This window comes from Clostridia bacterium, assembly GCA_016887505.1.
In the GTDB taxonomy this organism is placed as follows: Bacteria; Bacillota; TC1; order TC1; family UBA5767; genus UBA5767.
Genome location: CP069393.1, coordinates 1945001 through 2406373, shown reverse-complemented (window position 1 = coordinate 2406373; position 461373 = coordinate 1945001). Strand labels below are relative to the sequence as shown.

General features: G+C 42.8%; 421 protein-coding genes, 6 tRNA genes, 5 rRNA genes, 1 pseudogene, 4 riboswitches and 1 other annotated feature (2 of these 438 only partly in view). Of the genes and pseudogenes, 36 read left to right on the top strand and 397 right to left on the bottom strand.

What is annotated here, in order from left to right; all coding sequences use genetic code 11:
* The 9 genes in view from JR334_11410 to JR334_11370 are tightly spaced (at most 18 nt apart) and all read right to left on the bottom strand, a layout consistent with a single transcriptional unit that may run on beyond the window.
* On the bottom strand, positions 1–53 hold the beginning of the coding sequence (locus tag JR334_11410; protein ID QRN85538.1) for a glycosyltransferase family 2 protein. It extends 757 nt beyond the left edge of the window; the window shows 53 of its 810 coding nt (coding positions 1–53); its start codon is at positions 51–53; its stop codon lies beyond the left edge, outside the window.
* 16 nt (positions 54–69) lie between these two features.
* A complete protein-coding gene (gene rfbB / locus JR334_11405) occupies positions 70–1062 on the bottom strand; it encodes a dTDP-glucose 4,6-dehydratase (GenBank protein QRN85537.1) in 993 nt (330 codons plus the stop codon).
* A gap of 2 nt (positions 1063–1064) precedes the next feature.
* Positions 1065–1628, bottom strand: a complete 564-nt coding sequence (gene rfbC / locus JR334_11400) for a dTDP-4-dehydrorhamnose 3,5-epimerase (protein QRN85536.1) — start codon at positions 1626–1628, stop codon at positions 1065–1067.
* A gap of 10 nt (positions 1629–1638) precedes the next feature.
* Positions 1639–2505: a glucose-1-phosphate thymidylyltransferase RfbA gene (gene rfbA / locus JR334_11395; protein ID QRN85535.1), complete on the bottom strand. Its 867-nt coding sequence runs from the start codon at positions 2503–2505 to the stop codon at positions 1639–1641.
* Positions 2502–3368, bottom strand: coding sequence for a dTDP-4-dehydrorhamnose reductase (gene rfbD / locus JR334_11390; GenBank protein QRN85534.1), 867 nt, complete (start codon positions 3366–3368; stop codon positions 2502–2504). Before rfbD ends, rfbA begins: the two co-directional genes overlap by 4 nt.
* A gap of 12 nt (positions 3369–3380) precedes the next feature.
* Positions 3381–5219 carry a glycosyltransferase family 39 protein gene (locus tag JR334_11385; protein ID QRN85533.1) on the bottom strand — a complete coding sequence of 613 codons (1839 nt, stop codon included), beginning with the start codon at positions 5217–5219 and terminating at the stop codon, positions 3381–3383.
* A complete protein-coding gene (locus JR334_11380; GenBank protein ID QRN85532.1) occupies positions 5219–6172 on the bottom strand; it encodes an SDR family oxidoreductase in 954 nt (317 codons plus the stop codon). Before JR334_11380 ends, JR334_11385 begins: the two co-directional genes overlap by 1 nt.
* Before the next feature lie 18 nt (positions 6173–6190).
* Entirely contained in the window at positions 6191–6613 is a 423-nt protein-coding gene (locus tag JR334_11375) for a GtrA family protein (GenBank protein QRN85531.1), read from the bottom strand.
* A complete protein-coding gene (locus tag JR334_11370) occupies positions 6592–7278 on the bottom strand; it encodes a glycosyltransferase family 2 protein (GenBank protein ID QRN85530.1) in 687 nt (228 codons plus the stop codon). Before JR334_11370 ends, JR334_11375 begins: the two co-directional genes overlap by 22 nt.
* Positions 7279–7463: 185 nt before the next feature.
* On the opposite strand from JR334_11370, the gene JR334_11365 reads away from it, so the two are divergent.
* Complete coding sequence (locus JR334_11365; GenBank protein ID QRN85529.1) at positions 7464–8954, top strand: flippase; 1491 nt, start codon at positions 7464–7466, stop codon at positions 8952–8954.
* A gap of 31 nt (positions 8955–8985) precedes the next feature.
* Here JR334_11365 and JR334_11360 read toward each other — a convergent pair whose 3' ends face one another.
* The 3 genes from JR334_11360 to JR334_11350 are packed head-to-tail and all read right to left on the bottom strand — an operon-like array spanning position 8986 to position 11903.
* Entirely contained in the window at positions 8986–9768 is a 783-nt protein-coding gene (locus JR334_11360) for a glycosyltransferase family 2 protein (protein ID QRN85528.1), read from the bottom strand.
* Positions 9769–9822: 54 nt separating this feature from the next.
* Positions 9823–10800, bottom strand: coding sequence for a sulfotransferase (locus tag JR334_11355; protein QRN85527.1), 978 nt, complete (start codon positions 10798–10800; stop codon positions 9823–9825).
* The gene (locus tag JR334_11350) at positions 10797–11903 is read right to left on the bottom strand and encodes a glycosyltransferase (protein QRN85526.1); all 1107 of its coding nucleotides are present in this window, start codon (positions 11901–11903) and stop codon (positions 10797–10799) included. The genes JR334_11355 and JR334_11350 overlap by 4 nt, the downstream gene beginning before the upstream one ends.
* A gap of 244 nt (positions 11904–12147) precedes the next feature.
* On the opposite strand from JR334_11350, the gene JR334_11345 reads away from it, so the two are divergent.
* Together JR334_11345 and JR334_11340 are read left to right on the top strand one after the other, a co-directional pair.
* Positions 12148–12702: a DJ-1/PfpI family protein gene (locus tag JR334_11345; protein ID QRN85525.1), complete on the top strand. Its 555-nt coding sequence runs from the start codon at positions 12148–12150 to the stop codon at positions 12700–12702.
* 219 nt (positions 12703–12921) lie between these two features.
* Entirely contained in the window at positions 12922–13728 is an 807-nt protein-coding gene (locus JR334_11340) for a class I SAM-dependent methyltransferase (protein ID QRN85524.1), read from the top strand.
* A gap of 53 nt (positions 13729–13781) precedes the next feature.
* Here the strand turns inward: JR334_11340 and JR334_11335 are convergent, their stop codons facing one another.
* Positions 13782–14915 (bottom strand): hypothetical protein, encoded by a 1134-nt coding sequence (locus tag JR334_11335; GenBank protein QRN85523.1) that lies wholly within the window; start codon positions 14913–14915, stop codon positions 13782–13784.
* Between the two features lie 426 nt (positions 14916–15341).
* Here JR334_11335 and JR334_11330 point away from each other — a divergent pair, with 426 nt between their 5' ends.
* On the top strand, positions 15342–16148 hold the full coding sequence (locus tag JR334_11330; GenBank protein QRN85522.1) for a hypothetical protein: 807 nt from the start codon (positions 15342–15344) through the stop codon (positions 16146–16148).
* A gap of 11 nt (positions 16149–16159) precedes the next feature.
* On the opposite strand, the gene JR334_11325 is transcribed toward JR334_11330, so the two are convergent.
* The 60 genes from JR334_11325 to JR334_11030 all read right to left on the bottom strand — a co-directional run bounded on the left by JR334_11325 (position 16160) and on the right by JR334_11030 (position 88073).
* The gene (locus JR334_11325; protein QRN85521.1) at positions 16160–16732 is read right to left on the bottom strand and encodes a pyridoxamine 5'-phosphate oxidase family protein; all 573 of its coding nucleotides are present in this window, start codon (positions 16730–16732) and stop codon (positions 16160–16162) included.
* Between the two features lie 16 nt (positions 16733–16748).
* The gene (locus JR334_11320; GenBank protein QRN85520.1) at positions 16749–18047 is read right to left on the bottom strand and encodes a phenylacetate--CoA ligase family protein; all 1299 of its coding nucleotides are present in this window, start codon (positions 18045–18047) and stop codon (positions 16749–16751) included.
* A gap of 100 nt (positions 18048–18147) precedes the next feature.
* On the bottom strand, positions 18148–19137 hold the full coding sequence (locus JR334_11315; protein ID QRN85519.1) for a glycosyl transferase: 990 nt from the start codon (positions 19135–19137) through the stop codon (positions 18148–18150).
* An 8-nt stretch (positions 19138–19145) separates the two neighbouring features.
* Positions 19146–20204 (bottom strand): GNAT family N-acetyltransferase, encoded by a 1059-nt coding sequence (locus JR334_11310; protein ID QRN85518.1) that lies wholly within the window; start codon positions 20202–20204, stop codon positions 19146–19148.
* 28 nt (positions 20205–20232) lie between these two features.
* Positions 20233–21324, bottom strand: coding sequence for a glycosyltransferase (locus JR334_11305; GenBank protein QRN85517.1), 1092 nt, complete (start codon positions 21322–21324; stop codon positions 20233–20235).
* A 59-nt stretch (positions 21325–21383) separates the two neighbouring features.
* Positions 21384–22247, bottom strand: a complete 864-nt coding sequence (locus JR334_11300) for a 3-keto-5-aminohexanoate cleavage protein (protein ID QRN85516.1) — start codon at positions 22245–22247, stop codon at positions 21384–21386.
* Positions 22240–22917 (bottom strand): hypothetical protein, encoded by a 678-nt coding sequence (locus JR334_11295; protein QRN85515.1) that lies wholly within the window; start codon positions 22915–22917, stop codon positions 22240–22242. The genes JR334_11300 and JR334_11295 overlap by 8 nt, the downstream gene beginning before the upstream one ends.
* Before the next feature lie 238 nt (positions 22918–23155).
* Complete coding sequence (gene ptsP, locus JR334_11290) at positions 23156–24826, bottom strand: phosphoenolpyruvate--protein phosphotransferase (GenBank protein ID QRN85514.1); 1671 nt, start codon at positions 24824–24826, stop codon at positions 23156–23158.
* A gap of 11 nt (positions 24827–24837) precedes the next feature.
* A complete protein-coding gene (locus JR334_11285) occupies positions 24838–25116 on the bottom strand; it encodes an HPr family phosphocarrier protein (protein ID QRN85513.1) in 279 nt (92 codons plus the stop codon).
* A gap of 8 nt (positions 25117–25124) precedes the next feature.
* Complete coding sequence (locus JR334_11280) at positions 25125–26168, bottom strand: alcohol dehydrogenase catalytic domain-containing protein (protein QRN85512.1); 1044 nt, start codon at positions 26166–26168, stop codon at positions 25125–25127.
* 9 nt (positions 26169–26177) lie between these two features.
* Positions 26178–26954, bottom strand: a complete 777-nt coding sequence (locus tag JR334_11275) for a hypothetical protein (GenBank protein QRN85511.1) — start codon at positions 26952–26954, stop codon at positions 26178–26180.
* A 135-nt stretch (positions 26955–27089) separates the two neighbouring features.
* A complete protein-coding gene (locus JR334_11270) occupies positions 27090–27878 on the bottom strand; it encodes a creatininase family protein (protein QRN85510.1) in 789 nt (262 codons plus the stop codon).
* A gap of 532 nt (positions 27879–28410) precedes the next feature.
* Positions 28411–29247, bottom strand: a complete 837-nt coding sequence (locus JR334_11265) for a PTS system mannose/fructose/sorbose family transporter subunit IID (protein ID QRN85509.1) — start codon at positions 29245–29247, stop codon at positions 28411–28413.
* On the bottom strand, positions 29222–29980 hold the full coding sequence (locus tag JR334_11260; protein QRN85508.1) for a PTS sugar transporter subunit IIC: 759 nt from the start codon (positions 29978–29980) through the stop codon (positions 29222–29224). The genes JR334_11265 and JR334_11260 overlap by 26 nt, the downstream gene beginning before the upstream one ends.
* 15 nt (positions 29981–29995) lie before the next feature.
* Positions 29996–30469: a PTS sugar transporter subunit IIB gene (locus JR334_11255; GenBank protein QRN85507.1), complete on the bottom strand. Its 474-nt coding sequence runs from the start codon at positions 30467–30469 to the stop codon at positions 29996–29998.
* Between the two features lie 12 nt (positions 30470–30481).
* Positions 30482–30883 carry a PTS sugar transporter subunit IIA gene (locus JR334_11250; protein ID QRN85506.1) on the bottom strand — a complete coding sequence of 134 codons (402 nt, stop codon included), beginning with the start codon at positions 30881–30883 and terminating at the stop codon, positions 30482–30484.
* A gap of 330 nt (positions 30884–31213) precedes the next feature.
* Positions 31214–32284 carry an ABC transporter ATP-binding protein gene (locus JR334_11245; protein ID QRN85505.1) on the bottom strand — a complete coding sequence of 357 codons (1071 nt, stop codon included), beginning with the start codon at positions 32282–32284 and terminating at the stop codon, positions 31214–31216.
* A 26-nt stretch (positions 32285–32310) separates the two neighbouring features.
* Positions 32311–34119, bottom strand: a complete 1809-nt coding sequence (locus tag JR334_11240) for an ABC transporter permease subunit (protein QRN85504.1) — start codon at positions 34117–34119, stop codon at positions 32311–32313.
* A gap of 74 nt (positions 34120–34193) precedes the next feature.
* Positions 34194–35288, bottom strand: a complete 1095-nt coding sequence (locus tag JR334_11235; protein ID QRN85503.1) for an extracellular solute-binding protein — start codon at positions 35286–35288, stop codon at positions 34194–34196.
* 136 nt (positions 35289–35424) lie between these two features.
* Entirely contained in the window at positions 35425–36828 is a 1404-nt protein-coding gene (locus JR334_11230; protein QRN85502.1) for a hypothetical protein, read from the bottom strand.
* Positions 36829–37270: 442 nt separating this feature from the next.
* Positions 37271–40054 (bottom strand): sigma 54-interacting transcriptional regulator, encoded by a 2784-nt coding sequence (locus tag JR334_11225; protein ID QRN85501.1) that lies wholly within the window; start codon positions 40052–40054, stop codon positions 37271–37273.
* A gap of 330 nt (positions 40055–40384) precedes the next feature.
* Positions 40385–41092 carry an AAA family ATPase gene (locus tag JR334_11220; GenBank protein ID QRN85500.1) on the bottom strand — a complete coding sequence of 236 codons (708 nt, stop codon included), beginning with the start codon at positions 41090–41092 and terminating at the stop codon, positions 40385–40387.
* Positions 41093–41156: 64 nt separating this feature from the next.
* On the bottom strand, positions 41157–41675 hold the full coding sequence (locus tag JR334_11215; protein ID QRN85499.1) for a DUF1456 family protein: 519 nt from the start codon (positions 41673–41675) through the stop codon (positions 41157–41159).
* 48 nt (positions 41676–41723) lie between these two features.
* The gene (locus tag JR334_11210; GenBank protein ID QRN85498.1) at positions 41724–42344 is read right to left on the bottom strand and encodes a class I SAM-dependent methyltransferase; all 621 of its coding nucleotides are present in this window, start codon (positions 42342–42344) and stop codon (positions 41724–41726) included.
* A 114-nt stretch (positions 42345–42458) separates the two neighbouring features.
* Positions 42459–43763: an O-antigen ligase family protein gene (locus JR334_11205; protein ID QRN85497.1), complete on the bottom strand. Its 1305-nt coding sequence runs from the start codon at positions 43761–43763 to the stop codon at positions 42459–42461.
* A 187-nt stretch (positions 43764–43950) separates the two neighbouring features.
* The gene (locus tag JR334_11200; GenBank protein ID QRN85496.1) at positions 43951–44874 is read right to left on the bottom strand and encodes a riboflavin biosynthesis protein RibF; all 924 of its coding nucleotides are present in this window, start codon (positions 44872–44874) and stop codon (positions 43951–43953) included.
* Between the two features lie 91 nt (positions 44875–44965).
* Positions 44966–46327: an APC family permease gene (locus JR334_11195; GenBank protein ID QRN86925.1), complete on the bottom strand. Its 1362-nt coding sequence runs from the start codon at positions 46325–46327 to the stop codon at positions 44966–44968.
* Between the two features lie 233 nt (positions 46328–46560).
* The gene (locus tag JR334_11190) at positions 46561–47592 is read right to left on the bottom strand and encodes an alcohol dehydrogenase catalytic domain-containing protein (GenBank protein QRN85495.1); all 1032 of its coding nucleotides are present in this window, start codon (positions 47590–47592) and stop codon (positions 46561–46563) included.
* A gap of 14 nt (positions 47593–47606) precedes the next feature.
* The gene (locus tag JR334_11185; protein QRN85494.1) at positions 47607–48407 is read right to left on the bottom strand and encodes an aldolase; all 801 of its coding nucleotides are present in this window, start codon (positions 48405–48407) and stop codon (positions 47607–47609) included.
* 232 nt (positions 48408–48639) lie between these two features.
* Positions 48640–49602, bottom strand: coding sequence for a sugar-binding transcriptional regulator (locus JR334_11180; protein ID QRN85493.1), 963 nt, complete (start codon positions 49600–49602; stop codon positions 48640–48642).
* A 330-nt stretch (positions 49603–49932) separates the two neighbouring features.
* Positions 49933–51102: an iron-containing alcohol dehydrogenase gene (locus tag JR334_11175; protein ID QRN85492.1), complete on the bottom strand. Its 1170-nt coding sequence runs from the start codon at positions 51100–51102 to the stop codon at positions 49933–49935.
* 41 nt (positions 51103–51143) lie between these two features.
* Complete coding sequence (locus JR334_11170; protein ID QRN85491.1) at positions 51144–52640, bottom strand: aldehyde dehydrogenase; 1497 nt, start codon at positions 52638–52640, stop codon at positions 51144–51146.
* Positions 52641–52651: 11 nt separating this feature from the next.
* Positions 52652–53962, bottom strand: coding sequence for a glycine reductase (locus tag JR334_11165; GenBank protein QRN85490.1), 1311 nt, complete (start codon positions 53960–53962; stop codon positions 52652–52654).
* A gap of 1 nt (position 53963) precedes the next feature.
* Positions 53964–54224 carry a hypothetical protein gene (locus JR334_11160; GenBank protein QRN85489.1) on the bottom strand — a complete coding sequence of 87 codons (261 nt, stop codon included), beginning with the start codon at positions 54222–54224 and terminating at the stop codon, positions 53964–53966.
* Between the two features lie 18 nt (positions 54225–54242).
* Complete coding sequence (locus tag JR334_11155; GenBank protein ID QRN85488.1) at positions 54243–55298, bottom strand: glycine/betaine/sarcosine/D-proline family reductase selenoprotein B; 1056 nt, start codon at positions 55296–55298, stop codon at positions 54243–54245.
* A gap of 205 nt (positions 55299–55503) precedes the next feature.
* Complete coding sequence (locus JR334_11150; protein QRN85487.1) at positions 55504–56076, bottom strand: cupin domain-containing protein; 573 nt, start codon at positions 56074–56076, stop codon at positions 55504–55506.
* Between the two features lie 226 nt (positions 56077–56302).
* Positions 56303–57571: an O-antigen ligase family protein gene (locus JR334_11145; GenBank protein ID QRN85486.1), complete on the bottom strand. Its 1269-nt coding sequence runs from the start codon at positions 57569–57571 to the stop codon at positions 56303–56305.
* 334 nt (positions 57572–57905) lie between these two features.
* Positions 57906–58841, bottom strand: coding sequence for a glycosyltransferase (locus JR334_11140; protein ID QRN85485.1), 936 nt, complete (start codon positions 58839–58841; stop codon positions 57906–57908).
* A 316-nt stretch (positions 58842–59157) separates the two neighbouring features.
* On the bottom strand, positions 59158–60273 hold the full coding sequence (locus JR334_11135; GenBank protein QRN85484.1) for a glycosyltransferase family 4 protein: 1116 nt from the start codon (positions 60271–60273) through the stop codon (positions 59158–59160).
* Between the two features lie 18 nt (positions 60274–60291).
* Positions 60292–61611 (bottom strand): nucleotide sugar dehydrogenase, encoded by a 1320-nt coding sequence (locus tag JR334_11130; protein QRN85483.1) that lies wholly within the window; start codon positions 61609–61611, stop codon positions 60292–60294.
* Between the two features lie 582 nt (positions 61612–62193).
* Positions 62194–63243: an IS30 family transposase gene (locus JR334_11125; protein QRN85482.1), complete on the bottom strand. Its 1050-nt coding sequence runs from the start codon at positions 63241–63243 to the stop codon at positions 62194–62196.
* Positions 63244–63370: 127 nt separating this feature from the next.
* Positions 63371–64000: a hypothetical protein gene (locus JR334_11120; GenBank protein ID QRN85481.1), complete on the bottom strand. Its 630-nt coding sequence runs from the start codon at positions 63998–64000 to the stop codon at positions 63371–63373.
* A 20-nt stretch (positions 64001–64020) separates the two neighbouring features.
* A complete protein-coding gene (locus tag JR334_11115) occupies positions 64021–67644 on the bottom strand; it encodes a RecQ family ATP-dependent DNA helicase (GenBank protein ID QRN85480.1) in 3624 nt (1207 codons plus the stop codon).
* A 381-nt stretch (positions 67645–68025) separates the two neighbouring features.
* Entirely contained in the window at positions 68026–69399 is a 1374-nt protein-coding gene (locus JR334_11110; protein ID QRN85479.1) for a DUF4301 family protein, read from the bottom strand.
* Between the two features lie 274 nt (positions 69400–69673).
* Positions 69674–70840 carry a nucleotide sugar dehydrogenase gene (locus tag JR334_11105; protein QRN85478.1) on the bottom strand — a complete coding sequence of 389 codons (1167 nt, stop codon included), beginning with the start codon at positions 70838–70840 and terminating at the stop codon, positions 69674–69676.
* Positions 70841–70847: 7 nt separating this feature from the next.
* Positions 70848–71759: a glycosyltransferase gene (locus tag JR334_11100; GenBank protein ID QRN85477.1), complete on the bottom strand. Its 912-nt coding sequence runs from the start codon at positions 71757–71759 to the stop codon at positions 70848–70850.
* Positions 71760–71789: 30 nt separating this feature from the next.
* A complete protein-coding gene (locus JR334_11095) occupies positions 71790–73154 on the bottom strand; it encodes a flippase (GenBank protein ID QRN85476.1) in 1365 nt (454 codons plus the stop codon).
* A complete protein-coding gene (locus JR334_11090) occupies positions 73151–74410 on the bottom strand; it encodes a glycosyltransferase family 4 protein (GenBank protein QRN85475.1) in 1260 nt (419 codons plus the stop codon). The genes JR334_11095 and JR334_11090 overlap by 4 nt, the downstream gene beginning before the upstream one ends.
* Positions 74411–74459: 49 nt before the next feature.
* The gene (locus JR334_11085; GenBank protein ID QRN85474.1) at positions 74460–75545 is read right to left on the bottom strand and encodes an EpsG family protein; all 1086 of its coding nucleotides are present in this window, start codon (positions 75543–75545) and stop codon (positions 74460–74462) included.
* Between the two features lie 98 nt (positions 75546–75643).
* Positions 75644–76843 (bottom strand): glycosyltransferase, encoded by a 1200-nt coding sequence (locus tag JR334_11080; GenBank protein QRN85473.1) that lies wholly within the window; start codon positions 76841–76843, stop codon positions 75644–75646.
* Between the two features lie 58 nt (positions 76844–76901).
* Complete coding sequence (locus JR334_11075; GenBank protein QRN85472.1) at positions 76902–77912, bottom strand: glycosyltransferase; 1011 nt, start codon at positions 77910–77912, stop codon at positions 76902–76904.
* Between the two features lies 1 nt (position 77913).
* Positions 77914–79038: a UDP-N-acetylglucosamine 2-epimerase (non-hydrolyzing) gene (wecB, locus tag JR334_11070; GenBank protein ID QRN85471.1), complete on the bottom strand. Its 1125-nt coding sequence runs from the start codon at positions 79036–79038 to the stop codon at positions 77914–77916.
* Between the two features lie 2 nt (positions 79039–79040).
* Positions 79041–80150: a capsular polysaccharide biosynthesis protein CapF gene (locus JR334_11065; GenBank protein ID QRN85470.1), complete on the bottom strand. Its 1110-nt coding sequence runs from the start codon at positions 80148–80150 to the stop codon at positions 79041–79043.
* Positions 80150–81172, bottom strand: a complete 1023-nt coding sequence (locus JR334_11060; GenBank protein QRN85469.1) for a polysaccharide biosynthesis protein — start codon at positions 81170–81172, stop codon at positions 80150–80152. Before JR334_11060 ends, JR334_11065 begins: the two co-directional genes overlap by 1 nt.
* Positions 81173–81178: 6 nt before the next feature.
* Complete coding sequence (locus JR334_11055; protein ID QRN85468.1) at positions 81179–82408, bottom strand: glycosyltransferase family 4 protein; 1230 nt, start codon at positions 82406–82408, stop codon at positions 81179–81181.
* A gap of 21 nt (positions 82409–82429) precedes the next feature.
* Positions 82430–83287 carry an NAD-dependent epimerase/dehydratase family protein gene (locus JR334_11050; GenBank protein QRN85467.1) on the bottom strand — a complete coding sequence of 286 codons (858 nt, stop codon included), beginning with the start codon at positions 83285–83287 and terminating at the stop codon, positions 82430–82432.
* On the bottom strand, positions 83287–83910 hold the full coding sequence (locus JR334_11045) for a sugar transferase (GenBank protein QRN85466.1): 624 nt from the start codon (positions 83908–83910) through the stop codon (positions 83287–83289). The genes JR334_11050 and JR334_11045 overlap by 1 nt, the downstream gene beginning before the upstream one ends.
* A gap of 420 nt (positions 83911–84330) precedes the next feature.
* Positions 84331–85371 carry a DUF697 domain-containing protein gene (locus JR334_11040; GenBank protein ID QRN85465.1) on the bottom strand — a complete coding sequence of 347 codons (1041 nt, stop codon included), beginning with the start codon at positions 85369–85371 and terminating at the stop codon, positions 84331–84333.
* Positions 85372–85661: 290 nt separating this feature from the next.
* Entirely contained in the window at positions 85662–86936 is a 1275-nt protein-coding gene (locus JR334_11035) for a cupin domain-containing protein (GenBank protein QRN85464.1), read from the bottom strand.
* A gap of 174 nt (positions 86937–87110) precedes the next feature.
* Positions 87111–88073, bottom strand: coding sequence for a GTP-binding protein (locus JR334_11030; GenBank protein QRN85463.1), 963 nt, complete (start codon positions 88071–88073; stop codon positions 87111–87113).
* 729 nt (positions 88074–88802) lie between these two features.
* Here JR334_11030 and JR334_11025 point away from each other — a divergent pair.
* Positions 88803–89963, top strand: coding sequence for an iron-containing alcohol dehydrogenase (locus JR334_11025; GenBank protein QRN85462.1), 1161 nt, complete (start codon positions 88803–88805; stop codon positions 89961–89963).
* A gap of 443 nt (positions 89964–90406) precedes the next feature.
* Here JR334_11025 and JR334_11020 read toward each other — a convergent pair whose 3' ends face one another.
* The 9 genes from JR334_11020 to JR334_10980 form a co-directional block, all read right to left on the bottom strand.
* Positions 90407–91069, bottom strand: coding sequence for a bifunctional phosphoribosyl-AMP cyclohydrolase/phosphoribosyl-ATP diphosphatase HisIE (locus JR334_11020; protein QRN85461.1), 663 nt, complete (start codon positions 91067–91069; stop codon positions 90407–90409).
* The gene (hisF, locus tag JR334_11015; GenBank protein QRN85460.1) at positions 91066–91824 is read right to left on the bottom strand and encodes an imidazole glycerol phosphate synthase subunit HisF; all 759 of its coding nucleotides are present in this window, start codon (positions 91822–91824) and stop codon (positions 91066–91068) included. The genes JR334_11020 and hisF overlap by 4 nt, the downstream gene beginning before the upstream one ends.
* 1 nt (position 91825) lies before the next feature.
* A complete protein-coding gene (gene hisA, locus JR334_11010) occupies positions 91826–92554 on the bottom strand; it encodes a 1-(5-phosphoribosyl)-5-[(5-phosphoribosylamino)methylideneamino]imidazole-4-carboxamide isomerase (protein QRN85459.1) in 729 nt (242 codons plus the stop codon).
* The gene (hisH, locus tag JR334_11005; GenBank protein QRN85458.1) at positions 92551–93162 is read right to left on the bottom strand and encodes an imidazole glycerol phosphate synthase subunit HisH; all 612 of its coding nucleotides are present in this window, start codon (positions 93160–93162) and stop codon (positions 92551–92553) included. Before hisH ends, hisA begins: the two co-directional genes overlap by 4 nt.
* Before the next feature lie 50 nt (positions 93163–93212).
* Positions 93213–93806, bottom strand: a complete 594-nt coding sequence (gene hisB, locus JR334_11000; GenBank protein ID QRN85457.1) for an imidazoleglycerol-phosphate dehydratase HisB — start codon at positions 93804–93806, stop codon at positions 93213–93215.
* Positions 93807–93835: 29 nt separating this feature from the next.
* The gene (gene hisD, locus JR334_10995) at positions 93836–95152 is read right to left on the bottom strand and encodes a histidinol dehydrogenase (protein QRN85456.1); all 1317 of its coding nucleotides are present in this window, start codon (positions 95150–95152) and stop codon (positions 93836–93838) included.
* A gap of 21 nt (positions 95153–95173) precedes the next feature.
* Complete coding sequence (locus JR334_10990) at positions 95174–95854, bottom strand: ATP phosphoribosyltransferase (protein QRN85455.1); 681 nt, start codon at positions 95852–95854, stop codon at positions 95174–95176.
* Positions 95844–97013, bottom strand: a complete 1170-nt coding sequence (hisZ, locus tag JR334_10985) for an ATP phosphoribosyltransferase regulatory subunit (GenBank protein QRN85454.1) — start codon at positions 97011–97013, stop codon at positions 95844–95846. The genes JR334_10990 and hisZ overlap by 11 nt, the downstream gene beginning before the upstream one ends.
* An 84-nt stretch (positions 97014–97097) precedes the next feature.
* Positions 97098–97394 carry a hypothetical protein gene (locus tag JR334_10980; GenBank protein QRN85453.1) on the bottom strand — a complete coding sequence of 99 codons (297 nt, stop codon included), beginning with the start codon at positions 97392–97394 and terminating at the stop codon, positions 97098–97100.
* A gap of 185 nt (positions 97395–97579) precedes the next feature.
* On the opposite strand from JR334_10980, the gene JR334_10975 reads away from it, so the two are divergent.
* The 3 genes from JR334_10975 (at position 97580) to trpB (ending at position 100112) form a co-directional block, all read left to right on the top strand.
* Positions 97580–97672: transfer RNA gene (locus JR334_10975), tRNA-Ser, on the top strand.
* Between the two features lie 188 nt (positions 97673–97860).
* A complete protein-coding gene (locus JR334_10970) occupies positions 97861–98685 on the top strand; it encodes a hypothetical protein (GenBank protein QRN86924.1) in 825 nt (274 codons plus the stop codon).
* A gap of 197 nt (positions 98686–98882) precedes the next feature.
* Positions 98883–100112, top strand: coding sequence for a tryptophan synthase subunit beta (gene trpB, locus JR334_10965; protein QRN85452.1), 1230 nt, complete (start codon positions 98883–98885; stop codon positions 100110–100112).
* A 223-nt stretch (positions 100113–100335) separates the two neighbouring features.
* On the opposite strand, the gene JR334_10960 is transcribed toward trpB, so the two are convergent.
* Positions 100336–100911, bottom strand: coding sequence for a TetR/AcrR family transcriptional regulator (locus JR334_10960; protein QRN85451.1), 576 nt, complete (start codon positions 100909–100911; stop codon positions 100336–100338).
* Positions 100912–101075: 164 nt separating this feature from the next.
* Between JR334_10960 and JR334_10955 the strand changes: the two genes are divergently transcribed.
* Both JR334_10955 and JR334_10950 read left to right on the top strand, forming a co-directional pair.
* On the top strand, positions 101076–101384 hold the full coding sequence (locus JR334_10955; GenBank protein ID QRN85450.1) for a hypothetical protein: 309 nt from the start codon (positions 101076–101078) through the stop codon (positions 101382–101384).
* On the top strand, positions 101381–103888 hold the full coding sequence (locus JR334_10950; protein ID QRN85449.1) for an MMPL family transporter: 2508 nt from the start codon (positions 101381–101383) through the stop codon (positions 103886–103888). Before JR334_10955 ends, JR334_10950 begins: the two co-directional genes overlap by 4 nt.
* A 1579-nt stretch (positions 103889–105467) precedes the next feature.
* Here the strand turns inward: JR334_10950 and JR334_10945 are convergent.
* From JR334_10945 to purE, 17 genes are all read right to left on the bottom strand, one after another.
* The gene (locus JR334_10945; GenBank protein QRN86923.1) at positions 105468–105599 is read right to left on the bottom strand and encodes a hypothetical protein; all 132 of its coding nucleotides are present in this window, start codon (positions 105597–105599) and stop codon (positions 105468–105470) included.
* Positions 105600–107429: 1830 nt separating this feature from the next.
* Positions 107430–110126, bottom strand: a complete 2697-nt coding sequence (locus JR334_10940; protein ID QRN85448.1) for a diguanylate cyclase — start codon at positions 110124–110126, stop codon at positions 107430–107432.
* Between the two features lie 285 nt (positions 110127–110411).
* Entirely contained in the window at positions 110412–111716 is a 1305-nt protein-coding gene (locus tag JR334_10935; protein ID QRN85447.1) for a hypothetical protein, read from the bottom strand.
* Positions 111717–111753: 37 nt separating this feature from the next.
* Positions 111754–115422, bottom strand: a complete 3669-nt coding sequence (locus JR334_10930) for a DUF4430 domain-containing protein (protein QRN85446.1) — start codon at positions 115420–115422, stop codon at positions 111754–111756.
* A gap of 119 nt (positions 115423–115541) precedes the next feature.
* A riboswitch (cobalamin riboswitch) is annotated at positions 115542–115658 on the bottom strand.
* Between the two features lie 203 nt (positions 115659–115861).
* Positions 115862–116704, bottom strand: a complete 843-nt coding sequence (locus tag JR334_10925; protein ID QRN85445.1) for an MBL fold metallo-hydrolase — start codon at positions 116702–116704, stop codon at positions 115862–115864.
* A gap of 127 nt (positions 116705–116831) precedes the next feature.
* Positions 116832–118346, bottom strand: a complete 1515-nt coding sequence (locus tag JR334_10920) for a hypothetical protein (GenBank protein ID QRN85444.1) — start codon at positions 118344–118346, stop codon at positions 116832–116834.
* 24 nt (positions 118347–118370) lie between these two features.
* Positions 118371–119780 carry an amidohydrolase gene (locus JR334_10915; GenBank protein QRN85443.1) on the bottom strand — a complete coding sequence of 470 codons (1410 nt, stop codon included), beginning with the start codon at positions 119778–119780 and terminating at the stop codon, positions 118371–118373.
* Complete coding sequence (locus JR334_10910; GenBank protein ID QRN85442.1) at positions 119777–120862, bottom strand: FAD-dependent oxidoreductase; 1086 nt, start codon at positions 120860–120862, stop codon at positions 119777–119779. The genes JR334_10915 and JR334_10910 overlap by 4 nt, the downstream gene beginning before the upstream one ends.
* Before the next feature lie 14 nt (positions 120863–120876).
* A complete protein-coding gene (locus tag JR334_10905; protein ID QRN85441.1) occupies positions 120877–121611 on the bottom strand; it encodes a GntR family transcriptional regulator in 735 nt (244 codons plus the stop codon).
* A 162-nt stretch (positions 121612–121773) separates the two neighbouring features.
* Positions 121774–123051, bottom strand: coding sequence for a phosphoribosylamine--glycine ligase (purD, locus tag JR334_10900; protein QRN85440.1), 1278 nt, complete (start codon positions 123049–123051; stop codon positions 121774–121776).
* Positions 123052–123060: 9 nt separating this feature from the next.
* Positions 123061–124578 carry a bifunctional phosphoribosylaminoimidazolecarboxamide formyltransferase/IMP cyclohydrolase gene (gene purH, locus JR334_10895; protein ID QRN85439.1) on the bottom strand — a complete coding sequence of 506 codons (1518 nt, stop codon included), beginning with the start codon at positions 124576–124578 and terminating at the stop codon, positions 123061–123063.
* A gap of 27 nt (positions 124579–124605) precedes the next feature.
* A complete protein-coding gene (locus JR334_10890) occupies positions 124606–125223 on the bottom strand; it encodes a phosphoribosylglycinamide formyltransferase (GenBank protein ID QRN85438.1) in 618 nt (205 codons plus the stop codon).
* On the bottom strand, positions 125220–126263 hold the full coding sequence (locus tag JR334_10885) for a phosphoribosylformylglycinamidine cyclo-ligase (protein ID QRN85437.1): 1044 nt from the start codon (positions 126261–126263) through the stop codon (positions 125220–125222). Before JR334_10885 ends, JR334_10890 begins: the two co-directional genes overlap by 4 nt.
* On the bottom strand, positions 126260–127678 hold the full coding sequence (locus tag JR334_10880; protein QRN85436.1) for an amidophosphoribosyltransferase: 1419 nt from the start codon (positions 127676–127678) through the stop codon (positions 126260–126262). The genes JR334_10885 and JR334_10880 overlap by 4 nt, the downstream gene beginning before the upstream one ends.
* A gap of 3 nt (positions 127679–127681) precedes the next feature.
* Positions 127682–128386: a phosphoribosylaminoimidazolesuccinocarboxamide synthase gene (locus tag JR334_10875; protein QRN85435.1), complete on the bottom strand. Its 705-nt coding sequence runs from the start codon at positions 128384–128386 to the stop codon at positions 127682–127684.
* A gap of 41 nt (positions 128387–128427) precedes the next feature.
* On the bottom strand, positions 128428–129723 hold the full coding sequence (locus tag JR334_10870; GenBank protein ID QRN85434.1) for an adenylosuccinate lyase: 1296 nt from the start codon (positions 129721–129723) through the stop codon (positions 128428–128430).
* A gap of 67 nt (positions 129724–129790) precedes the next feature.
* Positions 129791–130303, bottom strand: coding sequence for a 5-(carboxyamino)imidazole ribonucleotide mutase (gene purE / locus JR334_10865; protein QRN85433.1), 513 nt, complete (start codon positions 130301–130303; stop codon positions 129791–129793).
* A 385-nt stretch (positions 130304–130688) separates the two neighbouring features.
* On the opposite strand from purE, the gene JR334_10860 reads away from it, so the two are divergent.
* Positions 130689–132494 (top strand): EAL domain-containing protein, encoded by a 1806-nt coding sequence (locus JR334_10860; GenBank protein ID QRN85432.1) that lies wholly within the window; start codon positions 130689–130691, stop codon positions 132492–132494.
* A gap of 131 nt (positions 132495–132625) precedes the next feature.
* Here JR334_10860 and JR334_10855 read toward each other — a convergent pair whose 3' ends face one another.
* Both JR334_10855 and JR334_10850 read right to left on the bottom strand, forming a co-directional pair.
* Positions 132626–133807: an MFS transporter gene (locus tag JR334_10855; GenBank protein QRN85431.1), complete on the bottom strand. Its 1182-nt coding sequence runs from the start codon at positions 133805–133807 to the stop codon at positions 132626–132628.
* Positions 133808–133920: 113 nt separating this feature from the next.
* Positions 133921–135279 (bottom strand): MATE family efflux transporter, encoded by a 1359-nt coding sequence (locus tag JR334_10850; protein ID QRN85430.1) that lies wholly within the window; start codon positions 135277–135279, stop codon positions 133921–133923.
* Positions 135280–135442: 163 nt separating this feature from the next.
* On the opposite strand from JR334_10850, the gene JR334_10845 reads away from it, so the two are divergent.
* The 3 genes from JR334_10845 to JR334_10835 are packed head-to-tail and all read left to right on the top strand — an operon-like array spanning position 135443 to position 137059.
* Positions 135443–135967: an adenine phosphoribosyltransferase gene (locus JR334_10845; protein ID QRN85429.1), complete on the top strand. Its 525-nt coding sequence runs from the start codon at positions 135443–135445 to the stop codon at positions 135965–135967.
* An 11-nt stretch (positions 135968–135978) separates the two neighbouring features.
* Positions 135979–136338, top strand: a complete 360-nt coding sequence (locus JR334_10840) for a hypothetical protein (GenBank protein QRN85428.1) — start codon at positions 135979–135981, stop codon at positions 136336–136338.
* A 1-nt stretch (position 136339) separates the two neighbouring features.
* Positions 136340–137059 (top strand): hypothetical protein, encoded by a 720-nt coding sequence (locus JR334_10835; GenBank protein ID QRN85427.1) that lies wholly within the window; start codon positions 136340–136342, stop codon positions 137057–137059.
* 115 nt (positions 137060–137174) lie between these two features.
* Here JR334_10835 and JR334_10830 read toward each other — a convergent pair whose 3' ends face one another.
* From JR334_10830 to JR334_10805, 6 genes are all read right to left on the bottom strand, one after another.
* Positions 137175–138023 (bottom strand): DegV family protein, encoded by an 849-nt coding sequence (locus JR334_10830; protein ID QRN85426.1) that lies wholly within the window; start codon positions 138021–138023, stop codon positions 137175–137177.
* 47 nt (positions 138024–138070) lie between these two features.
* A complete protein-coding gene (rmuC, locus tag JR334_10825; GenBank protein ID QRN85425.1) occupies positions 138071–139399 on the bottom strand; it encodes a DNA recombination protein RmuC in 1329 nt (442 codons plus the stop codon).
* A gap of 1 nt (position 139400) precedes the next feature.
* Entirely contained in the window at positions 139401–142883 is a 3483-nt protein-coding gene (gene addA, locus JR334_10820; GenBank protein ID QRN85424.1) for a helicase-exonuclease AddAB subunit AddA, read from the bottom strand.
* Positions 142870–146184 carry a PD-(D/E)XK nuclease family protein gene (locus JR334_10815; protein ID QRN85423.1) on the bottom strand — a complete coding sequence of 1105 codons (3315 nt, stop codon included), beginning with the start codon at positions 146182–146184 and terminating at the stop codon, positions 142870–142872. The genes addA and JR334_10815 overlap by 14 nt, the downstream gene beginning before the upstream one ends.
* Before the next feature lies 1 nt (position 146185).
* A complete protein-coding gene (locus JR334_10810) occupies positions 146186–147337 on the bottom strand; it encodes a YibE/F family protein (protein QRN85422.1) in 1152 nt (383 codons plus the stop codon).
* Positions 147338–147566: 229 nt separating this feature from the next.
* The gene (locus tag JR334_10805) at positions 147567–148553 is read right to left on the bottom strand and encodes a zinc transporter ZntB (protein QRN85421.1); all 987 of its coding nucleotides are present in this window, start codon (positions 148551–148553) and stop codon (positions 147567–147569) included.
* A gap of 195 nt (positions 148554–148748) precedes the next feature.
* Between JR334_10805 and JR334_10800 the strand changes: the two genes are divergently transcribed.
* Entirely contained in the window at positions 148749–150155 is a 1407-nt protein-coding gene (locus JR334_10800; protein QRN85420.1) for a patatin-like phospholipase family protein, read from the top strand.
* Between the two features lie 132 nt (positions 150156–150287).
* Here JR334_10800 and JR334_10795 read toward each other — a convergent pair whose 3' ends face one another.
* The gene (locus JR334_10795) at positions 150288–151589 is read right to left on the bottom strand and encodes a uracil-xanthine permease (protein ID QRN85419.1); all 1302 of its coding nucleotides are present in this window, start codon (positions 151587–151589) and stop codon (positions 150288–150290) included.
* A gap of 159 nt (positions 151590–151748) precedes the next feature.
* Here JR334_10795 and JR334_10790 point away from each other — a divergent pair, with 159 nt between their 5' ends.
* The 3 genes from JR334_10790 to JR334_10780 all read left to right on the top strand — a co-directional run bounded on the left by JR334_10790 (position 151749) and on the right by JR334_10780 (position 154139).
* Positions 151749–152219 carry a hypothetical protein gene (locus JR334_10790; GenBank protein ID QRN85418.1) on the top strand — a complete coding sequence of 157 codons (471 nt, stop codon included), beginning with the start codon at positions 151749–151751 and terminating at the stop codon, positions 152217–152219.
* A 353-nt stretch (positions 152220–152572) separates the two neighbouring features.
* Positions 152573–153745: a cation:proton antiporter gene (locus JR334_10785; GenBank protein QRN85417.1), complete on the top strand. Its 1173-nt coding sequence runs from the start codon at positions 152573–152575 to the stop codon at positions 153743–153745.
* Positions 153746–153758: 13 nt separating this feature from the next.
* The gene (locus JR334_10780) at positions 153759–154139 is read left to right on the top strand and encodes a hypothetical protein (protein QRN85416.1); all 381 of its coding nucleotides are present in this window, start codon (positions 153759–153761) and stop codon (positions 154137–154139) included.
* 164 nt (positions 154140–154303) lie between these two features.
* Here JR334_10780 and JR334_10775 read toward each other — a convergent pair whose 3' ends face one another.
* The 14 genes from JR334_10775 to JR334_10710 form a co-directional block, all read right to left on the bottom strand.
* Complete coding sequence (locus JR334_10775; protein ID QRN85415.1) at positions 154304–155026, bottom strand: dihydroneopterin aldolase; 723 nt, start codon at positions 155024–155026, stop codon at positions 154304–154306.
* Positions 155027–155123: 97 nt separating this feature from the next.
* Positions 155124–155666 carry a helix-turn-helix transcriptional regulator gene (locus JR334_10770; protein QRN85414.1) on the bottom strand — a complete coding sequence of 181 codons (543 nt, stop codon included), beginning with the start codon at positions 155664–155666 and terminating at the stop codon, positions 155124–155126.
* Positions 155667–155778: 112 nt separating this feature from the next.
* Complete coding sequence (locus tag JR334_10765) at positions 155779–157200, bottom strand: DUF2779 domain-containing protein (protein ID QRN85413.1); 1422 nt, start codon at positions 157198–157200, stop codon at positions 155779–155781.
* Between the two features lie 4 nt (positions 157201–157204).
* Positions 157205–157924, bottom strand: a complete 720-nt coding sequence (locus JR334_10760) for an NERD domain-containing protein (GenBank protein QRN85412.1) — start codon at positions 157922–157924, stop codon at positions 157205–157207.
* A complete protein-coding gene (locus tag JR334_10755; protein QRN85411.1) occupies positions 157924–158550 on the bottom strand; it encodes an HAD-IA family hydrolase in 627 nt (208 codons plus the stop codon). Before JR334_10755 ends, JR334_10760 begins: the two co-directional genes overlap by 1 nt.
* A 328-nt stretch (positions 158551–158878) precedes the next feature.
* Positions 158879–159607: a GntR family transcriptional regulator gene (locus JR334_10750; protein ID QRN85410.1), complete on the bottom strand. Its 729-nt coding sequence runs from the start codon at positions 159605–159607 to the stop codon at positions 158879–158881.
* 217 nt (positions 159608–159824) lie between these two features.
* The gene (locus JR334_10745) at positions 159825–160754 is read right to left on the bottom strand and encodes an ABC transporter permease (GenBank protein QRN85409.1); all 930 of its coding nucleotides are present in this window, start codon (positions 160752–160754) and stop codon (positions 159825–159827) included.
* Position 160755: 1 nt separating this feature from the next.
* A complete protein-coding gene (locus JR334_10740; GenBank protein ID QRN85408.1) occupies positions 160756–161823 on the bottom strand; it encodes an ABC transporter permease in 1068 nt (355 codons plus the stop codon).
* Between the two features lie 62 nt (positions 161824–161885).
* The gene (locus tag JR334_10735; protein QRN85407.1) at positions 161886–162899 is read right to left on the bottom strand and encodes a BMP family protein; all 1014 of its coding nucleotides are present in this window, start codon (positions 162897–162899) and stop codon (positions 161886–161888) included.
* Complete coding sequence (locus JR334_10730; GenBank protein ID QRN85406.1) at positions 162900–164429, bottom strand: ABC transporter ATP-binding protein; 1530 nt, start codon at positions 164427–164429, stop codon at positions 162900–162902.
* Positions 164430–164433: 4 nt separating this feature from the next.
* Complete coding sequence (locus tag JR334_10725; protein QRN85405.1) at positions 164434–165135, bottom strand: flavodoxin family protein; 702 nt, start codon at positions 165133–165135, stop codon at positions 164434–164436.
* A gap of 261 nt (positions 165136–165396) precedes the next feature.
* Positions 165397–166110 carry a CPBP family intramembrane metalloprotease gene (locus JR334_10720; protein ID QRN85404.1) on the bottom strand — a complete coding sequence of 238 codons (714 nt, stop codon included), beginning with the start codon at positions 166108–166110 and terminating at the stop codon, positions 165397–165399.
* A gap of 4 nt (positions 166111–166114) precedes the next feature.
* Entirely contained in the window at positions 166115–167482 is a 1368-nt protein-coding gene (locus JR334_10715) for an MATE family efflux transporter (protein QRN85403.1), read from the bottom strand.
* 159 nt (positions 167483–167641) lie between these two features.
* Positions 167642–168142: a flavin reductase family protein gene (locus JR334_10710; GenBank protein QRN85402.1), complete on the bottom strand. Its 501-nt coding sequence runs from the start codon at positions 168140–168142 to the stop codon at positions 167642–167644.
* 432 nt (positions 168143–168574) lie between these two features.
* Between JR334_10710 and JR334_10705 the strand changes: the two genes are divergently transcribed.
* Positions 168575–169318 carry a GntR family transcriptional regulator gene (locus JR334_10705; GenBank protein ID QRN85401.1) on the top strand — a complete coding sequence of 248 codons (744 nt, stop codon included), beginning with the start codon at positions 168575–168577 and terminating at the stop codon, positions 169316–169318.
* A gap of 90 nt (positions 169319–169408) precedes the next feature.
* Here the strand turns inward: JR334_10705 and JR334_10700 are convergent, their stop codons facing one another.
* The gene (locus tag JR334_10700) at positions 169409–169681 is read right to left on the bottom strand and encodes a PspC domain-containing protein (protein ID QRN85400.1); all 273 of its coding nucleotides are present in this window, start codon (positions 169679–169681) and stop codon (positions 169409–169411) included.
* Between the two features lie 59 nt (positions 169682–169740).
* On the bottom strand, positions 169741–170433 hold the full coding sequence (locus JR334_10695) for a M48 family metallopeptidase (protein QRN85399.1): 693 nt from the start codon (positions 170431–170433) through the stop codon (positions 169741–169743).
* Positions 170434–170682: 249 nt separating this feature from the next.
* Here JR334_10695 and JR334_10690 point away from each other — a divergent pair, with 249 nt between their 5' ends.
* Complete coding sequence (locus JR334_10690; protein ID QRN85398.1) at positions 170683–170883, top strand: cold-shock protein; 201 nt, start codon at positions 170683–170685, stop codon at positions 170881–170883.
* Positions 170884–170956: 73 nt separating this feature from the next.
* Here the strand turns inward: JR334_10690 and JR334_10685 are convergent, their stop codons facing one another.
* The 107 genes and pseudogenes from JR334_10685 to JR334_10155 all read right to left on the bottom strand — a co-directional run bounded on the left by JR334_10685 (position 170957) and on the right by JR334_10155 (position 269648).
* On the bottom strand, positions 170957–171244 hold the full coding sequence (locus JR334_10685; protein QRN85397.1) for a TlpA family protein disulfide reductase: 288 nt from the start codon (positions 171242–171244) through the stop codon (positions 170957–170959).
* Between the two features lie 18 nt (positions 171245–171262).
* Positions 171263–171499 (bottom strand): redoxin domain-containing protein, encoded by a 237-nt coding sequence (locus tag JR334_10680; GenBank protein ID QRN85396.1) that lies wholly within the window; start codon positions 171497–171499, stop codon positions 171263–171265.
* An 8-nt stretch (positions 171500–171507) separates the two neighbouring features.
* Complete coding sequence (locus JR334_10675) at positions 171508–172200, bottom strand: cytochrome c biogenesis protein CcdA (GenBank protein ID QRN85395.1); 693 nt, start codon at positions 172198–172200, stop codon at positions 171508–171510.
* 8 nt (positions 172201–172208) lie between these two features.
* Positions 172209–173363, bottom strand: coding sequence for a DUF362 domain-containing protein (locus tag JR334_10670; protein QRN85394.1), 1155 nt, complete (start codon positions 173361–173363; stop codon positions 172209–172211).
* An 11-nt stretch (positions 173364–173374) separates the two neighbouring features.
* On the bottom strand, positions 173375–174331 hold the full coding sequence (locus JR334_10665) for an aminoglycoside phosphotransferase family protein (protein ID QRN85393.1): 957 nt from the start codon (positions 174329–174331) through the stop codon (positions 173375–173377).
* Positions 174332–174461: 130 nt separating this feature from the next.
* Positions 174462–175223, bottom strand: coding sequence for an XdhC family protein (locus JR334_10660; protein ID QRN85392.1), 762 nt, complete (start codon positions 175221–175223; stop codon positions 174462–174464).
* 205 nt (positions 175224–175428) lie between these two features.
* Complete coding sequence (locus tag JR334_10655) at positions 175429–176037, bottom strand: flavodoxin family protein (protein QRN85391.1); 609 nt, start codon at positions 176035–176037, stop codon at positions 175429–175431.
* 27 nt (positions 176038–176064) lie between these two features.
* Positions 176065–176901 carry a MurR/RpiR family transcriptional regulator gene (locus JR334_10650; protein QRN85390.1) on the bottom strand — a complete coding sequence of 279 codons (837 nt, stop codon included), beginning with the start codon at positions 176899–176901 and terminating at the stop codon, positions 176065–176067.
* A 130-nt stretch (positions 176902–177031) separates the two neighbouring features.
* The gene (locus JR334_10645) at positions 177032–177718 is read right to left on the bottom strand and encodes a V-type ATP synthase subunit D (protein ID QRN85389.1); all 687 of its coding nucleotides are present in this window, start codon (positions 177716–177718) and stop codon (positions 177032–177034) included.
* Between the two features lie 3 nt (positions 177719–177721).
* A complete protein-coding gene (locus JR334_10640; protein ID QRN85388.1) occupies positions 177722–179113 on the bottom strand; it encodes a V-type ATP synthase subunit B in 1392 nt (463 codons plus the stop codon).
* Complete coding sequence (locus tag JR334_10635) at positions 179106–180878, bottom strand: V-type ATP synthase subunit A (protein ID QRN85387.1); 1773 nt, start codon at positions 180876–180878, stop codon at positions 179106–179108. The genes JR334_10640 and JR334_10635 overlap by 8 nt, the downstream gene beginning before the upstream one ends.
* A gap of 26 nt (positions 180879–180904) precedes the next feature.
* On the bottom strand, positions 180905–181225 hold the full coding sequence (locus JR334_10630; protein QRN85386.1) for a V-type ATP synthase subunit F: 321 nt from the start codon (positions 181223–181225) through the stop codon (positions 180905–180907).
* The gene (locus JR334_10625) at positions 181218–182225 is read right to left on the bottom strand and encodes a V-type ATP synthase subunit C (protein ID QRN85385.1); all 1008 of its coding nucleotides are present in this window, start codon (positions 182223–182225) and stop codon (positions 181218–181220) included. Before JR334_10625 ends, JR334_10630 begins: the two co-directional genes overlap by 8 nt.
* 24 nt (positions 182226–182249) lie before the next feature.
* Positions 182250–182852 carry a V-type ATP synthase subunit E gene (locus JR334_10620; protein QRN85384.1) on the bottom strand — a complete coding sequence of 201 codons (603 nt, stop codon included), beginning with the start codon at positions 182850–182852 and terminating at the stop codon, positions 182250–182252.
* Positions 182853–182863: 11 nt separating this feature from the next.
* Positions 182864–183331 (bottom strand): V-type ATP synthase subunit K, encoded by a 468-nt coding sequence (locus JR334_10615; GenBank protein QRN85383.1) that lies wholly within the window; start codon positions 183329–183331, stop codon positions 182864–182866.
* 1 nt (position 183332) lies between these two features.
* On the bottom strand, positions 183333–185246 hold the full coding sequence (locus JR334_10610; GenBank protein ID QRN85382.1) for a V-type ATP synthase subunit I: 1914 nt from the start codon (positions 185244–185246) through the stop codon (positions 183333–183335).
* Between the two features lies 1 nt (position 185247).
* Positions 185248–185562: a hypothetical protein gene (locus JR334_10605; protein QRN85381.1), complete on the bottom strand. Its 315-nt coding sequence runs from the start codon at positions 185560–185562 to the stop codon at positions 185248–185250.
* A 409-nt stretch (positions 185563–185971) separates the two neighbouring features.
* Complete coding sequence (rpsI, locus tag JR334_10600; GenBank protein QRN85380.1) at positions 185972–186367, bottom strand: 30S ribosomal protein S9; 396 nt, start codon at positions 186365–186367, stop codon at positions 185972–185974.
* 16 nt (positions 186368–186383) lie between these two features.
* The gene (rplM, locus tag JR334_10595; protein ID QRN86922.1) at positions 186384–186818 is read right to left on the bottom strand and encodes a 50S ribosomal protein L13; all 435 of its coding nucleotides are present in this window, start codon (positions 186816–186818) and stop codon (positions 186384–186386) included.
* A 139-nt stretch (positions 186819–186957) separates the two neighbouring features.
* Positions 186958–187707 carry a tRNA pseudouridine(38-40) synthase TruA gene (truA, locus tag JR334_10590; protein QRN85379.1) on the bottom strand — a complete coding sequence of 250 codons (750 nt, stop codon included), beginning with the start codon at positions 187705–187707 and terminating at the stop codon, positions 186958–186960.
* Between the two features lie 11 nt (positions 187708–187718).
* Positions 187719–188510, bottom strand: coding sequence for an energy-coupling factor transporter transmembrane protein EcfT (locus JR334_10585; protein ID QRN85378.1), 792 nt, complete (start codon positions 188508–188510; stop codon positions 187719–187721).
* Complete coding sequence (locus JR334_10580) at positions 188503–189366, bottom strand: energy-coupling factor transporter ATPase (protein ID QRN85377.1); 864 nt, start codon at positions 189364–189366, stop codon at positions 188503–188505. The genes JR334_10585 and JR334_10580 overlap by 8 nt, the downstream gene beginning before the upstream one ends.
* Positions 189360–190181: an energy-coupling factor transporter ATPase gene (locus JR334_10575; protein QRN85376.1), complete on the bottom strand. Its 822-nt coding sequence runs from the start codon at positions 190179–190181 to the stop codon at positions 189360–189362. Before JR334_10575 ends, JR334_10580 begins: the two co-directional genes overlap by 7 nt.
* Positions 190182–190435: 254 nt before the next feature.
* Positions 190436–190777: a 50S ribosomal protein L17 gene (gene rplQ / locus JR334_10570; protein ID QRN85375.1), complete on the bottom strand. Its 342-nt coding sequence runs from the start codon at positions 190775–190777 to the stop codon at positions 190436–190438.
* 31 nt (positions 190778–190808) lie between these two features.
* Positions 190809–191759 carry a DNA-directed RNA polymerase subunit alpha gene (locus JR334_10565; GenBank protein ID QRN85374.1) on the bottom strand — a complete coding sequence of 317 codons (951 nt, stop codon included), beginning with the start codon at positions 191757–191759 and terminating at the stop codon, positions 190809–190811.
* A 48-nt stretch (positions 191760–191807) separates the two neighbouring features.
* Positions 191808–192434, bottom strand: a complete 627-nt coding sequence (gene rpsD, locus JR334_10560) for a 30S ribosomal protein S4 (protein QRN85373.1) — start codon at positions 192432–192434, stop codon at positions 191808–191810.
* Positions 192435–192448: 14 nt separating this feature from the next.
* The gene (rpsK, locus tag JR334_10555) at positions 192449–192838 is read right to left on the bottom strand and encodes a 30S ribosomal protein S11 (GenBank protein ID QRN85372.1); all 390 of its coding nucleotides are present in this window, start codon (positions 192836–192838) and stop codon (positions 192449–192451) included.
* A 16-nt stretch (positions 192839–192854) separates the two neighbouring features.
* Positions 192855–193223: a 30S ribosomal protein S13 gene (gene rpsM / locus JR334_10550; protein QRN85371.1), complete on the bottom strand. Its 369-nt coding sequence runs from the start codon at positions 193221–193223 to the stop codon at positions 192855–192857.
* Between the two features lie 126 nt (positions 193224–193349).
* A complete protein-coding gene (gene rpmJ / locus JR334_10545) occupies positions 193350–193463 on the bottom strand; it encodes a 50S ribosomal protein L36 (protein QRN85370.1) in 114 nt (37 codons plus the stop codon).
* Between the two features lie 28 nt (positions 193464–193491).
* A complete protein-coding gene (gene infA, locus JR334_10540; protein QRN85369.1) occupies positions 193492–193710 on the bottom strand; it encodes a translation initiation factor IF-1 in 219 nt (72 codons plus the stop codon).
* A gap of 4 nt (positions 193711–193714) precedes the next feature.
* Complete coding sequence (locus JR334_10535; GenBank protein QRN86921.1) at positions 193715–194002, bottom strand: KOW domain-containing RNA-binding protein; 288 nt, start codon at positions 194000–194002, stop codon at positions 193715–193717.
* Positions 194003–194021: 19 nt separating this feature from the next.
* Positions 194022–194768 (bottom strand): type I methionyl aminopeptidase, encoded by a 747-nt coding sequence (gene map / locus JR334_10530; protein ID QRN85368.1) that lies wholly within the window; start codon positions 194766–194768, stop codon positions 194022–194024.
* Between the two features lie 11 nt (positions 194769–194779).
* Positions 194780–195421: an adenylate kinase gene (locus JR334_10525; GenBank protein ID QRN85367.1), complete on the bottom strand. Its 642-nt coding sequence runs from the start codon at positions 195419–195421 to the stop codon at positions 194780–194782.
* 19 nt (positions 195422–195440) lie between these two features.
* Positions 195441–196694, bottom strand: coding sequence for a preprotein translocase subunit SecY (secY, locus tag JR334_10520; protein ID QRN85366.1), 1254 nt, complete (start codon positions 196692–196694; stop codon positions 195441–195443).
* Positions 196694–197134 carry a 50S ribosomal protein L15 gene (gene rplO / locus JR334_10515; protein ID QRN85365.1) on the bottom strand — a complete coding sequence of 147 codons (441 nt, stop codon included), beginning with the start codon at positions 197132–197134 and terminating at the stop codon, positions 196694–196696. The genes secY and rplO overlap by 1 nt, the downstream gene beginning before the upstream one ends.
* Before the next feature lie 12 nt (positions 197135–197146).
* Complete coding sequence (gene rpmD, locus JR334_10510) at positions 197147–197335, bottom strand: 50S ribosomal protein L30 (protein QRN85364.1); 189 nt, start codon at positions 197333–197335, stop codon at positions 197147–197149.
* Positions 197336–197347: 12 nt separating this feature from the next.
* Entirely contained in the window at positions 197348–197851 is a 504-nt protein-coding gene (rpsE, locus tag JR334_10505; GenBank protein ID QRN85363.1) for a 30S ribosomal protein S5, read from the bottom strand.
* Positions 197852–197866: 15 nt separating this feature from the next.
* Positions 197867–198235 (bottom strand): 50S ribosomal protein L18, encoded by a 369-nt coding sequence (rplR, locus tag JR334_10500; protein QRN85362.1) that lies wholly within the window; start codon positions 198233–198235, stop codon positions 197867–197869.
* 39 nt (positions 198236–198274) lie between these two features.
* Positions 198275–198811, bottom strand: coding sequence for a 50S ribosomal protein L6 (gene rplF, locus JR334_10495; GenBank protein QRN85361.1), 537 nt, complete (start codon positions 198809–198811; stop codon positions 198275–198277).
* A 16-nt stretch (positions 198812–198827) separates the two neighbouring features.
* The gene (rpsH, locus tag JR334_10490) at positions 198828–199226 is read right to left on the bottom strand and encodes a 30S ribosomal protein S8 (GenBank protein ID QRN85360.1); all 399 of its coding nucleotides are present in this window, start codon (positions 199224–199226) and stop codon (positions 198828–198830) included.
* Positions 199227–199247: 21 nt separating this feature from the next.
* Positions 199248–199433, bottom strand: coding sequence for a type Z 30S ribosomal protein S14 (locus tag JR334_10485; GenBank protein QRN85359.1), 186 nt, complete (start codon positions 199431–199433; stop codon positions 199248–199250).
* Between the two features lie 15 nt (positions 199434–199448).
* Positions 199449–199991: a 50S ribosomal protein L5 gene (gene rplE / locus JR334_10480; GenBank protein ID QRN85358.1), complete on the bottom strand. Its 543-nt coding sequence runs from the start codon at positions 199989–199991 to the stop codon at positions 199449–199451.
* 25 nt (positions 199992–200016) lie between these two features.
* Positions 200017–200331, bottom strand: coding sequence for a 50S ribosomal protein L24 (locus tag JR334_10475; protein ID QRN86920.1), 315 nt, complete (start codon positions 200329–200331; stop codon positions 200017–200019).
* Positions 200332–200370: 39 nt separating this feature from the next.
* A complete protein-coding gene (rplN, locus tag JR334_10470; protein QRN85357.1) occupies positions 200371–200739 on the bottom strand; it encodes a 50S ribosomal protein L14 in 369 nt (122 codons plus the stop codon).
* Positions 200740–200774: 35 nt separating this feature from the next.
* The gene (rpsQ, locus tag JR334_10465) at positions 200775–201041 is read right to left on the bottom strand and encodes a 30S ribosomal protein S17 (GenBank protein ID QRN85356.1); all 267 of its coding nucleotides are present in this window, start codon (positions 201039–201041) and stop codon (positions 200775–200777) included.
* Between the two features lie 36 nt (positions 201042–201077).
* Positions 201078–201284, bottom strand: a complete 207-nt coding sequence (gene rpmC / locus JR334_10460) for a 50S ribosomal protein L29 (GenBank protein QRN85355.1) — start codon at positions 201282–201284, stop codon at positions 201078–201080.
* The gene (gene rplP / locus JR334_10455) at positions 201284–201709 is read right to left on the bottom strand and encodes a 50S ribosomal protein L16 (GenBank protein QRN85354.1); all 426 of its coding nucleotides are present in this window, start codon (positions 201707–201709) and stop codon (positions 201284–201286) included. The genes rpmC and rplP overlap by 1 nt, the downstream gene beginning before the upstream one ends.
* A 2-nt stretch (positions 201710–201711) precedes the next feature.
* Positions 201712–202371: a 30S ribosomal protein S3 gene (gene rpsC, locus JR334_10450; GenBank protein ID QRN85353.1), complete on the bottom strand. Its 660-nt coding sequence runs from the start codon at positions 202369–202371 to the stop codon at positions 201712–201714.
* A gap of 4 nt (positions 202372–202375) precedes the next feature.
* Positions 202376–202714: a 50S ribosomal protein L22 gene (gene rplV, locus JR334_10445; protein QRN85352.1), complete on the bottom strand. Its 339-nt coding sequence runs from the start codon at positions 202712–202714 to the stop codon at positions 202376–202378.
* 19 nt (positions 202715–202733) lie between these two features.
* Positions 202734–203006: a 30S ribosomal protein S19 gene (rpsS, locus tag JR334_10440; GenBank protein ID QRN85351.1), complete on the bottom strand. Its 273-nt coding sequence runs from the start codon at positions 203004–203006 to the stop codon at positions 202734–202736.
* A gap of 18 nt (positions 203007–203024) precedes the next feature.
* Positions 203025–203858: a 50S ribosomal protein L2 gene (gene rplB, locus JR334_10435; protein ID QRN85350.1), complete on the bottom strand. Its 834-nt coding sequence runs from the start codon at positions 203856–203858 to the stop codon at positions 203025–203027.
* Positions 203859–203884: 26 nt separating this feature from the next.
* Positions 203885–204172 (bottom strand): 50S ribosomal protein L23, encoded by a 288-nt coding sequence (rplW, locus tag JR334_10430; GenBank protein ID QRN85349.1) that lies wholly within the window; start codon positions 204170–204172, stop codon positions 203885–203887.
* Entirely contained in the window at positions 204165–204791 is a 627-nt protein-coding gene (gene rplD / locus JR334_10425) for a 50S ribosomal protein L4 (GenBank protein QRN85348.1), read from the bottom strand. Before rplD ends, rplW begins: the two co-directional genes overlap by 8 nt.
* Positions 204792–204813: 22 nt before the next feature.
* Positions 204814–205440 carry a 50S ribosomal protein L3 gene (gene rplC, locus JR334_10420; protein ID QRN85347.1) on the bottom strand — a complete coding sequence of 209 codons (627 nt, stop codon included), beginning with the start codon at positions 205438–205440 and terminating at the stop codon, positions 204814–204816.
* A 36-nt stretch (positions 205441–205476) separates the two neighbouring features.
* Positions 205477–205785 (bottom strand): 30S ribosomal protein S10, encoded by a 309-nt coding sequence (gene rpsJ, locus JR334_10415; protein ID QRN85346.1) that lies wholly within the window; start codon positions 205783–205785, stop codon positions 205477–205479.
* A gap of 178 nt (positions 205786–205963) precedes the next feature.
* On the bottom strand, positions 205964–207166 hold the full coding sequence (gene tuf, locus JR334_10410; protein QRN85345.1) for an elongation factor Tu: 1203 nt from the start codon (positions 207164–207166) through the stop codon (positions 205964–205966).
* A gap of 32 nt (positions 207167–207198) precedes the next feature.
* A complete protein-coding gene (gene fusA / locus JR334_10405; GenBank protein QRN85344.1) occupies positions 207199–209280 on the bottom strand; it encodes an elongation factor G in 2082 nt (693 codons plus the stop codon).
* A 43-nt stretch (positions 209281–209323) separates the two neighbouring features.
* Positions 209324–209794 (bottom strand): 30S ribosomal protein S7, encoded by a 471-nt coding sequence (gene rpsG, locus JR334_10400; protein ID QRN85343.1) that lies wholly within the window; start codon positions 209792–209794, stop codon positions 209324–209326.
* Positions 209795–209825: 31 nt separating this feature from the next.
* On the bottom strand, positions 209826–210200 hold the full coding sequence (locus JR334_10395; protein QRN85342.1) for a 30S ribosomal protein S12: 375 nt from the start codon (positions 210198–210200) through the stop codon (positions 209826–209828).
* Between the two features lie 70 nt (positions 210201–210270).
* Positions 210271–210528 carry a ribosomal L7Ae/L30e/S12e/Gadd45 family protein gene (locus tag JR334_10390; GenBank protein QRN85341.1) on the bottom strand — a complete coding sequence of 86 codons (258 nt, stop codon included), beginning with the start codon at positions 210526–210528 and terminating at the stop codon, positions 210271–210273.
* Between the two features lie 48 nt (positions 210529–210576).
* Positions 210577–214098 (bottom strand): DNA-directed RNA polymerase subunit beta', encoded by a 3522-nt coding sequence (gene rpoC / locus JR334_10385; GenBank protein QRN85340.1) that lies wholly within the window; start codon positions 214096–214098, stop codon positions 210577–210579.
* 26 nt (positions 214099–214124) lie between these two features.
* Positions 214125–217550, bottom strand: coding sequence for a DNA-directed RNA polymerase subunit beta (gene rpoB, locus JR334_10380; GenBank protein QRN85339.1), 3426 nt, complete (start codon positions 217548–217550; stop codon positions 214125–214127).
* A gap of 180 nt (positions 217551–217730) precedes the next feature.
* The gene (rplL, locus tag JR334_10375; protein ID QRN85338.1) at positions 217731–218105 is read right to left on the bottom strand and encodes a 50S ribosomal protein L7/L12; all 375 of its coding nucleotides are present in this window, start codon (positions 218103–218105) and stop codon (positions 217731–217733) included.
* A 38-nt stretch (positions 218106–218143) separates the two neighbouring features.
* A complete protein-coding gene (locus JR334_10370; GenBank protein ID QRN85337.1) occupies positions 218144–218671 on the bottom strand; it encodes a 50S ribosomal protein L10 in 528 nt (175 codons plus the stop codon).
* A 17-nt stretch (positions 218672–218688) separates the two neighbouring features.
* Positions 218689–218813, bottom strand: a sequence feature (ribosomal protein L10 leader region).
* Between the two features lie 51 nt (positions 218814–218864).
* Positions 218865–219560, bottom strand: a complete 696-nt coding sequence (gene rplA / locus JR334_10365; protein ID QRN85336.1) for a 50S ribosomal protein L1 — start codon at positions 219558–219560, stop codon at positions 218865–218867.
* A 44-nt stretch (positions 219561–219604) separates the two neighbouring features.
* A complete protein-coding gene (gene rplK, locus JR334_10360) occupies positions 219605–220027 on the bottom strand; it encodes a 50S ribosomal protein L11 (protein ID QRN85335.1) in 423 nt (140 codons plus the stop codon).
* A 27-nt stretch (positions 220028–220054) separates the two neighbouring features.
* On the bottom strand, positions 220055–220585 hold the full coding sequence (gene nusG / locus JR334_10355) for a transcription termination/antitermination protein NusG (protein QRN85334.1): 531 nt from the start codon (positions 220583–220585) through the stop codon (positions 220055–220057).
* Positions 220586–220618: 33 nt separating this feature from the next.
* Entirely contained in the window at positions 220619–220843 is a 225-nt protein-coding gene (secE, locus tag JR334_10350) for a preprotein translocase subunit SecE (protein QRN85333.1), read from the bottom strand.
* A gap of 16 nt (positions 220844–220859) precedes the next feature.
* A complete protein-coding gene (rpmG, locus tag JR334_10345; protein ID QRN85332.1) occupies positions 220860–221009 on the bottom strand; it encodes a 50S ribosomal protein L33 in 150 nt (49 codons plus the stop codon).
* A 159-nt stretch (positions 221010–221168) separates the two neighbouring features.
* The gene (gene tuf, locus JR334_10340) at positions 221169–222371 is read right to left on the bottom strand and encodes an elongation factor Tu (protein ID QRN85331.1); all 1203 of its coding nucleotides are present in this window, start codon (positions 222369–222371) and stop codon (positions 221169–221171) included.
* Between the two features lie 159 nt (positions 222372–222530).
* The gene (locus JR334_10335) at positions 222531–225290 is read right to left on the bottom strand and encodes a molybdopterin-dependent oxidoreductase (protein ID QRN85330.1); all 2760 of its coding nucleotides are present in this window, start codon (positions 225288–225290) and stop codon (positions 222531–222533) included.
* 16 nt (positions 225291–225306) lie between these two features.
* Positions 225307–225771, bottom strand: coding sequence for a (2Fe-2S)-binding protein (locus JR334_10330; GenBank protein ID QRN85329.1), 465 nt, complete (start codon positions 225769–225771; stop codon positions 225307–225309).
* Between the two features lies 1 nt (position 225772).
* A complete protein-coding gene (xdhB, locus tag JR334_10325) occupies positions 225773–226642 on the bottom strand; it encodes a xanthine dehydrogenase FAD-binding subunit XdhB (protein ID QRN85328.1) in 870 nt (289 codons plus the stop codon).
* A 3-nt stretch (positions 226643–226645) separates the two neighbouring features.
* Entirely contained in the window at positions 226646–228952 is a 2307-nt protein-coding gene (gene xdhA / locus JR334_10320) for a xanthine dehydrogenase molybdenum-binding subunit XdhA (protein ID QRN85327.1), read from the bottom strand.
* 21 nt (positions 228953–228973) lie between these two features.
* Complete coding sequence (ssnA, locus tag JR334_10315) at positions 228974–230302, bottom strand: putative aminohydrolase SsnA (GenBank protein ID QRN85326.1); 1329 nt, start codon at positions 230300–230302, stop codon at positions 228974–228976.
* Between the two features lie 164 nt (positions 230303–230466).
* A complete protein-coding gene (gene ygfK, locus JR334_10310; protein QRN86919.1) occupies positions 230467–233457 on the bottom strand; it encodes a putative selenate reductase subunit YgfK in 2991 nt (996 codons plus the stop codon).
* A gap of 102 nt (positions 233458–233559) precedes the next feature.
* Complete coding sequence (locus JR334_10305) at positions 233560–234543, bottom strand: ornithine carbamoyltransferase (GenBank protein QRN85325.1); 984 nt, start codon at positions 234541–234543, stop codon at positions 233560–233562.
* A gap of 27 nt (positions 234544–234570) precedes the next feature.
* A complete protein-coding gene (locus tag JR334_10300; protein QRN86918.1) occupies positions 234571–235788 on the bottom strand; it encodes a YgeY family selenium metabolism-linked hydrolase in 1218 nt (405 codons plus the stop codon).
* A 31-nt stretch (positions 235789–235819) separates the two neighbouring features.
* Complete coding sequence (locus tag JR334_10295; protein ID QRN85324.1) at positions 235820–236548, bottom strand: GntR family transcriptional regulator; 729 nt, start codon at positions 236546–236548, stop codon at positions 235820–235822.
* A gap of 313 nt (positions 236549–236861) precedes the next feature.
* Entirely contained in the window at positions 236862–237581 is a 720-nt protein-coding gene (locus JR334_10290) for a GntR family transcriptional regulator (protein QRN85323.1), read from the bottom strand.
* Positions 237582–237686: 105 nt separating this feature from the next.
* Entirely contained in the window at positions 237687–238835 is a 1149-nt protein-coding gene (locus tag JR334_10285; GenBank protein QRN85322.1) for an FAD-binding oxidoreductase, read from the bottom strand.
* Between the two features lie 16 nt (positions 238836–238851).
* Positions 238852–239124 carry a (2Fe-2S)-binding protein gene (locus JR334_10280; GenBank protein QRN85321.1) on the bottom strand — a complete coding sequence of 91 codons (273 nt, stop codon included), beginning with the start codon at positions 239122–239124 and terminating at the stop codon, positions 238852–238854.
* Between the two features lies 1 nt (position 239125).
* On the bottom strand, positions 239126–239629 hold the full coding sequence (locus JR334_10275; GenBank protein QRN85320.1) for a 4Fe-4S dicluster domain-containing protein: 504 nt from the start codon (positions 239627–239629) through the stop codon (positions 239126–239128).
* Positions 239629–240714 carry an FAD-dependent oxidoreductase gene (locus JR334_10270; GenBank protein QRN85319.1) on the bottom strand — a complete coding sequence of 362 codons (1086 nt, stop codon included), beginning with the start codon at positions 240712–240714 and terminating at the stop codon, positions 239629–239631. The genes JR334_10275 and JR334_10270 overlap by 1 nt, the downstream gene beginning before the upstream one ends.
* Positions 240711–241013, bottom strand: a complete 303-nt coding sequence (locus JR334_10265; GenBank protein QRN86917.1) for a (2Fe-2S)-binding protein — start codon at positions 241011–241013, stop codon at positions 240711–240713. The genes JR334_10270 and JR334_10265 overlap by 4 nt, the downstream gene beginning before the upstream one ends.
* A gap of 492 nt (positions 241014–241505) precedes the next feature.
* Positions 241506–243224 (bottom strand): hypothetical protein, encoded by a 1719-nt coding sequence (locus tag JR334_10260; protein ID QRN85318.1) that lies wholly within the window; start codon positions 243222–243224, stop codon positions 241506–241508.
* Between the two features lie 97 nt (positions 243225–243321).
* Positions 243322–243659, bottom strand: a pseudogene (locus tag JR334_10255) (carboxymuconolactone decarboxylase family protein).
* Positions 243660–243811: 152 nt separating this feature from the next.
* Positions 243812–244945 carry a glycerate kinase gene (locus JR334_10250; protein QRN85317.1) on the bottom strand — a complete coding sequence of 378 codons (1134 nt, stop codon included), beginning with the start codon at positions 244943–244945 and terminating at the stop codon, positions 243812–243814.
* Positions 244945–245775: a carbohydrate ABC transporter permease gene (locus JR334_10245; GenBank protein ID QRN85316.1), complete on the bottom strand. Its 831-nt coding sequence runs from the start codon at positions 245773–245775 to the stop codon at positions 244945–244947. Before JR334_10245 ends, JR334_10250 begins: the two co-directional genes overlap by 1 nt.
* On the bottom strand, positions 245772–246683 hold the full coding sequence (locus JR334_10240; GenBank protein QRN85315.1) for a sugar ABC transporter permease: 912 nt from the start codon (positions 246681–246683) through the stop codon (positions 245772–245774). Before JR334_10240 ends, JR334_10245 begins: the two co-directional genes overlap by 4 nt.
* A gap of 63 nt (positions 246684–246746) precedes the next feature.
* Positions 246747–248033, bottom strand: a complete 1287-nt coding sequence (locus JR334_10235) for a sugar ABC transporter substrate-binding protein (GenBank protein QRN85314.1) — start codon at positions 248031–248033, stop codon at positions 246747–246749.
* A gap of 74 nt (positions 248034–248107) precedes the next feature.
* Positions 248108–249187, bottom strand: a complete 1080-nt coding sequence (gene ugpC, locus JR334_10230) for a sn-glycerol-3-phosphate ABC transporter ATP-binding protein UgpC (GenBank protein ID QRN85313.1) — start codon at positions 249185–249187, stop codon at positions 248108–248110.
* A gap of 11 nt (positions 249188–249198) precedes the next feature.
* The gene (locus tag JR334_10225; protein ID QRN85312.1) at positions 249199–250329 is read right to left on the bottom strand and encodes a mandelate racemase/muconate lactonizing enzyme family protein; all 1131 of its coding nucleotides are present in this window, start codon (positions 250327–250329) and stop codon (positions 249199–249201) included.
* 11 nt (positions 250330–250340) lie between these two features.
* Complete coding sequence (locus tag JR334_10220) at positions 250341–251666, bottom strand: L-fucose/L-arabinose isomerase family protein (protein ID QRN85311.1); 1326 nt, start codon at positions 251664–251666, stop codon at positions 250341–250343.
* A gap of 1 nt (position 251667) precedes the next feature.
* A complete protein-coding gene (locus JR334_10215) occupies positions 251668–252777 on the bottom strand; it encodes an aminopeptidase P family N-terminal domain-containing protein (GenBank protein ID QRN85310.1) in 1110 nt (369 codons plus the stop codon).
* 13 nt (positions 252778–252790) lie between these two features.
* Entirely contained in the window at positions 252791–253981 is a 1191-nt protein-coding gene (locus tag JR334_10210; protein QRN85309.1) for an ROK family transcriptional regulator, read from the bottom strand.
* Positions 253974–254954, bottom strand: coding sequence for a hypothetical protein (locus tag JR334_10205; GenBank protein ID QRN85308.1), 981 nt, complete (start codon positions 254952–254954; stop codon positions 253974–253976). The genes JR334_10210 and JR334_10205 overlap by 8 nt, the downstream gene beginning before the upstream one ends.
* Before the next feature lies 1 nt (position 254955).
* Complete coding sequence (locus JR334_10200; protein ID QRN85307.1) at positions 254956–255816, bottom strand: class II fructose-bisphosphate aldolase; 861 nt, start codon at positions 255814–255816, stop codon at positions 254956–254958.
* 4 nt (positions 255817–255820) lie between these two features.
* Positions 255821–258004, bottom strand: a complete 2184-nt coding sequence (locus tag JR334_10195) for a glycoside hydrolase family 31 protein (protein QRN85306.1) — start codon at positions 258002–258004, stop codon at positions 255821–255823.
* Between the two features lie 25 nt (positions 258005–258029).
* On the bottom strand, positions 258030–259883 hold the full coding sequence (locus JR334_10190) for an aldehyde ferredoxin oxidoreductase family protein (GenBank protein ID QRN85305.1): 1854 nt from the start codon (positions 259881–259883) through the stop codon (positions 258030–258032).
* Between the two features lie 320 nt (positions 259884–260203).
* On the bottom strand, positions 260204–260413 hold the full coding sequence (locus JR334_10185; protein QRN85304.1) for a hypothetical protein: 210 nt from the start codon (positions 260411–260413) through the stop codon (positions 260204–260206).
* 60 nt (positions 260414–260473) lie between these two features.
* On the bottom strand, positions 260474–261136 hold the full coding sequence (locus tag JR334_10180) for a hypothetical protein (protein ID QRN85303.1): 663 nt from the start codon (positions 261134–261136) through the stop codon (positions 260474–260476).
* Positions 261137–261415: 279 nt separating this feature from the next.
* Positions 261416–261937 carry a rhodanese-like domain-containing protein gene (locus JR334_10175; protein QRN85302.1) on the bottom strand — a complete coding sequence of 174 codons (522 nt, stop codon included), beginning with the start codon at positions 261935–261937 and terminating at the stop codon, positions 261416–261418.
* Positions 261938–262040: 103 nt separating this feature from the next.
* Positions 262041–263438: an ISLre2 family transposase gene (locus JR334_10170; GenBank protein QRN85301.1), complete on the bottom strand. Its 1398-nt coding sequence runs from the start codon at positions 263436–263438 to the stop codon at positions 262041–262043.
* Positions 263439–263647: 209 nt separating this feature from the next.
* Complete coding sequence (locus JR334_10165) at positions 263648–264055, bottom strand: molybdenum cofactor biosynthesis protein MoaE (protein QRN85300.1); 408 nt, start codon at positions 264053–264055, stop codon at positions 263648–263650.
* 915 nt (positions 264056–264970) lie between these two features.
* A complete protein-coding gene (locus tag JR334_10160) occupies positions 264971–269380 on the bottom strand; it encodes an S-layer homology domain-containing protein (GenBank protein QRN85299.1) in 4410 nt (1469 codons plus the stop codon).
* Between the two features lie 19 nt (positions 269381–269399).
* Positions 269400–269648 (bottom strand): hypothetical protein, encoded by a 249-nt coding sequence (locus JR334_10155; protein ID QRN85298.1) that lies wholly within the window; start codon positions 269646–269648, stop codon positions 269400–269402.
* Between the two features lie 177 nt (positions 269649–269825).
* On the opposite strand from JR334_10155, the gene JR334_10150 reads away from it, so the two are divergent.
* Positions 269826–270512: a response regulator transcription factor gene (locus JR334_10150; protein QRN85297.1), complete on the top strand. Its 687-nt coding sequence runs from the start codon at positions 269826–269828 to the stop codon at positions 270510–270512.
* Here JR334_10150 and JR334_10145 read toward each other — a convergent pair.
* The 5 genes from JR334_10145 to JR334_10125 form a co-directional block, all read right to left on the bottom strand.
* Positions 270493–272433 (bottom strand): sensor histidine kinase, encoded by a 1941-nt coding sequence (locus JR334_10145; GenBank protein ID QRN86916.1) that lies wholly within the window; start codon positions 272431–272433, stop codon positions 270493–270495. The genes JR334_10150 and JR334_10145 overlap by 20 nt on opposite strands.
* Before the next feature lie 181 nt (positions 272434–272614).
* A tRNA-Ala gene (locus JR334_10140) sits at positions 272615–272690 on the bottom strand.
* 138 nt (positions 272691–272828) lie between these two features.
* Positions 272829–273878, bottom strand: coding sequence for a nicotinate-nucleotide--dimethylbenzimidazole phosphoribosyltransferase (gene cobT / locus JR334_10135; protein QRN85296.1), 1050 nt, complete (start codon positions 273876–273878; stop codon positions 272829–272831).
* Between the two features lie 140 nt (positions 273879–274018).
* Positions 274019–274193: riboswitch (cobalamin riboswitch) on the bottom strand.
* 140 nt (positions 274194–274333) lie between these two features.
* The gene (locus JR334_10130) at positions 274334–274972 is read right to left on the bottom strand and encodes a corrinoid protein (GenBank protein ID QRN85295.1); all 639 of its coding nucleotides are present in this window, start codon (positions 274970–274972) and stop codon (positions 274334–274336) included.
* 74 nt (positions 274973–275046) lie between these two features.
* Entirely contained in the window at positions 275047–275688 is a 642-nt protein-coding gene (locus tag JR334_10125; GenBank protein QRN85294.1) for a corrinoid protein, read from the bottom strand.
* A gap of 166 nt (positions 275689–275854) precedes the next feature.
* Here JR334_10125 and JR334_10120 point away from each other — a divergent pair, with 166 nt between their 5' ends.
* Positions 275855–277114, top strand: a complete 1260-nt coding sequence (locus JR334_10120; GenBank protein ID QRN85293.1) for a PocR ligand-binding domain-containing protein — start codon at positions 275855–275857, stop codon at positions 277112–277114.
* A 61-nt stretch (positions 277115–277175) separates the two neighbouring features.
* Here the strand turns inward: JR334_10120 and JR334_10115 are convergent, their stop codons facing one another.
* The 9 genes from JR334_10115 to JR334_10075 form a co-directional block, all read right to left on the bottom strand.
* Positions 277176–278861, bottom strand: a complete 1686-nt coding sequence (locus JR334_10115) for an FMN-binding protein (GenBank protein ID QRN85292.1) — start codon at positions 278859–278861, stop codon at positions 277176–277178.
* 94 nt (positions 278862–278955) lie between these two features.
* Positions 278956–280620, bottom strand: a complete 1665-nt coding sequence (locus JR334_10110) for an FAD-binding protein (GenBank protein QRN85291.1) — start codon at positions 280618–280620, stop codon at positions 278956–278958.
* A 15-nt stretch (positions 280621–280635) separates the two neighbouring features.
* A complete protein-coding gene (locus tag JR334_10105; protein QRN85290.1) occupies positions 280636–282264 on the bottom strand; it encodes an FAD-binding protein in 1629 nt (542 codons plus the stop codon).
* A 24-nt stretch (positions 282265–282288) separates the two neighbouring features.
* Positions 282289–282507, bottom strand: a complete 219-nt coding sequence (locus JR334_10100; protein QRN85289.1) for a 4Fe-4S binding protein — start codon at positions 282505–282507, stop codon at positions 282289–282291.
* A 48-nt stretch (positions 282508–282555) separates the two neighbouring features.
* Positions 282556–282810: a twin-arginine translocase TatA/TatE family subunit gene (locus JR334_10095; protein QRN85288.1), complete on the bottom strand. Its 255-nt coding sequence runs from the start codon at positions 282808–282810 to the stop codon at positions 282556–282558.
* A gap of 2 nt (positions 282811–282812) precedes the next feature.
* Positions 282813–283556 (bottom strand): twin-arginine translocase subunit TatC, encoded by a 744-nt coding sequence (tatC, locus tag JR334_10090; GenBank protein QRN85287.1) that lies wholly within the window; start codon positions 283554–283556, stop codon positions 282813–282815.
* Between the two features lies 1 nt (position 283557).
* A complete protein-coding gene (locus JR334_10085) occupies positions 283558–283722 on the bottom strand; it encodes a twin-arginine translocase TatA/TatE family subunit (GenBank protein QRN85286.1) in 165 nt (54 codons plus the stop codon).
* A gap of 433 nt (positions 283723–284155) precedes the next feature.
* Positions 284156–284767 carry a hypothetical protein gene (locus JR334_10080; GenBank protein ID QRN85285.1) on the bottom strand — a complete coding sequence of 204 codons (612 nt, stop codon included), beginning with the start codon at positions 284765–284767 and terminating at the stop codon, positions 284156–284158.
* Positions 284768–284859: 92 nt separating this feature from the next.
* Positions 284860–285027 carry a twin-arginine translocase TatA/TatE family subunit gene (locus tag JR334_10075; protein QRN85284.1) on the bottom strand — a complete coding sequence of 56 codons (168 nt, stop codon included), beginning with the start codon at positions 285025–285027 and terminating at the stop codon, positions 284860–284862.
* Between the two features lie 447 nt (positions 285028–285474).
* Between JR334_10075 and JR334_10070 the strand changes: the two genes are divergently transcribed.
* Entirely contained in the window at positions 285475–286146 is a 672-nt protein-coding gene (locus JR334_10070; protein ID QRN85283.1) for a response regulator transcription factor, read from the top strand.
* On the top strand, positions 286143–287633 hold the full coding sequence (locus tag JR334_10065) for a HAMP domain-containing protein (GenBank protein ID QRN85282.1): 1491 nt from the start codon (positions 286143–286145) through the stop codon (positions 287631–287633). Before JR334_10070 ends, JR334_10065 begins: the two co-directional genes overlap by 4 nt.
* Positions 287634–287807: 174 nt before the next feature.
* Here JR334_10065 and JR334_10060 read toward each other — a convergent pair whose 3' ends face one another.
* Genes JR334_10060 through JR334_10035 form a run of 6 tightly spaced genes read right to left on the bottom strand, consistent with a single transcriptional unit; the run spans position 287808 to position 294093 of the window.
* A complete protein-coding gene (locus JR334_10060; GenBank protein ID QRN85281.1) occupies positions 287808–288569 on the bottom strand; it encodes a CoA activase in 762 nt (253 codons plus the stop codon).
* A gap of 60 nt (positions 288570–288629) precedes the next feature.
* Complete coding sequence (ugpC, locus tag JR334_10055; protein ID QRN85280.1) at positions 288630–289745, bottom strand: sn-glycerol-3-phosphate ABC transporter ATP-binding protein UgpC; 1116 nt, start codon at positions 289743–289745, stop codon at positions 288630–288632.
* Positions 289726–290967 carry a hypothetical protein gene (locus tag JR334_10050; protein ID QRN85279.1) on the bottom strand — a complete coding sequence of 414 codons (1242 nt, stop codon included), beginning with the start codon at positions 290965–290967 and terminating at the stop codon, positions 289726–289728. Before JR334_10050 ends, ugpC (JR334_10055) begins: the two co-directional genes overlap by 20 nt.
* Before the next feature lie 37 nt (positions 290968–291004).
* A complete protein-coding gene (locus tag JR334_10045; protein ID QRN85278.1) occupies positions 291005–291844 on the bottom strand; it encodes a carbohydrate ABC transporter permease in 840 nt (279 codons plus the stop codon).
* A gap of 1 nt (position 291845) precedes the next feature.
* Positions 291846–292730 (bottom strand): sugar ABC transporter permease, encoded by an 885-nt coding sequence (locus JR334_10040; protein QRN86915.1) that lies wholly within the window; start codon positions 292728–292730, stop codon positions 291846–291848.
* Between the two features lie 40 nt (positions 292731–292770).
* Positions 292771–294093 (bottom strand): sugar ABC transporter substrate-binding protein, encoded by a 1323-nt coding sequence (locus JR334_10035; protein ID QRN85277.1) that lies wholly within the window; start codon positions 294091–294093, stop codon positions 292771–292773.
* A gap of 409 nt (positions 294094–294502) precedes the next feature.
* Here JR334_10035 and JR334_10030 point away from each other — a divergent pair, with 409 nt between their 5' ends.
* Positions 294503–295651 carry a 2-hydroxyacyl-CoA dehydratase gene (locus JR334_10030; GenBank protein ID QRN85276.1) on the top strand — a complete coding sequence of 383 codons (1149 nt, stop codon included), beginning with the start codon at positions 294503–294505 and terminating at the stop codon, positions 295649–295651.
* Positions 295652–295775: 124 nt separating this feature from the next.
* Here the strand turns inward: JR334_10030 and JR334_10025 are convergent, their stop codons facing one another.
* The 60 genes from JR334_10025 to gcvT all read right to left on the bottom strand — a co-directional run bounded on the left by JR334_10025 (position 295776) and on the right by gcvT (position 358588).
* Positions 295776–296918 carry a BMP family ABC transporter substrate-binding protein gene (locus tag JR334_10025; protein QRN85275.1) on the bottom strand — a complete coding sequence of 381 codons (1143 nt, stop codon included), beginning with the start codon at positions 296916–296918 and terminating at the stop codon, positions 295776–295778.
* A gap of 486 nt (positions 296919–297404) precedes the next feature.
* Positions 297405–298784 carry an amidohydrolase gene (locus JR334_10020; GenBank protein QRN86914.1) on the bottom strand — a complete coding sequence of 460 codons (1380 nt, stop codon included), beginning with the start codon at positions 298782–298784 and terminating at the stop codon, positions 297405–297407.
* A gap of 254 nt (positions 298785–299038) precedes the next feature.
* Positions 299039–300235 (bottom strand): MerR family transcriptional regulator, encoded by a 1197-nt coding sequence (locus JR334_10015; protein ID QRN85274.1) that lies wholly within the window; start codon positions 300233–300235, stop codon positions 299039–299041.
* A 195-nt stretch (positions 300236–300430) separates the two neighbouring features.
* Positions 300431–300506, bottom strand: a tRNA-Thr gene (locus tag JR334_10010).
* Between the two features lie 51 nt (positions 300507–300557).
* Entirely contained in the window at positions 300558–301181 is a 624-nt protein-coding gene (sigH, locus tag JR334_10005; GenBank protein ID QRN86913.1) for an RNA polymerase sporulation sigma factor SigH, read from the bottom strand.
* Between the two features lie 80 nt (positions 301182–301261).
* Positions 301262–301762 (bottom strand): NYN domain-containing protein, encoded by a 501-nt coding sequence (locus JR334_10000; protein ID QRN85273.1) that lies wholly within the window; start codon positions 301760–301762, stop codon positions 301262–301264.
* Between the two features lie 10 nt (positions 301763–301772).
* Positions 301773–302498 carry a 23S rRNA (guanosine(2251)-2'-O)-methyltransferase RlmB gene (gene rlmB, locus JR334_09995; protein QRN85272.1) on the bottom strand — a complete coding sequence of 242 codons (726 nt, stop codon included), beginning with the start codon at positions 302496–302498 and terminating at the stop codon, positions 301773–301775.
* Between the two features lie 8 nt (positions 302499–302506).
* On the bottom strand, positions 302507–303199 hold the full coding sequence (gene thyX, locus JR334_09990; GenBank protein ID QRN85271.1) for an FAD-dependent thymidylate synthase: 693 nt from the start codon (positions 303197–303199) through the stop codon (positions 302507–302509).
* A 7-nt stretch (positions 303200–303206) separates the two neighbouring features.
* A complete protein-coding gene (locus JR334_09985) occupies positions 303207–303614 on the bottom strand; it encodes a ribonuclease III (GenBank protein ID QRN85270.1) in 408 nt (135 codons plus the stop codon).
* On the bottom strand, positions 303615–305012 hold the full coding sequence (locus tag JR334_09980; GenBank protein ID QRN85269.1) for a cysteine--tRNA ligase: 1398 nt from the start codon (positions 305010–305012) through the stop codon (positions 303615–303617).
* A 9-nt stretch (positions 305013–305021) separates the two neighbouring features.
* Positions 305022–306479: a glutamate--tRNA ligase gene (locus JR334_09975; protein ID QRN85268.1), complete on the bottom strand. Its 1458-nt coding sequence runs from the start codon at positions 306477–306479 to the stop codon at positions 305022–305024.
* 23 nt (positions 306480–306502) lie between these two features.
* Positions 306503–307690 (bottom strand): 2-C-methyl-D-erythritol 2,4-cyclodiphosphate synthase, encoded by a 1188-nt coding sequence (locus JR334_09970; protein QRN85267.1) that lies wholly within the window; start codon positions 307688–307690, stop codon positions 306503–306505.
* 7 nt (positions 307691–307697) lie between these two features.
* Complete coding sequence (locus JR334_09965; protein QRN85266.1) at positions 307698–308768, bottom strand: TRAM domain-containing protein; 1071 nt, start codon at positions 308766–308768, stop codon at positions 307698–307700.
* Positions 308769–308909: 141 nt separating this feature from the next.
* Positions 308910–309401: a CarD family transcriptional regulator gene (locus JR334_09960; protein ID QRN85265.1), complete on the bottom strand. Its 492-nt coding sequence runs from the start codon at positions 309399–309401 to the stop codon at positions 308910–308912.
* An 87-nt stretch (positions 309402–309488) separates the two neighbouring features.
* On the bottom strand, positions 309489–310835 hold the full coding sequence (radA, locus tag JR334_09955) for a DNA repair protein RadA (GenBank protein QRN85264.1): 1347 nt from the start codon (positions 310833–310835) through the stop codon (positions 309489–309491).
* A complete protein-coding gene (gene dusB, locus JR334_09950; protein QRN85263.1) occupies positions 310828–311811 on the bottom strand; it encodes a tRNA dihydrouridine synthase DusB in 984 nt (327 codons plus the stop codon). Before dusB ends, radA begins: the two co-directional genes overlap by 8 nt.
* Positions 311812–312579, bottom strand: a complete 768-nt coding sequence (locus JR334_09945; GenBank protein ID QRN85262.1) for a type III pantothenate kinase — start codon at positions 312577–312579, stop codon at positions 311812–311814.
* A complete protein-coding gene (locus JR334_09940; protein QRN85261.1) occupies positions 312576–313109 on the bottom strand; it encodes an ECF transporter S component in 534 nt (177 codons plus the stop codon). Before JR334_09940 ends, JR334_09945 begins: the two co-directional genes overlap by 4 nt.
* Positions 313110–313252: 143 nt before the next feature.
* The gene (locus JR334_09935; protein ID QRN85260.1) at positions 313253–314770 is read right to left on the bottom strand and encodes an ABC transporter ATP-binding protein; all 1518 of its coding nucleotides are present in this window, start codon (positions 314768–314770) and stop codon (positions 313253–313255) included.
* A 22-nt stretch (positions 314771–314792) separates the two neighbouring features.
* Complete coding sequence (locus JR334_09930; GenBank protein QRN85259.1) at positions 314793–315461, bottom strand: flavodoxin family protein; 669 nt, start codon at positions 315459–315461, stop codon at positions 314793–314795.
* Positions 315462–315665: 204 nt separating this feature from the next.
* Positions 315666–316592 carry an ABC transporter permease gene (locus JR334_09925; GenBank protein ID QRN85258.1) on the bottom strand — a complete coding sequence of 309 codons (927 nt, stop codon included), beginning with the start codon at positions 316590–316592 and terminating at the stop codon, positions 315666–315668.
* Positions 316567–317643, bottom strand: a complete 1077-nt coding sequence (locus tag JR334_09920) for an ABC transporter permease (GenBank protein ID QRN86912.1) — start codon at positions 317641–317643, stop codon at positions 316567–316569. The genes JR334_09925 and JR334_09920 overlap by 26 nt, the downstream gene beginning before the upstream one ends.
* 66 nt (positions 317644–317709) lie before the next feature.
* On the bottom strand, positions 317710–320004 hold the full coding sequence (locus JR334_09915; protein QRN85257.1) for a molybdopterin-dependent oxidoreductase: 2295 nt from the start codon (positions 320002–320004) through the stop codon (positions 317710–317712).
* Positions 319997–320476: a (2Fe-2S)-binding protein gene (locus JR334_09910; protein QRN86911.1), complete on the bottom strand. Its 480-nt coding sequence runs from the start codon at positions 320474–320476 to the stop codon at positions 319997–319999. Before JR334_09910 ends, JR334_09915 begins: the two co-directional genes overlap by 8 nt.
* Before the next feature lie 75 nt (positions 320477–320551).
* The gene (locus tag JR334_09905; GenBank protein ID QRN85256.1) at positions 320552–321538 is read right to left on the bottom strand and encodes a LacI family DNA-binding transcriptional regulator; all 987 of its coding nucleotides are present in this window, start codon (positions 321536–321538) and stop codon (positions 320552–320554) included.
* A 284-nt stretch (positions 321539–321822) separates the two neighbouring features.
* The gene (locus JR334_09900) at positions 321823–323493 is read right to left on the bottom strand and encodes a formate--tetrahydrofolate ligase (protein QRN85255.1); all 1671 of its coding nucleotides are present in this window, start codon (positions 323491–323493) and stop codon (positions 321823–321825) included.
* A 186-nt stretch (positions 323494–323679) separates the two neighbouring features.
* Complete coding sequence (ndk, locus tag JR334_09895; GenBank protein QRN85254.1) at positions 323680–324093, bottom strand: nucleoside-diphosphate kinase; 414 nt, start codon at positions 324091–324093, stop codon at positions 323680–323682.
* 32 nt (positions 324094–324125) lie between these two features.
* The gene (gene ftsH / locus JR334_09890; protein QRN85253.1) at positions 324126–326030 is read right to left on the bottom strand and encodes an ATP-dependent zinc metalloprotease FtsH; all 1905 of its coding nucleotides are present in this window, start codon (positions 326028–326030) and stop codon (positions 324126–324128) included.
* Between the two features lie 73 nt (positions 326031–326103).
* Positions 326104–327465, bottom strand: a complete 1362-nt coding sequence (tilS, locus tag JR334_09885; protein QRN85252.1) for a tRNA lysidine(34) synthetase TilS — start codon at positions 327463–327465, stop codon at positions 326104–326106.
* A 74-nt stretch (positions 327466–327539) separates the two neighbouring features.
* Positions 327540–327616 (bottom strand) — tRNA-Met (locus JR334_09880).
* Positions 327617–327629: 13 nt separating this feature from the next.
* Positions 327630–327705 (bottom strand) — tRNA-Met (locus tag JR334_09875).
* Positions 327706–327761: 56 nt separating this feature from the next.
* Positions 327762–328124 (bottom strand): septum formation initiator family protein, encoded by a 363-nt coding sequence (locus JR334_09870; protein ID QRN85251.1) that lies wholly within the window; start codon positions 328122–328124, stop codon positions 327762–327764.
* Positions 328125–328310: 186 nt separating this feature from the next.
* Positions 328311–329030 carry an ECF transporter S component gene (locus JR334_09865; protein QRN85250.1) on the bottom strand — a complete coding sequence of 240 codons (720 nt, stop codon included), beginning with the start codon at positions 329028–329030 and terminating at the stop codon, positions 328311–328313.
* 127 nt (positions 329031–329157) lie between these two features.
* Positions 329158–330492: an amidohydrolase gene (locus tag JR334_09860; protein QRN85249.1), complete on the bottom strand. Its 1335-nt coding sequence runs from the start codon at positions 330490–330492 to the stop codon at positions 329158–329160.
* Between the two features lie 11 nt (positions 330493–330503).
* A complete protein-coding gene (locus tag JR334_09855) occupies positions 330504–331343 on the bottom strand; it encodes an ATP-binding cassette domain-containing protein (protein ID QRN85248.1) in 840 nt (279 codons plus the stop codon).
* Positions 331333–332205, bottom strand: a complete 873-nt coding sequence (locus JR334_09850) for an ATP-binding cassette domain-containing protein (protein QRN85247.1) — start codon at positions 332203–332205, stop codon at positions 331333–331335. Before JR334_09850 ends, JR334_09855 begins: the two co-directional genes overlap by 11 nt.
* Positions 332205–333026 carry an energy-coupling factor transporter transmembrane protein EcfT gene (locus JR334_09845; protein ID QRN85246.1) on the bottom strand — a complete coding sequence of 274 codons (822 nt, stop codon included), beginning with the start codon at positions 333024–333026 and terminating at the stop codon, positions 332205–332207. Before JR334_09845 ends, JR334_09850 begins: the two co-directional genes overlap by 1 nt.
* A 15-nt stretch (positions 333027–333041) precedes the next feature.
* The gene (locus tag JR334_09840) at positions 333042–334415 is read right to left on the bottom strand and encodes an amidohydrolase (protein ID QRN85245.1); all 1374 of its coding nucleotides are present in this window, start codon (positions 334413–334415) and stop codon (positions 333042–333044) included.
* The gene (locus tag JR334_09835) at positions 334390–335229 is read right to left on the bottom strand and encodes an amidohydrolase (GenBank protein ID QRN85244.1); all 840 of its coding nucleotides are present in this window, start codon (positions 335227–335229) and stop codon (positions 334390–334392) included. Before JR334_09835 ends, JR334_09840 begins: the two co-directional genes overlap by 26 nt.
* A gap of 2 nt (positions 335230–335231) precedes the next feature.
* On the bottom strand, positions 335232–336008 hold the full coding sequence (locus tag JR334_09830) for an amidohydrolase family protein (GenBank protein QRN85243.1): 777 nt from the start codon (positions 336006–336008) through the stop codon (positions 335232–335234).
* Complete coding sequence (locus JR334_09825) at positions 336008–337150, bottom strand: FAD-binding oxidoreductase (protein ID QRN85242.1); 1143 nt, start codon at positions 337148–337150, stop codon at positions 336008–336010. Before JR334_09825 ends, JR334_09830 begins: the two co-directional genes overlap by 1 nt.
* A gap of 34 nt (positions 337151–337184) precedes the next feature.
* The gene (locus JR334_09820; protein ID QRN85241.1) at positions 337185–338144 is read right to left on the bottom strand and encodes a methenyltetrahydromethanopterin cyclohydrolase; all 960 of its coding nucleotides are present in this window, start codon (positions 338142–338144) and stop codon (positions 337185–337187) included.
* Positions 338145–338168: 24 nt separating this feature from the next.
* Positions 338169–338963, bottom strand: a complete 795-nt coding sequence (locus tag JR334_09815) for a dihydropteroate synthase (GenBank protein ID QRN85240.1) — start codon at positions 338961–338963, stop codon at positions 338169–338171.
* Positions 338950–339693, bottom strand: a complete 744-nt coding sequence (locus JR334_09810; protein QRN85239.1) for a GntR family transcriptional regulator — start codon at positions 339691–339693, stop codon at positions 338950–338952. Before JR334_09810 ends, JR334_09815 begins: the two co-directional genes overlap by 14 nt.
* 311 nt (positions 339694–340004) lie before the next feature.
* On the bottom strand, positions 340005–340277 hold the full coding sequence (locus tag JR334_09805) for an RNA-binding S4 domain-containing protein (GenBank protein ID QRN85238.1): 273 nt from the start codon (positions 340275–340277) through the stop codon (positions 340005–340007).
* 31 nt (positions 340278–340308) lie between these two features.
* A complete protein-coding gene (locus tag JR334_09800) occupies positions 340309–340584 on the bottom strand; it encodes an HU family DNA-binding protein (protein ID QRN85237.1) in 276 nt (91 codons plus the stop codon).
* A 145-nt stretch (positions 340585–340729) separates the two neighbouring features.
* Positions 340730–341521, bottom strand: a complete 792-nt coding sequence (gene mazG, locus JR334_09795; protein QRN85236.1) for a nucleoside triphosphate pyrophosphohydrolase — start codon at positions 341519–341521, stop codon at positions 340730–340732.
* Complete coding sequence (locus JR334_09790; GenBank protein QRN85235.1) at positions 341508–342494, bottom strand: peptidylprolyl isomerase; 987 nt, start codon at positions 342492–342494, stop codon at positions 341508–341510. Before JR334_09790 ends, mazG begins: the two co-directional genes overlap by 14 nt.
* A 70-nt stretch (positions 342495–342564) precedes the next feature.
* Positions 342565–346068 carry a transcription-repair coupling factor gene (gene mfd, locus JR334_09785; GenBank protein ID QRN85234.1) on the bottom strand — a complete coding sequence of 1168 codons (3504 nt, stop codon included), beginning with the start codon at positions 346066–346068 and terminating at the stop codon, positions 342565–342567.
* A gap of 2 nt (positions 346069–346070) precedes the next feature.
* A complete protein-coding gene (locus JR334_09780; protein QRN85233.1) occupies positions 346071–346631 on the bottom strand; it encodes an aminoacyl-tRNA hydrolase in 561 nt (186 codons plus the stop codon).
* A 50-nt stretch (positions 346632–346681) separates the two neighbouring features.
* Positions 346682–347662, bottom strand: a complete 981-nt coding sequence (locus JR334_09775; GenBank protein QRN85232.1) for a ribose-phosphate pyrophosphokinase — start codon at positions 347660–347662, stop codon at positions 346682–346684.
* Between the two features lie 8 nt (positions 347663–347670).
* Positions 347671–349029, bottom strand: a complete 1359-nt coding sequence (gene glmU / locus JR334_09770) for a bifunctional UDP-N-acetylglucosamine diphosphorylase/glucosamine-1-phosphate N-acetyltransferase GlmU (protein QRN85231.1) — start codon at positions 349027–349029, stop codon at positions 347671–347673.
* A gap of 222 nt (positions 349030–349251) precedes the next feature.
* Positions 349252–349599: a septation regulator SpoVG gene (spoVG, locus tag JR334_09765; GenBank protein ID QRN85230.1), complete on the bottom strand. Its 348-nt coding sequence runs from the start codon at positions 349597–349599 to the stop codon at positions 349252–349254.
* Positions 349600–349688: 89 nt separating this feature from the next.
* Positions 349689–350555, bottom strand: a complete 867-nt coding sequence (locus tag JR334_09760) for a 4-(cytidine 5'-diphospho)-2-C-methyl-D-erythritol kinase (protein QRN85229.1) — start codon at positions 350553–350555, stop codon at positions 349689–349691.
* Between the two features lies 1 nt (position 350556).
* On the bottom strand, positions 350557–352104 hold the full coding sequence (locus JR334_09755; protein ID QRN85228.1) for a homocysteine S-methyltransferase family protein: 1548 nt from the start codon (positions 352102–352104) through the stop codon (positions 350557–350559).
* On the bottom strand, positions 352094–353890 hold the full coding sequence (locus tag JR334_09750) for a HAMP domain-containing protein (protein QRN85227.1): 1797 nt from the start codon (positions 353888–353890) through the stop codon (positions 352094–352096). The genes JR334_09755 and JR334_09750 overlap by 11 nt, the downstream gene beginning before the upstream one ends.
* Complete coding sequence (locus JR334_09745; protein ID QRN85226.1) at positions 353891–354577, bottom strand: response regulator transcription factor; 687 nt, start codon at positions 354575–354577, stop codon at positions 353891–353893.
* An 83-nt stretch (positions 354578–354660) separates the two neighbouring features.
* On the bottom strand, positions 354661–356142 hold the full coding sequence (gene gcvPB, locus JR334_09740; GenBank protein ID QRN85225.1) for an aminomethyl-transferring glycine dehydrogenase subunit GcvPB: 1482 nt from the start codon (positions 356140–356142) through the stop codon (positions 354661–354663).
* The gene (gene gcvPA, locus JR334_09735; protein ID QRN85224.1) at positions 356123–357478 is read right to left on the bottom strand and encodes an aminomethyl-transferring glycine dehydrogenase subunit GcvPA; all 1356 of its coding nucleotides are present in this window, start codon (positions 357476–357478) and stop codon (positions 356123–356125) included. The genes gcvPB and gcvPA overlap by 20 nt, the downstream gene beginning before the upstream one ends.
* 15 nt (positions 357479–357493) lie before the next feature.
* Complete coding sequence (gene gcvT, locus JR334_09730) at positions 357494–358588, bottom strand: glycine cleavage system aminomethyltransferase GcvT (GenBank protein ID QRN85223.1); 1095 nt, start codon at positions 358586–358588, stop codon at positions 357494–357496.
* 75 nt (positions 358589–358663) lie between these two features.
* A riboswitch (glycine riboswitch) is annotated at positions 358664–358750 on the bottom strand.
* Positions 358751–358851: riboswitch (glycine riboswitch) on the bottom strand.
* A 181-nt stretch (positions 358852–359032) separates the two neighbouring features.
* Between gcvT and JR334_09725 the strand changes: the two genes are divergently transcribed.
* A complete protein-coding gene (locus JR334_09725; protein QRN85222.1) occupies positions 359033–359314 on the top strand; it encodes a winged helix-turn-helix transcriptional regulator in 282 nt (93 codons plus the stop codon).
* Positions 359307–359981: an SdpI family protein gene (locus JR334_09720; protein ID QRN85221.1), complete on the top strand. Its 675-nt coding sequence runs from the start codon at positions 359307–359309 to the stop codon at positions 359979–359981. The genes JR334_09725 and JR334_09720 overlap by 8 nt, the downstream gene beginning before the upstream one ends.
* Positions 359982–360055: 74 nt before the next feature.
* On the opposite strand, the gene JR334_09715 is transcribed toward JR334_09720, so the two are convergent.
* The 7 genes from JR334_09715 to JR334_09685 form a co-directional block, all read right to left on the bottom strand.
* On the bottom strand, positions 360056–360823 hold the full coding sequence (locus JR334_09715) for a prolipoprotein diacylglyceryl transferase (protein ID QRN85220.1): 768 nt from the start codon (positions 360821–360823) through the stop codon (positions 360056–360058).
* A 42-nt stretch (positions 360824–360865) separates the two neighbouring features.
* The gene (locus JR334_09710) at positions 360866–361114 is read right to left on the bottom strand and encodes a Veg family protein (protein ID QRN85219.1); all 249 of its coding nucleotides are present in this window, start codon (positions 361112–361114) and stop codon (positions 360866–360868) included.
* A gap of 80 nt (positions 361115–361194) precedes the next feature.
* Entirely contained in the window at positions 361195–362064 is an 870-nt protein-coding gene (gene rsmA / locus JR334_09705; GenBank protein QRN86910.1) for a 16S rRNA (adenine(1518)-N(6)/adenine(1519)-N(6))-dimethyltransferase RsmA, read from the bottom strand.
* A 6-nt stretch (positions 362065–362070) separates the two neighbouring features.
* Positions 362071–364194, bottom strand: coding sequence for an RNA-binding transcriptional accessory protein (locus tag JR334_09700; GenBank protein QRN85218.1), 2124 nt, complete (start codon positions 364192–364194; stop codon positions 362071–362073).
* Between the two features lie 66 nt (positions 364195–364260).
* A complete protein-coding gene (locus JR334_09695; protein QRN85217.1) occupies positions 364261–365862 on the bottom strand; it encodes an efflux RND transporter periplasmic adaptor subunit in 1602 nt (533 codons plus the stop codon).
* A gap of 9 nt (positions 365863–365871) precedes the next feature.
* Complete coding sequence (locus JR334_09690) at positions 365872–367209, bottom strand: ABC transporter permease (GenBank protein QRN85216.1); 1338 nt, start codon at positions 367207–367209, stop codon at positions 365872–365874.
* Positions 367199–367912 (bottom strand): ABC transporter ATP-binding protein, encoded by a 714-nt coding sequence (locus JR334_09685; protein ID QRN85215.1) that lies wholly within the window; start codon positions 367910–367912, stop codon positions 367199–367201. Before JR334_09685 ends, JR334_09690 begins: the two co-directional genes overlap by 11 nt.
* 140 nt (positions 367913–368052) lie before the next feature.
* On the opposite strand from JR334_09685, the gene JR334_09680 reads away from it, so the two are divergent.
* The gene (locus JR334_09680) at positions 368053–369234 is read left to right on the top strand and encodes a pyridoxal phosphate-dependent aminotransferase (GenBank protein QRN85214.1); all 1182 of its coding nucleotides are present in this window, start codon (positions 368053–368055) and stop codon (positions 369232–369234) included.
* Positions 369235–369385: 151 nt separating this feature from the next.
* Here JR334_09680 and JR334_09675 read toward each other — a convergent pair whose 3' ends face one another.
* From JR334_09675 to JR334_09605, 15 genes are all read right to left on the bottom strand, one after another.
* On the bottom strand, positions 369386–370306 hold the full coding sequence (locus tag JR334_09675) for an ABC transporter permease (protein ID QRN85213.1): 921 nt from the start codon (positions 370304–370306) through the stop codon (positions 369386–369388).
* Complete coding sequence (locus JR334_09670) at positions 370299–371411, bottom strand: ABC transporter permease (GenBank protein QRN85212.1); 1113 nt, start codon at positions 371409–371411, stop codon at positions 370299–370301. The genes JR334_09675 and JR334_09670 overlap by 8 nt, the downstream gene beginning before the upstream one ends.
* On the bottom strand, positions 371404–372948 hold the full coding sequence (locus JR334_09665) for an ABC transporter ATP-binding protein (GenBank protein ID QRN85211.1): 1545 nt from the start codon (positions 372946–372948) through the stop codon (positions 371404–371406). Before JR334_09665 ends, JR334_09670 begins: the two co-directional genes overlap by 8 nt.
* 284 nt (positions 372949–373232) lie before the next feature.
* Positions 373233–374291: a BMP family ABC transporter substrate-binding protein gene (locus JR334_09660; GenBank protein QRN85210.1), complete on the bottom strand. Its 1059-nt coding sequence runs from the start codon at positions 374289–374291 to the stop codon at positions 373233–373235.
* A gap of 252 nt (positions 374292–374543) precedes the next feature.
* Positions 374544–375314: a hypothetical protein gene (locus JR334_09655; protein ID QRN85209.1), complete on the bottom strand. Its 771-nt coding sequence runs from the start codon at positions 375312–375314 to the stop codon at positions 374544–374546.
* Positions 375315–375408: 94 nt separating this feature from the next.
* Positions 375409–376923 carry a HAMP domain-containing protein gene (locus JR334_09650; GenBank protein ID QRN85208.1) on the bottom strand — a complete coding sequence of 505 codons (1515 nt, stop codon included), beginning with the start codon at positions 376921–376923 and terminating at the stop codon, positions 375409–375411.
* On the bottom strand, positions 376907–377578 hold the full coding sequence (locus JR334_09645) for a response regulator transcription factor (GenBank protein ID QRN85207.1): 672 nt from the start codon (positions 377576–377578) through the stop codon (positions 376907–376909). The genes JR334_09650 and JR334_09645 overlap by 17 nt, the downstream gene beginning before the upstream one ends.
* 4 nt (positions 377579–377582) lie before the next feature.
* Positions 377583–377852 (bottom strand): MoaD family protein, encoded by a 270-nt coding sequence (locus JR334_09640; GenBank protein QRN85206.1) that lies wholly within the window; start codon positions 377850–377852, stop codon positions 377583–377585.
* Positions 377853–377995: 143 nt separating this feature from the next.
* A complete protein-coding gene (locus JR334_09635) occupies positions 377996–379240 on the bottom strand; it encodes a DUF1015 domain-containing protein (protein ID QRN85205.1) in 1245 nt (414 codons plus the stop codon).
* Positions 379241–379257: 17 nt separating this feature from the next.
* Positions 379258–380166, bottom strand: coding sequence for a D-2-hydroxyacid dehydrogenase (locus JR334_09630; GenBank protein QRN85204.1), 909 nt, complete (start codon positions 380164–380166; stop codon positions 379258–379260).
* A gap of 84 nt (positions 380167–380250) precedes the next feature.
* Positions 380251–381321: an alanine--glyoxylate aminotransferase family protein gene (locus JR334_09625; protein ID QRN85203.1), complete on the bottom strand. Its 1071-nt coding sequence runs from the start codon at positions 381319–381321 to the stop codon at positions 380251–380253.
* Positions 381322–381440: 119 nt separating this feature from the next.
* Positions 381441–381899, bottom strand: coding sequence for a RidA family protein (locus JR334_09620; GenBank protein QRN85202.1), 459 nt, complete (start codon positions 381897–381899; stop codon positions 381441–381443).
* Positions 381900–382074: 175 nt separating this feature from the next.
* Positions 382075–382569: a flavin reductase family protein gene (locus tag JR334_09615; protein QRN86909.1), complete on the bottom strand. Its 495-nt coding sequence runs from the start codon at positions 382567–382569 to the stop codon at positions 382075–382077.
* A 14-nt stretch (positions 382570–382583) separates the two neighbouring features.
* Positions 382584–383213, bottom strand: coding sequence for an NAD(P)H:quinone oxidoreductase (gene wrbA / locus JR334_09610; GenBank protein QRN85201.1), 630 nt, complete (start codon positions 383211–383213; stop codon positions 382584–382586).
* Between the two features lie 31 nt (positions 383214–383244).
* Positions 383245–385032 (bottom strand): hypothetical protein, encoded by a 1788-nt coding sequence (locus tag JR334_09605; GenBank protein ID QRN85200.1) that lies wholly within the window; start codon positions 385030–385032, stop codon positions 383245–383247.
* 140 nt (positions 385033–385172) lie between these two features.
* On the opposite strand from JR334_09605, the gene JR334_09600 reads away from it, so the two are divergent.
* The 3 genes from JR334_09600 to JR334_09590 all read left to right on the top strand — a co-directional run bounded on the left by JR334_09600 (position 385173) and on the right by JR334_09590 (position 387849).
* On the top strand, positions 385173–386387 hold the full coding sequence (locus JR334_09600; protein QRN85199.1) for a 6-phosphofructokinase: 1215 nt from the start codon (positions 385173–385175) through the stop codon (positions 386385–386387).
* A gap of 141 nt (positions 386388–386528) precedes the next feature.
* Complete coding sequence (locus JR334_09595) at positions 386529–387293, top strand: hypothetical protein (GenBank protein ID QRN85198.1); 765 nt, start codon at positions 386529–386531, stop codon at positions 387291–387293.
* Between the two features lie 19 nt (positions 387294–387312).
* The gene (locus tag JR334_09590) at positions 387313–387849 is read left to right on the top strand and encodes a hypothetical protein (GenBank protein ID QRN85197.1); all 537 of its coding nucleotides are present in this window, start codon (positions 387313–387315) and stop codon (positions 387847–387849) included.
* Here the strand turns inward: JR334_09590 and JR334_09585 are convergent.
* The 3 genes from JR334_09585 to JR334_09575 form a co-directional block, all read right to left on the bottom strand.
* Positions 387846–389702: a YgiQ family radical SAM protein gene (locus tag JR334_09585; protein ID QRN86908.1), complete on the bottom strand. Its 1857-nt coding sequence runs from the start codon at positions 389700–389702 to the stop codon at positions 387846–387848. The two genes, JR334_09590 and JR334_09585, sit on opposite strands and share 4 nt — an antisense overlap.
* A gap of 262 nt (positions 389703–389964) precedes the next feature.
* Positions 389965–392118 carry a ferrous iron transport protein B gene (gene feoB, locus JR334_09580; protein ID QRN85196.1) on the bottom strand — a complete coding sequence of 718 codons (2154 nt, stop codon included), beginning with the start codon at positions 392116–392118 and terminating at the stop codon, positions 389965–389967.
* Positions 392119–392130: 12 nt separating this feature from the next.
* A complete protein-coding gene (locus tag JR334_09575; GenBank protein ID QRN85195.1) occupies positions 392131–392781 on the bottom strand; it encodes a metal-dependent transcriptional regulator in 651 nt (216 codons plus the stop codon).
* Positions 392782–392920: 139 nt separating this feature from the next.
* On the opposite strand from JR334_09575, the gene JR334_09570 reads away from it, so the two are divergent.
* Positions 392921–393904 carry a DnaJ domain-containing protein gene (locus JR334_09570; protein ID QRN85194.1) on the top strand — a complete coding sequence of 328 codons (984 nt, stop codon included), beginning with the start codon at positions 392921–392923 and terminating at the stop codon, positions 393902–393904.
* A 72-nt stretch (positions 393905–393976) separates the two neighbouring features.
* Here JR334_09570 and JR334_09565 read toward each other — a convergent pair whose 3' ends face one another.
* The 26 genes from JR334_09565 to JR334_09440 all read right to left on the bottom strand — a co-directional run bounded on the left by JR334_09565 (position 393977) and on the right by JR334_09440 (position 419253).
* Entirely contained in the window at positions 393977–395068 is a 1092-nt protein-coding gene (locus JR334_09565; GenBank protein QRN85193.1) for a mechanosensitive ion channel family protein, read from the bottom strand.
* Between the two features lie 11 nt (positions 395069–395079).
* On the bottom strand, positions 395080–396234 hold the full coding sequence (locus JR334_09560; GenBank protein ID QRN85192.1) for an efflux RND transporter periplasmic adaptor subunit: 1155 nt from the start codon (positions 396232–396234) through the stop codon (positions 395080–395082).
* 2 nt (positions 396235–396236) lie between these two features.
* Positions 396237–398597 carry an FtsX-like permease family protein gene (locus JR334_09555; protein QRN85191.1) on the bottom strand — a complete coding sequence of 787 codons (2361 nt, stop codon included), beginning with the start codon at positions 398595–398597 and terminating at the stop codon, positions 396237–396239.
* A 4-nt stretch (positions 398598–398601) separates the two neighbouring features.
* The gene (locus JR334_09550) at positions 398602–399312 is read right to left on the bottom strand and encodes an ABC transporter ATP-binding protein (GenBank protein QRN85190.1); all 711 of its coding nucleotides are present in this window, start codon (positions 399310–399312) and stop codon (positions 398602–398604) included.
* An 11-nt stretch (positions 399313–399323) separates the two neighbouring features.
* Positions 399324–401150 carry a molecular chaperone HtpG gene (htpG, locus tag JR334_09545; protein QRN85189.1) on the bottom strand — a complete coding sequence of 609 codons (1827 nt, stop codon included), beginning with the start codon at positions 401148–401150 and terminating at the stop codon, positions 399324–399326.
* Between the two features lie 113 nt (positions 401151–401263).
* On the bottom strand, positions 401264–401932 hold the full coding sequence (locus tag JR334_09540; GenBank protein ID QRN85188.1) for a GntR family transcriptional regulator: 669 nt from the start codon (positions 401930–401932) through the stop codon (positions 401264–401266).
* A gap of 13 nt (positions 401933–401945) precedes the next feature.
* Entirely contained in the window at positions 401946–402695 is a 750-nt protein-coding gene (locus JR334_09535; protein QRN85187.1) for a (2Fe-2S)-binding protein, read from the bottom strand.
* Positions 402688–403788: an FAD-dependent oxidoreductase gene (locus JR334_09530; GenBank protein QRN85186.1), complete on the bottom strand. Its 1101-nt coding sequence runs from the start codon at positions 403786–403788 to the stop codon at positions 402688–402690. The genes JR334_09535 and JR334_09530 overlap by 8 nt, the downstream gene beginning before the upstream one ends.
* Positions 403781–404101 (bottom strand): (2Fe-2S)-binding protein, encoded by a 321-nt coding sequence (locus JR334_09525; protein ID QRN85185.1) that lies wholly within the window; start codon positions 404099–404101, stop codon positions 403781–403783. Before JR334_09525 ends, JR334_09530 begins: the two co-directional genes overlap by 8 nt.
* Entirely contained in the window at positions 404098–405237 is a 1140-nt protein-coding gene (locus tag JR334_09520) for an FAD-binding oxidoreductase (protein QRN85184.1), read from the bottom strand. The genes JR334_09525 and JR334_09520 overlap by 4 nt, the downstream gene beginning before the upstream one ends.
* An 87-nt stretch (positions 405238–405324) precedes the next feature.
* Positions 405325–406800 (bottom strand): sodium/proline symporter PutP, encoded by a 1476-nt coding sequence (gene putP, locus JR334_09515; GenBank protein QRN85183.1) that lies wholly within the window; start codon positions 406798–406800, stop codon positions 405325–405327.
* Between the two features lie 50 nt (positions 406801–406850).
* On the bottom strand, positions 406851–407465 hold the full coding sequence (locus tag JR334_09510) for a hypothetical protein (protein QRN85182.1): 615 nt from the start codon (positions 407463–407465) through the stop codon (positions 406851–406853).
* Positions 407462–407863, bottom strand: coding sequence for a prepilin peptidase (locus JR334_09505; GenBank protein ID QRN85181.1), 402 nt, complete (start codon positions 407861–407863; stop codon positions 407462–407464). Before JR334_09505 ends, JR334_09510 begins: the two co-directional genes overlap by 4 nt.
* A complete protein-coding gene (locus tag JR334_09500) occupies positions 407860–408189 on the bottom strand; it encodes a hypothetical protein (GenBank protein ID QRN85180.1) in 330 nt (109 codons plus the stop codon). The genes JR334_09505 and JR334_09500 overlap by 4 nt, the downstream gene beginning before the upstream one ends.
* A gap of 101 nt (positions 408190–408290) precedes the next feature.
* A complete protein-coding gene (locus JR334_09495) occupies positions 408291–409778 on the bottom strand; it encodes a hypothetical protein (GenBank protein ID QRN85179.1) in 1488 nt (495 codons plus the stop codon).
* A gap of 92 nt (positions 409779–409870) precedes the next feature.
* On the bottom strand, positions 409871–410911 hold the full coding sequence (selD, locus tag JR334_09490; protein QRN85178.1) for a selenide, water dikinase SelD: 1041 nt from the start codon (positions 410909–410911) through the stop codon (positions 409871–409873).
* A gap of 1 nt (position 410912) precedes the next feature.
* Positions 410913–412310: an aminopeptidase gene (locus JR334_09485; GenBank protein QRN85177.1), complete on the bottom strand. Its 1398-nt coding sequence runs from the start codon at positions 412308–412310 to the stop codon at positions 410913–410915.
* Positions 412307–413008 carry an epoxyqueuosine reductase gene (locus JR334_09480; GenBank protein QRN85176.1) on the bottom strand — a complete coding sequence of 234 codons (702 nt, stop codon included), beginning with the start codon at positions 413006–413008 and terminating at the stop codon, positions 412307–412309. The genes JR334_09485 and JR334_09480 overlap by 4 nt, the downstream gene beginning before the upstream one ends.
* Positions 413001–413879 (bottom strand): LysR family transcriptional regulator, encoded by an 879-nt coding sequence (locus tag JR334_09475; protein ID QRN85175.1) that lies wholly within the window; start codon positions 413877–413879, stop codon positions 413001–413003. Before JR334_09475 ends, JR334_09480 begins: the two co-directional genes overlap by 8 nt.
* 138 nt (positions 413880–414017) lie before the next feature.
* Positions 414018–414350, bottom strand: coding sequence for a rubredoxin (locus tag JR334_09470; protein QRN85174.1), 333 nt, complete (start codon positions 414348–414350; stop codon positions 414018–414020).
* A gap of 102 nt (positions 414351–414452) precedes the next feature.
* On the bottom strand, positions 414453–414944 hold the full coding sequence (gene ilvN, locus JR334_09465) for an acetolactate synthase small subunit (GenBank protein QRN85173.1): 492 nt from the start codon (positions 414942–414944) through the stop codon (positions 414453–414455).
* A gap of 56 nt (positions 414945–415000) precedes the next feature.
* On the bottom strand, positions 415001–416587 hold the full coding sequence (locus JR334_09460) for a D-aminoacylase (GenBank protein QRN85172.1): 1587 nt from the start codon (positions 416585–416587) through the stop codon (positions 415001–415003).
* A gap of 29 nt (positions 416588–416616) precedes the next feature.
* Positions 416617–417354: a tRNA 2-thiocytidine biosynthesis protein TtcA gene (locus JR334_09455; GenBank protein QRN85171.1), complete on the bottom strand. Its 738-nt coding sequence runs from the start codon at positions 417352–417354 to the stop codon at positions 416617–416619.
* Positions 417355–418200, bottom strand: a complete 846-nt coding sequence (locus tag JR334_09450) for a DegV family protein (protein ID QRN85170.1) — start codon at positions 418198–418200, stop codon at positions 417355–417357.
* Between the two features lie 88 nt (positions 418201–418288).
* Positions 418289–418669, bottom strand: a complete 381-nt coding sequence (locus JR334_09445) for a methylglyoxal synthase (protein QRN85169.1) — start codon at positions 418667–418669, stop codon at positions 418289–418291.
* A 68-nt stretch (positions 418670–418737) separates the two neighbouring features.
* Positions 418738–419253, bottom strand: a complete 516-nt coding sequence (locus JR334_09440; protein QRN85168.1) for an ECF transporter S component — start codon at positions 419251–419253, stop codon at positions 418738–418740.
* A 247-nt stretch (positions 419254–419500) separates the two neighbouring features.
* On the opposite strand from JR334_09440, the gene JR334_09435 reads away from it, so the two are divergent.
* Both JR334_09435 and JR334_09430 read left to right on the top strand, forming a co-directional pair.
* Entirely contained in the window at positions 419501–420907 is a 1407-nt protein-coding gene (locus tag JR334_09435) for a PLP-dependent aminotransferase family protein (protein QRN85167.1), read from the top strand.
* Between the two features lie 37 nt (positions 420908–420944).
* Positions 420945–421042: transfer RNA gene (locus tag JR334_09430), tRNA-Sec, on the top strand.
* 133 nt (positions 421043–421175) lie between these two features.
* Here JR334_09430 and citF read toward each other — a convergent pair.
* The 8 genes from citF to JR334_09390 all read right to left on the bottom strand — a co-directional run bounded on the left by citF (position 421176) and on the right by JR334_09390 (position 429778).
* Complete coding sequence (gene citF / locus JR334_09425) at positions 421176–422711, bottom strand: citrate lyase subunit alpha (GenBank protein QRN85166.1); 1536 nt, start codon at positions 422709–422711, stop codon at positions 421176–421178.
* Positions 422708–423595, bottom strand: coding sequence for a CoA ester lyase (locus JR334_09420; GenBank protein ID QRN85165.1), 888 nt, complete (start codon positions 423593–423595; stop codon positions 422708–422710). Before JR334_09420 ends, citF begins: the two co-directional genes overlap by 4 nt.
* Positions 423588–423866 carry a citrate lyase acyl carrier protein gene (citD, locus tag JR334_09415; GenBank protein QRN85164.1) on the bottom strand — a complete coding sequence of 93 codons (279 nt, stop codon included), beginning with the start codon at positions 423864–423866 and terminating at the stop codon, positions 423588–423590. Before citD ends, JR334_09420 begins: the two co-directional genes overlap by 8 nt.
* A gap of 42 nt (positions 423867–423908) precedes the next feature.
* Complete coding sequence (locus JR334_09410; protein QRN85163.1) at positions 423909–425159, bottom strand: methylaspartate ammonia-lyase; 1251 nt, start codon at positions 425157–425159, stop codon at positions 423909–423911.
* 10 nt (positions 425160–425169) lie between these two features.
* Entirely contained in the window at positions 425170–426624 is a 1455-nt protein-coding gene (locus tag JR334_09405; protein QRN85162.1) for a methylaspartate mutase subunit E, read from the bottom strand.
* The gene (locus tag JR334_09400; protein ID QRN85161.1) at positions 426581–428017 is read right to left on the bottom strand and encodes a glutamate mutase L; all 1437 of its coding nucleotides are present in this window, start codon (positions 428015–428017) and stop codon (positions 426581–426583) included. The genes JR334_09405 and JR334_09400 overlap by 44 nt, the downstream gene beginning before the upstream one ends.
* Positions 427995–428450 (bottom strand): methylaspartate mutase subunit S, encoded by a 456-nt coding sequence (locus JR334_09395; protein ID QRN86907.1) that lies wholly within the window; start codon positions 428448–428450, stop codon positions 427995–427997. Before JR334_09395 ends, JR334_09400 begins: the two co-directional genes overlap by 23 nt.
* A 362-nt stretch (positions 428451–428812) precedes the next feature.
* Complete coding sequence (locus tag JR334_09390) at positions 428813–429778, bottom strand: GntR family transcriptional regulator (protein ID QRN85160.1); 966 nt, start codon at positions 429776–429778, stop codon at positions 428813–428815.
* Positions 429779–430241: 463 nt separating this feature from the next.
* On the opposite strand from JR334_09390, the gene JR334_09385 reads away from it, so the two are divergent.
* Positions 430242–430433 (top strand): PspC domain-containing protein, encoded by a 192-nt coding sequence (locus JR334_09385; protein QRN85159.1) that lies wholly within the window; start codon positions 430242–430244, stop codon positions 430431–430433.
* A gap of 14 nt (positions 430434–430447) precedes the next feature.
* On the top strand, positions 430448–430795 hold the full coding sequence (locus JR334_09380; GenBank protein QRN85158.1) for a PspC domain-containing protein: 348 nt from the start codon (positions 430448–430450) through the stop codon (positions 430793–430795).
* Positions 430796–430965: 170 nt separating this feature from the next.
* Here JR334_09380 and JR334_09375 read toward each other — a convergent pair whose 3' ends face one another.
* The 26 genes from JR334_09375 to JR334_09250 all read right to left on the bottom strand — a co-directional run.
* Positions 430966–432129 carry a DUF1887 family protein gene (locus tag JR334_09375; GenBank protein ID QRN85157.1) on the bottom strand — a complete coding sequence of 388 codons (1164 nt, stop codon included), beginning with the start codon at positions 432127–432129 and terminating at the stop codon, positions 430966–430968.
* A gap of 128 nt (positions 432130–432257) precedes the next feature.
* A complete protein-coding gene (locus JR334_09370) occupies positions 432258–434180 on the bottom strand; it encodes a 4Fe-4S dicluster domain-containing protein (protein QRN86906.1) in 1923 nt (640 codons plus the stop codon).
* Positions 434180–436213, bottom strand: coding sequence for a formate dehydrogenase subunit alpha (fdhF, locus tag JR334_09365; GenBank protein ID QRN85156.1), 2034 nt, complete (start codon positions 436211–436213; stop codon positions 434180–434182). The genes JR334_09370 and fdhF overlap by 1 nt, the downstream gene beginning before the upstream one ends.
* 279 nt (positions 436214–436492) lie before the next feature.
* Positions 436493–436846, bottom strand: a complete 354-nt coding sequence (locus tag JR334_09360) for a DUF1667 domain-containing protein (protein QRN85155.1) — start codon at positions 436844–436846, stop codon at positions 436493–436495.
* 57 nt (positions 436847–436903) lie between these two features.
* Entirely contained in the window at positions 436904–437293 is a 390-nt protein-coding gene (gene gcvH / locus JR334_09355) for a glycine cleavage system protein GcvH (GenBank protein QRN85154.1), read from the bottom strand.
* Between the two features lie 133 nt (positions 437294–437426).
* Complete coding sequence (locus JR334_09350) at positions 437427–438188, bottom strand: TatD family hydrolase (protein ID QRN85153.1); 762 nt, start codon at positions 438186–438188, stop codon at positions 437427–437429.
* A 1-nt stretch (position 438189) separates the two neighbouring features.
* Positions 438190–440154 (bottom strand): methionine--tRNA ligase, encoded by a 1965-nt coding sequence (gene metG / locus JR334_09345; protein QRN85152.1) that lies wholly within the window; start codon positions 440152–440154, stop codon positions 438190–438192.
* Positions 440155–440169: 15 nt separating this feature from the next.
* The gene (locus tag JR334_09340) at positions 440170–441117 is read right to left on the bottom strand and encodes a DMT family transporter (GenBank protein QRN85151.1); all 948 of its coding nucleotides are present in this window, start codon (positions 441115–441117) and stop codon (positions 440170–440172) included.
* Positions 441110–441949, bottom strand: a complete 840-nt coding sequence (rsmI, locus tag JR334_09335) for a 16S rRNA (cytidine(1402)-2'-O)-methyltransferase (GenBank protein ID QRN85150.1) — start codon at positions 441947–441949, stop codon at positions 441110–441112. The genes JR334_09340 and rsmI overlap by 8 nt, the downstream gene beginning before the upstream one ends.
* Entirely contained in the window at positions 441939–442676 is a 738-nt protein-coding gene (locus JR334_09330; protein QRN85149.1) for a methyltransferase, read from the bottom strand. Before JR334_09330 ends, rsmI begins: the two co-directional genes overlap by 11 nt.
* Complete coding sequence (locus tag JR334_09325; protein ID QRN85148.1) at positions 442669–442956, bottom strand: DUF972 family protein; 288 nt, start codon at positions 442954–442956, stop codon at positions 442669–442671. Before JR334_09325 ends, JR334_09330 begins: the two co-directional genes overlap by 8 nt.
* The gene (locus JR334_09320; GenBank protein QRN85147.1) at positions 442943–444187 is read right to left on the bottom strand and encodes a stage 0 sporulation family protein; all 1245 of its coding nucleotides are present in this window, start codon (positions 444185–444187) and stop codon (positions 442943–442945) included. Before JR334_09320 ends, JR334_09325 begins: the two co-directional genes overlap by 14 nt.
* Positions 444188–444201: 14 nt before the next feature.
* Positions 444202–445173: a DNA polymerase III subunit delta' gene (holB, locus tag JR334_09315; protein QRN85146.1), complete on the bottom strand. Its 972-nt coding sequence runs from the start codon at positions 445171–445173 to the stop codon at positions 444202–444204.
* The gene (locus tag JR334_09310) at positions 445170–445784 is read right to left on the bottom strand and encodes a dTMP kinase (protein QRN85145.1); all 615 of its coding nucleotides are present in this window, start codon (positions 445782–445784) and stop codon (positions 445170–445172) included. Before JR334_09310 ends, holB begins: the two co-directional genes overlap by 4 nt.
* A 1-nt stretch (position 445785) precedes the next feature.
* Positions 445786–447147, bottom strand: coding sequence for a hypothetical protein (locus tag JR334_09305; GenBank protein QRN85144.1), 1362 nt, complete (start codon positions 447145–447147; stop codon positions 445786–445788).
* A gap of 1 nt (position 447148) precedes the next feature.
* The gene (locus JR334_09300) at positions 447149–448066 is read right to left on the bottom strand and encodes an EamA family transporter (GenBank protein ID QRN85143.1); all 918 of its coding nucleotides are present in this window, start codon (positions 448064–448066) and stop codon (positions 447149–447151) included.
* 153 nt (positions 448067–448219) lie between these two features.
* A complete protein-coding gene (locus JR334_09295) occupies positions 448220–449407 on the bottom strand; it encodes a pyridoxal phosphate-dependent aminotransferase (protein ID QRN85142.1) in 1188 nt (395 codons plus the stop codon).
* 158 nt (positions 449408–449565) lie between these two features.
* Positions 449566–450759, bottom strand: coding sequence for an IS256 family transposase (locus JR334_09290; protein QRN85141.1), 1194 nt, complete (start codon positions 450757–450759; stop codon positions 449566–449568).
* Between the two features lie 290 nt (positions 450760–451049).
* Positions 451050–451164, bottom strand: a 5S ribosomal RNA gene (gene rrf / locus JR334_09285).
* A gap of 106 nt (positions 451165–451270) precedes the next feature.
* Positions 451271–454199: ribosomal RNA gene (locus JR334_09280) — 23S ribosomal RNA — on the bottom strand.
* Positions 454200–454459: 260 nt separating this feature from the next.
* Positions 454460–456029, bottom strand: a 16S ribosomal RNA gene (locus tag JR334_09275).
* Together the 16S, 23S and 5S rRNA genes form the textbook arrangement of a ribosomal RNA operon.
* A 250-nt stretch (positions 456030–456279) precedes the next feature.
* On the bottom strand, positions 456280–456729 hold the full coding sequence (locus tag JR334_09270) for a DUF523 domain-containing protein (protein QRN86905.1): 450 nt from the start codon (positions 456727–456729) through the stop codon (positions 456280–456282).
* A 14-nt stretch (positions 456730–456743) separates the two neighbouring features.
* A complete protein-coding gene (locus JR334_09265; protein QRN85140.1) occupies positions 456744–457634 on the bottom strand; it encodes a YegS/Rv2252/BmrU family lipid kinase in 891 nt (296 codons plus the stop codon).
* A gap of 13 nt (positions 457635–457647) precedes the next feature.
* Positions 457648–459303, bottom strand: coding sequence for a hypothetical protein (locus JR334_09260; protein QRN85139.1), 1656 nt, complete (start codon positions 459301–459303; stop codon positions 457648–457650).
* 98 nt (positions 459304–459401) lie between these two features.
* Positions 459402–459516, bottom strand: a 5S ribosomal RNA gene (rrf, locus tag JR334_09255).
* A gap of 106 nt (positions 459517–459622) precedes the next feature.
* Positions 459623–461373, bottom strand: a 23S ribosomal RNA gene (locus tag JR334_09250) (it continues 1178 nt past the right edge of the window).

Sequence of the window (461373 nt, the reverse complement as noted above, 5' to 3'; positions counted from 1 at the left end):
AGGATTGTTTCATTGTTAAAAACCAAAAAAGATATTGATAGATCTGGTATCATAAAGTCTCCTAACCGGCTAGTGTCTCACATTTTGTCTATACCATTCGATGGTTTCTTCCAGTCCTCGGTCAAAGTCTACGGTATTGGCGTGTCCCAGTGCCTTTATCTTGCCATTGCCTATGGCATAGCGAAAATCATGCCCCAGGCGATCACTTACAAACTGGATACAGTCTTTTTTTACCCCCAAAAGGCAGAGCAAACGTTCTACCAACTTGATGTTTGCGCATTCATTTTCTCCACCTATATTGTATACCTCACCCAAAAGGCCTTGTCTTAAAACCAAATCCAGAGCCCGGCAGTGGTCGCGGACATGGATCCAATCCCGAATCTGTTCTCCCCTACCATATAGGGGTAGGGGGAGGCCAGCTAGGGCTCTCCCAATCATGAGGGGAATCAGTTTTTCCTCATGTTGCCGTGGCCCATAGTTATTCGAACACCGGGTGATGTTCATGGGAAAATGATAGGTTTTAGCATAGGCCGCCACCAAGAGGTCCGCACTGGCTTTGCTGGCAGCATAGGGGCTATTGGGGGCAATCGGGGAGGCTTCTGTGAACACGCCGCAAGGACCCAAGGCTCCATAGACTTCGTCGGTCGAAACCTGCAGATAGCGAACTCCTTCTTGGTAGCGGGGGTAGCCATCTTCATCCTGGCCGGTCTGCCAAACCTGCATACAGCTGTTCAGCATGCTCATGGTTCCTTCCACGTTGGTCTTGATGAATTGAGAGGGGTTGTCAATACTCCTGTCTACATGAGATTCCGCGGCAAAATGAATTACCTGGTTAATTTCATATTCTCGGAGGATCTTTTCAACAGCAGGTGCATTTAGGATATTCTCCTGCACAAACTCGTATCGTTCATCCTTTTCTAGCCCCGCAAGATTGTCCAAATTTCCGGCATAGGTGAGGCAATCTAGATTCACGACGCGGACCTCCCTATATTCCTCAAGGATATGGTGGATAAAGTTGCTCCCGATAAAGCCTGCACCACCAGTCACCAACATGTTTCTCATAATTAGAACCCCTCTGTTTCAAGCATCGATGCAAGGCTGGGTAATTTTGCATCCTTATCCGACAGCAAGACTCTATCAATCCCGGCTAGAGGCCAGTCTATGGCAAGCCCTGGGTCCTGCCAGTGAATACCGCTCTCCTCGCCAGGACAATAAACATCTGTGCAATGGTAGAGAACCATCGTTTCATCTGAAAGCGAAAGAAAACCGTGGGCAAATCCCTCAGGCACATAGAATTGATACGAATTATCCTCCGTCAGCAGGATGCCCTCCCAACTTCCAAAGCTTTCCGATTCCTTTCTTAAATCCACAGCCACATCATAGATGGCTCCCTGTAAGACCCTGACCAGTTTCCCTTGAGCATGTTTTTTCTGGTAGTGCATGCCCCGAACTACACCTTTCTCTGAAAAAGATAGGTTGCTTTGACACAAGTCAGCACAAAAGCCAAGTTCTGCGAAACTGTCTTTTCGGTAAATCTCTGTAAAGTAACCTCTGGCATCCATATGCTTCTTGCCTTCAATGATTTTTAGGCCTTCTATTGAGCCTTCCCTTATTGTAAAATTGTTCATTTTGGCACCCCTACTCCTCACACAACTTTTTCAAATAAAGGGCATATTCCGTACCCTGCATCTTATCCATCTGTTTGATTAGCCCTTCCTTATCGATATATTTTTTCGCATAGGCGATTTCCTCTAGGCAGGCAATCATCTGCCCCTGCCTTTTTTGTACGGTAGCCACATAGTTGCTCGCATCCATTAGACTGTCGCAAGTACCCGTATCCAGCCAAGCCATCCCTCTACCGAGAAGCACCACCTCCAACTCACCTTTTTCCAGATAGGCTTGGTTGATGGCCGTAATCTCTAATTCACCCCTGTCTGACGGTTTCATCTTTTTGGCAATCGTCACCACTTCGCTATCATAGAAGTATAAACCCGGTACGGCATACTGTGATTTCGGTTTTTCTGGTTTTTCAACGATGGATTTGACCTTCTTTTGCTCGTCAAATTCCACCACACCGTAGCGCTCTGGGTTGCTCACATAATATCCAAATATGGTGGCGCCCCTATTTTTTTGGCTGACTTCCAAAAGCAGATCCGAAAAGCCACTGCCATAGAAAATATTATCGCCTAGCACGAGTGCCACGGCATCCTTTCCAATGAATTCTTCACCCAATAGAAATGCTTCTGCTATTCCCCGTGGTTCTTCTTGCACGCAGTATGAAAGCTTGATTCCCCATTGGCTTCCATCTCCCAACATGCGCTGAAAGGCTTCTTGGTCTCTTTCGGTGGTAATCATTAGAATATCTCGAATACCAGCCAACAGTAAAAGGGAAAGAGGATAGTAAACCATCGGCTTATCATAAATGGGCAAGAGCTGCTTGGATAGACCATAGGTCATGGGATATAGTCTGCTTCCCTTCCCTCCTGCCAGTACAATACCTTTCATTCTTGACTCCCTTCTTGCATAAATGCAAGCAAGGCTTTTTCCCAGCCTTGCATATGGTAGTTCCACACTGTTTCCAAACGGTTGTTTTGGAGCACCGAGTAGCTTGGCCGTTTAGCCAGGGTAGGATACTCACTAGTCAAGATGGCTTCTAGATCTACCGTTTTTCCCGCAAGTTCAAAGATTTTTTGGGCAAAACCATACCAGCTTGTTTGCCCCTGGCAGCTCGCATGGTAGAGACCGTATGCAGATCTTCTATCTAGTTCACCTGAATCATACTGCTCTAGTAGGAAGTTGCTCACCAAGGATAGTTCGGTAACCGAAGTAGGACTGCCAATTTGATCACTTACCACCCGAATGGGTTTTGCCTTCCGGGCCAAGTTCAACATAGTCCTAAGAAAGTTGTTACCCTCTCCATACAGCCAACTAGACCGTAATACCAGACTCCGAGGATAGTCAAGCACTGCGCGCTCACCCTCTCTTTTACTTCTACCATATAGATTTAGTGGTGCTGGATTATCTAGTTCCCCATAGGGCACCTTCTGGTCTCCACCAAATACATAGTCTGTCGAGTAATGAAGCAACAGGATATCTCGTGCCGCACAGATGCCGGCCATGGCTTTTGGCGCCTTGGCATTGACATAGTAGGCTAAATCGGCTTGTTTTTCTGCTTCATCTACCCTTGTATATGCGGCCGTGTTGATTAGCACCTGGGGCGCATAGTCCCTCACCAGGCGCTCTAGCTCCTTTGTTTTCCCGATATCTAGGTCTTGTTTCGACAAGGCCAGCACCTGATGTGTATGCTTCAAGCTTTCATACATCTGTCTTCCCAACTGGCCTTTGCTTCCTGTAATGATGATTCTCATAGTGCTCCCACCTTACTTCAAGGGTTCTCTTTGCACGACTACCGGCTCCATTTTCAGTTCATCAAACCAAAAAGATTCACTCCGCAAGGAAACACTCACTTGCTTTGCCTCCCCTGGCCAATCCAGTACGATCGTTTGTTCAATGGTTTCTCCTGGTGCGATTGTCTTTGGCGTAAGTTCAAATACCAGTTCAGGATATTCTTTCACAGCAAGGCTAATCTTCTGACCCATTTCATGTTTCAAATAGGCCTTCGGGCCTGCGGTAACAGCAAAGGTAAGCTGAAGGCCATTGGATAGACTTTTCTGGTCTCGCAGCTCCAGCATGGCCCTGGATTTAACGTCTTGGGTTGCCTGACTACAGTAATATAGCGGCGTTTGGTGATCCATCCGAATTAGTTCTAGATAGCCATTTTCCCCCAGCGGACGCAAGACTTGTTTGGTCGGTTTTGGTCTATTCATGGTAAACAATAGATAAAGGTCTTCTTCTAACAGACTTTGAATCTCAGTCTGGCCAGCTGCGCTCAACATGTCCCATTGCCTGCCTATGATTACATTTGCTGTTGTCGGGTCTGTCTGCTTGCCGATCTGCTTTTCATCGTAGCCATTGCGGTAGAGAAATACGGAACTTGCAGGTGCCGAAACATATAGCTTTTCGCCATCTCTGATTTCTTCTTGGACATAGTCTATTAGGCTGTTGGCTTCATTGTATGCACGATATCTATTGTGTTCGACAAGGTAACCAATTGAGGCGTAGTTGGTAAAAAGAACCATGAGGGTCAAGATTAGTGAAAGGCTTTTTTTGGCCTTATCTAGATTAGAAGTCAAGGCCTCTATGCCTAAAAAGGTCAGCAAGCCCAATACGGGATAGAAGAAGAGTACGAGTCTGCTATTGAAGGGATATTTCCCGATTGAGGAAGCAAATAGAGTTAATACAACACCCAACAAGATGATGATTGTCTGCTTTTCTCGTTTAAGGATGGAGGCGACTGCGCCCACACAAGCAAGAGCGTAAATAAGCAGGGCCCCATAACAAAAGCTAGCGCTGAATTCCTGCATCAAAAAGATCAATCTTTTTAGGTCGGCTAGGCTGGTAATCCAAAGCGGAAAGACGGATTCCTCCCAATAGCTGGTCATGAAGGGACTTAGGGCTACGGGTCTCAGCCAATACCAATAATTCACGAGAAAACTAACCAGCACCAAGCCCCCGCTTAGGATGGCCTTTCGTATTTTTTCAACCTTCCTAGTTTTTAGCGCTTGCACAAAGTTGTAGCCATAGACAGCTGCTAAAAAGAATATGACGGGGCTTGAGGCCCACACTAAGAGCATGGATAGAACCACAAAGACAGCTTGTTTTAGAATCTTTCTATCGTACAAGTCATAGAGAACAAGGACCAAGAAGATACAGAAGCAGTCACTCATGTAGGGCTTGAATTCATTGGCGTAATAGAGTAGTCCGCTCATGGTTGCGATAAAGCCTACGCCGAGCATGGGGCTGACTATTTTATATACCCTGCCCAAAAGATAGTAGGCACACGCAAGGAGGCCCACATAGCTGATGGCCGAAAAAATCCGTAGGGTAAATTCAGAATTACCAAATAAGACCGTGATTATTTTTACGATATAGAGATAGAGTATGGGCGCGGTCTGGTTTCTGTCTAGAACTGTTTTCGCTAGGTCAAGTAGGGAGCGCTTACTCACAGAGTAAGCCAAAAAGGCTTCATCTAGCCAGAGCGATCGTCCTGTATGGTACAGCAAAAAGAGCAGGACAAAGGCAAGAGCAAGGGTGAAAATCCCCATCCAGTTCATGGACTGGTCGAACCAAGTGACCGCCTTGTTCTTGGATTTTCTCATCAAGAAGTTTCTCCTTCAAGTTGATTTCTAAAAAAGGACACCGTTTCACGAAGTCCCTTGTCCAGCGAAGTAGTGGGTTCCCAGTCTAGGATGTCTCGTGCCAGACCAATATCCGGGCAGCGCTTTGCCGGATCGTCGGAGGGTAGTTCTCGGAAAACCAACTTAGAGGGACTATTCGTAATCGCAAGCACCTTGTGCGCCAATTCAAGCATGGTAACTTCCTCCGGTCTTCCAAGGTTGATGGGGCCGGTCACGGTATCATCACTATGCATCATGCGAATCATGGCCTCAATCATATCGTCTACATAGCAAAAGCTCCTGGTTTGGCTTCCGTCCCCGTAGATGGTGATATCCTCCTTACGTAGCGCCTGAAGGATAAAGTTGGAAACCACTCGACCATCGTTTAGAGCCATTCTAGTTCCGTAGGTGTTGAATATGCGAATCACCTTAATCTGAATTTTATGCTTTCGGTAATAATCAAAGAACAAGGTCTCCGCTGCCCGTTTTCCCTCGTCATAGCAGGAGCGAATACCATGCGGATTTACGTTGCCATAGTAACTTTCCTTTTGAGGATGTACGTCTGGGTCACCATATATCTCGCTGGTGCTGCATTGTAGGATCTTTGCCTTTTGCTTTCGCGCCAGTTCCAACAAGTGGCAGGCTCCTAAAAAGCTGGTCTTCATGGTATCTATGGGGTCCTTTTGGTAATGAACCGGACTCGCTGGACAAGCAAGGTTATATATCTCATCGCAATCCCAGTCAAAAGGCTCCATAACATCGTGTTTCACTAGTGTAAAGTGTTCCTTATTCAACAAGCTGGAAAGATTTTCAGGACTACCCGTCCGAAAATTATCCAAGCACAGTACGACGTGTCCCGACTTCAGCAATCTTTCGCATAGGTGAGAGCCTATAAAGCCAGCACCCCCAGCTACTAGAATTCGTTTTGCCACCATAATTCCCTTCTTCCGCGTTCAAATTTTATATAAAAATAGTTTGCGCATTAAGAAATTCCAGACTAACACCAGCCCAGTTGCCATCACTTTGGACATCATTCCTGGCCAGCCTAACAAGGTCACCAGCGTAAACATGAAAAACATATTCCATACCAATCCCACTGCACTGATTAAAAAGACTGCCGTCAGCTCTTGATGGGCTGGCATCTTGCATTGCGTTTTTCGAAAGGTTATTTTCTTACCCAGCACAAAATTAACCAAGGTTGCCAATATAAAGGCGATGACGGTTGCCCCAATATAGTGAAGCGCAAGGCAAAGATACAGCAAGGCAAAGGTGCCCCACTCTACTAGTGCCGCTCCGCCCCCCACAAACAGGTAGGACGTGAATTGTCTGCTTATTTTATCCCCTGCCCACATCGCTAGCGGTACCTCAAGATGCAATAGAGTGCTCTTAGGCCATCCGAGATTCCAATTTTTTTGCCTTCCTCCTTGGTTCTTGGATAATAGGAGATGGGAACCTCATGAATGGGAATGCCCATTTTCGATATTTTTGCTGTAATTTCCGGTTCAAAACCGAATCGTTCTTCCTCGATTACGATGGATTGAATCACGTCCCGTTTAAAGGCCTTATAGCAGGTCTCCATATCGCTCAATTTCTGATGCGTCAAAACGTTGCTCAGTTTGGTTAGCACGGTATTGGCCCAAATGTTCATATGATAGGCCTTATCGTACTTTTCTCCTTGCAAAAACCTAGAACCGTAAACCACCTTGTGCTCCTCTTTCCAGATCGGGCCAGCAACGACCAAGTACTCGTCTGGATTGTATTCTAAATCTGCATCTTGGATAATTACGACCTGCTTAGAGGCAAGGGCAAACCCGCTTCTAAGCGCAGCCCCTTTGCCCCTATTTTTCTCATGCAAGACCAACTTATCAATTTGAGGCCCTAGTCTTCCCTCCAGTAAATCCCTCGTTCCATCCGTCGAACAATCGTCCACGACGATAATCTCCTGGTCCTCTATTTCTACCTCTCTTACTTTCTTGATAATTTCTTCAATCGTTTCTATCTCGTTGTAACACGGTATGATAATGCTCAGCGACTTGTCCATGGTCCCTCCTAGATACTGCTGCTCTTGGGTGAATTGAATTATTTAATCAAAAAAAAATGTCTATTAAATTATATCATTCATCGCCCTAAAGTACCATGTCTTTAGCCCAGCGCCTCTAGGCAGTTAAAAGGCTACGTGGTATTATTAAGCCAGTTATAATTTCAATGTTTCAGCAAGGAGGCGCTATGAATTCATCGATCAAGCATGTAGGCCAAAAATCCATGCTGCTTACCATTGGAAATGGTGGTAGTAGAATAATTAACTTCATATTTGCTCTTGCTGTCGGCCGTCTTCTCGGTGCTGAAATCTATGGAGAATTTAGCTATCTGGTTAGCTTTATATCTTTTTTCCTAAGTCTATCCAAGCTGGGCCTGAATAACAGTGCACTTCATTTCATGCCTCTTTATAAGGATGACCAGATTAAGCGTCACCAAATTAGTAGCCTGGTCCTTATGATCCCTGTTTTTACCAGTATCGTGATTATCGCTTTCCTCCTGTTCTTTTCCGAAAGCATATCCCTTCATATCCTCAACCATCCAGAATACCGCACCAATTTTCTTTTGCTTGTACCGAGTATTCTGATTTTGGGTTTGCAAAACGATATGTTGAGCCTAATCCGAGGAAGCAAGCGCATCAAAGAACAGCTTTATGTTAAAAACCTCATCGTGCCCATCAGTAAGTTGGTACTTTTGCTGGTCTTTGTCATGGTCTTTCAAATCCAGAACATCTATAGTCTGATTATTCCGTACTATATCTACACAATCGGTGTGCTAGTATTTCTCTTTTTGCGCCTAAAAGCCTATGGCATCCTAGGACCTCTTTCCTTTTCAAAAGCCATGGCCAAACGTCTTTTGTATTTTTCTATGCCACTACTTTTCAGCGGCATGGTTGGCCTGATTTCAGGCAATATAGATAAATTCATGATTGGTTACTATATGAATTCGTCCCAGGTTGGCATCTACCGGGTGGCTCGTCAGTTTTCCGATTTGACCACCATTGCGTATGCCTCCTTGATAACTGCAATTCCCCCCGTTATTTCTGAGCTGTACCACAAAAATAAGCTGGATGAACTAAAAGAGTTATACATTCTTTCTACCAAGTGGGTCTCCGTCTTCAATCTCTTGTTTTTTGGTATCATTTTGCTATTGGCCCCCGACTTGATGCAGATGGTCGGACCAGAATTTGTAGCGGGCTCCTCTGTGCTGGTAATCATCGGTCTAGGACAGATTGTCAATGCCATGACCGGAACAGCAGACCATATCAACATCATGACAGGCCATCCTCGCTATAGTCTATACACCAAGCTTGTGGTTATGGGCTCCAACATCGTGCTGAACGGCTTGCTGATTCCTCGCTATGGCATCGTGGGCGCTGCAATTGCCACCATGGTCGCCATATCTCTGGCAAGCATATTGAATCTCTTGTTTCTCTATCACCATATGCGGGTACAGCCCTTTACCAGACAGTATCTTTATATCCTTGCAAGTATGCTCAGCTCGGTCATCATAGTGCATCTATTGATGAACCGGATGGATTTTTACTACCTATATCGCATTCTCCTCGTCAGTATCTTATATCTTTTCCTCTATGCTTTCCAGATATATATCACGATGGTGAATCAAGAAGAAAAAAATATGATGATTGGAATATGGCATAAAATTACCAAAAAAGGATAGGAAGGGACATATCCCCTCCTATCCTTTTGCTTTAAAAATAATGTTTTCGTAAACTGTAGTAGACATAGCAGGAAAAATAGTAGGCCGCCTTACTCCAGGAAAATCCCATAACATGGCGATAGTTGTACCAACGTTTCTTGGCCGTTTTCAACTTATTGGAACTGAGTGTTTGCCGGTTCCCAATGCGGTAGCTGGCTAGATTTTCTTGGAGGCCATATGCCATGTGGCCTCGTTCCAGGATTCTCCACCAGGTCACGTGGTCTTGACCACTTCGAATTTCGGGCATGTAAAATTCCCCAATCTGCTTTCGATCGATCATAACCGTCAAACATCCAATGATTGTGTTTTTCAGTGAACTAGATAGGGTTAGGTAGGGTGGTGCCTTAATCAATCGATCCGCCTTCGCCTTATTTTCATAAATGTTGGTATACCAGGTATAGGTAAAGCCATACCCATTTTGGCGCATAAAGGCCAATTGCTTTTCCAATTTTTGTTCATCCCAATAGTCATCGGCATCCAAAAAAGCCACATAACGCCCTTTCGCCCGTTTCAGCCCCTCGTTTCTAGCCACAGCCGCTCCTTGGTTTTCTGCTAGAAAAATGGTCCTGATTCTAGGTTCTCTGGCTTGAAGGTGGCGCATTAACTCCTTGGTGCCATCTTCAGAAGCATCATCCACCACCAAGGCTTCCCACCGGGGATAGCTTTGATCCTTTATGCTCTGAAGGCTCCGCTCTAAGGTAGAGCTCGCATTAAAGGCCGGTACAATCACTGATATGAGGTCATCTTCGTATTGAGCAATATTGTCCTTTGTCATTCCAATAGACCCTCCCCAATAGCTGTAGGTAAGCTTACTGCCAGTCGAATACTCTTATTCATCTTTCCTTGGGGCCTTCGACATCTCACGACGTATCCTACGCTCCATTTTTCTTTTCTTGTAGTGCTTTTCTATATTTCTTGCGTCTTCTTTCCATCTAAAGATAATTTTTGACCCAAGACTTATTCTTATTGGATTGTCTTCATAAAGAAGGCTATAGCCCAAGCTGGGTAGAAAATCCATGGCCACAGATTCAAACACTTGAAGGTCTCTTTTGGATAGCCCCTTGCGCCAACGGTCCTTGTTTTCTTTTTTCAGGCCCTTTCCCACCAAGGCATGTTGCTGCTTTGAGTAAAAAGGAACCTGGAAACGTTCTTGGCCAGCGGCGAGTATTTCGTAATCCAGACCTAGAAATGAGCATATGCGAGAAATTTCCTTGGCTGGCTCAGCCAAAATATCCTCGTAGCGGGTCAATAGAACCCGTTTCGGACCCAGCTGATGGGCCAAGGCCAAGCCAAATCCCACCTTATATACCCAGTCTTTGGCTGAATAATATGTCTCATAGGGACCCCAATTGACTCCACGGTATGAATAGGCTACACCCCGGCCATCGCGGACAATATGGATAAACTTTGCCTCTGGATACAATTGGCTGAGCCGAATCCCAAGACGCATGTTGTGGGGCGTGTGATCCACCCAATAGCTTGTGGCTTCAAACCCCATATTTTCTTGGAATAAATCCAATAGGAGATCCATCAGCTTTTGAAAGCCAATTTCCTTTTCTTCTTGTAGAGCGGATTCCAGTTTATCTAGTGGTATTTCCCACAGTTGTATGCCTTTGCTCCTGCGTAGATAGGCTACTGTCGCCTGGGTGTCCAGCGCGCCCTGTAGAGACATGCGTCGCATTAGCTCTGTTTTGAACAATGACTCAGGGGTTACCAAGAGGGCAGGATGTTTTCCTAGATAGGAACCTAGCATCGTCGTTCCACTACGTTCACATCCTCCTATAAAGATTGGGGTTCGTGGTATCACTTCACTGCCCCGGTGCGTTCTTGTAATAGTTTTTGGTATTCAGCCAAGGTTAATTCTGCTATCCGGTCCCAGTTATATTCTTCACTTGCTAGCCTTCGTGCATTCAGTCCTCTTCTAGCTAGTTCTTCCTTATCTTCAAAGGCTTTTAAAATAGCCGCACCAAGCTCTTTGAAGTCTAGGTTTACCTGCCAACCGCTTTGGGTTTCTTCTACTTCCTGGGCCATATTGGTGCCTGGTGTCGCCAGGACGCAAACGCCATGGCTCATGGCTTCCAACAAGGCCATAGGAAGACCCTCAAATCTTGAACACGCAAGAAATAGATCCGCTTCTTGTAATGCTTCTTCTTTTTCGCTAGCAAATATGGGGCCATGGATGCTAAGTACGTTTTCTAAGCCCTTTTCCTTTCCTTGACGTTCTAGTAGCCGTTGCACCTTACGTCCTGATCCGTATAAATCTATGCTCAGCCCACGCGCAAGTAGTTCATCCTTAATATGGCTTATGGCCTGCATCAGGACATCCAACCCCTTATGCTGAATATCGTAGCGCCCGATGAAAATCATCCGATTGCCTGCTCGCTTAGACTCTACTGGCAGTTCTGGTATCTGCACGCCGTTTCCAGCAATAAAATATTTATTATTAATTCGAAGAGACGCTTCCATTTCTCCCGGGGTCAAATAGTGTATTGCGGACGCATGACCGATAAAACTATTCATAATCAATCTATTGGCCAGTCGCTTCTTCCAGGCTTTCTGGCTCTGGGCCTGTTTTGTTAAACTAACCCGCGGTGTCACCACATAGGGAATCCCCTGCGCACTAAGGTCCTGCCAAAGAGATAGATAGTGTTTTTTATATACCCCATGAAAGACGATCAAGTCTGGATGATTAAAGGGTGCTGGCAGACTATTAAACCTTTCATAGCGTGCAAAAAACGGAAAATCGTAACGATCTGTCTCCTCTTTGTCTAATTTCCAGTGTGACCCAACATTAAGAACACCTGCTTCCACACCCTCAATCCGGTTCAGGGCACTAGTCAGTCCCGTTACTGAAAATCGTGGTCCATTCGCCACCTTGGTTAGCATCTCTGTTACATGTAAAATAATCATCTAATCCTCCATTTTGTTTCCATATTTGTTATGCTAGTTGGTTTTATTTTGATGTGTTTTTTCCTCTTACCCCCGCCAGTCAAAGCAAGCCATCTTTTCATTTCCCTCTATCCAAGCAAGTTTTCCACCAAACAACGAGTTAGTGCACAGTGGCTAGGTTATCTATGCTACACTATAATAAAGAAAAGGATTGTTTTGGATTGTCTTAGGCATCCCAATGCAATCGGCAAACAGGAGGTTTTTTATGATTTACTGTATGTTGGCTCCTGGCTTTGAAGAAATTGAAGCCATCCTTCCTACCGACGTTCTTAGAAGAACCAATCTTACTGTGCAAACTGTCGCGGTGCACCTTGATCCCCAAGAAAAGCTGGTCACGGGAGCACATAATATTAGTCTAATCTGCGATATAAATATCCATCAGGCAAATCTCACGGCAGCTGATTTAGTCATCCTACCGGGTGGTATGCCAGGCACACTAAACCTTGAAAAAAATGAACAACTAACGCAAGCCTTGTCCTACCGAATGGCCAACAACCTGCCGGTAGCCGCTATTTGCGCTGCCCCCTCTATTCTAGGAAACCTAGGCCTTTTACAAGGCCGGAAAGCTACCTGCTATCCTGGTTTTGAGTCACAACTTGCCGGAGCTATCCATCTCGACCAAGCAGTCGTAGTCGATGACCAGTTGGTAACCTCCAAGGGCCCCGGTACAGCCATGGACTTTGCTCTAGCCCTAGTCAGCCTGCTAAAGGATGCCTCAACGGCTAGGGAGCTTGCAAGGGAAGTGCAGTACCATTTGTAGAAGCCGTCTCTGCCTTCTTGCCATGAACAAGTATCCAACAGCAATAGGGGCTAGGGCAGCTTCCTGTTTTTTTACAAGATAAGTCTTTTTATTATAGCATGCAAAAGCACCTGCTTGCATCCATTCCCCTAAAATAGCACTACTTTTGGCTGAATCCTGCAGATGCAGGTGTTATAATTATATGTTGTATCTATTTCAAATGATGAAAGAGGTGAACCGATGAGCGATTATTACGATATGTCTGATGCGGAGTACATAGCTTCTTGGAAAGCAATGATACCACCAGCACGACCATCCAAAGAAATGTTAGCTCTTTATGAAAACAGTTTGCTGCGCCTGCAGTATGACCAAACCGGTGAGTGGGGTCTACTCGGGTGTACACCAGAACTCAGAACGCTAGCAGGGAAGTATAACCGCCCTCTTGCCTGCCTGGATATCAATTCCAATTCATTTACCGCAATGACACCGCTGTGCAGTCCTCCAAAAGAAGAAACCTTTGTAGAATGCGATTGGCTAGAAGCAGATTTACCAGAAGCCTTCGACCTAATTTTGGGCGATGGTTCCATGATTATGCTGCCCCAAGAACTCTACCCCCCCTTTCTAGACAACGTACACAGGATGCTTAAACCAGGCGGACACATCATTACTAGACTCCTTTCTTGTGATGGCAAGACTTTTGCCTCTGCTCGAGAAGCCATAGACTTTTTCCGGGCCAATGTTAAGGGCAAGGAGCCTTTGGTCAACATGTTGACAGATTTCTGGATTCTCTGTCTAAACAGAGAAACCATGGCCATAGAAAGAGCGGACTATTCCCAATGGCTAAACGATTTATATCACGATGGGGTTCTCACAAAAGAAGAGTATTTAGAATTGGATACGCCCATTATGAACGTAGATTTACATTGTACGAGTCGAGAAAGATTAAAGGCTCTTGTAGCGAATAAGTTTACCATCGTGTCAATTGAAGCCCCTACCGACTTTATTGGTGGTCATTACAATCTGGTATGTACATTACAGAAAATCTAATTTCTATGATTATTTCAAAAGCACTCCAATCTTGGAGTGCTTTTATTCTGCCCTTATTCTATTACAGTTTGGTAAGAGATGTTCTTTGCTTTGGCCCATGACTTAAACTTTTCCATGACCGTAAGCTCTTGAATCCAGAAACATCCTTCTTTAAATTCAAACAGACCGTCTTGGTACTGATAGCATCCTGGTTTTCCATCGATCATTAGACCAACCTGTGATACCGCACCGATAAACAAGGAGGTTTCAATGATGCCTAATTTTTGTGTTTTAGGACAACGAATCATATCTACCACAATACTATCGGCTTTCAGCCTATGCTGGACCTCACGGGCCAATTGCAAGGCATCCTCCGGCATAGCTCCCCAGAGGAGATGTCCTGCGCCAGAGGCTCTAAAATCTCCCTTATCCGGCTCACGTAGTAGGCCAAAATAATACTCTCCAATTGCCACAATTCGTATATCCTTGCCACAGTCTTTTACATACTTTTGAAGGTAGACATAGTTCTTTTGTTTGTGGTAACCCCAAAAAGTATTGAGTCCTTTTCCGAAGACCTTGCGAACCAATCTATTTGCCTGTCTCTTGTTTTTCAAAAGAAAAACACCCAGCGAGCAAAATCCTTGGTTGGTTTTCCAAACCACGGGATACTCTATCTCTTGCAGATGAGCCAAGATTTCTTCTTGGTCATGGCTTATAAAGGTCTCAACAACCGGAAGGCCCAGGGTCTTTAGGGTATAGTATTGATTGATTTTTTCTTCATAGAGCCAAAGATCCCGGTAGGAGGGAATCGTCGTAATCCCATAATACTCTTCTATGGCATACATTTTATCTTTGGCTGCCTTGAGAGAAGCTGGCGATGCCGGTGTCCGCCAGATTAGAATATCTAGACCCTTAATTTGTTCCATCCAATCCGAGCGGTCCATATAAATCATCTTGTAGGGAATCGCAGAGTTTTCCAAAAAGCGTTGGTATTTAGGCCAAAAGCTAAGCAGGCCACGGCCTCGCATTTCCTCGACCAAACCAACCTGGGGCATATCTTTAGCATCAAAATGCAAGCGAATTTTTTCTGCCGGCTCTAAGGGGATATCTTTATCCTTCTTTTTCTTCCACAAGGTTCTAACGATCGGGAAGTGATATGCTAACCAAGATTTCAGTAGTCCAGCCTGTCTTTTCTTTAAATGGAACATGCGTCCTCCTTTTGAAGCAGCAGTAACTTGTATGTAGAGATTATATACTTCACGAAAAATCTAGCTGAATACTGGCTACCCACATACCCCTGAATTCTTCCAAAAATGCAGTTTCCAGACAAGCTATGCCTCTATTGAGCCGATACAGTATGCTATCTTCTTGTATTATCATAAGTTAAAAGTTACAATTAATTATTAGTATACCTAGCAAATATTGAAATATCCATCACACCAAGATAGATTTTTTACAGTATTTCTTGCAGTAAGCGGTTCTGGGTCAAGTCCCAACTAGCATCAATATCTTCTGGCTATCCCCGTCTTTTGCGGTTCTATATATTATTTTCCTACAACTCGTCTTCATTAAGCATACTTTCAACTGCCCTTGGCACCACTTTGGCCTAGTCCTAAGATATAAGGAGAAAACAATTGATTGATTCCAAAAAAATCCTAACACTAGACAGTTGCGCGAAAGCTTGGGAAAACATAAAACCACCCGTGCGCCCTTCCAAACAGATGCTTGCTATTTATGAAGGGTATATTGGTGACTATGTTTCTTCCAACAAAGATTGGGGCATCTTGGGTTCCACGCCTGAATTGCGAAGCCTAGGAGCAAAATATGCTTCCTCAGTATGTTGTCTTGACCTAAAGCATGAACATTACTACAGTTTTTCTACACTTTGCAGGCAGCACCCGAAAGAGTCCTTCCTACAGTGTAATTGGCTATCCACTGGTCAAGCGGAAAAGTTTAATTACGTCCTAGGTGACGGTTCAACATCCATGGTTTCACTCCACCAATACGATGACTTCCTAAACAGTATTCACGATTTGCTGTTACCTGGTGGGTACGCCTTTTTGCGCATCCAGATAGCCAATACCAATCCCTTTGGTAATCCTTCGGAAGTAGTGGCATGGCATAGAGCAAATCATCCTAGTCAACCCATATTCCGGACATCTTCCTTCTATCTGCAGATTTTATGGCAAGATGCTAATCTAGGTTCTGTCAATACTGAAATATACTGCAGAGAATTGCTCGCCCTTTTTGAAGCAGGAATCATCACAAGTGATGAATACCAAGAGCTTATGAGTTCAATAACCCCCTACCCCATATCATATGTAGAACAAGAATCCTTTGAGGCTTTCTGCGCGCCCCTTTTTACTATTCTAGATGTACGTTTTCCCAATGATTTTGCTTGTAGTAATCTTTGTCCTGTCTATGCTCTACAAAAAAAATAAATTGCTTCTTCTTATTTGCCACAAGGGTCCATCCTGCCCCATTTCATTTCTTCACCTGCTTCGTCATATTTTTTTCGTTTCGCAGTCAGATTCTTTACCTCTACCCTAATAACCTGTGTCACCGTTAGTGATTCTTCCATGGCCATGTCAAAGAAAGGCATGCTTGCTTGGGAATACTTTATGGATAGAGCTTCTAAGGCCTTTCTCTTTTCAGCATCGTCTTCTACAAATTCAGCAGTTCCCCAAACCATTGCTGATTCAAATTCAGTAGTGAACATTTTGCTCACCAGGCTCCTTAGCTTTCCTTCTTCTCTCGCTTCTGCCAGTTTCGTATCACTGATTGGTTTTTCGCGCTTCACCTCTCCCACAAAGGTAAGATGGACGGATGACTGGTTTTTCAAACAGTCCATCTTTTTGCCACTTCTCGCCCCATGGAGATAGACCATATTGTCAACCCTCACTACAGACAAGGGCACCCCATAGGGATTTCCCTCGTGATCCACCATAGACATCACCACAAATTCTGCCTTATCAATTACCGCTAGACCAAATTCTCGGCCCATTTCTCTATCTTTTCTTCTCATTGTATCCTCTCCTCCATCAAGCTTCAAAATTGCGAATCAGGTAGCGCACCTTGCCAGAAGCCGTTGTCTCCAAGGTCTCCACAAGTTCCCAGGAAAAATCGATTTTTCCCATAAAGCTCTCGCCCTTTTTATGCATCTTTTTCATTTCTTCTGGACAAAAGTGCTCATCCGGAATCACTCTAACATGCAGTTGACCCGGCTTATCCTGGACAATCTGCATAGCCTTAATGCCCTCAACACCTTTTACGATTCGGTTGACTCTGGTCATGCGAACTCCTTTAGACGTCACCACATAGTCTTCCACACGACCTGCTATGCTGGAAAGATAAGGTCCCTTCCACTTGCAGCCACAACCGTCTTTTTCCAAGATGCCCAAATCGCCAGAACGGTACCGTAAAAACGGAGCATCAAAGGATCTTAAATCGGTGACTACTATTTCTCCTTCTTCCCCATATGGTAGGACTCGTCCTTGCGAGTCCACTACTTCCACATGGATTCTATCCAGCAGATGGTAGTGCCCTTTTTCGCACTGCACCGCCACCATACCTAGTTCACTACTTCCATAGGTCTGGTAGACCGGACAAGAAAAAGCCTCCTCTACCACCTTTTTCTGGGACAAGGTAATGCCTTCGCTGTCTGTCACAATCGCTTTTAGTGGATTAGACCTCTCCTTCAGGTTTAAAACGCCCTCTGCCAATCTAAGCCAAGAATAGGTGTAACCCGTTCCCAGTACTACCCCGTATCTTGCTAGTGCCTCCAAATAGAGGGCTGCTGTTGATGGTTCAATATGGTCGGTGGAGCACTGCAACTGGCGCATCGCTCGAAGATAAAACCAATAGGGTGGCTTGGCACCCGGTTTAGCGATGACCACATTGGAAAGGCGAGCGCGAATGGGGTTTTCCTGCTGGCAGGCAAACTCATATAATCGCTCATACAAGGCATATTCATACCGCATAGAATGCTTATCCCGGTGGTAATGCAAACTACTACCGGTGGACCCGCTGGTCCACCCCTTCCAAAGAGCTGACCTGTGGTTTTCATTGATTAACCGCACACTTTCGCCGCGTAAGATTTCTTTATTCATGATGGGCAGGTCAGATAACTTCGACAAGTATTCTACTTGCTTTGGTATGTCTTTTTCCTGGTAGTATGGAATATTCTTACCTATATACGATAGCAGTTCATTTAAAAGAAGAAGTTGCTTTTCCTCTTGGTTTTCTTGAAGCATCTCAAGCAGGTCCAATGACTGGTAGTCTGCCTGGTAGTCCCCACCTCGCCTCACACGAATCCGCCGGTAGGCCTCAAGGTTTGCCATCTGTCGTTTCACCTGGTAGGGCGATCTATCGTATATCTTTTTTACCCAAGTATTCATCTTTTATCCTTACCGCACTCCTGTGCTTTCAACCATTCATGTCCTAGTCCACTTCATCAAATCGTCCGCCTATTGTCAACTTGGCTATGACTTTTGAATACCACTTTCCAACAAAATTCGGGCAAGGGCTCATTTCCTTTTCCAATTTGCTCTTTTCGGGTAGTTCCAACCAAGAGCCAATTTGGATCGCCATTTCCTCTGTCTTGTATCGTGAGCTTGCCGCATCATGATTTAGGGTCATCTCACCAAAATATATTTTATCTTCAATGCAGTACAAATCGATTCGAACGTAGGGAAGGCCTTGTGAGAGTTGCCTTGCAACCCAGAGCATTTCTTCCAAATTTTGGGGCTTTTCAATCTCTTCTTTACATTCTGCTAGTCCCTCACTAATCGAGGATGGATTCCAGTCGCAATCGTAAATAGAACGTCTCAGTTCCGTATCCATATCCTCAAAGACTTGGATAAACCTAGGTATACCGCTAAAGCAATGAATCTTATAGTCTCGAGGTAGATTTCCTTGCAGGGGATCACAAAGAAACTGTTCCCACAGAATCAGTCGCGGAATATCCTTGTAAGCCCATTCACCAGTATGAGCCCAGTAATCACGTTTCATCCACCGATTTAATTGCCTTCTAGCCTTTTTTTCATCAAACTTGCTTTTATCTAGACAGACTATGTTCCAACCCGACCCATGATTGGTTTTCAATACAAACTGGTCCGGCAAGGTCGCGAAATCTATTTGTTCGACTCCCTCAAAGACCCCATGCAGCTCGGTCAGATATTTTTTCCCTATTCTACTTCGAACATAGTTCCGGACCAAATACTTATCCGCAAATTGATGTAGCTTCTCTTCACGGTAATAGAGCATCAACCACCGTAGTTTGTCATTGATGGTCTTAGGATTCTCCCAGTCTGGCCATGTATTGTTTCTCACAAAACACTTGAAGCTTAGAAAGGAGCGCTCACTCAATAGTCGCGCAGCCATTCTTGCACTATGGTATCTAAGTTCTTTTTTTAGAATTTTCCAGTCCAAATTTCACCTCATCTATCTTCTAGAGTAAACTCATAGCTGAAATTGTAATGTTGTATACCACCGTAGCGTTTCTTATACGCTTCCCCGCCTCGGGACAGATCCAAACTGGTGTACCCTTTCAGCTCATGTAGCCTTTCCATAAGTTCTGTAATCAGGATTCCACCTGGGCTAAATTTCTCCCAGTCACTGTCTATGGCCAACATTGGAATCACAAGGCGGCCATTGTCTCGTGCAAAGCCCGCCAAAAAGGCAGCAGGTTTCTTATTAATGTTTAAAATGGCACAGAAGGAATGCTCTGATGTTTTTAGTGCCCAGGTAATGGGATTCAAAAACCGTTTGGATAAAGCAAGTAAGACCATGCGCAAGCTCCTGCCTTCCCGTTCAAAATATCTCTTAATATATATTGGCATAATCCGCTTCTGAATATGCCTAGATAGTCCTTTTTCTTGATGTAACTCAAGTTCCCAAGTATATCTTTCTCGCATGAGCTTATTTTTACTGGTCCGTATGTTCTGACGTGTATTCTTGCTGAGTCCTTGCCAGTAGCTGGCAAAGGACTCTTCTAGTGGAATTTGGTAGCAAAGGCTTCGGTCAACCTTCTTCAAGTTGAAATCACCCTCTTGCAAAAAGGCATTCAAGCGACTGGTTTCATTAATTTTGTTAAACATAAAAGTGGGACTTTTCAGCTCCCTGTTGATGATTTCAATCGCTGTACCAAACTCTTCTAGGCTAAGGTCAGCTGGATAGATAAAGTCCGAGTAACCTGCCGGCATGCCATCTGTAAAAAGTCGGACCGTATGTTTCTTCCACCCCCTACCTTTATACAGGGGCGCAATCAGGCGACAAACTCCCTTGGAATTGTAGAATAGAAAAAATATTGGCTCCAAGAGGATGCGTCTGGGACTAAACGGAGAAAATTGCTGCGCTATCGTATTAAATCGAAAGGATTGGTACGGACTCAGATCTGGATTGGCATCAAACAAGCTATTCCAATCTTCTTCATATTTTTTTAGATCTCTTACTCGTATATATCTAGTGAGTACTTTTTCATAATTGTCATGCGTCATGGATAGAAAAAACCCCTTTCAGACCAGCCTAGTCGTAAATCTTAACCAATTCTGTGCAAATATCTCCTATATCGTATCCGGCCTCTCGCACACGCCTGCTTTGGTCCTGTCTTTCGTATCCATCCCCTAAAATGCGAGTCATCTTCTCACTCCAAATTTCTGCTTTTCCATCGATGGAAAGCCTCTCGCAGTTTTCTGGTATCAAGCAGATTGACTCCGTCACCCGGTCTGAAAAAAGGCACTTTATGCCGGAAGCTTGGGCTTCAACACCTGCTCCGGGAAACCCTTCATATACTGAAGGCATAACAAATAGATCTGCTGCAAAGAGCAACTGGTTTACATCTCGTCGGATTCCCAAAAAATATACTGCGCCAGATAGCCCCAGCTCTTTCACCCTTCTTTTCAGGTCTTCCATGAAGGGACCATCTCCGACTAGCAGTAGCACGGCCTCCGGTAGTTTTTTCTTGGTCTCTGCAAAGGCTTCCAAGGTAAATCCGTAATTTTTTGCCGCACAAAGGCGACCAACCTGCACCACGGTAGGACAACCCACAATGCCTAAACTGCTACGGGTTTCTTCACGGATGAATGGGTTGTAGGCAAAGCGCGCCGTATCTATGCCATTGTTCAGGATGTGGTAGTTGTCAAACGTAAGAACTCGTTTGGGAAACATATAGCGGGCCGAATTGTTTGAACAGGCTAGCAGGTCTGTTGCAACCAGGGGTACCAAGGGTTTTAGGAGCCAGTTTCCCCACCTGCGCAGTAGGCCTTTGGAGCTACTGTTGTGGGTATGTAGGATCCGCACTCTAACCCCCGCCTTCATAGCGCATAAACCATCTAAAACTCCAATGGCACTAGATAGGTGGATATGCACTGCGTCATAGCCTTTTAGTATTTCTGTCGTCTGTTTCAAATTCAGGTACAAATTTTTCTTCTTTGGACAAACATAGTAAATATGTCCACCCAGCCCTAAGATTTCCTGGTCATAGGCTTGTTCTTCTTTTTTGTGCACGATGAAATCAAACTGAATTGCTTCTTTATCTAGCTTCCGATAAAGATTCAGTAAGACAGTTTCGACCCCACCAATACCCATCTGGCCGATTACATGCGCCACTCTCTTCATGACACTCTCTTTTCCCCTAATCGAACTATTAGGCTTCCCCTTTTTCAAGCGTTACTGGGCTAGTATTTTTTTCCATACTCACCATAGCCCTTTTTAAGACCCAAGGCCAAGCGCAATTCAGATGGAGACATAAGGGTTCTCTCATTGGCCTTGGCAATACTGTGAATGCGCTGAAGTAGCATACGATTGGTCGCTAAGACCCTTCTGTTGGCGTCATACCAATAGTTATCCTCCATACCGATTCGTATGCCACATCCCATGGCAATGCCTAAAGAGTTCATTTTAAGCTGTGCATTGCCTACGCCGCCTAGAGAATAGAAGGATTCATCCGGAAGCTCATTGATCATGACTGCTGTATGTAAAAGATCGGCCTGGGCACAGGCGATATTTCCAAAAATGAGATTAAAATAGTAGGGTGGTTCAATCCAACCCTTTTTGGCCAGATACTTGGCATAGTTAATCATGCCGGTATCAAACGCTTCTAGTTCAGGTTTAATCTGGCGCTTTTTCATGCCTTGGGCCAGCATTTGGATATGTTCAGGACTGTTCACACTTTCTTGCTTGTTAAAATTAAGAGAACTTAGAGTTAAGCTCGCCATATCTGGCTTTTGCCTACCGGTAAGTTCCAAAACCTCCATACGCTTCGCAATATCGGAGAAAAAACGGCCACTGGTGGATACACCGATGACTAGGTCAGGAGCATCTTTTCGAATATTCTCAATGATTTTGGCATAGGTTTCCATCTTGTAGCAGGGTGCTCCACTCTTTTCATCCCTCGCATGCAGATGGACCATGCTAATTCCCATTTCATAGGCCATTAGCACTTCTTCGGTGATTTCTGAAACAGATATTGGGGTATGGGGATTCTCTTTTTTTCCGGGTATAAGTCCTGTTGGTGCAAAATTCACAATAATTTTATCCATGTCTGGGCACCACCTGAACGCCTTTTTCTGAATGGTAGGCAATGACTCTACTGGGATTGCCCACATTGGTTGAATAGGGCTCCGTATTCTTAATGACGACGGCACCCGCACCCACTAGCGTCTCGGTTTCCACAGTCAAGTAATCTACCACGGTTGCATTTAAACCGAAATAACATCCATCTTTCACGACGACGTCACCAGCGATGCAGCATCCGGGGCTGATTACATTGTTGTCACCCACTATGAAGTTGTGACCCAAATAGGTATTCTGGCGAATCAGGTTGTTGTCCCCCAGGATTCCGTTGACGCCAACGTGCGCACCGGCCATCACAATATTGTTTTCTCCCCAATTGCTTGTATCTTTTACGTCAGCTCTTGGGCTGATATAGTTTCGCATGGTATAGCCCATTTGCTTGATCGTTTCAAATAGTCTTTGGCGATAGCGGATTTCAGTGATATGGGATATGGCGAGTAGCATATCGTAGTCTTCGGGCGGATACTCCTTGGTTATGGTATGAAAATCAAGTAGGGGTATGTCGAAAAAGGTATCATTGTTTCTGTCCTCCCTTTTTTGGGTGGCCGCAACAATCTGGAAATCTTCCTGTTCTTTTGCATCCAGAAAGACCATCTGGCTTACTGGAGACGTTCCATATAGTACTACAGGTTTCATCGCATTTCCTCCAAATTCATTTCTACTGCTAGCTCCGTTGATTGCACCCACAATCGGACGGCAGTGCTCCAATTGGATTGATTCTTTAATTATACCATGATGTTAGGTTCCTCTTGCAATGAAGTTCCTGCTAGAAGCGTAATTTGGGTGTTTGCCTAGGCTGTTCACATGGATTTAGCCCATTTGTGATAAAAAATAACGCGCATCCTTTCATTGGATGCGCGTTACACTTTACTTCTTATCGATCGCCTAGATGTTGTCTCACGATGTCTTTACATTCTGCTATTGTATATTTTTGTAATATTTCTTTCACCATATTGATGCGTCCTGCACCAACGGAAAGCTCTTTTACGCCACATCCTACTAAGAAGGGCACCCAATCTTTTTCTGATGCCATCTCACCGCATACACCAACCCAGGTATCTTGCTCTGCACCCGCATCGCAAATCATCTTGATGGCTCTTAATACGGCCTTGTTGCCATAGTTATAATAGGATTGGAGCTGAGGATTGGTTCTATCAACAGCAAGCATATACTGCGTAAGGTCGTTGGTTCCAATGCTGACAAAATCTACGATGTCCAACCAATCTGGCAAACATACTACACTGGCCGGTGTTTCTGCCATGATGCCAATTTCCAATTCTTCATCGAATGGAAAACCTACGCTTCTCAACTGTTCTTTCGCCTGTTCCACCAATTCTCTAGTTTGTTCAATTTCTTCCCTGGCCACAACCATAGGAATCATCAAACGCGCCTTGCCGTAATGGCTAGCTCGTAATATGGCTCTGATTTGGGTCATGAAAAGTGCTTTTTCATTTAAGCAGATACGGATTGCCCTGTAGCCCATGAAGGGATTATCCTCCGTTTGAAGGTTCAGGCAGTCTGCATGTTTATCGCCACCAATATCCAGTGTTCGAATGATTACTGGATGGGGGGCCATTCTTTCCACAACCTGTCTATAGGCTGCAAACTGTTCTTCTTCGCTAGGAAGTTTAGAGGACTGCATATAGAGAAACTCAGTGCGAAATAGGCCAATGCCATCCGCTTTGTTCTCGAGTACAGCTTCTACTTCCTCGACAGATACAATATTCGCTGCCAATTCTACTCTGACTCCATCTTTGCTTCTTGCTTCCATCTGTCTGTATTTTTGGAGTCTGATTTTTTCTTGCTCTACTTCTTCCAGTTTTTCACGGTAGCCCGCTAATTCGTCTGAACTAAGTTCGCCATAAACTTCTTGTTTGGCAATGTCCAATACCAAGGTATCGCCAACTTCAAAAGCCTCCACAGCACCTTCAACATGGATTAATAGCGGAAGATCCAGGGCCTTGGCTAATATGGATGCGTGCGACGTCATAGCACCTTGTTCCACAATAAAGCCAACAATCCGTTTCTTCTTCGCTCCAAGCACCATCGCCGGGTAGAGTTCATTGCAAGCTACGATGACTTCTTTATCACCATAGACTTGTTCAGCCTCACCAGACAATATTCTAAGGAGACGACTTCTCAAGTCCTTCAAATCCAACGAACGCTGTTGAAAATAGGCATCATCCATCTGCTCGAAAACGGCAATGTTCTCTTCGAGCCCTTGGTAGACAGCAAGTTCTACATTATTTAGGTCCTTATTGATTCGCCCAAGTATGGCATCAACAATTGCTGGATCTTGTAAGAATTCTTGCTGTACCTCGATGATTTCAGCTTCTTGGCTTCTGCCTTCTTCCATCATTTCATCGTAAAGCTTGGTAAGTTCCACGTCCGCCTGATCACTAGCCGCATGAAATCTTTTCTCATGCTCCTCGATATCGGACGCTGAAATTTTTTGTTCAGAAACACTTGTTCCCTGCTTTTCAACGCGTAAGCTACCGATTGCCAGTTCACCGGATATGCCGGTTCCCTTTAAAATGGTTGACATGAGAAACCTCCCTATTCTTGTTCGCCGAAACGGTTCTCTACCAACTCACCAAGTCCGTCCAAAGTCTTTTCTTCTTGCTCTTTGGTATCGGCCTCAACTCGGACTACAATGGTATCTGACGCATGCACGCCCATCTGCATTACACTTGTAATGCTGGTGGCATTCACTTCTTTGTCTCCCTTAGCTACCGTAATCTTGCCGCCTGCCTTCTTGCAAAACTGCACGAATTTGGCTGCTGGTCTAGCATGGAGACCTACTTTATTGATAATCGTGAACTCTCGTTGCATCATGTTATCACCTATTCCATTGTAACTACTACACGGTAGCGGCCAGGTTCAACGGATGTTTCGTATGCTTTTTGAATTTCATCTAGAGGGAATGTAGCATCAACATAGTGGTTCAAATCAATGATTCCAGTGTTGATCATTCTAGTTGCTCTGAGGAAATCTTTGCTTCCTGGGTTCACTGCGCCAGTTAGGCGAATTTGTGAGTAGTGAATGTTGTTCGGGCTCAAGGAAATCGGTGTATCAGGATGGAATGATCCATAAAGTACAACGTGTCCAAGTTTAGATACCATAGCTACGCTATCTTCAGCCAATTTTGAAATAGCTGGAGTACAGATTACTACGTCTGCGCCGCGGCCATCCGTATAGTCTTTTACAAACTCGACCATATCCGTTGACAAAGGATCGATGGTAGCACTTGCGCCCATGTCCATAGCTTTTTTACGTCTAGCTTCATCTACTTCAACTACGACTGCTCTAGCACCTTGCAGGTGAGCCAGTTGTAAGTGTAACAGTCCCATGATACCTGCACCGATGATTACAACGGTATCGCCAAGATCAATGTCAGCTTGGTCAATACTGTGGATAACACAAGCCAAAGGCTCCGTTAAAGCAGCAATTTCAAACGGCAGGTCTTCTTTGAGAGGATACAGCATGCCAGGAGTAGCCAAGAAGTACTCAGCCAATCCACCAATACCGTCCATTTCCTTCACTTGACGTCCAGCTTTACCTACTTCAGTACACATGGTGTCTTCACCCATGTGGCAGAAATCACATTGTCCACATGAAGTAATGGTTCTTACAGCCACTTTTGTGCCTACAGTCCATTTTGGCAGTACGCCTTCGCCAACTTCAGCGATTTCTCCTGCTAATTCATGACCGCCCAAATAAGGCATTGGGAATGCTTTTACGCCGTTAAAGGCACGTTGCTCAAAGGTACATAAAGCACATGCTCTAATTTTTACTAATACTTCGCCTTTGCCTGGAACAGGTTTTTCAATATTGACTACTTCTGCTTTATTTACTTCCAGGATGGCTCCAGCTTTCATTGTTTCCATAGTATCCTCCTACTCGAATTCTTTCATTGCTTCGTCAACAGATGCATCTTCGTGTACTACTTTAGCGATTGCTCTGCAGTATGCGCCTGGATTTTCATGTTTCCAGATAGATCTTCCGATTGCTACACCAGAACCACCTGCATCTAAGCTGTCACGAATGGCAGTCAATAGCTCACGCTCAGCTCCGCCTCCTGGGCCGCCTAAAATAACGACTGGTACATAACAACCGTCTACTAATTTTTTAAAGCTTTCTTTGTCGCCAGTGTATTGAGTCTTAACAATGTCAGCGCCGTATTCAGCACCTACGCGAGATACGAAAGTAAGACGTTCTGGTGACCATTCGCTACCATTCCAACCCATAGGCAACATTTCAGCTACTACAGGAACATTCCATTCTTCACCTTGGGCAATAAAGCTTTCCAGTTGTTTCATAGAATTTACTTCATCCGGTGAGCCAGGGAAGCCCATGCATACAACGCCGTCAGCACCCAAGCGAAGAGCTTCTTTTACTTCCAACAAGTCTCTCGTGTAAACGCCTTCAGGTCCCAAGTTGGTTGGGCCGCCATCAACACGTACGATGGTTGCTACTTTGCCGATTTCTTTGGAATAGTTTTTTTGGATACCATAAGTACAAATCAAAGCGTCAACGCCGTTTTCTCTAGCTTCTTTGATGATGGCGCCAGTGTTGTTCAATGCAGGAAGTACTTCCAAGCCAGTACCATGGTCCATAGCTAAGATGAAAGTTCTACCATCTTCTCTGAAAATTCTGTTCATTCTAGTTTTCATAATTTATTCTCCTTGTGTTTGTATCAGGCGAAAACATAGCATTTCACCCAAGCAATTTATTATCCATATAGGCTATGTGGGATAATTAACCCGTTAAACTGGGATTGAATACTCTTCCTTTCCAGTCTAGCGATGTTATCTACTTTGTTTAGCTGCACTATCTTGTTTATCCAAAACTTCTGCAATCTCTTCTAATATACCAGCCAGCTTCTCTTCCATTTTTTCAGCAATCACTTTGCCTTTTTCCGGTGTGGATTTTGTTGCATTGCCAATGATGCCCGATTTTGAAACATCGCTGGACAACCATCCGTGATTGTAGTGGAAGAACTTTGCTGTTTCACTTAACTCTTCCGTAGTAGCATTTTCCATATGAACCAGTTCGGGTGTCCAATGCATAAGCAGAGATGTTTCAACTTCGCCAGCATGGCACTCATCTTTGAAGCTGGCATCAATATATTCGTCCGCAAATTTGAAAAAGTCGGAACCCCAATAATGGGCATCGAACATATTAATATCATATTGGTATCTAAATTCTTGTGTCATCGCCTGTAAAAGAGAGGCATTACCACCATGAGAATTCATCAGCATAATATTCTTGAATCCAGTTTTAACGATTACTTCTACAATATCTTCTACGATCGACATCAAGGTCTTCAGTTTCAAAGAAACAGTTCCGGGAAAGCGCATATGTTCAACGCTGCTGCCATACTCAACATATGGATAAATCAGCACTTCTCGGTCTGGATGAGAGGCAATCGGTCCAAGATTTTCAAGTGACTTTTCTAAAATTATATTATCGGTTCCCACTGGCAAATGTTTCCCGTGTTGCTCTAGTGAGCCGATGGGTAGAATGCAAATTGCTTTCTCTTTATTAACCTTATCAATTTGCTCCCATGTCATCTTATTTACGAATTGAATTTTCATCGTTTTCTCCCTACCTTCAGTTCAAGCACAAATATGCCTAAATAAGTGAGCTTTAAAACTCTTTTCACTCAAAGTAATTCTAAGATCAGATGGCAAAAATTTGGCCTTTGTCATTTATTTCACAAAATGACCAATCAAGTACCCTTTGCTCGGTCCAAGAGACTGCTTGTGCATATTACATGGTGCTAGCTTGAACTTGGCAATCTTGCACTAATCTTTTATACAGTATGAATGTCACAGGCAGAGCCTGCTTTTGCCATTTTGCAACCACATCCAGTGATATACCATTCCTTCGTTTAGAACAGCAACGGCATAATTTTGAACGAGCCAAAAAGTGTATGCTTCCATTATATGAAGCTGCCACACGTCTTGGTGTATCTTTTGCAACAAGTAAAGCCTTGTTTTGTCCTTGTCACATCTGTACCATTTTATCTTGTTACTATCTGGTTTCTACTCCCATAGAATGATTCATTTTATGCTAACGTTAAAAGGGTGATTCGAACCCGGCAGAACCGGGTTCGAATCAGTACAACTACAGGATACCCAAGAAGGTACCGATAAAGGAAACTACGATAATAGCAACCATAAGGAAGGTTGGGCTTTTACCGCGATCCAGTAGTTTGTAAAGGCCTACTGTTAACAATAGAGGTAACAGTTTAGGCATAATGGGGTCAAATACATCAGCTTGCAAGTTAATTGCAGTTTGTCCCACATTCACTACGAATACAGTACTGAAGGTTACGAACTGACCAATCAAGGCACCGATTACGGCACAACCAAGTATACCAGCGGCTGAGATAATCTCGTTCAAACGTCCACTGCTCAGCATGCTTTCTACAGCGTCTTTACCAGAGTAGTAACCGCGCATCCACATGGTGTATGCAATAGATACTAGAACTGCTGGGCAGACGATCAGGAAGAACAACGGTCCGAATACACTACCTTCAACACCAAAACTGATACCGATGGCCAACAGCAAGGGAATAATCGTACCTTGTGTCAGGGTGTCACCAAGTCCAGCCAAGGGACCCATAAGACCAGTCTTAACAGAGTTGATTGCTTCGTCGCTAATTTCAGCGCCATTGGCTCTTTTTTCTTCCATAGCAATTACGATACCATGGATTACTGCGCCCCAGTTTGGTGCAGTGTTAAAGAATACCAAGTGACGTTTCAAAGCTGCAACAGTATCTTCTTTTGTGTCATAAAGCTTTTTAATGATTGGTCCCATAGCGTGGGCAAAAGCACCCGCTTGCAGACGCTCATAGTTGTAGTTGGCATGTGAAAAGAACTGCCAAGTCCAAAATGCTTTGCGTAGATCTTTTTTCGTTAGTTGTTTTTCTGGTTTAGACAAGGCCTTCTCCTCCTTCATTCTTTTTCATGAACTGCATGCTAACTGCTGCCATAACAACACCAAACAAAGCAACGCCAATGATATCTAGACCTAAGTAAGCTACCAAAGCGAAACCAACGATGAAGTAAGGAATAGTTGCTTTTTTCAAGATACTACGTAAGTTAAGCGCAATACCTAGTGCTGGCAACATACCACCGGCAACGATTAATGCGTGAAGAACGTTGTCACCTACAAAAGCGATTGCTGCAGAAACTAGGTCTGGTCCGTATACAGCTGCGATAATAACTGCAGGAACCTTAATAACTAATAATAGCGTTTGACCTGGAACCCAGTTCATTAAGCCTACTTTTGCAATGTCGCCTTCTTCAGCGTATTTGTCTGCCCAGTGAACGAAGATTGAGTCAACACTCATTCTGGTAAACCAAACGATGGTGCCCAAAAGGCCTAGGGGAACAGCCAATGCCAAGGCTGCATTCACGTCAAGTCCTGCTGCAAGAGCAAGTCCAGTGCCAAGGTAGCCAGCCAAAGCCATATCGCCAGGCATGGTTCCACCAGCTGTGATGTGGCCAAGGTAGATCAAGTTCATGGTTGCGCCGATGATTGTTCCTTCAACCGGCATGCCTAGAACTAGACCAGTAAGAAAACCTGCGACCAAAGGTCTTTGTATAACGTAATAACCTACGCCGACAGGCCAGGGGCTGTCTGAGATGTAGTACAACAGTGCGATACATACTGCTTGCCATATTTCCATATTCTGCCTCCTAAATTATTTAATCACTTTAGATAAGGGAATTCCCTTATCATCAGGTACGATTCTAAATTCGATCTTTACACCCTTCTCGGACAAAGACCGTAGAGTCTCTTTCTCCTCTTCAGAAGCGGAGATGTTCTTGTACAATTTCTTCCTACCTGGACCTGCTCCCATGCCGCCCACGTTCAGTTCTTCCATGACTACGCCTCGCTCAAGCAGCTCTTTTGCTGTTTGAGGAACCTTCATCAGAACGATACTTGGTTTCTCGTCCGCGATGTCTAGAATAGCTTTGGCACCGTCCTCAATGTTGTAAATCTCCACATCCATACCTTTGGGAGCAGCCATTTTCATGATTTTACACATAAACTCGTCTTTGACCACTAGGTCGTCCACGATGAAAATGCGTTCCGCCTTGGTCACTTTGGACCAAGCGGTCATGACCTGCCCGTGGATAAGCCGGTCGTCAATACGAAATAACTGAATATTCATTTTTTCCTCCAATCAAGCTTCGTTCAAATGCTTCTTTAGATCCAATATGCCTTCTTTGCCAGCTTCGACACATTTCGCTACTAATTCATCTTTAGTATCTGTGTCTTGCCCCATGAATGCTTCCAAGAGCATCGGCAAGTTCACCCCGGTAATACAGGCACAGTCCTGGTCACGAAGAGCCATGGCTGCTGAAGTACTAGTGGATCCGCCCAATACATCAGTGAATACTACGACGCCTTGACCCTGTTCCAGTTCTTTGGCCGAAAGAACAATTTGTTCTCTCAATTCGTCCACTGAATCTCCGAGGGCGATCCCTATGCTCTTATATGCTTCTTGCTTACCTAGAATGAGTTCTGCTGATTCGATGAGCGCGCTTCCGAATCTGCCATGAGTAACAACTAGAAAACCAATCATATGTCCTATTCATCCTCCTTTCCTAGATTTTTAAAAAAATTAACTTCCACTAGTATATATATGCAAGTTTCGTGCCAATTTTTCGTATCATCTTATGTATCCAACCAACAACTTTTGGCAGATTGAATCGTTAAATAAATGACGCAACAAGGATTTTGTCGCGTCATTTTGGTCATTTGTCCTATACATTTGTAATCTCGCGATAGTATTTACACACATTTTGATACACAAGTTTGCAGTCCAATAACTGACTTTTTCTTTATGTCATCTTACTCTAAAGTTATATCAGTTCCAACTTGTCAAGCAAACCTGCATCTCGTTTGCATTTTTCTACTCTTTAATCAATAAGGCATCTGATGGGTTCCAAGATATGAATACCTTGCTGCCAACCTTCCAAGATCGTTCACATTTGCCATATATCGAGGTTAAGATTTGCACCCCTTTGGAAATGGCAACACGGTAGTAGGTTACTTCGCCCAAATAGGTAATGTAGTCAACCTCGCCTTCAAGACAGTTAACGGAAGCATCCGTTTTCGCTTCGTTTGATATTGAGATGTTTTCTGGTCTAATCAGTACATTTCCATTACCAGAATAGGCATCCTTATTCTCAACAAGAACTTTTTGTCCCGATTCGAGAACAAAAGCATTCAAATCTTTCTCGTCTTGATCTATTTTACCATTCAATAGGTTGGATTTACCAATGAAGTCTGCTGCAAATTTCGAAGTCGGTTTTCCATAAATTTCTTCTGGAGTACCAATTTGAAGTACCTTGCCGTCTTTCATGATGACGATGCGGTCGCAAATACTCAACGCTTCCTCTTGGTCGTGTGTAACAAAAACAGATGTAATGCCCAAGCTTTGTTGAATTCTCTTAATATGGTCCCTGGTCTCAACCCTAAGTTTAGCGTCCAAGTTGCACAAGGGTTCATCCAAGAGGAGCACTTCCGGTTTCATCACCAAGCCACGGGCTAGGGCAATTCTTTGTTGCTGTCCACCGGAAAGTTGGCTAACGGAGCGGTCTTCAATTCCTTCAAGGTCGATCACCTTTAGAATTTCTTTGACATCCTTACGGATTTGCTCCATCGGAACTTTTTTAACCTTTAGTCCAAATGCAATGTTTTCAAAAACGGTTAAATGCGGAAACAAGGCATAGTTTTGGAATACCAAAGAAGTAGGTCTTTTTTCAGGCGGCAGTTCCGTAACATCGTTCCCACCCATGAAGATTGAACCGCCATTGGGTTTCAAGAAACCCGACATGACGCGCAGCAGGGTCGTTTTACCACAGCCACTCGGTCCTAGAAGACCAATTAATTCACCTTTTTCAATTTCTATGGAGACATTGTCTACTGCCAATACATCACCATAGTATTTTGTTATATTCTTGATATCTACCTTTGACATTTATTATCCCCCTAACTTATCTTTTCCTATTTAATACTGAATTTTTCCAATCCAAATACTTTGCCGATGAGAAGTAGTGCAGTGACAGACATCAATATAAGCAAACTGGAAACAGCTGTGACCGTTGGGTCTAGGCCATATTCCAACTGGGAAAAGATGCGTACAGGCAGAGTAATCGTTCTACCTCCAGTAATAAATATGCTTACCGTCGTCTCATCAAAAGAAACAATAAATGCGAAAATCCCTGCTACAATCAGTCCCGGTTTAATGATGGGCAATGTAATCTTTCGTAAGGTGTAAAAAGCGCTGGCCCCTAAATCTCTAGCGGCTTCTTCTATCGATAAATCAAAACCAATCAGACTTGCAGAAACTGTTCTTACAACATAGGCCGTCGTTAGAACCAAATGCGCAAGCATAAGTCCTTGGAAGGTAGCCACCCATTGGATGTAAGCAAGAAAACGCAACAAGGCAATACCAACAATAACAGCCGGCAGTGACAAGGGTGAAAGAAAGACGGAACGAATAAATTCTTTTCCCTTAAAATCGTAACGCGCCAAGGCGAGCGATGCTAAGGTTCCTACGCTTAAGGATATTACCACTGAAAGCAAGGCCAGTCTCAAGCTTAGGAAGAAAGATTTTACGTATTCTGTTCTTTCAACAAGTCCTTTATACCATTGGAGCGAAAAGCCTGTTGGTGGAAAAGTAATGATACTTGTTGCAGAAAAAGAGCTTAGAATAACCAAAGGCAAAGGCAAAACAATAAATAATACTATGATAACCTTCCAACTCTTAAGAAGGACTTTTCCAATAGATTGTACAATTGTTTTAAATGATTCTGCGAATTCGATTTTTTGTGTATGACTCGAAATGCTTCGTGCAATACTAGCTTTCCGATTGTATACTCCATCTCCTATTTTCCTTTTAAATGCTCTTAATTTGTGTGTTCTACTTTTACTATCAATATTTTTAGCAACGCCAACTACGTTCGTGCTCGCTGTTGCTTTTGAGTAGAGCGTAATCATGATAGTGCTAAAGAATAGCAATACAAATGAAGCAGCAGCCGCAAACGGCCAGTTAATCAGTTGCATTGCCTGCTGGTAAATAAGCATGGTGATAACCATTACCTTGCCGCCACCCAGCAAACGTGGTGTAACGAAAGAACTAAAACTTAACAAGAAAACGAATAGACTACCAGCCACAATACCAGGCATACTTAGAGGGAAGATTACCTTCCAAAAAGCGCCCATCCTGGAGCAACCCAAATCTCTTGCAGCTTCTTCTAATGAAAAATCAATATTGCCCAAAATACCACTGATTGAAAGAATCATGTAGGGCATAAATACTTGGGTCAGGCCGACCACAATACCCAGCTCACCAGGGATAAATTTGACAGGTGCTATATTGAATAGTCCCAACAGCTGATTGATGGGACCGTGTTTTCCTAAAATAATCATCAGTCCGAGTGTTCTGGCAACCACATTCGTTAAAAGTGGGGTTAGCACAACAGCCAGCAGTATGGTTTTCATTTTTTCAGTACTTTTGGAGATCATCATTGCGACCGGATAGCCCAGTATTAATGATGCAATACTTGTGAATAGAGCGATTTTAAAAGTTCTGAAAATAATCGTGGCATAATACGGGTCCATAAAGTTGATGTAGTTGTCGAGGGTAGCCTCTTTCAGCATAATTCCACTACCAGACACGCCTTGGTAGAAGCTGACAACAAACAACATAATCAGCGGAATGAAAAATCCAATCGTTAGAATAATCATTCCCGGAGACATTAGAAATGCGGGTATAAGATTCTTTTTATTGTGAAAAAATTTTGACAGCAATAGCACATCCTCCTAGAAAGATATTGGAGGAAAGCTTGCGCTTTCCTCCGATATAGTATTTCACTGAATCAAACTTATTCAATGATTTCTCTATTCCAGCGATCAGCCAAGTCTGTAGCTTGTTCACTAATAGCTTTACTGTCAAGCATTAGTAACTGCCCTACTTCTTCTTCGCCGTACGGCATTTTAGCTGCAAGCGCGTCATCAAGAACTACTGTTTTGTTTGTTGGAGCATAGTACAATTCTTTAGCATACGCTTCTTGAGTAGCTTGTCCCAAGTGGATATTGATAAAGATTTCTGCTAAATCAGCATTTTCTGAATTAACAGGAATAACTGCTGAGTTTACTGCCAAAGGAGCGCCTTCTTCTGGAAGTACAAAGTCAACTTTGCCACCTTCGTCTTGGTACTGGTAAACATAGCCATGAATTTGTGGTGCAAACCAAATGTCGCCTTCTTGGAAAGCAAGGTTGGTTTCATCAACACCAGATAAGATCATTGGGAAAGGTTTTAAGGCTTTCAAAGCTTCGAAACCTGGATCCATGTTTGCTTCGTCTCCGCCATTGATTCTTGCTGCCATAGCTAAGAATGCAGTACCTTGGGTACCTGGGAAAACAAAGGGAGCTACTTTACCTGCATACTCAGGCTTCCATAGGTCAGCCCATGCAGTAGGAGCAGTTTCTACCATCTCAGTGTTGTACATGATACCGATAGACATGAACGCAACACCGTAAGCACCCGGAGATTTTGCTTGTTCATACAAGTTAGCATATTCAGTAACTGTTTCTGGATTCGGCTCGGTAATGACGCCATCCGCTGCAGCCTGAACGGTTTGATCCAAACCAAGATACATAATATCCATAGTTGGATTGTCTTTTTCAGCGTAGAGTCTGGCAAAACGGTCACTACTTCCACCGAGTACCAATTCTACAGTTGCGCCAGTTTCTTCCTCAAATTGACCAATGATATTGTTTCTGATCAAATCCTCTTGAGGACCGCCCCATACGCCAACAACCAAGGTGCGACCTTCACCGATCATTTCCATCGGCTCTTCAGCAGGCTCTTCGGCAGGTTCTTCTGCAGGCTCTTCAGCAGTGTTACAACCTACTACTGAAAATGCAAGCATAACAACTAGCAGCATAGCAAGTACTTTCTTTGCGGTATTCTTCATACTCATCCTCCTTAAACCATTAAGCAAAAGCAAACAACTCTATCAAAGCATGGTGGGTATTTTGCCAACATGCTAAAATATTCCCGTTCATTTTTTCCGTGCGTCGCTCTGGTAATAATTTGTCACATTCCGAACCTTATGCTTTTTGAATGTTCTTTAGCGTATGAAATGATTCTTTTAATACTGGATATAAATTCTTGTATACTCCATATAGCCCGTCGTACTGAGACTGAAGAGAAAGATCCGGTTTCACTACCTTGTCAATACCAATCCATTGTGAAACGAGTTCGTCTCGGTCTCCCTCCCAATCCGCCATAGCACATAATAAGGCTGCACCTAGGGCGCCGGCGTCTAGCTCCTTCATTTTCAAATATGTTTTCCCTGTAATATTCGCTTTAATTTGTAGCCAAGCAAGGTTGTTGGCACCACCACCGACAGCGCGAATCTCATTGCCCACCGGCCGGTCTTTCAAGGTTTCTAGATTCTGCCTTAAGGAAAAAGCGACTCCCTCTAGAACCGATACCCACATATCTCTGCGGTCGGTTTCATCCGTCATGCCGAAGAATACGCCCGAAGCTTTTTCATCCCAAATAGGACTTCTTTCGCCCATCAGATATGGCAAAAAGATAACGCCACTAGGGGTGATCTTCCCTCCAGCAACTAATTCTTCGCATAAATTATTCTCTGCACAGATTGTTCTCCACCATTTAACGGACCCTCCACTATAGGATACGCTTCTCATCATTAAAGACAAGCCCTTCATGACATGTAGACTTTCATGGTCATCTTCTTCCACCATAAAAGAAATGCAGGTGGATGTTCCCGTGCCTTCAACAACGTCTCCAGGGTTAATTCCCCCAGCTCCAACGATTTCACAAAAAGCATCAATGCCACCACCATAGACGGGGATGCCATCTGCTAATTCGCAGTCTTTGCTGAACTTCGTTGCCGTATGGCTTACGACTTCTGTGGATTCCACAACGTCCGGAAATACCTGGTTCGGTAGCCCCATCCGATCGAATTCCCAACTGTTTTCTTTTCTATTAAAGAATGGAATCGTGGAGGCAGCCGAGCGGTCAATCACTCTACGATTACATAAGAGATAGACTAGGTAGTCTTTGGGGTAAAGCACCGTGTTCCCTGCAGCAAACAAGGAGGGATGATTTTTAAAGAACCAAAGAACCTTGGCTTCATACGAGGTAGCATCCTTAATGAATCCAGGAAATTTTTGACGTAAAAAAAGCGCCTCTTCATCTGCTCTTTTATCCTGCCAAGTAACAATATCGGTCAAAGGCTTACCGTCTTTATCTATAAAGACAACGCTAGGTCCATGACCGCAAATGCCGATCCCTTTGATTTCGCTATCCGTATTTTTAATAATTCGTTTTATTAAATTCTTAATCGCAGTTTCTACTGCTGCTACCGGATGTTGGCAATCATTGCCAATGAAAGAATATGCTTCCTTATCTTTAAATCTCTTCGTCCCATCCGTAAGAATTGCTTTTACACTACTCGTTCCTATATCAATTCCTAAATACAAAGATATCACCTCTTTCTTATCATTATCACCATAGTCAATGTATTGCTCAAATATCATTCAAACCAATATAGGTCACAAGGCTTTTGTGTATCAAGGAAGCCTTGCGAAAATCAAAAGTGCAAAATGATAGGAAAGAATCTAGATGTCAAAGTACTCAATCTCATCTTGTATAACAATTGATTTTATACATTCACTCTATAGACTATATTTATCGTCGTAACCATATATAATGCAAGAAGCGTGCCAACACCATCTGTATCACAATAAGTATCTCATATTGCATATCTGAAAACAAGGTTTTAGGAATAAATAAAGGTCACGGATTAAAATAATCCGCGACCCCAAGTCAACTAGTTTCAATTTTAGGTGTTTCAGCATACCCAAAACACACATTACAACACATTTTGTCTTTACTTTTTTTCTTTACGAAAATCAGCATTTATTAGCCTGCAACTATATCAGTTTCCAACAATTCCAAAATATAGGCCAGCTCATTGTCGGGTACTTCCAGGCCGTAGTTGTCTTCCACGGTCACCATGGCTCGTTTCAGCTCTTCATACAACTTCTGGTTTCTTCCGATAATCTCATCGACTTCGTTACAGGGTAGCTCGTTCCCCTTAAAGAGTCGTTCAATCATACACCCGCAGTGGATGATGAAACGCAGGTATGTTCCCTCGCTTAGTTGAATTCCAAACGCCCTGGTTACGGTATCTGCAATATACTTCAGCAATTCAAACACCTTGCTGGGATCAGCAAAACTGAGGAAACGTCGCAGGGTTACCAACGCCACCTCATCGCGGAACAAGAGACTTCCAACCATCTCGGTACCGGCTTCTTCTCCATCTAATAGGCGTTGCAGCTTACTCAGTCCGCTGCCATAGACGATATCTTCAAAGGAAATGATGGGTACCTTTAATTTTAGTTCCCGGCTGCTAACCACCCCTAGAATCAGTTCTGGCGAAAAGCCTAGATCCATGCTGGTATCAATCCGCCGGACCGCTACCGCTTTTACGTCTGAAGCTCTCAAGATATCGAGTGTATTAAACCAACGGCAAAGTTTTCTGCCTTCCCGCAAGCCTCCCGCCGCTTCGATTAAGAGTACTCTTTCTTTTCCGGATACTCCATAGACGATGTCTTCATTCAAGGGCCAGCTCATGGTTTCTAGTTCTTTCACCGTTTGGTCTAGTGTTTGGTGAATCATTAGTAGTCTACGCATGGCTTCTACCACCATGCCCGTTCCCATGCCGGTTACCGCTTTGACCAAGATTCCCGTTCGTGCCGTCATGATTTGAGCAAAGATTACAAATTCCGCCTGGTCTACCAAAAGCAAGACGCCTCGGCCCTGGTTGGCCTTTCTTACGGCATTTTCTAGTTCTAGCAGCAGTTCCTTTTCATTGGCGTATTCACTAGCACAAAAAGCCACGCCCATGTGAACCCCGATATGCTTGGCCGCCTGGTCTAGGGTCTCATCTGCTACATGCTCTCCTTGCGCCAAAAGCACGAGTCCCACCGAAGATTTATCTTCAGTGCCTTTTTCCTTGTGGACATACTTAAGCATCATGGCAAGAAGCTTGATGTTTTCTTCTTCCACATGCTCTGGTAAGTTTTGGTTTAAAACAGAGATAATGAATCTGGCTTTTTCCAATTCTTCCACGCTGAAAATAATGGATTCCAAATAAGGATACAGTTTTTCATCCCGAAGGTTGGCGTGTCGAAGAAAGCTCAAATGTACACCCAGTACAAATAGGATTTCAGAAGCATTGGTAAGGTCAAATTTTTCCTTGGCAAGACCCAAACTAAGTTCTACTGCCTGCAACAGGTCTGTTGCAAAAATATTTTGCAAATCACTTTCGCTGTAGCCTTCATAGTTCAACTGGCTAAAGAAGTCCAAAAATACTTCCCTGATTTTTTCTGCTGCATCCTCATCCGTATCACTTATGCCACTACTAAATTGGCGGTTCTTAAAGTATTGGTCCAAGCGTCCGTATACCTTGGCCAGTGATTGCTCATATTTTGAAAGCAGGTGGCTTATTTCTTGGCTTGGTTCGACCAGCAAGGTCGTATCAAAGATGCCTTTCGCCTTTTCAAGTTCACCTCGGTCTTGGCTTACCAGACTGGCTATCATGTTGTCTGGCAGATCCTCCATGAGGATCTGGATGTTCTTGGTTCGGCGCCGGCGATGGTCTAAATAGCCCTTGGCGCAGCAAAGTTGGATGTCGCCTTTTAGCTGACCGATGTTGCCCGGACAGGGATAGGCTAGAAAAGCCTGTAACACCTCTTTGCTAATCTGAATCGGCAGTCCGGTCTTTCTGGATTCATCTTGAAAGAATCCTCTCACGATGTCCAGCCTCTCGCCCATGGTTCGTTGGGAAATAGGCGGAATACTAATTTCCACCGGCAGTCTGCGTAAAAAGGTCTGAAGCAGATAGTCTTCCGGTTTTTCCGTGGTTGCGGCAATCATGAATACCTTGGCCTTGCGGTTCATATTGCTTTCGCCTAGTCTCCTGTAGACCCCCTTGTCTAGGAGGTAAAAGAGCATTTCTTGGCCTTCATGAGGCAAACGGTGTACTTCATCCAATAGCAGTACTCCGCCATCGGCTCGGTCAATCACACCGGGCTTGTCATGGTCTGCACCCGTAAAGGCACCTTTTACATATCCAAAGAGCTGACTTAACAGCAACTGTTGGTTGCTTGCATAGTCGGCACAGTTGAAGGCAACGAATTCTCCTTCGGGATCAATGATGCCGGTTTCAAGAGCAAAGTCATACATCTTTTCCGCAAAGACGGTTTTACCAACCCCTGTCGGTCCAATCAAGATGGTATTTAATCCTTGTGGTGGATACATGACGGCTGCTTTGGCCATCTCGACCTGTTTCTTAAGGCTGTTTTTAGACCCTAAGACACTGTCTAGAGACTTGGCATGGACATACCACTCTCGTTCTTTGGTATTTTCAATCGTTCTTGCTCTTAGGGCGCTAATCTTATCTGTTCCCAATTTCATGAGCATCGTTTCCCGGTGTAAAAATCGCACCGGTTTGCCTTTTTGTTTTAGAAGTACGCCTTCCTTGCATAAGGCATTCAGATCTCTGCTTGCGTTATTGCGCAAGGCCCCCACAGCCTTGGCTACTTCTTCGGTGGTCAGACCTGCCCTCATGCCATACCCTTCTGGGTCCAAGGCCATAGAGTACTCCTGTACCAACCGCTCTATCTGTTTTTTTCTTCCCATAGTTGTGCCCCCTTGCATACTACCTACTATGCTAGTACCCCCATCAATACCACGCTTACACCCCATTTGCCAACCTGGTACTGCAAGATCCCTCAGGAAAATACCCCATTATTCTTCCAAGGGCTTATTGGTTATGGTTTTCAATAATCTATTCGATTCTCTACTTGCAGAAAATAATAATTACCCTTAAGTATATCCATCTTGCTTCCTTTTGTAAACGCCTAAGGTCCTCGCTCCCATAATGAAAGAAGGGTCAGAGCGCTGCTTTCTAGCGTTCAGTCCCTTCTTTCATACCGTTACCACTATATCAAGCCCTAGACCTGTTGCGGGCTATACTTGAAGTCTTTTCAGTATTGTTTGCAGATTCTTATCTACCACATGATGCATATCTAGTTCCAGCACATTCCCCTCAACTAGATTACTAGCCATATTGCGTATGGTTTCTAGGCAGCACTCTTGTCTTGTCAGGGCAGATACCAGTTTCTCGTCTTCTGTAATATAATCTAGTCTACCGCATTTCAATTTACGCAAGCGGATTCTTTCTTTCGCGGTATCAATCTTCACCTTGCAATTGACCAATATGACTGTGCCTAAACCAGCGAAAGCGTCCTCTAACATCTTTTGTACAGTTTTAGGCTTGTTGATTTTGTCCATGTGTATAATGGACAAAATCACCTGCAGCAATCCCTGGTCACAAATAATGAAGTCATATTCTTTTCTTTCTTTTCTGCAAATGTGTACCGTATAGTAATACACATACGCATTTCTCGCATATTGAATACGGCCAAGCTTAAATGGCCTGGTTGAAAAGCACAGAAGCAGGCTGGCATTGAAAAACTTTCGATTCCTTGCATCTAGTAAACTTTTGAATAAGTCTAGCTTTTTTACTTTTACTCGATGATGCAACAACTCTTTATGCGTTGCAACAGCGTATCCCAAGCTCCGAAGTTCTTCTAGCAGTTCATTTGCAATTGTCGTTTTCCCGCAACCTGGAAGACCGTTGAATTCCACTAGAATTGCTGTTTGATTCAATCCCATACTCTTCGGTTACCTTTCAACGTATTTTCTTGCCTTCCATGCCTTTACTTGCTCAGTCTTTCTCCTATTTTTCCCGGTAGACTAGGGCTAATCCCTTTAGAAAGTTTCTAGCATACTTGTCGAGACATACCCGGTAGTGCTTATGTTCAGGATTTCTAAAAAAAGCACCCAGTTCTGCCTTGCTCACTTTTATGCCCGCTTTCGTAAAGATATCCAACATATCTTCACTCGATAGGCTTAAGGCAATTTTAACTTTCTTTAGCATTACATTGGTCGCACTTTCTCCTTCTTTCAAGGTATGGAGGGGTCTAGGTTTTTGCCCAGGTTTTACTTCCTGTTTGCCTCGTTTCCAGACGATCATCCCATTGAGGAAGGATTCCAGTATAAAGTTGGTGCAATGGAGGTGTTCCTCCGTATCGTAGGCCATTACCTTGTCATCTTCACTAACCGGGGTCTTGGTCAAGAGTTTTGCAACTTCCTCCCGGTTCATCGTGATGTCTCCCAGTTGGAGAATCTGAACCATATCCTTATCTTTAATTTCCAGCGCATATCGTAGGCGAATCAATATATCATTGTTGTCCATCTATTACCTCTTTCTTGTCTTCTTTCCAGTAAGCTTAGCAAATACTCGTCATTCACCAACCCTGCACATATACCAGTTGGCTCGTGGTGCTACTGGGATTATTCTTACTTCTGTAAAGCAGGTCTGCATTTGATGGGCACATTCTTCCATCTCTCGACCAGCGTTTTGAATAAAATGGAAATAGTCTCCACCTTCAAGCCATTCCACTATGTTGGTTAACAAGGAACGTTCTTGGCTATAGTCTAAAAAGAGTACCCAGTGCTTGGTGATGCGAGACATTTCTTGATACAGTTTTTTTCTATCTTCTGCTACTAGCCCATGGGCCACGTAGGAAGCAAAGGATACATCGAAAAATTTATCCCCAAAGGGCAGCCCCTCCAAGACGTTTCCTTCCATGAAGTGTACCCTATCACTAGCAGCCTTCTTTCTTGCGAGTTCAACCATGCGAGCCGCTGAGTCGACTCCCATCACTGAAAGCCCCGTATCTTCTAAGACAGAAGCGAGTACCCCGGTGCCGCTCCCCAAGTCCAGTGCCCTTTCAAAAAGAGACAGGTCCAGTTCTTTTTGGAGTAACTCCATTGCACCCGAATAGTATCTACCTTGTTTTGCGTAGAATAGGCCATATACAGGAGAGATTCTATTGAATAGTTTATCACTGCTTATCCGCATCGGCTCACAACCCTTCTATCTCTACAAAAAGCTTATCACGAGCTCACCGATCTCGCAAACCAGGGTTTTCTTCTCTGTTTAAGAAGCTCCATATATTACGTCAGATACAATCTCCTAAAACCAGTTGCTTCTTGCAATCCTATCCTTGTATACCCGTTTGTAGGAGCTGAGGAAGCCAAGGAAAATCCAAAAAACATAGGCCACTGTTACGACGCTGATATTAAATGAAGCCTGTATGAGATATCCAATTACGGCTGCAAAAAAAGGTAGCAAGTCTAGTCTTCTTCGTATTCTGCTTCCAGCCACCCATAGTATACGGCCAATAAACAACAAGTATACTAGTAGCGAGGGCACGCCACTGCTTACGGCAATATGCAGATATTCATTGTGTGCTCGGTCAATAATGACAGAATAGCCAACATATTCTCTTGTTTCTTCAGCAACGTTTTCAGTAAATACTTGTCCCAAATTTTCAAGGCCATACCCGGTAAGAGGTCTTTCTTTAACTAGTTGGATTACGTTTTTCCAGATGAAGGCTCTGGCTGGAACATCTTTTTGTTCAACCCCTTCTGGCGCCAATACCTTCATGCTTTCCCCACCTATGGATTGGAAGCGTTCCTGGAAGCGTCCTCCAGATACCACGTTGAAACTCACAATCACTAGGATACTCACCAGCGCAATCCATAGGTAGCGTTTTAAGTCTACTTTAAATCTGTGACTCAGGCGTATCCAAAGCAGTGCGTAAAAGATCAATGCCAGGGCAGCACCAATCCAGCTTCCTCTAGTCATGGTAGCAAATAGGGTAAATAAGAGAATGGCATAAACAACAAGGCCCCATCTACTTCTTTTCCGAATATATTTATCTATGGCAAGGGGTAGCATCAAGACGAGGTAGGAACCATAGAAATTGGGATTATCAAAGATGGATTCGCTTCTGGTTCTGGCAATCGTTCCTTCTCGAAAGAAATCTATGCCTAGATATTGGACTATGCCAAAAAAGGCAAACAGGGTGGCTGCCAGCAATAAACCCGTATAGATCTTTTGGTCTGGATCATCTATATTTCTAGCTACTAAGAATAGAAGGAAATACATCATAATGGTGATAAGGCCTTCTTCACGATACATCTTACCGGCTATTGCAGTCATAAGGTTATCTGTAAAGAAGAGGGATACCACCAGCAAGCCCAAATACACTGCTAATAGAATATTGATGCTATCGGCTTGAATCAGTTCTCCAATCCTATTTCGTTGTCGTAAAACGACAAGCATAATCAGGACTGTCGCTAAACCAAGCATTAAGGTTTTGGATACAAAGAAGAAACCCATATACTCTCTGGCCACATAATTGATAGGTGGTAAGATTGTGAGTACCGCAAATAGAATCCATTCTAATCTCCTTTTGATTAGCAAGTTGTACATGTCCGTCCTCCTGGTATTTTCATCCCACTAGGTAGGACGTTTTATGTTAACAAAGATTACCGCGTGACCCACATTTACAATACAATAAATAAACACGCAGGTACAACATAATTATATCATACCTGCGTGTTTATTTAGTTTGGTTGATTTCACATGATGTCTATATTTTTGCCTATCATACAAAGCGTTACATAACCTTACGTTCCCTACTATTACTGTTGGGACATACTTCATCAAGATAGTTCTTGATGGATTCGATATCCTTGTTAACTTGGGCTTTCACTTCTTCTATGCAACTGAATTTGCAAACGCCTCGGATGAAAACATGGATTTCTATGCCAATCATCCGGCCATAGAGGTCTCCCGAGAAATCCAACAAGAAGGTCTCGATGGTAACATAGTTGAAATCGTCCACCGACGGTCTCTTCCCAATATTGGTAAGACCTTGTACACCTCTATCATCAATATCCGAGATGGTTCCATAGACGCCATGCGCTGGAAGCTGTTTGTAGGGTTTATATCCTAGATTGGCCGTAGGCATGCCCACCGTCCTTCCGAGGGCCTTGCCATGCATAACTTCTCCAATCAGCAAGTAGGGGTGTCCTAGAAGCTTGTTTGCCGTAGCAAGCGCACCTTCTTCTATTTCCTTACAGATGCGTTCTGTCGTTACTGGAGTACCGTCAAGGCAAACGGTTTCGCATTCCACCAGGGTGTAGCCATACTCTTTTGCGCAGGCACGCAAGGTGTCAATATGTTTGTCTTCACGTCCTGCAACGATCACCATAGCACCCAGTTGTTTTACTAAAACGTCTTGGATAAAAGCGTCAATCTGTAGGTCCCTATTCTTGCTGTTGATCTTGTATGAAAATAACACATCAGGACCATTTTCTTGTAGTAGTTTCTGTTTTTCCAATTGGGTACATAGGATCTTTTTGTCTTTTAGCAATTCTTCATCATAGTCAAAGGTCACCATGACGGAAGTCATGTCCTGACCCGATATCTCAGCCATTTTATCTAGTACCGCTTTGTGCCCCAGATGGAGTCCATCGAAGTCGCCAAAAGCTACACAAGTGTTCTTTAGGCTGAAATCATTTTGATCAATACACTTCATATCGATATTTCACTCCTTTTCACGTGAGGGTAGGATGTTCTCCGAGTCTACCTTCTGGGGTAGACTCGGGTACATATCTCTGAAAAGGTCTTTAACCGATTTTTCTAACTTCATCCACATCATTTTTGGTGCCGATGAAATAGATGGCCAGACCGATTAGATAGTAGCCTGCGGTCCAGGCCCACAACTGTCCACCACCGGAAATGATTCCAGGAATGTAGGCTGCAATTATTACGATGAAAGTGATAATCGGAAGTGCATCGCCACCTGGTGCTCGGAAGGTTCCTTCCCGTCTTGGATTCTTCTTACGTGCTGCAATAACAGTCAAGCAAACAATGGCAACGACAACTGCATTACACAAGGCACCTAGATTCACAATCAGGTTTGTGAAGTCGGGGAAGGAGGAAACAATACCTACTACCAGGGTTACAATGATCTGGGCATTAACTGGCATATTGGACTTTTCGCTCGTCTTAGCAAACCATTTCGGCAGGATGCCACTTTCTGCAGATGCTTTCAAAGCTTGTGCTGAAAGACCCATCACAACCAAAATGGTGGTGAGCAGTGCCAGAACTGCAGAAACAGAAATCAAGGGTACTAGCCATGCAATGTGCGACAATTTTGTAAAGGCCGCTGCATACAAGGGAATAAAGGCCATACCTGGATTGGCTTGCAAAAATCCAGAATCTACTAGTCCCAAAGTTGCTACAAGAATGAGTACGTATAGGACTACCACTACAAACATAGCGATAGAAACTGCTTTCGGAACTGTTTTGTTGGGGTCTTTGATTTCTCCAACCATGAAGGATATGGCAACGATGGAGCCGAAGGCAACCATAGCGACTGGAATTGCGCCCATGAAACCGAAGGTGCCTTCCACGCCTTGCGTGAAGAAGGGGGTCATCATGCTTGAGTCCCATGAACCACTGCCAAAGGCACTGAAGATGAATATCAGCATGGTAGCTGCTAAACCTACTGTGAGTCCAGTAGTAATCTTGCCCATGGAATCAACTTTAATTACGTTTAACCATCCGCAGAAGAGTACTGCCACGATGGCGATGGGTACTTGGTATCCATTTAAGGCTGGGAAGCTAACGCCAAGATATATACTTACGTAGATAGCCGAGAAAGCAGCACCAGCCACACAACCGAACAGGTATGCCCAGGCTGATACCCAGCCCCATAGCTTACCTTGCTTTTCCGTTTTTCCGAGAGATTTCGCCGGGAAGACGAAAATACCACCGGAATGTGGGTAGATCGTAGAAAGTTCTGTAGTTTGAAGACCATAAGCATATAGAATTATTGCGGCGATGATCCAGGATAAGATTGCTGCTGGTCCTGCATTGAGAATGGTAACACCTGAAAGCGAAAAAATTGCGCTTCCAATCATACCACCAATTAGTATTGATGTACTGCCAACTAAACCAAGTTTTCCTTGCTGGGTATCTTTCATAACCGTTCTTACCTCGTCCCTTAGTTTTTTGTTATTCAAGCGCTTGGATTAAAAATAATTCAGTACAAGTTGTCAAATACAATTCTTATGTGAGACATAAAGTTGGTTCCATGATGTGAGGGTGTTGTTTGCAATATCCGTAACGAGCATCTAACTGTATGGTTATTCTGTGGGGGAATAAGGGGATACAGCTAGAATTGCTCAATGGTAAACTAAGTATGTCATATTGGGTGCTACATTTCAACCAAAATACGATAGGTGCTAGGATCGATGGCACGTTCAAAAGCATACTCTATTCTTTCGAAAGGCACGACCTCCGATATAAAGGGAGATACATCAATCAACTTGTTCGAAAGCAATCTCGTGGCTGCCAGAAATTCGCTCTTATTGGAGTTCACCGCACCAGTGATGATGGTTTCAGCAGAATGTGAGCGGTTTACATCCAGTTCGATTGGGCTTCCATTGGGGAAGGAGGAATACATGACTACGCGTCCATGGTTTCCTGCCATATCGATACTTTGAGAGGCAAGTGCGGTAAATGCTGCCGTACAAAATACGACATTGGCTCCTCTACCTTCCGTCAGTTCTTTTACCTTGTCAACAGGGTCAACTTTCGAAGAGTCAATCACGATATCTGCACCAATTCTCTTGGCCATAGCCATCCGACCTTCATCCACTTCGCAGGCAATCACGCGTGCACCCTTGAGTTTAGCAAGCTGAATGTGGAAGGAACCCATGATTCCGTTACCAACAACCACAACGTCTTCTCCCAGTTGAATATTTGCATTGTTAATGCTGTGAATGCAACAGGCCAAGGGCTCCGTGAGTGCAGCATATTTTAGATCCAAGTCATCTGCTAATTTGTAGAGTGACTTTGCTTCAAGCATCATGTATTCGGAGAATCCGCCCGGTCCGCCAAGTCCTTCGTGGATGTTGGCAATAAAGGCGGAAACGCATTTGTTTTCATGACCGTTTCGGCAATAATAGCATTCTCCACAGCTAGTCAGCATCCTTGGGGCTACCTTGTCGCCTATCTTGAAATTCTTGACCTTGTCACCGACGGCTACAACCGTTCCGGCCGCTTCATGTCCACCGGCAAAGGGATAGCGTTTGATAACACCGCTATACATCCTTTGTTCCAAGGTACAAATTGCACAACTGTGTACTTTAACTAGTACCTGATGATCGATTGGCTCCTTGATTTCTCTTTCTTCTATGCTTATTTCGTGAACACCTGTGTTAACAGCAATCTTGTAATTTTCCATAATCACCTCGCCTCCTAGAACTTTTTGTTCAGCTCTTTTAGAGCTACTTCAACGCTGCAATCCTCGTGAATCAGTTTTGCAATTGCACCTGCATATCTGGCGGGATCTTCATGTCCCCAGATATTTCTACCCATTGCAACGCCAGCGCCGCCGGCGCTCATGGCTTCCTTGATATCGGTGAGAAGTTGTTTCTCAGATACCTTCTTGCCACCACCCAAAATTACCACCGGTGCGTATACGCTTTCACACAGTTCGTGGAATGTATCCGGTGAACCAGTGTATTCCGTCTTGATGAAGTCAGCACCCATTTCGGCACCCATGCGACAAGCGAAGGTGATGTTTTCTGGTGTTCTAGAATCCTCTCCACCTTCAAAACCACGAGGCAACATTTCTGCCAATACGGGCATACCCCATTGGTTGGCATCCAAAATATTTCTCGAAAGATCTGCCAAGATTTGGTCTTCCCATTTGGAGCCCGGGAATCCCATGCTGATGACGGCATCCGCACCCAGTCTTACTGCGTCTTCAACCTTCACGACAGTTTGCAGCGGTTTACTCTTTGACCCTAGATAGGAGCAAGAACCATCGAGTCTTAAGATGATTCCCTTTCCGTGAAACTCGTCGGCGAATTTATCCGCCATCCCAACGGTTGACAAAAAGGCATCCGCGCCGGCACGAGCCACTTCACTCACAATTTTGCCAGGATACTTCATAGCAGGAAGAACGTTGAACATGTTGCCATGGTCCATTGCCATTATGAAGGTCTTCCTGTCTTCCCGAAAGATGTGATTGAGACGATGTGTTTTGTTTGCCATAGTATTTATCTCCATTTCTTTTCTGTACTTCTTCGTGTATGTTACATATGCTCACTACAATTACATATGTAACTATTGGATAAATAATACCACCTTTCCCCAATTTTGTAAACAGATAAAACTGATTTTCAGCCCCTCAACAAAGAAAGTCCGTTAAGGCCTCCTATTCGATTCAGTGCATAAAAAAAGAGCTGCTTATACATAAGCAGCTCATATTGTTCTGTTTTCAGTATTAAGGTTTTAGTCTGTCCAACACAGCTCGTGCTGTATCGTAGTCAATTACCAGCACGTTGATCAGACCGCCTCTGATGGCACCCACAATGGCAGAAATCTTCTTATTTCCCCCACTTACACCGATCCGAATGGGTATTTCCTTAAAGCTATTGCAGTCAATCGCAAAGACCCTGCCGTTGATATCGCTCTTGATAATCTTGCCATCCTGATCAAAGTAATGCGTACAAATCTCCCCTACCGCCTTTTCTTTTTGCAGGGTTTGAATCTCATCTTTTGTCAAAAAGCTCCTGGTTACAAACTCGGACTCCTTGGACATATCACCGATACCCACTACGGCAACGGTGCAGTCCTTCATCCTGTTGTACATCTGTGCAAAGACCGTCTCATTGAGCATCGAATCTCTAAGCTTCCTGCTTTCCACAATGATTGGCGCATAAAGAAACTGGGATTTGGCATTTAAGATTTCCGAAGAATACCGTACGATGTTGTCTGAATTGATGTTGGATTCATCTTCAATCTGTCCGCCAACCAGTTGCAGGACCGTTAGATCCTTCTTTTTGGTCGGTTCTAGACTGCTCACCATGGAAGAGAGGGCACGCCCTCTGGAAAAGCCGATGATATCTCCATCACTTATGATGCGCTCAAGATAGGATGCGGCCACCGGTCCAAGGGAATCATTTACGTCATCTGCTTCCGTATTGATGATCAATACCTCTTTTAAACCAGTCAAAGCCTCAAATTCTGCCTCAAATTCTACGTTTTGTTCCTCAGTCTCCTGAATCATTATCTTTACAATGCCTGTTTCCAGACATTTTTTTAATATTCGGTTCACACGTTGCCTAGACATGGACATCTTTTTGGCAATCTCATTTTGTGTCATGCCTGCCTTGTAATAATAATAGGCAACCTTTACAAATTCATTTTTTCCTGTTGAAACAACCATGCTTTCTTTCCTCCGCATAGAACATACTACGAATCATCTACTTCTTCACAGTAGTCTGTCTAGGGTAATTTTACCATGTTTCTAGACCGCGGGGGAATATTTCTTGAAATTTCGTGAACTCCTCAGCAATGAATTACCGAAGAGTCCCGCTTAAGTCCCTACGTCTACCCTGGTGAGTTCTTTATATAAATACGAACACCTGATGTAATGAATGAGCAAGCCTTATGAAAATACCGGCTCTTTCGATTTAATCTCATTATTCTATAACAAAAACAAAAAACAGCATGTAGACCTTTGCCTACACACTGTCTCTTATGTTTTTCAATCCATTATACAAACATACGCCGATTAGGCATAATATGCCATTTCTAGGATTTTCTTGGTTTCTTGATGATTCGGAATTCTTGGAGCTAGCCTAGTGGCCATTGCAGGAGCTGCCAAATTAGCAAAGTGTTCCAACTGGTCCATATACTCTTGTTCTGATATTTCCATCTCCTTAAAGCTCTTGGGAATTCCCAAATCTGTTGTTAAATTCCTTATATGGCTTACCAAAGATAGGCAAAGCTCCTCATCGCTGCTTCCCGGCAGCCCCAACCGTCTAGCAATAGTGACATACGAAGGATCTACTCCTGTGAAGGCCATCGTATAAGGCAAGAGAACACCACAAGTTTGACCGTGAGGCAAGGAAAAATATGGGCCCGGCTGGTCCAAGCCATGGGCCAATCCCGTACAGGAGTTTGTAATGGCTACACCGGCCATACTAGCAGCAATGTGGCACTTCTCCCTGGCTTTTGCCTTCAGCTCTGGGGCAATACCCTTGCATACTGAATTTGTGAGGTTCTCGAAAAGATCTACCGCTGCACTGATGGCCATGGTTTTGACCATGGGGTTTGCGATGGTACAGACTGCTGCTTCTAAAGCATGGGTCAAGGCATCAATACCAGTATAGGCTGCAATGGAGGCAGGAAGTGAATCCGTAAAATCTGCATCCAAAATTGCATACTGGGGAATGAGACCATTGCCTAGCATCAATCTTTTTTCCTTAGTTTCATCGTCCGTGAATACTGCCGCCGAGGTCGTTTCTGAGCCTGTTCCACTGGTTGTAGGTATTGCAAGAAGTATCGCCTTCTTGCCCAAATCGGGAATTTGGTAGGGCCGCACCAGCTCTTCTTGGCTAATGCCCGGATTTTCATATAACATCTGGACAACCTTGGCCGTATCCATGACGGCTCCACCACCCAAGGCTACGATTAAGTCGGGTTGGTAGTCTTGGATTTCTTTTTCAATACTCAGAATATCCTTAAAAAATGGTTCCCTGAGTACCGGTTTGGTAAACATGCATGTCCCACTGTTTTTTGAGATCAAGGATTCAATCCTTGATCTCAAAAGATCTGTCAAAATGTTGGGACCACCATGAATCACCGACACCCTCTTATTTTTAAAACTTCCTAGATAATCCAAAGAACCTCTGCCTACGACAAACTTGCTCATTACCAACGCTGCATAGTTTCGTTCCATAACAATTGGTCCTTTCTATTCTTTACATTTTAAGAAGTTTTCTATAGCGGGGCCTGGGGATGATCTTCCAGGGATACGAATACCGTTCTTGAATGCATATACTTATGGATGCCAGCTACACCAACACCACTTTGTTTCCAACCGGTACCCGGAGATTCCATCATTCCCTTACTGAAGTAGCTGTTTACGTATACCTGACCTGCCTTGATTTTTCCAGCAACCCTATGGGCTCTGGCGATGCTATTGGTGAATACACCACCTGCTAGTCCGAATTTGGTCATATTGGCCAGTTTCACAGCCTCTTCCTCGGTGGAGAATTTGGTTACGCAACCTACTGGTCCAAAAATTTCTTCTTGGAAGATCTTCATGTCTGGCGTCACATCGGCAAAGATGGTTGCTGGTACAAAATTGTTGTCTTGGCCTTCTAAGCCTTCAAAGTGTGTTCCGCCACATACTAGTCTTGCCTTATCTTCAATTCCAGACTCAATGAATCCTCTGACCGTCTCTGCATGTTCCTTGGAAATCAGGGAAGAAAAGTTTACACCCTTCTCATAGTCGAAACCGTTGCCTGGTACAAAGTTCTCACAAACAGTTTTCATGCGTGCCAGCAAGTCCTCATAGATGTTTTCATGCACGATGACCCTGGTGCCGGATACGCAGACCTGGCCTGAGTTCAAGGTGAATCCGAACACAGCCCATTTGGCTGCATCATCAAGGTCTACGTCGTCGAAGATGATGTGCGGGCTTTTGCCACCCAATTCCAGAGCAATCTTCTTGATGGTATCTGCAGAGCTACGGATAATCTGTTCTCCCGTCTCTGTACCGCCTGTCATGGAAACCATGTCCACTAGTGGGCTCTTAACCAGTGCATCTCCCACGACCTGACCGGAACCGGTAATCACATTGAATACGCCCGGTGGAAATCCTGCTTCATGGAATACTTCCGCAATGACCAACATGGATAGGGATGCCCATGAGCTCGGCTTCACTACGACCGTATTGCCGGCCGCCAAAATGGCTGAAATCTTCTGGGCTCCCATCATCAAGGGACCATTCCAGGGGAGAATCTCGCCGACTACCCCGCAGGGTTCCCAAGTGACGTAGTTGAAGTTATTGCCACCGCCGTCTACCGGTACCACCTTGCCTTCTAGATGTCTGGCGTTTCCGGCACTGTAAGCAAATCCATCCAGGGCCTGTTGGATTTCATAGTAGAGTACGCTGGGATAGAGTTTGCCACAATCTAGTGTTTCTATGCAGGCAAACTCTTCTTGTCTCTTGGCCAGCAAGTCTCTAACCTTGAACAGCAGTTCGCTACGTTCATGATGGGTCATACCAGCCCAAGGTCCTTCATCGTAGGCCTTCCTGGCTGCGAGAATGGCCTTTTGGGCATCTTTTTCGGAGCCCTTATAGGCTGTTGCAAATACCTCGTTCACCGCTGGGTTAATAATATCAAAGGTTTCTTTACTTTCTGAGGCGACCCATTGGCCGTCGATATACATCTTGTACGGTTCTTTTTTAATATATTGATATGGATCCATATAATTACCCCCTAGTAGGATTCCGCGAACAGTTTGCTATGTGCCGCTTGGTTACCTGAGCAATAGAGCTGTGTCGTCGTATCAAATGTAATCTCATCCTCTGCCGGAGGGAAGAATCCGCCCGACTCTTTGTTTAATCTAAGTGTGTCACCGCCAACTACCCGGTCTACCTTAGGCAGTGTGTAGGTCTTCTCAATGCTTCCGCCACTGATAACAGCGTCTGCTTCTGGCACGTCGTCTACTAATAAAATACCTTCTGTGCCGTCTTCACCACCAAATTCGAAGGTGATTGTTGAGGCCTTGATGCCGGATTTTTCTGCAGCCTGAATGGTTAGCATACCATCCACTGCTGCGTTGCCGCCACCTTCCCAAGCCATAACCAAACCTTTGGCACCTAGGTAGTGCGCAATCTTAACATTGAAGTTGGCACAACGTTCCTTGTCCCAGTTGGTCGGCTGGTGGCTTCTGGCAAAAATAACTCCCTTGAAATTGATGGTCTTGCCGTGTTGCCTATATAGCTCCAAAACAATAGGATGATTAACGTGCAGATAGGTCGGTACCTTGAAGGCTGGCCATACATAGTTTCCACTGACTACACATCCGTCTAGCATTTCGTTGGGATGCAGGAGCGTGGGCACTAGATTGTCTATACTCTTGCCATAGAGATAGGTGTTGGAATAAACGCCCTGGTTTTGGCATTGCCATACCAGTACTACACCTGGCAGTTCTTCATTGACTTCATCTATGCTGAACAGCTCTTCTTCTACCGGTTCCAGTCCTAAGGTTAAAGTGGCTAGAATTTCTGCCACTTTAAGTCCGCACAAACGGATATCTGCATCGTATTCCGCGGAAGACTTTCCATCGGTGAGCTCATACTTGATTACTAGATTGACAGTCTCGCTGAAGGGTGAAAATCCGGCAATGGGTCCCTGCATATCCATAATGGCATCCCGGGGATACAAAAGGCCTGAGCTTGCGCTGCTGTCGTCCCAAGGCAGGGGCGCACTTTCGATAACGGCAAAGCCTCGCAACATATTGGTTATGCCATCACCACAGGTATTCGGACGTCCGAAAAATCCGGAATACTGTTTTCCTTGTCCCTCAACCTTGATCATGGGGGCAATGGCGTCGAGTACATGGATAATCCTGGTATTTTCTCCAGGTTTTACGAGTTCGAAGTCGATGGACTCGATGCTCTTCATGGATGCTTCTAGTTCACTCAGTAGAGCAGCCTTGTTTATAACTAGCTTGCCGTCTTTAAAACTGTTCTTCTCGCCGAAGGCTGCATCCGTTACATCGTAATATCTTCTAGTTAATTTCATGCTAGGCCTCCTTACTTTCTTCTACGTTGAAGATGGTCGGTCCGACTACATCTTCACCCAGGGCAAACAGGGCTTTTTCAATTACCCGCTTGCGGTAGGCTTTCTCACGCTCGATGGGTAAACTAGGATCTCCCACCGGGTGTGTAAAGTCGCCACCAAATACAATGCGGTTTGCACCTACGTTCTGCGCGATAGAAGTAAAGGCCGTAATAACTACGTTGGGTATGTTCTTCCTGTCTAGTTCCTTAGAAATCGTTGACACGCAACGAGTACAGGTTCCTCAAGTGGAAGTTAGAATAGCCGCTTGGACACCACTGTCGAGTAGTTCCTTAGCCATCCTGGAGCCAATATCTTTGGCGCTTTCTACATTGGTGCCTACACCGGCCGTAGAAAGGAATCGGTTATGCAATTTGTTGAAGACTCCTTCTTTTTCCAAGCTACGCATGGCATCCAAGGCCACAACTCGGTTGGGGTCATCGTCTACTACCGTCGTATCGAAACCGCCATGAATGGAGATGAATTCACCCTTTACTAAGCTATCCATACCGGTGATATCGTAAGAGCCATAGTCTACGGAGAAGGCTTGTTTGAGATGGTCCGGGTTACCCTTGGGAACCAAGCCACCGGAAGTAATTAGACCAATGTTGGTTTCATTCAATTCCTTAATTGCCGGGCTTGGAGGAATCATCTCGAAAGCGCGTTGTGGTACTTCCGTCACGTATTCTTCACCATTGAGTTTCTTCAGGAGAATGTCTACCACACGCTCTGCACCGGTCTTTTCGTGGTACTCGTTGTAGCGATGGCCGGTTGGAAGATATCCTTCCTTACGTGCAGGTCCTATCTTTTCTTTTTTGGCAAGCTTTAGGGCTAGTGCTGCAAAAGTCGGTAAAACTTTTCTCATACCAGCTGCTGTTTCTGGTGTAGCTACGATGTAGTTGTCTTTTACATACATGGCCACTGCAGGATTTTCGTAGTACATGGCGCTTACACTAGGAATTCCATGCTTCGTTCTAACGTAGTCTGCCACTCTAGCGCAGGCTACCCCATAGCGTCCAGCATTGAATGCCGGACCGGATATGAATACGTCTGGTTTTACTCGTTCAATTACAGTATCAATTTGGGCCGCAACCTCGGGGAATTTTTCCTCGTTGTTGACAAAGTTGTCACCGCAAGCCACTGTGGCAGCAATGGACATTTCGTCTTTCCACATGCCTTGCATGCCAATGCCTGGTCCTTTGGCACCGTCGAATTCCATGAATCCCACATCTGCCTTGTCTTCGCCACCTATACCAGCATAGAACTGGTTTATGTAGGCGAGCGCTATTTTTTCACTCATATGTGCCTCCTAAAAACAATTTTTACTATTACTTTTCCAAGTAGAATACCGTGAAGATTACAGTCCCCCACAGACATGCAATAGCTTCTCGTTTCCAAAACAAACACAGTGCAACAACAAATAAATCCACGCTTGAATATTGACCTATCTTAGGCCCATATAAAAAGGCATGAGACGAAAATCGTCTCATGCCCAATATGCAATGTTATATCCCATTCAAAAGATGTGACCCATATGGCGGCGTCACAACCAGATAGAAAGTGGCCGCTTTGCTTTTGGTGAAGATTACGTGGTCCGTCTTGGATTCAAACAATACCGAATCCCCCGGTCCCAACTCATATTCCTCGTCCCCTAAAATGACATGTAGCTCTCCAGATATTACTGTTATAAATTCTTCTCCTTCATCATGATGATGGATATGTCTTTCGGAAGGAGAATCTTTCGGAAGTTCTACTAAAGTCACTTGCAGGCGGCTTTTCACATTGTCAGTGATGCATTTGAACGATACATTGTCTTCCGTAATAACTTCATTTATGTCTTCTTTAGCAATATAGACGGATTTAGAGTCTTGGCTGCTACCCAAGAAGTAGATTAGATCTACATCAAAATACTCCGACAACCGTTGCAGGTTGGTTACAGAAATGGAGTGCTTATCATTTTCGAGTCCCCATAAATAGGAGTAGCTCATGCCAGTTTCTTCCGCCAGTTTTTTTAGAGATATTTTGTGAAGTGAACGCAACATTTTCAATTTGCGACCTACATTAATGCTATTTTTCACAATCTCTCCTTTCTTACGATATTATCACTTAATGTCATTTTGTCAATAGCGGCTATCCTATATTTGATATATAAACCGACTTATATACCTATTTTAGCCCCTATTTATCTCATATACACTATATTCATCCGGTATTTAGGATAATTTCCCATCCATAAGTCCATTTTCTCACACTTTTTTCTTCCAGGCAAAGACTTTTCCACTGATTGGCAAACGGTTGCCCCCCTTATACTCGTTTGTAAGAGCTGATAAATCCCAGGAAAATCCAAAATACATAGGCTACGGTTACCACGCTGATGTTGAAGGAAGCTTGTATGAGATAGCCAACTACCGCAGCAAAGAAGGGCAGTAAATCGGGCCTTTTCCTGATTCTATGTCCAGCCACCCACAAAATATGGCCTATGAAAAGCAGGTAGACCAGTAGAGAGGGTATTCCGCTGCTTACGGCTATGTGGAGATATTCGTTGTGGGCTCGGTCAATGATGTCAGGGCCACCGAAATACTCCATAATCTCTTCATCAAATTTTTTACTAAATGCAGGTGCTAGATTTTCTATGCCGTAACCAGTTAGTGGTCTTTCTTTAATTAGTTGTATTACGCCTTTCCAGATGAAGGCTCTCGCCGGTACATCCTTAGTTTCGACGCCTTCTGGAGCCAGAACTTTCATGCTTTCCTCATTGATGGATTGGAAGCGTTCTTGGAAGCGTCCTCCAGAAAGGGCATTGAAACCACCCATGACCAGAAGACTCACTAACACGATGCAGAGGTATCGTTTTAGGTCTACTTTAAGTCCGCCCCTCTTTTTTATCCAAAGTAGGCCATAGAATACCAAACCTAAACAACCACCAATCCAGCTTCCCCTGGTCATGGTCGCAAGCAGGGTAAACAGCAGGATTGCGTACACCACTAACCCCCATCTGCTTTTTTTCCGTAGATATAGGTCTATGGCAAGGGGTAGCATTAAGACGAGGTAGGATCCGTAAAAATTTGGATTCTCGAAGATGGATTCGCTTCTGGTTCTGGCCATTGTTCCTTCTCGAAAAAACTCTATCCCAACGTATTGGAATATTCCATAAAAGGCAAAGATGGTGGCTATGATAAGCAGAGCCTTATAGATTTTCCCATCAGGCTTGTCTATATTTCTGGCTACGAGAAATAGCAGAAGGTACATAAGGATAGCGATGAGGCCTTCGTCACGTAATATCTTACCAACAATAGCAATAAGCACATTTTCAGTAAAAAACAGCGATACCAGCAAGAGTCCAAAATAAACTGCTAACAGAATATTTATACGATCCAACTGAATCAAGTCGCCTATATTCCGGCGTTGCTGAAAAACGACAATCATAATAAAAACTGTTGCAATGTTTAGACCAAATGTTCTGGTTGAATGAAACAAATTACTATATTGCGCCGCGTAGTTGATACACGGCAGGATGGTGAGTGCCGCAACCAAAATCCATTCTAAGCGTAGTTTAGCCGATTGCCCGTTCATGTTTCTTCCTCCCGCTAGGTATCCCACTAGGTGGGACGATGATGCAAACTAAGAATACCTGTCTAATATACACGTAAATCGGCCAAAGAGGTAGCGTCCCCATCTACTTTCCTGCGAAAGGGAATGGGGACGGCCTGCCGTCATAAGAGTGTTATCCGAAGCTTCTCAAATGTTCTTCCATCGTCCGTCTCATCTGAACTTTGTTCATAGAACACAATGAAAAACGTTAGCCTGGTTATAAGTACTTCGAGATGGGTATCTACTAGCAAACAGTATCCGAATCCAAGGAATTTACACTCAAAATAGACTTAACTCTAATTCTGACATAAAACACCTATTCATATATTCCTCTATTTTTCCTATTTATATACCATCGAATTGTCCTGGATGGAATACAAAAGCAAAAATAGGTAATCATTAATCTTTTCCTAGGAATTCTACTGATATCCACTTCGCCCATTTTTTGCCTAGCTTTTTTCTTTTTACCATCCACTAAGTAAGACCGAACAACCTGAAGCTTCGTAAATTCATATTTCGTTTTTAAGCTTTCCTTTATGTTGTCTGAAATCGTATCATCCCTCAAAAACATCGGCATACGATTTAAAGGGTCAACCTCGTATTTTCGTGTATAATCTTTTGTCGCTTCGCTACCATCTCGGTTACGCTGAACGGTAACCATATCGCTGTATACAACTCCAGTATGCGCATAAACCCTTCTCCACATATCAATATCTTCGCCCAATTTAACACCCGGCTCAAACACACCGTATTTCTCAAACATTTTACGCCTTATACAAACGCAACCTGTCCATATCTTTTTATTATCTTTTAGCGTCCACCTGACCGCATCCTCATAATAGGTAACCTCCCCTGTAGTATGGGGCATGACAATACCATTACTATTTGTTCGCAAGCTAACGCAGAACCTGGTTGCAAAAAAATTTCTTGAAGGATTTTTCGTTATCAACCCAGCCAAGTGTTCCAAATGATTGGGCCGGTATTCATCATCCGCATCTAAAAAACAAATAAACTCTCCACGTGCATGACTGATACCTGTGTTTCTAGCAACCGAAACCCCTTTATTGCTTTGAGAAATGACCACAAGTCGTTCATCGTTTATGGTTTTTAAACGTTCTAATGTCTGGTCATTGGAACCATCATCAACAACAATAAGTTCAAAGTCATCAAAGGTTTGATTTAACACACTTTCAATACCTCGAACAATAAATTTTTCTGCGTTATAAGCTGGAGTTATTATGGAAAAATGCATAGCTCGCCTCCTACTATATCTTATCGGTATAGAAGTGTTTTTATCTGTCTAACGCTTGCCGAAATAAACACAGCTATCATATCAGCATACCCGTATTGCTAGTAACTACTGTTCTCTTCCTTGTTATCTATCCCTGCAAGGAAAACCCTAGTGGAATAACGAAAAGAATAATCCCCAAACACCTAAGTAGCTCGAAGTAAGGTATATATTTATTATTAATCTAAATAGTAAATATATGTATCCATATTTTCCAATAGATTGGCCTCTATAAAATCCAGTAATAAGTCAATAGCATGAAAGAATTCCTATATAAATCTTATGAATTTTTATGTATAGTCTCGTCGTACAATCGCAAATATTTTTTTGTAATATTTTCCCAATTGAATTCAGTATATTTTTCCAAGCAGGCATTTCTAATGGATTCGTAATGATAAATAATTTTCTCTATTTTTTCCGCTATTTCTTCCGCATCATAACAATTCACAGGATACCCTACCAGTCCCTCACTAAATTGTTGATCAAACCCCTGTCCTCTACTGTATATTACAGGCAATCCTTGACTCATTGCTTCAGCGTAAACCAAACCAAATGTCTCTGTAATGGATGGCATTACAAATATATCATTACTTCTATATATTTCTATGAGTTTTTCCTTTGGTTTAGGGGTAATGTAATGCACATATGGTATGTTCTTTATTAGATTATAAATGTTTTCATCTTTTATTTTTCCAACTACCGTAAATGCAATCTTATAATCCTTTTGTTGTAAAATCTCTATTGCCTTCAAGGTAGTTTCGATATTCTTATTTTTATCAATTGTGCCAACATAAAGAAGTTTTAAGTCATTTTTATCTACAACCGTTTTTTTTATACCGCTTTCCTGAAACCAGAAGTCATCTATTCCATTTGGTATAACGGATACTTTCTTATATATTTCTTGTTTTAGATTATTGGGTACATATTTTTCTATAACCAGATCTCGATACGGTTTAGACAGAAAAATTATCTTCTCTGCTTCTGTTAATATGTTTATTCCCATTTTTCTCAAGTGAAGCATACGATTAAAGAAAACATTAACGTCTGTATTTCTAACGGCAACGATATACGGTACACCAAAATTCTGTTTGAGTTTCATGGCAATATACCCATTGGAGAACAGCGAATGTGCATGTATTATGGAGTATTTTTCAATATCATATTTTTTAGTAATATCTTTATAAATTTTATTATGCTTTAAATGAAAGAATAGCCTGTCACGCTTTGAATGATTTGCACTTACCCTTGTATACCTTCCGAAATCGTCACTACTTTCAAAAGGATGCGCAACAGGAACAAAAACACTTATATCTAGTCCATTTTTTTCTTGTTGATCATATAAATTCTTATAAAATATACTACCATTATAATATGAATTAATATGGAGAATTTTCATGCCTGCCTCTTTCTTTTATTACAATCGCCAATAGCTATATCCTTTTTCTTCCATCTCTTTTTTATCTAAAGTACTCTTAACATCGATTAATACCTTGTCGCTGTTTTCAATATCCCCATACAAAGCATCTAGGTCACATAATCTCATTTTTTTAAAGATGTCATGGGCTACCGCTAGTACTAAACAGTCTGCATTATCAATTTCCATCAAATCGACTATGTTGATACCGTATTCATTTTTAGCTTCATCTGCATCCGCTACTGGATCAACTATAATTGGTTCTATTCCATATTCTCTTAAACTATCAACGATATCTATAACTTTAGAATTTCTCGTGTCTGGTGTATTTTCTTTAAAGGTTATCCCTAGAATTACCACTTTTGCTTGCCTTACAACTTTGTTTGCCAAAATTAGCTTCTTGATGATTGCATCTGCAACGAATTTACCCATACCATCGTTTATTTTTCTACCAGATAGAATTATTTGACTGTGGTAGCCTAGTTTTTCAGCCTCATAAACAAAGTAATATGGGTCTACGCCTATACAATGGCCACCAACAAGGCCAGGGGTAAAGCCCAATGCATTCCATTTTGTATTCATAGCTTCAACAACTTCTTTTGTGTCAATTCCCATTCTATCAAACACCATGGCAAGTTCATTCATAAAAGCAATGTTTATATCTCTTTGACTATTTTCTACAACTTTGGCCGCTTCAGCTACTTTAATGGAGCTGGCTTTATGTACGCCGGCTTCGATAACCAATTCATATACCTTTGCTATTTCTTCTAAACTTTCTTCATCTATGCCTGAAACGATCTTTTTTATTGTTTCGAGGGTATGTACTTTATCTCCAGGATTAATTCGCTCGGGTGAATAGCCAATCTTAAAATCTATTCCACATTTAAGCCCTGACTCTTCTTCCAATATGGGTATACATACGTCTTCCGTTACACCAGGATAAACCGTCGATTCATACACTACGATCGAGCCTTTCGTCAAATTACGTCCAATAATTTTACTGGCTTTTTCCACCGGTGTAAGATCCGGCGTTTTATCTGAATTAATGGGAGTAGGCACAGCGATAATATGGAATTTTGCTTCCTTAAGTTTTCTTTCGTCCGCCGTAAATTCAACACTAGAATTCTTAATTTTCTCATTTCCAACTTCATTTGTTGGATCAATCCCAGCCATATATAAATCAATTTTCTTTTTATTCAAATCAAATCCGATTACATCCACTTTATTAGCAAATGCAACTGCAAGCGGCATACCTACATAGCCTAGTCCAACTACAGAAATCTTTTCTGTCTTATCTAGAAGTTCTTTGTATAGTCCCATATTCATTCTCCAATTAGCTTATGATACTCAGCACGTCTCTATTAAATAAATCACTTGTATAAACACAACCCTAAAGTCAATTCCACATTTGTGTGTAAATTCCTCGGTAGCCTAGATTAAGCGGCAGCAACTTTTTTTGAAGATTTCTTGGATTCGGATAACTCTCTCGAAGGCAAATATTTTGGTTCAACCGCTCAAAGATTTCGTGACCGAAGTCACCGTTTCAGGCCTAGGAACATGCTCTTCTCCCCTGTGGTAAGTCGTCTATCTCGGAAAGCATTTCGATACGCGGTTTTGTACACTCATACGGTGCTGCACAGACCTGCTCCATAGATTGGGCAATCCATGTGCCGTCTGCGAAAGTCCGTGCAAGTGTTCTTCGGTTAGGGCAATATTGAACTAAGCCCTGATTGTTTCGCCTCGGTTTAGTATTTGCTAGCACATTGATTGTGACCATGGTGTGCATTTTAGCTCAGTTTTCTTTCACAACATTATATGTACTTAATCATAGTGTACTATTTATTTTAAATCCTGAATTGCAATAACAAGTTGAACTAGTGTACCTATAACATAGTTTTTTATTCATGATGCAATCAGACACTGTACTTCTGCAGCAAATGCTTCATCAGGAGTTTGGTATCCCAGGATCTTTCTGGGTAACGAATTACACCAGGTCTGAACTCGTTCGATAGATGAATGAGAGTAATTGTTCATGCTCCTACCCTTCGGGATGAAGCGACGAATGAGTCCATTATGAACCTCGTTGGTTCCTCTTTCACATGAAGTGTAAGGGTGTGCAAAGTAGATATTTGAACCTACATTCTTTTCTAGCAGAGCAAGCTCTGAGAACTCAGAACCATTATCTGCGGTAATGCTCTTGAACGCTTGAGTAAACAAAGGACCAGCTTCCTCTGCCAACTGATTCACGGCTGTAAGAACGGCATCCGATGATTTACTGGCAATCTTCCGGATGATTTCTTTTCTGGTCTTTCGTTCCGTTATTGTCAGTAGTACAGCCTCGCCCTTGGTCTTCTTGCCGATGACAGTATCAATTTCCCAATGGCCAAACTCACTTCTGTCATTAGCCTGTTCGGGACGATCTGAGATGCTAGCCCCGAATACCTTCTTATGCTTGCGGTTACGTGCATTTTTTGATGAGCGTTTAACCTTTAAAGGTAAGTCAATGTTTCGGATGGAAAGCAATCCTTGATCGACATAGTTGTAAAGGGTCTTGGTACATACCATCTCCGTCTTGTCGAAAAGCCCATGTAGCCTAGCAGCGCCAACGATGGCATCCAGAGAGTATTTGTTATCCCGTACTAGATGAATAGCGTGGTCAATGAACTCGCTGCATTCAAGCATCTTGAACCTTGGGCAGCAGAACTTCCGGTTACGTTCATAAGCCATCTGTCCGGCATCTGGCAAGTAGACCATGATGGTTTTCTTCTGCTTGATTTGGCACACAGTACCACGTTCTAGTTCGTTCCTGATGGTATTGGACGCTCGTCCTAGTATCTTGCCGATTGCATAGGGTGTTTGCCCTTGGTCGCTTAAAAGTTTGATTTGACCACGCTCATAAGAGCTTAGATGTTTATTCTTACGTGTTGATGGTGTATTATGTGGATATTCCATAGTGTGCACCTACCTGTAATGTTATTTTGTGGTGAAATAATTATATTACAGTTAGATCCACTATGGATTCTTTATTTAGTTCAAGTTCATTTTACAATTCAGCATTTATTTTAAATGGTTTAAATTATCATATCAGCGCAATAATAGAAACAACGGCTGCGATTACACCAAAGGCAATGGCAATTTTAATTTCTTTGTGTATTTTGGAATACTCTTCCTTGGCTAAACTATTCGTCGCTTCATATCTTTCCTTTTCGGCATCTTGTAAAGCCAAGATTTGTTCTTTAATCTCCTGACTTTCTTTTTCACTTTCTTCTGCACTACCTTTTACAAGAACATTCACTTCTTCCACTATACGGCTAGTCGTTTCATATCTTTCCTTTTCAGCATCTTGTAAAGCCAAGATTTGTTCATTAATCTCTTGGCTTTCTTTTTCACTTTCTACTGCCTTGCTCTCGATAAATGTATTTACTTCTGACAATACCTTTGCACTCTTTTTTTGTTCGTCATCAACCTTACTTATTTTTTCTAAAATAGTCGAAGTATTAATGTCATCTAATTTCCCAATTAGCGACTGGCTTCCTTCGGTTAATACTTTGATTTCTGATATTAATTGTCCAATCTGTTCTCTTGTCTGACTTAATGATTGTTGCGCTTGATCAAGATTTACCGCTTTTTCAGAGAGCACTTTAAGATTCTTCACCAGTTCTTCCGCTTCTTGGTCTAGTTGTTGTAATCTTTCTTGATAATTTATCATGTTCTTCCTCCCAGATTAGGCTACAAAACGTCAATTGCTTCACTTGAAATTGCTCGAAAAAGATGTACGGCAGGTTCATATAGCATGTCGTGGTCGACATCGTTTTCACATATGATTGCCCTCAGAAATTCTTTTTTCGGATATTTTACTCTTAAGCTATTAAATAGTTCAAGATATAACTCCCAGTCCCTGAAAAGAATCGTCTTTAATACCCAACTAATATGATGATAGGAATCTTTTTCAGAAACACTATAACGTTCTACTGAAAATTTTGCCGCTGCTTCAATACTTTCACGTATGATGTCCTTATTTGGTTCTGAAGCATACGCCTCCGATATGGCACGAAGATACAATAGTGAAGGATGATCTGGATATGACTCTAAATACCTGGCCGTCTGACCTCTAAGTTGTAAAGCGTCTTTAGGAGACCGAATGCCACCCACGATTTCCCCAGTCTCTGTTTCAGTACCGTCACATAAGCATCTAAGTTCCTTGAATCCGATTCCCTCATCGTTGATTATTGACTCAACCTCTTCATAATAATTCGATTCAAGGTATCTAAGAATCCGATTTCTAAACACTTCATCTTGGTTAGTACTTTCAACTGCTTCTTCAGAAGCTGCGAGCATCTCACGTAATGCACGTCTTCGCCCCTTTTCAATGGTATCGTAAATAAAGGACAATAATATCTCACATGTTTTTTCAATATATTCTTTTAAGGGAATATCTCCTATTGCGAGTAACTTCTGTCGTTCTTGGGCTACTCTTCCTTTATTATATCCGGCTACATACTCCGTATATGATTGGACAATGAGCTCCCTGTCACAGTCGTTCAAATATACTTCAAACTCTTTGTTGGCATAGTCAATCGTATAATCCGCTACAATACCGATTAACAATAATCTATGTAGTGCCTTCTCCATCAAATTTCTTTCTAGCACTCTGTTGGAAATATTTACCTTTCGTTTTTTCCCCACGTCTCCAATAAGATCTAATACACCAATAATATCGGCGATTTCGTTTTGTACCCCTCTGAAAGATTTTGTATGAAAGAACATGGCTCGTGTAATATCATCATCCGATTCCCACGAACGTTCATTTTTCATGATTCTATCAATCTCTTCCGGGGTTGTGTTAATATCTAATAGCCTTCTGGTTCTGTCCTTTTTATCATTTGAAACTAATACAATACACCTTGATGTACTACGGTCTCTACCTGCACGACCCGCTTCTTGGTAAAAGGATTCAATTGAATTTGGAATCCCTAAATGAATAGTATAGCGAATATTTGGCTTATCAATGCCCATACCAAACGATTTGGTAGCAACCAATAATTGAAATTTATTATTCTTAAAATCTGTAGCGACCTCCTGTTTATGTTTTCTCCAACTTTGTTCGTTCCATCCTTTGGGTACTTTCCCTGCATAGGTTCTGGCATCAATCCCAAGTTCCTCACTTGCATAGCGAGAAATTTTTACAATACCAAACTGGCCATTTACATGAGGACAAAATATGAGGCCACAAGCAGAAGACTTTCCATTGGCCGCATAGAAACTCGCAGCGGTCGTCCTAAATTGCTGCGGGAGATAAGAATGTAGAAAACCCTTCAATACCAAATTTTTTTCTTCTGAAGCAACTGTTTTTACAGTGAATTTTAGTTCTTTTCTATCAAAAGTCGTAGGTGTAATAATTGCATCATAGTCTTCTATTTGTAGTTCCCGTTGTACATCTCTTAATACAGAATTAGATGCAGTTCCTGTCAATGCTAGTAAGGGTGGAGTTCTCATATCGCTGGAACAGTATTCTCTAGTAATACGTCCAATATTTAGATAAGAAGTTCTAAAGTCATGTCCCCATTCAGATACGCAATGTGCTTCGTCAATTACAATCAGGGAAATTGGTTGCGATACCGTCAAGGCTCTAAGTGACTCCCGAAATGATATCGTCTGGAAACGCTCGGGAGCGACATAGGTGAACATATATGTACCCTTAGAAAACTCGTTAATCATATTCATCTTAGCCCGGAAATTCGTAATATCGCTGGAAATCCCAACCACGCGATCAATTCCAACACGTCGCAAATTATCTACTTGGTCATTGATTAGAGCAATGATGGGATCAATAACAATGGTGACACCCGGCATCAATATAGATGCCAACTGAAAGACAATCGATTTTCCGGAACCGGTTGGCAATAAAACAATCGCGTCCTTGCCAGCAAAAGCCCTGCTTAATGCCTCGTATTGTCCTTCCCAAAAGAATGGCTTCCTAAATATTAGATTTAAAAAATATTCTAAATTTTTCTTAGAAGCTTCATCTATCCTAATTGGTTTTTCCAATTTCATGGAATAGCTTATTGGCTCATTCAAATACATATCCTGGATTACAACAGCCTGTTCATAGCAATTCGTAGACTCACCAAAGCAAATTACGGGAGTATTTGCTTTACTTTCCGGTTCAAATCGTTCAATTTTTAAATTGATTGACTTTTTCGACTGGTACAGCTTAAATAACTGATTGATGAATTGATTAAAGTCATCCTGAATAGTTTTTAGTATCAGCAAAAATTCATCACGGGAGAAAATATGACTTACTTCATTTACTCGCAAGGATGTTTTCTCAGTGAGGTTTAATCCTCCCGAATAATACAATTCTGTTAAAGCAATCATAATTTGGTGATGAATCTTAATAGCAATACAGTATTTCTCTTCGGCACTATATTCTTCTGGTTCGGCAAGATAGCTATCTAGGAGTAATCCTTTTAACTCTTCGAATCCCTCACCCGCCATATTTTCAAGTTCTTCATTCTTGATTCTAAGAGCCTTAAGCCCTTCTTTTTCCAGAGCTCGATCGCGTTCTTGATCCCGTTGGAGATGCGCTCCGTGTTCTTCTCCATCCAGTTCTACAATGAATTGCTGTTCTTTGGTCGTAATTAGGAAGTCAACCCTAGCATCTCTATAGTTATGCTCCACATCCTGTTTATTAAGAAGGCTATCCATGTATACCTGTGGGATAACGTGCTGTCGATAAAAAGGACCTAGGAACTCTTTAAGCGTCTTTTCATAAAATAGCTTTTCTGTTCCAGCACCATCAAAATTGAACCTCGTTCCTTCATCAGAGGTACATATGGTTCCTAGTTTCCATGGATTCATGCTTTTAACATCGTAAACCCCAAATAGTTTTGCGTACCTTTCTTCTGCCAAACTAGAACCAATTGTAATCGTGCCACGCATCAATATTTTTTGTGCAACCGCAATGATACTTGCCAAAAAGTCATCACTATCGATATCCGTACAAACCGGGTAATCTATTCTCCATTTGCTGTAATGTCGGAAGGCATCCAAGTCTTTTAAATCCATATTAAGCGATTCAAGCAGGCTAGCAGGTACACACAATGAATCCATAAATGCTGACTGGTATCCACTTTTTATTGCTCTAGCTCTTAAATGTGTATGTTGTAACCAAGTAGATGATTCGCCTGTCCCAGCATTGTTTGCCTCTATCTGACCCTCATCTTCCTCGATGTTGACAGTCTTCTTGCATTTAGGATAATTCGAGCAACCCCAGAATTCATGTCCTGCTCTTGATCCCCTTCTGGCTGTTCTCCTAACCATTTCTGCGCCACACGATTCACATTTCGGCATAATTTTTCTCCTATTAACAACTCGACAAATATTAGTTCAACTTTCGTTTAAAATACTAAATATGCACACAAAAACTAGGTAGGCATAAGCCCACCTAGTACAATATTAAGTAAAACATGCAATATTTCCCATATACACACCTGATATTCAATAGTTAAAATCATTGTATATCTAACATCTATAGATTGCAATAGGTAATCTCATATATAAGTGTCAGCAGTTAAGATCCCCAATTTTTTTACCCTAATTATAAAAACACGTTTATTTATCCAGCTAATAGTTTATAGAAAATAATTGATTCAAGCCCTCCCGTATACAATTGTCCATAGTGCAGCTACCTAGTTTGCATCCTAATATTCAAACTATTAATCCCAATAAAGCTTATAAGGTCTGTCCTTTCCCCTTATGACCATCTCTCAACATGTCATTGACTGTCTTTACAGGATTAAAGGTAATCAGGGGAACTTCTACAAAAAGCGTATTCCAATGGTGCATTGCACCATTCCAGAGCCCTGGATATTCTAGGGCTTTCAACCTTCTACCCTTAAAGCTCTTTTCGCTAATAAAGTATCGATCCTCATTCACGTAGTCCAACAAGTTAAACTTATCACCCTTATAGTCCTTAACAAAGCAAACCAAATCCACTGGATTGAAATATCTGGATGATTCCATTATCTGTCTTTTTTCTTTATCTTCTAAATCAATTTCTGACTTCTCACAAATTTGCAGATCCAGATACTCTCCATTGTCTACAATAAAGGGTCCACCACCTGGTTCGCCCTGATTCCTAACCATGCCACAAACCCTAAGGGGTCTATTGAGTAGGGCCAAAGCACCTTCTTTCGTGAATGGTTTCTTATTGCTTATGTTTAGGCTTTCTTTTATGAAGCTCTCGATCTCATCCATATCGTAGTCATCGATGAGTATATCCTGGATATACTCGTCGATTCTTTCTTTGGTTTTCAGCCCAATCGAGGCCAGCTTTTTCTTTGCTTCAATGGTTTCGCCCAGGTAATCCCGATGGCATACATTGTCAATATTCTTAATGAATAGGATATCTGCATCTAGATCATTTAGATTTTCAATCAGAGCACCGTGTCCTCCAGCCCTGTACAAGACTTCACCATTTTCAAGAATAAATGGTTTGTTCTTCATATCTACCGCCAAGGTATTTGTCTCTTCCTTTTGGAAAGAATAGGAGATATTAACATGCTTCTTACCTTCTATCGCCTTTTCCACATACTGGTTGAACAATTCTTCGTATTCTTTCGATATGGTGAAATGGAGACCTATAGTGTCCCCTTTCAAGTATTCTTCCGCCTCATAGATATGCTCATCTATTGGTGTTACGTCACCTTCATCATACGAATGTATTTTAATTAAGGCTTTCGGTAGATTCCCATAGTTGAGTCCATCAGCCAAGATGTTTCGGATAATTGTAGTCCTGCCTTCTACTGTTTCCTTGCTGATTTTTCCGTCTTGAATCAATTTTTGAATATCACGATAGAATGGAAACTCTTCTAAATCATTAAAGAAACGGGCAGTGAAGTCCGTTTCTACCTCATCGTCTAGATACTGGTACAGATCCTTGAACATTCGTGTTGCTGCACCGCTTGCTGGAATAAATTTAAGGCAACTATATTTTAGGTAGTCATCACTGCTAGTGCTAACTTTGGTTATTTCTTTTTCTGTTACAGCTGACACAATATTTACATACTGTGTTCCTCTTTTAAACTTTTCAATATATTTATCCATCTTTGTCCCTCTTAAAATTTCTAGTCCAATAGGCTAAGAATCATACGTTAGCAAAGCTCTAAGCATCTACTTGTATCTACTCTTCAAAACGCTATTTTTAGACATCATCCATGCTACGCTTTCCTAAAAAAATTCCGCTTCTAGTAGCACAGGTTCATGGCAATAGTTCAAGCTTATCTTTGTTTTCCGCATAGTTTCTTATTTGCCATTATTAAAGCACAGACTGTCAAGATTCTTGACAGTCTGTGGATACCTCTACTATATTCATAGTTCATTAGTCTCTGCTATAAATGTCCCTGGTATATACTTTTTCTTGAACATCAATAATATCGTCTGTCATTCTGTTGGTTACAATAATATCGCAGACTTCTTTGAACTCACCCAAGTCCTTAACGACTCTTGAATTAAAGAATTCGTCTTCCATGAGAGCTGGTTCAAAGACAACCACTTCAATACCTTTTGCCTTTACTCTTTTCATAACGCCCTGAATAGATGATTGTCTAAAGTTATCTGAGTTCATCTTCATGGTTAATCTATATATGCCTACCGTTTTTGGGTTCTTTTTAATAATCATATCTGCCACATGATCTTTTCTAGTTCTGTTGGCATCTACAATGGCAGTCATGATGTTTTGTGGTACATCACAATAATTGGCAAGCAGTTGTTTAGTGTCTTTCGGCAAGCAATAGCCTCCATAGCCAAAGGATGGGTTGTTATAATGACTTCCGATTCTAGGATCTAGACATACTCCTTCAATGATTTGTTTTGTGTCTAATCCTCTTACTTCTGCATAGGTATCTAGCTCGTTAAAGTAGGCTACTCTTAACGCCAGATATGTATTTGAGAATAGTTTTACGGCTTCCGCTTCTGTTGAATTAGTAAAGAGGACATCAATGTTTTCTTTGATTGCGCCTTCTACTAGTAAGTCTGCAAACTTTTTGGCTCTTTCAGATTGTTCTCCTACAATTATTCTGGATGGATATAGGTTGTCGTATAGGGCCTTGCCTTCTCTTAAGAATTCAGGTGAGAAGATAATGTTATCTGTGTCGAACATTTCTTTAACTTTTTCAACATATCCTACTGGTACGGTGGATTTAATGACCATTACTGCTTCTGGATTGATGGATAAGACATTGGCAATAACAGCTTCAACTGTTCTAGTGTTGAAATAATTCATTTCAACATCATAGTTGGTTGGGGTAGAGATGATAACATATTCAGCATCTTTGAATGCTAAATAACTATCTGTGGTTGCTGTTAAATTTAAATCTTTATTTGCTAAATACTCTTCGATTTCTTTGTCAATGATAGGCGATTTCCTATTATTGATCATGTCTACTTTTTCTTGAATGACATCCAGTGCTATTACTTCATTATGTTGTGCCAATAGTACTGCATTGGATAGTCCTACGTACCCGGTTCCTGCTATTGTAATTTTCATAGTCCAATTACCTTCCTATTAGCTTCTTTACCATCTTCTTGAATCTAAATATATAATAATCATGTAGTTTCATATAATGTTCCTGAAACCTCTTCACAATAAGTTTATTTAATTCGACATTTTCAAAATTGCATATTCCATTATCTTGACTAACTTCGAAATCATAGCGCGATGATGTGCCACTATGAGTCCCCGTTCCATCTAATCCGATATTTTTAATTCTTGATTTTACAGGATAAACGGTTACCATGTCTAACTTTGATTGAGAATAGCACCACCTTATTGCCCAAGAATCTATTTTCCCCTCCATTTGTGCATCTAACATATTAGCCATATCTCTTCCGCCACGATTCATTTTTTCCCTTAATTTCTTATCATTTTTAAATCCACAATAATCCGAAACATCCCAATCTACTTTAGCCCATCTATCTTTCCATGTTGCCCAACCCCAACTACAAGCACGATATGATAAATAAACATCATGGTTATAATTATTTGGAATTTCTATTGGAATATTGAATCCACTAATAGACCAAATAGATTTATTCCTTTTATAAAAATCTAAAGCAGTGTTCATATATCGCAGAAAATCATTTGATGAAATAAGATCATCTTCAACTACAATTACTTTACCGAATTTATCAATTATTTCAGAAACTCCACCAATTATTGAATTGGCCAACCCTTTATTCTTTTCCGCCTTAATAATCTTTATATTTTTAAAATAGTTTAGATTAGGTAATGTATCGATATAATTTCTTGTCTCATTTACAAGTTCAATATTTGAATCATTTTTTGTTGAATCGGAGTAAATAAAGACTTCCGTTTCTTTTGCCAAAAAATTGTTTGCTAAAGCCTCAACAGTTTTTTTCGTATGTTCCGGACGATTGTAGACAAATATAATAACAGGTGCTAGCATAAACGATCTCCTTTGTATCAAAATCCATTATTAACTGTTTTTCAATATTAATAATAACCTTTTTGGTGAAAATGATTTAAGAATCATAATAGTTGATATTCTTGTATCTTTAAAAACCACCAATGCTAATATATTAGCCGAAAATTGAGCAGATAGTGTTGCAATCGCTGCACCATATCCACCCATAATTGGAATCAAAATATAGTTAAGACTTATGTTGACTACCAATCCAACAAAAGTATATATCAAGGTATATTTTTGTAAACCTTCACAGATTAACCATATTGAACGTGCAGAGCCAAGCATAGCAAAGGTACCTGCCCATACACTAATCGATAAAATACTGGCTGCATTAGCATACTCAGCTCCATAAAGTATGCCTATTATAATATTAGAAAATCCGAGAATGAAAATTCCAAATCCTATTCCCATCCATGCAACAATGGTATATAGCAGCTGTAAAGATTTAATATAGCTCTTTTCATCGATTTTTTTCTTACCCATAATAACTGGTTTTAAAGAAGTTATAACAGCCATGGGAACAAAATACCACATACTAGCTACTTGAGTTGCTGCCGAATATATTCCAACCTCAGTTCTACTTGGCATCATTGATCCCAACATAACATTGTCTATTTTCATATATAAAGTTATCATCAAACCGGATAATATTAAATACCAACTTTGTGACATAATATATTTAGCATAGTTAATATTAATTTTCCACTTATCCTTATTTTCTCTAAACTTGTAATATGCGATTATTAAAGAAGTTCCAATTATTAAAGCATCAATAGAATAAATAAGCGCATATTGAATCAAACCGCCCCTAAAAATCACCAAACATATTTTTAATATAGCAGAAAGTACGTATGCACTCATTCTGATTATTGAAGAAATCTTAGCTTTTTGATAAGCCTGAATCCAGTATTCGATAACTTCAAGAGATTTGAGCACCATAGTAAAAGACATAATCAGCACAAGGATATGTAGGTTTGTATCATTTGGTTCAATGATTCTTATAATTATCCCTGCAATTATTGTCAGTAATATTCCACCAATAGCTCTTAATATTAAGCTAGTGCATAGAATAGCACCTTCATCATAGTCTTCGTCTACAATCGACTTAACTGTTAGTGTTTCAAGACCTAAAGTTGATAAGGCTGTAAATAAAGCTGTAAATGATAAAGCGTAGTTGAATTGTCCAAATTTCTCAGGTCCAAAGTATCTTGCAATTATAGCTATCACAAATACGCCAATTAACATTGTAAATGCTTTATCCCCCACTAACCAACTGGAGTTCTTGATTACTTTAGTTGCTACTTCACTCTTCAGTATCTTATTTTTAGTTTTTATAAACTGTTCTAGAGTTTTCAATGTTGAATCCTTCTTCATGCTATATTTCTATATATCTCTATCAACCGTTTAGTGTTTTTTTCTCTATCATGGGTCTCCAACGCATGGTCACTGGCTTTTCGAGAAAAATTTAACGCTAAATTCTCATTTTGAAACAATTCACACACATAGTATGCCAGCATATAAGGGGCATCGGATTGATAAACAAATCCTTCTTCTTTATGTTTTAGCATATCTGCTACACCACCTACATCTGAAGCTACACATGGAACTCCTAATATCATAGCTTCTCCTAACGAATTTGGGCTGTTTTCAATAGATGAAGGGCATACAAATACGTTTGATTTCAAATATCTTTCACACATTTTTTTTTCATTCAAAAGTCCTGTAAAAACTACATTTTTCATTAAATTGTATTTTTTTATAAGTTCTGTAATATATTTAGCATAAGATGTTTTCTTAAGTTTCTCTTTCAATGTATCAGATTTTGTAATGTTATGTCCTGCAATATACAGTTTTGTATTGGGAAATCTTTTTAATATTAATGGCATTGCCTGAAGCATAAAGTGTAAGCCTTTTATTGGATATGAAACTTGGCTCAGGAATATAGAAAATCTTTCACATTTATCTATATCCCATATATGTTTGTAAAATTCATCTCTCAAAGTTTCATTACAAAAATGATATTGTACTTTAGAATTAATCTGAGTAACACAAGCTTTATCCCAGGTAGTACGACCTATAACATGATTCACCTTTTGAATAGCCTCAATTTCGGATTTACCTCTAACAGAAAATTTCTTCTGCTGCTGTTTTAAATTATCTTGCCTTATAAAATCTCTGAAAGTAAATCTTTTTTGAATCCTATCTGGTAAACAAGCCATATAGTGTTTTGCAATTATCGATACTAAACCCTGAATTGAAATAACAGTCTCTATTCCTTTATCATTACAGGCATTAACCATCGCTAATGAATGGGCATACTCTGTTCCGAAAATATGTACTATACTCGGTTTAACTTTATCAAGTATCATTTTTAACCTTAAACTACCTTCTAAAGAAGGAGTATCTTCGTTATCCACCTTTGGAAAAGAATAATAGTTAATCTTTTTTCCTTTTAGAATTTGTAAATCATTATTATCATTTCTAGGAAATGCTATTGAGAGCTCTATATCGTTTTGATCAGATAAATCTCGAGACGCATTTATAAGCCATCCTCCAAATGGCGATGGTATTTCATTCAACAATAAACTAGCTTCGGGTAATGGTATGTTTGTTAGCCATAGTATTTTCATTTCATTTATTACTCCTTATACTAAACTTACATGTTTAGTCATACATCATCTATATAAATATTTTGAATACATAGTGTAATAATTCGTTTTTTATAAACAAGTTTCTATATACTGATAACATATTAATAAACAATAATACAGATAATACATTTATTAGATATTTACCTAATATTCTTTCCTTTTCATTTTTAAAACAATTTTGTAATAATGGTATTATCAATAATAATGAGAACATAGGATAATATACTAGCCGTGTTGCAATAACTGAAGAAAGTGTTGCAAACGTCAATATGACAAATATTATAAAAAGTTTAATAATTATTTTATCTCTATCATTAAAATTAAACTTACCTATTGTTAACGCCAAAAACATAGCTGTTATAAAAAATAGAAAAAGTCCTTTACCACCAGATATTGGTACTCTGTAATTATAATTATTTAAATAAACTTCATACACACTCTGGCCACTGAACCTAATATAGAGTCCTATAAATTTATTGGCTAGATCCGAAAATAATAAAATTGGTGAAAAAGCTAATCCAAGGAATAAGGTTTTCATCCTTAATTTCAATAAAAAATATAACGGAATACAGATAATGGCTGACCGGTGAAAGAATATCGCTAATAAAATAAAAAACATATATTTATACAATTTTTTTTCAACTATAAATTTCAATGCATAAAAGAATATTGCCGCAGCTACCATCTGTCTAATAGTGTTAAAAATATTAAACAAGAAGAAAATTACAATAAATAAAATTACATAATGTCTATATCTGCCATGTTTATCAAAATATCGAACTCCTAAGTAAATAAAAATATATGTTATTGCTGAATAAGTCAAAAACATAAATTGTTGATTGAAGCCAAAAAAACGAGCCGTATTTGCGATTATTTTAAAAGAAGTCTCAATACGTGGAATATCATAATCCATCAAATATAGAAAATTTCTTGCATACCCTTGATAATCATTTCCTACATTAAATCTAAACCCTGTTATAATAATTAAAATTAAATATGGTATAAAATCAATTATATTAACAATATATTTATTTGCTATATTATATTTATAGGCTAAATGCGCAGTATAAGATATGCTCATACATACTATAGTCAAGATAATATAAAAGCTCATACAACCACCTCTATCTTAAAAAAACGTATTTTACATGAAATAGCTTGTTTGAATTAATATAATTTAAACCAAGGTTCTTATTATACTTTACTGTATTTCTATACGTATATAAATTCAATAATTTTATCAATCCAAACATTCCAATTTTTATTCTGAATAACGAACTCACGAGCTGCTGTTGCTTTTTGAATCAAACAATCTTTGTCCTGCTTCAGCACAAAATCTATAGTATTCGCAATCTCAGCTGGTGTTTCATCCAGTGTGACAAATACGTTATCTAAATACTCTTTGGTAAGCCCATTCAGTTTTGTAGTAATTACTGGGGTTCCACTCAATAGATACTCAATTATTTTTGATGGGAATGTATAAAGACTAATAGGATCCTTTACATGTCGGGGGTTTATAAGAATACCAGCTTCTTGTTGAATCCTAATCATTTCAGAATTAGGAACATTCCCCATAAACCTTACTCTATTGTCTTCTTTAGAAGCTTGCTCAATATAATGCTCAAGAGGACCAGAACCATAAATTTCAAGACATAACCGATCACTATCAACAAGTCTTACTGCTTTAATCAAATTCTTAATACCATTATACTCAAATAGTGCTCCACTAAAAACCATCTTGACCATGTCATTTTCTTGTATGCTTAACCACTGGCCTCCTGGCTGGTTCTTAGGTGTACAATCTAAATCAAAGCCTCCATCTACTAAAATATATTTTGAGTTAGATGCATATTTTTCTATTGATTTCTCATTTAAAACAATTAATCCATCAAACTTTTTAATATTCTTCACTACAGATCTATCTTCGATATACTTTGCAACCCTTCCAATAAGGCTACGCCTCACTACGTCTACGGGTGGATCTGCAAAAATACAGATAGTCTTAATACTGAATAGTTTTGAAGCAAGAATTATAGGCATTGCAACATAAGGAAAAGCATTAAAGCAAATAATAACTTTTTTTTTGTTACCATTCTTTTTTGCCCATTTACATATCATAACAAAAGCATTTATTATTAAATAGATTTGCTTTATTATAAAAATGTTTATAAAAGGCACTTTTAGGGCATCTATATCATTCGTTAAACGAATACTTCCAGACCCAATATAGCTCTTTTTTTCTCTAGGAAATGCTGCAATTGGAGTCTCAGTTAACACGTATAAATCTTCTACTAATATCTTTTTCAGTCCCTTAAGTATACCCATCTGCATCTTGTTTCCAGCAACAGAAGGTCCCAGGTATTTAGTACAATCTTCTGTTTTGATAACACTTCCTAAATATAGAACTTTCAATTTCGGCACGCTCCTTACTGCAATTACATTTAATACATAATATTTCCCATAAATTATTTCACTGTTGGATATTTAATTTATTTTCTATAATACTTATCATTAACTCTACCAATTTTTCACTATTAAAACTATCAAAAAAATAAGCATTCACATAACCATCCAATATCTCATGTGAAAACAGGCAATCCGAAGCAAATACAGGAGAATTATGCATTTTTGCTTCAAGCATAGGTAATCCAAATGTTTCAATATATGAAGGAAATATCAGTATCGATTTACTATAATAATCATAAACTTCTTCTATACTTATTTGTCCAATGAAATTTATTGGAAGATTTTCTTCTTTTACTGACTTGTATAGATTTTTTATATGGTTGCTTTCATTACCATTTAATGTAAAAATAACTTTGAAATTTGTAATTCCACTAGCAATCAGTTCTTTTGTTACCTCAACAATTATTTTGTGATTTTTATACTCTGCACCACTTGCAGGATAAAAGAATAATTTCAAATTTTCGTTTTCTTGTTTATAATACTTCTTAACTTTAATATTTACATCGGGGTGTATTAATTCAAACTTACTTGGAGCTGTTTTTACTTTTTTTAAACATTCTTCTCTTAACCATTCCGTTTGAACAATTACTTTATCGGCTTCTTTTATTGACTTAAGTATCATTCTACCAATTATGTTCTGATAAACCCAAAATTTAAAGTTTTCGGCTATCTTATAGCGCTTCTCAACAAAAGGTAAAGACTGATGTAAATAAAGTGTTTGTGGAACACTCAGTTTTTTTACAATTACATTTTGTAAAGATAAAACTTCGTCTACTTTATATTTATCTACAATTTTTTTTGCTATGAACTTATCAAAATACAACCTATGAAACCAGCTTTTTTTTACCCATGGATATTTTAAAATCTTTACATTTTTTGTCTCTTTTAAGTCCGGAGTGCTAATTACAAAAATCCATTCTTTCTCGATATCGAACACGGCTTCTTCATAATATTGTTTTAATATTGTTAATGCTCCGCCATGCTCTGCAGGAACATCAAAAACCATTGTTTTCATATCAATCACCCCAAACAACTTTATTTACATAATCTGTATAAGATAGCACTATCCTCAGTACTTTATCAGATACATTGGGCACGCTGTAATCGCCAACTACTCTCAATGTGTTTTCCTCTTGGGCTTCCAATACATCTAGCCCCTGCATTATTCTTTCTTTTTCAAGACCAACCATCATAACTGAGGCTTCCTCCATTGCTTCTGGTCTTTCATGAGCTTGTCTTATATTGAGAGCCTTGAAGCCTAGGATTGAAGACTCTTCACTAATAGTTCCGCTATCACTTAGAACTGCTTTCGCCTTAAGTTGAAGCTTCACATAGTCATTAAAGCCGAGTGGTTTCATTGTTATCACCAATGGATCAAACTCTATTCCTTTAGCTTCAATCATCTTTCTAGTTCTAGGATGAGTACTCATAATTATCGGCATCTTATATTTTTCAGCCACAGTGTTTAGGCTATCCACTAGGTTCATAAAGTTTTCTTCTGAACTAATGTTTTCTTCCCTATGAGCTGATACCACAAAATATTGTCCTTCTTTAAGCTCAAGCCTTTCGAGAACATCCGATTTTTCAATATCCTCTTTTCTTGAATTTAGCACTTCAAACATAGGACTCCCAGTCTTAATAATTCTATCTGCTGGTAAGCCTTCTCTTAGAAGATACTCTCTAGCAATATCGCTATAGGGCATATTGATGTCTGAAGTATGATCTACAATCTTTCTATTGGTTTCCTCTGGCACCCTTTGATCAAAACATCTATTCCCTGCTTCCATATGGAATATTGGGATATGTCTTCTCTTAGCTGCAATAACACATAAACAACTATTCGTATCTCCAAGCACCAAGAAAGCATCCGGTTTTACTTCTTCCATAATGGGATCAATCTTAACAAGAATATTTCCAATAGTTTCCACTGCTGTTCCAGTAGCAGCATTAAGGAAATAATCTGGTTTTTTAAGATTAAAGTCTTTGAAAAAGACTTCATTTAATTCGTAATCATAGTTCTGTCCAGTATGAACTAAGATATGTTCAATTGCTTCCGATTCTTCCAGTTTATTAAGAACCGCAGATAATCTTATTATTTCTGGTCTAGTTCCAACTACCGTCATTACTTTCAGTTTTTTCATTTTCACACCTCCAAATAATAAGTATCTGGCTTCTCCGGATTAAAGCATTCATTAACCCACATAACCGTCACAAGATCCGTTTCTCCAACATTAACAATAGAATGTGTATATCCAGTAGGTATGTCAACTACTTGGAGCTTATTCCCACTCACCTTATACTCAATAACTTCATCTTCATCTATCTTTCTAAACCGGATTAGGCCTTCCCCGCTAACAACTAAAAACTTTTCATTTTTAGTATGGTGCCAATGATTACCCTTAGTGATTCCCGGCTTAGATACGTTAATAGATACTTGGCCTCTATCCAGTGTTCTAATCATTTCCGTAAAAGAACCCCTGTTATCTGTATTCATTTTTAAATCATAAGCAAAGTCATCTTCTGGTAGAAAGCTTAAATAGGTGCTATATAGTTTCTTCGTCAGATCATCATTCATGTTTGGAATACTTAAGTCACTTCTGCTTTTTCTAAATCCTTTAATAAGGTCTGCCAACTCTCCAAGCTTTACTTGATAGCCTTCAGGAACTATACAGTAATTACCTTCTCTCGTTGGTTTTCCATCTAAAACATTTAAAAACTCTACTAACACATCGTCTATATAACAAAGATTTAGACATGCTTCCGGATTATTGATTTGGATATCGATATCCCTAGCAATATTATGGCAGAAGGTCGCTACCACCGTATTATAGTTTGGTCTACTCCATTTCCCAAAAAGATTAGCTAGTCGATATACGTAAACAGTAGCACCTGTTTCCTTACTATAGTCAAATAATAAATCTTCTCCTGCCTTTTTACTTTTACCATAAGGATTATCTAGTTTCGCTTGAATAGAAGAAGTAATAAGGATTGGGGCTTTATTGTTGTGCTTTTTAAGTAAATCCAACAATTCTGAAGTAAAACCGAAGTTGCCTTCCATAAACTCTTTTTCTTCTTTCGGTCTATTCACCCCAGCTAAATGAAATACAAATTCGCACTCTCTTGCATACTCATCCAATAGAGTGCGGTCCGTATCTAAATCAAATTCCAATATATCAGTGAAATCTTTATTTTTTAGCTCAGCAATTAGATTCTTACCTACAAATCCTTTTGAACCAGTAATTAGTATTTTCATTACCTATTCTCCCAATCGTTAATCTCATTACGAATATAAGATAAGGTTAGTAGCTTTTCTTTAGTCTGTTCTACCGTCAATAATTCTGTATTATTTGAATTGAATTCAGATAATTCTTCTCTTTTTTGATCCCCATCCGTAAAATACTTATCATAATTTAAATCTCTTTTATCAGCTGGAACCCTATAGAAGTTACCCATATCAACTGCATGAGAGCATTCTTCATTTGTAAGTAGTGTTTCATACATCTTTTCACCGTGACGTATGCCAATCACTTTTATCTCATTATCTGCATGGAATAATTCTTTAACTGCCTGAGCCAATACTTCAATAGTAGTTGCTGGAGCTTTTTGCACCATGATATCTCCACTTTCAGCATGTTCAAAAGCAAAAATAACTAACTCCACCGCTTCCTCTAGGCTCATAATAAAACGAGTCATATTGGGCTCTGTAACGGTCAAAGGCTTACCGGCCTTTATTTGCTCAATGAATAATGGTATAACAGATCCCCTAGAACACATCACATTACCATACCTAGTCCCACAGATTAATGTTTTATTCGGGTCAACAGTCCTAGCCCGTGCAACAAACACTTTTTCCATCATAGCTTTTGAGGTTCCCATAGCATTGACAGGATATGCTGCTTTATCGGTAGACAAACAAATAACCTTCTTAACACCAGCTTCGATGCAAGCTGTTAAAACATTATCTGTGCCCATAACATTAGTCTTTACTGCCTCCATTGGAAAAAACTCACAAGAGGGTACTTGTTTCAACGCCGCTGCTTGAAATACATAATCAACTCCATACATAGCATTTTTTATACTAGCAATATCTCTTACATCACCAATATGGTACTTGATTTTGTCATTATTATATTTGTGGCGCATATCATCTTGTTTTTTTTCATCCCTAGAAAAAATTCTTATTTCTTTTATCTCTGTATTCAGAAATCTTTCAAGGACTGCATTACCAAAAGAACCTGTCCCACCTGTTATTAATAGCGTCTTATTTCTAAACATATATGTCTACCTCCAATATCCTTTGTCCATAAAGAATTTGTCCATTCGCCTCAATAGCTTATCCTTGTTAAAATTATCATCATAATATTTTTTTGCATTTGCACCATATTGAATTAAACGCTCTTGTGATTTGCTAGCTAACAAGATAATACTAGTTGCTAGGCCTTCAATGTCGCCCGGCTTGCTGCAGATCCCTGCTCTTGCTTCAATTATGATTTTTTCAGTTTCACCTGTAGCAGAAGCAATTATTGGAATACCACACGCCATATAAGATTGTAATTTAGCAGGTATCGTCTTCGCAAACAGCGAGCTATCCACCAGGCTCAAAAATGCAGCATTATTAGCAGCCATAAATTCCGGGATTTTCCGTGCTGGCTGTTTTTCAATAAAATTGAACATATTTTCTACGCCATTTGACTTTACCAATTCTATCAACTCTGTCCTATATCTTCCATCCCCTACAATATTAAAGCATATCTCAAAATTCAAATCCTTGTCTTTAATTAAAGCAGCAGCTTTCGGTAATATATCTAGCCCTTGAGCATTACCAATATTACCAGCAAAAATTATATTAAAAGCATCAGTATTTGGTATCTCTGGAATTATTAATTCTTTTAGTGGAATATAAAAATCTTCCGCATATTGTGGCCAATACTCAATTCTTTCTGTCGGTACTCCACGTTCATTTATTGATTCAACAAAGCTATTTGAAGTAGTAAAAATTCTAGTACACTTAGAATATATATAATCAACCATTTTCCCAATAGCACCTAAAATATACTTATTCTTAATTCCGGTAATTATTTCAACATTCTCCGGCCAAAGATCCTGCACATACAAGTAACAAGGAATCTTCCTTTTCTTAGCATACCAAACGCCAGGAAGAGCTTGTGTCATAGGCGATACCTCAAATATAAATACATAATCAGCCTTAATCTTAGTGAATGCTTTCCAGAAGAAACCTGACACAACAAATGACAAATAATTAAGAGCAAGCATGATTGCATTATTGCCCCTTGGGATGAGAGGTATTCTAATAATCTCCATACCGTTATAGGTATCTTTCCTCTTCTTAAACAATCCATATCCTTTATAATACTTACCTTGAGGATAGTTCGGAATACCTGTAACTACCGTTACTTTATAGCCTCTTTTAACCCACTCTGTACAAATATCATTAATACGAAACTGCTCAGGGTAGAAATATTGCGCGATGACTAATATGTGTTTTTTCAAACTCTTATCCACCCTTCCAAATTATTTTTCCGTCAACTCAATAGTTTCTCTAAATGTTCTTACTTGGTAATTCGCCTTATCATAGTCACTCATAGACTTCTCATAAACCAAATTACCAAACACCTTATTCACTGTTCCAATTCCAAACATCAAGCTCAATAGAGGATTGAATATTCTGGTCATCCATATCTTCTTACCATGAACCTCAGCAACCACACGAACCATTTCACTAGTCTTCACATACTCTTCATTCTGCGGGAAGAACAAGCCACTTTCCTCATTATCAATCATCAACTTAATAAACTCACATAGATTATCTATATGAAGCATACTGCGCTCATTCTCAAAGTCAGGAAATATTGGTATCTTCTTAGCCATATTTGCAAGTCTAGGATAATTGCCTTTAGACCCTTTCCCATAAATCATTGGCGGCCTAAGCACTACTACTTTAAAATCATCAGACTCCAAATCCTTGATACCTTCCTCTGCCTGCAACTTACTATTCCCATAAAAGTTACTCGGTGTTGGTACCGTATTTCTATCAATAACTCTCTTACTACTACTGCTATCACCGTAAACAATGATGCTACTCATAAAAACGAACTGCTTCACACCTTCTGCCTTTGCCTTTGCAGCAGTTTCAATCGTTAAGTCCCTATTCACTCTATAGTAAAGGTCTTCCATCTTAGGATCAGATGAAACATGAGCAATACCAGCCACATGAAACACAACATCATACTGAGAAAAATCCTTCTCTTTCCATGACTCATCTATCATATCAACCGTATCTACTCTATATTTTTCAGGATTCCTCACAAGCCAACTCTCTAAAGAAGTACCTATAAAACTGTTCTTTCCAGTGATCAATATTTTCTTCATTACTTCACCGTCTTTTCAGTTTCAGAAGTTGAACTTTGACCAGTCCCACCTTCAACAACGCCTTCCGTCTTTAGTACACTAATTACAGTCCCAAAAAAGCATCTCGTATCCATCCAGAACCCAATCTTCTCAACATACTCTCCATCTAGCCTAGCCTTACTATCGATTGGCAATTCATCCCTACCATTAATCTGAGCCCAGCCAGTTAAACCTACAGGCACATCATTCGCACCATACTTATCCCTTTCAGCAATCAGATCATACTGATTCCAAAGAGCTGGTCTAGGACCAATTATACTCATCTCACCTTTAAAGATATTGATGATTTGTGGTAACTCATCAAGAGAAGTTTTACGGAGAAATTTACCCACCTTAGTAATCCACTGATCCGGATTCTCTAAAAGATGCGTCGGCGTATCCTTTGGAGTATCTATCCTCATCGTCCGAAACTTCAAAATATTAAAATGTTTCTTATGCAAACCCACCCTTTTTTGCCTAAAAAGTACAGGCCCTTTAGAATCAATTTTTATTGCCAATACTAGCAGCAAGAACAAGGGAGATAAAATTACTAAGCCTAAAAAAGATAATACAATATCAATCAATCGCTTTATTCTAAAATACACCCAAATATCCCCCTACTATTAGATTTTTATGCCTTTGAAACGCTCTCATATATACTCTTGAAAATTTTGAACAGATTGTTCTAGACATCAATTCCACTCACGCATAGACCTTACATATTCTTAGCATACCCCATTACCTATCAGCAAGAATTCAAAAACAGCAACAAAATATCATTCTTAAATGCAGATAGTAGAAGATAAAAGTTAGCTTCTATCATCTATTCTAGTGAAATTACCAAGCTCAAAGATTGGTATCATGTCATACTGGCTAGAGCTCTAAAACCAGTTCCTTACTGGATTATCTGCCTCATTTTTTTATGCATAAAATAACTAGCCATATTCCATGGTATTTACTTCTATACCCTATCAAAACTAGCCCTACATCTAAATTACTTCCTAGGGTAGAAGCAGGATTAGCATCTACCGATCTCTCCTAAAAACATGCCTTAGGAAGGCACTAGGAGACCTTCTCTTCTTCGTTTTCGTTGGAGTCATAGCGGTACCAAAATCCATACTAGCGGTTGCCTCTTCGCTTGACATGCCTGGCATAACCTTACCAAAGGCATTCTTAATACTATTTGCTCCAGATGCCCCCATCTTCTGCGTCATGTACTTCACATAGGCCATACGGGAACGCCTAGCTTCCTTACGAGCAACCGTTGCAATCACACTATCCGAATAATTGGTATCCTCTACAATATTAAGAAGCCTCTTCTTATACTTATAGCCGTTATACATCACAAAGGCAAAATTGGAACTAGCCTGAATAAGAGGACTAATCGCACCAGAAAGAATACTAAGGAAGGGAATAGAACCACTAGCAGACTCCGAACCCTTCTGAGACATCACCTCTGCAAACTCCTCCACAATTTCCCGAATCTCATCATCAAACTCCTCCAAAAGACCCGTTAAGGAAGCAGCAGAAAACACATTAAAATAGACCTGGGCCAAATCCTTCGCCGGATAACGAACCCCCACCTTTTTAGACAGCCTGTAAATCATCTGGCTATTTCCCAAAAGAATGGTCAAACCATCAATAAAAGAATTCGGTGAAATCGTCACCGTCGCCGTAAGCTTCATCGCCGTCTTACGAATAATCTCATCAAACTCATCCAACTGCTTTTTCAAATGAGCAATGACCAAATCCTTCTTCGCTTCCTGACTCAAACCCTTTTTAGCCTGATCCGTCTTAGCCACCAAATGACGATACAACTGATTGGTCGCCTGCACTTCCCCCTCATTCATCCTCTGAATGGTTTTGGTAGAAGGAATATACATATATTTAAGCAAAGGCCACACCAAATAATATAAGACCAAAAAAGCCACCAAAACATAGAAACCCAGTTCCAAATAATAATTCCCGAAGCTAATGGTTCTAGCAAAAGCCACCATGCCATTAAAGGCCGTCACCAAAAAATAGAAAATGATAAACGCAAAAATAATTTTTAGCAATTTCATCATACTTCCCCCCGATTCATATCCCATTTTAACCGATATGTCCTTTATCCACAAAAAGGGGCAGTCTAAAATAGACTGCCCCTAACCAGTACTTTCCGTATGCACATAAAAAGTTATCTAGAACTTTCCCAAACAATCCAACCAGCAATAACTGCCACGCCACCAGTACCTCCCCAAATACCAGTCGCATCAGATCATGAATGCATCCACTCATATCATAAGAACATACCACAAGGGTCCTCGTCCTTTTTCGACTATCTATCTATTTCAGTTTTTCCTACTCTACTACTAACTTACTTCTCTTCTTCCGGAACAATACACATAAACTCCAACGGCACACTTCCCGTATTCCGAAACTGATGTTTAGTACCACCAGGCAAATAGGCGTAAGAGCCCTTTTCAATCGCTTCTTCCCTATCATTCACAAACAAGGTACCCTCACCAGAAAGCACCAAATTAATATGTGGCCAATCATGGGCATGCCTAGGCGTATGACCACCCGGTTCAACCGTAAAGAGCCGCATCGCATAACCATCCCAACCATTCTCCGGTCCAATCAAACGACGCATCCAAGTAGCTTTCGCTTCAACACTATCCACCTGAACATTCTCGACATCCTCAATATGTCCCACAGTAGGAACTGCCATACTCTTCTGCCCCCTCTTTTCAATACGTATCGTAACCTTAGGCAAATTAATCCGTTCCTTAACCATCTCCATGATCTCCGCATGGCGGATATCCCGGATACTAGGAAAGGCACGAACAATGTGACGGAACTGACGAATCCGTCCACTCACATACAAGGCCTCATACCGATTCATCGACTGCTTCAACTTAACCCGGCTCTCAACACCCACCTGAGACATATGTTCAGAAAATTCTTCCATACCCTCATGTAGCTTGCCACGACGAATCGCCGTCTCAACCCGTAGATAGTCTAAGCCCAACTCAGGCAAGGACTCAATCCGTTCCCTAAGCTCTTTCGCCGCCTCAGCCAACTCCAACACAAAGCGTCTAAGACGAATCGCCAAATCAACACTCTTCGTAGCATCCACAACAAAGTACAGAAATACCACCAGCGTCAAATAGTCAAACAAGGGTCTTGCCAGAACCAAATTCTTGTTCCAACCCAAAAAGCTTAGCAGCAAATAAAGAAGCGAACCACCGATTCCCCAGTAAAAAGAAAATCGCAGGCAAATATATCCCTTCACATTAAAAGGCCGGTCCGAATAATCCCACCAACGTTGGCGAAAAAACAACATCAAGAGCGCGCCCACCAAAAATTCCAGCACCGTAGACAAAACAGCCACCAAAACAAACAAGGTAAGCAGGTTCTTCAGATTGTAAACGAACGAATGCAGCCCAAACATAGAAGCTGCAAGAATTATACTTGTAACACCGAGCCCATAGATGGGACAAAATGGTCCAAAAAGGAACCCACGGTTTACAAACCGTTTTTCTTTTACGTAGGCATAAGCCACTTCCAGCAGCCATCCCAAAAAAGAATAACCCACGAAATACCAAAATAGTTCAAGGAGACTGTATCCTCCTACTATTGCGTCCAACATGGACCATCCCCCCCTAAAACTCCCAACAAATAATACCATAAATAAAGGACAAATTCACCTCTTTTTTTTGGTGATTTGCCCTCATGGAATACATATTATCTTAATCCTTCTAAAAACAGCCATCTCCACGCAAAAGAGATCACACGCCTAGGCAAGACGCGCCCCACATCCCTCTTAATCCCAATACTCCTTACCCTTCTCGGAAATCTGAAGCGCAGTGCCCACATAGGCCTGCCAAAGCGCCTCAATCTCGTCCTTTATGTCGCCCTCAGAAGAAATAAGCACCAAATCAAATCCCTCAATCTTATAGTCCGACGGAGTATAATTCACCCCCGTATCCAAACCAGAAACCAGCATTACACCCCGATCCGTATTGGCATACCCCTTATAACGGTAGGACAACTTGGCCGCCCTCTTCGAAAACTCCACCAGCTTCTCGTAAGGAACCGGCTCCTTACCCGCAAGTAAATAGTTAAGAGGACGCAAAATACTCTGCTCAATATTTTGAACCTGGGCATTCAAGCGACTCACCTCACCCTTAAGGAAAGACAAAAACATCTCTTCATCAATCTTTCCAAAAGACGTCACAAGAACCGGCGCCGTCGGATTCAACTCAGCAACCATACCCTGAACCTCTTCTAGTTCCTCCTTGGTCACCAAGTCCGCCTTATTAATAACCAAAAACTCACTCTTACTAATCTGAGAACGTACCGCATTCAAAGACTCCACCAACATCATGGCCTTGGTCGGATCCACAATACAAATCATACCCTTATACTCATAGTCCTCACTCGCCCTATTTTCCACATTGGCTAAAATATCTTGAATATTATGCGGATTTGCCATACCCGACGTTTCCACAATCAAGTGGCGAATCGGCAACGTCAAATACTCACAAATAGAATCCACAAAATTACCACTCACACAGCCACAAAAGACCTGACCATTATTAATCTCCACAACCTCATATCCCGAATCCGTCGTAATGATCTGCCCATCCACATTGATTTGACCAAACTCATTCACGATCAAGCCAACCTTTTCCTTGGGAAGCATGTTCAGAATTTCCTTCAAAAAAGTCGTCTTACCACTACCTAGAAATCCCGTAATAAAATACAAATATACCGTTTCCTTCATAATCCTGTCCCCCATCTGTATCATTTCTTCGAAAACACGACACCAAAACAAACTTCCCATCGGCATCACCGGTACAAGCCTTCTTGCCTTACCCCGCTATCACTAGATGAAGCTAGCCCTGCCTAGAGGTGCACCCTCAATCGTCTAACGAACGTCCCGGCCCCTCATCTGGCCCGAGTCGCCTAGGCCCAATCCAAACTAGATTCACACCAATCGTTTATCACCAATATATCCGACAAACTTTTCCCTATACTCTATTATGGACCGAGCACCTCTCTTCTTCTATAGATAGAATTCAAAAATTTAGCCCCTAAAACGCCATCCTTTCGAACATTCATACAAGACTGCCCGTCAAGCCACCACAAGATTGCCACAAAATTGCCACAAGATTACCACTACCAATTTGGCCAACACACCTCCACACAAGACGAAAACAAAAAATACCAAACTATTTCCACCGAAAAGAAAAAGCTCTTTTCCAATTCTTTGACCTAAAGGCAAACATGCTTTAAACTATAGTAGTCGCAACTATTAGCATAAACAGAAGGCAGTAAGTCTGAGTCGTAAAACAGAAACATCCACACCGAAGGCAGACACCGGTTGTGCAAAATATACTAGTTAAAAAATCTAACATGCACTACAAGAGATTGTATCTAAACGCATTTCTGTCGTTTCATTTACCCTACTCAGTTCTTTTGCCATTGTAACTTTTTTATTAAGGAGAAAACTATGCAAAATTTTGAATTTTACAACCCTACCCGTATCCTGTTTGGACAAGGCCAAATCAAGAATTTGGACGCGCAAATCCCCAAAGATGCAACTGTACTCATACTCTACGGAGGCGGCAGCATCAAGAAGAACGGAATACTAGACCAAGTAACCAAAGCACTCGGAGACCGCAAATATCTTGAATTTTCAGGTATAGAAGCAAATCCCAGTTACTATCATCTAATCAAATCACTCGATATCATCAAAAAAGAAAAAGTCGACTTCCTACTCGCAGTAGGCGGTGGCTCCGTCATCGACGGCACCAAATTTATCAACCTGGCTGCCAACTATGAAGGAGATGACCCCGTTGATTTACTCTTAAACCCAGAGTCAATAAACTCCATAAAAACCTCAACACCCATCGGAGTAGTCCTGACCCTACCAGCAACAGGCTCAGAAATGAACCGCACTGCTGTCATAAGCTACGACAAAGGAAAGTTCCCCGTATTCTGTGAACTCAACTTTCCGAAATTCTCAATACTAGACCCGACGGTAACCTACACCCTGCCTGCCACGCAAGTGGCCAACGGCATCGTAGACACCTTCATCCATACCGTCGAACAATACGTTACCTATCCCAGTGAAGGAAGATTCCAGGATAGAACGGCAGAAGGCATCCTGCAAACCCTCATTGAAATTGGTAAAAAAACCATCGACAACCCAGAAGACTATGATGCCCGCGCCAATCTCATGTGGTGTGCCACCATGGGACTAAACGGACTAATCGGTGCCGGTGTTCCCCAAGACTGGTCTACCCATGGCATCGGTCATGAATTAACGGCCCTGTTTGGAATCGACCACGGAAAAACCTTGGCCATCCTCCAACCAGCAATCTGGGACGTAAGAAGAAAACAAAAACACGAAAAACTACTTCAATACGCCGAGCGCGTTTGGGGAATAGAAATTAAAGACGAAAAACAAGCCATCGACCACGCTATCGCAGAAACCAGAACTTTCTTTGAAAGTCTAGGCATAGCAACCCACCTTTCCGATTACGGCATCGGCAAAAAGGATATCGACTTAGTTATCGCCAACCTAGAAAAGCATAACCAAACAACATTATCCGAAACCGGTGACCTAGGTCTAGACCAAAGCCGGGAAATCTTAGAGAAATCTCTCTAGATTTCTAACCCGAAGGCCATCGCTAACATATGGCCATCAACAAATAAACATAACCACAAAGAAGGGCTTATCCCAACAGGATAAGCCCTTCCTTTATTCTCATTCATCTGTTTTGCTCTTATTCTTATTCTTATTCTTATTCTTGTTCCTGTTCCTATTTCTATTCTTATTCTTGTTCCTGCTCTTGTTCTTACTCTTAGTCTAATTCTTGCTCTAACCTATTTTCTTACTCTTACTCTTACTCTTACTCTTATTCTTATTCTTGTTCTAACTCACACTCATTTTTCTTTTGTTTTTTGTTTTTTGTTTTTTGTTTTTTATCTTTTGTCTTCTATTTTTTATCTTCTGTTTTTTATCTTCTGTTTTTTATCTTTCACTTCTAGGCCATTGTTCTGTATCATTGGCTCTAGTGGCACTCTACCGCTAGTGGCTGCAATTAGGCATTATCTACGTCTTTTCAGTTCCTCTGCCAGTTTCTCCAAAGGAACTTCCTGTTCTGCCAACATCACCAATAGGTGGTACAAGAGGTCTGAAACTTCGTAAGCCACTTCAGCTGGATCCCTGTTTTTGGCAGCAATCACTGATTCCGTACACTCCTCGCCTACCTTTTTAAGGATCTTATCGATTCCCTTTTCAAAAAGATAGGTCGTATAGGCACCTTCCGGCATCTTCTCTTTACGATCATAGACTACTTCATTAACCTGTCCCAGCATCTGTCCCAATTTCACTCCGCCATTGGGCGTATAGTCTGGAAGCTCTTCGCCCGTACCATCTGGATTCAAACGGTTATGAAAACAAGTCCGCATGTCTTCATGACAGGCTTTTTTGTTTCCCTGTTGGTTGACCTTAATCAAGAGGGTATCGGCATCACAGTCGTAGAAAATTTCCTCTACCTTTTGGATATTGCCAGACGTAGCCCCCTTATTCCAAAGCTGCTGACGAGATCTTGAGTAGAACCAAGTCTCTTCGGTATTCAAAGTCTTATTCAACGATTCTACATTCATGTAGGCCATCATCAAGACATCTAGATTCTCCGCATCCTGAATAATCGCTGGAATCAATCCCTGTTCATCATATTTAATCTGGCTTAAGTTCTGAATTTTCATGGTCTTACGTGTACCCCTCTTTCTAGTAAATAGTCCTTCGCCTCTTGTATCGTATACTCCCCATAATGGAAGATGCTTGCCGCAAGCACAGCACTCGCTTCTCCTTCCACCAGTCCTTCATAGAGATGCTCTAAGTTGCCAACACCTCCGGATGCAATAACCGGAATCTTCACCGCTTCTGAAACGGCCCGAGTCAATTCCAAATCGTAGCCCGCCTTGGTACCATCTGCGTCCATGGACGTAAGCATAATCTCTCCTGCACCCAGGCTCTCCACTTTCTTGACCCATTCTATCACATCTAGGCCAGTAGGTGTCCTACCTCCGTTAATATATGGTTCCCATTTACCAGGAGACACTCGTTTCGCATCTACCGCCACCACGATACACTGATTGCCAAAACGCTTTGCCCCCTGCGTAATCAGGTCGGGATTTAGAATCGCCGGTGAACAAATACTCACCTTGTCCGCCCCAGCCTGGAGCATCGCATGCATATCCTCAACCGTCTTTAGTCCCCCACCTACCGTAAAAGGAATAAAAACCTGGTCTGCCGTCTTCCGAACCATATCTAAGACAATATTTCTCTTTTCATGAGAGGCCGTAATATCTAGAAAAATCAGCTCATCCGCCCCAGCCGCATCATAAAACTTAGCCAGTTCCACCGCATCACCGGCATCCCGGATGTCCACAAAATTGGTTCCCTTCACCACTCTGCCCTTGTCTACATCCAGGCAGGGTATTATTCTTTTGGCTAACATACTACCCCTTTCTGGCAAGCAATACAGCTTCGGCAAAATCCAACTTACCCGAGTAAATCGCTTTACCCGTAATCACGCCTTCCACCCCGTATGGTTCTATCTCCATGAGCTTCTTAATATCCTCCATGGAAGCAACACCACCCGAAGCAATCACCTTAAGACCCGTATTCTCGGCTAGTTCCCTGGTAGAATCCACATTACAACCCTCTAAGGTTCCATCCAAGGAAGTATCTGTAAATATAATTCTTTCCACGCCCAGCTCTTTCATTTCCAAGGCAAGTTGCAGGGCTTCCACACCAGAATCCTCATCCCAGCCTTCCACAGCCACCATGCCATCCTTCGCATCCAGGCCTAGTACGATGCGTTCTCCATATACCGCACAGGCACAAGCAACCAGTGCCGGATTCTTAACCGCAGCCGTTCCCAAGATTATTCGGTCCACACCCATATCAACTAGGCGCTTGATGGTCTCCATATCCCGAATGCCACCGCCTACTTGTACCGGAATACTAAGCGCATTCACAATACCTTGAATGGCCTTTTCATTCTGGGGACTTCCCGCAAAAGCACCATTTAGGTCTACCACATGCAAGAGCTCCGCACCCAGGCGCTCCCAGTTTTTCGCTGTCTCGAGAGGATCATCCGAATATACCGTTGCCTCATCCATACGCCCCTTGTAGAGCCTGACGCATTTTCCGTCCTTTAAATCGATTGCCGGTATCACCATCATCTTGCATCTACCATCCTTCCAAAATTCTCCAAAATCTTAAGCCCAATCTGGGAGCTCTTCTCCGGGTGAAACTGAATGCCCACCACAGAATCATTGCCCACCACAGCCACCTTCTCACCATCATACTCTGTCGTAGCCAAAATAATATCCTTATTCTTCGGCACCACATGGTAGCTATGCACAAAATAAGTAAAATCCCCCGACTGAACTCCTGCAAGCACCGGATGATCCTTTTTAATAATCAACTCATTCCAACCCATATGAGGCACCTTCAGGTCGGTCACGATGGGCTCACAAGCCCCCTCGAAAATACCCAAACCTTCCGTACGACCCTTCTCTAGGCTGTATTCAAATAGCATCTGCAAACCCAAACAGATGCCTAAAAGAGGTATCTTTCTTTTTGCCACCTCGCAAATCACTTCTGCCAGTTGCTTTTTTCTAAGCATCTCCATGGCATCTTTAAATGCACCAACACCAGGAAGCACCACACCATCTGCAGAAAGAATACGCTCCGGATCGTCCGTCAACACCGTTTGGATGCCCACCTTTTCAAAACTCTTTTGTACGCTCCTAACGTTGCCTACCTCATAATCTACTATCGCCAACATGACTTTACTCTCTTTCTATATCCAAATCTAGTAAGACTCTTTTCTTTGGTTTACAAAAGACCCTTCGATGAAGGAATCTCCGTACTGCCCGCTTGAAGTGCTACCGCTTTTTTAAGGGCCCTAGCCAGCGCCTTAAAACAGCCTTCAATAATGTGATGGGTATTGCTGCCCGCCATCTGCACCAGGTGCAAATTAATCTTAGCACTCATGGCAAAGGCACGCATAAACTCCTCTGCTAGTTCCGTATCAAACATCCCAATCTGCTCCGCTGCAAGATGCACATCATAATTTAGATAGGGTCTGCCAGACAGATCCACCGCACAAATAATCAGCGCTTCATCCATGGGGAGCATAATATCCCCATACCGGGCAATGCCCCTCTTCTCTCCCAGGGCCATGGTAAATAACTCTCCCAAGACGATGCCGATATCCTCCACCGTATGATGGGCATCTACTTCAATATCTCCCTTGCAGTCTAGCGAAAGATCAAACTGTCCATGTTTCGCGAGCAGGGTCAACATATGATCAAAAAACGGCACACCCGACGTACCTTCAAAGAGTCCACTTCCATCTAGGTCAAGTCTCATATCAATATCTGTTTCCTTGGTAGTCCGTTTCCGTTCGGCAAGTCGTTTATCTTGCATGCTCCACTCCCTCCGGCGATAGCGCCATCTTACTTTTCGATTGAATCCATACGAACCAATACACTACGTGCATGGGCATCTAGCCCTTCCTTGCTCGCAATCCTGACTACATCCTCACCACACTGCATGAGTCCCTCTTTGGTATAGGCTAGAAGACTCATCTTTTTCTGGTAGGTATCTAGATTAAGGGGCGAGTAAAAACGAGCTGTGCCCGACGTCGGTAGAACATGATTCGGTCCCGCAAAATAGTCTCCCAAGGGCTCTGGCGTATAATTGCCTAAAAAGAGGGCCCCCGCATTCTTGATGCGACCAACCCAGGAAAAAGGTTCCGCCACACATAGCTCCATATGTTCTGGTGCAAAATCATTGGCAAGGCCCACAGCCTCTTCGATACTCTCGGTTACAATCATCGCACCATTGTTTGTAAGAGAAGTAGCAGCAATTTCCTTTCTAGGAAGAATCGCCAGCTGAAGCGCCAACTCCTTTTTAACCCTACTTACCAATTTATTTGAATTGGTAAGTAGGATAGCAGAAGCAAGCTTATCATGTTCCGCCTGGGACAAGAGGTCTGCCGCAATAAAGGCCGGATTTGCAGAATCGTCTGCCACCACTAAGATCTCACTCGGTCCAGCCAGCATATCAATATCCACCGTTCCATACACCAATTTCTTGGCCATGGTAACATAGATATTTCCCGGTCCCACAATCTTATCGACCGGCTTCAGTTCTCCCGCGCCATAGGCAAGGGCTGCCACTGCTTGGGCACCACCAACCTTATAGATCTCCGTCACCCCAGCTAGATCCGCTGCAACCAAGGCATAGGGATTCATCCGGCCGTTCTGGTCGGGCGGAGACACCATGACGATTTCCTTAACGCCTGCCACCTTGGCCGGAACAGCGGTCATAAGGACCGAGGACGGATAGGCCGCCGTACCACCAGGAACGTAGCAACCCACCCGGTTTAAGGCCCGAATAACCTGCCCTGTGGTATTACCATATACATCGGTCTCCATACTAGAAGGCCGCTTCTGTCTGGCATGGAAACTGGCAATGTTATCATGTGCTCTTCTAAGCGATTCCACTACCTCGCCTTCTACCTGCTCATAGGCGAGCACCATCTCTTCTCTGGTCACCCGGAAATTGCTCTCAATGATTCCCGCACCGTCAAACTTCTTCGTATATTCAAACAGCGCATCCATTCCACGCAGACGCACCTGCTCTACAATCTCCCGGGTAGCAGCGAGTGCCTCCTCATTTACTTCATGGGAACGAGCGAGGATCGAAGCCACATCCTTCTTATTCTTGCTGGCCACCGTCTTGATTTTTACAGAACCTTTATCAAACATGACTGTCTTTCTCCTTACTTCCTATTTCTCTGTTTCTGGATTATCTGCCAACAAGCTTTTCATGCGGTCCACTACCGCCACAATCTTTTCATTTTTCATGCGATAGCTCACCCGATTGGCAACGAGTCTCGCCGTGGCGGGAAAAATCTGCGCTACTTCCACCAAGCCGTTCTCACGAAGCGTAGTCCCTGTAGATACAATATCCACAATCATATCCGACAATCCAATCCGTGCTGCCAATTCCACATTGCCGTGCAACTTGATGATCTCCATCTGCATACCCAAAGACTTAAAATAGCGGTCTGCAACATGGGTAAACTTGGTCGCCACCCGGTGTTGGGTAAAATCGGTCAGGGGAAACTTGCCATCAACACTACACTTGTCTCTTAATTCTTCCGTCACTGCCACCGCAAAACGACAATAACCGAATCCCAAGTCCGCCAGTTCAAACACATCTGCCCCAGATTCCTCTAGCGTGTCCTTCCCGACCACCCCGATATCGGCCACACCATACTCTACAAAAGTAGGCACATCCGTCGGTTTACAAATTAGATAGGTCACACCTTCTTGGGCAAAATCAAACATCAAGGTACGGGCATTGGGATCTACTCCCTCTGTTGGAAGACCAGATTGCTTCATAAATTCCAATACTTCATTTCCCAATCTTCCCTTGGGAAGGGCTATGGTCAGTCTATTCTCCATCGTCATCATTCTCCATCACAAAGAGACGCTCAATCCCTTTTTCTTCCATATAGGCAGCAGCCTCCGCGAGGTCAGCACTAGTCAAATCAATCTCGACCCGCATGCCCTCGTCTCTTAGCTCTCTTGCTTTTTTCACAATCTGGGCATAATCATCGCCCAGAATCAGGACATCCTTTTTATCTTTTTCTTCCACTTCTTCCCTAGCAATCATGACCCGCTCTACGCCCATCGCAAATCCTACTGCCGGGGCTTCAAAGCCAAACATGCCCAAGAGGCCATCGTAGCGTCCCCCGCCACAAATGGGGTGACCGATGCCCTCCGCATACCCTTCAAATACGATTCCTGTATAATAGGAAAAGCTTCGTAAAATACTAAAGTCAAAAAAGAACTTATCGCCATAGCCATACTCACGCACAACCTTAGCCAATTCCTTGAGCCCAGCAATGGCCGCCTGGTACTCTATCCCATCGCTATAGCCCTTAATTTCATCCAAGATTTCCTCGCCGCCATTTTTTCGGACCAGTTGCATAAAGACGCGGGCCTTTTGGGGGTCAGCATGCTTTTTCAGCAAGGCCTCAAGACCCACAAAGTTCTTTTGGATTACCAACACCCTTGCCTCTACAACCAAATCCTCATCGGGAAGCATCTCCCTTAGGAAACCTTGGGTAATATTAATCTCACCAATCCCAATCTTAAACTCTTTAATCCCCGTCTTCTCAACCGACTCCATGGCCAAAAGAAGTATTTCCAGATCTGCCATCAAGTCATCGGAACCAATCAATTCCACACCCACCTGGGTAAACTCGCGCTGGCGTCCTACTTGAACCGCCTCATAGCGGAATGTAGATCCGGTATAGGATAAACGGAAAGGAAGCCTTCTGTCTCGCAGTCTAGAAGCCACCATCCGGGCAATCGGTGTCGTCACATCTGGTCTCAGGGCAAGAATCTGTCCTTCTCGGTCAATCAGCTTAAAAACCTCTGAAGAATCCATTCCATCTCGTTCAACGACATCATAGTATTCCAGACTCGAGGTCCCTACCTCCTCATACCCATAGGAAGTAAAATTATCCATCAATTCATTGATTAATCTTCTCCGTTTTCTGGCTTCTCCCGGAAGCACATCCTTCATACCTGGTGGTATGTTCCATTTATTCTTCATATCCAACCTCTTTCTCTACTTTAGCTCGCTAAAGCACTAAATCATTAAAGAGATATTACCACAGGGAAAATACCCTGTCAACCACTACTTTTTAAAGCCCTTATCCAATACCAAATGATACCCATCCGCCCCATACTGCAAACACTTCTTGACGCGAGAAATCGTGGCCGAACTGGCACCCGTTTTCTCCTCAATCTGCGAATAGGTAACATCCTCATCCAAAAGCCTGGCTACCACCAAGCGCTGGGCCATGGAATGCAATTCACTCACTGTACAAAGATCCTCAAAAAATCGATAGCAGTCTTCCTCACTTTCCAAGGCAAGAATAGCCTGAAATAATTCATCGATCATAGGATCTTTAAAACGACTCTCATAACTCATGAAAACACCCCTTCTTTCCAGCGTAGATAACCGCCTTGCATAGTCTCTATGGCTATTGTACCCAATCTATCGACCGAAATACAGATTTTTCACCTTGAAGCGACATATAAAAAGACTCGTCATCTTGACACAGCCCCTGCATACTGGTATAAATAGCCTAGACCAAGCTTAAAAGTAGCATACCCGGAGTGGTATCGAAGTGGTCATAACGAGAGCGACTCGAAATCGTTTGGTCGGTGTGAGCCGGCCCGTGGGTTCGAATCCCACCCACTCCGCCATAAAAACGCCTATCCTATACTTGGACAGGCGTTTTTATTATAATTACACCAAAGACAAGCACGCCCGCACTCCCCGGCGCACAGTGGCCAAGGACACTTCTAACATCCTAGCTCAAGCTACAAACGATCCTAGTTGATAAAAAACCGATTTTAAGGGACAAGTAGATTCAAAGAAAGGAAGGTTACCCATCTTGATTCCACTAGTATGTATCGTCATAATCATAGTCTTTTTCAAACTCCCCTATTCCAAAACCGCCTCTGCCTTTCACAAGAAGGTTGAACAAAAAAAAGAAGCGGCAACACTAGAGCCAGCACGCTTCACCGAAAGGGATATCCAAGAACTGCCTATTGCCCTACAAAGATATTTCAGATACTGTGGCTTTCTCGGAACACCCAAGATGTCTTCCATGACAGCCAACTTTCACGGTGTGGATTTTGTAATATCGGAAAAAAAGACCATCCAGATTGACTATACCCAATACAATCTTGTTGCAAAGCCTGAACGCTTTGCCTACATCTCCTCTAGCCTATATGGCATACCCTTCGAAGGGTATGACGCCTTTGAAAACGGTATTGGAAGCATGAAAGGCATCCTTGCAAAACAAATCACCCTGTTTGACCAAGGCGGAAAAGATATGGACAGAGCATGCCTAGTCACCATACTGGCAGAATGTCTTCTTGTCCCCCATGTCGCTTTACAAGACTACATATCTTGGGAAGAAATCGACGATACCCATGCAAAAGCAAGCATCTCCTACTACGGCATCTCTGCGGAAGGAATTTTCACCTTTGACCCAAGCGGCGCCCTCGTGTCCTTTACAAGCAAGGACCGGGTTGCCACCGACATGAAAGGAAATAGTAGAACGGTACCTTGGAGTGCCACCATGAGAAACTACCAAGAAAAAGATGGTATCCTTAGGCCAACCCTACTACAGTCCTTCTGGCATTACCCAGAAGGAGACTGCTGCTATTTTAATGAAAACCAATCTCCTGTTGAGATCGAGTTTCAGTAGTCAGATTTCTCTACCCCCTAAAAATTCCTACGCCAATTGGCCAACAAATTTCCACGCAGTGCCTCCATAAAACGCGCTTTTGTGGTATCATCTGTTATAGTAATACTATCATTTAATTATTCATACCATAACTGGACTCAATGAAAACAAGATACCAAACACAATGAAATACCAAATACCAATAAAGGAGACAAGCAATGTTAGAAAAAAATGTGGATTTTGCTGTTTACACCAAAACAACCCCGACCAAAGACGGGTTTTTCGGCACCTACGGTGGTGCCTTTATCCCACCTCAGCTGGTAGAAGAATTTGAAAATATCGCAACTGCCTACCAGACGATTTGCAAAAGTTCTCGCTTCATTAGCGAACTAAGAAGAATCCGAAAAGAATTCCAAGGCCGTCCAACACCAGTAAGCCATTGTGAAAGACTTTCAAATTCCATCGGAAATTGCCAGATCTATCTTAAAAGAGAAGATTTGAACCATACAGGTGCACACAAACTAAACCACTGCATGGGTGAAGCACTCTTGGCCAAATACCTAGGCAAGAAAAAGATTATCGCTGAAACCGGCGCTGGACAACACGGTGTTGCTCTTGCCACAGCCGCTGCCTATTTCGGTTTAGAATGCGACATCTACATGGGTGAAGTAGATATCGCCAAACAAGCACCAAACGTAGCACGTATGAAACTGCTCGGTGCAAAAGTTGTTCCCGTTTCCCACGGTCTTAAAACCCTAAAAGAAGCGGTAGACGCAGCCTTTGAAGCCTATATGGGCGACTTCACCGATACCATCTACTGTATCGGTAGCGTGGTAGGCCCTCATCCCTTCCCAGTAATGGTAAGAGATTTCCAAGCAGTCGTAGGCATCGAAGCCAGAGAACAATTCCTAGATATGACTGGAGAACTACCGGATGCTGTTGTAGCCTGCGTAGGTGGTGGTTCCAATGCAGCTGGAATCATGTCTGGATTCTTTAACGACCCCGTTAAACTTTACGGTGTTGAGCCCATGGGCAGAGGAACAAAACTCGGCGAACACGCTGCTAGTTTGACCTTCGGTTCCGAAGGCGTAATGCATGGATTCAATTCCATCATGCTAAAAGACGACAAAGGTGAGCCGGCTCCCGTGCATTCCATCGCCAGTGGTCTAGACTATCCTTCTGTTGGCCCAGAACACGCCTACCTAAGAGATATCGGCCGCGTGGAATACAAGTCCGCTACAGACGACGAAGCCATCGATGCTTTTTCCACCCTATCTAAAATGGAAGGCATCATCCCTGCACTAGAAAGTGCACACGCTGTCGCCTATGCCATGAAACTCGCCAAAGAAATGGAAACAGGTTCCATCCTGATCAACCTTTCCGGCCGCGGAGACAAAGACCTAGAGTATGTAATTGAACATTACGGAGAACGCTTAGGCCTGAAGTAGTCCAGTCGATAATGAAAAGAAAAGTAATATCGATACAATGAAGTAACGTAAAGAACAGCCCTAGAATGACTCGTCATTCCGGGGCTGTTCCTTTTTTTAATAACAAGGCTGGCAACGCAAGGCTTTCTGTTTGCTTTCACAATAGCAAACAAGATCCGTACGGCCCCACACCTCTAATTTCTAACCTTAGGACAAGATACTCAAGGCACGTATCTGAAACTCCCTAGAAACAGCCAGAAAGACTATCAGCCTGGTTTCTAAGAACAGCGCCCTGGAACTGGTCATTCACAATGGTGCTGAAATACTCCACCACTTGTTCTGGGGTTTCTTCTAGTTCTCCTAGAACCCAGCTTTCCAACAATCCAACCATGGCCACCGTATAATACTGCGCTAGAAATTCCATATACTTCTTGGATTCCACAGGCAATTCATGGCCCATCACAAAGACCGCTTTTGAAATAACATCCGAAAAGAACTGTTTCAAATAGACCCGCCCCATCGATTCAAGAGCGCACAGACAGACTGCTCGATTGCTTTCAATATATTGAAACAACTGCAGCAAGGATTCCTGCCAAAAGAGCAAATTTTCCGTTTGCTGCAAGAGGAGCTCCGTGTCCTTACGAAACATCCATTTCACCAAATCGAAGATATCCTCAAAATGGTAATAAAAGGTCTGCCGATTGAATCCACTCTCTTCACAGATTTCCCGTATGGATATTTTATTTAAAGCTTTTATCGCCATGATGCTTTTTAGCGAATCCGCAAGCAATTTCTTAGTTTGTTGTGTCTTTTTATCCAAAGTTATCTACTCACCCTTCTAAAAAAATATAGCACAAACATACAAAAAATGATACTGCTGTACAATCTACCCCAACTTGTCTAGTTTCTAGACAAATTGGGGTAGATTGTCTATGGAGCTTTTCTGGCGACAGTTTTATAATCCAAACCATCGGAGGTATAACAATGGAAACAAATCGTAAAACAACATATGCAATATCCATCCATAGCGCCCTAGGACCTAAAAAGGGAATTCTTTGCCTAGATATTCAAGAACATGATTTATCTGGAAAACTGAGTATTCTTGGTTTCACCACCACCTTCTCGGGTGGTAAAGCCAGCCACAACAACTATATCTTTCCTTGCACCCTAAAAACCGCTACGGGAATCATCGCAGGCAACATCCACCTTTTAGAAGAAGAAGGCACACTTCACGGTATGGCAGAAACAGCCAAGGGATGTCTAGCCATCACAGGAAAGAGGTGTGATTCGTGAGCAAGAAAAACAAAAACTACGAAAACAAAACCAGCGCCCTAGAAAAAGTATCTGCCATTATTGTAGACAAACGCAAAGCCTTTTACCTCCTATATGGTATCTTGGCCATTTTTTGTGCTTTTTCCATGAACTGGGTTGCAGTAGACAATGACTTAACTGACTATCTGCCAGAAGATGCAGAAACCAGAATCGGGCTCAGCATCATGGAAGATGAATTCACCACCTTTGGCACAGCCGACATCATGGTCGACAACATCTCCTATGAACAGGCAGAGGATATCGCCCGTCAAATTGAAGAAACACCCGGCGTAAGCTCGGTAGAGTTTGAAGAGGAAGACGACCAGTATCTCGATGCTTCCGCCCTCTTTCGTGTGGTGTTCGACGGTGAAGAAACCGACCAGGTAAGTCTTGACGCTATGAATAGCATCAAGGAAGACTTATCTGGCTATGACCTATATATCGATAGCGCTGTTGGAGAATCAAGAGCTGAATCCATCGCGGCTGAAATGAAAGTCGTTATGGGCATCGCCATTTTCATTATTTTGGCAGTCCTTTTGTTTACCTCCCATACCTATGCTGAGATTCCAGTACTCCTTATTACCTTCGCCATAGCCGCCCTGCTCAATATGGGAACCAACTTTCTGTTTGGCACCATTTCCTTTGTATCGGATTCGGTAGCAGTAGTCTTGCAGCTGGCCCTTGCCATCGACTACGCCATCATTCTTTGCCACCGCTACACGGAAGAGCGAAAAAAAGCAGAACCTAGACAAGCAGTCATCATTGCACTTAGTAAGGCCATCCCGGAAATATGCGGCAGCAGCTTGACCACCCTGATGGGACTGGTAGCCATGACCTTTATGCAATTTCGAATCGGCTACGATATGGGAATCGTACTGATGAAGGCCATCGTCCTTAGCTTGCTGTGTGTCTTCACCCTGATGCCCGGACTCTTACTTTCTTTTAGCAAGCTCATTGACAAAACGCACCATAAAAACTTCGTGCCGACCATCAATGTCTGGGGACATATGGCCGTAAAGACTCGTTTCGTCATGTTGCCTGTTTTCATCGTACTGGTAATCGCATCCTTCATTTTTGCGAATAAATGTCCCTATGTCTATGGATATAGCACCTTAAGTACCGTAAAACAAAATGATGCCCAGATTGCTGAGAAAAAGATTAGCGATACCTTCGGAACCACCAATACCCTCGCCATGATGGTACCTTCCGGAGACTACGATACGGAAAAGCAATTGTTGCAAAAAATTGAAGCGCTAGACCAAATTGATTCGGTCCAAGGACTTTCCTCCATTGAAGCCATGGACGACTACATCCTGACCGACAAGCTTACGCCCCGCCAGTTCTCAGAACTGACTGACCTGGATATTGAGGCAGCACGACTCTTGTATTCTGCCTATGCCGTGGACGATGAAACCTATGGCAAGCTAGTCAGTGGGATTGATTCCTATGGCGTACCGCTAATCGATATCTTCATGTTTGTCTATGACCAGGTTCAATTAGGCTATGTAACCTTAGATGCCGATTTAAACCAAGACCTAGAAGACATCCATGAAAAACTAACCGATGCTAGATTACAACTAGAAGGAGAAAACTATAGTCGGTTTGTACTTAAACTAAATCTACCAGAAGAAAGTGAGGAAACCTTCGCTTTTCTAGACACGCTCCACGAAATAGGAGGAGAATACTACGACTACGATAGCGTCTATGTAGTGGGTGAATCCACTAGTGATGCCGACCTAGCCTCTTCCTTTAAAAACGATAACATCCTTATCAGCATCTTATCGGCAGTATTCGTGATGTTGGTACTCCTATTCACCTTCCAGTCGGCCGGTCTTCCGGTTCTTCTGATTGTGGTGATTCAAAGCAGTATTTGGCTTAACTTCTCCATACCATATCTGCAACAGGAGAACCTGTTTTTCATGAGTTATTTGGTGGTCAGCGCCATCCAGATGGGGGCCAACATTGACTACGCCATCGTAATCACCAACCGCTATACGCAGTTGAAAAAAGAGATGCCCATCAAGGAGGCCATTGTGGAGGCTCTCAACCAAGGCTTCCCGACCATCATCACATCGGGTACCATGCTGGCGTCAGCAGGACTCTTGATCGGACGTTTGTCTTCCGATCCTGCCATCGCGTCTATTGGAACCTGCCTAGGTCGAGGAACCATCATCTCCATCTTGCAGGTCATGGGGATACTTCCTCAAATACTGCTGGTCGGAGACTTGCTGATTGAAAAAACAGCCTTCACCTTGAAAAAAGCCCCCCTCAGGCAGACTCGCTATGGAAGCATGCGGGTCACAGGACATGTACGAGGCTATGTTTCCGGTATGGTGGATGCAGACTTTTCCGGTACGGTTTACGGTTCCCTCAATGCTTTAGTAGAAGCCGGGTCCCTGGAAAATCTAGATACAACTATCCCAGTCGATCATCAACTACCCCTTGGAGAGGAGGTACAACCCGATGTCAAACAAGATAAACAATAAATTTACCAGTATTCTATTGCTCCTAGCCATGGTTTTGACCTTCCTACCCTTGGCTCCTGCTAGTGCTGCAGACCCAGACTACATCCAGATTTCTAGTGTAGAGGATTTGCTAAAATTGGCAGAAAACTGTTCGCTAGACACTTGGTCTAACGGAAAAACCATCGTCCTCATGCAGGACCTAAACCTGGAAAATAGCGATTTTCAATCCATCCCCACCTTTGGGGGAAGCTTTGAAGGAAACGGACATACCATATCTGGTTACCATCTTGACACGGCCGGTTCAAAGCAAGGATTCTTCCGCTACCTCCAGACGAATGCCACCATCAAAGACCTGAATGTCCGGGGAAGCGTCACCCCAGATGGCAGCAAGTCCATCGTAGGGGGCATTATTGGGAGCAATGCGGGCACCATCCTTAACTGTTCCTTTGATGGCATCGTACGTGGCAAGGCGTCCGTAGGTGGTATCGTCGGTAAAAACCTAGAAACTGGACTAATCAGCGGCTGTAGTACCAGCAGCAACGTCATCGCCGAAAAGGCTACCGGCGGTATCGTCGGTAAAAATCTAGGCACGGTGACCAAGTGTACCAGCCACAGCCAGGTCAACACCACCACCGTAGAAGCCACCCACAGCCTAGATGATATGGACCTAGATCCCAGCGCCATGATGGAAAAGCTGACGACACTGTCTGCACAAGAAGATGCCGATACCTCCTTACTGATGCATACCGACTCAGGCGGCATCGCAGGTTATTCAAATGGCATCATCACAGGCTGTCTCAACACGGGTACAGTGGGATATGCCCACATGGGTTACAATGTAGGCGGAATAGCCGGAAGACAAGCTGGCTACCTCTCCGGCTGCACCAACACGGGCACCCTCTATGGTCGTAAAGACGTAGGCGGTATCGTAGGACAATCGGAGCCTTACGTCATCATGAGTCTGTCGGACAACACCCTAGACCAGTTGGAAACCGAGTTAAACGTCTTCCATACGCTACTGAACGACACCTTGGATGATGCTGACGCAAGCACAGACACCGTTACGAGACAGTTGGACTTGGTTGCAGCCTACACCGATTCAGCCAAAGACCAGTCGCAGGACTTGCTGAACAAAACCCAAGACTTCGTCGATGACAATATCAGTGAGGTAAACCGAGCCAGTGCAATCCTTTCTGACACCTTAGACCAGATGGATGAGATTCTTGAAGATGCAGAAGATACCTCCTCTGCCATAACCAAGGCCCTGGAACAGATAGAAGACTATGCAAACGACATCGATGATTCTGCCTCCATGCACCATATTGAACTTGCGGCAGACGACCTAGCCTCAGCAAATGAAGAAATTAAATCTGCACTAGCAACACTGGGCAAGGCCACCCAAAGCGTATCGGATGCTTTCAACGCTAGCAATGCCCAAGAACTAGACCAGGCCATCCAAGAAGCGGTCATTGCGCTTGCTGGAGATGAAGAAACAATGGGTGCTCTGCAACAAATAGCCGAGGCGCAGCAAAAAGCCAGCACGACGCTAGAAGAGCTTAACGACAGTCTCAAGCAAACAGAAGGTTGGACAGAGCTAGACCTAGGAGAAAGTGCCCTCGAGATCTCCCAAGCCATCCTGCAGGCGAGTACTGCCTTGGGAGATATGAGTAGTACCATCAGCAACCTGGCTTCCGATATTTTGGCCAACCAAACACTCATAGACATAGATCACGACCTACTTCACCAAGCCTTTCTAGATCTAGAGCAGGCCAATGATGACTATGTAAGCGCCCTAGAGAACTTACAAAAAGCTCTTAACTATGTGGATATATCAGACGAGTTTCAAGACCTCCTAGACACCATTACGAGGGCCTCCAAGGAAGCAAGGTCCACCATCGGCGGACTGAAAGACTTAACAGAGGATCTATCCGCTGAAAAGACCATTGAATTTAGTCCCCTAAGTGAAGATTACCGAGATACCAGCAATGCGCTATATACTTCTCTTTCGGGAATCTCCAAAGAAATGGCCGATTTAAATGATTCCATATCATCGTCAAGCAAAACACTGAGTAACGACCTGCGGGCTGTGAATGACCAATTCAACGTCATCATGACCCTGGTTATCGATGCCCTGACTGATTTAACAGATAATACGGACCAAGCAGAAATTTCAGACTACATTGAAGACACCTCGAACGAAGACATAAATGGTACCAGACTCGGCAAGGTGGCCAACAGTAAAAATAGCGGCAACATCGAGGCAGACCGCAATGTAGGCGGTATCATTGGCAGCATGTCCATTGAAATCGATTTGGATCCAGAAGATGACGTCATAGACCTTGGCTCAATCAATGCAACCTATGAAACCAAGTCCGTCCTTGCGGATTGCATCAACCATGGGGAAATAACCGGCAAGAAGGACTGCATAGGGGGCATCGTAGGGCGCATGGATTTGGGTACTGTCATTGGATGTGAAAACTATGCATCCACTTCCAGCACAAATGGAGACTATGTCGGGGGAGTCGCCGGCTACTCCACGGGCCACATCCGCGAGAGTTTCGCCAAGTGTAGCCTAGAAGGAGAAAGCTATATAGGCGGTATCGTCGGTAGGGGAACCAAGATACGTGATTGCTACGGTATTACAAACATCCTTTCCGGAGAGGAATGTCTCGGCGCCATTGCTGGGGACATCGAACAAGACAACAGCCTTGTTCGCAATAACTACTATGTAAGTCAGGGGATTGCTGGCATCGACAGCATCAGCTATAGCGGGCTGGCCGAGCCGCTTTCCTTTGAAGAGATGCAGAAATTGGACAATATTCCTAGAGAATTTTTGGCCTTTGGCATCCACTTTATCGCAGATACCAAAACCATCTCGGTTATAAGTGTCGACTTCGGTACAAAAATAGATTCACTAAAACTTCCTGAAATTCCCGAAAAGCCTGGCTACTATAGTCGGTGGACCAACCTAGAATCAGATACGGTCACGGGAAATATTACGGCAATAGCCGAGTACCTACCCTATGTCACCGTACTTGCAAGTGAAGAAACTGAAGCCAAAAGCCAAAAGTCTCTCGCACTTGCAGAGGGAAAATTCACAGACCAAGCAAATCTCCATGTTTCTACTAGTAGTGAGGATACTTCGAGCATCACCATAAGTAGTGACTCCGTCACTACCTTGCATCTGAGTATCACCGGCAGCGACATTACCAGTGAAGACACGGTACCCATCCGGCTTTTGTATGATCCAAATAAAGATGCCGAGGTATGGGAATATTCAGAAGGAACATGGCAGATACGAGAAACGACAGCCAATGGCCAGTATCTGCTGCTTACCATGTCGGGACAAGAAGGGACCTTCTGCATCGTTTCCTCTAGTATTCACTTTAAATGGAAAGAGCTCATTGGGTTTTTCGCTGTTTGCCTGCTCTTGTTTGTAACGATTCAAATTAAGCGCAGAAAAAAACGCGCGGCTTAAGCCAACAAAGATAGTCATCTTTCAGCACAGAAGAACCGTCTTGCAAGGGCAGTCAGGCCACTACAAGACGGTTTATTGTATCGCTTAATATCCACTAAATATATCTGTTGGCTGCACAACTCTTTCTGCCTTTCCCTTCAACTTGCAAAGGGCATCCACTACCTGCGCGTCATATATAGACCCCCGCAGAGTTTGCAGTTCTTCCAAAGCTAGCTCAGAAGACTTGGGGGAACTGTAGCTCCGCCCATGGGTCAATACGTCATAGGTATCTGCTACCGCAATGATTCTGGAAAACAGCGGTATCTCCTCCCCATGTAGTCCATAGGGGTAGCCAGATCCATCCATTCGCTCATGATGGGCCAATACGAAACGAGCCACATGAGATACTTCCGGCACAGATTGGCAAATCCGGTAACCCGCCTCAGAATGCTGCTTCAAGGTTTCCCATTCACGGTCTGTCAGGCGAGAGGGTTTTTGCAAGATATCGTCTGCCACGATTACCATACCCACATCGTGCAAGCGAGCAGCCAAGGACAGATCATTCACCTCATTGGAGGTCAGACAAAGCTCAACCCCAATATCATGGGCCAATGACTCAAGCCGAGCACAGTGCTTCTTGGTTTCATGGGATTTTTGACTCAAGCTTTCCAACAAAGAAGTAATAATGGAACTGCGCATACTATTTTTCTCGAGTAGCTTCTTATGGTACATGCGCTGCTCTGCTTCAGCCAATACGTCATATATGTTCTGGAATTCTTCATCCTTGGTGGCAGTCCCAATGGAAATTGACAGTCCCAAATTCATAAATCGTTGCTTCTGGGCACTCTGGATTAGGCGCTCTGAGATTTCTTCGGCTGCTTCTTTCGAAGTCCGGGGAAGCAAAAGAATGAATTCATCCCCGCCCCATCTAGCTAAGATATCTTCTTGACGGCATTCCTTGCGCAACAGCTCCGCAATGCTTTTCAGGAGTTCATCCCCTTTTTGGTGTCCATATATATCATTGGTCAACTTAAGGCCATTCACGTCCCCCATAATAATGGATAAGGGCAACTGTCTGGGTGCATTCAATCGATCTATTTCTTTTTCAAAGAAATTACGGTTATATAGGCCGGTAAGAGAATCATGGAAACTCAAATGCTCAATTTCCTTAATGCGGCGCTTCTGCATGGATATATCTCGAAATACCAACACGATGCCCGCAAGCTTACCGGAAACATCTCGAACTGGTGAGGCACTGTCAGAAACAAACATTTCGACACCTCGTTTGTTTAGCAACCTTACACGTTCACTACTCTTTTCTACTTCTAGCGATTGCCGCACCCTACTTACAGGACCTTCTACCCGCTCCTTACTGCTTTCATCTACCAAGCGGTACACTTCCGGCACCAAGCGGCCAATCGCTTGCTCCCGGTTCCATCCGGTAAGAGATTCCGCTACCCGATTCATCTCTACGATTCTACCCGCGATATCGGCAGAAATTACTCCATCTCCAATAGAACTAAGAGCAACAGCCAAACGTTCTTTTTCCAGTTGCATCGCTACCTGCAACTTCTTCTGTGAAGTACGGTCATAGAAGATGGTCGCCACTTGGGTATCTCCAACAGGAAAAACGGATATATGAAAATTCTTATTTAACTTTTTATCAAATTGCTCAAACTGAAGTGATCTGCGAGTACGCATCACTTGAGTAAATTCTTGCAAATATGGTGCTGGGGTCTGTCCATAAAATTCGGATCCCTTACGACCATACAATAGTTGTCTACCACAACCTATTTGCTCAAAAAATGCCCGGTTCACATCCAAGAAACGGTAGTCCATCACTTTTTTCGACTCATCTAGAATCAAATCGTAGGTCGCCACGCCTTCTTCCAAATGAGAATAGAGCTTTTTCATACCATCGTTTTTTCGGGCAAGACGCCTGGATATCTGTTTTTGTTCAACAATATCCCACACTGTTGCCAGTAGGGAAGAAAGAATGTCTATGCGTTCCTCAGAAATAGGGGACTCACAATCCGCAAGCAGCAAACAGGCTTTCACCTCTTCTTCTTGCAAGATGGGTAGGAGGAGTAGATTGTTTACTTGCAACTCGCTAGCACCGACGAGTCCTCTTTGTTTCAAGAAATCCTCCAAACAAGGTATCGTCAGGGGCAACATTGTCTCCTTGACATAGCTCCATAAATCAATGCTATCTTCAAATCGAAGTGCGCACCAATCTTCGCCATTCCACTTTTCCTGGCCATAGTATTGGAACTGGGTATAGCAGTCGGATTCCTGTTCAAACACCCGCAGGCATCCACTCTTATATCCATATATTGCCATCAGTTCACGTAAGATATAGTGATAAAACTGATTGGAGTCCTTGGCATCTTTCTCCAGTATTCTAGATATTAGTTGGAAACTGTCAATCGAGCGCTCAATATGTTCTGCTTCTTTTTTAGTCGGTACAAACAAGGCAACTATTTCGCCTTCAAAGCACTGCATACGCAGCATACAGGAAATCACCTCTCCGGCCGACGTTTGTAGGTCTACCAGAAGTGCTTCGCTCGTTTCGCCTTCCGCCAAATGCTTCGCAGATTTCAATATCAAATCCAGCTGTTGGGGCATCACAAAATCCCCAATCGAACGATTATTGCATTCAATAGGAAGATATCCTAACTGTTCTAGTAGGGACTCATTTGCAGAGCAAATAACCCCATCTGGGGAAATTTTGCACATCATTTGGAAGGTTATTTCAAAAAGATTGGGACCGGAATTGCTGTATACTCTATCCTGTATCGTCATCGAGTCCTCCTCAATGCTACCGTTAAATCAAAGTATAATATCACACTTAAATATATTGCATAATCTGCTGATTGTCAAACCTCTTCCAGAAGCTTTTTACGATTCAAGATAATAATTAAGCTCTAGGCAAGATAAGGCACCTAAAAACGTCTTTTCGTCCCTTTCTAGCCTAACATTCAACGTACTCTACCCAAAAGAAAACCAGGGGAGGGCTTTGCCTTCCCCTGGTTTTCTTTTGTTTACTCTTCTGTCTATTCTTCTCTTTACTAGACGGTTATCCGGTCCCTATTCAACCGTCACCCTAGTCTCATATCCCTTAGTGTAGTTCACCTGTTTGCCAAAGCTCTCCGCTATATAGCGCACCGGCACCAGCGTCCGTGCCTGGCGTATGACGGGCGTGCCCAAACCTGGAATTTCTTGGCCAACCACCAGCTTCAGGTCTTTCCCTGCAGAGCTCATATATACGGTCTTGCTCTTTGAATCCCACGTAACCTTGGCTCCCAAACTTGAAGCCACAAATGAAACCGGCACCATCATCCTGCCGTCGATCAACTGAGGAGCCACGTCTGCTGCTACGCTTTCTCCATTTACATACAGTGCCGTTTCATTAGTAGCTCTATCCCCTAAATTCATACCGAATGGCTTGCCAGACATAGCTAGTAAACCATAGGAAGTCATCATCACCGTACTGGCATCATCGTCTTCACGCCAGTTGAACCAACCTCTGCTGTCTTGCAACGTAGTCATATGGTCTAGCATATCCCGGTCTTTCACGCTGAAGTCTGCACTTGTTCGCACATCCACACCAACCGCTAAAAGACCCATGGCAGCCCAGGCATCACTCGCCGTATTCTCGCCAACATTCTTAAGATCCATACCGCTATTGTCGCCGATCTGCTTTTTGAGATAATTTTTGGCATTTTGCACTTCCTTATCTGACGATTCCCTAAGTCCACAAAAGCCCAAAGCACTCAGGGCCACACCCGTAGAATCCGGGTCACTTGAACCGCCGCTAATCCATCCAAAACCACCGTCTGCATTCTGACGGTCTAATAGCCAATCCACCGCGGCATCGGGTACCAGGCGTCCTTGCGATTTTAACGCCATCATACTCCAGGCCTGCGCGTTAAGCATCTTTTCTTCACCCGTAACACCGTAATGTCCCTTTTGGTAGCGAGACTCCAGTTCAGAAATAACCTGTGCTCGTTTCGTGCCCAAAGAACCTACCGCCACTAGGTAACGTGCTAAATCTAAGGTAGCTTCTTGTTTCAAATCACTAGACAGAGACTTATCCAAATAACGACTTAAAAGCAAGTTCTCTTCATGGTGGTCTGCTTCATCATAGGAACGTAGCGCCATCAGGGCAAAGGAACTCGGACTCACAGCCGAATCTTGGTTCAAGGCTGCCGGTAAACCGCCATCTGCATTCTGCGCAAGCAATAAATAATCTGTTGCCTTATCCAATCTGTAAGAATAATCTACGGCATAATCGGATGCCATGACCGGAAGTGCCAACACCAGGCTGGCACTAAGAATCAGTACCAGCGCACAAGGTAAGCGCCAAATACTTTTTTTTCTTCGATCTTTCATACGGATTCTCCTTTTTTGTGAAAACAGACCTACAACCCTATTCCAGAACCGGTCGCTCCATCATGACCTTTTTCTCTGTTGGAAGCCAAATCGACTCCACATCGAAAAATGCATTGATGTAGGACAGGGGCACAAAGGTTCTACCATCGAGCATTACTGCTTCGGTATCGAAACCTTCAATGGGTTCATCTATCACTACGCTGACACGCTCATCTGCTAGCATTACACTAGCTTGTTGCAATTCTGCGTCCCAACCGACCCAGGCTCCAAAGGCATTCGCCAAAAATCTAAGCGGCACCATAGTTCTACCATCCTGGATAAAAGGTGCTACGTCCATACTCTTTTGTTCACCATTATGGGTGAATTCCTTTTCACCAATCGCAATGGTCAACTCATTGGTCTTGTAGTAGCTTGCTACTGAGTAATCACTAAAATGATTTAGCATTATGGTTTTTTGCTCATCTAGGTAGGGAACAAAAGAAATCTGCACCGTACCCATTTGACCATCTTCTACCATCAAGCCTACCAAGTCTCCAAGGCCTGCCGTTCCAAGCACCTTCAAGCTTGCCGGTTTACTCAAATAGCCTAGTGGTTCAAAATCCTCACCGTCTCCTATTTCAAACGTAAATGAAAGCAAGGGATAGTTGGCAGAAAAGATTCCCTTTTGGGCTTTCAACTGTTTTCCCAAGGTCTCTTGTGTGTCATCTGCCGCCGCACGAACCCAGAACCGAACTACTTCTTTGTCTCCAAACAGTTCCACCGGCAAGATCAACTCAAAGTCATCTCCCGATAAAACTATCTTGGTCGCATCTCCTACTTGTTCGCGTCTTAGAATTCTTCCGCCTTCGCAGTCTTCTATCCTCGCTTCTGCGCCTTCAAGAAGAACCTCCGCTTCCTCATATTCAACGTCCTCATCGTCATCTGAATCTATTTCATCGAGCGCACTCAAATCATCTGAATAGAACCATTCCAAGACATCACTATTATCCAAATCAAAGCTATCTGCTGCTTCCATGGGGATGGTCCCGTTCACCTTGAACATCCAGCCATTCTGCCCTAGGTTCGATTCATCTTCGATGCGCTTAACAAAGCCACCCGATGCCGAATAGGATAATCCCGTCTTGGCTAAAGCACCAAGAGGCGTTTCTCCATACTTATCTGATGATGCTAGGCTCACTGTGCCACTATACAGGCGACCATCCTGTCCGTTCACTTTAACAGAAACGCGGATACCATCATTGTCATCATCCGTATCTTTTTTACTAACCTCAACTTGGGCCGGTATTGTCCGGATAAGGCCATTGTCAGGATCTGGCCAATTCGCCGTATTGTCCTTGTCTGCCGCCACAAAGTAAGTACCCCGGTCAGTCAAACTTAGACTTAGCTTGCCATCTTCATCGGTCAGACCAGCAATACTAGGTGTTTCTCTATCGCTGCTGGTGTAGTAGATTACTTCCGCACCTTCTACCGGTAGGTCACTTGCTGTAACCAAGACCTCCACGGTTTTTCCTTCATAGATGCTATCATCGGATACTGATATTTCACCTTGTCGGGTACTCGTATTGCCAGAAAAAATCAAGCTGTCTCCATCACTGTATCCGTCTGCCTGCCATGGTTCCACCATCCAGTACAAGCCTGATTCGCTTTCCCCTTCAATGCTCTTAATCGATAGTCCTTCCACCACAATATTTCTATCTGGTGCAGCACTTGCCCAAGCCTCTAATACCCCAACATAGTCAACGCCAGCCTCAATAATCACGGTTTCCCCTGGCTCAATGGTATAGTTCGGACTCTCAATTCTAACTTCAACTGCGTCACCTACTAGTAGTTCCACAGGCATAGTACGGGCAATACCAGGTGTTGATTCTGCAGCAGGCTTAGAGGCCGCCACCCAATACCTTCCTTTGCTCGGTATTGAAAAATCAAGTTCCCCACTCTCGTCGGTTAACCCTACGGTCCATGGCGTCTCGCTGTGTGCTTCGTCATAGTAAACAAGCTCTGCTACAGCAACCGGTTCTGAAAGTGCATCTTGTACGGTAGCCGTGACTAGCTTTCCAGGTAGAGCTTGTGATGCATCTAATTCAATTTCAGCACTTCGAACACTGGAGTTACCGGAAAGAACCAATCGATCGCCGTCATGGTAACTCTCGCGTTCATCTACTGGAACCCACAATGCTAAGCCCGCATCTGCACTCACACCGACTGGTGAAATGCCGTCGACAAGAATGATATTTCCAAATTCATCAAAAGAAACTTCATGACCATACTGGTCTGCCCAAAGAGAAATAACCTCTTGGTAACTGGCAGCATCCTGGATATCTACTTCTACGAATGGCTGCAGCGTATAGTCTGGAGCCTCTACCCGCACCCATACCGAAACAGGAGACAGCTCGATTTCATCGCTGTATCCTTCCGGACTCTCCACCTGAAGCCGGCCACTTAGTAAACTATCCCTAGTAAACCAAGCCGTAGTCAGGTCCTTATCAACATGCCCCAAGGCAGGAGATTCCACCAGATAGTCTGAATCTACCGTAAGATCAATAACTTCACCAGATAGGGTATCACCTGAAGCCCTTAGATAAACCGACTCGCCTACAGCGAGTTCTTCCAAGCTTACACTGCCAACCGTATCTAGTTGAATATTCATCTCGACAGTATCATCAACATATGCTCCAACAGCAAGTAGACCTCGCAAGGCGGTCTCAACCTGTTGCATATTTCCCAAATCCGCCGGAGATTGGGTATTCAAAAAGTGTAAAGGATTTGCCCCATTTTCCAGAGTCAATTCCCCTTCAACCCGATCTATAATTTCACTACTTGAAAAGCCAAGCACATCCAAGGTAGCCAGATATTCTCCTGTGTCTATGACCGGGATGTCCCAATCTCCACCTTTTAAACTGCCATCCGTTTGCAAGTAGGGTACATTGACCGTTTCATCCTCTTTGGTAACCTGGTAATAACCTTGTTCCATCCAAAGAAGGGCTCTATCCAAAGCATCATCAGCACGATCTACCAATGAAGTATATTGGTCATAATCCAATAAGGAGCCATAAACATACAGAATGCGCAGAGCCTGGGCTGTCATCTTATAGTCTGTACCGTATCCAGCGCCAAAGCCTTGTTCTCCATCCGCAATCGCAAGAGAAAGAACATATTCCACAATAGACGCCATTTCGCCTTGACTGAGTGATACCCTCTCATGCCAATCGGTCATGGCCAAACGATCAAGGCAATCCATGTTTCCCCATTGACCGTAAGCACCAGGATAGAAAAATCCTGCCTGGGATCCATCTTCATCATAGCCAACATCAAAGTTTTCTTTCAACTGCGCTGCTAGGGCATCCAGATCCTGGTAGGCCGGATTATCGATTAGAAACTGGGCCATATACTGGTTTGCCAGTTCCTTGGAATTCTCCGCCGTCATATCATAGGCAGCCTCAGCCACACTAAGATCCTCATGCGACCACTTTCCTACCTCAACATCTGCAAAATACAATCCGAGCACCGAGCCTAGGTCGAATCCCCCAATATCTGCGAAGGATACTACACCGGTTTCGCTATGCGAATTGAATAATTCCTCGGCGAACTGCTGGGCACTTGCATCATAGCTCGTATCCCGGGTGCCTGCTAGCGCAGCCCCAGGTACTGAAGTCATTCCCAGTAAGATACAAAGCAGAACTGCCAACCATTTTCTTCCTCTTATCATAAACGTACTCCTTCCAAATGATGTTCTCTGGCTATAAAAAAAGACCCGAAGCGGGTCTGTATCCTTTGATATGACGACAATGCGCCTTCAATATGCATACAATTGCTTCGTTCCCCAAACAACTTGCATACCTTGCAGGCGGGTATCTGACTTACGCCGAAGCGCTCACAGTGGTGGGTCCGTGCCAGAATTTCACTGGCTTCCCTCTTTCATAATCCTACAAAGATATGTTATATACTAATATTAGCTGTCACAAAATTTAAAGTCAATGCAAGAATGTTACAAGATTGTGTCAGATTTTTTCTAAATCTATAACATTATGCATAAGAAGATACTCTCCTTCAATACGCTGACACTTTTTTTGTTCGATTCACTCTTCCTTTTTCCAGCAAATAGATCCAATCTAAGACCAAGATGGTTCAGGCTAAGCATCCTACTTCTATTCCCATTCTACACTTAGGCCACTACCAATCTGACGCAAATCGAATGCATTTGCCAGCACACACTTTGCCTTTTGGTCTACACAGTGGCATGGGCTCATGCGAGTAAGGCCTGCTTGCGTAAGAAAGCGCACCGTTTCCCTAAGTCGCGTCTCGGAAGCATTTAGGAGATGGAAACCTCCCAAGATATCTACAACCCGCTTCTCCCCCGTCAGTTCCATCGCCCTAGCTAGCGTCGAACATACCCCACGATGGGCACAGCCCGTTAAGAGCACTAGTCCGTCTTTGGTCAGCAATGCAAGGGAAGTATCGTCAATGATATCGTCTGGTATCAAAGTACCATCTTCGTCGGGGCGTTGGTTTTTTATTCTTCCTTGTTCAAACGAAAGCTGTTTTGGAATTTCACCCATATACAAAATTTTATCCGTAAGCCACATAGGCTCCCTACTCAGTTTGACAGGAAAGAATCTCTGCAAGGTTTCCTTGTTAAAAAATGAGCCGATTGATCCAAGTTCAGGCGAAATCTTATCTTCAAGCGCAATTGGATGCGCTAAAATAGTCGGAGCCTCAACCTTTCTACCCCTTATTCTTTCCTCTGTATAATAGCGAATCAAGTGAGGCAATCCCCAAGTATGGTCAAAATGCCCATGGGACAATACCAACCAATCCAAGTCACATAAATCTATTCCCAGTGCACGGGCATTGGCTAGAAAGGCACCTGAATAACCCGTATCCAAAAGTATACGGTTCTGTTCTGACTCCACCAATACGGAAAGGGCCGGCTCTGCTTGGTAGTACTGATCAATCATGGTATTGCTGTCCACCAAAAATGTAATCTTCATATTCTTCCTTTTCTTCCGTTTTTTTCATTATATGCCTTCTGTTATCTACTGAACAAGGCTTATCCCAAATAACTAGCATATAAAAGGGAGGACAGACTCTCGTCTGTCCTCCAGGCTCAAGCTCCTATTATGCTACTTCCTCATTTCCTGCTTCAATGCGAGGTTGAGCATTTTCCGATTTCTGTTGCCATACATGGTAGCCGGCCAACAGAACTGTAACAAAAAGATAACCAATGGTCCAAAGACCAGTAAAGAAGAATCCTAGCTCTGTAGCGTGGATAAATCCAATCGCAGACAGGACTGTCGCTACGGCTGCTACCACAGCTGCTTCCTTGTAGCGGCGATCAATGATGAAGGCCAACAAGGCTCCCCAGATCAGGGAAATTACGATGTAGCCATTTCCTACTGAACGGAAGGTTGGGGAAATAGCATCAATGGCATCTGCCTCACCTAGCTTAGCCAACCACTTGCCACTCCAAGCAATAATTGCCGGGAAGACTGCAAACCAGACTGCCGGTGCATGACGTTTGGGTGACTTGTTGAAGGCCTGGGCCCCTTGGGTCAATCCAATGAAAAGTAAAAATACCATGGCAACTTGGTAAGGAACAATGGCATTTACCACGCCCATTAAACCAGTCAGACCCATAAGTAGATAAAATGAACCTTCTAGAATCATGTAGCCGCGTCCTGCTCCAATTTCTTTCCAAGTTGGGTGACCAATGTAGACTGTCGTGGGGAAAGGACTACCAAATAAAGCGCCCACACAAGTTCCAAGACCGTCCATAATCATGGTCTCTTTGGCATTGTAAGGATCTCCTGCTGCATTGGCTGATTCTACAGACTGCAAGGTGGTCAGCGTATTATGCAATTCGATGGGGATAACAATCGCCAAAAACGGTCCAATATTTCTGAATCCATTCACAATATCTCCCACTACAGGTATCGGGAAATATACACTGGTGTACTCGAAAGAACTAGCCAGACCAGTAATATCCTTATAGCCAAACAGCCAGGCTAGGATGGTTCCAACCAGTACAGCGCCGATACCAGCGGGAAGGCTGAACGGCAGTTTGTCTTTGGCAAAGAAGCCAATAAACACCAGCATGACCGGAATCAAGGTTACACTCGGAATGCTCCCGATATCCAGCATAGCTGAAAGTCCTACATAGGTAATGGCTACCCCTGCTAGGGAACCCAGTAGAGCAGCTCTAGGGGTAATCTTTCTCAACCATTCACCATAGAGGGAACCCAACATTTCAATCACACCACCAATAACGCAGGCTGCCAGACCAATCTGCCAGGCCAGCACTGGATCTTCTGTGGTCCAGTAGACAGGGCCCATAATGGAATACAACCAAACGAACACGTGGGTGGAAGATAGGCCATATGGCTGTGCCGTAATATCTATGCGGCCCAGTTTTTGCGAGAGTCTTTTAGCCTGATGGGCATAAAAGAAGGCACCAACTGCGGTTCCAATACCAATACCCGGCAGCACTCTGCCGTAGACTAGTGAAGCAGGCGCATTGAAAGAATAAATCATAACACCGATGATAATGAGCACCTTAGCGATGGAGTCCGATAGGAGTCCAAAGAAGGCATCCACGTCCGCTTTCACAAACAAAGGATACTTTGTTTCGTTCATAATTTCCTCCTTAGAATAAGTTTCTTACCATACAAATGATTTCCAGTCTCGCTCAAGAAATTCTCTAGGATAACCTGCGCGACTCGCCAGATCTCTCGCCATCTCGCTTTGGTGCTGGTATGCCTCGCCTTCCTCAAACTCGACAAAATCGCCGTCATTGATAATCGTTTTTCCATCGACAACTACCTTAACAATAGATGCTTGTCCTGATGAATAAACTAAAGTTGCTACCGGAGCATGACAGGGGCTAGACTTGCCACAGGCATCCGGGTCAAATAAAAAGAAATCAGCCCGTTTTCCTTCCTCTATGGAACCAATTAGGTTTTCCATACCAATCGCACGTGCACCATCTATGGTTGCCATCTCCAACACTTTATTGGCCGTGATGGCCGTAGGATCCTTCGCTGCCACCTTATGTAAGAGTGCCGTCATCTTCAAGGTTTCCAACATATCTGTAGAATTATTGCTGGCTGCGCCATCTGTTCCCAGGGAAACACAGATATTTCTCTCTAGCATCTCTGTCACGGGGGCAATACCAGAAGCCAGGTACATGTTGGCCATCGGGTTATGACTCACTTTTACGTTGTGCTCTCTAAAAGCCTTCAATTCCCGATCTCCAATTGCAACGACATGGACTGCCAGGAGATCGTCACCCAATAAGTTGGTCTTTTCAAAGAAGGTTATGGCGTCCTTCATGCCGTAGCGTTCGCGACAGACTACATTGTCTGTATCTGTCTCAAACATATGCATGGTAATGGGGATTCCGGTCGCATTGGCAAAATCTCTAGTATCCTGCAGTCCCTCAGCATCGACTGCCCAGGCTGCCGCCGGCGCCACCATAAACCGCACCATATCTTCTTGTTTTTGGTAATGCTTTGTAAGGCTCACTACCTCATCAAACACATCTGCTGTTTTTTCAATCAACTCCACGGGGAAGCCGTGTGCTGCGCCAGTATTGCGAAAACCGCGCGCATAGACCAAGCGGGCACCAACCTTGTTGACCGCATCAATGGTCACCTGGCTTAGCCCCTTTACGGGATGAGCATACATATAGTCCACCAGCGTCGTCGCACCGCCCCGAATGGACTCCATCGTGCCAGCCGTCGCAGCCGCAGCCACATGTTCTGCACGAATGGCCGTCGCGGCCGGTTTGATGGTACTCGGCCACCAGGTCTCCAAATCTAAATCTGCACCCAAACCCTTTAACAGGTTTTGGAAAAGATGCATATGGCTGTTGACCATGCCTGGAAACAAAATCTTTTTTTGTCCATCCTCAATCTCAAAGTTCTTAGCTTTAGCCAGTTGCTTAACTTTAAAGGAAGGACCCACATAGATGATCTTGCCATCCTCCCATACGATGCCGCCATCTGTTACCACGTCCCGTGAAGGGTTCATGGTCACCAGCGTCAGGTTCATAATCGCTCCGTTGTTCATAGTTCCTCCTTGATGATTTCTGTTATTCGAACACCAGCATAGGGTGCCAGTGTAATCCCTGCTCCTCCGAATCCTACTGCTGCATACACACCTTGCATACTAGTACCATCTATATACGCTCCCTCATCTCGTTGTGGCCGGATGCCAGAAAAAGACCGTATGATGGAAAGCTCTTCTAGGCCGTTCACGTAGCTCATGGCATTTTGTACAATTCTTCCCGGTAGATCTGCCGAAACCTCCGTCGTGCTATCTTCTCGCAGCTTACAAGCACCAATCAAGAGATTGCCATCCAAGGTCTGTTCCACGGCGAGTGAAATCTCCGGTGGATTCTTTTTCATAAAATCTGCATTTAAAAGATTGCCTGGAAAAAGCTTGGGGTATGGTTCTGTGACCAGCACAACCCCCTTAACCGGTACCAGTCCTAGATTAATATTTTGTTTTTTCCAAATCTGGTCTGCCGCATAACCCAAACAGTTCACCACGGCATCTGCTTCTAAAATACCCTCGGTGGTTACCACCCCTTTTAAATCTCCAGCCATTACATGAAGTTCCAAGACTTCTGCCTTGGTGTAGGTTGCTCCCAGAGCCTTCGCCGCATCGAGATAAGCATAGGTGACAGAAAATGGACTCACAATACCTTGGAGACCGCCAGGCGCAACCGCAGCCAGACGCACAGTATCTTTAACCATTGGCAGGTAGGCTTTCAACTCACTTTTCTTTTTGATGCTCGCTGCAAGCCCCTTGTCCAGGGCAGCCTCTACCAAGATTTCTAGCAGTCTTTCATCTTCTTCATCTCTTCCTAATAAAATTACATCCCGGGTTTGGTCAATTTCTACCTTTCTTTGCAATTCTTCTGAAAGGCCTTGATACAACTTCAAACTCTGCAAGGCTATATCCAAGGCTGTATCCGTCTTGCCCAAATAACTGACGCCTCCGTTGCAAGCCCCACTAGCACCAGCACAGGGACTCTCTTTCTCCACGATGTTCACCGCGTATCCAGCCTTACTCAGATTGTAGGCGACCGATGCACCTACGATGCCCGCGCCCAATACCAATATTTTTTTGTTCCTCTTCTTACTCATTTTGGAGCCTCCCATTACCACTTAATCAGCAAAGTCATATCTACTAAATCTGGATTAAACCTGGCATGAGACAAACCAACCGGTCTATCGTATACGTTGTAGAATACTTCTTTCCATTGCACCGTAGCCCGGCCTGCTTCGATGTCCATCAGCTTGGCAATCTTTTCTGTTGCATTTACAGGTTCCATATATACCACGGTCTGAACCATTTCGTCCAAACAGTGATCCCAAATAAAATCCATAATGGACAAGGTGTTATCCGACTCCTGCAAGTCCGCTACATCGCCAGTAAAAGAGCTTGCTGGTATGGCATTGGTAGCAAATATGGCCAATTTCTTACCATTAACATAGTAAAAACGGTCATAGAACAAGCACTCTTCCACTTGATCCAGCGCAAGCATCTTGGCCTCCTGCGGGCTACACATCGCCACCCGAAAGGGAGTTTGCTGCGAATATACATCTGGATATTTTTCCTTCAAAAGCTCAAAAAAACTCGTATTTACATCAATCCGCATGGATAAATCGATTGCACTTTGATGCACATAGTTTCCACTTCCGTGTTTTTTGGTAATATATCCTTCCCGGTTCAATTGTCTGAGAGCTTCTCGTACCGTTGCCACACTAATCCCTAGCATCTTAGAGAGCACATCCTCAGAAGGAAGCTTATTTCCTGGATAATCACTTCTTCCAATCAGATCCAGCAAGACTTCCTTGGTCTCAATGTATCTGCTTTTACCTGTAATTCTCATCTATTTTATCCTTCCTCTTTTGTGATAAAGTCATCCAATGACTTTATCACTTACTTGATTCTACACACTTCCTCTTTTTCCTTCTTTAAATCTATTTTTTTCAAAAAAAAACACTCCCACAAATCGTAGGAGTGTTGGTATCTATATATTTCCAATTTTAGGTTATGCTAAACTCTTTTGTGCAATATCCGTCCGGTAGGCCATACCCTCAAAGGAAATCTCCTCCAGGGCAGCATATGCCTTGTCTACCGCCACAGAAAGCGCATCACCCTGGGCACAGACCGTAAGTACGCGACCGCCAGCCGTTACCACCTGATCACCCTCCTGTTTGGTTCCTGCATGGAAGACCAGCACATCCTTTTCATCTAGGGTAGCCGGATTGTCTTCTAAGCCTGCAATCGGAAGGCCCTTCTTATAGGCTCCTGGATAACCACCGGATGCCAATACCACGCCACAGGTTTTCTTTTTGCTCCAAAGAATTTCTTTCGTGTGCAAGGTACCTTCAATACAAGAAAGCATAATCTCCACTAGGTCCGATTCAAGACGCATCAATACGACCTGCGTCTCAGGATCTCCGAAGCGTGCATTAAACTCTAGTACCTTGGGGCCCATAGGTGTCAACATTAGACCGGCATACAAAACGCCCACATAGGTACGTCCTTCTGCAGCCATCTGCTTCACGATGGGCTCCAACACGGTTTCCAAAATTTGCTGTTGGAATTCTTCCGTAAATTCCTTAGGAGGTGAAAAAGCACCCATGCCGCCTGTGTTGGGACCTTTATCCCCGTTTAGGGCCCGTTTATGGTCTTGTGCCCAAACCATGGGACGGACACTCTTACCATCCGTAAAACAAAGAACACTGACTTCAGGCCCCTGCAGGACTTCTTCAACGACTACTTTGGCACCAGCACCACCGAAACGTCCGCCCTCGAGCATATCTGTAATGGCATCTAAGGTTTCTTCAACGCTTTGTGCTACTACTACACCTTTTCCTGCAGCCAGCCCGTCCGCCTTAACCACAAAGGGTCGATTTTTTTTCTTAACGTAGGCAAGCGCACGGTCTAGTTCTTCAAACGTCTCATAGTCAGCAGTCGGGACATTGGCACGCAGCATCAAGCCCTTTGCTAGATCCTTACTGCCTTCAATGGCAGCAGCAGCACTTGAAGGTGCAAATATTTTCAGACCTTCTCCTTGAAACTTCTCCGTAATCCCCAACATCAAAGGTGCTTCCGGTCCAACCACCGTAAGGTCAATTTCCTGCTCCTTCGCAAAGGAAAGCAGTCCATCAATATCTTCTACCCCAATATCTACGCAACTCGCTTCGCGGGCGATGCCGGCATTGCCCGGTGCACAAAATACTTCTTCCACCTGCTTAGAACTATTCAGTTTCCACACTAGGGCATGTTCCCTAGCGCCACTTCCTATTACCAGTATCTTCATAACCAACTCCTAATGTTTGAAGTGTCTCATACCCGTGAAGGCCATGGCCAGGCCACGCTCATTACAGGCAACGATAGACTCCTCATCGCGAATGGAACCACCCGGTTGAATCACCGCTACCACACCATAATCGGCTGCGGTATCCACGGTATCCCGGAAGGGGAAAAAGGCATCGGAGGCTAGTACACTGCCTTCCGCTGCTTCACAAGCTTGTTCAAGCGCAATCTTAGCAGCACCAACTCGGTTGGTCTGTCCTGGTCCAATTCCTATGGTCGCTAGGTTCTTAACCAATACGATGGCATTGCTCTTAATGTGCTTGACCATTTTCCAAGCAAACAAGAGATCATCTTCCACAACTTCATCTGCTTGTTTTTCAGTCACCCATTCTATATCGTCTTTCAATAATTCCCGGTCTTTTTCTTGTACCAAAAATCCACCGGCAACCTTCTTCACGTCCACTTCCTTGTCTAGAATGCTCATATCCATTTCCATGATCCGCAAATTCTTCTTGGTTTTTAATATATCAATTGCTTCTTCACTGTAGGCCGGAGCCACGACTGCTTCCACAAAGGTCTTGACCACTTGCTCCGCCGTATCCTTTTCAAGCTTTCCATTGAAACTAACGATACTGCCGAAAGCAGATACTGGATCACAGGCATAAGCCTTGTTATAGGCCTCCAGCAAATTCTCCCCCAAGGCGGCACCACAAGGATTCATGTGTTTAATAATCATGCAGGCTGGTTTTGTAAATTCCTGCACCATATTTACAGCGGCCTCTAAATCCATCAAGTTATTGAAGGATAGCTCCTTACCACCATACTGCTTGGCATTAGCTAGGCCGGCTTTCTTTTCAGCATAGAAGGCAGCCTTTTGATGTGGATTTTCACCATAGCGAAGGTCAGCAATCTTTTGGCCAACCAGAAAATAATGCTCTGGCATATCCAAACCAGCCATACGACTAAGGTAGCCAGAAATGAGTGCATCATACTGGGCCGTATGGGAAAAAGCTTCTAGGGCTAGTTGCTTTCTGAATTCCAAGCTAGTCTCACCATCTTTTTTCAGTGCATCAATTAGGGGTCCATACTGGGCCGGATTAACTAAGATATTCACATATTGATGGTTTTTGGCTGCAGAACGCACCATGGTCGGCCCGCCAATATCAATGTTTTCAATTGCCAGGTCATAGGTGCAATCCGCGCGGGCAATGGTGCTTTCAAACGGATAGAGGTTTACCGCCACGATATCGATCAGTCCTATGCCATGCTTTTCAGCCTCCGCCATATGTCCTTTTTCCCGCCTAGCTAGGATGCCCCCATGGATGGCAGGGTGCAAGGTCTTTACACGTCCGTCCATGATTTCAGGGAACTGCGTTACATCACTCACCTTCGTCACAGCAATCCCATTCTTCTCTATTTCACGGTAGGTACCACCTGTCGAAAGCACTTCATATCCGAGTGCAACCAATTCTTTTGCAAGTGTTACGATACCTTCTTTGTCCGACACACTAAGCAGCGCTCTTCTTTTCATATTTAAATCCTTCCTTACTTTCAAACCTTACAGGGACTTTTCGTCCACAAAGCGAACCGCCTCTTTCGCTAACAAGACCTTGCCCCTTGCAATCCAAGATACAACCTGAGGCAAAAGCTTATGCTCCTCCAATAGAATCCGAGCACTAAGTTCCGCTTCCGTATCCTCGGCATAGACTGGTACGGCTCTTTGCGCAATGATGGGTCCCGTATCCATACCTGCATCCACCAGGTGGACCGTGCAGCCAGAAATTTTGACACCATGGGAAACGGCCTGGGCTTGCGCGTCGAGCCCCGGGAAACTAGGCAGCAATGACGGATGAATGTTAATCATGCGCCCGCCATAGGCACTCAACAATCCCTCTCCTGTTATCCGCATATACCCTGCGAGTACGACTAAGTCAATCTTCTCTTTGTTTAGCAACAAGACCAGGGCCTTTTCATAGGCCTGTTTGCTGTCAAAGTCCTTTGGAGACAAGCAAGCTGTCTTCTTACCGTGGGCCCTACCTCTTTCTAGGGCTAGAGCCAAGGGCTGGTCGGAAAAGACCAAGCCTATTTCTGCTCCACCTAGCCGGTTTTCCGTTTCTGCTTGAAGAAGAGATTCCAAATTTGAACCTCGTCCAGAAGCGAGTACAGCTATTTTCATCGGTAGACCACACGTCCTTCTCCAGCAGCGATGCTACCCAAGGTATATACTTTTTCTCCCGCCTTTTCAAGCAAGGCGACCGTTTGGTCAGCATCTTCAGAAGATACCACCAAAACCATCCCGATACCCATATTGAAGGCCCGGTACATCTCATCTCTGTCCACGTTGCCACGCTCGGCTATTAGATTGAATATCTCAGGGACTGGATATACGTCGCGCGCAATCAAGGCATCCAAACTGTTGGGAAGAATGCGGGGAACGTTGTCGGTTAGGCCACCACCCGTAATATGGGCTAGACCTTTCACCCTTACCTTCTGCATCAACTTTAGAATCGGTTTCACATAAATGCGAGTGGGACGCAACATTGCTTCTCCCAAAGTAGAACCAAGAGACTCCTCATAAAGAGAGAGCGCTTCTTTTTGGTGCTCTTCCTCGTCTCCTAGCAGGGCCTTTCTCGCTAGAGAAAATCCATTCGAGTGGAGTCCTGTTGACGGAAGACCCAAGATCACATCTCCCGCTTCGATATCGTCACCCGTAATCAGGTTTTTCCTATCTACCACGCCAACACTAAAGCCAGCCACATCATATTCCCCCGCTGGATAGAAACCAGGCATCTCTGCCGTTTCTCCGCCAATCAAGGCACAACCGGCTTGGCGACAACCTTCTGCGATACCAGCAACCACACGTTCCGCTTGGTCCGGATTCAATTTGCCCACAGCTAAGTAGTCCAAGAAAAACAGAGGTTCTGCTCCCTGTACCAGGATGTCATTTACACACATGGCTACTGCATCAATACCAATCGTATCATGCTTATCCATCAAAAAGGCCAGTTTCAACTTGGTTCCAACTCCATCGGTTCCAGAGATGAGCACCGGTTCTTCATACTTATCTTTATCTAGTGCAAAGGCACCACCAAAGCCACCCAAGTCGCCCATACATTCTGGGCGCAAGGTGGATTTAACGTGTCCCTTAATCTTTTCTACCGTCTCGGCACCAGCGTCAATATCTACGCCCGCCTCAGCATACGTCAGTTTTTTCATACCTTGCCTCCCTCTAGTTCATCTTTGCAGATATTTTGGTCGGTCACTTCTACGGGATACTTTCCATTGAAACAAGCCGCACAGAAATCTCCTGGATCTCGTTCACAGGCTGACAGCATGCCATCCAGTGAAATAAAATGCAGCGATTCTACGCCAATGGATTTTCTGATTTCTTCCAACTTCATATTGGCTGCAATCAGTTCACTTTTGTCCGAAGTGTCGATACCATAGTAACAAGGGAAAACAATTTCCGGCGAAGAAACCATCAGATGTATTTCCTTCACACCTGCTTTTCTAAGCATCTTAACAATCTTTCTAGAAGTAGTGCCACGCACGATGGAATCATCGACCAACACTACCTTTTGTCCTTCCAAATCCTCCCGGATGGGATTTAGTTTCAAAGAAACCGCAATATCCCTAAGTTCCTGGGTGGGTTGAATAAAGGTCCGTCCAATATAGCGGTTCTTCATAAGACCAAACTTATAGGGTATACCGGATTCTTCGGAGTAGCCAATGGCTGCGGCAATGCCTGAATCTGGCACAGGGACCACACAATCTGCCTCAATGGGAAACTCCCTAAAGAGCTGTTTGCCCATTTCTCTTCTAGCCTTATTGACCGAAATCCCATCAATAATGCTATCTGGTCTCGCCACATAGACTAATTCAAACACGCAGAGTGCTCTTTTGCGCTCCGTCATGGGTTTAGAAGAACGAATGCCATCATCGTCGATAATCACAATTTCGCCCGGTTCCACATCCCGGATAAAATCTGCACCGATACAATCCAGGGCACAGCTTTCAGACGATAAGATATAGGCATCGCCCCTCTTACCGATACAAAGTGGTCTCACTCCATGAGGATCCCGCACACCAATCAGTTTGCTCTCCGTCATAATTACCAGCGAATACGCTCCCTTAATATCGATCATGCACTTCATCAGAGCATCTTCAATGGTATCCTGGCCGTATTGGGCAATCAGATTGATAAAGATTTCCGTATCGCTTGAGCTCTGGAATACAGAGCCATTATGGGCCAGTGAATTTCTCATCTTCTGGGCATTGGTCAAATTTCCATTGTGCGCAATGGCCACGCTTCCCTGCAAATATTTAAACATCAAGGGCTGGGCATTGATTACTGAATTGGACCCAGTCGTAGAATAACGCACGTGTCCTACCGAAATATGTCCCTTGAGACTGCTAAGAATGCGCTCATCAAAGACTTCACTTACCAATCCTAAGTTTTTGTACAGTTCTATCTTTTCCCCATTCGAAACGGCGATGCCGGCACTCTCTTGTCCTCTATGCTGCAGACCATATAGTCCGTAGTAGGTGTATTTTGCTACATCTACGCCCTTGCCATAAATACCGAATACTCCGCATTCATCATTGGGTTTATCCTCTAGGTACAGGGTCATATTCTATCCTTTCACCCGTGTGTATACTTCGTGGTAGGCTTCTTCCACTTTTCCTAAATCACGGCGAAAACGGTCCTTGTCCAGCTTTTCTTCCGTCTTGCTATCCCAGAAACGGCAAGTATCAGGAGAAATTTCGTCCGCTAAGATTACCCGGCCTTCATAACGACCAAACTCCAACTTGAAATCCACCAACGTAATATCCAACTTTTTAAAGTAGTCCACCATCAGTTCATTAATCTTCCAAGCTTGTTCCTTAATGGCAGCCATCTCTTCTTTGGTTGCATAGCCCATGGCATCAATATGATACTCATTGATCATAGGGTCGCCCAGTTCATCCGACTTATAGCAAAACTCCAGTATAGGTTTGGCAAGCACGGTGCCTTCCGGCAGGCCCAACCGTTTGGCCAAAGAACCAGCCGCGATATTTCTCGCAATGACTTCCACGGGAATAATATCTACAGCCTTTACCAGCATCTCCACATCATCTAGCAGTTCAACCATATGGGTCTCGAGGCCGTGTTGCTCAAGATACTTAAACATAATGGCAGAAATCTGGTTATTGTAAAAACTCTTGCCCTTGATGGTGCCTCTTTTTTTACCATCGAAAGCAGTAGCATCATCCTTGTAAACAATCCAATATACCTTTTCATCGTCTGTACGAAATACCTTTTTCGCTTTTCCTTCGTACAGTTGCTCCATTTTTTGCATGATTAAATCCCCCTGTTTCCTTAGTCTATAGCTCCTTGCTACTATTCCAATCCAGCCCGTTTAAACAGATAATCAATATTTACCAAATAGGCATCAAAGTCAAAGATTTCATCAATCTTTTCAACAGATAGTTTTTCCATGATGTCCATATCCTGCAGGATTAATTCTTTTAACTGTGTCTTGGTATCCCAGGTCTCCATGGCATTTTTTTGGATCCAAGCATAGGCGTCTTCCCGCATCATGCCTTGTGCCACCAACGCCAACATCAATTTTTGTGAAAACATCAGGCCCAAAGTAATATCTAGGTTCTTCTTCATATTGTCTTCGTGAACTACCAAGTTATCGATCAGCCCAATCGTCTTTTCCAACATGTAGTCCAACAAAATGGTGGAGTCAGGTAAGATAATCCGTTCAACAGAAGAATGTGTAATGTCTCTTTCATGCCATAGGGCCACATTTTCCATCGCTGCTAGCGCATTGCCACGAATAACCCTAGCGAGTCCAGCAATCCGCTCTCCCGTGATAGGGTTCTTTTTGTGAGGCATAGCCGAAGAACCTTTTTGACCTTTGCTAAACATTTCTTCAACTTCCAAGGTCTCCGTTTTTTGTAAGGCACGAAGTTCCGTTGCAAACTTATCTAATGATGAGGCAATCACAGCCAAGGTCGTCATATACTGAGCATGACGGTCACGCTGGATTACTTGTGTAGAAATAAGGGCTGGTTCTAGGCCCAAATTCTTGCATACGTATTCTTCCACACTGGGGTCAACATTGGCCATGGTTCCCACCGCACCAGAAATCTGTCCCACAGCAATGGTCTTTCTAGCCTGCTCCAATCTTTCAATCGCCCGGTCTACTTCCATGGTCCAAAGGGCCATCTTTAAACCAAACGTAATCGGTTCGGCATGCACACCGTGCGATCTTCCGGCCTCAATGGTGTACTTGTATTGAATGGCTTTTTGGGCCAAAACTTTGCGTAATTTTTCTAGCTTCTGCATGAGAATATCGCTGGCTTTGACCAATTGCATGGATAAGCCTGTGTCCAAAATATCCGATGAAGTCATACCCAAATGAATATACTTGGAAGAAGGTCCTACTTTTTCACCTACAGCAGTCAGAAAGGCAATCACGTCATGCTTAACCACGTCTTCAATCTCACCGATGCGGTCTACGTCAAAATCCGCCTTCTCCTGAATATTTTTCAGGTCCTCTTCTGGCACCAAACCCAGCTTGCACTGAGCCTCACACGCCAGTACTTCTATTTTCAACCAATTCCGAAAACGAGCTTCATCTGTCCAAATGTCGCCCATCCCTTTTAGCGTATACCGTTCTATCATCCTAATATCCTCCTTTGAAAAAAAACATCCCAGGTCTAAGACCTGGGTTTTTGGCCGCAAAAATCCTCTATTTGGTTTTAAGATAACCCTCAATACCAAACTTTTGCAAACGTTCGTCTTTCTTATTGACTTCCAACTTCATCTGTTCCTTGTATTCTTTCAGTTGGTTTCTCACTTCCATATCTTTTGCCGCTAAGAACTGCAGTGCCAGTAAGGCTGCGTTCTGTCCGTTTCCAATGCCTACTGTAGCCACCGGAATACCTTTGGGCATTTGGACAATACTGTAGAGCGCATCCACACCAGAAAGGGCTCCTCCCTCAATGGGTAACCCGATTACAGGTATGACCGTCTGCGCCGCAATAACGCCCGGCAGGTGAGCCGCCATGCCAGCGGCCGCAATGATCACTTCTATACCACGGGACTCCGCTTTCTGAGCATATTCCTCTACCTTTGCCGGTACTCGGTGCGCTGAAGCAATAATTGCCTCGTATTCGATACCGAACGTTTCCAATATATCAGCAGCTTTCTTCACGATTCTCAAATCGGAATCGCTGCCCATTACTATACCTACTCGTGCCATTTCTAAACCTCCCTAATACACAGAAATACTAACAGAAAAGGTACGGGGGGTCAACCAAATCCCAAGTTGTTTAACAACATAAGTTTTGCACCGAATCTCTTTTTTCACACTTTTTCCTAGTACCTTGTCCAGCTCCACTACTCCTAGAGCAAAAAGAATACATAAACAACCATATAAGGGCTAGCCAATGGCAACCCAAATAGGATAGTATATTCAATAGGAATAGTGATATCCATTTGTTCAGAATTCGTTTCTCTGTCAACCTTGGTGCGTCTTTTGTTCAATTTGGCTATGCCTTAAAGAAGAATATGGATTCCATGGCTTCCCCATTATTCTTTACACCTAAATTCAGTTATAATGGACCTAGGTAAGGAGAGGTAAATATATGAAAGACCATATAGGTTTAATTCAACAAAGAATAGATAGTAGCATTAACCGGATTCTAGGCGTGACCTCCGTCATCTCCTTTGTCTCGTCCATTATCCTATATATTGCAGACCTTCCTGTTTGGTATGCCTTAGTCAACCTCATGGCAAGTTTCGTTCTTTTGCTGTTCTTTTTGTTTGCCAAGAAATTCAAGACCTCCTACAAAATATTTATAATGCTCGCCGTTACCACGCTTGTTGGATTTGCTTCCTATATTGGTGGTTCCTTTAGCAGCGCCTTTAGCATCTTGTTCATTCTGACTAATATAATCGCAGTCTTATTTCTCCAACGCAAGCAAAGTCTTATCATTTCCATCGCTACACTCTGTTTGATGTTCATCCTAGCCTTTTATTCCATCTTCATAAATCCAAGTCAAGATATGACTACCCCCTTTTTAACCTGGGGACTGCAGCTTTCCGGTTTTATACTCGTGTTAATCGTATTGCAGATTTCTGTCCAAGCAATACAAAATTATCTTATTGAAAATATGGACGGACTGAAAAGATCCAATGAAATCACCAATTGGTTGGCTTATTACGACCAACTGACCAAATTACCCAATCGATATAAATTCAAACTAGACGCCATGGCCATGATTGATGATCATAAGCGAAATGGTTTTATTCTGCTTTTTAGTCTCAAAAACTTAAACTTAATCAATTCAACCTTGGGCCAAACCGTAGGTGACCAGACACTGCACGAAATAGCCACTGTTTTACATATCCTAGCAGGAGAGCATGCCGTCGTTTCCAGAACTGGCGGAAGCGAGTTCGCCATCTGGCTAGACAATATTTCAGAAGCAGATCTGCCCTCCTACTTTGGATCCCTGATGAACGATTTCGGCAACCAAAGCATGACTTTGAAAAAGAAAATGGAATTCTATGCCGTATATGCCGAATACCATTATGGTGAAGAAACATTCAAAGAATGCTATCAACGCACTGAATTAACCTTGATTTATGCCAAGACCCAGAACATACAATCCCTCATATCCTACGACAGCAAGCTTAAAATAGAATTGCACCGTAAGGAAACCATCAAGAATACCATAGTCCATGCCTTAGAAAATGAAGAATTCATGTTATATTATCAGGCAAAATATGATTCAAGAACCCACCAGGTCGTGGGCGTAGAAGCACTGGCCAGGCTCTATGATGAAAAGCTTGGATTCATCTCCCCCTATGAATTCATTCCAATTATTGAATCTCTAAATCTATCCATTCAATTTGGCAATTTTGTGATTGAACAGGCCTGCAAAGACTTTCGTGCTTTACAAAAGAAATACAATGAGGACATTCATTTTTCTATCAATATATCGCCAACCCACATTATGAACCCGAGTATCGTGCAAAACATACGAAAGGCCCTACAACAATATCAGGTACCCCAACACAGATTGACCATTGAAATTACGGAAGACATCCTGATTCAATGTATGAATAGCATAATTCCAATTTTAAGTGACCTGAAAAACCTTGGCATAAAGATGTCCTTAGATGACTTTGGAACCGGCTATTCCTCCCTATATTATTTGACTCAATTGGAACTGGATGAACTAAAGATAGACAAATCATTTATTGATCAGATTGGCATAAACGATAACATCCAACTGCTTTTGGAAAACATTGTCTACCTATCTGAACAGTTCGGTTTAGAGTTGGTGGCAGAAGGTGTTGAAACCAAAGAGCAAAATGATCTATTAAGCAGTATTGGTTGCTATACCATACAAGGATACTATTTTGCAAAACCAGAACCACTCCGCTAAACAAAACAATCTGCCAATAACTAGTAAAGAAGCTAGGGTGTGCCGCATAACAGCGGCACACCCTAGCTTCTTTTTACACCCTTCTACAATATCTCCCTACAAGCTTCCTCTTATGTATTGTTTACAATCTTTTACTTTTGTTCACAAAGGTCTTTTCCATAGTTATCATCTGTAAAAAACTTCCTTTTCACGGCAAACAATATCGCCAATACCAGGGCCAAGCGTGCATTGAATCCATATATCGTAGGAACCGTGCTCACAACACCTAGGGCCCCCAAGCCTCCATAAAATAGCGGTGCCACAAACTGACCAAGGCTCATAAATGAATTGGTCAAAGCGACACTGATGGGCGCCTCGTCAGAAGTCACAGCGTTGACAAGCCTAGAGTAATTGATGGGGTTGAGGATACCTACCCCCAAACCAAACAAGAGGGCACCCAAGATGATGAAAGGAAGGTTTAGCGCGATGGACATCAGGTAAAAGCCTGCCGCAAGCGACAAGAGCCCCAAAGGTCCCGTCTGTTTTTTGCATACACTCCGGGTGGGTACAAAAAGGCTACCCATGATGACGCCTCCCAAATTGGGCATAATCAACACCAGTGACGAAGCAAAAGACCCGCCCAGTCCCATATCCCGAATGTGTACCGCCATATATACGGGCAGAGAAAAAAGTAATACCGTCAAGGCAAAGCAATAGAAGGAAATGATTGGCACAACCTTTTTCCTGGGGATTCTCACCTTTTCCTGGTTCCTCGGTGGAGCCTCAAGCCAAAAGATATTCATTATTAGTACCGGCAGCATGATCAAGTAGACCAAAAAAACTAGACGCCAATGAAGTGCTGCCAACAAGCCCGCCGCAATGGTCATGAGCATACCACCCAGCGAAGCGACACCTGTCATATAGCCAGTCAACATGGCTTTTTGTTTGCCCCGGTAAAAATCTGAAATCAGGCTTAGCGACAAGGGAAGGAGTACACCTGCACCCAAGCCAATAAAGAGCCTAAACAGAAGCATCATTTCAATACTGTTCACCAGTCCCGCACCCACGCCACTGACTAAATAGATGGCGGAACCCCATATTGCCAATCTTCTCTTACCGATTCGTCCTGCAAAGAGTCCCGCGAGTATACTGGCCGGGACGAGTGACATGGCCGGTAGGCTGACCAGCATCTGGATATACAGATGCTTCGCTCCCGGAAACGCTGCCTGAATCTCTCCTAGGCCTGGCGAAATGGCGGAGCCTGTTACAAAGGTAGATACACTCAAAGCCAAGATGGCTATGGCAAGCTTTCTTTCCTTATTTTTCGTTTGCATATTTCCTCATTTCTCACGTACATTCATAAATAGGACGGATGCAAATCAATTCTGGCAAAGCCATCTTATCTGTACAACAATCCATATAGCGCATTACAAAGCCCCTGCAGCCTCTATACTACAACTGGCGATAATTCTTTTTCCAACACTTTGATTTCTCTAAGCAACATGTAGGCAGAAACCGCAACTGCAATAATATCCGAACAAGGATAGACCATCCATACGCCCGTTAAGCCAAAAAATCTAGGAAGAATCAGTACCATCGGTATCGTTAGGATAATCTGGCGAAACAGGGCCAAAAATAGAGCCGGGCCGGCCTTACCTAGGGCCTGGAATACCACCGAAGATATAATCTGTATACCCACGATAGGAATAAAGATACTTGCTACCCGCAGGGCTCTGGAGCCTTCTTGAATCAAAGTTGCTTCTTTGGTAAAGATTCCAGCCAGAATTTGCGGGAAAAAGAGAATCAACATCGTCCCCAAAGTAGCCGCCGCACTCACAATAATGGTGGAGTACAAAATGGATTCCTTGACTCTTTTAAAATTCCTAGCCCCATAGTTAAATCCTAAAATTGGCTGCATGGCCTGGACTACGCCAAACAAGGGCATGAATATGAACATATGCACCCGGAACATGATGCCAAATGCTGCCAAAGCAATGTCCCCGCCATAGACAACCAGGGCCTGGTTCATAATGATACCTACGCCAGAAGCAGCCAGCTGTCTGGCAAAGGATGACATCCCGATCGCATACATCTCCCACATAATATACCATTTCAGCTTCATATACTCTAGGCTGATTTTGACCATGCTTTTGCCTCGTAAAAAATAGTTCAAAAGATACAAAAAGGCACAGAACTGGGAAAATATTGTGGCAATGGCTGCCCCACGAATACCCATGTCCAGTAGATAAATCATAATGGGATCTAGGACTAGGTTTAAGCCGGTTCCAATCAGCATCGCCTTCATAGAGGTCTTGGCATCCCCCTCGGAGCGCACAATGTTGTTTGCACTCATGACCATGGGAACATAAATCCACCCAATAAAAATATACCGCATATATTCCCTAGCGTACGGCAAAATGGAAGTCGATGCACCGAACAGCCGGAGAATGGGATCCATAAATAGTAGTCCAATCACAGCAAGCGCCGTGCCCAGAATTCCCACCGACAAAAAAGCATTGCCGGCAATCAGATCCGCACGGTCCACCCGGTTTTCACCAAGGCTTCTAGAAATCATCGATGCCGCACCGACACCCGTCAAAAGACCAATGCCCGTCATCAAGTTCTGCAAGGGCATGGCGACCGTCAGAGCCGCAATCGCTTCTGAGCCCACCCAACGTCCCAAAAAGATGGTATCCACCAGGTTATATAGGGCGTTCACCAGCATGGCTACCGTGGCCGGTAGACCTAGTTGTAATATTAATTTCGGGATTCGCTCATTCGCTAAGTCAGCCTTCGGTTTTCTCATTATATCTCCTTATCAATCGACTAGATTATATCAAAGAAATCAATATTTGTGGAAAATATATGGTCTGTTGTCTTATTATCTCTTATACTTTTAGTAGAAAACGAGATACCTTGCTGTCATTCAGGTATAATTAGGTATCGTATTATGAGTAATGGGAGGGACTATGACCAAACAACAATTACACACACTCGTGAAAGATTTGATTACCGATGTGCCAGATTTTCCCCAAAAAGGAATCGTATTCAAGGACATCACACCACTGTTACGAGACAAGGATGGCTTTAAAGCCACCGTAGATTGGATGGCTGGAGAGCTAAAAGATGTAGATTATATCGTATCCCCAGAAGCCAGAGGATTCATCTTCGGTACCGCCGTCGCCTACAGCGCCGGCGCTGGATTTATCCCACTTAGAAAACCCGGAAAACTGCCTCGTCAAACATTTCGAGAAGCCTATGGACTAGAATATGGAAACGACGAACTGCAAATGCATATCGATGCACTGCCCGCAGGTTCTAGGGTGGCTTTCGTAGATGATGTACTGGCTACCGGTGGAACTTTAGCTGCCTGCGAAAGACTAGTTAAGAGTGCAAAAGCAGAACTCGTAAAGTCAATCTTTCTTTTAGAAATTGATGTACTCTCTGGTCGAAATAAGGTCTCTTCAACCGTAGACAGCCTAATACACTGTTAAGGAGGATTACCATGTCAACACGCACCATGTCAGCACACGGTGACCTAAACCAGGTTGCTGAAACTATCACCCGGGAAATGCAAAAAAGCGCCATCTCTTGTCAGTTGGTGGATTCTGTAAAAAGAGATGAAGGCAATTGCAGCAGTATGCTGCTTGTGTTCGAAAAATATTTCATGCGGGCTAGCAACAGAGCCAGCCTAAGCCTTATGCTTAACCAAATTGGAGACTACGTCACAGCAGATATGATTGGCTCTGGCGGCGGACAAGGTCCTCTTTTTAAATTTTCTTGGGGAGCAGAAGATAGTTTTGTATCTACTGCCGTAACGATTCTGAGCGACTTAGGGTTTAGAGACGACCAGGTAGGAAAATAGCATGAAAAAATATACAAAAATTCTACTGATGGTTTCCCTGGTTTTCCTGCTTATTTGCCCCACGATACCTTGCCTAGCAAATTCAGCAGAACCACCCTCCATTACCATCATTACAAAAAATCCGCCTGATGATTTAGAGCTGACCCTAACCGTCGGAGACCAAGTCATCGAAGCAAGAACTGACGATAAGATTTTAGAACAATACTTTAGTTTCTATGCTTCTTCCCTAAAAAACGAGGGGGCCTATCTTATCACCATGAGCCTGGATGGAGAAAAAAGCAGCATCAAGATTGAGGACCCTCCCAACCACTATAACAATATCTACACCTTGGACTGGGAGAAGGGTACCTTGACACCCGGGAAAGCGCCTTTTCGATCTGCAAAACTAGTTGGCCTTCGAGTCAGCTTTACGCTCCTACTAGAAGCCCTCGTCTTTTTTCTCTTTGGTTTTAGAGAATATAAGTCTTGGACCTTCTTTCTCTTTATAAACCTGATAACCCAAGGCATCTTAAACATCTGGTTGGGAAGTCACCAATTGCTGGGTAGCTACATTGTCTTTGCCCTTGTTTTTGGAGAAATCTTTGTCTACCTTGCTGAATTGATCAGTTTCGTACACGTTGTTAAAGAAAAGAGTACGCTAAGAAGAGTCCTCTATGTTCTGCTTGCCAATACCCTAAGCCTCGTCGCGGGCGGCTACCTGATCAGCCTTCTGCCCCTATAGCCGACCATATATCATCTTATGCGTGTCCAGTCTTTAACCCCTTGATTCTGTACAAAAAAAGAGCAGCAACCCAGTCATATGTCTTGGTTGTTGCTCCTTGTTCATACTCTATTCTTTATTCATAGTCCAGTCGTTCGAATAGGGCCAAACCCACTGTACCCGGTCCAACATGGCTGCCTATCACGGCACCAATTTCCATCTTATGGATATCCACCTTAGGGTCATACCCTAGGATCCCCGCCGCCATTCGGTCAACTTCGTCCGGGTTATTGGCTGACGCCAAGGCAACTGGCGCACCCGGTTCAGCAAATTCCTTATACCGCTGCACCAAAAAGTCATGGGCTTTCTTCCAACCTCGTACTTTTTCCAGGGGTTCTAGTTTTCCTTCCTCGTTAATCAATAGGATCGGTTTAATATTTAATATATTGCCTAGCATCGCCGAAGTTGCACTAATGCGGCCTCCTCGTTTCAGCATTTCCATGCTACCTACTACCACATAGGTATGTATGCGCTCATTTAGTTGTTTAAACTCTTCCACCAGTTCCCCTAGGCTAGCCCCGGCATCTCTTTTCTTTACTAATTCCAAGGCAATCAAGGCATTTCCCAAAGAAGCCGTGCGGCAATCACACACCTCAATGTTCATTTCCGGATAATTCTTAATCGCCAGCATCGCGCCCGAATAGGTACCAGACAAGGCCGAAGACATGGTAATAATCAAGACGTCCTCTCCTCGCTTTTCACAACCATCCAAGACCTCATACCAATCGGAGGTTACTGGTTGCGAGGTAACCGGTGCGATTGGTTCTCTCGCCAGCCAATCATACAATTCCTCGGGCCCTAATTCTGTCCAGTCCCTGAAGCTTTTATCCCCGACAGTGACCTGCAACGATACCATCAAGATATCATGTTTCTTTCTAAGCTTCTCTGGCATATCTGTGGCAGAATCCACGATAATACGTACCATATGTAAACCTCCTTCAGCATATAGGTTTATCATACCATATTATTAAGCTAGTCCAAGTATTTTGCCTCGTGTGGGGTAGCTATTTTCTCAATGATGTTCTGCGGCTCCAACTCCTTCTTAGGCTTGATGCCATAATTTTCAAAGCGTCGTGCAGAAGGTAGGATTCGTTTGTCAAAGGACTGCACTGCCTTGTTATAGGCGGTCACACTCCGGTTGAGACCCTTTTCCAATTCCCCAAAGTGGCCCGCAAATACTCGAATCCGGTCATACAGTTCACGGCCCAGCACAGAAATTTCGCGCGCATTTTGGCTAATGACTTCCTGCTGCCAACCATATGCCACCGATTTCAGTAGCGCTATCAAGGTAGTCGGAGTGGCTAGAATCACTTGTTGGTCCATGCCATACTCTATCAGGTTTGGATCCTTCTCCAGGGCAGCCGAAAAGAACGGTTCTCCCGGAAGAAACATCACCACAAATTCAGGCGTATCCTCGAATTGTTGCCAATACGATTTCTGTGAAAGTTGGGAAATATGCTTTTTCACCTGGGCTGCATGCTCTTTTAGTTTTTTCTCCCGGACATCTGGATCGTCTGCTTCCACAGCATCTAGATAAGCCAAAAGAGGCGTCTTCGCATCCACAACAACAGTTTTTCCCCCTGGTAAAAATATCTTTAGATCAGGGCGCAGACGACCATTTTCGGTTGTCACGGAAACCTGTTCTTCAAAATCACAATGGTCCAACATCCCCGCCAGTTCAACCACCCGTTTCAATTGTACTTCTCCCCATCTTCCCCTGACCTGAGGCGTCCGCAAGGCTCGTACCAGTTGCGCCGTTTCCTTTTTAAGCTCATTCTGGGCTGTATTTACTTCAAACATCCGGCTCATAACCTGGGCCTGGCTCTCAATGCGGTCCTTTTCTAAATCCTGCATCAGCTGGCTTACCTGCTTCAAGCTCTCCTTCATAGGCGTGAGCATGGCATCAATCTCCAAGGTTTTCTTTTCCAAGGAGCGGTCTCCATCTTTACGCTGGGAAGATAGTTCTTCCTTGGCAATCTGTAAAAAACGTTCATTGGTTTTTTCCAAAACATCCGCACTAAGAGACTTAAAGCGGTCCTCCATAAGGTACAAGGATTCCTTGAAGAAACGTTCCTTCTCCTCTAGCTGTCTTGTGCTTTCCAGCAATTCTACTTTTACCCTGGCGAGCTCCGCACCCAAACCATAAATCCTATTTTCCTGTTCCTCTTCTTTTCTTTCCTTCTTAAGCAACTCATTTTGCAAATAGCGTTTGCTGGTATCCTTCAACAGGAAGCGCATTACCAGGCTTCCCAATATAAAACCGGCGATTAAGCTAAGGCCAGCCAACATCCAACGATCCATATCAGACCTCCATCTCCTTCACCTCATCACTCGCAAATAGGTATAGGGCAATCTGTTTTACCTTTTTGCCCCCCAGCTTTTCTAGCGCCATCTTGTATAGGGACAGTTGCTTGGCATATTTTTGGTAGCTAAGAGAATGGGGATTGTTAAAGTCCTCCACCGAACGGTCCGTCTTGTAGTCTAAAAGCAAGAAACCGTCCTCCTCTTCTGCCACCAAATCCATGACACCTTGGAGCAAAATATCTTCTTCCAGCCCCTCTTCTTTCGCTTCCGGAAAAACCTCACTGGCCGGGTAGCGAATATTGAAGGCCAGCTCCCGTTGCACGCGCTTGGCTTTTAGAACTCTTTGACCCAAATCACTTTTGAAGAACTTCAAAATCTTGCTTGCCTCCACGATCTTTCGTTCTTCTGGCAACAAGATCTCATGCTCCACCATTTGATCTAATTGCGCCTGGACATCTTGTAGAGAATCTACGTGGGCAAAATCAATAGACTGCATCACCCGGTGCAAAATCAATCCCCTAGCTGTACCCCGGTCCTTCTTTTCTTCTTCTAGAAAGGTCGGTACCCTCGTTTCCAACTTTTTACCCACTCGGTAGAAGTCCAATCCCTTATTGTGGAGACGAAATACATCGGTAACCCCTAATTTACTGGGAAGTAGAGCTCGCACCTCTTCTTTTCTACCGAAGCGGTTCCAATTCACAGGCACCGCTTGTGCCTGTGCCTGCGCCAGCGCCTGCCTTATTTCCTCCCGGCGCTCTTGGTGGTTTTTGTCACGCACCTGTTTAACCTTATGTAGAGCCAACTCATCTACCAAGGAAGCACGGTAGTAGGGGCTATCCTTTTGTATCACCAAGGGATAGAACCATTCAGCATAGCTGTTTCCCTTACGCAGGGGTGCTAGATAGGGATTATCCAACGCCTCCATTTGAGACCGAGTCAGCCCCCCCAGAAATAGCAGACGGTTTTTGGCACGCGTAGCTGCCACATACAGGACCCGCAGCTCCTCCGAACGGCTTTCCTGCCGCATTTTTTTTGCAATACGATACTTATCGCTCGTCTTCATGCGATAGTTCTTCTCTAGGTTGGTCACCTCAGGTCCCAAGCCCAGACTACGGTGCATCAAGAGTAGTTCTTGGCTTTCTCTGGCATTAAAGCCCTTGCCGGTACCACCCACTAGCACCAAGGGATACTCTAGGCCCTTAGACCCATGTACCGTCACAATCCGAACCACATCACTCTTTTCGCCAGCTGTCATGGCAACACCTGGATCTAATTCCTTGTTCTTCATGCGCTCAAACAAATGCAAAAATCCCCGCAGGCCCCCGTAAGATTTCCGAGCATAGTCCTGTGCTCTCGCCAAAAACAGCCTCAGATTAGCTCGTCTTTGCGCGGCTGCGTCCATCGCACCGACTAGAACCAGCCATTGACTGTCTTGCAAGATTTTCTGCACCAGGGCTCCCACGTCAATCCGTTCTCGGTCCTGCTGCCAGGCATCCACCAGACTTGTGGCTCGCTTAATTTTTGCATCATCCCTATGTTCGTACACCAAGTCTAGGATACTTTCTTTTTTACGCCCGGCAAACAAGATTGCCAGCTCATGGTCACTCATCCCGATGATGGGAGAGCGAAGAAAACTAAGCCAGGCATAATCTTGGTCCTTGTTATCCACCAAATTCAGTATTTCGGTCATGACTCGTATTTCTACCGACTCAAAATAACCCATGGGGCGATCCATATAGACTGGAACCTGGGCCTGTTTCAAGGCTTGAACATATTTGTCTCCCCAATTCTTTTTGGCCCGGAGGATTACCACCATATCCCGCCATTCCATGGGACGCATCTTTCCTTTTTTATGGTCGAAAAATAACTTTCCTTTTTCTTTTTTCAGAAGTTCAGCCGCTACCTTTGCCTCTCGTTCCATGTAGGCCAAGTCGTAGAACGTCTCGTCCTCTAGGCCTAAAGCATTCTTATCTATAAAATGAAAAGAAACCGGTCTTTGTTCAGTATCCAAATTGGCTCCATAGACCAAGGCTTCTCCCTCGGTGTAATCAATTTCTCCCAAAGATAAGGTCATCAGGTTTTCAAATATATGGTTTACACAGTTCACCACAGGAAGCGAAGAGCGAAAATTCTGATTCAAGGCAATGAGTCGACCGGGTCCACCCTTCTTCCGGTATTCCACTTTCTTTTGTTGGAATACCTCAGGAGCAGCCCCCCGAAAACGGTAGATACTCTGTTTCACATCCCCTACCATAAAGAGATTATCCTTGCGGCTTATCCGCCGCACAATTTTTTCCTGCACCAGCGAGGTATCTTGGTATTCATCTACAAAGACATGCTCGTATTGCTCACGGATATTGTCTAAAATATCTTGGTTCTCCAAAGCCCGAAGAGCATAATGTTCAAGGTCTGAAAAGCTTAACAACTTTCCAGCCTTCTTGCGTTCCTCAATTTGCTCCATAAAATCGTAGGCTACTTCTGCCAAATCCCTCAATCTCAGATAGACCGTATCCACTTGTTCTTTCAATTGTTCTAAATCGGAGGGCACCATCCGTCCCAGTTCATCGCCCACCTGTTTCTTTAGGGCCTTGCGCATGGTGTCATGGGCAGCCTTGGCCCTTTCATCTACGTCCATATTTTTGGGTTTGGCTTTTTGACGACTCCAACTAATCGAGCTTGCCTGACGCATAAAAGAAGGAAAATCCTCTGCAAGACTCTGACTCAATTCCTCAATAAGTGCCTCATCCGCTTCCTGGGTGGCTGCCAGGTAGGGGAGTTCTTCTTCCACCAATTTCCTCATATCTGCTAGCAGCGATACAGCCTCCATCAGCGTTTCTTGGATGCTGGTTTTCAGAACCTGGATATATTCAGAATCCAGCAGCTCTCCTTGGATATGGAAATGCTCACAAGCTTCTTCCATCCAGGCCCTAGGGTCGGGAGAGCCTTGCATAAAGTCATACAGGCGGATCATCAGGTTTCGAAATCCTTCATCATTCCTAGTATTGGAAAAGGATTCTGCAAGTGGTACAAACCAATCGGCTTCTTGTGCATAAAGTCTGGTGAAGAGTAGGTCTAGTTCTTCTTCAAGCATCATCTGCTCTTCTTCAGCATCCATCGTACGACTAGCCGGGTCGATTCCCAGCACCTGACTGCTGGCGCGCACCAACCTAGAACAGAAAGAATGAATCGTCGAAATCTGCGCACCTGCAATTTTATCCAACTGTAAGCGAATGGTATCCTTGTCTGCTTCCGTTTCCAAGGCCACCTCTAGGCGTTTGGCAATGCGCTCCTTCATTTCAGAGGCTGCAGCCTTGGTAAAGGTCATGACCAACAGGGACTCCACATCCACCTTATCTTTAAGAATTAAAGAAACCACCCGTTCAACGAGAACAGCCGTCTTGCCCGATCCAGCTGCCGCTGCTAAAAGTAAATTTTCACCTCTAGATTCTATGGCCTCGCCTTGTTCCCTAGTCCAGTTCATCGGTTTCCTCCAGTCTTTCCAGCACCCTTTGACCCGCATTGCTTCCCTTAAACTCTTCGAGTTTGCGGTAGTTCATGCGTTTTTCTTCATAAAAGCATATGGATCGGTAATCGCACCAGGTGCAGGCACTCTTTTCGGCACCATACCGGTAAGGGGATACGCCTACCTCCCCTTGCATAATTTTTGCCGCAAATTCAGTCGCCTTGACGCGCCCGTGTCGACAAATCCTAGCAAATTCCTCTGCATCCACCACATGCTTGTTTTTGGCAAAGCTCCCATCCTTGTTCAACTTCACGCCTTGCATGGTAGGGCTCGCAGTCTCGGTACCATCTAGCTTCGAAACCACATCTAGGTCCTTCAAAACGAGTCCCTTCATCGCAAATCTCCTTTGCAGTTCCTGCTTTAGTTCTTCTTCATCTCCACGCTCTAGAATCACCGGTTGGTTGTCTATGTGAAAATATAGGGCAGCACCCACCTGTACCGACTCCACGCCTAGGGCTTTTGCCGCCCCCTGCATTGCCTCTGCATAGATTGCCAGTTGCAGACTAAGCCCATGGTAGAATAAGCCATAGTCGAAGTCCTTATTGCCTGATTTGTAGTCAATCAGGCGTACTAAAGCCTTTTCATCTTCCTGATACACATCTGCCCTATCTATAACACCTCTAAGCTCCAAGGTGGTCTTATCGTCTACTTGCAGATAAATTGGGGGCAACACTTCATCCTGCCCAAAATGCACCTCAAAAAAGGCTGGCTCAAAAGAGCCTTGACTCAGTTGTTTTGTCATCTGCTGGACAGAACTTGTGGCCATCTTGCGATAGCGAGCGTAGGATGGGTCCTTTCTTACAGCCAGCATATCTTCTCCAGATGCTGCTAAGTCCATCGCCTTATCCATTCTTTCGATCCGTTCCGTCTCTGCAATATCCCAACTTTTCTTATCCTTTGCCAGTTCCTTGGCATAATGATAAAAGCTATCGTGGAAAAAAGTACCCAGATCGCTATTGTCCACAATTCCCTCTTTCCGCTCTTGCGGTTTCAATCCATGAGCCACAAAGTAGGCAAAGGGACAAGAAGCCATTTTTTCTAGGCGGGATATGCTCATCTTCGGCTTAGGACCATATAGTTCAGATGCGACCTGCGAGCCGAGCTTTCGTTCTGGTTCTCTTGAAAATTCAGCGGAAAGAAGATTATCCAAGGTTTCCTTAAATCCACCCTGGTAGAGAGCAAAAAGATTGTTTTTAGATTCGTCAGATAGGCTTTCACCCCGCAGGTACCGGCCGATATCCTCAATTCCCCACTCCAAGGCATCCGCCGGCCAAACACAATTTCCCCGGCGCACAAGTGGCAACAATTCATCATCTTCTTGCACGACTATGTTCAGTTCTGGATACATCTTCTTTAGACGCATCAGCAAGGAAGAAGGAAGAAGCGCTTCCCCCAGCATGCTGGTTCTGGCATAACTAATGGACATGCCCTCGTTGGCCTTGGCCATGGCCAAATAAAGATCCATCTTTTCTTTACGGTACAGGCTAGCACTATCTAACCCCAGATCTAATCCTAGCTCTTTCAAACGGTCTGCCTCCCGGTGTGAAAGTAGGGCAGATTCCCGGATATTTGTCGGTACAATCCCATCATTCAATCCCATCATATAGAGATACCGTATATCATGACTCTTGGAACGAGCCAAAGCACCCACCAGGACCTGGTCGATACCGCTGGGAATCTCACCCAATTGTTTCCCGCCTAGACCAGTCGTAAGCAATTCCAAAAATTCATTTAATTCCAGAATCTCATTGCCCATCAAGAGAACCATCTGTTCCATCACGGAAATCAGCAAGCCATATACTTGGGCAGTTCGGGCTGCCAACAAAAATTCCCGTCGTTCCAGGTGAACCTCCCGTTCCTTTGTAAGACGCTCAAGCACCGACTGCTCCTCTAGGTAGGTATAAAGGGCTAGTACCATGTCCTTTACATTCTTCGCGCTACAGAAGGCTTCCTCCAGTCTTAAAATCGGCTTCATGCAATCCGTTGCACCAAGATACTCCCTCAGAGCACCCCTCGTGAGGCCGAGTCGCATGACCGTATTTTCCAACTTCTCTCGTAGTTCCAAGTCCTCAGTCACATAATTACTGGCCAAGTACTCACGCCATTGTGCTTGGCCGTAATTAGACCCGATCAGCTTAATGGAACGAAGTACGTGCGCAATAAAACTTTCTTGGTAAAGGCTTATTCCATGGTCAAAATGTACAGGAATTTCATAGGCTGCAAACCAACGAGCCAGTGGCTCATAATAATCGTCCAAGCAATCACACATCACAGTGATGTCCCTTGGATTCAAGTCTCCCATCTTGATTTGACATGCAATTTGATGCGCCACATAGCGAGATTCTTGTTCCCGGTCCTTTGCTTCAAACACCTGCAGGTGTTTCGGCACTTTATCCCAGGTATCATGAGGATAGGAAAAAAGATTCCTTTGTAAAAAAGCCAGTTCTTCTTCACGAAAGACAGTATCTAGATGTTCTCTCACGAGTTCGATTTTTTCCTGCTTACAAAACTTTCTCAACCTATCTATAATTCCAGCCTGGGCAGCAAAAAGACTACCTTCTTCGGCACGGTCATCATAGGGTAGGGCCAAGATTAAATCGTTCTTTAAAAGAAGCAACTGCTCTAGCAGGGCTATCCCTTGAGCAGAGAACTGTGTAAAGCCATCGATAAAAATTTTTCTTCCGCAAAACACCTTGGAATACTCCAATTTCTCCTTTAGCAAGCGGTAGGACTCTTCTGGATATAGGTAGCCTTCTGCCAAAGCCACCTGGTAGGCCAGATAAACCTGCTCGACGTCTCTAAGTTTTTTGACTAGTCTTTCGTCCTTCATCTGTTTTGCCGCCGAAAGCAACTCTTCCACACTCAGATCGTTTCTCTTTATGGTCTCGATTAATGCAGAAATCTCTTCAAGCATGCCACTTGAATGACCCCTTAGTTGCTCTAACTCTTCCTCCAAATCCATCATGACTTTTCGGATGAGCATCCTTTTTCCTTGCTGGTCAAGAGATTGCCGCACTAGGCCACCACACTCTTCGAGCACGCGAGTAGTCAGTCTGCTGATGGAAAGAACCTCAATCGATAGGGTTCCATCCAGGTCAAGACCCTCAATTAAATCCCGCTCACATTGCAGGGTATACTGTTCTGGAGCCAGGAAATAGATTTTACCTTGGTACGAAGGGTCAGTCATCGCCAAACGTACTTTCTCCACCAATAGGCGACTTTTCCCACTACCAGATCTTCCTGTTACAATGCTTAACACCTTAGCCTCCTATCTTTTCTTTTCCAAACAAGACGCCTGCCATTACAGCGGTAATGGGTATGGTAAGAACCAAACCAATAGAACCCGCCAGCGAACGCACAATTTCGGTAGACATGGCATCAATATTCACAATTTCAAAAAAGGGCATATCATAGGCCATAAAGAGAAGCAGCATATAGAGTCCGCTTCCAGAGTAGGCTAAAATCAAGGTATTGGCCATGGTTCCAATGATGTCCCGACCAATGTTCATTCCAGAACGAATCAAATCCCGAGCCTTCAAAGCTGGATTCACTTGTTTCAGCTCCCAGATTGCCGATGAGATGGAAACAGCTACGTCCATAACTGCACCCAATGCGCCCAAAATATTGGTGGCAAACAAAAGTCCGACAAAGTTAAAGGTAATATTCTGGGGTATATAGCTAAGCATACTGGCTTCTTCCATACTTAGACCAGTAAGCCCCGTAATTACAGAAACCAGGTAGGCTAGGATACCTGCAATCAATACACCCGAAAAGGTACCGATTATGGCACTCACGGCCTTCTTATTCCACCCGGCAATTAAGGGGATAGAAATTAAAATAACCCCAATGGAAATCAGGATTGACATTAGGATGGGGCTGTAGCCTTTCAAAATGGCGGGCAATAAAATCTTTAGAATAGCAAACATGGTGAGTGCTAGGGCAATGAGAGCTCTAAACCCCTTCAAGCCACCAATCAAAACTAGAAGACCTACAAAGAATAGCAAGAGGACCAAAAGGACATCTTCTCTGGCCCGCTCAGTTACGTAGCCTTCCACCAATTGATTATTCTCGTCTTGCACCAGGTAAAGAACCACCTTGTCGCCTTCTTTTACTTCAATGTTATACGGCAGACTTGGATCCTTCACATTGTCTGTAATAAAGGTTTCCCCCTTCAAATCACCACTTAAGATTTCAATCCGCAGGGTCTCACGGACCATTTCGTAGTTACTAACGTTTTCAACCGTGCTGTCTAGTATCTCCAACACCCGACCCTTAACCGATGTTTCAGTAAAAGTGGGGACCTCCTCGGAGAGAATTGCTCCATACACTTCATCATCTGCCATCACACTCATCGGCATAAGCAGGCTAACGAGTAGCAGACCAACCAGCATCTTTAATCCAATTTTTTTCATAGTCCCATCCTTTATTATAGTATTCTTCACTGATTATAATTTTAACACTTGCAAAGACCTAACTCCATGCTTTAACCCAATTGTTCACAGAATTGTTATATACAGTAAACAAGCCCCTTAGCGCGAAGGGGTTTGCTTATTCCTTACAGAATTGGTGGTACATATTAAGACAAATTCGCCATTTCCTAGCCAATCCAGCCTTTCCACAGAAATACACTAAAAAGGATTCCTAAATCCATTTATTCTTCTTGAACAATAAGAATTCGATAACACCGATGATAAGCATAATCACACAGAATACACCGAATGCCATCTGGCTTTTGCTGCCTGGTATCCCACCGACGTTGATGCCGAATAAACCCACAAGAAAGCTAAGGGGTAAAAAGATTGCCCCCACTATAGAAAGAACATACATCGTTTGATTCATCATTTCTCTACTGGAGTTATTCAGTTCTTCTTGTAATAGTGCCGCTCTTTCCTTAATAATAACTAGCTCATCGATGGCCCTAAAGGTCTTTTCAATGTTCTCATTAAAATGGGACCGTTGCGTGTAGTCAAGCCAAGTACACTTTTGTGTATCAAAATCATTCAAAGCGCCCTTTTGAGGATTCAGGTATTTACTAATCTGAATAATGTTCTTTCTGGTTTCCCGTAGTTCATTTCGAATGTTGTCATTTTCATCATTCAAGATCTCATCTTCAAAACGCTCTACCGATTCTTCTAGCTCAAAAATATACTCGCGTATCCCACTCGTAATCCCTGCCACGATTTCATTTAACAAGTCGCCTTGGGTATAGGGTCCCTTCTTATTCCGTATTGATTCACCAATATCTTGAATCACCTGAAGCCTATCACTCCTTAACGTAATAATCCGGTTGTTTTCAATCAGAATGTGCAACGAAATCATATCTTCAAATCCTTCACCCTTGTCCATATTTAGACTTCGAAGAATGAGGATAAGCCCATCCATATACTGAATAACACGCGGCCTAGTATCTTCTGACAGCAACTCCGCTACGATGAAATCTGGAATACTGCTTTCACGCTCGAAATACTCCATCGCAGAAGGACTATCCTGGTCGATATGCAACCAAATAAAGCCACTCCTATCTGTATAGTCTGGCAGTTCTGCAAGGCTAGTAATCACTTCATACTGCCCCTTTTCAATATAGTAGCCATATATAATCCCATTTTGACTCATAGTATTCTCCATCACCAAATTTTCTTCCTACCTTATTATATGTGTTTTATTCTTTACTTCTATAGTTGCAACCCATTGTCCTGCAAAATAGACTAGTCCTTCCCCCTCCTCTCCACACTAGAATCCTTTTTCGGGTCCTTTTTTAGTAAGTGCTAGCTGTTCAATGTGATATACTACATATATAGCAAATTATATATTTGGAGAGCTGTTATGAAAAATTATTTTACACCGAAAAGTCAACAAGATTCCCAGCCCATCGTCTATGGCCTTGCATTAGGAGGCGGTGGAACAAAAGGCAGTTATGAAATTGGCGTTCTAGATTATTTGGTTGAAAAGAAAATCCCCATCGGTGCTGTTGCGGGAACCTCCATTGGTTCCGTCAATGGGGCCATGTTTGCTATGGGGCGACTAGACAAGGCTAAAGATGCTTGGATGTCCTTAGACATTGATGTACTGCTAAGGAGCGTAGAACAAAAAGAGCAAAAAGAACAAAAAGATAGTGAAGAAGCGTCCCATAAACCGAAGGGATGGAGACCAGACTTCCTTAAAATACTAGACCGGGATATGTCCACCATGACTAGGCAGTATTTGGAAAATGGGGGCATAGACATGGAACCCCTAAAGGATTTTTTGGCTAGACTAATTGATGAAGAAGCCCTTAGAAATTCAGATATAAATTATACCTTATCTGCTACTGATGTAACCAACTTTGAGCCCAAGTATTTTAATATCCGCGACATGCCAAGCGGGCAACTGATTGACTATATCCTAGCCAGTTGCTCTGTGCCTGTTTTCAAACTACCAGAAATAGATGGCATCAAATATTTAGATGGCGGTTTTCATGATAATATTCCAGTGGGTCCACTCCATGAGTTGGGCTACAAGCATGTCATCGCTGTGGATTTAAGTGGTATTGGCATCAACCGCAGTCTTAAGACCAAGGGTGTCAAGCTAATCCACATCAAAAACAGTGCTGATTTGGGGGCAACCTTCCAGTTTGACCAGGCTCAAGTGAAAAAAAACATCCGCCTTGGCTATCTAGATGCCAAGAAGGCCTTCGGTGGTCTATCGGGACATGTCTATTATTTGAAAAATGAAGCGTCCAAGAATCCCCTGCTGGGGCCACTTACTGAAAATGAACGGGCATGGTTGGATGACCTACTAGTTTTACCTCAATCTAAAATGATTAAAAACGACCTAGTTCGAAATATGCTACTAAAACAGGTCAAAAAATATAAGCAGGACTTAGGGCTTAATACAAAACTGGAAAACGTAAACTTTATTTCTGCTGCACTGGAGATTACAGCTGAACAGTTAAGTGTAAAACGTTTACAGGAGTATACCCTAGACCAGTTGCTGGATAAAACCTTGTCCGCCTACGAACAACTCGAAAAGACCAATCGAGAGCAGGAATCGCAAAACAAGGATTGGCTATGGCAAACCCTTAAGAAAAAGAATGTGCCAAAATTGCTGGCCAACAATTATCTGCCAGATATCGTGGAAAAGTATTCGAAAGAGGATAAGAAAAAACTCTTTCCCCTCTTATCTATGCCTCTTCCACGCTATACCATCACAGCCCTCTTCTTGTTACTTATGAAAAAGAGGAAGGCTCTCTAACCATACTCGGCCAACCTAGGCCTTGTATTAAGAATGAAGTCCTAGGTGTATTACTATAGAAACTGAACATATTTAGATAAACATCGAGGGCGTGGATATCCACGCCCTCGATGTTTATTAGATTCAAATCTTTTAGCTAGCCATAGACTCTTCTTCATCTTGCGAGTCTTCTTGGGGTAAAACCAGGTTCAATAGAATACCTGCAACAGCGGCCAAAGCCATGCCACCAATCTGGTATTGGGTTTCCCCAATCGTTACTGGCATCACTTCCAAACCGATTCCCAGCACCATGATAACTGCCGCGATAATCAAGTTGCGGGATTGCGTAAAGTCGACTCTATGCTCCACCAGACTCCTTGCACCGACCGAAGCAATCATACCGAATAAGATGATCGATATCCCCCCGATGACGGGTAAGGGAATACTAGAGATGAGTGCATTTAGTTTGGGAATAAATCCCAATAGAATCGCCACTACGGCTGCAATTCTCATAACACGTGGGTCGTACACTTTGGTTAAGGCAAGCACACCCGTGTTCTCCGAATAGGTGGTATTCGCAGGTCCACCTAGCATGGCAGAAATGGCAGTTGCCAAACCATCGCCCAATAGTGTGCGATGTAAGCCTGGGTCCTTGGCAAAATCTTGTCCCGCCGTTTCACCGATGGCCATAATATCTCCAATATGTTCCACCATGGTCGCTAGGGCGACTGGCGCTACCATTAAAACAATACTTAAATCAAACTTTGCCAAGGTAAAATGTGGCATACCAATCAGTTCAGCCGCATGGAAAGCAGAAAGGTCTATATTGCCGCTTACCAAGGCTACTAGGTAGGTTAGACTTAGGCCAATCATTACAGGGATCATGCGCAAAAAGCCCTTGGCATAAACCGATACTGCGGCAACCAGGGTAAAGCTAATCAGAGCCAGCCACCAACGTAAATCCGTCGAATCCGGCATGACACCAGCCATGCTTAATGCCGTCGGTGCAAGTCTTAATCCGATCACGATGATGATAGGACCAGTCACTACCGGAGGAAAAAATTCAAGTACTTTTTGAACGCCAAAGAAAGCGACCAGAGCAGCCAGAAGCAAATACACCAATCCGGCTACCACGATTCCACCTGTAACGTACGAAATTACTTGGTAGCGTAGTGCCTCCTCACCCAGTTGTAACGGAGCCAAGCGTTCTGCAGCTAGTGCAGCTGCTGTAAGCATTGGTGGAATGAAGGCAAAACTAGATCCCAAGAATGCTGGTACCTTTCCTTTCGTGACCAAATGAAATAGTAGCGTTCCTACACCAGCCATTACCAAACAAACCGAAATATCCAGTCCCGTCAAAATAGGCACCAGTATGGTTGCACCAAACATGGTGAAGGCATGCTGTAGTCCAAGCAAGATGAGTTTGGCGTTGGACAGTTGATTTTGTTGTTCCATATTGTTCCTCCCTTGTAATAGTCCTAAAAACAGTCTTATTAAGCATACCGAAACCAAACTCAAACTGCAATGCTCAATCGTCCTTGTTCTGCTTTATCTTGCTACTTTTTTCTATCATGATATATACTTATAGGAAGATCTATTCGAAGGAGGCCAACTATGGAAAATTTGAATACCATCCAGCTACTTCCCGTAACCAAAAAGGAGCAGGATGATTATTTTAAAAAAATCAAAAAGCATGCGAAGGAACTTACTGCATTCTACGAAGACCAGCAAATGATTCAGGACTCGCATTTGGAAAGACTCTTCTCTGTACTAGACTACGAGTTAAACTACCTGAGTAAGCTCGGACAGGAAAAGGTGGCACGGATTTACCTGCTGTCCATCCACCACAAGGGAGATAGCTTCGATGTAAACCGCTATCCTCTTCACACCATCCTGATTGAATGCTGCTATATGGCTCGTACGACGGGTGAACTAAGAGAGGAATTTTCAGGTGGCTTTATTTGGCAGATTGTGGTCGATGCGCTCCAATCCCATCTCCTTGACTGGATTATTTCTCCCGTAGATTACAATGTCAAAGACAAGTTAATCAACCATCTACGCAAGCTTTTGGCTGCACTCGCCTAGTCTGCATGGCCTGGCTCATATCTCGCTAAAAAAATCTAGTTCTGGGACCGAATGCTGCAAGGTGTCTTCCCAGAACTATTTTAATCAGCATATATATTGCCGGTCTATCGAAAAACATCTATCTCCTACACGTCACCAAATTAAGCTAGATTCTACGCTACTTTCTCCTTCAAAAAATCTCCTATTTGCCAATACAGAAGTATTATATATTTCTTCTATATCTACTAGGCTAATCAGGCATTTCAAAAAAATATATATTTCGACCTTTCTCGCTTGCATTTTAAAATAAGAAGCATAAAATAGAAGCTGTCCGAAAATTTTGAGAAATAAAAGAAATAGAAAGAAGTGATCGTGTGAATGCCTTTTTAGCTCTGGGAACCGCCCTTATATTGGGCGCCCTATGCGGCAAAATTATGAATAAAATCAAAATGCCGGCCGTCGCTGGCTATATCATTGCAGGACTGTTAATTGGAGTTTCCGGTTTCCGTGTTCTGGATGTTGGATCGTTGGACAAATTGTCTTTCATCAGCGACTTCGCCCTATGTATCATCGCTTTTAATATTGGTAGCGAATTAGAGGTAAACATCCTAAAAAAAATGGGGCGTTCCATCTTTATCATTGCAACATTCGAAGCACTGATGGCCTTTATCCTAGTAACAGGAATCACCTATTTGGTGAGTCGGAATTTGGCTTTAGCCCTAATCTTGGGTGCCGTATCTTCGGCAACAGCCCCTGCTGCTACAGTCATGGTATTGAAGGAATTCAATGCAAAAGGTCCTTTGACTTCTACCCTACTGGGTATCGTAGCCGTGGACGATGTAATCTGCCTAATGATTTACTCCGTGGCCTCGGCCATCGCGAAAGTGTTGATTGCACATACTACGCTTAGTGTCTATAAGGTTGTCATGTTGCCCTTGGGCGAGATTTTCTTTTCGCTTCTACTCGGCATCGTACTCGGTGTTGTCCTAGCCTTATTGCTTAAAAATGCCAACAGAGACTCCGATACACTACTATTTGTAGTCGGTTCACTTTTGGTATTGGTAGGAGTCGCAAACCATTTCCATCTGTCTACCCTGCTATCTGCTATGGCGCTGGGTGCAACCATTGCCAATCTATCTAAGCATAAACATCAGGCCTTTGAGAATATTGACAACTTCTCACCGCCTCTAATTGCGGCCTTCTTCGTATTGGCCGGTGCAAGACTAGATATTTTTCTCTTGCCGCAAATCGGATTAATCGGACTTATGTATCTGGTTTTCCGAATCATAGGCAAAATTTTGGGTGCAACAGTCGGTGCTTCAATTGCCCAAGCCCCCAAAGTTGTTAAAAAATATATCGGTTTCGGCCTTCTGTCGCAGGTTGGTGTTGCCGTAGGTCTAGCCATTACCGTCAGCAATGAGTTTCCTGGTACTGCATTAGGAACTATTGTGGTGACCATCTTGCTTTCAACCACCATACTGACAGAAATTATTGGCCCATATACTACAAAATATGCGATAATGAAAGCAGGAGAAACCAACCTGTAAACTGGAGGTACTTATGAGCAAAGCTCTTTTTCTAATTTTAAATGATACACGTAAGTTGAATTCTATCTACGATATTTTCTATGAAAACGAATGTGGTGCCACCACGATTGATAGTGTGGGCCTTGGCAAGACACTCATGACCAAAGACATTGAGGTTCCTGTGTTTGCTGGCATTCGAAATATGATTGAGAAGGATAAGCCCTACAACAAGACCATCATCAGCGTAATCCGTTCTGAAGAAAAGCTGAAACGAGTTAGTTCAGCCATCCGAGAAGTCTTAGGCTTAAACCACTGTAACAACACCGGTCGAGGATTTATGTTTGTCGTACCTGTAGACGAATGTATCGGTTACGCACTAGACCAAAATGAATATAATCCAGAATGCGATAAATAGTATTCTAACAGAAGTATCAGGCTGCCGGCGATTTGCCGGCAGCCTTTTTGTTTCCCTTTCATCCCCGTAAGCTGAGTCCTAACCATCCTTCCAAGCAAAAAAAAGGCTATCCTGTCTGAAGACAGAATAGCCTAGATAATTTCTATACCTTTTACTTCAATTAACTATTTAACAACCATATACTCCATATAATCTACAGACAGATTGTTTTCTGGCAAAAAGTTTCGAACCTTAGCACGAACCATCTTGGCATCCGGTTTATCCTCATAGACCTTTTCAACCATCTTACGAGCCAATTCATAGGGTGCATCACCCTTGTTGGCTTTGATGGTATCTACCGCCACATCATAAACCGTAGTATAGCTGTAGCTATAGGCAATATCATCATTTTCGATGGATGGACCCATATTGAAGGCTACCTCTAGATCTGCTTCGTATTTGACATCCTTGTCGAATACTCTAGCACTGCGGATCTTGGTAAAGTTATAGTCTTCAAGATGTTCATATACCGGTGTGTAACCCTTCTTACGACGGCTCACTGTAGTACTTACATACTTGACCAAGCCTCCTGGCATACCGATACGGATGGGTGTAGACGGCTTTTTAACCTCTACCCGTACTTCCATTAAGGCATCTGAGCTGGCTTCTAAAATCAGGTCTCCCACGCGGCCGGCTACCGCCTGAATCATGTCGCGGTGTACGTCTATCGCCTCTTCTTGGATAAAACGCTCCACCTCCGCCTCAGATACGGATGTATCCACTTTGGATAAATCTTCTCCAAACAAAGTTATCTCTAGCACAAACTTCTGTCCCAATTCTTTTTCTTGAATGGCGTGTCCGTGTGTGGCAAAGATGGTAATGTTCTTGTACATTTTGTAATTCATCATTACGCCTCCTCGCTATTTTTTATCGTTCGGGTAAAACCAATATCACCCAAAATATTATATATGAAGTGACAATGTTTGTCGAGAATCTCTAATTTTTTCATTCATTGTCTGCTCTTCTTCCTTTTAGATAGAGCGCCCCGACAAGACCTGCCAGCGCAATCGCAGCTGTTACCACGCTTAATACATTCACAAATACCAAGGGCATCTTCATCGCAGCCGGTAAATCAGAAAGCGCTATACCAAATCCCTCCGGTGGTTGTAGCATCGTACGAAATGCATAGTGAGCAAATCTAGTCAGTAGAAAGGCTAGTGCTGCATATCCAGCAATTATATAGCCTGCTAGATAGCCTTTTGTTTTGATGAGCCTTTTCACAAAATGTAGACTAGGTTCATAAGAACTAGAAGCTGGGGCAACCGCTTCCTTCTCTTCCTCTTTCTCTTCCCAAGTATCGTCTAGCAAGTAGTCGGTGCTTACACCAAAATAACGACTCAGTATCAATATGCGGTCTATATCCGGAGAAGATTCTCCCAACTCCCACTTGGATATGGATTGTCTAGATACCTCAACCTGCACTGCGAGTTGTTCTTGGGACATCCCTTTTTGCTTACGCAACATCTGTAATTTTTCTCCAAAAGTCATATCACTACCTCCTGTTTGATGTTTTCAGCATAACCAATATCCCAGTTGCATTCTAGCAAACCGCGTTTGAATCTATGCAACCATCCGTTGCACCTGCAAGATACGGGGACTCTTAGTCCATTTCTACAAGGGTTTTCAATATCTGATACAGTTCAACCAGAACCCTGGCGTCCCACTTTCCATATACGATTAAATCCCGAACAATCTCTTTTTGCAGCTCCTTTGTCGGCTCTTTCCTATATTTATCATACAGGTCTTGCGCCATCTTACCATCTCGTACAGAAGAGTCTTCATAGCTTCCCGGAAGAAAGGCCCTTGCTACACTTTTTAGTTTCGTACTACCTTGTTGCTCTGGGTGATAGACCAAAAAAGAGGAAAAAAGAGGCAATAAATCGACTAGTCTCATCTGCATGGACTTGAGAAATATTTTGTGTTCTGGATAGCGTAATTCCAACTCCTTGAGTCTAGCTCGTTCAAAGCTCTGGTTGTAGACTAGAATAGATCCTTCTTTGGGTATGAGCCGCAACAAAGCATCCATGACTCCATCCCGAGGGTCTCCCTTTTCTTCATAAACATAGCTTTCGGATAAAACGGCCCCTTGTTTCTCGTAGGCAACCGAACATTGGTAAACAATAGGCAGGTGTACCCCGTCACCTTCAAATTGGGGAATCATTGGCGAAAAAGCTTCAAAATCCAAGGCACTGATCGGAGCTTGGATTTCTCTAAGTCTCCTTAGGATCCCCTTTTTTTCCAAATATACCCGGTTCTTAAGTAAGGACTGTTTCTGTATTCTCGCCTTCGCACTTAAAAGATGGTCTGGTATATCTTCAACCTTGTGGTAACCAGCCTTCTCAAATTTCACTAGTTTGCCTGGTGAAATACCATGAACGGTAGCAGCATGGTCTTTGCTGAAATGATAGCAATCCGATTGAAGGGAACAGGCAACATCTTTTTCCTGATAGGGTTCCAAAGAAAGGACTGGTTCAGGGCCGGAAAGAATACGTTTCATACGATGTATCTGGTCCTCAATCTGGGGCAGATATTCCTCTAGTTCTTCAGTAACATCCGCTAAAATCAACAGCTCATGTGGATTGATCTTCCCCTGTAAGCGGTAGTGCTTGTTAAAATAGAGCACATACGAGCGGTCCAAGGTGAGACCTAATTTGGCTAGCACAAATTTTTGGTATGCCAATTCCCAAAATACCTGCTTTTTTACTCGTTTGCTTTCAACCAAACATATGCTGCTTCTCTTGTTTTTGGTTTGGGAAAAACATACATCCATATGAACGTAGCAATCCTGCCAACGAAAGAGCCCATGACGGAAGGTCTTTGCATTTTGAAACTGCTTTACAGATACAGAAATCCAGTCTTCTATCTGCGCACGATCAAGCTTATGAAGCCCCTCATAGTAGGCGTTCAGCAAGGCTTCAATATCTGCAGAATGAAAACCATCTGCCGCCTGTCTCGTCTTAGCTTCCTTATAAAAGCAGCGAGGACAAAAAAGTCCCTTGCCGAACAGTTTTTCATCAATCATACAATCACTTCCCTACTAGTGCCTCGTACAGTTTTTCAGCGGGAATGGCCGCAGGGCCATGTGTACCGAGATACTTTAATAGCGTTTTGGTTTCGCCCCTAGATAGAAAAACAATTTCTACTTTTTCTGTCTTTAATTGCTCCTGTTGGGCCGTATCCACCAGGGTGTCTCCTGCAAACACCAAGACGCCCCTAACCAGAGCCTTTTTTGCACCATTATGATCCAACAACTGTCTTGCACAATACATTCTGTCTTCCAACTGCTCTATAGGATTGGCAATCGCCTTTTTGTAGTTCGTCTTGCTAACTAGCCATCGGCCGTCCACTTTTTCTATCTTTCCCTTGTAATGTTTAACCTCAATAATACTTACTGCGCCCCGGGTACATACTAGGGCATCCACTTCATATCGGCGTCCCTTTCCAATACGTAGGTTGGGGGCCACAATGCATTCACTACTAAGCTTTTTAAGAATGCGAAATACCTGTTTTTCGCCCCGCAAACCTTGGCCGTAAATGCCTCGGTCTTTTTGGGTAGACTTAGCCAATCCAAAAGATACTGCAGATAATACAAGAAGCGACAACTGCCACCAGGCAAATTGTCGAATCGATAAGACAAAAAAGCTGAGAAATAAGGCAACAAAAAAGAAATAGGCAACATAAGTCTTACGGAGTATTCTCGCATACTCCTGGCTCAGCCTACTTCTCCTAGCAATCCACTTAGCCATCAGAAGCCCAGTATCCTTTTGAGTTCACTCACTTCTTCTATCAGATAATTTGGTTTCTCAGCCTTCAAGCGGTCTATGGAATTAAAGCCCCAGGTTACTGCAGCAACATCGATGCCCACTTTTTTGGCTGCCACAATGTCTCTCGCCTCATCACCTACATATAGTACATCTCTTTTTTTAAAATTATACTGATGTAGCACCTTCTTCAAATGCTTCGATTTTCCAAACACAGAACTAGATCGCAAAAAATCGAACATCTGGATATTATGCAATTCAAAAAAAGCTTCTACGTTGTCTGCAGAATTAGACGTAATGATTCCAGTCATGATTAAGCTGTCCGACAAAGAGTGAAACAAGTCTTCTAGTTCCGGCCGACACAATTCCGCACTAGAAACCTCTTGACGCAAAATACCATGCGCTTCTTTGACAATAAAGGGCAAACGAAAACGAGATATGCCCATATATGTCATCCCTTCCCGTACCGTCATATGCTTTATCATCGGGATCTCATTTTTGGTTAATTTTCTAAAATTATATTTTTCAGATAGTTTTATGGCTATTTGAAGAGCTAGGTCCTCGGTATCGCCAATTGTACCGTCAAAATCAAATATTACGCATTTATACATCGTACACCTCTTTACCCATTATACCAAAAGGCCACGGAAAATATAGAACTAAAAATATCTGTATCCTAGACAAATTATTCTGAGTCACAGTCTAACCCTAAAAACGGGATAAAATAGGGCCTTGGTTAACAAAGCCTTAGATAATTTTTTCTATTTTTCTCACTGAATATTCTCATTTCAGATATAAAAAAGGCATCTTTGGTGCTATTTTGGATTTCACAAAAAGGGGGGAGCGGTGGTAGGTATTACGCAAAAGATGTGTCCTTTTCTGTCTCGAGGGTAGAAAAAATATGGATTGCATCCTGTTTAGAATACAATCCACGTTACACTACTTTCTTATCATAGCCATTTCCATTATTTCGGGATTAAAATAGCTATAGGAACAACAAAGCAATTCATCATACTTATTGTAGTGAACCTCGCTCCACATCTGAACACATAGTCCCTCAGGCTGTTTCAAATACTTGGACACTGTTTGGGGCAGGGCACCCACTTCCCAATGAATGACGGCATGGTCGAATTCAACAATATAGCCATCCCAGAATTTTGATACAAACTCTTCATCTGTAAGCTCTTTAAAGTCGGGATAGTCGGGAACCAAAAACAATCCAACAACAGCAGGAGTCGAATCTGCGTAATATACATTGGCAATAAGCCGGTATTGCCCAGACCTTATCCGTTTGGGAAAGTACTTCTCCCCAAGATGCATCAAGCGCTCATCCTTCTCGTCCTTCATGAGAAAAGTATCTAGGTTTACTTGATAGCCTTTTTCTTCAATCAGGTCGGTAAAGTCCTTGATTAAATCTATCCGCATCTTGATATTACGCGTACTAAGATTCAGAAAATTGCCCTTCCCTTTCATCTTGGTCACCGTTCCGTTCATTTCCATTTCTCGCAGGATTTCCCGCACGGTTCCCAAACTCATTTCTAAAATCTTTGCCAAATCACTTTCATTGGGCAACTTACGCCCTGGAAATGACCTACTGTCGATATATTCTAAAAACTTTTTTCGTTTCAATTTATAACTGCTTTGGAATATCTTTCTTGGTTGGACCATCTCATTCTCCTATACTTTCTAATACCATACAAGTTTCAGATTCTCTATCTCAAATCTAAAAAACGCCTATAAATAATAACACACAATCAATACCAAGAAAAGTAAACAAAAACCAATCTTGTCAACTAGGTTGTGACCAGTAAGATATTACCGTAGCTCTTTTTCCAATCTTATACCAAAGTCGCACCTGAATTCAAATGTAGGCTTAGAATCCAAACTATTCCTTATCGTATCTACCACCTAAAGCAGCAGGAGCATTTCCACCACCTACGGTAATTACCAAAGCTATAATCGTAATAATATAGGGAACCATCAGTGCTGCCTGGTATGGAATATCGATACCCACAATCTGGACAATATCAGATACGGCAGTTGCTGCACCAAATACCAGACATCCTACTAAAACGCCTACCGAAGAATACCGACCTAATATAATTGCTGAAAACGCAATCCAGCCTCGGCCATTCACCATATTTTCCAAAAATACCCGGGCCATGGTCAAGGTCATAACACCACCACCAAGAGCGGCCAGCATGCTACCACCTACAATGGCAAAGGTTCTGTTCTTGATGACATCTATGCCTACCGCTGCTGCTGCATATGGATTTTCCCCGACAGCCTTTACATTCAAGCCTGTCGTAGTCCTATTCAGAAAATAGGCCATGACAAGAACGAGCGCCACCAACAAGTAGACTAAGATGTTCTGTTGAAAGAGAATGCCCAGAAAAGGAATGCTCGACAATATGGGTATTGGAATATCTCCCAACATGTTATCTACCATGGTATTGGCTCCAGAAGAGCCTATGATTCTGAAAAAATATCCCGTCAAGCCCAAGTAAAAAATATTAATTCCAATACCCATAACCAATTGGCTTGCTTTATATTTCAGAATGCTGATACTAAGAGCCAGACCCGTCAAGGCGCCAATAGCCAAGGCACATAAAACGCCAACTAGGATTGAGCCTGTCACTAAATTCCCATAATAGGCAAAAAAGGCACCGGCTAGCATCAGTCCCTCCAAAGCAAAGTTCAGCACACCAGCTTTTTCGGTGATTAGTCCACCCAATGCAGCATAAAGAATCGGAACGGAATAGCGTATGGTAGACCCCAACAGTATACCGAGTACTATCGCAAATTGAGAATCCATATTACTGTCCCTCCTTCATCATCTTTTCAGACCGTTTCTCGATAAAATAAGCACTAATAATGACAGCAATGATGACGATTCCCTGTAAAGCATGTACCAATGGATACGGCACGCCAACACTTCGTTGCATCGCCCCGCCACCTACTCGGATAATCGCAAACAGCAAGGCACTCAAAGCCATACCTACCGGATGGTACTGCCCCATCACAGCAGCTCCAATACCATCGAATCCATAGCCGAGAAATGTTCCGGATACCCAACGCGACTGGTATCCCAGCAAGTTCAAGCCTCCGCCTAATCCAGCCAGTCCTCCACTAATAATCATACCAATAATAATCATTTTTTTCGGGTTGATGCCTGCATACATAGCTGCCTTGCTATTGGCCCCAACGGCTCTTAATTCATAACCACCTGGAGTTCTCCAAACGTAGTAGTAAACGACTACCGCCACAGCAATTGCAATAAATAAGCCTAAATGAACCGTTGTGCCGGCTATAATTCTGGGAAGCGCAGCCGTGGCAGCAATCTTTTGAGATTGATCAATTAAACTATTCGGATCCTTCAATACGGTTTCAATAATGATATCCATCAGGTAAACCGCAATGTAGTTGAGCATCACCGTCGTTAAGAGTTCATTAGCACCGAAACGAAACTTGAGGAAACCTGCAATTCCCAACCATAGAATCCCAAATATCACTGCAGCCAGTAGCGACAAAAATATATGAATCGGTGCGGGTAAGCCAACCGCATAAATACCAACCAGCAAGGCGCCCAATGAGCCTAACGCAATCTGCCCTTCGATACCCACATTATAAAAATGTACTTTCATCCCAATGGCAAATGACATAGTCGCCAGAAACAGAGGTACGAATCGGGTCAAGGTTTCGCCTATTCCATGCTTTGTGCCTAGTGCTCCTGAAAATAAGTATCTAAGCGCCATTAATGGATTAATTCCTGCCAACAGCACCAAAATGGATCCCAGAATAAAGGCCACAAAGACTGCAATACATGTAACCAAAATTCTCATTCGCAGGATTTTTCTCGCCAATTGCGAATCAATACTAGACATGTAAACCTCCTTTAACCTGTAAGGTCACCGGACAGTAAACTGCCCGGTGACTATGGTTCTGTCTATTCCACCACAGGTTCTTCTACTTCTCCATTACTCAGTTTCTGTTCTGCCATCTGTACAGCCTCAATAACTTCAGCAGGGAACTCTGCTTCAAATGCTGGATTCCAAATTAGGGCTTCTGCGCCTTCTTTGATGCCTAGAACGTAGACGCCTGCACGTAAGGTACCGGCTGCCATTTCACGTATTGCATAATCCACATAGATTCCGGAGGGGGTCACTGCACTCGCAATTACCGTATCCGGTGCAACCGCTGTCATATCGGAAGGAGATCCAATCGCCATGATTCCTGCCTCTCTAGCAGTTTCAATCACGCCTACATTTACATTTCCAGAACTGGCAAAAATAACATCGATGCCTTGTTGGATCATTCCGTTTACCAATTCTTTGCCCTTAACAACATCATCCCAGCTACCGGTAAATGCTTCAAGAACCTCAACATCCGGATTTACAGATTTTGCTCCAGCAACGTAGCCGGCTCTCATCCTTTTGCCCATAAAGGAGTCCGTCGCAGTCAGAACGCCTACACTTCCGCTTTCAGATACAGAACCAGCTAGAACGCCAGCCATATAACTAAATTGCCAGCCTGAACTAGTAATGGCTACCACATTGTCTCCAGAGGATTGATAGCCATAGGAAACACTAAACATGACATCAGGAAATTCCGGTGCTACTTCTGCAACAATATCATTGTAATTAAAATCATGTGCAATGATTAGGTCGTATCCCTCATACGCAAAACTACGCATTACCTCTGCAGATTCTGCTACTGGAACACTTTCTTGAAAACTAAACTCAATACCCAAATCTTCTTTTGCTTGAACCAAAGCATCGTATCCAGCTTCGTTCCAAGCACTATCTCCGATAGAGCCCGGGAACAAAACTCCTACTTTAAATGTTTCCATCCCTGGTTCATCAACTGGATTTTCAGAAGCAGGTTCTTCCCCTCCAGCACAACCTACAATCGACACCATGAACATAGCCGCAATCAATAAGGAAATTATTTTCTTTTTCATTTATTCTTCCTTCCTTTTTCCGCCCGCCATCAGCAAACCAATTTCAGCAACTTGTTTATCCTGCACCCTGAAAGTTTCAGACACCTCCCCTTCAAAGATTACACACATTCGATCTGACAATAGTCGTACTTCTTCTAGATCTGTAGATATTAGTAGTATCGTTTTTCCGGCATCCTTCAACTCACAAATTTTCTTATAGACAAATTCAATAGCACCAATATCTAATCCCCAAGTAGGTTGAGCAATGATGAATACATCGTTGTTCCCTTCTATGGCTCTGGAAAGAATGAGCTTTTGCTGGTTACCACCAGACAAATTCTTAGCCCATACATTCAGGGCTGGGGTTTTAATCTTATATTCCTCAACCAAGCGCTTGGAATAATTTCGGATTGCATTGAAATCTTGTCCTAGTCCTTTGATAAAGCTAGGCTTATAGTAGCTGTCCAAGATGACATTTTCCGATACTTGAAACGTTCCGATTAATCCTTCCTTTTTCCGGTCGGCTGGAATATAGGCCATACCCAAGCCCATCCGGCGGCGGGTATTTAAGCCATTTATATTGGAGCCGCGAATCAAAATATTGCCACTATCCGGACTCAGCGTTCCCCATAGTACTTGCGCCAACTCCTCTTGACCATTCCCGTCAATGCCAGCAATACCCAGAATCTCGCCTTCATGGATTTGGAAAGACACGTCCTTTAGTACCTTTCTCCCGTTGCGATTCATTAGTGAGATCTTATCCACTTCTAGTCCGACCGGCCCAAATTGTATTTGGGGAATATCGACACCTAAATTCACTTCTCTACCCACCATCATAGCTGATAGGTCATCTTTGCTAATCTCTTTATTCACTACTGTTTCAATTACTTCACCATCCCGGAGCACTGTTATCCGGTCTGAAATTTGAATTACTTCATCCAGTTTATGTGAAATGAAGATGACTGTTGCACCTTGCTGCTTTAGTTTACCAATGATATTAAATAATCCTTGTGATTCCTGGGGAGTTAGGACAGAAGTCGGTTCATCGAGAATCAAGAATTGAGCATTCCGGTAAAGCACCTTTACGATTTCCACCTTTTGCTGCATGCCAACAGATAAATCTCGAACCTTTTCGTCTAAATCTAAGCGGATATCAAAGCGTTCCACAATTTTTTCCACCCGCGAGCGATGCTTTTCCCGGTCGAGTTGGATTCCCTTATCGGCCTTTAAGCCCATGATAATATTTTCCAACACCGTGAATTCCTGCACCAATAGAAAATGTTGGTGAATCATCCCAATTCCCGCTGCAATAGCGTCTTTCGGACTTTTAACCTCTAGTGGCTTTCCCTCATATTCAACTGTGCCTGAATCTTTACCGTAGATGCCATAGATGACTTTCATCAAGGTGGATTTTCCAGCCCCATTTTCCCCTAAAAGTGTATGGACTTCCCCATATTCAATATCTAAATCAACATCCTTATTCGCCACAACACCAGGGAAAGTCTTTGTCAAGTTCCGGATCTTCAGGATTACATTTCTTTGATCGCCCATTTTCCTATCCTTTCTTGAATGCACTCCTTCGTGCTAAGATCTCTTCTTCACTAATAAAACCTGCATATTGGTATTCCTTATAATCTGTATGTTTTGCCCCCTCTTGAAGCACTTTGGCTAAAACCGCGATCCTACGCCCAATCATACTCACCGTTGCTAGGCCTACCTCGTCATTTTTGGCACCTTCTAAATTAGCACCCTGGGACCACAAGGATCCACCGTTGTAGGCAAAAACGCTACCCGATGCTACGATGTATCCACTGGCTAAAAGCATATTGGTAATTCCTTCCAGGGTAGTATCCTGTCCACCATTTCGAGCACCCCCGACGGCTATACCACCGGCTACCTTGAGACCAAATTTCCCTTGGGAAATCAGTTTTCCGAGTGGTCGCAAACGATTGAAGAAGGTTGTAATTTGCGCATTGGGTGACATCTGATAAACCGGGGATCCGATGATGATTCCATCTGCTTCCAAAATTTTGGGATAGATTTTTGTCATCGCATCATCGAAGGTCGGACAAAAAAGTACGTTTTCCTTAATACACCGGTTGCAATGAATGCAAAAATTGAGCTCCTTACCCCTCAGGTTAATCAGTTCCGTTTCCACGTTTCCCGTTTCTTCTGCAGACTTTAAAGCATATTCCAGTGCATACTGGGTCCCGCTTTTTCTAGGACTCCCGTTTATTGCCAGAATCTTCACTCCCATTATTGTTACCCCTCTCCTTCAAACTATACTCATTCATATATTTATTAAATCTAGTTTATAGAATATATTTTATTTCTGTACATTGTTTTTGTCAAGCGCTTATCGTAACCATATGTGTTAGACAACACCATTTGCCCGAAGTAGAAACCGCAATCCCAAAACAACCAAAGAGCACTGCTTTGGGCTAATAGCCTAAAGCAGTGCTCTTCTATATTCTATATTCAATGTTCTATGTTCTATGTTCTATGTTCAATTATATTGCTAGGACATGATGTGGTAACCAATCAATACGATTGCCAGATCTGCACAAACATGAACAAAATAGCTGTTCAAAAAAGTCTGGTTCTTCTCATCTAGATAACAAAATAGAAAACCAGATAGCATGAGGCCTAACAAGGCAACCAAAAATAGTAGGGGGTTGAACCAGGTATTTATAACCGAAATATGATAGATGCTAAACAAGATGGAGCTAAACAAATAGGCATACCACCGATTCATTCTTTTCAAGAGACCCAGGAAAACATAGCCTCGAAATAGCATTTCCTCGAGAAGCGCATTCCCGAAAGCTAAGTATAGCCCATAGTAGAGTAGTTGTTCTCTAGCAATACCATACTTTTCTTGTAGACTCGCCACGATATTTCCTAGATTCATATATGGCGCTGTGAGCCAGTAAACTAGGAGTATGGCGAAAAAGGCCAGCACACCTAGAAGCAAGTGTAACCGTCTCTTCTTATCTACCAATTTGTTCCCTTGCCTTAGGCGATAATTGGCAATCGATTCTTTGATGAAATTATCCTTAAATCTGTAACTATACAGGCCGAACACCATAGCCAAAGCTAGAATCTTGACTACTGACTTCCAAAAATATGGTATCTGCATCACAGCATCAACATAATATAGAAGTGCAACCATGATAATGGAGCTATATAGGATAAATATTTTTTTTCGATCCATCTCTACCTTCCTCGTGTCCATTTTTTTAAGAGCATTCATTCCCTGCCTCAATCTTCTTGCCTATTATCTTTTTCATATGAGCATCTAGCGCTTTCGTTCCTACCAAAGCCATGATTACCCACGAGATGGCTAGGGCCATATAAATCCCCTGTGAGTAGAAGAAAACGCGAAGTACTAGAGCCAAGGGGATACATATCACGAACATTTGTGTAAGCATCATGAGTGCAGAAATTCTAGGTTGCCCTGTCACATTGAAAATATTGGCTGTCGCTTGTAAAACAACGTAGAAAATATATCCAGCTGAAACCGTTCTTAGATACAGTACTGCTTGGTTTATAACTTTCACCTCGTCGCTAAACACAGCTGCAATTCTTTCACCAAATACGAACGCTAGCATGAGCAATATTAGACCGTTCATAATGGCAAATTTCACCGCATACTCCCTTGTCTTTTTGATGCGGTCCATCCGTCCTGCACCAAAGTTCTGACCTACGAACGGTGCTAGTACAGAAACAAACGCGTTGCCGACCATCAGTAGAAACATTTCCATCTTGCTAGCCACACCAAATCCAGCTACCGTTACCGTTCCATAGGTAGCAAGAAGCGCTGTCAAAACTCCAATACTGACCGGCTGCATGGTCCGTGTCAGGGCTACCGGAAGCCCTACTTCTAGCAGTTCTCCCCAATTCTTTTTAAGAACTTTAGCGGAAATGCCACGAAATACCAATAGTTTTTCCCGTTTTCCCAGAACATAACTAGCAACGACAAAGGTAATAATTCGCCCACATACCGTAGCCAAGGCGGCACCAGCCATACCCATTTCAGGAAATATGCCTATACCAAATATCAATAAATAGTCAAGCACTGCATTGCTAAGTCCAGATAGCATCATAACCACAGCGGGGGTTCTGGTATCTCCCGTAGCCCGGATGGCATTGTTTCCCACCATGGGAATCACAACAAAGACCGAGCCAAGGTACCAAATACTCATATACTCTTTTATATAGGGTAAAACATCTTCTTTTGCCCCTAAAAGTTGAAAAACTGGTTCAATGGTTAAAAGCCCTATGATGCTAATGACAGCTGCTAGTATTACCGCCAGAACCAAACTATCCGTAGTGATTCTAGCCGCTTGCTCATGATTGCCCTGACCGATGGCCCTGGATACTAGTGCAGAAGTTCCAATCCCCAATCCCAAAGCAAAACTATTGATCAACATAACCACGGGGAACGTGAATCCCATGGCCCCCAATTGAATCACGCCAAGTCGCCCAATAAAATAGGTATCCACCAAATTGAAAATGACCAAGCCAAGCATCCCGAAAATCATGGGCCAGGTCATCTGAAATAATTGTTTCTTAATGTTTCCATCTATAAGTGTCGCACGTCTCATATGGTTCTCATTTCTATGTTTTCTTTTTCTCATTGTACAAATTTGGGCAATAAAATGCAATCCAGCTAGGAACTACTCTTCCAAGAAAAAACACACTCTACGAAACATACTGTAGAATGTGTCCTTTTCAACCATTATCTAATTTATTCAATCAAATGTCTATCTAAAATCCATCGGCGTAAAGGCTTTCTTGATTATCTCTCCTTTATCATTCACAATATCTTGATTTGCTTGAATCGCCACAATTTCTCCTACAAACATTTCATGCGATCCTGTCACGATGGAATCAACAACCTTGCACTCAATATTGACTGGACAATCAAGAAGAACAGGGGCACCTACTTTTTTGCCTTGTTCCCAAGCTGCGCCGAACTCCTTAAACTTATCCATATCGCTACCCGACTTAGTGCCCATAAAGGTAAACATTTCACGTTGTTCTTCCGACGGAATATTGACTACAAATTCTTTCGTTTCCGTAATCAACTTATGGGAATGGCGACTCGGTACAACCCCCACCATAACCATGGGGGGATCAAAGCTACAGTTGCAGGCATAGGCCACAACTAGGGCATTGGGGGTTCCATCTTTTCCTTTGCAGGAAACTAGTAAATCCACTTCCGGTTGAATGCAGGTTTTCCAATTCAGTACATCTTTTTTCATCTTATTTCTCCTCGTATGCATATTTTTTTGTTATTATTCTTGCTTTGCTTAATCACCTTTCATTCACTTATACAATGAAATGAAAGGGCAAATCCCTATCCCAACAGACTTGCGAAAGCTTGACCTCAAACGCAACTAGCTAGTAGTACATAACTACATGAGCTATATGGGCTTATGCTCATAATATCTTATATCATACTGCTCGGACCCAGGACATTCAATAGCCCTATGGCTATTTTCAGTATTAATGTCAAAAACTTTGGCCACCACCAATACTATTACAATAGACAATATCCTAACACCTTGTGGGACAAGAAAGCCGGTTGGTCCAAGAACAGTCAAAGACAAATCAATATTTACATAGAGAAATATTGATGTTATCTTTATAAATAAGCATTTTGTTATATTGGATTGTTCAACAAGGAGTAATAAATGAAAAGAGTCATAGTGGAAAGCCTAAAGGACAAGGTAGAAAAAGAATTAAAATCATATATAGAACGTACAGAAGACAATAAACTTCCAACGGAAGAACAATTGGCTACGCAATTGGGTGTTAGCCGGCAGACCATCAGAGAAGCGTTGGCAAATCTAACCCAAAAAGGCTATATTGCCAAAAGAAAAGGAAAGGGAAACTACATCCTAAAAAGTGTTCTTAAAACGAAGATGCGGGTAGACTTGTCACAGGATTTTGCTACCATCATCGATAGCCTGGGCCTAGAGCCTTCGCAAAAAAGGACCTTTATCCAAGAACGTTCCGGAAACGAAGAATTAGCAAAACGACTGGACTTGGATCCCAATGAACCATTGTTAGACTTTCGTTGGGACTATTACGCAGACGGTCAACTGGCAATCCAGGGTTATGTTTCCATTCCCAAAAAGCTCTTTGCTAAGATTCCTGAAGATGACATGGTCTATGGCAAAGAGAATGTCCAAATCGATAGCCTGTATACCAATCATTGCAGCCAAGATGTCAGCCACAATATCATCAAGGTTAGTGCTACCATTAACTCAGTGACTTCCCAGGCCTTCGGCCTAGACCCTCGTACCATCCTCATGTTCTGGGATGAAACTTTCTACAATTACTTGGACCAGCCCATTGGAGTCTGCGATATCTTTTTCAATCCCAATATCCTACAAATGAGCATGGTCAGTACCCATGAACAGATTTTTCGCTAAAAAACCGGCATCGTAATCGATGCCGGTTTTCTTATTCCATAGTCACCCAGCGCAGGTAGCTACTATATCCTGTTAGCAATACGGTAGAGCTTAGTTCTTATCTTCTTCTGCAACATCGTCGACTTCCACGATGATTTCCTCAACATCTTCTTTCGCTTGACTCTTCTCTTCTTCCACTTTTTGGGGATCCGGCATAATAATTGCCATAATGATATACAGCAAGAAGCCAGTTCCATAAACCAAAATCGCCAACGCCCAAATAAGCCGGATAACGGTGGGATCAATATTAAAATACTCCGCTACACCACCACATACACCGAATATTTTCTTATCCTTTGACTTGGCTAATTTCTTTTCCGCCATAATAATACCTCCTTCGTTATACTACGTTACATTATATCAAAGAAATGTTCCAAATGCCTCTAATTCCTCCCCCAACTCAGAAGATAGCCATGGTTTTTAAGCCAACCCTGGTGTTCTAGGTAGTCCGGCACATAGCTAGCAACCAGCCCATAGAATGCCCTTGAATGATTCATATGAACCAAGTGGGCTAGTTCATGCACAATTAGGTAATCGATGACCTGAGGCGGCGCTAGCATGATTCTCGCATTTAAATTAAGGTTACGCCGGCCGCTGCAACTTCCCCACCGTGTTTTTTGGTCCTTGATTCTAAGCGTATTGTAGGTCAAGTCCATTTTTTGAGCCCACTTTTCTGTTCGCTCGTCCAAATAAGACTTGGCCTTTTGCCTAATAAATGATAGCAAGGCTGTTTTGGCATTTTCCTCATCTAGAGCAGCAATTTCCAAATGCCCCTTTTCAGAATCCACAGTTACAACGGGATCCTTGCTCCTCGTTCGTCTTACTTCTAAATCCCTTCCCAAAAAGGGGAAATAGCTACTATCGGCTAAGGTAAGAGCCTCTTCTTGCAGGCGTCGCTTCTCCAGTTGCTGTCTTGTACGTTCTATCCAAGCACTCTTCTCCTCAACAATACCCATAATCTCTCGTTTGCTCATACCAATCGGTGCACGGACTATTAATTTGCCATCCTCCAAGCACTGAAGTGTTACGGATTTTCGCTTGCTTTTCTTTATCGTAATCTTCTTTATTTTATCCATAACAATAGTATACAATTATTTTGATTTCGTGTAACTTTTCACTACTCATTTTGCCATTCTTTTTTTGCAAATTTCGAAAAATAATTTGCTTTTTCTGCACTTTTATACTATTCTTAATTTGTACCTTGAGGTTGTAGTAAGTATTGTTATGTAGAAGCGGAATTATTGGGAGCTGTTTAGGCGCAAAATATTTCAGGTCTTAATGATGACATTTACCAAGTTTAAGGATTAAAAATTTTGGAGGAAAACATGGCAAACGGTAAAGTAAAATGGTTTAACAGCGAAAAGGGTTTTGGTTTTATTGAATCTGAAGATGGTACTGATGTATTCGTACATTTTTCACAAATTCAAAAAGAAGGTTTCAAATCCTTGGACGAAGGCGAAGAAGTGACTTTTGATGTAACTCAAGGTGCTAAAGGACCTCAAGCAGAAAACGTAGTATCCATCTAATTATAGCAACTACGAAAAGCAAAGACTGTGGCATATGCCACAGTCTTTTTATATGCTTTCTTTACTGAACTCCTCACTGCTTGTTCTCCCGAATGGCTTCTAAAAACATTTCAGCACGCTCCTTAGGCAACATACCTTGGTAGGCACCCAAATTGGCTCCATCCGTAGCAATAAAATAAGTTGTCGGCACACCACTGATTAAGTACTTTCTGCTCAATAGCGCATCCGGATCCAACAAGATGGTCAAATCATAGCCACCTTCTTCAGCATAATCCTGCACACTTTGCAGGTCTTCACCCACGTTGACAACGATTACTTTAGTATCCTCATTTGCTGCATCCACTTCTTCTAAAAGAGGCAACTCCTCTTTACAAAAGTGTCAGCCCGTGGAAAAGAAGGTTAACAGTACCATTTGACCTCGGTAATCCTCTATTGAGACCTCTTCACCATCTAGACTAGTGAGTGTAAAACTAGGAACCGTCTCTTCAATCGCGAGTTCCGTACCGTCGTCTACATAACTCAGAAGCTCTACCTCGGATACCGGCTTTGAACAACCGGTTACCAAAAGAAACGTCAGCAATAGCAATCCACCACGTCTCCAAAATTTTCTACGCATTTATCCTCCTAACCAAACAGCGAGGCTACTCTGCCCATCTGTTCAAACAGCAACAACAATGCAAATAGCACCATCATTATTCCACCCAGCTTGGGCAATAGCCGAATCAAGCGTTCATTCCTGGCAATAAATCCCTTAAATCGGTCAATAAAAAAGGCGGTAAGTAGAAAGGGAATACCCATACCCAAAGAATAGATTAAAAGCAACAACATGCCGTGTCCCATCGTGTCAGACTGTCCGGCGAGCATTAATATGGAAGCCAAAATAGGTCCAAAACAAGGAGTCCAACCTGCCGCAAAGGCCATACCAATCAGGATAGACGTTGGCCAGCCTCCCTTTTTTTTCGGTCCTTCCAATCTCTTTTCCATTTCCAAAAAAGGCAAATGGATAACACCCAGCATCTGTAAACCCAACACGAGTAGCAAAGCGCCACTGATTCTAGTAAACCAAACTCTTTCCGTTAACAAGAATCGCCCTATGGCACTGGCCGTGGAACCCATTAAGATAAAGATAAGGCTAAAGCCAATGACAAAGCCCAAAGTCCTTACCATGGTCCTACTGCGATTCGTTTTCGCTTCTGCCATGGTCGTACCAGAGATATAAAAAATATATACTGGGATCAAAGGCAAAATACAAGGACTAAAAAAAGACACCAGGCCGGCTCCAAAGGCTACTAGCAATGATACATTTTCTGCAAACATAGTCACACCTACCTGTCCATTTTTAGCAGTTTTGCGATAAGGGGATATTCAATTTCGATGGCACCCACAGGGCATATTTCTTGACAGCAGAAACAACGGATGCACGCATCATAATTCCAATGGGGCTTTAGTCCGTTTTCATCCACAAAATCTATTACCTTGGGTTTTTCAGGGCAAATATCTCCACATCTTTTGCAACTGATACAAAGTTCAGGCTTTAATACAGGTTTAGGGGCCGTTAGCTTCTGCACGATTTGTCCCGCAAATCCTTCATTGAAACGCACATTGCTACGTCCTCGAACTCGGACAAAATGCTCCGGTTCCATATCCTCAATGCTTTCACCCAAAATCTGAATCTGTGAAATTTTTGTAGGTCCGAAACCACTCGCTTCTGCTTCCCTCAGGTAGGGAATATCGTTCGGGTCATAGCCAATCAAGGTAGCAGCCACCGTATCTACTGCACTTAAACTATCTCCCAGTATCAATGTTTCCATCGGATTCGGATGTCCATTCTTAGGACCGTTTCCTTCCATGGCCACGATACCATCTAACACAGCAAACTTAGCGTCAACCAAGCGGTTGAGATCGAGAAGCATACGAGAAAAATCCCGAATTTTCGGCATCCTGCCATGCAAAGAAGCCTTCTTGAGTCCTGGAATACAACCAAACTGGTTTTTAATGGCTCCGGTATAGGAAGTCATGCCATGCGTTTTTAACCTGGGGAGGGATACCAAAACATCGGTCTCTAGCACTGCACTCGCAATGTCGAAGCGTGGCACCAAAAGATAGTCTTCTAGGGTAACCTGCTCAAAAGATTCAAACGGATCAAAGTCTACCCCGTATCGTTTCGCTACTTCAATTAATCCACAGGATTCAGCCGCCTTAAAAGCATGACCAAAACCAGGGGAATCGCCGAAGCTAATGGAACCAGCGTAATCTTTGAAAATTCGAATTATTGCTTCAAACGTGCGATAATCTGTCACTACCGGTGATCCCGGCGGCTCACTAGAAAGCAGGTTCGGCTTTAAAAGTACCTTTGCGCCATAGGGGATTAGTTTTCGAATATATTCTTCGCCCCCCAGCAAATCAAACCCCTTACGCAAGGTTTGTTCCACAAGATCTACATCGTATTCTTTACATCGTAATAATGCTACCTTTTGCATACTGTTCCTTTCTATCTGTCAATCAGATTCAATGTATGAATAAAGTAACTTTCCAACATAGCCAAATAAGCGCCATTGGTCTCTTCCTCAGAGATTAATTGCACAATGGAAAGCAGGTCACGCAACTTGCTCATCAACCACCAGTCCACATCCAAGGCCTGGGGCAATACTTCTTTATATCCGTTATAAAAGGCAGTCTGAATTTCCTCATTACCACTAACGCCCCGAAAAAGCTGTCCAATATCTGCATACCGATGTCCCGCAGACACAAACTCCCAATCTAGGAAAATCAACTTCCCTTGGCCGATTAGTATGTTGTCTCCGTTACAGTCTCCATGCACCAAACAAATGTCACTATCCATTTTTTCCAATTCTTTGTGTCTTCTTCTTACTAGATAATTTACACGGTTCAGTAATTCTTCCCCCAACCACTCAGATAGTTTCGACGTATCAAACTCGGAAAGCCAATCCAAAACCGGGGGAAGCGCTTCTTTCACTTCCAACTTTTCATCCAAAAACCCACACACATTAAATGTTTTGGTGCTATGAATGGCAGCCAGCTTCTTACCTAAGTTGAAAAATATTTCCTCTGCATTTCTTCGTGGCATATTCGGCAATATTTCACTAAGTTCTTTACCTTCCACAAAGTCATACAGGGAATATTCCAATCCCTTATCCTTATAACTACACAAACGCTCCGGATGCCTGATCCCCTTATCCAGATTCTTAAACACTGCTTTTTCTACTTCTACGTCTCCAAACTCAAGGATATCTTTCCGGACACGCATAAGAAACTTACCATGGTCTGTACTTAAAAGATAGTTCTGGTTTCTATGCCCTTTTGGAAGTCGGTAATAATCTATTAATCGTTCCTTGGGGGCCAACGATTCAAATAAATAAACCACTTGACTGCTTTGCAAATCGTTATATACATTCTCCGCGTTATCTTGGTAATACAATACGTCCACCTCTAATTCTTTTTATAATCCCATTCTACCTAATGATGCAATAAATCCATAATCTTTCAGCAACCTACGAAAAAAACAAAAAAGAAGAAGGGGGATTCCCCTTCCTCATATCATACATAAACAATCCATTTTACAATTTTTCATTTCGAACTTTTACAATCTGTGCCAAGATACTCAGGCCCACTTCTTCGGGTTGACGTCCTCCCAGTGGAATACCAATCGGCGCATATAGGGCATCCAACTGGGAGGCTTTTATGCCTCTCTTTAGCAGATTGGACTTAATCCGCTCCGCCTTTTTTTGGCTACCCAGCATACCCAGATAAGCATGCGGTTTATTTACCAAAGCATATAATAATTCCTCGTCCGATTTATGTGAAGAACTAGCAACCACTACATAGGTATCTTCATGGAAGGAAATTTTCTCCATACTTTCTGTAAAAGCACCCGCCATGATTTTTGCATGAGGGTAGCGTTCTTCACTTAGAAAGCCGTCTCTGTCATCTAGCATCACAATCGTAAAGTGCAGCATTTCCGCAAGCAGGTAAAGTTGGTAACCTACGTGACCTGCACCAAAAATCAGCAACTGCTCCCGTGGTTTAAAGATTTTGAAGAAAAGGCAAACCTTACCGGAAACCATGCCCTTGTCCGTCTTAATCTCATATTCTTTCAGCTCACACCTGTTTTGTGCGATCAGCTCCTGAGCATGCTTGATGGCTTCATATTCAACAGAACCACCTCCTACCGTACCAGAAATAGTCCCGTCTTTTTTGACCACCATCATGGTCCCAGCCATCCTAGGCGTCGTGCCTTCCGTCTTCGCCACAGTTACCTGACAGATTGCATGACCTTTCTTCAATTCTTCTTGCATCACCATTAGGCTTTTCGATTCCATATCAAACTCCTTACCGATTTTCAGTTCTAAACCTACTAGCTTGCACCTTGCTTATTCTTACTTCGTCTACTATAAAAAATATCAGCAGATAGAATATCTCCGGCTATGAACAAAAAAACCATCTCCATTATACCAGGAATCTGCCGCTTTGGGCTTATATGTCTCCTTTAACAGCCTTTAGAAAAACGGTCCTGTTTAAAAAAGCTTATTCTTCTTTTCCCTTGCATACTAAAGACACCATTTCAGCCAATTTTTGTGCCACTTGTATCGCCGTCTTCATACCAATTTCATCGGCGTCTACACCTGCTGCACCTTGGTCTTTAGACCAAACTTTACCACCATGGTAGCCGAAAGCTTCATTTGAAACCACATTGATTCCACGGGCTAAAAGCAGGTTATTCATCGTATTGACTGCAATCTCTTGTCCACCATTTCGAGTTCCTCCAACAGCAATACTAGCACCGAGCTTATGCCTGGTTATATCTTGATATACGTGATGGAGTGGACGCATGCGTGAAAAAAGAGCCATCAGCTGGGGGGTGGGTTCCATCACATACACTGGACTAAGCATGAGTATACCATCTGCTGTAACAATCTCCTTAATCATATCATTGGCATCATCCTTTATGATACACCAATCTTTTTTGCGTTTACAATAATCGCAGGCAGTACATGGTTCTACCTTTTTCCCTTTCAAAGAGATCAGTTCCGTCTCCATGTCGGGGTATTTTTCTTTGATGCTCGCAAGCGCCACTTCTGCTACATGTTGCGTTGCCTTGTTTCGGGGGCTTCCAGATATTGCAATAATTTTCATAACTTCCTCCTTTTTTCTAAACGTGCATCAGTTCCAATCTTCAAGGATTATATCCTTGGTCTTGTTCAGCATTTCATCTCTTTTATCAGCTGGCATGATCTCCATAAGTCTATAGAATATGACATCGACAATATTCAATAGGGAAATCCTTGTTTCCCCAGTGCCGGTAACATAATTGCCCATTTTTTGGCCCACACCATATATGTGAATACTAGATAGCTCACTAAGTGAAGATCCAATGCCGCAGCAAATCGTAATAATCTGCGCTCCCATCTTTTTAGCTATGCTAACAGCCTCTATGGTGCCCTTTGCTTCTCCGGAAAGGTCAAAGGCTATGACCAAATCTAAAGGCCCGGAGACGGCCGCCTGCATCTTCTGAATGCGTCTTGCTTGGTCATAGTGGCATACAATACCCAAACGAAGCATCTTCTGAGAGAAATCAAGGATTATGGGCGCAACCGCAGAGGAACCAACTAGAAAAATCCGGCTGGCCTGCGCAATGCTTCCAGCAATTTTCTCAATTTGCTGTTCATCCAAAAGATACTGGGTATCGAGGCAGGCTTGGGCGTTGGCGTACATGGTCTTTCGTATTAGACCGACCGCTTCATCCGTTTTGGATTTCGCAATATTTTCTTGGGCTAGATGGAGGCTGAACTCCTTGAATCCGCCATAGCCTAAGCGCCGACAGAATCGGCTTACACTGGCCTTACTTGTCTGCGTTTTGTTGGCCAAGGTATCAATATCTATCGTAGAAGTGGTCTCATTTTCCAAGATATAGTCTGCTATCTTTTTTTCAGCAGGGTGCAAGCGCATATAACTGCTCCGGATCCTTGGTTGCAATCCCAAATCATCTTTGTAATTCATTTCCAGCACCTCTTCTCTCGTGAAAACTTTTTCCATATCATTGTATCAGACCTTTGCCATAGATAAAAGAAGATCCGCTTTTTTTCTAAAAAAAAGGAACCCTGAATCTCAGAGTTCCTTAAATATTTACTTATACTTCTAATTCTTCTAATGCACGTTTAGCTAGTATTTCCTTACGTTCCCGCTCAGCAATCATGTCCTTCACCTTCATCAGACGAATTCTTGAGCCTCTTTCATCCTCATCCAGCTTCATCGTGATATAGCGAATGGTTTCTTCCATTTGCGGAATCATAACGTATTCCAGCGCATTAACACGCCTTCTTGTTTTCTCAATCTCATCAGCAAGCAATTGACAAGACTTCTCTTTTTCAGCCAAATCCAACATAGCCGGTAAAATACCCGACAGATTCTGAATCGCGCCATCTAACTGTTCTGAAGTGCTAGAAAAACTGTAGGGGTAGGGTGAAACATCCTTGTCGAACACTTCCCGGTAGTGAATAACCGGACAGTACACGCTCATAATGTTCTTTTTCCCTACTTCCAATTCCACACTTCTAGTCGGGACCATAATGGCTTCCTCCAGTTCTTGTTCCGGAGTAACCGCCCGTGTGAGCACAAAGCTCTGTAAAGCAGCCGCAATCTTCACTTCGACCTGTTCCCGAAGAGCCCGATTTTCCTTAACCAGCTCTAGAAACTGACGTACCATCTCATCTCTCTTATCCTTCAAGAGTTTATGACCTCTGCGGGCAACCTTAACACGGCCCTTGATGCGCGATAGCTCCATTCTTGTTGGACTTACATTCAACAATTGAGCCATAGGTTATTCATCTCCTTTGCCGTTCAAAGACGGCAGATATTTCTCGATGTATTCCTCGCGAATCCTCTTAAGTTCATTTTTAGGCAAGATATCTAGCAACTTCCATCCCAAAGATAAGGTGTCTTCAATGCTACGATTGGTTTCATAGCCCTGGGACACATATTGTTTCTCGAATTCATCCGCAAACTTTGCAAACAGCTTGTCGGTATCAGACAGGGCGCCTTCCCCCAGAATAACAGCCAATTCCTTGGCTTCCTTACCACGTGCATACGCCGCAAACAACTGGTTCATGGTATCTGCATGGTCTTCTCTGGTCTTATCTTTACCAATTCCTTTATCCTTCAAACGAGACAAGGAAGGTAACACGTTGATAGGCGGTTCAATACCAGAACGGTGCAATTCTCTAGATAGAATAATCTGTCCTTCTGTGATGTAACCAGTCAAATCAGGAATGGGATGAGTCTTGTCATCCTCCGGCATGGTCAAAATAGGAATCTGGGTAATAGAACCTTCCTTGCCTTTAATTCTACCTGCACGCTCGTACATGGTTGCCAAGTCAGTATATAGATAACCTGGATAGCCACGACGACCTGGTACTTCTTTTCTCGCTGCCGATACTTCACGCAGAGCTTCAGCATAGTTGGTGATATCTGTTAGGATTACCAAGACATGCATACCCTTTTCATACGCCAGATATTCAGCTGCGGTTAGAGCCATACGGGGAGTCGCGATACGTTCAATAGCTGGGTCATTTGCCAGGTTCATAAATAGCACTGTACGCTCGATGGCACCGGTCTTACGAAAATCAGAAATAAAAAATTCTGCTTCTTCATACGTAATTCCGATGGCGCCAAATACTACAGCGAACTTACTGTCTGAGCCCAAAACCTTCGCTTGACGCGCAATCTGCGCAGCCAATTGAGCGTGAGGCAAACCACTTCCTGAAAATACGGGAAGTTTTTGTCCGCGCACCAAGGTATTCAATCCATCAATGGCTGAAATACCAGTCTGAATAAACTCAGATGGATAGTCTCTAGAAGCTGGATTCAATGGTTCTCCATTAATATCTAGTCTTTCCTCCGCAATAATGTCCGGGCCACCATCAATCGGCACACCCAGTCCTGAGAATACTCTACCCAACATATCTTCTGATACGGCTAACTCGATACCATGTCCAAGAAAACGACATTTGGAACTAGAAATTTGCAATCCTTGCGATCCCTCAAACAACTGAATCATCGCTTTATCGCCATTTACTTCCAATACTCGTCCCTGACGAATTTCACCATTTTTCTGTTCAATTTCCACTAGCTCATAATATTTAACACCGTCGACACCATCAACTAGCATCAAGGGGCCTACTACTTCTCTAATTGACTTATATTCTTTAAGCATACGGCAGATCCCCTTTCGGAATTAGTTCTGCTACTTCATTCTTGATTTCCTGAATCAAATCATCTAGCTCTTCAATCCGCTCCTCGTGTACATACTTGGCACGGCCAATTTTTTCACGAACTGGCAACTTGAGTAGATCCTCAAACTCAGCACCTTCCCTAAAAGCATTGGTAGCCTCATTGTGGAAGCTTAAGATTAGACTCATCATCTTGTATTGTTTTTCTAAACTAGTAAAGGTATCTACCTCATGGAATGCATTTTGGTGCAAATAGTCTTCACGAATCGAACGTGCCGTTTCCATTACCAAGCGGTCAGTTAACGACAGGGCATCAACACCAACCAAACGGACAATTTCTTCCAACTCAGCTTCTTTTTGCAAAAGGCTCATTGCTTCGCGTCGTTTGTCATTCCAATCTTCATGCGTTGCATCCCCCATCGCCTTAGCTAGGCGATTGGTATACAAAGAGTAGCTGTTCAACCAGTTAATGGCTGGAAAGTGTCTTCTGTACGCAAGCGCTGAATCCAAGCCCCAGAACACTTTTACGATTCGCAGTGTTCCTTGCGATACCGGCTCCGAAATATCACCACCTGGAGGAGATACGGCTCCAATGGCCGTAATAGCTGCCTCACGCTCGTCTGAGCCTAAGCATAGAACACGTCCTGCACGCTCATAGAACTCCGCCAAACGGGAGGATAAATAGGCTGGGTAGCCTTCCTCACCAGGCATTTCTTCAAGACGGCCAGACATCTCACGCAATGCTTCTGCCCAACGTGAAGTAGAATCCGCCATAATCGCTACAGAGTATCCCATATCACGGAAATATTCAGCAATGGTAATCCCTGTGTAGATCGAAGCTTCACGAGCAGCCACAGGCATGTCCGAGGTATTGGCAATCAAAACTGTACGTTTCATCAAGGCCTCGCCAGTTTTGGGGTCTTTCAACTCTGGGAATTCCATCAAAACATCGGTCATCTCATTGCCACGCTCGCCACAGCCAACGTATACGATAATATCGGCATCAGCCCATTTTGCCAACTGATGCTGTACCACCGTCTTTCCGGATCCAAACGGTCCAGGAACAGCAGCGGTACCACCTTTGGATACGGGGAAAAATGTATCGATAACCCGTTGTCCAGTAACCATCGGAACTTCCGGAGAAAGTTTTTTCTTGTATTGTCTTCCAATCCGTACAGGCGTTTTTTGACGCATAATTACGTCTTTCACTTCGCCGCTTTCCGTTCTTACCCGGCAAACCGGCTCAACAATGGTAAAGTCTCCTTCAAAAATTGCCTCAATCGTACCTTCCGTACCCACGGGTACCATGATACGATGCTCTACACTGAGTGTTTCTTGGACGGTTCCGATAATATCACCTGGAATAACCACGTCGCCTTCTTTTTTAACGGGTTTAAACGCCCATTTCTTTTCAGTGTTCAAAGGACTTACTTCCACACCACGTGTGATGCGGTCACCAACTTTTTCTCTAATTTCAGTCAAGGGTCTTTGAATGCCGTCGTAGATGGCTTCAATCAATCCTGGGCCCAACTCAACACTGAGCGGTTCTCCCGTTGATTCCACCATTTCCCCAGGTCCAAGCCCAGCTGTTTCTTCATATACCTGAATCGATGCTTTGTCACCACGCATTTCGATAATTTCACCAATCAAACGTTTATCGCTTACTCGAACTACGTCGTACATTTTTGCATCGGCCATTCCGCTGGCTACTACCAACGGTCCGGATACTTTTTCAATCCTACCTTGCAAGGGACTCTCCTCTCTTTCTGACAGATTTAGTCTTCCTTGAACAGAATATCTGTTCCGATGGCCTTCTCTACGCTTTCCTTGATTGCCATCATACCTATGCCGGTTGAACCTTTGGCTCCCGGAATCAAAATAATGGCTGGAAAAGGCCTGCTTGTATATTTGTCAATCGTCTCTTTGGCTTTCATGGCCGTTTCCTCAGTAATAAATATTACCGCATAGTCATTTCTGGCCAAGGTGTTGAGTGTATTCGAAATTTCTTCTTCTTCGTATGCGGCAAACACATCTAATCCTAGGGACTTAAATCCCAAGATGGCATCTCTTTCACCTACTACTCCGATTTTATGCATAGCACTCACGCAACCTTTCCTTGATAACCTCTTTTGGCAGTCCGTTTAATTTGCCTACCATGATGAGTCGGACAGCCTTGGCTTCGTATTCTTTCGCAAGTAAATAGCCAAGAACTGGTTCTATACCCGAATAGTTATTTTGGGACAAGCGCTTGATTTCCTCCAGCATCCTATTTTGAATGTTTCGTTCCAAAATACTGAGATTACCGCTATCCCTATAGAGGGCTAATGACTCCGCAAACATGTCGCGGTATTCTGTGCCGGATAAGACATCTAGCTCTAAATCCATATTTTCATCAATTCCCTTCCAAAAGGAACGTTCATTGATAGTACCTCCCGGTATATATACTCCGGAAAAGTAATGAGAACCGAAGCCAGCCCTATTGGTTCTAAAAAAAGATAAGATATTAATCCAATCAATCTCTTTGCGAAAATAATTCATAATTGCAGGCATCTTTTCTTTCTTGGCAATTCGTAGAATCTCCGCATACATAGCCCGGTCTAAAATCACATCCATTTTTTGGGGATCAACTTTTTCATCCATTTCCGAACGAACATCGTAAATGGCCTCTTGTAGATATGCCGGCAAAGCGGCAAAATCATCATCCTTGAATGCTTGGTTGAATACCACCAAATCTATGGCACCAAAGGGAGAAATAAACTCCGGAAATTCACGACCAAGCGTTTTTGCTTTAATCATCACCTTGACATTGTTAACATCATGGTGCATGAAAAATAAGTTGCTGACTGCCAGGTTTGGGGAAATCTTCTCAAGCAGTTCCTTCAGAGATTTCAACTCAGCTTCCAGAACCTTTTCATATTCCCAAGGGCCCTGTAAATCTGACATTGCGGCTCCATATTCTCCGCTTTCTCCCAGTATTTTCAGTGCATCCTCGGCAGAAGCAGCCTCTACCATTCGCTCAATTTTCATTTTGTCCATCAATTGTGACTCTAGCGCATGAATTCTCGCCACGCTATAGGTGTTGCTAGGTTGAGCCATGGGCATACCTCTCTTTCTACCAATCTAACTGAATAAGACACTAGCGACTTCTGCTTCCAATGATTTGCGCACTGCCTTAACCAAAGCATCTAGATTGCAGTTAATCTCAGAAAGTTCTCCCTGAAGTACAAAACCCTTAGCGAACTCTCCGGCTTCTTCAACCAATCTAAGCTTTCCAACCTTGCCTTGTTCTTCGAGTTTCTGATTAACCTTTTTCAAAAAGGCTTCATCCACTAAATCCTTATCTCCTTCAGATACTAGGACTCTTTCTTCTCCTGTTTCCGCATAAGCCAATATGAGGTCGGATAGCCACTTACCATATCTATCTTTATCCATTTCCTCAAACGCTTCAATCACATTAGAGAAGGCCAAATCAATGGTTTCTTGTTTGGCAGCCAAGCGCATTTTGCGTTCTTCCAAGGCAGCGCCCGTAAGCATACGTGCCTTCTTTTTGGCAGCTTCTTCCGAATTATACTCCTTGCGAAGTGCAAGCTCCTTTTCAAGCTCTTTTCTTTTGGCCGCTATCTTCTCTTCTGCGCGCGCATTGGCCAGTTGGATTTGTTTATCGGCTTCAGCCCTAGCATCCCGTAAAATTTCACTTTCTATTGCTTTCAGGCTATTACTCATTATATTTACCCTTAGATGAAGTATACAACTAGGAAGGAAGCAAGCAAGGCCAATACAGCGTATGTTTCAACCATAGCCGATAGAATCATGGCTTTTCCGACTTCTTTAGGTCGTTTGGCGATTACACTAACACCGGCAGTGGATACTTTACCTTGTTGTATAGCAGAAATTAGTCCAACAAATGCAATCGGTAGGGAACCTGTAAGATAGAGCATACCTTCCGATACGGTTACCGGGTCCATACCACCAAACACATTGATCTTGGTCATGATGATAAAACCTACCAAGAGACCATAGATACCTTGGGTACCTGGGAGCAATTCAAGAATCAGAACCTGACCAAACTTATCTGGGTCCTCGGTTACAACGCCTGCACCAGCTTCACCAGCATTCTTAACACCCATTGAAGAGCCGATTCCTGGTAGAATTACGGCTAGAGCTACTCCTAAAATTGCAAGAACTTGTCCAGTTAAAAACATTTTATTTTGCCTCCTCTTTTTCAAATGAAATATATTTTGGTTCCTTATGCAACGGCTCGAATGCATGACCACCGCCCATGAAAAACTTGCTGAAAAATTCAACATAGATTAGCCGGCTGCCATGCACGAAGGCACCCAGTCCGCCAATAAACAGATTAAACGCATGGCCTAGAACAAAAACGATTGCCGCAAAAAAATATCCAACGACATTGGTGCCCACCATAATCGCAATTTGATTGAAAACCATGGCTACAACCGCGGACGATAATAGCAAGGCGAACAATCGTGAGTAAGATAGGACATCACTTAGATAACCAGTAATACCATACAAACTACCTAGCCCACCTAGTATCTTGCCGAAAATATTCTTTTTCTCTCGACCTGCTGTTAAAAGTAGGCCAAGCGCTCCTGCGATCGCCAAATACTTGCCCCAGGAAAAAATTGCCATCATGGGTAAACCAAGCAATAGCAAGTACCAGAATCCAACGTCAAACAGCGCATCAAAGTATTTTTTCTCTTTAATGAGCATATAGGCTTTCACACCCATACCGACTAGGACATGGATAAAACCAATTCCCAAGCAAATTGCCAACATATTAACGGGTTTGTCCATGGGATTTAGAAGCAAGGGTTTGACGCCTAAACGTGTTCCCATATCTCCAAAATAGCTACCCAACAACACACCCCAGATAATACTGGCAATGCCACCATACATTATGACGCCGCCGAGTTTTTTTGCACCGCCTGTCGCTTTTTTCTTAAATAAGAATCCACCAATCGACATGAGTAGGCCATATCCGACGTCACCCATCATCAAGCCCAAAAACAATGCATGGAATGGTGCTACCACATTGTTGGGGTCAATACTATTCGAAGCTGGAACACTATATAGATTGGTAACCATTTCATAGGGTGAAACCGGAACTACATTTTCCGTATATACCGGGAACGGTTCGTCATCTTCTGGTTCAGCAAATGAAAGCTTATAGAATTCAGTCTGCTCTTTTATGAGATCTTCCAATTTCTGTTTATCGCTATCTTTTACCCAACCTTTCAGTGCAAAGGTCTTTTCACTGATTACCGCCTGATTGGCGGCCTTTTCACGTTGCAAATGCATCTGCAAGACATCTAGCAGCATCATCAGACGAGGCCGTTTGCCTGCCAATTCCTCTGCTCTATCTTGTAATAAGGTCTTTTGTTTAAAGAGTTCTTCAATCTTCTTTTCAAGTTCTCTAATGATTTCTTCAGGAGTACCTTTTTCATCACCGAAATTCACCTGGGTAAAATCGTACTTTTTGGTGGCTTCACGGGCTTTATCCCGGAGGCTCTTATGCAATACGATGAAGAAATAGGCATCTTCTTTTTCTTCTCCCAGATCCTTGAGTTCTGCCAAATCATACTGGGCCACCGTTTCAATAAACTCTGCAGCCATGGCCTTGGGAACACTACCAGCACGTACAATGACATGGGCAGTATCTTCAAGGTCTTCCAATGACAAGTTCAAGCCCAACCAAGGTATGTACTTGTCCACTTCATTACGTAGTCTATGACGTCTACTGTCAATTTCATTTTCTTCAGTATCAAAGTCACGACAGACCTGAGCAATGGATAAAATTTCATCCTTGTCCGCCCATATATCATCCAAATCACTGGCGCGTACAATAATTTTTTTCTCTTGCTCCGTTGCAACCCGGTCACCTAAGAAGCGTAAGGCAAACTCCACTTCAGAGATTTCTCTTTCCAATCGTTCAATGGTTTCGTTAGCCGTCTTAAAATTCAATGAAGAAAACCATTCCTCATTCTCCACTCCTTCTAGACGTTCCATTTCCACGATTTCAAGAAATCCAGTATCTTGAAAAGCTTGTAGAATTCTTTCCTTGTCTTTTGCTAGGCCGATTAAATCAACCTTGCTCATATCAATGATGGCCAAGTGAATTCACAATCCTTTCCATAATCAGGTTTGTGGCCTGATCCAGATTTTTTTCTCCATTCTTTTTGATATCCATGCATACTTTCTCGTTTTCCGCCTTTGATAATTCAATTGCCGCGAATGCTTCCTTTTCGGCTAGCGAATCTTTCTGTTTGGCGTCGAGTTGTCCCTGTTGTGTGAAATCCAGCGTCATCTCAGCGATTATCTCGTCTGCTTTTCTCATCAATTCTCTGGTTTCTTCACCAGCCTGATTGATAATTTCTTCCGCTTCCGCTTCCGCCTGATGGATTGATTTCATCATTTCAAGAGCCAATCGGAATCACCTCTTTTCCTATCAAAATAATAGGCATATTTAAAGCCCTTATGCAAAATAATATCACATTGACCATTAAATTCAATAGCTAAGCCCCTAAAGAACTTGGTATTGTTTGCCTAGATATTAATGACATTCACAATGCCTGCAACGGTCTGACCCATTTTCCAACTCCCCGCCTTGCAAAATAGTTCATTTTAACTGTCAATGCAATTCCGTTTGTGCATTTGTTCACTTTTAACCGGCTTTTCCTAGAATTTTCACATGCTTCTACACAAAACCTGCCACTGCAAATCAGAATCCAGTATATTGGCCTATTTAAGTCTGACTAGGACAAATGGAGCCTTGCGTCATATCTTTGCATAAAAAAACCCGGGAATATATCCCGGGTAGATTTTTAACGTTTTGAGAACTGTGAAGCTTTTCTGGCTTTTTTCAAACCATACTTTCTTCTTTCTTTCATTCTTGAATCTCTAGTCAAGAAACCAGCTTTTTTCAAAGGTTTTCTCAACTTATCATCTGCTACTAGAAGAGCCCTGGAGATGCCCAGTCTAACTGCACCGGCTTGTCCTCTTACGCCACCGCCGTGAACTTGTGCGATTACATCAAATCTTGATGCATTCTCTGTTAGTTCGAGAGGTTGCTTAACAATCATTTCCAGTGTTTTTTTGCCCAAGTACTCAGCCATAGGACGATTATTGATAACTACATTTCCTTCGCCTGGTACCAATCTTACTCTTGCAACGGCGTCCTTACGACGTCCCGTGCCTCTGTAATAAACTACGTTTGCCATTTTGACTCCCCCTTTCCTAGCCTATTTCCAAAACTTCAGGTTGCTGAGCTTCATGTGGATGCTCACTGCCGGCATAGACTTTCAGTTTCTTAATCATATCACTGCCTAGCTTGTTGTGAGGAATCATACCACGAACTGCAATCGAGATAATACGCTCAGGATGCTTTGTTAGCATCTCTGCGTAAGGAATCTCTTTTAAGCCGCCCGTATAACCTGAGTGTCTTCTATAGAGTTTCTGACTTGCTTTATTACCAGTAACAACAACTTTCTCTGCATTGATTACAATTACGAAATCCCCCGTGTCTACGTGAGGAGTATATATAGGCTTGTGTTTGCCTTTTAGTACGCTAGCAATCTCTGTAGCCAACCGGCCCAAAGTTTTGCCTTCAGCGTCCACGATATACCATTTTCTTTGCACATCTTGTGCCTTTGCCATAAAGGTACTCATGATTTGACCTCCAATAATATTTCTTTTATTTCAATTACCTTCTATAGAAATCGTACAAACGGGGCTCTTGTTTATACAACCGCTACAAACAGCGAACTTAATTATATTGAATAAGCACTTACTTGTCAACCGCACCCGTTGATTATTCCCTATAATCCACCTTATGCAGGTACAAGCCTTGCGGAGGTGCTGTTTCACCCAGTAGAGAACGGTCTCCAGAAATTAGTGCCTCTTGAATTTGCTCTTTCCTAACTCGTCCTTCCGATACTGCCAATAGCGTACCAACAATAATCCGGACCATGTTATAAAGAAAGCCATTTCCTTCCACTTCAACATATACCATGTCGCCCACCTTGCTGATTTCCATCCTATAGATAGTCCTAGTAAAGGTCGTGGCGGAACTACCGGAGGAACAAAAAGCCCTAAAATCATGCTTTCCAACCAACAAGTTCGCAGCTTGTTTCATCGCCTCTAAATCCAACTTCCTAGAATACTCTAAACATCTTCCATTTAAAAATACATCGCGGTCAGGCGCATTATGAATCATATAGCGATAGGTTTTTTTCTTGGCATTGGCAATTGTATGAAAGTCCTCGTCAACTTCTCGCGCATCTAAAACCCAAATATCGTTGGGAAGCAAACCATTTAAGGCTCGCTTAAAGCGATCCGTCGGTACACTAGACGCCGTGCGAAACATCACAGGCTGGTCTTCTGCATGTACACCACTATCCGTCCGCCCAGAGGCAATGACTCGTATGTTTTCTTTACATAGCACCTCTAGGGCTTGTTCTAACACCTGTTGTAAGGTAGGTTTTGGACTTCCATTTGTCTGAATCTGCCAACCACAGTAATTGCTGCCGTCATACGCCAGACGCAAAAGAATCTTTCTCATGTGCACCCCTATTATAGAAAGAAAAAGGCCGCAACCATAGCTGTTCCCATCCCCAGCGTTACGATTAGGTCTGTCTTTCTGTAAACCAATTGTTTCATGCGAGTACGTCCTTCACTACCACGGTAGCAACGTGCTTCCATGGCCATTGCTAGTTCATCCGCTCGTCTAAAGGCACTGACAAACAAGGGTACCAGCAAGGGAATCATGGCCTTGGCTCTCTGCCAAATATTACCGGATTCAAAATCAGCACCTCTTGCTTTTTGCGCCTTCATAATTTTATCCGTCTCATCAATCAGGGTTGGTATGAATCTAAGTGCAATACTCATCATCATGGCCAGTTCATGAGCCGGTAAGCCTAGCTTTGCAAAGGGCGTTAACAGCTTCTCTAGCCCGTCCGTTAAACTCATGGGTGCCGTGGTTAGCGTAAGCAAGCTAGCAAATAACACCAAAAAGATTAATCGTAGGGCCATAAAGGAAGCCTTCATAATTCCTTCATAGGTAATTGTGAGCGGACCCAGTTCAAGTAAAATTCGCCCAGGCGTTAAAAACATATGCAAACCCACAGTAAATATTAAAATAATAAAGATGGGCTTCAATCCTTTTAAAAGGTAAATCAAGGGAATCTTAGCAATCAAAATAACGGCCAAGGTCAATCCCAATATGAATAGGTAGGAGTATAAATGTTTGACTCCAAAGATGCCTATCATGAAGAAAAGTACCGACAGGATCTTTGTTCTAGGGTCTAGGCGATGAATAAAACTATCTCCTGGAAGATACTGCCCGATGGTGATATCTCTAAACATGAGAAACACCCCCCTTGATTGCAAGAATCTCCTGTGTTGCTTCTTCTATACTAAAGATTTCCGTATTGACATCGTAGCCTTTTTGTTTCAGTTTAAGCATGAGTTTGGTGACAGAAGGAATATCTAACCCCATATCATAAAGCATCTTATATTCCTTAAATACTTTTCTAGGTTCATCGTCTAGGACAATTTGACCCTTATTCATAACCAAAACTCTATCGGCATGCGCTGCTATATCATCCATACTATGTGATACCAAGATAATGGTAATATTCCTTTTTTGGCGCAACATATCGATCCGAGATAATATTTCTTCTCTGCCCTTAGGGTCTAATCCAGCTGTCGGTTCATCCAATACAAGAATCTTTGGCTGAGCCGCCAGCACACCCGCGATAGCCACCTTACGCATCTGCCCACCCGAAAGGGAAAAGGGAGAGCGGTCCTTATATTTTTCATAGGAAAGGCCTACATCCTCCAAGGCATTCTGGACTAGTTCTTCAATCTTTCCATCGCCTAAATTGAAATTTTTAGGAGCAAAGGCCACATCTTCAAATATGGTCTCCTCGAATAGCTGATCTTCGGGATACTGAAAAACCATTCCCACCTTTTTTCTTAGTTCCTTATTTGGTTTTTCTTTGCTGAAATAGTGTATTCCATCTAGCACCATCTCACCTGCACTAGGAATCAAGAGACCATTCAGATGTTGTACTAAAGTAGATTTACCACAACCAGTATGCCCAATAATCCCGATAAATTCTCCTTCACTCACCGTAAAACTGATGTCTTGGATGGCCTTCGTTTCGTAGGGAGTACCTGGTTTATACACATAGCTAATATTCTTCATTTCTATCAACATATTGCATCCACCATTTCATCTACCGTGAGAATCGTCCTATCCACTTCCACACCTGCATCATTCAACCTGGATGCTAGTTCCGTCATCGGGGGAACGTCCATGCGCAACGATTTGAGTAGTTGTACCTGGGAGAATATTTCTCTTGGTGTTCCTTGGGTCACAATCCTACCATTTTCCATTACCACCACACGGTCAGCATGGCTCGCTTCTTCCATATAGTGGGTAATATGGACAATCGTCAACCCCTCATCCTTGTTTAACCGTTGAATGGTCTCCATGACCTCTTTACGGCCTCTAGGGTCAAGCATAGCGGTAGGCTCATCTAATACTAGGTATTTGGGTCGCATAGCGATAACGCCCGCGATAGCCACCCTTTGTTTCTGACCACCAGATAGGTAATGTGGTTCTTTGGTGCCAAAGCCAGCCATGCCTACGGTTTCCAAGGCATCATCCACACGCTTACGGATTTCTCCCGACTCAATACCCAGGTTTTCACAACCAAAAGCCACATCATCTTCTACCGTAGTTGCGATCAGCTGATTGTCAGGATTTTGAAAAACCATACCCACTTTAGAACGAATATTCCAAATGTTATCTGGTTCTGTGCTTGAGAGTCCGTCAATGTACACCTGTCCCTCGCTAGGAATCAGCAAGCTATTCAAATGTTTGGCCAAGGTTGATTTACCAGATCCATTATGCCCTATAATCACAAGGAACTCCCCCTCATGAATGGTAAGAGATATCCCGGCTAGTGCCTGGACCTCATCATCAGTTTGTTTTTTATATGTGTGTATCACGTTCTCGATTTTTATCATAGTATCCTCTAACCGTCAAATATTTGCAGATTTCTAACTATACAATAATACCCCTAAGATTCTACGCTGGCAAGAATTAAGGGCGGGGCAGTGGGCCTAGTTTCTCACGAAGGATAATTGTATCGTTACAATTTACAAGCCCAGCATGCTTGTCATCTGCTTTCTGCTTCTCAACTAGACCATACTCCGGGCAATACTCACCTTGCCCCTACACTAACAAAGCAAAAAAAAGACTCCCTTACGGGAGTCTTACATTAATCTACCAATTCAAGAATTACCATCAGCGTAGCATCACCACGTCTATGGCCTTTCTTTATAATCCTAGTATATCCGCCATTTCTTTCAGCGTATTTGGGGGCTACTGTGTCGAATAATTTAGCGACAACACCCTCTTCTGTTATATATGCCAAAGCTTGTCTTCTCGCGTGCAGATCTCCTCTTTTACCAAGAGTAATCATTTTCTCCGCGATCTTTCTCGCTTCCTTGGCCTTAGGCTCAGTGGTCTCGATACGCTCTTCTTTAATTAGAGAGGTAACAAGATTTCTCAAACAAGCCCTACGGTGACTGGTATTCATTCCCAGTTTACGGTATCCCATGGCCTTAACCTCCTTCTTTAGAACTTAATTCTTACTCGTCGCTTGACTTCTTAAGTGAAAGGCCTAGTTCGGCCAATTTGTTGCCAACCTCGTCCAGAGATTTCTTTCCAAGGTTTCTGACTTTCATCATATCGGCTTCGGTTCTGGTAACCAGTTCCTCTACCGTGTTAATGCCAGCTCTTTTCAGACAATTATAGGAACGTACGGAGAAGTCAAGTTCTTCAATCGTTAGTTCGAGAACCTTATCCTTCTGCTCTTCTTCCTTCTCTACTAAAGGTACTTCAGCAGAGTTTATCTGTGACAATCCCATAAATAACTGCAGGTGATCATCTAAGATCTTAGCGCTTGCGCTTACAGCTTCTTCGGGACTGATGCTTCCGTCCGTCCATACTTCCAAAGTCAAACGATCAAAGTCCGTCTTTTCTCCTACCCGTACGTCACCTACTGTATAGTTGACTTTCGTGACTGGAGAATAAATGGAATCCACATAAATGGTTCCAATAGGATCTTCTTCTTTTTTATTTTTCGTACCGGCGACGTAGCCTCTACCTCTGCGCACATTGATTTCCATAAAGAGTCTGCCGTCAGCCTCTAAAGTAGCAATATGCATATCAGGGTCGAGAATCTCTATCTCGGGATCCGCAATAATATCTCTTGCTTTAACCTCGCCTTCACCCTCTGCTTCAATTCTCAATGTTTTCGGCTCAGAACTACTGCTTGCAAGGCGTAATGCCTTCATTTCCAAGATAATGTCTGTAGTGTCCTCGACAACCCCTGGGATGGTAGAAAACTCATGTAGTACTCCGTCGATCTTAATAGAATTGACAGCGATTCCCGGTAGCGAAGACAAAAGAAGTCTACGAAGAGCATTACCTAGCGTAATTCCGAAACCTCTTTCAAGAGGTTCTACCACAAATTTACCGTAGGTCTTCTCATCGTTTCCTTCGACATAGCTCACATCCGGTTTTTCAATTTCAAGCATACATGCCCTCCTTTTGATCCAGTGGTCTCAAAATAAGTAAGCAACAACTTATCTTGAATACAATTCAACAATCAGCTGTTCGTCGACTGGAATCACGATGTCTTCTCTTGTCGGCAGAGCTACTACTTTGCCAAAGAGGTCTTGGGCGTTAACGTCCATCCACTCAGGCGCCTTTTTACTAGCAGCCAACTCAGATAGGGCAACGAACTTCTCAGACTTCGCACTCTTTTCACGAACGCGAATTTCATCTCCAGCTTTAAGCAGGATGGAGGAAATATCCACCTTTTTGCCATTCAGCTCAAAGTGAGCATGTCTAATTAATTGACGCGCCTCCGCTCTAGAAGAAGCAAATCCCATGCGGAATACCACATTATCCAGTCTTCTTTCCAAAAGCACCAACAAGTTGGAGCCGGTTACGCCTCTTTGTCTTTCTGCTTCTTTATAGTACAGTCTAAATTGTTTTTCCAAAATGCCATAGATTCTTCTTACAGCCTGTTTGGCCCTAAGTTGAGTACCGTATTCAGTTACTTTTACTCTACCTTGTCCGTGCATACCTGGGGCATAGGCTCTACGTTCCATGGCGCACTTGTTTGAATAGCAACGATCGCCTTTTAGATAGAGTTTCATACCTTCTCTTCTACATTGACGACACACCGCTCCTGTATATCTAGCCATTCGCGCTATACCTCCTATACTCTTCTACGTTTGGGTGGTCTACATCCATTGTGCGGGATGGGAGTTACGTCTTTAATCAACGTTACTTCGAGACCAGCTACCTGCATCGCTCTGATGGCAGCTTCTCTGCCGGATCCAGGTCCCTTTACATAACACTCTACTTGTTTCAAGCCATGTTCCATTGCAGCTTTAGCAGCTTTTTCAGCCGCTTGTTGTGCAGCAAAAGGAGTACTCTTTCTTGAGCCTCTAAAGCCCATTCCACCAGCACTGGCCCAGGAAATTGCGTTACCGCTTTTATCCGTAATGGTAACCAGTGTGTTGTTGAAAGTTGACTTGATGTGCACAACACCGTATTCGATGTTTTTCTTATCCCTTTTTCTCGTACGGGCTTGTCTTTTTGCCATATCAGTCTACCCTCCTTTACTTCTTCTTCGCAACCGCGCCACGCTTAGGACCTTTTCTGGTTCTAGCGTTGTTCTTGGTATTTTGTCCGCGTACAGGCAAACCTCTTCTGTGGCGCATTCCGCGGTAAGATCCAATCTCAATTAGGCGTTTGATGTTCAGTTGAACTTCTCTTCTCAGATCCCCTTCAACTGTAAAGTTCTTTGAAATACTCTCTCTCAGTTTACTGACTTCATCTTCAGTCAGATCTTTGACTCTGGTATCCGGATTTATGCCGGTTTCTGCCAGAATCTTCTGAGCTGTAGTTCTACCAATACCATAGATATAGGTGAGTCCGATTTCAACTCTTTTTTCTCTTGGTAAGTCAACTCCAGAAATACGAGCCATTAAGCTATACCTCCAATAATTTCTATTAAATATCTATGATTCCAACGCAAGTAAGCCCTTATGGGCTCTCGTTAAAATCGTGAACAGTCGGGAATTCACTTTCGTGATAGCCGCTCCCGGGTCTGATTATCCTTGCACTTGTTTATGCTTAGGATTCTCGCAAATAACCATTACTTTGCCTTTTCTTTTAATAATCTTGCATTTCTCACAGATGGGTTTTACGGACGGTCTTACTTTCATTTCCGATACCCTCCTTTTCTTTATTTATCTATTTATAGCGATAGGTGATTCTTCCTTTGGTCAAGTCATATGGCGACAACTCAACCGTAACTCGGTCTCCCGGCAGAATACGGATAAAATTTACCCTAATTTTCCCAGAAACATGAGCCAAGATTTGATGTCCATTGGTTAATTCCACCTTAAACATTGCGCTAGGAAGGGATTCTAGTACCTTTCCCTCCATTTCAATTACATCTGCTTTGGACATGTATTCAACTCCTTTGTTCCAAATTACGATCTGTAACCAGTTCGTCGATGACCTTCCTGAGTTCAGTATTGCTCGGAAAAGTCCCTCCTTGCAATTTTACACGTATATCATTTTCTGTCAACCCTGTAAGGCTCAAATGTCTTATGTTTTTCCGTTTTGGGTTATGCAAATGCCTTAACTTGCCATCAGACACAAGCACCGTATTCGGGTCCAGGTCTTGGATAACCAAGTAAGGCCTGCCGAAATCTCGGCCAGCGGTAGAAAAAACCAACATACCCAAACGGTCTTTCATTTCTTCCATTTTAATATCCTTATAGTTTTGTCATAATTTGCGGTCCTTCAGCTGTAATTACAATCGTATGCTCGAAATGAGCCGATGGCTTTCCATCCAAAGTTTTAACAGTCCAACCATCAGAGAGTACCTTAACATGATGTTTTCCAAGGTTGACCATGGGTTCAATCGCTATGGCCATATGCTCTTGGAGTCTTAAGCCGCGATGCGGTGGACCGTAATTTGGCACCTGTGGATCTTCATGCAAGTTTTCTCCAATTCCATGTCCCACATAATCCCGGACAACAGAGAATCCATTTTTTTCACAATGCGATTGCACTGCGTGTGAAACATCTCCTAGGCGGTTACCAATCCTTGCCTGCTCGATGCCTTTGTACAATGATTCTTCTGTTACTTTGAGGAGTCTTTTTCGATCTTCATCGATTTCTCCGACTGGTAAAGAAATTGCCGCATCCCCATGAAAGCCATTCAGATATGCGCCTGCATCGATGGATACGATGGTTCCTTCTTTCAGGAGTAATTCTCCTGGAATACCATGAACCACTTCATCATCAATGGAAATACACAAACCTGCTGGAAATCCTCCATAGCCCTTAAAACTAGGTTCTGCTCCCGCTTGGTAGATCAATTGCTCTGCAGCCTGGTTAAGTTCCGCGGTACTGATGCCCGGTCTAACCATCTGCCGCATTAGGTCGTGGACCTGGGCAACGATTCTTCCAGCTTCTCTCATTTTCTTAATGTCTTCATCGTTCTTAATAGTAATCAATTTTCTACCTCTCAAAAACATCCTGATACGATGCGTTCGGTTGTTTCATCAATCGATAGATTCCCCTCAATGGTACACAGCAGGTTCTTCTGCTGGTAAAAATCCACCAGCGGACGTGTCGCATCATTGTAGATGCAAAGCCGTTTCCGGACTGTTTCTTCAGTATCGTCTTCTCGATGTACGATTTCTCCACCGCACGAATCGCAGACGCCCTCTACTCGAGGTGGTTTTTCCTGCAAATGATAGACAGCGCCACATACTCCACATATCCTTCTTGCTGTTAATCTAGAGACAATGTCCTGTGTGGGTACATCTAGATAAATCACACAATCAATGTTGTTGCCTACGTCGTGTAAAATGCTGTCTAAAGCTCGTCCCTGTATAAGGGTCCGAGGAAATCCGTCAAGAAGATAGCCTTCTTGGCAATCTTCCTGACTGAGTCTCTCTTTCACGATGGCCTCGGTAATCTCATCGGGAACCAGTTCGCCTTTATTAATATAGCGGGCAGCTAGTTTTCCAAGTTCCGAGTCCATTTTTATGGCATCTCTAAACATTTCTCCAGTAGATATATGAGGGATATTCAGTCTATCTGAAAGTATGGCCGCCTGAGTACCCTTACCCGATCCGGGTGGGCCCATCACCAGCAATCTCATATCTCTTACCTTCTTTCATCTAACCCATGAATCCTTTATAGTGCCTCATGAGTAATTGGCTTTCCAATTGTTTCATGGTATCAAGCGCTACACCAACCATGATGAGCAGGCTCGTACCACCAAATTGGAAATTTACACCCGTTGTTGCCCAAAGTACGTTTGGCATCAAGGCAATTAAGGCCAAGAATACAGCGCCAGAGAAGGTTACTCTGCTGACCACTTTCTCAATGTGTTCCGCCGTATATTTACCTGGTCTGTAGCCTGGAATAAATCCACCATGCTTCTTCAGATTGTCTGCTACATCTACCGGATTGAAAGTCATAGCCGTATAGAAGTAGGTAAAGAATAGAATCAGCAAACCATATACCAACATATACCAAATCGATGTAAAATCGAATATTCGGCTAACCCATTGTGCAAAACCACTATTCGGGAACCAAGATGCAATCGTTGTCGGAAACATTAGGATACTCATCGCAAAGATGATTGGGATTACACCCGCTTGATTCACTTTTAAAGGAATATGCGTGCTTTGTCCACCATATATTTTTCTTCCAATAACGCGTTTTGCATATTGAACGGGAATTCTTCTTTCACCTTCGTGAATTGCAATAACACCCATGATTACCACGGCTGCAACCACTAAGAATCCTACCATGGATACCCAAGATAACTCACCTGTTTGTAGGTATTTCACGGTAGATACCATGCCGCTCGGTAGTCTGGAAACAATACCAGCAAAGATAATGATGGAAATACCATTACCTATACCACGCTCGGTAATCATTTCCCCAAGCCACATTAGGAAAGCAGTACCTGCAGTCAAGGTCACTACTACTACCAAATAACTCCAAATACTTGTCGATTTTAGCGCTGGTTTCAAGTAAATCGTCATTCCGATTCCTTGTAAGGTGCCTAACACAACAGTTCCATACCGTGTTAGTTGTACCAGCTTTTTCCGGCCTTCCGGTCCCTCCTTGGAAAGATTCTCCAAGTAAGGTATCACTACAGTCAACAGATTCAAAATAATGCTTGCATTGATGTAAGGCATAATTCCTAAAGCAAACACGGTGAAGTTCTTAAAAGAACCACCTGACATAATGTTTAAGAATCCAAAGAAGTCACTTTGGAACATAGATGCCAGTGCCGCTTTATCGATGCCTGGGACAGGAATCGCTGCTCCCACACGATAGACTAGAATCATCAATCCTGTGAAAATCAGCTTATCCTTAATCTCTCCAACCTTGAACGCGTTCCGCAACGTTTCAAACATTAGATCACCTCAGCTTTTCCACCTGCTGCTTCAATTTTTGCCACAGCTGATTTGCTAAACGCGTTAGCCTTGACGATGAGCTTTCTTTCAAGTTCTCCGCTACCCAGAATCTTAACACCGTCGCCCAATTTTTTTATGGCGCCGGATTCTTTTAGAAGTTCCGGGGTAATCTCTGTGTTGTCTTCAAATCTGTTGAGTTTATCAACATTAATACTAACAATATTCTTGGCAAATACATTCGTAAATCCGCGTTTAGGTATACGGCGGATCAACGGCATTTGGCCACCTTCAAAACCAGGTCTCACTCCGCCGCCTGAACGGGACTTCTGTCCATCTTGTCCACGGCCTGCAGTTTTGCCTAAGCCAGATCCTACGCCTCTTCCCTTACGGGTAGCTTCGGTTCTAGAGCCTTTGGCAGGTTTCATTTCATGAAGTTTCAAAGCATCCACCTCCTATTCGTCGATTTCTTCCACTTTTACCAAGTGGGCTACTTTTTTGATTTTGCCAACGATGTCGGGCGTAGTAGTTTGAATAGCAGAGCTACCCAATTTCTTGAGACCAAGACTTTTTACAGTTTCGCCTTGTCTCTTAGTACGTCCGATGGTACTGTTCACGAGTGTAATTTTAACTTTATTCGTCATGACAATACCCCCTTAACCCAACAACTCTTCAACGGATTTACCGCGAAGCTTGGCAACACTCTCTGCAGTCTTCAAAGATTTCAAACCTTCCATGGTAGCGTATACCATGTTGTTTACGTTTGAAGATCCCAAAGATTTAGACAGGATGTTCTTAATACCAGCCAATTCCAATACCGCTCTCGCAGGGCCACCAGCAATAACGCCAGTACCTTCAGATGCCGGTTTCAGAAGCACAGCTCCTGCACCGAATTTGCCTACGATTTCATGCGGAATACTGGTGCCTTTCAAAGGAACAGTGATCAGTTCCTTCTTAGCCTTTTCAATGGCTTTCTTGATGGCTGACGGTACTTCGTTTGCTTTCCCGTAGCCAACACCTACACGGCCTTTTCCATCGCCCACTACTACCAAAGCGGTGAAGCTCATACGGCGTCCACCTTTAACTACTTTGGATACACGGTTGATGGAAACAACCTTCTCTTCAAATTCACTTTTTTCGCGCTTATCTCTTCTTTGCACTCGGTTGCCCTCCTTTTAAAATTCCAATCCGCCTTCTCTAGCACCATCAGCCAGAGCTTTGACTCTTCCATGGTACAAGAAACCACCACGGTCGAATACAACGGATTTCAATTGTTTTGCAACAGCTTTTTCAGCAACCAATTTACCTACAGCTGCTGCTGCCTCGATAGTACTGCTTTTTTCCAGTTTGCCGGCATTACTCAACTCTTTGCTAGATGCAGCCACCAAAGTCACACCTGCTACGTCATCAATCAACTGTGCATAGATGTGCTTGTTGCTACGGTATACCGCAAGTCTGGGACGTTCAGGAGTACCACTGATATTTCTTCTAACTCTTCTTCTTTTTTTGATTCGAAGAGCTTTCTTATCATCTTTCTTAAACATATATTTACAGCTCCTTTAAATCGGTTTTGTGCCGAACGCCTAAGCGCCGGTCTTACCAACTTTTCTGCGGACATACTCGCCAGCGTATTTGATTCCCTTGCCTTTGTATGGTTCAGGAGGTCTTACCGCTCTGACGTTGGCCGCAAATGCGCCCACCTTAGCTTTGCTAATGCCTTTAATACTGATTTTTGTCGGTGCAGGTACTTCCACCTGCAGATCATCACCCGGGTCCATCTCAACAGGATGCGAGTAACCAGCATTTATTACTAGTTTCTTGCCCTGCATCTGCGCCTTGTAACCAACTCCGACCATTTCAAGGTTCTTTTCAAAACCTTGGGTAACACCAATCACCATGTTGTTGATTAATGCTCTGGTCAAGCCGTGAAGAGCTCTATGCTCTTTCTTATCGCTAGGACGCGCAACAGTGATGACACCGTCAGTTAGGTCAATCTTCATGTCTTGATTGAAGGTATCCTCCAAAGTTCCCTTAGGACCTTTGACAGATACGTAGTTTTCATCGATTTTCACTTCAACTCCTGCAGGTACAGCAATTGGAGCATTTCCTATCCTTGACAATGTTTACACCTCCTGTCTACCATACGTAGCAGATGATTTCTCCGCCTACTCCATTGGTTCTGGCCTGCTTATCGGTCATAACACCTTTGGAAGTAGTAAGAATTGCGATACCCAAGCCATTCAAGACTTGTGGCACATCATCTTTACCTACGTGTACTCTCAATCCCGGTTTTGAAATTCTCTTAATTCCGGAAATTACATGTTCTCTGTTCTCACCGTATTTCATGTAGACTCTGATTACACCTTGCAACGAGTCTTCCACGAATTCCCAATTCTTGATATAGCCTTCTTCTTTAAGAATTTCAGCCAATGCTTTCTTCATCTTTGAAGCAGGAATTTCTACAGTAGCTTTCATAGCTGTATTCGCATTACGAATTCTGGTTAGAAAATCCGCTATTGGATCTGTCATTACCATGATTCTACCTCCTTCTGGAACCTACCAACTGGCCTTCTTAACGCCAGGGATTTCTCCTTTGTATGCACGCTCACGGAAACAAATTCTGCAGATGCCGAATTTTCTAATATAGCCGTGAGGTCTGCCGCAAATAGCGCAACGATTGTAGGCCCTTACGCTATACTTAGGAGTTCTCTGTTGTTTGGCGATCATTGATTTCTTTGCCATCTATAGTATCCTCCCCTATTTCTTAGAAAACGGCATGCCCATGAACTCGAGAAGCCCAAAAGCTTCTTCGTCCGATTTTGCCGTAGTGACAAACGTTATATTCATTCCGCGGATTTTATCAATCTTATCATAATCAATTTCCGGGAAGATTAACTGCTCTTTAAGTCCCATCGTGTAGTTTCCTCTACCGTCGAATCCTTTTGCGGATACACCACGGAAGTCACGTACACGAGGAAGGGCTGCATTGATTAGACGATCTGCAAATTCGTACATGCGGTCTCCTCTAAGAGTGACCTTTGCACCAATCGGCATACCTTCTCTCAACTTGAAGGTCGCGATGGACTTTTTAGCCTTGGTAACGATTGGTTTTTGACCAGTAATGGCCTCCAAATCAGTTACCGCTGCATCGATTACTTTGCTATTCTGGGTTGCTTCTCCAAGACCCATATTCACAGTAATCTTAGCCAGTCTAGGTACTTCCATTGGATTCTTGTAGCCGAATTTTTCAGTCATCGACTCCTTAATCTCTCCAAGACATCTATCTTTCATTCTAGCCAAGGCTGTTAGCCTCCTTTCAATCCTACTACTTATCTACTACTTCGTTGCATTTCTTGCAAACACGAACCTTGGAACCATTGTCCAAGAAGACATGGCCCACTCTTGTGGTCTCACCACAGGCTGGGCATACCAGCATAACATTCGAGACAGAAATAGGTGATTCTTTCTCGATGATGCCACCTTGCGGCATTTGCTGGGTTGGTCTTTGGTGTCTCTTTGCAACGCTAACTCCTTCAACGATTACTCTGCTTGAGCTCGTAATCACTGATAGGATTTTTCCTTCTTTGCCTTTGTCTTTACCAGCAATTACTTTTACCTTATCACCGGTCTTGACTTGCATTTTAGGAGCCATTGTATTCACCTCCACATTTCTGCTGTTCTAAAGCACTTCAGGCGCCAAGGATACAATTTTCATGTAGTCCTTTTCACGAAGTTCTCTGGCCACCGGGCCAAATATACGTGTACCAACCGGTGTACCATCGTCTTTAATGATAACAGCTGCATTTTCGTAAAAACGGATATACGATCCATCTGCTCTTCTGAGCGGACGTTTGGTGCGGACGATAACCGCTTTGACTACTTCGCCTTTTTTAACAACGCCGCCGGGTGTTGCTACTTTAACGGCAGCGACGATTACGTCACCAACTCTTGCATATCTTCTTTTCGATCCACCTAGAGCTCGGATACATAGTACCTCTTTCGCTCCTGTATTATCTGCAATTTTTACTCGTGATTCCTGTTGAATCATCTCATTAACCCCCTCTTTGGCAGTTCTTTAGGCAACTATATGGCCTTGCCCTTTTCAATGATTTCTATAACTCTCCATCGTTTGTCTTTGCTAAGGGGTTTGGTTTCCATCATTTTTACCTTATCACCAATACCGCAAATATTGCCTTCGTCATGTGCTTTAAACTTCTTAGAAGTCTTTACGCGACGACCGTACAATGGATGTTTTTTGAAGCTTTCAACGGTTACAACCACTGTTTTATCCATTTTATCGCTTACGACGTAACCAACACGTGTTTTACGATTCGTATTTCTTTCTGCCATGGATAATCCTCCTTTTTCATCTTATCAATCTATCAGCTACATTGCTTTCGCTTGAGATACTTCCCTTTCTCTGAGAACGGTCTTTGCACGAGCAATATCTTTTCTGACCTCTTTGATTCTCATCGGGTTATCCAGTTGAGCAGTGGCTGCTTGGAATCTTAGATTGAAAAGCTCTTGTTTGAGCGCGCCAACCTTCTGAACGATTTCTTCAGATGTCATATCTTTGATTTCATTTGCTTTCATTAACCTTCACCACCCGCTTCAGAACTTATAAACTTGCACTTATTTGGTAATTTAGCAGCCGCAAGGCGCAGTGCTTCACGCGCTACTTCTTCGGGAACTCCCGCAATTTCAAACATTACACGACCAGGTTTAACAGGTGCTACCCAATACTCAGGAGTACCTTTACCTTTACCCATACGGGTTTCAGCCGGTTTTGTCGTAATGGGTCTGTCTGGGAAAATCTTAATCCAAACTTTACCACCTCTTTTGGTATAACGAGTCATCGCAATACGTGCCGCTTCGATCTGTCTTGAAGTAATCCAAGCAGGTTCTTGGGCCTGTAAGCCATATTCGCCATAAGTAACAGTATTGCCCTTTAAGGCTTTACCTGTCATCTTTCTGGGTCTATGTGGTTTGCGATATTTTACTCTTTTTGGCATCAACATGATTACTCAACCCCCTTTTGAACATCCTTACTGCTCTCAGGAAGTATTTCGCCGTGGCAAATCCAAGTTTTTACACCAATTTTGCCATATGTTGTGTTAGACACAGCTGTTCCATATTGAACGTCAGCACGGATGGTATGCAAAGGAACTTTACCCTCGCTTGCCCATTCGGTTCTGGCAATTTCAGCACCACCAAGTCTACCTGCTACTTGAACCTTGATACCTTCGGCACCTTGTCTCATAGCTCTTTGTAGGGCTTGTTTTACAGCTCTTCTGAAGGAAACTCTGCGCTCTAGTTGGAATGCAATATTTTCAGCAACCAATTGAGCATCAATGTCAACCTTCTTAACTTCCACGATGTTCAAGTTTACTTGACGATTGGTCATTTTCACCAATTCTTGTCTTAATGCGTCTACTTCTGTACCGCCTTTACCAATAACAACGCCTGGCTTTGCAGTGTGAATAGTCACTTTTAGACGATTGGCAAAACGCTCAATCTCAATGCGGGAAATGCCCGCTTCATATAATTTTTTCTTGATATATTCACGAACTTTAACATCTTCGTGAAGCAATTTTGCATAATCTTTGTTTGCGTACCACTTGGCATCCCAGTCCTGGATCACACCAAGTCTCATGCTTTTTGGATGTACTTTCTGACCCACGCTGTTATACCTCCCTTTCGCTAACTACCACAGTAATGTGGCTTGTTCTCTTACGGATCATGTCCGCTCTTCCCATGGCTCTAGGCTTGAAACGTTTCATCGTCGGACCTTCATCAATGAAGATCTGAGAAACGTACAAGTTATTAATATCCAATTCAAAGTTATTCTCGGCATTCGAAACCGCGCTTTTCAAGACTTTCTCAATCAAGAATGCGGCTTTTCTTGGAGTGAACTTCAATATGCCATAGGCTTCTCCGACATTCTTACCTCGGATCGCGTCTGCGACCGAACGTGCTTTGAGCGGAGAAATTCTTATATATTTTGCTACAGCTCTTGTTTCCATTACATAAGCCCCCTCTCTACTATCTGCTGGTCTTGGAGCCAGCATGTCCTTTGTATGTTCTAGTCGGTGAAAATTCGCCCAACTTATGGCCAACCATATCCTCACTCACATACACAGGAATATGCTTTTTCCCGTTGTGCACTGCAAAAGTATGTCCTACCATCTGTGGAAAAATAGTGGAACGTCTGGACCACGTCTTGATGACTTGTTTGTTGTCTACTTCGTTCATAGCCTCTACTTTTGCTAGTAGTTTCGGTTCGCAGTAAGGGCCTTTTTTAACTGATCTTGACATTGTCAGCTACCTCCCCTCTTACTTAGAATAGCGTCTTCTTACAATAAACTTGTCAGAAGCTTTCTTTTTCTTCCTAGTTCTTGCGCCACGTGCTGGTTTACCCCAAGGTGTAACTGGGTGTTTTCTACCAACAGGTGAACGTCCTTCACCACCACCATGTGGGTGATCGTTTGGATTCATTACAACACCACGTACGCTAGGTCTGATTCCCAACCATCTAGAACGTCCTGCTTTACCAAGAGTAATATTCTCATGGCTCAGGTTTCCGACTTGACCAATGGTAGCTCTGCAACGAATGTGAATCATTCTTACTTCGCCAGACGGTAATCTCACTTGCGCGTAATTGCCTTCTTTTGCCATTAGTTGGGCCACGGCGCCGGCTGTTCTAACAAGCTGACCGCCTTTACCTTCTTTAAGCTCGATGTTGTGAATTTGGGTACCTACAGGAATGCTGCTCAAAGGCAAGCTATTACCTGCTTTTATGTCTTGATCGACACCAGAATAAATTGTAGCGCCAACTTTTAGGCCTACCGGAGCCAAGATATATCTCTTTTCACCATCTGCATAGTGCAGCAAAGCGATGTTGGCGGAACGGTTGGGGTCATATTCAATTGCCGCAACCTTAGCCGGGATATCGTCCTTGGTTCTCTTGAAGTCGATGATACGATACTGTCTTTTTTGTCCGCCGCCCTTATGTCGGACGGTCATTCTTCCCTGGTTGTTACGACCGGATTTCTTTGGCAGCGGAGCAATCAAAGATTTCTCCGGAGACGTTTTCGTAATTTCCTCAAACGTGGAAACGGTCATTGTTCTGATACCAGGGGAAGTAGGTTTGAACTTTTTAACTGCCATTTTTTATTCCTCCTTCAAACTGATATCTACAGGTTATCGAACAGCTCAATTTTGCTGCCGGCCTTTAGCTTAACTATCGCTTTCTTGCGGTCAGATGTTTTGCCCACGAAGCGCCCCTGTCTTCTCTTTTTACCTCTAACTGTTACAGTTGTCACTTTTTCAACATCGACATTAAATTGCTTATGTACAGCATTTTTAATTTCAATCTTGTTGGCATCCGTATCAACGAAGAAAGTATATTTATTTTCTTCCATCATACGCAATGCTTTCTCAGTGACTACTGGACGAATCAATACATCTTGAGGGTTACGCATTTGCCAGCACCTCCTCAATTTTCTTAATAGCTTCTTCTGTCATAATCAATACATCTGCATTGACTACGTCGTATACATTCATTTCATCCACAATGGCAGTCTTAACGCCTTGGATATTACTTGCTGAACGTACTACTGCAGATTCCACTGCATTGGTTACGACCAACGCTTTTTTATCTACTTTTAGGTTTCCAAGAACCCGAATCATTTCTTTGGTCTTGGGTTCTACGTTCAATGCATCCAGCACAATCAAGTTGTCGCTAGCCAATTTGTCAGACAATACAGATTTCATTGCCACTCTTCTAGCCTTTTTAGGCATGGTGTATGAATAATCTCTAGGTTTAGGTCCAAATGCGATACCGCCGCCCTTCCAAACTGGGTTTCTTGAACTACCCACTCTGGCACGACCTGTGCCTTTTTGTCTCCAAGGCTTTCTTCCGCCGCCAGCTACTTCTGCTCTGGTTTTGGTAGATTGTGTACCTTGTCGCTTGTTGGCCAATTGCATCACAACGACATTGTGTACAGTCGCTTCATTGAATTCAGCAGCGAATACGGAATCGTTAAGTTCCAAATCGCTAACTTTTTTTCCTTCAATATTCATTACGGCTGTTTTAGCCATGGTTTTTTCCTCCTTTCTCAGATTACTTAGCTTTTACAGCGCTACGTACAGTTACTAGACCTTTTTTTGATCCAGGAATCGCGCCCTTAACTAAGATAACGTTTTTGTCAACATCCACTTTTGCAACTGTCAAGTTTTGAACAGTTACTCTGTTGCCACCCATGCGTCCTGGTAGGGGTCTACCTTTGAATACACGAGCTGGGCCCATCGCTCCTAGAGAACCTGGTCCTCTATGATACTTAGAACCATGCGCCATTGGTCCACAGTGGAAATGATTCTTCTTAATGACACCTGCGAAACCTTTACCCTTGCTCTTGCCAATCACGTCTACAATCTCGCCATCTTCAAAGATGTCCAGTTTGATTTCCTGACCTACAGTGTAGTCCGCCACATTGTCCACTCTGAATTCTCTCAGGTAGCGTGTGGGTGCTACGCCTGCTTTAGCAAAATGGCCTTTGGCTGGTTTGTTGACATTTTTTTCCTTGACCGGAGAAAAACCGACTTGAATTGCCTCATAGCCGTCATTTTCTTTGGTTTTAATTTGTGTGACTACGCAAGGCCCTGCTTCGATTACTGTCACAGGAATTACCTTACCGTCTTGGAAGATTCGCGTCATTCCAAGTTTTTTGCCCAAAATTCCTTTAGACATACTTAAGCACCTCCATATCCTTTTCTTTACTTTTGCCTACAGCTTGATTTCAATATCCACACCTGCCGGCAGGTCGATTCTCATCAAAGAATCCACCGTCTTCGGTGTAGGTTGGATAATATCGATCAACCTTTTGTGTGTTCTCATCTCAAACTGCTCTCGTGAATCTTTATTCACATGAGGTGATCTGAGAATGGTGAAGATGTTCTTCTCCGTAGGCAATGGTACTGGACCGGATACTGTTGCACCAGTATTCTTCGCTGTTTCCACGATGTTATTTGCACTTTGATCCAAAAGTCTGTGATCGAATGCCTTCAGTCTGATTCTGATCTTCTCGTTAGCCATATTACTTCCTCCTTCGCCCGTATTTCATGCGGACATACTCAGTGGAAAAACCTAGGTTCCTTTAGGAAAAAAGGACTAGCAACCTCCCACATCATCGCATATCAAAACATAGTTCTAAAACGTGGCAAGAGTCAGGGGCATACTGCCCCTGACTTTTTGCCGCAACATTGCCATTATACTACTCAGCTACAGAAGATACAACCCCTGCGCCAACAGTTCTTCCACCTTCACGAATTGCGAAACGCAGTCCGGGCTCAATTGCGATCGGCGTAATCAGTTCTACGCTCATCTCAACTCTATCGCCAGGCATTACCATCTCAATACCTTCTGGTAGATCTGCCATACCAGTTACGTCTGTCGTTCTGAAATAGAACTGAGGTCTGTAACCGTTGAAGAACGGTGTATGTCTTCCGCCTTCTTCTTTCGTCAATATGTATACTTCGCCGGAGAACTTCGTATGCGGATGAATGCTTCCTGGAGCCGCAAGTACTTGTCCTCTTTCGATGTCTTTTCTATCTACACCACGCAACAGTACGCCGATGTTGTCTCCTGCTTCTGCTTGATCTAGAAGCTTTCTGAACATCTCTACGCCAGTTACAACCGTTTTTCTGGTTTCTTCTTGCAATCCAACGATTTCTACGTTGTCGCCGATTTTAACCACGCCACGCTCAACTCTACCAGTTGCTACTGTTCCACGGCCGGTAATGGTGAATACGTCCTCTACAGGCATCAGGAATGGTTTGTCGGTAGCACGCTCTGGAATTGGAATGTAGGCATCTACTGCATCCATCAGTTCCCAGATTGGACCACTGAACTCGTTTTCTCTGGTTCCATCACCTTTTTCGATGGCCATCAAAGCGGAGCCAGTTACGATTGGAGTGTTGTCTCCATCAAAATCATACTCGGTCAAGAGTTCTCTTACTTCCATTTCAACCAATTCCAACAACTCAGGGTCGTCTACTTGGTCGGATTTATTCAAAAATACAATGATGTAAGGCACGCCTACTTGCTTAGAAAGCAAGATATGCTCTCTTGTTTGAGGCATAGGGCCATCTGCTGCAGATACTACCAAGATAGCTCCGTCCATTTGAGCAGCACCGGTGATCATGTTCTTAACATAGTCGGCGTGTCCTGGGCAGTCTACGTGTGCGTAGTGTCTGTTCTCAGTTTCATACTCAACGTGTGCAGTGTTGATGGTGATTCCACGTTCTCTTTCTTCTGGCGCATTATCAATGGATGCATAATCCTTAATTTCAGCCAGGCCAGCTTTTGCCAAGGTCATCGTGATGGCCGCGGTCAAAGTAGTTTTGCCGTGGTCAACGTGACCGATGGTACCGATATTAATATGGGGTTTCGTTCTTTCAAATTTCTTTTTAGCCATTTTAATAGCCTCCTTTAAAAATACTCTTAGTATTACTTACCTTGTCTTTTTGCAATAATCTCTTCTGCAATATTCTTTGGCACTTCTTCGTAGTGTGAGAACTGCATCGTGTAGTTTCCACGACCTTGTGTCTTAGAACGTAGGTCTGTTGCATATCCAAACATTTCGGACAGCGGCACATCTCCACGTACAACCTTAGCACCAGCTCTATCTTCCATGCCCTCAATCTTACCACGACGGGAGTTAATATCACCGATAACATCTCCCATGTATTCTTCAGGCATAACCACTTCAATTGACATATAGGGTTCAAGTATTTTCGCGCCGGATTTTCTTAGACCTTCTTTTAAAGCCATGGAACCAGCCACTTTAAACGCCATCTCCGATGAGTCAACATCGTGATAGGAACCATCTACAAGACGAACCTTGATGTCTACCGTTGGGAATCCAGCTAAAACACCACTTTGCATGGCTTCTTGGATACCTTGGTCAACTGGTTTAATAAACTCTTTCGGAATGGATCCACCAACGACTTCACTGATGAACTCGTATCCTGTTCCACGCGTAAGAGGTTCCAATTCGATGATAACGTGACCATACTGGCCTCGTCCACCAGATTGTTTTGCAAATTTTGCTTCGGAACGAATGGCTTTACCCAAGGTTTCTTTGTAGGCAACCTGAGGTTTACCAACTGTTGCATCTACTTTAAACTCGCGCATCATACGGTCTACGATGATGTCCAAGTGCAACTCTCCCATACCAGAAATAATGGTTTGTCCTGTGTCTTCATCTGTATGGATTCTGAACGTGGGGTCTTCTTCAGAGAGTTTCTGAAGGGCTACACCCATCTTTTCTTGGTCTGCCTTGGTTTTTGGTTCAATTGCAACGTCAATAACTGGATCGGGGAATTCCATTGATTCTAGAATTACCTGGTCTTGCATGTCGCAAAGGGTATCACCAGTACTGGTGTTTTTCAGACCAACTGCAGCAGCAATGTCGCCTGCTCTAACTTCGTCGATTTCCTCACGACTGTTTGCGTGCATCTTCAACAGACGTCCGAAACGTTCTTTTTTACCCTTGCTGGAATTCATCACATAACTACCTGAGGCAGCTACTCCGGAATAAACCCGGAAGAATGTAAGTTTTCCTACAAAGGGGTCAGCCATAATTTTAAATGCCAATGAAGAAAATGGTTCTTCATCTGACGCATGACGCAAGACTTCTACATCAAGATCATCTACATCATGTCCCACAATAGAAGGTACATCCGTTGGGGCAGGTAGATAATCTACTACTGCGTCCAATAATGGTTGTACACCCTTATTTTTGAAGGAGGAACCACAAAGTACCGGGATAATCTTAACCTCTAGGGTAGCCTTACGTATGGCGTTTTTGATTTCCTCAACACTCAGTTCTTCTCCTTCGAGATATTTCTCCATTAGAACATCATCGCTTTCAGCTACTGCTTCCAGCATGAATTCATGCCATTCTTCTACCGTATCCACGAGTTCTCCAGGAATTTCAACCTTCTCGTTGGTCGTTCCTAGGTCATCTGTATAAATGATTGCTTCCTTGGTTACCAAGTCTACAAGTCCGTGGAAATTTTCTTCTGAACCGATGGGGATCTGCAAGGGAACAGCATTGGCTCCCAAACGTTCTTTAATCATATTAACGCCATTAAAGAAATTAGCGCCCATTCTGTCCATTTTGTTGATGTAAGCCAAACGCGGAACGTTGTATTTGTCCGCCTGACGCCAAACTGTTTCCGACTGGGGTTCTACCCCTCCGACTGAGCAGAAAACGGCTACAGCGCCGTCTAGGACTCTCAGAGAGCGTTCTACCTCCATGGTGAAGTCAACGTGTCCGGGTGTGTCGATAATATTAATACGATGTTTTCTCCATTCACACGTCGTGGCCGCAGATGTAATGGTAATTCCACGTTCCTGTTCTTGGGACATCCAGTCCATGGTGGCTGCACCGTCATGAACCTCACCAATTTTGTGGGTCCGTCCGGTGTAGAATAAAATTCTCTCGGTAGTCGTCGTTTTTCCGGCATCAATATGGGCCATAATTCCTATATTTCTAGTTTTTTCCAAACTAACTTTTCTAGCCATATTTTTCTCCTCTACCTATTGCATAGCTCTACTCTTCTATCTATTACCATCTGTAATGGGCAAACGCTTTGTTGGCTTCAGCCATTCTATGTACGTCTTCCTTCTTCTTAACAGATGCTCCAGTGTTATTTGCTGCGTCTAGTAATTCCAAAGCTAACTTTTCTTTCATGGTCTTACCGCCGCGTGCGCGAACGTTCTTAGTAATCCAGCGAATGGCCAGCGTTTGTCTTCTGTCCGGTCTTACTTCGATGGGTACCTGGTAGTTTGCACCACCGACACGTCTTGATTTCACTTCCAAAACGGGCATAACATTGTTCATAGCTTGTTCAAATACTTCCAATGCGTCTTTGCCTGTTTTTTCAGCAATGATATCAAAGGCGCCGTAGCAAATCTTTTCGGCTTGCCCCTTCTTACCATCCAACATGATTTGGTTTACCAGTTTGGTGAACACTGTTGAATTGTAGATAGGATCAGGCAATACTTCTCGCTTTGGTACTCCTGCTCTTCTTGGCATATCGTTTCACCTCTTTTTTCTACAATCTAGTTTATTTCTTTGGTCTTTTGGTTCCATACTTGGAACGGGATTTCTTTCTATCCTGAACACCAGATGAGTCTAATGCTCCTCTTACGATGTGATAACGTACACCGGGAAGATCTTTAATTTTTCCACCGCGAATCAGTACCACCGAGTGTTCTTGAAGAACGTGACCAATACCAGGAATATAGGATGTTACTTCAATTCCGTTGGTTAATCTCACACGTGCCACTTTACGAAGTGCTGAGTTTGGTTTCTTTGGAGTCGTAGTATAGACTCTGGTACAAACACCTCTTTTTTGCGGACAGTTTTTCAGGGCTGGTGAGCCTGACTTTTTGATTGCCGATTTTCTTCCTTGTTTTACCAATTGGTTAATCGTAGGCATTCTTTTCCCTCCTCTCATTCAATGAAATGGCAAGCAGAAATATGCTTTCTGCTCACCTTTTTCTTAGCTTCTATTGTTCATCACCAATGATGGTGGCAACGGCTGCCTTCACTTCAATGCCGACATGCCTGCCTAATTCCAACATGGTGGATACACCCTCTATGGAAATCTGATTCTCTTGGCAGAGTTTCTCAATTTCCGTCTGCAGAAATCGATCCGCGTCTTTGGCTAAAAATACTTTCTTAGCCTGTCCCTCTGCGATTGCTCTTATCGTTTGCTTGGTGCCAACGACGTATGTAGTCGCATCATTTAATTCATGTAAGGACATATACACACTCTCCTATTATGCAGCTTGATTAGGATACCACCAAGCCACTTAGATGTCAAGCGAGGCTTCTGGGGTTTCCAAGATTTCATCCGAACCGACAAAATCCTCCACCAACGGTGGTGCCACTTCTTCTTCTTCCACTTCAATTTCCACATTACGGTATTCTTCAAGGCCTGTACCAGCAGGAATTAATTTACCAATTAGCACATTCTCTTTTAGACCAATCAGTGGGTCAACCTTGCCTTTAATGGCAGCCTCGGTCAAGACTCTCGTAGTTTCTTGGAAGGAAGCGGCTGAGAAGAATGAGTCCGTTGCCAAGGATGCTTTCGTAATACCCAACAACATCGGTTTTGCAATTGCTGGTTCTCCGCCTTCCTTTAGGACCTGTTCATTGGCTTTTTTCAATTTACTTTCATTGATTTGCATGCCAATACTCAATTCCGTATCGCCTGGTTCCTCGATGGTTACCTTCCGTGTCATCTGACGAGCAATAATCTCAATATGCTTGTCGTTGATGTCTACACCTTGCATCCGGTAAACCTTCTGTACTTCTTTCAATATGTATTCCTGCACTCCTCGAATTCCCTTGATTTTCATCAGTTCTTTAGGATCGATAGAGCCCTCGGTCAATGTATCTCCAGAGGAAACAACATCACCATTTCTAACTTTAAGTCTAGAATTGAACGGAATCGCATAGGTTTCAAGTCCAGAGTCGCCGCCAATAACTTCTACAACTCGTTTTCCATCTTCCATTTCCTTGATTGCTACTTTACCGGTCGTAGAAGATAGGATTGCTTTACCCTTCGGTTTCCTTGCTTCGAAAAGCTCTTCTACCCTAGGAAGACCCTGGGTAATATCATCTCCGGCTACACCACCAGTATGGAAAGTACGCATGGTCAACTGGGTTCCTGGTTCACCGATGGATTGTGCTGCAATCGTTCCAACCGCTTCTCCAAGTTCTACCTTCATGCCGTTTGCCAGGTTTCTACCGTAGCATTTAGCACATACACCATGCTCTGTTTCACAAGTACTAACCGAGCGGATTGTAACTTGCTTGATTCCCGCGTCTACTATTTCAGCCGCCGTGGTTGCATCAATCATCTCGCCGCCCTTGACAATTACTTTACCAGAACTCTTATCGTAAATATCTTCTAGTGCATAGCGGCCTTCAATCCGTTCCTCTAACGGCTCAATCATGTTGTTTCCTTCTTTAATCTCGGAAACGGTGATGCCTTTTATGCTGCCACAATCCATTTCACGGACGATGACGTCCTGTGAAACGTCAACCAAACGTCTGGTTAGGTATCCGGAGTCAGCAGTACGTAGTGCCGTATCCGCCAAACCTTTTCTGGCACCGTGTGTTGAAATAAAGTATTCCAAAACCGTTAGGCCTTCCCGGAAGTTTGCTTTAATTGGTATGTCCATAATTCGACCAGATGGGTCTGCCATCAAGCCACGCATACCAGCCAGCTGACGAATTTGCTGTACGTTACCACGTGCACCAGAATTGGCCATCATGTACACAGGGTTGAATCGGTCAAGTGATTTCATCATGGCATCGGTTACATCTTCCGTCGCCGTAGACCAAAGACGAATTACTTTGTCATAACGCTCTTGCTCACTCAAAAGACCTCTTCTGAATTGCTTTTGTATTTTGTCAACTTCTATTGTAGTTGCATCTAGAATGGCCTTCTTATTCTCCGGTACCGTAATATCTGCTACCGAAATAGTTAGTCCAGCCCTTGTTGAGTACTTGTAACCCAAGGCTTTGATACCATCTAGTAAGTTTGCTGTTGCATTGGCGCCTAGCTTTTCGTAACACTTGGCTACCAATTGACCCAATTTTTTCTTGCCCATTTCCTCGTTATAGTAACCTAGCTCTTCTGGAATGGGAATTTCAAAGTTGAAGATCAAACGGCCGATGGTCGTATTCAACATATGTCCATTGACACGAACGCTCACCTTGCTATGCACGGTTACTTCGCCAAACTCATAGGCCAACATGGCTTCGGTGTAATCCTTGAAAATCATGCCTTCGCCCTTGGCGCCATCTCTTTCAACTGTCAGGTAGTATGAACCCAAAACCATATCCTGGGTTGGCGTAGCCACTGGCTTACCATCCTTGGGGTTCAAGATGTTATTAACTGACAGCATCAATAACCTAGCTTCCGACTGAGCTTCTAGAGAAAGAGGCAAGTGAACTGCCATTTGGTCTCCATCAAAGTCGGCATTGTATGCAGTACATACTAGCGGGTGCAAGCGGATGGCTTTGCCGTCCACCAAAACGGGATCAAAAGCTTGGATTCCCAATCTGTGCAAGGTAGGTGCACGGTTCAATAGTACTGGGTGGTTTTTGGCAACTTCTTCCAAAACATCCCAAACAGCATCATGACCTTTTTCTACCATACGTTTGGCACTCTTGATGTTATAGGCTATACCATCGTCTACCAATCGTTTCATAACGAATGGTTTAAATAGTTCCAAGGCCATCTTTCTCGGCAAACCACACTGGTTCATTTTTAGATCTGGACCCACAACGATAACAGAACGTCCTGAATAGTCCACCCTTTTACCGAGTAAGTTTTGACGGAAACGTCCTTGCTTACCTTTAAGCATATCCGACAAGGATTTTAATGGACGGTTTCCTGGTCCGGCTACCGGCCTGCCTCGTCTTCCATTGTCTATCAACGCATCCACCGCTTCTTGGAGCATGCGTTTTTCATTTCTCACAATAATATCTGGCGCCATCAGATCAATCAGACGTTTCAGTCGATTGTTCCGGTTGATGACCCTTCTGTACAAATCATTCAAGTCAGATGTAGCGAAACGGCCTCCATCGAGCTGGACCATCGGTCTCAGTTCAGGCGGAATCACGGGAATTACTTCCATTACCATCCACTCAGGATGATTGCCAGAAGACAAAAAGCTATCTACAGCATCTAGTCTTCTAGTAGCCCGTATCTTCTTTTGTCCTGTAGCAGTCTTCAGAATTTCTTTCAGCTCGTGGCTCTCTTTTTCGAGATCCACTTCTTCCAGTAGCTTACGGACACTTTCAGCACCCATACCTGCTTGGAAATCTGCACCGTATTTCTTTCTAAAGTCTCGGTGCTCCGTTTCCGTCAGGATCTGTTTCCGAATAAGTGGCGTATCACCAGGATCTGTCACAATATAGGATACAAAGTAGAGTACTTTCTCTAAAGCACGAGGAGAAATATCGAGCAAGAGACCCATTCTGCTGGGGATTCCCTTGAAATACCAGATATGTGAAACTGGTGCAGCCAATTCGATATGGCCCATTCTTTCTCTACGTACTTTGGATTTGGTCACTTCCACACCACAGCGGTCACAAACGACACCTTTATAGCGTACACGTTTGTATTTTCCACAGTGGCATTCCCAGTCTTTGGTAGGCCCAAAGATTCTTTCACAGAACAAACCATCTTTTTCTGGTTTGAGTGTTCTATAGTTTATGGTTTCCGGCTTTTTGACCTCACCGCTAGACCAAGATCTAATCTGTTCAGGCGAAGCCAATGAAACTCTAATCTTATCGAATTTGTTAGCGTCCAACAAAGTCACTCCTTTCGCTAATAAAGCAACTACTCTTCTTCATCTTCCAAGTCAATTTCCAAGAAATGCTCGGAAAAATCCGTATCGTCCTCATCCAAGTGAAGATCCTCAAATATAGAAGTATCGACGTCCTCATCTTCCGTCTTCTTCTCTTCTTCGGTATCGGCGTCATTTTTGTCTTCCTTAGTATAGCTGCTGTCAAAACTCAAGGAGTCATCTTTACGGTCATCGTCATCATCATCTGTCTTCAACTCAATTTCTTGATCAAAGCGATTCAAAATTCTGACATCAAGGCACAAACTCTGCATTTCCTTAATCAGTACACGGAAAGATTCCGGCACACCTGGTTCAGGAATGTTTTCTCCTTTTACTATGGCTTCGTATGTTTTCACCCTACCCACCACGTCATCAGATTTTACAGTCAGGATTTCCTGCAATGTATGCGCAGCACCGTATGCTTCAAGCGCCCATACTTCCATCTCACCAAAACGCTGTCCACCGAACTGAGCTTTACCACCCAACGGCTGTTGGGTAACTAGTGAATACGGGCCAGTACTTCTGGCGTGAATCTTATCATCTACAAGGTGGTGCAATTTCAGCATGTAAACATATCCAGCAGTTACTCTGTTGTCAAAAGGTAATCCAGTACGACCATCGTACAGTACCGTTTTGCCAGTATCGTCCATGCCTACTTCTGCCAACCATTCGTGGATATCATCCTCGCTAGCACCATCGAATACTGGTGTAGCAATCTTCTTACCTTTGATCTTGGCAGCCATGCCTAAGTGGGTCTCTAGAACCTGACCGATGTTCATACGTGACGGTACACCTAGTGGATTCAAAACGATGTCTACTGGTGTGCCATCTGGAAGATACGGCATATCCTCTTCCGGTAGAATTCTAGAAATTACACCTTTATTACCATGACGTCCAGCCATTTTGTCTCCAACGGAGATTTTACGTTTTTTGGCGATGTATACACGAACCAATCGGTTTACGCCAGCAGGTAGTTCGTCATCACTTTCACGGTCGAAACGTTTCACATCGACGACGATACCCTCTTCACCATGAGGAACTTTTAATGAATTGTCTCTGACTTCTCTAGCTTTCTCGCCAAAAATGGCTCTCAGCAATTTTTCTTCAGAGGACAGTTCTTGTTCGCCCTTTGGTGTTACTTTTCCTACCAAGATATCACCCGGATGCACTTCCGCACCGATACGGATGATGCCTGTGGCATCTAAATTTTTCAGATTTTCTTCGGACACATTGGGAATATCTCGAGTAATCTCTTCACTACCCAATTTGGTATCCCTTGCATCACATTCAAACTCATCAATATGGACCGATGTATAATAATCATCTTTGACCATCTTTTCAGATAGAAGAATCGCGTCCTCGTAGTTATAGCCTTCCCAGGTCATAAAAGCAACTAGTACGTTACGGCCTAGTGAAAGTTCGCCACCTGCGGTAGCAGGACCGTCAGCGAGTACATCTCCAGCTTTAACTTTTTGTCCCTTCTTAACGATTGGACGCTGGTTGATGCAGGTACCTTGGTTGGAACGCTTATATTTATCCAAATGATGTTTTTCCAGCGTGCCATTTTCCGTCTGCACCACGATTTCATCACCTGTCACGCGTACAATCTCGCCATCCGCTTCCGCCATTTCGCATACACCGGAATCTTCGGCAATCTTTTTCTCCATACCAGTTCCCACATAGGGCGACTCTGTTAAGAGTAGTGGAACTGCTTGACGCTGCATGTTCGCACCCATCAGGGCACGGTTGGCATCATCGTGTTCCAAGAAAGGAATCAATGCCGTAGCAATACTCCAAACTTGTTTAGGCGTTACGTCCATGTAGTCACAGTGTGACGGGTCCGTAATCAATACATCCTCGCCATGACGCGCATTCACTCTTTCTGAAACGAAGTATCCGTTTTCATCTAGAGGCGCATTGGCCTGAGCGATGGTATAGGCTTCTTCCTCATCGGCAGTTACATATACAATTTCTTCCGTAACCCTGCCTTTTTCTTTATCTACTTTTCTGTATGGTGTCTCAATAAAACCAAATTCATTGACCTGACCATAGGTACCAAGAGAACCAATCAATCCAATATTCGGACCCTCTGGAGTCTCAATAGGACACATTCTTCCATAGTGGGAATGGTGTACGTCACGCACCTCAAATCCAGCACGTTCTCTAGACAAACCGCCAGGACCCAAAGCAGACAATCTTCGCTTGTGGGTTAGTTCCATAAGGGGATTGGTTTGGTCCATAAACTGTGACAGCTGTGATGATCCAAAGAATTCCTTAATCGCTGCGGAAACCGGGCGAATATTAATCAAGTTTTGCGGACTAACCGCTTCAATATCTTGAATGGTCATACGTTCCTTGATGACACGTTCCATACGAGACAGTCCAATACGGAACTGATTTTGCAACAGTTCGCCAACACAACGCAGCCGACGGTTACCCAAATGATCGATATCATCAGAGGCATGTTTACCATCCATAAGTTCTAAGAAATAATCCATAGCAGCTGTGATATCTTCTAAATCGAGCTGCCTATTATAATGCTTGAACTTTTTATCTTCGTCGTTCTTAAACAAGGGCGCACCGTGTTTAAGCTTCTTATTAATCTTATAACGGCCCACATTACCCAAATCGTAACGTTTAGGATCGCCGAATAAAGAACGCAGAAGATTTTCTGCACTGTCAACTGTCGGGGGTTCACCCGGGCGTAGTTTCTTGTAAATCTCTATTAAAGCTTCTTCTTTACAGGTGGTATTGTCCTTTTCCAGGGTATGGATAATCCGTTCGTCATTGTTGAATCTCTTAAGTAGTTGTGCGTCTGTCGAGTATCCGAGCGCACGAAATAATACCGTCGCCGGTATTTTCCTTGTACGGTCTATCCGTGTGAACAGATATCCGTCTTTATCCGTTTCATATTCCACCCAAGCCCCACGGTTGGGGATAATGGTAGAACTGAACATGTCATTTCCATCAGGGTTCATTTCAATCTTGTAGTACACACCTGGTGAACGTACAAGCTGAGAAACGATTACTCGTTCCGCGCCATTGATAATGAATGTACCCGTCCTTGTCATAAGGGGAAACTCTCCAATGAAAACTTCCTGTTGTTTGATTTCTCCCGTCTCAGTATTGATCAGGCGGACCTTTACTCTCAGCGGTGCAGAATGGGTAACATCCCTTTCTAGTGCTTCCGCTACAGAATATTTCGGTTCTCCCATGGAATGCTCAATGAATTCCAATCTCAAATTTCCCGTGAAGTCCTGAATGGGAGATATGTCCTGAAACATCGCCGCAAGACCCTCATTCACAAACCAATCGTAGGATTTTCTTTGAATATCAATCAAATTCGGCATATCTAATACTTCTTTAATCTTCGCAAAAGTGTGCCGCTCGGCACGAACGTCAGTTAAAGAATTTGCCATTTAACCACCCCCAGCATTTCTATAATCTACTCCACATTGCTCTTTTATAACCGGCTTAGCAAGCCAAAATGAGCGCACGACTACAGCCTAATCGTGCCATTTTAATATCTTATCACACATGTACTATTTGTCAACAGAAAAAAAAGCACCCACAACAAAGTGGGTGCGAGTTTCTGAATACTACTTCAGTTCTGCGCTTGCACCAGCTTCTTCCAATTTAGCTTTAGCCGCTTCGGCATCAGCTTTGGAAACGCCTTCTTTAACTGGAGCAGGAGCTCCGTCAACTACTGCTTTCGCTTCTTTCAGTCCAAGACCGGTAAGCTCTCTAACAGCTTTGATTGCGTTAACTTTCTTATCGCCAGCAGCGGTAAGGATTACGTCAAACTCAGTTTGCTCTTCAGCAGCAGCGGCAGCAGGAGCAGCAGCAGCAGCTACAGCTACAGGAGCAGCAGCAGATACGCCGAACTCTTCTTCAAACGCTTTTACTACTTCAGACAGTTCCAAAACGCTCATTTCTTTTACCATATCAATAATTTGGGTTACTTTTTCAGACATTGTAATTCTCCTTTTAATTTTAATATTTTCTAATCGCTTTATGCGTTGGCTTCTTTTTGTTCTTTCACTGCACTCAATACACCTACTAAATCTCTAAGCGGCGCATTCAGCACTGATGCGAAATTGGTAAGTGGTCCTACCATGCTTCTCAGCACCATAGACAGCAGTACTTCTCTGGATGGTAACTCCGAGAGAGCTTTCAGCTCTTCAGTGGAAATTACTTTTCCTTCTAATACTCCACCTTTGATTTCGAGTTTATCACAATTCTTAGCGAATTCATACAACACTTTGGCTGCAGAAACAGGATCTGGTGAGAATGCAATTGCATTCGGGCCAGTCAATGTATCTTCTAGACCTTCGATACCACTTTCTTTTGCTGCTAGACGAGTCAAGGTATTTTTAAGTACTCTGTACTCAACACCTGCATCTCTCAGTTCTTTTCTTAATTCGGTCACTTGGGCCACATTCAAACCACGGTAGTCCGTTACAACTACAGAACTAGCAGTTTCCAGTTTGCCTTGGATCTCTTTTACGATATCTTTGTTAATTTCTCTTTGCTTTGTCAAGTTTACACCTCCTTCGTATAGGAAAAACTAAAGCCTCGGACGTAGACAGTCCGAGGCTATTTCTTTGCCTTTATCAAACCTCAGTTGGGATTCATTAAGCCTTTCGGCCCCATACCGTCTACAGTCTTTCTATTTAGTTATATCCAAATCTAAGCTCCTGAATATTATCAGATATCTTAGTTTATGTCAATTCTTATTTGGTAAGCTTTGCTGGATTAATTTTCACGCCAGGACCCATAGTGGATTTTACTGTTACACTTTTCAAATAAGTTCCCTTTGCAGCAGCTGGTTTAGCTTTAATCAAAGCACTAATGAATCCTTCAAAGTTTTCATCAAGCTTTTGTTGGTCGAATGATGCTTTACCAAGTGGTACGTGTACGATAGAAGTCTTATCTACCCTAAACTCAATTTTACCAGCTTTCACTTCAGCAATGGCTTTTTCCACGTCCATGGTTACCGTGCCGATTTTAGGGTTAGGCATTAAACCTCTTGGTCCCAACACTCTACCCAATTTTCCGACTACGCCCATCATATCTGGAGTAGCGATAACTACATCGAAGTCCATCCATCCGCTTTGAATTTTAGTTGCATAGTCGTCAGCACCAACAAAATCAGCGCCTGCGTCTAATGCCGCTTTTTCTTTTTCGCCTTTAGCGAATACTAGAATCTTCTTGCTTTTACCAGTACCATGTGGCAATACCAATGTTCCACGAACTTGTTGGTCAGCATGTTTTGGATCAACACCCAATCTTACATGTGCTTCAATCGTTTCGTCGAACTTAGCTTTCGCGTTTTCCTTAACAATTTTCATTGCATCTGAAGCATCAAACAATTCTGTTCTGTCGTACGTTTTCAGTGCATCTGTATAACGTTTACCCTTTTTTGCCATGTTTTCCTCCTTGTGGTACAAACGAGTATTAGTCTCCCACGTTACTATTCAACCACGATGCCCATGCTTCTTGCGGTGCCCTCGATCATACTCATCGCAGCGTCCACATCAGCAGCATTCAGGTCTTTCATTTTCAATTCCGCAATCTCTTTTACTTGCGCTTTGGTAACAGTTGCTACCTTAACTTTATTCGGCTCGCCAGAAGCTTTCTCGATTCCCGCTGCTTTTTTAAGCAACACTGGAGCCGGTGGAGTCTTCATGATAAAGCTGAATGAGCGATCTTCGAAAACCGAAATCTCTACCGGAATAATCATGCCGGGCTGATTCGATGTTTTTTCATTAAATTCCTTACAGAATGCCATGATGTTAACACCGTGCTGACCCAAAGCAGGACCTACCGGAGGAGCCGGATTAGCTTTGCCTGCAGGCACTTGTAATTTAATTAAGCCAATAACCTTTTTTGCCATGTTTCACACCTCCTTCTATTTGTTTTACTATATTTTTTCCACTTGATTAAAATCCAGTTCCAAAGGGGTTTCCCTTCCAAACATGGATACCAATACCCAAATCTTGCCTTGCTCTGCACTGATTTCCTCTACTTTTCCAACGAAATCGGCAAAGGGGCCGGTCTTAACTTTGACGTTTTCTCCAACTTCTACGTCAATCTCAAAAACTCTTGCAATTTCGCCCATCTGTCCAAGCAGTCTATTTACTTCCTGCTCACTCAGTGGCACCGGTTTGGCGCCTGCGCCTACGAATCCAGTTACACCAGGCGTGTTGCGCACAACATACCATGATTTATCAGTCATAATCATTTCCACCAGCACATAGCCAGGGAAAACTTTCCTTGTGACTGTTTTGCGTTTACCATCTTTAACCTGAACTTCTTCTTCCGTGGGTACCACAACTCTAAAAATTTCCTCGGCCATACCCATGGATTCCAATCGTTTCTCTAAGTTGGTTTTCACATTGTTTTCATAGCCTGAATAAGTGTGAACTGCATACCACTCTTTTTCACGATCCATCTTATTCCCACCTTCCATGCTTTGCGCAATCAACTAGATTAAAACTCGAAGAATTGCAGCAATGACGGTGTCCGCCAAATAAATCAATAGCGCAGAAGCTAAAATCGCGCCGACAACTACATAACTGTATGTCAGAAGCTCTTTTCGATTCGGCCAATTTACTTTTTTTAGTTCAGCCCAAACGCCCTTAAAATAGCTGGAACGTTTCTTGGTCACTTTTTTGACGGGCTTCTTGGTCTTCGTCTCTTTGCTAGCCATAATTCTCTCCTACTCGCTACTTGGTTTCTTTGTGAACAGTGTGTGTTTTGCAGAAACTACAATACTTCTTGATTTCCATTCTGTCAGGATTATTCTTCTTGTTTTTTGTTGTTCTGTAATTTCGTCTTTTGCATTCTGTACATTCCAAGGTAATGCCTACTCTCATCAATCCCACCTCCTGTATTTTAAGCCTACAAGGCCAAGTTACTATACCACTGAATAACTTTAGCATAAACCCGTTTGGGTGTCAATAAAGAACTTGTGTTACCACAGAATCCTTGTATTCAAAAAAAAGCGAGCTCCTTGAGCTCGCTCAATGTTTTCTTTACTCAGCTACAGAAGATACAACCCCTGCGCCAACAGTTCTTCCACCTTCACGAATTGCGAAACGCAGTCCGGGCTCAATTGCGATCGGCGTAATCAGTTCTACGCTCATCTCAACTCTATCGCCAGGCATTACCATCTCAATACCTTCTGGTAGATCTGCCATACCAGTTACGTCTGTCGTTCTGAAATAGAACTGAGGTCTGTAACCGTTGAAGAACGGTGTATGTCTTCCGCCTTCTTCTTTCGTCAATATGTATACTTCGCCGGAGAACTTCGTATGCGGATGAATGCTTCCTGGAGCCGCAAGTACTTGTCCTCTTTCGATGTCTTTTCTATCTACACCACGCAACAGTACGCCGATGTTGTCTCCTGCTTCTGCTTGATCTAGAAGCTTTCTGAACATCTCTACGCCAGTTACAACCGTTTTTCTGGTTTCTTCTTGCAATCCAACGATTTCTACGTTGTCGCCGATTTTAACCACGCCACGCTCAACTCTACCAGTTGCTACTGTTCCACGGCCGGTAATGGTGAATACGTCCTCTACAGGCATCAGGAATGGTTTGTCGGTAGCACGCTCTGGAATTGGAATGTAGGCATCTACTGCATCCATCAGTTCCCAGATTGGACCACTGAACTCGTTTTCTCTGGTTCCATCACCTTTTTCGATGGCCATCAAAGCGGAGCCAGTTACGATTGGAGTGTTGTCTCCATCAAAATCATACTCGGTCAAGAGTTCTCTTACTTCCATTTCAACCAATTCCAACAACTCAGGGTCGTCTACTTGGTCGGATTTATTCAAAAATACAATGATGTAAGGCACGCCTACTTGCTTAGAAAGCAAGATATGCTCTCTTGTTTGAGGCATAGGGCCATCTGCTGCAGATACTACCAAGATAGCTCCGTCCATTTGAGCAGCACCGGTGATCATGTTCTTAACATAGTCGGCGTGTCCTGGGCAGTCTACGTGTGCGTAGTGTCTGTTCTCAGTTTCATACTCAACGTGTGCAGTGTTGATGGTGATTCCACGTTCTCTTTCTTCTGGCGCATTATCAATGGATGCATAATCCTTAATTTCAGCCAGGCCAGCTTTTGCCAAGGTCATCGTGATGGCCGCGGTCAAAGTAGTTTTGCCGTGGTCAACGTGACCGATGGTGCCAATATTAATATGCGGTTTCGTTCTTTCAAATTTCTTTTTAGCCATAATATGGTTTCCTCCTTTGGATACACGGACATCGAATCTCAATTACGTATATATTACCTCCTTGCTCGTTTACTTGTCAATCAAAGAAAATGAAAATGTTCTCACAGGTATATAGCCTGTGAGAACATCCACTACTTGTCCTATTTTTTTATCAATATTCTACAGCCCCAGCGCCTTCGCTACCTTATCCTTGGTGGCAGGCAAAGAAGTAATACGAACACCTACAGCATTGTAAATTGCATTCACAATGGCTGGTGCTGCCGGATTAACTGGAAGTTCCCCCATGCCCTTGGCACCATATGGTCCATCCAGCACCGGTTCTTCTACAATCAAGCATTCAATATCAGGGGCATCGGTAATTTTAGGAACACCACACTTGGCTAAGGTCTTCGTTTTTACGATTCCTTTTTCCTGTATGTATGCTTCGCTAGTCCCATACCCGACTCCCATCAGAGTTCCGCCGGCAATCTGGCCTTCAACCTGCTTTGGATTAATGGCTTTACCAAGATCATTGGCTGCAATAATCTTTAAGACCCTATAGTCGCCAGTCGTTTCATCTACTTCTACTATAGCCATTTGGCTTGCATAGCAGTATTGGGAGTGAATCTTATACTCTTGAGGGTCATCTCCCTCTTTGGGCAAGTTGTTGGCCGGTAGTGGAACGGTGTCCGGAGCGGAATGTTCCACTTCAAAGCGCACGCTTTCTCCCGTTTCCTGCAACTTATCACCAATCGTTTGCCAGGAAATAACGTTTCCAGTCCGAGTATCTTCAATGCCTTCGGTTAGATAACGAATTTGAGCACTTTCTAAACCGAAGTGCTTCAGGATAAAGTATCTCAAGTTATCCATAAATCCCTCGCCAGCAGACTTTATGGCATGCCCGGAAATATATACTTGTCTAGAGGCTGTGGTTTCTTCCCCGTCTGGACAAAGACCAGTATCGTTGGAAATGACACGAATGGCCTTGTAAGGGATTCCTGTAGCCGTTGCCGCAATTTGTCCCATTACAATACCTGTACCCTGGCCCATCTCAGATGCTCCTTGGTATACAGTAATCTCCCCATCCACAAGGTCAAAGACTGCCCCAGCCTTATCGTTTAGGCCAGTGCCTAAACCTACATTCTTGTATGCAGAGGCAAAGCCAATACCGATTTTCTTGTTTGGTCCAGAAGGTTTGAAGTTATCCTTTTGTTTTTCCCATGAATCTCGCACCACCTCAATGGTGCCAATCAATCCTGTGCCTGGTTCCACGGTCTGTCCGGTAATGGTCTGCCAGCCTGGTCTCAATGCGTTCTTTAAACGCAAGTCGATAGGATCCATTCCTAATTTTTCAGCCAACATATCCATCATCACTTCGGAAGCAAAAGCTACCTGCGTACTGCCAAAGCCACGGAAGGCTCCTCCTGGCGTATTGTTGGTGTAGTAACTAGTGGATTTGGTTTCCACATTGGGAATACTATATGGGCCTGCTGTGCAGACTCCCGTTCTAAAGGTTACAGGAGCTCCCAACGAATCATACGCCCCGGTATCCACCAGCGCTTCACCCTTGAAGGCCACCAGTGTACCATCCTTCTTAGCACCCAATTTGTAATTTAGCCATTCAGCATGCCGTTTGGTAGAAGCCATAATGGACTCTTCCCTGGTCATGGTTATTTTGACTGGCCTTTTTGTCAAATATGTTCCCAAGGCACAGTGTAACTGAACCGTAGGTTCCTCTTTACCCCCGAAAGCTCCACCGGCCGGGGTAGCAATTACCCGTACCTCATCCCCAGATAATTTCAACATATCCATCATCATGGTTTTAAAGGAGTAGCTTCCTTGGCTGGAACTTAACAAGACTAAAACACCCTTGCTATCATAGTGGGACAAACCACATTCCGGTTCTAAATAAGCATGCTCCACAAAAGGCACGTAAAACTCATTCTCGACGATCACGTCAGCTTGTGCAAATCCCTTTTCTATGTCACCACGGTGCACCTGTGTTTCACTGAGGGTCTTCTTGCCATGAAAGAACACTGTATCCGATTCTATGGCCTCTTGGGGCGTAAACACCCCTGGTAAGTCCTTATACTCCACCTCGACCAGTTTGGCTGCTTGTTCGGCAATTTCTAGCGTCTCAGCATATACTACTGCTACTGGGTCGCCTACAAAAATGACCTCATCTTCAGCTAGGATCTGCTGATTCTTGTTAATTAACCCAAAGCGGTCAAACCCTGGGATATCCTTATGTGTCGCGACAGTTTCTACGCCTTCCATTGCTTCAGCCTTGCTAGTATCAATGGATACTATTTTGGCGTGCGGCCTATTTGCGTATACCAATTTACCGTATAGCATATTTTCGAAAGAACGGTCGTCCGCAAAGATGGGCAAGCCCATCGCCTTGGCCACCACATCTCTTCCATACGGAGACTTTCCTACACCCAAATCGCCCTGTGGCTCATGGTATTCTTCCTCACCCCTGAGAAATCTTCCTGCCAAACGTACCGATTCCAAAATCGCAACATAGCCGGTACAACGACAGATATTAAACTTCAACGCCTGCTTAATTTCTTCATCACTTGGGTCTTGGTTCACATCCAAAAGGGCTTTGGTGGCCATAATCATACCTGGAGTACAAAAACCACACTGAATCGCCCCACCTTGGATAAACGCTTTCTGAATAGGATGCAGTGACCCATCTTTGTGTAAATTCTCCAGTGTCTCAATCACGGCACCATCCAATTTTTCCATCTTGGTCACACAAGCTCGTTTCGCTTTTCCATCAATGATGACGGTACAAGCACCACACTGGCCAGTATTACAACCATTCTTCACACTATACAGATGCGTCTCATTTCGCAAATAGCCGAGGAGTTTTTGCTCTCCGTCCACCTCAGCATGCATCTTCTCTCCATTCAAAGTAAATCTGATCTCTTTCATAATATGTACCTTCCGTTTACTTTTTCTCGAGCGCTTTCTCCGTCGCCTCTACGATTTTTTGGTAGCCTGTACAACGGCACAAGTGTCCAGACAAGGCTCTTCTAACCTCGTCCCTGGTATATTTCTTGCCACTTTCCTTGAGCTCGGTTGCCGAAATTACAAAACCAGGGATACAAAATCCACATTGGACCGCTCCCTCATCAACAAAGGCCTGTTGTACCTCAGACAGTTTCCCGTCTACTTCCAAACCTTCCACTGTACGAATTTCCTTGCCATCCGCCCAAGAAGCCAAATAGATGCAGCTATCGATGCTTATCCCGTCAATTAATACAGCACATGCACCGCATTCTCCGACCCCGCATCCCTGTTTTACAGAAGTAAGACCCAATTTATCACGCAAAACCTCGAGCAAGGACTCCCGCTCGTCAATTTCTACGCTTCTTTTGGTTCCATTCACTGTTAAACTGATTTTTTTTAGCATACTATTCACCCCCGCCTTCAGCTATATCTATGATGGCGCGTTCCGCCAACACTTTGATGAGTTGCTCTCGGTACGCTTTAGAACCTCGCCAAGAATCCCTCGGGCTCACATCTTCGAGCGCTTTTTTACCAATAGCCTGCGCATTTTCCCTTGTCAGTTCAAGGCCCTTCGCAAATTTTTCGGTTATTGGGCAACGAACTGGTGTCGGTGCTGCTACACCATAGCCTAAGCGCAAGTCTTTGATTGTATTTCCTTCTTTTTTAATCATCACAGCACAACCAATGGTTGCAATATCCATAGATTTTCTCTGAGCAAACTTAGTATACTTGCCTTCATACCCGGCATATTCATCTTTCCGGATGATAATGTCAGTCAGGAGTTCTCCCGGTTTCAAGTCTACTTTTCCCGGTCCAATGTAGAATTTTTCAATAGGCAGTATGCGTTGCCCTCCCTCAGAAGTAAGCACTAGTTCAGCATTTAGACATACCAGGGTCGAACCAGAATCTGCGGAGGTAGCACCATTGCAGATATTCCCTCCTATGGTAGCGATGTTTCTAAGTTGGGGGCCTCCCATCGTTCCGCCAGCCTTGCCCAGATAGCCAATCCGTTCCTTAATAATGGCATCTTCTTCAAGCTGCGTGAAATTTACCAAGGGGCCGATATGAATATTTTCTTCGTCGTCTATGGTTATGTGCTTCAACTCTTCAATCTTGATAATACTGACCAAGCTAGCGCCAGCCAACTTGCCTTCTCTGATTTTAATTAAGACATCGGATCCAGCAGCTATGGCTATACTCTTGGGGTCATCTCCTAAATATCTCAATGCCTCCTCGACACTAGTCGCTTCTTTGTATTTAGAAATATCGTACATTTGCTATACCTCCTCAATTAAGCCGGCTGCACCAAAATGCTCAAACAATCCCTGCGGGTTCATCGGCAACTGGTTCACCGTTACACCAGTGGCATGCAAAATAGCATTCCGGATAGCAGGTGCTGGCGTAATGGTAGGCGGCTCTCCGAGTGCCTTATTACCGTATGCGCCTGTCGGTTCATACAATTCCACAAAGCCAACATCCAATTTCGGCGTATCCATGATTGTCGGGAGCTTATAGTCCAACAGGTTGTTATTTCTGGGTGCACCATTTTTTGGATTGTACAGCATCACCTCGGACAAGGCATATCCTAGCGACATACTCATCCCGCCATGCACTTGTCCTTCTGCAAGAACAGGGTTGATGATTTTTCCGGAATCATGGACATTTATCAGCTTGAGTATTTCTACTCGTCCAGTACGAATATCTACTTCAACTTCAGCAGCACTACCACCGAAGGCAATACCGTTGGTTTCCACCGTAGCCGTGATATCTGTTGAAATCGTATCCGCAGTATGCCGGTTATAGTAAGAATCCATTGCAATATCTTCAACACTAGATACTTTTTCTCCGTTGTCTATTCGTATGATGTATCCACCTTCTATGTCCAAATCACCCTTTTCTAAGCTCAAAAGTTCCGCCGCTCGCACTAAGATCTTATCCTTAATAATCAGCCCAGCCTTCTTGACTGCTTTACCGCCGACATAGGTCTGTCTAGATGCATAAGCACCCGTATCGAACGGACAAATATCTGTATCTGTAAATTCTTCAAAATGAACCATATCAAATGTAAGGCCGATGGTTTCAGCGGCCATTTGGCTAAATACGGTAGCCGCACCCTGTCCTATCTCCGTTGCGCCCATCTGCAGGCAGATTGAACCGTCCTGGTTCATAACCATACGAGCTCCAGCAATTTCTAGGGCTACCGGCCAAGTAGAAGTTGGGTAGCTAAATAGTGAAAAGCCCACACCTCGGCGCTTATCACCCGTTTGATGAGCATATTCTGCTCGTTTGGCATCCCAATGAATGTATTCCTTCGCCGTCTTGATGACTTCAGGTAAACCACATGTGTTGATGGTTACACCAGACAATTTATCCTTGAATCCCTGTTTTACCATGTTCATTTCGCGTAGTTTTATTGGATCCATATTCATGGCTTTGGCAATATTATCCACATGGGATTCAACAGCAAACGTAATCTGCGGAATACCATATGCCCGCATGGCCGCCGCCACTGAGCAGTTCGTATAGGCCGTATACCCTTCGTATTTGGTTGCTAGTTCTGCAGGATATGTACGGTAGAAATTGCCTCCCATTTTACCTACTTGTGAATGGCCATGGGCTGCATAGGCACCACCATTGCCATACGTCGTGAGCTCTTTTGCAAGAAAACGTCCATCTTTTCTAACAGCAGTCTTCATATAGAAGCGTGCGCCATGTCTCGTTCTTGTACAACTCATGCATTCTTCCCTGTCCATATCATACATAACAGGTTTACCCCCTAGGGCCAATGACATGGCGGCCACTAGTGGTTCAATGCATATATCCTGCTTGTTTCCAAATCCACCACCAATAATGGGCTTAATCACTCGGATCATACCAGCAGGTATACTTAGTGCCTGAGATAGGATTCTTCTACAAATATGAGGAATCTGGGTGGAACTCATCACCACAAGACGTCCATTACCTTCTGTATAGGCATAGGCTACGTGATTCTCTAGGTGGCAATGCTGCACCGGCTTTACTTCCAATACATCTTCAAAAACATAGTCAGCCATAGCGAATGCTTCGCGGATGTCTACATCTCCCACCGTATAAGAATTATGTCCGATGATATTTTTGCTATTTTCATGAATTTCAACTGCATCTTCCTTCAATGCTTCTTCCGCGTCTAGATAGAAAGGAAGCTCTTCGTATTCCACCTCGATCAGGTCTAGCGCCTTCTTAGCCGTTAATTCATCTACTGCTACAACGGCAGCTACTTCATCTCCATAAAAACGTACCTTCTTCGTTAGTGCCATTCTGTCCGCTATATCTTGATGCGCGGGATCCAAGCTATGTGGATGGCCCGCAGTCGGATATACACCACAGGGAAGATTGTCCGGTGTAAATACTTTAATTACCCCTTCCAAAGCCTCCGCCTTACTTGCATCAATGCGAATCACATTGCCATGGGCGATGGTGCTACGCTTCACTTTGGCATACAACATATTCCGTCTGCCAATATCCCTTGTGTACTGCGCCTTACCTGTCACTTTGGCAGCAGCGTCTTTCCTCTTATAACTCTTACCAACAGTAGTAAAATCCATAACCTCTCCTCCCTACAACTCTTATATCTGTTTCCAGACCTCGATTGCTCTTTCTCTGGATTTGGCATAGATTGCTTGCTCATCAATGCCTTGGAGAATTCTGTCTTTCATAATGATCTTGCCGTTAATGATAGTCGTATCAACCTGTCTGCCCATTACCCCAAAAAGTAAGTGGCTGTTCAGGTTATCCGAATTCATTGGTGTGGGTGGATTATAGTCAACGACAATAACATCTGCATAGAAGCCCTCTTTCAGTTTTCCAACACGTCCGGAAAAATGCTGATTGACGATGTTCGCATTTTCTTCAAAGAGCATCTCAGGCAACTCACCCCATGCAACATTAGAATCTTGCATCACATGCTTATGGATAATATTCCCTACCTTCCAAGATTCAAACATATCAAAGGTATAGCCATCCGTACCGAGCCCAAGATTCACACCACGCTGCTTCATCTCCAGTAACGGAGCACACCCTACAGCATTGCCCATATTGGACTCTGGGTTGTGCACCACTTTAACTTTACTCTCGCTTAGGATGTCAATTTCTTCATCGTTCACATGAATACAGTGAACGGCAATGGAATTCTCATTGAGTATGCCAAAATCATTCCAACGAGTAATAACACGTTTGCCGTACTTTGCTATGGCATCGTCTACATCTTCTATACCTTCGGCACAATGCACATGGTATCCTGCATCTTCACCAGCCATAGCTGCCAAACATTTATCCATTGTTTCATCCGAAATGGTCATCGATGCATGCAAACCAAACATCCCTTTAAACATATCGGAGTCATCTGCCTTACCAGCTCGGATAGCCGCCATATTCTCCCGGATACCCGCCTCTGCTATTTCTATTCCATCACGATCAGATACCTCATAGCAGGTCGAAAGGCGAACGCCAGCATCTTTTCCTGCCTCCATGATCATACCTAGTGAACCATCTACGTGATAGGGACTAGCATGGTGGTCCATCACCGTAGTTACACCATTTTTTATCCCCTCAATCAAGGGAACAGCAGCACTATAATACACATCTTCCAAGGTCAGCAGTTTATCTAGCTTCCACCAAAGGTTATTTAGAATATCGCTAAATTTTCGTGCAGGAGGAACATCATTGGCCATTCCTCTAGCCAGCGTACTATAAAAATGCTGGTGCGCATTTATCATGCCCGGCATGATAAGTCTTCCCCTGGCATCCATATATTCTGCTTCTGCATACTTCGCTCTTAGCGTTGCCGTCGCACCGACTGCTTTAATCTTGTTGCCTTCAATCACTATCGCTCCGTTTTCCAAATAAGGATTTTCCGAGTCCCTAGTAATCAGTCGACCATTTCCAATAAGTAACATCGTTGCCTCCATTCTCTTGTTAAACATCTATACATATAGTATATTCGTAAAAACAGAAAAAACTCCTTCCAAAAATGCATACTTTTCAAAAAAAGGGCTGAATTTATCTCAGCCCTTTTTCCATGTCGTGTCTATGATGTTTTACACTTATCATTCACGTTCAGTTATTCGGAAAAGAGCCAAGAATAATCGAGATAGCACTGATAAATCAATGACGCAATGTCCGCATCCAATAATGCATCATCACACTTTCCAGTATCGTCGAATTCAATGACCGTTTCTTCTTCCAAACGAATCTTGAACTTAGGATTAGCACCACCCCTTAACAGTAGGAATCCCTTATTCTCTGAACTCTGGAAATCCTCTTCACTCCAAAACAAAGTGAATTTTTCTTTATACGGTGCCCCGCTATATGGACAGAAGATTTCACAGTTGCCACACTCATTGCACATCCCGTCAATGTGGATGATTTGGACTCTGCCATCAATTTCTACCGCAACATTCGCGCGATTGGGGCAAACCTCCATACAAATCTCACATACTTCTTGACATCCCAGGCAACGTTCGCCCTCGGATGTGGCTTCTTTTCTCAGTTCCAAATTACCCTTGCGTTCCCATATCTTCTCTTCTCCTAGATCAAATCCTTTAATAGACAAGTCTATCTCAATCTTTTCTTTAGCAAGAATATCTTTGGCGGCAGCTGTTGCATCCGCAATCGCTTTAACCACAGTAGATGGGCCCTTCTTCATATCCCCACCCAGGTAGACATTCTGCACACTAGTCTCGCCAGTAACCGAGAGTTTGGCTAGACCGTTTTCAGTCCCAATACCCAATCGAGTGAGTAAAGCATCATCCACTTTTTCACCAATCGATGAAATCAACGTAGTGCAAGCCAAGTCTACAAATTCGCCCGTTGCTTTTGGACGTCTACGACCACTCTCATCTAATTCTCCCAGCTCCATTACAGCGCAATGTAATTTTCCATCGCTCAAGGAATCCGGATTCAAGAGTTCTTTAAAGAGTACGCCGTCTTCTAGTGCCATCTTCAGCTCTTCTGCATCCGCCGGCATTTGTTTTTTAGTACGTCTATACACAATGGATACATCTTTCACACCTGGAAGCCTGGTGGCCGCTCTTGCCGTATCCATAGCTGTGTTACCAGCGCCTGCTACGACTACGTGTTCTCCTAAATCAAACTCTTTGCCTTGTTTGTAATCTTTCAAGAAGGAGATGGCATTTAGAACGTTCACATCGCTGTGAGACAGCTTAATATTATTTTCCTTACAAGCACCCATTCCTAAAAAGACATAATCATATTCTTTCTTTAGGTCCTCTAGGGAAAATTCAGGTTTCACACCCAATTTAAATTCCACACCTGCTTTACGAATCATTTCTACATCTGTCATCGTCGTTTCTGTTGGAATTCTAAAATCTGGAATTACGTACCGTACCGTACCGCCTGCTTCAGATTCCTTGTCCATTACCGTAACATTCAATCCACCTTTTCTTAAAAACCAAGCGGCGGCCAGGCCTGCTGGGCCAGCACCAATCACAGCGACCTTCGCATCACCAGTTAAGGAAGCTGGAGTCAATTTCTCGATAGAAGCTTTGGCAGCATGGTCAAAAGCGATTTTTTTCATTTCTCGTATAGCCAAAGACTCTTCGTAATCTAGTCGTGTACATTTGAACATACATTGGTGATCACAGATAGTACCGGTTATCCCCGGAAGAGGATTTTTAGTGGTAATTACCTCAAAGGCCTCATCATAGCGTTTTTCACTAACCAGTTTTAAATACTGGGGAATATCTTGTTCAATGGGGCAGCCCACAGTACAAGGGGCAATAAAGCAATCCAATAAAGGTAGTTCTAAATCCGTCTTTCTTGAATCAACAGGTCTAAACTCTTTGCGGTGGGTTTCTTTCGAAAAAGCCTCGTCAGCCAACTTTTTAAGTGCCTTAACATCAATGATATCTGCTTTTTGTGTATCAGCAAACAAGGCAGCCATCTGGTTCAGTCTCATATAACCACCCGGCTTTAAGATCGTCGTTGCCAAGGTGATTGGCCCAATACCAGCATCGTAAATAGCTTTAATATTGAAAACATCAGCCCCACCAGAATAAGAAATCGGTAGCTTTCCATCAAATTCTGTGGCTACCCGAGTCGCTAGATTGATAGTCAAAGGATAGAGAGACCGGCCGGACATATACATCTCGTCGCCAGGTAATTCTCCACGTTTAATCTGAACAGGTAGGGTATTGGATAGCTTCACACCAAAACCAAGGTTCAACTCCTTGGCATAGTCCATAATGCGATGCACCATGGCGATGCCATCGGCATACTGCAGGTCATGGGTGAATGATTCTTCCTTCAACACAATATAGTCATAACCCATGTCATCAAAAGCTTTTCTCACATAGTCATAGCCTAACAGCGTTGGATTCATCTTAATAAAGGTGTTGAGTTTCTTTTCACCCAATAAATAGCGGGTAATCGATTCAATTTCTTCAGGTGGGCAACCGTGCATTGTAGAGAGAGTTGCTGAGCTACAAATATTAGGACTGATTGCTTGTACATAGGAAGCGTCCACATTTTCAAACTCATCAATACGATCTAACAAAGTCTGCTTACACTCTTTAAAAATATTCGTGTCACTGGCATTTTTCATACCTTCAATATAAGCATCCACTTTGGGCGTCTTTATGCCTTCCAAATCGTATCCTACACTCATATTAAATACGAAAGACTTGTCTTTACCCAATCCCAGCTCTCGCTCTAGAACATACAAAAGAAACCAACCTTTTACATATTCTTCGAACGCTCCTTGTACGGAAAGTTCCGTAGACCACTCCGTGTTATAGCATTCGTCTTCTGCGCGAATACAAGGTTTGGGAAATTCTAATTCATCTAAAATTTGTACGGTTTTCAGCTCAAAGAATCTTGAGCCAGCAAGATAGGATGCCACAATATTTTGGGCAAGCTGCGTGTTTGGTCCTGCAGCAGGGCCGATTGGAGTTGCTAGTTTTTCTCCAAACAACTTCATACCCTCATTTTCAGTTCGATAAAACTTCTCTTTGGGGATGCCGAAAATTGCTGATTCGCTCGCATATTCTTGCAAGCACCAGTCCAGCAACTGTCCAAAAGGAATCTGTCTCATTTTGTCACTCACGGGTAAACCTCCTCTTGAATGGTGGAGAGGGTTCCAGTTTAAATGAATTTAAACCGGAACCCCATAAAAAAGATGTTTGTTCACTTAAATTTATCTGCCGCCCATCGTTAAAGCCATGACAGCTTTTGCGGTATGCAATCTATTCTCTGCCTCATCGTAGATTACAGATTTTGGTCCGTCAATTACGGAATCTTCTACTTCATTATTCCGGTCAGCCGGCAAGGCATGCATATATATACATGTATCTTTGGTCATGTCCATTCTTGCTTGAGTACACTTCCAGTCTTTATTTGACTCCAAACGATCATCGACAACTGCTTCACTTTGGTCGGCAACCCAGCTACCCCAGTTTTTAGGAATAACTACATCTGCATCGCGAAAAGCTTCGTCAATATCATGGGTGATGCGGAAGGTTCCACCGTTTTCAAGAGCATTCTGTTTTGCTTGCTCAATGGCCCAGTCGGGAAGTGGATATCCCTCAGGATATGCTAGCGTAACTTCCATACCATACCGCGGGAATAAAAGTGCCTGCGTAAGTGGTACCGAAATAGGTTTCTTGTGGCTAGTCGCATAGGCCCAAATGATGGAGACTTTTTTGCCTTTGAGATCGCCTAGTTTCTCGATCATGGTCATTAAATCAGCTGCGCCTTGCATGGGGTGATATAAGTCACACTGCAAGTTTAAAATAGGCACTGGAGAGTGAGCAGCCATTTCACGGATATATTGATTTCCGATTCCCCAGAAACAGTTTCTACAAGCAATGGCATGACCGTAGCTACCTAGTATCTTTGCCGTATCTTTGGCTACTTCACCGTGAGAAATCTGCATGGTGCTGGTATCTAGGAAATGTGCGTGTGCGCCCAACTGGGTAGCGCCGGCTTCCATAGAGTTTCTTGTTCTGGTAGAAGCTTCAAAAAACATCAGAAATACCGTCTCCATGGGAAGGAGGGGTGTCAACTCGCGCATCGCAAATTTTTTCTTCAAATCGAACGCGACTTCCATCAAGGTATCAATTTCTTCTTTGGACCACTCTTGCAAGGTAATAAAGTGCTTTCCTCTGAATAACGTTTTCATAATATCCTCCTAAAATTAAATTAATAATTATTTAACAAAGTTCTGGGTGTAGTTGATGGGAATCGCTGCATACATAGCTGCAGCTTTCACCAACTCGCTCTTCCAAGTTTTTTCGTTAGGAGCATGCGCTTGGTCCTCATGGCCAGGTCCAAATCCGACTACCGGAATACCATGTCTTCCCATAATGGCTACGCCATTGGTTGAGAAAGTCCACTTGTCGATGACTGGATCTTCACCAAAGAGTTCTTTATACGCTGTTGCCAACGTCTGCGTTGCAGGATGTTCTTCTGGAATTACCCATGTTGGGAAGTAACAATCCGTAGGATAAACTAAGCCAGTCCAAGAAGGTCTTTCATACTTGTAAAGACTAACTACTGCTCCTGCCTCTTTCACGCTCGGCAGTCTTCTTACTTCTTCTAATGCTTCTTGCCATGTTTCGCCATCCGTAAGTCTTCTATCGATAGAGATAGTACAACCATCGGCTACTGCACAACGAGAAGGTGTTTTTCCGAAAATTTCAGATATAGCCAAGGTTCCTTTACCCAAAAATTCATCGTAATGTAAGTTTTCGTTTAGAGCTCTCAGCTCATTAATAATCGGTGCCATCTTGTAAATTGCATTGTCGCCACGTTCCGGCGCAGAGCCATGACAAGAAATACCAGTAACTTCTACCTTAATTTCCATTCTTCCTCTATGGCCACGATAAATGCGGCAGCTTGTAGGTTCCGTAGAAACTACGAATTCCGGTTTGATACCGCCTTGTTCGATCATGTACAGCCAGCATAGGCCATCACAGTCTTCTTCTTGAACAGTACCTGCTACCAAAAGAGTATATTCATCTTCAAGTCCCAAATCCTTAATAATTTTACCTGCGTAAACCATGGAAGCCATGCCACCTTCTTGGTCGCTACCGCCTCGGCCCCATATTTCATCGCCGACAACCTTGCCTTCATAAGGATCACATTCCCAGTTTTTGATTTCACCGATGCCAACAGTATCAATATGCGCATCCAATGCTACCAGGTGCGGGCCATGACCTATGTAACCTAAAACGTTACCCATGGGGTCGATTTCTACTTTATCGAAACCAACTTTTTCCATTTCCTCGGCGATTCTTTTGACAACTTTTTCTTCGTCACAAGATTCGCTCGGAATGGCAATCATGTCGCGCAGGAACTGAGTCATGTCCTCTTTGTAGCCTTCAGACAGCTCTAAAATCTTTTTGTAATCAATACTCATCGCAATCCCCTTTCAAACTCTCTTTTTGAAGTAAAATCTATTTCCTAACCAATCGGAATTGGTAGGCATCCCCATTAAAATACTGAACTCCATAGTTTATGGGTCTGCCATTGTAGGCCAAAATTACTCCACTCATTTTAATTAGCGGAGCGTTCTCCTTCACTTGGAGAAGATCTGTCAATGGTGCTTCTGCTAGTACAGCCGTCAATGTACTATCATATTCGGATGGTGTATATTCAGTAGCATTTTTTAAAAACTCTGTCATACATTCGAATTCAGCTCGCTGCTGCATTTTTTTCAGACTGTCATTGACCACATAAGCAGGTATTACATCGTAGCAATAAATCACCGGAACACCGTTCGCTTTTCTCAGACTTTCAACCACAAAGCCTCTGGTCTTAGGTTCAAGATCTAGCATCTTGCATTCTGACTTGGATAATTCTTCTTCACGAATTTCTAGAACCTCGTCTTCTGCTTCATAGCCAGCATTGCGGATGGTCTCAGTCAGTGCTTCTAAGCGCTCAATTCCAGCAAATACCTTATTCTTTGTGCGTATGAAAGAACCTTTTCCGTGTTCTCTAATTAAATATCCGTCTTTTTCTAAGATGCCCAATGCTTCACGCAGTGTACCTCTACTTACACCAAACTCTTCCGCCAAGTCTGGTTCTGATGCCAATCTTGCCCCATCTTCATATAGACCATTCTCGACCCGGCTCTCCAACTCATTCACAATCTGCATGTATAGGGGTTGTCTGTTTACAATCATTTCTCCCTCGCCTTCCTGTCATTGTTCAGATGTTTAACAACTATATATCTAATTCTATGCGAAAGTTGAAAATCCTGCAAATAACAGAGTCTTTTCTACTCATATTATGTTTGAAGTATACCAAACTTCTTGCCTAATGTCTATATGTCTAACAACTTAAACCAAAAATGGCTCTTCCATCACGGACATCTGCTTCTGTAGGCTCCAGAATGAGGCTGTTTTCCAATCAATTCATGATAAAAAGAAAACGGCACTAGATGCAACTGGATAGACCCAATTGACCTAGCACCGTAACCATTTAATCACCAAAACACTACAGGGAGGTCAACAGGGCAACCTCTAGGCATTCCGGATTAAAATAAACTTCACAATAGCAGATTGCGTGGTCTTCAATATCGTGGTAGACTTCCTCCCAATCCTGTATGATTGTCTGGCTAACCCCAAAGCGTGCGGCCACTTGAGGCCGTTCACTAGCATTAATCCAAGATATAAAATAGGCCAAATCCTTGTCACAGTAGTTGGCTACAAATTCTTTGACGGAGAATTCGTCGCTATCTTGCGGTTCACGCAAAAAATACTTTTTGGGAATCTCTTCTGTCGCAATTACAAAGAGCGTGTCATCCAGATAGTATTCCCAGTCCCAGCGATAGACCTCTTCACCAGCCGCAGAAGGCAACCTCTTCACCATCTTTTCTGAAGCAGGAGCAGTACTGTAGGGGCTTGCTTTAATGCTAAGCGTTTTATCTGGATCGTTTAGCAAGGATCTAAAATCCGGATCGTAGTCGATGCGGTAAGGTACCTTGAGTACTGCCGGATGGGCATAATTCCCTTTTCCGTGTCTCTTGCTTACTACGCCCTGGAGGATCAAATCGTGCATCGCCTCACGCACAGTAGAGCGACTAACACCCAATTGTTTTGTTAATTCCTCCTCGGAAGGTAAACGATTATTACCTGGTTCCATGCTCATAATATTTTGTACCAAAAGATCTCTAACCTGAATATAGAGTGGTTTGGCTTTTCGTAGTTTCATCATTTTTTGGTCCTCTTCCGTGGTAACCCCTAGTATAAGCAGCATCTAATTAGGTTCATAAAAAAGGAACATTTCCCTTTTTTTGAAATATAGGCTCTAGCAATTGTATTAAAGCGGCCTAACTTGGGCATTGAAACCAGATAGGTCGCAGAAGGTATCGCCTTTGGTAACCAAATCAGTCATGATGTCACCGACTACAGCTGTCATGATAACGCAACTCTTAAAGCCTGCTGCTACCAGTAGCCCTTCCGGGCCTACTTGTCCCAATACTGGCTCCATGGTATCCGTATAGGGAGATACCGTAGACCAAGCCCGTAGTAGATTCATATCCTTCAAGGCAGGGAAATATTCGCTGAGCGCCTCCTTGGTTTTTATAAAATGCTCATACGAGCTACGTCTTGATGCGTCATCTGGAAGTACGTTGCCAGGCTTACTCGTCTCACCAATCAATAGGTTCCCAGACTGAGTCTGTCCCATGCACAAGCTCATTCCCACACCATCCACGTCATGTGCTTCCGTAAAAAAGGAAGCAGATGAATAGTAATTATTCAAAAAGGGCTTGAGCTTTTCACTTACAAAACCTTCTGCTCTTACGTATTCAATTGGTACCAGTAGTCCTGCCGTCTTACAGAGTTCCTTGGTCCAAGCACCCGCTGCTATGATGACCTGTTGTGCAAAAATGGTCTTCCCACTGGTAAGGGTCACACCCTTCACCTTACCGCCTTCCATATAGAGTTCTTTTACTCTGGTCTGCTCTTGTACGCTAAGGCCATACTCTCTACCTTTTCGCAAAAAGGCATACATTAGTTTAAATGGATTCAAACGTCCTTGTTTAAAATACGTGGCTCCCAAAAACTTGTCCACATTCATATTAGGCTCAGCCTTTTTCAGCTGCTTCGGGCCATACATATGAATATCTAGTCCGCCCTCAATCTTTCCACGATATAAGGTGTCCAGTTCTTGCATCTCCGCTTCATTGACAGCCGCAATTAAGGAACCAACCGAGGTAAGTTCTAAGTCGGTTTGCAATTCCTGTTCATAGTTCATGACTCTCGGGAAGCTCCTCATGGTCAGATCTAGACTAAGTCCCAAACTGGCATCCTGCACCTGAATACATCCGAAATTCCCGCCGGACGCGCCACTGGAAATCTCTTTTTTTTCTAGCAATAAAGTCTTGACTCCAGCTTTGGATAAATGGTAGGCGATGGAGCAACCGGGATAGCCACCTCCTACTACAATTGCTTCAAATTTATTCATTGTGTTTTCTCAACCTCTATTCTTCCTCGCTTGATATGCTCTTTACCGCCACAGGTACAATCGGACTTCTCGGGGTATCTATGTCTATATCTTTCATATCCCGTACCCCTTTTTCTTGTAGTATCCGCATAATCAGTTTAGAGCAAGTCCGGCCTTGGCATGCACCCATGCCAGCTCGAGTTTGGCGTTTGATGCCAGTAACTGTAGTTCGTCCATCGGCAATGGCTGCTTCAATCTCTTCCTTGCTTATTTCTTCACAACGACAGATAATTTCACTCTTCTTGTCCATTCTACTCACCTGCTCCCAAGCGTTTCATAAAACGCACTTCGTCTACTTTATCCACTGGTACACGGATGGTAACGAGTCTAGTCTTATTCATCATTTTGGAATCCACCACCTTGATTACACTGGCAGCGCAGACCTCTTTTCCAGAACGATCTACTGCAATAATTTCCATACCAACTTCTGGGATGGGAAGATATTCATAGGGAAAGGTTACGCTACCTACCTCTTTCGATTTATCTACGACAAAGATGGACTGTCCGGGACAAGCTGCTATGCAAAGTCCACAACCAATACATTTTTCCTCAATAAGTTGGGGACGTTTAACCAAGCCATCTAGGACAATTGCGCCATGTGGACAAGCATCCTTACAGGGATTACAAGGAATCTCTTGCATGCATTCAATGATGGCGACCGGACCCTTTGTGAAACGCTCTTTGCTTGGATAGTTTATATCCTCCAAGATATCCTCGACTTCGATATACCCTTTTTCTATTAAACTATTACTCATCACCAGCTCCACTCCTTCATGATTCTTTCTTTACAGGCCAGTCGTTTTTCGCCAAATGTTCCCATGCGTAAAGCGCAAAGCCCCGCATTGAATTCTTCCTTCCTTGCATCCGTGACTTCATCACCATAGCCCAAAGCTCTAGCTGCCGATAGACCTGCTAATCGTCCTTCATCCAGCGCTGTATTCGCTTCTTCCACACCGGCAATATCGCCACAGACATAGACATTTTGGTTGCTGGTTTTCATTTCTTCATTGTGTAGGGGAAGGTGGCCCCCTAGAGCTGGTTCAACGGTAAGCTTGCAACCGGCCATCCTCGCCAACTCTACTTTTGGGGTTAGACCTACTGCTAACAAGATGGTATCTACTTCTAGGGAGCGTTCCGTTCCAGGAATCGGCTTGAATTTTTCATCTACCTGCGCGATGATTGCTTCTTGAACGCGCTTATCTCCCCTTGCCTCAACAACCGTATGGGAAGTCCAAATAGGGACACCAGCCCGCTTTATTTTTCCTGCATGTACCCCATATCCAGACACTCTGGGGACGACTTCGACTAGTCCTTTTACAGTAGCTCCGGCCTGCATCAGCTGGTAGCTTACAATAAGGCCGACGTTTCCGGTCCCTACCATCAGGATATTCTTTCCCACCAGCGTGCCGTACACATTGCTAAAGGTCTGCGCTGCACCAGCTGTCATAACACCTGGCAAGGTCCAGCCTGGAAAGGAAACAGCATTTTCTCTTGCTCCGGTCGCAAGAATAATTTTTTTGGCACCGATATGTGTTAGCCTGCCCTTATCCAGCACAGCCATAGATCCATCATCTAGAAGTCCAAGAGCCCTTGCGTCTAACATCACCTCAACACCTAAATCCTTAGCTTGTTTTAATAGTTCTTCGCCAATTTGGAATCCTCTCACCCCAGCATAGTGCTGTTTGCTTCCAAAGAATTTATGGATTTGCTTAAACAATTGACCACCGGCTTTTTTGTTTTCATCCAACAATATAACCTTGGCTCCTAGTCTAGAAGCTTCAATGGCTGCACCAAGTCCTGCTGGTCCAGCTCCAATAATCAATATCTCCGCTTTTTTCACTCAAGCTCACCTATCTTTCCCAAGCCTTCTTGCGTGTTGATGACCATGCCTTCTTCAACCATCGTGACGCAAGTTCTGACATTCGGAATGCCGTTTACTTCCATAACACAGTCGTTGCACTGACCAATGCCGCAAAATAAACTCCGTGGGCTTTTTAACTTTTCTGTTATGCGAAATACATCCACGCCTGCTTTAAACAAAGCGGCTGCGATGGGTTTATCCTTGGCAGCCATCATTTTTTTCCCATTGACAGTAACTTCGACTAACCTATCTTCTTCAAAGTCCACAATGGGGTGCATCTTTTCATTATCCACGTGATTTCCTCCTCCATAAACTCGTACCTACGTCCTATGTCTAAATTGTACAACCAGAATTCCAGAATGTAAAGAAGCGAGTTGCCTCTTCCATCCATTTTTAGGCACAAAAAAAGGAGCAGCCCTATGACTGCTCCCCAATCCAACGAAACTTCATTTGCTCTTCCCAGCTTCTTTTTTTACCCAACATGGCTGCTTCCGTATTTCCATAGGTTCCACGACTAGAATTCATCTAGCGCCTTGTACTTTACAGTTACATCCAAGCAAGAAACTAACCACTAAACTACTCGGTTCCATTAACACTTAACCAGCAAGGGCTTCCCTCGCTTTTTACCTATCAACAAACTTTGTAACTAGAGCATTAGGTTATCCTTGGATTGTAATATAATTATACACCCAGACTAGGAAAATGCAAAAAATTAGACAATTATTAGACAATATTTTTAAAAGAATTTTTTATGTTAGAACGGTCTGACATTATTCTTCTTTTGTGCTCAAAATATAACCATATTCGTTGGGATAGCGGTAGTAAGCAGCCAATACTCTGCCATCATTCAAAACAGCAATCAAATTGACCGAGGCCTCTTCTATCTTGAGGATATTGGCCTCTATCTGGTCTGTTTCCGTGTCTATCCTATGTATATAGGTAGTATAGGTTTCGGCTTCTGTAGTTGCATAAGCAATAAATTGACCCGAATCAGCATACATCAGAGAGATGTCTTCTTGTGCGCCTTTTACTTCTGTGGTATCAAGGGAGCGCTTTTCTTCTTTGGCTAAGTCATACAGCATGAGGTTCGACTCGCTAGTCGCTATGAGCAATTGCCCTGCCTCGGAAAGATAGGCAGAATATCCATATTCCCCTACCTTTAATAAGTGTCCACTCATGTTTTCAAGATCATACAGGTATCTGTCGTAAAGCTCTTCATAGCCGCTCATTGCCGTAAGGATCTTGTTGCCTCCCGAAACGAAATGACAATCAATATAGTAGGAGTAGGGTAGTAGATCGTAACCTAAATCTAGTGTCTTACTAAGAAGTAGCACTTCCTCACTCCCTGCATCCAATAGTTTCAATCCTTCTTCGTCTGCATAGCAAAAATGTTGTAAATCTGGCGAAATATCGTAATCTCGAAAGAAATGAACAATATTATTTGAATCGTCATACGTAGTACCCTGGTCAATGGCCTGCTTGAGAATTATTGGGAGCATAATCTTTTGCTTTTGTTTTAAGGAATCATCCAATACAACGACTGCATCCGTTCCCTTCACGATAATCTGCCCATCTTGCCAGCTGACTCCGTATTTTACCTCGATCTCTATTTCCGTTACCATACTCATGTCCTTTAGATTTAAGACGCCTAGGTAACTTACATATTCATTTTCCTCTTTTTTTTGTCCCACTACTAAAGCTCGGTTTTCATCTAATTGTGCTACAAAATTCGAATCACCTGATGTTTCATGGCCGCCGATTGATGTATACTCTGTATAGTTTCCTTCAATCTTCACCAGGTGGTTATCTGGGTGCTCCTTGGTCCCGCTGATGAAATACCAACTTCCGTCTTCTCTGCGTCCCAGTTCATACCGCCAATAGGTTTCTACTAAGGCTTCTTCTTGGTCTACATAGTCCACTAAAGTAGCCCTATATCTTCCATTGGATAATTGTTCCAACTTGTCAAACCGGATTCCCCAAGCTGTATTTTCCGTATAGTCAGTGGGTTCTTCTATCGACATATAATAGCCAAACGCCTTTTCATCTGGAAGATAGCTATAATCAAGTTCACTAACTTTTGAAAAATCTAATTCCTCACGGTCAAGATACCGTTCCGATATTTCCAGAATCTGTGACTCCTTAATTCGCTTTCTTTGATCTTCACCAAGCTCTAGGGCTTCTTCGCCATAATCTCGTTGGTATCGAAAGAAAGCATACTGCGCGATGGTTTCAACACTGAGCTCGCTTGTTGAAGCAAAACTTTCTTGGTTGCCAATACTCGTAATGGAGTCGTAAAGTAAATCCTGCCAAACCGACTGTAGCATTGCTTCATCTTTTACTTCAACCGCTTTTACAGGTGTCGTATCCTGCTCTTGTCCAAAAAAATCTTCTGAGCTAGGATTTTCCTTCTCAGGCCTTTCTTTGTCACTGCATCCACTTGCACCGATGATGAATATAACTGCTAATAGAATCGCTATCTTTTTATACATCTTTTTCTCCTAAAGGTTAATTTCTATTAGTATAGTATAGTATCCTGTCAAATAAAACAAGAAGACCCCTAAAAGCCTCCTTGTCATCTCACATCTTCTATTCTGTCATCACGATTTCATCCGTATCCCCTAACGCTTCTTGTAAAACCAGCAATCCTTCCATCATCACAGGAAAGCCAGCTGTCGGTGCAGTAAGGAGAATCGCATGTTCAACTTCTTCACGAGTGCAACCACTCTTCAATGCTTTTCTAATATGCGTTTTCAGCGCATATGGATTTTGACAACTCGTCGAAGTGGCAATCTTGACCAGCCACCTAGTCTTCTCGTAAGGGGGCCACCTTGTTCATGTAAGGTCTTCCCATAGGCAACATAGGCCTCATAGATATCTTTATGTTTTTCCTTGAAATAGGCCAAGTTTCTTTCAATCGTATCCATATAGCACTTCCCTCCAAATAACTATTTAATCTTCGCTACTTGCTACTTCTTGCTATATCCTTAGATTCCTTCTTTATTCTTGCTATGCGGTAACAATAGGAAATTCCTCCCTCATCACACCATCTTCTTTATAAAAGCCTAAACTGATTGCACTATTTTTTTGACTGAAAAAGTCTTATACAATTCTCTGTAGTCCCTGTTATCAGTTCTGAAGCATTTCGAATTGATTCTTTATAAGTCATTGGTTTCTCTTGAATCGCAAAAATCGCACTAATGCCTATATCATATAAATCTTGGGAAATTTCACCCAAGCTTCCAGATAACACTAGTAATGGCACGCCATGTTTTTGGCATAGACGTCCAAGTCCACTAATTACTTTTCCATTTTTACTTTGGGCATCCGTTCTCCCTTCTCCAGAAATAACTAAATCCGCTGTAAGAATTTTATCTTCTACCTTGAGCATTTCTAAAACCACTTCTATCCCAGGCACTATTTTCGCGCCTAAGAAGAGTTTTAATCCCGCTGCAGCACCGCCGCCAGCACCCATTCCTGGTATTTTTCCCAATTCAATCCCAAATGTATCCTTAGCCAGCAAGGACATATTTCTCAGGCCTTGGTCTAATTCTATAACTTCTTCCTTTGTCGCTCCTTTTTGAGAAGAATAAACATACGAAGCTCCCTCAGGGCCATATAATGGATTATTCACATCGCAGAGTACCCTAAATTTTTTTCCCAATATTCTCTTATCCAAATTTGAACTATCTATTTCACAAATTCGCTTCAAATTTTCTCCAACTGGCTGCAACTCATGTCCTTCACGATCACGGTAAACTGCACCTAGCGCCGCACCCAAGCCAATTCCAGCATCACAGGTAGCAGTTCCCCCTACTGTGACCAATATTTCTTCCGCTTCTGTGTTTAAGCATTGTTTAATCAGAAGTCCCGTCCCATAGGTACTCGTACGCATAGGATTTTTTTCCTGTTCAGCAAGAAGGTCAAGCCCAGAAGCACTGGCCATTTCCACAAGCAAGGTCCTGCCAGAATTTAACATACCCACTCGGCATTTTATCGGTCTACCTAACGGGTCTAGTGAATTCATCCATATTATTTCCCCTGCACAGGATCTGGTGATAGCTGCAATCGTACCTTCTCCCCCATCACCCAATGGAACTTTTAAAACCTCAGTATCAGGCTTCACTTTTCGTATTCCTGCTTCAATAGCATCTGCTACCAACATCGAAGATAGACATTCCTTATATGAATCTGGGGCTACTACAATTTTCATTACCCTTTCACTCCGCCGTTAGATAGTCCTGCTATTAGATATTTTTGAAGAAACATAAATAGAACGATTACTGGAATAGCACTAATTACCGAACCAGCCATCAACAAATTCCATTGGGTGTCATATTGCCCCATAAATGACCTCAAACCAATAGGGAGTGTTCTGAGAGCTGGCGAATTTATGAATGTTTGTGCGAAAAGAAATTCATTCCATGCTAAAGTAAAAGCATTGATGGTAGTAGCTACAATGCCAGGTGCTGCTAAAGGTAAGGTTACACAAACAAAAGCTTGAATCTTTGTGCAACCATCAATCATAGCAGCCTGTTCCATGTCGTCAGGAATACTTTTGAAGTAATTGGTAAGCATCCAAATGCTAAATGGCAATACAAATGAAGTATAAGCCATGTACAGTGCCAAATGACTATCTAGTATATGTAAAGCACCCATTATTCTAAAATACGGCGTAATTAGAAGCACTAGTGGGAATAGTTGGGCAAAGAGCACAAATATTTGGAATTTTCTGCGTCCGATAAAATCAAATCTTGCAAAAGCTAATCCAGCACAAATAGAAATAGCCATAGTTATAGCCGTAGTTATACCTGCAACTTTCATACTGTTTCCAAAGTATGTCAGGAATTTTCCACTCACCATAACATCCACATAGGATCTCCAATAGAAATGGTTTGGTAAAAATTTAGGGACACCCATTAAAATCTCATTGTCTGGTTTTACTGAAGTAGAAACCATCCATAAAAACGGAAATCCAGCAATGATTACTATCAGCGCTATCAGCACATATATTATAAAAATCCACATTTTTTTCCGGTTCATTTTACTTCCCTCTTCACCATTAATCGTCCGTATACAATTACTAAGCCAAGCAACATTATGAACATTAATACAGCCAATGAAGAAGCTTCACCAAGGTTAAAGGCTTGGAAAGCCGTTTTATACACCATGGTAGTAAGAATTTCGCTTGCATGTGATGGTCCACCCTCAGTCATTAACCAAATAGTATCAAAATTATTGAATGTCCAAATACTAGTTAAGAGCACGGTCAAAGACAACGTGGGCCATATTTCAGGCATAGTAATGTGCAAAAATTTATGTATTTGGTTCGCCCCATCTATTTCTGCTGCTTCATAAAGGTATTTTGGAATAGTCTGCAAGGCTGCCAACAACATCAGCATAGAAAATGGAAAATTCTTCCAAGCATGTGCTACAATAACTGCTGGAAAAGCAGTAGAATATTGGCCCAGCCAGGCAATAGGTTTTTCAATAATTTGGGCATTCACAAGAATCTTATTGATTATTCCCATCTGGCCATCTAACATCCAACGCCAATTTAATGCTGCTACCACACCAGGTGTAACCCAAGGTATAAGAATAATTCCTCTAAGTACCCCTCTAAATTTAATTGGCGCATTCAATAGCAAAGCTGCACCAAGCCCCAATATTATCTGTATAGATACCGAACACATTACCCAAAGAACAGTATGACCTGCTGAACGCCAAAAGATTTCATCACTAAGCACCTTCTGATAATTTTCTATACCAATAAACGGGGTTCCCAGCTGTGGTTTAGTTAGAACGATTTTTTGAAAACTCATAAAAATATTCAATCCTAAAGGATAAATAATAACAAAGCCTAGAATTAGCAATGCTGGCATTACTAATAAAAATCCAATTCTTTTCTCGTTTTTTCTCCACCTAGGCAGTGGATTCATGTCATTTATCACAGTAAGAACCTTCTTTCGTTGGAATTAAGGAAGAGGCGATTAACCACCTCTTCCTCAAACATTCTAATCAGACAATACTTCTGAATTTACAATCTCTGCTGCCTTATTCATTTCCTCTTCGATGTCGCCGCCTTCCCAAAGGATTTTGGCAAATGCTGGTTGAATAGTATCATAATCAATGGTGCTCCATTCTGGAATAGTCGGTCTAGGTCTAGCATCTTCCAAAGCCTGAACAAAGACTGCTATACGCTCATCTTCTTGTGCCATTTTCTGATTGCCAGAATCCTTTCGAGCAGAAAGTCGACTATAAGCATCCATCATGTCTAAATTATCAGCGGATGTGATCTTCTCAATCAATTTATAGGCCAATTCAGGATTTTCACACTCATTACTAATAACAAAGTGACCACCGCCCAAGGTAGCAGCTGCTTCTTTTTGTTTTGGAAGTACAGCTACACCCCATTCAAAAGTTTCATCTAATTTATCAAGTTTACTGAGCATGACATTCATGCCTTCACACATACCAATGGTACCGCTAGCAAATCCAGCAGTTAGTTCATCCCATGATTTCCAAGACATAGCTGCATCAGGCACTACCTTATCTTTAAGAATAAGATTTAGGAAAAATTCAGTGGCCTCAATACCTTCTTGAGAATTGAAAACCGCTTTTGTCTGGTCTTCATTCAAAACACTACCACCGTTTTGCCATAGCCACGGCAACCACTCGAAACTTCCAGTCCATCCAAACAATCCTCCGAAACCATACTTACCATTTTCTTCATCAGTAAGGGCAATTGCATCATTCCTAAATTCATCCCAGGTCGTGGGTGGAGCATTTGGATCTAATCCAGCTTCAGCAAATCTAGTCTTATTGTAGAACAGTACCATCACATCTACATGGAAGGGAACACCATATATCTGTCCTTTATAGGATCCAGCATCAATGGTGCCATCAAAGTATTCATCCCTACGATCAGCAAACATATCATCAATAGGTTTGATTAGTTCCATCGATGCTAATTGCGGTACCCATATATTATCTGATAGAATGATATCAGGTCCAGCGCCGCCTGTTGCCGCTTGAATAAACTTATCCCGATAGGAACTTGATCCATATGGTGTGGGAATAATGTTTACTTGTACATTGGGATTTTCGTCCATAAATTCATCAACGACACGTTGGATTGGAGAAAATTCACCATCACTATAAAACTCATCATAAATCCAAAGTTCCAATTCTACTGGGTCGGCATCGGTTTGTGATGATTCCGGCGCTGGTTCTTCTTTTGCAGAACAGGCAGGCATAGCTAACAACGACATTAGTAGCAAAGCAATAAATACTTTTTTCATTCCTTTCATTTCCTTCACCTTTCTTTGGTAATATTTTTTTTCAACGATTCCACTAAATTATTTGACCCCCTCCCCTATATTTTCTTTCCAGTGGCACAATCAAAGAATTTCATCTGCTCTACATCGATATCAATATTGAATTTTTCTGAAATACCTACAGCTTCTTTACTACTACATTTGACAATCAGATTGGTATCGCCCTTTTCAGTATGCAAGAAGGAATCTCCACCAATAGTTTCTACAACCTGTATTTCTGTTTCCAACGCTCCACTACCATCAGATAAATAACAATGTTCTGGTCTAATACCTACTGCTATTTTCTGATTTTCGTATGGTTTAAGTCGCTCTGCGACCGCAACCGGAACAGGTACTTTCAGTTCATTATTCTGAATAAATAGACAATTATCTTGTTCTACTACACGGCAAATAACAAAGTTCATGCCCGGTGATCCAATAAAACCGGCCACCATCATATTTGCAGGATTTTCATAGATTTCCAATGGCGTTCCAACCTGTTGAATTCGACCATCTTTCATCACTACAACCCGGTCGCCAAGAGTCATCGCTTCCGTTTGATCATGGGTAACATATACGGTGGTTGTCTTTAAACACTTATGCAGTTTTGATATCTCCGCTCTCATTGATACTCTTAGCTTCGCATCCAAATTCGAGAGTGGTTCATCCATCAGAAACACACTTGGCTTTCTGACAATTGCTCTTCCCAGAGCAACCCGCTGTCTCTGACCTCCAGAAAGTTGTTTGGGTTTTCTGTCTAAATATTCTTGTAGCCCAAGAATATTAGCCACTTCATTAACCCTTTCCTCAATTTCTTTTTTTTGTTTCTTCTGTAACTTCAGTGCAAATGCTAAATTTTCATATACATTCTTGTGTGGATACAAGGCATAGTTTTGGAAAACCATAGCAATATCTCTATCCTTAGGTGCCTCACCAGTCACATCCTTATTTCCAATCCAAATACTTCCTTTAGAAATATCTTCCAAACCGGCAATCATTCTTAGTGTTGTAGACTTTCCGCATCCAGATGGTCCAACTAGCACAAGGAACTCTCCATCTTTAACTTCTAGATTTATACCAAAAACAACCTGGTTATCTCCGTAATACTTGTCAACATTATCTATTACCACTTTAGCCATGCGAACATCACCTACTTCACTGTATATTTCTCAATGCGATCCGTGTCAAATTCCATACCTAATCCATGTCCTTGAGGAACTGTTATGAAACCGTCCTTGATTTCATGACCATTTCTAAGCAGATATGAACTAACTTCAAAATTCCATCCGGGTTCTTCATAAGGAAACTCAAACCATGAGCAATTTGGAAGTGAAGCTGCTAGCTGAAGATTAGCATTTAATCCAATACAGTTGCTCCAAGTATGAGGAATAAATTCCTTGTAGTTTATTTCAGCATAGGCTGCAATTTTCCTAAGCTGGAACATTCCTTCTGAGAAGCTGGAATCACCTTGCAGGATATCAAAGCAATTATCATCAATCAGTTGTTTGAACTCATTCGCCATTTGATTTTTCTCACCACCGGCCAATTTCAAATTCAATTTTTCATTGAGAAATTGAAGTCCTTTATAATCAAATCTGGATAGTGGTTCCTCCAACCATATTACGTCATAACGCTCCAGTTCCTTGCCAATTTGGTAAGCTAGCTTATAGTCCCATGCAAAGAATTCACTCGATCCAGGAAGTGCATCTGCCTGATTAGCATCTACCATAATACCGAAATCATCACCAAGTTCTTTTCGCACCATTTCTACGCATTTTAAATCTTCTTTAGGTTGATTATTCCTAAACCTTAGCTTCACCGCAGCGAATCCCAGGCTCTTCAATTTTTTAACTTCATTAATGCGAACATCTAATGGCTTGTTTTCTCCTAAACTCGCATAAACAGGAATCTTGCTTTTCTCGCCTCCCCACATTTTATGAATGGGTAATTTAGCAATCTTCCCAACAGCATCCCAGACAGCCATTTCAACACCCCAAGGCCATGTCATACGTAAACTAGCGTTTCTTAGCAATCTTGAAATCTTTTCGGTTTGAAATATATCTGTTCCCACTAGTTCAGGCTTAATGAAGGTATCAAATCCAATCACGCCTTCTTTCCCATTGCAAGGTATCGCACCATAGCCAAGGGTTCCGTCTTCCACTTCAATCTTGATTAATGTCATAGGAAGCTCCGTTTGAACTAAGCCAGTACCCCATGTTGGCCTAAATTCACCTGACAAAGGATGACGTAGAAAAATTGCTTCCGCATTTACTATTTTCATATTATTCTCCTCTAATCAATAACAATGGTTTGAATCTCCAGCAATCTACCAAATTCAGTTATTTGATCAACCATATTGCCATATGCCAAACCTAAGTGATGTTCAAATCCTTCATACATAATAGTATCTACCAATTTTTTGCTATCTCCATTTAGATGAACCACACCGCCGGTTCCCCCCATAACTTCACGGTCTGGCAATACTTCGCCTTTTGCTAAAAGAATCTTATACTCACCCTCAATTTCTCCCAAGCGGAACAAGGTTACTTCACCAGGCTTAATTGTGAATTCCAAATTCATACCATTAATACCAAATGTCTTACCAAAATTTATATTTTTTGCTGCTGTTTTTGTAGGTGCGGAGCCACAATGCCAAAGAACAAGTTCATTACTATCGAAATCTGCTTCCACTAAATCAGCCATGAAAGGTCTCTCATCAGATAATTTGTCCTGAATCATGGAAGTAATCGTTCCCAATATATCCCCTTCGCAGCCGGCCATGATGCCTTTATCAACCAAACGACTTAAGCTACCACAAACGCACTGCCCATAATCCACAATAAATTCACTCCAACATTTAATGGCCACAGCATCAAAATTATATTTCTCTACAATATGTTCAAACGCTACGTTAGTTCTGCAGAATAACTCATTTTTTTCTGCGCCCATTTCTTCTGAGTTATCCACCAAACTCTTTATTTTGTTTAGGGTAGAACTCAGTTGATCCTTACCAATAGATTTTGACTCGCTATAAACCTCAGAAAGGTCTACGTGTTGGATGATTGGACCTATCTTTTTTTTCAATTTTAATTCATTTAATCCAAATGTATAAAAACCTGGTGTATGATACCCAAACAAACCAATGGTTGCATTTCTAAGGTATTTGATGGTATCCACTACTTTGAGCCAATCTTCCATTTCTCGTAATAGCTTTTCATCCGGTTGGGCATAAAAATATTTATATTTTCTTCCCAGATTTTTAAGTAAACTAGCATTAAGATTTACGCCACAGAGCGAATTAAATTGTAAGCGATTCTTAATTTTAGGTTCAGGAATTCCCCATAAGGCTATAGGATCAGGTAAGTTTTCTACCAGTCTAACCAATGATTCTCCAGACCCAAAAGTAGAATTCTGGATTATTAAAACGTCAATCCCTTTATCTAAAAAAATACGGTTCGCTTCAATTGCCATTTGTGGGTTCGTTATTGTTTCTTCAATCGATACTAGCTCACTATCTTTGATGCTTTTCAACAGCTCAACACTCTTAGCGTATTCATCTTTTCCAGCTTCATAATTGAAACTATACAAATCCGCAAATCCTACAAATCCAATTTTCATATTATTCTCCTTTTATAATCATTACATCTGGTCTAATATATTTTTTACCCTTATATTCAATTTCAATCATTGGCCACTCTCCATCAAGACCAATTATTTCCGGCTTATTTCCATCCAAGAAAAAAGTCTCTTCTGATTTAAAACCATTTATTGTCGGATTCCACGCAAAAGCCTGATCACACAAGACAAGGTCATCCGATTCCGGTGTAGCCACATATTCTCTTCCTAAATATCCGGTCCTCCCTCCTTGATGATGCTTTTTCCACTCATCCGGCCAACCTTGTATGGCATACTCATCTATGCCACTTTGCAAAATTTGACCACTTAATTTTTCTGGCTTTGTATTCTCAAAATAAGCTAAGTCAACTTTTAGTACAGAAATCTTGTCCTTCTTTTCTTCCTCACTTAGTTTTCTTAATGCAATCTCTCTGGTCTGGGAAACGACAAGGCCATTCCGCATACCACATATAGATACACTTACAATTTCTTTCACCTTTTTACTAGATGGAATTGGATGTTTGCATTCTTTTCTTCGTTCATCAGATGCAACAAAAATTGCTTGTGGCAAAATTCCTTTAGATATGAATCCCTCGGCTATTCGACCCGCTATTTGTAACTCAGTCTGTCCCTTCCTAACACCACCCAAAACATGGTGCAAAATCTCTGCGGTTTCATTTGCAAGTTTCCGGTAATCATTCTTTTCTCTCGCATTTAATTGACTACGTAAAATAGTCATATCTTGAGCAATACTTACTGCAAACTCCTGATTACGGTCACTACCAACCCTCTTACCAGCCATCATATTTTCTACAATCAAATCATTGTAGCCCTCATTCCAGTCATAGCTAACCAATTCAAAGCCCAAATCAAACACTTCTTCATTCATTATTCTGTATGATTCATTACTCGCAGCAACAACATATTTATCAGTTCTAGTTAAAAGAATTCCAAAACTTCCCCATGGAGAAGTTACGTCAACCCGATTGTATCCACCCTCAGTTAACCATGCGATGTTCTGAGGTTCTGAAACCCAAACTGCCTCTAGGTCTCTTTCATCCAATAAATTTCTCATTCTAGCAACTTTTTTGTTCACTTCTTCAATTCTTGACACAATTACTCTCCTCTCACACAGAAAAAAAGTCATTCAGTGCGGTCATTGTCGCCCCTTTAATTGGACCATCTTTTGCTTGTTCAGAATATTCAATATCAATAATATCTTCCAGTCCATTCATCGCTTTCTCTTTTACTTCATTCAGTATTTCAAGCTTCTGGTTAGCTCGTAGATATCTCGGCCACCCATTGATAACGATTCGTTCAGGAATAAATGTATTCACTACATTAACTAGGCCAATGACTAGGTAATCCATGCATTCTCTTATCGCTTTCACTCCGTCTTTTTCGTCAAGAAGAATTGCCTGTACCATCTGGTCTTGTTCATCAAAATCTGCTGAAAAATCTCTAATTTCCTGGTTTTGTTGTTTCTTGTAACGGAGATAGGATTTGCGCAAAGCTCTTGAAGAAGCCATGGCCTCCCAACAACCATATTTACCACAACTACACAAGTCTCCTTTAGGGCATATAATGGTGTGTCCTAATTCTATAGAACTGTAGTATGAGCCCCGATAAATCTGATCATTTAAGATGTAGGCTGCACCTATACCTTCTCCTATATATAGATATATGAAATTCTTTAGATTTTTTCCATGACCTTCCCAACGTTCTGCGATCATAGCTGCCGTAGTTGTGTTCTCTAAATAAACAGATACATCTATTTTTTCATTAATTAACTTTCTTAGTTGAACATTTTTCCAATCTAGATGCGATGAATAACGAACCACACCATTTAGGGAATCAATTAATCCTGGAACAGCAATACCTATCCCAACCAAATTTGACATATCAATTCCAGTACTCTCAATAAAATTCCCAAGTTCATCAATTATATATTTAACCGCATCGGACTGATTGCTTTTAATTTTCAAGGGTATTTCGATACGGTCCAATATAATTGAATACAAATTGCTTCGAACAAACATAACTTTATCAGGCTTTATGTCAACTCCAATGACATACCTAGCATTCGGATTTATTCGAAGGCATATTGGCTTTCTGCCTCCTTTAGAAGTTCCGATACCTACTTCTTGAATCAGGCCAGCATCAATTAACTCTGCCACGATTCGGGATATACTAGGGGCTGCTAAACTAGTTTCCTTAACCAGCTCCGCTCGCGAGATATCGGGTATTTCTCTTAGGATTCTAAGTATTCTCTTTCTGTTGTATTCTCCAATATCTCTGACTCCAAGCCGCTTACTCATAAACTTTTCCTCCAAGGAATTTGTTTCTGTATCGTTCAATATTCTGATTCAAACAATCATTATCTATTGTTCCGCTCTCCATAAACGCCAGAATTTTATCCTTTTCCATTATTGCGCTTCTGCCGCCAACACCCAGGGTGCTTACCGCTGCTGAAGCAGAGGCAAACTCACAAGCTTCCCTGTCTCGCTTTCCATCTAGTAAGGCAGCTACATAGGCTCCGTGAAAAACATCCCCAGCACCCAAGGTATCCTGTACTTCCACGCTATAAGCAGGTAGGGTAAATATATTTGAATCGCAAGATGCAACAAGTCCTCTATCTCCTAGCGTCAATATTACGACCTTAGGTCCTAATTCTGAAAGCTGTCTGAGAAAGCTTTCAATCGCTACTTGCCCCTGGCTTTTTTGGTAATCTAGATAAAATTCTTCAGAAACAATCAAATGATCAATATAGGGAATAATTTTTTCAAATCCCATATCGAAAAAATCTCCGTCGAAGATAGTCTCACATTCAAGCCTTCTGGCTACCTTCAACCATTCAAGAGTTACCTCAGAATAATCAGCGCAGTAAAAATATCTGCTTGAGCCTAATAGCGAGTCAGCTAGCTTGCCGTCAGATTTTTGACTACATCCATGTCTCCAAAGAATGCTTCTAGACTTAGTATCCCTATTGGTTAAAACCACAGAAAAGGATGACGGAGCATTCAAACGATTTACATGCTCTATGTCTACGCCAAATTCTTCAAGTTCCTTAATAATCCTATCTCCAAAATTATCTTTTCCTGTCGAACCTATCAGTTCAGTTTTGTATCCCATCTTTCCTAGAACACATAAAGCAGTTGCCACCTTTCCCCCGCCTTGAGCACTGTAATCCTCTATTTCAAGGCTCTCATTGTCTTTGGGCAAAAAAGGTATACCTATAATGAAATCTATACACGGATCACCTAAACCTACAACGTCAATTCTGCGTTCCATATCAACCCTTCCCCTCTGCTCCCAGTGCAGCAATTTTTTGTTTAACCAATGTTTTAACTTTATCCATTCCAACACCAGTTATTTCGTTCGCAAATATACAGTCCGGATTAGATTTTATTGCTTCTTTAATACCCGATACCATATTTATGGATAGTTCAGTAGCAAAATTCACCTTAGTAATGCCACATTTAATCATCCTACTAAGCTCCTCTTCAGCAACATAGGATGAACCATGTAATACCAATGGAATATCTGTAATCTCACTAATTCTTTCCACTCTTGAAAAGTCCAACTTTGGTTCTTCCTTATATATCCCATGGACTGTCCCTACAGATATAGCCAGAGAATCTACATTGGTGTCTTTAATAAAAGAAGCTGCCTCCTCAGGTAGAGTTAGTACATTTTGCCCTTCTGCACCTTCGGCACTACAATCTCCAAACGAAACATGTCCCAATTCAGCCTCAACACCTACTCCAACACAATGGGCAATTTCTACAATTTTTTTGCTAATACGCACATTATCAGCGTATTTATGAACTGATGCATCAATCATCACACTTCCAAATCCAGCAACAATGGACTGCATTATGCCTTCAAGATTCTCGCAATGATCAAGATGAAGGGACACAGGTATGTCCGCTGCCTCTGCTTCCGCCTTTACAATGGAAGCAATGCTTTTTGCTGATATGACACCCATATCAAAGTATCCTGGCCATATCTGAATCATTACCGGTGCCTTAGCTTCAGAAGCTCCTTGAATAACGGCTTTCACTGTTTCAAAATTGTAAACATTAAATGCCCCAATACCATACCCCTGGTTCATGGCTTTTCTTAACATTTCTGTTCCATTTACATAACTCATTTTTTTACTCCTTATATCCCAATATTAAGGTACAATCTCCATCTTTTTGGGCCTCTATATCTATCCTTTGCATCAAAAAGTTCCCACCAAGCAGAATTGCTGGCAAAGATTTCTGACTTCCTATTTTCAGAACCTCGCAAGTATCACACTGGATAATTTTATATTCTCCCCTAAATTTGAGTCCAATTTTCTGTCCCTTAGATAATCCTTTCAGAGAAACAATTATTCGGTCTTTTTCCAAGTTGTAAGCAACCTTTACCCCTTCACTCGATTCAAATTCACCTAAAACGCCTGGATAAATTTCAAAAACTAAATCCGGTCTCGATGGTTTTTTTCCATTTACCGGCTCAGTCGTCATCATGGCTTGGTCATAGGTGGCAATAATAGCGCCTTTTTTAAGAAATAAAGGTGTCTTAGTCAATTCAGCCTGGATGCAATATGCTTTATTTCCCTCATAGATTTCTCCACTCCACCAGTCACACCAGTCGCCTTCTGGAAGATATACTTGCCTTTTCGTGCCTCCAAAACAAATCGGGCAACAAAGAATCCCTTCACCGAAAAAGTATTCATATTGATTTGCTACATTTTCGTATAGCACACTATCTCTTGGATATTCCAATGCTAAGCCGCGCATCATGGGGATTCCTGCATTGCTCGCTTCCTTGGCGCTTGCATAGATATAAGGCAATAATCTCATGCGCAATTCCGAATATTTTCGATAAGTCACCAAGGTCTCTTCATCATATTTCCACGGGTCGTGCTCTCCCATGCCGTGCAGTTGCATAACAGGAGAAAATGTACCAAACTGTGTCCACCTAAGTAAAGTTTCCTTGTCAGGACTCGAAAAGTACCCCCCTATATCGCTGGTCCAAAATCCAAATCCGGAAAGGCCCGCCGTGATTCCAGCTGTAATAGCACTCGGCAACCCACTCCATCTGCAAAAATCACTCGTCTGATCACCGGCCCAAACACCTGGTATACTCTGAGAAAATCTCCATGCTGATCTACCTAACAGGTAGCCTTTTCTTTCCTTTACAACGTCCCATGTTGCCTTGTTGTATAAGTATGGAAAGATATTATGCATTTCTCTCCCAGACTTTCCATTGTAAAATACGGCATCTTCATCAATCTGCTCACCAAAATCTGTCTTAAAGCCCGCAACACCTATATCCATTAATTTTGAAATTTTTTCTTTCCAGTACTTGATAAAACTCGGATTTGTAAAATCAAAACATGTTCCTACAAATCCTGGATCGTTTCCTAATCTTGTCACATAAGGATTTCCATCCTTGTCTTTTACTAAAAATCCCTTCCTATGCATTTCTTCATAACTTTCTGATTCCAGAGACATCCAAGGAGCAACCCAGAGTATGATTTTATAGCCCATTTTTTGAGCTTCTGCCATCATTTTTTCAGGAAATGGAAAGCGTTCTTTGTGAAAATCAAAAGTTATATAACTAGACTGCCAAGAGGCATCAATCAATTTTACGGTAGCAGCAATACCTAGGTTCCTTTGTTTATGAAAATCATTGTGGACTGATTCCTGATTTTCCAATTGCCAGTCCCTTGATTTCCATGGACCGAATACCCATTCTTCTGGTAATTCAGGTTTACCTACGCTCTCCATATAAATCTTCAGTATTTTTTTAAGGTTATCTTGTACAATAAGACTAAAATCAAATTTTTCATCAGCACTCACCAAAGTAGCACTCTTTTTTTGGTCAGGACACTGTAGTCTACAAAGGCTTCTCCTATCTAAATTGATGCTCAGCCCATAACCTCTTGGGTTTAAGAAAAAAGGAATAGGTTTATAGCGATATTTACCAAACGCTCCATTCGTAACCCATAGATCCACTTCCATACCTTTTTGGTCATAGGATTCAAAGCTTTCTCCGAATCCCAAATAATGGTCCTCGTCACCTGCATCGATAATTATTCCTATCCAATCATCTTGTGATACACCTTCTTCTTCACCTTCAATTATAAAATTGTGTTTATCTGACCCAAAATCTGCCTGGATTATTATTTCCTTATTGGATGAGTCGAAGCATTTAACATTTCGGTTCGATATTTCTCTTGGAAAATACTCAGTTATGACTCCTGTTGTATTTTTAATTATTGGGCGAAAACGAAAAACTTCATCTTGAGCTAATTCAATGCTTATCCATTCATTATTATCAATATACATATTTTACCTGTGCTTTCTTATTCAACTACCACGCAAAATCTTCTAACTGCAATTCCAGTAGTTTGCCATGTGTGGGCACGCCCATTTCGTCCCACCCCATCATGGCGTAATAGTCTTTCTTCGCTTGAAGATAGTCTTGTTCTTCAACTAAATCTTTACCCTCAGGTCCTACCGCGACCTTTTTAAATCGTTTTGGCATTTCATCATCTAAAACACTCAGACCCTCGCGTAAATTAAATAGTCTGGCATAATTGATGCTTCTCTCACCAACCTGCATTAATTCAAAAATTGTGGTATTCCAGCCAGTAGCTGCATTAACAATTTCCTTAATGGTTTCGTTGCTGTAGGGCATAAAATAGCACATTACCAAACTATTGAAGAGACTAAAATGATAGTGGCCGAAAACTAGCATTCTAACCTTATCCTTATTAAGCACTTCTTTTGGAATTCCCTTATGAATTCCGAATGAATCCATAAGAGCCATTCCCCAACTACCCTCTTCATATTGTTCATCAAATATATTATGATTATGGTCCGCACCAGTCGGAGACATAACATAACCAATGCCCAGCCCTTTTTTTATTCTGGGATCATGGAAGGCTGGGGGCTGACCCTTGATAGTGAGCACTGCGTCATCATCCGCAAGCCCTATCAATCTAGCAAAAGAATCTATTCCTTTTGATAATTCTCGCCCAACACCTTTCTGGTTTACAATCATTTCTATAAGTCGAAGCATGGCAACAGCATTGCCGAAAGAGTAATCTTCACCATCTAGATATTCCTTAGGTATTTTTTTCTTTTCAAAGAGTTCCATAAAAAAAGCTACTACATTACCAGTTGTAATAGTATCTATTGAATAAGCATTGCATAACTCATTCGCCTTGCATATGTATTCTAAGTCATCCACACCACACATGGATCCGAATGCTGCTAGTGTCTCATACTCCGGGCCACCATAAACAGAATCGACTTTAATCCGTTCGTTGTTAATCTTAACTACTTGCTTGCAGCGTACTGAACAAGCAAAACATGTATCCCTACCAACTAGATACTTTTCATGCATACTCTCCCCGGAAATCTTCTCAGCACCTTCAAAACATCCTTCTTGAAAGTTTCTTGTTGGAAGCCCACCAATTAAGTTTTGCACCAATAGCGACCCTGGTGTACCCATACTCTTTGCCCATCCCATGGTTATATCGCTAGTTTCCTTGAACCATTTGGCAATCCTCTTAATTTCTTCAGGAGCCGCCAATTCAACCTTTCCAGTTCCCTTAACTGCAACAGCTTTTAGATTCTTAGAGCCCATAACTGCCCCAATTCCATTCCTTCCGTAAGCATGGACAATGTCGTTTAAAATGCATCCATATTGGACTAATTTCTCAGCACCAGGTCCTATTATGGCTGTTCGTACTGTCTTATGAATGCTCTCCTTAAGATATTTATCAACATCAGCAACTTTCTGGCCCCAGAGATTTCCTGCATCCTCAATCCTGATATTTTCATCCTCAATAATCAAAATTACTGGCTTTTTCGCTTTCCCTTTAATTACGAGGGCGTCATAACCCGCTTTCTTCAATTCAGCGCCAAAATATCCTCCTGCTTCTGCTTCTCCATATCCACCAGTAACTGGTGATTTAGCACCAACACTATTCCGACCACAACCAGCCAGTGGTACTCCGGTCACTACTCCAGTTGCAAAAATCAACAAATTGTCTGGAGCCAAAGGGTCAGTATACTCTGGCAATTCATTCATTAGATAATGACAAATAATATTGCGTCCACCAAAATGCAGTCTATAAAATTCATCATCCTTGTATTCAATCTGCACCTGGTTGGTACATAAATCTAGTTTAATTATTTTTCCGGTATAGCCAGCCATTATTCCCTCCATTACTTAGTTACAGTATGTAAGTATCTATTTAGTATTGAATATTCGACATTACAATAAAAAATCCTCCTACCTTTTTATAAATTTATAAAAGCAAAGGCTCCTTGGCTTAAATTATAAGCCAAGGAGCCTTTGACAAAACTTCAGTTCATAGATTCTCCATCTAATAAACCACCTATTCTTCTAGTAGCTACAGCATTTCTATTGGTAATTCTTCGAAGTTGCTATTTTATGTTTTACCTTCCAGATTCAATTTTTCCGCTTCTAAGTCATTTTTGCAAAATAGCATATATCGAAATAAAATTCCCCCCTTATTGTACCAAAACATAGTCTTCGGGTCCTGACAGCACATTGCCTTGAGCATCTGTAATAATCTCCCAATTATCCATAATCGCTTCTTCGTAAATAACATCATTGTTATTGGATGAATCAATTCTTATATCATTGATGACAATACTGTGCACGAGTCCCAAGGAATCCTGACCCACAACGATAAATCGTAGTCTCTGTGATGGATCCATCTTGAAGCTTTGATCGATATGAAATTCAGGTAGAAAAGATTGTTCTTCGGGGGAAAGAGCTTACTCCGTCGATTCCTTTTCTAGGCTAGGTTCAATATGTGAGATCACGTTTCCATCTAAAGTCACTATCAATTCAACCGATTCAATTGTAATACCATGTATACCGTCCGGCTTGACATTTATATCTACTATACCTTCCGTCTGATAGGCACCATTTTCATAGGTTCCCTGACCAAAATCATGGTAGAATGCATAGAAACTGGGTAAATATTTTCTCCTTATTTCTCTCGGTTCAAAGTCCAACGATTCAATATTGTCTGTGCCTGCAGCGCTAAGATTAATTCTACAATCTTCCTCTTCAAATAAACCAATATCGAATGTAGTCGTAAATCCCGCTCCCTGAGCCTGCATTTCTACAGTCCTATCTCCATAATACAGTTCCGCTATCATGCCTTGACTCTTTTGTTTGGGTACTACTCGAAATGTTACTGGGGCACTTAAGGTTTCTTCATCCAGCATGCCAATCTCATATTCAAAGGAATCCAGTATGCTCGACTGTTGTTCTAGTTCATTCTTTATTCTACTTGAAATGCTGGACATTTCATTTCTAAGGTCGTTTCTTTCCGAATTTAATTGGCTTTGCATATTTTGAATTTTCACTTCAAGATTAGATACTTTGCTAATTGTGATTAGTTGCAATATGATTAGTCCAATTATTGCCATAGAGGTTATTTTTTTTTCATTATTCTCTCCCTTTTCCCTTACTATATATATGTCAATTATCCCTATTATAACAGTAATTCGCTTAGAAATCTTCTACTAATCTCCCCTCGGCCCATCACCAACCTATATGCCTTTCTCTTGTTTGTCCAAAGCACTCAGCTACTTATAGCCATATAATAACTTCCATAAGAAAAGGATGGGTTCTCTCCGTATGATACGGAGAAAATCCATCCTTAACATCTTTTTTTAACAAGCTAACAGTCTAGTCTAAACTAGCTCTTACTTTTCAGTGGGATATCCTGCGTCTACCCAAGCAGCGTAATTACCAATAAGTCTATACACTGGGGTAAATCCTGCATCAACTAATTTTACTGATCCAGAAATGGAAGCGCTGTCAACGTGACAATACACTAGATACGGTTTACTCATATCCAAATCAGGTATTGCATCGTCTAATGAACCGTCTCCAACGTAATAGTTGATGGCTCCAGGAAGGTGACCTTCGTCATACTTCGGAGAAACGTCAATAATCATTAAATCTGGCATGGTGTCTATCAACATTTTTGCTTCTTCCGGTGTTACATCTAGATAGCCAGCATCCGTCATCATACCTACGGTTTTATCCATCATTTCTTCTGCTGGTTCTTCCATCATTTCTTCTGCTGGCTCCTCCATCATCTCTTCAGCCGGTTCTTCCATCATTTCTTCAGCATCAGGTTCTGGTTCAGCAGTTTGGGCACACCCTACAACTAGGAAAAGTAATGCCACTATAGTCAGGACAATCAGAAAACTCTTTTTCATAATACTACCTCCTCACCAATCTTTATATTATTACTATACGCCCTGATCGCGTCAAGATACTTTGGGATTAAAAAGATAGAACTCTCCCACTGTCAAAATTTATCTAAATGGCTCGTACTGCACTCAATGCCTTGAAAAGACTGGTGCGCTTTCCAATCCCCAATACCGTTAGATTTCCGACGTTCATGTAGTAGCTAGAACTAGTTCTCTTGAGTTGGATGCGCTTGTCCAATCGCTCTATTCTCTCCTCAACTTGAACCTGTCGTTTTCTGTCCATCATCAGATCGTATACGTTGCCACCGTTTTTGCTGAACACTCGCAAACGCGCCATTTGGTCAGCACCCTCAACACTCCAACCAAGTGGTCTTGAACTCATCCTGGCGGAATAAATATGGCTAACATGAGATTCAGCACTACAACCGTAATAATCCTCACGCTGTCTTTTCAATATTGCTTCCCAGTGTCTGAGGATATAGTCTCTAGCAGTATAGACGGCTTTGCGCTTGCTCTTTTCCTCTGTACCATGCAGAATAGCTTCAAACAGGAATCTCAGGTTATCTAGGTCTCCCTCGTTAATATACTCCCACATGAATCGTCTCATGAATGGCATATGGCCTGTGGCGACCATCACATACTTCTTTAAGTGGTATCCGTCCAGAACGAATTCACTTCCCGGAATCCACTGAATACCGCTCTTTATCCAGGATGCACCATCTCCAGAAAGATAGATGTGCTCGACCGCGTCTAAGTCGTAGACCTGTTCCAGGTAGTCTGCTACCTCCAGCCACAAGTCCTCGCTCTTAGGGTATACGCCGCCAAAATAACGAGCGTTAATCAGTTCTCTGCGATCCTTGCCTGGTTGTCTGTACCCTTCGTGAACATAGACGATTTTAGGCTCTACAACTCGTCCGTTCTGCAATGCTACATGGTCTTCATCCGCTTCGATGTACAGTGTTTGAAGCTTCTTTTTTTCAGGCAATTTGGAAGATAACTCAACCTCATCATTTTCTACTTCCCCAAGTTCCCGTATGGTGTTCATCACCGTCTGCGGGCTGAACTGCAGGGATTCAGCAACTGAATCGCCGCTCTTACCATATGAAATATCAATCGCTTCCTCCACTAGCTTTGCCTTCAAGGAGGTGTCCATACGGTCATGCGGTGCAAGTCCCGCCATCTCATCAGCCAAATAGCAGCACTCACCAGTAATCTTGTTCTGAAAACAAGTTCTGGCATGCTTCGCTTGCCCGAACTTGGTACAAAGGGTCTTATTGTCCGCCTTGTTCTTAACTACCCAATACCTTTTCCGTTCCTCACTATCCACCAGAGCCTGGTTCAGTGCCTCCATAGCCTTACCCACAAGTATGCCACCCACTTTATCGAGTGCTTCACCAAAGCCAATGATGCTACTTGAGATATCATGTCCTCCAGCAGTCAAAAGGTCTATCTGATTTCCGAATTCCATAGTGATAATTTCTGCGATTTCCTGTATAATGTCGTTCATAGAAGGTCTCCTTGTGTTGGTTTTTTCGTCGAAATTATAATAACACAGCTTAGAGATCTTCTTTTTATTTTTATATCATTCGTCCCATAGTAACTTTACACTAACATACGCCCTTATGAGGTGGTTTACTAATATTCGAACTACCATATAATAATTCTGTCTAATCTTTAAAATTCTTTTCGATAGCATTTTGATTTTCTTTAACACAATTAATTCTTTTCAATTTCAGTTACACATTCGGTCTTTATTTTCCCAACTAAAAACTGTAGAGCATCAATAACATGAGGCCTAATATCTCCTCCAACTAACACGTACATGATGTCGTCTCCTACCGACAAGTAGCCCTCGTTTAACCATACCCTGATATGGAATATTCCTTCCAGTTTGTAGGCCTCTTCAATAGCCTCATTCACTTTCTGCTCATCAAATGAAAACTCCATACCAGTAACTTCAGAACCATTGTCTATTCCCTGACGCACTTTGACCTTCGGAGTTCTTCTTACTACGCCATTGTGAACTAAGTACATTCCATTTTCCAATGCCTTGGGATCTTCTTTTGCCTCTTTTAGCCATGCATCGATAGAAGGTATTGCTCTTGAAGATTGTTTATCTGCCATGATTGATTCCTCCTCTACTTTTTCTCAATATATTATTTTTAAAAATTGCTAAATTTCATCATTTCATACAATTGCTTGGGCTGTTTTCAATCTCCCTCAGCCTAGGACTCACATCAATCAATAACCGTAATTAGAACAGAGCCATTAGCAGGTAGCACGGCTTAACCGTTTGAGAGCAACTTAGTTGTGCCATAAAACACCCTGCAAAGATTCTCTTTATGACTTTATTCTATATTCTATACACAAACAATGCTATATAAATGGGCGACAAAATTACTATCTAAATACTTCCTTCGAATGAATTGTAAAGATTTGCAAAATATGGCCCTAACTTCACCCATATTCAAGCAAAGCTAGCGTCTAAAATTTGAATACTGCTTCTGGTGATTTACTGATTAACCTAAGATGAGTCCTACCATCCGTCATCTTCCACAAGACCAACTCATCTTTCATTATCTTCGTAATGCCCCTTCCTTTTATTTCGATTTAAATCTTACCAGCAGCAATTAAATGAACTTATGTAATCGTGGGCGAGCAGAACACAACTCAATCCTACTTAGTCATTTTCCGTCTAATGAATATCGAAATTTCTCAAGGTGGAGTTCCATTTATTTACCGATAGAACTCACCATGTTCGTGCAATCCTATATAAACCACTTTCTCTTCACTCAACCTTTGTAGCAAAAACACCTTTAATACCTTCATTGGAAAGAATAGATAAAAAAAATAGTAGAACCTTTTCCATATAAAAAGGTTCTACTATTTTTTTCCTTATTTCGGTATTAACCCCCTAGGTCCACGAACCCAGGGGACTTAACCCACTAATCTACTGTTTTTCCCATATGATTGAGCCGAACGAAATCAAACCATAAGGCTCATTCGTTAGCCTCTTTAGCTAGGGTAATCCCAAACTAGCTAGTTAGACAAAAGATTGTAGAGTACTTGCACCATCTGTGCACGAGTAGTCGTTGCCTTCGGGCTAAGGTAGCCCTTATTGCCACTGACCACACCGGTTTTCACCAGATACTCCATAGCCTCCTGCGCATAGGTAGAGATGCTTGCCCTGTCTGTGAAGTCAGAGAGACTTGAACCAGAATCTCCCTCAGGCAGTTGCTCCATAACCGTCAGAGCATTATATAGTAGCGTGAACATCTCCTCGCGAGTAATGGCTTTTTCTGGTGCAAATTGATTGTCGCCCACACCACTAGAAATCGTCAGTCGTTTTGCTGTTGCCAGATAACCCGTGTAATAAGTATTCCCCGCGTCTATGAAGTTATCGGAGGAAGAATCGTCTGGAGCAATATCATAAGCCCGTAAAAGCAGGGTGATGAACTGTCCTCTACTTAGGGTCGCGTCAGGACTGAACGTGTCTTCTGTCGTGCCAGAAGTAACTCCCCGTGCGGCAAGATATGTAACTGCATCAGAATACCACGCTAGATCAGACACATCGCTAAATGCAATCTTGTTGTAGCCCACGGCATAGGTTGAAAAATGACTAGTGGTAAATACAAGGGCTTCTGTTTCAAAATCGTAATAGCAGTTTCGCATCAATTCCAACTCACCATCCGCATTGACATAGTAGGCTACAATCGCATTTTCATCTTCACCCTCAGCCAGAGCGTAAGGCAAGAACACCTTCACCGCACCATCAAATTGAGCTATGGTTTTTCTACCACTAGTGACGCTAAGATCATACACCGGGCGGTTGCCCACAACTTGCTTAGCCTCATTGGAAAGACTGCTACTTTCTAGGCGCGTAATGCGAAAGGCCACGTCGTCAGAAGCTTCATCACCAATCGTAACGAGAGCCTGGGCATCCAAGGTCATGTTTGCAAGAGAACTTGATAGCGTCAAAGACCCTATTTCGCCTGTGACCAAGGCTTGAACGCTAGTTCTTGGCAAGAGGGTTTCCAATGTGCTTGCATCAGAAGCGCCAGATACTTGAATCTCCACCTGGGGAACTTCACTCATTTTTACAGCAGCTTTTTGCGCCGCTGTAATAGCCGTACTCATTTGGGACTGTCTAACCGAAGCCTTCGCCATACCATCTGAACCAGTTTCTGCTGCTACTGTACTTATAGCCCTCGAGCCCTTAACACTAGGAGATGGCGTGGTCGTGCTACTTCTGCCACTACTAGAAGAACTGCTACCAGAACTGTACGGATACACTACGATACTGCCACTTAGGGTATTATAGTGAATAGTATCGATCGGTGTGAACTGCCATAAATATGCAGTATTTTTCTCAACTCTAGTCGTATTGTTTAATACCCAGGCTACCGTTCCTGGCACGCTAAAGCTTCCCCCTTCCGTAGTAAGCCCTGCATCGGATAGGGTCTTATCACTTGTTGTAATTTGTGTATATTGGGGGCTACCAGTCGGTGTAGCCTTGCTAAGCGTTACCGTGATTAGTTGGCTCACATCGGCATACGTATCAACGTCGGTGGGGACAAATGCAACCATAACAAGATTCGGTCCGATTGCCAGACTGCTTGTATCACCCACAAAACTCCAAGTCCCAGTCACCGGCTTATTATCCACCGTGGCAGAACCTTGAATCAGCAAAGGGTCTCCATAGGTAGCAGAAATATCCTCAACCTCAACAGACGGTACTACTTTATCAATCAAAGTAACAACCACATGGAGCGTAAAGTCCTGGTAATTTGGTGTAGACACAATGATTGGTATAGTAGCAGTATTCCCAACCATACCTCCATTAAGCGAATAAGTCACTTGCCCACTTAGATCTACCGACCAGTCGCCAATAATGTTGTTTCTATCGGTCTCGGTACCTTTTGCGAAAGATACCGTTCCCGCATCAGATGGAACCAAGGCCGCTATGGACAGTGTCTTTTCACCGGTCATCATATTTCTATGGGAAACTACTTCATCTGGTATTATTGGCGCTATCCCTTTGGCAATGGTCTGATTCGTCAACGTATAGTTGCCAGCAAGGATATAGTTTACCGCTTTTTCGGTATTCCTAAGCGCTATGTCTATCGAAACGCGTTTATTACTTCCCGCATTTTCATCGTCAAACTCGCCTGTCACCACAAAATCCGTTCCGAGTAGCATATTATCCACATCACCGTCCAAGGTGATGCTTGAAACCGTAGCTGTCTTTGTGCCATCATAGACCTTTGATTCAACGGTTGCACCAGTAATCGTCAGTTCCAAGGGGGTAACGCTAAAGTTTTTTGTGACGCTTCCCTGGTAGTTCCCTAGACCAGTTACGGTTACACTACCACCGCTAGGAACGGTCGCCTGTTCACTATACGATACTGAATAATCTGTATCTTTCACCAGCAGCCTTTCGTCCGTTACTGTTACGCTCGGCATAATCTTCTGACCGGTATAACTTTGAGGGCCAATCTCAGCAATCATATCTTGTGTTATTGTTTTTGGCCTAATGACCATCGTCGCAATTTCAAGGTTATCTGCCGCAGAATATACATCATTTTCCGCCACGTTTGCGGTAACTTTGTATCTACCCGCATCAGTAGGGGCAATAGTAGAACTTGTATACATTGTTGAATCTAGGCCCTCATAATATATGCTTGCTTCCATATCGGATGGCATCGTGTAGGCTTTTGCTGAGCCGTCGTAAATCAAGGAATCTGGTGCCGTAAAATCTGTCGCTTTTGGCGCAAGGGCTACCGTCACCTTGTCCAGTGGAACAAAAACATCCGGTTCAAAACTGGTAACGAGCAAACCACTTATGTCGTTTTGCCTTGCCCATTCAGCACTGCTGACCGGACTTTCCTCACCGCCCATTTTCCAAAGATAGAGATTTGTCGACGTAGCACTGCTCTGTTTCTGGGTAAATGCCGCTCGGTCCACTGCAATCAACATGCCTGTCCCAGTAATGTCGCTTTCCGTGAAGCTAGCGCTTCCCACATAAATTATGCTTGCAAATGATGAACCAGGCGCCAGTACAATACCGCCTGATATCTCAATCGTTCCAGCAAAACTGTTCTTTATAGCAACTCCGCTAGAAGATATGACCTTGCCCCCATTCACTCTGATCTTGCCATTTGAATTGTTCGATATTGCTGCGTTATTGCCAGTATTTTTCACTGTACCACCATTGACGACAAGGCAATCTGCTGTATCCTCATCAGAATTTATCTGACTAATCGTAGCATGAAGATTCGAGTCATTTTCGACAATCGCATTTCCGGACACCCGAACAACACCAGTGGAGTAGTTGCTTACAGCGGAACCAGTGGCAGCTGAAACAGTACCACCAGATATGCTAATCCCACCGGCGGAATTGTTGTAGATGGTACTTTTAGTGCCTTTATTTTTCACTGTACCGCCTTCAATAATAATACGGTCTGCCGCAATGTCCGTTTCGGGCTTATATTGTATTATTGTGGCTTCACCTTCATTTTGAACGACTGCATCACCAGATACCCTGATGACACCGGTAGAATCGTTACGTACCACAAAGTTACTTATGGCCGAGACGGTGCCTCCAGATATGCTAACAAGGCCGGTAGAAATATTGTATATGGCAACACCAATGCCAATATCTTCAACCCTACCACCGGATATAGACATGTTTCCAGTGGATGCATTGTATAGGGTATAACCGCCGTTAGATGAAACTATGCCGTCAGATATTCGGATCCCACCAGCGGATGCATTGTAGATGGCATTGCTAGAATCATCATTTTGCACCCTACCACCCTCAATAATAATACGGTCTGCTGTGTCTACTCCAACATCATTTTGCATTATTGTAGGGCTATATTTTGCCTTGTTTTTTACGATGGCATCACCCGATATCCTAACGACACCAGTAGAATTATTACATATGGCACTACCATTACCTGTATTTTCCACTATACCGTCAGAAACCAGGACTTCGCCAGTGGAATCATTCCATATAGCGAAGTTTTCAGATGAAACGGTACCACCAGAAACCAGGACTCCGCCGGTGGAACGGTTGAATAGGGAGGTGCTACGGGTGGATGAAATCATACCGCCTTGCGCCACTTCTAAAACGCCGTCTCCAAAGACAGTCACCAAATATCCGGTAAACTCTTCCGTCGAGCTGATGGATGCTTTCCAAATTACCCTTACGTCTGCGCTAATTTCAAGAGTAAGTTTCTGTGTTGCATCCGTCACATTTCCCGTGACGGTGACGGTGCTTCCATCTGCGGATACCTCAGCCGACAGGCTTCCTATCCCACCCGTGTACGCTTCAATAGTACTCTTTATGGTGTTGGCATCGTCTGCTAATGCTACCGTAGGCAACATGAACAACACCAAACACAGTGCGAAAAATATGCAACTGATCTTTTTCCAGTTTTGTTTCATTTCTTAGAATACCTCCTCATTATTCATTGCTATCCTGCTTGTTTAGCAAGGCCATAATTTCGCCTAATGCAAGACGGGTGCCATCTCGCCAGTAAACACTTTGTCCATCGGTACTTGGGCGGGGAAGGAGCTCCAGATCCCGCAGCTTGTCGTAACTGGAATTTTCTTTAGGCAGGCGCTTAGTATCAAAGAGGATTAGATGACCGTTGTTTAGCTCTACATCTAGGGTTTGTCCGTCTAAAATATCCACTCGAATTATTTGCAACACGATATATCACCTCATCTCCACCAGATATTTCTACATACTCGTCATACTGTAAGCCTAGCAAAAATAAACTTTTCTGTGCAAAAGGTTAAGAAATCTTATCTGTTTTTGAAAGGTTTCCAGCTTCCTTTTATACAATAAAATGTGCTAAACTTACTATAAGAATAAAGAGGTGAAACCATGAAAAAAGCAAGGTTATTGCTGATTGAGGATGAAACCGAGGTATTGGAAATCAATAAGGAATATTTTGAGGGAAAGGGCTATGAAATAATCTGTGCTCCCACGCTTTCCAAAGCACGCTTTTTTCTAGAAGAGCACGCCCCTGATCTAATTCTTTTGGACGTAATGATGCCAGATGGCTCAGGCTTCGACTTCTGTCGTGAGCTACGCCAAAAAACAAAAATTCCCATTATCTTCCTGACCTGCAGGAATGAAAATGAGAATGTGGTAAAGGGACTTTTGCAGGGCGGGGACGATTATGTTACCAAACCCTATGATTTAAATGTTTTAAGCGCACGCGTTGCGGCGCAACTACGCCGCAATGGCTTTATGTCTGCGGGCATCATTGAGCTTCCCCCCTTGACCATTGATTTTTTGGCAGGAGAAGCTGTGCTGGACGGCAAGAGTATTCCTCTAACCATGAAGGAATTACAACTTCTCGGCTACTTTGCCCTATTTGCAGGACAGCGGCTGAGTGTGGATGAAATTTACCGGCGTGCCTGGGGCACGCCTTCCCCTGGTGCTGTGGGAACCGTCAAGACCCACGTGGCAAATCTACGCAGAAAGCTTAAATTAGATGACGGTGGCTGGTTTGAACTTTCTAGTGCAGGAAAAAACGAGTATATTTTTAGCAAGGTTCAGTATTAGTAGCAAGGGGCAAGGTGAAAAAGACAGAGGTCCCCTTACCTTCTTCGCTTTCAATCCAGATGGTTCCACCATGCTCTTCCACGATATGCTTGCAAATATATAATCCCAGTCCGGTGCCGGTATCCTGACCGCTACCGGATTTTTGTTTTCCTCCATAGCGCTCGAACAGGCTCGCCTGCTGCTCCGGTGCAATACCAATCCCTGTATCTGAAACACAGATACAAATCTTACCCTCCTTCTGCTTCGCAGAAATGGTAATGATCCCGTCTGAGGTAAAACGTACCGCATTGGAAATCAAGTTCACAATTACCTGCGAGATGCGGGCAGGATCAGCCCAAATATCTGCCAATCCCTGTTCAATCTGAATTTTCAATCGGTTTTGATTTTTATTGAGCATAGGATAGTGAATTTCGACAGCCCCGTGGATGATTTCATCGATGTGGCAAGAGCGCTTTTCCATCACCATGCGTCCTTCTTCCATCCGCGTCACATCAAGAATATGGCCCACCATCAGGGAAAGGCGCTCTGCTTCAGAGGTAATTAGCTTCATCCTCCGAGAGATTTCACTGCCATCCACCTCCCCGGGACGATCAACCAGTTGGTTCGTAGTCTGTGCGTAACCAGACATCACGGTAAGAGGTGTTTTGAGCTCATGAGAAATATTACCTAAAAATTCAGTTTTCAGACGATTGAGACTTTCCAGCGCATTCTTTTCTTCTGCCAGTTTTTGCTCCGTTGCCTTTGATTCAGCAAGTAGACTGTTATTCATCAGGAATAGTGACACCGTCTGAGCAAGCACGAAAATCATCATGGCGTCTTCAGAAATTGGTGTTTTGGGATGTTGGTAGCCAAATATATTGTTGTACAACAAGATATCACCTATAGCAGCCAGATAAAATACGGCCATGCCATACAAGGCAGCCGACTGTTCTTTGCTAGGATAACGCATCGACCAAAATAGGGCGGATATCCCGGGAACAATACAAAGCACCAACAAGATTTGGTAATATATCAGGATGGAAGTATACAAGACTGAGTCACCAAACAAGACGCATAGGCCATACATCAAAGAGCCGATAATTGCCGTATACTGAATCGTATGTAAAAATCTGCCAGTAGCATACTGGCCAAGATATAGAGATAGGAAAATCGTAAGTAAGACGACACTTAAATATTCAAGCATAAATGATATATTTCCGGGTAGAACAGAAAAGTATGTCCACGCCTGGCTTTGGATGCACTCACGCAAGGCCATGGTAAGACAGGCTAGTACAAAGTATAAGGTCGCTTTCGTATGCGACAGGAGGAGATAGATGCACAGTAGTATTGCCGCTGCGCACAAAAATGCACCCATAACAAAAAATCCATGGGTTTTATCACTTAGGCCGCTGTTTGGCGCAGCAGCCGTATTTTGAAGACTCAAGCTAGCCAGTTGCGCACCACTGCGATAGTGGTAAAACTGGGCTGACTGTAAAATGATATCCATTTCCCCGTTTATCGGTGAGGCATAGCAGGTCAAGTTGTTCTCCCACACCTCCGTATCCTGCTTGGTAGTCCCAGGCTGCCCTGACTGACCAACCAGTTCACCATTTACATAGACTCGCATGGCGTGGCGGCCTGACAAGGAAAAGGTCAAAGAATAGACATCGTTATTTTCTGGCAAGGCTACTATGAAACGTTGGGATAAAAAATCGGCTTGCAGCGTCTCAAGTTGTGTCGTGCTGATCGGCACCGCAAACTCAACCTCCTCCGGTGTCAGCAGGGTGTTAGGATAGTAGATATGGCTAGGTGGTAGCATGACGGTTGCGTCCCAATCTGTAATGTTTTTCAGACTAAAAACACCATCTACCTCTTGGACAGTAATATTTTCAGGTTCCTTATCTATCATACCCGGAAGCCGGACAAAAAGCATGAGAACCATAACGGTTAACAATGCAGCGAGTATTATAATAAGCAATCGATACTTGTTTATGAGACCTTGGATAACAGTCACTTCCCCTCATAACTTTGTTAAAATGATTATATCAGAGTCTAGTATATTACTCCATAACGCAACAAATCCGAATCCTCTCCCTCAGGAAAGAATTCGGATTATATCGGTATGGTGGAGAATAGGGGAATCGAACCCCTGACCTCCTGACTGCCAGTCAGGCGCTCTCCCATCTGAGCTAACCCCCCACATCAAGATGTAGTCGGTCAAACGTACATCCATAAGAATTGTACCGTAGAGGCAATAACAATGCAAGAATAAAATTAATCTTAGTAGGGTTTTAGGCGGGAGAAAATCCCGCCTAAAACCTTTACATTAAGGCAGACTTATACTGCCATAATTCCAGTTTCCTCAAAGGTCAGCATCTGTCTACTCAATTGAGATGCCGCTTCAATGATTGGGAAGGCCAACGCTGCTCCACTGCCCTCACCTAGGCGCATTTCCATATTCAACATAGGATCTAATCCCAACAGATCAGAAGCTGTTTTAGCACCCTTTTCACAAGACGCATGAGAAGCAATAAGATAATGTTTTACCCGTTCATCAAGTCTTTCAGCAACCAAAGCAGCAATCGTAGAAATATAACCATCCACAACCACAGGCACTCTATTTGCAGCTCCGGCAATCATTACCCCTGCCATGCCAGCAATATCTAGGCCACCAACCTTGGCCAATACATCAATGATATCCTCTGGATTGGGGTTATTTACTTCAATGGCTCTACGAATCGCTGCGGCTTTTTTACTTACCTGAGCTTCAGGCAAGTTTGCGCCTACACCAACTATCTCTTCTACTGCCTTACCACTCAGTACGGATAAAATAGCTGTACTCGTACTCGTATTTCCTATACCCATCTCACCAGTTCCCAAGATTTTTCGACCCTTTTGAATTTCTTCTGTAGCAATTTCAATACCGATTTCTATTGCTCTCACAGCTTCTTCACGACTCATCGCCGGACCTTTGGCCATATTATCTGTACCTGATTTCACTTTTTTACACAATACACTTTTTTCACTCACATCACCGTCCACACCAATATCCACGGTAATTACATCTATACCAGCCGTCTTTGATATTGCACGCACCCCACTCACGCCAGAACCAATGAAATTCGTCATCAGGAGGGTTACATCTGAAGGGGCCGCCGCTACTCCTTCTTCACAGATACCATTACTGGCCGCCATAACAATAATCGCCTTATCATCTAACTCAGCATGCAATTTTCCCGTAATACCAGAAATCTGGATTGCCAAATCTTCTAGTCTACCCAAACTACGCATAGGCTTAATCAGATTATCCATGCGCTTTCTAGCCTGATCCATAGCATCACGATCCAAATCTTGAATTTTTTCAAGTGTATTCGTTAGTAGTTCCATAGTTCCTCCTTGCTCCTTCGAGCTCACGTTTTTTCTTCGAAAGCAGACGCTTGAAGACCTATGCAGGCAACAAAAAAAACCCACACCAAGTCTGGCATGGATTTTCCATCATCCTCACCTAAGCTGATCGTGCTATCGAAATCAGCAAAGTCGTCTTGGGCAGGTCTCCTGGCTCAACGTCATCATCGCATTCGCCTTCCCTCTTACGAAGTGGCACATGAACACGACTCAGTCTTTACAGTGGCGGGCCCGCTCGGGATTCACACCCGATTCCCTTATTCTCCCCTACAGGGCACCCAAGGCTCTATTCATTTAATAGTATTGTAGCAAGAAACCACTCTTCCCACAATATACATTCCTTACAAGACTCCATCTATATAACAAATATCTTTTGTCATTTTTTCTAAATACAAGAAACCAAGTATGCCACAATCACCCTACCAATTTTTTTTAGATTAACTTGCTAAAAGCAATTTCTTTGCTACCTTGACCGCAGCCACAGCATCTACTGCAAAGCCATCCGCCCCTACATCATCGGCAAATTCTTGCGATACAGGAGCACCACCAACCATTACTTTAACCTGATCTCTTAAACCACTCTTCTCTAACGATTCTATGATTAACTTCTGATAAGTCATTGTGGTAGTTAATAGGGCAGATATCATGAGAATGTCCGCACCATTTTCCTTGACAGCCGTCACAAAATCCTCATCCGAAACATCCGTACCCAAATCAATCATTTCAAATCCAGCAGAAGTCATCATCAGCTTAACCAGATTTTTACCAATATCATGCAAATCACCTTTGGCGGTTCCAATTACAGCCTTACCCACCGGTTTCACATCTCCATCCAATAGCAAGGGCTTTAAAAGCTCAACCGACTGTGTTAGGGCCATAGCAGCTACCAAGATTTCAGGTATGAAGACTTCATTTCTGGACCACTTTTCAGCTATGATGTCCATGCCCACGATCAAACCTTTATTCATGATATCCAAAGGACTCATCTTCAATTCAATCGCTTCTTGTGTTTTCGCAATTGCTTCATCAGGTTTTCCCAATTCAACAGCTTCTGCCAATTCCTCTAAAATACTCATATCGTTCACTCCTTACGTTTCTGTTAGGATATCTCCTAAAAACATCATCTGTGCACAACATCACCCGCTACCAACTATGAATTTCTCTCTATCAATTGCTTCCGTGCCAACCTAGCTGCCGCACCCGCCTCAGCTGAAAACAAATCTGCTCCGATTTGCTTGGCAAACTGGGAAGTGACCAAGGCGCCACCAACCATAATAAGATGCTTATCTCGAATCCCTCGGATTTCAAACTCATCAATAACCCATTTCATATTAATCATGGAGGTCGTCAGAAGCGAAGAAATACATACTATATCAGCACCAATTTTCTGTGCTTCCTTAACAAATTGTAGCGGTGCAATATCTACACCTATATCATGCACTTCAAACCCGATCCCCTTCATCAGCATACCCACTAAGTTCTTGCCTATATCATGAATATCTCCCTGTACCGTCCCTATGACAACCTTCCCCAGGGGCTTAATATTTTCTTCTGCAAACAATGGTTGCAAAAGAGCAATGCCCACATTTGTCGCACGTGCTGCTAAAAGCACTTCCGGTACGTAGATCTTATTTTTGGTAAATTTATCACCAATCACACTCATGGCGCTAAGAAGCCCATCATTGAGTATCTCCCTTGCTGAAACACCTTCCTCAATTGCCTTTTGTACCTGCTCTTTTACTGCTGCCGCCTTACCATTTTGCACCGCTCGTACAATTTCTTCGAGATACATGATATTCCATTTTCCTTTCACTAGCACTCTAGCAACATGGTATAACATATTTAGCGTATTATCTCGAAAATTGGTTATATTTTTGGTAATATTTCCATATCTTCAAATATATTTTTTTATTACGTGATAAAATTAGGTATATTCTTTTAAACAAGAGGGGTTTTTTATGATATTTAACCAAATTGGGCCAATCGACAGAGAACGACTACAATATATGTTGGAAACCTACTACTACAGCACCACTATTTCCGTAAAATATGTTGATGCAAGTGGCAAAACTTCGTGCAATATGTGCGACGAAGTTTCATTCTGCAACCTATTCCAATCCATCACCGATGGAGGACAGCTCTGCAATCAGACCCACCTATATGCCGGCAAACAAGCCCATACCTTAGGAGAAACTTTTATCTTTTTCTGCCCGGCCGGTTTAACAGAATTCTGCTATCCCATCATTATCGAAGGCGTTCACGTCGGTACCTTAGTCGGTGGTCCTGTACTCATGTCCTATCCGGACGATCTTCTGGTCGATGAAATACTAGAAAAAAACCAGTTAGATATATGTTATAAAAAAAAGCTCTACCCATATCTACGAAGCCTTCCCGTAATAGATCCCAAGCGGGTTCGATATTTAGGCATTCTTCTCCAACTATTAGGAGATCGCATGATGGGGCAAAGCCAACTCGAAATGAAAATACTATACAGTAAAAAGGAACAACAAAAACAAATTCATGACAGCCTCCTCAACATCAAAAAAGAGGGTAGCTTATCCTCCCAATATCCCTACGAAAAAGAAAAAGACCTTCTCATGAAGGTCCGAAGCGGCGACAGCAACGGTGCACGAGCCGTCTTGAACGATTTACTAGGATACATTTTTTTCGATACCTATGCTGACATCGAAGTCAGCAAATCCAGGGCACTAGAAATTTGTTCTCTCATTTCTAGAGCAGCCATTGAAGGCGGCGCCGACCTAAACCTAATGTTTGGTATGAACTATCATTTCATTCAGGACCTAAGCAAAATAAAAACCATGGACGACCTTTCCTATTGGATGATGCAGGTATTGGACAGATTTACAGAACACGTCATCTTGGTAATTGATTCAGACCATCCCAGCACCATCCGGAAAGCACTCAAATATATTAGCGCCAATTTCACGCAACATATCACCTTAAAGGATGTAGCCAAGGTAGCCGAATTGAGTCCTAAATACATGTCGTCCGTATTCAAAAAGGAAACTGGTAGCTCACTTACCGAATACATCAACCACCTGCGCATTAATGAGGCCAAACGTCTTCTAAGTACGACAAACCTGAGCGTCATGGAGGTCGCACTTTCTACAGGCTATGACGACCAAAGCTATTTTACAAAAGTATTCAAGAAAGAAAGCAAGCTAACCCCCCTGCAATACCGAAAAAACATAAAATAGTCGGGTTAAAAAAATGGATAGGCAAAAGCCTATCCATTGAATCTTACTGTATGCACGTACACTATTGGGCACCTTCCAGAGCCTGGTCTACTGCATCTAGAATTGCCGTCGAACTCATCGTAGCACTCGAAACCGTATCTACGTCAGTAGATTGCCTATCTAGTATGCTGCTTAGAATCGATGAGGCTCGACTTAAGAAGCGCGGCGTTTCATTGTCTTCAACAACTTCCACACTCATGATGCTACCATTTTCAACGGTTACTTCCACCGTCAGCTCGCCACCATATCCTACACCTACACCGGTATAAACGCCATCCGCATAACGACCAGAATCGTCTACTTGAATACTATCCTCTTCACTCGTGGGCTCAATTTCAGGCTCAATCTCAAGCTCGCTATTTTCATTTTGACTAGTAGTATCTTGCTGCACAGGCTCTGATACTTCCCTTTCACTCTCAACTACCTCTACGCCCTCAGACTCTACTTCCGTCGTATTACTAGTCGTAATCAAGGCTTTCTCCAAAGCATCGCTCACTGCTTCCATTATTCCTTCTGAACTTCTGGTTGCACTAGACACAGAATCCACTTCCGTTGATTGTTCCGTTATAATACTGTTTGGAATCGTTTCAAACGCGGCTTCATAGTAACCAATCGTTTCATTATGGCTAGTTATCTCAATATTGGTTATCTGGTTATTGTCTATGGTAATTTCGACCATTAAACCGGTATTAAAGCCCGTTCCTTCCCCCGTATATACTCCAGACTCATAGCTACCATCTAGCTGGGTTGAAACAAGAGGAATCACACTTTCCGCACTGCTTTCAGTCGTCTTATCTGATACAACCGCTGCGGTAAAGATACTCAAAGACACAATTATCAATAGAACAGCAATTATGTTTTTCGCATTGATTTCAACTACTTCTTGAAGACCTTTCGTACCTTTTAACTGAACCGTATCCTCAACGGGGCAAGCATTGTCTGAAGTACATTCAAGGCAAGAAATACACTGATGATCTCGCACAATCTTACTTTCAGCTACTTCAATATTCATGGGACATGCCCTACTACATTTCTTGCAGTGAATACACGTAGGCTCATTTCTAACAATGGCCTTAACTCGAACAATATTGAACAATCCTAGTAATGCACCATATGGGCAGAGATACTTACACCAAGGTCGAGCAATAAATACCGAGGCGAGTGCTACTATTAGCAAAACGATTAATCCAATAACTGCAAATTCACCTACAAATAAGTTCAACAGTGCATGGTATGGATTTACATTTTCAAGCACGGTTACGGCCGACTTGGCTGTCATATAGAAGACGATTGCCAGTGACACATATCGCAGGTACCTTAATTTTTTATCCACTTTCTTATCTATATATCTATTGTGCTTATTTTTTACAATTCGTTTGCCTAAATTATTCGATACTAGGTCTTGAAAACCTCCAAAAGGACAGATCCAGCCGCAAAATATGGGACCAAACAATACGGCCACCATTATGGATCCCAGAATCACCCAAGCGACAGGGTTTGTAAGCTTTGTCAACCAATCTGCACTTGATGCAAAAAACTGGTATATGGTCGTAACGCCACAGATGGGACATACATAGTGTATATAGCCACTGGAAATCCACGAAATCCCCTTGCCTACTTCTACCAATGAATGGTTCACGGTTATTAAGATTGCCATTATTATAAAGGCAAACTGCACATCTGACCTGTTTAATTTCTTCTTTTTCACATTGCCCCCCCGAACAAAAAGCATCTATTCTTTATCACCTTCCAAGCAGTACTAGCCTTTCCAAAAGAGGCAGTACCTGAATCCTTGGATTTGGTTAGCTGTTCGCCGCTACTTTGGATAGTTTCATACTACCATCTGCATCCTTCTCAATTACAACCCATGCCAGCCAGTCCGTATCGTTTTGTTCAGGAAAGTCTTCTCTATAGTGGTTGCCCCTTGATTCAGTCCTATACAAGGATGCTCTCAGTTTCATTTCGGCATTTAATAGCATATTTCTCGTCTCATGAACCAAACGCAACTCATGCGCATCACTAGCAACCATCATATTACCATACTTTTCTTTCAAATAGACCACATTGTCTAAGGCCGCCTGCAATCGATCCGCCTTTTTTATATATAAGGCGTAGTAGGGAATCGTATTAAACCGAAGCATATCCGCCACCCAGGCAGGATCGAAACCTTCCGTTAATTCCCTTGGCTTAAACATTTCTTCTTTAATACTCGTAATCGTATCCTCTGCTATCTCTAGCGCTTCGTTGGACTGTATAAACTCAGCAGCTGTTTCACCAGCCAAGGCTCCTTGTGTTGCAGAAGCTGCTAGAGAGGTACCATTTACGCCCACATACTTTGCACCCGCGAGCATTGACGACAGGCTGTCACCAGCAGCAAATAGCCCCTTGATATTGGTTCCGCATTTATCATCTGCTGGAAATAATCCTTCACACTTGTGAACGCCAAGTCCAGCAGAAGCGCCACCAATCTGAGTCCCTTCCCCTGAACCGGGTGCACCACCGCCACCTGGTCCTCGTTCCATTTCGCCACCTTCAGAAGCCCCTTCTGGACCTCTTCGGTTATCTGATTGCTCGCCCGGCAAGTCCGACTGTTCCCCAGACATGGCATGGGCTGCATGGTACATCGTCAAATCGAGTCCACCACCATTTACTTCTGGGCCACCACTTTCTTTCATCATGCCAGTCTCCCACTTGTCTTCCCAATTTCCCCAACAATAAGCGGGATTGACCGATCCGGTGAAGTGGGTATCAACATATTCTTTTCCTGAAATCTGTCCGCCAATTCTATAGGCCATGGCATCCCCATCACTAGTGAGGGAACGCACTTGGAAGCCATTGGGCTTGAAGGCGCCTGCCCCTGTACAAAGAATAACCGCACTAGCTTTAATGACCACAGCCTCTTCACTGTCTAATTTAAAACCAACAGCTCCTGCTACCTGACCATTTTGCTCCAACAATGTTGTAAGCATCGTTCTTTCAATGATTTCCACGCCCTCTGCTTGTACCTTGGCTCTTAAGACGGCGCCAAAACCAACATCGGTAGCACCCCATGATTCTAGCTCTTCATAGATATCCTTTGAATAGTCCATAAAGTTATCCAAATAGCCACTATGGTGAATTCCACCGGTCACTGTGTTCCAGTCCTTGACCCAGGTTTCCCTATCGTCACCATTATCTTCATCGAATACTCTAAATCCATTGGCAAAGGGCGTTTGACCTGATCTGCCAACACTGCCCTTATCTACTAAGGTTACATTCGCACCGTTTCGCACTGCCCGTATGGCCGCAAAGATTCCTGCTATACCCCCACCAACAACCAAAACATCGGCATTACCTTCTGTCGCCTTATCAATCATCGTGGCAACCTCTTCCGGTGATTTGTTTTTAATATAAAACGCTGTAGAAGCTACTGCGGCAACACCTACACTAAGAGCACCTTTAATAAATGATCTTCTGCTTATATACATTTCTACCTCACTTCATCATACTACAAGCTTTTCAAACTCTTTTATCATGAATTTTTCAAGCTGCATATTCCCATCATCGCCTTTTTGAATCACGACCCAGGCAAGCCAGTCATTGTCATTGCTTTCAGGATACTCTTCGCGGTAGTGATTACCTCTAGACTCGGTCCTAAATAGAGAGGCCCTCAATTTCATTTCGGCATTAAGCAACATATTCTTCACTTCATGTGCTTTTCGTAAATCATGCAGGTCCGAAGCCTTCAATTTAACGGAGAAATGGTCTCTGAAAAACTCAATATTCGTAAGCGCTGAATTCAGTCTCTTTTCTTCTTTAATATATAAGACATAATAGGGAATCAAAGTACCCTGAATCATATGCTCTACCCAACCAGGTGAATATCCATATTCATTGTTCAATGGTTCAAACATTTCATCAATTGCTTCCTCTACCATACTGTCTGAAACACTTACCTGGCTGCTAGCTTTTATGTATTCTGCGGCTACTTCACCGGCTAGTGCCCCTTGTGTTGCAGAACCAGATACTGAAAAACCACCAACCCCATTATATAGTGGTCCAACTAGCATAGATGACAAGCAATCTCCTGCAGCCAATAATCCCTTAATATTGGTCCTGCATTTGTTGTCTGCAGGGAATAAGCCTTCGGCTTTATGTACACCTAAGCCCGCAGAAGCTCCGCCGATCATCGTTCTCGGATTTCCACCACCGCCTCTTTCTTCTCCACCTTCAGATTCGCCAGGTGGTGGTCCAGCTTGCTCATCCCCACTTTCAGATTCTTCAGGTGGTGGCCCGTCTTGCTCTTCCCCACTTCCAGACTCTCTTGCTGGTGGTCCTCCTTGCTCATCGCTGCTTGAAGAAGTACTAACACCATTTTCATGAACATCGATACACTCATGAAGATCTAAGGCCTGTCCACCACCATCCATGGGTCCATCGGGAATTGCGGGTAAGCCTTGATTCCACATGCCTTCCCATTGTCCCCAACAAAAGGCCGGGTAACTGGTTAAGGTGCCATGCGTATCGACAAACTCTTTGCCAGATATCTTTGCACCAATCCGGTAGGCCATGGCATCACCATCAAAGGTTAGGGAACGAACTTGAAATCCATTCGGTTTAAAGCCACCGGCACCTGTACATAGAATTACAGATTTCGCTTTTATCACTACTGCTTCTCCGCTATCTATCTTAAATCCAATCGCACCGGCCACGGTTCCACTTTCTTCTAGCAATGAAGTAATCATGCATCTTTCCAGTAACTCTACACCTTTTTCCATAATCTTATCTCTAAATATAGAACCGAAACCGACACCGGTTGCATCCCACGATTCCAATTCATCATATATTTCTTTGGAGTAATCCATAAGCACATCCAAATAGGCTGGATTATTCAAATTCTCAGCATTCTCTGCCATAATTTTCTGCCAAGAATCTCGGTCTTGTGTTTCTTCATCAAACACAGCCATCGCACTGGCAAAGGGTGTTTGCCCTGATCTGCCTACGCTCCCCTTATCAACCAGTAAAACCTTGGCGCCATTTTCTTGTGCCCGCAACGATGCAAACACTGCTGCTATTCCTCCACCAACAACCAATACATCAGTGGAATATTCTGATTTTATATAATTAACCATACATTCCCTCCAATTCAGTAATCGTCAGCTCCAGGATAAAACGAGCTTGCCATTCTTCTCACCGGTTAACTCAAGTGCATCAAATTCACAATAGTAAACGCACAAGTTGCACAGTTGACAATCATCTGGATATTTCACAACACAAAGATTCGTCTCTTCATCTAATCTCAATACGTCACAGGGACACGCGAGTACGCATTCTCCACAACTGGTACATTTTCCATCAATAGTATTAATCGCCATATTAAATCTCCTTTGCAAAATTCATGAATAGCCACAAAGACAAAATTGTTATTTTTTAGTTACCGTCAAAGCATCATCGGAATCCAATACTTTTTTTGTTTTATCAACTATTTCTTGTTTGATATCTTTATCCGCTATTTTGACAAAATCTTCTTTCATTTTATTTACTTCACTGATTGTATTCTTAAGCTCTTTATAGGACCTACCAATTTTTTTTACAAAATTAGGCAAGTCTTCTGGTTTTACAGCCAGTAAAACTACAATACCGATCACAATAATTTCTATAAAACCTAGACCAAACATAGTTATTCTCCAAACTTAAATATTTTCGCTATCAAGATTGCTAGAAAAAATAGTATAACTAGCGGTAGTGCTAACCCTACCTGACTAATCACATCCGGCGGGGTAACAATGGCTGCCAGAGCAAAGATCACAATAATGATGTACCGGCTCATCTGTAACGCTGTCTTCCTCTTGATAACGTTAAATGCCATTAACAATACGAACACGATAGGTAATTGAAAGGCAACCATTGACCAAAACACAAAGTACAACACGTAGAAAAGATTGGTTTCATAGCTTAACAACAAACCCACATTGCTCGGAATAAAGCCACTGTTGGTCAAAAAATTGATTGATACTGGCAATATTTTAAAATAGGAAAGATACGTACTTAACAACATTAAGACAAAGCTGCATATCAGGGTAACCACAATATATCTCTTTTGCTTTGGCTCCAATGCCGGAAACACAAAAGCAATACTATTGTATATATGCACTGGCAGTGAAAACGTCAGTCCCATCAATAAGGATACTTTGATTTTTGTCGTCATGCCTTCAACAACCGAGTTAACAAACAATACGTTGTCACCTCCGCTTGGTATCGATGAGTAAAACTTAATGAATGCATCAACAATATAGTCATATACCACAAAGGCGAGAATTAGAAAGAGTACATACCCTACTAATGATATAAATAGTCTTTTTCTCAGTTCCCTTAGATGTTCAAATATATGCATATATTTGTCAGAACGCACTTCCGTTTTCATTTTACTTTTCTCCGTTACCATCAATTAGGTCTTTATCGTCATCCTTAAGCGCCTTGTCAAACTCTCTTCTTGCCTGGCCAATCGATCTTGCCAGTTTTGGAATTGATGATGCTCCAAATACCAATACCACTATTGCCAAAATTACGATTAGTTCTGTTGATCCCATTTTTTACCTCCCATTAAACATCAAATTATTGGTTCATAGCCCATTACACCATACTGGAGTCATATGCCTTCATTTAGGGAAATACCCTTTTTTTGTATGGCACCAATTCGGTTTAAAAAAATAATAATGGATTTATGTTACAGCCATATCACAAAGACGGCTGGGTCCAATTTATTAACAAATTAACAATTATACCTTCTGTCAATATGTTGTAATTTCATCACCGATTACAACATATTTGACTGCATCCCATGCTTGCCAGCAAATCAAATAGGTGTATTCCCTAGTCTAAGATACCTAGACATCGTTCAACATGTAAATATGGACTTGCCATCAAAGACCCCTGCCTATGTGAAAAAGTCTTACATAGGCAGGGGTCTTATGGGAAGTTTTTATAAATCAATTTGCTGCACATACGTTTGCTTTCAATAGGTTAATTACTCGGTCTTGCGCCACCTGGTTCTCTATCTGCTCCCATTTCGGGCCTAGCCATAGGGCTATCCATATCAATTAGATCTGCTTGTGCTTGCGTAATAATCCCCTCTTCAACAGCACCCTCTAACGGATTTACCATCTCATTTGTAGAAGATTCTGACATTTCTTGAGAGGGCATGTTTTCCCTGAAGTACTCATCCAAAGCTTCCGCTTCGTCCTGCGTTAAAACACCACTTTCAACATATTCAGCAAATTGTGACTCTTGCTGCTCTGGCCGGTCAGCATCAGCAGGTACATCTACTTTCTCAGCTGAAGCATCGTTTACTGGAGCATCGTTTACCGGAGAAGCTTTTTCCGTTTCCATTGCAGGTGCATCCGCTTTAGAAGAAGTTCTTTCCTTGTCCGCCGTAGGTGCATCCTCCTTTATAGGTACTTCTTCTGCATCAAGTAAGACCCCCTCTTCTGCTGCTAATTCCTCTTGGTCGACAACTGCTTCTTCCGCTGATTCTAAATCTTCTGCTGTTATTTCCGTCGCTCCCGTGCTACTACAACCTGCAAAAAAGACCAGTACGACAATGAAACATATTGGTAAAATCGCTTTCTTTTTCATATCATTATTCCTTTTCTTTTTTTAACAATCCTTTTCAGAGTTCCTATGCGTGACCAAATATTGTGGACGCTTTTCCGGTTAGGTCCACATTTTCATATGATGTCTTGATTCTTACTAGAGCATACTGTTTCTGCATCATTTAAAGCTTTGTCAATTTCCTTTTTTGCTTCACCGAATGACCTTGCTAGTTTCGGGATTGCTGATGCTCCAAATATCAGTATCCCCATTGCCAAAATTACGATTAATTCTGTAGAACCCATGTCCTCTCCCCCTTTGTAATTTGCTTTCTGCATTTTCAACAGTTCGATACATCGCTTGCCAATTGAAATTAATCCAGATCAAGTCAAGCAAGTACTCGTCATCTATGGTCCTATTCTAAATATTGTTTGTCACAATCTTATAACAATTACAAATTTCAAACTGAATTCTTACAGCCAACCCGTCTGCATTGCAAAAGTATTTCCAATCTGGTCTTCCGATTCCAAAATAAGAATCCTATGCGTGGTATACTATTTTAAGGATTGTTTGGATTCTAGCTGCAAATGAAAGAGAATGTCTAAAATTCAAACCTGGCTAGGGCTTGTGGGATTATTTGTTTGCCTATGTTTTCTTTGCCACAATATTTATGCGCAATCTTTCTTACATTATTGTAAAATAGTTGTAACAAAGCACGTGTAGAATCATCAACATAAGGATGGTGTGATTAAATGAAATATAAAATATTAGTCGCAGACGATGAAAAGCGAATGCGTATTTTGATATCTGACTTTTTGGTAGATGCGGGATACGAGATTATTGAGGCATGTGATGGTGCTGAAGCCATCGAAATTTTTATGGAAAACAAAGACATAAGCCTGGTGATCCTAGATGTAATGATGCCATATTATAATGGGTGGGAAATTTGTGAAGAAATTCGGCGTAGTAGCAAGATTCCAATCATCATGCTTACGGCCAAAGCGGCCGAAAAAGATGAATTACAAGGATTTAATAAGGGGGCCGATGAATACATCAAAAAACCATTCAGTCCATCCGTACTAGTCGCGAGAGTCAATGCCCTACTAGTTCGCACCTATAACAAGACTTCCGTAATAGAAAAAGGCACGCTAAGCATAGATTTAGATAAACACTCAGTCAAAAATGAAGATGTGCAAATTGAACTAAGTCTTACCGAATATAAGTTACTAGTCTATTTGTTAGAAAATGAAAATGTTGTTGTAGGTAGAGATACCCTATTAAACAATGTCTGGGGATACGACTATGAAGGTACTGACCGGACAGTTGATACCCATATCAATAGGCTTAGAGATAAATTGAATCAAGACGTTTCCTACATTAAGACGGTCCGAGGGTATGGTTATAAATTTGAGGTGCCAAAATGAACTCCATAAGAAAAAAATTATTCATATACATCGGTTCACTGGCCATCACCTTAGTGGGGCTAACAATCCTAGCCAATTCATTACTTTTAGAGCCATTCTATGTTTTTAACCAAAAAAAATGGTTAATCGAGGTTTATGATACAATCGACCAGATTAATAATGACGAATATGAGGACCATTCACTCGATTTTTTGTTAATCCAAAATGATCAACGGGTGGACATCATAATAAGAGATGCGGACAACAATTTAATTTATGGAGCGAGTGCCAATGCACCAAACCATATAGGAAACACGCCCACTCCCCGGTTGCCGGCTTTGGAACATCGTATCGGTAGCTATTCGCTACCTACTTCCTATGATGTATATTTGGAAGAACCCATCGATGAAAACACCACTTTTTTGGGGTTTAACGATACCACAATCAATGTTAAGCATCTGGCCTTAGTTGGCTCTTTGGAAAACGGGTATCTTGTTGAATTAAAGATTCCACTATCCATAATTGACACAAACATCAATCTTTACAACAAGTTTGCCCTCATAATTGGTAGCATAATCTTTGTTGTAGCCATGCTCATCGCTTATTTGATTTCCAATAACTTTACAAAGCCAATTATTCAAATGAATAATACAACCAAGAAATTGAGAAATTTGGATTTCAACAGCAAATGCAACGTTAAGACAAAAGATGAAATTGGACAATTAGCACAAAGCATCAACGAGCTATCCTCAGAGCTATCCTATAACATACAAAATTTAAATAATAAAAACAAAGAACTAAAAGTAGAAATAAGCGAAAAGAACCGGTTGGATGAGCGGCGTAAGGATTTACTAAATAGTGTGTCGCATGAATTAAAAACACCTCTAGCTCTCATGCAGGGATATGCAGAAGGATTAAAATTAAATGTATCGAAAAGCAAGGAGCAGTCCGATTTCTATTGCGATGTAATTATGGATGAAGCAAACAAGATGAACCAATTGGTTGAAAAACTGCTAAACATTAATCAAGTAGAATTCGGGGATACAAGATTGTATTTTTCGAAATTTGAAATCAACGATTTCATCGAAAGCATCTTGAAAAAATACATCAAGGTATTTGATGAAAACCAAATCAAATGGAGCATTCATAAATCTGATCCCGTAATCGTAACCGCCGATTTAATTATGTTGGAAAGTGTTTTTACCAATTATATTAACAATGCCATCAACTACGTAGATGACAATAAGGAAATCACAGTAAACATCAGCGCCACTAAAACAATGGCCAAGATTGAGGTATTCAACACTTCACCACCATTTGATGAGCATGACCTTACAAATATCTGGAACAGTTTTTACAAGGTAGATAAATCACGAACCCGCGAAAAGGGTGGTCATGGTTTGGGCTTATCCATCGTTAAGGTAATGCAGGAAGCGCATGGTAATAATTATGGCGTGAAAAACCAGGACAATGGCGTTTGCTTCTGGTTTGATGTAAAGACCGTATAACTAACTTTCTCCTCATACCCCAAGTCTGGGGCGTGAGGAGATTCTCTTTGCTTCCTTATTTCTTGATCCAAAAAGAGAACCCAAATGGGTTCTCTTTTATTAAAGCACCAAGATTAATTGGATTCGGGGAGCAGATTGATGCATGCCATCATCTTTTTTGGCACTACCTTTATCTTACCTTTTCAATTTTTCAGCCAGAAGGGAAGCTCCTAAGGCACCTGCATATCTGCCCATTTTTTGGGGCTCCACCGTATGATTAAGCTTTTTAGATAGTACCTCCGCAAAATACTCATTGTGGCTTAAACCGCCAGTAATAATAATGCGTTCAAGCAAGCCCAAGCGTTGGCAAAGACCCAGCACCTTAGAAGCTACAGAGTCCACTACACCTGCTGCAATATCTTCTTTTTTTCTTCCCTCTCCCATATAATTAATGATTTCTGATTCCGCAAAAACAGTACACAAGGAACTAATGGGGATAATCTCTCCCTGCTTTGCTAAATCAAAAAGCTCATCAATGGCAACATTCAGCCGATTCGCCATTATTTCAATAAATTTTCCTGTACCGGCAGAGCATTTATCGTTCATTAAAAAATCTGTTACCATGCCATTTTCAACATTGATGACTTTAGTATCTTGTCCTCCCACATCAATGATTGTGCAATCTTCCGATACCAGCTGAAATCCACCCTTACCGTGGCAGGTGATTTCCGTTACGACCTTGTCCGCATATTCAACCGAAATACGGCCATAGCCAGTGGCTATGGTTACAACATCTGCAGAATGAACATGAATATCCATCGTCTCCAAACGCTCCCGGATGGCTTTCGAAGTCTCCTTGCTATTCCAACCAGTCGGAATAGTGAAGTGTTCTTCTCTTTCTCCTCGCACAATAACTTTTGACGCTGTTGAACCGATATCAATACCTATATATTTCATCAAAACCCTCTCTAAACTTTAAAAACATATTCAAAACAACGTACAATATAACCTGAGATATTATCTAGGATAGTTGGTTTCTTCGGTTATTCTTTCTTTTGTCTCACCGTCAAAATAATGGATTTTAGCAAGGTTAAAAGAAAGATAGATCCTATCAAGAGTCTGTACCATGACATCCGGGTCTGTTCTTACAATTAAGTTAAACCCATCCGCTTTTAAGTAAATATAATTCTCCGAACCCATTTGTTCCACGACATCTACTTCAGCACTCAGGTAACTTTCTTCCCTGTTTTCACAAACTTCAATATGTTCAGGACGCACGCCACATACGATTTCCTTGTTTTTTGGATAATTCTTCAAAAAACTATGACTGCGCTCATCTACGCTAAACCTTCCACCAGCGAATTCAATTGCGATTTCATCCCCCTCTTTGACTACCACGCCTTTAATAAAATTAATCTGAGGAGAACCAATAAATCCTGCAACAAACATGTTTTGGGGTTGATTATATATTTCCCGTGGGGAGGCTACCTGCTGAATGACACCTTCATTCATGATTACAATTCGATCACCCATGGTCATCGCTTCTGTTTGGTCATGCGTTACGTAAATAAATGTAGTTTGCAACCTATTATGCAGTTTGCTTATTTCTGCTCTCATCTGTACTCTTAATTTCGCATCCAGATTAGACAATGGTTCATCCATTAGGAATACTTTAGGATCTCGAACGATTGCCCTACCTAAAGCAATTCGCTGTCTTTGACCACCAGAAAGCTGCTTGGGTTTTCTTTTCAATAATTCTTCAATTTCAAGTATTTTTGCTACTTCACATACCTTTTCTTCAATTATTTCTTTCGGCACCTTCCTTTGTTTCAGACCAAAAGAAATATTGTCATATACATTCATATGGGGGTAAAGGGCATAATTTTGAAAAACCATAGCGATATCTCTATCTTTCGGTTCAATATTATTTACCAACTTATTATCGATGTATATTTCTCCTGAGGTTGCCTCCTCAAGCCCAGCTATCATTCTTAGCGAGGTGGATTTACCACAACCAGAAGGACCAACTAGAATAATGAATTCCTTGTCCTTGATTTCCAAATTGAAATCCTTCACTGCAGCAAAGCTATTATCGAAGACCTTATTCAAATCCTTAAGAACTAAATTCGCCATAACACCCATCCCCTTTTTGCAGCATCTCCAAAGATTCACTATTCAGCTTACGGTAGCCACCATCAACATATATTTCTTGCTCACGAATGTCTAACCGGGAAATTATTTTCTCAATTTCTTCAAAAATTAGAGTATACTGCTTTGAATCTAGCTTTCCATCTTGACGTTTTCGAACAATATAGGTAAGCGATTCCTCAATTGCTGCCACTACTTCCTTACTCGTAAGATTATGCTCATGAATACACTCTAAACTGTCCTTATCGCCATGGCTAATTAGGTGATTAAAAAGAAGATTAATATTTCTACAAGTATTTATATCTTGCACAACACTATCCTTGGTATTTCTAAACAGTGCTTTGATATTTTCTTCCGCTGTTTCTTCTGGTATAAGACAACCCGAACTCATAACGAAATTATAATAATTTTTCATATCTCGGTTCAAACTGGCAACTTCTTCTACAATTTTCTCTTGATCCAACAGTTTCATGTTTATGGGACTGACATTCCCCATCAGTACAATGTCAGAAGGAACGATATGAGCCATATCACGAAAATCTACCACGCTATCTAGGCTTAAGCACTTGGCACCCGTATTGACTAGCTCCTTCGTGTGAGGCGTTGTATCACCGCACACATGTAAAAAGCCGGGTATCGAAATACATGAATAAATCTCCTTGATGTAATTCCCCGAAAATCTTTTATACATGGCTGGAGATAAGAGCACTGCCGTTGGTTCTGCTATCCAAAAGAAGTCCGCACCATTTTCCTGGCAGGCCTTGGCAATATCCATAATAAAACTTTTTGCGATATGAAGGAGCTCTTCTACATAGGCTGGCGATTTAATACAGCTCATGCAGACATTCTCCACGCCAAGCATCGTACCAACTAAGGTGAATGGACCAAAGCAACCTCCCCCTACATATAAATGAGGATTCCTTGCTTTTAGCTCTTTTAGTTCCTCTACTGTTTCTTCTATAAAGGCTTTCTTCTCAATATCATTGTTTTTTAGTTTCGAAATAACGTTTTCGTCATTGATTTGCCCCTCAACAATAAACTCAAGGTTATTTTCTTCCAACACCTCTGTTCTAAAGCCGAAGCACTTACACATCTCAATATCATTCCGGCACATAAACTTAATATCCGGTTCGAAAAAAGCTCCATGTTTTTCTGTGTCCAGTTGACCGCCGATTGGAGCTACTAATCTTCTGTCAAAACCACTCATATATTCTAAAAGACTGTGCAAAACAATCACCCCTTCATTATTTATCTATTCCTTTAAATACAATCCCTCTGGTAAAAAATCTTTGGCCAAAATAATATAAGGCAAGACAAGGAATGATCGTAAGAATTGCAGCCGCCATTGTCATTGGTAGTGAACTGGTCGTTTCATAGGTATTCCTCAAATAGTACAAGGCTATGGAAGCTGTCCTGTATTCTTCTTTTGTAATATAAATCAAGGGACCAAAAAAATCGTTCCATGTTGTCATAAATGTATAAATAGCAACAACGGCAAGCGCCGGCTTTGACATCGGTATGTATATTTTCCAAAATATCTTGAACGCATTACAACCATCAATTCTTGCCGCATTCGATAGCTCTGCCGGTATTGTTAGGAAGTACTGACGTAAAAGAAAAATGTAAAAGGCATTACCAAAAAAAGATGGGACCCATAAGGGCTTCATTGTCCCATACCAACCTATGAAGTTATATAAAATAAACTGGGGAAAGAAAATCACTTCGCCCGGAAGCATCATCGTGGCTAGAATAAGGACAAATAGTTGCTTTTTATATTTGAATTTTTGGGTTGCAAAGGCGTAGGCCACCAGTGTACAGGAAAACAAACTTCCAATCGTATTTGCGATGGACAGGATGAGTGAATTTCGCATGTACTTTAGAAACTCAAATTCTGTAATAACCCTCGTGTAATTGCTTAGGACTGGTTCATCTGGAATCCATTTTACTGGAAGCTTAAACACATCCACTGGATTTTTAACAGACGTTGAGAGCATCCAAAAAAATGGAAACAGCATCACAAAGCAGCCGGCAATCAACAAGATATATGTAATAATTTTGATTGTGTTTTTCTTAGTTACAACCATACTAGATTACACCCACATCTTCCTTGGACTCATAATAAACCCGGTTCTTAGAAACTTTTAACACGATTATCGATATGATAAATATGATTACAAATAGAATCCATGCCAGAGCACTGGCCATTCCCATCTTATGCCAGACAAAAGCATGATTATAAATATAGTAAGCATAAAACATCGAAGCATTGTTGGGTCCCCCTGCCGTCATAACGTAGGCTTGCGTAAAGGTTTGCAATGCAGCAATGATTCCTGTGAGAGTCGTAAAAAGCAAGATCGGACTCATAGACGGCAGGGTTATATGGATGAACCTACTCATCCATCCTGCCCCATCCATCTTTGCTACCTCATAAAGTTCCGTTGGGATACTCTGTAGGCCAGAAAGGTAAATGATAATGCCGCTGCCAATACTCCATACGCTCATGATGATTAGAGAAATCATTACCCATTTTTCATCATAAATCCACCTAGGTCCGTTAATACCAATCTTGTATAGTAGATTGTTGATTAAACCAAACTCAGGGTGAAATACCCAAGCCCATAAAAGGGCAGCAGCTGTGCTAGATACAGCAACCGGCAAATAGAATATGGTCCTGAATACATTGATAAACTTTACCCCTGCATTTAATAGCATTGCCACAAAGATAGAGAGTACGATTTGCAAGGGCACACTGAAAAAGGCATAACTCAGCGTTACCTTTAATGACTTGAAGAATAATTCATCATGGAAAATTTCGATATAGTTGTCGAGTCCAACCCAGCTAGGACTCGTTAAAATATCCCATCTGGTAAAACTAATGACCAATGACATGACAATCGGAATCAGTAAAACTAGAGTGAATCCTAATAACCAAGGGGACGCAAATCCCAAAAAAGTGAATGATTGCTTCATTGATTTTTTCAAATTTACGCCCCCTTCCAATATCTCTTATCTATTTAGTCGTTTCAGCTTCTTCAAGCATTCTTACCAATCCGTCATGGATTGCTTTAGACGTTGTTGCTGCATCTTGTTTGTTGTCGAGTAATAGCTGCATATTGGGTGTTACAACCTTGGTAATCGTTTCTTCCCAATTCGTTACCATTGCATCGTTGTGAACAGCATAATCCAAGCTAGTTACACGTAGCATATGGTTATCTGGAGCACCAGGAATATCAATTACTTCATCGCTAGAAGCAATATCCTTATTGATAACGGTAATCAAGCCGGAAGCAGCAAGCATTTTTTGTGCTTCATCGGATTGCATAAACTTGGCAAATTCCCAAGATAGATCATAGTTCTCTGTAGTTTTTGAAATAGCATAGCCAGCATAAAGTGCAGGGTTCTTTCTGTCCTGACCTTCTGGAACAGGAATATTTGCTAGACCCCAATCAAAATCTTCAATGTCTTTTCTAAATACCACAGCCCAAACACCACTAAAGTCCATGGCAATTTTCCCACTATCAAAGGAGCCACCCAAAATATCTTTATCTGAATTGGACGGTGCTACTTTGTACTTATGAATCAAGTCTTGCATCAATTGCAAACCTTCTATTGTCTCAGGAGAATCAAAGGTGACTTCTGTCGGCAAATTCATGTCGTCATACCAGCTAGCGCCATAGGAGAAAGTAAATACTTCTTCTAATGAATATCCATCATCAATAGAAACACCATACTGTATTGTTTTTCCGTTTTCATCTTGCTTCGTGAGTGCTGTAGCAGCAGCAACGAAATCATCCCAAGTCCAATCATCATTAGGATAAGCAATACCTGCATCATCAAACATACTCTTGTTGTAGAAAAGTAAAATTGTATCAGCACCGTTAATGGTTGCAATTTTCTGTCCATTGAACGTGAAGGCATCATACAGGTTGGTTCTATATTTTGAATCATCCAACAATTCAGGATTTTCATTGAATTTTTCCGTCAGGTCCATCAAGAGACCTTGGGAAGCCCATTTTGCAAAGTATTTTGGATGACCATATATAACATCTGGAGCACTCTTGCCTAAAAACATGGTGTCAATTCTTTGTGTATATTCTTCTGGAATATATTCCAAATTGACTTTTACGCCAGGGTTCTTTTCCTCGAAAAGTTTAATGATATCTTCATTAACTTTTTTTTCTTCCAATGAACCCCATGTAGAAAAGGTAATTTCACCACTAATTGCATTTGAGCCATCCTCCGCATTGGATGCCTCTGGCAGCTCTTCGCTTTGACAACCTACAAAGTTCAAAGAGCACATTAAAACCAACAGTATTAAGACCAATTTTTTCATTCTTTCTTTCCTCCACCTATCAAATTTATACCTTCTTATATTGCAAGACATACCGTATTGAATTGAGAAGCACCATCTTTTTTCACGATACCTCTCACCGTCAGCAATGCTATCATACAAATTTATCCCATTCAATCGCTTTAACAAAAAGCACTGGCAATATAAATTATTTCAATACTTACATCAAAATTAACGAATAAATTTATACAATATCCACTATTTCATGCTTTTTTTGATATAGTATTCTGCGCTTTATAAATGATACTTATGGATGATACTTTTACTAGCAGACGCGATTGCTTTTATAAAAACGCTATGTTACGATTTTTCTGTTATAATTATCGATTTTTATCTAATACTATATATAAATAGTAGAAATAATTGGAATCGTAATATAGGGGGAGTAGGAATGAGTCGGTTGGATGAAATTTTTCAAGAATTGATAGACAGGCAGAATGACGGATTTATCGAAGTCAAAAAGATTAAGGAACAAGGTAAAAATATAGTTGGTGTATATTGTTTATTCACACCTTGGGAATTAATTGCAGCAGCCAATGCTATACCAGTTTCTCTTTGCAGTAGTAGTGATAGCAATATTTTAGAAGCGGAAAAATGTTTGCCAAAAAATTTATGTCCTCTGATAAAATCAAGTTACGGCTTTGCCATAACAGACACTTGTCCCTATTTTGCTTTTTCTGATTTAATCGTTGGGGAAACGACTTGTGACGGTAAAAAGAAAATGTTTGAGTATATGAAAAAAATTAAACCAATGCAAGTCATGCAACTACCGCAGACTCTAGAACGAGAGCAGTCTTATGATTTATGGAAACAAGAAATGATCCTATTAAAGGAAAGACTAGAAGAGCTATTTGGATTAAAAATCACGGATGATATGCTCTCACAACAAATCGACCTACGGAACCGAGAAAGAAAGGCAAGGCAAGACTTCTATAGTCTATCTAAGTTGGTACCACCACCAATTTCCGGTGAAGAGGTTCAGTTGGTTATGAATAATTCACAATTTAGTTTTGATAAAGAAATTGTTATCGAGAGAATAAAGCACCTTACCGAAGAAGTGACTACCGCCTATGCAAACGGTGAAAGAAGGGTATCTGAGAGTAGAAAAAGAATCTTAATTACTGGTTGTCCCATGGGTGGTGCAGTAGAAAAGATTATTCGAATTATTGAAGAAAATGGTGGTGTAGTCGTTTGTTTTGAAAATTGCACAGGAATAAAGGATAACGAATTCCCCGTGGATGAAAACAAAAATCCGATCGATGCCATAACGGAAAAATATTTAAATGTTCCATGCTCTTGTATGAGTCCAAACGATAATCGGATACAATTCTTGGACCGTTTGCTTGATGAATATCATGTTGAAGGAGTCATTGATGTGGTATTGCAAGCCTGCCACACCTACAATGTAGAAACAACAAGGATTAAAGAATTTAGTAAAGAAGAAAAAGGTGTGCCCTATATGAGTGTTGAGACTGACTATTCAACCAATGACCTTGGTCAATTGAAAACTAGAATCAGCGCCTTTTTAGAGATGATATAGGATTATTCAAAAATCACACCTTACAAAGTAATAATGGTGTAGTGGGGCAAGTTTTGCCCCACTACACCATTATTTAATTTAATCCCTTTTCACTTCAGTGGCTTAACCCTAGGCGCAATACTGATTATTCTGGTATTACACCTTCTATACCTTCTACAAACCAAAGCATAGAATTGATATCACTGTCTTGAATGCTTTCGCCGGCAGGTACAACGATTTCACCATCTTGATTTTTTATAGGTCCAGCAAATACATCGAACGTACCATCCATAATCTCACTTTTTCTAGTTTCGACCAAGGATACTATTTCACTGTCCACTACATCGTTCATAGGAGCAATATCTACGATACCGTCTTCTAATCCGCCCCAGTAGTCTCCACATTCAAAACTACCATCCAAGACTGATGATACAGCGCTTACATAATACGGGCCCCAGTTCCACACTGCCGAAGTTAAGTTCGCATGAGGAGCATATTCACACATATCCGCATTAAAACCAATAGAATAGGCACCTGCTTCCTCAGCAGCTTGTTGTGGACCATACGTATCTTGGTGTTGAGCAATTACATCTGCCCCTGCATCCAATAGACTTTTTGCTGCATCTTTTTCTTTTGCAGGGTCAAACCATGTATTCGTCCAAACAACCTTCACTACTGCATCTGGATTGGCTTCTCGTACACCAATTGCAAATGCATTAATTTCCTGTATGACGATTGGTATTGGGTGGGCTGCAACAAAACCTATTTCATTGGTTTCAGTCATCCCACCTGCAGTAAGACCCGTTAGATATGATGCCTGGTACATTCTTGCATAATATGTACTCATATTATCGGCTGTCTTATATCCTGAGCAATGGAAAAATGCTACATCAGGATTCTTTTCAGCAACATTCATCATGAAATCCATATAGCCAAAACTAGTTGCGAAAATTGCTACACATCCTTCTTCAATCAACTCAGTCATAACTCTCTCTGAATCTGAAGAATCCGGTACATTTTCCACATAAACAGTTTCAACATTCGGCATTTTTTCTTCTACATATTTTCTACCTTGATCATGAGCATAACTCCATCCTGCATCTCCTACAGGTCCGAGAAAAATAAATCCAACCTTTACCTGATCTTCTCCGTCCGCAACAAGTGCTTCCGTAGGTTCTTCAGATACATCCTCGGCTGGTTCTTCCGGCTGGTTGTTCGCACATCCCGAAATTGAAAGAACCAAGAAAAAACAAACAAATACTGCTATCAGCTTATGGTAAATCCTCATTATTTTCCTCCACGTTTTTTTAACTTATAACTACAGTGCGAGAATAAAATACTTGATTCCTTACGCTACGCATTAACTTAGTTGTATGTCTATTTTTTATGCTTGGAAATTATTTGAAAACTTATGCCAAAAACGGTAAGTCTACTTTGTATGCTCTCTTTGTCTTGCAGTTTGGCAGCACACACTGCCTAACACTAGACATTTCAGTCCTACTCTTGCAGCCATTTGCTACACTAGGCAGCACCTCATCGTTCTCTTCACCAGCTCCTTTATTTTTTTCTCTAGTTTACAACTCATTGGTACAAAAATCGGGAGCACTCCGTAAGTGCCTTCTTCCCTACTCAACTATCCCTTGAGTTTTATACCAAATCTATATCTTACTATTCAAGTGTACACCATACAGTCCCCTATACGTAAATGAGAAATTCGGGCATATTCACTCAAAGTATACAGTCGTACTCTACACTCTAGAAACCTAGCATTCTACTAGTTTTCATACCTTTCAGGAAACACCTTTTTACAGACATCATTGGCTTTGGAAGACAGAGCATGTTCATCTAATCCAGGAAACTCCCCCTCTTTCCAAACAACTTTACCATTAACCATGGTTAACCATACCGGACCCGTAATGCCAACGCGCGCAAGTACATTCTTGGGATCGTGGAGAGTACCAATCATATCAACGGTATTCGTGTCAATCATGAATAAATCTGCACCTTTCCCTAGCTCCAAGCTTCCTAGATCATGTCTTCCTAGCGTTTCCGCGCCATTCTTGGTTGCAATTTTCAAAATATCATATGGTGTCGGACAGCCGCCTCTCACTTTCGCAAAATAGGTTTGCATCAAATAGGCCATTCTCAGAGAATCCAATGGGTTGGCACTGTCACAAGTAGCTGAGCCGTCCGTTCCCAAACTAACTCGTACACCTGCCTTTTGCATCTCAAGCATGGGGAGTATCGGAAATCCACCCAATACAGCAGGTCCTGGACAGTGGGCAACCCCTGTACCAGTTCTGCCCAATACTTTGTATTCATCTGGCTGTATGTCCCAACCATGAGCAAGCCATACATCTTCACCTAGAAAGCCAATCTCTTCACACCAAGCTACTGATCGTTTCCCCCATCGAGCAACCATGCCCTCGTCCTCTCCTTCTCCTAAATGAGTATGAAGACGTAATCCATGTTTCCTTGCTAGCTTTGCTGACTCCATAAAAGTCTCTTTATACGAGTTAATTGGTTGACATGGGGCTATCACAATTTGTGACATCGAAAATGGATTGGGGTCATGATATTTTTTTATTAACCGTTCACAATCTGAAAGAAAATAATCAGTAGTCTCTACCATGCTATCCGGTATGGGACTGCCTTCACTATGTGGAATAGTGTTTGTAGCACGACCAGCGTGATACCGTATTCCCAAAAGTTCAGCAGCATCCATTTGCCTATCTACCATTTCCGGGCTTGCAGATTTTGGAAAACAATACATATGGTCAAAAATAGTAGTGCATCCATGCTTTAATGCATCTGCCATAGCAGCAATAGCAGAATGGTAAATAACATCCTCGTTAACCCGTTCAATAATTGGGAAAAATACATCGAGCCATTCCATGACAGATATGTTTACATAATCAATGCTGAGAAGATTCCTCACAAACGTTTGAAAGAAATGGTGATGCGTCGTAACTAGACCGGGATATATGAACTTGTCGCGACCATCAATCACCGTAGCATTATCCGCAATTATATTTTTACCTATTTCAATTATTTTTGCACCTTCAATTAGAATATCGGCATCCTTATAGACCCTATCCTCCGAGTCACACGTTACAATAGCCTTAGCATTTTGTATCAACACTCTTTTTTCCATTTTGCCATCTCCATTCTTTAAACATATTCCAATTCTCAAACCATCCGATATTCCCGGTTCCATCTCTTTTTCTGTCCTGTTATTGTAATACTTCACCTATTTCATCAAGGTCAGTCTCCTACAGTTTGCTAACCTAAGCTTACACCGCGTAGTCAGGCGGATGTAAACACAGTAAATTTAGACAAAAATAGAGGAGTGTACAGTTGAACTGCACACTCCCCTACTAATTTTCCCATTATATACCGAATCATCCATTAAGCCTTTTTCTCAGGACTGCAATAATACAAATAATATCCTAGTGTATCTCCAGGAAGATGAAATGGGATATCTGATTTCTTGATAATGTCTTCATCTAATTCCTCAATCGTCGCAAGCTTATTGGCAACTATATCTTCTTTGAATTTTTTCAAATCATAACTACATTGATTACCTAGTGGATGCATTTTCTTAAAGGTTTCAATGGATTTTATGCCTTCCTTTATATAGGTGTATACACCTGCTACTTTAGTGGATTCATGAAATAAGGGTCTAATATTGGATATCATCGTATCAGAATTGGACCGATTGTAGAAATTTGATGACATAAAATCAATAGCATAATCGATACTTCCTTGTTTAAAGGGATAGCGGTCATCCCCGTTTACAATGAAAAGAATATTATAGTCCTGCTCCAATGAATCGATTCTATTCTTGTACATTTCAATTATTTCCTTATAGGGATCAGCTATGATATACAAAGCATCTGGATCAAGGTATTTTAATCCCTTATTTAGAAAACAGAACAGATTCACATAGTTTTCAAAAACTACTTTATCCTTTAAATCATTTTGTTGTAACCATTTAATGATGCGGTTATGCCACTTTTGAACCAAAGTGATGGTGTATGGGTCAGCATCATAACATTCCCTGTGAGGATAATAAATCTCATACTTTTTATTTATATTGCTGTTGGCCATATATATTCCATTTCGAATATGTGCTGTATAGGAACATTTACAGACCAAGTCTGCATTCATGATTTGATTCTGGTTTATTTTCGCATTCTCTAGTTGCAACATACTTTTGCAGTGTGGGCAAGACAAATAATCCAAAAACTTAATATGGATGCCCGTATGCTTCTTTGGAACTTCTTTGGCTTGTTTAACTTCAACAATCATCTTGTCGATTTCAGAAGTAATTGAATTCAAATGTTCAATCTCATGAAGGTGTCTTGACCTTACTTTTAAAAATGTTTGAACGTAATGATCAATATCCTGCTTATCTACCAGATTTGAGCTTCTTCTGATCGACAATAGCTCATGAATTTCAGAAAGTGTAAAATTTAGTTCTTTTATCCGCAAAATGAATTCTAAATCTTCTACACACTGAGTATCAAAAATAAAATTTTTATTTACCTTATCCGGAACCAAAAGTCCTAGTTCAACATAATATCTAACCGTTGTTAGCGGCATGTTGAACCTTTTTGCTATTTGCCCAATCCGCATCCTACATTTCCTCTCGAAACCTCATACTTACAACAAGAAAGAACCTATGCAACCATCTTTTAATATAATTATACATCATAATTAAGATATTTATATAATCCATAGCAAAATAGGAGGTACCCTTTATTGGGCATAAAAAAAGAGAACCCCTACGGGTTCTCTTGGAGCCAACAACCAGGATCGAACTGGTGACCTCCGCCTTACCATGGCGACGCTCTACCTACTGAGCTATGTTGGCGACTCAACAAATACAATTTTACGTATTTAGTTATGCCTTGTCAACATATTTCTACTTCTTTTCGATTACTTTTTCTAGTTTTCTCTTTACTCTTTGTAGAGCATTGTCGATAGATTTTACATGACGGTCAAGATCTGCTGCAATCTCCAAATAGGACTTGCCTTCTAGGTAAAAGTTGAGCACCTTCCATTCAAGTGGAGACAATACCTTGCTCATCTTTTCCTCAATATTGGCAAATTCCTCCCTGGATATCAGAAGATCCTCCGGGTCTGTAATTTTAGTTGTTGAGATTACATCCAATAGTGTACGATCCGATTCCTCATCGTAGATAGGTTTGTTTAATGAAACATATGAATTGAGTGGGATATGCTTTTGTCTGGTGGCCGTCTTAATAGCCGTAATAATCTGGCGGGTAATACATAGCTCCGCAAAGGCACGAAAGGAAGCCAATTTCTCATATTTGAAATCCCTTGTTGCTTTATATAGCCCAATCATCCCTTCTTGAATGATATCTTCCTTGTCCGCACCAATAAGAAAATAGGAGCGTGATTTCACCCTTACAAAGTTTCGATAGCGGTTAATTAAAAACTCTTGGGCATAACTGTCCCCATCTTGAGACTTAACAACCAACTCTTCATCAGTCAACAGAATATATTCGTCCGTATCCATGCTCATGTCTGAAATCATATGGGCTCCTCCGTATAAACTTCTGCGTAAGAACAATTATAAACCAATATATTACATACTTCAAGAAATCAGGGCCTAAGCATCGCCTTTAGAACCTGCATGACCTCTTCATCCATATCGGCATCCAAATAGTTTCTTTGGCCTGCTTGATCCATAAAATAGTTCTTCTCTTTCCTCTTACTGTTCTTTAAATCCTCCAAGAACTCTCTAGAACTGAGGCGGATCGCTCCAGAACCAAATATACACTTTTGCTCTTCATAATCTGAGGTTACCACCGTAACATTGTACCCCTGTCGCACAAAAGTATCTGTCGCCTTTTCGATATACGTATCGGCCGTCTCATCCTTTTTGGAGTATACAATCTGCAGATGTTTGTATTCTTCTATATCTTCTTTTTTTCCAGCTCCGTCATAGACCAATATGAGGTCTTGCTGTTGAAACCCCGCAAAATTCATGAGTAGCCCCTTCAGAAAGTCTCTGCCATCTTCTAAGCGCTCAAAATCAAACAGTCGCCTCTCTCGTCCATAACTTAACAGATTGTAACCGTCAATAATGATTAGACGTTTCATAGATTAACTCCTAGCCTCGCAATTTACTAGTCTCATAGAGCACAATACCTGTAGCCACTGAAGCATTCAGGGAATTAATGGTACTTTCCATGGGAATCTTAAGTACAAGATCACATTTTTTGCGGGTAAGCGTACTCATCCCTTTTCCCTCACTGCCCACTACAATTGCCAGCGGTCCTGTAAGCACAGTATTGCCAATTAGTGATTCCCCATCAGCATCCGTTCCTACAATCCATAGTCCCTCTTGCTTCAGTCTATCTATGGTTTGGGCCAAATTAGATACACGGGCCACTTTTATATGCATTGCTGCTCCAGCAGAAGCTTTTAGAACAGTTGAAGTGATAGCGACACTTCTTTTCTTGGGCAGAATAATACCATGCGCTCCAAAGCAAACAGCCGAGCGAATGATGGCCCCTAAATTATGCGGGTCCTCTAAATGGTCGCAAATAAGTATCAAAGGTGTTTCCCCTTTTTTTGTTGCGATGGATAAAATATCCTCCCATTCTACATAGCCTAACGGTGCCATCTGTGCTGCCACGCCTTGGTGGTTCTCCGTACCACTAATTCTGGTTAGAGAGGTACGGTCATGATAGTCGATGGGCAAGCCACGTTTTTTGGCTTCTGCCAAGATATCTTTGTTTTTCTGATTATCCTTCAGTAGATAAATCCGTTGTAGATTGGCATCACTCGCCAATGCTTCAAGCACTGGATTCCTACCGTATATCATTTCATCCATTGTATTTCCTAATCCCGTGCCCGAAACAGCTCATCCGTTATTATAACCTCTGCACACTGTTTTAATGGGAACGTTTCATCGTAAGGTATGTCGCTGAAAAGTTCCGGAAAGACTTTTTGGAACGTTTTCAGGATAGGTATGGCCAATTCTCTGGCCTGGGGATGCGCACTTTTATCTGCACGAAGACGTAAAAAATGTCTCCATTCCCGCATATTATAGGTCACTGCAATCTCCGTCTTCAGCGAATTCGGAAGCACGCTTCTTGCTTCTTGAGGTGTTGCCCCAGCCTCTAGCATAGCAAAATAGCTCATTTCTGCGTTTAGACAACCCTTGTGCCATAGTTCATAGCGAGGATCCTCTTTTTCATAAAAACAAGGCTCGATCACCGTAATCTCACTGCCAAATTTTTCCTTGTTATAATTACAATACCGAGTCGATTCTTGCGAATAACTCCCTATGCGATGACGTACGACTTCATGAGTCACGCCACGGTCAGTCACCAACAGCAAGGTAATCTTCTCATGTTCAATTACAGATTCATGCCCATTCCTCATAATACTGCGGATAAAACTATCTCCAGGAGTTGTCTGCATTTTATCCTCAGATTTGTAACAGATTCTAGCATAACGTTCTAAGCGTTTGAGAAGCACCCGGTCCAACTGATCCTCCGGTATCCTCACGGATGCTTTTACGATTTTCATCAGTCAGTCACTCCCCTTTCTGCTCCTCCACCACGCGGTAAAGGCATTCCATAGCCTGTTCCAGCTTTTCAGTCTGTGCGGTCAGCTCATAGTAGCCCACGATGGCCTCAAAACCAGTCGCTAATTTATATTCTGTCATATCAGCGTTTTTACGTGTATGCCTAGATTTCGCGTTTCTACCTCGTTTGGCAATCGTCATATCTTCCGCTGAGGTAATACCTTTCAGCATATGATACGCTGCTGCCTGAGCACTTGCTCGAACATAGGCAACAACCTTTCGATTAACCAAATTCATACGATAACATCCATCCTCTAAAACACGTCGTCTAACCCTGAGTTCAATAACTGCATCCCCAATATAGGCAAGCATCAGGGGTGCAATCTGGCGAGCTTCAATCGGTGTCATTGCTTCCATCTATTTCTCGACTTCCCAGACCGTTCCTTCCCTAGTATCCTTAATGTTGATTCCCAGGGGTTTCAGTCCGTCGCGAATTTGATCCGCCAGTTCAAAGTTTTTCTCTTTTTTGGCATTATTACGAATTGCAATTAACAAGTCCATCAGGCCACCTGCCAAAGCATCGTCTACTTCTTCTACGGCCGGTTCTTCCTCAATAATACCTAAAATATCAATCGCAAAATCTTTCATCAATGACTTAGCCGCTATCAGGTTGTCTGTATCTTTCGTGCGAATCGCCTTATTGATCTCTTTGGTTAGATCAAATAGCAGTCCGATGGTTAAAGCAGTATTGAAATCATCGTCCATGGCCTCTTCCATCTTAGCACGGAATTCTTCCCACCGTTCATCCTTAGCAGAAGTCTCTTTCAAGTCAAGTGCATTCAAACGATTCCATGTATTCTGTAATTTGGATAAAGCTTTTTGGTCCTCATTCAATTTGCTGTCACTAAAGTCCAAGGGACTTCTGTAGTGCGTACTCAGCAAAAAGAAGCGTATCGCCTGACCACTAAATTTCTCCAATACATCTCGTACCATGAAGAAATTACCTACAGACTTGCTCATTTTTTCCTCATTTACTGTGATAAATCCATTATGCAACCAGTAATTGGAAAATGTAGTTCCCGTATATCCCTCTGATTGAGCAATTTCATTTTCGTGATGAGGAAAAATCAAATCATATCCACCACCATGAATATCGAAGGTTGGACCAATATATTTAAGGCTCATGGCTGAACATTCGATATGCCAACCAGGTCTTCCCTTGCCCCATGGGCTATCCCAGGATGGTTCACCTGGTTTTACCTTTTTCCATAAAGCAAAATCCAGTGGATCTTTCTTTTCATCATCTACGTCTACTCTTGCACCCGATTTTAGATCATCCAAATCTCGTCCAGAAAGTTTACCATATCCCTTAAAGCTTCTCACCTCGAAATATACATTTCCGTCTACATTGTAGGCAAGTCCCTTATCTTCTAACGTCTTAACCATATCGATGATATCATCTATATGCTGACTAACCTTTGGATGCATATCTGCCTCTAGAACGCCCAATGCGGAAGCATCCTTTTTGTATTCCTCAATATAACGAGCAGCTAAGGAGATGGGATCTTCTCCTAATTCTGCTGCCTTATTAATAATTTTATCATCTATATCGGTGAAATTCTGAACATACGTCACCTCATAGTTCTTGTAGATCAGATACTTTCGAATAGCATCAAAAACTACCATAGGACGTGCGTTTCCAATATGAATGAAATTGTAAGTCGTCGGCCCACAAACATACATGGAAACCTTGCCTTCTCTTACTGTTTTAAAGGGAACTTTTGCCCTGTCCATCGTATTATATACTTTTAACATATTCTCACCCTATAAGCGAATCGCTGTATTCGCAAATATTCTCTCTTTGACTTCGTCGACACCCAAAACGGGAATCAGCTCATGCATCTCTGGTCCACTCATAACACCCGTTAGTGCAATACGAACAGGCATAAATACTTGTTTGCCTTTCAAATCCATGGTTTTCATGGTTTCCTTAAAGCATTTTTTGACCACTGCTGGCGTCAATTCGTCTTTATCTGAAAGCAACTGAACAAACTGTTTTAGCATGTTTGGTATGAAATCTTGCGAAATAATTTCCTTGGCTGTTTCATCTTCAAGGGGTTTACTGCCAAAAAACAGCTCCGCTTTCTCCGAGATTTGAGACATATGGTCTAGGCCAGTCTTAACTACCGCCACAATACTTTTTATTTTTTGGTAATTGGCTTTCGTTTCAGCTTCTTCCAAATAACCGCTTTCAACCAAGTACGGTATCGCTAACTCAGTCAGTCTATCCTCATCAGCTCTTTGTATATGCTGATGATTGATCCAATTGAGTTTATCCATATCAAAGACAGCGGGATTTTTTGCTACCCGGTCCAGGTCAAACAACTGCTCTAGCTCCTGCATGCTAAAGAGTTCGTCTTCTCCTTCAGGTGACCAACCTAAGAGAACTAAGAAGTTTACCAAGCCCTCTGGTAGAAATCCAGCGTTTACATAGTTCACCACAGAAGTGGAACCGTGCCGTTTGCTCATCTTGCTACGGTCTTTGCCTAAAATCAGAGAAACATGCGCAAACTTAGGCTGTTCCAAACCCAACGCCTGGTAAATCAACACTTGGCGCGGAGTATTAGAGAGATGTTCCTCACCTCGAACCACATGGGAAATCTTCATCGTATAGTCGTCTACTACTACCGCAAAGTTATAGGTTGGTATTCCATCTGACTTAACAATGACAAAGTCGCCAATACCATCGCTTTCAAAAGTAACCTTGCCCCGGACCAAATCATCTATTACGATATTCTCTGCCTGCGGAACACGAAAACGAATAACCGGTTTTCTACCTTCCGCAATATAGGCTTCTTCCTGTTCTTTGCTTAGGTTGCGGCATCTTCCATCGTAACGAGGCATCTCGCTCCGACTCTTTTGTTCCTCACGCATATCTTCCAGCTCTTCTGGTGAGCAGTAGCATCTATACGCAAATCCTTTTTCCATAAGCTCGTTTACATACTGATTGTATAAATCTAGGCGTTCAGTCTGACGATATGGTCCATAGTCGCCACCTACATCAATTCCTTCATTCCAATTGACGCCTATCCATTTAAGAGCATCTTTAATATTTTCTTCTGACTCTCTAGATGAACGCTCTAAGTCTGTATCTTCAATCCTTAAAATAAAATCTCCGCCATACTTCTTGGCAAAAAGATAATTAAACAATGCAGATCTCGCTCCTCCAATATGCAACGGTCCCGTTGGGCTGGGTGCGAATCTCAATCTTACTCTATCCATGCTACTTCCTCCTCTAAAAACATTCATTCTATTGTACCATAAGGGCTCTTTTCATCCATTCTTTTTTGCTTAATGCAACAAACTGCTTGGGCAGCAATGCCTTCTTCACGACCACAAAAACCCAGTCCTTCTGTCGTGGTGGCTTTGATACCAATCCGTTCCAAATTTACTTCCAGGTTTTCTGCAATGTTGCTTTTCATCTTATCTCTGTACGGCATCAGCTTGGGTTTTTCCGCTATGAGTACCATATCTGCATTCACCAGTTCATATCCAGCATCACGCAAGATCTGTCCTACTCTTTTTAATAACACCAGACTAGATACATCCTTAAAGGCCGCATCGCTATCAGGGAAATGTTCTCCAATATCTCCAGCTCCCATTGCACCTAGCAAGGCATCCATCAGGGCATGAACCAGCACATCTCCATCTGAATGAGCAAGCAACCCCATACTGTGGGGAATATCCACTCCCCCTAGCACAAGTCTACGGCCTGAAACCAACTTGTGTGCATCGTACCCTGTGCCAATTCTCATCTCACTCACTTCTATCTTATCCCTCATCCAAGCCAAATCTTCCGGATCAGTTATCTTTTTGTTCATCTCGTCTCCTAGAACAACGTGTACAGTCTGGCCCCAAGCCTCTACCAACGAGGCTTCGTCTGTATATACACCACCATCCAACTTTTCCTTAAAGGCCTTTTGCAAGAGACTTCGTTTAAAAACTTGTGGCGTTTGAACTGCACGTAGCTCATCCCGCTTTAGTGTTTCAATAGCAAGACTACCCCTTACTCTCTTAATGGTGTCTTTAACAGGAATAGCGGGCACTACAGCATCGGCACCATTTTCACAAGCTTCAAGCAATCTATGCCAAAGGACAGGCGAAACAAATGGCCGCACACCATCGTGTACAGCCACAAGATCCATTTGCGGGGAAACTACGCTTACTCCGTTACGTACTGAATCTGTCCGATTGTTAGCTCCAGCAACAACTTGACTGATTTTTCCATAACGAGTCGTAAGTTCTTGAACCATCGTCGGCATTTCCTCTGCCGGTAGAACTAGAACTATTTCATCCGTCGCTATATCATTATTAAAAAAATCTAAACTGTATTCCAAAATGGTTTTATTTCCCACTCGAAGAAACTGCTTCGGAACCGGATGGCCCATCCTCAGCCCCTTGCCACTGGCAACCACCACTACACTAACCTTCATGTTTCACCTACCTAGGTCTGGCAAAAATCATCCGGCCAGCTGCCGTTTGCAATACGCTAGTTACTTCCACATTGATGGTATCTCCTACCAGTTGCTTTCCATTTTCAATGACCACCATGGTTCCATCATCTAGATAGCCGATACCTTGGCTAGCCTCTTTGCCTTCTTTCATAATCTTTACTCTAAATTGTTCACCTGGCAATACAACCGGTTTAAGGGCATTGGCCAGTTCATTGATATTCAAAACTTTTACGCCCTGTAACTGAGCAACCTTATTAAGGTTGTAATCGTTCGTCAAAATTGGCATACCCAAATCCTGTCCCATTTTTACCAATTTCGCGTCGACTTCATGAATATCCGGATAATCAGATTCCTCAATCCGTACCACAATATCATCTTCTTTTTGCATCATTCCTAGGATGTCTAAACCGCTTCGTCCACGATTTCGTTTCAAGGAATCAGAAGAATCCGCAATTTTTTGTAACTCATCTAAAACAAAATTAGGAATCACCAAAGAACCATCAATAAAACCGCTTTTCGCAATATCATAAATTCGGCCATCGATGATTACACTTGTATCTACCAGCTTGTCTATACCCATCGGTTGAACTTGGGGTGATTTCTGTCGTGTACTTTTCCCTCTCGAAACAAAGTTAGGAAAAATACTAATAAAATCTTCACGACGTCTCGTACCAATCATCCACCCAATATAAGCAAAGAAAAATGCAACCAATACATAAATGTATGGTCCCACCAAAGGTAACTTGTAAATAGAATTCCCCAACAGCAAGGCAAGAACCAGCCCAACAACCGTACCAGCCAGTCCACTAAGCATCTCTTGAGGTGACATATTGTCAAAACTAGTACGAACAATTTTAGTCAGCTTTTCTAGTCCGATAAGTAAAAAGTGGGCAGCCACATAACCTGTCAAGGTCGCCCCAATTAACGATAGCACCATGTAACCAATATTAGCTTCTAAATCAGTTGCCAAATAATTACGAAAAGCCACTCCTAGAAGAAGGTACAAAGGTACAGTCAGCATACCAGTCAGTACAAACCTTATTACATTCCTTAGCATTCGATTCTCCTTATGATTTCATATAAAATATAAAAGTATAAATGATAGAAATATTGAATAAATTAGTAAAAAACAAAAATTTGTTGTGACTAAAAAAAATGATTACCTAAAGAATAACCTAGGGTACGCAATTACGCAATACTATTCTTGCTCTTCCCCATTCAAAAAGCCCAAAATAATTTCCTTGGCTTCGTCTTGCTCAATGTCATTGGCTAGCGAAATTTCACTCGTCAAGATGCCAACAGAGTTGTCTAACATCTTCTTCTCACCAGCGGACAGACCTTTCTCGCAATCTCTTAAATACAGGTCTTTGATCACTTCAGAAATCTCTTCAACTTCACCAGTTTTCAGTTTTTCCATATTGGCACGGTAGCGATGGTTCCAATTATCCGACAAGTCGCGACCATCATCTTCGAGCACAGCAAAAGCCTTCTCCATCTCGACTTTATTGTTCACTTCTCTAAGACCCAAATTATCCGCATTATCTACTGGCACCATAACTTGCATGTCATTAATTTCTAAATTTATTATATAGTATTCTTTTTCTTCACCCATGACTTCCTGAGCCTCAATATTCACAATTTCTCCGGCGCCATGCATGGGATATACTACTTTTTGTCCGATTTTATACATAATCAGCCCTCCACATCAGTATATATCCAGTATATCATAAAAAAATAAGAATACATAATATCACACTACTACACCCTATGTCAATTGCTAACTAGTACGTTCAATGGCTTCGCGAATGTTCTTGACGCCTATAAGTTCTACTGGTGCCGTCTTCGCTAGTTTTTCAGCCATCTCCCACGGCAGTAGTACTCTTCTATATCCTAAGTTGTGGGCCTCAAGCACCCGTTTTTCAATTTGGGGAACATTTCGTATTTCCCCTCCGAGTCCCACTTCTCCCAAAGCCAAGGTAGTTGCATCGAATCTCTTTTCTTTTAAAGAAGATACGATCGCCATGCAAACAGCCAAATCCGCTGCGGTTTCCTGGACCTTCATGCCCCCAGCAACATTGATATAAATGTCTTGATCGGCCAGCACATAATGCATCTTCTTTTCTAGAATAGCCAACATCAGATGTAAACGATTCAGGTCGTAGCCACTAGACAATCGTCTTGGATTGCCGAATGGACTCTTGGCACAAAGTGCTTGAATCTCTAGCAAAAAAACTCTCGATCCTTCAAGGGATGGATACACTACTATGCCGGAAGACGTATGCTTACGAGATAAAAAAAGTTCTCCTGGATTTTCCACTCCGATTAGTCCCTTTTCCTTCATCTCAAAGATTCCAATCTCATGTGTTGAACCAAAACGGTTTTTTGCACCGCGTAGGATGCGAAATTCCTGGTTTTTATCTCCTTCTAAATAAAGAACCGTATCAACCATATGTTCTAGAACTCTGGGGCCTGCCAGGTTCCCCGATTTGGTGACATGGCCTACCAGTATGATTATGCGGTCGGAGCCTTTGGCTTCGAGCATCAGTTTCATGGCACACTCGCGTACCTGTGAAACACTTCCTGGAGCGCTCTCGCTTTCTTCTGTATAAACAGTCTGGATGGAATCCATAATAATTACTTTAGGGTTTTCTTTGGTGATTCGATTTAGAATGCGTTCCAGATTATTTTCAGGAAGAATTAAAATATTTTCCCCCCTTATGCCTAGACGTTCCGCACGCATTTTAATCTGGCTCGCTGATTCTTCCCCAGATACATAGAGAAGCGGCTCCTTGGCCGCCAATTTTTCAGCACTTTGCAATAAAAGGGTAGACTTGCCGATTCCCGGATCTCCTCCTAAAAGGACAAGAGAATCCAGGACGAATCCACCTCCAAGTACCCGGTCTAATTCCACCAGGCCACTTTGCATTCTTTCACGGTTTTCCCCAGATACTCTAGCAAGTGATTGGACTTTTCCTTCTTTTAGCGACCGAATACTCTTGGTTGTATTAATTGGTTTTTCCTCATTCAAAGTATTCCAAGCTCCACAACCAGGACACTTGCCCATCCATTTGGGTGACTCCTGTCCACACTCAGAACAAACAAAAACACTCCGGGACTTAGCCATGGTTTTCTTCCTCCTGCTGATGCAGCAAAAACTCGTCTAATAAATGAATCATATCATCTACTTTTTCTGTTTGATTGATGATGTCTCGGTAATGAGCAGCGCCCCGCCCATTCTTAATATACCAGGCCAGCTGTTTTCTCATTTCACGGACGCCAATCCGTTCTCCCTTGAATTTACAGACCAATAGCAAATGTTGCTTGGCCATGCTAATTTTTTCCTGCATATCTACAACTTGGGGAGACTCTCCGGCTAGGACCTGGAGATTCTGACGTATTAGCCAGGGATTGCCAAAAGCACCTCGGCCAATCATCACAGCCGCACACCCAGTTTGTTCTATCATTCGTTTCGCGTCCTCAGGTTTCGCAATATCTCCATTCCCGATTACCGGAACAGAAACTGCAGATACCACTTCTTGAATACAGTTCCAATCCGCTTGTCCACCATAATACTGGGCCCGGGTTCTGCCATGCACCGTAATAGCAGCAACTCCCAGGCTACATATTTTCTTTGCCAAGGGGAGCACTAGGTTCTCATCTCCATAAAATCCCTTTCGCAGTTTAACGCTAACGGGTACCGATACCGCACTCACCAATGCATCTACTGCTCGAAGGGCTACATCCGGTTCAAGCATCAAGGCAGAGCCTTCATTATTTTTTACCACTTTAGGGGCCGGACACCCCATATTGAAATCGATCCACCTAGCGCCTCGTTCCACCATGATTTTAGCAGCCTTAGATAAGGACTCTGCTTCCCTACCAAAAATTTGAACAGCAATCGGTTGCTTTTCTCCGGTGGTATCCATAAGGTCATAGGTCTTTTTATTATTATAAACCAAAGCCTTATCACTAATCATCTCCGTGAAAACTGCTCCAGCCCCCATTTTTTTACTAATTATTCGGTACGCTTTGTCCGATATGCCAGCAAGTGGCGCACTAACAACTTGGTTGTCAATCTCAATGTTTCCTACATTCCACATCTATTTTCTATTCCGATCATAAATTATTTTCAAACCTTTCAAGGTTAAATCTTTATCTACTGCTTGAATAAGGTCTGTACTCAACGCAAACATCTCCGCCAATCCACCTGTAGCTATAACCTTCGGTTCCTCTCCCAATTCTTCGCTTATTCTTCTGATAAGCCCTTCAATTTTGCTCAGATAACCATAAAATATGCCGGATTTAATGGAGTCCGTTGTATTTTTACCAATTACATTGACAGGTTTTTCAATTTCGACAACATGCAACTTCGAAGTCATGCGTCCCAAAGCCTCTACTGACATTCTTGGTCCTGGGCAAATCGCACCACCTAAATATTGACCCTTCCCCGAAACAACATCAAACGTAGTCGCTGTACCAAAATCTATAACCAGGCAGGCACTCTTATATTTATCGTACGCTGCTACGCCATTCGCAATACGGTCAGCTCCTACTTCTTTGGGGTTGTCCAATAAAATAGGCATACCCGATTTAACACCCGGACCTAAAAATAAGGGTTCACTACCACACAGTTTTCTAAGCATCGTGCGATATGGTTTATTTAGCTCCGGTACTACCGAGGAAACAATGCTATCTTGGATTTGACTTGGATCTAAACCCTCCAAGTCAAATAAGCCACGAATCAACACTAAGTACTCATCTTCTGTCTTATGCTTTACTGTTTCAATGCGCCAGCTTTTATCTAGCACATGATGTTTCATCACACCAATTACGGTATTTGTGTTACCAATATCTATCAATAGAATCATCTTGAAATCTCCATATAGCGATTCACCGCTTTATAAATAAAAAATATCAGGACTGCTGCTACAACAACCTCTGGAAGCCCATGGGTCACGACAATCATACCCGCAACACGCCAGTCCGGAAGAAAGCCACGCAACAAGGCCAAGCCAAGCACTCCTATGGTGTTGGTAAAGGTTCCTATAACGGCCGCCACCACCGATCCAAGAGCCTTCTTGTCTAGTCGAGCCAGGGGAATAAAGACAAGGTACGAAGTAAGCCCAATCAGAACTCTGGGGCCAATGGCAATCAGAGGGTCTGCAAACAGGGGGCTTCCTTGTTGGATAAAACTAAACATACCAAAGATTAGTCCCACCAACATACCTACAACAGGTCCTTCTAGAATGGCCGCCAATATGACCGGGATGTGCATAATTGTTGCCCGACCAGCTGGCGAAAACGGTATAGGTATAAATCCCAGAGACGTACTCCCCAGCACCACGGTAATGGCTCCCAACAGACCCACAACAGCAATCTGCCTAGTATTAAATTTCATAAGTCCTCCAACCTTAATAGGTCTAATGTACAGCCGCAAAAGCGTGCCGTCACATTGAGTATAGCAGATAAAAAAGCAAAAGCCTAAGGCTTTTGCTTTCATCATTAACGCCTATTTTCTTGTTGTAAAAACTTGCTAAAGTCCTAAAAATCTTGTTTTTTCGAACCGGCCATCATCAGACCCAATTCCGCTACTGTTGCGTCTTCAGCCTCGATGACTCCCATGATTTCACCTTCATATATAACGGCAATCCGGTCTGCCAAGGTTAGAATCTCTTCCAACTCTGTCGACACCAAAAGAATACCGACACCGTTAGCACGTTCTGCTATCAAACGTTCGTGTACAAATTCTGTAGCACCAATATCCAAGCCTCGAACGGGGTGCGCAGCTATTAGGAACTCAGGGTCACGGTCCAACTCTCTGGCCAATACCATCTTCTGCTGATTACCACCAGATAAACTACCGCCGGCCGTCTCAATGCTTGGTGCTTTCACATTAAACTCTTTTAGAAGTCTTTCGGAACTTTTTTCAATTTCATTCCAGTTTAAGCGTTTTCCTTTGGCAAAGGGTGGTTTGTAATAGTCGATTAGCATCAAGTTTTCCTTAATACTCATTTCACTAATCATGCCCCGCTTATGACGGTCAGCCGGAATATGGGCCACACCACGCTTCATGATTTCCCTGGGATTAGAATTGGTTGAATCTGTGCCGCAGATTTTTATGCTTCCTTTGGTCACTTTTCTAAGTCCAGCAATAACATCGAGCATCTCATCCTGGCCATTACCATCTACACCGGCAATACCCAAAATTTCACCTTTTCTTACCGTTAGATTAAGTCCGTTCAAGGCATTAATACCTTTGTCACCGACGCATTCAACGTCCTTCATTTCTAAGACTACATCACCCAACTGTGGTTTTCCAATGGAGCGGTCTAAATCAATTTCACGACCTACCATTAATCTAGCCAGCTCATGTTTATCCGTATTTTCTTTCAATACCGTTTCGCACGACTTGCCACTTCGAAGTACCGTTACACGATTGGAAATATGCATTACCTCATTTAATTTATGCGAGATAAAGATAACAGTATGTCCTTCACCAGTTAGCGTGTCGATCATTTTGAAAAGCTCATCTACCTCTTGCGGGGTTAATACCGCTGTCGGTTCGTCTAAAATAAGAAGATCCGCACCCCGATAGAGTGCTTTTAGAATTTCTACTCTCTGTTGTTCGCCTACAGTCAGGTTTTCCACCATTTCATAAGGGTCAATCTTCATATTGTATTTTTGCGCCAACTCAACGAAAGCATTTGCAGCGCCATCCAAATCCAGTACTTGCTTGTTTTCGGTCATGCCTAAAATCACATTCTCGATAACAGTCAGTGCTGGGATTAGCATAAAATGCTGGTGAACCATACCAATGCCGTTTTCAATGGCTACTCGTGGTGAATGAATATCCACCTTTTTACCATGCAGCCATATTTCACCAGATGTCGGACTATATAACCCGTACAGAATATTCATCAGTGTGGACTTACCGGCGCCATTCTCACCCAACAAGGTATGAACTTCACCTTTTTCCACTTTGAATGTTACGTGATCATTCGCCAAAACACCGGGAAACTGTTTGACGATATCTCGCATTTCTAAAATATTTTCAGCCATAAGTTCTCCCCCAAACTATCTATTAGTGGTCGCGGAGCGGTGATTTTTCTCCAACTAGTCCGAGCTCTTTTTTCATCTCGTCCCATTTTGTTCTACCATGTTCCGTCACCATTACCGCCTCGGCAACCCCCAAACCTAACCGCCTGATTGTATCTAAACCAATCTCATCAGCCAACACTCCGTCTTTCTTGTTGTCTTTGGTCCATACTGTACCGCCATTATAACAACCGCCAAGACCACCAGATACCAACATTTCATGCATCAAATAGTAATTAATGATGGCCAGATTGGTCATTTCCTGACCCCCATGTCGTGTACCGCCAGTAGCGATTGCTGCACCGACCTTGTTTTGCAAGTGGCCAGGATGCACTAAATACATCGGACGTAATCTGTTGAATATTGCTGCCAATTGTGCTGAAACGTTCATGTCATAAACAGGCGAGCCAATGATAAATCCATCTGCCTTAAGAATTAGCTGCTCTAGCTCCTGTAGATCATCTTTGATGATACACATGCTATTGTTGCGAATGCAGGCATCGCAGTGAACACAGTATCCTATTTTCTTACCACGAACTGTCCAATATAGTGTTTCAATGCCAGGAACTTTTTCCGCTTCCTTCAGTGCCTCATTTACTGCAAAATCGGTAGCCCCTTTACGTGGACTGCCACTAATGCCTAATATTATTGCCATCGTTCTATCTCCCTTCAAATTATTGGAAGGATTGCACCTGCCGTAGCAGGTGCACTAGGAATTTGAATGTTATCAATTTTTCAAGACCGAAAATCGTCACCAGTCTTTTCTTTCTTTATCTTGCAACTTGGTTAGAGCCCTCTCAAGAACTAGCTTGGGTTACCAACCAAAATGCCTCGATCTAGATTTCACCGTAAACCCAATCTAATCCTTGTCGTACGGTTTAGACATAGCTGCTGGTCCACGAGATTTTCCTACAAAACCTGCCAATGCAAAAATAGTCAAAGCGTACGGTAACATCAATAAGAATTGGAACGGTATGGCTGTACCAGCTGCTTGTAACCTGAACTGAATCGCCTCTGCTGCTCCAAAGATAATTCCTGCAAACAGAACACCTCGTGGTGTGTATTTGCCAAATACAACAGCAGCCAAAACCATAAATCCACGACCTGCTATCATATTTTCGGTGAAGAAGCTCAAAAGTCCTAGGGAAACGTATGCACCCGCCAAGCCGCTAAACAAACCTGATATTAAGATGGTTACGTAGCGTACTAGATACACGTTGATTCCCACGGTATCGCAAGCTTTGGGATGTTCTCCCACCGCTCTAACCTTAAGACCAATATCTGTTTTGAACATGATGAAACTGGCAATCGGTACTAGAATCAATGCCAGATATACCAATGCGTTTTGCTGAAAAAAGGCTTGTCCGAAAAATGGTATCTTAGATAATCCTGGAATCGCTATGATTTCAAAGGATGCTACATCCGGAGGTGCCGTATTTAAGCCAAAGAGCGTTCTAGCAAGAGTCGTTGTCAGACCAAGACCTAGGATGTTAATCGCTGTACCGACTACAATTTGGTCTGCTTTCACTGTTACGGATAGGTATGCAAAGATAAGAGCAATGATACTAGCCGTAAACATGGCAAACAATGTGCCCAACATGGCTGATCCGAACCACCAAGATCCAGCAACCGCTGAAAGTGCTCCAACCAGCATCATTCCTTCCACACCAATATTTACGAGTCCTGCTCGCGCACTGAACACAAGACCTATACCTGCAAGAATCAAGGGAGTAGCAGTCCGAAGATCTGCTGCGATAAATTTAGCGATCGCTGTTAGAATTTCCATCTTTATTACCTCCTTGTCTTGCTATTTTTTCCAATTTACGTTTATTGTATACTTTTTCAAAAAATCCACTTGAAATTACAAAAAAGATTACGAAAGCTTGAATGATATAAATGATAGCTATGGGTACCTTGGCCAGCATCTGCATCATGTTGGCACCGCTTCGAAGAATTCCGAAAAGAATTCCAGCAATCAGGATGCCGACTGGAGCTCCGCCACCCAAGAGTGCTACGGCTATTCCGTCAAATCCATATCCAGGTGAAAAATTCTGGAACATTCTGAGCTGAATACCAAGAATTTCGCATGTTCCTGCCAAACCAGCGAAACCGCCAGCAATAAACATAGCTAGTAGCGCATTCTTCGTTGGATTTATGCCCGCATATTCAGCTGCTGTAGGATTAAGACCAACTACTCTGGTCTCATAACCCGTCGTTGTCTTCCATAGGAAATAGTAATAAAAGACAATGGCTAACAGGGCAACCAAAAATCCTGCGTGTAATCTAGTTCCTGGTAAAATTTTCGGCAGTATGGCAGAAAGCTGTGCCTGTGCCGTTTGTGGAAAGCTTCCTGGTGGCTCAATCATAGGGCCTGTAACCAAGTAGCTTAGAAAATGTGTCGCTATATAGTTGAGCATAATCGTGGTGATAACCTCGGCTGCTCCGAACCGAACCTTCAGCCAACCAGCCAGCAGGCCCCATAATCCACCGCCAACAAATCCGGCGATGATAGCCATTGGCAAGTGAATAATCATCGGAAGCCCAGTCAAATAAATGGCGACAGTCGTTGAAAATATCGCGCCAATGTACAGCTGACCCTCTGCGCCTAGGTTTACCAGTCCACAACGTGCGGCAAAGGCATAACTAAGTGCCGTAAAAACAAGTGGTGTTGTCTTTACCAAGGTTTCCGCAATCGCGTTCTTATTGCTTAGTGATCCCATGAACAAACTCTTATAAGCTGTCAGTGGGTCTACACCGATAAATTTGATGACACCCGCTCCGACGAGCAATGCGGCCAATACAGCCACGAAGGGTATCCCCAATTTTTTGAGTAGCATCTCGCCGCCCAATAATCGCTTTTTCTCTTCCAAGTCGTTCCCCCCAATACATCTGTCTTGCAAATCCTATGACTCGCATTCTGCGATCTTCAACATTCCATCCGCGAGATGCGGCATGCAGTGAAAATCATACTCCAAAGCATTAGCAATCGCATTGACAACGGCTGGTGCAACTGGTACTGTAGCACATTCGCCAATGCTCTTTCCCCCATACGGTCCGGGGGTCTCTCCTTCCTCAATAAAATCAATCTTTATGTCAGGCATCATTGATGCCTTGAACATCTTGTACTTTTTCAGATTGTTATTCTTCAATCTGCCTTTCTCATCAAACTCCATCTTTTCAGAAAGTGCATAACCCAAGCCCATTTGGATACCACCTTCTAGTTGTCCTTCCAGTGACATTCGGTTAATTGCTTGGCCTACATCATGCACAGCCACATAGTCAAGAATTCGAACCGTACCAGACTCTGTATCCACTTCCACTTGTGCAAAGTGTGCTCCGAAAGAAGTTCTGCCAGCTATAGAACCATAGGAGGCAGAAACCATTACATCTTCCTCATGTTCTCTATGGGAGTAAAGTAGTAAATCAGCAAAAGTAACTTCTCTGCCAGCTAGACCTTTCACTTTCTTTCCTTCAAGGAGAGTTAGACTACCTACTGGTTCTTCCAACATCTCAGACGCCAGTGACAAAAGTTTTTCCCGCATCTTACCAGCTACCTTGATGCAGGCTGCACCAGTTACGAATACGCCTCGGCTTGAGTAATCTCCGAGATTCCATGGCGTCAAATCCGTATCAGATTCCACAACAGCGATATCCTCAACTTCAAGACCCAGTTCTTCAGCCACAATCATCATTTGAGACGTAATTAAGGAATTGCCCATATCGTGGGTCCCAGTCTGTAAAATCATGGTTCCATCATCGTTCAATTTAAGCCTTAGACCTATGAAATCACGGTGAGCCCCAAAAACGCCATTCCCATGGCAACCAATGGCAAAGCCAATTCCTCTCTTAATCTTTCGAGCTGAATCTGAATGTTCCTTCCTTAAATCTAAATTATTTTCTTCTTTTATTTTTAACTTCCATTTATTTTTAGCTTTCCAGTCAAATAGCTCCAATCCTCGCTCCATACAATCCAAGGGCCTAGGATTACCTACCTTCTCTAAATCCACATCCTCCGGGCGAACTAGATTCTTTCGTTGCAGTTCAACGATGTCAATCCCTAGTCTTTGACTTATGGCATGTAGTTGCCGCTGTTGGGCAAAGATCGCTTGTGGAGATCCATAGCCCCTCATGGCCCCAGCAATCGGTAAATTCGTCAACACCGGTGTTCCAAAATATACCATATTGGGAATCTTGTAGGTCTTGAATACCTTATGGCTCATCGCTCCAATAACATTATAGGCTGCGCTTACATAAGCGCCAGTATTAATCAGTGCATTTAATTGCTGTGCCACAATCGTTCCATCATTCATGACTCCTGTCTTGATTCGAATGATCGAGCCGTGTCTAGTCCTCGTTGCAATCAGATTTTCTTTACGGGTTAGATTAATCTTTACAGGCCTGTGCGTCATCATAGACAAGGCAGCAGCCGGTCCCTCTAGCACCGCCGGGATTTTACTTCCAAACGCTCCCCCTAAAGTTGGTTTAACTACTCTTACCTTACTTTGCGGCATATCGAAGACATCACTTAAGGTGTTTCGAATGGCAAAAGCATTTTGGGTGCTGGAGTATACGGTCAGTTTACCCTGCTCGTCAAAATCTGCAATGCACACGTGGTTTTCCATTGCCATAGGGCTCACAATCGGCGTCCTGTATTCATCTTCAAAGATATGGTCCGCCATGGCAAAGCCTTTCTCAACGTCCCCCACTTGATTGGTGACCTCATTAAGGCGGTTGCTCACATTGTCATGCAATTGGATTGCATCCTCCGCCAAGGCTTCTTCTATGGATAGCACTGCAGGCAATTCTTCATATTCAACCCGTATCAGCTTCGCAGCCCGATCGGCTGTTTTTTGGTCAACAGCAGCAACTGCACATACCCTGTCACCTACAAAACGGACTACCTCAGAAAAGATGGTCTCAGTCCTGGGAATATCGTGGTCTGCAAAACGAAGTGCACTATTGTATTTCTTGTTTGGTGTATTGAATGGTGTGGCAATGGCTACGACTCCATCCATCTTTTCTGCTTCACTAGTATCTATCGAGATTACACGAGCATGGGCTTTTTCAGATAAGACCAGTTTGCCATAGAGCATATTGCGAAACTTCATATCATTTGTGTAGCTAGTTCTGCCCGTCACCTTATTGTATGCATCAAAGATGGGGCGGCTTCCTCCAACTATACGCAAATCTTTATTCATTGTTTTCGCCTCCCATTTTCTCAGCAGCATCTTCAATCGCTTCTACAATTTTCACATATCCTGTACAACGACATAAATTATTTTGGAGTGCAGCTCGAATCTCGTCCCTAGTTGGCTTAGCATTTTTATCCAAAAGTGCTTTTGCTGAAATGACCATACCAGGGGTACAAAATCCACATTGAACTGCGCCCTTTTCGACAAAAGATTTCTGTATCTGATGCAAATTAGGACCATCCGCTATGCCTTCAATCGTCACAATTTCTTTTCCTTCACATTTGATTGCCAATGTAGTGCAGGAATTGACTGCTTCGCCATCAATTAACACCTTGCAAGCTCCACAATCTCCGGTTCCACAACCTTCCTTAGGCCCTGTAATATCTAATAACTCTCTTAATACATACAGGAGGGTATAATTCTTTTCCACTTTGGCTTCATAGGTTCTTCCATTAATTTTCAGTTCGATTGTATTCATAGATTCGCCTTTCATTTTGTTCACTGCTCCAAGTACAGATTGAGCAATCCCAATAGAGAATATCGTGCACGTAATTCAATTCGTTGATGCCCGCTCAACAATATCTGGTTTCACTAGGATAAAAGTCTTTGTTTCTTTCCCCTCTAGCAATGCTAAGAGCATCTCAGCGCCCTTTTGACCTAACAAATCTGTTCTAGAATCTAAAGAAGAAATATTAACAAGCTCAGAAAATTGCGTATTCCCAGAGCCGATCAACATGATGTCTTGTGGTATTTTGAAGCCCCTTTTCTCAATAACCTTAAGAGCTGACAAGGTAATAAAGTCCGAAATTCCGAAAATGGCATCTACACCATCATCCAAGAGTTCCTCCGTTACCTTTTCCATTTCCTTTGGGCTAAAATGACAAGTTTTTACGTGATAGGAGTCCGGTGAAAATCCGGAATCTTGCATAACTTCAATGAATGGTTCTCGGTAAATATCTGATTGAGGATGATTTTTGGCCCCTACAATCAAGCCAATATTTTTGCATCCTTTTTCAATCAACAAGCGTGTTGCCCTTTGAACACCATCTTTAAAATCCGTGCTTACACTCGGATAATTCTTTGGTTCAAAATTGCGATTGATCATCAGGGTCACGATGTTATGTTTTCGAAGCCGCTCGAGATGATCGTCGTTTTGAAAGTCGAATGGCTTGGTCATAAAGATAACCCCAGCTACACCGACTTCCAATAGTCTCTCGCAGGTTTCCATTTCTTTTTCATAATTATTGTCTGTCGTGAACGTAATCATGGAATAGCCTTTTTTTTCCAAGCGCGATGCAATGTTATCTGCAATCTCGGCAAAGAAAACATTTTTCAGCGATGGAATCACCAACGCGATTATTTTGCTACTCCTTGTTTTAAGAGAGACCGCCATATAATTCTTATGATAGTCGAGTTCCTTGATGGCTTCATCTATCTTTTTGGCCGTCTCCTCTTTCACTACAATTTTGCGGTTAATATAGCGTGATACTGTGCAAGTACTGACGCCAACGCGCTCCGCAATATCCTTGATTGTTGCCATATGTCCTCCGTTAATCGTTTAACTTGTTTTAGTTTACCATTGATTTAAACGTTTAACAAGATGTTCATAACAACTCAAATAAAAAAAATCGCAACTTGTTAGACATCTATATAACTTCTACTATTCTTCTTTAGCTGGGCTTTTCCTGCCTTGTGAATAAAATAACTAAACGATTAACTCAATTGGCTTTTATGCTAGACATTGTATCCGCTTTTTCGCATATACCCCTTCTATTCTGGCATTAAAAAAAGCGAACGCTCTCGCGTTCGCTTTTATTGCTTTTCTTAGAATAAACCAGTAATTACACCACTCTCATCAATATCGATGTTGCATGCTGCCGGTCTCTTAGGCAAACCAGGCATCGTCATTACATTGCCAGAAATAGCCACTAAGAATCCTGCTCCAGCAGACAGTCTGACTTCACGAATACTAATTGTGAACCCTTCCGGTCTACCCAATTTTTTAGCATCATCAGACAAGGAGTATTGTGTCTTAGCGATACAAATTGGTAGCTCGCCATAACCCATATCGGTGAACTGCTTAATGCTTCTCATAGCAGCCGCTTCAACATTTACACCACTTGCGCCATATACTTCTTTCGCGATGGTTTCAATTTTTTCCACGATTGGCAGTTTTTCATCATAAAGCACTTTGAAGTTAGACGGTTTTTCAGCAATGGTCTTCAGAACAATCTCTGCTAATTCTTTACCACCTTCGCCACCTTTTGCCCAAACATCTGACAAAGCAACTTCAACACCTGCTTTTTGACACTTCTCAATCACGAGTTCAACTTCAGCATCGGTGTCCGTCGGGAACTTGTTGACTGCAACGATTGCAGGTACACCAAATTTTCCTACGTTCTCAATGTGTTTTTCAAGGTTTGAAAAACCAGCTTCTAAAGCTGCTAGGTTTTCTTCAGCCAAATCTGCCTTAGCTACTCCACCATGCATTTTCAAGGCACGTACGGTAGCAACAATAACAGTCGCATCAGGCTTAAGGCCTGCAAAACGGCATTTCAAATCAAAGAACTTCTCAGCACCCAAGTCAGCACCGAAGCCTGCTTCTGTAACAACAATATCAGACAGTTTCAAAGCAGTCTTAGTTGCAGTAACTGAGTTACAACCATGTGCAATATTTGCAAACGGTCCACCATGGATAAAGGCTGGTGTATTTTCCAATGTTTGTACTAGGTTTGGTTTGATAGCATCTTTCATCAAAAGTGTCATCGCGCCTTGCGCTTCCAAATCTCCAGCAGTAATCGGTTTTCTGTCATAAGTGTAACCTACGATGATTTCAGAAAAACGCTTCTTCATATCCATCAAGTCATCTGCCAAGCAAAGGATCGCCATGATTTCAGAGGCTACAGTAATATCGAATCCATCTTGTCTAGGTATTCCGTGTGCCGGTCCGCCTAAGCCAATTACAATATTTCTCAAAGCACGGTCACTTAAGTCAATAACACGTCTGAACACAATTCTCGTCGGATCCATATTCAGCGGATTGCCTTGCTTTAAGCTGTTGTCTACCATTGCGGCCAATAGGTTATGAGCATACGTAATGGCGTGGATATCGCCTGTAAAGTGCAGGTTGATTTCATCCATTGGGACTACTTGTGCCATACCACCGCCTGCTGCTCCACCTTTAACACCGAAGCTCGGTCCTAAGGATGGTTCTCTCAAGCAGACCATTGCATTTTTGCCCAGTTTTCTCAGGCCATCTGTTAAGCCAACTGAAGTAGTAGTTTTTCCTTCACCAGCTGGGGTAGGATTGATAGCAGTAACTAGAACCAATTTTCCATCTTCACGGTCTGCAAGACCTTTAATGGTTTCCATGGAAATCTTAGCTTTGTACTTACCATAAAGCTCGATATCATCGTCTGACAATCCCAAGCCTTTTGCGATTTCAACAATCGGCAACATCTTCGCCTGTTGGGCGATTTCAATATCTGTAAGCATCTCTTCATCTCCTTAATTTTTTTTAAAGGTTACCCTTTGAAAGTCTAAATTTATAGCCTTTTCCATTTCATTTAAACAAATCTTGCGCCTTCTTGTCAAACGATTTTAAGAAAAGAGCAGGTGAAAGTTTTCACCCGCTCTTAAATATAGACACTCTAATTAAATTAAATCTCATTTTTAGTACTACTAAAATATCTCATTTTCATTGAAATACAAAGCAATTTCCCTTTTAGCACTTGAAGGACTGTCCGATGCATGAACCAAATTCGTAGTTTTGCTAAATCCGTAGGTTCCCCGGATACTGCCTGGTTCAGCTTCGTTCGGATCTGTTGCACCCAACATCTTTCTCATTCCCATCACTGCATTTTCACCTTCTACAACGATCTCGACGACTCTACCTGAGGTTATGAATTCCAACAAGCTAGGGAAAAATGGTTTGTCTACATGTTCCGCATAATGCTTTCTGGCCTGTTCTTCAGTAAGCACCTCCATTTTCATGGCAGAAATGCGGTACCCCTTCTTCTCAATTCTGGACAGAATATCTCCCATCAGATTACGCTCAACCGCATCCGGTTTAAGCATCACATAAGTTCTTTCCATTGTAGGTATCCTCCAAAAGTTATTTATCTAACCTAGGCATTTAATCCTGTTTCCAAGTCTAACGCCCTTTCATCTTTTTTATCTTCCTTAGCCTCTTCTACCACTTCTTTGTTTTCTATCGCAGACTCAGCAAGTTCTCCTTTTTCCATCAGCAAAATAAACTCTTCTGCATCGATGGTCTCACGTTCCATTAAACTATCTGCCAAAAGCACCAGCTTGTCCATGTGTTCCCTTAAAATAGTCTCCGTCCGCTTGTAGCAATTATCCATCCAGCGTTTGGCTTCTTTATCGATATTATAAGCAATTTCTTCGCTGTAATTTCGTTCTCTAGAAATATCACGTCCCAAGAATACCTGATGGTCTGCTTTATTTCCAAAGGTCATGCTACCCAGTTCTTCGCTCATGCCGTATTCCGTTATCATGCTACGGATGGTACCCGTTGCTCGTTCTAAGTCGTTTGAAGCTCCAGTAGAAATATCGTCCAGCACCAAGGACTCCGCAATTCGTCCTCCCAATAGCATACAAACCTGTTCAAACATTTGCTCCTTGGTTATATAATTGCGATCCTCTTCTGGCAGCAATAGCGTATAACCGCCTGCCGCACCCCGAGGAATGATTGACACCTTATGTAGTGGATCCGTATTCGGCAAGTAATGACTCGTAACAGCATGGCCCGCTTCATGATAGGCCACCAGCTTTTTCTCTTTTTCGCTCATTATTTTGGAATGTTTTTCCGGTCCAGCAATGATTCGCTCTATAGAAGACTCAAGTTCCTCCATACCAATGCGCAGTCCATTTTTTCTAGCCGTGAGCAAGGCACCCTCATTCATCAGGTTGGCTAAATCTGCACCCGTAAATCCTGGCGTTCTCTTAGCTAAAACAGATAAATCTACTCCTTCAGCTAACGGTTTTCCCTTGGAGTGAACCTGCAAAATTTCTTCTCTACCTCTAACATCAGGTGCTCCGACTGTTACTTGACGGTCAAAACGACCCGGTCTGAGTAGTGCGGGGTCAAGAATATCTGGTCTATTGGTTGCTGCGATAATGATGATGCCTTCGTTGGTTTCAAATCCATCCATCTCTACCAACAGTTGGTTCAATGTCTGTTCGCGCTCATCATGGCCGCCGCCTAAACCTGCTCCACGTTGTCTACCCACTGCATCAATCTCATCGATAAAGATGATACAAGGTGAACTTTTCTTGGCCTGTTCAAATAAATCACGTACCCTAGATGCCCCTACACCTACAAACATCTCTACAAAGTCTGAACCACTAATGGTAAAGAAGGGCACATCTGCTTCTCCTGCCACGGCTTTAGCAAGAAGCGTCTTGCCGGTACCGGGCGCTCCGAAGAGCAATACTCCTTTGGGGATTTTGGCCCCTAGTTTTGTGAATTTTTCCGGACTCTTTAGAAATTCAATAATTTCTTCCAGTTCTTCTTTGACTTCATCACAACCAGCCACATCCTTAAAGGTGACTTTTTTGGTCATCTCATTTTGCAATTTCGCTTTACTCTTGCCAAATTGCATCGCTTTATTACCACCTTGAGCTTGTTGTGACATGAACACCAACATCCCAATTAAAAGTGCTATTGGCAACAAATAGCCAATCATGCCTAACCACCAAGGGTCTTCCTTAATGGCAGACTTTGTGATTTGTACATCATTCTCTAAAAGCCATTCCGACATATTATCCCACTGTACTGCAGTGAGGATAAAATTGCTTCCATCATCCATAGTACCCGTGATGTCTACCATCGAACCATCTTCTACTTCTAGAGATACTTCTTCCACCTGTCCAGATTCAACCAGATTGCTAAACTCATTGTAGGTAAGTTCACTAACCTCCGGTGTACTTCCCATGTTGATCCGCAGCATGGTAAACAGCAGTAGGGCCAACAGTAGAAAGAAGGTTATATTTTTAGTATTTTTTCCCATCAATTATTAATCCTTTCAAGCTCATTTCCTTTTCGCATATACTACAATATACTAACATATAGGCTATGTTCTTTCAATGTAGGAGGAGCTCAACAATCACAATCCTACTTGTTTTCTTCGTTACCTTAAAATCCGAGTTAATTCTACCACCTACAACCCAGACAATTTCACCGGTTCCTGAACAGATAACCGGCAAGTTTTGATTGGCATACCCCCCTAGTCCCATAGCAGAAAATATTTTTTTAACGGATGATTGACCTTTGGCGCCAAGCATCTTATACGCATCCTTTGGCTGGCGGTTACGAAGTAACAGCCTTTCACCCAACTTGTCTAAATCTGCATGAAATTGAAGTGCATTGCCACACTTTTCGTCAGTCAACTTCTCATATTCTTCTCTCATTACGAGACTTGATTTGGCGATCAATCCAACCTCTAATTCAACTTCACCCGGCAAACTCATTTCCACCTCATATGGAATCTTTTTAATATGTTTTGATCCAACAGTAATACAGTTTTTGTTGATTCGAACAAAGACTCCACCCGGTAGGTCTATTTCTGAACAATGGCTCCATTGTTCTTCCAACTGTAGAATATACTTCTTTTCTAGTCCACATCCGGTGAGAACATAGTAGATTTTTCGCAAAAAACGGGCCCGGAAAGCAAAAGGAGCAGCCTCCCAATGTTCATATCCTACCCGCGCACCCAATACACCATAAACTGTAACATATTGCTTCATCCATTCTACACTCAATGCTTCAAGAGCCTCTTCATCCTTCTGCAAAAGAAGGCTAGTCTCAAAAAACAACTTGTCGACACTAGGATTAATTTCTCTAAGCAGCGGTAGTACCTGGTGGCGCAAGCGATTTCTAGTATAAACAAGGCTACGATTGGATGAATCTTCAACCCATTTAAACTGCTTTTCTAAAAGATATGTTTCAAGCATTTTCTTGCTGCATGATAAAAGAGGCCTAATAATATGATCCCGCTTGTAGCGCATGCCACCGAGCCCACGTAAGGCTGAGCCACGAATCATATGGTGTAAAACCGTCTCCGCTTGATCCTCCCTATGATGTGCAAGAGCAATGGCCTTAGCCCCATACTCTATTCTAACTTCTTCAAATAGCTGGTACCGTTCTTCCCTAGCTTGTTCTTCAATGCCATGACCAAATTCTTTTGCAAGTTGGGATATGTCTCTACTACAGCAAACTAGCTCTACTCCGTAAAAGTTGCAAAGCTCCTTTACGAATTTCTCATCTTCTCCTGCTTCTTCTCTAAGCTCGTGGTTCAAATGAACAGCAATTATGCGGTATCCATGAAGAACCGCAAGTTCACGAAACAGGTGAAAGAGGCAGACAGAATCCATGCCGCCTGATAAGCCTAAGACTACCGTATCATGGTCTTCCAACATATTCCATTGCTGTATAGTCTTTTCCAAATTCTCTAGCAGCATACCATGCCTTTCTGTTTAACAATATAAAAAAAACAGACTGATAACAGTCTGCAATATCGTGGTAGCGGTGACAGGAATCGAACCTGTGACACTACGGGTATGAGCCGTATGCTCTAACCATCTGAGCTACACCGCCACAATAAAAAAAGTGGTTGCGGGAGTAGGACTTGAACCTACGACCTTCGGGTTATGAGCCCGACGAGCTACCAACTGCTCCATCCCGCGACGACAAGACTTATTATCAACGCTTATGTACAGAATGTCAATAGTTTTTCGAAAATTTATTTTTCTTCACCGTCTTCTAGCGTTTCGTCTAGCACAATCAGATGCTCTCCCTGCTTAATCAGGCCCAGTTCCTTCCGAGCCTTATACTCAATATATTCATCACTGCCAACATAATCTTTTAATTCTAGCAAGGCCTCTTGTTCTTCTTGTACTTCATTTAATTGTTGCTGAAGTGCTTCCACTTCCTGGTTAGTCTGAAAGAGGCTCCACTGGGTTTTGGTGATCATGAAAATTGCATAGAGAAACACCAAGCCTAACAATACGGTAACAAATGTCCGCTTAATCTTCGGCTTTCTTTTTTTCTTTTTCGCTCTTCTACCTGGGTCATCGTAGACGCTGTTTTGTTCCCTATTGTCCATAAATGCCTCCGCTTAATTATAGCATAGTATCTTCTACACCATAATATAAAAAATCAGCTATACAAGCAAATGTTCCAAGGAAACAATAAATATATACTTTCTCTTTGCCTGGATGGATTGTGCCTGTTCTTTTGCCGCCATAAAAAAAGTGCAGGATTAATTCCTGCACTCGCGCCAGCAACTTTTTTATTCTCCCTCAGGTTTGGGGCCTACAAAGACACCAATCTTCGGCAAACCAACCAATAATGGTATACCTATAATGGCTGCGCCCAAAGAGAAAACTGATCTCTCAATCGGAGACAGAAAAGTAAGTCCAACCCATACTGTTGCAGGTAGTTGCAACATCAGCAGACCGCCAATATAGTTCGCATAGCCAGCAGCAAGAACAAATCCAGAGAAAGACGATAGCCAAATAGCTACCCCTTTTAGTACATTGTTTGTACCAAGCAACCATTTCTTAGCGAAAATCCCACCAATAATAATGGTAACTGCACCCAAGGAATAGAAAACTGCTGGGAAAATGATTGCTTCTCTACCGATAGGATGTGTGAGCCATAGGCCAGTAAAAATTATCAAAATGCCCAATGGAATCTTCCAGTTACCGCGGGATACAAATCCGGCAATAGTTCCGGTAAAAATTCCAGTAATGAAAGTCGCAATACCCATCCATGCCGTATGAGGAGCCAACATTTGTCCAATGAAGCCTCCAATTGCGCAAATGATAGCACCGGCAGCTGGTCCAAATAAAATACCAGACAATGGCAATACAATCGCTTTTAAGCTGAATGTTCCTCCTGTTCCTATCATAGGAATGGAAGGTAATAAAGATGCTACAGAAATGAGTGCAGCCCAAACCGCATAAACGGCAAAGTTAGTTTTTCCTTCATACTTTCTTGCTTCAGCCAAAATAGTCACCTCTCTTATAAAACCAAAAAACAATAAGGAAACGTCTCAAGCTGGCGCTCTTGAGAAAAAAACAAATTATTTACAACATAGTATGAATTCTATATCAAAGGCTAGATTCCTGCAAAATTTAATCATCTTGCAGAAACTCTTGTTTGGCCTTTTCAAGAACTTGTTTCTCATTCAACAGAAGTCGCTCCAAACCACATGCTAATACCTTTGACATATGCCTAGCACCTCGAACACCAAACTTCGAACCAGCACTCGCAGTCGCCTGCCAACTATGTAGTGGAACACCCAAAGGAAAGCATGTTCCTGAACACTGCATCGTCGGAACTTTATAGGTCACGTGCCCTATATCCGATGATGCACCAAAGGTTTCATTCCGTCCTAGAATGGGTCGGGGTTTACCATCTAGATAGATCCCCTTTTCAACACCATAGACTGATCGAGCATTGTTGTAGTGGCTTTCTGGAAGCGTTTTCACTAGCTCTTCGGCCAGTTTCTTTTCTTCCTGTGTGAACTCAATTTCGCCACACTCTTGGTAAACTTCATGCATCAAATCTTCTAATACCATGTTGTTTTTAGTATCATAGTTATCCGATTGTAATTCTACTCGCACAGACGTCTCTGTCATCATCGCTGCACCGTCTGCCACTTTCGTAAGGCGGTCAAATACTTCATGGACAATATTGGATTTCGGTGCCCGTATTACATACTGAACACTAGCATCCTCCGGGACAGTATTAACGACTTGACCCCCATTGGTAATAATATAATGCAAGCGGGTCCCCATAGGGATATGTTCTCTTAAATAGTTTGCCCCTACGTTCATCAATTCAACAGCATCTAAGGCACTACGGCCTAGTTCTGGATGTGCACCCGCGTGTGCTCCGACACCATGAAAAAAGAATTCCGCCCGCATGAGTGCACTTAATCTGCTAGCTGTCACGGCATTCCATGGGCCTGGATGCCAGGTCAAACAAGCATCGAGATCGTCAAACACGCCTTTTTCATTCATGATGGCCTTGCCCTTACCGATTTCTTCGGCCGGACATCCATAGAAGCGTACTGTTCCAGTCAAACCTGATTCTTCCATGCTCTTTTTCACAGCCACACAAGCTACAGCAGCAGATGCGCCCAACAAGTTATGGCCGCAGCCATGGCCCAAGCCGCCTTCTTCAACAGGCTCCTGTTTCGATGAGACTTTTTGGGACAAACCAGGCAAAGCATCATATTCACCCAAAACACCTACAATGGGGTGCCCAGAGCCATATTCAGCCACCAAAGCAGTCGAAAGGCCTTCTACAGGCAAGACCCTAAAGCCCTGCCCTTCAAGGTAGTCTCGATATAATTTGACAGCATAGAACTCATTTAGCGCAATTTCCGGATGACTCCAGATTTTGTTTGCTAAGACTTCAACGTCATCTTTGATTTCTTCAAAACATTGCATCGCTTTTTTCACTGTTACTCCTACTACTTTCCTTCCGGGATATGTTCCAACACCTTATTTCCCATCTCTTCAACACTAAGCAAAGTTTCATGAATATTCAGTTCTTCTTTCATCCTATTTGCTAGCTCCGTAATCTGAGGAGGACGAATAAAGGTTTTTGCTAAAACTTCGGGTTGTGAGAAAACTTCCTTGCTGGTTCCTTGAAGTAATATTTCCGCATTGCATAACACAATAATCCTGTCACAATATTCCGCCACTAGTGCCATGGAATGGGTAACTACAACCACGGTATGTCCACGCTCATGGAATTTCCGAGCAATATCCATAATTTGATAGCGTCCAATATAGTCCTGCCCACCAGTAGGTTCATCCAAAATAATAATTTGAGGTTCCATTGCTAACACGGAACCAATTACCACCTTCGCTCTGTCCCCTTTGGACAAGGCTGGAGGATATTCATCAGCCAAATGCATAATTCCAATCGATTCCAAGATATAGTCAATTCTCTTATTGACTTCTTCTTCTGATACACCCTGGTTTGTGGGACCAAAGGCCAATTCTTCCCGTACCGTATCAGCAAATAGCTGGCGGTCAGGATTTTGTAAAACATATCCTAGTGTATTGGCAATCACAGCTACCGGTGTCTCTGCAATATCTTCGCCTTTGATGTATATGCTTCCTTTTGTCGGGCGCAGTAATCCAGTTAAATTTTTCATCAAGGTGGATTTCCCAGCACCATTTTGCCCAATAATCCCGACAAAAGAACCTTCCTCAATGCTGATGTTCATATTGTTCACACACATAGGACCGTTTTCAACATAACAATAACTAAGATCTTTTACCTCAATAATGTTATTGGCCATTTGAAGCACCTCCTGTCAATTTGCGAATCAGGGCTTCCGCCTCTTCAATCAAAATTGGATAATCCGTTCGCTCAATATGCTGCCCCTTGCTATTCAAATATGAGGCTAGTAAGGATACCTGTGGCGGTCTGACGGCCACATGTTCTAATAATTCAGAATTACGGAAGATTGCTTGCGGTGTATCGAATGCAACGATTTTGCCATCCTCCAATACCATTATTTTATCGGCATATTGTGCAATGTGTTCACTTTTATGCGTGGTGACCAATACAGTCATACCGTATTCCTCTTTTAGGCTCTTGATTACGTCAAATACTTCATATGTACCAATCGGGTCCAACTGCGATGTCGGTTCATCCAGCACCATTATTTTAGGCTTCATTGCCAAGGTGGCAGCAATTGCACAACGCTGTTTTTGACCTCCTGAAAGTGCTGTCGGTTCGCGATCGCCATATCCTTCCAAACGTACTACCTTGGTAGCCCATTTAATCCGTTCAATAATTTCTTCCCGAGGTAGGCATAGGTTTTCTATACCAAAGGCAATCTCATCATCCACGCGAGTTGTAAAGAGCTGCGCTTCTGGGTCTTCAAGGACTATCCCAATCTTTTGTGCCATCGTCGCAACTTCAACATCTTGAGTATCCAGACCATCGATTACGATATTGCCCCATACTGACCCCCCATGCAAATGTGGAATTACTCCATCGAGTGCTTGGCAAAGTGTAGATTTACCTGCACCGTTTCTACCCATGATAGCAATAAATTCTCCCTCTTCTACTTTGAAATTCAGATCCTTCAGAACCTGATTTTCCCTTCTGGGATAATTGTAGCTAAAATCTTTGGCTTCTATGATTGTACCCATTAGTACCATCCCCCTAAACGATTGTTAAAATACACCAGTCCAATACAAAGAAGCGCAACAATCGCTCCATAAACAAAGTCTTTGGTTTGCATATGTAGCTCTTCTCGATAGGTTCTAGTCTTCATAGCCCCAAAAGCCCTAGCCTCCATAGCCACACCCATAAGTTGGGCCCGGCGCATGGCTCCAACAACCAATGGCACTACTAGTGTGCTATAAGCTCGGAGTTTCTCCATGAATTTACCTGTTTCAAAAACCATGAATCCGCGCATCTTCTGCGCATCCATCACCAACTTCGCTTCATCTTGCAGAGTAGGAATTAGATTCAACGCTGTCGTTGTCATGTAGGCATACTTGTAATTCATACCCAGTTTAACGAGTCCCAAGGAAGTCTCACTTATCGTAGTGGTCATGACAAAAATTGGCATTATACATACTAGAGTCAGGAGTCTAAATCCCAAAATAAGTCCAAACAATATACCATCTAAATAAATTGTTCCGTGTCCCCCGATCAAAGGTACCACATCAGGAATAATTGGATGCAGCAAAATGACTGGATTGTCTCCGCTGGAAAAGAATAAGCCCTGCAAGACAATCAGAAAAGCAACCAAACTGAGCAAAAATTTCATGTACTTTACTATATTCTTCAAAGGTAATGACGCCGTTTTCCAAATTAATAGCACTAGCGCAAACATTGCAACCAATACATAAAAATTACTAATCATGAAAACGACAATGGTCAATAGAATCAACAAAATCATCTTCACCCTGGGATCCATCCTGTGTACAAAAGAATCCCCATAATGATAGTCTAGGATACTCATTTTTTACCCCTCTCATTAAAAATCCGCATCAAGTTTTTTTCCAACCTGGGCCTTGGCCTTGTTACTCAGACCGACCGCAGAATCTATAATCCCGGTTTCATCCACTGTAACAAACTGCTTATCTTGCATAACCATATCTCCGCCGATGATAACGGTATCGACATCTGAAGATTTAGCACAGTAAAATACAGTTTGTAGAACGCCGTTGATCGGTTGCATGTGTACTCCTCTGTCATCCAACAACACTAGGTCGGCTAGCTTGCCTTCCTCCAGTACACCAGCGTCAATATTCATCATTTTGGCTCCCTCTTTGGTAGCCATATTGAACATATCCTCGACGCTAACTTCCAGTGGGTTTTGAGCACTGGCTTTCTGTAGAAGCTGTCCAAAGCGCATTTCTTCGAACATGTCCAGTGAGTCATTAGACGCCGCACCGTCCGTCGAAACCGCCACTGGAATCCCCTGTTTTAGATAGGTTCCAATAGGAGCTATGCCACTTCCCAGTTTCGCATTGCTCTTGGGATTATAAATCACATCTAGCTTTCGTTTCTTCATAATCTCAATATCCTCAGGCTCCACGCAGACACAATGTACTGCATGTACGGGCCTTTCGAAGAATCCCATTTCTTCCAAATAGCCAAATGGCGTATTCCCCGTTTCATCCTTAGCTTGTTCCACCTCCCATTTGGTTTCGGAGATATGTATGAATATCTCTAAGTTACGTTCTTTTGCTGTATCCCTAATCCACATAAGGAATTCGGGTGTACAAGCAAACGGTGTTGACGGGGCCAAAGAAACAGTTAATTTACCATTCTTATGCCACCGTTCAATGATGTCTAATGCTTTTTTCTTTCTAACTTCATCCGGTACCATCAGCTCTTTAGGAACCCATTTATTCACCAATTGCAGTGCTAAATTCCCTCGAACACCAATGTCCTGCCACGCCTGCAAGACACCATCTTGCACGATGTCCATATCCACAAAACTAGTAATGCCACTGCGAACCATTTCCATGGCACCTAAGGCTGCCCAGTGATATCCCAGTTTAGGTTCATCCGTCTCCCGTTCCTCTTTATGGATAATACTGGCAAAAGGAAAGGTCACCTGTTCACACCATGGTTTTAGTCTGAGCCCATCTCCCATACCCTTGAGCATATTTTGGTAGAGATGAGTATGGGTATTTACGAAACCCGGCATGGCGATTTTCCCCTCGCCAGAGATTATTTCGGCATTTCCTGCTTGCGCTGGATCAACCGTACCTACTGCAACAATGCGGTCGCCATCAATCAATAGATCTGCTCCACATAGCACTCGTTCGGCATCCTGAATTAGATAGTCCAGGTTTTGTATCCAGATCATAAATTCATTCCCCCAATAGTTTTTCTGCATTTTTATGATATACTGCTTCAAGCTCCTCTTGGCTCAAGCCACTAGTATCAATGTAGTCAAAATAACGTTCAGGTGTAACCAGTGGATAATCGCTGGCAAACAGTACCTTGTCTAAAACGCCCAATTCCCTTGCCACTCGGAAAATAGCCTTATCATACAAAAATATGCTTGCTGCCGTGTCATAGTAGACGTTCCGATTATTATGACGAATCTCTTTCATCAGTTCATAAAAGGGAAGTCCTCCACCCCAATGCGCAAAGATAAAAGTCGCATCAGGATGGTGCTCTGCCAATCTTGAAGCTTCCAGCGGAGTTGTCGAAACTTTACCTGGATAATAGTGGCCAACTCGTTCGTTGGTATGTACCATAACCGGCAGGTTTCTCTCCGCACAGAGTCCAATTAAAGGCGAGGTGTGCGCTTTATCTGTTATATCCCACTTCTGCCCATCCGGGAACATCTCTCCGATTCCCCGTAAGCCACCCGCATGGCAACGGTCAATTTCGGATTCCAAATTGTGGTCATGTGGCGATACAGACATGAATCCAATTAACCGATCTGGATATCTTTTTATAGCATCCAAGGTATAGTCGTTCACCTCTCGGCACAGTAGTGGGTCCAAAAAAGAAAATCCAAACACTACTGACTTATCTATACCGATTCGATCCATTTCTGCTATCAATCCTTCTGCATCCGTAAAACTGTTTTTCGGACTATCCGCCAATAACTGCCAATACGGTTCCGTTTTCTTAAGCGCTTCACATCTTTTTTCAATACAAGGCGGCGTCAAATGTACGTGTGCGTCAATTTTTTTCATAATCACCACTCCATGAATCGTCTAAGATTTTCACCCATAACCTGGGCATACACTTCTTTAGACAGTCCCATGTTGTTCAAGCGAGCTAGATTCACTTCCTGAAGGTCCCATGGGAAATCTGAGCCATAAGCTACTACATCCGGATGTTCAGCAACGGCCACATAAAATGGCACATAATTTACAACTTCCGAGGCGTCGAGTAAACAGTTCGTAAGACCCTTGACCCGTTCCACTGCCTTAATCCAGTGGTTGCCTCCCATATGTCCAATAATAATTCTTGCATCGGGATACTCTTCAATCAAATCGAAAAGGTTTTCCAAGTCCTCGTATTCCACAGGAAAATCACAATGAATAAATATCGGAAAAGTCTTTTGCTTGGAAGAAAAAGATAGTACCGGCCTTAGAAGTTCTACATGCTCATGTATTCCGATGATTTCGCCGACACCATAAAGACCACATTCCACGATAGAAGCCATTTGTGCTTCTATATCTTGGTCATATAAGTCTACCTTTCCAAATCCATATAGCTTTCCTTTGTATGGCGCGAGTTTTTCGGCCAAATCCCGATTTACCTCTTGAACGGTGCGCTGGCTGCCTTCCTTTGTTTGTGCTCTTGCGACATTTCCAAGCACCATCTTAGCATCTTTCAGCGTCTTCACATTTTCACCCTTGGCCACAGCCGAAGAGCACACAAAGGCTTTGTCTATTTGGTTTTTCTCCATTGATTCCAGCAACAATTCTATGGGTTTAGTATCGTGCACATGAATATCTATCCGCATTACTCTTGATTACGCTTCCTTCCCTGTTCGGCCTCGGCAACGAAAGGCTCACCATAAAGCAACATTCTAGAGGCTCTGTCTGCTACAGCAGGTGCTGTAGTAAATGCTCCCTTGAATCCAGCTACCGTAAACAAGTTGCTCACCTTTTCGCTATATCCCATGACCGGTTTCCCGTCATCCGAGTAGGATGTAGAAACAGCCCAAGCCCTCAGAATGTCCACATTCCTTAGATCCGGAAAATAACTCATCATATTGATTGCCGTTTGTCCAAGTCCGACACGGCCAATCGAGCGGTCATCCGTCATGGTCTTTTCTGTCGCTTGGCCAATGATTATACTGCCGTTAACATGTTGGCAAATGGCTGTACCAATCCGTAGGTCTTCTGCATCCCCACCGGTATCCTCCATTAAGAATCCCCCGCCTACCAAAGTGGTCGTGAGAAATTTCGGCATGGGTTGGGTTACAAATGCCGTTCCTTTATGGGAGCGAATAGGCAATTCATCTCCCACCAGATTGGCAATCTGCTCCGCCCAACCGCCAGCACAATTGATTACAGTGTCCGCTGTATATGTACCTTTATCTGTCAGAACCTTCTCAATTCCTTGCGCAGATTGAACAAGTTCCATCACACATTCGCTAGTGCGAATTTCAGCCCCACTTGCTACAGCCATATCAGCCATATAAAAATTCAGTGCCAAGGGGTCTACCGATCCCTCTTGCCGACAATAAACCATCGCATTTAAGCCTTCTTTTTTCAGTCTCGGTTCCAATGTTTTTGCTTCTTTGGGGGTCAATAGTTCCATGGAAAGCCCCCTTGGTTGCTGAATTTTTTGGACTTCTTCAGCCCTTTCAATCTGGTCTTGCTTCATCAGCAAGATGGAACCTCCATGCTGCCGGTAGCCGATGGCAATCTTCTTTTCCAATTTTTCATAAAAGTCCAAAGATTCCATGGCCAATTCTAGATGCCACGGTTCGAAACGATCCATCAGTGAAATTTGTCCTAGATTTCCTCCCGAAGCGCCACCGGCAATCCCTTGTTTGTCGAGAATCAGCACAGTCTTGCCACGAGCAGAAAGCCTAGCTCCTAACGACGTTCCCGTGATTCCCGCGCCTATGATTAAATAATCGTAACGTTGCGACATGCTTTCACCCACCTGTCTATCTATCCAGCAATGCTTAGAACAAAGATTTCTTTAATTTATCCTCTCGCAATTCTCCAGCTGCAAAGCTGTTGCCAGTAGCAATATTGGTGAACTCATAGCGGGCCACAGTATGAATATCTTTATCTACGATATAGAAGTCGCGTTTACCTTCTTCAAATATATCTATAAAATCTTCTCCAAATCGTCTTGAGGCATTAAAAGGTAGAGAATCAAGAACCGCTAGAATTTCCTCATCCTTACAGTCCACTGTATAACGCACGGTTACGCCGTACAAAAGCGCAGTATTTACCCGGTCCATTGCTTTCACTTCATCTTTGATTGGCGGAGCAATAGGGCAGGTGCCCATACCAGAAATAATATTCTTCAAATCAAAGCCTTTACGGCAAATTCTCCAAGTAGATGCTTCCACAGTTCGAGAACATACTTGAATAGAACCTGTTATGCTACCTGTTCGAGCTGCTAAAATATAGACATTCTCTGGTTGAATATGACATTCCTTGGCAATATGCTCCGCGTCCGCTTCATCCGGCATCAAAGTTGTCTGAGCACCGAAAACACATTCATGATGGATGTCTTGGTAGTCCCAGTGGGATGAAAAAATATCGTTTTTAGCGATGGCTCTAGCTGGTCCAGAACCGATGGAATCCACACCTGTTTCAGGATCTTTCTTAAGCATCTTCCAACCTGAGAACTGTGTAACTAGGGTTGCTTCTTGTGGTCTATCAATATAGACATCTATGGACGGCAGTTCTATTTCACCTAGTTTGAACTCCCCAAACTGCACTACACCCATTCCGCCAATCGTAGCTTCTACGAATAATTTTCCTGCCCTGTAGCCACCGGGCGCATCAATACCCATATCCACTACAGTGGCACCATTCTTCAGCTTGATAACCTTGCAGTTCATCTCCTCTGCAAATGGGATAATTTGTTCTTTTACAATTTGTACCGCTCTTTGGTTAACACTAAACATATCTTCCTCCTTCATTTCATTTATTTATCCAAGAAAGCCACTTCGATAAGCCTTCAGATAATTCATGCAATATGGGTCGTTACCCATCAGGGTATCCATTGCTGTAAGCAAAGGTTTCGATTGGTCATTGAGCACGATGAAAGTAGCATCTAGGCCGTTGGCTACAGCCATCGCCAAATACGTGTTCGTCAATAGTTCGCGTTTCGGTAAACCATGCGAAATATTATCTAGCCCAATGCAGGTCTTGAATTCTGGTTCTTCTTGTTTTATCGCCCGAATGGCTTCTAGCGTGTTTAACGCATTTTTTTCACCAGTTGCTATCGGAAACACAAGTGGGTCCACATAAACCCTACCAAAAGGAATGTTGTGGGACTTAAGAGGAGCTTTCATCTTTTGCACCATTCTTAATCTGTCCTCTGTAGAGGTAGGCATCTTCTTCTCGTCCATCGCCAAAGCAATCACTCTTGCATTGTATCGCTCAGCCAACGGCAACATCGCATTCATCACAGCCGGATCAGCTGATATGGAATCAATAATTGGGTCTGGTGTTTTAATCAAGGACAAACCAATCGCTTGCGCATCAGCATTGGGAGAATCGATGCACATGGGCACCTCAAACTCGGACATAATGCTACGCACCATCCACTCGATATCATCTACTTCTGTATTAATGCGTGTGCCACAATTCACTGAAATTACTTCCGCACCAAAATCTAGTGCTTCTCGAACCATTCGGAATAAGGCTTCTTTATCTCGTTGCTCAATAATATCGTCTATTCCGGGTCGACTGGTATTAATAGATCCACTAATTACTAGCATCTGTTTCCGCCTTTCTTAACATTGTAAATTTCATAAATTCTGGATGAAAATGGGCTAAGGCCACACAAACAACTTCATCGTATATATTGTAGTAGTATTCTTCCCACATAATGAGTGGTTCATTGTGCTTCATCTCCAGCATCTCTGCTGCTATACCACTTGCAAGTCTCGGTTCGAATTTTATGATGGTTTGTTCTATTGTCTGATTACAAAATGCGTCTAAAAATTTGAAAAGGGATTCTTTGATTTCTTTGTCAGGGTCATCTAGGATGATGTCTTTGGGTATGTATACTTGGGTAAAAATGGCGGGTTTTGCATCTGCATAATAAAGGCTTTGCAAATTAATTAAATCTTCTTTGTTTTCAATATTTAAGTTCGAGGAAGCCTTTTCAAAGAATTCATCTTCAATCAGAACATCCTTGCTGCTTCCAATCTTTTCCATGCGAGCTTCATAGCCACCGGATTCAATCATTTTCACAAAATCTTGAATGGTGTCTATGCGCATTTTGGTCTCTATTGCGCTTTTGTGGACAAAATTGCCCAAACCATGTTTTTTACTGATGATACCCTCCCGGGCAAGCGTCTGCATTACTTCGCGTATGGTTCCGCGACTGACGCCCAAGCGTTTGGCCAAATCAGCCTCAGGCGGTAAGCGATTACCAGCCAGCTTCTGTCGGGAGATAATATCTACAAGTTCTTTACGAACCTGAAAATAACGTTTTTTAGGCATCGTACCTCCTATAGGTCTTACCTTTGCATCTAATCTTTCCATTAAACCTATAGTACCACATGAAATAGTCCTCTGCAATATGCTTGTGTACAAAAAAATTAGGCTTATTTTTTATTACATAATACAAGTTCTAAAAACTTTTTGGGACTCTATTTTGCCTTCTTCCATCTCCAAGCTAAGACTGTATGCTAAGGCTTCCATATCAAGCTTACTTCTGCTTTTTCTGAATGCCGTCCTTATATTGTCCATAAAAAAAGGACCCATACACTGTAGCTCCTCGTAACGAGCGTCTAGTCTATAGGACCAATCCCTTAAATCCATTCTTCTTCTTTTTTTTCTTCATTGGTAAGAATCGTATAGAGCGTTTCAGCCTGATCCGCCCTGATTGTATTCGGTGTATCTAACACTTCCACTGTTAAAATGCGTCTACCAAACTCAATAATCAATGTATCGCCCGCCTCAATGTCGTGACCTGCTTTGGCAACCCTTCCATTGACCTGAATCCTGGCATTATCGCACATATCTTTGGCTATGGTTCTCCGTTTAATAATGCGCGATACTTTTAGGAATTTGTCTAATCTCATAAAAAAAAGCCAGGATAACCTGGCTCAATTCCTATTGGTTTACTTTGTCTTTTAGAGCTTTTCCAGCTTTAAAGGCAGGTACTTTAGAAGCTGCAATTTTCAATTCTGCACCAGTCTTGGGATTGCGTCCCACACGCGCAGCTCTCTCTCGAACCTCAAAGGTACCAAAACCGATGATTTGTACTTTATCACCAGCTACCAGAGTTTCTGTGATACCATCCAAAACAGCGCCTACCACTTTCTCTGCATCCTTTTTGCTCAGTTCAGCCTTTTCTGCCACACTAGCAATCAATTCACCTTTGTTCAAAATATTACCCTCCTAAAATAAGTTAGTTTAAAACCATTAATAACAAACACTAATATAACATTCTATCACTGACGGTGTTTTCCTCCCCGCCAGAGCAATAAAAGTCATTTTTTTTAAGAAATCCCCATTATTTAGGCCTTTTAGCCTATTGAAGTTCCTTCTTTGCCTCTTGCCACCAGCTTTCTAGCTGCTCAAGCCTTAGGTCGTTCAAATCCAAAGAACCATCCTGTGCCTTGGACTCCATCATTTGGAAACGACGTACAAACTTGTCATTGGTAGCTTGTAAGGCATCCACTGAATCCATGTCCATTTTTCTAGCAATATTTACCAGAGAAAAGAACACATCGCCTAATTCTGCTTCAATTTCCTGCCTATCTTTCTGATCTATGGCCGCTTTAAGCTCAAGTATTTCTTCATCTACCTTGCCCATGGCCCCATCTAAATCCGGCCAATCAAATCCAACTTTGGCCGCACGTTGTTGTAATTTTTCTGCTCGGTAAAGAGGGTCCATCGCTTTGGGAATATCCATCAAGGTTTGATTTTTACGTACGCTTTTTTCTTCCTTCTTGATTTCTTCCCAACGAATTTCTACCTCTTTTGCACTATTAACCGAACTATCCGCAAATACATGAGGGTGTCGCCGAATCATTTTTTCCTGAACACCATCAATCACATCATCCAGGGTGAATGCCCCTGATTGTTCCGCTAGCGCACTGTGGAACACTACCTGCATTAGCACGTCACCAAGCTCATCTTGGAGTTTTTCCATGCTATTTTCTTCAATGGCTTCATAGACCTCATAAGACTCCTCAATCAAGTAGCGTTTTAAACTGTCATGAGTCTGTTTCCTATCCCAAGGGCAACCATTCGGCGAAAGCAACCGCTTCATAATTTCTATAAATTCTTCCAGTTTCTTACCTGTATTAAGATTCTTCATCTACTTCCGGCTCTTCTACAGATACAAAATTTTCAATATCTGCATTTTCATTTAAATTCATTACATAGTCACCGAATATTTCATCTTTTTTATTTTCCACCAACATGGTGATTATATCTTCTTTTAATAAATCGAAGTCTTCAATTTTTTCGTCCAATTTGATGATATGGTATCCAAACTGGCTTACAACTGGTTCCTTCGTATATTCACCAGCCTCTAAATTGAGTGCTGCTACTGTAAATTCATCTACATATGGAGAGTCAATCATGGAGAAAGAGTCCCCTAATTTTCCACCATTTGCAGCAGAACCATCATCCGACATTTCTTGCGCTACTGTAGCAAAATCATCACCAGCAGACAGTCTGGCCATGGCTTCATCAAAACGGGCCTGTGCTTCTGCCCTAACCTCATCTGTGGCTTCCTGCGTATTAAAACTAAACAAGATATGGCTGGCTGTGCCCCGTATGAGTGAGCTCTTATTGGCTTCAAAGTAATCTCTTGCCTCATCTTCGCTTACTTGAACATCTGCCGTAACCTTCTCCCGAAGAGCAGTAAGTGCTTCATTGAAAGCAAAGTCCTCGATAAAGGTTTCCTCATCCACACCATTCATAGCTAAAAGGGCTTGGTACTGTTCCTCACCATACATGGATTTCATACTGTCCAAGTACTCAAGTGCGCCATCTTCACTAATCTCAATATCGTTGGCTGCCAATTCTTGATGTAAAAGCACCTTGCGAATCATAATATTCAGAACTTCTTCTTTGAGAATCCTTTGGTATTCTTCATCTTCAGGATCTCCAAGTGAAAGCCCAGAATTAGCAATGTTTTCTTGGAACAAAGCCACTTCGGTCTCTAAATCCTCCATACTGATTTCATCACCGTTAACAATTGCTGCATTATCAGCCGCTGAACATGCGGCCATTGCTAGCAACGATAGTATTAGCAAGAAGCTAATGATTATCCTTTTTTTCACGCTTAAGCCCTCCCTTTCATTCTATCCCATTATGCCGTTTTTACCTTCTAGGTGCAAGTGCTTTCTCTAACTACTCGTCCAACAAGATAAATAGTTTTATAATATGTTCTATCATTTGCTCATCTGTTCGGTCTTTCTTTCTTAAACGCAATAGCAAGTTTTCACTAGGTTGAATTAGTAAATCTCTCTTAAAAGCTTCTCCAGGGCGTAACAATGTCTCCGCATCAAAAGGATTCCCATCGAACTCTAGCTCAATCATTTCGTTTGTGCTGGTAATTCGAACCAGACCCATACGTTTGCCTTTTAAGCGGATTCTAGCAATATCAATTAGGTGCTCCGTTTCAATCGGCATAGGACCAAAACGGTCCTCAATTTCCGTCTTAATATCTGTCAACTGAGCTTCGTCATGGGCCCTCAGGATGCGGCTATACAATTCCATCTTGAATGTAGGGTTTCCAATGTAGGCTTTCTTGATATGCGCACTCACATTAAGCTCAACCTTAACTTCGTTTTCCGGTTCATGCTCTTCCGGAGACTGACCACGAAGCTTGGCAACTTCTTCTTCTAAAAGCCGGCGATACATTTCGAATCCAACAGATAACATATGGCCATGTTGTTCTGCCCCTAGGATATTACCTGCTCCTCGGATTTCCAAGTCCCGCATTGCTATTTTAAAGCCAGCGCCAAACTCTGTAAACTCCCGAATCGCTTTAAGGCGTTTTTCTGCTTCCTCACTCAAAATCTTGTTTCGGCGATACATAAAGTACGCATGCGCTACACGTGAACTTCTTCCAACTCTGCCTTTAAGTTGATATATTTGGGATAATCCTAAATGGTCTGCATCATTTACGATCAAGGTATTCACGTTCGCGATATCGATGCCACTTTCCACAATGGTTGTACACAAGAGCACATCCGCTTCTCCCTCAACAAAAGTCATCATTGCTTGCTCTAGCTTTTTTTTGTCCATCTGTCCATGTGCTATCACAAGACTCGCCTCTGGAACCAAGCGTTCTATGCGCTGTTGCCAAGCTGGTAACTGCGCCACTTTATTGTGAATAAAATAAACCTGGCCACCCCGTGCTAGTTCTTTACGGATGGCATTTTGCACCAGCTGGTCGCTGTATTCTAAAACATAGGTCTGTACAGGATGCCGCTCATCAGGTGGTGTTTCAATAATGCTCATATCACGCGCACCAGATAGGGACATATGCAGCGTCCTAGGTATGGGCGTTGCACTAAGGGTTAAAAAGTCTACTTCTTGTCGCATATCTTTCAAACGTTCTTTATGAGCCACCCCAAATTTTTGTTCTTCATCCACAATAACCAATCCTAAATTTGAGAATTCTACATCCTTTGAAAGCAATCTATGCGTGCCGATTAAAATATCTATTTCGCCCCTTTTTACCTTAGCGAGAATCTGCTTTTTCTCTTTACTGCTGATAAAACGATTCAGGACAGCAATCCGGATAGGCCAATTTGCAAATCGTTTCTCAAAGGTTTTGTAGTGTTGATTGGATAAGACGGTAGTTGGAACCAGCAAGGCAACCTGTTTCGAGTTGTTCACCGCTTTAAAAGCAGCACGGAGCGCTACTTCTGTCTTACCATACCCCACGTCGCCAATAATGATACGGTCCATTGGTCGCATCGATTCCATGTCTTCCTTGGTGTCTTTTATGGCTCTCAATTGGTCGTTCGTCTCGCGGAACGGAAAACGATCCTCAAATTCCTTCTGCCAGGCCGTATCAGCATCATAGGCAAAGCCAATACTCATCTGTCTTTTGGCATACAAGGCCAAGAGGTCGATGGCAATCTCCTTAACCGCCAAACGGACTTTCTTTTTCACGTTCTCCCAATCCTTGGTTCCCAAGCGGGACATCCTAGGCTTGTATCCTTCTGCACCTACATATTTTTCCAAAATCTCCAGTTGTTCAACCGGAAGAAAGAGCTTATCCTCTTTGGCATACTGAATCTCTAGATAATCTTTTTCACGACCATCGGTTTCAATGGTTGTTATGCCCAAATACTGCCCTACACCATGCTGATCATGCACGACATAGTCGCCCACATTGACCTCGGTGAAGGCCCGAATAGATGCCTTGGCACTTTTTTTCTTTTTACGTTTCTCCCTGGTGCTAGAAAATATTTCTCGTTCACCCACCAGGACCAGTTTATCTTCTGTTAGTTCTGCGCCTGCATTTAATGGTTCATCAATGATATATATGAGTCTATTTTGGACTTCTTGGTCAAATGAATCGTCAACCAAGGTATACGGCAAGCCAATCTCCTGAATCTCTTCTATTAGCATCTTCCGCCTTCGTTCATTTTCGACGAATAGAAGTATGGCATTTTTTTTAACCCATTGTTTAAGATCTGCCAAAAAAAGAGCCGTCTTACCTAAATAGCTACTCGCATTTCTTCCATCTAGTTCTAAGATGCGCTTGGCCTTATTGGGTCCTTGCACTACCGGCAAAGGAGCAAAATGAATCGAAAAAACCGAATCCAGTATGTCTGAAAACACCACCGGTTCTAGACGTAAATCCAGATATCCCGGCAAAACCTTCCCTTTTTCATACGCATCCTTATAGGTTGCCAAGTAGAGATCATACTCCTCGGTATAATTTGCCAACATACGATTTAGATTTTCTGTCCATAGCAACGGTTCCTGATTAAAGTAATCGAGAATACCGGATAAAGAATCGTAGAAGTAAGAAGTATAGCGCTCTAATCCTTCGCCTTGGGCATCCTGCTGCAGTAGTTCGATATCCTCTAACGTATCTTCTCTAAACTGCTTTCTTGCCTCTTGGAATTCAGGACCGGAAAAAAGAATCTGCACAGCCTCTAGCGCTGAGCGTAGACCCTCTATGCCTTTTTCCCGTGTTTCCGAATCCAATAGTAAGTCTCTCGCCGGAAGCAAGCGACAAGAGTCCATCTTTTCAATCGATTTTTGGCTTTCAATATCAAACATGCGAAGTGCTTCCACTTCCACATCAAAAAACTCAATTCGAACCGGGTGCTCATAGGCCAACGAGAATACGTCGATCAGTCCACCTCTATGGCTAAACTGACCTGGCGATTCCACCAAATCACACTGTTCATATCCGAGCATGGTCAACCTCTCGATTAGCTCATCTGGTTCTGCCATCTCGCCTAGTTTCAGCGTAAAAGCGCTCTTTAAAAAGCGGTCTTTTGGCACAGACCGCTCCAATAACGATTGCACTGTGGCAATCAATATATCTATTTCCCCAGCTGCAAGCATGAACCTCGCTTGAATTCGCTCTCGTTGAACGTCATTACTGCGGGCCAAGGTCCTATATACCAGCAGGTCTTCCGCTGGATAGAAGATGGCTCTTCCTTCTATGCGTTCACTAAGTCGTTGTGCCAAAGCCCTGCCTTCCCGCTCATCCGAAACGAGAATCAGAAGCGGACGACGTTTCGCCATAGCCGCTGCATATTCATAGGAAATATTTGTGGGCAATCCGAAGACTTGAACATTTCCTGCCCCGTCTAAAAACGCCCTTTCGATTTGTTGTAGCGTATCACGCTGTTCGATTGCTCGAATTAAAAAGCTCATAGTTATCCATTATACTCATTCATCGCCTTGTAAGTGCCTTCTTTTAGTAAGTAGAGCACTGCTTCAGCTGCACGGTTTACGGCCTGTTGCGCCGCATCCCATTCTTCATCGGAAAAGTGACCTAGGACATGTGGTATTGCCGAACCATACTGTGGTTTCCCAATCCCCATCTTAATGCGAGCAAAATCTTGAGTGCCCAAATGCTCAATTACACTCGCAATGCCTTTTTGGCCTCCCGAGCTTCCCTTGCCTCGTATCCGAAGCACCCCAGGATTCAAGGTCAAATCATCCACAAGGACTACCAGATCCTTCACATCCACATCGTAATAATCACGCAGGGAACGTACTGCTTCGCCGCTGGCATTCATAAACGTCAGCGGTTTGACCAAAAGTAGTTTTTCTCCATCGACTAGCGCACTAGCCACCATGGCGTTATGCTTTTTTTTCTCTACAAAAGAAGCACCCAACTTTTCAGCCAACAAGTCCAATGCCATAAATCCCATATTATGTCGGGTTGATTCATATTCTTTGCCTGGATTTCCCAGGCCTACAATTAACTTCATCTCTATACTCCATAAGTGAACAAGGCCCCGGTCGAAACCGGGGCTTTTTTTTAATCTTCAGATTTCAGTTTGGGTTTCGCTGTAAACAATACACTAATCGATTCATCACTTGCAATACGGTCAATGGCCTTCGCAAATAAGGGAGCCACTGAAAGAACTGTCATCTTATCTAACAGATTCTCCTCATCAATATGGATGGTATTGGTCACGATAACCTCAGAAATCACAGAGTTTTCCAAACGTTCAAACGCCGGTCCGGAAAGAATTGGGTGGGTACAGCAAGCAATAACTTCTTTAGCACCCCGCTGCATCAAAGCTTCAGCACCTTTGGTAATGGTACCAGCCGTATCAATCATATCATCTAACATGATACAGGTTCTGCCTTCAATTTCTCCCAGCACATTCATGATTTCTGCAACATTCTCTTTGGGTCGTCTTTTATCAATAATCGCAATATCTGTACCAATACGATACGCCAAATCTCTAGCTCTAGTCACACCGCCCAAATCTGGAGCGACCACTACTGGATTAACATAGTCCCTGTCACAGATATAGTCCGCAATGATGGGGGCTCCTACCAAATGATCAACAGGAATATCGAAAAATCCCTGAATGGCTTTCGCATGAAGATCCATTGTCAACACTCTTCTTGCACCCGCTGCCGTAATAAGGTTGGCTACCAGCTTTGCAGAGATTGGATCTCTAGATTTGGATTTTCTTTCCTGCCTAGCATAGCCGTAGTACGGTATAACAGCCGTGATACGTCTGGCTGAAGCTCTACGCATGGCATCAATCATAATCAATAGTTCCATCAAGTTGTCGTTAACCGGTCTTGATGTTGGTTGAACGATATATACATCAGCTCCGCGCACGCTCTCTCCGATATTTAGGAAAATCTCCCCATCGCTGAACTTTTTCACCTCAGCGATTCCAAGTCTAGCACCCAATTCTTGTGCTATTTCCTTGGCCAATTCCGGATTAGAATTACCAGTAAATATCATTAACTTCTGTTTGTTACTCGTTTCGCACATGTCTCCCCCTAAATCCCCTTTTTCTTTCTCCAGTCTGGCAGGTTCTTCTGTCTCCCTCTAGCAACCGCTAACGTTTCACCTGGAACGTCATCGGTAATGGTCGAGCCGGCAGCTACATATGCCCGCTTCTCTAGATGAACCGGCGCGACCAGATTGGAATTACTTCCAACAAATACGCCGTCTTCTATCTTGGTCTGATACTTATTCACCCCATCATAGTTGCAGGTGATGGTTCCCGCACCGATATTCACACCTTTGCCAATGATGGCGTCTCCGATATAACTATGGTGTGGAAGTTTGCTGCCTTCATCCACGCTGGTTTTTTTGATTTCCACAAAATCACCAATTTTTACCCGGTTTGCAAGACTTGAACCCGGTCGGATATAGGCAAAGGGCCCAATGGTACAATCATCCTTCATGGAACTGTCTAGAACGATAGCAGTATCAAGGTGGCAACGTGCCCCTATATGTGCATTTTTCAGTCTGCAATTTGGCCCTAAATATGTCGCTTCTCCCACGACGGTATCACCTTCTAAGATAACACCAGGCCAAATCTCTACATCCTTAGATAGCATAACATCAATTCCAATATATACACAAGAGGGATTTACCATAGTAACACCCTTTTTCATCCACTCTTCATTGATACGCATCTGCATTTGTGCTGCTGCCTCGGCCAACTGAACTCTGTCGTTAATTCCAGCTATTTCTGATGCATCCGATGCCAGGTAGGCTCCTACTTTATCCCCTTGCTTATACAGTATGGATAATACATCTGTAAGGTAGTATTCTCCCTGGGCATTTTTAGGCTCAAGTTGGTCTAGTACACTCAACAGTTCTTTCGTCTGAAAGCAGTACATCCCAGAATTGATCTCCTGAATAGTCCGGACCTCTTCACTGGCATCCTTTTCTTCTACAATGCCAGCAACCTGCCCCGCTTGTTTAACGATTCGTCCATAACCATATGGATTATCCATAATTACACTGAGCACAGTTGCCTTATTACCCTGTAGATTATGCTCTGATACCAAAGAAGCAATGGTCTCCTTACGAATAAGCGGGGTATCACCACACATCACGATAACTTGATCACTTCCTGCAATAGCTTCTCGGGCCATCATCAGACCATGTCCCGTGCCCAGCTGCTCTCTTTGCCAAACTGTCTCTGCACGGTCTTCCAAAGCCTCTTTGACCTCTTCACCACCATGACCAATAACCACCACTGGCTTTTCATCCGTCTGACCGGCCACCGCCTCAAGAACATAATGAATTATTTCTCGGTCTAAAATTTTATGTAACACCTTCGGAACGTCGGATTTCATACGTGTACCCTTGCCTGCTGCCAAAATAACTGCTTTTATCTTCATCTATATCTCCTCACTTCGCAAATTCTCCTGCCATATTCTACCATATTCTACTAATATCTACAGATACTACCTTGAAAAAATACCTAAATTCAGTTATTAAAATCTACAATTCTCCTCGTCACATTATTACCGACCCGTTCGTTAGGCAAAGCAATCATCCGCAATCACAAATGGGACTCCCTTTTAATAAAAAAAAGAGTCCCGAAGGACTCTTGAATTCAATTATTCCACAACCGCTGCTTCTTCCGTATTCACTTCTTCCTCAACAAATACTTCCACTTCTTCTTCCTCTTCTTTTTCAGCCTCCAGTTCTGCCAGGGCACGGTCATAGGCCTCTAGAACATTCTGCTGAATAATCGAACGAGCTTCCGAATTGATGGGGTGGGCAATATCTCGGTAGTCGCCATCGGGCATCTTACGGCTGGGCATCGCCACGAATAGGCCATTCTGCCCTTCCACTACTTTTACGTCATGAATCACAAAAGCATCATCAACTGTCACTGAAACAATCGCCTTCATTCTTCCTTCTTGGTTGATTCTGCGAACGCGTACGTCTGTTACGTTTACCATACTGTTTCACCCTTTCTCAACGTTGTTATTAATGGTTGCTCAACCTACTCTTTCGACAGATGGTGCGTAATTCCTGCAAGAATATGAATTTAATATGATATTGTTTGCACTAAATAGCATCGATATCCTGCATCAAGGTAATCTTTACATGCTTTTTCTCTGTCCTTCCCATCCTCAAAGATGCCCATGACAGTGGGGCCACTACCACACATCAAGGCGACTGCTCCTCGATTTTCAAGGCTAAGAATCAACTGACCTACTTCAGGACTAAGCCCACAGCTTATCTGTTGTAAATCATTATGAAGAAAATCCTTCAACCTAGAAAAACGTATCCTCTTTCTTTCCCTTAATTCATTTTCAATAGCTCGTGAAGCGTATCGCACCTTATGCTCTCGTTTATCAAATTCGCGATATACTTTTGGGGTCGATAGGCCGAAGGATGGTTTAATGAGTAACATGTTCCACCGGCCAAAGGAAGGAATTTTTCTCACTTTTTCTCCTCGCCCAAAAGCAAACGCCGTACCGCCTTGTATACAATACGGTATATCCGACCCGAGTTCAGCAGCCAAATGTTCCAATTCCTCCGGTACAAGCTCTAACTTCCATAGGTGGTTCAGCCCTCTTAACGTAGCCGCTGCATCTGAGCTGCCCCCACCCAGTCCAGCTTGAACTGGAATCCGTTTTAGCAAAGTAAGGTCTGCACCCTTTTTGACTGAATATCTTTTTTTTAGCAATCTAGCTGTCTGCAATACCAGGTTATCTTCTGGGTCACTCGTCACCGCCTTTTCGCAATCGAGATGAATCTGTTCATCGTCTCGCAAAGAAAGGATAAGTTCATCACAAAGATCCACAGATTGCATGACCATCTCCACCTCATGATATCCATCCGGACGAACCCCCAACACATCAATACTTAGATTTATCTTGGCATAAGCCAACTCCCTTAGTTCCTTCATATTATAGTCCCTGAAATCTTTCCTTCCGGAAATCGGCAATTACCAATTCTATCTCAGAAGCTGCCAAATCCTCTGGCATAGAATCCAAATGAAGCATAATATATCGGCTTAGATTTCTTGCTTTTGCAGCCCAAGCACTACTTCCATCGATTTCAAGCAAGTCACCAATATCAATCAACAGCAACCCTCGGGCAAGGCCTTCGCTTACAGCCCTTTCTATTAGTGCTTCACAGGAAGAAAGTTCTTCCTCATTGCGGGGACGAAGCCCTAGTCCAGCCCCATAACGTTTGGCAATCGTCAGCATGGCATCGAAATCCTCCATACGAACGTCACCAATCAAGGCGTTCCCACTAGCAAGCATGAGTAACCTTTCCAAATGTTTTCCACAAACCCTAGAAAGCACCAATGGCAAATTCAGTGGACCATTCAAACCTAGCATCAGTTGGGTAGCCAGCTCTTCGCTTAGATATGATTCTGGTAGAGCGATATATAAGCAGTTGGCTCCGCTTTTGATTTGTTTTCTCAGAATTTTGGTTAACCGCCGGCTGTCTTCCGCTTGGCACAAACTCTTCGTCTCTTCGCCAGCTTCGAGACTGGCCGCCCTAATCTGTTCCTCTCCCAATACCTTGCGTACTCTTCTAGAGCATAACGCAACTGGCTTTTCTCCAACTGGTTCAGCATAAACACATTCCGCACTAGCCATAGCAATCGCCTTGATATGCTTCGGTGTTGTACCACAGCAGCCACCCACAATTTTGGCGCCAGCCTTTACAAATTCTGGCACAAAAAGGGCCATGGTTTCTGGCGTTTCCCTATATACTACATGATCATTTTCCATCTCAGGTAACCCCGCATTCGGTTGGACAGTTAGCGGCACATTGGTCACTGCACCCATACGTTTGACTACAGCTAAGAGTCCCGCAGGTCCTGTAGAGCAGTTCACACCAATATAATCTGCACCCATTCCTTCCATGACCGAAGCTGCGATTTCAGGTGTCGTTCCCATTACTGTAGCCCCGCAATCTGTGTATGTCATCTGACAAATTACTGGAATATCGGGAGCTACATCTCTTGCGGCTAAGTAAGCTGCCTTCAGTTCTGTAATCTCCATCATGGTTTCAAGTAGATACAGGTCCACACCGCCATCCGCAAGGCCTTGCATCTGCACCTGAAACGCTTTTAGTACTTCATCAAAGCTGTATTCTCCCATTGGTGCAATTAGCTTTCCAGTAGACCCCACTGATCCAGCGACCAAGGCTTGACTGCCTGCTGCCTCTCTAGCGATTTGAGCTCCTAATTTGCACAGGTCATACGCTCTATCCGCCAAATCGTATTCACCAAGCTTCAGGGGTGATCCCCCAAAGGTATTGGTCTCTATAATATTGGCTCCACTTTCTATATACGCTGTATGGATATTTCGGATTACCTCAGGGTTGGTTTCATTTAATAACTCCGGGCAGCTTTTAATTTCAACCCCAGACTCATAAATCATGGTACCCATTGCTCCATCACATACCAATATTTTTTGCTTGTCAAATTCAATTCTCATGCTGTTCCTCCTTTATGGGTAAGCAAAACCATACCGTTGTTCCTTGCGGTTCATGGTCGACTATACCTAGTGTCCCTTGGTGCGCCTCTACCACATGCTTGACAATAGATAGGCCTAAGCCAGTCCCCCCAGTTTCCCGGGATCGGTTCTTATTAACACGATAGAATCTCTCAAATACTCTTTCTTTTTCATCATCTGGAATACCAACCCCTTGGTCTGTTACGCGTATGCAAACAGAATTTTTTTCTTGGTCATAGGATATCTGTATGTTGATATTTGTTCCATCCTCACTATACTTGATGGAATTTTCCAACAGATTGACCATTACTTGATTAATCCATATTTCATCCGCTTCTATTTCAGGTAAATTTTCCACTATATCTACCGTAAGATTCAAGTTTCTATCCATCATCATCGGTTGGAACTGCTCTTTTAGTTTCTGGACTGTCTCTTTTACATTAAAAGGAAGTCTCTCGATTCTAAGCGTCTTTTTCTCTAATCTTGCAAGACTAAGTAGGTCTTCTGCCAGACGAACCAGTCGAGTAGTTTCTTTATCAATGATAATCAAAAAGCGTTTCAAGGTTTCCTTATCGTCCATGGCTCCATCTAATAATGTCTCCGTAAATCCCTTGATGGCCGTAAGCGGTGTCTTCAATTCATGAGAAGCATTGGATACGAATTCCGTTCGAATTATTTCCGCTAGCTTGATCTCAGTGATATCGTAAATGGAGACTACCACGGACTCTAGTTCGTCCCCATTTAGAATCGGTATCATCACCAATTCATAATACCTTCGGCCTTCACCCAACCAATCTAGATTCAAGTGCTGCACTTCATGGGTCTTTTTAAGCTCACAAAATCCCCTATCAATCGTATGGTTCTTCAATGCCTGGAGATGATTCTGTCCCAAGACTTTTTCAGGAACCACATGGAAGATTTGACCGGCAGGTTGGTTTATAGCCCGAATCTCTCCACTACAACCCAGCATTACCACACCATTACTCAAATTATTCAGAATGCTCTCCAATTCTATCCTCGCACTGTGCAAACGATTCATTGTTCCCTGCAAGCTTGAAGTCATCTGATTTATACCCTGAGCCAACATGCCAATCTCATCTCTACTTTGGGGATATACCTTGAGATTAAAATCACCTTGTTGCACCTTTTTGGTCACCTCAGCAATTTGCAGAATCGGCTTTGAAATGGTCCTAGACAAGTAGCCTGCTGTTAGCAAGGCGATTAGGCTAGCCACCAGCATGGACAGTCGAAGAGAGATTGCCAATTGTTCCGGCATGCCCTTCGCGCCTTTCAGGGTTACACTCAAGCGGACGAAGGCTACTAGTTCACCCTCTCGATATACTGGACGAGCAACATAGATATATTCTTGACCCATGGAGACAGAAGATCGAACTTCCATACCAAGCCCATTTTCAGCCGCATCAATAAATTCTTGGCGGTCTATGTGGTTTTCCATGGTATCCTTGTTGCGATTCGTCTCAATAAATACTTGTCCCTGGGGATCGATAACCGTTACCCGATAGCCAACCGTATCGCTAAGTGCTTTCATATATTCTTCAATACGAGCGTCATCCAGACTTGCTTCTTCATCTGCTAGTAGTACCTCTAGTGTCTGCATGATAGATAGGCTTTGGTCTTCTAGCTCTTTATGGATAACCTCCACATTATAAGAGCGATAATAGCTGGTAAACATCAGGGCAAACACCAAAAAAGTAACTACGATGATGCCTAGATAACTGGCTAACAGTTTATGACTTATTTTTTTCATCTATTTCTCCTGTAGCTTATATCCAACACCACGAATGGTCACAATATATTCAGGATTACTGGGATCTAACTCAATTTTCTCTCTTAGATGTCGTATGTGCACATCAATGGTTCGAGTATCACCAAAAAAGTCAGTGCCCCAAATATATTCTGTCAAGATATCCCTGCTCATAACCTTGCCGGGATTTTTTAGCAATAGCTCAATAATTTGATATTCAGTAAGTGTCAAAACAATTTCTTTTTCTCCCAGCAAAAACGTATGCTCCAGGGGAAGTAAGGTTAATTCCTTGAACTGTATGATGTCCCCCTCCTGGCTTTCTTTGCTTTCCACGGTGCGGCGTAATACTGCTTTTACCCGAGCCACTAGCTCTCGCACTGAAAAGGGCTTGGTCATGTAGTCATCTGCTCCTAGTTCGAGGGCTAACACCTTATCAAACTCCTCGATTTTTGCACTAATCATCATGACGGGAATATTACTTTTCTCCCGAATCTTTCGGCAAAGCGACAAGCCATCAATGCCTGGCAGCATAATATCCAACAAAACCATATCAAAATAGTTCTTTTCAAGAAGTTCCCAAGCTGCACTACCATCCGGTGCACTCGTGACCTGGTATCCTTCTTTCTTTAGATTGTACGTTATCAGTTCGACGATATTCGGCTCATCGTCTACTACCAAAATCTTTTTCATGACTGTTTCCTTTCGCTTACTGAGCTTATTTTATCATAAAAATAGCGAAGCAGAGATATCTCTGCTTCGCTTACTTTTTCTTTTTATAATTTGAATTCGGTCCAGCGAAGAATTTGGTCTTTTGCAGCCTTCACTTCATCCGGTCTACCAATTACAGTGCAACTCGGAGCATTCTTAACTTTATCCGTTTCCTCAATGCACTCTTTGGCAATCTTGGCCATTACATCTGCAAATTCATCCAAGGTTTCCTTCGATTCTGTCTCAGTTGGTTCAAACATCATAGCCTCATCCACAATCAAGGGGAAATAGATTGTAGGTGGATGGTAGCCATAGTCTAGCATCCGCTTAGCAATGTCTGTGGTATGTACACCGTATTCATGCTGGCGTTTCGATGTCGCTACGAACTCGTGTTTACAGAGACGATCCTGCGCAATTTCATAATGTTCAGATATCAATGCCTTTAAGTAATTGGCATTCAGAACTGCCATTTCGGCAGCTTCTTTGATACCAGCTGCACCGAGAGCCCGAATATAGCAATATGCTCTCACCAATACAGCAAAGTTACCATAGTAGGCTTTCATACGGCCAATGGAATCTGGACGATCGTAATCGAAATAGTACTCGTCTTCAATATCATTGTATTCCACTGTCGGTTTCGGCAGGAATGGAGCCAAGAAGGCCTTCACGCCTACAGGACCTGCGCCAGGGCCACCACCACCGTGTGGTGTACTGAAGGTCTTGTGCAGATTTGTGTGAACTACATCAAAGCCCATATCGCCAGGACGAGATATACCCATGATGGCATTGGCATTGGCACCATCGTAGTAGAGTAAACCGCCGGCATCATGTACAATTTCAGCAATTTCCTTAATTTGGCTTTCAAACAATCCCAAGGTGTTGGGGTTGGTAAGCATCAAGGCTGCCGTATCATCACCGACTACTGCTCTTAACGCTTCCACATCCACTTCGCCATTGGAGTTTGATTTAATTTCAATAACGTTTAGTCCAGCCATTTTGGTGGTCGCTGGATTCGTGCCATGCGCTGAATCCGGTATAATTACGTTGGTTCGCTTAAAATCGCCTCTTTTATCGTGGTAGGCCTTAATAACTTTAATACCAGTCAGTTCGCCATGAGCTCCTGCAGCAGGCTGTAAAGTCATCTTGTCCATACCCAAAATTTCTGCTAAAGATACATCCAGTTCGTACATCAGCTGCATTGCGCCCTGCACGGTTGAAGGATCTTGATAAGGATGCAACCAGATGAAGCCCGGCATTCTAGCCATTGCTTCATTAATCTTGGGATTATACTTCATAGTACAGGAGCCCAAAGGATAGAAACCCGTATCCACACCAAAGTTCAAGTTAGACAATCTAGTAAAGTGTCTAGCAACGTCAACTTCGCTTACTTGAGGCAGTCTCGCATCAGCTTTACGAATCATTTCTGCCGGAATCATCTCCTCTACTTCAACCTTGGGTGTAGTACCTTTCGGTAAAAAGTAGGCTTTGTGTCCTGGTGTGCTTTTTTCAAATATCAGTTTTTCTCTTTTACTTAAACAGCTGTTCATTGAAGATCACCTCCATGTATTGAGCGGCCAAATCGATTTCTTCTTTGGTTCTGAATTCGGAAAGGAAGAACAAGCCCTCGTTTACCCGTTCTGGGTAGAAACGGCTCAAGTCGACACATCCAAAAATTCCTTTTTTCAGCAAACGCTTATTCAATAGTTTAGCTGGGACCGGTAATTTCAAGGCAAATTCATTAAAGAAATGACCCTTGTTAACCAGTTCTACACCTTCAATGGCTGTAAATCTCTTCATCGCATAGCTTGCATTGCGCATACTTTTAAGAGCCATCTCTTTCAAGCCCTTGGTTCCCAAGGCACTGAGTGTAATATTCGTAGCTAGAGCATGTAACGCTTGGTTGGAGCAAATATTAGACGATGCTTTTTCCCGTCTTATATGCTGCTCTCTGGCTTGCAAGGTTAACACAAACGCTCTTTTTCCATCTTTATCTTCTGTAAGGCCAACGATTCGGCCAGGTAGTTTTCTTACATTTTTCTTGGTGGTTGCAATTAGACCAATCGATGGGCCACTGAAGTTAATGGGACCGGCAAGGCTCATTCCTTCGCCAACCACGATATCTGCACCCAGATTTCCTGGTGCTTCCAACATTCCCATGGAGACAATATCTCCTACCACAACGATAAACATGGCCTTGTGCTCATGTGCTAAATCAGCAACAGCTTTTAGGTCCTCAATATTACCGAAAAAGTTGGGGTACTGAACTGCGACCGCACCAGTCTTATCGTTGATGCTAGCTTTCAGTTCATCCATAGAAGTAATCGTGCCGGCAAGACCAGCCTTCTTAACTTCAATACCCAAGCCATTCGCATAGGTCTCAACCGTTTCAATATACTCAGGGTGAATCGCTTCGGAAAGGATGATTTCTTTTTTGCGATCACAAGCCATAATCATGGCTTCACATAATGCATTCGCACCGTCATAAACAGATGCATTGGACACATCCATGCTGAAAAGCTCACAAACCATAGTTTGGAATTCAAAAATACTTTGCAAGGTACCTTGGCTAATCTCTGGTTGGTAAGGAGTATAGGCTGTATACCACTCAGAGCGGGACAAGAGATGGTCCACCAAGGCTGGCATGTAGTGGTCATACGCACCACCACCCAGGAAACTAATTACCTGGTCCATGTTTTGGTTCTGACTACTCATGCTCTTTATTTTCTTTTTAAGCTCATACTCGGACATACCCTCCGGTAAGTTCAAGGGACGGTTTAGTTTTACATTATCCGGTATATCCTTGAATAGGTCATCTACGCTATCAAGACCTATCCGCTCAAGCATTTTCTTTTTGTCTTCTTCAGTAGCTGGTAAGTAATTCATTATTTCACCTCCAATTTATTTGCTGCGTTTATAGAACGGCGTTTTCACTACTTTGGCTTTCACCTTCTTGTTGCGGATGATTACATCAATTTCGTCATCCACGGCGACTTTTTTCGTTTCCACAATGGCTAGGCCCAAACTTTTTTCAAAGGTTGGAGCATAGGTACCAGTAGTTACACTTCCTACTTCCTCGCCATCCTTCTCGATAATATAGTGGGCTCTAGGTACACCGCGACCAACCATCTCGAAGCCTACAATTTTTCTAGGTCTACCGGCTTCCTTCATCTTAGCGATGGGGTCTCTTCCGATAAAATCACCCTTATCTAATGATATGAAGCGTCCCAGTCCAGTTTCCAATGGATTGATATCTTCCGTCATCTCATGACCATACAAGGGCATCTTCGCTTCAAAACGAAGTGTATCTCTCGCACCCAAACCGCAAGGCATGATATCTTCTCCGCCTGCTTTTAGCATCTCATCCCACAGGAATTCTGTATCTTTAGCAGCACAATAAACTTCAAATCCATCTTCACCAGTGTAACCAGTTCTTGAGATGATGCAGTCAATTCCACTGACTTTTCCATTTACGAAGGAATAGTAAGGGATGGGCTCCAATTCAGTTTCCGTAAGAGTCTGCAGAATGCCAATAGCCATCGGTCCTTGAATCGCGATCTGTCCAAACTCATCTGATTCATTGGTTAACACCAACTCTTCATCCTGCTTTTGTTCGTTAATCCAAGCCCAATCTTTCTCAATATTGCCTGCGTTGACGATTAACAAATACTCGTCATCGCCCACATGATAAACTAGCAGGTCATCCACGATACCACCATGTGGGTAACATAGCACTCCGTAACGTGCCTGTCCTATGATGGAGTCCGATACGTCGCTCGTAATCAATCGTTGAATGAAGCTTAGAGCATCTTTACCTTTGACACGGATTTCGCCCATGTGGCTTACGTCAAACAAGCCCGCCTTGTTGCGTACAGCGTGGTGTTCTTCTTTGATTCCGGAATACTGGACTGGCATATCCCAGCCACCGAAATCTACCATCTTGGCACCCAACTTGCGGTGCGCAGCATTTAATGGTGTTTTCTTGATTTCAGGCATTTCTTTTCCCCCTTTTATCTCCCAATTGTCCAAACGTGAAAAGAAGGACATGGGAAAACAGCAAATTTGCATGTGCCCTTTTCCCCTGTCCTTTTTACCTGAGAGATTACCAATCGGCTTTCCCCTTTGGTGTCTTGCCGTAGCAATCCTCTCCAGAGGCAGTGTCTAGTTACAGTCCTTTTGCCTGAAAGTTTCCCGCAGAGTGCACGCTCTATCGGTTGCTTCTTCGGCGCATGATTCCATGTCTCTCCCACAACTATTCATCCACAAAATATTCATTTGTACCCTAAATATATAGTTACTTTTACAGTGACGCAACCAAACAGCCTATTAAAGAAAGTTATCTTTTTCACAACATCTTTGATTGTCGAAGCTTTTTCTTTCTTTTTTCTTCCTCCTCGTGTATTATGTATATATATAGATATCTCTATATAAGGAGGGCGTATGGTATTTAATGACAGTTTCAAAGCCCTGGCGGACCCAACCAGAAGGCAGATCCTAGAAATGTTAAAAAAGGGCGATCTCAGTGTAAATGAAATTGCTTCTAAATTTGAAATTTCTCAACCGAGTATATCTAGGCATCTTAGTATCCTAAAAACGGCCGATTTGGTGTCGGATGAACGAAAAGGACAGCAAATCATCTATTCTTTGAACACTAGTGTATTTGAATCACTAGTCGGATGGTTCATGTCCTTCAGAGACAAAGGAGAGACACATTATGAATAAAAAGAGAGTAGTTTCTTTTAAAAAAGGTGATGCGATTCTAGTTGCTTTCATTGGGCTGATGTTTGTAATCGGGCTTTTAGCCTATCGGCATTTGCCTGCGCAAATACCAATCCATTGGAATATAAACGGCGAAGTAGATAATTATGGCAGCCGAGCCTTCGGCGTTTTTGGCATTCCGTTCATTACACTAGGTGTATTTTTGTTATTTTATTTTCTACCGAATCTAGATCCAAGAAAACACAACTATCCTCAGTTTGCCAGAAGCTACCAAGCCATTAAGCTTGTGACTATTGTATTTATGTTCATGCTCTACTGTGCGACTATCCTTTATTCATTAGGCGTCCCGGTTAATATCAGCTTGGTCGTCAATCTGCTAGTGGGGATTATGTTCATCATCATCGGGAATTACTTAGGTAAGGTGAAGCATAACTATTTTGTAGGCATCAAGACACCATGGACACTGGCAGACGAAGAAGTCTGGAAAAAGACCCATCGCCTCGCCGCTCCCTTCATGGTCATCGGAGGGGTAGTATTCATAGCAGGTGCCTTTATCCAACAGACTGCGGTATATATTCTTTCCTTCACCGTGCTCATGATTGCCGTCCTGGTCCCAACAGTCTACAGCTACCTATTGTTTAGAAAATTGCATCCCAACAGCAAAGACTAATTACAGCAATATTGATCATATAAATAAAAAATGCCATCGCTCTATGCGATGACATTTTTTTATTCAATATTTTTTCATGACACCTTGTCTCTTCTTTTTGCAACATAAAGGATGACGAGGCCAACGATAACGCCTAGCAAACTGACTACTTGAGCTACCCTTAGCGGACCAAACATCAAGGAATCTGTTCGCAGTCCTTCGATAAAAAAGCGTCCCATCGAATAGAGCATAAGATAGCCAGCTAAAATACTTCCTTTGGGTTTGGTTTGCCTTAAACTAAGGTATAGTAAAATAGCAAATACACCCAGGTTCCACACGGATTCATAAAGAAAAGTCGGATGGTGGTAGTTGCCGCCAATCAACATCCCTTCTTGAATGAAATTCGGGAAATGACTAATATAGGCTTTGCTGACAATGCCCCCATATGCTTCTTGGTTAATAAAATTGCCCCAACGACCAATCGCTTGTGCCAATATAACGGCAGGTGCTAAGGTATCAAGCAAATGCAACAGATCCATCTTCTTTCTTTTGCTGTAAAAATAAAGAAAAATCAAGGCAGCGATTACACCACCATGAATAGCCAAGCCACCATGCCATACCTTAATAATCTCGTCTGGTCTGTTCATATAATAGCCTAGATTGAATATTACATAATATAACCTAGCACCCACAAATCCAAACGGCAACATATAGATACAGGCATCGATTACCTCATCTGTATCTAAGTTTGTTTTTTTGCTCAAATTAAATACTACTAGCAGAGCCAGGGCGATGCCAATACCAATCAAAATACCATACCAATGTACCGATATCGGTCCCAGTTTAAATGCTATCGGGTTCATACTACTCCTCCAAAAAAAAGAGAGCACACAGCTCTCTCATCTTTAACTTGCGCTTATTTCCAATTCAACTGTTTTGGTCAACACATCAATATAGCTAAATGACATGCGCCTTCCAGCTTCATCTCGGCTGGCATCCAACAATACTACAAATACGTTGGGATAGGTCTGCTCGATGATTCCACTTTTTTCAACAATTCTCTTTCTTCCAGTATTGGCTCGAATGACAACCTCACTGCCAATGTTATCTTTGAGATTATCTCTGATATCGGATATTTCCCGTTTGTTGGCCACAAGAACACCTCTTTTCTTCCACAATATAATGATTATAACATATGGTCGAATAAATGTAAAGCTATATTTTACTTTAACAATTACTGATTGTCAACACTATTTTTAAATTGATACAGTCGATTGCTTAGAGATGCAAATTCTTCGATGGCTAATGTTTCACCCCTTCTACCCGCTTCAATCCCTAGTTCCACAAGCATCTCACGCAGTTCATCTTTCGTGATAAACCCTAGGTTATGGGACAAGGCGTTGAGTAGCGTCTTGCGCCGCTGTTGGAAAGCACCCTTTAGCACACTAAAAAACATTACTTCATCTAGCACTTCAACGGGAGGCTTATTTCTAATCGTAAGGCCAATAACAGCTGAATCAACTTTGGGTGCGGGGTAGAAGGATTGCGGTCCAACTGTTGTCAACACCTCGGCAGAAGCATAATAACGCACAGCTACCGACAGAGCTCCATACTCCTTCCCCCCGGGATTAGCCTGCATTCGCTCCGCTACTTCTTTTTGAGTCATGACCGTGATGGAACTGATATTTTTTTGTTTTTCAAGAAGTTTCATTATGATGGGCGTCGTAATATAATACGGCAAATTGGCAACCACTTTATACTGTTTTGCCCCAAAACGTTCCATCACTTCCTGATCCAAATCTATTTTCATCACATCCTGGAAAAGCAGTTCCACATTTTCCATCGGAACAGTTTCCGCCAACAAGGGTTTTAGTTTTTCGTCTATTTCAACCGCTAAAACAGCTTTGGCTGCTTCGCCCAAGCTGTTAGTCATGGTCCCCATACCAGGTCCAATTTCCACAACTACATCGTCTAACCCAATATTAGCGCCTTGAATGACCTGTTCTACCACCTGTTCATTTAAAAGGAAATTCTGGCCGAATTTTTTTTTAGTATAAAACCCATACTTTTTTTGCAACATTCTAATGGTGGAAAGGTCCGTCAGCTTCATCTATTTCATTCCTTTCATCGATAGCGATACCCGTTCTCTAGCTATATCTATGCTCAATACTCGTACTTTTACTTGGTCACCTACACTAACATGTTCTAGTGCATTCCGAACAAAGTGATCGGACAATTCCGAAATGTGGACCAAGCCATCTTGGTGCACGCCAATATCTACGAAGGCACCAAAATCCACAACATTTCGAATTACACCCTCTAATTCCATTCCTGGTTTCAAGTCCTTTAAATCAATTACGCCTGATTTAAATACAGGTTTCGGCAATTCCTCACGAGGATCCCGTCCCGGTTTTAGGAGTTCTTGTACAATATCCTTCAAGGTTGGAACCCCAATATCTAGCGCCTCCGCTTGTGCCTCAATATCTAGGGCTTTCAATGCTTGTTCATCTCCCAGTTCAATCTCGTTTTGGTCTAATAAAGCTTTCGTAGCCTCATAGGACTCAGGATGGACTGCCGTATTATCTAATGGATTTTCTCCATCAGGAATGCGCAAGAAACCAGCCGCCTGCTCGTAGGCCTTGGGGCCTACACCTTTTACCTTAAGAACCTCTTTCCTGTTGGAAAACAGGCCTTTTTCTTCCCGGTAGGCTACAATATTTTCTGCTGTTTTTTTGGACAAACCACTTACCCGTAAGAGTAAGGGCACACTAGCAGTATTTAGGTTCACCCCAACCAAGTTTACACAGTCTTCAACTACTCCATCTAAAGAAACCGCCAAACGCTTCTGGTCCACATCATGCTGATACTGACCTACACCTATGGCTTTGGGGTCTATCTTAACCAATTCCGCCAAGGGGTCGATAATTCTTCTCGCTATGGATACGGCACTTCTCAAGGTGACATCTAAATCAGGAAACTCTTGCTGACCCAGTTTGCTAGCAGAATAGACCGAGGCGCCTGCTTCATTGGTGATGGTGTAAAGGACATCCAAATCCATATCCTGTATCATTTCCATCAGGAAGGTCTCACTTTCACGGCAAGCCGTTCCATTGCCCAAAGATATGGTCTTAGCCTGATGCTTTTCTAGCATAGAGGCCAGTTTTTTGCGACTTGATTCTATCTTATTGTTCGGTTCAGTTGGATAGATGACCCCTGTATCTAGCACCTTGCCTGTAGCATCTACACAGGCAAGTTTGCATCCAGTCCGAAAGGCTGGATCAAAGCCAACCACACTACTATCTTTAATAGGTGATTGTAAAAGCAGTTTGCGGGCATTTGCAGCAAAGACCCCAATAGCATGTTCTTCCGCTGTCGCACTCAACATATTGCGAATTTCTCTCTGCAAGGAGGGAACCAGCAATCGCTTATAGCCATCTAAAATACTTTCTTTAACTTCTCGCAAAAACAATACCTTCTGCTTTAGGTTCTTTTTCAGGATGCTTTCCATAATCTGGAGATCTGGGAATTCAAAGCCCACCTGTAAAACATTTTCCTTTTCTCCTCTATTCAAGGCGAGCATGCGATGTGGGGCAACCTTAGCAATCTTCTCGGCATACGTATAATACATCTCATAGGGAGTACGTTCTTCCTCCGGCACCTTATTGTTTGAATAAATCGTGCCTTGAGTCATAATCATTTTTCTAGCTTTTTTGCGAATCTCTGGGTCATCCGTAAAACGCTCTGCCAAAATGTCCATCGCACCTTGAACCGCATCTTCATAGGTTTCCACTTCCTTTTCAGGATTTACGAAATTTTCTACCAAGGTTTTTTTATCCCCTTCAAGGGTTACCAACATAAGATCTGCCAAAGCCTCCAAACCTCGTCGTTTGGCTTCTGATGCTCTCGTCTTTCTCTTAGGCCGATGTGGACGGTAGTAGTCCTCAACCTCTACTAAGGTTGTCGCCTTACTAATTTTCTCAAATAGTCCTTCCTCTTGGATGTCGTTCTCCTGAAGAAGATGGAGGACCTCTGTCTTTCTCTTTTCTAGATTTCGCAAATAAGTCAGTCTTTCTTCAAGGCGTCTTAAGATTTCGTCATCTAGCGTTCCTGTCATTTCTTTCCGGTATCGTGCAATAAAAGGAACCGTGTTGCCTTCATCGAGTAAGGCAATGCTGGCCTCCACTTGTTTATGACGAATATTAAGTTCCTGGGCAATCTGAGTAGCGATATCCATTTTTTTCTCCTTATATGTCAAATCTTTGCGTATTGAAAAGGTGTTGCTTTCGCAACACCCCTTATTCTAATACATCATATTCATACTGGCAAAGTTTTGTCCTCCATTGCCATTCAATAAGACTACCAGATCTCCCTCAGAAAGGCCTGAAAGGATTTCTACATAAGTATCCCCCTCGGCGCCAGTCGTCACTTCCAGTGGTTCTGGTTCACCTTCTGCATTCAACTGCTGTACAATGCCTAGTCCCTCATCCATAATGGTAATGGCTTCTCTGGGGACGCGAAGCACATCCTCTTTCTTCTCAACAAAGATATCTGCATCCCCACTCATTCCAGGCTTAATGCGGTCATTGCCCTCAATCTGGATTTCAGCTCGGAAGTTGACACTTCCATTTTCTACTTCTCCCCTTTGTCCAACCTTGCTAACTTCCCCGCTAAAGGCTTCATTGCCAAACGCGGTAAAATAAACATCTGCTTTTTGCCCTACGTATACTTGCCCTATGTCGTATTCGTCGATAACCACTTTCATCTTAAGCTGACCCACGCTGGCAATAACTGCCGCGTCCTCTACAGCAGAAAGTGTTTCACCCTGTGTTGCATTCAACTCAATCAAGGTTCCGTCAAACTCTGCCCTTACCACATACTGGTCTAGCAAGTCTTTCGCTTCGCCAAGAGCCAGTTTAGCCTTTTGCAGTTCCATCTTCTGCTCCAAGGCTCCGATCTTAGCGGAGGAAGCGTCCACTTCCGCCAATACCGTCTGCGGACTAACGATATCTCCCACAGAAACCTTCACCGAAGAGATTGTTCCCCGCACACCAGCTTTGACTTCAATCGCTTCAACAAAACGGGTTAAGCCACTTCCCATAGCGACAATGGTCCTACCATCTTTTTCCGTCTGGATTATGGCCTTTTGCCCGTCATCCAAGCCACCTGGATTTTCGAAAACAATGGTCACATAGCGAACCCGACCACCGCCACCTATGGGCGTATCTGCACTATCTATTTTGCTTATCTTTCCCTCTAAAAAGCTCATAAACTGAGGAAAATAAACCTGCACAGCATCTCCTTCGTTGAATAGGGCATAATCGTTGATGCTTAACGCGTTCCTCACTTCCAAATAATCTTTATTTTCTATTAACGCTACTACCGTATCCGGAGTAACCTCTGTGCCTCTATCAATATTCAATTCTTTCAGCTCACCCGATGCCCCTATCACAATCTGATTGCTTCCGGTGTTTTGGCTACCGTTTTCTGAAACCATTTTCTCATACTGCAACAATTGCAGTTGATAGTTCATTCTTGCTTCGGTATCATCCAATTCGTAGATTATATCACCCTTCTTCACCGAATCGCCTTCTTTGAAGTTCACCCGGAGTACCTTTTCATCGGGTACACCCGTGACAATTTGCTCCTGATCAGCGGTGGCGTGTCCTGTTACATAGATGGTGCGTTTCACTTCGCCTCGTTCAACCGGCACCTCTTGGTAACTCATGGGAAATTCATCTATCATTGGAACTTCTTGTTCATCGCTTTTCTGCCATCTCATAAACCCAAATGCAATCAAGACTAGCAAAAGCAGTACTAGTATCTTTCTTGATTTTTTGAGTCCCTTAAACCAGGCGAAAGGTTTCTTCCATCCAAATTTTGTTTTCTTTTTTTGTTCACTCATTTCCTTCTCCTACTCATTTCGTATTGCTTCTAGAGGGCTAATTTTCGCTGCTTTTCCTGCTGGATAAAGTCCAGCAACAATTCCAATAACCAAGGAAAATCCCATGGCTGCTAAAGTCAGCCATAGCGGTATCACAGCAAGCGCAGAGCTCAAATTTTCCCCGACCATATTCTTTGCGATTATGTTGACAACGGCTACCATACCATAACTGCTTATGATACCTACCAATCCGCCAAGCAAGCCGATTACACCAGACTCAATTAAAAACATCAGCTTAATATTCGGAATGGTTGCACCCAATACCTTCATGACACCGATTTCCTTATTACGCTCCAAGATAGACATGGTCATCGTATTGACTATGCCAATAGTCGCTACCAGTAAGGCGACTGAGCCAATACCACCCAATATCAACTGAATAATTAAGAAGAACTGATTCATCTCTTCCAGCATATCTGTTGGCGACCAAGTATCAAGACCTTGTTTCCGGATCTCGTCCACAACTCCTTGTACTTGCTCATTGCTCACAACTTTGATTCGTACATTGTCGTATCCAGTTTCTTGCTCCCTACCTCTTCCGACACCGCCTTCACCAGTTTGCCATTCGTTCATACTCTTAACCAATTCGAGCGGAAGATATATAATGGATCCCCATTCACCGGCTCCCTCTTGGAAGACGCCGGATACATGTACTTTATACTCTTTCTTCTTAATATTGTCGTCTGCTAAATACTGGATCTGTGAAAGAGTCAAGTTTTTGCCGGCAACCGGAAGACGGCCTAGGTTATAGTTGTATTCCACATTATCCATGTATGCCTGTTTGGAATCTTCCGCAGTTTGATCATTCCTATTGGGTCTACTCTTCGTTTTTTCATAAAAATTATCTGGGAAGCCATACGACACTGCAACTTCTCGAAGCGAGCCATCTGCCATGGTTCCTTCCAAAACTTCATATCCAAAGGCCTCTGCCTTACTAAAGTCGATGCCAGAAATTCTAGCATCATTATATTGCCGCCCCATCGTAATCTCTATCGAACCATAGAAGTCTACACTAGGCATGACTGCCTGCACCCCGGGGATTGCTTCTAGACCTCGCATCTGCTCGTCTGTAATTTTAGCAGATTCCCCCGGCTCTACGTTGGACCAATTGGGATAAACCTGCAGTACACTCATATCCCCGAAATCACCGAGAGATTCCTGCGCATTCTTTTGGAGCCCTAAGCCTAGAGCAAGCATGCTGACAATGGCTGATGTTCCGATGGCCACACCTAGTGCCGTCAGAATCGTCCGGCCTTTTCTTTTCTTCAGGTTCCTGATGGAAATCATCGCACCATCTTTAATACGCATGATGATCCCTCCACTTCTCAACGACTAGTCCATCTTCTAAGAAAATGGTATGGTCACAATTTTCGGCAACCTTAGGGTCATGAGTTACGATAAGAAAGGAACTTTCTTCTTCTCGGTTCAAGCCCCTCAACAATTCCATTATTTCCAAACCAGTCTGTCTATCTAGGTTTCCGGTAGGTTCATCCGCCAGTACGACCTTCGGTTTCGTAACTAGTGCTCTTGCCACAGATACACGTTGTTGCTGGCCGCCTGACAGCTCATTCGGCTTGTGATTCATTCGATCTGCTAGTCCCACCTTAGCAAGCATTTCTTCCGCTAGCTTTTTTCGGCGGTTTTTTGGTTCTTCACCAAATATTAAAGACAGCTCCACATTTTCTAATGCTGTAAGATACGGCATTAAATTATAGGATTGAAAAATAAATCCTATTTTTTCCCGCCTAAAAAGACATAGATGATTCTCATCCATGAGCGTGATATCTTGTCCATCTATGAGAATTTTCCCTTCTGTTGGTTTGGTAAGTCCACCTATTAGATTTAGTAGCGTAGACTTCCCTGATCCAGAAGCACCACAAAGCGCACTGAAATCACCTGGTTGCACGGTAAAATTCACCCCATGCAAAACTGGAACATCTAGTTTTCCAAGTTGAAATGTATGTTTCACATTCAACGCTTCGATTGTCCCACCTTTTTTCTTTTCTGCCATAATTCTTCTCCTAATTATTAAGTATTCAAACTATATTTTGCTACTTTCCATCTATTATATCGTATCTACCGTTAAAAACCATATGCATTTCTTACCATAATTTGATATAATTTCACATGAGTAAGAAAAGGAGCAAGTGAATGATAGAAAACTTGGTAAACGACAATTTACGCAATATGAAAATCGTATCCGGCTTTGAGGTTAAAGCCAAGGCCAAAGCTTATGAAGAGGCCGGGCACAAGGTTATCCATCTAGAATTAGGTGAACCAGATTTTGACACCCCTTCGAATATCGTTGAGGCCGGTGTCAAAGCTATGCGTTCAGGTTACACCCACTATTCTCCCGCGATGGGCCTTCCCGCCTTTCGCCAGACCATCTCAGATTACGTCAATGGCTATAAGAATCTAAAAAGCACCCCGGACAACATCATCGTAACCCCGGGAGCAAAGCCCATACTGTACTACACAATTTTGAGCCTAGTAAAGCCAGGAGATGAGGTTATTCTGCCTTCTCCGGGTTTCGTAGTCTATGAGCCTTTGGTGAAATATTGTGGCGGCACACCGGTAGCCTTGCCACTTAGAGAAGAGTTTGAATTTCGCTTCAACCCTGAAGATCTAAAACATCTAGTTAATGACAAAACCAAGCTGATTATTTTTAACTCTCCACACAACCCAACAGGAGGGCTTCTAACGAAAGAAGACGTAGAAGCAGTAGCTGAAATCATCGATGGAAAAGACCTAATGGTATTGTCTGATGAAATTTATGACCGCATGGTCTATGTAGATGAAAAACCTGTCTCCCTCGCTTCAATTGATGGCATGGCTGAAAAAACGATCGTCCTCGATGGTTTTTCCAAAACGTATGCCATGACCGGTTGGCGTCTAGGATACGGTGTCATGCCCAAACGCATGGTTGAACTACTCTCTCCTCTCGTGGTTTCCTCTAATTCCTGTACCGCGACCTTCAGTCAAATGGCTGGTATTGAAGCATTAACTGGAGACCAGAGCAAACCGGCAGAGATGATTAAGGCCTATAAAGCTCGTCGAGATTTCTTTGTTGCTGGTTTGAATGACATCCCTCGTATCTCCTGCGTGATGCCAAAAGGTGCTTTTTATGCCTTCCCCAACATTAAAGACTTGGGCATGAGTAGTCAAGAGGCAGCCGACTATTTACTAGAAGAAGCTAAGATTGCTAGTATTCCTGGTTCATCCTTTGGTGAATACGGTGAAGGATACTTACGTTTCGCCTATGCAACCAGCAAGGAAAATCTTGCAGAAGCTTTAAATAGGCTCGAAGCAGCCGTAGGCAAACTCTCCAAGTAGATAGACGCATCTAGTACAAAGAAGTTCCAAGTACGGAACATATATTAAAAAATAGAATGCCTGATTCCAAGATTAACTTGGAACCAGGCATCTTTTTTAATTCGTTTCTATTCTAAAAGTAAAATTCTTCTTTTTCACTTGATGGTCCCTATTACTCTTTTTCGTACGGTTGGCCATCCGCAGCAGGGGCATTGGCCGATCCGACCACCCCAAGCAGAATTACTAGGGTCATGACGTAGGGAAGCATATTCAATAAATCAGTAGATACCTCAATGGTTGTTCCACCCAAATAAACTACTAGAGCCTGGGCCAAGCCAAAAATTAGGCAAGCACCTAGCGCACCATGCGGCTTCCACTTACCAAAAATCATTGCTGCTAGTGCGATAAAACCTTGACCTGATATGAGTGTCGGAAAAAAGTTTGAAGCCACGGCCAGACTCATGGATGCTCCACCTAATCCGGCTAATACACCTGAGGTGATTACCGCTCCATACCGTATTTTTCGAACACTTATACCCAGGGTATCAGCAGCTTCAGGGTTTTCTCCCACTGCCATAATCCTTAATCCGAGTACAGTCTTATACAGAACGAACCACATGAGAATGGCTGTCAGAAAAGCGATTACCGTAGTCCAATCCTGTTTGAATACATTTTCCATAAATGAATTTTCCGGAAATACCCCAGAAAGAAATTTTGGAATCTTATTGGCAACCGGAATTGTCATTGCTGCTCCACTGAATAATTTTCTGGAAAGAAAAATAGCCAAACCTGGTCCAATAAAGTTAATCGCGATGCCAGAAACCACTTGGTCACCATGAAAAGTCACGGATACGATTGCATGGATTAAGCCAATCAAACCTGAAGCTAAGCCTCCAGCAATAAATCCAATCCAAGGGTTCCCTGTGAAATACCCTACACTCGCTCCTGTAAATGCTCCAAAAGCCAACATTCCTTCAAGGCCAATGTTGATCACCCCTGAACGTTCCGATATAACGCCTCCTAGTGCTGCAAAAATGAGAGGGGTGGAATACATAAGAGTTGTCCCGATAATAAATCCTAGGCTTCTAATCATCCATCTTCACCCTCTTTCTTTCTGCGAGTTTCTTTTTAATTACATCAAAAAGTTTAGGCATAGCGATGAACAAAACAATGATTCCGACCATAATATTAACGGTCTCACTTGGCGCATTGATTGGTGGTGTTTGAATTTTGGTTCCCCCATACTTGAGTGCTCCAAAAAACAGTCCTGAGAAAAGACATCCCAAGGGAGTATTCGCCCCCATTAGGGCCACTGCAATTCCATCAAAGCCATAGCCTTCCATAGCTGCTAGTGTACTGAGGTTTTGCGATACACCCAAAACCTGTAGCGCTCCAGCCAAACCGGATATAGCGCCTGCAATAAACATGGAGGTAAATACTTTTTTCTTTACATCTATGCCACCAAATTCTGCAGCATGCTTATTGTAACCCACGGCTTTCAACGAATACCCTAAGGTCGTTTTATTCAGAATGAATCCGGACAGAACAACCGCAAGGATGGCAACGACAATTCCAAAATTGATCTGGGTCTTGAATAAATCAAATAACATCGGATGCCCAGAAAGCCAATCTAGGCCAGCCTCTGTCTTCTTCCATTCCCCAAGCAATCGAATACTCGCTGTACTCTGTATACTATGCGTTACGTTTGTGCGTCTTGCAAAACTCTCAATTGCTACCACATAATTGCTTAAGTACAAGGCTATCCAATTGAGCATAATTGTTGAGATAACTTCATTCACACCGAATTTGGCTTTGAAAAATCCTGCAATGCCACCCCAAAGTCCACCAGCAATAGTAGCGATTACCAGTATGACAATTGGATGTATAATAGCAGGTAGATGTAAATAGTATCCCATCGAAGCGGCCACAATGCTCCCGACAATAAATTGTCCCTCTGCACCGATATTGAAAAGCCCTGTTCTAAAGGCAAACATAACACTAAGCCCTGTTAAGATGAGTGGTGTTGCCTTTAAAATACCGTAAGAAACAAATTTGAGACTACCAAAAGTGCCTTTCAGCATTATAAAATACACTTCAATCGGGGAATATCCAGCTAGTTTTAGGATGATTCCTCCGGCCAAGAACCCTATAACAACAGAAAAGAATATGATATTGAGCTTCGATCTCGGTTTACTCATGTTCTGTTCCTCCTGCCATTAAAAGTCCTATTTCCTGTTCTGTCGCTTCTCCACCCTTGAATATCTGAACAATTCGGCCTTCATAAATAACTGCAATGCGGTCTGAAAGACTCATAATTTCATCTAGTTCGAAGGAGACCAGTAGAACACCACGGCCCTTGTTTCGTTCCTCGACCAAGGCCTTATGAACATACTCAATTGCACCAACATCTAGTCCTCTAGTGGGTTGTGCTGCAATCAAAAGGTCATGGCAACTCGATATTTCTCTAGCAAGAATGACTTTTTGCTGGTTTCCGCCGGACAAATCCCCGGCAAATACATCAATGTCAGGAGGACGAATATCAAAGTCTTTTATCAGTTTTTCTCCATAATCGCGTATGGCTTTTTCATTTAGAATCCCTTTGTTATTTGAGAACGGCGGGCAATCAAAAGACTGTAAAATCATATTCTCAGCCAAATTGAAACTGCCTACCAAGCCTCTTTTCTGCCTATCTTCAGGAATAATTGATACCCCTGAGTTGTTCACTATTTTGGGATTGGCATGCGTGATATCTTCTCCGTTAATGGTAATTGAACCGCTTTCAACTGTACGCAAGCCATTAATTGCTTCTAAGAGTTCCGTCTGCCCATTTCCATCTATACCGGCTATTCCTAGAATTTCTCCTTGCATAACTTGAAGGCTCAAGCCCCGCACCCGTTCAATATTTCGATTATCTTTCACATGTAAATTCTGGATTTCAAGGATCGTCTCACCTGCATCAATATCCTTCTTATCTACCCTAAACTCAATAGCACGGCCGACCATCATTTCCGCTAAATCTTCTTGGCTTACGTCATCAACATCAACGGTGCCAATTTTCTTCCCCTTGCGGATAATCGTACAATAGTCACATGCTATTTTTACTTCATTCAATTTATGGGTAATGATGATAATGGTTTTTCCCTCTTTGACCAGATTTTTCATGATGGCAATCAATTCTTCAATTTCTTGAGGGGTAAGCACTGCCGTTGGCTCATCAAGAATTAGTATTTCAGCACCACGGTAAAGAGTCTTTAAAATTTCTACCCTCTGCTGCATACCAACTGATATATCCTGAACTAAGGCATCCGCCTCAACATATAGTCCATATTGCTTTGAAAGTTCTGTAACCTTCTCTATGGCCTTTTCCCTATCCAATATACCCTTGCCCTTGACTGTCTCACTTCCTAAGATGATATTTTCTGCGACCGTAAAGTTTTGCACCAACATAAAATGCTGGTGGACCATACCTATACCTCGTCGGATTGAATCTGTCGGATTATGCTCTGTCTTTTCCTTTCCATTGACGTAAATTTCACCTTCTGTGGGCTCATAAAAACCATAAAGTACATTCATTAAAGTGCTTTTCCCCGCACCATTTTCCCCCAAGAGAGCATGGACTTCACCCGCGTGAACAGTTAGGTCAATATGGTCATTGGCTACAAAATCTCCAAATTTTTTAACAATTCCCTTCATTTCTACCGCTTTGTGATCGTAGTCAATAAATTCTTTTCCCATGCAGTCACTCCTTGTATTCTGATGTTGGACACTAGCATTGTGTTCAACATCTTTTTTCCTATTAAAGCACATAATTAATTGTGGAATTAGTATAAATACATTTGGTACACGCTTTGAATATAGAACTATGCTAACCTATAGTACTATGATCCTAGATAATCCAATTGCCTGTTTACCTAGTTGTATTCTCTTAAATACTACCTCTTTCGGAATTAGTTTGACCAATTTTTCGTATGTTATTCTAAAAATTCAGTCCGGGGACAAGCCCCGGACTGATATTTTTCTTACTTGCCGTATTGAGCTTCATAATCCTCTTGATTATCTGGAACCATGATGGTTCCATCAATAATCTGCTCTTCCAAATCCGCTACCTCTGCCAATATATCAGCCGGTACATGCATGTCAGATGTGGGAGCAATACCTACACCTTTTTCAGCTAAGCCGTATGCTATATTGGTTCCACCTTCAAAGTTACCTTCTACAAGTGTTTGGGTTACGTTAAATACTGCGTTATCAACGCGTTTGACAGCAGATGTTAATACATTATCTGGAGCCAATGAATTTTGGTCTTTATCTACACCAATAACCCATTTATCATTTTCTTTTGCTGCCTCAATGACACCGTTTCCGGTAAATCCGGCTGCATGGAACACGATATCAGCACCAGCTTGATACATTTGATTGGCAATCGCTTTTCCCTTGGGAACGTCGGCAAAATCTCCTGCATATTGCACTTGAATTTCACAATCTGGATTTGCATCTTTTACACCAGCCATAAAGCCATAATGGAAGTGGTGGATTACATCAAAGTCCATACCACCCACAAAGCCTACATTGTTGGTTTCTGTCATTTTTCCTGCAATATATCCCACTAGGTATGAACATTCTTCTTCCCGGAAAACTACCCCCAATAAATTGTCTGCGGGTTCAGGAAAAAAGTTGTCAATGATGGCATAGTTGGCATCTGGATTAGTTTGTGCGGCTTCCTCGATTGCATCCGCCATTAAGAATCCAATACCCCAAATTAAGGTGTTGCCATTGTCATAAAGAGTGTCCAAATTCGGTGCATAGTCTGCTTCTTGAGAAGATTCAAGATAGCTTACTTTTACGCCAAGGTCCTTATTGGCCATTTGTAAACCTTCCCAAGCGGATTGGTTAAAAGACTGGTCATTAACGCCACCCGTATCCGTTACCATGGCCACCATAATATCTTCCATTGGTTCTTCTATTGGTTCTTCCCCCGTGGGTTCTTCAGCCGGTTCTTCGGCTGGCGTGCATCCTGCAAATGTAAAGGTGATAGCACAAACCAAGACTAGTGCAATAACTAAATACTTCTGTTTCATGTTTGTCTCTCCTTCCTTATACTGTGAGTAGCCTCACGTAATGTATCGCTACAATATATTATTCTCTTAACACAAGCAAAGTCCTGCTAATATGTATGATGATTTCTTAAATTCTACAAATAGACAAAACAGAACTAGGAGGCTGGAATACCCAACCTCCTAGTTCTGTGAAAAGACTTTTTATCGCTATCTTGTTATCTTTTATGCCTTTTTTATACCTATCTATTCATTTATCTGTTGTTCATATCTAACTTACTCGTCTGTTTCTTCACTGCAATTCATGCCCCGATTGCCATGTGCGCCTCGTTGAGGAATGCCCTGCTCCAGACGTTCTAACATTTCATCTGCTTCATCTTGGGTCATTGTTCCGTCTTCTACCGCTTGCGCGATATGTTCTTCCATCAGTTCTGGGTCACGTTCTGCAAGTCTGTCTCTATCTTGAACACCGATTGGAAACTCATTTGCTTCCAACTTCTCCAACATTTCATCTGCTTCATCTTGGGTCAATTTTCCGTCTTCTACCGCTTGCGCGATATGTTCCGCAATCAGTTCTGGGTCGCGTTCTGCAAGTCTGTCTCTATCTTGAACGCCAATTGGGAACTCATTTGCTTCCAACTTCTCCAACATTTCATCTGCTTCATCTTGGGTCAAGTTTCCATCTTCTACCGCTTGCGCGATATGTTCCGCAATCAGTTCTGGGTCACGTTCTGCAAGTCTGTCTCTATCGCGAACACCGATTGGAAACTCATTTGCTTCCATCTTTTCCAATCTTTCATCAGCTTCTTCTTGGGTCAAGTTTCCATCTTCTACCGCTTGCGCCAATCGTTCAGAGAAGGCATCAAAATCGGGTTCAAAATCCTTGTCCCTCATTCCACCTTTATGGCCAAATAAGCCATTTACTTCACGAGTACCCATTGTTCGTGCATACCCCTCGGTTTGAGTAGCCTCCGTTTCCGCTGCCATTACCGGCAACGCCACCATTAGCAGGGAGATCATCAGTACAGATACAATTAATTTTTTCAAAATAACATCTCCTTTCTATGACCTCATATTACGCCTGGACTATGGCAGATCTGTGACAAGCAACGGGCAATTTGCTGAAATCCTTGTGACAATCCTATTTCTCGCTCACCTTGTTGTCCTTGGGTAAGCGGATATAAAAATCTACACCATCTTCCCAATTTTCAACACCATAGGTCCCTTTATGTATTTCCACCATATTCTTCACAATCGCAAGACCCAATCCAGTTCCCCCATAGGCTCTGGTTCGTGCTTTATCAATCTTATAAAAACTATCCCAGATCTTATCTTGGTCTTCTTTTACGATAGTTTTTCCTGAATTTCGGACATGTATACCCAAACTCTCTAGGGTTTCTTCCAGACGAATCTCAATAATTTTTTCACCCTCTACATGATCTAGTGCATTGCTCATAAAATTGGTAAGCATTGTTTCAAGCATATTTTGATCACATACGAGCATCTTCGGTTCACTAGGTGCCTCATAAACCATTTTGATTCCTTCCTTATGCATTTCAAAGGAAAACATCTCAATCACTCTATTGATTATTTCCGTTACATCTACTTCTTCAAAATAGGTTGGTATATGATGCGATTCTAATTTGCTCAATGTCAATAATTCACGCACCATGGACGACATGTGCTCACTTTCTTCAATGATGACCGATAAATACTCTTCAAAATCCTGTGGTTCTATTACCTGGTCACGAATCCCCTCTGCATAGCCCCGAATCAAGGATATCGGTGTCTTTAATTCGTGAGATACATTAGAAATAAAATTTTTACGAGCTTCTTCAATTGCTTTTTCACGTTCAATATCTTCACGCAATTGGTCGTTGGCCTGGTTCAATTCTCCAATGGTTATGCCCAATGTTTCTGCTAAGTCATTAAAATTTTGGCCCAATTCTCCAATTTCGTCGTCCGCCTCTCCCTCATAGCGGCTACTAAAATCTAAGCTCTTCATCCGCTTGGTTATTTCCGTTAATTCCACGACAGGCCTAGTAATTTTTTTAGTCAAAAAAAACGCAAGCACAATGGCAGCTATTAAAGCAACACTTGCAGGATATAGGGTAAATTGATTAATGATTCCCACAGACGCTTCCAAGGCGGTCTCCGATGTTTGAATAATCAAATGATCGCCATTTTTCAACTCCTTCTCAACGGTTATGAGAGGATCCTTCCAAGGAGATACCGGCGCCTTGTTCTGACTTGGAGCGCGAAATCCGATGCGTGTGCCATCCAGTAGCAAATTTTTCTTTCCAGCACCTAGTTCATCTTCGGTCACGCTAAAAAACTGACCTTGGAAAGCTCGAGAACTATACAAGACCTCGTTGTCCTGATTGTAAATTAGAATCATGCCATTGATGCCATATCCCATGGTATTCAACTCTCGGACGATATCTTCATTCAGGACGCCAGTATAGAGTTCGTCAACTTGATTCGCCGTATTGTTTAAAATTCTCGACTGTTGATAATAGTAATATGGCCCTAGTAGAATCCTGTTCATCGCAAAAGATGCTACGGTGCTGATTATCACCACTAGCAACATGGAAAAGAGTAGCTTATGCGCTAGTGAGGATTTCTTTTTGGTATTTTTTTTAATTGTTTTCTCCAAATCTATATCCCACCCCACGTACGGTCTGAATCAGCATACTCTTATCATCAAGTTTGCTACGCAATCGTTTAATATGAGTATCTACTGTACGTAAATCTCCATAATAATCATAGCCCCAAACTACATCCAAAAGTCGTTCCCGGCTGATCGCTATGTTCACATTCTCCATAAAAAACGCCAACAGGTCATATTCCTTCGGGCTCATAACCAATTCCGTATCATGTAAGAAAACTCTATGAGAATCTCGATCTAGTCGAATGCCCGCATACTCCAAATGCTCAGACATCCGGTCCTTGCCCCGTTTTAAGAGACTTTGGATTCTAGCCACCAAAACTTTCGGGCTGAAGGGTTTGGCAACATACTCATCCGCACCCAGTTCGAAGCCGAACAATTCATCACTTTCTTCATCTCTAGCTGTCAGCATAATGACTGGCATAGTCATGGTCTTGCGAATTTCCCTCAATACCGCCCAACCATCATAACCTGGCATCATCACATCTAGAATTACCAAATCAAAGGACTGATACGTAAGAGCCTCCAGTGCTTCTTTCCCGTCTTTCACATCCGTGACAGTGAATCCTTCCTTTGTTAAATAATCTTTCACGAGCTTTCTAAATCTCGGTTCATCATCCGCATAAAGAACTCGTTTGGACATAGTACTAGCCTCCTTCTATGCTGTAAAATAGAGAAATCGTATCATTGTGCTCAAGTGGTGTTGCCAAACCTTGTAGCACATGGATATTCTTGCCTCTTAACAAAATATTTATTCTATCAGAGAGTCCTTCTTTTTTCGAATAGACTTGGCTTTCAAATTCCTCTCCATATCGTTGCGCCATCTGAATCAAGGCCTGTTCAATATCTGAAGCTTCTAATTCTAGCTCTTTTTCTCCCGTGACCTGGCGCACCAAACTATACATCTCAACCTTCATATCCTACTCCTCATGATTTTTATGCTCCTACTATATCATAAAGAACCTATAGCTCATAATACACATGATTTATGGCAATAAAGTGACAATTCCGTTACAAAAAAGCCCATGGATTTTCATCCATGGGCTTAGGTAAACTACTCTTAGCTTAATTTATGTACAAACAAACCACTTCGTAGCTTGGGTTCAAACCAGGTTGACTTAGGAGGCATAACCTCTCCTGCATCAGCAACCTTCATCAAGTCTTTGATGGAAGTTGGGAACATTGAAAAAGCTACTTCCATATCTTCGGATACGCGACGTTCAAGTTCTTCTAGGCCACGAATACCGCCGATAAAATCGATGCGTTCATCGGTTCTAGGATCGCCAATACCCAAAATTGGATTCAACAGGTTATCCTGTAGAATTGCAGAATCCAAACTCTTAACTGGATGCTGCGCATCAAAGGAGCCTTCTTTGGCTTCCAAAACATACCATTTGCCATCAAGATACATGCCATATTTATGCTTTGCATCCGGTTTATATGGACCTTCTTGGTCAGATACAGCTACGTTGAATTTTTCTTTAACGAGTGACATAAATTCATCTTTGCTGTTGCCATTTAAGTCTTTGACCACACGGTTGTAGTCCATTACATAAAGATCGTTATCTGGGAAAATTACCGCCAAAAAGCGATTGAACTCCTCATCCCCCGTGTAATTAGGATTGGCTTCTCTCCGTTTTAGACCTACTTTAGCAGCAGAAGCGCTACGATGGTGTCCATCCGCAATGTATAAATTATCCACGCCAGCGAACAGTTGGTCCAACTCTGCAATTACATCTGCGTCGTCAATTTTCCAAACCTTATGACCGATACCATCTTCCGATACGAAATCATACATCGCATCTTTCTTAACCCATGCAGCTATGATGGCATTGATTTTTTCGTTGTTACGGTAGGTTAAAAAAATCGGTGCCGTATTGGCATCACAAGCATCGAAATGTTTGATGCGGTCAATTTCTTTGGCTTCTCTGGTGAACTCATGCTTCTTGATGCTGTTACTTAAATACTCATCAATGGAGCAACAAGCAACTAGACCAGTCTGGGTTCTGCCATCCATAACCTGCTGGTAAACATAAAAGCAAGGCTTTTCATCCTGCACCAATATGCCTTCTGAGATCATTTTATCCAAGTTTTCTTTACCTTTGGCATAAACTGAATCATCATACTGACTTACGCTATCATCTACGTCTATCTCAGCACGAACGATATGCAGGAAGGAATCTTTATTATCTCCTGCCATCTCTTTTGCTTCTTTTCTGTTCATCACGTCGTATGGCAAAGAGGCAACAGCACTCTCCTTGCCTTCTTTTGGCCGTACAGCCATAAATGGTTTAACTAAAGACATTTTCTTTCCTCCGTAGCCTAGAAATATTCTTTGATGATGGAAACAATTTCCTCACCGATTCTAGCTTGTGCTTCCTTAGTGGATGCGCCGATATGCGGGGTGCAAGAAACATTCGATAAATTAATCAGCTCAGCGTTCGGTGTTGGTTCTTTTTCGAACACGTCTACAGCCGCTCCTGCAAGTTTTCCAGATTTCAAAGCATCTACCAAAGCAGCCTCATCAACCACACCACCACGGGCACAGTTTATTAGATATGAGCCATCCTTCATCATCGCAATCTCATCAGCAGCAATGGTCGCGCCCATTTCCTTAATGTAAGGAATATGCAAGGATACAAAGTCTGCATTTTTCAGGATATCTTCTTTTTCCATGTACTGGTACTCGTCGTAGCCTTCGAATTTACCTACGATATCTGTGTAGATTACTTTCATGCCTAGTGCACTAGCTTTTCCGGCTAAACTTCTAGCGATTCTGCCGAAGCCAATCAGACCCAAGGTCTTGCCAGACAATTCAACGCCCTTATAGGCTTTCTTGTTCCACTCTCCATTACACATGGTTACGTTGGCAGCTGAAATATGTCTTGCAACAGCAAACATATGAGCCAAAGCCAATTCTGCTACTGCAGATGAACTTGCTGCAGGCGTATTGCGAACCGCAATGCCAACTTCTTTTGCATGTACACAGTCAATATTATCTACACCAACACCTGCACGAATCACAACCTTAAGTTGTCCCGCCTCAGCTGCTGAGTCCAAAATAGCCGCTGGCACTTTGGTAGCACTACGCACAACCATAGCATCGGCATTTTTTACTTTCTCAGCCAATACTTCCGGTGCATAAAACTCTTCAACAACTTCGTGTCCTAATTCTCTTAACGCGGCAGCAGCCTTGGCATCCATACCATCAGTTACTAAAATCTTAGCCATTGTATACCCTCCTCTAGTAAAGACAGGGAACTTAGGACCAAATAGCCCTAAGTCCCGTGATTAAAATTTATGGTTCGTTTACAACTATAGTCCTAAAATATCTTCGATATTCAACAACAAATCTTTGATCTCTGGCAAAGTAGTTTCAGCCATATGCGCAATTCTGAAGGTAATATCTTTCATTTTTCCATAGCCATTCGAAACAACCATGCCACGCATACCCAAAGCTTTATTCAATTCTGCTACTGAGATTTCTCTAGTATTCTTAACGTTGGTCAAAGTATTAGAAGCGTATTTTTCTTCCGGTTGCAGTTCGAAATATTTGTTAGCCCATGCTCTAACATACTTGGCCATTTCAATATGTCTTGCAAAACGGTTGTCTAAGCCTTCTAATAAAATTCTGTCCAATTGATAGTCTAATGCATACATATGAGACAAAGATGGAGTGGAAGGATACTGATGATTCTTCTTATCAATAGTATCATAGATTTCCTTCATGTCGAAATACAGGCCTCTGTTTTCAACTTCTTTGGTAGCTTCATATGCTTTTTTAGAGAATGAGCAAATAGCCAATCCAGGTGGCAGGCCTAATGCTTTTTGGGTAGAAGTTATACAAATATCAACACCCAACTTGTCTACTTCGATTTTTGATCCTGCTGCAGAACTAACTGCATCTAAACACCATATAACGTCAGGATACTTCTTCATAACTTCAGCAATCTCTTCAACTGGGTTCATTACACCGGTAGAAGTTTCATTGTGAGTCACAGTTATCAGGTCATATTTGCCTGTAGCCAATACTTCATCAACTTGTCCAGGAAGAGTCGGAGTGCCCCACTCTACTTCGAATTTGTCTGCTGGCACACCATTTGCTTGAGCCATTTTGAACCATCTGTTACCAAATGCTCCTACTGAAAATACAGCTGCTCTTTTTCTTGTGCAAGAACGAATTGCACCTTCCATGAATCCACTACCTGAGGAAGTAGACAACATGATGCGGTTCTCTGTGTAAAGCACTTTCTGCATTTTGTCATGAATGCTTTTTTGCAATACAGATGCATCATTGGTTCTATGTCCTATCATCGGGGTAGCCATTCTGGCCAGCACGTCAGGTGCTACGTCAACAGGACCTGGTATAAATAGTCTTTTCTTCATAATAACCCTCCTAAGAATCCTTATTCTTTAAAATACAATTTTCACCACGTAAGAATATCACTTCTATGCTTATCATACAAGTGATACTTTTTAACCTTACTTTTTCTTTGTTTCAAACCTTACTTAACCTTTACAATCATTCCTACTTCTACAGAAGATCCTAAAGGTAAACCACTAGTTCCAACAGCAAAACGAGCATGCTTTCCAACATCGCCAAAAAGTTCTCCCAAAAGATCAGAAGCACCGTTTATGCAGGCTGGCTGGTAGGTCACATCCTGGGTACTGTTAACAAATCCTTCTACTTTGACTATCTTCTCAATATTGTCCAAAGAACCGATAATACTCTTTACAACACCCAAGGCATTGATGGCACAAATTCTTGCACCTTGATATGCTTCTTCCTTCGTTACGTCGTCGCCCACGATTCCTTTATACTGCAGCTCACCGTTTACCATAGGAAGCTGTCCTGATACAAAAACCAAATTATCAATCAAGACGCCTGGTTCATAAGCAGCAGTAGGTTTACCTGGCACTGGAATCTCGATACCGAGTTCCTTTGCTTTTGCTTCAAAAGACATTACTTTTCCCCTCCATGTATAATACTAAATTTTTTAAGTAAATATTAAGTGTGGTTTACAGGTTCAGTATATCACAGCCCAAGTATTTTTCTAGCGTTTATATCATATTTCTCGTTTTCTGCCAAATAATTTACGAGCCGCAACAATACGGCTCGCAATGTTAACTATACTGTTTTTATTTTTGAATATAACTGGCTAGAATTTCTCCATAATACAACATATGGAAGTCATTATCTGCATAGGCTGTTTCTCGGATCACTTCGTCCAACATCGAAGGGTCCATTTCCTGCCTATATAGAGTTCGACATTCAAATTGTAGTGCACAGTCTCCCACAACGGGTGTGTCTAGCAAAGCCATTGCTGAATCCTTCTTTAAATTAAAGGTCTCAAACTTATCCATGTCTCTACCTGAATTCCTGCCACACTTCAACAGCTTATCTTGTAAATCTTGGTCCAGGGGGATACTTACTGTAAATTCACCTGCCTCATTTATCATAGGATATGAGTGTCTAGATTTACGCACCATCACCATCAGGACCGGTTTTTTCCATATGTAGCCGATGCTACCCCAGCCGATTGTCATTGTATTATCCGGTGTCCCTTTGAGGGAAAGAAATACTCCTTTAGGCAACTGTTGCAAATACTCTTTCGCAAATTCCTCATATCTTATCTCTTCTCTTTGCATTACATACTCCTTCCCAAACAGATTTCCCGCAGCGTCTTCGCCACTGTCCTACCTTGCAGCAAAGCCACTTCTTTTTCTTCCGGTGTTAGATCGATATCATCCATTCCACCGGTTATCATGGAGGCACCATAAGGATATCCACCCACTGGTTTATCGTCTACGTGCATTTCCTTTAGTGTCAGAGGGGTAGGCACACTGACCACGATCATACCTTGGTGCATAAAGAAAGAGAGGAAGTGATTCAAAGCCGTTTCCGCTCCTCCGTTTTGTTCGGCGGTAGTAGTGAAAGCACTACCTATTTTCCCCACCAATTTACCTTCAGCCCACTCTGCTCCGGCTGCATTTAGATACGTATACATTTGAGCACTTGGGGCTCCAAAATAGGTGGGAGCTCCCAGGATAATCCCGTCCGCTTCATTTAGCGTATTCATATCTGCTACTGGCAAATGTGAAAACTCTTCCAAATCCTCTTTGGCATTAAGCTGATCCAAAAGCTCTTCAGACAAGGTCTCGCTAACCCTATAAATGCCTACTTCAACGTCAGACACTTCACTTGCTCCCTCAGCAATTGCTTTTGCCATTTGGTATCCGTGTCCGTGTATGCTATGAAAAATTATGTTCAGTTTCATGTTCCTTCGTTCCTCCGCCATACTTATTTCGTCATTCTGTTGCTTCTACGCTTCCTTCTGACTCCGTTTCGCTCTCTTGCTCATTGACAAATACCAATTCCGGGAGTGATACCTTGTAGACATCTTTTTCATTAATAATATCCACAACTGCCCCTGTCAATTCAGCTGTACCTTGATTTGATGTAAAGGTAGCATTTAGAACAGCAGTCCACTTACCATCATCTGTCTTATTTACCGATACAATATCATAGCTATCTAGCGTCATGCCTGTTTCTTCACGTTGTGCCGCAAATTCATCATAGTCAGCAGCTCTTTCATCCATCGGTGTTAATAGATAAATCTGGCTTAGCCAATCATTCTTCTGGGCCTTCAGATATTTGCTAAGGGCTTCTTCCGGTGTCCGTCCTGTTACGTCCTCTCCCTCTGGCCAAGTATCTTCCACACGGTCATGGTAGAAGAAAATCATAGGATCATAGGAATTACTCGGATCCCAAATAATGTAATCATTCACGCCCAATTCTACACCCGCTACAATCTGGTCTGAAATAGCCTTGGCATCATAGTTTATGTGTCCGGCAATCCATGGTGCATTGAATCCTTGAATCCAGGGCCGAATGACTGCCGGTTCCGGCTGAGCAGCATTACGTTCTAGTGCCTCTTTGAGAGATGCACGCAAAACGCCGTACGGATGTTGGTCGGGTACTGCGTATCCATACCAGTTGGGGCCATAATGGCTGGGGTAAATCATGGGGCAGATATAGTCCGCTTGGTTAGCAACTAAGCGCCAAGTTTGACCAATGTCTTCCGGCTTATCATCCCAAGAGCGGGTTGCTACACCAAAAACATCTGCTGCTATGTTTACATTATAAGGCGCTAACTCTTCTTTGGCATGCGCAAGGAAGGATTCAATAGCCTGGTCCTTGTCTCTGCCTTCCCTGTAAGGGAAATCCGTGATTGGATTGTAGGTTTTCGCGTTATCAGGGAAACGCACATAATCATACTGTATTTCATCAAATCCCCTTAGAGCGGCCTCTTTGGAAAGGGCTATATTATAATCCCAAACATATGGGTCGAAGGGATTAACCCACATTATGCCCTTCTTATCCTTATAGGCTCCACCATTTTTAAGCTGTATGGCGTGTTCTGATTTCGTCTTGGCAAAGTAGGGGTCTTTAAAAGCCACAATTCGAGCAATAGAATAGATATTATGGTCTTTTAAATAGTCCAGCAACACCGAATATTCCGGCATTACATTGGTCCAGTTTGAACCCACTTCTTCCACGATGGGCACATCGCTAGGCCAAGAAACGAGTCCATCATCATTCTTAACATCAATGACCAAGGCATTTAGTTCAGAAGCCTCACAAAGCCCTAATATGCGTTCTAGTTTATTGACGTCTCCTAGACGAGAGGTGTCTACTGTATTATTTGTTTGTCCACTTATACTACGCACATAATCAGCATAGTACTCTATATCTTCAATATCAAAATTAAAACCTGCAACATTGCTGGTTACATAAACAGCCTTTGCTTCCGTTGTCACTTTTTCACGTTCTTCACCAATTGCCGGTAGAGGTACATAGAACTCTTTCAATTCATTTTTTCTGGTTTCTTCGAGTTGTAGTCTTTCCTCTTGTGCAATGGCCAGCAATTCTTCTTCAGTCAACTCCGGGACTGCTGGTTCCTGTGGTTCTTCAACAGCAGCTGGGTCCTCAGGTAATTCTTCTGCATCACTTGAAAACAAGGTGCAACCAGTAAGTCCAATCAGCCCAACCAGTAGCAGCAGCAAACCCAATATGTGCTTCATCTTTTTGCTCATGTTCTTCCCCCTCTGATTCTTTCTCTGTTCAACTGTTACATCATCTAGTGTATAATGAATTGTCTGATTAGAAAATAGGTAAACAAAAAAAAGAATATTCCACATCAACCAAACATTTATTAAACATTATGGAGGAGAAAATGGAACTAAAAGGTAACGTTGTTATTGCACAAGGAGGTGGCCCTACTGCGGTCATAAACCAATCACTCGTTGGAGCTGTTCTGGAATCTAGAAAATTCAATCAAGTCGGCCGAGTTTATGGTGCTATTAAAGGTGTTGAAGGCATCATCAATGAAGATTTCATCGACCTGACTCAGGAAACTACCCACAACCTAGAATTGGTTGCAAAAACCCCATCAGCAGCTTTGCTGTCCACTCGGGTAAAACCTGATCTTAAATATTGTGCTGAAATTTTTGAGATGCTCAAACTTCACAACGTCCGCTACTTTTTCTATATCGGCGGCAACGACTCATCTGATACCGTGCGCCTAGTCAACGACTATGCTCATAAAGAGAACTATGAATTCCGGGCCATCCACATTCCAAAAACGGTAGACAATGATTTGGTTCTCAATGACCATACCCCTGGCTATGGTTCTGCAGCCCGTTTCGTAGCCCAAAGCTTCATCGGTGCTAATCTTGAAACCAGAGCACTAGGTGGTATTTATATTGGCGTAGTTATGGGACGGCATGCTGGATTTCTAGCTGCATCGGCTGCACTCGGCAAAAAATTCTCCGATGATGGTCCACACCTAATTTACATGCCAGAACGTGCATTCGACTTAGACCGCTTCACACAAGATGTTCGAAACGTATATAAAAAATATGGTCGTTGTGTCATCGCTATGTCCGAAGGCATTATCAATGCCCAAGGCCAGCCCATTGCTAGCACACTACGAAAACGCGTTGAACGCGATGCCCACGGCAACGTAGAGTTAGCTGGCGGTCAGCTAGGCGACATGGTCGTAGACCATTTAAAGAGAACCCTGAAAGTTAGTCGGGTGCGTGCTGATACCTTCGGTTACCTACAGCGGAGTTTCGCTGGGTGTGTCAGTGATGTTGATATGCATGAAGCAAGAGAAGTAGGGGAAAAAGCGGCACACTTCGCCATTTGGCACAACGTCGATGGTTCAATAACCATTAACCGCACAGGCGACTACGCAGTAGATTATAGTCTCGTAAAATTAAAAGAAATCGCAGCTAAAACGAGATTAATGCCGGATGAATACATTAACGAATCAGGAAACAATGTAACCCATGCCTTTCTGGATTATGCAAGACCCTTGGTTGGGTCCAATATGCCCAAAGCACAAATGCTGAGAGCACCTTTTGCCAAACAACTTAAACACGACTAGACACGGCTAAACACGATTTAAGCGGAGGCAATGCCTCCGCTTTTTTAATTATGAAAGATGCTCCATATTCTTGCAAGAATTGACATGGGCTTATACAAAAAAACGCGATATGATAAAAGCACAATATATTCGGAGGTCTAGATGGAAAAAAAATTATTAAGCACAATCATTGGCTTTCTGGACAAGAGCATGGCCGCTTACGATGCAGGATATGCGGATGAAGCAGTACACATGGCCACCATAATAGAGCGATTTTTGACATCAAACGGCTCTGACAGGACCTTGCTTCTCTTATCTACCACGGGTATCTACCTGCCTAGCAATACTCTGCCCTACTTAGGCTTTGTCCGCATTGAACAAACAGAAGACAGCGTTCAATTTCTAGCATCTGTTCAAGCCGGACAGGATTGTCTGGAAAAATGGATTCAAACATCTGATTATGTAGGTGAAATAATTTTTGATGACAACAACTTGCTAATCAGTCGCAAGGACATACTGACCAACTTATCTGGTACCTGCAAAAATCAGGCTTTCGACCCTGCTCTAAAGCAGCAATATGCGCTTTGCCTTGATATCTTACCCGAAAGCACCCACCCAGAAAAAGAAAACTTGTACACCGGGGGTATACCGTATGCCCAAATGCGGCAAATAGCCTATGAGGTAAGAGAAAGTCTCTCCTCTATGCTTGAAACCTCAGGGGAAACAAGAAAAAAACTCGACCGTGAGATCGAGTTGGCTAAAATCGGAGCAAGACATTACTTTTATGAGAAAAAGGATAATTTTGCTTACAATCGCTTAATCAACAAGGACAAACGTATTACCGACACTGAAAAACGTTCCTTATATCTGCAAACTAGAAAAGAAAATGCTGAGGAGATTTCGCGTAGCGTGATGCTCCCCCAATAGGAAGGAAGCTGTGAACCGAATGGATTCAAAAAAATTGTTTAACAATAAATGGCTACAGCTCATAGTGATTCTACTCATTATTTTCGCCGTAAGTCGCTACGCTTGGAACAAGAATATGCAGGATATCCAAACTAGTCGCTCGGCAGAAGAATCCTCCCTGCTCGTCGATTCATCCAATCTTGTTTCACTGCTTGAAGCGGATTTGGGTAGCAACAAGCTAAAGGATGTTGTCATTGAAAAAACCGACCAAGGGCAACTGGTCACTATCACCTTCGACCCAGGCAAGGTATGGAATGAAAAATCACTTCTAAAAGAGGTTGCCGAAGCCTCATACAAGGCTTTCCCGTTATGCTTTTCCGATGCGGATATTTCTGGTGTATCCTTTGAGGCTGTACCCAAAAACAAGCAATTTGTGAATCTAACCTTTCTCCGTGATGATACCCTTGATCTTGAGTGGGAATCACTGCTTAAGGATGTAAACAACGACTATACGATTGCCTATACGACTGCATCTAGCTACACCGTACATGAGGCATTGAAGGATTTCTTACCCTAGCGCTTGCGCTGGGGTTTTTTTCTTATCACTTTCTCATACCTCTTTCCATCGGGGACCAAACAGTGTTTACCACTACCGATTAGGTCCTCTCTGCCTTCAAGGCGAAGGGCTTTTCTTACTAAAGCATAGTTCTCCGGATTAAAATATTGCAACAAGGCTCGTTGCATCTTTTTGTCTGAAGGTTTCTTCGCTACATAAATAGGCTTATCGTCTAGGGGATTATAGCCAGTATGGTACATTGCAGTAGACAGAGTCCCCGGCACCGGATAAAAGTCTTGAACCTGTTCCGGACGAACATTCTGTTCTTTTAAATATTCTGCCAACAATATTGCATCCGACAATTGGCTACCAGGATGGCTTGAAATTAAATATGGTACCAAGTACTGTTTTTTTCCTAGCGTGCGGTTCATTTCCATGAAGCGGTTGCAAAATGCGTCATAAACCTTTCGCTTCGGTTTGCCCATGATTTCCAACACTCTCGGCGAAACATGTTCCGGTGCCACTTTCAGTCGGCCGCTAACGTGGTGAGCACATAGTTCCCGCATAAAAGTCTGATCCTTGTCTGCCATCAGGTAGTCATAGCGGATGCCTGAACGCACAAATACTTTCTTCACCCCTGGCAACGCACGGATGGCTCTCAATACTTCCAAATATTCCTTGTGTGACACATTTAAATTTTCACATGGTTTCGGAACTAGGCACTGGCGATGCGAACAACTTCCCTTTTCCAACTGCTTATCACAGGCAGGCCCAAAAAAGTTGGCTGTTGGTCCTCCTACATCATGGATATATCCCTTAAAATCCTCATCATGAGTCATACGCTCGGCTTCCGCAATCAGCGATTCTTTGCTGCGAGCTGTGACAATTCTGCCCTGGTGGAAGGTTATGGCACAAAAGCTGCAACTGCCAAAACAGCCGCGGGTAGCAGCAATACTAAAGCGGACTTCTTCAATAGCCGGAATACCACCTTGTCCCTCGTAGGATGGATGTACCTTTCGTGTGAATGGTAACTTGTAGACCTCATCTAGTTCCGCTCTATCGAGAGGTTTTGCCGGAGGATTCTGAACTAAATAACTATGTTTTTGCTTTTGTAACACGATGCGTCCCCAAACAGGATCCTGCTGGCGATACTCTGCTAGGAAGGCTTGATTGAAATCCTTTGGATTGCGCTTTACTTCAAGGTATCCTTCCGCACGTATGGCCTCACCAATTTCTACTTGCTTCTTCAGTGTAGCTGAAATTTCAGAAATCTGATAACAGGTTCCGGGCAACCATTGTATATCCTTAGCCTCAAATCCCTGGTTTAAAAACTCAGCAATCTGGGTCATGGTATTTTCCCCCATGCCATACACCAATAAATCTGCTCCTGATTCCTCTAAAATACTCGGCATCACGGTGTCGTTCCAATAATCATAGTGTGCAAAACGTCTGAGGCTAGCCTCAATGCCCCCAAGCACGATATTTGCATTGGGATATCTTTTACGAATCAACTGACTGTATACAATTACGGCCCGGTCTGGTCTATGCCCCATATTGCCACCCGGGGAATAGGCATCTTGATGGCGTCTTTTCTTATTCACGCTGTAGTGAGCCACCATGGAATCCATATTGCCAGATGTCACCAGAAAGCCCAGTCTAGGTTCACCCAATTTATCCATATCTCGCTCATCTTGAAAATAGGGTTGCGCCAAGATGCCTACCTTGTAACCAGCCTTCGTAAGAACACGGCCAATCACTGCCGCACCAAAAGAATGGTGGTCTACATATGCATCACCTGTAACCAATACAAAGTCCAATCTATCCCAGCCCCTGTGACGCATATCCTTTTTTGATACTACTAAAAAATCATCCATAAAAGCTTTTTCCTTCCAAAAAATAAAGGGAGACATGTCTCCCTTATGATTTTTGTTCATCGTTATTATCATCTACTGGTTTTTGCTGTGTATCTCGTGGCGCAGGATGTTGGTCGCAGCTTCGGTACAAACTGCAAGACGAACACTCACTGCTGTTCTTGTGGCAGCCTGATTTGGATCCGGCAAATGTCATAAATAGAATCACGCCCAGTGCCACAAGTCCAACTATTATCAAAATTATGGTTTCCATCATATCACCTCATCAAAGCTTCCCTACCAGCGAAAGAACCACGCTCCCTATCTGGTAAAATAGGAAGGATGCCACCCAAGCAACAGCAAAACTGTATCCCATGGAAAAAAGCATCCAGCGAGTACTTTTTGTCTCACGCCGTATGGCTGACAAGGTTGCTATGCATGGTGTGTATAAAAGTGTCATAATCATGAAGGAGTAGCCTGCTAGCGGGGTCCACAATTGCTGTATGGCCGAACCCAAACTTCCATAAGCAGCGTATACTGTTCCCAAGGTAGCCACGACGACTTCCTTCGCTACGATGCCAAAGATTAAAGCAGTGGAGGCTTCCCAGGTTCCAAAACCCAAGGGTTTGAATAGTACGGCAAGCAAACTACCAATTTGTCCTATAAAGGAATCTTGCGAAGCATAGTCAACACCATAAGGAAGATTGGATAATACCCAAATCAATATGACAACCGCAAAAATCAAGGTTCCTGCTTTCCGAAGAAACTCACTACCTCGGTCCCACATGTGAATCATTACCCCACGTAAAGTGGGAATACGGTAGGGTGGCAATTCAAGGACAAAGGGGGTATTTTCTCCAGGAAATAAGGTCTTACGAAAGATCTTTGCCATGAGCACAGCTACCGCAATACCCAAAAGATAAAGACTAAATACCACTAGTGTCTCACGTTCAGCAAAGAAGGCACCAGCAAACAGAACATACACTGGAAGTCTCGCCCCACATGACATGAAGGGGAGTACCATCATGGTAATCATGCGGTCATTCTTACTTTCTAAAGTTCGTGTAGCCATAACCGCTGGTACGCTACAACCAAATCCCGTCACCATAGGAATGAAACTCTTGCCTTGTAAACCAATTTTTCGCATCAACCCATCCATAAGGTAGGCACCCCGTGCCATGTATCCCGAGTCCTCTAAAATAGACAGCACGAAAAAGAGTAAAAATATGTTAGGGACAAAAACTAGTATGCCACCCAATCCTCCTAGAACGCCTTCTACAATAAAGGACCTGAGTAGGGGATGAGCTATACCAGAACCTATCATTGCCGAGATAGCACCTAGTGCACTATCAAAAAGATCTGCAACGATCCCCCCTAGCGAGAAGGTAATTTGAAACATCAAAAACATGATGAATAAGAAAATCGGAATGGCCAAATATCGATTCAGCACCACGGTATCGATGGTGTCGGATACACTGATCTTACGGTTGATGCCACCTTCTTTAACCCGTTTCTTTTTCACTACCTGTTTTACAATTCCTTCAATAAATCCGTAGCGTTTCTCAATGATTACACTTTCTACGTCTTCATTGAAAACACTCTCTAAATGTTCCCGGTCCTTCGCAATGTCTGCAAGTTGTTCTTCCGTCAAACCGTTTTCCATTAGCAGATGCATCACATTCTGGTTGTTCTCCAAAATTTTGACAGCAAGATAGCGAGCTGGCAATGCCGGAAGACTCCTGTTTCTGTCATCGCATTCGGTAGTATTATTGCCCATCATACCACGTTGTCTTCTAAACCCGCGACGTCGTCCACCCTCTTTTAAGGGCTGTTTCTCTGTAGGATGATATTGGATTTTACAGAAATTGTTTGTATGAAGCATCCTCTCCAGTTTACAGAGGTGGTGCTCTAATTCATGTCCATAGTCAATGCGAAAGGACTGACACTTGCGATTTAGATTATTTCGCGCCGAATCTGCAAGTTGCTGTACACCTTTTCCCTTTACACCGACAGTAGGTACGGCTGGTACACCCAAAAGAGCAGACAGTTTTTCTACATCAACTTCCGCATTACGACTCTTAGCTGCATCCAACATGTTGACCGCAAGGACAAGGTTCTCACCCATTTCCAGCAGCAACATGGTTAGATAGAGATTCCGTTTCAGATTAGATGCATCTATCACATCAATAACTGCATCCGGTCTTTCATCTAATAGATAACGTTTCGCCACCAACTCATCTTCAGAGTACTCCCCCAGGCTGTATGTTCCCGGAAGGTCAATCAATTCAATTTCTTTATATTGTAGTAAACGCCCAGATTTTTTTTCGACTGTCACACCTGGCCAATTCCCTGTCTGCTGTGTCGATCCAGTCAAGGCGTTAAAAAGCGTTGTTTTCCCAGAATTGGGGTTTCCAATCAACGCAACTCTTTGACTCTCCATGATTTGTCCTTTCTAAAGCACTTCTACCCACACGTTATCGGCCTCCTTGAGTCTCAAACTCAGGTTATAATCCCCGATACGCAGCGATATGGGGTCACCCATCGGTGCAACGCCAATAACCTCAACTACATCGCCCTTAATAACGCCCATTTCCATAATGCGTCGTTTCAAGTCGCCCTTAGCATCAATTTTTTTGACTACCCCTTGGTCTCCCACCTTCAGTTCGCTCAGTCTCTTAGAGTAAAATAAAAACTCATGCACCTGATCCAAATCGAAATGCTTTACCGTTATTTCATTGTTGCGCATATAATTTACAATCGCTTTGACCGTTTGGTTTCCTAGAACGTGTTCGATTTGACAGGCCTCTTTTTCCGCAATCTCTTCCCGGATATTCAATGTACTCATCATGAAATCCTTGATTAGGTGATGTAGAAAATGAATCCTCCTCGCTTCGAATCTTCCGCTGTCAGTCAATTTGACCGGACCATATCGTTCATTTATAACAAAGCCAACATCCTTCAATGTTTTGATTGCCTGATTTACGCTAGCCTTCGATACACCCAGACGATGCGCTATGTCTGTAGCGCGAACCGACTCCTCCTCTTTCGAAAGTAGGTATATGGTTTCTAAATAATCTTGATTAGCACTAGATAATTTATGCATATGTCATCTCCGTTTGTTAGTCTTAACAAACATTATACGCTTTTTCTTTTCTTTGGCAAGCCCAAAGACTTGATTTCGCGAATCCGCTGCCCTATAATAAGGATAGTATTTGACCTTATCTGACGTTAGGAGAAAAACCATGGGAATTAGTTATCATGATTATTATGAGACGCTGGGAATAAACAAGGAAGCAAGTGACAAGGAAATCAAATCAGCCTATCGTAAACTTGCTCGCAAGTACCACCCAGACGTAAATAAAGATGCAGGATCCGAAGAAAAATTTAAAGAGATAAATGAAGCGTACGAAGTGTTAAAGGATCCAGACAAGCGGGCGCGTTATGACCAGCTTGGACACAACTGGCAACAAGGTCAGGATTTCTCCGACTTTAACTTTGGAGGATTTGATTTCAAAAGTGCTGGCGGACAATCATCGTCAAACTTTTCTGACTTTTTTGACACCCTTTTTGGAAATGCTGGCGGAAGTCCCTTTGGTGGGGCTAGCCAAGGCAATCCTTTTAGTAACATGTATGGGCAACAAGGCCGTCAAGGCTATCAGCCTAAACCGACGCCTGTAGACGGAGCGGACAGAGATATTGATTTAACGATAACAGCTGCCGAAGCCTATAGTGGCACCAAAAAGAGCATCAAGATTCGGACAACCAAAACAGTAAATGGTAAAAAAGTACCACATACCCACAGTTTGGAAATTAAGATTCCACCTAGAGCAACAGAAGGTATGAAAATCAAGGTTCCAGGCAAGGGTAATGCAGGGAAAAATGGTGGCCGCAACGGCAACCTCTATCTCAAAATAAAAATTAAACCAGGCCAAGGATTTACTGCAGAAGGCAAGGATTTGGTTGGTCGCGTCAGCGTCACACCTTGGGATGCAGTGCTTGGTAAAAAGCTGGACTTACGCTTTTTTGAAGAAACCTTGGAAATTGAGATACCCAAGAAAACCCAGGGTGGGGATGAGATTCGTATCAAGGGTAAAGGCTTGAAAAATCGAACCGGGGAGGGTGATTTAGTACTGAAAGTCAGTATAAAAATGCCTGAACACCTAAGTCGCGAGGAAATGGATCTCCTTAAACAACTAAAGGATGCACATGAAAAACATAAAAAATAGGAGCTTGTGCTCCTATTTTTTTTACCTCAGTCCTTCTTGAATCACTTAGAATTGAAAATCCCCCAACACCTATTACTCTGCTAATTTTCCAATAATCGGAGGTGCATCCTCAATATAGAGTGAAGTAGATGGGAAGGCTGCAGATACGGATTCTTGTTCTAGGATATCCATAATGCTAAAATTAATTTCCTCTTTAACTTTCATGAATTCTCCATAATTCAATGCATCGGTAAAGCAATAGATTAAGATATCTAAGCTTGAATCATTAAAAGTTGTAAAATGAACATAGATTGTATCGTTAACCACCCTAGGATGCTCCCGCAACATATTTTCAATCCTTTTAATGACCGCATCCAAGCGTTCTGCACTAGTCTTATACATGACACCTAGCGTAAACCTAATTCGGCGCATACCTCTTTGGGTGTAATTGGTAACAGGATTGTTAGCCAAAATTGAGTTCGGCACTGTAATAAGCGATTGTTCAAAAGTACGAATTTTAGTAGTTCTAAAACTCATCTCCTCAACGGTTCCTTCAACCTGATCGTTGGATACCCAATCACCAACAGCGATGCTCCGGTCGGCAATCAAGAATAGGCCAGATAACATGTTTGTAATGGTGTCCTGTGCACCCATGGCTACCGCAAAACCGACTAAGCCTAGTCCTGCTATAAAGCCTTTTACGTCATAGCCCCATTCTTGGGCAATCATTAGAATCGCTAATGCATAGGCCAATACCTGAAGCGTTCGCGTAATCAAAGGGCGAATGGTCTGGTTCGCCTGCTTATCTTTAAGGCTATTCAGCAATATGCCTGCAAAATCATCTGCCAAAAAGCTAATAATTCGTGCCAGAGTGATAATCAGTATGCTCCGGAGAAAGTTCATCCAAAAAATATTGAATCCACTGGTCAGTGGGAATAGCACTAAAAAGAAATAGAAACCTACTGCATTAATAAGAAATCCTAGCGGTTTATCCATCGCCTTTAGGAGTGTATCACCCCAAGTGAGTTTCGTCTTAGCTAACCCTTTCCTGACAATAGCAACTATTTTCCCCCTTAAGAACCGGTTGACAAACAAAAATGCCGCCAACACAGCCAGAGCGATTAGTGTTTCCAAAACAAAAGCCAATGTAAAAATATTCTGAATATAGTTTAATATGTAACCCATGTTGTCCATCCTTATTCTTCTATCCTCTTCACTTTCATGCCATCTTTGGTATCGACATCGGGTGTGGCAACCACCCAATCACCAACATCAAGTCCTTCCACAATCTCAACACGTTCTAACTCTTCCAAGCCCAAAACAACAGGACTCTCTATAAGTAACCCATCCTTAATCAAATATACGTAATCAGCACCATTATGGCTGAATATTGCTTTGCGGTCCAATACCATTGTTTGTTTACTGCTGGTGGTCTGGATGCTACAGTCTAAGCTATATCCCGGCTGTAAGATATCATTTGATAAGTCAAAGGATATCTTTAGGGGAACACGTTTTTGTTCCACGCCCAAGGTTGAAAATGAGGTTTCCGCCGATGGGGAAATCCATTCGATGGTTCCCTTAAGCTCTTGATCCAAGTAGTTCGCAGACAAGGTCACTGGATCAGCTATATCCAAATCATCCATATCGTCAACCAATACACTAGCTTCAATAATCCGAGAATCCAAGTTGCCAATCCGGACCAAAGGACTGCCTGGAGCCACATAGGCTTCTTCCTGCACAAACACATCTAAAATCTTGCCTTGTATAGGTGCCGTAATTTTCTGTTTTTCTTCGCTACGAACGGCTTCATCTAATTGCAATTTTATCTGGTCCACTCTCGCCAATGCGGCATTGTAGGCACTGCCGGTAGTTCGATATGCATTGAGAGCGGCTTGGTAATCTGACTCTGATGCTGCTCCAGCCTCAAATAAGAGCTTTTGCTTTTCATATCGATCCCGTGCATAGCTATTGTCGTTGGCTGCCAAGGAAAGTAATGATTTGGCTTCAGCCAAAGAAGCATCCAGCGTCTTAGCACCCAAATTGATACCAGAATCCTCAACGTTCATTAGAAAGTCTGCTACCAACACATCCAATCCTTTGTCTGCTAGCAAATTGCGGACATAGCCAGCGTGAGAGCTGTAAACCGTAATCTCCTCTTCCAAAGCTACATAACCATCGATTTCGATGCTCTCCTCAATATCTGAAAGGGCAACTTGGATACCCAATACCTCAGCTGGTTTCATGGAATAAAAAAGCAATACTCCAGCAACTATCACTACACCTAGCAACAGCAGCCATCGAAATCCCTTACCTTTAGTCTTCTGCTTGTCTTTGTTCTTCTTTTTCATCATGTTTATCCCTCACGATCTTTTAGAACTTCCACCATATCAAGACTGTGTATGCGTGAGCGTACAGCTACGCCTGCAAACCAGACGAAAAACAGCGTTGAAATAATGGTAATCAAGTAACTTCTAGTCGATATGACAATTACTAGGTTGTACATATCATTGGTAAAGGTTTTCCCGAAAAGAATGCTAATTTGGTATCCCAGGTAGATGCCTGGAACCAAAGCCAATACAGCGATTAGCATATTCTCCCGTTCTAGCATTTTTTTGATTTCACGAATGCGATATCCTAGTACTCTCAGACTTGCCAATTCTCGTTTTCTCTCCGCAATATTGATTAGGGTGCTATTAAAAATTATGGCAAAACCAATAATCCCGGAAATCAGTAGCATCACACCCATGTAAACATTCACAAATCCCATCATGCTCTCCAACCAAGCTACCATTTCCGCCCGGTTGCTTACAGACATGACATAGGGATAATCCTGCAACTCATCCTCAATGCTCATATAGTGTTCTTCATCAGCTGTTACTAAGATACCAGTAGCATACCTCGAATCGTCAAATAGCTTTCCAAGATACTCAATATCTGTATAGCTAGAAAAATCCATGTACTGTTCTGCTAAAGCGACCACCGTAACCTGCTTTTTAGTAAGTCGTTTATCATATGGTTCAATACTAACCACATCTCCCACCGAAATACCCATATTCTCAGCATAGCTGGCAGGCATCACAATACCCGATGAGGGAATCGACAGCTGACGGTCCCTTTTGTCTTTCAAGCTTACCATCTGGGTGTCTGGTTTGACACCGCTCAGCAAGATATCTTTTTCTTCTCCCTTGTAGGTCAACTTCACGCCTACATCCAACACTGGTTCTAAGATTTCTACGCCTTCTATTTCTGCCAATGCTCTTATATCCTGGAAGGCTACTGGTGCAATAAAGTTTGCTTTAATGTCATACTTTTGGTATTCATGGAAGTTCTTTTGCATAAGATTGTCTGTGGTATCTCCCATAAACATACTGACTAGAAGCATGATGACCGTAAAGCATACGCCCAATGCCGTTGCGGCTGTCCTGAATTTCTTTCGGCCAATATTACGAATAACCATTTTCCAACCGAAAGGAACCCTGTGCCAAATTTTTCCTAGTCTCTTTTCGTAGTCAAAGCCAATTACCACTTCAGGGGCTACCGGACGCATCGCCTCTGCTGGCATCAAAGCAAAGGCCGAACGACCAGCAAAGTAAGCACCTAAGAGGGTTACACCAACCCCGCTGCCAATGGCAATGAGTAGCAAGACAGGATCAATTTCTACATTCATTACTGGGATATGAAAGTACAAGGTATAGTATTCATTCAGCGCTATCCCTCCATAGCTCCCTAAGGCTGCCCCTATGAGAGAACCGACTACCCCACTAATTCCACCTAATTTCAGATAGTATGACAGGATGTCCCTTCGATACAGTCCCAGTGCCTTCATGGTTCCAAGGGAAATGCGTTGATTTTGAATGATTCTCTTCATCATAATATAGAGCATGAATATTGAAATGCTCATAAACAAAATTGGAAACAGCACTGCCATATTCTGCAGCTGATCAATTTCCTGTCGGAGTAGCGAATTGGAAATTTGATCCTCTCGCTTGATACCAGCTACAAAGCCTGAATCTTTCAACACTTCTTCAATATTATCTATCGTCATCTCAGCAACGGCTGGCTCAAGTAAAAAATGAATTTCATTATAGGAGCCTTGGTAGCCGAATAGATTTTGCATGAATTTTTCATTCAGGTAGACAATGCCATATTCTCCAGGTACCGAATAAAGAGAATTGGAGTTGGAAACTTCATAGATATACTCCGGACTTGCCACTACACCGGAAACTTGCAAGGTAGTCTCCTTGCCCTCAGCAATTAATTCAATCTCTTGCCCGATTTGCAAATTATGGTATTCTTGCAATGTTGAGGAAACCAAACATTGATTCTTGCCTTCCTGTGGCGCCTTACCTTCAAAGTAGTAAAGCTGATTTACGTATGGTTCTCGATTATCCGGTAAGCTATTTACCTTGACTGAAACCCGCGTTTCCCCTATGTCAATTCTTGCTTCCTCACTTATTCGTGGTTCAGCAGCAAGAACTCCCGATTCTTTCGACAAAGTCCTTGCCGTGGATTCATCAATATGATTGGCTTTGGCATAATAGTCTAAAAAACGGTATTCATCATAGTAGAATTCTGCCGCCCGGTTAATATTTACATAAGAGATATACGTCGATAGAAAGGAAAACACGCCGAACATCAACACAACACTGACTGCAATCAGCTGCGCTTTGTGTGCTTTGACGTCTCTATACAACATGCGGTTCAGTATTCTCATAGAATCACCAACTTATCTCTGAAGGATCCTTCGGAGATTCATTACGAAACGTCTCTAAGATTTGTCCGCTTCGCATGCGAACGACCCTATCGGCCATTTGAGCAATATCCTTGTTGTGGGTAATGAGTAAGATTGTTCGATCGCTAGTCTCGTGAATATGTTTAATGATTTCTAGGATTTTGAGGCCAGTCGTAAAATCCAAGGCGCCTGTAGGTTCATCACATAAAAGTACTTCGGGGTTCTTGGCGATTGCCCGAGCAATCGCCACTCTTTGCTGTTCTCCACCCGAAAGTTGAGATGGAAAATGATTGACTCTATCTTCCAACCCCACCTGTTTAAGCACATCCATAACATCCAAGGCGTCCGACTTGATTTCAGAAGCGAGTTCTACATTTTCTCGCACCGTCAATGCCGGCATTAGGTTATAAAACTGAAACACGTAGCCAACTTCTTGTCTGCGAAATTCAGTTAATTCCGATTCGCTATAGGTTGATATGTCCTCACCTCGATATAGGATTTCTCCTTGTGTGGCAAAGTCCATCCCTCCGATAATATTCAGAAGGGTACTCTTACCCGATCCGCTGGCTCCCAATACTACCACCAGCTCACCACGAGCAACTTGCAAATTAACTCCTTGCAAGGCATGAACCTGTACCTCTCCCATATCATAGACCTTGGTGACGTCTCGAATATCAAAGATGGCCTCCTTGTTCATAGTTTCGCTCCTTACTGGAAAGATTCTTCCATCAAACGGTTGATTCTAGCCACCAGTTCAGGAAAATCAACAGGCAATCCCGCCGCCAGCATCGCATTGTCAAACAGCTGTTTGGCGAGCAACACACTTTTTTCTTTCTCATCTCTATGTTCGTACAGCGACATCAGCAAAGGATGATGGGGATTAAACTCTAGCACTCTTGGCATGGTACCCGGGTTAGCATCCATCATAGTCAACCATTTTTCTAAGTTGCTACTCATACCCATGGAACTCTTAACCAAAACAGGACTATCCAATAGTCGTTTAGAGGCCTTCACATCACTTACTTTATCACCCAAGGTTTCCTTAAACCATTCGGCCAATTCTTTCGCTTGTTCTTCATCAAGTCCCTTGTGCTCATCTTCGTAAGAGAGGTCTGCTGTTTCTGCTGATACAAAATGTTTACCCTTGTACTCACCAGACATAGACAGCACGTAATCATCCAAGCCATCAAAAGTATATAAAACTTCTTGATCCTTCTTCGCAAAGATTTCTAAATAAGGACTCTTTTCAATAACCTCCCTACTAGCACCACTCATGTAGTATATTTCATCTGCCTTATTTTCATTTTCTTCTTGTCTTGCCAAATAGTCGTCAACTGAAATTAGTTTACCACTTTCCTCTTTAGAGGACTCAAAGCGCAACAGTTTGATTAGCTTTTCCTTATTGTCGCTATCTGAAGCCAAACCTTCTTTCAAGTAAACCCCAAATTTCTTATAAAATTCTAGATAAGTATCCGGGTCTTTCTTGCTTAAGTCTGATAGATATTTCAGGAACCTTCCTGTTAGTACCTTGCCAATTTTTTTCATCAGCATACTGTCTTGCATCGTTTCCCTAGAAATATTTAAGGGAATCTCTGGGCTGTCAACTACGCCTTTTAGGAAACGCAACCATTTGGGCAATAGAGAGTCATTCACTTCTTGAATCATCACTCTCTTGCTGTACAACCTAACACCAGGGTCAAGTTGTCCAAAGCCTCTAAGCTCCATATTTTCCTTGGGTACATAGAGGATAGAATGAATAGCCAATGGTGCATCAACACTAAAGTGGTAGGTAATCAACGGTTCTTGATAATCCCCGCCTACAAACTTATAGAACTCCTGATACTCTTCTTCCGTAATTTCTTTCTTATTTTTGAGCCATAGTGCATCTACTGTGTTGACTCGTTCACCCTCCACCAAGACAGGGAAGCTGACAAAGGAGGAATACTGTTTAATGATATCCTTCAACCGATCTGGTTTTGCAAATTCAGCACAGCTAGATTTCAAATGCAGTAAAATTTTTGTGCCCCGTTCTACGCTGTCATCTTCGGCAATTTCGTAGGTACCAGCTCCTTCGCTTTTCCAGTAGACCCCAGGCATTCCAGTTATCGATTTCGTAAATAGTTCCACACTATCTGCCACCATAAAGGCAGAGTAAAATCCGACACCAAATTGTCCAATCAAATTGACATCTTTGGAATCACTTTCACCCAACTTTTCAATAAACGTTTTAGCACCAGAATGTGCTATGGTTCCTAGATTTTCAATCAACTCTTCTTTGCTCATCCCGATACCCGCATCCTCGATGGTCAGGGTATTCTTTTCTTCGTCGGTACTAATATGGATTTCTAATGGCGGACCAGCCAATTCTGCATCCCCCGATACTTGCATGTATCTCGCCTTTTCCATAGCATCCGTACCATTTGAAATTAGTTCCCGTAAAAATATCTCTACATCGGTATACAACGAGTGTATGACAATATCCAGCATCTTTTTAACTTCTGTTTGAAACTCCATTTTTTCTATGTTCTTACTCATAATTACCTCCCATTTATCAATATAAAATTATATACATACTCTATTATAGCTTATTCTACTCGCAAATCAATTTGAACAAAAAGACAAACCGCAAAGGGCGGCTTGTCTTTAATTTATATACCCGGATATTTACTATTTTTTAAACTTTGATGTACCAGTTGGATGGATTGTTCCGAGTGAATCTTCAAATTCTCAATGGCTTCATCCAGCCGACCCTCAAGTAAGAGGTCCAAAGCCGCATCGTGGTCCCTCAGCAATTCCTTGAGTGACTCCGTCATTTCCAGTATTTTCCCATCATCCCATCCCGCATAGTGACGGTTTTTCACGAATACATCCTGCAAAATTCGTGATCCAGACAGGTGAATAAAACGGACGTGAAATTCATCTGTCAATCGGTAATAGGCTTGTCGGTCTTTGCGTTCTAAGGCCTCAATCGTTCTCCTATTGATATCTTTTAGTTCCTGAATAAGAGCCGAATCAAATCCATTTTTATTCAGCCTGAGTCCCTCCGTTTCTAGAAGGCACTCAATTCGCATGATATCCTCAATATCCCGCCATCTTAGCACATTAACTTGATAGCCTACATTGGGTAAAATTCGTATTAGACCATATTCAGACATTCTCTTCATGGCCTCATTGACCGGAGTACGGCTGACCCCCAATTCCTCGGCAATTTCTTGAGCACTGAAACGATCTCCTGGCTTTAAAATACCATGGGTAACTCGTTCCCATATTTCTTCAAACACCAGTTCACTTTTGCTCTTATAACGATTCTTTTCCATAGCAGCTCCGACTCTACGATTCCAATTCCCGCTTCAGCTCATCCAAATCCTGAATCAAAGGATGCTCCGCTGTACTCGCTAGAGTTCCTAGCGTTATTGGGTTGACTGGCTGGCGCTTGCTTGAAGGGTCTATCTCATTTGCCTTCAAGCCAGTTTCCTCTGAAATCATTCTGGAAATCAACTTGCTGCAGGTCTTTCCTTGGCATAGACCCATTCCGGCTCTGGTCCGTCTCTTAATTGCATTCAGACTTCGGTCGCCTTTTTCAATGGCTGCCAATATTTCTTTCATACCGATTTCTTCACAACGACACACGATAATATCTTCCTCGACTTTTTCTTTCTTAAGTCGCTTGATACTCCGAACCTCCCTTGCAATCTCTCTAGAAACTTCCACATAAACAAGTCGGGTCGGATCATCCTTCAAGGGTTTTTGAAGCTTTATAACGGTTCCCTCTCCCAATACCTTGCCTTGCATATCAACCGGTTGAACCAGATCTCCTTTTTCTGGTAGTGGTTCATATTCATAGGGAAAAGCCACTAAGGAAGTGCCATCCTTGTACTCTTCTTGTAATAGTCTTATCGCTAAGCCTGGGCATATCGCCAAGCATATACCACAGCCTCTGCACAAATCCTCGTTCACAACCGGCAAGTTGGTGATGTTTTCACCTATGGTGATGGCACCAAAAGGGCATGAGGTTTCGCAGGGGTTGCACGGAATCGGTTCTATGCAGTATATATCAGCTAATAATTTGTTTTTACTCATTATTTTTACCCCCCTTTTCGATCAGTTCACATTTTGCTTCTCTTCTCTTATCACCATATATGCCACTTCGGAGTTTGTTTAATCGAGACTCGATTTCTTGATAGATAGACTCCTTTTCCTTTGGATTTAAAAGTCCTAAATCATCAGCAGCGGCCACCCCCGCAAGTTTACCTTCCTCCAGCGCGGAGCTTGCTTCTTCAATGCCAGCTACATCGCCAGCAACATAGACATCCGGTAAAGACCGCATTCTATTATCGTGCCAAGGCATATGACCACCCAGTACCGGACTAAATATGTGTTCGCAGCCCGCATTCATGGCCAAATCAATCCTCGGTGCTAAACCAACAGCAAGACAAATGGTGTCACACTCCACCTGGAAGGCGTCTTCCATTTGAGGCTTGAAATCACAATCCACCGGCGCTATTAATGCCCCCGTAACCTCATCTTTGCCCAAAGCCTCGATTACTGTATGGCCCAAATAAATCGGAACACCAGCTTTTCGTACTTTATTAGCATGTACATCGTAACCTCCAACAGCCGGGGCTGCTTCTACAATGCCAACGACCTCTGCCCCTGCTTGCATCAGCTGGTAGGATACGATCAATCCCACGTTACCTGTGCCGACCATTAAAATTTTTTCTCCAGGTGTTACTCTTTGAATATTCACCATAGTCTGTGCAGCACCACCTGTTATTACCCCTGGCTTGGTGCAGCCCTTGAAACTAAGTGCATTTTCTGTAGCACCTGTTGCAATTATTACTTTTTTCGCTTGGATTGAGTAAGCCTGAGTGCCTTTTCTGACCGCTACTACATTATCCTTAAAAATTCCCCAGGCTAGCGTATCTAGCAATACAGTGACACCATATTCCTCTGCTTCGCGCAGTAGCTTTTCTCCAATTCTAAATCCGCGTGTCCCTGCCATATGTTCCTTTGAACCAAAGAACTTATGAATTTGCTTGAATAATTGTCCACCGGGTCTAGCATTCTCATCAACGACCAGAACTTTTGCTCCTCGTTTGGCCGCCTCTATAGCAGCGCCTAATCCGGCCGGGCCTGCACCAATGACGATTAAGTCAATCTTGGAATTATTCATCTTTGGCCTCCCATGTTCCCACACCTTCTTGGCTACATACAACCATTCCTTCTTGCACCTCGGTAATGCACGTTCTGATATTGGGTACGCCGTTCACCTGCATCACGCAGTCTGTACACTGTCCGATACCACAAAATAGGCCTCTTGCTTCTTTAAGCCTAGCCGTACGGCGACAGATACGAAGCTTCTCTGCTAGCATGGCCGCAGCAATACTCTCACCTTTTCGAGCTTGGATGGGTCTACCATCAACAACGATGTTCACGGTTTCTCTTTCACCTGCATCTCCCAATATGGGATGTTTTTCGACTCTCATGCTTCCTCCTTATTTAGTCCCATCCGATTGGGACTCCATTTTTCATAACGCTCATCATAGCATCCATCAACCAACCAATCCGCAGTACGCCTCCCAACAGCAGGAGCCAGAGAAAACGCTCCCTTGAAGGCAATGGCTAAAAACAGCCTGGGGTGGTTTTGGCAAAAGCCCCAAAATGGTTCATCATCCTGCGTTGTAGTCGTATTACCCGACCAAGATCTAACAATCTGTATATCTTTCAAGACCGGGAAATGACTCAAAAAGAGCTTTGCCATTTTCGTCAAGTCCAAGTTGTCCACCTCCGTGTTATAGTCCACGCCTACTCGATTGGCCTGTGCAATAACAATACTGCCATTTTCTTCCTGAACACCCCCAAAATAGATGGTATCTCCATCGGGGACATTTCCTGTGAAAAAAGCACCGTCTTCGACCGGTCCATTAATCATCTTCGGAAAGGTCTGCGTCACCATGGCGGTTCCTCGGATATAGTCAATCGGAAGATCAACTCCAATTCCAGATAACAGTTCCTTACTCCAAGACCCTGTAGCCAAGACTACCTTCTTTGCTGTATAAGATCGGTCTGACGTGATGCAAGTAATTCCTGTTTTGGTTTCTTCAAAGCTGTGCACTTTCGTATAAGATAGATATTTTGCACCTGCATCCAAGGCTTCTTGCATCAGCCAATGATTCACTTTAAATGGGTTTATGCGACCTTCATCAGGAGAATAGACGCCACCTTTCAAATTTTCTATATAGGGCTCCACCCTGGTAATTTCATCTCCATAAAGAAGCTCTAAATCGTAGCCCTTGGCTTTTTTTTCTGGAACCAAACGCTCAGCAATGGCTATGTCTTCATCCGTCTCCAAAGTACAAAGCCCGCCTTTTCGTAAATATTCTAGTTTGTATTCCGCATTCGCTTCAGCATAGGCCGCAAACGTTTCCCTGACCATCTCAATCTCAAGACCAGGATTCCGGTCAGTTACGGAAAGCTGTCCTAAATTGGTCCCCGATGCTGCCGTTCCATAGTCATTTTGTTCGACTAGCAAAACTTTCTTGTTCTTCTTAGCGAGATGGCCCGTAATGGCCAAACCCACAACGCCCGCTCCCACTACTATATAATCATACTCATTAAGCATTCTTTAGCCCCCTTAGACCATTATAGCTATTAACATGTTACATGTAAAGCAGCTAAAAAGAAAACGCCAGCCCCAGCTGGCGCTTCTCTATTTCGCTAGTTTCAAAACTTTTTCAAATTCACGATTGATTATCTCATCTGGTTCTTCGCCCATCTTAGATACAATAATAATTGCTATTGACGCCAATATAAATCCTGGCACAATCTCATATAAATCAAACAGGCCGCCAGAAAGCTGTTGCCATACCAAAGCAACGATACCACCCGTCAGAATACCCGCAATTGCTCCATTTCTGGTCATCCGTTTCCAGAAAAGCGAAATAATTATTGCCGGACCAAAAGCACTACCAAAACCTGCCCAGGCATAAGCCACGAGATCTAGTACCTTGTTATTCGGATTCAAGGCAATGATAAATGCAATTAAGGCCACCACGATTACCGTAATCCGACCCACCCAAACCAGTTCTTTTTGGCTAGCATTTGGCTTAATAAAGGGACGATAAATATCTTGTGAAATCGCAGAAGCTGTCACCAATAGTTGAGAGTCAGCCGTACTCATGATGGCGGCTAAAATAGCTGCCAACATAATTCCTGCAATCCAAGGGTTGAACATGCTTTGAACCATCAGCATAAATACCTTTTCAACAGAAGCTCCTTCTAGACCAGGCATGATTGCTCTTCCCAACATACCGACAATCACTGCACAAAAGAGTGAAATGATTACCCAAATCATGGCCACAGTACGGGATTTTTTGATTTCATCTGCTTTTTCAATGGCCATAAACCTAGATAGAATATGTGGTTGTCCAAAATAGCCGAAACCCCAAGCGAGTGAAGAAACCACCGCCATCCAGGAAAGAGCGCCACCACTCAGATCACTAAAGGGGTTCAACATCTCTGGATTGATGGCCGCTATAGCCGCTTGGCTTGCACCAAATCCACCCAAGGTCACAATACTGACAGCCGGAACGAGCAGAATTGCCAAGAACATTAAACTACCTTGGAAAAAGTCCGTCCAAGATACAGCCATAAAGCCTCCCAAAAAGGTATAGGTTATGATGGCCAAGGCGCCAACTGCAACGGCAATCTGGTATTGGAAACCAAATACAGTGCTAAACAATTTGCCGCCTGCAACCAAGCCGGAGGCAGTATAAATGAGAAAGAAAATCAGAATAAAAACAGCTGTTGCAATACGCAAAACGTTGGACTTGTCATGAAAACGGTTTTGAAAATAATCCGATAGCGTCAAAGCATTACCGGCCACTTCCGTGTAAACTCTAAGCCGCTTGGCTGTATATTTCCAGTTCAAGTAAGTTCCTACTGCCAAGCCTACGGCAATCCAAACAGATTCTAAGCCAGCAAGATAGGCTGCGCCGGGAAGGCCCATTAAAAGCCAACCGCTCATGTCCGACGCTTGGGCTGACAGTGCAGTTACCCAATAGTTAAGACCTCGTCCACCTAGAATGTAGTCTGACAAATCGCTCGTTCTTTTGTAAAAGTAGATGCCTACAAAAAGCATAAATAAAAGATACAGTAAAAAAGTAATTATGATGCTCGACTCCATACGTCACCTCCAAATTTTCTTCTATACTATATCCTATTTAGAGGCTGGACTCAAGAAAAGAGCGAAAGTAAGACTCCAATAAAGAAGCATCCAACCCATAGCAAGACTAGCTTTTTGTCGTCTTTCACTAAATCTTTTTTTGCTTCATAAAATCGTTCCATGAAACCTTTCTGCTCCGATTTTTCCGGCTCGTTCTCGGCCATTATGAGGCGTTTGGTCATTTTCTCCTTCTGTTCACACTCCTCGATTAGGAACATCCACTCTTTTCTACTCTCTGGAATCAGTATTTGTTTTTGCCATCGGTCTGAAAGCAGAATCCTCATGATGGGATACAACTGGTAATGCCCAACAGAGTCCAGCTTAAAATACAGTTCATCGTCCTTATCTACAAAAATCTGCTCTACTTCCAAGCAAAGATAACTACCTGGTATGAAATATTCCGACTCCAAATCATAATAGCAATACACAATACGTCGGGCAAACCGATATATTTCTTTACTTCCTCCCTTCTCGAGCAATTCTTTTAGCGGGTGCTTACCTTTGGTCTGGTAGTCTATACCCCAGCCTGTATCTGTTTTTCTTCGGACACCAATCAGTAGGTAGGGGATCTTTCCTTGTTGGATCATGCTCTGACAATGTGGTGTTAATCCATCTAGGTACATCATAGCCAAATCACCAAAGTTGCTGTCGCAATAAAAGGCATCATTGGCATGGAGCGCACTAGGCAGCGCCGGTAGATGCTTCGAATCAAAAATACTAGTAGCGAAAGAGCTAGTGTCAGGCATAAAACCCTAAGCACAGTTGTTCCTGGTAAGGCGAGAGACAATACCATAAAGACCTTCACATCTGCCCCGCCTAAAAAGCCAAGTAGCCAGATTAAAAATAAAATTAATAAAATGGGAAGTGATAGGGTCATAAAGTCTTCTGGTAGGCCATTATAGATGGCCCCTGCCGACAAGGGTATAAGAAAAGCAACAATGAGATGGTTCGGTATCCGTTTTTCCCTCAGATCCGATACCATACATAGAAATATGAACAGCATCATCAATAGTTTTAGAATCATGGTTTCCAGCTCCTTTCTGCGGCTCTGCTCTCAATAAATAGATCTGGCAAAAACGATGAGCGGTAGCGGCAAAAAACTTGTAAGACATCATCTTTCTTCTTGATTTTTACTTGTTCCATATTTTCTTCTGTTAGTCTACCCGAAGTATCATGTGCTAAAATCAACTTTTTTGCAGAATCTCCGGACAAGCCTATGCCCCAAAGTGATGAAATTATAGATTCTGACTGCTCACCAAGCACAGAGCCAAAGGCCGTTCCAGCAATTTCTATGCTCACCATTGACTTAACGGTCTCATAGGTAGCTTGGTCTAAATAAAGACTCTCCAAAAAAAATAGTTGTCCCCAAATAAGGGATATAAAGATTCCTACTAAGAGGGGCATGAATAGAAGTAATTCAAGGCAAAGACTGCCCCTTCGCCTATTATTCTTTAGTAGCATATACATATTTCCTTTCTGAGATGTACATAGTTGGCATCATCTTGCGCTTCATCATTTCGAATTATGCGAAAGGGAAATATTCTGCGGATTCGAGCTTCAATAAGGACTTGCTTGCCCGTATAGCCAGCTACTGGCAAAAGCTCTTGAATACGGTCTAGTTTTTTTTCCTCACCAGTCAGTAGTAGATCCAAGCGTTGGTGGTCCTCATAGTCAAGCAGGATATTTTTAAATGGATTGGTGGTTCCCGGGGTAATATGAATGAGGGGTACAGCTTCTTCTAATCCCACCATGTAGTAAAGATCGATCAATCCTTGTATTCCTCCTGAGACTAAGGAGTAGATGGTTCTGGCCAGAAGTTCCGGTGGTGATTTGGGATCCAATAGAAAATAGCCAAGTGAATCTAAAGCCACCCGCTCTGCTAACAAACGTAGGCCATAGGAAGCTCCTGGATGTTTGGCTCCGGTAATCAAGTATTCTATTTCCGCTTCATGGCTATCACTCGTGACATCGGAAAAATACTTTAGCGCATATTCTCCCAAATAAAACCGGTCTCTACCCTCCTTTAGAATATCGCGAGCTGCCTGAATCAGATTCAAGGCGTTCTCACAATCCTCTGTGTCGATTTCACTACCTGATATCATCTGGTCTGTCGCCCCATCACGCCAACCTAGCCTTTCCTCTGTTCTCTTTTTTGCTTTTGTCATCTTATCCAAAGTTGACTGCAACCTACTTTCCTCAGCCATCTGCTTGGCATCTACTTCTTCTGGCACTTGGCTTAGTCCCTGATTGGTCAAAATATCTTGCGTTTTATAGGTAAGGTCACGATTTTCGTCATACAACTTATCGATTTCTCTTTCTTTTGAACGTACTTTCCTTTCTAGTTTATCAATCCGCGCCGAGTCAGGTGGATCTTCTTTTTTTGCAGCGCTGATACTGCGCCGGAGGCTCTTAATATCCTTCTTCTTGTCCTTGATTTTCCTATTGTTTTCCTCTGTTCTTTTCATATTTTCCTGCGTCATTTCCAATTGTTCTGCCTTTGCACCAGCATGTGAATACGATTCAGACGACTTTAAATGCGAGACCAAATCCCATAAAGCCCGAGCTCCCCTAATCGGCGCCACATACTTTACATTTTCAAGGATTTGTCTTTTCAACACATCCCTTTCCAATGGCTCAATTGACTGAGCCTGAACCCGGGTAACCTGAAGTTTCAGCCAATTATTGCTATCTAAGTTACTCTCAATATCCTCCTTAAGTTGCTTGGCATCTGGCTCATCCTGGAAGAGGAAGACACCATAATCTTGCCAAACACTAGTGTCATAATCTGCTAGACAACTTCTTGTCGCACTGTAACAAGCTTGGTCAAAATAAGTCCTAGCCAAACTCTCCCACAAGGCTTCAAAAATGAACATACCGAACAATAATAGTAGCGGTAGCAAAATGGCGAACAAAATTGTAGTAGATCCTTTCTTGTTCATTGCGCCTCCTCTCATCGCAAAAAAATTCAGCAAAAGAGAGCAATCTCCTTTGCTGAATCCGATGATTTCGAAACCTTCACATTCTTTTTTCGTTAGCGAATTATAATTTTACCTGGGCTATGTTTATCTGCATAACCAATGATGCTTCCTTTTCCACCTAAATCTGATATTTGTTTAAGATATGTTTGTGCTTCCGTTTCTGTAAGGGCCAATAGCAAACCGCCAGAAGTCTGCGGGTCATTTAGAATATCTTGCATTTCGGCTGTAATATGTTCGGCAAACAACAATCTGTCCGCAAGATAGCACTTGTTCCGATGCGCACCAGCTGGTACCATCCCCATCTTAGCTAGATCCATCGTTCCATCTAGTACCGGTACTCGATTGAACTCGATGGTAAAGCCAACACGGTCATCTGCTACCATCTCATAAGCATGACCCAGCAGGCCGAATCCTGTCACATCTGTGCAAGCATGTACACTAAGTCCTCTCGTAGCATCGAAGGCTGCTTTATTCAAGGTACTCATGGTTTCAGATACTTTGGCAATTTGTTCCACTGTCGCCATCTCAGCCTTAATGGCCGTGCTAATAATACCAGAGCCTACGGGTTTGGTTAATACCAACACATCTCCCTCTTTTGCGCCCCTATTTGCCAGGATTTTATCAGGATGAACGATACCAGTTACACTCAGACCGTATTTGGGTTCATCGTCTTCAATAGTATGTCCTCCCAGCAGGCTGGTTTTTGCCTCAATCAGTTTATCTGCACCTCCACATAAAATAGCCTCCAAAATAGAGAGATCCATCTTGTTTACTGGAAATGCTGCAACATTCATCGCCGTCTTGGGTTCTGCGCCCATAGCATAGATATCGCTCAAACTATTGGCTGCAGCAATCTGGCCAAATAAGTAGGGATCATCTACCATCGGTGTGAAAAAATCCACCGACTGTACCATCGCCAACTCGTCTGTAAGTCGGTAAACGCCAGCATCATCCATGGTGTCGCCACATATCAATACATTCTTATCTTCTATCATCGGTAATTTTTCCAATATTTTGCTCAAGGTCCCCGGACCTACTTTAGCTGCTCAGCCAGCAGCGCTAGACATTTCAGTTAAACGTAATTCTTCACTCATCTTATTTCCTTTCTAAAAATACTTTATAGCCTAAATATGTATTATAAATATCTGCCTTATCGGCAATTTCAAAAGGTGAATGCATCCCCAATAGTGCCGGCCCAGAATCAACTGTCTCAATTCCCAATTGTGACAGGTACATGGCAATGGTTCCGCCACCACCTTGGTCAACCTTACCCAGCTCGCCAGCCTGCCAAATTACACCACCTTTGTTGAATATCCTGCGAATTTCACTCATATATTCTGCACTCGCATCGTTGGCTTCGTACTTACCGCCAGACCCTGTGTATTTAGTCAAAATTAATCCTTTACCCAACTCGGGTGCATTATTCGTATCAAAAAGATTCTTATAGTTAGGATCTATTGCAGCAGATACATCTGCAGAAAGAGCTTTGGCCTTATCCATGATGCTTCCCATAACAGATAAACCCTGTAAGCCTTCCGCTTGGGCCATCTTAGCAATCGAGTATTCTAAAAAGCGTCCCTGAGCACCAGTATTGCCACTAGATCCAATTTCTTCCTTGTCACTAAGCAAGACCAGTGCACTATATTGCAGTTGTTCCGCCGATAGTAGTGCCTCTACCCCTGCGTAGGCACAGATGCGGTCATCTTGACCATATCCACCGATAAAAGCACTATCTAGACCTACATCACGAGCCTTACCACTAGGAACTACCTCTAGCTCTGCACTAATCAAATCTTCCTCTTTGATACCAAAGCGCTCATTTAAAAGAGTCATCACATTACTCTTAATACGCGATTTTTCTTCTTTATCCTTACAAGGTATGGCCCCCAAAAGAACATTTAGTCCCTCGCCTTCAATCGCCTTGCTCATGGGTTTGGTCATCTGGTCCTTCGCCAAGTGTGGTAGTAAATCAGCAATGGTGAAGACGGGTTCATCGTCCTTTTCACCTAGCACAATCTTCCTAACCTCTCCGCTTTCTAAAACTATAACACCGTGAATGGCCAAGGGTATTGACAGCCACTGATACTTCTTGATTCCACCATAGTAGTGCGTCTTAAGTAGGGCCAGTCCATCGTCTTCATACAAAGGTTGTCCTTTAAGATCAAGTCTAGGCGCGTCCACGTGTGCACCTACTAAACTAAATCCATTCAAAAGAGACTCTGTTCCCACAATGCCCAATATTAGCCCTTTTCCCCGATTGTTGAAATAAAACTTGTATCCTTTTTGGTAATCCTCTGCTTTAAAAGCTGTAAAACCAGCATCCTCTGCTTTTTTTATAAAATGGTCCACTGATTCTCGCTCTGTTTTACAAGTCCCCAAAAATTCCTTATATGAAGTGGCGTGGGCCATCACTTTTTCACGGTCCATTTCGTCCCACCCATTCTTTTTATCGTAATAATATTGATTCTGCTTATCCTCTTTATTTTTACTCATTTTCCATTTCCTCTCTTTCCATAGGGACATGCAGCAATGCATTTTCCACAAACTCTTTTGCCGAAAGCACTACGCACACGACTCAAATGGTCATCACACAGATGACCCAAAAATCGTTCTTCTAAGACATCTCCTGCTAAAAATTCTTTCCCTGTTATGGCTCCTGCCGGACAAGCCTCAACGCAAGCCCTACAGCTACCGCAACCATTTTTAAGAGGGGTGCCTGTCTCAAAGTGTGCATCACTCAGAATAGTTACCAGTCTATGCCTAGGCCCGAAATCTGGATGGATAAAAGAGGAACTTTTTCCAATCCAACCAAGTCCTGCTAGGTTGGCAGCCAGACGGTGCGAAAAGATTCCGGATAATCTTTCATCTCCTGTTCGCTGTGATGCGGGAACAGGAAATGCCTGGTAGCCCTGATCTTGTAGATAATTGGCCATCAGTAAAGCCATTTCATCTAATTTGCGATTCAGAACATTATAGTAATAAAGATAGGTATGCGTCGGTCCATCCGTCAGCTGATTAACTACCTCTCGTGGGTAGGCAAGACCTATCACCACGGCCCGTGGATAGTGAAGTAGCGCATCGCCATGTTCCTTTTTGATATATTCTCTTACTGGGAGCAAATCAGCAAATCCAACAAAGGAAGCACCTTGCTCTTTGAGTTTTTGAACTACAATCTCATTTAAATCAGTCATGCCCTTCCTCCAACATTTCCACAAAAGTTTGACCAAGGGGGCTTAGGGTTCTATTCTTCAGCCAAATGATATATAGCTCTCGCTCGATGCGAAAATCTTCAATTGTGAGGATCTTAACTTTTTCACCACGCACAGCCATTCTTGAAACCCAGCTAAGTCCCAACCCCGCTTCTACGGCGGATAGGATGGCTCGTGTACTACCCAATTCCATTAACACCTTGCAATTAACATTTTTGCGTTTCTTTATTTCTTGCTGCAACTGGTTGCGAGTACCTGAACCGAACTCACGCATCAGAATTCTCTCGGGCAATACATCTTCTAGCAACACCTGTTCTTTCTCACATAGGGGATGACCTATGGGTGCAATGCAAACAATTTCATCCGTCTGAAAAGGTTTTGCCACAATCTGTTCTTCTTGGGGTTGTAATCCCACAATGCCCACGCTAATATTCTCCTGGAGGAGCATCTTAATAATACTGCTAGAGTCCCCTATCTGCATGCGCAATTCAGCTTGGGGAAACATCCTAGTAAAACGGGCCAACTTGTCTGATAAAAGATACTCGCCTGGAATAGTAGACGCACCAATCCGTAGTGAACCTTTTTCCATATTTTTAAACTGTTCCATCTCACAATCCATCTTTTCGTACTGGTTAAGGATGGTTTTGGCACTTTCATAGAATAAGCGACCGGCTTCTGTTAAAACCAGTTTTCGCTCACTCCGTTCAATTAATTTTAGCCCCATATCCCCTTCCAGCGTCTTGATTTGCCAAGAAATGGCTGGCTGGGTCATATACAATTTTTGGGCTGCTGGTGTGAATCCGCCTTCTTCAACGATGGCGACAAAACACTGTAGTTGTTTAAAGCTATGCATAGTTCCTCCCATTGTAGCTACGTCTAATGCATTCTACGTCCAAACCATTCTAACGCTAAAGTATAAAAATTTAAAGACCATAAGCATAATTTATGATTATATATAGAAAAGTCTTGCGGCAAACGCCGCAAGACTTTATTAATTCCATTTTCCTTTTTTCACATGAGTCGCAAGTTCAGCCGTAATCATCTTCTTGCTTTGCAAGGCCCAGTTCCTTGTTTTGGAAAAAATATCCACACAGCCAGGGTCCAAGTCATCACTTATGCCCTCTTCCGTAATCATAATAATGGTGTCTAAAGAAGAAGACAACTGCAAATGGAGGTCATTGGTAAAACGTGCTCGAATTATCTTATCCGCCTCATCTTGAGCTACTTCCACAAAATTGCTTTTATCAGCTCCACATTTAGGGCAAACTTCCGGCGGTTCATTGCCATCATGTAAATATCCACATATAGTACATCGAAATATCATCGTTTCACTTCCTTTCTAAAATATAGTTTCGTAACTATGTATTTATTCGTCGTTGAGAAGTGAATTCCTCTATCATTTTTTCACAAACTCGCTACACAACTACTAGCACTTGGTCAATTCTTCTTCTCGTGCCATCACGATAACACCAGTGCGGGTAATTTCCAAAATTCCTCGTTCTTCCATTAGTACGATCAAAGCATCTATCGTCTCCGGACTGCCAGATGTTTCAATAACCATGGTGGCGGTGTGGGCACTAACAATCTTAGCACCAAAGATGTTCGCAATATCTACAATCGCTGAACGGTCTTTTGCTTCCGCTTTCACTTTGATCAGGGCCAATTCTCGCTCAATTGATTTTGTTTTGGTCAAATCAGCTACATACACTGTATCCACCAATTTAACTAGTTGCTTCCGAATCTGGTCTACATTTTCTTCTTCGCAATCCACGACCAAGGTAATTCTGGTAAGACGTGGATCCTCACAGGCACCTGCAGCAATGCTGATGATATTGTACCCTCTTCGGCTTATCAAGCCCGCGATATGATTAAGTACGGTCGGGCGATTGACTACTAGAATTCCAAATGTCTGTTTCATAGTATTTCTCCTTGTTTTTATTCATTTTAATCGCTCGGGCTTGTTTAGACAAGAACTTATGCACCAGCGCGTAGTAATCTTCCTTTTTCTTCGCTTGCACTTGCTCCATTCACAAATACTTCACGTATACCAAGTGGAAGACTAAGTTCTGCCATATAATCTTCCTCTACGCCAAGGCTTTTCTCATCAAACAATACAAGATCAGCCATGTATCCTGGTTTAATCAAGCCACGGTCAGTAAGTCCCAATCTAGATGCTGAAAGAGAAGTAACACGACGTACTGCTTCTTCCATCGTGAATACTTTCTGTTCCTTTACCATTTTTTGGAAAAAGAGTGGCATGGTTCCATAGAGTCTTGGGTGACTTCTGCCCGTCGGTATCCCGTCGGAACCAACCATCGCAACTTTGGAAGCCATCATTTTAGCCAAATCCTCATCACTAAATATATCCAACATCATCATCGCACTCTTGCCTTCATCCTCAGCAATCACCTTAGCAGCAGCTCTTGTTGCTGATACATTCAGTTCGTGGGCAATGTCCGCTATGGTCTTATTGGCATACTTGTTGTTTTCCTCTTTAAATACTGAACTTACCAAAATCTTATCCCATCCTGCTATCGCTGAAAAATTGTCCCACCCAGGTATGCCGAAACCTGGATCCGATAGTTCTTCTTCCAAGCGCTCTAAGCAGGCCGGATCGTTGAGGCGTTTACACATCATGGCTGCACCACCATTTCTAATCCAAGGTGGGAGGACTTGAGAGAGTGTGGTGCTTCCACCACTATATGGGTGTTCATCATAGGTAATGTCTAAGCCCTCATCCCAAGCAGATTCGAGCATCTCTAGAATTTCTTCTGGTGTTAGGCCAAATTCTTCTTTGCCGTATGACTTCAAATGAGAAATATGCATCTTAACGCCACTTAGGCGTGTAATTTCGATCATCTCCTCAACAGCCTCGGTCATGCGGTCCGAATGACTGCGGATGTGAACCATAAAGACCCGATTCTCTTCAGCAAGAACTTTCGCTAGTTCCAAGATTTCACTTTTATCTGTATACATTCCTGGTAAATAGGAGAGTCCAAATGACATACCAAAAGCACCTGCAGACAAGGACTTTCGCAACATATCTTTCATGCCTTGCATGAGTTCTGGCGTAATTACTTCATCCTTCAGGCCAACTACGCTAGCCCGAATCGACCCATGGGATACAAGAAATGTTTGGTTATGCAACATGGGGCGTTGTTCTACTTCTGCTAGAAATTCACCGAAAGTAGGCCAATTCCAGCTTGCCTCTTTGGCATCCCCTATAACTGGTAGAAAATATGCTTTCCAATCTGTCATATCTTTCCTGTAGGGAGCAGCTGACATACCGCACTGCCCAGAGCAGTCAGTCGTAATGCCCTGCATCACGCGGGAACTACGTACCGGCTCCTCACGAAAAGACAATAAATCCGTGTGAGCGTGCATGTCGATAAATCCAGGAGAAAGACATAGCCCCCTCGCATCTATCACTCGTTTGGCCGTTCCTTCAATCCCCTTTGCTACTTCAACTATTGCTCCATCTTTAATAGCTACATCCAGTTTTTCTCTAGCCGCGCCGCTTCCATCAAACACAGTTGCACCCGCGATCTTGATGTCAAACATTTTTCTTACTTCCTTTCAAAAAGAAACCTTCACTGTTCCTCATTTAACAAGGCCCAAATACCACTTTTGTCGATATTCTCTAGGGCACTCTTGAATTTATCCTTAAAATCAGGATATTGCATCTCTAATCCCTTCACAAATGCTTTCATCTCTTCCCGTTTGGTAATACCATCTACCGGGCACTCATTTTTCACCTGGGGCAATCCCTTACTATTGACCATTGATTGGATTGTCTTTTCTGTTAAATAGGCCATGGGACGAATCATTGTGATATCACGTCGGTCTAAGTACAATTTTGGAGCAAAGGAACCCAACTTCCCAGTATAAAGCAGATTCAAGAAAAAGGTTTCGGCTGCATCATCCAAATGATGTCCTAGCGCTAGCTTGTTACAACCTAGCTCCTTAGCTTTCGACACTAATGCACCCTTACGCATTTTAGCGCATAAAGAGCAAGGGTTCTTCTCTTCTCGAATTTCAAAAACAATTTCTTGAATTTGGGTTTTTTGGGTGTGTAATTCGTAGCCAAGCGTAGAGCAGAATTTTTCCAATTCTAGCATTTCCATGCCAAAGCCAAGATCCACATAAATCGGATACACTTCGAAATTAACGGGTAAATGTCGTTGCAACTCCTCCATTATATACAGAAGAGCCGAACTATCCTTACCACCTGAGATTCCAACTGCTACCCGGTCCCCGTCCTCAATCATCGCATATTGCTTACAGGTTTTTTTTACTTTTGTAAGATACCATTTACCATCATTACTCATTTATGGTGCCTCACTGAAAAAATACAGGGTAACAGCACCCCTTCCGGTATGTGAGCCAATCGTTGCACCCATCTCGGTTATAAAGATATTACTCAAACCTAACATCTCCTTTAATTCATCTGCAAGCATTTGAGCTCCCTTGGGATTGGCAGCGTGGGTAATGAAGATTTTTTGTTGTTCCAAATCCTTACCGCGCTTCTCCATTTCAAGAATCAAGTGCTTTAAAGCCTTCCTCTGCCCTTTTACTTTGGCAAACGGTAGCAGCTTTCCATCCACCATATGAATCAATGGTTTAATGTTCATCACGCCACCCATAAAGGCTGCCACGCCACTGATGCGGCCGCCGCGTCGTAACATTTCCAAATTCTCCACCATAACCAGATGTTCAATATGTGTGGACATCCATTCAGCAGCCTCGGTCAGTTCCGCTAAGGATAGACCTTGTGCCGCTCTTTTTTGAATTTCATAAACAATTAGTCCCTGGCCGCCACAGGCCGCCTTGGTGTCTACTACTCGAATACCTTCATAGTCCACCATCTGCTGAGCAACAAGGCAAGACTGATAAGACCCTGACAAGCCAGAGGAAAACACCAAAAACAATGCTTCTTCCTTCTTGTCTTTTACATCTTTCATAATGGCTTCATATCTATTCGGTGTAATCTGTGTGGTCGTCGGCAATCCCTCGGTTTTTTCGAGCATATCAAAGAAGTCCACGGGTGATATATCATATTGGTCGCGGTATTCCGCACCGTCCAATGTCACAAACATAGGTAATGTTTCAACATTCCATTCATTCAATATCTCTAGTGATACATCACATGTCGTCTCGGTGATTATTCTTACCATTCCTATCTCCTTTTTTCATTTCATATGTAAAGATTACTCTTTAGCTCCGGTCTCGTCAAGATAAGAAAATAAGCCCTATAGGGGCTTATTACAATTTGTTTCTTTCCTGTTCTAGTGCCTTAAAAATTAGTTCCGCTGTACTTTTATTGGTAGCGCAGGGTATGTTGTGCACATCACAAAGCCGAAGCAAGGCAGATACATCTGGCTCATGTGGTTGTGCCGTTAAGGGATCACGAAAAAATACTACCAGTCCAATTTCTTCCTTGGCAATCATGCCACCGATCTGTTGGTCGCCACCATATGGACCGGATAAACACTTTTCTACCTTCATCTCTGTATGTGTTTCAATGAGTCGCCCCGTAGTTCCCGTTCCTACCAACTCTTGCGACCCAAGATAAGCTTTGTGTTTTTTGCAAAAGGCAATCAAAGATTTCTTTAAGTTGTCGTGTGCTATTAATGCAATTTTCATAATCGTCCTCCTTGGTTGTCACCATTATAACTTGTCTAGTAGGATTGTGTCATTATGATTCACGCATATCATTTCAGAATATCCATTTTTACCTTACTCAGGGCCAGTGCCAAGGGTATAGCAATCGCAGCACTTAATAAAACCTGAAATGCGTTTTGCGGTATGGATAATAAAGATACCGTAAAGCCAAACAGAATGCCACCACCCACATAATATCCAGCAATCATAACGAAAGAAGCAGCAATTAAGCCCAGTACGCCCCGGATGCACTTTATACCTCCACCAGAAAACATCCGGTAAGATAACCAGCCCGCCACAAGCCCTTCAAGTCCTTTGATTACTAGTGTATAGGGAGCCCAGTGGGCATATCCGAGTAATATATCTCCCAAAGAAGAGCCTAAGCCTCCCGCAAGTAATCCTACATGAGGACCAAAAAGAATGGATGTTACAAAAATTACTACATCTCCGAAATTGACGAATCCTTGGGTGCCCACAACAGGAATGGTAATTACCATGGTCGCTACCGTGGTTAACCCAATCATCACAGCAGTCAATACTAAGCGTTCAACTCGTTTGTCTCTCACTACGAATCTCCTCTTTTCTTAAGATGGTTCGATTATGGTGCAGAATCTGTAAGAATGCAATACTAGGAAAGTAGCAATGAGAATTGTAATGATACAATATATAGAGAATACTCTTTTAGCAATCCGACAGGCTACATACATAACTAAAAATTCCTTTGATTATCTGCATCTTAGGAATTCTACTTTCATTTTCTCATTAGATGTCTTACAATAATTGTACGGGTACAGTTAAAAAAAAGGAGTGCACATGAGACCATATTCAGAAATACAAATCAATCACGAGAGTGAATTACCCTATTATATCCAAATTTTTCAGGCTATCAAAAAAATGATTTTAGATGAAGAAGTAGCCGCGCACAGCAAATTACCACCCATTCGGAAATTATCTGCTGCCCTCGCTGTGAACAACGGAACCATCGTAAGTGCTTATAAACAGCTGGAAATTCAAGATTTGGTTTATTCCAAACCAGGGAGTGGTACCTATGTTGCCACCAAGCATGTCCAAGAGGCGGAGCCTGCTTCCTATTCCTTGTCGCTACCTGACATGAGTGAAGCAATTGCAGTTGATTTCACGGGTAACTCCCCGGAACCTGAACTGTTTCCCTTAGAGGCGTACAAGCACTTGGTAGATATGATTCTAAAAAAAGAAGGCGGTTACGCCTTCAGTATTTCCGATGCCCAAGGATACCTTCAGCTCAGACAATCTTTGGCACAATGGTTAAGCAGACGCAGCATTCCTGCAAGTCCAGACCATATCCATGTCACTTCCGGTTCACAGCAGTCTCTAGATATCGTTAGTAAAGCACTTATTCGCCGGGGTGATGTCGTAGCCGTCGAAAGTCCAGTCTATCCTGGCGCCTTGGCTACTATTAGTTCACAAGGAGCCAAAATTTTAGAAATCCCTCTTAAGGCGGATGGACTTGATTTGGTTCAACTTGAAGAAAGAGCTAAGAGACATCAGATTCGATTTCTCTACACCATGCCCTGCTTCCAGAACCCTACTGGTGTAACTTGGACATTACAGAAGAAACAAAAATTGCTGAGCCTGGCCAAGCAATATCGCTTTTATATTCTAGAAGATGATTTTTTAAGTGAGTTTTCCTATGGAAGTAAGAATCTGCAAACATTAAAAGAATTAGACAGTAATAATCAAGTAATCTATATCAAAAGTATCGCTAAATTGTTAATGCCGGGTATGCGTTTGGGCTTTGTTCTCGCACCTGCTGAGCTAAGTGGTCAAATCCGGACTAACAAATATCTGGCAGACCTTTCAACTGCTGGCCTAACCCAACGCGTCATCGACCTATATTTACGGACGGAGGATTGGAGCACGGCCTTCAAGACCATGAACGCCCACTACAGAAGTAAGTATCAGTTGCTAACCCAAGAAGTAGCCAAGCATTTCCCGCCCGAGGTGACCTACATTCCGCCTCAAGGAGGATTTAGCCTCTGGTTCGAGTTGCCAGAAGGCGTCAGCAGTTCTCTTTTAGCAGAACGTGCCGCCAAATTGGGTATCCGACTCAATGCGGGCAATGTTTACTACATGAACCAAACACCCAATCGCTATTTCCGATTGGCTTTTGGAAAAGCTAGTGCTGCACAAATTCGCAGTGGTATTCCACTCTTAGGGAATTTGCTGAAAGTTATCTGTTGATTTTTTTCCCGTATTCTATATAATAGAGTCCGTGCGTGGGAGTGGATTGGACCTGGTGGTTCACCTGGACTTCAACTCCAGTCGTATGGCAGTGATCCTGGCATAGGTGGGTTCGATTCCCACACATTCCCGCCAAAGCCCCATGAGGGCTTTTTTTTTTATTCTTTTTCAAGTTATCCAATTGGTATCCACAATGGATGAAGGCCAGCCCGCAAACTATGTTGAAGCACTTCTTCTTTCAACATCAGCCAGCACTATATTGGGGCCGCTATATCTTTCTTACAACATCAATCAGGGTACCATCTCGGTACTCAACAAAAGCGACAATTCTTCCATCTTTATCTAATGCTTGGGGTTCTCCCGTTAATTCATAGGCCATTTCTTTTAACCTTTTGATATCTACTAGGTGGATACCAGCCTGAAGCAGTTGCTTTCTTACGTCTTCCCTTCTCGGGTTGACAGCGATTCCTCGTTCAGTTACAAGAACATCAATACTTTCTCCTGGTGTCGTGACGGTAGTCACACTTTCTTTAACGATGGGGTTTCTTTTTTTAACCAGTTGAGTCACAACGATTGCTAATTTTGCTCCTGCTGCCGTATCACTATGACCACCAGAGCCTCCCATAATGCACCCGTCTGAGCCTGTGGTTACGTTAACATTAAAATCTTGGTCAATCTCTGTGGCTCCTAAAATCATTACATCCAGCTGGTCGACTACAGCACCTTTATTATGGGGATTTCCATATTTGGAAGCGGACATTGCTTGATGCCTGCTATTTTCACGAAACGAACGTATCGCCTCGTGGTCAAAGCATTGGACATCTAGCAAGGCCCGAAACATTCCTTGCTCAAACATGTCCACTAGGCATCCAGTAATCCCACCAGAAGCAAAACTACCAACGAGCCCCTCCTCAAGCATTTTCTCCTTTAGAAAATGGGCCACCGCCAGGGAAGTACCTCCGGCCCCAGTTTGGAATGACATTCCCTCTTTCAGATAGCCAGAAGCTTCAATCACCTTGACCGCTTGGGCGGCAATTTTCAGTCCGAGGGGATTTCTAGTTATCTGAGTAGTTCCCGATACGATTCCATCCGGGTCACCAATACTGTCAACTACCAAAACATAGTCTACATATTCCTGACTTATGGCAACTCTTTCTGCTGGATAAGGTACAAGGTTATCTGTCACAGCAACTACCTTCTTGGCATATTCCGCATCTGAGACGGCATATCCCAAGGTGCCACAGGCTGCCGGACCTTGCACTCCATTGATATTTCCACAGCAATCTGATGTCGGAGCCCCGAGAAAAGCTATATCAATGACTAGTTCACCGCTTTCTATAGCCCTAGCTCTGCCTCCATGGGTATGCATAATTGCCGGATATTTTAGGTCCCCTTGCGATATTGACTGGGCCACAGGTCCAGAGATATAACTAGCAATAACGCTGGTTACGACCCCTTTTTGAATCCATCCAACCAAGGGTGCATGCACCGGAAATAAAGAACTTGCTGCGATCGTCAAGTCTTTTATTCCCATTTCAGCGACTTGTTCCATTACCATGTTCAGAACCTTGTCCCCATTTCGAAGGTGATGGTGGAAGGATAAGGTCATGCCATCTTTAATCTCAAGTTCCCTAATCAATTCTGCTAGGTTGTTTCGCCTTTTACTGGCTTTGTGCTTTTTAACCGTGTCTATTCTATTCATATATTCTGAATTTGAAACGTTCTTGTTTATTCCTGCAAAAGGTCGAATCTCACCATACCCTTCAGAGTATTCCGGAAGAACACGCCCTATACTGTTTATCATGACAAAGCTTCCTCCTTCTGTCGATATGCCATCACATTCTCCAATATTTTTTCCGCCCGGACAACCACAGGCGAATCTATCATTTTCCCATGAAGGGAGCAGACCCCTTTACCTTGTTTTTTCGCCTCACTCCAAGCTTCCAAAACTTCTTTAGCCCATAAAATATCTTTTTGTGTCGGCATAAATGCGTGCTGGATCCTTTCGATTTGCCGTGGATTAATCGCAGCCTTCCCTGTTGCTCCCCAACGGATTGCTTCTTGTATATCGAATGTCAGCCCTTCAAAATCATCTACATCGGTAAAAGGTGTATCAATAAACTGCAGTCCATATGCTTTGCATAGATTTGCTAGCCGGGCCCGGGCATAGGACAGCTCCAACCCCTCCCGTGTTCGTACTATTTGCATATCAGCCGTATAATCTTCTCCACCCAACAAGATTCCATCCAGACGAGAAGAAGCATCAACGATTTCACGCGCATGTTCTAAACCAAATGCCGTCTCAATCAGTGCAAAAATCCGAATGCTGTTCGCTTCAAATCCTTTATTTTTTTCAACCTCATCTAAAAGCTTTCCACACGCTTCTATGGCTTTTTCATCTGCTTTGGGAAGTAAAATAGCATCAGGATGGCAGGATGCAATACGTAACACATCTTCTGGACCCCATACTGAATTCAAAGGATTAACTCGGACCATGATTTTTTTAGGACTCAGATCAAAGGTTTTCAGGGCCATGGAAATCAGTGTTCGGGCTGCATCCTTTTCCTCTAGGCTCACAGCATCTTCCAAATCAAAAATTATACCATCTGCATCAAATACACTTGCATTTTGAATCATGCCTGGATTATTGCCAGGTATAAACAGCAGGCTTCTTAGGACTTCACTCATAGGAAGGACCTTCCATTGAGCGGCTTAGGGCAGTCAGTACACGAGACTTTATGGTATAATCGAGCGCTCCGCTATCCTTGGCAACGACCAATACTTGAGTGACACCAGCCTCGTCTAGTGTCTCTTTTATTGCCTGTTCAATATGTTTGCCAAATTGTTTTTTTACTTTACTTTCCAATTGAATCTGAATGCTTTGATTTGATGGATGAAGCATGATTAAAATATCATTGGACTCCATCGACCCGGCTTGAGATGGTCTTTCTATCTTCATAGGACACCTACTTTCCCTTGGAATAAAATCCCTACTAAACCATTAGCAACGGTTTTTATGTGCCGCTGTTAGCGCAAGCACACGCTTCATTTCATTAAATACAATCATATATCCTTCATCTACACCCATCCCAGGTTTCGCTAGGCATTGATCTGCGGCGCAAGCTAGAGCAATATTGGTGCATACTTGTGCGGACCGGTCCGTTTCATTGCAGGTTCCTCCACAGTAGGCCCCAATCCCGTTTTTCTTGCAATATAAAATAGCGTCAACCACATTGTTGATTCCCCCCAAATCAGGGGTCTTAATCTGCACCATATCTGCGGCCCTATTATCCACGAAGAGTTTAATATCTTCAAATGTATTACACCATTCGTCAGCAACAAGCTCTACCTCCGCTCCTAGGCTAATTAAATCCCTTCTTAAGTCATGTAGCGCTTTCATTTGCAGTTCACGATTACCCATATCCATCGGCCCCTCAATGCGCAGCTTAAAGGGTTTTGCAAGTTCTCCTAGATTTTTAAGATAGTGCGCCATACCTTGTGTATCGTTGTTAAATAACAAGCCAATTGTGCCATACACATCGATATGAAGAACCGGCTTATACTCTTTTTTATATTTCAACGCCTGGATTCTATTTCGGATCCAGACTACATACTCTTGAAGTTTTTCTCCTTGCAAACCCAATTTTTGCTCCATGTTGTTTATCAAGCCATGCGGTAGTACGTCCGCTCCCTTAATAATCATTTTATCTACATTGTTGTAGCGATCATCTCCAGATTGAGTAAAAATTGGAACTTCTTTTAGCTCTTGCTTCAACCCATACTCAGAGCAAATCACTTCAGCCATGGTCCGTTTTTGCGATTTGGCCGTAGCGTCCAATAAGGCCTGTGTTACCCCATAGCGAATGGCAGTATGTAGTCGCTTACCATTAACTTTCATCTGGTCGATGCTTTCCGCCAGTCTTTTGAATTCAGCAACATCAGTTCCTACAAGTCTAGGCTTTATGGACTTGTCGATAACTGGAATAAAATCCCGGGCCAAAAAGAGTGGGTCTCGTCCTCCAGTACCGGAATACTGAACTGCGGCGCAATCACCAAAAGCAACTTGACCATCCTCTAGTACAAGCATTATTGAAACCGACTCGCCTCCTTGGCGAATATCTAGGAACCCCTCAGTTGCCGTTTCTCCAATATACCTAAAGCCGTCCATAGCAGCACCCGCCTTGATCGCTTTTTGGTCGTCAAAATAAAAGCCTGTGCGTCCTTCTGAACAAACTACATCTATGATTTTCATTTCCCCTCCGCTACACTCTTTGAGAATTGCCCACTAAACTACCTGTAGATACAGCAAAAATGTCATCAATTACCAACTGAAAATTTACGTCTCTATGCTCCTTGCAGGCGCGCTGTTGCAACAAATCATCGTTGTATTCTTTTAAAGCCCCCGATATTGGTAGGTTCCCATACGACAAATAACGTACTGCACCATTAACATCCCTGGCTGGTAATATTTTCCCGGCATTATAAATACTAGGAGCGAAAGGAATATCCAAAATACCATATTTGAAGGCATTCACAACGCCTACGGCTAGGTCTCCCTCGCCAGTTTCAAGCACAGCGTCCAATAAACATTTGACTTCATCTTCAATGACCAACATCTCCGACGCCACGTCCTTCGACATGCTTAGCTTTTGCTCATTCAAAAGATTTAGTACTTCTCGTGTCGCTTTCATGCCTTGGGCATTGGCTTCACGGGTAGGTATTCCCACTGCCTCTTGAATACTTTTAACGATTACTTTTGTAGCCCCAGATAAAGCCGCTGTTGCCGCTCCCCAAGAAATCACGCCAAAGGCCTTGGCTTCATCTTCTGGAAATCCGCCCATCCATTGATGAAACACTGTTGTGAGTTGTACATCGTATCCATATTCACGAAAATACTCCAACGCCTGTTCCTCTAGGGCTCGCATTGCTGCTACATCTTGTGTCAAATTGCCACATTGGCCATATCCGAGTGTGATGTGTTTTACACCTTGTTCAGCGGCCAAGAGTCCTTCAATAATGGCAATCGCATTCGAGATGCCCGGTGGTACTAAGGTTCCGGTCAATGGGCCAAATGGCTCTCTGTTAATATCTATGTTTCTTTCTTGGTAGTATCCTGCTAATCGGTCACAATATTGCCAGTCGTAAATACTCTTCTCCAAGGTAGCGCTTTTGGCATAAGGAATATTGTAGGAAATGCCCCCACCTTCATTCGATGTCCAACCACCTGCGTGGATTATTTCAGACAACAGTCTGGCATCGGGTGTTCCATGGCGGGCTTGAATAGGAAGATCAACCGACTCTAACAGTTTTCGACAACCATATACCCCATGGTTCACAGCCGGAAATCCATTTAACATGGAGCGGCCAGCTTTTCGGCTCTCCACAATGCCTGATTCACATTCATTAAATCGATTCTGTCTGGTGTAACTGTCAATGGTCGTCGGGAGTAAGTCTGCTCCCCCTTCATTTTGCAAATACCGTAAAAGCTCAATTTGGTCTTCAACCAAAGCTACCCCAGCACGTGGTTGTAATAAAGTCTCATGATTGCCTCTAGCTTTCAAAAGACGTTTCGCAAAGTTTTTTTCTTTTGGCAAATTCTTTAGATATTCTACCGATTCTAACAAGTCCACTTCTGCACCGGTAGGCCACTGGCATAATACTTCTTTACGCACTTCAAGAAACTGATCTTCTGACCATTTTTTGTTTTTGAGGTTCATTTTTTTTCCCCACTTTTTTAAGATAATCGCTCATTAGTTTAAATGCTAGTTCAGGGTACCGTTCTGAAAGTAGCCCTGCAGCTGACATCATATATGCACCATCTACCACGAATCTAGCTTTCTTCGGCATTAGCTGTTCTGGTTTTGTTTTATCCATCAAACTATGCTTCAGAATTTTTTCCGGATTTTTGCTATATGCTAAAACACCCCCTGTTCCAATTATTGTATTAACAGATGATAAATCCTTACCAGTTTGATAAAACAGCATCCCCAAAGGGGTATACACAGATTCAAGCAACCCAGCATGCCTTGTGACTGCTACTTTTACTGCCGCTGAAGCTAGGCTTTCATCGAAATCCACTTCCCTTTTGTTTGTTGCCAATAGCTCTGTATTGTTACTCAATACGCTACACCGGTCTGTAACATATGAAAAAGACTCATGCGAGAGTTCTTCTAGGGTACGCACGCCTACGGAATCCTTCAAGGATTCAGCACTGACACGCATACCTAGATCGCCTTCTACCGTCCTTTTTAAGAAGGGTTCGAACAGCCCTTTCATGATTGTGCCAGAATGTGTCGGATATCCATCGCAGGCTGAATGAACGTCTGTAGTCGCGCCTCCAATGTCTATAACCATTAGGGGACCCCAACCTTTACTATGCTCAGTGCCCTTAGCCAATAGCTCCACTGCTCGTAGCACAGCCATTGGTGTTGGGATAATTTCTCTAGATAGTTTTTCTTTTGCCTTGCCTAGTCCCTTAGCCTCTGTTATCTTTTCCATAAAGATGTTCCGAATAACTTCTCTGGCCGGTTCAATCTGGACTTGATTCATCACGGGCATCACATTATCCGTAATCTTATAGTACACGTCGTTTTCGTTAAAAATGGCCTCCAGGTCGTCCATGGCATTTTTGTTTCCTGCTGCAACGTACGGAATCTGTTTAATCGTTTCAGATAACCTTTTAGCATTGTGTATGATGCAATCTTGATTTCCTCCATCTGTTCCACCCGCGAGTAGAATTATATCTGGATTCAACTTTTTTATATTGGCTATATCTTGGGAACTTAATTTCTGGCTAAACACCTCAAGCATTTTTGCACCAGACCCAAGGCAAACCAGCCTTGCTGCCTCAGAGGTAAGCTCCGGTACCAAACCGGAAGCAATCATTTTCAGACCACCGGCAGCACTACTACACACCAAGCAATCCGTCCATTCGCATTCTCCTCCAACTTGCCCTTTTACTTGAGCGAAGGCCTTTTCATAACCAATCATGATATCTGTTTCAACAGTTGTTTTGGTTTCAGCCGATGCAACGATCTGTTGTGCCAGCTTATCTACAACAATCACTTTTGTATAAGTACTGCCAAAATCAATAAGCTGAATACACTCCATTCATACTGCCTCCTTCCGGAATCATGTTGAGTCTTAGGTCAAAAATCAAATCCTTCATCGCTGTATCTGGGTGTGTGCCGGGCGGATAAACTCGGTCAAATCCCATCTCTAAGAAACGTTGTTCCACAGTCTCCCAATCTTGTTTTCCTACAACCAAGTTTCCTCCAACATAGAGAAGAATGTTTTCCAAACCCGACTCAATACACTTGGCTTTCAGTCCTCTGCAATCCATTTCTCCATGGCCATATAGGGATGAAACAATAATTGCATCTGCGTTCGTTTCAATCGCCGCATTGATGAAATCTTCCTGTGAACTCAAAACGCCGATATTCACTACTTTGAAGCCTGCCTCACTAAAAGCATAATCCAAAATCTTATTGCCTACAGAATGACAATCCGCACCAATTACTCCGACAACCAATACTGCATTCATTTCTTTTCCTCCTGCATCTGCTTGGCTCTGCCATTTGGACTCAATTTGGTGTCCAATCGCCATTATAGTAGCACTAGTGGACTCTTTGGTCAACGCATATTATAGTCATTGGTACCCCTTCTTTAGCTATATTAGCATTTTATCTCGAATTGGACTCCTGCTGTTATACTCTGGGCTCGGAGCTTTTCGTGGCATAATCACATTCGCCATCTTTCTTTACCCTCGTTTAAACCCATTTATAAACGCTAAAATATATTCTGAATCAGACCTGGAAATCGCCCTACTCCCGAATTGGTATCCCCCAAAAAAAATATAAAAAAAAGCCGTATTCATTTAAAATGAACACGGCCTTTCCCCAACATTTACCTATTTTCCACCAAACGCGATATTATTGGTTTAACGGTACTATCATCCAAATGGTAGTCAAAGCGAATGACATCTTTATCTTCTCCAACAATTTCAGTAATCTCCTTTAATCTACCAGGAGATACAATGGCAACATCAACATCCTGCAGAAATCGCACCAAGGCATTTCTATCTCGTGATTTTGTATGTTTCAGCCTTAAGTTATGTAATCCAGCTGTTTTTAAGGCCATCGCAACTTTATAAAAGAATTCTTCAGATAAACAAGCTAGCCCAAATTGGGTATCTTCGGGATATTTAGCAATCTTAACAATTGTCTCCAAATCAGGGCTTATCGCCACACCCATAACCTTCTTTTTGATTCCATGTTTTTTTAGTATTTCAATTACTTCGTTAACATGGTTAAAGGTTGGGACGACCACTTTTGCTTTTTCAAGCGCATGCTTGGTACTCATAGACATTTCTGCTAGTTCGGCCACGGTCACAGGCAGCAGCTTGAAATGCGTTTTTTCTGACAGTTGGTCTGCAAAGCTACGGGCCTGTTCAATATTGCATTCAACAAATATTGCCTGTGTCTCTGAAAGATAGGCTTCTTTTTCCTGGACACGGGCCCGTACAATATCTAAAAAGTCCGCCGTTGGAATATCGCGTTCAAAAGCAGATTCAATGGCCAGGTCTACAAGCTTCAAAACACTTTCTTTATCTGTGAAAGTCTTCCATCCAGTAGTATCGTCGGCTACAAAAGTTCCCTTTCCCTGGTGGGAAATAAGAACTCCCTCTTGTTCCAATACATTGTAGGTATGACTCACTGTCTTTCTGCTGACGTTAATCTCACTAGCAAGCTCTCTTTCAGTCGCCATTCGATCACCCAACTTAAGCTCACCACTGCTTATTTCTTTAATAATCTGATTCTTTAACTGCAAATACAGCGGAATACCACTATTTCGATTTATTTGAATTGGCATTTGTTCCTCCTAAGAGTATCGGTTTCACAATAGGTTCACTATTTAATTTTAACCGTAAATATATAAAGCTGCAATTTAGCAATTGAACAGCCCATCACCATCTTGACATTATTTCTTCAAACTCATGACTTTTGTATTCAAAACACAATTGTTTTGCGATTCCCTGCAGCTCCAATGTTTGTTATATTATATCACAATCCTTTTACTACTAGCTGTCCAAAGCGATATCTCTATTTCCTATTGCAATACCTTTTTAAACTCTTTTAGAACTTATGGCGGCCATAGCAGTTATCAAGCTACTGAAACCACCCACACTCATGGCAAAAGTGACAAACAAAGTCTTTTTCACATAAAACCGCCTTTAGTTTATGTTCAGTATCTTCTGCGTTTTATGATACAATGAACCCAGAGAAAGCCGAGCTAAAAAAGACTTGGAAGATATTCAATTATGGAGGAAACATTTATGAGTAAAAAATTGTATCTGTCCCAGACAGACAAAAAAATCGGAGGAGTATGTGGGGGCTTAGGTGAATTCTTAGATATCGACCCCACCATCGTTCGCATTATCTGGGCACTATCAATCTTTTTCGGTATTGGTCTTCCGGCCTATCTGATTGCCTGGTTAGTAATACCCAATGGCGTCAATTTAAACTAATAAGGAGGTATGCCATGAGCAAGCGTCTTACAAAAGGTTCTGAACCCATCTTAGCAGGTGTTGCAAGCGGATTCGCCGAGTATTTCAATGTTGATCCCCTTCCAATCAGATTGTTATTAGTAGCCATGATGTTCCTAAATATCTTTACAGGCTTCGCGTATATCGTCTGTTGGATTGTAATGCCACAGCATGCAGGTACAGTCCAGAAAACCCAAGATAAAACTAGAAATGGACTATTTATTATCGGATTGGGTATTCTATTGTTATTTAGAAATTTCTTTCCCCAAATATCGTTCACAGTAATTACTGCCTGTGCACTAATTGGATTGGGCATTTACTTAGTCATTAAAAACAAAGATTAGACAATCACGACCTCTATGAATGATGGTTTGTAAACTCCTATAAAGTAAAAGCCAGCGCCTTATCGTGCTGGCTTTTACTTTATTAGAGCCTAGTCTGCTATCTGACACATTCACCCCATACAAACCTTTTACTGGTTCACAGTTGCACTAATATCACAAAAAAAGAAAGGCTAGAGCCTTTCTTTTTCAAATATATCTCCTAGTTCTTTTACAAAACGGGTCAGATCTCCATCGTAACGAATTAAGTTTACACCCAGTTCCTTGGCCCTTGCTCGAATTGAGCCCTTATCCGGCCATTGGGTGACTACCATAATCCGGATTGCAGAGTCACCACCCAAACCTTCTGCATTTACAATCAGCTCATTTAAATCTTTTTCTGTATATTTCGAGGTATCCTTACAAGATATTAATACCAGCTTTTCTTTGTATACAGCCAAAACATCAATTTCATTATTGACTCGTTGCCGTCTTTCATCCCAGAAGAAACTCACGCCACTTTTCAAATCATCTAGGAAGGGCAACTGCTTCATACCATAGAAAGTAACTGCCTCCAGCCAATAGCCATATCCCATGATATAACGTTTAAAGGCTTCCTCTTTAAAGTCTAACAAGTATTCATACTTCGCCGTTTTGGTAAACTTAGCAATTCTGTATTCGTGCAAAAGGATTAGATATTCTAATACCTTTTGATATTGTTTTTTGTTCAGCCTATGGGTGTTGACTACTACTAAATTGTTCTTTAGATTTTGGTCTAAGGTGCGCATAGTGGCCTTGGTTTTCAAAATCCAATTGGTTTGCATCCATTGATCATGGTGAGCAATTTGCCATTTGAGCAGCTTCTTGACAGGCTGGGCCTCGTAAACACTAGTTGATGAAGCATAGACGCTACCGCCTCCACTCTCCACAAAATCTTCAACCTGAAGGTCCACATCCTCTATTTCTATACTATGACATTCGCCTTGGTCAATGATGATAGCTCGCTCATCTCGCTCGGAAAAGACAAAGATGGGGATCTCAAGTTCCGATGCTATCTCTCTAAGCAACATAGCAGCTACAGGATGACCGTTGGATAAATCTAGAATGATATCACTTTCTAAACGATTCAATTTCTGAACCTCTTGGCGCAAGGTCTTGCAATTATAGAAATCCATCTGGTAGGGAATGATTTTCATGTCTGGGTAAAGGTTGTTGAAAAACAAGGTAACGTTTTCCAAATCTTTCAGATCTTCAGTAGAACCGGAATGTAGCAAGTAAATTTTTTCCGGACGTAAGGCCTTGGCTGCAACCAGGGTTGAAATGTTCCGGTGATTGATAAGACAAAACAAAGCTGTCATAGTTCCTCCTTGAATATAATGCTTCTCATTCTCAATTAGAGATATCTTCCCATATTCCTGCTTTTTCTTTGTTCAAAATACAAAAAAGGAGGCAACGAAACCTTAGGTTCGTTGCCTCAACCGTTCTTCTAAAATTCTGGTGGCAAAGCCAACATTTCTTCATAATTGTAGACTGGTCCATCCACGCACATGTAATGGGTACCTACCTTACAATGCCCACATTTACCAACGCCACAACGCATATGTGTTTCTAGGGTAGTTAAAATATCGGTACCCTTCATCCCTAAAATTAAAAGATCCTTAGAAACCTTCTTAATCCGTCGAGGTGATGCACAAATAACTGCTGTTGTGTTATGCCAGTCTAATCCCAAATCAGGCAATAAATCGTTTATATATCCTGTGTATGCATCGATCGTATCTGAAGGATACTTTAACGAATATTTTACCTCTACATTGGGAACTTTACTCCACTCTTCTAAATCATCTTTCAAAATAAGTCCCGTATCACGCAAGGCACTAGCCATGATTACGACCTTACCAAATTCTTCACGATTCTCCATAATTTGTACAATCATCGTACGAACTGGCGCAAGTCCTACTCCAGAGCCTATCACCAAGATATCTCTTCCCTTAATTTCTTCATAGGGGAATCCCTTGCCGTACGGACCCCTTAGACCGACCTTATCACCAGGTTTCATCTCGTGCAGTTTTTCGGTAACACTGCCCACTTTTTTAATACAAAAATCAAATTGGTCGCGTTGTGAAGGCCCGAACGGAATCGATATTGCCACTTCTCCAACACCAAACACCGTAATTTGGAAGAATTGCCCCTTGAATTGGAAATTCTTATGCAATTCCTTGTTTTCATACTCTAAATAAAAGTGTTTTATGAGCGGTGTCTCTTCCACAATTTTAGTAATTGTTGCTACATCCGGCATATATAGGCTTTTATTCATGGCAATATCTTTTTCCGGTCGTTGATAGGCTACCTCTGAGATTTGGGTCGATATCGTTTTGGCCTCCGGTTTACTTGCCTCATCCTGTACTCTCTTGATGATTTTAAGAATTGAGATATTGGTAGGGCACGTGCTTATACAACGGCCACAACCGGTACAGCCTTTATAACCAAACCGCTCTTCAATATATTTCAACTTGTCATATATACGATAGCGTACTCTTGAAATGTTGTTTCTTGGATTATGATTTCCTGCATTTCTAGTGAAGTTTTCACTCTGGCAGGAATCCCAATAACGGACTCGTCGTCCGGAATCCTCATTCACTTCTTCAACTACATTGAAACAGGTGCAGGTGGGACAAACTGACGTACAACCTGTACAGCTGATGCAGGCATGAGCCTCTTCTTGCCAAAAATCTGCATTAAACGTTTTAGCCAATTCTTCCCGGATATTGCTTAGGTCCAATTGAACCTGAAATCCTTCCTTGACCTTCTCTTCCAACTCATCTTTCCTTTTAGCTGAGGCTTCTTGCTTACTATCTAGTTTTAAATAATCCTTACCCCAGGCAACTAGGCGGTCTCCTTTTTCAGAAGCACTTTCCACAATATAGCAATCGGAAAGTTCCGTCAGCACTAAATCATGACCGGCTTTTGAAAATGGTCCAACCCCTTGCGAAGAACAAAAACAATTCTTCCCAGATTTTAAACAGTTCAAACCCACTATTGTCGTTGCTTCACGACGAGCCTTGTAGTTGGTGTCTTCGAACTCACCCAAATAGAAACGATCCATATAGGCTACACCATAGGTATCACAGGCCCGAATTCCAAATAAGATTTTTTTCCCAACACCAGTTTTAGCTTCATTCTTAACTTCAAAGGAATCTTCTTTCTTTTCCCAAGAGAAAAGTGCTTCCTTCTGTTCAAACATAAACTCCTTAACTGGTAGAGCCAGATTAATATAATCCAACTGTGGTGCCTCACCCGTCCACGGTAGAAGCTGCACATTGTCTTTTTTTCCATAAGGAACACGCAGGTCCTGTTTTTTACTCCAGGCGTCCAACAGAGCATTCAAATCTGTTTTTTTCAGTTTATAAATCATTTTGCCACCTCGATTTTGACTGCCGTTACCTTATATTCCGGAATCTTGGTAACCGCATCTACTATTTGGCTCGTCAGCTTATTAACAGGCGATTCCACATAGTGAAATGGAATGAAAACCACGCCCTCTTTAATGTTATCTGTAATTTTTGTTTTGGCGACAATGGATCCACGTCTTGAGCTAACTGTCACCATCTGGTGGTCCCACAATCCCATTTTTTCTGCATCTGCCGTATTTATTTCTACAAATGCAACTGGATATTCACGGTCTAGAGCCCATATTTCTCTAGTCATGGTACCTGTGTGGTAGTGATGATGCACCCTGCCAGTAGTCATAATCAAGGGGTACTCTTCATCTACATGTTCCCCTGGTTCCTCATAGGAGGTGACCTGCATTAGTCCTTTACCACGAATAAATTTATCTTTATGCAAATAGGGCGTACCGGGATGGTCCAGACTAGGACAAGGCCACTGTATACCAATTTCCTGAAGACGACTATATGTAATGCCTCCATATTGGGGTACTAAAGTATTGATTTCATCCATGATGGCCGAAGGATGTTCATAGTTTCCTTCATAGCCAAACAACTGCATTAGCTCCAAGATGATCAACCAGTCCGCCTTGGATTCCCCGACTGGTTCCAAGGCTTTATGCACAAGCTGTACTCTTCTTTCCGTATTGGTGAAAGTACCGTCTTTTTCCAAAAAGCTGGCCCCAGGAAGAACTACATCAGCATACATTGCCGTTTCCGTTAAGAAAATATCCTGTACTACCATGAAGTCAACCTTTTCAAAGCAATGGATTACATGCTGTTGGTCCGGATCAGACAGCACCGGATTTTCACCCATTACATAGAGTGCCTTCATCTTTCCTTCATCAATTCGTTCAAACATCTCAGGAATCTTATTGCCATCAAGACAGGAAAAATCTCCCCAAGCCTTGCTGAATTTTTCTTTGGTAGCCGGTTCAATTGCTTTTCTGTAACCCGGGAGAACATTCGGCAGTGCGCCCATATCACATGCGCCCTGTACATTATTCTGACCTCTCAAAGGATTAAGGCCGGCACCTTCTTTGCCAACATTTCCAGTAATCATCACTAGATTAGCAAGAGCCGCCACATTTTTAGTTCCAGTCTTTTGCTGGGTGATACCCATAGCGTAAAGAACGGAACCTTTGTCAGCCTTGGCATAACGTCTAGCAATATTTTCAATCGTTTCAGCTGGAACTCTTGTGATCTTCTCAGCCCATTTAGCAGTACAATCTTTGACAGATTCTTTCACTGCCTCAAAATTTTCAACTCTTTCGGCCACAAACTCGTGGTCGTAAAGGTCTTCTTTGATAATGGTATGAATAAGCGCATTAACAAAAGCCAAATTGGTGCCTGGCTCAATTTCTGCATATTCATCGGCAAATTCAGCTAACCTGATACGCCTAGGATCCACTACGAATAATTCAGCCCCAGCCTCTAGCGCTTCGAATATTCTCGTTGCTACCAAGGGGTGCTGTTCCGTGGTGTTTGTACCAATTGCAATAATGACATCCGCTTTGGATATCTCTGCAATTGTATTGGTCATTGCTCCACTACCATACGCTGCAGCCATACTGGCCACTGTAGGAGAGTGTCACAAGCGTGCACAGTGATCGATACTACTAGTCTTCAACGAGACACGTGCCAATTTAGCCATTAGAAAGTTTTCCTCATTGGTGCAACGCGCCGATGAGAGTATGCCGATGGAATCAGTGTTGTCTCCTCCAGTCATGGCATTTTCAAAACCCGTTTTAACTGCTTTATATGCTTCTTCCCAAGATACTTCTCGAAATGAGCCATCGGAATTCTTAATCAAAGGTTTCTTCAAGCGTTTTGGGCTATGCACAAAACCAAATCCGTGCCAGCCTTTCGCACACAGCCTGCCATTACTGACAACATGTCCTGCCTGCGGTGTAACCCCCAAAATTTCATTATCTTCAATGTTTACGTACAAGCCGCAGCCACAGCCGCAATAGCCACACGTAGTCAGTACTCTTCTCATTAGAATCACCCCATCACATTTTTTCTCGTACTCTATCATTATCTCCGACTTTCTTCGAGTTTGTAAAGGGAAGGGCCTACTTAAGAAAGTTATCATTTTCACAAATCTTTTACATCATCCACAAACATGGCTCTATTATCTGATATCCCTTTTATTACCACGCTACTTTTTTTCAGCATTTCGCTCATTACAAGGTTTTTTAGGCATATAAAAATCCCCTCGTAGCAAACAGTTTATCACCATCTACCACAGGGGACGCCTTCCATCACTTGAATCTTCTTATTTTTTTGCTACATTTTCCAGTACTTCAAAACGGATACCAGCAATTTCTACAATATCTTTTTTGGAAAGTGGGGCCTTCACTAAATTTGTTGCCAGGGTTCGCATCAAAGAGTCGAATTGTTCCTCCGCCACTCGGTCGACAGAGCGGACCTTAACCGCCGCAAACTTGCCACCCTCTACCCGAAGGTAGGTTTTCATCATGCGGTAAGGAAGCTTTAAGCTCTTGATTGCATATTCTTCACCACGAGAACAGTTGTTGCCTTGCCAATCGTAGACTGTATCATCATCATGAGTGATATCTACTTGGCAGCGCATACCACAATTTGTACATCCAATTTGTGTTTCTTTCATCGTTTCACTCCCAAAAAAAAGCAGCCTTACGGCTGCTTCCTTAGTTTAATCTTAAGATTACTCTTTGATAAAAGCTTCGTATTCTTCTTCAGACATTAAATCTTCAAGATCAGCTGCATCTTCCATATCAATTACAACCAACCAGCCTTTACCCATCGGGTCAGAGTTAATTAACTCAGGCTCGTCCAACAGTGCTTCATTGACTTCAACAATTGTTCCGCTAACAGCAGCATATACATCAGATACCGCTTTAACAGATTCGATGGTTGACATGCCGTCGCCTTTAGAAAAAGAATCATCAACTTCAGGCAGTTCAACAAAAACTACGTCGCCCATAGAGTCTTGAGCATATTCACTTACGCCCATGGTTACTTTGCTTCCGTCAACTTTTACCCATTCATGGTTTTCAGTGTACTTAATCATTTTGGTTTCCTCCAGATAAATCATTTCTGTTTGTATTATACATTTTTCTATCTAATATTCAATCAGATTTTGGAAATATGTCGGAAATGGCTGAAAAAAAGAGAAAACAGACCATTGGAAAGCAAAAATTGCTCCTTTTCCTAACAAAATCCTTGATTTATAGATTGAAAAACGTACGGCTATTTTGTTCAAGGATTACTTCTAGTTCTTCTAGAGGAATCCCTTTAATTTCGCTAACCTTCTTCGCTACCCAAGTCACATTCTTCGGTTCATTGGTTTTACCACGGTAGGGAACTGGTGTTAAATATGGACAATCGGTCTCTACCAGTAGTCGTTCAGTCGGTGTCTCGGCCACTACATCAAGCAACTTATGAGCATTCTTAAAGGTAATCGGACCAGCAAAAGATATGTATAGCCCCAATTTAACACATTCCTTCATGAATTCCACACTTCCGGAAAAACAATGCATGACTGTATTTCCTTCAATCGGAGTTTTCTTCAGTATCTCCAACATATCCCCATGCGATTCTCTGTTGTGTATGATTACGGGAAGTGAAAGCTCATTGGCCAAATGAATTTGATCCACAAAAACTTTCTTTTGCAATTCGCGAGGAGATAAATCATAGTGGTAATCTAGTCCAATTTCACCGTATGCCACTACCTTATTGTCTTTCGCCAATCGATACATTTCTTCTTTAAAAGCTTCTGTATAATCCTTTGCATCATGGGGGTGCATCCCCACAGCGGTATATACATTTTCATAGATTTGCGCTAGTTCAACACCTCTTCGGCTACTTTCAAGATCGTATGATACATTGATAACCAAACCGACATTGTCTTTTTTTGCCCGCAAAAGAACGTCCTCAGCTTGTTCATAGAGCCGGTCATCATTTAGATGAACATGCGTATCAATCCACATATTAGCCTACCTTGCTGCCACTGGGAATGTCAGAATCTACAGTGATTAAGGTCATTATTTTCTTATCCGCAGTAGATGCAGCTAGGAGCATACCATGGGATTCTATTCCCCTTAGCTTCGCTGGCTTCAGATTGGCTACAATAATTATTTTTTTACCCAATAATTCTTCGGGTGCATAATGAAGAGCAATCCCTGCCACGATGATCCTTTTCTTGTCTCCCACTTGAAGGAGAAGCTTGATTAGTTTATCTGTCTTCTCAACTTTTTCCGCTTCTACTATTTCCGCTACCCTCAGGTCTGTTTTGGTGAACTCATCGAAGCTTATCAGATTGGCATTTTCCTCAACAAGTTCCTTTTTAGTTTCTTTGGTTTTAGATTTCTTATTTTCTTTTGCTACTTCTTGTTTTTCATCTACTTTAAGGGCTACTTTAGGATCAATTCTTGGGAAAATAGGATCCTTTCGTCTTACCGTTATACCTTCAATGGCTGCCCCAAAATCAACACTCTCCCAGCTCTTAAGACTAGGTTCATCGATACCCAATTGGTCAAAGACCTTGGGTAGGGTTGCAGGCATAAATGGTGAAAGATAAATGGTCGCTACACGAAGGGTCTCTGCTAAATTGTACATCACTGCATTCAGCTTTTCTTTTTTTGAATCATCTTTTGCCAATGCCCAAGGAGCCGATTCCTCAATATATTTATTTCCACGAGCAATTATTTTCCATACTTCTTGTAACGCTTTACCAAATTGTAGCGCTTCCATATGTGGTACATAAGCAGCCTTAATTTCTTTTGCTATGCTTGCAAATTCTTTATCCATACTGTCTTCAACAGTCTTTTTAGGAATCTTGCCTTGGCAAAACTTATCAATCATAGAAGTTGTCCTAGATAAAAGGTTGCCATAGTCGTTCGCTAAATCCGTATTGATTCTCATGACTAGTGCTTCTTCAGAATAATATCCGTCCTCCCCATAGGGCATTTCTCTTAGCAAAAAGTAACGGATAGCATCAGAACCATATTTGTCAATCAAGGTCATGGGATCAACCACATTGCCTTTGGATTTACTCATCTTTTTGCCTTCTAGCAGTAGCCATCCATGAGCAAACACCCTATCCGGAATTTTAACATCAGCCGCCATAAGAATTATGGGCCAAATAATTGTATGGAAACGAACAATATCCTTGCCTACTAAATGTAGAATCTCATCATTTTCTTTCCAGAATTTTTGGTATAGTTCTCCTTCATTCAAATAATCCAGCGCGGTTAAATAGTTTGTCAATGCATCAAACCAGACATAGATTACATGTTTGTCATCAATGGGAACCGGAATACCCCAGTCAAAGGTCGTTCTAGAAATGCACAAATCCTCTAAGCCCGATTTCAAAAAGCTAAGCATCTCGTTTCTTCTAGTCTCCGGCTGAATAAAATGTGGATGAGCCTCAATATAAGCAATGAGATCATCTGCATATTTGCTCATCTTGAAAAAGTAAGATTCTTCACGAACCACATCTACCTTACGGCCACAATCCGGGCAACACCCCTCCTCCAATTGACGTTCCGTAAAGAACGTCTCACAAGGAGTACAGTAAAAGCCTTCATACTCTGACTTGTAGATATCACCTTTTTCGTAAATCTTAGTAAAAATCTTCGATACGGTATCATAGTGCCGTTTTTGAGTTGTGCGAATAAAATCATCATACTCAATATCCAATTTTTTCCATAGTTCTTGAAATCCAGCAACTATTTTATCCGTATATTCTATCGGTTTCATACCAACTTCAGTCGCTGTTTTTTCAATCTTCTGCCCATGCTCATCAGAGCCTGTCAGGAAAAAAGTCTCATATCCTAACAGTTTCTTATAGCGAGATATGGTATCTGCCATCGTTGTAGTCAGCGCATGTCCAATATGTAGCTTATCGCTTGGATAGTAAATGGGTGTGGTTACGTAAAATCTTTTCTTGCTCATTGCCTATTCCTCCCTCTAACTCTTTTCTCTATTTTCTCTAAATTCTTCTCTTAGACCTTTCTGGTGAACGAAGACAATGCCCACACAAACCAACAATAGACCCAAAAGTAGTTTCATACTAAAATGTTCGCCCGGTATAAACAAGGCGGAAAGAAATGCTCCCGCTAACGGAATCACAAATCTGAATACCGCAATTTCCCCAGCCTTATGATATTTTAACACACTAAACCATATGGAAAAGGCCAGTGCAGATAATAATGCTGCATAAAAGAATAGAATCAGCGAGCGTCCTTTCAGAACCTGCAATACCGGCACCACTTCGTCTCTACCCACTAGTAGTAGCAATAGGCTACCGAAGGTCATCTGACCTGCATTCAATAGAAACGGGTGGATTCCTCCAGATAATTTTTTGGTCAAGATATCGCCAATAGATGCGAATAGGCAACATAGAATAATGAACCCTTCCCCTGTCATTGAAAATTCAAGGTCAAAACCGGCACCCCAGTTCACGGCAATAATGCCCAAAAAACCCATTAAAATGCCCAGCCATTTTCCGCGGTTTAACTGATCTTCTGGCAAAAAGAAATGGGCTAGCACCACTAGAAAAAACGTCCCACTAGCATTTAGTATTGCCGACTTCATTCCTGAAGTAACTGACAATCCACTATAAAAAAAATAATACAGTAAGGTAGTTTGGAATAAACCAATTACAATAGCTTTTCGGATAAATTCCTTATTTCTAGGGATTTTCAGTTTTAGCACTCCCAAACTAAGTAGCCAGATAATGCAGGCTGCAAGCAGAAATCTAAGACCGGCAAAAGCAACTAGGCTCATGCCTCCAGCGTCTGCTAGGCCCATATCCTTAAAACAAATCTTTAGTACAGGATAGGCACTGCCCCAAAGCACACAGGCTATAATAGCCAGTATGATTCCCCCTCTTTTCGATTGAATCCATTCACTCACTATTCTTTTCTTCCTCTATATAGCGATTATATAACTCTCGCTTGCTTTCTTCGTATTTATTGGCCACATAAGAAGCCGCCGCCTTGACTCGTAAGCCGGCCTCAATCAACGCTACCATTTCTGAATATGCTTCTTTTGTGTCCATTTCTACTGGTTTAGCACCAGCCACAACCAGCACCATTTCCCCTTGTGGTTTATTTTCCTCAACACTAGTTATTAATTCTTCTAGCGTTCCTCTCCTGGTTTCTTCGTAAAACTTTGTCATTTCTCTAGAAAGAGAAGCTTCTCGGTTGCTTAGTATTTCACGAATCAATGAAAGTTCTTTCTTTATTGCATGAGGGGAAATATAAAAAATCATCGTTTCCTTTATTTGAAGCAGTCCCTCCAGCATCTTTCTTTTCTCATTTTTTTCTTTGGGCAAAAATCCTTGAAAGTAAAACCGGTCAGCAGGCAGCCCGGATACAACCAATGCATGCATGGCTGCTGAACCACAGCCTACTGCTAATACGGGAATTCCTGCTGCGATAGACTCTTTTACCAGTATGTTTCCTGGATCAGAAATACAGGGTATTCCAGCGTCCGTAATCACGGCCACCGTCTTACCAGCCAGCATCTTTTCAATAAGCTCTGGCGCTCTTTCTTTTTCATTGTATTTGTGGTAGCTAAGCATATGAGTGCGAATTTCAAAACGGTTAAACAGTTTTCTGCTCACTCGGGTATCTTCTGCCGCAACCACATCTGCATTCTGAAGCACGCTGACTGCACGAGGCGTCATCTCATCTAGGTTGCCGATGGGTGTGGTCACCAAAATCAGTTGTCCTTTAGTATCCATCTAGCAAGCCTCCTTCCATCACTCGTGCCAGTTCCTTACTATATTTACCATCATCTTCATGAAGAATCAAGGGTTTCTCCACCTTAAGTTCGCTACCAGCATCTTTTCCACCCATAAAGAGGAAGGCTCTCGCCCCCTTTTCTTTTTTGCTATGAATCATGCGGATTCTTAGTGGATGGATTTTATTATGTTTAGCCGCCTGAATCGTCTCCAAAAATCGTCCAATTGGGTATATGCAGTAAAAGTGTCCCTTCGGGCGCATCGTTTTGTATGCTATCTGAAATAATTCATCCAAGCAGAGCGTGATTTCATGTCTCGCCTGCACCTTTACAGAATCGCTACTTAAGATGGCTGCATTCTGCCGAAAATACGGCGGGTTGCTGATTACCACCTGAAAGCGATTGGAATACTCTGCACCGAGATTGCGTACATCCTGGTGCAATATTTTTACTTGTTTAAGGCCATTTTCCGCACAGCTTCTTTGAGCAAGAAGTGCTAGTGCTTCTTGAATTTCAACACCAGTAATCCTAAGGCTTTCATTCTTGGACAATAGCAATAATGGAATCACACCTGTTCCTGTCCCAATGTCCAGGACCTCCGCCTTCTGCTGTGGCCTCGCAAAGGCCGCTAGAAGGAGAGAGTCCATGTTGAAGCGATACCCTTTTTTAGGCTGGTAGATTTTATATCTATCATTTATCCATTCCAGGGAACAGATTTCCTCACTCATTTTTCTTTCCTCGCACTTCACTTAAAAAGCTTAGGCAGAACAAGCAGTCTTGATTCGCATCCCGCACTCCTGCAAAATGTTCTGGACAAATATGAAAGCCTTCTTCATATAGCTTCAGTAGATGTTCATGGCTTTGGGCTTCGCTATTCTCATAAACTTTATCAAAATCCTGCTTGTTCTTTTCCTCAAGTGCATAAACTTGCATCTTGATTTCAGAAACTTCCTCCAAAAGATTTTTAAGCTGATCTTCCAGTGCAATAATTGATTCAGTTATTCTCATTGTTGCCTCTTGATGCCGGGGCAGAATTCTCGTTTTGCCCACCACTCTTCTTGTTTTTGTTCCGGTAATTGTATTTTTTCTTGTTCGAATTATTTTCCTGAACTTTCTTTTCCGGTTTCTTACTATTTTTATTACTATTTTTCTTCAACTGCCCGGACTGTTCTTGCGACGATTGCTGTCCAGATGAATCTGTTTTCTTTTTATTTTTGTTATTCCTACGGCGTCTGCTGTTACGGGATTTTTTCTTTTCTTCTCCGCTGTCTGCGGCTTGCACTTCTTTTTTTCGGTCTTTTGGTTCTGCTTTTTTCTTTGGTCTTTCTTTCGGTTTGTGTTGTTCGTGTGGCTTATCCGAAGATGGTTTCATCCGTGCATGGTTATCCGTCGCGTTGCTCTCCATTGGGTCGAGTGGTGTCGCTTTGTCCACTTTCTCCACATCTTCCATGGTGAAAATTTCTTTTTTGCCATCCGCAAATTTTACGGAAATTTGTTCTTGAAGCAAGTACACGGAGTCAATAACGCCAACACCAAAGACGGTCTTTACCCTAGTTCCTTCTCTTGGCATTTTCTTTTTAAGGTTTTCATAGTTTTCATTCTCATATTTGAGACAACACATCAGACGTCCGCAAATACCAGATATCTTGTTGGGATTTAAGGATAAATTTTGCTCTTTGGCCATTTTGATAGACACGGTCTCGAAGTCCCCCAAAAAGGTACTGCAACAGAGCTCTCGGCCACAAGAACCCAATCCTCCAATCATCTTGGCCTCATCTCGCACGCCAATTTGACGAAGTTCAATACGAGTCCTGAATACTGAAGCTAAGTCTTTAACCAAGTTTCTGAAATCTACTCGTCCTTCTGCAGTAAAATAAAATATAATTTTACTGCGGTCAAAGGTGTACTCAACATCCACCAATTTCATAGGCAATTGGTGCTCCTCCACTTTTTGGGAGCATACAGATAATGCTTCGCGCTCATCTTCATGGTTTTTCGCTAGCTGAATCTTATCATCCTTGGTCGCCTTGCGGATAATTTTGCGCAAGGGTTGGTTTACTTCCTTTTCATCAATCCAGCGTGGACCAACTACAGCTTCACCAAATTCCTTGCCTCTTACCGTTTCAACGATAACTTGATCCCCTACTTTTATTTCTAAGTCGTCTGGATCGAAATAGTAGACCTTACCGACTTCTTTGAAGCGTATCCCTACTACTTTGACTTCTATTTTTTTATCCATGCTTCTAGTCCTTTCTACGCGGTAGCTGCTTTTCTAAGTTTCTGTAGCAATACATCTACTGTCATCCTTTTATTCGCTCTTTGTTCCAAAGCCCTAATGGCTTCACTCATTAGTTCCAAGGCACCTAGTATGTAGTCCTCTTCCCAAATTGGTTCATCTCGGTCGAGCATCGGTTCAATCTCTTTATCAATAGAACGAACCAGTGAATCCCTAAGCGATTTACGCCAATAACCAATAATCTGAACGATATGTTCTTGCTTCTCCAGTGACTGTGACAAATCCCATAATTCATGCGGGCTTTCTCTTATAATCCTATCAATATCTGAAAAATCCAACCACTCCAACATTTCTTGTGCTTGTTCTGCATAATCTGCCACTTCCATGGTGTTGGAAGATAGACCTGCCAATAGGGATGCACGTTTTTCATCCAAACCATAATCCGAAAGAAACAGTTCTTTCACTGTTTCTGAACTAAGTGACGAAAACTGCATCACTTGACAACGGGATACTATAGTGGAAAGCAATCCTTCCAAAGAGGAGGAGACCAATATGAAAATTGTACCCTCTGGCGGTTCCTCGATACTCTTTAGCAAGGCATTGCCACAAGTTAAACCTAACTTTTCTGTTTCATCTAGCAAGATGATGCGGTATTCTCCAGACACTGGTTTATAAGACAAGGTCTTTTGCATCTCGCGTATGGCATCAATTCGGTAATCTTTCCCTGGTTCCGGGCGCATCCAATAAAAATCTGGATGGTTATCATGGTCCAAAATTTGACAGGTCTCACAAGAATCGCAGGCATCTGGTCGTTCACTCATATTGCCACATAATATGGTCTTGGCAAATGCTTGTGCTAAGGTTCGTTTGCCTACTCCTTTCGGGCCGACAAACAAATAGGCATGTTTTAATTGTTGTTTGCTAATGTCGTTTTGTAAGCGCTCAACGAGACGCTCTTGTCCTCTTATCTTTCGAAAGTTCTTCATCACTTCATCGCCTCCTGGGTAGTTTCCCAGATGACTTTCTGCAGAATATTTGGTTTTTCCATAGCATCTAGCAAGACAATACGCTCCGGATACATTTTCTTGAGTTGCAAATATCCCTGCCTTGTTTTTTCTTTAAACTCTTTTTTCTCTTGCTCTAGCCTATCCAATTCTTTATTCATTTTTTGCAAACGGCTAAGGGATTCATCTACAGGAAGGTCCAGCACAAACGTCAAATCTGGCCAAACACCACCGATTGCTAGCTCATTGACCGCAAGCACTGTTTCTAGCGAAAGACCTCGTGCCATGCCTTGGTAGACCAAGCTGGAGTCTATGTATCGATCACAAAGAACCACATAGCCTGCTTCTAGCGAGGGAATGATTAGCTCGCGTACATGTTGTGCTCTAGCACTTGCATAGAGTAGCATCTCCGTTTCTTTATGAATGGTTTCTTCCATCTCGAAAAGTAAAATATCACGAATCTTCTCTGCAACTTGGGTGCCTCCAGGCTCTCTTGTGCAAACCACATGGCATCCTGATGCTTCTAATGTTTGTGTAAGCCTTTCAATTTGTGTTGTCTTGCCGGATCCGTCCGGTCCTTCAAATGTGATAAACATGTCAGTCCTCGATTACTTTTATTTTTCCATCTGCCAAGCCTTCAATCCAAACACCCTGCTTTTGCCAATTCATCAAGATTTCACAGAGTTCTTGGCTAATTTTCTCACCTGGTAAGAGTAGCGGAATTCCTGGTGGATAGGCACTGACAGGGGTTGCAGCAATGCATCCCGCCGCTGCCGCAAGATTCACTTGACGTTTTTTTGCATCATAAGCCTGCTTCAAACCAATCACCTGTTCAGGCTGGGGCCAATATAATTGTTCTCGTTTGCCAAATTGATCCTTTAGCTCCATCTTTCGAGACAACTCTTCCAAGGCATGTAATAATTGTTCATCTGTTTCTGGGTTATCAAAGGGCCCCAGTATTCCAACGATATATCCATCCGTGCTCATTTCTAAGTCCACTGCAAATTCTGTTTCCAGTATGTTGAGTAGCCTTCCGCCATTTAATCCATCTTCTGTCTGAATACAAAGGTGCAATGGGTCCCATTGTACATCCTTTATTCCCTCTGGTATACGGAAGCCGGGAATCCTATTGATACGCGCTCTAAGGCATGCACAACGCTCCCAGAGCCTTTGTAGTTCGCCATGTCGCTTCATCTGATCCCATACAATTACTGCTTCTTCCACAGAAGATAGTAATAACCAGGAAGGGCTGGTGGATTCCATCATAGACAAAGACTCTAGCAATCGATCTTGTGGTATCTTATTGTTGCTATGTAGCAAACCGGATTGGGTTAGGCTACCTAAGGTCTTATGTGTTCCATGCACCGTGATATCTGCATACGATATTGCTGACTTGATATTACCAAAGGACAAATGAGAACCATGGGCCTCATCCGCAATTAGAATTCCATCTCCGGCTAATTCGCTGTAGTCTATCACCGCACCCTCATAGCTGGTCGTAAGAATAAGGGTCGCATCAGCAGATTTTCTTTGGTATGATTCGATACTCGGTGGTAATATGATTCCCTGGCTCAAGTCCGGTTGTATATAGACTGGTTCAATCCCTGCCAGCAAACAGCCTTGCCAAATAGATCGATGGGCATTTCGTGGTATGCGAAGTGTCTTAGCAGAATCTCCTAGGGAAAGCAAGGATGCTTTGAGACCACCAGAAGCACCATTTACTAAAAAATAGCTCTTCTTCACCTTATAAATGTCAGCAATTTGTTGTTCGCTGCGTAAGATACAGGCTTGGGGAGCATGAAGATTATCGAATTCAGGTAGCTCTGTTATATCACGAAAGCGACTTAGCGCAGGCAAAATCTTGTCGTTGCCCTTGTGTCCCGGCATCGACAACCGAGTTGTCTGCCTTTTTTGCCATCCATCGATTGCTCGGCCAATTGGACCCTTCATCTCGCACATATCAAATCACTTTTTCCTTCATTATACTATTGGAAACAGATTCTTTTCGAGTTGTGATGAAAATTGCTAAAAATATTAAAACGAAACCAATCGCCTGAAGTATGCCCATGTTCTCTTGAAAGAAAATCCTTGCAAGCACCACAGATACTACTGGTTCAATATTGGCAACAATCCCGCCTCGTCCCGCTTCTACTGTTTTAAAACCTTGAATAAATAAGGTATAGGCTACCCCATACGTTAAAAAAGACAGCAGAAAAATAAATTTCCAAGCGGACCCAGGGATAATTTCTCCCGTGAAAATTTCTATCGGATTTACGAAAAAACTTAGGAATACTGCCGCAATCGCAACGGAGTAAAAATTGGCAATCCAGGTGTTGTATTTTTTAACAAACTTTTTGCTGTTTACATTATAAAATCCATACGTTGCACCCACTGCAATTCCTGCCAATAGTCCTAGCGGGTCAAAAACCAGTTGGTCCAAATTATAACCGACAACCACCAACAGTGTTCCTACAAAAGTTACCGCTACGCTGATCAGTTTATTCTTGGTGATTTTTTCCTTTAAAAAGTAGGCAGCCAATAGAATTGTAAAAGCACCCGAAGTATACATTAAGGTTACCGCCGTCATAACATTGGTACGTTCTATTGCGACAAAAAAGAAATAACTGAATAAGCCCACCCCAAGCACTCCATATAAAATGAAGGCCATAATATCACTGGGGGCAATTCGAAACGTACGGACGCGGAAAACCAGCATTAGTGCCAACAGTACAACTGCTCCAATCGATGTCTTCAGAAATGCCAAGGTCATTGCAGAGATATTGTAGTTTAAAACGTATCTGCTGAGAACACCTTGAAAGCCAAACAGTATAGCGGCCATCGCAATGAAAAGATACCCTTTCGTTGTAGATTTTTCCATCTTTTTCCCCCTTACAATATCACTCCATTCTATCAGAACGAGCGGAAATATAGTAGTATATGGCTTAAAAATCTCTTGGTCACTTATCCCTTTAATATACAAATGCCAGCGAATCTTGTTTGATCCACCGGCATATCTTGACGCTTATGCAATTTAGCTGTTATAGGCTTCCAGTGCTTTCTCTAACACAGTAATACCCTTTCGGAGTTTTGATTCTTCCAACACATAGGCCAGTCTGACCTGGTTCTTGCCTTGACCCGTTGTTGCATAAAATCCACCAGCAGGCGCTACCATCAAGGTGGCCCCCTCATAGCTAAAATCAGTCAACATCCAACGAGCAAATTTGTCAGCATCATCTATCGGCAAGTCTACCACCACGTAAAAAGCGCCCCTTGGTTTTTTGCACATCGCACCATCAATGCGATTGATTCCTTCATAGACAATCATTCTGCGTCGGTCATATTCTTCTTTTACAGTTTCAAAATAATCAGCACCCATCCGATAGAGTTCTGTAGCACCCACTTGCTCCAATGTGGGCACACACAATCTGGCCTGACATAGTTTCATCATAGAGGCCATTAGGCCCTTATTTTTTGAAGCCAAAGAGCCTATTCTAGCACCGCATGCCGAAAATCTCTTGGATATGCTGTCTACAATGATTACGCGGTCTTGGATACCTTCAATGTTACCCATGCTCACATAATCAAGTCCTTCATAGACAAACTCTCGATAGACTTCATCCGCAATAATGAACAAATCATACTTTATCGCTATTTCAGCCAGCATTTTCAACTCTTCTTGGTTGTACACTGCCCCGGTTGGGTTTCCTGGATTAGAAAAGAGAATGGCCTTGGTTTTATCTGTAATCAGTTTCTCAATTTCTGTCATAGGAGGCAGGCAAAATGCTTCCTCACTCTTGGTCGTGATGGGTACTACATTCACATTAGCTGGTCTAGAAAATCCATTATAATTTGTATAGAACGGTTCTGGAATCAAAATCTCATCACCAGCATCCGCTACTGCATAAATTGCAAAAATGAGCGCTTCACTACCACCATTGGTTATTAAGACTTCATCTTCGGCAAAATCCATATCATAGCGCTTATAATACTCAATAATCGCTTTAATCAAAGATGGATCTCCTTGAGAAAATGAATAGGCAATCACGTCCACATCAAAATCATTAATAGCCTGTTTAAACTGTTTTGGTGTTTTAATATCAGGCTGTCCAATATTCAAATGAATTACTTCTAATCCTTTTTTCTTTGCTTGTTCTGCAAGTGGTACCAATTTACGGATTGGTGATTCTTGCATCGTTGTCAATCTATTAGATAATTTCATAGTCTCCTCCGCACTTTCATGCGCTAATTAGTAGCACTTATCATATCATAGGTTGTGCTTGAGTCCAATTCTTTTCTGCAATTCTACACTATTTAGCACCAAGTTAGTGTCAAGTTAAGTGCGCAATTTCATCAGTATTGAATTAGGCATTGTGCCGATCAAGCTGCTTGTTGTCGCTCAGAAGCAGTCAGCTCAAGAGTTTCAGGTTTTACATAAGAACGACCAGTAGACCAATCTTCACTGTATTCAATAAGGTAGCTGGTGACTAGCCGGACATATGAATCAACAGTAGGAAAAACACCTACAACACCGGAACGACGGCGGATCTCTCGGTTGAGTCTCTCAATCATATTTGTAGATGAAATCTTACGAGAGTCAATTCGAGGAAATTCGTAGAATCTAATTGAGTCCTCAAGCCCATCTTCCAGTGTTTCAATCGCTTTAGGAAAACGGGATTCGTATTCATCCATAATCAGGTTTGCATAGGACCGTGCAGCTTGTTCATCAGGCTGAAGCCATATGTTTTTAAGTTTTGCGGCAAAGGATTTCTTTTCCTTTGCAGGTATATGCGCCAAGATGTTTCTCATGAAGTGAACCTTGCAACGTTGCCATGTAGTACCGATGAACGATTCTTTCACAGAGGCCACGAGCCCTTTGTGAGCATCGCTGACAACCAGCCAGACTTTCTCTAAGCCACGTTCCTTCAAAGAGTCAAACATGTGATTGTAGCTAGACTTGGACTCTTCATACATGGGTTCAACGGCCAGAATATCCCTGGTACCATCGGTTCTGAGACCACAGACAACATGGACTGCCATATTGGCGACATGCCCATCAACGCGAATCTTTTCGTAAAGGGCATCGACCCAAAGGACAGGATATTCCTTATCCAATTTCCGGTTCAAAAATGCATCTACCTGAGACTGTAATTCCTTGGTTATATTACTGACCTGGCTCCTTGAAATAGATTCAATACCTAGGCTCTTGGCAAGCTTCTCGATTTTCCTGGTGGAAACTCCGTTGATGAATGCCTCTTGTATAACATTGATCAGAGCCACTTCGGATCGTTTCCGTTCAGTCACGAAGAAGGGTATATAGCCTCCCTTACGTGGTTTGGGTACCATCAAGTACATGCTGCCCATTCTGGTGTCAAAACGTCTTGGACGGTATCCAGCGCGATACTTCTTACGGGTTTCGGTGCGCTCAGATTTGCCAGCACCGATTTCTTCTGCAAACTCAACTTGCATGAGTTGATCGCAAAGCCAGTTCAGCATCGCTAGCATAGGATCTTCAGCAGTCATGAATTTGAGTAGCATTTTTTCAAAGGGTAGATTAGAATTAAGTTGAGTCATCAGTTGATCTCCTTTTCGGATAGTTTCGTCACTTACCTAATTCGGAGTTCCTGATGGCTTTCCTTTTTTGAAAATTACTTTTGCGCACTTAATTGTATACGACCAGCACCAATCTGTCTTCCCATCTTGCATTTTCAAGTATTTCTCTGCAAGCAACCTGATATTATTTTCTTTATGACCAAAGAAAATTGACTATATGTTTAGCATCCTTCTCTTAATTTCTCCTATTGTACCATACAAAAAACCGCATAAAAAAAAGGAACGAGCCAAAGCTCGTCCTTTAAAATTAATTCTGGCAACGTCCTACTCTCCCGGGGCCAATGCCCAAGTACCATCAGCGCTGAAAAGCTTAACTTCCGTGTTCGGAATGGTTACGGGTGGTTCCTTTTCGCAATCATCACCAGAAATTGTTATCCTATTTACATACCTCGCAATTGGGTTTTCTTGTTCTTTGAAAACTACACAGCTTTCGTAAAGCAGTACTAAAAGTTATCTTTCCTTTAAGTGGCTTCTGGTGAAGCCCTCGACCGATTAGTATTGGTCAGCTGCATGCATTACTGCACTTCCACTCCCAACCTATCAACCAGATCTTCTCTCTGGGGTCTTACTGGATTAACTCCATGGGAAACCTTGTCTTGAAGTAGGCTTCGCGCTTAGATGCTTTCAGCGCTTATCCTTTCCGAACGTAGCTACCCAGCTATGCCCTTGGCAGGACAACTGGTACACCAGCGGTTCGTCCACTCCGGTCCTCTCGTACTAGGAGCAGCTCTCCTCAAGTTTCCTACGCCTGCGGCGGATAGGGACCGAACTGTCTCACGACGTTCTGAACCCAGCTCGCGTACCGCTTTAATGGGCGAACAGCCCAACCCTTGGGACCTACTACAGCCCCAGGATGCGATGAGCCGACATCGAGGTGCCAAACCTCCCCGTCGATGTGAACTCTTGGGGGAGATAAGCCTGTTATCCCCGGGGTAGCTTTTATCCGTTGAGCGATGGCCCTTCCACTCGGAACCACCGGATCACTAAGCCCGACTTTCATCCCTGCTCGACCCGTCAGTCTCGCAGTCAAGCTGGTTTATGCCTTTACACTCTGCGGATGATTTCCAACCATCCTGAACCAGCCTTTGGGCGCCTCCGTTACTCTTTGGGAGGCGACCGCCCCAGTCAAACTGCCCACCTGACACTGTCCCATGACCGGATCACGGCCACTGGTTAGAAGTCCAATACACTAAGAGTGGTATCCCACCGGTGACTCCACACATACTAGCGTACATGCTTCCAAGTCTCCCACCTATGCTGTACATAGTGTATCGAAATTCAATGTCAGGCTACAGTAAAGCTCCACGGGGTCTTTCTGTCCTGCCGCAGGTAACCAGCATCTTCACTGGTACTACAATTTCGCCGAGTCCTTCGTTGAGACAGTGCCCAGATCGTTACGCCTTTCGTGCGGGTCGGAACTTACCCGACAAGGAATTTCGCTACCTTAGGACCGTTATAGTTACGGCCGCCGTTTACTGGGGCTTCAGTTCTATGCTTCTCCCGAAGGATAACATTTTCCCTTAACCTTCCAGCACCGGGCAGGCGTCAGCACCTATACATCATCTCATCGATTTAGCAGGCACCTGTGTTTTTGGTAAACAGTCGCCTGGGCCAATTCTCTGCGGCCCCTCAATGCTCAGAGCGTGCGCTCTTTACACCGGGGGGCACCCCTTCTCCCGAAGTTACGGGGTCATTTTGCCGAGTTCCTTAACGAAGGTTCTCTCGCGCGCCTTAGGATTCTCACCCTTCCTACCTGTGTCGGTTTACGGTACGGGTACCTGTACTCCTCGTTAGAAGCTTTTCTTGTCAGTGTGGGGTCAGCTGCTTCGCTACTTAATTTCGCTCGGCGTAACATCTCAGGTTTATGTGATGCGGATTTTCCTACATCACACCCTACTTGCTTGCACGCACATATCCATCAGTGCGCCATGCCTACCCTCCTGCGTCACTCCATCCTCAAATGGCGTACAGGTAGCATTGAAATATCAATCAATTGTCCATCGCCTACGCCTTTCGGCCTCAGCTTAGGTCCCGGCTTACCCTGGGCGGACGAGCCTTCCCCAGGAAACCTTAGGTTTTTGGCGGGGGAGATTCTCACTCCCCTTATCGCATACTTATACCGGCATTCTCACTTCTGTGCTCTCCAAGTCGCCTTACAGCTTCCCTTCTCCGCACACAGAACGCTCCCCTACCCATTAATAAATTAATGCCAAAGTTTCGGTGTTAGACTTGAGCCCCGTTACATTTTCGGCGCAGGGCCACTCGACCAGTGAGCTATTACGCACTCTTTAAATGATGGCTGCTTCTAAGCCAACATCCTGGTTGTCTGGGCGTCCCTACATCCTTTTCCACTTAGTCTATACTTGGGGACCTTAACTGTTGGTCTGGGCTGTTTCCCTCTCGACTACGAACCTTGTCACCCGCAGTCTGACTCCCGGCTATAATTTATGGCATTCGGAGTTTGATAAGATTCGGTAACCCTTTAGGGCCCCTAGTCTATTCAGTGCTCTACCTCCATAAATCTCAACGCCGAGGCTAGCCCTAAAGCTATTTCGGGGAGAACCAGCTATCTCCGAGTTCGATTGGAATTTCACCCCTATCCACAGGTCATCCGCTCACTTTTCAACGTAAGTCGGTTCGAGCCTCCACGAAATTTTACTTCCGCTTCACTCTGCCCATGGATAGATCACTCGGTTTCGGGTCTGCAGCACCAAACTTTCGCCCTATTCAGACTTGGTTTCCCTTCGGCTCCGTGCCTGAAGCACTTAACCTCGCTTGATACCACAACTCGCCGGTCCGTTACACAAAAAGTACGCTGTCACTTTCGCTCCAACTGTTTGTAAGCACATGGTTTCAGGTTCTATTTCACTCCCCTCCCGGGGTCCTTTTCACCTTTCCCTCACGGTACTGGTTCACTATCGGTCACTAAGGAGTATTTAGCCTTGGGGGGTGGTCCCCCCGGGTTCCCACCGAGTTTCACGTGTTCAGTGGTACTCAGGATACTGCTAAGGTGCCTTCGGCTTTCGTCTACGAGGCTCTCACTCTCTTTGGCCAGATTTCCCAATCTGTTCGACTAACCTAATTCAATCCCATATTGCAGTCCTACAACCCCAGAATCTCTTCTGGTTTGGGCTATTTCCATTTCGCTCGCCGCTACTTAGGAAATCGAGTTTTCTTTCTCCTCCTCCGGATACTTAGATGTTTCAGTTCTCCGGGTTCGCTCCTCTATGGCTATTTGATTCACCATAGGGTTATATGATATTACTCATATAGGGTTTCCCCATTCGGATATCTCTGGATCAATGCCTGCTTGCGGCTCCCCAAAGCTTTTCGCAGCTTACCACGTCCTTCATCGCCTCTTAGTGCCAAGGCATCCACCATATGCTCTTACTAGCTTCACCTTTGTGTATGTTTCTTGTTTAAATTGCCTCTTAATGGTATAAGATTTCTTTTATTACTTTATTTACTCTTGCTAAATTGCTTAAAAAAAACTGCATTCACATGCGTATGTTTTTCTTGAGTTTTTTTGCTTTACTTTCGCTATGTAGTTTTCAAAGAACAAGTTTTCAAGAACATTCAGTCCTTGAAAAGTGAACAGTGAATTAAGCCCGATTACGACCTAGAAGTCTCCATCGCCTCACGCAATGGATGGTCTCCTTAGAAAGGAGGTGATCCAGCCGCACCTTCCGATACGGCTACCTTGTTACGACTTCACCCCAGTCATCAACCCCACCTTAGGCGGTTTGCTCTCCGAAGAGTTACTTCCCCGACTTTGGGTGTTGCTAACTTCCGTGGTGTGACGGGCGGTGTGTACAAGGCCCGGGAACGTATTCACCGCAGTATGCTGACCTGCGATTACTAGCGATTCCGACTTCATGCAGGCGAGTTGCAGCCTGCAATCCGAACTGAGAGACACTTTCTGGGATTCGCTTCACCTCGCGGCTTCGCTGCCCTCTGTATGTCCCATTGTAGCACGTGTGTAGCCCAAATCATAAGGGGCATGATGACTTGACGTCGTCCCCACCTTCCTCCGGTTTGTCACCGGCAGTCTCGTATGAGTCCTCAACTTAATGGTAGCAACATACGATAGGGGTTGCGCTCGTTGCGGGACTTAACCCAACACCTCACGGCACGAGCTGACGACAGCCATGCACCACCTGTCTCCTTGTCCCGAAGGACTTCCTGCATTACACAGTAATTCAAGGGATGTCAAGATTTGGTAAGGTTCTTCGCGTTGCGTCGAATTAAACCACATGCTCCACCGCTTGTGCGGGCCCCCGTCAATTCCTTTGAGTTTCAATCTTGCGATCGTACTCCCCAGGCGGAGCACTTAATGCGTTAGCTGCGGCACAGAAGGGGTCGATACCTCCTACACCTAGTGCTCATCGTTTACGGCGTGGACTACCAGGGTATCTAATCCTGTTTGCTCCCCACGCTTTCGCGCCTCAGCGTCAGGTATGAGCCAGAAAGTCGCCTTCGCCACTGGTGTTCCTCCTAATATCTACGCATTTCACCGCTACACTAGGAATTCCACTTTCCTCTCTCATCCTCAAGTCATCCAGTTTCAAATGCAAGGCCGAGGTTGAGCCTCGGTTTTTCACATCTGACTTAAATAACCGCCTACGCGCCCTTTACGCCCAGTAATTCCGGACAACGCTCGCTCCCTACGTATTACCGCGGCTGCTGGCACGTAGTTAGCCGGAGCTTCCTCTATAGGTACCGTCATCTCATAGGCTATTAACCTATAAGCCTTCGTCCCACTTGACAGAACTTTACGACCCGAAAGCCTTCATCGTTCACGCGGCGTTGCTGCGTCAGGGTTTCCCCCATTGCGCAATATTCCCCACTGCTGCCTCCCGTAGGAGTCTGGGCCGTGTCTCAGTCCCAGTGTGGCCGTTCACCCTCTCAGGCCGGCTACCCATCGTCGCCTTGGTAAGCCATTACCTTACCAACTAGCTAATGGGACGCGGGCTCATCCTTTAGCGGGAGCTTCTATAGAGAGGCCTCCTTTCATTTTCCCAAGATGCCTTAGGAAAATCTCATCCGGTATTAGCACCAGTTTCCCGGTGTTATTCCAGTCTAAAGGGCAGATTGCCCACGTGTTACTCACCCGTCCGCTACTAACCATTCTTTTCTTCACCCGAAGGATTCAAAAAGGTGGTCCGTTCAACTTGCATGTGTTAAGCACGCCGCCAGCGTTCGTCCTGAGCCAGGATCAAACTCTCCATCAGATTTTATCTTCAGCGCCGAAACGCTTTAGTATCAGTTTGGAAGTCTAATTCGACTCGTTACTTTTACTCTTTACTCTTTCGAGTATAGTCTTGCTTTTTTTCGATTCATTAATTGAATCGGGCATGTATTTGTTATTCACTGTTCAGTTTTCAAAGACCAAATCGTTCTGCGCCGCGTTCTCTATGTCCGTGGCACAAGTAGTATAATACTAGCTTGAGTACTCAGAGTCAACAGTTAATTTCAGTTTTTTTATTTTTTTTGTTTTTCAGCATATATATGGTCTAGTTCATCTTCGCCTGCAACTTCAATACCATGCTCACGAAGTAAGGCTGCGCATACACCCCATCCAGGAATCAAGGTTCGGCTGAATGTTCCGTCATATACTTTGCTACTCCCACAAGAAGGACTCCGCTCTTTTAGATAAGCTTTTTTCACGCCTAAGCTAAGACACACTTCCAATACTTTTTTTGCCCCAAAAAGAAATTCCTCTGTGACATCTTCTCCAGACTCTGTCATAATCCTTCCATCAGACTGTATCTCTGCCGGATCACGAGGACAAGAGAGCCCACCTAACATCTCTGGGCAAAGAACCAATGCACTTCCCTGCTTGAAGATTCTAAGAGCCTCAGGATGGGGCTCTACCGCTTTTGCGTCGTACCGGCATCGCACACCCAAGAGGCAACTGCTGATTAATACCATTTCGTTTTCCATACCTAAAAAATAACCTCCAGATGGTGTTTGCATACTTGAATGGATAAGGGATAATCGGGGCCCATTTCTCCATCTACACTCGTTGCTTCTGTTTCCTTGTCTCCTGATAAAAAGTCAATTTCGAAATTTTCTCCTTTTAAATATTGCACATGATTGTCATTGAAATGCTCTCCCCGCAATATCTTTGAAAAAAGCATAGGAACATCTATTAAATTTAGAGACTTAATGGCAATAAAGTCCAATTTCCCGTCATCCGCAGAGGCTTTAACGCCCATCTTGGTGAAGCCACCCGCGCTGGGACCATTCATTACCAAATAGAGGAACACATCCATCTCAAATTCCTCTTCGTCTGCCCGGAGCTTTATACGGAACGTCTTGTTTTTCCCCATCTCCATAAATCCATTCACATAATAGGCAGCCTTGCCCCAGATATTTTTAGCTTCTCTGTCCACTTTATGGGCCACATTCGGTAGAACGCCTCCCCCACACACATTAATAAAATATATATCATTTACTTTTCCCACATCAATCCATCTAGTGTTCATTTTGGATAATTGCCGGATTGCCTCATGTAAATTAGGTGAAATACCTAAGTAATAGGCAAAATCATTGCTCGTTCCAGCTGGAATAATCCCGAGTGGTATGCGAATGTCTTTTTTCATCATCGCATTCAAAGCCAAGCTTACGGACCCATCACCCCCAGCCACGATGACCGCTTGATACAAAGTGCAGGCACTTTGTTCAAGATAATTGTAAAAGTCCATCTGCTCTCTGCTACGGTAGATATCTAATTGAATTCCCTCTCGTTGAAAAACCGAAATCGCCTCATCCAACAATACATTAAATTCTTGTGTGCCCGCCATCGGGTTATATATTAACAATACTCTTTTCATAATAACCTCTTATCTAATTCAGCTCTCCATCACAATTATCCAACATGTTCCCATCTAGGTCATAACACCTTGTACTATTATTGTTCGTTACTGTAATGCCCTTTTCATTTTGAATCCAAATCACTTCGTGCGCCAAGATACCAGAATCCAACAGTTTTATTTGACTCAACTCAGGATAGAACACATACAAGTCATACAATTCATCCTTCGTTTCTTTGAAGGCAGACAAAAAACCGCGATTCGTTTCTGGGTCAAAGGATGTCTCAATACGAATATACTCATCTTCTAATAATTGAGATAGGTTTTTCAAGACCAAATAGTCTCGCGTGTTCTCCGGCAAATAAAATAGGGTATCAGATTGAATATAGAATTCCACCTGAATATCGTCCTCATCTATTCCCATTATCTTGTCCGTTACATCGATACCGCCTAAATCAAAATACCGTCTTTCTCCAGTAGTAGATACTCTAAGTGTCCCTCCTGAAAATTCAACTGACTCTGGGTTATCCATTAATAAGGTAGCCTTTTGTTTTAGTAGATCATAATGATATACTCCGACGACGCCCACTCTTTTCGCTTGAAGAAACAGTACTGCATTCTCGCGCTCATATCCAAGAATCTTAATTTGTAGCCACCCATCTTCTTTTTTCAATTGTGCAGACCAAGAATCCTTATTTTCTGCAAAAAGAAGATTTCCAAAACGATCCACCACTACGTGGTCTTCTTTCAATCTAGCTTGGTATAGTTCGCTTAGTGAAACACCAATTGAAACAATTTTCTTACTATTATTTTCTTCTAGCAAATGAAGTTCTACAAAGTACTTTCCGTAATCAAAATGTGCTACTAAATAACGATTGGAACTTGTTGAAAGCGTCTCAAGTGCATATCGATCATAGTTTTCCCATTTCTCTTCTGAAAATTCTTGGTTAACCTCTATTCCCAGTATACGACCACTCGTAATAATAGTCCCAACAATATCGCCTTGTAAGATCTGAAGTTCTAGACCCTCATCCAGATAAGACCAAGATTCTTCTGATAGGCTTTTATCCACGGTATCTGCTTGTCCAAGCTCGGATACTATGCTGTAGGCTGGCTGTCCCAAATACTCTAAAAATTTATCCTTATCTGTTGTTGATGTGACACGATCTAGCATAATATCAGCCATTTCATAGCTCTTGCTACCGAATACAACCGTGTCCTCAATAATTTTAATTTCCCCAAGTTCAATAAAATTATCCTCATCTACGATTTTACCCATATACTGAAAGACCATTTTTTCATCCAATTTATAGAAAATAACCTGGTTTCTTTCTCCATCCCTATCTGTAGCGTAAATCGCTAGTAACGGTTTTGGATTACCTTGAACGAGACGATACTTTTCCGCGACAAGCATGCCATCAAGTTCAGACAGCTTACTTATGCTTTCCATGCTCTGCTCCTCTTCTAGATACTCCACTTTTACACTTACTCCTGCTTTATCATAGTAAACAATCATGCTTCCTTTTTGACCATCTATGTTGAATCTTGTACCAAATTCCCGTATTGTTTGTTGCTCTACTTCATTTATTGATTCATCCTGTAATGCTTCTTGTTTCGTTTTTTCAGAACTGCAACCAAATGAAAGGATCATGCAGATGATAGTTAAAATAATTATCGCATTCCTTCTCATCTTTGCTTCCTCCTTGTTCAGTCTTTGTTCTCCTATTGTACCATACAAAAAACCGCATAAAAAAAAGGAACGAGCCAAAGCTCGTCCTTTAAAATTAATTCTGGCAACGTCCTACTCTCCCGGGGCCAACGCCCAAGTACCATCAGCGCTGAAAAGCTTAACTTCCGTGTTCGGAATGGTTACGGGTGGTTCCTTTTCGCAATCATCACCAGAAATTGTTATCCTATTTACATACCTTGCAATTGGGTTTTCTTGTTCTTTGAAAACTACACAGCTTTCGTAAAGCAGTACTAAAAGTTATCTTTCCTTTAAGTGGCTTCTGGTGAAGCCCTCGACCGATTAGTATTGGTCAGCTGCATGCATTACTGCACTTCCACTCCCAACCTATCAACCAGATCTTCTCTCTGGGGTCTTACTGGATTAACTCCATGGGAAACCTTGTCTTGAAGTAGGCTTCGCGCTTAGATGCTTTCAGCGCTTATCCTTTCCGAACGTAGCTACCCAGCTATGCCCTTGGCAGGACAACTGGTACACCAGCGGTTCGTCCACTCCGGTCCTCTCGTACTAGGAGCAGCTCTCCTCAAGTTTCCTACGCCTGCGGCGGATAGGGACCGAACTGTCTCACGACGTTCTGAACCCAGCTCGCGTACCGCTTTAATGGGCGAACAGCCCAACCCTTGGGACCTACTACAGCCCCAGGATGCGATGAGCCGACATCGAGGTGCCAAACCTCCCCGTCGATGTGAACTCTTGGGGGAGATAAGCCTGTTATCCCCGGGGTAGCTTTTATCCGTTGAGCGATGGCCCTTCCACTCGGAACCACCGGATCACTAAGCCCGACTTTCATCCCTGCTCGACCCGTCAGTCTCGCAGTCAAGCTGGTTTATGCCTTTACACTCTGCGGATGATTTCCAACCATCCTGAACCAGCCTTTGGGCGCCTCCGTTACTCTTTGGGAGGCGACCGCCCCAGTCAAACTGCCCACCTGACACTGTCCCATGACCGGATCACGGCCACTGGTTAGAAGTCCAATACACTAAGAGTGGTATCCCACCGGTGACTCCACACATACTAGCGTACATGCTTCCAAGTCTCCCACCTATGCTGTACATAGTGTATCGAAATTCAATGTCAGGCTACAGTAAAGCTCCACGGGGTCTTTCTGTCCTGCCGCAGGTAACCAGCATCTTCACTGGTACTACAATTTCGCCGAGTCCTTCGTTGAGACAGTGCCCAGATCGTTACGCCTTTCGTGCGGGTCGGAACTTACCCGACAAGGAATTTCGCTACCTTAGGACCGTTATAGTTACGGCCGCCGTTTACTGGGGCTTCAGTTCTATGCTTCTCCCGAAGGATAACATTTTCCCTTAACCTTCCAGCACCGGGCAGGCGTCAGCACCTATACATCATCTCATCGATTTAGCAGGCACCTGTGTTTTTGGTAAACAGTCGCCTGGGCCAATTCTCTGCGGCCCCTCAATGCTCAGAGCGTGCGCTCTTTACACCGGGGGGCACCCCTTCTCCCGAAGTTACGGGGTCATTTTGCCGAGTTCCTTAACGAAGGTTCTCTCGCGCGCCTTAGGATTCTCACCCTTCCTACCTGTGTCGGTTTACGGTACGGGTACCTGTACTCCTCGTTAGAAGCTTTTCTTGTCAGTGTGGGGTCAGCTGCTTCGCTACTTAATTTCGCTCGGCGTAACATCTCAGGTTTATGTGATGCGGATTTTCCTACATCACACCCTACTTGCTTGCACGCACATATCCATCAGTGCGCCATGCCTACCCTCCTGCGTCACTCCATCCTCAAATGGCGTACAGGTAGCATTGAAATATCAATCAATTGTCCATCGCCTACGCCTTTCGGCCTCAGCTTAGGTCCCGGCTTACCCTGGGCGGACGAGCCTTCCCCAGGAAACCTTAGGTTTTTGGCGGGGGAGATTCTCACTCCCCTTATCGCATACTTATACCGGCATTCTCACTTCTGTGCTCTCCAAGTCGCCTTACAGCTTCCCTTCTCCGCACACAGAACGCTCCCCTACCCATTAATAAATTAATGCCAAAGTTTCGGTG

Bases quoted from the DNA above. Each gene is read 5' to 3' on its own strand.
- rfbB (QRN85537.1), bottom strand. From the start codon at position 1,062: ATGAGAAACATGTTGGTGACTGGTGGTGCAGGCTTTATCGGGAGCAAC.
- rfbC (QRN85536.1), bottom strand. From the start codon at position 1,628: ATGAACAATTTTACAATAAGGGAAGGCTCAATAGAAGGCCTAAAAATC.
- rfbA (QRN85535.1), bottom strand. From the start codon at position 2,505: ATGAAAGGTATTGTACTGGCAGGAGGGAAGGGAAGCAGACTATATCCC.
- rfbD (QRN85534.1), bottom strand. From the start codon at position 3,368: ATGAGAATCATCATTACAGGAAGCAAAGGCCAGTTGGGAAGACAGATG.
- JR334_11385 (QRN85533.1), bottom strand. From the start codon at position 5,219: ATGAGAAAATCCAAGAACAAGGCGGTCACTTGGTTCGACCAGTCCATG.
- JR334_11380 (QRN85532.1), bottom strand. From the start codon at position 6,172: ATGGTGGCAAAACGAATTCTAGTAGCTGGGGGTGCTGGCTTTATAGGC.
- JR334_11370 (QRN85530.1), bottom strand. From the start codon at position 7,278: ATGGACAAGTCGCTGAGCATTATCATACCGTGTTACAACGAGATAGAA.
- JR334_11365 (QRN85529.1), top strand. From the start codon at position 7,464: ATGAATTCATCGATCAAGCATGTAGGCCAAAAATCCATGCTGCTTACC.
- JR334_11360 (QRN85528.1), bottom strand. From the start codon at position 9,768: ATGACAAAGGACAATATTGCTCAATACGAAGATGACCTCATATCAGTG.
- JR334_11350 (QRN85526.1), bottom strand. From the start codon at position 11,903: ATGATTATTTTACATGTAACAGAGATGCTAACCAAGGTGGCGAATGGA.
- JR334_11345 (QRN85525.1), top strand. From the start codon at position 12,148: ATGATTTACTGTATGTTGGCTCCTGGCTTTGAAGAAATTGAAGCCATC.
- JR334_11340 (QRN85524.1), top strand. From the start codon at position 12,922: ATGAGCGATTATTACGATATGTCTGATGCGGAGTACATAGCTTCTTGG.
- JR334_11335 (QRN85523.1), bottom strand. From the start codon at position 14,915: ATGTTCCATTTAAAGAAAAGACAGGCTGGACTACTGAAATCTTGGTTA.
- JR334_11325 (QRN85521.1), bottom strand. From the start codon at position 16,732: ATGAGAAGAAAAGATAGAGAAATGGGCCGAGAATTTGGTCTAGCGGTA.
- JR334_11320 (QRN85520.1), bottom strand. From the start codon at position 18,047: ATGGCAAACCTTGAGGCCTACCGGCGGATTCGTGTGAGGCGAGGTGGG.
- JR334_11310 (QRN85518.1), bottom strand. From the start codon at position 20,204: ATGACGCATGACAATTATGAAAAAGTACTCACTAGATATATACGAGTA.
- JR334_11305 (QRN85517.1), bottom strand. From the start codon at position 21,324: ATGAAGAGAGTGGCGCATGTAATCGGCCAGATGGGTATTGGTGGGGTC.
- JR334_11300 (QRN85516.1), bottom strand. From the start codon at position 22,247: ATGGATAAAATTATTGTGAATTTTGCACCAACAGGACTTATACCCGGA.
- JR334_11295 (QRN85515.1), bottom strand. From the start codon at position 22,917: ATGAAACCTGTAGTACTATATGGAACGTCTCCAGTAAGCCAGATGGTC.
- ptsP (QRN85514.1), bottom strand. From the start codon at position 24,826: ATGTCAACCATTTTAAAGGGAACCGGCATATCCGGTGAACTGGCAATC.
- JR334_11285 (QRN85513.1), bottom strand. From the start codon at position 25,116: ATGATGCAACGAGAGTTCACGATTATCAATAAAGTAGGTCTCCATGCT.
- JR334_11280 (QRN85512.1), bottom strand. From the start codon at position 26,168: ATGGAAACAATGAAAGCTGGAGCCATCCTGGAAGTAAATAAAGCAGAA.
- JR334_11275 (QRN85511.1), bottom strand. From the start codon at position 26,954: ATGAAAACTAGAATGAACAGAATTTTCAGAGAAGATGGTAGAACTTTC.
- JR334_11270 (QRN85510.1), bottom strand. From the start codon at position 27,878: ATGAAAATTCAATTCGTAAATAAGATGACATGGGAGCAAATTGATAAG.
- JR334_11265 (QRN85509.1), bottom strand. From the start codon at position 29,247: ATGAAGGAGGAGAAGGCCTTGTCTAAACCAGAAAAACAACTAACGAAA.
- JR334_11260 (QRN85508.1), bottom strand. From the start codon at position 29,980: ATGGAAATATGGCAAGCAGTATGTATCGCACTGTTGTACTACATCTCA.
- JR334_11255 (QRN85507.1), bottom strand. From the start codon at position 30,469: ATGAATATTCAGTTATTTCGTATTGACGACCGGCTTATCCACGGGCAG.
- JR334_11250 (QRN85506.1), bottom strand. From the start codon at position 30,883: ATGATTGGTTTTCTAGTTGTTACTCATGGCAGATTCGGAAGCGCGCTC.
- JR334_11245 (QRN85505.1), bottom strand. From the start codon at position 32,284: ATGTCAAAGGTAGATATCAAGAATATAACAAAATACTATGGTGATGTA.
- JR334_11235 (QRN85503.1), bottom strand. From the start codon at position 35,288: ATGAAGAATACCGCAAAGAAAGTACTTGCTATGCTGCTAGTTGTTATG.
- JR334_11225 (QRN85501.1), bottom strand. From the start codon at position 40,054: ATGGGAAGAAAAAAACAGATAGAGCGGTTGGTACAGGAGTACTCTATG.
- JR334_11220 (QRN85500.1), bottom strand. From the start codon at position 41,092: ATGGGATTGAATCAAACAGCAATTCTAGTGGAATTCAACGGTCTTCCA.
- JR334_11215 (QRN85499.1), bottom strand. From the start codon at position 41,675: ATGGACAACAATGATATATTGATTCGCCTACGATATGCGCTGGAAATT.
- JR334_11210 (QRN85498.1), bottom strand. From the start codon at position 42,344: ATGCGGATAAGCAGTGATAAACTATTCAATAGAATCTCTCCTGTATAT.
- JR334_11205 (QRN85497.1), bottom strand. From the start codon at position 43,763: ATGTACAACTTGCTAATCAAAAGGAGATTAGAATGGATTCTATTTGCG.
- JR334_11200 (QRN85496.1), bottom strand. From the start codon at position 44,874: ATGAAGTGTATTGATCAAAATGATTTCAGCCTAAAGAACACTTGTGTA.
- JR334_11195 (QRN86925.1), bottom strand. From the start codon at position 46,327: ATGAAAGATACCCAGCAAGGAAAACTTGGTTTAGTTGGCAGTACATCA.
- JR334_11190 (QRN85495.1), bottom strand. From the start codon at position 47,592: ATGGAAAATTACAAGATTGCTGTTAACACAGGTGTTCACGAAATAAGC.
- JR334_11185 (QRN85494.1), bottom strand. From the start codon at position 48,407: ATGGCAAACAAAACACATCGTCTCAATCACATCTTTCGGGAAGACAGG.
- JR334_11180 (QRN85493.1), bottom strand. From the start codon at position 49,602: ATGCGGAGGAAAGAAAGCATGGTTGTTTCAACAGGAAAAAATGAATTT.
- JR334_11175 (QRN85492.1), bottom strand. From the start codon at position 51,102: ATGGAACGAAACTATGCAGCGTTGGTAATGAGCAAGTTTGTCGTAGGC.
- JR334_11170 (QRN85491.1), bottom strand. From the start codon at position 52,640: ATGGATCCATATCAATATATTAAAAAAGAACCGTACAAGATGTATATC.
- JR334_11165 (QRN85490.1), bottom strand. From the start codon at position 53,962: ATGAAATTAACTAGAAGATATTACGATGTAACGGATGCAGCCTTCGGC.
- JR334_11155 (QRN85488.1), bottom strand. From the start codon at position 55,298: ATGAGTGAAAAAATAGCGCTCGCCTACATAAACCAGTTCTATGCTGGT.
- JR334_11145 (QRN85486.1), bottom strand. From the start codon at position 57,571: ATGAACGGGCAATCGGCTAAACTACGCTTAGAATGGATTTTGGTTGCG.
- JR334_11140 (QRN85485.1), bottom strand. From the start codon at position 58,841: ATGCATTTTTCCATAATAACTCCAGCTTATAACGCAGAAAAATTTATT.
- JR334_11135 (QRN85484.1), bottom strand. From the start codon at position 60,273: ATGAAAATTCTCCATATTAATTCATATTATAATGGTAGTATATTTTAT.
- JR334_11130 (QRN85483.1), bottom strand. From the start codon at position 61,611: ATGGGACTATACAAAGAACTTCTAGATAAGACAGAAAAGATTTCTGTA.
- JR334_11125 (QRN85482.1), bottom strand. From the start codon at position 63,243: ATGGAATATCCACATAATACACCATCAACACGTAAGAATAAACATCTA.
- JR334_11120 (QRN85481.1), bottom strand. From the start codon at position 64,000: ATGATAAATTATCAAGAAAGATTACAACAACTAGACCAAGAAGCGGAA.
- JR334_11115 (QRN85480.1), bottom strand. From the start codon at position 67,644: ATGCCGAAATGTGAATCGTGTGGCGCAGAAATGGTTAGGAGAACAGCC.
- JR334_11110 (QRN85479.1), bottom strand. From the start codon at position 69,399: ATGGATAAATATATTGAAAAGTTTAAAAGAGGAACACAGTATGTAAAT.
- JR334_11105 (QRN85478.1), bottom strand. From the start codon at position 70,840: ATGAAAATTACAATAGCAGGAACCGGGTACGTAGGACTATCCAATGCA.
- JR334_11100 (QRN85477.1), bottom strand. From the start codon at position 71,759: ATGCTAGCACCTGTTATTATATTTGTCTACAATCGTCCGGAACATACG.
- JR334_11095 (QRN85476.1), bottom strand. From the start codon at position 73,154: ATGAAGAAGGATTCAACATTGAAAACTCTAGAACAGTTTATAAAAACT.
- JR334_11090 (QRN85475.1), bottom strand. From the start codon at position 74,410: ATGAAAATACTATGGCTAACAAACATACCATTACCCGAAGCTAGTTTA.
- JR334_11085 (QRN85474.1), bottom strand. From the start codon at position 75,545: ATGAGCTTTTATATTATCTTGACTATAGTATGTATGAGCATATCTTAT.
- JR334_11075 (QRN85472.1), bottom strand. From the start codon at position 77,912: ATGAAAACAATGGTTTTTGATGTTCCTGCAGAGCATGGCGGAGCATTA.
- wecB (QRN85471.1), bottom strand. From the start codon at position 79,038: ATGAAAAAACTGAAAGTAATGACGGTAGTTGGAACTAGACCAGAAATA.
- JR334_11065 (QRN85470.1), bottom strand. From the start codon at position 80,150: ATGAAAATACTAATTACTGGTTCAAAAGGATTTGTAGGTAAGAATCTA.
- JR334_11060 (QRN85469.1), bottom strand. From the start codon at position 81,172: ATGTTTAGAAATAAGACGCTATTAATAACAGGTGGGACAGGTTCTTTT.
- JR334_11050 (QRN85467.1), bottom strand. From the start codon at position 83,287: ATGAAGAAAATATTGATCACTGGAAAGAACAGTTTTATAGGTACTTCT.
- JR334_11040 (QRN85465.1), bottom strand. From the start codon at position 85,371: ATGATGAAATTGCTAAAAATTATTTTTGCGTTTATCATTTTCTATTTT.
- JR334_11035 (QRN85464.1), bottom strand. From the start codon at position 86,936: ATGTTGGACGCAATAGTAGGAGGATACAGTCTCCTTGAACTATTTTGG.
- JR334_11030 (QRN85463.1), bottom strand. From the start codon at position 88,073: ATGAAGGAAACGGTATATTTGTATTTTATTACGGGATTTCTAGGTAGT.
- JR334_11025 (QRN85462.1), top strand. From the start codon at position 88,803: ATGCAAAATTTTGAATTTTACAACCCTACCCGTATCCTGTTTGGACAA.
- JR334_11020 (QRN85461.1), bottom strand. From the start codon at position 91,069: ATGAAAATTCAGAACTTAAGCCAGATTAAATATGATGAACAGGGATTG.
- hisF (QRN85460.1), bottom strand. From the start codon at position 91,824: ATGTTAGCCAAAAGAATAATACCCTGCCTGGATGTAGACAAGGGCAGA.
- hisA (QRN85459.1), bottom strand. From the start codon at position 92,554: ATGATGGTGATACCGGCAATCGATTTAAAGGACGGAAAATGCGTCAGG.
- hisH (QRN85458.1), bottom strand. From the start codon at position 93,162: ATGTTGGCGATAGTAGATTATGAGGTAGGCAACGTTAGGAGCGTACAA.
- hisB (QRN85457.1), bottom strand. From the start codon at position 93,806: ATGCAAGATAAACGACTTGCCGAACGGAAACGGACTACCAAGGAAACA.
- hisD (QRN85456.1), bottom strand. From the start codon at position 95,152: ATGTTTGATAAAGGTTCTGTAAAAATCAAGACGGTGGCCAGCAAGAAT.
- JR334_10990 (QRN85455.1), bottom strand. From the start codon at position 95,854: ATGGAGAATAGACTGACCATAGCCCTTCCCAAGGGAAGATTGGGAAAT.
- hisZ (QRN85454.1), bottom strand. From the start codon at position 97,013: ATGAAGAATAAATGGAACATACCACCAGGTATGAAGGATGTGCTTCCG.
- JR334_10980 (QRN85453.1), bottom strand. From the start codon at position 97,394: ATGAGTTATGAGAGTCGTTTTAAAGATCCTATGATCGATGAATTATTT.
- trpB (QRN85452.1), top strand. From the start codon at position 98,883: ATGTTAGAAAAAAATGTGGATTTTGCTGTTTACACCAAAACAACCCCG.
- JR334_10955 (QRN85450.1), top strand. From the start codon at position 101,076: ATGGAAACAAATCGTAAAACAACATATGCAATATCCATCCATAGCGCC.
- JR334_10940 (QRN85448.1), bottom strand. From the start codon at position 110,126: ATGACGATACAGGATAGAGTATACAGCAATTCCGGTCCCAATCTTTTT.
- JR334_10935 (QRN85447.1), bottom strand. From the start codon at position 111,716: ATGAAAGATCGAAGAAAAAAAAGTATTTGGCGCTTACCTTGTGCGCTG.
- JR334_10930 (QRN85446.1), bottom strand. From the start codon at position 115,422: ATGATAAGAGGAAGAAAATGGTTGGCAGTTCTGCTTTGTATCTTACTG.
- JR334_10925 (QRN85445.1), bottom strand. From the start codon at position 116,704: ATGAAGATTACATTTTTGGTGGACAGCAATACCATGATTGATCAGTAC.
- JR334_10920 (QRN85444.1), bottom strand. From the start codon at position 118,346: ATGAACGAAACAAAGTATCCTTTGTTTGTGAAAGCGGACGTGGATGCC.
- JR334_10915 (QRN85443.1), bottom strand. From the start codon at position 119,780: ATGAACAACGGAGCGATTATGAACCTGACGCTGGTGACCATGAACCCT.
- JR334_10910 (QRN85442.1), bottom strand. From the start codon at position 120,862: ATGAGTAAGAAGAGGAACAAAAAAATATTGGTATTGGGCGCGGGCATC.
- JR334_10905 (QRN85441.1), bottom strand. From the start codon at position 121,611: ATGAGAATTACAGGTAAAAGCAGATACATTGAGACCAAGGAAGTCTTG.
- purD (QRN85440.1), bottom strand. From the start codon at position 123,051: ATGAAGATACTGGTAATAGGAAGTGGCGCTAGGGAACATGCCCTAGTG.
- purH (QRN85439.1), bottom strand. From the start codon at position 124,578: ATGAAAAGAAGAGCGCTGCTTAGTGTGTCGGACAAAGAAGGTATCGTA.
- JR334_10890 (QRN85438.1), bottom strand. From the start codon at position 125,223: ATGAAAATAGCTGTACTCGCTTCTGGACGAGGTTCAAATTTGGAATCT.
- JR334_10885 (QRN85437.1), bottom strand. From the start codon at position 126,263: ATGAAAAAACTGACGTATGCTGAGGCGGGCGTAGATATTGACGCTGGT.
- JR334_10880 (QRN85436.1), bottom strand. From the start codon at position 127,678: ATGACCCTGTACCTAGAGGATAAACCCAATGATGAATGCGGAGTATTC.
- JR334_10875 (QRN85435.1), bottom strand. From the start codon at position 128,386: ATGCAAAAAATGGAGCAACTGTACGAAGGAAAAGCGAAAAAGGTATTT.
- JR334_10870 (QRN85434.1), bottom strand. From the start codon at position 129,723: ATGATAGAACGGTATACGCTAAAAGGGATGGGCGACATTTGGACAGAT.
- purE (QRN85433.1), bottom strand. From the start codon at position 130,303: ATGGCACGAGTAGGTATAGTAATGGGCAGCGATTCCGATTTGAGAATC.
- JR334_10860 (QRN85432.1), top strand. From the start codon at position 130,689: ATGAAAGACCATATAGGTTTAATTCAACAAAGAATAGATAGTAGCATT.
- JR334_10855 (QRN85431.1), bottom strand. From the start codon at position 133,807: ATGCAAACGAAAAATAAGGAAAGAAAGCTTGCCATAGCCATCTTGGCT.
- JR334_10850 (QRN85430.1), bottom strand. From the start codon at position 135,279: ATGAGAAAACCGAAGGCTGACTTAGCGAATGAGCGAATCCCGAAATTA.
- JR334_10845 (QRN85429.1), top strand. From the start codon at position 135,443: ATGACCAAACAACAATTACACACACTCGTGAAAGATTTGATTACCGAT.
- JR334_10840 (QRN85428.1), top strand. From the start codon at position 135,979: ATGTCAACACGCACCATGTCAGCACACGGTGACCTAAACCAGGTTGCT.
- JR334_10835 (QRN85427.1), top strand. From the start codon at position 136,340: ATGAAAAAATATACAAAAATTCTACTGATGGTTTCCCTGGTTTTCCTG.
- JR334_10830 (QRN85426.1), bottom strand. From the start codon at position 138,023: ATGGTACGTATTATCGTGGATTCTGCCACAGATATGCCAGAGAAGCTT.
- rmuC (QRN85425.1), bottom strand. From the start codon at position 139,399: ATGGATCGTTGGATGTTGGCTGGCCTTAGCTTAATCGCCGGTTTTATA.
- addA (QRN85424.1), bottom strand. From the start codon at position 142,883: ATGAACTGGACTAGGGAACAAGGCGAGGCCATAGAATCTAGAGGTGAA.
- JR334_10810 (QRN85422.1), bottom strand. From the start codon at position 147,337: ATGAAAAAAATTGGATTAAAGATGCTGGTTGGTCTGCTACTCGTTAGC.
- JR334_10800 (QRN85420.1), top strand. From the start codon at position 148,749: ATGAAAAATTATTTTACACCGAAAAGTCAACAAGATTCCCAGCCCATC.
- JR334_10795 (QRN85419.1), bottom strand. From the start codon at position 151,589: ATGGAACAACAAAATCAACTGTCCAACGCCAAACTCATCTTGCTTGGA.
- JR334_10790 (QRN85418.1), top strand. From the start codon at position 151,749: ATGGAAAATTTGAATACCATCCAGCTACTTCCCGTAACCAAAAAGGAG.
- JR334_10780 (QRN85416.1), top strand. From the start codon at position 153,759: ATGAGCAAAGCTCTTTTTCTAATTTTAAATGATACACGTAAGTTGAAT.
- JR334_10775 (QRN85415.1), bottom strand. From the start codon at position 155,026: ATGATGAATTACAAAATGTACAAGAACATTACCATCTTTGCCACACAC.
- JR334_10770 (QRN85414.1), bottom strand. From the start codon at position 155,666: ATGACTTTTGGAGAAAAATTACAGATGTTGCGTAAGCAAAAAGGGATG.
- JR334_10765 (QRN85413.1), bottom strand. From the start codon at position 157,200: ATGATTGATGAAAAACTGTTCGGCAAGGGACTTTTTTGTCCTCGCTGC.
- JR334_10760 (QRN85412.1), bottom strand. From the start codon at position 157,924: ATGGCTAAGTGGATTGCTAGGAGAAGTAGGCTGAGCCAGGAGTATGCG.
- JR334_10755 (QRN85411.1), bottom strand. From the start codon at position 158,550: ATGTATAAATGCGTAATATTTGATTTTGACGGTACAATTGGCGATACC.
- JR334_10750 (QRN85410.1), bottom strand. From the start codon at position 159,607: ATGGTCCAACCAAGAAAGATATTCCAAAGCAGTTATAAATTGAAACGA.
- JR334_10745 (QRN85409.1), bottom strand. From the start codon at position 160,754: ATGGATTCTCAATTTGCGATAGTACTCGGTATACTGTTGGGGTCTACC.
- JR334_10740 (QRN85408.1), bottom strand. From the start codon at position 161,823: ATGTCTAGTATTGATTCGCAATTGGCGAGAAAAATCCTGCGAATGAGA.
- JR334_10735 (QRN85407.1), bottom strand. From the start codon at position 162,899: ATGAAAAAGAAAATAATTTCCTTATTGATTGCGGCTATGTTCATGGTG.
- JR334_10730 (QRN85406.1), bottom strand. From the start codon at position 164,429: ATGGGCGATCAAAGAAATGTAATCCTGAAGATCCGGAACTTGACAAAG.
- JR334_10725 (QRN85405.1), bottom strand. From the start codon at position 165,135: ATGGGAGTGAAGATTCTGGCAATAAACGGGAGTCCTAGAAAAAGCGGG.
- JR334_10720 (QRN85404.1), bottom strand. From the start codon at position 166,110: ATGGACACGAGGAAGGTAGAGATGGATCGAAAAAAAATATTTATCCTA.
- JR334_10715 (QRN85403.1), bottom strand. From the start codon at position 167,482: ATGAGACGTGCGACACTTATAGATGGAAACATTAAGAAACAATTATTT.
- JR334_10710 (QRN85402.1), bottom strand. From the start codon at position 168,142: ATGAAAAAAGATGTACTGAATTGGAAAACCTGCATTCAACCGGAAGTG.
- JR334_10705 (QRN85401.1), top strand. From the start codon at position 168,575: ATGAAAAGAGTCATAGTGGAAAGCCTAAAGGACAAGGTAGAAAAAGAA.
- JR334_10700 (QRN85400.1), bottom strand. From the start codon at position 169,681: ATGGCGGAAAAGAAATTAGCCAAGTCAAAGGATAAGAAAATATTCGGT.
- JR334_10695 (QRN85399.1), bottom strand. From the start codon at position 170,433: ATGGATAAAATAAAGAAGATTACGATAAAGAAAAGCAAGCGAAAATCC.
- JR334_10690 (QRN85398.1), top strand. From the start codon at position 170,683: ATGGCAAACGGTAAAGTAAAATGGTTTAACAGCGAAAAGGGTTTTGGT.
- JR334_10680 (QRN85396.1), bottom strand. From the start codon at position 171,499: ATGCGTAGAAAATTTTGGAGACGTGGTGGATTGCTATTGCTGACGTTT.
- JR334_10675 (QRN85395.1), bottom strand. From the start codon at position 172,200: ATGTTTGCAGAAAATGTATCATTGCTAGTAGCCTTTGGAGCCGGCCTG.
- JR334_10670 (QRN85394.1), bottom strand. From the start codon at position 173,363: ATGCAAAAGGTAGCATTATTACGATGTAAAGAATACGATGTAGATCTT.
- JR334_10660 (QRN85392.1), bottom strand. From the start codon at position 175,223: ATGGAATCGAAAAGCCTAATGGTGATGCAAGAAGAATTGAAGAAAGGT.
- JR334_10655 (QRN85391.1), bottom strand. From the start codon at position 176,037: ATGAAAATTATTGCAATATCTGGAAGCCCCCGAAACAAGGCAACGCAA.
- JR334_10650 (QRN85390.1), bottom strand. From the start codon at position 176,901: ATGAATTACAAAGATGATTTGGGATTGCAACCAAGGATCCGGAGCAGT.
- JR334_10645 (QRN85389.1), bottom strand. From the start codon at position 177,718: ATGGCTCAATTGTTGAATGTAAGTCCAACAAGAATGGAGCTATCGCGC.
- JR334_10640 (QRN85388.1), bottom strand. From the start codon at position 179,113: ATGCTTAAAGAATATAAGTCAATTAGAGAAGTAGTAGGCCCCTTGATG.
- JR334_10630 (QRN85386.1), bottom strand. From the start codon at position 181,225: ATGCATAAAATCGGAGTAGTAGGTGAAAGAGATGCCATCTTGGGATTT.
- JR334_10625 (QRN85385.1), bottom strand. From the start codon at position 182,225: ATGGCTCAACCTAGCAACACCTATAGCGTGGCGAGAATTCATGCGCTA.
- JR334_10620 (QRN85384.1), bottom strand. From the start codon at position 182,852: ATGAGTAATAGCCTGAAAGCAATAGAAAGTGAAATTTTACGGGATGCT.
- JR334_10615 (QRN85383.1), bottom strand. From the start codon at position 183,331: ATGTTTTTAACTGGACAAGTTCTTGCAATTTTAGGAGTAGCTCTAGCC.
- JR334_10610 (QRN85382.1), bottom strand. From the start codon at position 185,246: ATGAGCAAGGTTGATTTAATCGGCCTAGCAAAAGACAAGGAAAGAATT.
- JR334_10605 (QRN85381.1), bottom strand. From the start codon at position 185,562: ATGATGAAATCAATCCATCAGGCGGAAGCGGAAGCGGAAGAAATTATC.
- rpsI (QRN85380.1), bottom strand. From the start codon at position 186,367: ATGGCAAACGTAGTTTATTACAGAGGCACGGGACGTCGTAAGGACGCC.
- truA (QRN85379.1), bottom strand. From the start codon at position 187,707: ATGAGAAAGATTCTTTTGCGTCTGGCGTATGACGGCAGCAATTACTGT.
- JR334_10585 (QRN85378.1), bottom strand. From the start codon at position 188,510: ATGTTTAGAGATATCACCATCGGGCAGTATCTTCCAGGAGATAGTTTT.
- JR334_10580 (QRN85377.1), bottom strand. From the start codon at position 189,366: ATGTTGATAGAAATGAAGAATATTAGCTATGTGTATAAACCAGGTACT.
- JR334_10575 (QRN85376.1), bottom strand. From the start codon at position 190,181: ATGATAAAAATCGAGAACGTGATACACACATATAAAAAACAAACTGAT.
- rplQ (QRN85375.1), bottom strand. From the start codon at position 190,777: ATGGGATACCGTAAACTGGGAATGAATACCAGTCACCGTAGGGCTTGT.
- JR334_10565 (QRN85374.1), bottom strand. From the start codon at position 191,759: ATGCTTGAAATTGAAAAACCGGATGTGAGCTATGTCGAAGGAAACGAT.
- rpsD (QRN85373.1), bottom strand. From the start codon at position 192,434: ATGGCTAGATATACAGGAGCGGTGTGTCGTCAATGTAGAAGAGAAGGT.
- rpsK (QRN85372.1), bottom strand. From the start codon at position 192,838: ATGGCAAAAAGACAAGCCCGTACGAGAAAAAGGGATAAGAAAAACATC.
- rpsM (QRN85371.1), bottom strand. From the start codon at position 193,223: ATGGCTCGTATTTCTGGAGTTGACTTACCAAGAGAAAAAAGAGTTGAA.
- rpmJ (QRN85370.1), bottom strand. From the start codon at position 193,463: ATGAAAGTAAGACCGTCCGTAAAACCCATCTGTGAGAAATGCAAGATT.
- infA (QRN85369.1), bottom strand. From the start codon at position 193,710: ATGTCCAAAGCAGATGTAATTGAAATGGAGGGAAAGGTACTAGAATCC.
- JR334_10535 (QRN86921.1), bottom strand. From the start codon at position 194,002: ATGAAAGACCGTTTGGGTATGTTGGTTTTTTCTACCGCTGGCCGAGAT.
- JR334_10525 (QRN85367.1), bottom strand. From the start codon at position 195,421: ATGAGATTGCTGGTGATGGGCCCACCCGGATCGGGTAAGGGTACTCAG.
- secY (QRN85366.1), bottom strand. From the start codon at position 196,694: ATGTTTGAAACGTTGCGGAACGCGTTCAAGGTTGGAGAGATTAAGGAT.
- rpmD (QRN85364.1), bottom strand. From the start codon at position 197,335: ATGACGAATAAAGTTAAAATTACACTCGTGAACAGTACCATCGGACGT.
- rplR (QRN85362.1), bottom strand. From the start codon at position 198,235: ATGTTTAAGAAAGATGATAAGAAAGCTCTTCGAATCAAAAAAAGAAGA.
- rpsH (QRN85360.1), bottom strand. From the start codon at position 199,226: ATGGTAATGACAGATCCAATAGCGGATTTTCTAACCAGAATTCGTAAT.
- JR334_10485 (QRN85359.1), bottom strand. From the start codon at position 199,433: ATGGCAAAGAAATCAATGATCGCCAAACAACAGAGAACTCCTAAGTAT.
- JR334_10475 (QRN86920.1), bottom strand. From the start codon at position 200,331: ATGCAAGTCAAGACCGGTGATAAGGTAAAAGTAATTGCTGGTAAAGAC.
- rplN (QRN85357.1), bottom strand. From the start codon at position 200,739: ATGATTCAACAGGAATCACGAGTAAAAATTGCAGATAATACAGGAGCG.
- rpsQ (QRN85356.1), bottom strand. From the start codon at position 201,041: ATGGCAGAAAGAAATACGAATCGTAAAACACGTGTTGGTTACGTCGTA.
- rpmC (QRN85355.1), bottom strand. From the start codon at position 201,284: ATGAAAGCAAATGAAATCAAAGATATGACATCTGAAGAAATCGTTCAG.
- rplP (QRN85354.1), bottom strand. From the start codon at position 201,709: ATGTTGATGCCAAAAAGAGTAAAATATCGCAAACCACATAGACCCAGA.
- rplV (QRN85352.1), bottom strand. From the start codon at position 202,714: ATGGAAACAAGAGCTGTAGCAAAATATATAAGAATTTCTCCGCTCAAA.
- rpsS (QRN85351.1), bottom strand. From the start codon at position 203,006: ATGTCAAGATCAGTTAAAAAAGGCCCTTACTGCGAACCGAAACTACTA.
- rplB (QRN85350.1), bottom strand. From the start codon at position 203,858: ATGGCAGTTAAAAAGTTCAAACCTACTTCCCCTGGTATCAGAACAATG.
- rplW (QRN85349.1), bottom strand. From the start codon at position 204,172: ATGCGTAACCCTCAAGATGTATTGATTCGTCCAGTAGTCACTGAGAAA.
- rplD (QRN85348.1), bottom strand. From the start codon at position 204,791: ATGGCTAAAACAGCCGTAATGAATATTGAAGGAAAAAAAGTTAGCGAT.
- rplC (QRN85347.1), bottom strand. From the start codon at position 205,440: ATGTCTAAAGGAATTTTGGGCAAAAAACTTGGAATGACGCGAATCTTC.
- rpsJ (QRN85346.1), bottom strand. From the start codon at position 205,785: ATGGCTAACGAGAAGATCAGAATCAGACTGAAGGCATTCGATCACAGA.
- tuf (QRN85345.1), bottom strand. From the start codon at position 207,166: ATGGCTAAAAAGAAATTTGAAAGAACGAAACCCCATATTAATATCGGT.
- fusA (QRN85344.1), bottom strand. From the start codon at position 209,280: ATGGCTAGAAAAGTTAGTTTGGAAAAAACTAGAAATATAGGAATTATG.
- rpsG (QRN85343.1), bottom strand. From the start codon at position 209,794: ATGCCAAGAAGAGCAGGAGTACCAAAGCGAGAAGTATTGCCTGATCCT.
- JR334_10395 (QRN85342.1), bottom strand. From the start codon at position 210,200: ATGCCTACGATTAACCAATTGGTAAAACAAGGAAGAAAATCGGCAATC.
- JR334_10390 (QRN85341.1), bottom strand. From the start codon at position 210,528: ATGTCCTTACATGAATTAAATGATGCGACTACATACGTCGTTGGCACC.
- rpoB (QRN85339.1), bottom strand. From the start codon at position 217,550: ATGGCAAATTCTTTAACTGACGTTCGTGCCGAGCGGCACACTTTTGCG.
- rplL (QRN85338.1), bottom strand. From the start codon at position 218,105: ATGTCTGAAAAAGTAACCCAAATTATTGATATGGTAAAAGAAATGAGC.
- rplA (QRN85336.1), bottom strand. From the start codon at position 219,560: ATGGCAAAAAAGGGTAAACGTTATACAGATGCACTGAAAACGTACGAC.
- rplK (QRN85335.1), bottom strand. From the start codon at position 220,027: ATGGCAAAAAAGGTTATTGGCTTAATTAAATTACAAGTGCCTGCAGGC.
- nusG (QRN85334.1), bottom strand. From the start codon at position 220,585: ATGGATCGTGAAAAAGAGTGGTATGCAGTTCACACTTATTCAGGCTAT.
- secE (QRN85333.1), bottom strand. From the start codon at position 220,843: ATGGCTAGCAAAGAGACGAAGACCAAGAAGCCCGTCAAAAAAGTGACC.
- rpmG (QRN85332.1), bottom strand. From the start codon at position 221,009: ATGAGAGTAGGCATTACCTTGGAATGTACAGAATGCAAAAGACGAAAT.
- tuf (QRN85331.1), bottom strand. From the start codon at position 222,371: ATGGCTAAAAAGAAATTTGAAAGAACGAAACCGCATATTAATATTGGC.
- JR334_10335 (QRN85330.1), bottom strand. From the start codon at position 225,290: ATGAAAGAGATCAGATTTACTTTGAATGGAGAGAAGATGCATGCTGAG.
- JR334_10330 (QRN85329.1), bottom strand. From the start codon at position 225,771: ATGCTAAAAAAAATCAGTTTAACAGTGAATGGAACCAAAAGAAGCGTA.
- xdhB (QRN85328.1), bottom strand. From the start codon at position 226,642: ATGTACGATATTTCTAAATACAAAGAAGCGACTAGTGTCGAGGAGGCA.
- xdhA (QRN85327.1), bottom strand. From the start codon at position 228,952: ATGGATTTTACTACTGTTGGTAAGAGTTATAAGAGGAAAGACGCTGCT.
- ssnA (QRN85326.1), bottom strand. From the start codon at position 230,302: ATGTTACTTATTGGAAATGGTCGACTGATTACTAGGGACTCGGAAAAT.
- ygfK (QRN86919.1), bottom strand. From the start codon at position 233,457: ATGAGACAGATTCCTTTTGGACAGTTGCTGGACTGGTGCTTGCAAGAA.
- JR334_10305 (QRN85325.1), bottom strand. From the start codon at position 234,543: ATGAAAACGTTATTCAGAGGAAAGCACTTTATTACCTTGCAAGAGTGG.
- JR334_10295 (QRN85324.1), bottom strand. From the start codon at position 236,548: ATGATTGTAAACAGACAACCCCTATACATGCAGATTGTGAATGAGTTG.
- JR334_10290 (QRN85323.1), bottom strand. From the start codon at position 237,581: ATGATGAAACTACGAAAAGCCAAACCACTCTATATTCAGGTTAGAGAT.
- JR334_10285 (QRN85322.1), bottom strand. From the start codon at position 238,835: ATGAATAAATTTGAAGCAATTGTAGTAGGAGGTGGCTATCCCGGTTGC.
- JR334_10280 (QRN85321.1), bottom strand. From the start codon at position 239,124: ATGGACAAGAAGAGTGAAATTATCTGTCGTTGTGAAGAAATAAGCAAG.
- JR334_10275 (QRN85320.1), bottom strand. From the start codon at position 239,629: ATGAGTAATAGTTTAATAGAAAAAGGGTATATCGAAGTCGAGGATATC.
- JR334_10265 (QRN86917.1), bottom strand. From the start codon at position 241,013: ATGCACCCCATTGTGGACTTTGAAGAAGATAGGTTAGTCGAAGTTACT.
- JR334_10260 (QRN85318.1), bottom strand. From the start codon at position 243,224: ATGTATAAAAAGATAGCGATTCTATTAGCAGTTATATTCATCATCGGT.
- JR334_10250 (QRN85317.1), bottom strand. From the start codon at position 244,945: ATGAAAATTGTAGTAGCCCCAGATTCATATAAGGAATGTCTATCTTCG.
- JR334_10245 (QRN85316.1), bottom strand. From the start codon at position 245,775: ATGAACCGGAAAAAAATGTGGATTTTTATAATATATGTGCTGATAGCG.
- JR334_10235 (QRN85314.1), bottom strand. From the start codon at position 248,033: ATGAAAAAAGTATTTATTGCTTTGCTACTAATGTCGTTGTTAGCTATG.
- ugpC (QRN85313.1), bottom strand. From the start codon at position 249,187: ATGGCTAAAGTGGTAATAGATAATGTTGACAAGTATTACGGAGATAAC.
- JR334_10225 (QRN85312.1), bottom strand. From the start codon at position 250,329: ATGAAAATAGTAAATGCGGAAGCAATTTTTCTACGTCATCCTTTGTCA.
- JR334_10220 (QRN85311.1), bottom strand. From the start codon at position 251,666: ATGAAAATTGGATTTGTAGGATTTGCGGATTTGTATAGTTTCAATTAT.
- JR334_10210 (QRN85309.1), bottom strand. From the start codon at position 253,981: ATGAGTAAGCGGCTTGGAGTCAGAGATATTGGAGAATACAACAGAAAG.
- JR334_10205 (QRN85308.1), bottom strand. From the start codon at position 254,954: ATGGAACGCAGAATTGACGTTGTAGGTTTAGGTGATCCGTGTATAGAT.
- JR334_10200 (QRN85307.1), bottom strand. From the start codon at position 255,816: ATGAGTTATGTAAATGGAACAGAAATGTTAAGAAAAGCCATGAACCAG.
- JR334_10195 (QRN85306.1), bottom strand. From the start codon at position 258,004: ATGTATATTGATAATAATGAATGGATAAGCATTGAATTAGCTCAAGAT.
- JR334_10190 (QRN85305.1), bottom strand. From the start codon at position 259,883: ATGGCTGGCTATACCGGAAAAATAATTAAACTAGATTTATGTACCAAC.
- JR334_10185 (QRN85304.1), bottom strand. From the start codon at position 260,413: ATGGATCCATCACAGAGACTACGATTTATCGTTGTGGGTCAGGATTCC.
- JR334_10180 (QRN85303.1), bottom strand. From the start codon at position 261,136: ATGGCAATAATTGGACTAATCATATTGCAACTAATCACAATTAGCAAA.
- JR334_10175 (QRN85302.1), bottom strand. From the start codon at position 261,937: ATGAAAAAGAGTTTTCTGATTGTCCTGACTATAGTGGCATTACTTTTC.
- JR334_10170 (QRN85301.1), bottom strand. From the start codon at position 263,438: ATGAACGACATTATACAGGAAATCGCAGAAATTATCACTATGGAATTC.
- JR334_10165 (QRN85300.1), bottom strand. From the start codon at position 264,055: ATGGCAGATAAACAATCTTCAAGAGCAATACCTTCTATCGATGCATGG.
- JR334_10160 (QRN85299.1), bottom strand. From the start codon at position 269,380: ATGAAACAAAACTGGAAAAAGATCAGTTGCATATTTTTCGCACTGTGT.
- JR334_10150 (QRN85297.1), top strand. From the start codon at position 269,826: ATGAAAAAAGCAAGGTTATTGCTGATTGAGGATGAAACCGAGGTATTG.
- JR334_10145 (QRN86916.1), bottom strand. From the start codon at position 272,433: ATGGTTCTCATGCTTTTTGTCCGGCTTCCGGGTATGATAGATAAGGAA.
- cobT (QRN85296.1), bottom strand. From the start codon at position 273,878: ATGGAACTACTAACGAATACACTTGAAAAAATTCAAGATTTGGATCGT.
- JR334_10130 (QRN85295.1), bottom strand. From the start codon at position 274,972: ATGAGTATTTTAGAGGAATTGGCAGAAGCTGTTGAATTGGGAAAACCT.
- JR334_10125 (QRN85294.1), bottom strand. From the start codon at position 275,688: ATGTATCTCGAAGAAATTGTACGAGCGGTGCAAAATGGTAAGGCGGCA.
- JR334_10120 (QRN85293.1), top strand. From the start codon at position 275,855: ATGATATTTAACCAAATTGGGCCAATCGACAGAGAACGACTACAATAT.
- JR334_10110 (QRN85291.1), bottom strand. From the start codon at position 280,620: ATGTATATAAGCAGAAGATCATTTATTAAAGGTGCTCTTAGTGTAGGT.
- JR334_10105 (QRN85290.1), bottom strand. From the start codon at position 282,264: ATGGTTAATTATATAAAATCAGAATATTCCACTGATGTATTGGTTGTT.
- JR334_10100 (QRN85289.1), bottom strand. From the start codon at position 282,507: ATGGCGATTAATACTATTGATGGAAAATGTACCAGTTGTGGAGAATGC.
- JR334_10095 (QRN85288.1), bottom strand. From the start codon at position 282,810: ATGTTTGGTCTAGGTTTTATAGAAATTATTGTGATCGGTATTGTAGTT.
- tatC (QRN85287.1), bottom strand. From the start codon at position 283,556: ATGAAAACGGAAGTGCGTTCTGACAAATATATGCATATATTTGAACAT.
- JR334_10085 (QRN85286.1), bottom strand. From the start codon at position 283,722: ATGGGATCAACAGAACTAATCGTAATTTTGGCAATAGTGGTATTGGTA.
- JR334_10080 (QRN85285.1), bottom strand. From the start codon at position 284,767: ATGAAAAAGAAAGCGATTTTACCAATATGTTTCATTGTCGTACTGGTC.
- JR334_10075 (QRN85284.1), bottom strand. From the start codon at position 285,027: ATGGGTTCTACAGAATTAATCGTAATTTTGGCAATGGGGATACTGATA.
- JR334_10070 (QRN85283.1), top strand. From the start codon at position 285,475: ATGAAATATAAAATATTAGTCGCAGACGATGAAAAGCGAATGCGTATT.
- JR334_10065 (QRN85282.1), top strand. From the start codon at position 286,143: ATGAACTCCATAAGAAAAAAATTATTCATATACATCGGTTCACTGGCC.
- JR334_10060 (QRN85281.1), bottom strand. From the start codon at position 288,569: ATGAAATATATAGGTATTGATATCGGTTCAACAGCGTCAAAAGTTATT.
- ugpC (QRN85280.1), bottom strand. From the start codon at position 289,745: ATGGCGAATTTAGTTCTTAAGGATTTGAATAAGGTCTTCGATAATAGC.
- JR334_10050 (QRN85279.1), bottom strand. From the start codon at position 290,967: ATGAGTGGTTTTGACAGAAGATTAGTAGCTCCAATCGGCGGTCAACTG.
- JR334_10045 (QRN85278.1), bottom strand. From the start codon at position 291,844: ATGGTTGTAACTAAGAAAAACACAATCAAAATTATTACATATATCTTG.
- JR334_10040 (QRN86915.1), bottom strand. From the start codon at position 292,730: ATGAAGCAATCATTCACTTTTTTGGGATTTGCGTCCCCTTGGTTATTA.
- JR334_10035 (QRN85277.1), bottom strand. From the start codon at position 294,093: ATGAAAAAATTGGTCTTAATACTGTTGGTTTTAATGTGCTCTTTGAAC.
- JR334_10030 (QRN85276.1), top strand. From the start codon at position 294,503: ATGAGTCGGTTGGATGAAATTTTTCAAGAATTGATAGACAGGCAGAAT.
- JR334_10025 (QRN85275.1), bottom strand. From the start codon at position 296,918: ATGAGGATTTACCATAAGCTGATAGCAGTATTTGTTTGTTTTTTCTTG.
- JR334_10020 (QRN86914.1), bottom strand. From the start codon at position 298,784: ATGGAAAAAAGAGTGTTGATACAAAATGCTAAGGCTATTGTAACGTGT.
- JR334_10015 (QRN85274.1), bottom strand. From the start codon at position 300,235: ATGCCGCTAACAACGGTTAGATATTATGTTGAACTAGGACTTTTGGTT.
- sigH (QRN86913.1), bottom strand. From the start codon at position 301,181: ATGAGCATGGATACGGACGAATATATTCTGTTGACTGATGAAGAGTTG.
- JR334_10000 (QRN85273.1), bottom strand. From the start codon at position 301,762: ATGAAACGTCTAATCATTATTGACGGTTACAATCTGTTAAGTTATGGA.
- rlmB (QRN85272.1), bottom strand. From the start codon at position 302,498: ATGGATGAAATGATATACGGTAGGAATCCAGTGCTTGAAGCATTGGCG.
- thyX (QRN85271.1), bottom strand. From the start codon at position 303,199: ATGAAAATCGTAAAAGCATCCGTGAGGATACCGGAGGATCAGTTGGAC.
- JR334_09985 (QRN85270.1), bottom strand. From the start codon at position 303,614: ATGGAAGCAATGACACCGATTGAAGCTCGCCAGATTGCACCCCTGATG.
- JR334_09980 (QRN85269.1), bottom strand. From the start codon at position 305,012: ATGTTAAAAGTATATAATACGATGGACAGGGCAAAAGTTCCCTTTAAA.
- JR334_09975 (QRN85268.1), bottom strand. From the start codon at position 306,479: ATGGATAGAGTAAGATTGAGATTCGCACCCAGCCCAACGGGACCGTTG.
- JR334_09970 (QRN85267.1), bottom strand. From the start codon at position 307,690: ATGAAGGTTAGTGTAGTGGTGGTTGCCAGTGGCAAGGGGCTGAGGATG.
- JR334_09965 (QRN85266.1), bottom strand. From the start codon at position 308,768: ATGCTAAGGAATGTAATAAGGTTTGTACTGACTGGTATGCTGACTGTA.
- JR334_09960 (QRN85265.1), bottom strand. From the start codon at position 309,401: ATGTATAAAATCGGACAAAAAGTAGTATATCCCATGCATGGCGCCGGA.
- radA (QRN85264.1), bottom strand. From the start codon at position 310,835: ATGGCTAAGTCCCGGAGTGTTTTTGTTTGTTCTGAGTGTGGACAGGAG.
- dusB (QRN85263.1), bottom strand. From the start codon at position 311,811: ATGTGGAATGTAGGAAACATTGAGATTGACAACCAAGTTGTTAGTGCG.
- JR334_09945 (QRN85262.1), bottom strand. From the start codon at position 312,579: ATGATTCTATTGATAGATATTGGTAACACAAATACCGTAATTGGTGTG.
- JR334_09940 (QRN85261.1), bottom strand. From the start codon at position 313,109: ATGAAATTTAATACTAGGCAGATTGCTGTTGTGGGTCTGTTGGGAGCC.
- JR334_09935 (QRN85260.1), bottom strand. From the start codon at position 314,770: ATGGCTGAAAATATTTTAGAAATGCGAGATATCGTCAAACAGTTTCCC.
- JR334_09930 (QRN85259.1), bottom strand. From the start codon at position 315,461: ATGGCAATAATATTAGGCATTAGTGGCAGTCCACGTAAAGGGGCTACC.
- JR334_09925 (QRN85258.1), bottom strand. From the start codon at position 316,592: ATGGAAATTCTAACAGCGATCGCTAAATTTATCGCAGCAGATCTTCGG.
- JR334_09920 (QRN86912.1), bottom strand. From the start codon at position 317,643: ATGCTACTCAAAAAATTGGGGATACCCTTCGTGGCTGTATTGGCCGCA.
- JR334_09915 (QRN85257.1), bottom strand. From the start codon at position 320,004: ATGAATAAAGATTTGCGTATAGTTGGAGGAAGCCGCCCCATCTTTGAT.
- JR334_09910 (QRN86911.1), bottom strand. From the start codon at position 320,476: ATGAATACAATCGAACTGAAAATTAATGGAAGAACCTATGAAGCCAAA.
- JR334_09905 (QRN85256.1), bottom strand. From the start codon at position 321,538: ATGGCAACAATCAAGGATATTGCGGAGCGCGTTGGCGTCAGTACTTGC.
- JR334_09900 (QRN85255.1), bottom strand. From the start codon at position 323,493: ATGCTTACAGATATTGAAATCGCCCAACAGGCGAAGATGTTGCCGATT.
- ndk (QRN85254.1), bottom strand. From the start codon at position 324,093: ATGGAAAGAACTTATGTGATGCTTAAACCGGATGCGGTTGAGCGTAAT.
- ftsH (QRN85253.1), bottom strand. From the start codon at position 326,030: ATGGGAAAAAATACTAAAAATATAACCTTCTTTCTACTGTTGGCCCTA.
- JR334_09870 (QRN85251.1), bottom strand. From the start codon at position 328,124: ATGGACAATAGGGAACAAAACAGCGTCTACGATGACCCAGGTAGAAGA.
- JR334_09855 (QRN85248.1), bottom strand. From the start codon at position 331,343: ATGGCCAATAACATTATTGAGGTAAAAGATCTTAGTTATTGTTATGTT.
- JR334_09850 (QRN85247.1), bottom strand. From the start codon at position 332,205: ATGGGTACAATCATAGAAGCCAAAGATTTTAGCTACAATTATCCCAGA.
- JR334_09845 (QRN85246.1), bottom strand. From the start codon at position 333,026: ATGAGTATCCTAGACTATCATTATGGGGATTCTTTTGTACACAGGATG.
- JR334_09840 (QRN85245.1), bottom strand. From the start codon at position 334,415: ATGCAGAAAAACTATTGGGGGAATGAATTTATGATCTGGATACAAAAC.
- JR334_09835 (QRN85244.1), bottom strand. From the start codon at position 335,229: ATGAAAAAAATTGACGCACACGTACATTTGACGCCGCCTTGTATTGAA.
- JR334_09830 (QRN85243.1), bottom strand. From the start codon at position 336,008: ATGCGGATAGATATTCATGTGCACGATACTAAACCCATAGAATTGTTG.
- JR334_09825 (QRN85242.1), bottom strand. From the start codon at position 337,150: ATGTCGCAACGTTACGATTATTTAATCATAGGCGCGGGAATCACGGGA.
- JR334_09820 (QRN85241.1), bottom strand. From the start codon at position 338,144: ATGTTTAGTGTTAACCAAAGAGCGGTACAAATTGTAAAAGAACAAATT.
- JR334_09815 (QRN85240.1), bottom strand. From the start codon at position 338,963: ATGCTAGTAATTAGTGGATCTATTAATACCAGTCGACCCGGAATAGAC.
- JR334_09810 (QRN85239.1), bottom strand. From the start codon at position 339,693: ATGCCTAAAAAACGTTATTTTCAGGTTCGTAAAGAACTTGTAGATATT.
- JR334_09805 (QRN85238.1), bottom strand. From the start codon at position 340,277: ATGAGATTAGACAAATTCCTAAAAGTATCGCGCATTATTAAACGGAGA.
- mazG (QRN85236.1), bottom strand. From the start codon at position 341,521: ATGAAGAATCTTAATACAGGTAAGAAACTGGAAGAATTTATAGAAATT.
- mfd (QRN85234.1), bottom strand. From the start codon at position 346,068: ATGAGCTTTTTAATTCGAGCAATCGAACAGCGTGATACGCTACAACAA.
- JR334_09780 (QRN85233.1), bottom strand. From the start codon at position 346,631: ATGAAGTTAATTGTAGGCCTGGGAAATCCAGGCAAAGAATATGAATCA.
- JR334_09775 (QRN85232.1), bottom strand. From the start codon at position 347,662: ATGTGCGAAACGAGTAACAAACAGAAGTTAATGATATTTACTGGTAAT.
- glmU (QRN85231.1), bottom strand. From the start codon at position 349,029: ATGAAGATAAAAGCAGTTATTTTGGCAGCAGGCAAGGGTACACGTATG.
- spoVG (QRN85230.1), bottom strand. From the start codon at position 349,599: ATGGTAAACGTAACAGACGTACGCGTTCGCAGAATCAACCAAGAAGGA.
- JR334_09760 (QRN85229.1), bottom strand. From the start codon at position 350,555: ATGAAGGAACTAAGGGAGTTGGCTTATGCCAAGATAAATCTAAGTATT.
- JR334_09755 (QRN85228.1), bottom strand. From the start codon at position 352,104: ATGAGAATTGAATTTGACAAGCAAAAAATATTGGTATGTGATGGAGCA.
- JR334_09750 (QRN85227.1), bottom strand. From the start codon at position 353,890: ATGAAAAAAATAAGTCATAAACTGTTAGCCAGTTATCTAGGCATCATC.
- JR334_09745 (QRN85226.1), bottom strand. From the start codon at position 354,577: ATGAAAAAGATTTTGGTAGTAGACGATGAGCCGAATATCGTCGAACTG.
- gcvPB (QRN85225.1), bottom strand. From the start codon at position 356,142: ATGAACAGCTGTTTAAGTAAAAGAGAAAAACTGATATTTGAAAAAAGC.
- gcvPA (QRN85224.1), bottom strand. From the start codon at position 357,478: ATGAATTACTTACCAGCTACTGAAGAAGACAAAAAGAAAATGCTTGAG.
- gcvT (QRN85223.1), bottom strand. From the start codon at position 358,588: ATGCCTGAAATCAAGAAAACACCATTAAATGCTGCGCACCGCAAGTTG.
- JR334_09725 (QRN85222.1), top strand. From the start codon at position 359,033: ATGGTATTTAATGACAGTTTCAAAGCCCTGGCGGACCCAACCAGAAGG.
- JR334_09720 (QRN85221.1), top strand. From the start codon at position 359,307: ATGAATAAAAAGAGAGTAGTTTCTTTTAAAAAAGGTGATGCGATTCTA.
- JR334_09715 (QRN85220.1), bottom strand. From the start codon at position 360,823: ATGAACCCGATAGCATTTAAACTGGGACCGATATCGGTACATTGGTAT.
- JR334_09700 (QRN85218.1), bottom strand. From the start codon at position 364,194: ATGGATATCGCTACTCAGATTGCCCAGGAACTTAATATTCGTCATAAA.
- JR334_09695 (QRN85217.1), bottom strand. From the start codon at position 365,862: ATGAGTGAACAAAAAAAGAAAACAAAATTTGGATGGAAGAAACCTTTC.
- JR334_09690 (QRN85216.1), bottom strand. From the start codon at position 367,209: ATGCGTATTAAAGATGGTGCGATGATTTCCATCAGGAACCTGAAGAAA.
- JR334_09685 (QRN85215.1), bottom strand. From the start codon at position 367,912: ATGGCAGAAAAGAAAAAAGGTGGGACAATCGAAGCGTTGAATGTGAAA.
- JR334_09680 (QRN85214.1), top strand. From the start codon at position 368,053: ATGATAGAAAACTTGGTAAACGACAATTTACGCAATATGAAAATCGTA.
- JR334_09675 (QRN85213.1), bottom strand. From the start codon at position 370,306: ATGATTAGAAGCCTAGGATTTATTATCGGGACAACTCTTATGTATTCC.
- JR334_09670 (QRN85212.1), bottom strand. From the start codon at position 371,411: ATGAGTAAACCGAGATCGAAGCTCAATATCATATTCTTTTCTGTTGTT.
- JR334_09665 (QRN85211.1), bottom strand. From the start codon at position 372,948: ATGGGAAAAGAATTTATTGACTACGATCACAAAGCGGTAGAAATGAAG.
- JR334_09660 (QRN85210.1), bottom strand. From the start codon at position 374,291: ATGAAACAGAAGTATTTAGTTATTGCACTAGTCTTGGTTTGTGCTATC.
- JR334_09645 (QRN85207.1), bottom strand. From the start codon at position 377,578: ATGTCCAAACGAGTTCTTTATGCGGATGATGAACCGAGATTTAGAAAG.
- JR334_09640 (QRN85206.1), bottom strand. From the start codon at position 377,852: ATGAAGGTTGAGATGTATAGTTTGGTGCGCCAGGTCACGGGAGAAAAA.
- JR334_09635 (QRN85205.1), bottom strand. From the start codon at position 379,240: ATGTCTTTAGTTAAACCATTTATGGCTGTACGGCCAAAAGAAGGCAAG.
- JR334_09630 (QRN85204.1), bottom strand. From the start codon at position 380,166: ATGGCTAAGATTTTAGTAACTGATGGTATGGATGCCAAGGCTGCTGCC.
- JR334_09625 (QRN85203.1), bottom strand. From the start codon at position 381,321: ATGAAGAAAAGACTATTTATACCAGGTCCTGTTGACGTAGCACCTGAC.
- JR334_09620 (QRN85202.1), bottom strand. From the start codon at position 381,899: ATGTCTTTTGAAGCAAAAGCAAAGGAACTCGGTATCGAGATTCCAGTG.
- wrbA (QRN85201.1), bottom strand. From the start codon at position 383,213: ATGAAACTGAACATAATTTTTCATAGCATACACGGACACGGATACCAA.
- JR334_09605 (QRN85200.1), bottom strand. From the start codon at position 385,032: ATGAGCAAAAAGATGAAGCACATATTGGGTTTGCTGCTGCTACTGGTT.
- JR334_09600 (QRN85199.1), top strand. From the start codon at position 385,173: ATGGAACTAAAAGGTAACGTTGTTATTGCACAAGGAGGTGGCCCTACT.
- JR334_09595 (QRN85198.1), top strand. From the start codon at position 386,529: ATGGAAAAAAAATTATTAAGCACAATCATTGGCTTTCTGGACAAGAGC.
- JR334_09590 (QRN85197.1), top strand. From the start codon at position 387,313: ATGGATTCAAAAAAATTGTTTAACAATAAATGGCTACAGCTCATAGTG.
- JR334_09585 (QRN86908.1), bottom strand. From the start codon at position 389,702: ATGGATGATTTTTTAGTAGTATCAAAAAAGGATATGCGTCACAGGGGC.
- feoB (QRN85196.1), bottom strand. From the start codon at position 392,118: ATGGAGAGTCAAAGAGTTGCGTTGATTGGAAACCCCAATTCTGGGAAA.
- JR334_09575 (QRN85195.1), bottom strand. From the start codon at position 392,781: ATGCATAAATTATCTAGTGCTAATCAAGATTATTTAGAAACCATATAC.
- JR334_09570 (QRN85194.1), top strand. From the start codon at position 392,921: ATGGGAATTAGTTATCATGATTATTATGAGACGCTGGGAATAAACAAG.
- JR334_09565 (QRN85193.1), bottom strand. From the start codon at position 395,068: ATGGGTTACATATTAAACTATATTCAGAATATTTTTACATTGGCTTTT.
- JR334_09560 (QRN85192.1), bottom strand. From the start codon at position 396,234: ATGATGAAAAAGAAGAACAAAGACAAGCAGAAGACTAAAGGTAAGGGA.
- JR334_09555 (QRN85191.1), bottom strand. From the start codon at position 398,597: ATGAGAATACTGAACCGCATGTTGTATAGAGACGTCAAAGCACACAAA.
- JR334_09550 (QRN85190.1), bottom strand. From the start codon at position 399,312: ATGAACAAGGAGGCCATCTTTGATATTCGAGACGTCACCAAGGTCTAT.
- htpG (QRN85189.1), bottom strand. From the start codon at position 401,150: ATGAGTAAGAACATAGAAAAAATGGAGTTTCAAACAGAAGTTAAAAAG.
- JR334_09540 (QRN85188.1), bottom strand. From the start codon at position 401,932: ATGGAAAAGAATCGTTATAAGAGCAAAAGTGAACTGGTGTTTGAAGAA.
- JR334_09535 (QRN85187.1), bottom strand. From the start codon at position 402,695: ATGAGTAAAAACAAATTATTAGCTGATATATACTGCATAGAACCGATT.
- JR334_09530 (QRN85186.1), bottom strand. From the start codon at position 403,788: ATGAATAATTCCAAGATTGACTTAATCGTCATTGGTGCAGGCCCGGCC.
- JR334_09525 (QRN85185.1), bottom strand. From the start codon at position 404,101: ATGAGAGTCGAAAAACATCCCATATTGGGAGATGCAGGTGAAAGAGAA.
- JR334_09520 (QRN85184.1), bottom strand. From the start codon at position 405,237: ATGCTTAATGAGTATGATTATATAGTAGTGGGAGCGGGCGTTGTGGGT.
- putP (QRN85183.1), bottom strand. From the start codon at position 406,800: ATGGAGTCGAGCATCATAATTACTTTTTTACTGTATCTTTTATTTATG.
- JR334_09510 (QRN85182.1), bottom strand. From the start codon at position 407,465: ATGATGTACCTAGATGGATTAACACCACATTGTCAGAGCATGATCCAA.
- JR334_09505 (QRN85181.1), bottom strand. From the start codon at position 407,863: ATGATTCTAAAACTATTGATGATGCTGTTCATATTTCTATGTATGGTA.
- JR334_09495 (QRN85179.1), bottom strand. From the start codon at position 409,778: ATGAACAAGAAAGGATCTACTACAATTTTGTTCGCCATTTTGCTACCG.
- JR334_09485 (QRN85177.1), bottom strand. From the start codon at position 412,310: ATGAGTAAAAATAAAGAGGATAAGCAGAATCAATATTATTACGATAAA.
- JR334_09480 (QRN85176.1), bottom strand. From the start codon at position 413,008: ATGACTGATTTAAATGAGATTGTAGTTCAAAAACTCAAAGAGCAAGGT.
- JR334_09475 (QRN85175.1), bottom strand. From the start codon at position 413,879: ATGCATAGCTTTAAACAACTACAGTGTTTTGTCGCCATCGTTGAAGAA.
- JR334_09470 (QRN85174.1), bottom strand. From the start codon at position 414,350: ATGATATTTCGATGTACTATATGTGGATATTTACATGATGGCAATGAA.
- ilvN (QRN85173.1), bottom strand. From the start codon at position 414,944: ATGAAACAGACATTTGGAATTCTAGTAGTCAATCGCCCGACCGTACTT.
- JR334_09460 (QRN85172.1), bottom strand. From the start codon at position 416,587: ATGTTTGACATCAAGATCGCGGGTGCAACTGTGTTTGATGGAAGCGGC.
- JR334_09455 (QRN85171.1), bottom strand. From the start codon at position 417,354: ATGAGTAATGATGGTAAATGGTATCTTACAAAAGTAAAAAAAACCTGT.
- JR334_09450 (QRN85170.1), bottom strand. From the start codon at position 418,200: ATGGTAAGAATAATCACCGAGACGACATGTGATGTATCACTAGAGATA.
- JR334_09445 (QRN85169.1), bottom strand. From the start codon at position 418,669: ATGAAAATTGCATTAATAGCACACGACAACTTAAAGAAATCTTTGATT.
- JR334_09435 (QRN85167.1), top strand. From the start codon at position 419,501: ATGAGACCATATTCAGAAATACAAATCAATCACGAGAGTGAATTACCC.
- citF (QRN85166.1), bottom strand. From the start codon at position 422,711: ATGATAAACAGTATAGGGCGTGTTCTTCCGGAATACTCTGAAGGGTAT.
- JR334_09420 (QRN85165.1), bottom strand. From the start codon at position 423,595: ATGAGTGAAGTCCTAAGAAGCCTGCTGTTTATACCTGGCAATAATCCA.
- citD (QRN85164.1), bottom strand. From the start codon at position 423,866: ATGAAGATAGAAAGACCATCTCAAGCCGGGTCGATGGAGTCCAATGAT.
- JR334_09410 (QRN85163.1), bottom strand. From the start codon at position 425,159: ATGAAAATCATAGATGTAGTTTGTTCAGAAGGACGCACAGGCTTTTAT.
- JR334_09405 (QRN85162.1), bottom strand. From the start codon at position 426,624: ATGAACCTCAAAAACAAAAAATGGTCAGAAGATCAGTTTCTTGAAGTG.
- JR334_09400 (QRN85161.1), bottom strand. From the start codon at position 428,017: ATGGAGTGTATTCAGCTTATTGATTTTGGCAGTACTTATACAAAAGTG.
- JR334_09395 (QRN86907.1), bottom strand. From the start codon at position 428,450: ATGAATGCAGTATTGGTTGTCGGAGTAATTGGTGCGGATTGTCATTCT.
- JR334_09390 (QRN85160.1), bottom strand. From the start codon at position 429,778: ATGCCAATTCAAATAAATCGAAATAGTGGTATTCCGCTGTATTTGCAG.
- JR334_09385 (QRN85159.1), top strand. From the start codon at position 430,242: ATGAGTAAAAAATTGTATCTGTCCCAGACAGACAAAAAAATCGGAGGA.
- JR334_09380 (QRN85158.1), top strand. From the start codon at position 430,448: ATGAGCAAGCGTCTTACAAAAGGTTCTGAACCCATCTTAGCAGGTGTT.
- JR334_09375 (QRN85157.1), bottom strand. From the start codon at position 432,129: ATGACAGCTTTGTTTTGTCTTATCAATCACCGGAACATTTCAACCCTG.
- JR334_09360 (QRN85155.1), bottom strand. From the start codon at position 436,846: ATGAAAGAAACACAAATTGGATGTACAAATTGTGGTATGCGCTGCCAA.
- gcvH (QRN85154.1), bottom strand. From the start codon at position 437,293: ATGATTTATCTGGAGGAAACCAAAATGATTAAGTACACTGAAAACCAT.
- JR334_09350 (QRN85153.1), bottom strand. From the start codon at position 438,188: ATGTGGATTGATACGCATGTTCATCTAAATGATGACCGGCTCTATGAA.
- metG (QRN85152.1), bottom strand. From the start codon at position 440,154: ATGAGCAAGAAAAGATTTTACGTAACCACACCCATTTACTATCCAAGC.
- rsmI (QRN85150.1), bottom strand. From the start codon at position 441,949: ATGGATACTAAAGGACAACTGATTTTGGTGACCACACCCATCGGCAAC.
- JR334_09330 (QRN85149.1), bottom strand. From the start codon at position 442,676: ATGAGTGAGGAAATCTGTTCCCTGGAATGGATAAATGATAGATATAAA.
- JR334_09325 (QRN85148.1), bottom strand. From the start codon at position 442,956: ATGAGAATAACTGAATCAATTATTGCACTGGAAGATCAGCTTAAAAAT.
- JR334_09320 (QRN85147.1), bottom strand. From the start codon at position 444,187: ATGGATAAAAAAATAGAAGTCAAAGTAGTAGGGATACGCTTCAAAGAA.
- JR334_09310 (QRN85145.1), bottom strand. From the start codon at position 445,784: ATGTTTATCACATTTGAAGGACCGGACGGATCCGGCAAGACAACACAA.
- JR334_09305 (QRN85144.1), bottom strand. From the start codon at position 447,147: ATGTGCGAGATGAAGGGTCCAATTGGCCGAGCAATCGATGGATGGCAA.
- JR334_09300 (QRN85143.1), bottom strand. From the start codon at position 448,066: ATGGAAAAATCTACAACGAAAGGGTATCTTTTCATTGCGATGGCCGCT.
- JR334_09295 (QRN85142.1), bottom strand. From the start codon at position 449,407: ATGAAATTATCTAATAGATTGACAACGATGCAAGAATCACCAATCCGT.
- JR334_09290 (QRN85141.1), bottom strand. From the start codon at position 450,759: ATGACTCAACTTAATTCTAATCTACCCTTTGAAAAAATGCTACTCAAA.
- JR334_09270 (QRN86905.1), bottom strand. From the start codon at position 456,729: ATGGTATTAATCAGCAGTTGCCTCTTGGGTGTGCGATGCCGGTACGAC.
- JR334_09265 (QRN85140.1), bottom strand. From the start codon at position 457,634: ATGAAAAGAGTATTGTTAATATATAACCCGATGGCGGGCACACAAGAA.
- JR334_09260 (QRN85139.1), bottom strand. From the start codon at position 459,303: ATGAGAAGGAATGCGATAATTATTTTAACTATCATCTGCATGATCCTT.